Here is a 417,010-nt window from a genome sequence, read left to right as displayed (position 1 = left end):
AATTCTCGTGTATTTTGCCATTTTTTCTCCGATTTATATTATCGGGATTTGTTGCATTAGATTCTTGAACCTACCATTTAATTCAATTTCTTACTGCACATAACCTTGTTTTTTGAGAATTTCTAAAGCATCAGTTCCTAGTTCTTGTTTGGATGAATAGTTTTTTTTCTGTCCACCTTCCTTCCAAAAATAAACTTTTGCATTCGGATGAATCACCGGACGTTTCGACCCAGATTCGTATAACAAATCACAGTTGGAATGACAGGAGTCCATACTCACTCCAAAATATCCTGTGAAGATTTCTGATTTTGGAATCTGTTTTTTAGAGAACAAAACATCAAACTCAGGGAAACTTACATCGGGATATACTTCAAAACTGATTTCAAAGGGTTTCATCCGTTTTGTATGAACCGATACGAACTTTCCTTTTTCCTCCAAAATAACATCATCAGGAATGGAAGCCATCCGAATGGTTCCACTAGGCACTCGAATCTGAATCTCTGTATCTGCAGACTCAGGTTGGATCGATAAATGATAGAGTGGGAGTTTTGGTTCCATCGAACGGATTTGTTTCCAAAACCGTTGGATTTTCTTTTCCAAACTTGGGTTTAATTTCATATCTTTTAAAGAAGCTATATTCGAAATCCTTAATGGATTTTCTTGGTTGGGATCTTTCTTTACATCAGAATATAAATAAAACTCACTTCCGACAGAACCTTGCCAAAACTTTCCCAGTTCATGAAATCGATAAGACCTCTGCAAAAGAAATTCCGATCCCTCGCCATACCCTTGAGTGAAGCGAGTTTCTCCGTAATAGGTTCGCTTTATGGTCTCTGTTTTTTCAATCAATGGTCGAAGTGATTTTCCATGAATCGATTTGGGAATGGTAAGTCCGAGGTAATCTAGAATGGTTGGGAATAGATCAATCGACCTTGTCATATTAGAGACTATCCCCTTTACCAAATTCCCTGGGAGTTTGATAAGAAGTGGTACATGAATGTTTTCTAAAAACAAATCCTGACCATGTCCATAGTATGTATTAGTTCCCGTAAAAGGAGAAATGGCATGAGCTGTGTTCATCACCTCACCATGGTCAGCCGTGATCAGGATGATCGTGTTATCCCAGAGGTTTTTCGTTTTTAGTGTTTCAAAAACCTTTCCCAGTTCCTCATCTACAAAAGCAACTTCTCCAAGATAATTTTCTTTTTTTTCATCCAGTACTTCATTGGTCCGGATTCGATCTGTAAATCCAGATGGTGGAGTGTATGGTTTGTGCGGATCATTATAGTTTAAGAATAGGAAAAAAGGTTTTTCGTGCGTTGCGATTTCTTCTAATACTTCAAAAGTTTTTTTGGTAATTTTTCGCGTGTCTTCGCTATAGTTTGAAAAATCATATAACTGATCAAAGCCGACATCTACCCCAAGACCATATTTATCTGTTAAAAATGGATTGTTTCCCACCATATAGGTAACAAATGAATTTTCTTTTAGTAATTTAGGGAGAGGCTTTTTTTCTGTTCGATAGAAAGCATCCACTTCCGATTTTGTTGTGGGGTAGTCCCAGAAATTAACTGGATTTGCTGAAGCATATTTCCCAGTAAAAAAAACAAGTGTAGAGGGCCTAGTCCAAGCAGCATTTACCAAATGGTATTGAAAGGACACTGCATTTTTCTGAAACAAATCTAAGTTAGGTGTCACTCCGTAACGACCGATGATATCACCACGAAGAGAATCGATCACTATCCAAAGAACATTGTAACGTTTTGATGTCAGAGGAACAGATTCAGCATTTGACACTGAATCTGTTTTTTTACAAAGGAAAAAAAAGGAAAGGCAAGATAAAAGAAGTAATAATTTTGTTTTTATAAAAAACGATTCAGTTTTCAAGACTTAACATCAAACATCTGCAAGGCGGTAAGCCAAACACCGATCAAAATAAAAGCAATCCCTAACCATTGCGTTAAGTTTAACCTTTCTTTAAAGAAGAGAGACGAAGCAATGAGAACAATAATAAAACCACTAGAAGTGAACACAGGATAAGCTAGAGAAAGTTTCAAACCTTTACCCAAAACATATCGATATCCAAGCAGAGCCAAACCAAAACTGGCAAGCCCACCAATAAAGTAAGGATTGAATACCGTAAAGATTGTATCCCAAAGACCACCTGACAATGTTTTTGTATGATCTTGTAAGGATGAAGATTTGATTAAAATATTAGCCAAGGCATTGAAGAATACGGCTATACAGAAGAAGAGGATGACCTGGAATTGCATGGGATAGAGACAAAATCCGATCTAAATCGGGAAGGGTCAAATAGAAAAATGAAATCAAAATCCTTTCAGTTCAGAAACTGGGAATGTGCCTACTTAGATTCGGAAACTCCGGGTCCCGTTCTCGTTTTCTGTCATGCCAATGGCTATAGTGCCGGTTGTTACCAGTATTACTTTCAATTATTATCAAAACACTACCGTGTGATTGCTCCTGATTTTTTAGGACATGGTCGTTCTGAGTTCAGTTTAGAGTTTAATAATTGGAACGTGTTCCGAGACCAAATTTTGGCTTTACTCGATCACGAATCGATTACCAAAACAAATATCATTGGCCATTCACTCGGCGGAGCCTCTTCTCTTTTGGCAGCAGCAAAAGCACCGGATCGATTTGAAAAAGTCTTAGCGATGGATCCTGTTATCCTAGGTTGGAAGATGATCTTGCTTTCCAAATTTTTAGAGAACCCTCTTGCAACAGGAGCAAAAAAAAGAAGAAGCCATTTTAAATCTATTGAACTTGTTAGGCGGTCATTTAAAAAATTCCCTGCCTTTGCCAACTTTGAACCGTCCATCTTTGAAGATTATCTAAATTCTTGTTTTGAAAGCACAGGTAACGAAACGGAAGTCAAACTTTGTTGCGATCCAAGAGTGGAAGCCAGGATCTTTGGACATGCGCACTTTCATGTATTCAAAAACTTTTATGGAATCAAAACCGAAAACCATATTGCCATTCCCGAAAAGTTCGAAGTTTGTAGCCCAAAACTTGCAAACCTACTCACAAAAGTAAATCCAAAGTCAGATGTTACTATCTTTCCTGGGTTCACACATTTTTTCCCTTTTGAAAGACCAAAAGAAACATGGGAATGGATGCAACGATGTTTGGGGATAAAAGAAGGGTAAGATAGACCTCAGAGAGAGAGAAGAGACGGGCGCCTCGAATTAGTTAGGTGAAAAAAATCTATCCTAAACCGACCGTGCTATCCGCTGCAATCTTTCGCATTTGCGAAAGGATTTCCGCTTCTATCACTACTTCGGCAAGCTCAGCACAAATGGCGCGGGAGATTGGACCTTTAGGCGAAGTGATACAAAACCTGAACAATGAGTTTAATTCTTAAATATTTTGTATGTTCTTTTCTACTATTTTAGCAAATTCGATACATTTTGAAAGAACTTCATCGTAACCTTCTCCATGATAAGAAACTTCATTTCCGGAATTCCGTAATCCCAAAAAGTGATAAATACCATTTGAAGTTTCCTTATAAAAGAATTTCCAATTCGATAATTCAGAAACTCCTAAACAGGATTTATATTGCTTCATTAATCTAAGTTGCCTTTCGCATAATGAACTATATTTTCTTCCCCACCTTATATATTAATCGCTTCACCAAGCACTGCCGCGGCACTTTCCATAATTCCTTCTGCCAAAGTTGGGTGTGCGTGGATCGTATTTGCAAGTTCCTTTACCGTGATCTCCATATTGGCACCTAATGTAAGCTCTGCGATCATCTCTGTTGCCCCACTGCCAATGATATGGGCTCCTAAAATTTCACCGTGTTTTTTATCAGAAACAATTTTCACCATCCCAGTAGTGTCTCCTTGGGCCTGGGCTCTTCCACTTGCCGTGAAAGGAAATTTCCCTACTGAGATTTCATACCCTTGTGCTTTGGCTTTTTCCTCTGTAAGACCGAGACTCGCCACTTCTGGATGGCAATAGGTACAACCTGGGATATAAGAATAGTTTAGTCTTGTTATTTGTAAATGATGAGGATTTCCGAGTCGCACAGATATATCTTCTGCCGCACGGATCCCTTCTGCGCTAGCCACATGTGCAAGAGCTGGTGTAGGAATACAATCCCCAATCGCATAAATATGATCCACTGTAGAGCGATAGTTACCAACAAAGTCAATTAATCCGTTTTTTAGTTTAACCCCGATTTCATCCAAACCAATAGAATTAGTATTCGGAGTGATTCCCACTCCAACAATCACCTTATCAAAGTTTAACTTTTCTTTTTTTGCCGATTTACGATCCTGTAAAGTGAGTTCCACTCCCGATTCAGAAACCGAAGCAGTTTCCACTCCATAACTTAAGTATTGTTCAATCCCTCGTTTTTTAAAACTTCTCTCAAGGATTCCGGATATTTCTAAGTCTTCGTTAGGAAGAAGATGGTCTTGGAATTCAACGATTGTCACCTTTGATCCCATACTCGCATAAAAATCAGCAAACTCCACTCCAATGGCACCAGCTCCAATGATGGCAAGATTAGGAATTACTTTTGGTTCGTTCATTGCATCCCTTGCAGATAACACTCGTTTACCGTCGAATGGCAAAAAAGGAAGAGCTTTATTCTTAGCACCCACTGCTAAAATATAAAAATCCGCTGTATAAGAAATCTCTTCTCCAGAATTTGTTTTGACTTGGATGGTTTTGGAATTTTGAAAACGAGCTTCACCATTTACCACAGTGATTTTGTTTTTCTTCATCAGAAATTCAACACCTTTGGCCATTTGGTCCGCAACAGATCTTGATCTTTTGATCACTGCTTCAAAGTCGGCTTTGATATTATCACAAGAAAGTCCGAAACTTGCCGCATGTTTTAAATGTTCAAGCACATGGGCACTTTCTAACAAGGCTTTGGTGGGGATACAACCCCAGTTCAAACAAACCCCCCCGAGTTTTTCGCGTTCCACAATACATGTTTGTAAACCTAATTGTGCGGCTCGGATGGCCGCGACATAACCGCCAGGCCCTCCTCCAATAACGATCACTTGGAAATGGTTTGGATTGGACATAGGATCTCCCGATAGATTGGGATACCGTACAAAAAAAAGAAAGTCAAGACCTCTTTTTGGCTACGATGAGCATCCTTGCTCCCGTTTTTGTATATTTTTCTCCGTCGTAATTGCTATAAACATGCAGAACATCAAATTTATTATCGTCTAAGAAATTCCGCACTTGTGGAAAGTGAAACACACGCATCGTATGTTTGTCTTTTAAATCCTTTTGATTCAAATTATATACATAATTTACTTCTACAATAGCAACATCATCTGCTCTTGTTAATCGAAAACCACGATTTCGGCGAATCGATGTTGCCCCTTGCCTTACATTACTCACTGTCGTGATTGGCTTTCGTTTGATTCTGTGAATTGGGTCTGCATTCCAGATTTCCAAAACGAGAAGTCCCGCTTGTTTTAAATTTTTATGACAATTTCGAAGGAAGTTTTGAACCAAATCATCATTAATAAGATAATTAAAAGTCCCATACAGACAAATGACAGAATCTACAGGTTGTTTGGCGACGTAGTTTTCCATTTTACCCAATTCAAACTGGCAATGGGGAAATCTAACTTTTGCAATCTCGAGCATACGAGGAGATCCGTCCACTCCTAGTGGTTTGAATCCCATTCCTTGGAGTTCCTTAATGTGTTCTCCCGTCCCGCATCCAATGTCTAAAACCGTATGGATTTTATGTCGCTTAAATGTATCCCGCAGAAAGAGGATTTCTTCTGAAAACTTGCGACTAGCTTCTTCGATGGTAAAATAGTATTCGGCCAATTCAGAATAGAGTTTCATTTGCCCCTAGCGGAAAAGGAAAATCAGTTCAGCGAATCCCCATTTTACCCGTTATATTGAGTAACGGCTAAGTCATCATGAAACGATATACAATTCCCACAATTTTTTTTGTCATTGGACTCATCCTCCAATATACAATTTATTTTTCCTGGGTGAGTTTTACCCTCCTCACCGTTTCTTGTTTGCTACTCACTTTGTTTTTATATAGTTTGGACTTTCAAAAACCAAACCAAAACACGGAAACATCCCATCTCTTAAATCAAAAAAATCCTTCTGACCCATCAAAAGAACCTGATGTCGTTTTTGATACAGAAACATCGCTACCAGTAGAAGCATCCAACAAAGAACCAAAACCAAAAGACATTCTCTGGAAAAAAGATCCCGTTTTACTGGCAAGAGAATCGATTCATTCTGAAGAACGTTTGCTGTTTTGCGAAACGGTAAAGGAATTTCCATTCCCTTTTATCACAGAAAAACTTACCTCCATCCAATACGTATATTATGATGGGAAAGATTTTAAAGAATGTTACTGGCAAAAGGCCGGAATGATGGTAGAAACTGATGACAATCCCATCGAATGGGAGGAATACGAAGAAGGAAGAATTAAAGAACTACTTCCTGCGATTTCATTCGACAAACGACGATTATACATTCCTCTTACAATGAACGCACATTTATTTGGGTTTTTATGTTTTTCGACCAAAGAATCTTGGAATGAATCCGAAATTCAATCTTTCTGGGAAAAATCAACAATCATCTCAGAAAAAATTATGACAAAAAAAGAATATGTAAAGGTTACGAAACATCCAGTTTCAAAACTTTTCAATGTATCCCATTTTTACGGGATGGCAAAGTCAGCATTTGAATCCCAAGAGAAAGTAACTCTCATTTTGTTCAAATTCATTGATACAAACTTTCAAACAGAAATTGCCATTGGACTCAACTTACTTGGGAAACAAAATGCGGTTCTTGGATTAGGTTTGTACCAATTGGAAAATAATTTATACGCAAGTATCATTTCCAATGATAAACTAGATGATTTTTCTGAATTTTTTAAGCAGTTCATAGAAGAACTAGATAGTTTAGGCTATCCATCTGAAGTAGCACTTGGATACTCTAACCAGTCTATCCCGGGAATTAAATTCGATGTTTGGATCAAAGCAGCATATCAATCTTTAGAAGAGAGTATCCTTTATCACGCAGCCTAGATGGATCCTTTAATTGACGAAAAATTCATCCTGACGGTTTCGCAAGTATTACCGGAACATTTTCAAAAATCCCTATTAGTATTTGCGGAACGAGAGGCTTATGGTCCTTCTAAAAACGAAGGACTTTGTTTTGAGAATTGTACTCTTGTTGAATTTGTTGGTGATATTAATGGAAAAGTATATCTTGCTTTGGATGGATACACAAAACTAAAACTCCTTCCTAAAATTGCCAAAGCCTTTCAAATTGATCCCACATCTCGTGCTCACTCTGCTTCCATCATGATGGAGTTTGCCAACCAGATCGCAGGAAAATTAATCACAGAAATGAGACTGGGACGTTATGAAATTGATATTTTACCTCCAGAAAATTTAAATCATAAACTAGTTCCAATTTCTTTAGAACACTTTCGCCAATACATTCTTATCTTTAATCTTAAAGATAGAAGAGGTGAAGAATATATGGGTAGGCTCTATTTGATTTTATTGTTGGAAAAATTTCCCACTCCCAAAAACTAAATCCGAATGAAACCTTATGTTTTGGCAATCCCACTTGTCTTGAGTTATGCAGGGTTAAAACAAAAAAAATCTTTAGAACGTAAAGAACTCAAATTGCCTGGTACCGGCCGCAGAGTGTTTCACTTTTATCCTGTTGGCAAAAATCCAGAATCATTGCCAGGTGTTTATATCCAACATGGAATGAGCGTTATGGGAATTGATGATCCCAGAATTTTGGAACTCGCGGAAAACATAGCAAGTTCTGATCATAGTGTAATCCTTCCCGAACTTCCAGAAGTCAAAGGACTCAAAATCGAAGAAAAAACCATCTCCAACATCGAAGACTTGATGATGGAAATTCATTCCACAAAACATCTATTTAATGGAGATGACTTAGGATATTTATCCGCTAGTTTTTCTGGTGGGATGGGACTCATTGCCGCATCCAAATCAAACACAAGAAATAAAATCAAAACTTCTATGGCTATCGGAGCCTATTGTGATTTTTTAGATACGGTACCGTTTGTTTGTTCGAATTACAAAGTTGATCCGTACGCTGTGTACGTAATTCTTTATAACTTTCTCCATTGTTTTGAACCGGAACTTTCCGCCGAATTACAACCAGTCTACTACGCGGCAGCTTTGGACAATGGATTCAAAAGAACCGGAAATGCAGCCGAAGCCCAAGTTCTTCTGGAAAAAACTTCTAAAAAAGCCAAAGAATTCTTTTCGCAGGTGGAAACAGACGAAACCTTTCGGCGAGAACTTGCCAAACGAATTCTGACCACTGTTCCGAAAAATCTTCCTGAAAATCTTTCTCCTTTTTACCAACTAGAAACCCTGAGTGGGCCAGTATCCCTCCTGCATGGAAAAACCGACCCGGTCATTTCTCCGGAAGAATCGGAAAAACTAACACAGCTTTTTCAAAAAAAAGGGATTTCCTATGTCTACCGGAGTTCCACGGCCTTAACCCATGGGGATAGCCTCCCCCTCCACTCCCAAATTTTTGGGGTTCCGGCCCTCCTCCAGACCTTCGGAAGTTTTCTATATTGGCTGGACCGATAGAATTTGTCGTTTCTCCTAAGAAACGTGCCGATAATTGTTACAGAATGGACGTAAAAAATGCACCGGACTTCAATCCGGAACGGGGACTGAAAATCCAAATCTCCGAGGACCGACTGACCGCAACTTTGGTAACAAAACCAATTTGGTTGTTAGGTGGTTCTATGAGCAATATTTTAATTTATGAAGCTCTAGACAATGCATCAATTCATAGGGATCGGATTTTGATGAAAGAGGTTGATAAAGCCGCCATCGAAATCGATAAAATTCTGAAAGATCCCACAAAAGTAAGAGAAGATTATAATTTCGTAGTCGGACAGGGAAATCCCGCCAAACAAGGAGAAAGTGGCTGGATTAAATTTTATTTTCCAAGAGCCCAACGAGTTGTCCTAAAAGAAGATGGATCTGCAGATTATAGAAATATCAATAAATATGTACACGTAAAAGAAGGGGAAAGACTTGCGACTTTGTTTGAAGGAGTTGCCGGCGAACAAGGGATTGACGTATTAGGAAATCCTATTTATCCTAATCCAATCGACAGACCTAGACTTACCTTAGGTAAAAACGTCCTACCTAAAACCATCGAAGATCCCGAAAAACCAGGAAGACAACTAAAAGAATATTTCGCATCTTTAAGTGGAGTTGTTTTTTCCACAGATACCTCTCTTACCGTATCACCAGAGTTAAATATTGAAAGTAATATTGGACTAGGAACAGGAAACATCAATTTTGAAGGAACCATCCGAGTGAAAGGTACCATCGAAGAAGGTGCCGTTGTCAACTGCCAAGGTTCTTTGTATTTAGATGGAAACGTAGAATCTTCAGACGTAGTTGTTGGTGAAGACTTAGAAGTCAAAGGTGGAGTGAAAGCCAAAGGAAAAGGTGTCATTCGTATCAAAGGTGACCTTCGTACGAAGTTTATCGAAAACGCAAACCTAGAAATCGATGGTGATTGTATTGTTGAGAATTTTATTTTAGGAAGTAAAATCCTTTGTTTGGGAAATATCATCTTAACTGGTGAATCATCTTCCATCATCGGATCTGATATTGTATCTTACCAAGGTATCACCGTATCATCTCTCGGTTCAACAGCACAAATGGACACCATTGTCGAAGTTGGATTTCATTATCGAAATGATAGACTCTTTACAGAAGGTAGTTCCAAACTCAGTGAATTTGAACGTGACCTAGAAACCCTTGTCCCAGAAATCCAAAAGATTAAAGAAGTGGTACAAAGATCTCGTGGAAAACTGGATGATGCAAGAAAAGAAAAGTTCAAAGAGATCTTTGATGCTTATCAGAAAAAAAGTAAAACTGTTGAATTACTTAGAGCTAAAATAGAAGAACTGAAAGGTGCTCGTTACAACCAAGACAATGTAAAAGTTGTGGTTCGTAACACTGCACACCCAGGGGCTGTCATTAAGTATAGAAGACAAGTGGAAAAAATCACCAAAGCCCAAACGGCCTTCGTCATGAACTTTTTCCCTAACCAAGAAAAAGCAATGTTAACTGCTTTTAAAGGGAAATAATCACCTAAACGTAGTTACAAATTCAATCCCAACTTCTTGAGTTTGGGAAAAATCACATAATGACAATAGGGATTTTGTGGATTTAAACTGAAATAGTTTTGATGATAATCTTCCGCAGGATAAAACTCTGGTGCGGGAGAAATTTCTGTTACGATTGGATCTGGAAACATAAATGCATGTTTTCTTTTGGACTCCACAGCTAGTTCTTTTTGTTTTTCATCCAAATAGAAAATAACAGATCGGTATTGAGTCCCTACATCATTTCCTTGCCTATTGAGAGTTGTTGGGTCATGAGAGGCCCAAAAGATTTCTAAAATTTTAGAATAAGTAATCACTTCAGGATCAAATTCTATTTCGATGACTTCTGCATGACCTGTAGTTCCAGTGCAAATCTCTTTGTATGTAGGATTTTTTGTCGAACCACCCGCATATCCAGATTTTACAGACAAGATCCCCGGAATCCGAAGATACACAGCCTCCGTACACCAAAAACAACCACCACCTAAAATAACTTTTTCCGTCATACAGACTTTAGACGAAGGGAAATCTCATTTGGAGGAAAACATCCAAATTCTGTGATGAAGTTTTTTATTAAATGAGACTTAGTCACATCAAAGGATGGGTTGAGTGCCCGAGCTCCGATTGGAGAGGTTTTCCCTTCTGGAAATAAATAATTTCCATCTGCAGATTTCAAAAAATCAAACTGTGTGACTTCTGATTCTTTACGCATTTCGATGGGAATTTCGTCACCAGTTTTTAAATTCAAATCAAAACTATCTTTTGTGGCGCAAACATAAAAAGGTACACCATGTTCTTTAGCAACAATCCCCAAATTATATGTTCCAATTTTATTTGCAGTGTCTCCATTGGCAGCGACCCGATCACAACCAACCACTACGGCATCAATTTTACGATGGTTCATGAGCCATCCACTCATTCCATCCGTAATGATATAACACTCAATTCCCTCTTCTATCATTTCAAAAGCAGTAAGTCTAGATCCTTGCAAAAAAGGTCTTGTTTCATCCGCATACACAACGACTTTTTTTCCGGCATCACGTAAACTCCGAATCACTCCAAGTGCAGTGCCATGCCCAGCCGTTGCGAGAGCTCCCGTATTACAATGAGTGATGATATGAAATTCAGATTGGTTTTTAGAAAAAAGGGAAACTCCATTTTCGCCTAATGCTTTATTGGCTGCTAGATCTTCTTTCATCATTTCAAGCCCAAAGTTTTCCCAAATTTTTGCAATTTGGTTCCAGTCTGTGATTTCCTGAACTCTTTTCTTAGCTTCTCGAATGGCATAACTCAAATTCACTGCAGTGGGTCTGGATTCCAAAATAGAAGAAAGTAAGGTTTCCACCTCTTTTGAACTGACTAAGCCTGACATAGATTTGGCGCCCAAAGCCAAACCAAAAACCCCTGTGATGGCAATTGCAGGCGCCCCCCTAACAGCCATTTCTCGGATAGCAATGATGGTTTCTTCCGCTGTGGTCAGTTTTAGAAATTCCTTTTTCCCTGGGAGAATTCGCTGGTCGAGAAGTTCTAAATGAGTGGATTTCCACTGGATGGGTAAAAATTCCGGATGAGGCATCTATCCATTTTTTTGGTACAGTGCCGAAAAAAAATGAAAAAACAGGTTGACAGATTCATGTGCAGCGCACAAAAAGAAGTGGTGCGATGCACAAAATAAGAACCGAAAAAGGGGAAATGAAAATGGAACAACAAGTAAAAGACGGATTAAACTTCATCCTAGGCGCAGTGAATACTGCAAAAATCGAAGCTGAAAAAGCTTTTTCCGATATCAACGCTGGATTCCAAAACCTAGCTGCTAAAGGTGCTCAAGACCAAAGCGAAGTTTCTGTAAACCTTCGAAAATACCTTCAAGAAGGGATTTCTCAAATCGACACTTTAGTTGGAAAAGCTAACACTGTTGTGGCTGATGCAAAAGCAAAAGTAGCATCTGTTACAACTAAAGCTTAATCAAATTTAATTTCTAATCAAAACCCGGATACGTACAACTATCCGGGATTTTTTTAGTGAATCCTCATTCGCCACTCGTTCCAAAACTCACCTAACTCATTTGTGAAATAAGTTTCTACCACCTCTAAATCAGAAAAGTTTTCATAGTTGATTTCAAAGGAAGTAAGGTTTTTTTCTTTTGAAGATATAAGTCTTGTACGAAATAGATCAACCATTTCCAATCTTAAGTCTTGGAATACTTTTTCCATGTTAAGACCAGAGAACTGGAAAAATTTTTCCAAAGCACCGACAAAGATATGATCAGCAGATAAAAAAGAATACTCAACCGAATCCTTTGCCATTTCGACAAAAAGAGACTCCCATAAATCTGCCAAAGCACTTTCTTTATTTTTACAATCATAAGCCTGACAGATAGAGGCTCCGTAAAAAGAAAAATTTTGGCTTTTAGGATCTCCCGTAAAAATAGGATGAATCATACAACCTATTCTCTGTTTGCTGGTATCTACATAACCCAAAAAAGGACAGTTGTAAGTCATATCATCTTTTTTAGGGATATGGGTTTCTTTGGTTTCTCTGTTTTTACGAAAAATGGGAAAACTATGTCGAACTTCAAAATTAACGGTGGATTGAAATTCTTCAGTTCTTTCTAATAATAATGTTTTAAATTCTTTTGGTTGTAGTTTTAAATTGAATAATCCACAACAAGCCCCACAAGATACATTACCTAGATCGGGATGGCATAAACTCAACTCTGCTTGGCTCCCGATACAAATGGCATAAGGCCGTTAAACACAAGTTCTAATTCTCCAGTTTCTTTTCGTTCTTTAAAGTAAGTTGGAAAAGGAATGACTACCTTACGACTTTCATGTACGAGCACAAGGTTTCCTTTGTGTTTATAAAATTGTTCCTGTAATTTGTCTTTGGTACCTGGAGAGGACGGAAACAAATAAGTTGGTTTGGTTCCTTTAAAGTAGAAATGTGGGTTTTGATTTTCAGAAACCAAAAGAATACTCACTCGTTCGAGTTCCGAGAACTCAAGTAACATGTTTTCCAAAAAGAATTGCAAAATGATTTGGTAGGATTCGATCTCTTCTTCTTTGATCTCCTCTCGTTCCCAAGCTTTCATCCAACCAACGATTTTAAAAATAGTTTCTTTTTGTTCGTGTAAAACAGGCAATGCGAGTTCTAAAATACTAGAGATTTTTAACTTTTGGAAGTCCCAAACACAACCATATACCAATTCCCACCACTTACGAAGAGAGACAGCATCATCAGGGTTATTGGGAATGGATTTATTCATGGCATGTGCGGCATGATCACTAAAAACCATCATACCAACAACTTGGCTAATTGCTTCGAACAACTTAGCTAAATTTAGAATATTATTTTTCCCAATGGATTTTGATTTATGAGAATTGATAAACTTTGAATAGGCAACTGCGATTGGTGTGGGATAAAATTCTAAAACAGTGGTCGGGTTTAGAATTTTCGTAGAATGAAAATTCCTTCTTTCTTTTACAAACATCGAAAAATCCGGATTTCCATACAAAGCATAATTTGCCCAGGTTAAATCATTTGCATGATAGTTTCTTCTGGCAAACTCCTTAGACAAAAACAAAGACTCACCTACAGATTTATCAGAAAAGAGAAAAGTATAAAACCTTACTGTAAAATCGATGGTTCTTTCGTTGTCTAAGATTTCCCAATTCGTGCCCACAAAGGTTTTGATCCCTGCAGTTAAAAAAGCTCCTGCATATTGGTTCATGATATTTGTGTTTAATTTTTTAACCGTTGATTTTGCAGACATACAAGAATTGGAAAAAACCAAATCTGTATCGATTCCAGTTGATTTGATTTCTCTTGCTTTTAAAACCTTTCCGTCAGATAACAACCAACCATTTTCCAATGAATCATCCGAAAAATGTAAATGCCCCGAATAATGAATGATATGTTTGTCTTTGATAAGAGACAGTAACTTAAGTTTGGTGACTTGTTTCCCACCGATAAACTCTAATTCCAAAAGATGGGTTGGAACTTTTTGACTGAGTACAGAAAACAAAACCTCTCCTTCCTTTTGTGCATGTGGAAGGTCCTCTGTGGGATCGGCAATGATGAGCATTTTGATCTTTCGGTTTTCGTGTCGAGTGGGACGGTGTAGTCCCCCACGAATGGTTTTACCAATTCGAAATTTATCGGAAAGAAAACTAGCACCGTCATGTAAGAGTTCCCAAGGAATGAGAGCAAGAGCCGGATCAATATTAAAATGGATACTATGTCGGGTTGTATTTTTTAATTTTTCGATGATGGAAAGAGGAAAAAACTGTTGGTAAAAAGTTTCACCTAACACTTTCAAGTCTTGTAGGATATCTGCATTTAAAATTTGGTTGGGATTGGAAAGAACAGACTGAGAAACATGAACGAGTCTCTCCACTTCCCCTAAATATTCAAAAATAAGGTCGTCGTCTAACGTGGATTGTATGTGGGATTCTTCTACAGGGAGATTATCTTCTAAAACATTGAAGATATTAACGTTACCAACTCTATCTATGATCAGGGAGAGCATGCTCCCATGAAACTATCCAAGAAGGATAGACAAGTCAAACGATTTTGATTGGCCTGAACCCACAAACTCAATTGTGTAACTACCTGGGACTAACCCCGAAAAACTGGCGCTACCTTCTAAATTGATTTTGCTGGAAAGAATAAACCTTCCTTCTCGACGCAAGTTGACTTGTTGGAAAACAGGAGTTCCCTCTGCTTTGACAGAAAGATAGACCTCACCTTGGTTTTCTTTTACAATTTGGTAGTAAAACTTTTGGTCTTCGCTAGTGGTTTCCTCAAAGATAACAGAGTTGGCATCACCTGACCGAACCTCAGCAGAAGCTGATCGCATGGAAGGAGCAAACTCAAAACTCTCTTTGATTTGTAGAGATTCCACAAGACTATCAATCACCCGGATTCCTGACTGTGTCAGACGAACGATAAGACTGTCTTTTTTTTCCGGTAGAGTTAGATTTTTACGAGTATATTCTTTTAAAAATTCAGGTAGAGGGATTGGTGATTGTTTTAAGGTAAGTTCTGCTTTGGCCAAATCCCAAGTCTCTGCGAAAGAGTGGCTAGAAACCGTCTCCCCTCGTAGGCTTGCAAAAAAAACTTCCTCACAGTATAAATAGGCTTCTTGGAGATCAGGATGACTTTGCAACTCATCCTCACTCGGAAATTCACCTCGGACAAAAAGTCCTCTGGCTAGCTCCAGAACGTTTGCGTTAAAACCCTGATTTTCCATGTCAAATTCCACCCTGTAAAAATATGACGAAGGAAATCAGGCCTCGCCAGCCAAAGAATGCATTTTTTTTTGCATTTTTTCGAGAACTCGGAGTAAGGTTACGCTCACCCCACCTTCGGAAATCCCTAAAATTCGGGCAATTTCACGGTAAGGGGTGCGAACGAGAAAATGTCCCTTCTGCTTTTTCTCGATGAGTTTTTTTCTCTGTTCGTACTTTTTGGCAAGGGCATGGTCCAAACGTTCTTTATAATAGAGCGCTTCTACAGAATCACCTTGAGCTTTGGATTTTTTTTGTTCCTTTAAATCCAGAATATTCAAATACAAAGAAGTAATTTTATCTTCCATTTTTAAGTTTTCTTCTTCGCGGTTCGAAAGTTCCTCTCGAAGTCTTAAAACTTCGATACGAATTTCTTCTTCAGTACGATCTGTTTTTTCCGCGACGAATTTGATCTCTTCCGGATCTAAGTGGAGATAATAAACAAAGGACAATTTGAATACAACACGGTTCTCAATTTTGATTGTGGATAATACAGAATGAAACTGGTCGGAAACATCCACAGCGAGAGCCAAAGCCTCTGACCTTTTGTCTGGTTCGTCTTCGATGGTACTGTATTCTTTCCCGTCTTTATTGACTTTAGAGACAGATTGAGTTTTGACTTCTCTTTTTGTGCGCTGCCAATCAATGAGTAAATTCCGGAGAACAGAAAAAAACCAGGTTTTGAAACTAGATTTTCCCACAAAACTTTTGAAACGTTTTCCTGTTTTCAATCGTTCGAAGGCGTAAATATAATAATCGGATGCATCATCTTCACTGAGGTGAAAAACGCGGATGGGGAAGTTGTAGATATCCTGCGAATAAATATCAAAAAAAGTTTGGAGAGACTTTTCGTCACCCGCACCGCAGGCCTTTACAATTTCCAGAATTTCTTCGTTTGTATGAGAAGTGAGTTTCATTATCTACTTTCCTAAAAAGGAACCCGCCTGGATACTTCTCTAAACATGAGAAGTATTGTTGTAGTATTGAGTCTCTTGGCAAGTTTTATTTTCGCAGAGGAACCTGTATCCGAATCAAAACCCGAGTTTGTTTGGCCCATCCAGGGTTTAGATTTGCCTGCTCTCATCACAAGTACTTTTGGGGAATCGAGAAAGGATCATTTTCACAATGGACTCGATATCTCCTCTGTTCTGCAGCCTGTCAAAAGTATGAGTCAGGGTTTTATTCTATATTCCCGTTATGCGGAAGATGACCCCTTTGAAGAAGAGCGAGGTTCGGGAAATATTGTCTGGGTGGCACATAAAAGCGGTTATGTGAGCGGATATTACCACCTTGGAGGGACAAGGAATGAGACAGTAAGAACGGGCAAACAGGTGTCTGCTGGCGATACCATTGGAATCTCAGGAAATACGGGGCATTCGACAGGTGGTCACCTACACTTTGTTTTGGGAAAAGACTATGGAAAAACACTACTTGATCCTCTGGCCTACCTCCCTCCAGTGGAGGACACGATGCCTCCTCAAATTGCAAACCTCTTTATTCATGTAGGGGAAAATTTTACAAATCTAAATGATGGAGACAATATCAATGTTTCCAAAGCCTTTCCTCTTACCGTTAGCATCATTGATGGTGGGATCAAAAATAGCCAAAGGAGAGGTGTAAAAGATGTAAAATTCCTCTTTAATGGAGAGGCATACAAACAAGCCAACTTTTCCTCCTTGAGATTTGAAGAAGGGAAATGGAAAACCATAGAAGGCCATAGTTTCGATGATTTATTTTTTAAAGATCGTTATTTGGTGGGTGTTCTTAATTTAAAAGCCGGGGAAAATGTAATCAAGGTGCAAACCAAAGATTTTAGCGGAAAAGAATCAGAAAGAAGTTTTAGCATCAACATTACAAGAATTAGTGGAGGAAATTAATCCCCCACCATCCAAAAACAGATCTCACAAATTTAAACTTTAGTTATTGGAATATAGTTTTGTGATCTCTGATTTATATTTGTCAGTGATCACATGCCTCTTTAAAGAAAGTTTGGCAGTCAACTCGTCACCCACTTCAAATGGTTTTGGTAAAATCACAAGACCAACAACTCTTTCAAATGATTTAAATCCTGTTTGCGAATTCACCTTTGTTTTAATTTCTGTTTCTATTTTTTGAATGACCTCTTTTTGATTCCAGAATTCTCCAGCGAGTGGTTCTTCAAATCTAGAAACATTCGGATAAACAAGAACACTCAAATACTTTTGGTCTTGTCCGACAACCATACACTGATCAATCCATTCCGATTCTAAAATCTTGGACTCAATAGGAACTGGCTCAACATTCTCACCACCTAACAAAACAATAGTTTCTTTCGATCGCCCCACAATCCGAAGGTTATGATTTGCAGTAAAAATTCCGAGGTCTCCCGTATTCAACCAACCATCTACCAAAACCTTGTTTGTGGCATCAGGGTTTTTATAATAACCCGCCATAACTTGTTTTCCTTTTACATGGATTTCTCCTTTGCGTCCGAAAACAAACTTCCCCACTTCCGTATCTAAAAAGACTTCACCAGTATGAAGGTCCACGAGTCTTAAAAAAGTTTTTGGAAAAATCCTTCCTACAGAACCTGGAATGATTTCTTCAAAGGTCCGCATAGCAAGTACAGGTGCTGTTTCGGTCATTCCATAACCTTCCAAAACAGGAATACCAATGGTATTAAAGAATTCATCCACATGGTAAGGCAAAGCTCCTCCACCAGAACAAGAACCACGAAGTTCTCCGCCAGTTGCTTTGCGAATTTTCGATAAAACCAAAAAATCAAAAAACAAATGAGGTAAACCAACAAGGAAAAAACGATATAGATGGTAAACAAAACGAATGGCCTGTTTCCAAAACACAACAGGATGGATATCTAAAACATTGCCTGTAATGATTTGTCTCGAAACAAAAGATCTTTTTGCAAAAAACATCGCAACTTGAAACATCTTTTGTTTGATTACTGATGATTTTGCAAGTGTGCCGAGAATTCCTGAGTATATACTTTCCCAAAGCCTTGGAGCAGATGCCATAAAGTTTGGTTTCACAAATTTTAGATCTTCTTTTAACGTACGTACACTACTGTAATAAGTACAAGCTCCATAATACAAACTAAAGATTTCAAAAATTCTTTCGAAGATATGCCAAACAGGGAGGATTGATAAAATTCGATCTCCCTTTTGTAGATTGATAGGAAGATTTTTCAATTGGAAAAGGATGTTTCCTTGGGTCAACATCACACCTTTGGGAGTACCTGTGGTTCCCGAAGTATAAATCATAGTAAACAAATCAGATTCTTTGATTGTGTTGTTTAAAAACACAGAATCCGATGAGTCAGCTTTTCTAAGTTCTCTTCCTTTTGCTACCAATCCTTGTAAGGTTGAAATTTTAATTCTTCGTGAACTCATCTCCTGATTTCCGCCTTTCGGAGGATAGATGATTACAATTTCTTTTAGAAATTCCAACTCAGATTCCAAACGAATGACTTTTTTGAATACAGCTTCGTTTTCTACAAACAAAACCTTGGATTCGGAATGGTTAAGGATGTACAAAATATCATGATCCGTGACATCAGAAGCTCTCGGAACATCAACTGCACCTAACAAAGTTATGGCGATACTTATTTGTATCCATTCATAAGCATTATCAGCAAAAATAGCAACTTTTTCCCGTTCGGACAAACTAGACCTTAGACCAAATGCCAAATCCTTTGCATCAGAAAGCAGGTTATTGTAAGTTTTAAACTGATAAACACCGGCACCGGTTCGTGTTGCAAAAGCGTTTTTGTGTCCGAATTTTGCCGGAAGGTTTAAATAAAAATCAATCATCGTTCGCATTGAATTTCCTCGTTACGAACCCATTCTAACGAAGAACTTTCCCCCTGTCGTCTTGGGGAATTCTTTGAGACTTATATTTAGTTGGATTTTGATTGTTTACGGAAATCGGATGGTGTGGAACCTACGGCTTCTAAAAAAACACGGTTGAATGTTGATTTAGAATTAAACCCAACGGAATCAGCAATGGAAAGAATGGACCTTTCTTCGGATTCTAATAACAAACGTTTTGCCTCATCGATCCTATATTGATTGATGTATTGATAAAAACCAAACCCATATCGTTTGTGAAAGTATTCGGAAAGTTGGCCGGATTTGACTTCTGCCATTTCTGCTAATTTAGAAAGATTCAGATCTTCGTCGCAGTATACTTTTTCTCGCATTAATTCATACAATCTTTGATCGATTGTTTCTAATTGGAGAGATACTAGTTTTGATTTTTCATATTTATTCTTTTGGATACTTTCACGAACATCGACTACAAAGGGTGTCCAAAGTTCCCTGGTGAAATAATAAAAATACATTAGAACAGGTAATAGGTAGGCGCTTAGTTTTCTAAAAAAAGGAATTTGAAATGTAAATCCAATACTTCCTAGCAAAAGATCAGTCCAAATCAGAAGAATAAAAATAAGAGAGTAAATTGCTTTTTTAGAAAAGAAAATAGATAATCTTACATTCGGTATCCATTCTTTCAAAAGAAATAAACCAACAGAAACTAAGATAGAAATTTTAATTCCAAAGTTTAATCCTACAATTATAGAAGCATATTCAGAAATACTTGATTGATTCAAAAGCTCTAATCGTTTTGGATCAGAACTTGTATAAAATGGAATTAGAAAAAGAATGGATGTAATTGCTGGAATAAAATGATACACTTTGACTTTGATGGGTTTTTCCAAAAACAAAAACTCTAAATACAAATAAAGTAATGTAGAAGAAAGGAATACAAAGGGAATATGAATTAAAGCAATCGATGGAATGTATATATAAAACCCGGTGAACATAAAAGCTCCGGTAAGTAACCAAAGCCCAGTGGAAAAAAGGGTAAACGACCAAACAAATCCAGAAGCATTCCGGTTTTGAATTAAATTAGAAAACGACCAGATCAAACAGAATATAGAACCAGATCCCATCCAAAGAAACTCGAGTAGTAAACTTAACGATACAGAACTAGGTTCCACAATTGTTTATCCGTAAACTCTGACTTCTTCGCCAACAGTATAACGAACTGTTCCTTTTCCTAATATGTCCGTTAACATTTTCATAAGATCGGAAGTAATTTCTATCGAAAAGTGGTCATGAGCACGAATGACTTTTTTCTCATCTCCGTTTCCAATCAAATGGAAAAATACAGATGATGCTCCTCGATGTACAGAGAGAACATCTTGTAATTTCAAAATCACATCTCTATTTTTTTCTTCCAACATATTGATTGTTAGATGAAGAGTTTTCTCCATTTTCTTTTCAATGGTTACAGAATTTAGCTCTTCAAGTTTATTGACGATGATTTGGCCTTTTAACTCTGACTCATCCGCATCAAGACGTTCCAAAATTCCGCGAATAAAAACCGTATTGTCTTCTGTAAAAAGATGTTTGAATTCTGCATATGTTTTCGGGAAGGCAACACATTCAATTTCGCCCGTTTGGTCCTCGAGCATAAAGTTCACAAACTCTTCTTTTTTCTTTGTGAGTTTCACAACTTTTTTAGAAAGTACACCAGCAATTTCTACTTTTGATTTAGGACGAACTTCTTCCAAATTTTCAATAGTCGTTGGTTTTAAAGTTTTTAATTGTTCTGTAAATTTATCAAGTGGATGCCCTGAAAGATAAAGGCCTGTTGTTTCCTTTTCTCTGCGAAGTAATTCGTCTCCACTCCATTCAATTCCGTCTTTCGGTAGATTGAGATCTTCTTCTCCGCCTCCGTTCACTCCCCCAAATAAAGAAAACTGACCTTCTTTTTCTTCTGCTTGTTTTTTGTTGGCATAACTGAGAATGATATCGGTGGATTCAAAAACCGTTTTCCTTGAATAACCAAATGAATCAAAGGCCCCGCCTTGTGCGAGTGATTCTAAAACCTTTTTGTTTGCAAGTCTCGTATCTAATTTCTTTGTGAAATCACTTAACTGTTTGTATCCGCCACTTGTAGAATTTCTATTAGAGATAATATTCTCTGCTGCAAGTTCCCCAACCCCTTTGATAGAAGAAAGACCAAATCTTACCGTTTTATCATCAGTGATTTCAAAGGAAATTCCTGATTCCTTGACATCAGGACCTAAAATTCGGATTCCCATTTCTTTTGCGTTGTTGATGTATTTCACTACATCCGTAATCTTAGAATGATCTCCCGACAAAAGCGCAGTTAAGTATTCAATGGAATAGTTTGCTTTTAAATAAGCGGTTTGATAAGTTACGAACGCATATGCAACTGAGTGAGATTTATTGAATCCATATTCACCGAACTTTTCTAACTGTTCAAAAAGCTCTATAGCAAGTTTTTCATTGATTTTCTTTTCAATGGCACCTTTCACAAATTTTTCTTTCAGCGCGGGAAGTTTCGATTTGTCTTTTTTGGCCATGGCCTTACGAAGTACATCCGAATCTCCAACAGAGTATCCACCCATAATTCGAGAGATACCCATTACCTGTTCTTGGTAAACGACAACACCGTAGGTTTCACCCAAAACTTCAGCCAAACTATCATGGGGGAAAATCACTTTCTTTTTGCCGTTTTTTCGATCCAAATAATCATCCAACATTCCTGAACCCATTGGACCTGGTCGATATAATGCAAGCAAGGCGGCAATCTCTTCAAACTTTTGTACCTGTGCTTTGGCAAATAGGTCGCGAATTCCAGAAGAAGAATCTAACTGGAATATCCCAAGAACATTGGCTTTTCGTAATAAACTAAATGTTGCCGGATCATCTAAAGGAATTTTATCTAAATCAAGCAAAACACCATGACGTTTTTCAATGAGTTTGGTCGCATGATGGATCGTAGTTAAGTTTTTTAAACCTAAAATATCCATTTTGATCAGTCCCACTTGTTCCGACATATTTTTGTCGTACTGAGTGACAATGGACCTACCATCCCGACCAGGTTCACTCACCGTAGAAAGTGGAACAATTTCTTCCAAAGCAGTTGGGGCGATCACCACACCAGCGGCATGTCTTCCCACCTGACGGTAGTTACCTTCTAATTTTTGTGCAATATAAAAAACTTTTTTGTTTAAATCCGACTTTTCTGCGATGTCTCGAAGATCTTTAGATGTTTCAACGGCTTCCTGAATGGTGATTCCCAATTTTTTAGGGAAAAGTTTACTCATCTCATTCACTTCAGAAAAAGGAACATTAAAAACACGGGCCACATCTTTGATAGCAGCCTTTGCTGCTAACGACCCAAAAGTAATGATTTGACCAACGCGATTCTCACCATACCTGTGTTTGATGTAGTTGATTACTTCTTCACGTCTTTCCACACAAAAATCAGTATCAATATCGGGCATGTCCTTTCTGTCGGGATTGAGAAACCTTTCAAAAAGTAAATTATAACGGATGGGATCCACATTGGTGATTCCCAAAGCATAGGCAATGATAGATCCTGCTGCTGAACCACGCCCCGGCCCTACTGGAATTCCTGCACGCCTTGCGAAATTGATATAATCTTGTACAATTAGAAAGTATCCAGCAAAATGCATATTCCGAATGGTCTGCATTTCAAACTCGGTTCTCTCTCGAACAACAGGCGTTATATCCTGATATTTTTCTTTGATCCCTTCCCAAACCAGTTTTTCTAAATAACTATCAGTATCAAAACCAGCAGGTACTTCAAAAGGAGGTAATAAAGGATTTCCGAATTGGAAATTAAGCGAACATTTATCGCGAATGGCTAAAGTATTATAAAACGCATCTGTATGATCAGGAAAAAGTCCAATCATTTCAGCCGGAGATTTTACATAAAAGTTCTCATTGAATCCAAATCGCATCTCATCATCAATGTTCTTTCGCATTCCGATACGAAGTAAGATGTCTTGCGCTTCTTTGTCATCTTTTGTTAAAAAGTGAGAGTCGTTGGTAAGGACGAGAGGAATTCCTGTTCGTTTAGAAAAACCCATTACGGCTTCCGCAACAATTCGTTGTTCTGGAATTCCATGATCTTGGATTTCTAAATAAAAATCTTCTTTACGAAAAATTTCATGCAAACGACCAGCTAACGCATACGCTTTATCTTCTTTACCTTCTAAAATCTTTCGGTTGACTTCACCAGCAAGGCAAGCTGTTAAACAAACAAGTCCTTCGCTATGACGTTCCAGAAGATCATAATCAATCCTTGGTTTGCGATAAAAACCTTCAGTGAAGGACCTACTAGCTAGTTTTATAATGTTTTGATAACCAACTTCGTTTTTACAAAGTAAAATAATATGATAAGCACCACCGTCAGCAATTTCATCTAGTTCGGTTTCAGCACTACGTGAAGGGGTTACGTAAAATTCACATCCAATGATAGGTTTGACTTCATGTTTGACTGCTTCTTTGTAAAACTCAATGGCCCCATACATGTTTCCATGGTCAGTGATGGCGACAGAACTCATCCCAAGTTCCTTCACTCGTTTCATGAGATCACTGATCCGTATGGCTCCATCCAACATGGAATAGGTAGTATGCAAATGAAGGTGGGCGAAATCTTCCATGGCTTGGTGACATAGTAACTCCTATGGGTTCCTACGTAAAGCGACCCAAGGGAGAAAATTTGGATTTTTTTCGGCCCAAATTGCCAAATCCCAAACCTCCCTGTCCCGTCCAAGCCCAAAAACGATGGAAGCGGATTCTGCTTTCTTTAGATTGGTTTTGTTTATGTCACCATTTTCCCTACCACCCATCTCTCCCGTAACGGATGTTTTGCGAAAAGCCATCCGTAGCAAAATAGACAATAAAACCAAACCTTTGGGATCCTTGGGTGATTTGGAAACCATTGCTTTGCAATTGGCAGAAATCCAGAATACCCTCTCTCCTGAGCTAAAAAACCCAAAACTCATTCTTTTTGCGGCTGACCATGGGATTACAGAAGAACCGGTGTCCCTATACCCGAAAGATGTCACTTGGCAGATGGTTTTAAATTTTTTGTCAGGTGGCGCTTGTGCGAATGTCTTCGCCAAACATAGTCATATCGAAGTGGAAGTTGTAGATGCTGGAGTCGATCATGACTGGGAAGAAAATCATCCAAAACCGATCCAAAGAAAAATTCGAAAAGGAACTTCCAACTTTCTAAAGTCAAAAGCAATGTCATTGGAAGAAGCTAGGGAAACCATATTAAGTGGTGTAGAACTTCTGAATGGAAAAAAATATGAATCAACAAATATATTTTTATTCGGTGAAATGGGAATTGGTAATACTTCAGCAGCATCTCTTATCTTATCTCATTTAACAGACATTCCACTAAGAAAACTCGTTGGGAGAGGAACTGGTCTAAATAATAGCGGAAAAGAAAATAAATTCAAAATCCTTTCGGAAGCTTTTCAAAGAACAGGAAAATTAAAAGATCCAGTAGAGATCCTTTCTGAATTTGGTGGATTTGAAATCGGAATGATGGCGGGGGCGATGATTGGGGCTGCATCGCAAAGAAAGTCTTTTGTTGTGGATGGATTTATCACAACGGCAGCCTTTGCAATTGCCTTCGCACTCAATTCCACTGTACAAGATTATGCTATTTTTTCACATCTTTCTGAAGAAGAAGGCCATACGGTTGTATTTGAACATTGGAAAATTAGACCTCTACTGAGACTGAACCTTCGATTAGGAGAAGGAAGTGGAGCCCTTGCCGCCTATCCGCTCATTGAACTTAGTGTAAAATTTCTAAACGAAATGGCATCCTTTGCAGATGCTGGTGTTAGTAATACGGATTCAAAATAATATCCTATGAACTGGATCATAACGGAAATTCGACTATTCTTTGTTTGTTTATCATTTTTATCCAGAATTCCGTCCCCAAGTTGGGTTGGTTTTCAAGAAGAATGGTTACACAAATCAATTAAATATTCTCCTAGTGTGGGCATTCTGCTTGGAACCTTACAATGGTTTGTATTTATTATTTTCCAAACTTTCTTTGGACCTTCAGTGGCTTTTGCGATCTCCCTTGGGATCTTACTCATTCTTACGGGTGCTTTTCATGAAGATGGATTTTCTGATTTCTGTGATGGAATCGGAGGTGGTTGGAAACGAGAAGACATTCTTAGAATCATGAAGGATAGTCGGGTGGGGAGTTTTGGTGCCGTTGGTATATCCCTCCTGATTCTATTAAAAGTTTTAGGAGTGTCTGAATCCTTTGCTCAGTATCAAATAAAGGGGTTACAATTCACTATCAATTCAACTGAAAACCATCACCTACTCAGTAGTTATCTTTATTTTATTTCGGCACATTCGTTGAGCAGATTTTTATCTATATTTATGATGAAACTTCTACCTTATGCAAAAGAAGAAGGTTATGCAAAACCGATGGCAAAAGAAATCACTTGGCCTCAAATTTTGTTCGCAAGTTTACTTGGCCTACTTCCCTATTTATTTCTTATCTACTTACACCTGAACTTTCTGATTAGTACACTACTAATTATACCTTGTTTCATTTATATGTACAAATTAATGAAACGTTGGATTGGTGGATTTACGGGGGATTGTTTGGGAGCGATCCAACAAGTCATAGAAACTTGTATTTGGATTTCAGGAGTATTTATATGGACCTCTATTTGATCCGCCATCCAGAAACCACTGCCCCCAAAGGTACTTGTTATGGCAGGACTGATTTTCCACTGAAGTATCCAGTGGAAGATACTGCCGATTCTACATTCTCTTATTTGCCACCTAACTTTGACTATTTTCTTTCGAGCCCTGCACCGAGAGCTCTCAAATTATCTTCAGCATTACTTACAAAATACAATCTGAAACCAACAAATCACTCAGAAATACCAACTGACGAACGTTTATGGGAAATGAATTTTGGAGATTGGGATGGAAAACTTTGGGAAGATATTCCCAGAAAGGAAACCATTCCGTGGATGAAAGACTTTGTCAATGCAAGAGCTCCCGGTGGAGAAGCCTTTACTGATCTGATCCACAGAGTGGATTCTTTTATCGATGATTGGAAAAAAGATGGAACTTTAAGATTAGAATGGGAAAGGAAAAAAGAAAAATCTCTGACTTCCTTAATTGTTGTTTGTCACTCCGGCCCAATCCGAGCGGTTCTTTGTAAAGAAAACGGAACTCCATACGAAGAAGCGTTCAAGTCACCTGTGGATTTTGGGTCAGTTCACAAACTGGAACTCCCCTAACCTTCGCTAGCTGGCAGGCAAAGACTATACATTTTTTGTCCACCAGTGACTTACCTAAAAGACAAACGAATGTTTAAACTTTCTTTTTTTCCCCAAGTGGACCAAGTTTTGCAAGGATCAGTTCGTTTACAAGTTTTGGATCCGCTTTCCCTTTGGTTTCTTTCATCACTCCACCAACGATAGCACCTAACACACGATCTTTTCCATTTTTCCAACCCTCTACAGATTCAGGTTGTGATTCAATCACACGGTTAACAATTTCTTCCAAAGCTTTATCATCACGAACCACTTTTAAACCTTTTGTTTCCACAATGGCTTCTGGCTGGTCCTTAGAAGTTAACATATCTTCAAAAATTGATTTTGCAATTTTTCCTGTGATCTCCCCTGAATTGATGAGTTTCACAAGTTTACCAATACGTACAGGATCAATAGCAAATTCTTCTATGGAAATGTTCTCTTTGTTTACGATTCCAAGAATTTCATCTTTTACCCAGTTGGATGTTTTTTTAGCATCACCAGAAATAAGAAGAGCTTGTTCAAAGTATTCAGCAATTTCACGTTCGCTTGTTAATACTTCTGCATCGTAATCAGGAAGTCCAAGTTCTGTTTTATATCTTTCTTTTTTTTGTCTCGGAAGTTCAGGTAAACTTTTACGGATCTCCTCAATGAATGAATCAGCAATTTGAATTGTTGGTAGATCTGGTTCAGGAAAATAACGATAGTCATGGCTCATCTCTTTGGAGCGCATAGGAATGGTTTTAAGTAAAGTCGCATCCCAAAGTTTTGTCATCTGGCGGAACGTTTCCCCACGAGAATACATATCTTTTTGCCATTCTATCTCATAGTCTATTGCTTGTTTGACGGCCTTAAAAGAGTTTAGGTTTTTAATTTCTACACGAGTCCGAAACCCTTTTTCCCCTTTTGGGCGAATGGAAACGTTAGCATCACAGCGAAGAGACCCTTCTTCCATATTACAATCGGAAACTTGAATGTATCGTAAAATTGTTTTTAATTCATTTAAGTAAACATAAGCTTCATCAGAAGAACGTAAATCTGGTTCCGATACAATTTCAATGAGCGGTGTTCCTGCACGGTTATAATCAACATAAGAACGATTGATAGAAGGATCATGCGAGTGGATAAGTTTTCCCGCATCTTCTTCCATATGAATTCTTGTTAAGGGAATGAATTTCTCTTCTGTTTCCCCTTTCAATTTGATATGGATTCCACCTTGGGTTGCATAAGGTTTATCAAACTGAGAGATTTGATATCCTTTTGGTAAGTCAGGGTAAAAATAGTTTTTACGATCAAATTTTGTAAATCTTGTGATCTCACATCCAAGTGCCACACCAGCACGAACAGCTTTTTCAAGAACAACTTCGTTTAACACTGGCAATGTGCCAGGTAATGCCACACAAAGTGTGGAAATATGAGTGTTAGGGCTACCACCGAATTCATTTGTGGCTGTGGAAAAAATTTTTGATAGAGTATTGAGCTGGACGTGCACTTCCAGACCGATGATGACTTCGTATTCCATGGCTTTGATAACAGGATTTTCTTGGAAAATGAACCTGGCAATTCAATTTCCGAGGGAAATCAATCCAACGGGTCGGGAGCCGATTGCATCACTAATTTATATAGGTTTTTTTGTTCCCGAGAAATGACGATTTCGCCAGCTTGGTGCAGTTTTTTTGTGAACTCAGAAAGCTCCCGAACACGAGCTTCAAAAGCAATTCCAATTTTTTTATCCTCAAGGGCAATATGCGACAAAAGCCAATTTCGTAAATCTTGCACCAAATGCAAACCAGCCCGCGGATGTCCTAGTTTAAATTCATCGTTTCTCGTTTTGATAAAGTCAATAAAACGTTTGTGTTGGTTCATATGCTGCACCACATCCGTGTATCGAAAGTACCTCATGATTTTATCTTCCACACTAAAATGGTCTTTTGTATATTCGATGGCAGAAGCGATCACCTTTTGAAAGGTTTCGCTGGATCCATCTCCTAACTTCAAAGAATGATCCAACTCAACAATCATCTTCAAAAGCCAAACATGTTGTAAGTCAATGATGGGAATTCCAGTAGAGAGATTATATGTTTTCCAAATATTTCTGATTTCTTGGATAGTATCTATCGACTGTTCGTGAAGAGCAATATGACTTGTGTCCATCTGGACAATATTCTGATAGATAAGAAGTTGTTCTTTGGAAATTGGATATTTCCCAGACTTCAACATTTCATTACAATAAGACTTTAGATCAACCCCACTGGATTTAAAAAATTCTGCATAATCGGTATCATCATGTAAGATATGTTGGAATAACCATTTTTTAAGAATTTGCAAAATTCCCAAAGCTGCCATTTGGTTATTTTTTGCTTCGTAATATTTTTCTGTTAAACGTTCGACAAATTGTCGGTGCCCTTGTACATGTTCTTTGTATTTCGGATAATTAAAATGTTCTAAAATATCTTCTTCTAAAGTAAAATGTTCTGCAACATAATCTAAGGCCTTTCGGAAAGAAGAATGAACATCAACATCAGATCCATCCTTTTCGGATTCCACGATCGTTTCTTCCAATTCGAGAATGATATGAACCAACCATACGTGTTGAAGATCAATGATGGGAATTCCGAGGTGGAAAGGTTCACTTAACCAAGTGATTCGTAAGGAATCGAGATGCGCGGAATAATCCTTTTGCATAATTCCACAAAAATAACCACAATTCTAGTGTCACGGATTTAGAATCATTTTAGGAATTGATATTTATCATTCGTTTCCAAAGGGGAAAGTTATCAGTAATGGGGTATAAAAAGAACAAGATTCTGTAGTAGAACAAACAAAGGCACTTCTCAGAGTTTCTCCAAGAAATGCCATTTTTTTAAGCGAATTTAGACTAAACGAAAAACTTAGTTGTTAACCGCACGATGAGTCTCACAAAACTAGAGTAAGGTGGATACATCAATTTAGCAATAGATGCCTTAGGCGTTTGTAAAACAGATCTTTCATGCGAAAATGTTTTAAATCCAAAAAGCCCATGATAACTACCGTGCCCTGAATGGTTCACCCCACCAAATGGTAAATTTGAATTCACCAAATGAAGGATTACATCATTGATGACTGTACCACCGGAACTGGTTCTTTTAATCACGTATCTGGATGTACTTCTTTTCTTTGTGAAAACATACAACGCCAATGGTTTTGGTCTTTCGTTGATGATGTGAATGGCTTCATCCAAAGTTTTGTAAGTCACAATAGGAAGTAACGGCCCAAAAATTTCATCTTCCATAATACGAGCATCTAAAGATACGTTAGTCAGAATGGTTGGTGAAATGAAGTTATCAGAACTTCTGACCTCTCCACCATAGGCAATTTTTGCACCTTTTTTGACTGCATCTTCTATATAAGAAGAAACCCTTCCAAAATTCTTCGCATTGACGATACGGCAAAAGTCAGGACTTGCTGTAAAATTTTCAGGTTTGGACTTGAAGAAACTTTCAGTGGTTTCTTTTGCATTTTTTACAAACTCATCCACCTTTGCTTCCGGAATCAAAAGATAATCAGGAGCCACGCAGGTTTGTCCTGCATTTAGAAATTTTCCCCACATAATTCTTTCTGCGGCGACTTTCATATCGGCATCTTCTGCAATAATGGAAGGAGACTTACCACCTAACTCTAGCGTGACGCTTGTAAGATTTTTTGCAGCAGCAGCCATAACAATTTTTCCAACAGGAGTAGATCCTGTAAAAAAGATATGATCAAATGGTGCCTCTAATAACGCAGTGGCAACAGAAACATCACCTTCAAATACAGCTACCTCATCTTCTAAAAACACCTCACTTAACATTGCCTTAATGACATCTGCAGTATGAGGAGTGAATTCAGATGGTTTCAACATGACAGTATTGCCCGCCGCAATCGCAGCAGCCAAAGGAGCAATGGCAAGATGGAACGGATAGTTCCAAGGAGCAATGATGAGGCAAACTCCCTTAGGTTCATAAACAATGCGACTAGTCGCACCAAGTAGGGTCGGTGGAGTCATCACGTTTTTTGGGCGCATCCAATGTTTTACATGGCGAATTGCATCGTTGATTTCTGCAATGGTAGGAAGGATTTCTGTAATATCAACTTCCCCAGGAGATTTTTTGAAATCGGAATGAAGAGCCGTTTGGATTTCTTTTTGGTATTTCAGGACGGCATTTTTTAATTTCTTTAATTTAAGAATCCGCGTTTTGAAATTCGACAAACGCAGTTCCAAAGACTTTTTCTTCTGCGCTTGGAAAATGCGGTCAATATCAGATGGAGTAAAACTTTTTGTTTGGATCACAGCCTTTCCAGAATTAGAGGCTTGGGTGAGAGTGGCTTGGGTCATGGGAATCTCCGTATTACTGACTCTCGTTCATTTAGAAAGGAAGTTCAAGAACTTTTTCGCGAAACGGGGCGAATCTATGTCTTTTTTATGCCAAAAATCCTTTCCCGAATCCTGGTGGAGGGCCATTTTGTGCATACATTTCAGTCCGTTCCAGGTATAGTTTCGCCGCTTTGTCGGAAGGGTCGATTCCAACAACAGCCCGAAAACCATCCCCTGCCTTTGTGAATTCACCATCCCAAAAAAGATTCACACTTGCTTCAAATTGTTCTTTGGTTTTCAGTTTCAAATCAAAAGACTCTTCCACACCTTCCACTAACACTTGCGCTATCCCGATTAACTTTTGTTTTGCTGGAATTTGAATAAAATCCAAAATTCTATGTGGATAAGAATCTGGATGTTGTAATTCGAGTAAGGCATCTAAACTAATAATGATTTTTGCACCATATTTTTTAGTCATAGATTCCAATGAATTGGCTACACCCATGGAGTCTGATAAAACAGCCGATTCAATCCTTTGTTCCTCTCCGATAATTCCTAACATTAGTTCACCAAAATGAATCCCGACACCAATTTGGATATTCCCAACTCGGTGAGGTCTGGTTTCCTTATTCCACCTTGCAATCGTTTTGTGCATCTCTATCGCAGCAAATAAAGCATCTTCAGGTTGTTTTTCAAACAGAGCAAAAATTGCATCCCCAACATATTTTTCAATAAATCCGTTATGAGATCGAATTGTAGGCCCTACTTGTCGCAAATAATCATTTAAAAAAAGAAATGTTTCTTCAGGGCTTAACGTTTCTGAGATTGCGGTAAAATCTCGAATATCTGAGGACAAAACAGACATTTGTTTTACAATAAAATCGCCGCGTTTGACTTTTGATTTTGTAACTTTTGCAAACAATTGGATAAGGCGTAAAGGTACAAACTTCGCATAAACCTTATTAGATGCTTCTAAGCGATTATTTACTTCAATAAGTTCATTTGTTAAAGTATCCATCGAAGAATAAAACCGAGCATTTCTTCTCGCAAGTAGTATACTCTGAAATAAAAAGAAAACAAATAAAGAAAATGGCATAAGAGGTTGGGATTGAAACCAATAGTTTCCTGCCATCAAATCATGCGTAGATCCAACCAAAAGCAACAAAGATCCGTAAAAAACTAAACTACTATCTCTTTTCCTTTGGCGATAAATTTTAAGAATAACATATAAAGAACAAATACTAAAAAAGAACATTATCACTTGAGAAAAAATATTTGCCTTGGTAAATAACTTTGCTTCCGTTAAAACCACAAAGGATACAAAACAAAAACTAATCCCCCAAGAAGAATATATCATCCACTTAGGGACTTCCGAACGACCAGGAAATAAACTCTTTAAATACCCTAAGAAAAAACAAACAAGAAGTGGTGCCGATATATAATCCAATACCTGCATCCAATGCCAGGAAAAATCAGGTATAGCATAAATGATATAAAAGTTATCTAGCAGAATTAATCGAAGTCCTGTAAACATACAGAACAAAGCAAAGAAAAGAGAACTTTTTTCTTCCCTTCTAAACAAAAACACTGTTAGCTGGTATAACGCCATAGTTAACATAGCGCCAAAAATAAAAACCTCTCCAGCTGAATAAATTAGTGATTCGTTTTGAATGACTTCTTTAGTTCCGATTTCGATTGGTTTTCTATATCCACCACGAGCATGATGATAGTTACTTACAACAAAAAGTATTTCTTGTTGGTAATCTTCTGGCTGAAAGGATACATATTGAATTTGGTATTTTGGAACGGCTTCGAATTCGTTAGTTCCCACTTTACCTGAGTTTGCAATCTTTTGTCGATTGATATAGAGTTCATAAGAACTAGTGGCGGGTTGGACACGAAGATAATAACGAATTTTTGGATCTGGTATCTTTAGAGTTAAACGAAATGTAGCAAAACCATCTCCACCCTCTCCCTCTGGACGATAAGAATTCCAGGAAGAAGGAACCTTGACATAAGTTTTGTTAGGTTCTTTAATCTTTTCAAACAAACGTTCGCCATAAACCTCGCCCCAATAGAATTCCCATTCACCATTTGTTGAAAGTTTTTTATGATTAGTTATAAAGTCAGTAGGTAGCTCCAGATATCCTTTCACTGCTTCAGGAGAAGTGCTTAAATTACAGGAAAAAAATACTAAACCACAAAAAACAAAATTACCAAAAAATGGGATGAATTTAACTATTTTTCCCATGCAGATACCCCGTCCCAATCTTCACCCACACCTGCGGTTTGGTAATACTCACATCTTTCAATATAAATTTGTGCAGCCAAATCTTCTGGATTATTCACAAATACTTCGCGAAATTTTTCTAACGCAGAAACAAAATCAGCACGTTCATAATCAAAAATTGCTGCCTCGAATTGTTCTTTATTTTCAATTTTTTTATCAGAAATAGAATCGATACCGGAAATCAAAACCTCCGCAATCATTACAGTTTCCTGTTTTCCTTTTACACGAACAAAATCTAAAATTCGATAGGGAATTGTATCCAAATCTTCATGCAACATCAGTGAAGTTAAACTCACAAGAATCCTTGCGCCGTATTTTTTTGTTAACCCCTGAATCCGACTAGAGAGATTGACAGTATCGGCAATTACTGTTGACTCAATCCGTTCTTCTTCTCCTAAAATCCCTAACATCGTATCACCGGAATGAATACCAATACCTGCATGGAGTGGTATATAACCAAAACTCCTTCTGCGTTCGTTGTATTTTTCCAATTCCCACTGAATGTCTTCTGCGGCTTTAATGGAATTTTGAATTCCGCCATCAAACAGAGCCATGATGGCACTTCCAATGTATTTATCAATGAAGCCATTGTTTTTTCTAACGCATGGACCAATCCTTCCCAAATAAGAATTGGTAAATAACATTTTGTTCTCAAGAGGAATGGAATACATAATATCCCAATATTCCCAAATGTCCGCAAACAAAATGGTCATTTCTCTTTCGCTACTATCACCTAACCTCACCTCTTCGATACTTTCTTTACCTAAGTGAGTTAAAAAATCTCGAGGGATAAATTTTGCATAAAAACGATTTGTTAAAATAAACTCTTCATTGATGGACTCAAATTCATCTTTTAATGAAACTTTTTTACGAAAATTCCTTGCTGTACGAAGTGTAACAATGGTGGACTGAACACCAAAAAACAGAAAAACCGCAATTTGCGATAAAGTAGAATCTCCTTCACCATTATAAGCAAGGAACACATCGTAAACAAATCCAAAAAACAAAATCAAATACCCAAAAAAGAAAATGCCTGCATCAGGTAACCCTCTCCGCATCATTTGAAACAAACGAATTCCTAAAAATACTGCATAAACAATTCCCAATATTTGAAAAATCACTTCAAACTGTGTATACACTTCTGGTTTGATGATTAGTCCGTAAACTAACATAAACTGTACGTAAGCACTGAAGTATAAAATTAATTTTGTATCAATAAAACGAGGGAAAAGGCCATCGACAAACCATAAAAACAAAATTCCTAAAACAAAAACGGAAGCGTATTCAACATAAATTACCAGATCCCAAGGAATATTGGGAAAAACGGCATATATGGTTTTACTACCGATAAAGGGAATCCTTGCTGCAAAAACCAAACAGAAAAATCCAAAATAGAATGCTTCTCTTTGTTTACTTCTATAGAAAAATAAAATAAAATGATACAAACCAAACATGAATATAGCGCCTGTTAATGCTAAATCCAACATACTCTGCGCTAAAATATAATTTTGAACCGTTTCACCGAGGCCAAAAATCGGGGCGCTGGGAAGACCACCTTCTTTGTGATGGAAGTTACTTACCTCAATACGAATTTGCAGATTATTTTTTGCAGTGATGGTAAAACTTTGACCCCAGGCACTGGGTTGCGTAGTTTCTTTATTAATCCCAGGAACACCGGACATCAAACTTCTGTTACCTGCCGTTAGTTTAAATGCCGTTCGCACCTCAGGTACATATACCGAGTAAATCTGACTCTCTTCTGGGAGTTTGATATCAAGGACATAAGTACCAAATCCCTTTCCATCAGGAAACCCCGAACGCAAAGGAACTTGATTCCAAAGAGCTGGAACTGGTAGGTGAGTGGGTGGTGTCGCCTCTTGAGATACGTCAAATTTTGCCGGAAAAAATTTCCAATCCCCTTGGAGGGCAAGAGCAGACCCCGACTCGAAAGGAAAGGTTTGTAAATCCAACTCCCCCGAATGGATTTGGGGAGAGGGAGCAACCATACGACAAGCTGTTGTCAAAAGTGCAATGGAAAGGTAGATTAGTTTCTGGCGGGTCATCCCTAACCTTCAGAGACTCCTGAGGACATGGATTTGGAAAGGAAGTTTTCGAAATGAAAAAAATAATATTTTTTGGTTTGTACGACTGCTTGATTTAGCTATTATGTCTCTTAAATGAAAACCCCCTCTCGGTCCAACAAAGCTGCCCTTGCCTACCAAATCTTAGGCCGCTATTTGCCGGACGAAGTGTTTGCTCATTTGAGTGATTCCGAAATTGAATCTCTCCTTCTCAAAGTAGAATCCAACCCCTCCCCGACCAGAGGCCAAGAAAAAGACATACTACTTTCCTTTACTAGGTTCTTACAAAAGCAAGGGAACCAAGCCAGTTCCCGAAACCCGAATCAAAATGGTCGTGGCAGTTCCAGCTTGGTCAGCGGTAGCGGTTATCCGAATAGCGATTATAACTCAAATTCTCTGGGTATATCTGGTGGCGGTAACGGCAAAAGCGCAGCTGGCCGCGAATATACGAATAGCGCATATCCCCTCAAAAACGGTGGGAAAAGCGAGACGCCACACAGAAAACCAACACTCGGAGACGAATATGCGAATGAAGCATATTCTACAAATTCCCAAACTCCAAGTCGTGATGGATCCACAAACCACTTAAATCCAGAAACAAACGAATTGTATTCGCTTTTGGAACAGATTCTAAAAGAGGAAGATTCCAAACGAGTGGGTCCCATCTGGTCGGACCTTCCCAAGTTTTCTTTAGAGATGCTCCGAAACCTAACGATGGATGAATCGCCGGAAGTGGTGGCCAGAGTTCTTAGTTTTTCTGACCCGGAAACCGCATCGGAAGTTTTGGCAGAATACCCAGAAACCCACAGAGAAGAGATCATTCTGGCCTTATCAGAAATTGATTACCATTCGGACCAGGAAAGGGACAAATTAGAGCGTTTCCTCCGCTTCAAAATGGAACTCATCCAGAAAAAAATGCCAGTTTCGAAGATTCGTAGCCGGAAAGCGAAAACGGCAGGGGAAATTCTGACCAGGCTTCCTTTTTTGCCATCTCAAAATTTAATTGAACGAATTCAGAAAAAAAGCCCAGAATATGCCGAAACTATAGTAGAACACTACTTTCGTTTGGAAGACCTCCTTCATTTAGGAAGGACGAGCCTCACTCGGTTCTTTTCTGAGATCCATCCCCTTGTCATTGCCTGTGCTTTGAAAGGAGTGGAAACAGATTTTCGCGATCAAGTATATTCCAATTTGGAATCTTGGCTTGTGAAAGAAATAAAGATCGAATGGGATTCGTTAGGTCCTGTCTCTTTAGCAGAAATTGAAGAAGCCCAAAAGGGAATCTTAGATCGCTTGCGTGAGGCAATGGATGAAGGCAAAGTGAAACTCTGGAGATTGAAGTAAGGATATGGCAAAACTCGTTTTCAAACCCATTCAAATTGCCGACTTACAAGAAGAAGTTGAAATTCAACTTCCTGATAAGTACAAAAAGTTCCATAAGACCGACGAACAAGAAGACTTCGAGATAGACCAAGAAGGGAATATCATCGAACAATACCAAGGTCCATCGATTGAAGAGATCGAAGCGGAACTACAAAGGTATCGCCAAGAGACTGAAGAACAAGTCCGTCAACTATTAGAAGACGCAAAAAAACAAGCCAAAGCCATTGAAGAAGAAGGTAGAACCAAAGCCTTCCAAATGGTGCAAGACTCCAAAGAAAAAATCAAACTAGAAGAAGACTCCGGTCGCGCCAAAGCGGAACAAATCTTAGATCGTGCTAAGATGGAAGTCGAACGTATGATCAAAGAAGCCGAAATGAAACAGGCTGAGATCGAACACGAAGCATACCAAAAAGGTTATGATGCTGGTCGCGAAGTAGGATTCAAAAAAGGACAAGGGGAAGTAAGACGACTCATTGACCGACTAGGAACTATCATTGGTAAGGCGATCGATATTCGTGAAGAAATGATTGCTGCTTCCGAAAAACAAATGGTAGAAATGATTCTTGTCATTGCAAGAAAAGTAATCAAAGACGAAATCATTGAACGTAAAGAAATTGTACTCAATAATATTCGAGAAGCAATGAAACGAATCAAAGACCGGGATAGAATTGATATTCGTGTTAACTTTGCGGACTTGGAACTCACAACAGCTCACAAAGACGAACTCATCAAACTTATGGAATCTCTCCGAAAAGTCAATATCTACGAAGACTCAAGGGTGGATCGTGGTGGAGTTATCATCGAAACAGATGTGGGAGCCATCGACGCAAGGATTTCTACTCAGCTCAAAGAAATCGAAGAGGCCATTCGAAACGTCGAACCGATATGATTTCGAAAACCCGCATTTACCAACTCGTATTCGGGTTCGCATTCGTTTTGTCACCAGCTACCTTCAGTTTGGTGGCAGAACCTTGCGGAACCATGATCACATCCTTCGAAAACCCAATTGTTTTAAAAACAGATTGGTTGTTTCGCAAAGGTGACAATTTAGATTGGAGAGATGAAACGGTTGAGGAATCCTTTTGGGTCAAACGTTCTGTTCCTGATTATGGAATTTCAAAAACAGAAAATCTAACTGGTTATCATTGGTATAGATGTTCGTTCTATTTACCCGAAAATTACACAACCCCTGTTGAGCCCATTGCCATCCAACTTGGTCGCATTCGAGATATCGATGAATTTTATCTCAATGGAACTTTGATAGATAAAACAGGAACTGTATTGCCGAGATTGGAAGTAGATTTTCAAAAAATTAGAATTTATTCGCTACCGACCCACCTACTCAAACCAGGACTCAATGTCATGGCAATCCGCATTTATGCAGCAACGAACCTAAATGGTCTCAAAGAAGCGCCTACCATTGCAAAGGAACGAATCTTACGTGAAGCTGCATTTTCCAAAGAAGCATTTGCTATGGTTTGCGGTTATGTATTTATCTTTATGGGAATTTATTTTTTAGTAGGTTCTATTGTTCGCGGGCGGGCCGGAGAAAACTTTTTCTTTGCACTATTCTCTATCTTCATGGGGATTTATGTTTTAATTCGAACTCAACATAGAGATATTCTTTTTGAGAGTTTTACTTGGTCTTATGTTGCAGAACTATTAGTTCTTATTTGTCTTCCCATATTTTTTATCAATTTCATGCATCAATATTTAAAGATAAAACGGAATGTCGTTTTACTGGTATATGAAGTATTCCTTTTAGTTTTATTTGTAATCACCTTATTTTTTAGAACACCCAAAACTTGGATTTTAGTCATAGCACTCTTTAACTATGTTTTACCAGTTGCAATGGGACTTGTGATTTATTTATTCGTAAAAAATGGAAGAACCAATATTGCTAAGGTAAAATTCATTCTTATCGGAATTGCCTCTTTATTACCGACCATTCTCATCGATAGTCTTTCCGCTTTAGAAATCATTTCTATGCCAGGAACTCTTTACTTAGGGTTTCTTATTTTTCTTGTGATGATCTCCATCCAACTTTCAAACGATATAGTTTTAGGTTTAGAAAATTATATCGAACAAGAAAAAGAACTAATCCAAATGGAACGGGTCAAAACAGGTTTTTTGATTAATTTGTCCTCTGAGTTCAAATCCGGAATGGAAAAAATCAAAAAGGCAATCGACAATATATCAAATACAAATTCTTTTAAGACCTCCACAAAAGAAGAAACCAAAGTAAAAGCAAAAACACCTGCCAAAAAGAAAACCAAAACAAAGTCTGGCTCAAAACAAGACTTAGATCCAATCAAACAAGCGGAAGATCATATTTCTTACATGGGCTATATGGTTGAAGAAGCCGTTCTTCTTCGCAAACTTGAAGACAAAACATACATTCCTTTTTATGAATCTTTTTCTGTTGCAGAACTCATTCGAAGTTGCGTTTCTAGTGTAGAAAACCACCTAGAACAATATAGAAAAAATACATCCATCGAAGTTAAACCTGGTGATCTAGAAATATATTTCCCCAAGGAACTACTCTTCTGTATCTTAAGAAATCTTGTAGAGAATGCATACCAATACACAGACCCAAAAACAGATATTAGTATAGAATTTTTTAATCGCGATGGTTTTCACCAACTCATTGTTATGGATGAAGGAATGGGCCTTAGTCAATTAGAAATGGAAACAATTTTCCAAAAGTTTGTTCGCGGTTATCGTGACAAAAAAAATGAAATCCCTGGGGCAGGAATTGGTCTTACCTTGGTGGAAGCTACGACAAAATTTTTAGGTGGAACCGTAAGTTTAAAATCAAGCGAAGGTATGGGAGCCAAGTTTACCATCCGCATTCCGGAGAAACCTAAAAAATGAAATCTTTAAGTTTTTATAGAATTTTAATCCTAAGTTTCTTTTTACTGACAACTCACTGTTCTCGTTCCACAGATGAAAATACAATTGTACTTCGTTTGGATGGGGATGACTGGGGAATTTATTTTAATGATAACGCTGATATTCTTAGTAGCGAATTCAATGCCAACAACTTAGATATCACAACAGTTCCAAGTAACTTTCGAAACTTAAATAGAAATTATCGTGGTGCTATTTGGATTCGTAAAAGTTTTGAAATTACAACCGAACAACACCAAAAGTCTCTTGCATTACAACTTGGAAAAATCTACCAATCCGATGAAGTATTTATTAACGGAGTTCTTATCGGGAAAAACAACTCTGCCTTTGGAAGAGACCCGGATGAGTTTGCCTTTGGTAGACCAAGAATTTATCCAATTCCACATGACCTATTATTAGAAGGTGAAAATGTTTTAATTGTAAAAATTAATTCTTCACTTTCAACCTCGGCAGGCGTCATCACAGGTCCCATCCGTATTGTCACATACGAAGAAGCATTAAACGGAAATCTTTACGATTCTCTCGTTGAACTTATCTTTGTGGGATTTTATCTTTTCATCGCACTATTTTTCTTTATAAACTATTTTAATATAAGGGATAAAAAAGAATATCTTAGTTTTAGTATCTTAGCACTTATCTTTTCGGCTTACGAACTTTCAAAAAATGAAGTTCGATTTTTCCTGATTAATCAATTTGCCATTTTAAAGTTTATAGAGTATTCTTTTTTATTAATTCTACCTTATGGATTTATTAAATTCATTCAGGATTTCTTTGAGTTAAAACCTTTTAAGTACCAAAGGCTGTATTTATTAATGCAGTTTTTCTTTATCGCCATTTTCGCAATGATACAGAACCCAGTTTTTTGGTATAACTTTATCGGTTACTGGGATATTCACTTATTAGCAGTCATTGGTTATGCAATTTACGTTACGTTTAATAAATTCAAAGACCAGAGTCGTGGTTCCGCAATCCATTTACTTGCTCTTATTTATTTGTTATATTCAATACTAAAAGAAATATTAATCGAAAGAGGTTATCTAAACTCTCCATCCTCTCTTGAAACAAGTTTCTTAGTATACCTAATTTTAATGACACTTGCCTTACGTTTTCAGTTTTTGATTATGAAGAGAAAACTTCAAAATCGATACGAAAGACTAAAAGAAGCAGATTCTCTTCGCGAAAAAATATTTTATTATATGGATGCTATGATTTCAGGTCCATTGAAATCCATGAAAGAAAAACTCATTTCTTTTCGCGAATCAACACAAAAAACAAAAGATAAAAACTTAGTAAAAGAAGTAATTGAAGTTCAGTCCTCTATCGATAATGTCATGGATGATATCATCGAACTTTCACGTTTGGAAGTTCTCAAAGAAGTTCCCTTTAAAGAACAAGTCAACTTTATCTCATTTATCAATGAAGTAATCCCGGAAGATGGCATTACTTATTCAATTAAGGTAAATCCTGAAACAGAAATCCACAATAGTCTAGATTTGATTAATTCAGTTGTCGTAAGATTGGTTGACTTCCCACCATTCAAAGAATTTAACCATAATGACTTGATCATCACACAAGATTTAAGAGGAAATGTTCACTTCCGATTTTTATTATTCCATAGTAATCCTAAAGTTTCTCAGAGGTTGTTTAGTGATTTAGTTGAGAATTATAATACACTAACACCTGTAAAAGTAAAATGGGCAATCATTCTTGAAATTGTTCGTTTATTAGGGGCAAAAATTGATTTTAAAATCATCAAAAAGAAATACTTAAAAATCGATTTAGGAATTGCTGCCATTGTTCCTATTTCCGAATTACAACCAATTAAAGAATCACAAACTATTTCTCAAACTACTTCCGCCAAAAAACAAAAGGAAGATTGGAAAGTAACTTTAAAACGGTACTGGAAATTTTTAAAAGAAACAGAAATCAAAATCCCCAACTTTAAAAAGAAAAAATAATCGATGTAATTCATGATTACCAAGTATCTGACACAACCAAATCCGGAGTCGCTCATGAAAGCGTTCGAAGGATGTAAGGAACTATCTTTTTCCAAAGATGAGTTTCTTTTTCATGGTGGTGATAAAGTTGCTTATCTGGATTTACTTGTCACGGGTGATTTACAAGTCTTCAAATACGATGGGAATATGAATGAAGTTACCTTAACTTTCTTTCGTCCAGTTAGTATCATTGCAGAATGGGCAGTCATCCAAGGGATCCCCTATCCAGCCTCAGGTAGATTCACTAAAAAAAGTACAATTTTGAGAATGCCACTAACGGAGGTTCAAAGTCGAATTCATAAGAATATAGAACTGAACCATATTCTAATGCACTCGCTAATGAATAAAATCGAAACTTTGAACTTAGCAATCAACCGTGGTCTTACCATGGACGCGATGCAAAGAGTGGCACACTTTTTATTTTATGGAACACCAGACTCTTTAAGTCTAAAACAAACACAAATGGCTTCTCTTCTATATCTAAGGCCAGAAACATTTTCGAGAATCCTCAAACAACTCAAAGATCAAGGTCTTATCGACACCCAAAAAGGAGAAATAACCATTCTCGATAAAGAAGGTTTACTGAAAATTTTAGCTTAGTTCTTGATTTGCATCAATGAAATGATTCCAATTTTTATTATTATCATTTTATGAAATTTTCATTCTTTCATTTGAGTTTTTGGAATACCGCCTTCCGGCCTTTTTTTTGGTTCGGTTCCGTTTATAGTATTTTCTTGATTGGGTTTTGGTTACTTGTTCTTACGAATCTAATCTCTAACCCAATTCAAATTAACTCTATCCATTGGCATTCCTATGAAATGGTTTTTGGATTTTCCAAGGCAATTGTTCTCGGATTTCTTTTTACCGCCGTTCAAAATTGGACGAACTCCATCATCTTAAAAGGTAAAAACTTATTTTTCCTTTTGTTGTTTTGGAGTTTGGGAAGATTTTCGATGTACCCTCTAGGATTTTTAGCTTATTTGTCATTTGGTTTGGATATTAGTTCTGACCTAATGGTCATCGTTCTACTCTACCCAAAATTAATGGTTCCAACTCAAAAACACAACAAACCTATTGTTTTCCATTATGGAATCTTTACCATTTTTCACTTGTTAGCTGGATTATCTGCCCGTTCAGTTTTCGAACCAGAACAGACTTTATTCTTCATTCACTTAAGTATCTTTGTAATCCTTTTTCTTATCTTAATCATTGGTGGAAGAGTGGTTCCATTCTTTTCTGGAGTTGTCATTCCAGGTTATTCTTTTAAACGATTTCCAAAATTGGAATTGGTTATTCTCTATTTACCATTTCTTTTTTACACTGTAAAACTGTTAGATTCATTAACAACATCAAATAGTTCATTCAATATTAATATAATTGATTTTCATCTAACAGATCTATTAGTCATGATCTCTTCTCTTATTTCTTTTTCTTTATTTTTCACTAATGCCATCCGCTTTATTTCTTGGAAACCTTGGAAATCCTATAAAAAACCTATTTTATGGATTTTGTATATTGGATACTTCTGGGTTTGTTTGGGATTTTTATTCTACAGTCTCGTAGCTCTAGGTTCCTTTCCCATTTCTTCCGCAATCCATAGTTTGACAGTTGGTGGTATCGGAGTTTTTATTTATGGAATGATAACACGAGTGAGTTTAGGACATACTGGCAGAAACATTATCGCTTCCCCTCTCACAGTTAGTGCATATATCATTTTAAATTTTGCAGTCATTGCAAGAGTGTTCCTCCCGCTACTTGGAAAATACAACCTGGCTTACCATCTTTCTGGGTTCGGATGGATTTTGGCTTTTAGCATATTTATCTTTCAATATACAAAGATTTTATTTAGCCCGAGACCTGATGGAAAACCTTCGTAGACTTAAATTCTAAACTCTTATAGCTCTTCGAAAGAATTCTTGGCGAAAAATCGAAGAGTCTTTGGTCTCAGTTAAAAATGATCCCAAATAAGAAAGGAATGTGGTTTCTGTGGGATATTGCCAGGACGATTCAAAATCACAACCTCCATCCCCACCGAACTTGCAGCTTCCGCTTCTTCTACGATATCTGTAAAAAAACGAATTTCATTTGGTGCAGACCCTAGTTGGTTTGCAATTTTTTCATAACTTTCTTTTTCCCTTTTCCCACCAACGGCCGTATCAAAATAAGAAGTAAAATATTCTCTTAAATCACCTAACTCTGAATATTGATAAATCAAAATTTGAGCTTCCACGGAACCGGAAGAATACACATGATTTTGAATTCCTAAGTCTTGTGCATTTTTCAAAAAACCAGGGACATCGGAATAAACAGTACTTTTGATTTCCCCCGACTCATAACCTTCTTTCCAAATTTTTCCTTGGACTTCTTTTAAAGGGCCAAACTTTCGATCTTTTTCGATCAAATATTCGAAGTAAGAAGGAATGAGGTTAGAGTCAAAATCCAAAACTTTCGTTTTCGTTTTTAACTCTGCTTTTGTGAATCGGGATAAAAAACCTTCTTCTCGTATTGAACAATCTTTTTCAAATTCTATCTGAACTTCTTTTAACTTAACTTCAGAGAATTGGTATCCTTTTAAGAATTCTTCCATGCGTTTTTTTGCATAAGGGAAAAGCACTTGGTGGACAAAGGCAATCGGAGCCGTTGTCCCTTCAATATCGAGTAAGTTATGTTTCACCATATTACGTTTGTAATATTATCCTTCAGTTAATAAACTTTGTCTCATTTTTTCTTCATCTTTTTCATAGTTAAAAAGAATGAGAAACCAAGCCAACGCGCAAGGTATCCAAAACAAGATAGAAATAGAAAGTGCGAGAGCCCTGTCAGTTGTGAGGCCTAAAATCACGGCCGACATAGCTGGCCCAAGACCTTTTCCTAAGTTATCCGTTAAGTTATAAAGAGAAAAGATGGCACTTCTTGATTTTGGAGAGTTTACATTGATAAGCACCGCACCAACATTAGGTCCAGTAATTGAGATTAGAATACCAGTAATCACATTTAGTCCAATAAAGAGTGTCATATTTCCAACAATGTTGAATGCATATAATAAATACACTGCGGGAAATATTCCAAATATAATAGAGAAAATACAAAGTAAAGGTTGGTATTGTTTTTTTATATTATAAAGTAACTGACCAATCACCCCTCCAAAAAAGGATCCAATAAAGATACCGATGGCAGCAAAGGTAATCATTCCTGCGGCAACTTCTTTCGAAAGTAGATATGTATTTTCGTAGTAATCAGCTAAAAATACAAAAAACACACCCCAAGGAATACAACCAGGAAGCCCTTGCAAAAATACACCAATATTGGTTTTGTTTTCAAAGAGTATTTTAAAGTCCTTAAATGTAATTTTGTGAGAAAGTGTATTGGCAGCGTCGACTTCTTCGGAACCACCACGTTTCGGTTCTTCGCAGAACACTAAATAGATGAAAGCAAAAAGAAAAGAAGGTGCGGACATATAAATAAATGAAGCTCGCCAACCATTAATAGGATCAGCCCCACCTAAAATTCCTCCTAGTAACTGGCCAACACCGACACCAAGACCAATCATCAAGGAAACATAACCTGTTGCAATTGCTCTCGAATGGCTTGAGAAATAGTCACCAATCAAACTATAAATCAAAGGGAAAATTCCCCCAAGTCCAAATCCACAAAGTGTACGTAAAATTAAAAATTCGTTATAAGAATTAGCAAACCCAGACAAAAAACAGGGAATTTCACCAAGCAAAACTGCAGCAATTAACAAACGTTTACGGGAAAATGCTTGAGAAAGATATCCCATTGATAAAGAAACGAGTGCACCCAATATAAAAAACAACGTAGGAACTTCTGCACCAAATTTCCAATCGATCTCTGCTTGACTTGTAATCCCAAGAGAAGCAGCAATATTTTTCATATTCGGTGCTATTAAGTTTTGATCACCAAACAAAAAGAATGTGAGAGCCAAAATGACCCAAAATGCTAAAATTCCCCTTGCACCATGATCTGCAAGTTCACCGAGACCAACAAATCTTAGATAAGATTTATCTCGCGCTGTTTGATTTTGGTTCATAGTTTGTTTTTCCTTTCTGTATGTTTTCGATAGACAAAAATAAATGATAACGTAAATAAAAAACCAAGAAACCCTACGACTGCAAATAAAGAAAGATCCCAACTAGTCAGTATGGATCCATTCCAAATTTCTGGATTCGTATTGTTGGAAATTGTTGGGAGTGGTTTCCCTCCAGAGAAAGTAAATTCAACAGTAGTTCCAAAATCCAAAGAATTTAAAACGTAAGCACTAAGGCCTGGTGGAACATCTTTATCAAGTTTAGTAACAGGAGTTTTTTCTCCTGTTTTAATTTCCATATCTTGTGGTTTTACAAAAATTGGGAATTTTCCATTTTCCGATTCAATTAACATTCGTTCAGTGAATGTATCGTTTTGATTAGGAATGAAGTAAGATATTTGCATTTCAGAAACACCGGGAAGGATTGCTCGATCTAAAAGTCTTCCGCCATTTTTGCCTTCTGGAACCCCCAAAGGAATTGCCATCTTACTTCCCGGTTGTTGGATTTGTGCCAAAATTTCTGTCGCAACCTCTGGAACCGAATATTCCAACGGTGCCAGTTTCGAATCATAGGATTTGGGAGGTTTACTCGAATTATCAATTAGAAATAATTTAAAAACACGTAGGCCCTTTTTTTCTCGCATAACCTGCATTAAACTCTTAACAGCCACTTGTTTGCGATCGGCACCAGTTTCAAACACAGTTACCTCTTGCGGAGATGTACGAAACATAGTTGTAGGAGGAATCATTTTATTATAATTCACACCCTGGTATTGAATTTGTAAAAGAATGGGGGCGCCTTCCGGTAATTCCGTTTCTGGAAACCGAAATTTACCCGATTGTGGACCGATGTCTGCCAAAGGAACCATGGCTCCTTGCAAAGCAAGCATACGAATGGAGTCTGCTTTACCGAATCCGCCCGTTGTACCATTTTGAATGGTTCCATAAATGGAAAGTTTTTCCGCATAACTTGCGCTTGAGAGAAAAATGAGAATCAATATTGAAAGGAGATGGGTTCGAAACATTTTGATACTTTTTCTCGTTCTTTCGATTCCAATCCAAGTGAAAAAACGGAAGTTTTTAAAAATTTAGAGGCGACAATAGAGGGTACTGGACATAATGTTTTAGATAGGAAAGGAAAGCCCGGCTACATGAAGCAACTGAGCGAAATCGTTCACAATTCCTCAAAAGATGAGAGGGATATACTACTGGAATACCAAAATATCGATGTTTCCAAGCTGGAAACTTTGAAAGTATTGGGAATTCCCATAGACAACGTCACTACAGACGAAGCCATTGCCAAACTCTTCCGCGTGCTTGAGAAAAAAGAAGGCATGCACCATGTTTTATTTTTAGATCCGATCAAACTCATGCGGATGCGTCCCAAAAAATCGCTCCACAGGATTGCCGAAAAAGCAGGAACCATTCTTGTAGAAGGAGCTGGCATTGGTTGGATGAGTTCGGGAAGACTCAAAGAGAGAGTCACTCCGATTGCTGTCATGATGGACCTCATTCGTTTGGCCGAACTCAAAGAATTCACTGCCTTTATCTTTGGGGCTAAAGACGAAATTGTAGAACGAATTTACTTTAATCTCACAAGACATTTTCCAAAAGTTCGGATTGTGGGCAGGCACGCTGGCCATCTCGATAGACAACGTGAAATGCGAGTCAAAGAAGCCATTCGTAAAACTGGACCAGACATCATTTTTCTTGCCATGGACTTCCCCGACCAAGAAATTTGGATCGAAAACAACACGGGTTATTTTGGCAAAGCAGTTGTGATCGGAGTGGGTGGCGCCTTAGATATGTTATCTGGAGCTGATAAAAAAGCACCAGAGTGGTTTAAGGAAAGAGGACTCATTTGGCTTTGGAGGATCATCGCAAGACCTTACAGGATCCAAAGGATGTGGGAAACTTTCTATTTCATCTTACTTGGAATCCGCGAACGTTTTCGCAAACACTAGCTTTAAGCATTCTCCGAATAAAAGCCAATCAAAGAGGATAGAGATTCTATCTATCCTCCATTTGAATCACTCCGATTTAATTCTGCAGTTACCTATTTTTTTATTTGATCCAATCTATCGAGTGTTGGAGCAAGCCAATCTTCTAAGAGTGGTTCTCTGTCTAGTTTGGCACGAGCAAAGACCAGATCTTTATTTGAGTTAGCAATTTCACTTACAGAACCAATTTTTCGCGCTGTTTCCATTGCTTTCCAATAGTATTTCAGAGCATTGATGGTATCTTGTTTTTTCTCATACACTGCTCCAATATTATTATAAAGAGCCGTAAGAGTTTCATATACTTCTCTATGATCCGAGTTTTCTGTATCGATTCGACCTAAACTTTGTTCTTTTAGTTCAAAATCATCCTTTAACTTCAGATAGTTGCCGAGCGCTGCATTGTACTGTCTTGTATAGTAAAAAGCATTCCCTTTACCAAAAAGTAAAGTTGCGTTATTATAAATATCTTCTTCGGGAAGTTCCGCCCAAAAGTCCAAACTCTGTGCAAAATCTCCATGATTGTAATCAATCCAACCTAAGTAATAGTAACATTCACGTACGATTTTTGGATCTTTGGAAATATCACGATCAAGGGCTGCAAGGAAAGATTCACGTGCCATAAAAAGGCCGTTACGTCTTTCTTTTTCTTCATAAGAAAGAGTTCCAATACTACGTTCCGGATAGATTTTTTTACCAGGAAATTCTCGTATATTGTCTGTTATATTAATTCCAGCCGCTTCCAAAAATTGGATTTTACCTAAGTTAAACGAAATCCTTCCCGGACTTCCTTCCAGTAAAGTTTCATCTTCGTCTCTTTCTCCAAGTCGATCCCGATAGTTTTGATAACGGTCATCAGCTTCACGAAGGAGTTTTACCGCTTCATCATAATTTTCTGTTTGGATATAATACTCTGCCATGAGTAAAACGGCTAAGTAATGGCGGATATCGTAAGTCGAAGCCAACTCCAATTGTTTGAGGGCACGTGCCGCTTCTTCTTTTTTGAAATAAAACCTAGCTCTCTGGTAATACCCTTCTGCAAATTTAGAACCACCTTCTTTTCCATAAGCTATGTTCAGAAGATATTCCACGTTATCATCAATTTCCATCCCGGTCACTTGGTCTTCTGGGTTGATATTGTATTTGATTCTGACTTCTTCCGAGTCCAAATCAATATAGAAAGAAGCAAGTTTTGCTAACACAAAGAGAGAGAGTTCGTCTTCAATGTTAAGAGCATTCCGAACCTGTCTATGGTGGTTAAGAACGTACTGTGGATTTTTATCTCTTTTCCACATCTCAATATAAGTAGATAGAATCCCACCATGGCCAATCGCATTTTTAGGATACTTCTCAATAATATCGTTATAGTATTTAACTGCTGTTCCAAACTCTTGTTTGTTATAAAAAATCTTAGCAATTCCTGCAATGGCATCTACATTATCAGGATCTCCACCATCGGTAAACACTCGTTTAAAATATTCAATGGCAAGGTGATCGTTTTTATATTTTTTACGATTACTACCAGGGGGAACATCGATAAAATCCTTTCTATGGAAGGAATGGAAAGTTCCGAGAGCAATATAAGTATCAATATCATGAACATTGTATTTGAGCCGAGATGCAATATAGGCTCCGGCTTTTAATACCTTTCTTGGAACCTTATCTTGCGAAGTAAGATAAAAAGCTAGTTCCGGAAGTGGTCTTCTGCCTGCAGTTTCGACTCCCGCATCATTCCACTCTGTTTTTTTCGCAAAACTAATGTTTGGAACTTCTTTTCTATTTTCCCAAGCACGTTTGTGTTCTTTATCTTCTACTTCATATCCAAAATCAGGTTCTACTTTTCCAAAACATTTTTCAAAAGCTCGTTCATACTGTCCTGCTTTGGTATATGCAATACAGTATTTATTCAAAAACTCTAAGTTATGTGGGAAAATTTCTTCCCCTTTGATAAAATAATTCTCTGCATCAGCGAGAAGTTTTTTCTTCTCAAGGGCATCTGTTTCATAACTAAACTCTTCTATTTTTTCAAGACCAAGTGCATACTGAGCTTTCGCACGATACGGAACAATGACATACTTCCAAAGTGTCACAATTCCAAATACTAGGAATACAGCTGCAGCCGAAGACAAAATCGTTCTTCGAACTAACTCACGTTTGCGGGCAGCACCTTCTTTGGTATAGGAATCCCGGCTCGCAATGATGGGAACACCATCGGCAGCAAATTTTCCAGTAGAGTCACTGAGTTCGACTCTTTCCCCAAGAAGCCCACTTAAGTAGTTGGCAATGTCCTCTGGTTTTTGTTGGGCCTTGATAAGCTCGATGATTTCTTTTTGATTGCGAACCGGAATCCTTTGGTTGACAATCGTATCAATGATCGTTCGTCGAAGTTTTGGAGGGTAACGAAGTAGTTCCGCCTGAATGACGGCGAGTTCTTCATCAGTTAAGTTTGCTTCGAGTGACTCTTCTGGTTCTTCTTCTTTCCCAAGAGACATGAGGTCTTCCTCAAATCCGCCTGGTCCATCGGAACCAAAATCATCCATCGTAGAAACAGGCATATCATCAATCGATGGTGCCAAATCATCAAAAGAAGGAGCTCCTAAGTCATCATCAAGACTGGGAGGTTCCATTCCCACACCCAAGTCTCCAAATGGATCGTCAAATCCACCACCCATATCCGTAGGTTCGTTATCACGAGAAGGCGTGGACGGACTGCCCATATCACCAAACGGATCATCTCCAAAATTGGATTCAGTGGTTTGCGGTGTAGAACCCATATCGGCAAACGGGTCATCACCAAAAGAAGTATCACCACCTCCAGAAGATGGTGCAGAAAGATCACCAAACGGATCATCGGCGGCACCTGTAGAAGAAGGTGCATCAAACCCACCAAAAGGGTCATCACCAAAACTTTCGGTAGGTGTAGGAGTCGCACCCATATCTGCAAATGGGTCATCGCCGGTAGCCGGAGTATCGGTTCCACCGCCAAAATCAAAGTCATCCCCACCAGAAGCCGGTTCATCCGATCCAGAATCAAACCCAGCAAACAAGTCTTCGTCGGTAGTGGGAGGAGTATCATCTCCACCTAAGTTAGCAAAAGGATCATCTCCAAAATCAGGAGTCGGTTTTTCTTCTATAGGAGCTTCATCAATCGCATCTAAATTCGCGAAGGGATCATCTCCAAAACTTTCTGTTGGAGTCGGAGTGGCACCCATGTCCGCAAATGGGTCAGCTTCTTCAGAGGTTCCAGAATCTGAGGCAAATGGATCCGAACCTTCGGTATTTATGGGAGCATCAAAATCAAAATCATCAGTGGCAGCAGGGGTTTGGCTGGGTTTCGGTGAGTCTTCACCAAGAAGTTCATCTAAATCAATTCCGTCGTCTTCTTCCGCCTCACGGTCTGGAAGCTTGGGTGGACCGAAATCGTCATCCCCATCATCAAGGCCAGAGAAAGGGTCTCCCGCATCTCCGTCCCCTGCCCCTTCGTTATCAAAATCATCAAAGGCAGAACCGGAATCTTCCCCAGAATCTGCTTCTGGCTCGGAAGGTACGATGGGGCTAGTGTATCCCAGTTTCTCACGTAAAACCTTCGCCATCGGATTGAGTTCTTCCGATGAGAGCGGATTTTTATTGAGAGCCGAAAACATCGTCTCGATTTGTGTGATTTCTTCCGGACTCAATTTGTCTATCGGCTCAGCCATTTAAGGGTCTATTCCTAATGAATTATCGGCCCCTTCTGAAAATGACAGAATATTTTTTTTATTATGTCAGATGGTTCACCGAGAAAAAAACCTTTCACTCTCTTTTTTCATTTCTGCCGAAAATAATCTAGAAGGACTGAGCAAAACCTACCAGTATGATGAAATCGAAATCCATCCGAATCGCCCTATTTTTACTCTTTTTCACAGGAATCGGAATCTTTGCCGAGGACGGCATGGACTGGATTGGAAGTTTTTCCTCAGGGGAACTGGAGATGTCAGATGAAACTGAAAACCAGGATACCGTTTATTACCTCTGGCAACTAGAGAGTCTTAAAAAAAATATCGCTCCACGTTACATTCGTTATCTTGATGTAGAGTCCTATGTTTCCTCAGGCCAACTCATGCATAGAGGGATTCTTTTTACTTACAATGGACTCCGCGATGAGTCAGTGGAAATTTGTGGAAGTTTTAACAATTGGGAATGTTCCGATATGAAACGGAACCAATACGGAATTTATTATACTGTCATCGAACCCACCCAAATCACGGAAGCTTACGAAGAAGATCCTATCTATGAATACAAGTTCCGTGTGAATGGACTTCTCACCTATGATCCAGAAAACTTTGATAAATTAGAAGATGGATCAGGGTCTTACTATTCTCGTTTTGTTTTGGATCAAAAGGACACGGATCGTCAAACCAAAACTATGGTTCTCGAAGATTCCGCAAATGAAGAACGGGACCTCCGAACGGTTAAATTTCAAATTTATTTACCGAACGCGGAAGTGGTTCGTGTGGTAGGAAGTTTCAATGACTGGAACCCAGAACATGATTTTTTGAAAAAAGATCGTAAAGGAGTATTTACTCTCGAAAAGAAATTACTTCCGGGTGAATACCATTACCAATTCATTGTAGATGGAGATTATATGTTGGATACTTACAATCCATCCACGAATATCAAAGTAGATACCAACGAATCTGTTTCTTCGCTTCTGGTTCCTGAACGGAATTATGCTTTAGAACGTAAGATGTAGGTAAATTTGTAAAATCAGTAGATTCGATGATTTATCAAATGATACTACATTCACTGTTGTAGAATGGTTTAAGAGTTTTATAATATTTTTTAGTTCACTGCTCTAATGTAGCAGTCATAGAACCTTTTGATGAACCCATTCTTGGGTCGGGACCATAGTTTAAGATTCTTTCATGGACAAATTCGGCGTGTTCCAATTCCCCAGAGAATACAATGGTTTTTTTTCGAGTGTCCACTTCGATTGCATGTTGGAAGGCTTTTTCCCAAGGCATCTGACAGACATCCATTAACATTTCGATTACGTATTCGTAGGTATGAAAGTCATCATCCCAAAGTACAACCTTCCAAGGCCCGTCACTAAGTCGTGGCCTTACTTCGGTTTCTTCTAAGATGGAAGGTTGGGATGCTCCTGAACCGGTCATACCAACCAAAACCTTATTTTTTCTTTTTGGAAATAGCAAGCTCCGCGTGAGAGACAACGTCTTTTGCACGGAGACCGAAGTAATCAAGAAGACCACTCCAAGTTCCAGACTTTCCGAATGTATCTTTCATCCCCACTTTGATCACAGGAACTGGATACTCTTCTGAAAGAAGTTCCGAAACAGCAGAACCAAGACCACCAATGACATTATGCTCTTCACAAGTGACTACGGCACCACATTCTTTTGCTTTGGCGATGATGGCATCTTTGTCCAAAGGTTTGATGGTAGCCATATTGAGTAGGCTCGCATTAATTCCTTTTTCTTTTAAGAGACTCACGGCAGTGATGGCTTCATTTACCATAACACCATTGGCAATGATACAAACATCTTTACCTTCTGCCATTACTTCTGCTTTTCCAATTTGGAATTTGTAGTTTTCTCTTTCGATCACAGGAATGGCCGGACGACCAACCCTTACATAAACAGGGCCTTTATAATCGGCAATCGCATGAATGACTTGTTTGGTTTCGTTAAAATCAGAAGGGCAAATTACTGTCATTTCAGGAATGACACGCATGATCGCAAAATCTTCAATACATTGGTGAGAAGCACCGTCTTCTCCCACAGTGATTCCACCATGAGAAGCAACTAGTTTTACGTTTACTTTTGGGTAAACCACACTGTTACGAACCACTTCCCAAGCTCTACCCGATAAAAACATAGCAAAACTAGAAGCAAAAGGAACAAACCCAGAAAGGGCAAGGCCGGCCGCATGACCAACTAAGTTTTGTTCAGCGACCCCGACATTAAAAAAACGTTCCGGATATTTTTTCTTAAAATCCGCAGTTTTAGTGGAACCAGAAAGGTCCGCATCTAAAACTACGACATCTTGTCTAGAAGCACCTAACTCAACTAAGGCTTCGCCGTAAGCATCTCTTGTTGCTTTTTTATCTGCTGTGGATTGGCTAGGAGCTCCCATAATTATCCTTTTTTTAAAGCTTCAGCTTTATCAGTTTTTTCCCAAGTAAATGTATTACCAGTTCTACCAAAGTGACCGTAAGCTGCAGTTTCTTGGTATTTTCTTCCTTTTCCAAGAAGATCTAAACCATCTACAATTCCTTTTGGAGTGAGTTTGAAATTTGCTAAAACTCGTTTTGAGATTTCTTCATCAGAAATAGTTCCTGTTCCGAATGTATCCACAAGAACAGATACTGGTTCAGCAACACCAATCGCATAAGCAAGTTGTACTTCACATTTGTGAGCAAGACCAGCAGCTACAACGTTTTTCGCAATATAACGGCCGATATATGCTGCAGAACGATCTACCTTAGATGGATCTTTTCCAGAGAAAGCACCACCACCATGACGACCCATTCCACCGTAAGTATCTACAATGATCTTACGTCCAGTAAGACCTGTATCACCATGTGGCCCACCAATTTCAAATTTACCAGTAGGGTTAATAAAATAACGAGTGTTTACAAGAAGTTCTTTAGGAATCATTTTTTTAATACATTCCTCAATCACTGCTTCTTCGATTTGTTTGTGTGTGACACCTGGTTTGTGTTGAGTAGAGATCACCACAGTGTCTACTTTCTTCGGTTTTCCATCTTCATATTGAATGGTAACTTGTGATTTTGCATCAGGACGAAGCCAATCAATTTTACCAGTGTGACGAAGGTCAGATAAGTGTTCTAAAAGTTTGTGAGAGTAGTAAAGAGGAGCCGGCATAAGCTCTGGAGTTTCTGCAATTGCAAAACCAAACATAAGACCTTGGTCTCCAGCACCTTGTTCAGTATGAAGTCCTTCCCCTTCGTTTACCCCTTGGGCAATGTCAGGAGACTGAGCGTGCACATGAGAGGCAACCACTGCGAAGTCTGCATCAAAGTACATATTGATATCGTTATAACCGATTTTACGGATCACATCACGAGCGATTTCTTGTGTGTCCACTTTTCCTTTACTAGTGATCTCACCAGCAATCACAACAAGGTTTGTTGTCACAAGGGTTTCGCAAGCTACACGGGATTTTGGATCTTGGGCTAAATATGCATCGAGAATGGCATCGGAGATTTGGTCACAGACTTTGTCTGGGTGTCCTTCTGATACGGACTCGGAAGTGAAGATATAGTTTTTAAGAGATGACATTTTTTTACCTTACTTGGTTAAAATTTAGAGTTTAGGTGGTACGTCAATAGAATTGTCAGGAAAGAGTCCACGCACATAGGATTCCAGAGTTTCCGCATTTTTCCCCATGGCAATTTCCAATTTTTTGGCATATTCATCCATTTGGCTCTCCGACAGACCTTTGGGAACAAAGAAAGGCTCGCCATACTGGATGAAAAGCCTTGCTCCAAATTTGGGGAAAAAATGCCTGTCCCAACTTTTAAACGTATAAGCCCTGTCATAACAAGAATGCAAATACAGAATCGGAAAACCTGTGAGAGACGCGGTCACAATGACACCTGGTTTTACTTCCCTTCTCGGGCCTTTGGGGCCATCGACGGTAAAAATAGGAACAGCACCTTGTTTCATTTCTTTTAGAATATTACGAAAAGCCCCCGTTCCCCCTCTGGTGGAAGAACCTCTGACCGAACGAAGGTTAGAGCGAGCAAATGTTTGGTGGATGATCTCTCCATCTTTTGATTGAGAAACGAGAGCCACCATATCAGCTTTTTTCTTTCGTTTTAAATACTGAGTCGCATGTCGATAAAGGGAAAGTGTGGTTTCATGGAAAACGGCAATGATATAACCAGAACCTTTTTCAATGACTTTGGCTGATTCATCAGGAATGATGAATTTTTGGTTCCGAATGAATAGATACCAAACTCTAACAATGAAGTGAACCACCCAACTCAGGATGATGTATTTGGTTTTGGAATAGGGTTTTTGTTTGTTGTCGGGAATCAAAAAGAATGGTCCTTACCGATCTCCCAAAGGACATCGTTTTCATAAATTTTAACCGTTGCCGAGGAATTCGGTTTCGGTTTGTCGTGTAACAAAGAATAGATCATAGATTTGGCTACATACTCACCAGGTATCGGTTTGAATTTTTTGAGCCCAAGAAGTCCAAAAGGAATTAGGTTTCCTAAAAACTCCCCCACTTTTTCACCCACTCGCACCTCTTCTCTTTCACCAATGAGAAGTGAAGGTCTAAAAATTCCGAGGAAGGGAAATTCTAATTTTCGAAGTTCCGTTTCGATTTCACCCTTCACTCGGTTATAAAAAATGGATGATTTGGAATCAGACCCCATAGCAGTGATGATATAAAACCCAGGAACCTTTTTTTCTTTAGCTTGTTTTGCAGCAAACAAAGGATATTCGTAATCAATTTCTTTAAATTTTTCTTGGCTCCCTGCTTTGTTAATGGTTGTACCAAGACAACAAAACACAGCATCCAAACCATCGGGAATATTAACCTTTCCCGTCTTAAAGTCTTCCCAACTCACTTGCACAACTTCAATGGGAACATTTGGGTTTGGATTCGATTGTGAATTTCTGGCCCAAACAATTACCTTTTTGATTTGTGGATAAAAAACAAGGGATAACAAAACCTGTTTTCCAATCAGGCCAGTTCCGCCAAGAAGTAGTATTTTCATTTGATCTCCAAACTGCGAGCAAGCATAGAATCTGTAAGATTCAGTCTTTCTTGAAACTGAATTCCTGCGATATAATAGACTACGTTTTTAATTTTTGAAGTTTGAGTCCACATCACTGTTCCCTCAAAAAACATACGTTTGGTGCCTTTTGCCCAAACAATACTTCCCAAAACTTGGGATTCGATTTCATCACTGAGCAAATCATCTTCACCCAAAAAACAAAGGCCTTCTTCGGAAATATTCCCCAACTTTCCAAATAATGTGATCCCTTCTAAATCCAAGTGGATCTCAAATTCAGAAAAGTCACCTGGGGATATTCGTGGAAGCCTTCGCTCACTTTCCATAGCAACAAGGTAAAAGGATTCGCATTATTGGAAACGAAAAAAGCAGATTAGAACTGAAAGTAAATGAACGGAACAGAGTTTTCTGGTGTAGCTAAATTTAAGACAAGAAAAAGAACAGGATAGAGAGCAAATTCCAAACTGGCAGGGATCCCTTTCCATTTTCCCTTCTCAAAGATAAAATAACCGATGATATGACCCAAATAGAGGAAAAATAGGATCCAAAGGAAGTCTTTCCACATGTAGGGACGGATCTGCCCTGCTTGGAAGGTAAAAATTCCCCGAATGTGCACCCAAGCATTTTCCCAAGATAGAGATCGAAAGAATACAGCACCTAAAAAGAAAATAGAGCTATTGAGAATGTTCTGAAAAAGCCAAAGAGGAGCTTTATACCAAGGATTTGATTCTTTACCGTTCTTTTGGTTCGGAAACCACTCATTCCAAATCTCTTCCAAAACATAAAAAAATCCGTTTAAACTTCCCCAAAACACAAAGGTCCATTGGGCTCCATGCCAAACCCCGCTCACAAACATAGTAAACCAAAGGTTAAACTTACGTCTTACGGAAGTTACCCGACTTCCCCCCATAGGAATATAAATATAATCCCTTAACCAAGAATTTAATGTCATGTGCCAACGACGCCAAAACCCAGAAACAGAAGTGGCAAGGAAAGGCAAATTGAAATTAGTAGGAAGTTTATAACCAAGTAACATTGCACTTCCAATTGCCATATCCGAATAACCGCTAAAATCTAAATAAACCTGGATTCCACCGAGAGCTGCTGCAATTAACAATGCATAGGCGTGGTGCCCAGATGGATCTGCATATATTGTGTCGATTGTGGGAGCCACCATATCGGAAAGAACAGCTTTTTTAAAATAACCCAACATAAAAAAACGAATCGCTACACGAAACTCAATGTCTTCTAGTTTCTTTGGTGTATACAACTGTGGCATAAAGGTTCTTGCAGTCACAATGGGACCTGCCACAAGTTGAGGGAAAAAACTCACAAAAAGAGCAAATCGAATGAAGTCTTTTTCGGCAGGAATTTCATTTCGATAAACATCAATCGTATAGGACAAAGACTGGAAGGTAAAAAAGGAAATACCTGCAGGTAAAATGATTTTTAAAACAGGTAAGGTATCAACACCAAACAAAGGATTGGTGATTGAATTCACAGATGTGACTAAAAAATTGTAGTATTTAAAAAATCCTAAGATAAATACTAAATTCGTAATCAAACTAAAGAGTAAAAGATAATACCTTACCTTCTCTCTTGATTCAGATGCTAGTTTGAGTCCGACAAAATAATCGATCGCTGTAGAAAGTAGAATGAGAGCACCAAAACGGTAGTCCCAAGACATGTAAAAAAAATAACTACTGATGAGAAGGAAGATATGTAAGATTCGTGTTTCTCTTGATTGGTTGGAGAAAATTGCGGGGAATACGTACCAAACTGTAAAAAAAACGAAGAGAAAGAAGACAAAGTATTCAAAATCGGAAAAGATCAATGGGATATGCCTTCTATTCAGACCAGATTCTTCGAAAAAATGACCATGTCAATCATTTCGGCTTGCAGATGATTCCAGAATCTCCTAGGATTGGTCTTTAGTTTTTAAGTTCAGAACTACGAGGTAAAAATGAAAAAATTACTCACATCAACACTCATAGGAATCCTATCCTTTGGTTTATTTGCAAATTGTTTTGGAAAATTCGGAGCAGTGAAAGCAGTCTATTCGTTTAACGGAAACATCCAAATTGGTTCTGGTAAAATCGCAAGTTTCTTTCGTTCCCTTTTGATGATTTTCCCACTTTATATTGCTTACGGATTCGGAAGTTTTCTAGATATTTTTATTTTTAACTTAATCGAGTTTTGGACAGACCGTAATCCGATTGCAATGGCAGAGTATGACTTTGATGGGAAACTTGTGAAAGAATATACAATGGACGGCAAAACAGTTACTTTCACTTATACAGAGTGGGGAAAGGTTTTAAAAATGGAAGCTCCTACTCAAACCGGAATGGAAACTGTATACTTCTTAAAAGACAAACCGGAAAAGGCTTTCCGTTTGACCAATGGAAAGTATGTGGAAATCATCCAAACGAGTGGACCAATCCTTCCTCCAATGAGCGCAAAACACATCTAATCTTATTAATTGCCCCTAATTTTAGGGGCAATCCATGACCGATACTTAGTATATGAACCGCTTGTATTTTTTTGGCTTCCTGTTACTCCTTACTTTCGGATGTGAAACTCCGCAACAGGTAATTACCCCAACATTTCCCACTCGCACAGAACAAATCAATCTCAACCACATCCGGATGATTACAAAATCGGAAGCGGTCCATACAGATTCCAAAGAAGGAAAAAAACCTCTCACCCAAGAACCAGGCGTGAATGTCGAATACTCCGAAAATAAAATCCCTTTCATTCAATTGGATCTATTCTTTGAAGATGCTGGAATTAGTATCATTGAAGAAATCATTGCCGGCAATATTTTAGAACATCATATCGTTGCACTCAACCAAAAAGGGGAAATCATCGCCAAACAACCAGTTAACTTCCAAGCTTATGAAATTTTGGAAACCAAAACTGAAGTAATGCGAAACAAAGTCATTGTGGGTGAATCAAAAAAACCCGTAAAGGTGAATAGCACAAGCCCTGAAACTAAAATTTCAAGAGAAGCAATCGAAAGACAGTACACAGACAGAGATACGGTTCCCCAAGTTTTAGAAATTCACGATGGTAAAGTTCCAAACCCAGGAGAATACATTAGTATCTATCTAGAACTCACTTATGTAAATCCACATCTAGAACCTAATTGTGAATCATACTCAGGGAATTGTAACGGTCCTAACCAATATTTTTTTGAGGACGTTACAAGACGTAATCGCAGAGAACTAGACATTCTTCGTAATCGTTATGTGGATGGGGAAGTGGCAAAATTTCCTAACTTAACAAAAGAAGAACAATCCGATTTCAAAACAAATATCAAAAACAAAATTGAGACAAGTAATGGTGCCTTTGGACCAAAACATGGATTTACTAAATTCTTTTTTAGAGAATGGAACTTAGTATCTTCGCCAAGGTATTTTCGAATTTTGTCCGTGTTTAAAAATGGAAAACAATCATTACATGACGATCGTAGCGAAGAAAAAAAACTCGCAGAAGAATCGACAGAAGATTCCAAATCGGAACATAACGACAGTCATTCTATTTTTGATTCTCCCACTCATACAAAACATAAAAAGAGAACGATCCCTACCCCATAAGTAAAAAACGGGTGAGGGAAATCCAACACCCGTCCTTTGGTTTTTTACGCAGCCTTCGAATCTTTTTTACGAGCACTGTCAAAACGAACGGTAGAAGCAGTCACTTTGATTTTAGACCTGTTTTCCCCGTCCGGACTTTTCCATCGGTTTTGTTTCAGATTTCCCATAACCGTCACCTTACTTCCCTTCTTAAGGTATTCCACACAGTTCTCTCCTAATTTTTCCCAAGCCTCTACCTCAAAGTAAGAGACGTCGTCTTTCTCCTTACCTTCTTGGTTGTTTGCTGTATGGTTGACAGCAACTGTGAAAACAGCGAGAGATTTTCCTCCCGCGACATTTCTTTCCTCTGGGTCTGCGGTTAAATTTCCATCCAGAATGATGTACGATAGATTTTTCATTTGAGTATCCTTAAATCAATTTTCTTAGCCACAAAAGACCGGTTCGTTTTTATATGAATTGGTTTCAAAAAAAGGGTTTTCTTAAGAATTTTCTAGAATCTACGACCCAACCGGGCATTTAAGATAGACAATCCATTGGAGAAAATGAAGATTTCGTCTGTGGGACTTCCCGACGCAGAAATACTCCACCTTGTAACGGCAATTAGCCGTGAGTTGGTTTGTTTGCATGAACCGGACGGAACGTATATTTACGTAAGCCCCAATTCAGAAAAAATCATTGGTTACAAATCCGAAGAACTGATTGGAAAAAATCCCTACGACTATTTCCACCCAGATGAAAGAAGACTGATCCAGGAAAGGTCACACCAACCCATCCTTCGCGGTGAAGAAAACATACACAGTACTTTTCGTTTTTTACACAAAGATGGAAATTATATTTGGCTACAATCTGACAATCGTTTGACGATTCATCCCACAACAGGGGCAAAATACATTCACACATCGTCTCGAGATATCTCTGAAAAAATTGATACAGAGGCAAATTTAGCAACAGCTGAACGTAGGTTCAATACTATGTTTCATAACTCTCCCATTGGACTTGTACTTACGGGAAAAAATGGTTATATCGATGAGGCAAATTTAGCTTTTGCAGATTTTTTAGGTTATCAAATTTATGAAATCATTGGAAAACATTTTTCCGATATCAGTTCACTCGATGAACTCGAAGAAAACTTAAAATTTCGAGACGAAGTACAAAAAGGAATCATAGACAATTATTCCATCGAAAAACAATACATTCACAAATCGGGAAATAAAGTTTGGGCTTTTATCACTGTCACCGTTCTCAGAGATGACAAAGGCCATCCCATTCACTACTTAGCACAAATCATAGACATTGACCAAAGGAAAAAAAACGAAGTGGTCCTTCAAAAAAGGATTGGAGATCTACAGTCAAAATCCAATTCCCTTTTCATCCAAAACAAACAACACGAGTCCTATGACCAAATCATCTTTCATGAATTACAAAAATCATTAAACCAACTCAATCATCTTTTGGATTCAATCAAAACTTCAAACCAGTTTCCTGAGACAAAAGGATGGGAAGCAGATTTACTATATGCTGTCCAAAATCTGGAATCGCTCATTGCCGAAAACAAATCGATTCTACAAATGAAAAGTCCAGATTCTTACCAATGCGAACTCGTAGATATCTCCCAAACTTTGAAAAATGCCCTGGAACAAATGGAAGGAAGATGGAAAAACGAAGCAATAAAAGTCCAAACCGAATTCTCAAAAGCACCAACCGCGTATCTTTCGAAAGATTTTTTAGAAATGGTTTTTTTACAATTATTCGACAATTCGGACCGATTTACCCACCCAGGCAGAACCCAAAATATCTCCATAGAATCCTTTTCCGATGGTTCCCAGACTGCCATTTCCTATTCCGACAACGGAACGGGGGTCGATTTAGACCAGTACAATGACCAATTTTTTAATTTAAATGAGACTTTTCGTCGTCAGATGGATGGTAGAGGTCTGGGGTTATTTTTGATTCAAAGTAAAATCGAATCGGTGGGAGGAAAGGTTGAGATGCAATCCATATCAGGCGAAGGCATTACCTTTCGTATGTACTTTCCCAATAGGAGTCTAGGCATATGACTCCCAAAATTTGTGTTATCGACGATGATCAGATCTATCAATTCACTACCAAAAAAATCATATCCAATGCAGGAATTAAAGGAGAGGTTTTGATTTTCTCAGATGCAGAAAATGCTCTGGATTTTTTTCATACAGAAGTTCAGAATAAAGACAAACTTCCTGATATTATTTTTTTAGATATCAATATGCCACTGATGGACGGTTGGCAATTTTTAGACGCATTTGGAAAGATCCACTCTCAGTTTCCCAAATCCATTGAAATTTTTTTAGTTAGTTCTTCTGTAGACATCGCTGACACAGACCGAGCGGCAAAAATTCCGATCATCTCAGGGTATATTTTCAAACCCTTTACCAAAGAAAAACTTTTGGAATCAATTTCTCACGTCCAATCTTAGCTTGTCATTATTTTGCTTCGTATATAGAAATGGACGCACCTCTTATGGATCAGATACTCAATTGGATTGAAACCTATCCTCTGTCTTCCACACTCGTTGGACTTTTGTTGTTTCTAGTACTTGTCTTTATCCGAGACATTACACAAAAAACGCACACGATTCAGAGGAACTTCCCCATTGTCGGCCGGCTCCGTTATTTTTTAGAAATGATAGGGCCAGAACTCAGGCAGTATTGGGTGGCTCACGACAAAGAAGAACGTCCCTTTGACAGAACCGAAAGAAGTTGGATCTATGCAACGGCTAAAGGACAAAATAATAATTTTGGATTTGGAACGACAGAAATCCAATACGAACCTGGATATCCTATCATCAAACACAAAGCCTTTCCTTATCCAGAAGCTAAGGCCTATATCCACAACCAAGATCCAAGTTGTATTCCTTGTTTAAAGATCATTGGTCCCAAACGTAAATTCCCTTACAGGCCATATTCCATTATTAATATCTCTGCCATGTCATTTGGATCTCTCGGCAAAAATGCTGTGATGGCTCTCAACAGAGGAGCTAGAGATTCAGGCGCCTATCAAAACACAGGTGAAGGAGGCCTCAGTCATTACCATCTGGAAGGGGCAGACATGGTTTGGCAAATTGGAACTGGATACTTTGGGGCCAGAGACAAATCAGGAAAATTCAGTTTGGATGTCTTAAAAGAGAAAGTCGGAAAAAATCCTTGTATCAAAATGATTGAAATCAAACTTTCTCAAGGCGCCAAACCAGGGAAAGGCGGAATCCTTCCTGCAAAAAAAGTAAATGCAGAAATTGCAGCCATCCGTCATGTCGAAGAAGGAAAAGATTGTATCTCACCTAACTCCCATAGCGAGTTTACCAGTGTAAAAGAACTAGTTCAATTCATAGAAAGGATTGCTACCGGAACAGGGCTCCCTGTAGGAATCAAAAGTGCCGTTGGGGAAATTGAATTTTGGGAAGAATTATCACAAGAGATGAAACAAACTTCCCAAGGTCCCGATTTTATCACCATCGATGGAGGAGAAGGAGGCACAGGTGCTGCTCCCCTGACTTATGCGGACCACGTTTCCTTACCTTTTAAAATTGGATTCCAAAGAGTTTATACTCTATTTCAAAGAGAAGGATTGTCAGAACAGATTGTATGGATTGGATCAGGGAAACTGGGTTTTCCTGACAGAGCCGTCGTTGCCATTGCCATGGGTTGTGATCTCATCAACGTAGCCAGAGAAGCCATGTTATCCATTGGTTGTATCCAAGCCCAAAAATGCCATACAGACCATTGCCCGGCTGGGGTCGCGACCCAAAACTGGTGGTTACAAAGAGGTGTGGATCCAGAGATCAAAGGAAAACGTGCCGCCAAATACATCCAAGGATTCCGAAAGGAACTTCTGAGTTTAGCCCATTCTTGCGGATACGAACACCCGGGTCAATTCACAGGCAAAGATGTAGAAATCAGTATGGGGATGAATCGTTACCAAACCTTAGAAGGGTTACTCGGTTACAAACGAGACGAAGTGCATTTCACAAAACTTCAAGATTACACGATATTTCCGAAAAGACAAGCCTAATGAAAAAGTCCTTTCTAATTCTTACTTTATTCCTTGTTAGTTGCCTTTCAGAGGAAAGAAATACTAAAGCAGAAGCACAGAAGGGATTTTTAGATTTAAGCCAACATTCGTTCGCCAGCCAACCATTTGTTGCTCTCCATGGAGAGTGGAATTTTTTTTGGAACACTCCTCCTTCCAAAATTAAGGAAACAAGTTCCAACTTCTATTTAGTCCTTCCTGATCATTGGAATGGATTTCCAATGCCGTACGGCACCCTCGGTGGATTTGGCCATGCTAGTTTCCGACTTAAGGTAAAACTGGCAGAAAACTCGACGGAAACTATGGCTCTCACTGTCCATGAACAGGACACATCGTACGCAATTTATGTAAATGGCGAATATTTAGGTGGAGCAGGAAAACCAGGTTCCAATCCCAACGAATACAGTCCCAAAGTTGAATCTACTCTTGTAGTACTACCGAAAGGATCAGACTTAACCATTGATATCTACGTTGCAAACTACATACATAGAAAAGGCGGAATTTGGACTGATGTCGTCCTTTCTACTTATGAAAAAGGAGAAAGTCGAATCACCAAACGAAAGATCAACGAGACGATGTTATCATCGATTCTTGCATTTGTAAGTTTGTTTTTTCTAGTCATGTATTTTTACAATCGAGATGGAAAACATACAATTGGAATATTTCTCTTTTCTATGGCAGTTTTTCTCCGAACCATATCAACAGGAGAACGAATTCTATTAGAGTTTGCGGATGTTCCTTATTGGCTTTTATTAAGACTAGAATACATCTCTTGGTTTTGGTCTGCACCCCTACTCTATCATTACTTTTATACAGTTTTTCCAGAAGATTTCTCCAAACGAATGGGAAATTTCTTTTATGCTTTATCCGCCATCCTAACCCTTGGCCTCTTATTACCACCTGTTTACTTTACGGAGACAGCTTCCATTTATCCATTTGGTTTTGTTGCAAATGGAGTTCTGATATTTATCTATTTATATCGCGCTTACAAAAAGAACCGAATGGAATCCAAAATTTTACTATTAGGAATGTTTGTGGTTCTTGCGGGAGCCACAAATGATGTTTTACATGCAGAATCCTTAATTCACACCATGTACATTGCTCCTGCTACTGTAGTTATGTTTGTATTTTTGCAAGTCATCACTTTCGGACGGATTGTACGACAAAACATAGACAAAACTCTTGAATTCGCAGAAGAACAAAAACAATTCAATAATTCTTTTAGCCATTTTGTTCCAACAGAATTTTTATACCATCTTGGCAAAACAGATATCAGAGATGTGGACTTAGGAGATCAAGTACAGAAACGGATGACCATCCTCTTTGCTGACATCAGATCCTTTACCGAATTTTCAGAAACACTCACTCCCAAAGAAAACTTTGACTTTTTAAACAGTTATCTCCAACGAGTGGGTCCCATCATCAGGCACAATAATGGATTCATCGATAAGTTTATTGGTGATGCGGTAATGGCCCTGTTTCCCTATGATATCAACGATGCCATCAAAGCGGCCGTCGAAATGCAAGAAGCGATTCGCATTTATAACAGCCATAGAGCAAACTGTGGTTATATTCCTATCGAAGTAGGAATTGGGATTCACACAGGGAACCTCACCTTAGGAATATTAGGTGAACACAAACGAATGGAAGGAACTGTGATCTCCGATGCCGTGAACCTCGCCTCTCGTATCGAAGGAATCACAAAACTCTTTTCTTCCCGGATTGTGATCAGTGCAGATACTTTTATTGAAGCATCCGATGGACTAGGTTATCATTACCGGTTACTCGACCGAGTGGCGATCAAAGGAAAAACCGAATCCGTATTTGTTGTGGAAGTTTTGGATGGATATGAACCAGCAAAAGCATCTAGACTTGTTTCAACGAAAGATGATTATACACTCGCTCTGGATGCTTTCCGTAGAGAAGATTTTGAAGAGGCCATCGAAGGTTTTGCCAAACTATTAGACAAAAACCCTGACGACTCCGTCTCAAGGTTGTTTTTAGATCGTTCCCAAGAATCCAAAGAAAAATCAAAAATGGAAATGGGAAGTTAATTCAAATATTGATTTCAACCCCATTTGTATCGATTGAATCCATTTACAATTCAGTTCAGTTTCTTTTCTGCTTTATAGAATAACCAATTCCCAAAGTAACTCCAACTCCCAAAACTCCAAGTGCCAAATACGGCTCAGAAACGGAAACGGAACCACAAGCCACAATTCCAAGAACAAGCGCAATTCCAGGGAGTATGGGATAAAAAGGAGCTTTATAGGGCCTTGGCATCTCTGGTTCCTTCTTACGCAAAACAAAGTAGGAAACAAGACTCAAGAGATACATCCCACAAGCACCTAACGCAGAGATGGTGATGAGTTCCGCAGTATCCAAAAAACACATACAGAAAATACCCAAAACTCCACCAGTAAGAACTGCATTCCCTGGAACAAGAGATCCCTTACTTAGTTTAGAAAGGTAAGTTGGTAAGTATCCTTCTTTGGCCATTGCATAAATGAGTCTCGAATTTCCAAGGATGATCCCAAATAAAGAAGCGACAAGGCCAAACAAACCAATGAAGGTAAATACAAAAGGCCAAATCTGTTCGCTGCCATATAACTTCTGCAATACGTAAGATAAAGGATAATCCAACTCTGCAATTTCTTTGATATCAACCACAGAGGCTGTGAAAACAAAAATAAGACCTGCCAAACAGAGTAATGTAAAAATTCCAGCAGTGTAACCGATGGGAATGTCACGGGCCGGATTACGAACCTCTTCGGAAGCCAAAGCCACACCTTCTACTGCCAAAAAAAACCAAATGGCAAAAGGTATCGATAGAAATACCGATCCCCAAGAGATCGAATTCATCTCAGGCAAAGGAGGAATCCGATCTAAAGAAACGTGAGGCGCAAGAAATCCCAGATAAAACAAAAGCCCAAAGACGGCCACAAGTGTTACCAAAAGTTCAAAGCGAGCTGTTTGTTTAATCCCTGTTAAGTTGATTAATAACAATAAACAAAACATAACAATACCAGCGCCAAATTCTGGGATCACGGGAAAAAGAAAATGTATGTATCCTCCCAAAGCGGATGCAATGGCAGGAGGTGCGAGTAAAAATTCAACGAGAACTAAATACCCTGTGATGAGTCCAAACAAATCCCCAAGAGCCCTTTTGGCATATGCAGAAGGCCCCCCCGATTGTGGGATACTGGCCGCAAGCTCGGTAAAACAAAGAGCAAATAGCACATAAAAGGTAGCAATCCAACCAACAGCAAAACTGAATTCCCAAAAACTGGCTTTGGACCAACCAAAGTTCCAACCAAAATAATCACCAGAAATGACAAGTCCGACCGCAATGCCCCATAAATGCACAGAATGTAGAACTTTATGCATCTTCCCGTCTTCTTTCATGTTACCTCTTTGTGACAAAACACTTGTATCAAAATCAAAACAATAACCACGAATCAAATGAAAAAATAATGTAATGTACTAATCATTTGCTCATAGATATCGGCAACATCTTTCAAGTTTCGCTTGAGGATGTTTGGCGGGAAATGATACCGATCTCCGTTAAATAATCTCCATTTCTCGAAGTATTTCTGCTAAATGATAAAATTCGGTATTGCAAATGATTCTAAATCCTAATAATATAGGGCAAATACTAGGAACGGACCAAGATATGCGAAACATCTATTTAACCTTAATGATACTATTATTTGCAATTTTTCCCTTAAGTGCAGTACAAACTATCCTTCTCAAACAAGGTAAATCCATCAAAGGGATTGTGACCAACCAGAATGTGGACAGTGTAGAAATAGATACACAAAACGGAAAACATATGGTCATTTCCAAAAAAACTGTCTTAAAAATTATCTATAAAGACATTGCGGAAGCAGAAGAAGAAAACATCCGTAAGGAAGAAGAAGAAAAACGAAAGGCTGAAAAAGACAAAGCCATCGCAGCCAAACAAGAAGAAATTCGTAAACGCAGAGAAGAACTAACACGACAAGAATCAGAAAAAAAAGCGAAAGAAGGAGGCGGTGAAGTGGTCACTCATAGCCTTCGCGATTCCTTTGTTCTTGGTTCCGTTGCCGATGGGAATATGATCACTCTTGCTCCGGACTCAGCAAGGTGCCAACGATTCTCAGAGTATCCAGAGTATTTTTGGTTGTTTGGTGGTCTTAGATTTAGTGAACCCGATTGGAATGATTTACTCCCAAAAGACAACCGCCCGGTTCGCATCAAACAAACTTCCACCTGGACCGATATGGCAGTCACTCTTCTCGGTGGATTTCTCATTACCATCACCCGCAAAACAATTGTAGTCGATGTTTGTGAAGGAAATGGATATCGTATGGTTTCCGATTCCGAAATCAAACGCATCAAAGACGAAGCTGTAGAACAAATCAGAACCGAACAAGAACTCAAAGAAGCAGAAGAAAAATACGAGTTAGAACAACTCGAAAGAGATTTGGAAGCTTTAAAGAAGAAGAAGTAAGAAAACATTTGTGTTAAAAAAAATGAGATGGATTTCTTTATTTTTTGGATTGATGACTTTATCTTCCATTAACAATTGTTACTTCAATCCGATTGTTAATGGATTTTTGAATCCATTAGAAGAAGAAAAAAATTCAGGAGTTTTTTGGGGACTTTTGGGGATCCCTTCTACCGAGTTTAATATCACGGGTCAATTAAAATCAAATGCAGGCGTCGCCGTGGTAAATGCGAGCATAAAAATCAAAGGTTCAGAATCTTTAACCAGCACCACAAACGATGCTGGTCGATTTCATATTACGGGACCTTCCGGATCGATACAACTCGAAGTGAATGATAACGGAACCAAATTCACATTAGACCTTTTGGTAATGCCCCCTATGGTAAGTTTGGTAACGATTGGAAATTCCAGTTATACAATAACCAACCTAGAATCCTACCCAGCAACCTCAGAAATTCCATCTTACTTTGATTTGGTTGCATCTCTTCCTTACGAGGGTTTGGTGATTATTGACGAAGATTATATGTCGATATTCGGGACTGGTTTTTATTTTAAGTTTTCCGAGGATCTGGAAACTGTCGCAGATTATGACCAATGGGCAGCCCAGAACTTTATCGTATCCCCAACAATAAGCTTTGGTTCGGTTGCAAATTCAACAAATGCTATTATTATTGGGGTCGCGATGAACACTTTTACCATTCAAACTGACTATACTCTGACCCTTATGCCAGGAATCCGATCTGTCTCAGGTAAAAGTATAAAGTCCAATACCATTCGTTTTCGCATTGAGAGTCTACCACTATAAAGAATCTCTCTTTCTAAACAAATTAAAATTCATGAATATTCAAATGAAACAGCATATACATTTACCACAACCATCCAAGCGGAAGGAATCAACTTTTATGAATCGAAAATCCATTCTTCACACTTCGTTTGTTTTATTTTCTATCTGTTTTCTTTTAGGAAACTGTTACTTTAATCCTTTGGTAAATGGATTACTCAATCCAGAAGTAAAAGAAACCGATTCGTCCCCATTACTCGGATTGGCGGGTGGTATCGGAAGCCAATCATTTACGGTGAGCATTACGGGCCAAATCAAAGTATTCGGTGCCCCGCTTGCCAATACAGAAGTCAGTTTAGTGAACCTGTCATATTCTTCAAAGGACAATGCTACTTCTTCCACAACCAATGGAGCAGGTAGATTTTATCTAAATATCCCAACGGGACTTCAGACTTTACAATTTACGGATTCAGGTACACTAGTTACTATAAAATTGATGGTCTCAGAAATGGCAGCTACCGTTGTCACCGTTGACAATCTTAGTTATCAAGTCCAAAACTTAGATATCTATGTCCTTGGAGAAGAACCTCCTGTTTATTTAGAATTAATGTCTTCTATACCGTATGATGGATTATTAATTAATAGCAGTAACTATGAAATGATTTCTAGTAAGTTTATATTCAACTTCTCAGAGGATGTAGCCCATCCAGAAGATAATGATAATATCCTCTGGGCTTCAAATAACTTTATTATCACCCCTTCTATTGAAGTATCTTCTGTAGGTATTTCTAAAAGCAGCGTCGAAATCAACTTTAGTGGTTCCCTTTTCCCGTCCACCCCTTATACTATCACTATGAATTCCGGTATCAAAACAACATCTGGAAAAACTGTCAGGCCAACAATAATGCAATTCATGGTTGGGGAATTCTAATAACACAGTAGATCCTTCGTTTCTATTCTACACCTAGGTCTTCCTTGAAAATCTAGGTTTTTGACTCTAGAGCCCAAATCCAACTAATTTCCAACAAAAACCGAATGCCATTCGTTTTAAAGGGATCGATATACTTTAATAAAAGTCCTTGCCAATAATATTAAAACTCATTAATATTATTATTTTAAATAATCAACACAGAGCAATGATTTCCTTTTAAGAATTCATTGTTAGTTATGAATTGGACAGGGGACTCTCATGAACCGAAATTCTATTTTTTCGACTTCACTTGTTTTATTTTGTATGTGTTTTCTATTCGGGAACTGTTATTTTAATCCCTTAGTGAATGGAATTTTAAATCCAGTGGAAGAGAAGGATGACCCTATGGGCATGATGGCCCTTGGGATTGCAGGTGCGTTTTCAAATGTGCCATCCCAGTATGTAGTCACTGGACAAATCTTATCCAACGGAATGCCGGACGATGGGTTGACACTGAATGTAATCTCCAGAAGCTCCGAACCAAAAAACTTACCTCAATCTGCATTCACAGATTTAGGTGGGAGATTTTATTTACTCACTAGTTTAGGAATGACAGACATCAGCGTAGTCCAAACGGAAGGAGGAGAAGAGGTTTACCGATTTAGTTTGGAGATTGGGATCGGCTCTGTTCATTTGACGGAACTAACAACCGGCACAAATTATACTGTTACTGCTCTTGAGCTACAAATTCCAGGAAACACAATTGAATATTTTGACTTAGTTTCCTCATACCCTTCCAACAATATGACTATGCCATTCCCACCGGAATCAATGACTTTGATTTTTTCTGAATCCCTAACAAGTGAACTCCTTGGAATGAATGAAGAGGGATTACTTTCATGGTGGAACAACAATATCATAATCACTCCATCAATCTATGTAACTACGGTTATGATCAATTCCGAAGAAGGACAGCCGCCGAAAGACATCAGCGGGTATTGGAGTACCCAATCAATTCAGAACAGCATAGATTATACGATCACCTTATTTCCAGGCATTCGTTCCGCCACAGGCAAAGTATTAAAAACAAAAACCATTCGGTTCCGAGTCGAACCAGAATCTTGATCCTTAGCAACTAACAGACACGAAAACCGGCCTATTTTTGACCCTACCCTAATTTTCCATTCTGGTTTCTATGGAATCACTTAAAAACCGAGTATCGCTCTCCCCGAAGGAAGGCGAGGCTTGGTAAAGAAATTTCTTGCCAAGATTGGGAGACTGTTGTAGTCTTAGTGTCTCTGGATTGTAAACCCTTGATTTTGATTCCGTAATCAAAATTGCCACAGTTTCCATGGAGCTAAAACTTATGAGCCGTCAACTTCGTTTACCAACTTCACTCGTTTTAGTATGTTTATGGATTCTATTGGGAAATTGTTATTTCAATCCGGTTGTCAACGGAATTATCAACCCCACTGTAGAAGAAGAACCAGAAGCAGCCGGAGCAGGATTACTAGCTACCCTAGCAACACCACCGGAATCACCATCACCGTATTTTTTTCTAGTAAGCTCGATTCCAGCTGATGGAGAAGATAGTTCCCCTCCGATAAACACACTCTCATTTACCTTTTCTGAAGAGTTGGATGTAGATGCTTCAAATGGAAGTGCATGGATTACCGCAAACATTATCCAAAACCAATCGATTAACTTTGGCCCCACTGTTACTCTTAGTGATCGAAAATTTGACCTTTCTGTTAATTTCGGAATTAACACTGGGAATACCTATACGATTACATTTGGATCGGGAGTTAAAGTCAAATCGGGGAAACCAATTTCTCCCGGAACAAAAGTTACATTCACTTGTTCAGGATGTCCTGGAGCATAGCGTAATTAGTATTTCTATCGGATCAATTGCCCTCTTAAACTGAAAAACCTTCCATTAACAACCAATCACCCTTTCTCCCCTAACTCAGACTTGACAACCAAACTAGACCTTATACTCTTTAGCGGTCGTGAACCCATCCGTAAACCCAAGACAAACCTACTTCTCTAAAATTTTACTGACTTTAACAGTAACCACCGCTTTACTCTTTGGTTCTCATTGTTCCTCCGCAAGCGAAGAATCCATCGACACTCTTGTTTCCAAAGTTCCCAATCCCAAAGAGCTCCGGAACAGTTGGGTGGAAGACAGTGCTGGGGTTTTAACTGATACAACGGTCATTGACCAAATGATCAATGGCGAAGAGGTATCTTCTGGACTTGAAATCGCTGTTGTCACACTACCAACAATTGGAAGTTATGTGCCAAAAGACTTTGCCGTAGCTCTCTTTAACTATTGGAAGATTGGAAAAAAAGGCAAAGACAATGGAATCCTGATTCTACATATCATCGACCAAAGGCGGGTGGAAATAGAAATTGGATACGGTTTAGAAGGTGACCTTCCCGATGCCACGGTCAAACGAATCATCGATACTTACACCATCCCCGCATTCAAAGCGGACGATTTTCAAAAAGGACATGCAGACACAGTTGCGGCTCTTATCAATAAACTCAATCATCCAGAAATCCCTGTAGAAGACTTAGTTTCCAATACTACCGATTCAAACTTTGCTTCAGATACAAGTACCTATCCAACGGGAAGTGAGACTTCCAACGAATCGAAAAGAACCGATTACTATGATTACCAAGGAAAATCTTATTCGCAACTCACAGAAGATGAAAAAAGAATTTTAGAAGAAACTGTCGAAAGATACAATACCACTGGAAATTATTTCTTAAACGATGAAGAATCTAGACTCTTAAACGAAAAGTTTACAGAACTAGAAAGAATTGAAAAAGAAGAATCATTTCGTCTAAAACAATACTTTATCTTCGGATATCTGGCAATTTTTGTTTTTTTAAATTTACTCCAAAGATTGATCGTTTGGATCACACCTTCCCCGACTGCCAAGTATCATATCGTTCATAAATCAGATTTTATTTTATTTTATGGAATTGTGATTAGTCCGGTTGTGATAGCGATTACTTTACTTTCATTGGTTTTGGATGATGCCTTATTTCCTGTTTCAATTTTTCTCATCATTGCAAGTATCATCGTGTTTTTTATTTTTTGGGGAGACTTACGAATGCGTAAGTTAATGGAACGATTGCAGGCCATTCGCAATATCCCAAGGAAATGTGAAAAATGTGGTTCAAAGATGGTCAAACTTTCAGAAGAAGCAGATAACAAACATTTATCGGAAGGTCAAGTTTCAGAGGAAATTGTCAACTCAGTCGATTATGATGTTTGGGTCTGTCCAAGTTGTCATTCCAATTCTATCTTCAAATTTAAGAATATCAATCCCGAATACATTCACAAAGGTACGTCTTTTCTCAAAATCAAACCTTGTCCCGAATGTAAGTTTGAAACCTTTGTTTGTAAATCCAGTCGTATCCTTTCGGAAGCAACTTACAGTAGTTCAGGAAAAGTGGAGGTGCGAAGAACCTGTGCCCATTGTAAACACAATGCCACTGAATACGAAACCATTCCCCAAAAACAAAAAAGTAGTTCGGGTAGTTCCTCTGGTGGAGGAGGAGGAGGTGGCGGAAGTTTTGGTGGTGGTTCCTCTGGTGGAGGGGGAAGTGGAGGAAGTTACTAAAGTCCAACCCAATAGAAAGGACAATGATAAACCGAAATCGAAGAAAACAAATATAGTATTTATCCCTACTTAAAAATTTCTTCTTTTTCGGAACCAAACATACATTCGCCTATTCGATTTTGATACCAATCTAGAATATGGCGCTATGTACAATCTGTTTGATCCAAGAAACAAACAAAAGTTTGGTTCTACTAAACAAAAACTTTGCGTTATTGTCCTTTGCTTCCTTTTTAATTCCTCCATTTCAGCCAATGAAAACGAGGTTCCTCTAACAATTCACGATAAAAAAGGTACTTGGAATATCCAATGGGGATACAACCGAAGTAGCTATACTCAAAGCGATATCAATTTTCGTGGCCCAGGATACGAATACACTCTCAAATCGGTGAATGCAAAAGATAAACCAGAATCTTTTCGAGCAGACGTATATCTAAACCCCTCCAAGTTTGAAATCCCTCAATACAATCTAAAGATCAGTTATTTTTTTACTGACCGATTCTTCTTAGCTTTTGGGGAAGATCATATGAAGTATGTTGTCACCCCAGGCCAACCGGTAAAGTATTCAGGTTATATTGACCCAGGTGTCATTGCAAAAAATCAAACCGCATTATCTCTGGAATCTGCTCTATTCATTTACCTGTTTCCCGAACATGTACAACAAATGGCAGGTTACCATGGCGGCGACCAAATCATTACCCTAACCCCTGATATTTTAAAATACGAACATACCGATGGGTTGAATTACCTATTTTTAGATTTCGGTTGGATCACTCCTCTTTATACTTCTTCTGATGGACTGAGTGGACTTAGTTTAGTCTCAACCATAGGAGGTGGACCTGTTGTATGTCGAAGTGATGTACGCGTATTTGGAAAAGGCCAAAACAATAACTTTCATCTTTCTGGTTATGGTGTCTCTGGATATGTTGCCACTCGTTATGAATTTTCAAGGACTTACTTTCTAGAATTTGGTGGCAAAGGTGGATACATTGACCTTACCGATGTGCTTACTAGTGGTGGATCCAATCGCGCTTCGCAAAATTTTGGATTTTTAGAACTTGTTTTATCTGGTGGGATTGCGATCTAGAGATAGAACTATGAATGAATCCATCATCTACGAAATCTCTGTTCAGTCTTTCCAAAAAGGTCTTAGGAATTTAATTAAAATTTTAGAAAAGGCCGAGACTCATTCGGCTTCTAAAAATTTTCCTTTTGCCAATTTACTGAATGCACGACTCTTCCCTGACCAATTCCATTTAACGAAACAAATCCAAATCGCTTGCGACACTGCCAAACTTGCTGTTTCTCGTATTACTGGAAAAGAAGCACCGGTTCATGAAGACACTGAAACGAATTTAGAAGAACTAAAACTTAGAATTCATTCTGTGATTCAATATTTAGATACTTATCAAAAAGAAGATTTCCAACAGGTGTTTGAAACGAAAATATCATTACCTAGATGGGAAGGAAAACAGTTAACGGGATTTGAATATCTTACCCATCATGCGATTCCAAATTTTTATTTCCACATAACCACTGCCTATGCGATTCTAAGGCACAACGGAATTGAAATTGGAAAAAAAGATTATTTAGGGGATATGCCGTTTAAGACATAAAATTTACATCCCTGGATTTCCCCAAAATCCCTTTTCCCATCACAACCGTTATCCTACCGAAAACCGTTAAAAATGGTTCAACCGCAATTCTGGAACGTTTTTAACGGAAAAATTCAAATTTTTTTCTAAGCTAATGGAAATTAGCTGTCTTCGAACGATTGCCAAATCGACATTATCATTTCCGAATATTTTTATATATTTTAGGCGAAAAATTTGCATGCGAATCAAAAACAAAATCTACCTGCTTTCTTTCCTAACTCTGTTCACAAGCAATTGCGTATTATTTTCTCCCGAAAGCGCTAAAACAGACTTTAGCATCTTTGCGTTCTTATTTGGACTCGTCGGTGGATCTCCTTCCTCAACCCAAAACCTAACTCCTGGCACCGCAGTAGATTTGTCAGGTGATGGAAAACCTGATGGAACCTTAGTGGATTCTGACGGGGACGGTGTTTCCGATGGAATCAATCTTACCGGTGGAACCACGCCCAATCTGCTTTTGCTCGACACCAATGGAGATGGAATCCCGGATGCTGTGGATTCTAATGGAGATGGTTTACCGGATTATTATATCAGCCCAAACCCTCCTGGTTTTTTAACCACTGGACCAGGGGGAACGGGAAATCCTGTTGTTATCATCGTCGATGGTAGCAGCAATCCAATTGGATTCGATACCGATGGGGATGGAACACCGAATGATACAGCTATAGTTACCATTTTAAGTGATACCACACCCCCTACCATCACCAGTTCTTTGTTAACCGGAACTTTTTCTACTACACAAACCACCACTCTCACTTGTGCTGACAACAAAGCACCAGGTTCTATTGTTTATACTCTGGATACAACGGCTCCAACTTTTGTTCCCAAGAATGGTGTGATCATTGCCACTTCTTCCAAAGCAGTGTCCCTATCAACCGAAGGAACTCACACTCTCAATGCAATTTGTAGAGATCGTGCCGGAAATCTATCCACACCGATTAGCATCGTTTATACGATCGATACCAAAATTCCAGCTCTTACTCTTGTCAGCCAATCTTCTCTTGCGATTAGTGCATCAGCAAATGCGATTGCAAACTCTACTGCCACTTGGCGATCCGATCGTTCCGGTTCTTTTACTGTTCGAGAAGGAAGTTCTTGTGAAACAGGAACCATCGCGACTACGGGATCGGTCACTGCCAATGTAGACCAAGGATTTATCCGTTCTCATTCCCACTTCACTGGTGAAGGCACAAAGACCTATCGAATCTGTGTAACAGGTTCTAATGGACTTGTTGGATTTACCTCTATTACTCTTCAAAGAGATGATACAGCACCTGTGGTGAGTGCAGATCCAGGTGCCGGAAACTATGGAACAGCGACATCCGTTTCTCTTTCCTGTTCCGATACGGGTGGTGCTGGTTGTGATCAGATTGCCTATGCAGTGCAGACAGGTTCAAGTCCCACTAACCCTGCCATCCAAGGAACGACTGGAACCGTAAGCAGTGGAACTTTATACGCAAGCGCCATTGCGATGAGTGACGGAGTTGTCACCTATACAAAGTTTGTGGCTCGTGACAAAGCGGGAAATGTGTCTGCTGTAAGTTCCGCAAACTATGCAGTAGACACACAAGTTGCTACCATCACGGTAAACTCTCATACGGCAACCGTCAATGGATCATCGAACGTTTCTCTTAGCTGGCAAAGTTCCAAAGCGGGATCTTACCAAATTCGTTTGGGTGGCTCTAGTTGCTCTGATGGAACCGCTCTTACCAATACAGGTTCTAATGCCAATGTTACCGGAAACATTGCGGCAACCACTGATACATCTACTACCATCGCCAACTCACAGTTTGCCGAAGGAGACAATACCATTCGGATTTGTGTGGTAAACTTAATTGGTAATTTTGGTTCCACCACTCGCAGTTCTAAAAAGGACACTACGGCGCCAGTACTAACTATGGCCTCTCCTTCTGGGTCCGGACCATTTGTATCTGGAACCCAACTCCAACTCTCTTGCTCCGATACAAATGGCTCTGGTTGTGATAAAATCATTTATACTTTAAATGGCACAGAACCAACATTTGATGGAAGTGGTGCCGTTACCAATGGGACTTTATATGCAAGTCCTGTAGCACTTTCCAACGGTAGCAACCAAGTCAAATACTTAGCTCGTGATTTAGCAGGAAATTTAAGCACAGCTGGTGACAAAAGTTTTTATGTGGGTCCACCGGATGCTCCTGCTTTTGTAGAAGCGCAAGCTGGGGGAACAAGCGCCGTAGTACAATGGTGGCCTGTGGTTGGAGCCACATCGTACACTGTGTACTATAGCGCAAGTCCTGGTGTCACAACTGCATCCTCCAGTTTTGGACCGGTGACCAATGCCAATGCAACTATTACGGGTTTAAGTAGTGGAACATTGTATTACTTTAGAGTCGTAGCAAGTAATTCTGCAGCCACAAGTGCCGTGTCTTTATTGGAAGCGATCGCATTTACAACAGCAACAGCACCTGGAATGAGTGTAACAGGAACTCATGTAGATATTTCTGCAGGACAGGGAACAAGTTCTGGTGTTTCCCCTAGCATAGTGGTTGACACTGTGAACCAAAAGCTATTAGCGATTACGAGAAATATTGAAAACTCTTCAAAACTAAGTTTGTTCCGTTGCAACTTGGATGGATCCAATTGCAGTCATATCGATATTTCTACAGGCCAAGTGATTACTGGCATTCCCAATCCTGTGATCGATCCGATCAATGGAAAACTACTGGTGGCTGCAGAAAATAGTGCCAACACTGGTAAGTTAAGTTTGTTTCGCTGTAACTTAGATGGAACTGCTTGTTCCCATACGGATATCTCTGCCGGGCAAGGGACAAATTCTGGACTAAGACCTAGTGCAGTGATTGATGCGATTAATAGAAAGTTACTGGTTGCGACATGGAATAGTGGCAACGATGGGAAACTAAGCTTATTTCGTTGTAACTTAGATGGAAGTGCGTGTACACATACAGATATCTCTGCCGGGCAAGGGACAAATTCAGGTGCGAGGCCCAACGTAATTATAGACTCTATCAGTGGGAAGTTATTGGTAACGACATGGAATAATGCCAACTCTGGAAAGTTAAGTTTATATCGCTGTAACTTAGATGGAACCGCTTGTTCCCATACGGATATCTCTGCTGGACAAGGCACTGACTCTGGAACTCTTCCCCAACCCACCATTGATACAATCAATTCAAAATTATTAGTCGTAACTCAGAATACTGCTAACGATAACAAACCAAGTTTATATCGCTGCAACTTAGATGGAACTGGGTGTTATCATACAGATATCTCCGCAGGACAAGGTTCATATTCCGGTATTTCCCCTAAGTCAATGCTTGATAGGTCTAGTGAAAAGTTATTAGTTGTGACTCGAAATAATTTTACAGGTTACAAAGCCAGTTTATTCCGTTGTAACTTAGATGGAAGTGCGTGTACGCATACAGATATCTCTGCCGGGCAAGGGACAAATTCAGGTATGGAGCCCAGTCTTACGATCGATCCAATTACTGGAAAATTACTAGTGGTGAGTCAAAATCTTGCAAACAACAGCAAACTAAGTCTCTTTATTTGGTAACCAACCCAACGATAGGCGAAAAAAGTTTAACCAAACAATCATTCAATAAATATAAATCGAAAGGAAATCAATGAAATTAAAAACAATAATCAGTATATTCTTAATTTCTACTTCAATTCTTTATGCAGAAGAATCCAAATCCAAACCAGCGACTTATGAATATGGACTGAAAGTGCAAAACATCACTTTTTTTCCTTATGAGGGGATTAGAACAGGTGGATTCAACCAATCCGAATTAAAAAACAACAAGGAACTCGTTTATTTACCTTTTTTTAAATATAGAAATACAAATAAACAGTTTGGTTTTGATTTTGATATGATTGATATTAAAATCAGTGATCCCTACTACAAAGCATTTCATTTCAACAATAGTTTATTACCTACTGCTTATAGTTTGGGAAATGTGCAAAGGCAAGAATACAGGTTCAATTTTTTCTACCTACCTCTCGAGAATCAGTTATTTTATTTTGGACTTGGTCTTTTAAAAATAGATCGATTGTACAATGTTGAAAATTATGATTTTGCTTCTTCTATCAGCCATGACAAAATTAATTCTTATGGAATTTCAATACCTCTTCGAAGTAAAATCGAATTGATAGATGGATTGGAATTAAATTTGGGTTTTGATCCTTACGTGACTTACGGAAGGAGAAATTATGTAAACCAAAGAGTGAGTAGTGTGATGTATTATGAAGATAAACCTGGTCCCTACTTTTATCTAGCAAAAACCAATCCGAATAATATCACTGAAATTTTTGGATTTCAGGCAGAGATTTCACTTTCTTATAAGTTCTATGATAACTTAAGATTATATGTTGGCTTTATAAGGAACCAATCCACAATTCGATCCATCAACTTTGACCGAACAAATTATACCTATGTAGGTGCCCAGGACCACCTGTATGTAACTAATGAAAATAAATACAATCGGTCAATTGATACACATAATTCCATTTATTTGGGAATTTCCAATACACACTAACCTACTACAATTTTAAAATGAAATATCTAATATTTATCAGTATCATTTTTTTCAGCTTTTCGATTCACTCAGAAGGAAACATTGAATCCGAATTAAACAACAAGTCAGTGGAAGAATTATCTAATGAAGAACAAAAATTAGAAAAAAATATCGAATACGAAAAGGAGAGGAAAGATAAAATTAGGAAAATCAGAATCAAAAAGGAATTCGATTCGAGTTATATTCATTCTATTTCATTACATTTATCACCTAATGCTTTACAAGGAATTAATGGATTAGCGTATCAACATATAAAGAAAACAAATCCATATGATATATATGTACCAAACGAATACGATGAACAAGATAATTCCAATAGAAATATATCTGTTTTTGCTTCCTACTTCTATCTTCCAAAGAACCTGGGTATTGACTTTTATTCAATCTCAATTGCCTCAAACCCGAGTGGATTTGCGATGAATCCATCCAATCTTGAGTTGGATAGTATTAGAGATTCCAAAAGAAAGTCTTCGTCTACAATACTAGTTTATAAAATGTTCAACACGACAGAAAGTTTTGCTTTTGGTATTATTGGTGGACTTACTTATCAAAATGAAGAATATTTCTTCCAAAGAAATTCCATACATTCATTAGGTTTATTTGAAAACTCACAAGAGTTTTCTGGATGGGGTCCTGAAATTGGTTTTAGACTTAAATGGAAAATTATGGAATGGTTAACAGTTTCAAATAACCTCACTTTCATTCATACAGAAAATAATTACAAATATTCGCATAGGTACATTTCAAATGATTATAGCTATTATAGTAATGCATATTCTGATTTCGATAATCCGGTTTTCAGGTTAAACGCAAATAACAACGGGTTTGCAAAAGGCACATTACAGACCGATGGATTTAGAAATTTTACTAACTTCGATATTCCTATTTCCGAAAATACTGCAATCAATTTTGGACTCATGTTATTAATGCAGCGATTGACAATTTCAAATTTTGAAGCAAAAATGCTCCTTTCCTCTAAACTAGATGAAAATACTAAAAATTCTCAGATAATAAACACCTTCCTATTTTATGACAATATCAAAAATCAATATACATTTTATAATGCTATCACAGTCGGATTGACTTTAAAGTATTAGATTTGACAGAGAATAGAACCTAATACACGTTATCCAGTGATTACAAAATAGTTCGATACTCTAAAAATGAATAATCTCAAAACAGTCTATTTAATTTTATTTATAAACTAAAAGTAGAAAAACACTTTACAAGGTATTGAAGCATGTTTCATTAAATTCAATTTCTATGGAGCCAACTGTCATTGAATACAAACCTCAAACACAACTTACTCGTTACGTTGAGAGTTATCTTCTCATTCAATGCGATGAAAATTTCAGTAAGTCAATCATTCCTCACCATTCGTTTGTTTTGACCATCAAACTCAAAGGGAATCATCACTATCGGATGAATTCAGATTTTGATAGTTTACCAACCATTTCCCTCTCAGGCCTCCGTAAAACAGTAAAACACAACGCACTTTCGAAGGGAAGTGAGATTATAATTGTGAAGTTCCAACCTTGGGGTGCTTTTTCTTTTTTCAACAGGCCGATGTATGAACTAAATCAGATCGGAACTTCCGGATACGAACTATTTAATAAAATGGATCTAGATGAGTTGCAGTCAAGGTTACAGGAAGCAAGGGACAATCGTTTAAAGATCGAACAACTTGAAAACTTTTTATTGAGAGCGGTTAAAAATCAAAATATCAATCCAAGAATCGTCGAATCGATTTCACAAATGAAAGCTTCGCAGGGCAAAATCAAAATCCAAGAGATAGCCTCTATTGTGAATTTAAGTGTAGATACTTTTGAAAAAAAATTTCGAGAAATTACCGGAGTCACTCCCAAAAGAATTTCATCCATCATTCGTATGAGTTCGGTGGTTCGAGAAATTCCTAAATATACTTCATTTACCAGACTCGCTTACGATTTCGGATATTTCGACCAATCACATTTTATCAAAGAATTCAAATCCTTCACCGGCAAAACACCCACACAATTTTTGGTTTAAAAAATTCTTTTATCCTGATTTTTTACAATCCCTCCTTTGAAAAATTCGCTATAAATTAGATTACTAATTTCCCAAAGGAAGATTGTATATGTTAGAAAGTTTATTTAGTTTGAATTGGATTGCCATTGTACTGGCAATCTTGGTCTATTCTTTTCTAGGGTTTATTTGGTTTACCATTTTACTCAAAAGACTGTATCGAATTTCTCTAGGGAAAGAGAACGAAACAGAACAACCCCCAAATGCGATTTTCATTCTTGGACCCATGGTTTGTATCATTGTGATCACAATTACCACAGCCATCTTATTTTCTAGATTAGAAATCGATCAAACGATTGATGCACTGGCTTGGGGAAGTTTTATTGGAATCGGTTATTTATCTGCAAATACGATGAATATTGCCATCAATCCAAACATTCCAAAACCAATCTTGTATGGAGTAATTTCTAGCACCTACCATTTGGTGGGAATCAATCTCGTTTCTTTGCTACTAGTCCAAAAGTTTTAAAGACTTGATTAATGATTTGGCGAGTTGCAGGGGAGGTTCCTACCTTCCCTACGCCAAATTTGCCATCCATTAGGTTTATCTTGATGAGGTCTGAACTAAACAAAAGTGAAACGGAAGCACACCTCGTTAAAGCCCGATCAGTTTCAAAAACAGCTTGCAACTAACAAATTCGAAACGACGATAGACTAACGAACAATCTTTTAAATTAAATCTATGAAATTCCAAAAAATAATCAGTATATTCTTAATTTCTACTTCAATTCTTTATGCAGAAGAATCCAAACCCAAGCCAGCGACTTTTGAATATGGACTGAAAGTGCAAAATATCACTTACTTTCCTTATGAAACAAATACAGTGGATGCTTCCCAAAAATCAGATTTGAAAAACAATAAAGACTTGGTGTACTTACCGTTCTTTAAATATAGAAACACAAATAACAAATTTGGATTTGATTTTGATATGACTAATATAAAAATCAGCGATCCTTATTATCAAGTACAAAGTCTTTTTTCCAGACTTATCCCTTACGCATATACTTACGGAAATGTACAAAGACAAGAATATCGTCTCAACTTTTTTTATCTACCTTTCGATAATCAAATTTTCTACTTGGGACTTGGTTTATTAAAGATTGATCGATTGTACAATGTTGAAAACTACGATGTGGCCACATACATTTACTCAGACAAAATCAATTCCTATGGAATTTCAGTACCTCTTCGAAGTAATATTCAATTTTTTGATCGTTTCTCTCTGAATTTAGGATTCGATCCATACGTTTCCTACGGACGCAGAAGTTATGTGAACCAAAGGACGGGATATAGTTATTACATGGATGACCGTTTTGGTCCTTACTTTTTTACATCCAGAACCAATCCAAACAATGTTACAGAAATCTTAGGTTATCAGGCTGAAGTTTCATTGTCTTATCAGTTTTATGATAATCTCAAAATCTATATAGGTTTCAGCAGAAACCAATCGATCATCCGATCGAAAAATTTTGACCAAACCAATTTCTCTTATTATGGAACAAGGAACTTACTTCTTGTCTCTCATGGATCTTCAACTGAAAGATTGATTGATACATACAATTCTATTTATTTCGGAGTTTCGAATACACATTAACGATATATTTTCGCGCCAGGGATCTGAAGGGCTTGGCCTTCCATGCCTTTAGATTTACTCTTTGTTTATCTAAAGACAATGGAAGGCGGGAGCGTTTAGCGCACCCCGGAGGAGCCCGATCGGTTTTGGAAAAAACATTTTGCAACTAACAAATGCGAGGCGTCCAAATTTCTCCAAAAAAAAATAACTTCTGATTTGTATCAGTGCATCAAATTCAAAAAAAAAGCCACTCTAGGAATTTCCTCCTTAAGTGGCTTTTTACCTTTGATCCCTTCGATTTACCAACTCACAACCGCAAGTTGGTAAAGTTCATAAAGATCAATCTGTCTTTTAAAACTTAAGCTACTGGACCGTATTGGCTGTAGTCAAATTCTTTAGAACCAGTAAGGTATTTTTTGTAGTTCTCAACAAATTGTTTCGCAAGGTCAGCGGCAGTTTTGTCATAGTCTTCTTTGTTTTCCCAAGCGTTACGTGGGTTGAGGATATGTGAATCCACACCTTCGATTGTTTTTGGGAAAGACACTTGGAATACAGGGTGTTTTTCAAACTCAGATTTTTCAATGTTTCCGTTGAGGATTTCATTGATGATTTGGCGAGTTGCAGGAAGGTTCATACGTTTTCCCACTCCATACTTTCCACCAACAAGACCTGTGTTGATCAGGTATGCATTTACTTGGTGTTTTTTCATTTTTTCACCGAGTAATTTTGCATAGTATGTTGGGTGAAGAGTCATAAACGCCTGACCAAAACAAGCTGAGAAAGTTGCTTGTGGTTCTTTCACACCGCGCTCAGTTCCTGCAACCTTCGCTGTGTAACCAGAAAGGAAGTGATACATTGCTTGTTCGATAGAAAGTTTAGAAACCGCAGGAAGAACACCATAAGCATCATAAGTAAGGAAGATCACAGTGTTTGGGTGACCTGCTTTTGATCCTGGTTGGATGTTGTCGATGTGGAAGATTGGGTAAGAAACTCGAGTGTTTTCTGTTTTTGCTGCAGAAGAGTAATCTACCTTCTTAGTTGCCGCATCAAATACTACGTTTTCAAGAAGTGCATCACGACGAATCGCTGCATAGATTTCTGGTTCTGTTTTTGGATCTAAATTGATGGTTTTTGCATAACATCCACCTTCAATGTTGAAGATACCGTTGTCATCCCAACCATGTTCATCATCACCGATGAGTTTGCGGTGTGGGTCTGTGGAAAGAGTTGTTTTTCCTGTTCCAGAAAGACCAAAGAAAAGTGCACTATCTCCATCCTTACCAACGTTTGCAGAACAGTGCATAGTGAGCACGTTCTTAAGTGGCAAGTAGTAGTTCATAACGGAGAAGATACCTTTTTTCATCTCTCCACCGTATTCAGTTCCACCGATGATACAGATTTTTTTTGCTAAGTGGAAGATCACAAATACATCGGAGTTAAGGCCGTGTTCTTTGTATTTTGTGTTTTTGTAACCAGAAGCGTTGATGATTGTAAATTCTGGATCTAATTTTGCGAGTTCTTCTTTCGTAGGGCGAAGGAACATGTTTGTGCAGAAATGGTGTTGCCAAGCTCTTTCGGTTACCACACGGAGAGAGATACGTGTGTCATCGTTGGTTCCAGCGTGACCATCAAAAACATAAAGTTTTTTGTTATCGAGAAATTTGGTAACTTCTGCATAAAGTTCTGTGAAGATGGCTTCTGAAACCTTTGTGTTGACCGGTCCCCACCAAATGTTGTTTTGGGAAGAAGGTTCATCGACAAAGTATTTGTCTTTAGGGGAGCGACCCGTAAAAATCCCGGTATCTACCATCATCGTTCCGTTATCGGAAGTTACGCCTTCTTTGTTGTTCAATTCGTGCTGGTAAATTTCTTCGTAAGATAAGTTATGGAAGACTTCGGATGGTTTAAGGCCTAATTCAGCAAGGCCGCGCAGATTAGTAGATACTGACATGGATCTCTCCTCGATTTCACTTTGTGTTTTTCTAGCTTCTTATTTTGCGAGTCGGTGTCAATAACAGAAAATGAAGATTCTCCACGCATCAGCAGAATATTTTCCCTACATCAAGATGGGAGGGCTTGCCGACATGCTCGCTTCTCTCACGAAAGAACAAGCCAAGACGGAAGAAGTTTATGTCGCATTACCATATATTGGTGGTTTGGGGAAGTCACCCCAGTGGACAGGCCGAGAGTATCCAGCCCTCCTCCCAAATGATGCCAAAACAGATTCTCTGGTAGTTTCGATTTTAAAGAATTCTAAATTTTTAGAAGCAGAAGAGTCCGGTGTGAAATTGTATTTTTTCCAATCGGATCTTTTCCAATCTTTAAATTCCGTCTATGGACACGCAGAAGAACACTTTCGGTTTGCGATGTTCTCATACGCTTGTTATGCCTTAAGCCAAATTCTGAAGGTGGATGTTTTTCATGCCCACGATTGGCATACAGCCATTGCCCTTACTTTGCAAAAAGATTCTGCAAATCCAATCCCCAGTGTTTTCACAATACATAACTTAGCCTACCAAGGAGATCATCCGTTTTGGATGACTGGATTTTTAAAAGAGGAACCATTTCGACTCATCACAAGTCCCTTTGACCATGATGGAAAATGTAATTATATGAAGGCGGGGATTCTCTCGGCTGACAAAATCACTACAGTAAGTCCTGGTTATAGAGAAGAAACACTCAGTGAACCCAATGGATTTGGTCTCAGTTATTGTTTACAACAAAGATCTGGCGATTACCGAGGGATTTTAAATGGAATCGATTCAGAGGAATGGAATCCCAATAAAGACAAACGAATTTACAAAACCTACTCCGCCAAAGATTGGAAAGAAGGAAAATTAAAAAACAAAACAGAACTATTCAAAGAAATAGGACGACCCTCTTTACCTCTTGATGTCCCTTTGGTTGGTCTTATCGGAAGACTCACTCACCAAAAAGGATTTCCTACTTTTTTACAGGCATTCTCCGAAAGACGACACCTACCACATCGTTATGTGGTTCTTGGTTCAGGGGAACCGGAAATGGAAAAAACATTCTACTATCTTTCCGATTCCCTTCCGGATATATTTTATTTTTATAAAGGATATAACGAAAGTTTGGCTCATAAAATCGAAGCCGCGAGTGATTTTTTTCTAATGCCATCGCTCTTTGAACCTTGTGGCCTCAACCAAATGTACAGCCATAACTACGGAACCATTCCGATTGTATCTCGTGTGGGTGGGTTAAGGGATACAGTGGAAGAATCAAACATTCCAACATACAAAACAGGGATTGTATTTGAACCAAATGACGCAGGTTCGCTGGGATATGCTCTGGAACGGGCCAAGGATATATTTGGTTCACAAGAAAGAGACATTGTAGTGAAAAACATTATGGATCTGGATTGGAGTTGGAAAAAAAGAAAATTAGAATATGATTTAGTTTATACAAAAGCAATTGAACTAAAAATATAATTTATTTCCCTATACAATTAAGAAGTACAAACCTTTGAGCTGTTACTTATAGATATGAGAATTTATTTTTTCCCCTTCCTATTTGCTGTTCTACTCATATCTTCTTGTAAACTCAATCTAAACAACCCCAGTGATCCCGCTTCTAGTGATTTTTTCCTAACCAATCTCATCAGAGCTTATTTATTATCTGATCCTTGCCTTAATTTTCAAACCTGGAAAAAAACTTATGGAACAGGAACAAAAAAAACAACCGGTTCCGATTTACTGATCCTATCCAATGGGGACTATTTAATCTCAGGGGTTACGCAGGAATATTTGGTTCCTGGTTCTTCCGCCGGGGTTGCCCATGGCTTTGAAGGAGATGTGGGAATCACTCTGAATACATTTTTAATGAGAGTCTCCCATACAAACGGAGAAATCCTTTGGGTTGATTACCTGGGCGAAGCAGTAGACGAAGTAACATACAAACCGAAATTAAGAAAGTATCCGAATGGAGACATCTCTGTTGCTTTGATTGTAACAGGTTACGAACAAGCCGGCGGTCCCCTCAATGCCAAATCAGGTATGGGAATTCCTTCCCTTTTTGTAGGGAGGATTCGTGAAAACGGAACACGCGTTTGGTTTACCTATTTCGATTCAAATAGTATCGGCAATTTTGTTGTTTCAGCGATGGATACATCAAACAACTTACACGTGTTTATTGAAAATACAGGTGGTAGTGGTCATGCTTCTTTTGGAGATGGACCAACTATTATTAATTCAACTTCAGGTGGTGAGTCTGACTCAGACTTCATTCACTTAGCCGTTGGTGAAAATGGCCCCATGTTATTCCAACGTTACTTTAGCAGTGGTGGAGATGATTTTATTTTTGGGGCAGAAGCCAATGCAAGCGGACTTTTCATCACTGGTGGAACAAATCAAAGTGTAAGTGGAACCATACATCCTTATGCTGATTCTCAAATGCCGTTTGTGATGAAACTGAATGAAGCTGATGGAACTATTTTATGGTATTCTTATTTGGGAACTACCGACGAAGGTGGGTATGGAGATCCCAATCGTTTCCTTGTGAAAGATGATTCCATCTATACCATCACCTCTGGTAGGTATACGTATGGAAGTCCAGCAGAACCGTTGGTCGCAAGCAATGGAACCATCAAACACTATATCTTCTCTAAATTCAATGTGAGTGGTGCTCTCCTTTGGAATTCTTTTTTGGGAAGTGCTACGGAAAGCATTTTGGAAATGACGGAATCAGAACCCCTCTGGCTATCTTCTTCACAATTACTCATGCGAACACAAGCCTCTTCTTCTACTGGCCAGTATTCCTCTGCACCTGATTCTACCACTGGCAATGGATCAGGTTCCTATCAACTAGCAGATATTTTTATCAATCCACAATCGGGAACTTTCAATAGATTTCATTATTCGTCTAACTTAACTTCTCCGGCACAAGAAAGAACGGAAGTGATGCGAGAAGTATGTTCAGGAAAACTCGCTCGTTTGAATTATACAAAATTTACTACCGCACCAAATCCCATTCCCACACAGATTTCTATCGAGAATGTAAGTTTGCCTTAAATACAAAAAGTTTAAGGCGCCTCGAATGGGTTAGGTGGCCGTTACAAAAACCTATCACCGACCAGGCTCCTCCGGGGTGCGCGTTCGCTCCCGTCTCACCCTTATCGGGTGAGACCATAGCCCTTCAGATCCTTGGCGTAGGGATTGGTTACCAGATAAAGAGAGAAGGTTTTCCGTTATTGGAACTATTACGACTGGTTACTATAAATTTCCCATTGATGGGATCTAAAATCATCCTGAGGTCGCTAACTTCCCCTTGTCCTGCAGAAATATCTGTATGAGAACAACTAGTTCCATCTAGATTGCACCTGAATAAACTGAGCTTAGACTGATTCGCTGCATTACGTGAGATAACTAACAACTTTCCATTGATATGATCGATTAGGGCACTAGGATTAGAGCCGGAAAGATTCCCTTGTCCTACAGAAATATCTGTATGGGAACAACCAGTTCCATCTAGATTGCACCTGAATAGACCCGGTTTGGAACTATTCGCTCCATTGGAGGTGACAACCAACAACTTTCCATTGATGCGATCGATGAGAGCATTGGGACCTAGACCAGAATTAGTTCCTTGTCCTGCAGAAATATCTGTATGGGAACAACTAGTTCCGTCTAGATTACATCTGAATAGACTCGGCTTTTCGTTATTGGCTCCATTCGAGGTGACAGCCAACAGCTTTCCATTCACATGATCGATCACTACGCTGAATAAACTCAACGCAGGAGTATTCGCCAATTGCCCGGCGGAGATATCCGTAAAGGTGCAATTAGTTCCATCTAGATTACATCTATACAGACTTGGTTTTTCTTTATTTGCAGAATGACGTGTAACAACCAATAATTTTCGACTGACATGGTCAATGACGGCACTGGGGTAAAAACCTGAATTAGTCCCTTGCCCTGCCGAGATATCTACGTGCAACTAGTCCCATCTAGATTGCACTTGAATAGACCGAGTTTGGAGTCATTCGCATAATTTTGAGCGGGAACCAACAATTTTCCGTTGATATGATCGATGACGGGACTGGCGAAAAGAGCCGCATTAAACCCTTGCCCTGCCGAAATATCTGTATGAGAACAACTAGTTCCATCTAGGTTACACCTGAATAGACTGAGCTTAGAGTCATTCGCTTCATTTAAAGTGACGACCAATAACTTACCATTGATATAGTCAATGATTGGATTTGGTAACCTACCAGAATTAGTCCCTTTTCCCACAGAGATATCCACATGAGTTCCCGTCGTACTGGTTCCTAGTGGTGTTGTCGTTGTATATGCCATAACATCCAATAAAGAAACAACGCTGGAAACCCCACTTTTATTTGCTACGACTCGAAAGTAATACAATACCCCACCAGTTAACCCAGTGACCATGGATTTGTTACTGGTCCAAAACTTGTCGATGCCGTAGTTACACCGGGGCTTGTGCTGTAGTACACTGTGTACGATGTAGCACCGGCGACTGGCCACCACTGGACGAAGGCACTCGTGCCTCCAGCCTGGGCTGTAACGAAAGCCGGAGCATCAGGAGGATCAATCGTATAGACGATGCTAATCGGTATGGAAACATTCCCAGCTAAGTCCCGACAGATGGCTTGCAGTGTATAAGTTCCTTCCATTGAAAGAGATACTGCTTGTGAAGATTTGGTGATGACGGTTCCAGTCTTTGGAAAGAAGGCAGGAGTTGTCCCATCCAAAGTGTAAACAATGAAACCAGGTGCTTTGTTATCAGAACAAGTGAGGGTGGTAGTTTGTGTTGTGGAAAAAGTACCAGCTGACAAAGAACTAGTGATGGTGGGTGGAGTGGTATCACTTAAAATGGTAACAATAGCTGTGTCATTCGGTGTTCCATCCCCATCGGTATCAAACCCTAGCGGGTTTCCATTACTATCCACAATGATGACAACAGGATTTCCGGTTCCCCCAGGAGCCGTGGTAAGAAAACCAGGAGGGTTCGGACTAATATAATAATCCGGCAAACCGTCACCATTAGAATCTACCGCATCCGGGATCCCGTCTCCATTGGTATCAATTAGGAGAAGGTTTGGCGCGGTTCTACCGGTAAGGATAATTCCATCAGAAATGCCATCTCCATCAGAATCAACGAGAGTTCCATCAGGACTTCCATCACCTGACAAATCCACTGCGGTGCCCGGGCTTAGGTTCTGGGAAGAAGAAGGGGAACCACCAACTAAACCAAATAAAAAGGCAAAGGAGCTAAAGTCTGTTTGAGATTTACCTTCTGGAAATAACAAAACACAATGGCTAAAAAATAGAATTAGAATAGAAAAAAGGCAGTTTTTATACTGAATCTGCATATTGAGCTTCGCCAAACAATTACAAGAATATTCAAAAATAATAATAAATTCTTAAACGAATCAAATGAACAGCTAATTTTCATTAGTTTGTAAAAAATAATTTAACGCTAAAAATGATTAGAAAATACAATTTCGAAAATAAAAATACGAGATAACAGCCGTGATAGGGAATGATCTCCTTGTTATATGCTGGGAACGAATATTCCCAAGTTGTGGATATCCAAAAATCTGCAAGAATCAACATCTAGTCCCCACTCACAACTAGGATTCATCACAATCCCTAAATGATTTTTCTTTCAAAAACTCACAAATGACTTGTGAATCCTTTCGTTTCTGTTCTCTTTTAGACTCTAAATTCAATAATTAATTTCCGATTTACTTTAACGATGGATGGAACTAGAAAACTCATGGCCCTGCATTCAAAAACACGTAAGTGCATCTTTCTATTTCTAAGTCTTTTGGTATTCGGTTTCTTCTTTGGTCACTGCAAACTAGATTTAAACAATCCGAGTGATCCAAGATCCAGAAGTTATTTTGAGACAGCCCTTTGGAATGCATATTTGAATTCCCTATGCAGTCCAAACGTTCGTGGAAGTTTTCCATTGGGAAGTGGGAATACTTTAATAGTACCACTTTCGATCAAAGCATTAAGGAGCGGGAACACTGTTGTCACAGCCTTGACCCAGGAGCCACTAGTTTGGAGTGGAACTTCCAATGGAATCCACACCAACCACCAAAATGCAGTTTTGAATGGTGTTGTTTTTGTCATTGATAAAAGTTTTTCTCGCATTCTTTGGTTAGACTATATAGGAGAAATGAGTTACGGGGTAGAAGATTGGCCAACACCAGAAGTCATTTCTGTTGATGAGTTTTCCAATGGTGATTTGGGTTTCTTTGCTTTAGTCAATGGAACCGGAAGAACTGGTACACTGAATGCAAAATCAGGTACGGTTGCATTTTTTCTTTCTAGGTACAACCAGTACTCTGGCGAAATCGTTTGGCAAGGATATGTAAACAAAGACAATACAAGGATGACTACCAAAGGTTATGCTATGACGATCACTCCGTTGGATCAAATGGCAATTCTATACCAAGGAATATCCGAAGCAACCACACCAACAAGTGACTCAACTGGCCTTAGTTTTCCAGGTTTGCCTTCACCTTCCACTAGTTCTAATTCTACTATTGTCAGCCAGAAAGAAATCGGAATCGCCTTAATCAGTGGTAATGGATCAGGAATTAGCCAAAGATTTTTACCGAATATAGGAACCAATACTGAAGCTTTATTTTTTAAATCATATTCTGATAAACTCTTAATCGCAGGGAATACATCCAATGAGTTTATTTCATTTTCTGGTCATCCCAGGTTAAATGAAGAAAGAGGTTTCTACGGGATTATAAATTCTTCTCTTAGCTTAGATGCAGTTAGTTACTACGGTCCGACTACTGCCTCCACATCGTTTAATTTTCAAAAATCACTTTTTGTGAATGGTGAGATTTTTCTTGCAGGTAAAATAAACCAACCAGATTCCACACCGAATACGATCCATCCATACCAAGGTACTTCTGGTAGAAGAAACTATCAAATTTTAAAACCAGATCGAAGCTCTACCAGTTTACTTTGGAGTCAATACTTAGGGACTACCAGCTATAATGTTCCAGATGTTCTTCCCGGAAATCTTAGTTATAATAGTTCGCGTGGGGAAGTGGTAGGGAACCTGCTCACAGTGGATAATGGAACTCCGTATACAGGAATCTCATCCGATATCCTTTCCGGATCAGTTGTAAACGCACTCGGCCAAGCTAGATTAAAAATGAATCCTACAACAGGTGCCTTCCATCAAATTCAATTGTATGAAGGGAGTTCTGATGTGACAGGAAACAACGGAAGATTTATTTCGAACCAAACAGAAATTTGTTCAGGAAGAATGGTAACGGCTTTTAGTTTATTTACTTCCTTTTCCACGATTGCCACAGCACGCTCGTTGGAAATTTCAACACGCCCTGCCGCCGAAGAACCATAAACCATCCAAGATTTACCTACAAAACTTCGGGATTCAACCCAAAAAGTTTAAAAAATAAACATAAAACTACGAAATTTTAGTATATTAATGCACATTTAAAACAAAAGATATATATAATATATTAATATACTAATTTAATAACAGAAATCAAATACGTGAATCAAAAAACGAATTCCTATGTTCTAGAAATAGATATATCCTATAGGGATTTCCATCAAAAACTTGAGAAAAATCACCCTTCTTTTTCAATGACTTTATAAAGATAAAAATTTCTTTTAAAAAAGGAATTTAGTTTGGTTATGGAAAAACAATCACTTGTAAGAGGGAAGTTTCACACGCTTCTTATTTTATCAATCCTTATCATACAGTTTCAATACTGTAAACTGGATCTCAATAATCCCAAAGACCCAATGTCAAAAAGTTTTATGGAAACTTTTCTTTGGGAATCGTATCTAAATAGTCTTTGCACACCCAACTTAAGAGGAGAAGTCAAATTAGGTTCGGGATCTGGCCAAGTCTACGCATACGATCTTCTCAAATTAAAAAACGGTAATTTGGTTGTTTTAGGAGCCACAAACGAAGCTCTTGTTTGGAGTGGCGGATCCGGTGTGGGAAAAAATTATTCTTTCACCATTGGGCCTCAATTTTTTGTATTCCTTGTTAACGGAAAGACCTTTCAAATTGAATGGTTGGATTATTTGGGTGTACTGGGTTCGGGTTTCAACTCAAACGTTTCCCACATTCCACATTTAGCTGAATTTGCTAACGGTGATTTTGTGGTAAAAACTTACGTATATTCAACGCAAAACACTCCTATACCAATCTCGGAAAAATTCAACGAGGACTCTATGTTCTTCGTACGATTCGACCAAAAGGGAAATCGAATTTGGCAAACCTATTTGGATAAAGGGAACGAATCTTTAGACAACTCTTTTTCTCCCATCGTTGTTGATCAAAACGATAACATTCACTACTTCTTTGCAACCACTAGCACCTATTATGAATCCATCGGGTTTTCTGAATTTCCCCCTGCGGAACAAGCTTCTGCTGGAGGAAGTGTCATCGAAACGGGTTGGGCTCTCATTAGCGGAAACGGGTACCCAATTCGGCAAAAATACCTGACAGGAGAGTATGGTACCACCATTGCCATCCGATCCGCAGTTCTTGGCCCACACCGAAATATTGTACTTGCTGGCACCGCAACGGGCAATCTCGTCGGACTTTCGGGCCACCCATACCCTAATTATAGCCTCTTTCGACCCATCACCATCAACTTATCTGTCGATAATTTCGGGATCTCTAACGTGAGTTATTTGGGATCAAATAACTCAGCCATAAGTAATGCCTTGATGTCTTCTCTCATTGCTGGTGAAGATGGTTTTTTTGGTGGTGGCCACTATTACGAGAATTACGGAAATCCTGTTTTGCCGGCAGTGAGTAATGATTTTCGCAATTTTATTTTCTTTAAGACCGATTGGTCCGGAAATCCACTTTGGTATACATTTGTGAGTACACTCGATGACGGTGTTTCCGATGTTTACCCATCGGTTTCTTATCTTGGGGACAACCAATTCCGAGCGAAACTCTTAGGTATGGAATCAGATGTCCGTTATACGAGCCTAAACAACATAGAATCAGGCCCAGGGACTGGTGCCAACCAAAGCCTCACAGTCCGTTTGGACCAAACAGGTAAGTTTACGAAGGCGTATTATGAGACAAATGCAACGGAAACAGGGTTCTCTGCAGGGATAGAAGCCAGAGCCTGTGAAGTCTGCCAAGGTAGGTTAGTGCGGCTGGATACAGTTGTGACACTCCCTAGCAGTACCCGGTATCTCCAACTCTCCACTCGTCCTGCAAAAGAAGAACCTTAGTTTTCACATTGTTTGTTGCGAAAACCAGAGGGCTTTCGCGACAAACTGATTTATCAATCCCAACTATGATTTGTTTTGCGGCCAGAAATTCCCAATGTGCCAGTACCTGTGACTGACCCAGCACTCCCTTCTGTACCTAATTCAAATTGTGAATTAGAAAGTGTGTAGGAACTTCCGGTGACAGAATAAACTCCTATGGAATGCCCTCCATTGCCTGCATAGGAATGGCGGGCAGAGCCGCCTGCACCTGCTAGCCCCGTTTTAAAAGTATTATCATTTGCAGAAAGACTCGTTACCGATTTCAAAACGAGAGCAATCGAAGATCCCCCACCACCTGCACTTCCATCTCCACCATTGCCACCTTTTCCTCCAGGAGATCCATCACCTCCTCTACCCACTTCACCGGTACACAAAATAATACCTAATCCCTTGTCTCCGCCTAAACCACCATCGCCTCCATTTCCAGCCTTCCCCCCATTGCCCGCTGAGCCTGAAATCAATTTTGTATGATCGATGAGAACTTCATCCAACTCCAACAAAACAACAGCAAAAGAACCACCGCCACCTTGGCTTGCCGTTCCTTTCAAACCACCACTACCAGCAGCACCTCCACCGCCTGCTCCATTACCAGTTCCTTTGTTACACATGAAAGAACAATGTTGGCCTCCACCTCCGCCTCCCCCGCTACCGGGAACACCATTCGAACCATCTATCCCATCACTACCGTTAGCTGGTTGGTAATAAGGAAAAAATGTACCTATGTTAGTGCCTGAAAATGAACCTTGTGATCCAGTGGCCCCATGTTGGACGGCACAAGTTGGGCTGAGGCCAGCAGCTCCAGGATCTCCCGTACCACCGCCGACACCTCCACAGGAACCTAATCCAGTGATTCCATTTTCGCTAGCTTGTCCACCCCGACCTCCCGCAAAACCATTCAAACTAGAAAGGGTCGGATGTTCTCCACCTGAACCACCAGAAGCATTAGGATGGGAAACATCACAATTTCCGCTGAGCCCATTACCACCCTTTCCTCCTGCCACACCACTGTTCCCATTCGTTCCATCGTTACCATGACTTGCATCTCCAGAACGAATTTCGGAACTTTCAATCCTTAGTTTTGAGAGGTTAAATGCTAAAACACCTATACTAGATCCTGGAGTGGTAGATTTACCATTGAAAACTGATCCTGCATTTAAAGTTAAATTCTTTAATAGAAGTTTGGCGGTTCCGTTCGTGATTAAAATTACATAAGAACTTTCGTTCGATGCTTCTGAATTTTTCGCTGTGATATTAAACCCTGAAAGTTCAGCATCACCGTTCAAATTCGAATACATAAGACCGATACGATTTGTTTTCCATTTTGTGGGATTTTGTACTTCGTCACGAACCCAACTAGAAGTATAACCACCAAATATACTAACTCCAGATTTTACATTTAATGTTGCCGTTTCTTCTTCATAAGAGGCGTTACTAGATCGAGTTGAAACACAAATAGCGTTACCAGAAGAAACAAGATCCATAGCCTTCCGAATGGTTTTTACAGGAAATGCCTTCGAACCATCATTAGAATCTTGGCCTGAATCTCCACTTACATAAAAGGCTCCTGTCTCAGTGACACAAACATCATTGGATGGTGCAGAAGGAGTTGGAGTTCCATCAACAGGTGGTACCAAGGGATCATTAAGATTTTCTGGCTGACCAACATTATCTGTAACCGATTGAGTCCCACCAAAGGCTAAAGCAAGTGCTGACATAGCTGATGGATTAGGTGAATTAGTTAAAAGATTACATCCTAAAAAAGTCAAAGATGTAATCAAAATGCTAAAGAAGTAAATGGATTGATTCATATAAATTTTCACTTTGTCGATTAATTTAAGAAAATCCTTCAGATTCAATACGGGACTGTCATTCGATTTTATTAGTAGTCATTTCTCCTAGAACGTTCAAAACGTTTTTGGAAGCAATTTGGAACGTTCTTAACGGAATTCTTGTATTTTTTAAATGATTAGAAATGATCTTTAATTAAAAAAACATTTTATAAGTGAGCACATTCGTAAGTTCTAATGAAAACTCTTTGATTCTTCGATTCCCGTTGACTCAACATAAAAACAAGTCACGAGACAAACAAAGTTCAGAGCTCTAGAATTTGGCCCGAATCAGAATCTTTTTTTTTATTTTTTTCTTCCCATTTTGTCACAAACGTTAAAATCAATTGTCCCAAAAGGAAAATGATTCTTTAGGAGAAATCTATGAAAGTTCTTTCACTCATTCTGACAGGCTTTGTTGCTGTCGAACATGTGTTTATTTTGGTATTGGAAATGTTCCTTTGGAAAACCGAGTTCGGAATGAAAACCTTCCAACTCACACCAGAAACAGCAGAAATCACTGCAAAACTGGCCAAAAACCAAGGCCTTTACAATGGGTTTTTGGCTGCTGGACTTTTTTGGGCCCTATTCTTTATCAAAGACCAAAACCAAAAATTCCAAACCATTTTGTTTTTCTTAATCTGTATTGTGGTCGCAGGCATTTATGGTTCTGCCACAGCAAAGTTCTCCATTCTCTTTTCACAAGGTTTGCCAGCATTCCTTGCTCTTGTTATCCATTGGATCGCTAACAAAAAATAATGATCGATGATCCGCATCTTTCTATTTTAGAAAGTTCCCTCGCTGGGAAAACAAAGGCATTGGAAGAATTAATCCAAACCTTCCAACCAAAAGTATTTTCTTTGGCTTTGAAATTTTTATGGAACCCAGAAGATGCGGAAGATGCCACTCAAGAAATTTTGGTAAAAGTGATTACCAACTTGGGTGGATTTCGTAAAGAAAGTAAACTCTCCACTTGGATTTATCGAATCGCAAGTAACCATTTAATTAATGTACAAAAATCAAAAATGGAACGACGAAAAGTACATCTCAGAGCCATCCGCGAAGAATTACACCGAACACAATCCACGTATCATCCTCCTTCTGAATTTCCAACAGTAACATTGGAAGAAGAATCTTCACCTCATGTTTCAGAACTTGTTTTACATGTCCAGGTGGCATGCACCTACTCTATGTTACAAGGTCTTTCGAGGCCATATAGAATGGCTTATCTTTTGGGAGAAGTGTTTCAAACTTCTAGCGAAGAAGGAGCTTCCGTGATGGGAATTCGTCCAGAAGCATTTCGTCAAAAATTATCAAGATCTAGAAAACAAATGGAAACATTTCTTGGAAAAGAATGTGGACTCACAAAAGCAAACAATCCTTGCCATTGCCCGAATCGAATTGGTTATGCCACTAGAGCCGGAAGAATCAAATCCTATCTCAAACTTTCGGAACAAATGAAATTAGATGGGAGATGGAAAGAAATAAAACCAATGATGGCAGATACTTCTAAGATCAGAAAGGCAGCAGAAGTATTTCGTAACCACCCAGAATATTTACCCAAAAAAAATCAGTTGGAAAACATCCGAACACTTTTACACAACAGTTTTCCACTCTCGGCTCGGTGAATTTCCATAAATTCGTTTGTAAGCTTTCGAAAAAGAAAAAGCAGACGCATAACCAACATTTTGTGCCACTTCTTCTAATCCCATATTTCCTTTTTGGAACATTTGTTTTGCTTTTTCCATTCTAAGTTTTGCTAAGTATTCCATAGGAGGAATTCCGAGTACATCTCGAAACCGATTTGCAAGATTGGCACGAGAAATTCCTGTTTCTTTCGCCAAAGATTCAATTGTCCAATCCTTAGCATATCCATTATGTAATTTTTCTAAAGCATACAAAACTTGTGTATCATGAAAGGCTTTGATCCAACCTGCTTGTGAGTTTGCATGTTGACCTAGCCACATTCGTAACATATAGTATAACAAAATATCTGTTAGTCTCTGCACAATTAAATCGGTTCCAAGATTGAGCTCCAATTCACGAGAAAGGATTTGAATGATATCTCCCAGGGCATGGTGAGCTTGGATGGTTTCATAAGGAATATGAATGTATTCTGGTAATTCTAAAAACAGTGGGTGGATGGGACCGGGGGGGACTTCATAACGAACAGAAACAAAGGTGGTCACAGGATTTTCTTTTTTCATACGAATTTCCTGATCACCTAAAAATCGTTCAATGGTAACCACTTTTGCTTTTGGATCTGATAATAATTCGTGGTTGGTCCCACGGGTGATAAAGATCAAATCTCCTTTATGTAGAGGGATCATCGTTTTGCCGATTCTCGCATAACAGCCGCCTTGTGTTACCACATGAAAACCACCACTTTTTTCACATGGGAAATGAAACCCAAAACTATCAAAAATTTGGCCTTTCGAAAGTAGGTCGTTTTTCCAACCAGCAGAAGAGAGAATATCAGAAAGTAGATCCATAACCCTTTTTCACCCAATATTCACCAAAAGTCTACCATTTTATACTTTTGGACATTTTTTTAATATTTTTCGACATAGACAGTCTATAAGTTTAAGGATATTCTAGAGGAAGAATAACGGATTCAATTCCGAAATCAAGGATAACTTATGAAAGTATTTGTATATGGCGGTTCTGGACTCGTTGGTGGCCATCTCGTAACCGAATTATTAAACGGGGGACATGAAGTCTTTGCCGGATCAAGAAAACCAGAATCTCAAAAAGGTTCCTCAAATTTGCATTGGGTATTTGCAGATTCTAGCCAACTCACAAAGGGTTTGGAAGTTTTAGAAAAAGTGGACGCCGCTTATTTTTTAAGCCCTCCAGGCCAAACCAATCAATACGAAATTTTGTCTCCTTGGATTGAAAAAGCAAAACAAGTTGGTTTAAAAAAACTTGTACTGATGACAGCAATGGGGGTAGACCATGCACCGCCAGAAGCACCATTTCGCAAAACAGAGATACTGCTCGAAGGAGCAGGGATTCCTTGGAATATCATTCGTCCGAACTGGTTTAACCAAAACTTTCATACCTTTTGGATTGCTGGGATCAAACAAGATGGAAAAATTTATTTTCCAGGTGGATCAGCAAAAACAAGTTTCATTGATGCAAGAGACATTGCTTCGGTTGCTTCTGTTCTTCTGACAACAACAAACAATGAAAACCAAGCATTTACATTGACAGGACCTGAATCTATCGATCATAACCAAGTGGCAGATCATTTAACTAAAGTAAGTGGAAAACAAATTGCTTATGTAGATGTAGATCCAAAAGTCTTTGAATCCTCTCTTGTTTCTGCTGGCCTTTCGAAAGATTACGCGGCTTTCCTTGTAATGATTGCTGGTGCTTTAAAAGAAGGATTTGCAAGTCCGATTCTAAACACTGTCAAAACTCTCACAGGAAAAGAACCAATTTCCTTTGCACAATACGCAAAAGATTTTGCAAATGCTTGGAAATAAAAACTCTACTTATGCTTTAGAACCACACCTCTATTGCAGTAAGGAAAATTTTTATTCCGCAAGTAAGATGCGGTTGGCGGCTCCGCCAGCCACATCTTCTAAGGTGTTTCTAAGAAGTAACTTCGTAAAAGGTAAAAATACAGAGCCACTGACATTTACATTGTTTTTATAAAATTTTTTAGTTGGGATTACTTTTTTCTGTTTTAAGGTGATAGGATCATAAATATGTAATCCTGAGTTTCTAACCCAAACTAATTCTCCTTCTTTCCAAAATCCCAACTTATGACCATGTGTTCCCCATTTTGTCTTTTTTACCTCAGACAGATTGTCCGTATGATACATTCGAACTTCCCCAGTATCGGCAGCAGCGATATATAAATATTTTCCGTCTTTGGAAAAACTAATTCCATAAGGAGTGGAAGGAATAGAAAATTCCGAAAAAGAATCTCCATTTATTTTATATAAATAACCAGTTGGATTTCTATTTTGAAAAGATTCCGCATAACTAGCGATCAGTATCTGTTTTGATTCTGGATGAAATTCGGGTGTATAAGGATAAAATTTTGATTTATATTCTTTTAACTTTGTCAAATTTTGATTTTGAATTTTATAAATGAAGGCAGTGACATCCGTAGATTCATTATCCTTCAAATCGGCATCCACTGCAAATACAAAGTAACCTGTGGCATCTTCCGGTGAATATCCTATACTGGCACTGATCGCAAAAGACTTCTTATCAGTCTCTGCAATTTCGTAAATCTGTTTTACCACATCAACGGTACTCGTAGCAAGATTCCATCCCATATAAAAATATCTTTTTGTATTCGTAGAATTATGTTTGTTTTCGATAACAAAACCAGCTCGACGAGTCACTTCATCATAGAATAAAAATTCATAAATAGTGAAAGGCAATCGTTTGCCGGTTGATTCTATCTTTCCAATAAATTCAGTTGGATGAGTGAGGTAATAAGTTTCCAAAGGAACTGCACGATAGATTCTCGTCTTGGATTCGATATCATAAAAATAAAATCCAGGTTCATCAAAATCAGCAGTTTTTCCTAGATAAACCCACTTACCACCGTTAACAAAGACTGGATTATCCCCTTCCACAAAGGTAGGCCTGACATTAAAGTCAGTTTTATAAGAAAACTCTGCTTCTATTTTCTGTGCAGATAAAGAAAAACCAAATACGAGAACCGAAAGGTAAAAAAGAGAGAATCGAGTCATAATTGGCTCCTAGTGTTTTGGTATGGTGGGATAAGCTACATGGTTTCCTTTTTTTTACAACTATTGTTTACAATTTTTTTCCTAAAACCGATAGGAAGATAAAAAATAAAAAGAACACTGTAACAAATATTTGTGATCAAAAAATCATCATATAAAAACTACAAATGATATCATAAACAAGATTCTATTTTATTTAATTCTACGAGTAACCAGTCTTTTGATTTAACTTCTTTACCATCAAAAAATTTGATTTGGTAAGGAGTTCCCGTGAGGAATGATTTTGAAGCAATTTTTTCGATGAAAAGTTTAGCAGTCCATTCTTTAGGATCAGGAGCAAAGAAGGATTTTTTTGCTTCTTCTAATTTATACCGTAAATGTTTTTCAGCGGCTTCTGCAGAATGTGCTTCTCCATTACGAATCAAATTTCCTTTCACTTTTCCAACTCTCAACAGAAGTTTTTCAATTTTTTGTTCTTCTGTGAACTCAGGACAAGAACCTGTTTTCCCATGGAGCAGGGAAAACTCCGCACTGGAGAAGGTAAGAGCCAACAATACAGTTCCAAAAATGTAAATACCTTTCATAAAACATCCTAGTTCTTCGAAAATTGGTGAACGAACCAATGACCGAATGATAACTTTTAGATTTTATTTTGTATAGAAAGATTTAGGAAAACTCTGACAAAATCCGCTAATTTTATGACCGGAAGTCAAATATAAATGACTAGCGGTTACTTTGAATTGACCTATAGTCAATAAGCATTTTTTTCTAGCATAATTTTTTAGATTTTCCTATATTGGAGGTATGAGTCGCATAATGGTTGCAGAACGTTCTCCCAAAAAAAGGGCTGTATTAGAAAAAGACAAACTTTCTAAACGTGCATCCATCATCCAATCAGCAGCCTTTCTTCTGCAAAAAAAAGATTGGGCAGAACTCTCTATGGATGAAGTTGCCAAACGAGCTAAAATTGCCAAAGGCACTTTATATTTATACTTCCCCACAAAAGAAGACCTTTGCCTGCGAGTACATATTGGCGATTACGAAGCTTGGTTTTTCGATATGGAAGTTTTTTTAACAGAAACAAAAACGATTGATGCAGATATTTTTTCCAAATGGTTTGTCGATTCCATGGACAGGCATGTTCGTTTTTTAAAATTACTACCGATCGTTCCGACCATCTTAGAAAAAAATGCCAGCGTCGAAACCATTCGTGAATTCAAACTTAGTTTAAAGGAACAAATCTTTAGGATCCTACCTTTACTTTTAAAAGTATTTCCATTTTTAAATGAGAAATCAGGTTTCTTATTTCTTATGCAATGCCATGCATTGGCAGTCGGATCTTGGTCACATGGATTCCCTTCAGACCAATTTAAAGAAGCAGTCAAAGAAAATGGACTAGATATTTTTATTTTAGATTACAAACTCTTTCTACAAACTTCCATTTTAACGTTGCTGAATGGAAATAGAATCACCTAACGAATGTTTGAATATATTTGATTCATTACTCTCTGTTTTAGAACGGGATCTGTAATTAAGTTTTTGTTTCCTTCTTCCCAATTCATTTCAATTAACTGATCTCTGTCACTGTGATAAATATATTTTTTTTCTTTTGTAATCCATGCTTTCTGTATTTCAGAGTTCCATGTCTTCAAAACTAAATCCATTTGATAATCTGAACTGAAAAAACTTGGATTTAAGAACGGATCTCTATCATTGGCTTTAGTTTCAAGTAATCCAAGAACTGTATCCTTAAAATTTACAGAACTTCCCGATTTAGGAATGTAAACTTGTCCCGATTTAATGAAATATAATAAAAAAGGAACATCTGTTTCTTGGTTGTATAAAGAATAGTTATGAGCATGTGCGCCTTCTTCCCCAAATGATTCTCCATGATCAGAACTAAGAATCAAAACGGTTTCTCTTGAAGAATTCTCTTTCCAAAACGAAATGATCGAGTCCAAAACTTCAATCTCTTCCATAAGTGCTCCCATATAACGGTCCATTGGTGACTTCCATCTTTGGTTCGAATCGATTTGGGATACAAAATAAGGGCTATGGGTTTGGCTTAAACCCAAAAACAAAAATTTGGGATCTTGATTTGTATTTACCATACTCTTCATGGCAGGAATCAGAATTCGATCATCCATTCCCCAACTAAAGGATGAGTAGGAAGATCCGTATCTTTTTTCTAATTCAGACTTTTCTAAAATTGTTTGGAAAATTTTTGGAAAGAATTGTTCCATACCTTCAAAGTAAATGGATTGAGTATAAATCATCTCCGTTTGATAACCATGTTTGATTTCTAATTCTTTGGGAAGGTTAGATTCTAATAGAGTTTCATTCCCTTGCAAACGAGTATTCGAGAGTTGCGATTCTCCAGTCATCCAGGTAAAAAGACTTTTGGAAGTATGTGGCATAGGAATCCAAAAATGAGAGCCATTTAACAGAGAAAAATTGATATATCGAGACTTCAATTTTACCAAATGTTTTCTTGGTACCCCTTCCAATAAAACCATAACTAAATTTGGTTTTCCAGAGATAGACTCCAAACTTGATTTAGCTCGTTGTGAGGAGTGAATTGAAGTTTCAATAAAATTTTCCTTCGGTTGTATCCAATGGATCCCAAACCGAAAGAGAAAAAATAACAAAGAACAAACAAGAAATTGCATCCATTTCTTTTTTGTGTTTTCCTTCTTCTCAGTGATTATTAAATAGAAACCTATCCCTAGACTCAAGCATTGCCAAAGATTCCATTGAGACAGAAAATTAAAAATGTCTGAATAGAGAAGAAAGATGTGTTGGAAAAAATAAATCACAATCGAAATTGTGATCTCTGTTTGGTAAACTTGTTGGTAACCAAGGGCCATCATAAAGATGGCCCAAAGAACCAATCGATAAAACATATTCCATCCAGAATTTTTTTGGATTAGGTTCCCTTTTAAAAAGGAATGAATCATAACACAAAAGAATGTAAGTATAGTAACAAAGATCCCATGAAAGTAGAACCAACTGCCAAGAGAAAAAGAAATTGGCCCATAAAAAATATAAAAAAAGATATACAATAAGAAGGTAGGTTTACTTATCAATTGCAAAACTTTGAAAAATTCACCTAACTTACTTAACTTCAAAATCAACAGATGCCTTCTTCAATTCCCCATCATATAATACTAAGGATTGTTTTCCACGAACGATGGGCAAACGTAGATCTCCGTTTGAGGATGGTTTTAATTCTTCTTTATCATTCCAAATGAGTTTGGGGTCTTTTAAAGTTTTGATTTCTCGAATTCGCACGGGAATACTTTGTGTTTTTTTCTCATACGATGGATGGTATAAAAAAACTTGTCCCATAGATGGATAAACAAATCCAACACCCAAAACTGAAGTAAAAGATTCTTCTTTGTGTTTATCACATAATTCTGGTAATATTACTTTTTTTCTAACTCGCAAGACAATAGAAGGGCATTTTGGAAGTGCCAGTTTTCCTGTAAATCGACAAAAGTTTCTAACCTCTGTTAAACTAGAATTGTATTCTAATTTTGGTTTATCTTTCATTAAACTACGAAAAATATTCTGAACAATCCGTCCGGCTCCAAAAGAGCCTGAGACATCCATGGTTCGTTCCCCAGAAAAATTTCCAACCCATGCACCTACTACATAGTTTTCGTTAAATGCAACAGTCCAAGAATTTCGATAGTCTTTTGAAGTTCCAGTTTTGATAGAAACAGGAAATGGAAAATCCAAATAACTCCTGCGACCAAATGCTCTCTGTCGCAACTTAGGATCTCTTAAAACAAATTTTAATTCTTCTGCTGTTTCGGGTGAAAATAGTTGTGTTGAATCACCATAGTATAATGGTCGATTATCTATTTTACCTAACCGAATTTTGGGCAGAATTCCTTTTAATGGAAAGGACCCATAAGCACGTGTTAATTGAAGAAGTGTGGTTCCACCAGCACCAAGTGCAAGCCCTGGCCCATAATATTGTGGCGATTCTTTTAAGTGGCTAAAACCTGCTAATTGTAAAAATCGGTAAAAAGTAATCACACCCATTTGGTTAATCGCTGTCACAGCAGGGATATTTCGCGAATTACCAAGAGCTTCCGCTAAAGTTAAATCTCCCCAATAACGAAGGTCTGCATTTCTTGGCAGATAGTTTCCCCCTTGCCCTAAAGAAAAAGAATATTTTTCATCAGAAAAGATAGAGTTAACAGTATAATGGCCTTTATCAATTGCAATAGCATATAACAATGGTTTTAGAGTGCTACCAGCATCTCTATAGGCCAAACTACCATTTACCATTCCATTTCCGTCTTCAAAAAAATTCTTTGACCCAATCATTGCTTTGAGTTCGAGTTCATCTTTTTTTCCAGGAACACGTTCTAAAACAATCGCAGAGGCATTCGATACATTCCATCTTTCCAAACCCAATAATTCTGAATTCACAATCGAATGTAATTCTGAATTTAACTCAGAAGATAAGGAAGAAACAAATTCTTCAGAGGGTTTGGAAATTAAAATTCGAATCCAATTTAGGAAATGTTGATTTTCCCCCTTCCACCTTTCTCCAAAATCGGATTTGTTTGAGGAAGATATTCCAATTGTAAGTTCGTTTGGATTTTCAAGTTTTGGAATTGAATAGGGAATTTTTTCTCTAAGGTGATCATAACGAGTCGATAGTTCTTTCAGTTCAGGTTTATTTTTACGTATCAAAACAGTAAGATAAACAGTTTCTTCAATGGATAAAAATCGAATATGTTTTCCAAACAAGGTTAGTGAAGCGGAAGGAAATCCAACAAGATTCGAATGAATAGAGACCGAGTTTAAATAAGCTTCTAGTATTTCAGATTTGGTTAACCAAACTTCATACCGCAGGGCTTCCAATATTTCAAAACTTTTGCGTATAAAAAAAGGATAGGAACGAATTTCTGGATTTTGAATTCGCACCAGTTGCATGGTGATGGTAGAAGCACCTCCTCGTTTTCCTTTGGAAAAAATATAAGAACGAAGAGAATTAAAACCTGCGAAGATATCAACCCCATGATGGAATTCAAATCTTTTGTCTTCTGCAATTTGTAGAATTTCGGGGACAAAGTTTGGGTATTCACGAATACTTTCCCAATCTTGTTTCGTTTGGTTTTTGTTTTTTCCTCTACCAATCAACATCCCTTCGTTGGTTAGGATTCGAACTGTTGCCTGATTTCGAAATGATTCGAAAGAAATTGGTCTTAATATAAAAACAATTAGTGGAATTACCATTAATCCCACTAACGTTGAATATATGATATTTTTTTTTATATCAATCACTCCACTTTCACTCGAGTGGTATTCGTATTTCCATAAAACTGAGGATGATACATCAAAAAGGTTTTAGCGGCAGGCATAATGGAAGTGCCTTTCGCAACAGGTCTTAAAATATAATTAAATTCAGTTTCGCCTTTTTTTATGTTATCTTCTGAAAAAATCACACGGTCATCTCTGTATTCTTTGTATCCACCATAATAATTATCAGTAACATCCGTTTCTTCTGCATCAGATTTTTTTTCCGTCAAAAACGATGTATTTACAATTTCTGTATTACTAGGGATTGGATCTACAATCATACCAAATGCTTGGTTTAAATTACTTAGTATTTTTACCTTCACAAGATAAGTAGATCCACGTTCGAGGTTCGTCACTTCTTTTAAGATGGCATCACCATTCGAATTTCTTCCATCAATCCGATACAATGTTTTGCGAATTTCAAGACCATTAAATTTTTGTGTAGTTGTGTCTTTTACAGGAACATACATTAGTCTTGATTGAAAATACAATCTACCTTCAGAACTCGTTCGTTTGAAAAGTAATGGCCTACCCGACGAATCCTTTCCTTCAAAAAGTCGATCAAATGTAAGTTCTTCTTTGTAGATGGAGTCGGAAGAAGAAGAAAAAGATTCATCAATTAAAGTTTTTTCTCCAAAGATAGCTTGGCCTTCTGTGTCAACGGAAGTTGATTCAAAACGATTTCGATATTCAGCCAAGGCAAGGGCAATGGTTCCAACACTATGACTATCGGACCAAAAATGATTTTGGCGATCGATCATAATTGATTTTACCAAATCAACGATCCTTGGATTTTTTGCATCCACTCTAAGTAACAATCGCAAATAGTTTCCAAGAACGGTTGAAGAACTATAATATGAATAATAGTAATATTCATCAGAATTCTTTTTTAGAGGTTTTAAAGTGAATAGTTCCTTATCATAAACAATATAATTTGTATATTCTTTATATAATTTTTGAAACACCGGATCTGAATCGGTAGATTCTAGTTTATGAGTCTCTGCATAAGCTGTAAGAAAAATTCCACGAGATTTTAAATTCAATTCTTCAAAATGATCCACCAAAGTTTTTTCTAAAGAATGAATCTCTTTTTTATCTTTTGAAAGCACAGAATAAATCAAACTTAATGTTTGGTAGGAATCGATAGAAGTTTCCGTCGGATTCTTTACATAGTTTTCCAAATATCGAATTGCTGATTGATAAGCAACTGTGTTGGATCTTTTTCCCTTATCTTTGGCTATCTGCATCACCGAGGTTATGTAAGCAGTCAAATAAGGATATCCCGTCCTTCCATGACCTTTCCAAACTCTAAAACTTCCATCTGATGTTTGAAACTCAGACATCTCATCTAAAAACAATTTTTCAATTTGAGTAAAATCGTAGGAATCTTTTGAAGGTGCTTTGTATTGAAATTCTTTTAATAACTCTCCAGCACTCATAGAGAGTAAATATGCAGAAGTTCTTTGTTCCATACAAAAGTAAGGATTGGATTCATAAAAGTCAAAAGCTGATTTTAAAGCCGTCAGAGCAGTTCCTGACATTCGTATATCAAGCGAACCCTTGTTAAGCAAAATAGATTCTTTTTTAGGAAATGAAATCAAAGTTTTATGTTCTGAATCCGTGTATCCTGAAAATTGAACAGATGTTACCGGATCAAATTCTTTAATCGGGATTGAGACAACCAAAGCATCAGAAAGATCCGATTTTTTCATATCAGCAAATTCTAATCCCGTTTCGGGTTCCACAGAGATTTGGTAAGACAACTGGATCTCTTCCTTGGGTTGGTTCAATTTTAGTTTAATATATTGTGATTCAGAAATCTGGAAGGTTCGAAGAACTTCTCTGGTTTGTCCCGCTGCAAGTTCGACGGAAACCCAACCTTTATCCTCAAGAAACTTGGAATCGATTTTATATTTAAATTTACCTTTTTTCTTAGTATTATTGGTAATACTTCCCCCAAGCTCAAGGCTGTCTCCAACTCGAATGAATCTAGCTACAGTTTTTTGCAAAACTAAGTTCTTTTTAACGATAAACTCAGAATTGGAAGCACCAAACTTTCCATTTGCAGATGATGCAACCATAACCCTAAATGTTGTTAGGTTGTCTGGCAAGGTAAAATTTAAATCTGCAGTTCCGCTACTATCTGCAATCACAACCGGATTCCAATAAGCAGTGTACCGAAAGTCTTTCCTTGCTCCCGATTCCGATTCAGCAGAGAAACCTCCACCAGAATCCTCACCGTAATCTCCTCCAGGACTATCTCCTTTGTTTTCATAGATATAATGTTTAATGATCATACTACGTAGTTCAAAGGTTTTAATAATACTATACCAATACTGATAAAACATTTGAACAGGACTTTGGAAAGAATAACCAACAAGATCTAAAACTCCTCGGTCTGCAACTGATACCGTAAGTTCCGCACCAGGACTCGTTTGAATTGATAATTTAACTTGTTCTCTAGGTTGGTATTCCGATTTATCCGTTTTAATCACAACAGGAGCTGTGCGGGTTGCAAGATTTACCTTTAAGGTAACAGACCCTGTTTTTGCCTTTGGTGCACCTAAGTCTTGTTCATTGAATTCTTTAATGTCATCAGAAGAAAGACCTTCCGGCACAGGTAACCGTCCCGATAACATAACCACATTTACGTCTACATTCGGAAGATAAGACTCTTCGATTGGTATTTCAAGAGGAGCACTGTTTCCCTTCATTAAAAATGATTTTTTAAAGTATACCGAATCTCTTTCGACCGTCACAATGACACGAGCATTTTGGAGTGGTGATTTAATTAGAATTTTAGCTTTATCACCAATTTTGTATTCTTTTTTATCGGAACGTAACTCTATGGAATCATCTCCACGGAAGTCCCAAGTATAATAAGATTCTTTTTCATAAGCGTAAAAATCCACTCTTGAAAAAACTTTATCTCTATTTAAAACTAAAACAGTATAACTACCTGCATCTTTAGCTCGGTAATCAAAAGAAACTCCATCTGCTTTGGAGACCAGTTTTTTGACTTCAACAACTTTCTTTGTAAGTTGATTACTTCTAAAGAAAAACTTTCCTAGTCCCTTCGATAAAACGGATGTCCAATCATTATAAATGATATAAGCCTTTAATTCTGCTCCTGCGACAGATTTACCTTGTAAATTCACAGCGAGAGCACCGAATTGAAAAGGTTTATCTAAAGATTGGTATCTATCATTACATTTTAAACCGACATAGGTTTCGGAAGGATTGTAAGGAATACTAGAAGACTTCGTAACAGACTTCCCATCTACATCAAAAACCGATGATTCCACTACCAAACTATATGGATCAGCAATTTCAATATCTTCACCATCAGTCACAAATTTTCTGGTTAAATCTTGGATGGGGATATCCAAACTAAAAAGTCCTTTGTTATCCAAAACACCCTCAGAACCGGTCACATAATCGGAGTTACCTCCAGAATATTCATCTTCATAGTCATACCAAGTATCAGAAAAATCATAACTTGAAAAAGAATCAAAAGATATGTATCTTTTTCTTTTTAATACGGAATAACTCACCTTTGCTCCTCCCATCGGAGCACCAAACATATACTTACCTTCTACCGTTCCTTTAATATTTTGGTCTTTGTTAACAACATTTGCTAAATTAACATTTACCATAAAGTTCACAGGACGGAACTCTTCCACTTGGAAGGTATCATAAGTTACAGAATAAGATTTTCCAGGAATATAAACTGATACAGAATAGTGGCCCAGTGGTGCATCTGATGGAATTGTATAACCGGTATTGACTCCACCTTGCGAAGATGAACTTAAAGTAGAATTTGAAATATCTTTTCCGCGGGAATCACGGATCTGTAAGTTTACAGATTTAGAAGCATAAGGAACCAGAACTCCATTCTTTCTATCCGCAAGTACAGCTTTGATCTCCACTCGATCACCTGGCCTATACAACTTTCTATCAAAGTAAATCTTTCCCTTTACATGGCTTTCTGTATAATAGTCGCTATAACCTTCAATATGTGTTTCATTGAAATGAAGAAAAGCCTTGTCCCCAGTTGTATCTTCTGCTATCAAAACAGATTTATCGAGTGACTTTGAATCACTAATGGATGGTAAAGTACAATGCCCATCCTTATCTGATTTACAAGTACCACGTAGGTTTCCTTTTTCATACAAACTAATATCTGTATTGGCAACCGGTTCCGCTTTTGATAAGGAATGAATCCAAACATGTAAGTTGTTTGGATCTAATTTTGTTGTGATTCCTAAATTGGTTGATTGTAAAAAAACCGATTCTCTTTTGAATACTTCTTTATTGTCATCACCAATGACCTTAGCACCTAATTGAAAAGCAATCCAAGCCTTTGTATTGGGTTTGGAACCAAAATAGGAATCAATGTCCATACCTTGGTTTCCAAAGGAATTGACTTTGAGTCCTGACTTCCAAATATTTTTTTTCCAATTCAATTGGCTTTCAAATTCATAATATCGATTACCAAGTACTGCAATTGCATTTACTAAAATAGGAATGGATAATTCCGCAGATCGAATTTCAAATTCAGGAACGTTGGAAATAGAGATAGGTAAAACTTTATTTAAATTAGATTCAAAAATATTTTCTCGGGATAAATAGAAGGATGGTTTTTTTGCCATCACGGGAAGTTTGAAACTAATTGGTGTCTCTAAAAAACAATCGTTCTCTGCATAAAATTTTCCAATTTTGATTTCATATTCAATGTTTGGATCAAAGCTCCAATGATCCAAAGAAAACTCACGACTGACAAAATCGGAAAATTCAGTTTTTGGATTAGTTGGTTTTGGTAGGATCTGAACTGCAGATGCAAATTCTTGAAAGTTTGTATCTTCTGAAACAGTAAATTGATAATCCCAAAGATCTTCTAAATACTTCAGATCCGTTGTGTCGAGTTTGACTTCGATTCTACAACTACTTGGAAAAATGACTCGTTTGATGGATCGAAAAAGACCTGTAATCGAATTACAAGAACCAAGAAAAAACAACAAACTAAAAGCAATTACCAACTTACGCATGAGAACTCCAGAATTCGAATGTTCTCTGTTCTATGATGGACACTTCCCTTTGCCAACACTTTCCTGAATGAATTGGAAAATCTTCCATATTTTTTTAAATCTATCAGAATTTTTGCTATGCTTTTGCTATTTTGCAATTTGATTGATGACGATGTCTCTCATTGCTATCAAAAAACAATTTCTGGAATTAAATGCACCCGATTCCTTTCCCAATGGCAATTTTAAAGCAGAATGGATTGGTCCTAAATGGTTCCAAACCGGTGCTAGTTTGAGTTTGAATTTTATGTCGTTTCGACACTGGTGGGGAAAATCGTTTGATGGCAGTGAAATTGCTTACAATTTATTTTTACCCCCTAACAAAACCGAGTTCCAATTACGTTATCCGATGAATTTGTCATTCGAAAAATCAAAATTAGACGGAAAACCCAGCCTGGTCCTTCGATACACCAAAAATGCCCCCTTCCCTTGGCCGTTCTTCGTGGACGAATTCCGGGTTATAAACGAAACAGAATTCCTCGGGATGAGTTACAACAAATTTACCCCCAAGTTAGCCCTCCCATTTCTGATTAGAAAGTCGTAATTCTGATTGTTAGTTTAGGAAAAATTTCGTCGAATGTAGGGTTATGCAAGCCCCTGCCCCCTCATTGGAAATGCAAATTCTCTCCGCAATGGAGGAGGTAGTTTTTTCGGCAAGTTATCCTGAGTTAGAGATCTTTTACGTTAGCCCGTCTGTGGAATCCCTCACCGGATACCCTATTGACTTTTACAAATCAGAGTTAGGTGCTTGGAGAAAAATCATTCACTCTGAAGATATGTATATAGTCGAACAAGCATTAGCATCGCTAAACAATAATAACAAGTTCAGGATCCGTTATCGCATCCAAACCAAAAGCAATGAAATTAAATTTGTACAAAGCCAAGGCCGATTGATCCGAGATGAATCAGGAAACATCTTGCGATTTGATGGAATTATCACTGACATTTCCGAATTACTCTTTTTACAAAATGTCATAAAAAACGAATCTCTCGAAATTAAACAGATGTTACTTGAAAACAACATTCTGTTTAATGGGAGTCAAGACTCCATGTTTCTTGTTGAAGTGATGGACAATGGAGATTTTGTCATTCGTAGGATCAATACAGCTTACGAAAAATCAACAGGGGTCACTCAATCTTTAATACAAGGCAAAACTCCAATAGATCTTTTAGGAGAAATTTTGGGAGCACCCGTAATTAAAAATTTTCAAAATGCTCTAAAAGCAAAATCGACCATCTCCTACGAAGAAAGTATTCCGATGCCCGCTGGAACCAAAGTATGGACCACTGCTCTGACTCCTATAGAAGTAGATGGTAAATTTAAGTTTATCATTGGAGCAAGCAAAGACATCACCGAACAAAAACGTGCAGAAAGTGCCTTAAAAGAATCTAACGAACGATATGCTTTAATTTTAGAAGTTAGTTCTGATGGATGGTTTGACTGGGATCTAACGAACGATACTGTCATTTATTCAAGGAGATGGTGGTTAGAGTTTGGAAATGATGAAAAAGCAGAAAATGTTAAAATCAGTTATTGGAAAAGTTTAATCCATCCTGACGATCAAGAATGGGTATCTGAATTTTTGGATAATATCATGCATTCTCAAAGAGAAACATTTGAGTTTAGTTTCCAAATGAAAAAAAGAAAAGGAAATTATGCACATGTTTTATCTAGATGCCATATCCAAAGAGATGCTTCTGGAAATAAAATCAGAATGGTCGGCTCTAATTCCGATCTTACCGAAATTAAAAAAATTGAATATACTTTACGCAAAGCAAAGGAAATGGCAGAAGCAGCCAACTTAGCAAAAGGAAACTTTTTAGCTAATATGAGCCATGAAATCAGAACTCCACTGAATGGAATTATTGGATTCACTGAACTTTTGTTACATGCTTCACTTACCGATGAACAAAAAGAATATTTACGAAGTATTTATCTTTCTGGGAAAAGTTTGTTATCTTTAGTCAACCAAATCCTTGATTTTTCCAAAATTGATTCGGGGAAAATGGAATTAGAACTGATTAGCACGGATCTTATTGACTTAGTCCAGTCAACAGTAGATCTTTTTCAAATTTCTGCAGCCTCTCAAGCCATTCTATTAAAACTAAAACTAGATCCAAATCTTCCACAATTTGTTTCTTTAGATCCTTTGCGTGTCAGACAAGTCCTCTCTAATCTCATCGGGAACGCAATCAAGTTTACTCATGAAGGTGAAGTCGAAGTTTCCGTAAAACCGGTCAAAGTGTCCGATGATATCATCGATATTGAATTTTCTGTTTCTGATACAGGAATCGGAATTGATATCAGTTCGCAAACAAAACTATTCGATTCTTTTTCACAAGCAGATACTTCCATCACAAGAAAATATGGAGGTACTGGACTTGGTCTTACGATCACAAGCGAACTCATTCAAAAAATGAATTCTCATTTAAAATTTGAAAGTGAACTTGGGAAAGGAAGTACCTTTTACTTCGTTTTGTCCTTACATGTAAATGCGACTGGATCCGTATCTTCTACTTTATTCGAAGAAAAACAAACAGTTCCAGATGAATCTCTGATCATCCAAAACGATCTAATTCAAAACGACATTTTGATAGTAGAAGATAATGATTTAAATAAAAGATTATTATCCAAAATGTTATTAAAAAGATATCCTAATATGCAATTGAGATATGCTGTTGATGGATCTGATGCAGTACATCAATTCCAAGAAAAAAAACCAGACCTAATCTTTATGGATTTACAAATGCCGGTGATGGATGGTTATACGGCGACGGTAGAAATCAGAACCTTAGAAAACAATTCAAAAGAAAGAACCCCCATCATCGCACTGACAGCGGGGGCTTTTTTTTCAGTCAAAGATACAGCGATTGAATCTGGAATGGATGACTTTCTTACCAAACCAATTTCCTCCGCCGATCTTTACAATGCTGTTGAAAAATGGTTATCATCAAGCCGCATGTAGAAGGTATTCAAAAGCACTGATTGCCGCTTTCGCACCTTCCCCCATGGCGATGATGATTTGTTTGTAAGGTGTGTTGGTTACATCTCCACAAGCAAAAATTCCATCCACATTGGTTTTACATTTTTCATCTACTAAAATTTCCCCAAATCGATTGGTTGCAACCAAATCTTTCACAAAACTACTGTTTGGTACAAGTCCAATTTGAACAAACACTCCATCCAATGGAATGGTTTCCGATTTTTCTGAACTTCTATCCTTATAAGTAAGTCCTGTTACTTTTTCAGTACTTGTTTGGATTTCCATGGTTTGTGCTTTCACCAAAGTTTTGATATTAGGAGAAGATGCCACTTTATCCAGTAAAACCTTATCTGCATTTAGTTTATCACCAAACTCAATCAAAGTGACTGATTTCACAATCCCACTTAGATCCAATGCGGCCTCCACACCAGAGTTTCCACCACCTACGACAGCTACATCTTTATCTTTGAAAAATGGACCATCACAATGCGGGCAATAGGCAACACCTTTGCCAACAAATTCTTTTTCACCAGGAACATTCAACTCACGCCATTTGGCCCCAGTGGAAAGAATAACCGTTTTTGTAAGAATTTGTTCTCCGGTATTCAAATGAATGGTTTTTAAATCGCCTGATTCAATTTTTAAAACTCGAACATTTTCTTTTTTTCGAATTTGGTTTTTCTCTAATTGTTCTGACAATACATGGGTAAGTTCAGGCCCAGTTGTGTATGGAATCGAAATAATATTTTCAATTCCTAACGTATCTTTTACCTGTCCACCTAACCGGTCAGCGATGACTAGAGTATTTAATCCTTTTCTTGCAGAGTAAACGGCTGCAGTCACTCCCGAAGGACCACCACCAATGACAGTAACATCATATACTTCTGCAGGATTGGAAACGTTTGAGTTTTCGCTTTGAGTTTCAGGAATCGAATACAATTCTAGAAGTTTATCAAAGATTACCGATGCTTCAGCTTTTCCTGAAAGAAAACGTTTTCCGTTTAAATAAACTGCCGGAACACCTTGGATATTTTTTTCTTTTACAAGTTCGGGATACATAGCTCCATCAATCATATTGTGAGAGATAGAAGGATTCACAAGAGAGAAACTATTGAGTGTTTGAACGACTTCAGGACAGTTATGGCAATCCAAAGAAATGAATGTTTCAAAATGTAAAGGTTCTTTTAGTTTCGATACAGCAGAAAGAATCCCTTCTTCTAATTTAATTGGGTTTCCTCCTGATTGTAATATCGCAAGAACGAGTGAAGTAAATTCATGCCCCATCGGAATTCCAGAAAACTCAATTCCTGTTGGTTTTCCTTCGGAAAGAATGGAAAATCGAAGGCCATCATTTTTTTCATCTGAATGTTCTAAGGTAATCAAAGAACTGAGAGAAACGATATCATTTAAAAAATCGATTAACTCGTTTCTTTTTTCATGTTCTCCCGAAAACAAACGTATGTTGATCGGATTTTTAATTCTTTCGAAATACTCTTTTACTTGATTCTTTGTTGATGTATCTAACATAATTACCTCCCGATTTAGGCGGGTTTCACCCCGCCTAATTTTGTTTAGATTTTTCCTACCAAGTCAAGACCTGGCTTCAAAGTTGAATTACCTGGTTTCCATTTTGCTGGGCAAACTTCACCGTCATTGTTTGCAACATATTGAGCTGCTTGCACTTTACGAACAAGTTCCTCTGCAGATCGACCAATCCCTAAGTCATGAACTTCGGCAGTTTTGATCACACCTTCTGGATTCACTACAAATGTTCCCCGAAGTGCTTGGCCATCGTCTTCTATCATAATCCCGAATCCTCTGGTAATTTTCCCAGAAGCATCACCTAACATTGGGAATTTGATTTTTTTGATGGTATCACTTGCTTCATGCCATGCTTTGTGAACAAAATGTGTGTCAGTGGAAACTGAATAAACTTCCACTCCCATTTTTTGAAGTTCTTCGTAATAATCTGCTACGTCCCCAAGTTCAGTAGGGCAAACAAAGGTAAAATCCGCTGGATAAAAAACAAATACGGACCATTTACCAAGAACGTCTTTTTTGCTAATTTTTTTAAAAGCACCGTTATGGAAAGCTTCCGTAGTGAAGTCTGGAATTTGAGTGTTGATATTGGACATTGAATATCCTCCTTTCGTGTTAAGAAGAATATACTCCCAATTAGATCATTTGTAAAATAAATACTATAAATGCAGAGATTTAAAAAAACTATCGCATTATTCTGGCCTAATCTTGGTTGAGAGACACTCCGATGATTTTAAATTTTTCTTTGGAGTGGTATCCTTTAGGAATCACATCGAGAATCAAATTGGTTAGTTTTTTGAGAATTTTCGTTTTATAAAACCCCTTCTTATAAACCAAACTAATTTCTCTCGCGGGCTCTGGAGAATCAAAGGGAACAATTCTTTTGGAAGATGCATCCACTGATAACTTAGGTAACAACGTAACCCCGATCCCCATATCCACCATTCGTTTTAAAGTTTCGACACTTCCACTTTCAATTTTTGCGAGTGAATTGCGATTGCAGATTTTTAAGGACTGATGGCGAAAACAATGCTCTTCACCAAGCACAAGTAAGGGGTATTTTTCGATATCTTTCATAGAGACAGATGATGTTTTTTCTTTCACATCCTTTGGATAATAAACAACAAAGGGTTCGTAATAAAGTGGATGTTCTACGATACTTGGAATCTTTAAGGGAGTGGCGAGAATCCCTAAATCGATTTCCTCCGATTCCAATTTTTCCAGAATTGTAAGAGTAGGAAGTTCTGAAATTCGGAAGTTAACCTTAGAAAATTCTGTTTGTAAACTTTGGTAAACAGAAGGAATCAAATAATTACTCACTGTCGGAATGATTCCGATGGATATATTCCCTGCCGGTTCATCCTTCCATTGGCCAGCAATTTCAAATAATTTATCCGCTTCTTTCAAAGTGTTTTTAGCCTGATCGACTACTGCTTTCCCTAACTTTGTGGTAATCACTGGATTTTTTTTTCGGTCAAAAAGCTCAAAACCTAGTTCTTGTTCTACTTTCTGGATCTGTAAACTTAAGGTAGGTTGTGCAACTAAACAATGTTCGGCGGCTTTTGCAAAACTCTTAAATTGATCTAAGGCAACTATATATCGAAGTTGAGTGATGGTCATAAGACATTCTCCAAAAAAATAACTAAAGCGAATGAGAGATGGAAAATCAACTTGCTTTCTGTTTGTACACAACTATCTTTAGCCGATAGCGATGAGATTTCTCTCATTTATTTTCCCCTTTTTACTTACTGCGGTATTTTCGCTTTCCTCGGAACCACTAAAAGTAAGTTCCCAAAACCTGACAACTATGTCTGGTGATTGGACATTTACGTCCCAAGGGGAAACAAAATCCATCCAAGTTGGCAAAGGACTTTCCTTACAAGGGATTCAACCACCCGTCCATGGTGTTTACAAAACAAGTTTTTATTATGAACCAAACCACAAACCCCTTGGTATCTATTTAGACCGTGTCCAAGAGGTAGATAAACTCTTTATCAACGGTGTTTTACTAGGAGAAACGGGGAGTGTTTCTGAAGACGGAACTTATTTTCCCAATTGGTATTATAAACGTTTATACTTTATCCCCAGTTCGGTTCTAAAAGCCAATGATGTGAACGAGTTAGAACTAGAAATTCACTTTCGAAACAAAACCTTTCAAGGAGGAATCTTTCGAAAAATCCCTGTTATGGGAAATTACGAACAACTACAAGAATTCATCATCCGAGAGGATGGACGTGATTTTTGTTTTATCATGTTGTTTTTTGGGATTGGTGCATATCAAATATTTTCGATTGTTTTAAAAAGACAGGCAAAAGCTAATTTTTATCTATTATTATCAACTCTTATCTTCGTGATGTGGAGATTACCTTTATTAAATATAAGTTATTCATATACGAATTTTTCTTTTCTCTTTTGGTTAAAAGTTTTTTTTACAGCACAGACCCTACTCCCTATTTCAATTTTTTTATTCAGTTATTCCTTATTCCAAACCAAAATCCATCTTAAAGAACGATTACTCGTGTTTTTCCTGCTATGCATCGCTTTTGCACAAACTTGGAACATTGACATCCCAACAAGAATTCTATTACTGCGAATTTGGGAGTTTTCTTTAATCATAGTAGTTTTTTTTATCATTCGTTGTGTAGTTCGAGGCGTAAAAGAGAAAAAAGCCGAAGCATACTTTTTAACCGTTGGATTTATTTGTATCTGCATTGGCGCAACAATAGATATCATTATTGATGTTACCTCTGGAAAAAATATATATCTAACCCAATATGGTTTTTTAATTCTTATGATTCTATCGGGAGTTGCGATCTCTTATAGACATGCAAAAAACGAAAACGAACTTTCTGTTTTAACCAAAGACTTGGAAATTCGAGTTCGTGAACGAACCATTGAACTCAGAGAAAAAAATCAAGACCTAGAACAAGACTTGTTCTTTGCTTCCCAATTACAAAGTTACCTTCTACCCAAAGAACATCCCAATACAGTTGGTATACGCATCCATACCACATATTTACCAATGAAACAAGTTGGTGGGGATTTATACGATTGGGTTGAATTAGATAACCATCGTTTGCTTTTATTAATTGCGGATGTGGCAGGTCACGGTGTTCCTGCTGCATTTGTATCTTCTATGGTGAAAGTACAGTTTAGAGAATCCACAAAATCGATTCACTCCCCAAAAGATGTATTAGAACATATGAACCAAGCACTCACTTCACTTGTGAGTCGGTATTTTATCACTGCCTGTTGTGCACTGATTGACACAAACGAAAAAACAGTCGTCTTTTCTTCTGCAGGACATCCAAGCCCATTTATTTTCAATCGGATCAAAGGTAAATTTGAATCTATGAATCTAAAAGGTCCAATCATCGGCTGGAAGGAGTCCTTTCAATATAGCGAATGGACCCACAAAATGGAAACTGGTGACAGGTATTTCTTTTTTACTGACGGTGTTACTGAAGCGCGTGCGGAAAATAAATTATTTGGTGAAAGCAAAATACTTGATCTACTAGAAAGAGGAAAAGACAAGGATATAAAATCATTGTCTAGTGAAATTATTGTTCAGATTTCTAAATTCTCAGAAGAAGAGTTAAAGGATGATGTCACTTTTTTCTTTATTGATATAACATAAATTAAATACATGGAATCATCCAGCTACTCAGTATTAATCATAGAAGATGAATATCCAGCAAGGATGCTCATGATGGACTATATCATGAACTGTTCTGAGCTAAAACTTGCGGGAATTGCAGAAAGTGGAGACAAGGCACTAAATCTTCTTAACGAAAAGAAATTTGATTTGGTGTTTATGGATATCAACCTTCCTGCCGTCAACGGGATGGACATTTTACGAAAAGAACACAACAAATCTACGTTTTTTATCATTACTACTGCTTATAGTGAACATGCAGTAGAGGCTTTTGATTTGGATGCAACCGACTATTTACTAAAACCTTTTTCCTTCGAAAGATTTAGAAAGTCTGTCGACAAAGCCCTACGTTTTCTTCAAGAATCAAAACAAACAACAAGTCCAAAACTAGAAAAGAATACCCATCTCAAAATTCAATCAGACTCAGCAGTGTTTTTATTACCTTTTCAAGACATTCATTTCATCTCAGCAAATAACAAAAGTTGTGTGATCCATACATCACAAAAAGATTACGAAACTTCAAAATTACTGAAAGAAATCGAAGAAAAATTGCCTTCCGAACGTTTCATCCGAATTCACAAAGGATTCTTGGTAAATTTAGATTTTGTGACAAGTTTACGTTACGATAAAGGTGGATCTTATACCATTCAGTTGAAAAACGAAGACGAAACTACCCTTCCGGTGGGTCGTTCGTTTGCACAAAACCTCAAAGAAGCTCTTAAATTATAGTCCATTTCTATTTCACTCCTGAATATGTAGCGTTCATTCCAAGATAGGTAGTTAATGAGCGTTAGTATAATTATTCCATTGACCAAATCCCAAGAAATGGAATCTAGATACGAACGGAGTCCATCTCATGAAACATCTTATCAAAATAACAACGATCTTTATTTTCTCTATTGTATTAGTTAATTGTGCCTCTTCCTCCGTTGGAATCGCCACCAGTAACAAACCAATCCCAAACACTCCCTACGAAACTACAAAAACTGTAGAGAAAATATTTACATGGTATGCCGTTGACCTTCTTGTGATTGGTTTCCCAATTACCGAGCCACCTGTCACCGATCTTTACGAAAGAATTATGGAAGAAGAATCCGGAGATGCACTCGTTAACATCCGTTACTGGAATGATAAATCCTTTTTTGGCCCACTCACTCGCTATAGATTTAGCGTCAAAGGTGATTTAGTTCGTTTTCCATCTCAGTCAACCACTAAGAGCAAAAAGTAGTGTCCAAAATGAAAACTGCCATTCTTAAAATTTTTATAGGTTTTTTGTCCGCCTCTATCATGGCTATGGGATGTATTGGTTCTCACATTCCTAAGGATATTTATCTATTTGATTCCGCAACTGTGGTTCGCTCCACAGATTATAAAATTCTTGGGAAAGGGAAAGGCCAAGATTCTGCTTTTTATTTGCTAGGTATGTTTCCTGTGACAAAAGCACCTAACGTAGAGCTAGCGATGAGTCAAATTTTGGAAAAATATCCAACTGGCAAAACTCTGATTAATATCAAAATTCAAAGAGAAGACAAACCTTACTTTCCACTCGGCCTCGTCACTGTTGTGAATGTAACTGCAGATGTCGTTGGACAAGTAGAGGAAGCAGAAGCCACAGGAGCAAAAGGTAAAAAATGAAAGTTCAAAAATTTATCTTTTTACTCACGATTTGTCTCACTTTTAACTGTGGGGCAACAGTGGATCGTGTGGATACAAATGATGCACAAAGCCAAGTGTATTCAGCCGCAAAGTTTGCTTCGGAAAAATGTGGAAATCCTATTCCCAATCCACCACTCGTCATCGTTACCAAACCAATCAAAAGAAACTTAGATTTGTGTACGATTGCAATTACCCGTACGGAATGTCCGTTTCTAGGATATCCCTTACCTTGCACCCTCATTTACCTCGAACAAGAAACGGGAGATATTCCCTGGTATTTAAACTTCAATGAAATCAGCAAAACTCAAATTAAATAGTCATTTCTTATTTGGGATTTTTCTTTTTTGTTTTGGATCCCCAATTTTGGCAGTGAGCATTCGTGCCAAACTAATCAATCCAAAAAAAGAGATCGCAGAGAAGAATTTATCGGTTTTAATTTTTGAAACCAAAAAATTCGCACAAACTGATGCCGAAGGAAATATAACTTTAGACTTTCCTTCAGCCGGTGAATACACCTTACGTCTGTTACGTGATACGGGAATTCAAGAACTGAAAATTTCTGTTGGTTCCACTGATGAAGATAGAACCATCTATACAGAAAAAAAGGCAAGTGCCCCTAGAACAGGGATCGTAGTCGAAGGCGAAAGAGAAAAGACAATTGCCTCAAGAACAAAAGTTCGTTACGAAGAAATCAAAAGGATGCCGGGAACTTTCGGAGAAGCTCTCCGCGCATTGGAAACTCTTCCTGGAGTCATTCCAAGTATCGGGTTTGGCGGTGGAGCGAACGGAATTATCGTACGTGGTGCCAATCCCAATGCAAACACCTATCTTTATGACGACCTCCCAATCTTATATCCGTTTCACTTAGATGGATTGACATCGGTCATTCATAATGACTTAATTAAATCAATCGACTTATATTCTGGTGCCTATCCTGCAAACTTTAATAATGCGACAGGCGGTATCGTTGAAATTGAAACCATTGATTCTGTCCAAAAAACAAAAGGAGCCTTTCAAGTATCCTTATGGAACACCACTGCTTATGCTGCGACTCCTACTTCAGGTGGTAAAGGATATCTTGCCATCGCTGGTAAACTTGGTTACTTAGACAAAACATTGGGTGCAACGGGTTTGTTGCCGGAAGGGATTCGTCTTCCACGTTACAATGACTCACAAATCAAATACGTTCACAACTTTACCCCAGAACATCAGATTGCGTTTTATAACTTAACTGCTCAAGATAACTTTGCGATCAATCTTTCGAGCAAACCCGTTAATGATCCAACATCATCACCATTGGCGGTTGCAGGAGGAGCTAACATTAACTTTGGTCAAAGTTTTCGCACGACTGCACTTCGGTATACCTGGATTCCAGGTGACAAATTTCAGAACCGTATTACGCTCATTAACTTTGATCCAATTGGTGAATACAATGTTGGTTTTGGAACGATCCAGGGAAAACAATACCAAAGGGGAAGTTATGTAGGTGTTCGTCAAGATGCCTACTGGACTGCTACGAGATTTTTAAAAATAGATTTTGGAACGGAAGTTAGAAAGTTTTCCTTTAGAGATTACGGAACGGAAGTAGCACTCAGAGACCCAAGTAATCCTGCACCTAACCCTTACAATACGGCAAACCCTGATTTTGTTGGTCGCCCACTGAATGTTCAAGGGAACACACCTTATTACAATGCCTATACAACTTTGCATTTCAAATATGGAAACTTTGTATTTGAACCAGGTGCGCGTTATGACTATGTTCAAATCACCGGAAATGGAGCTTTAACTCCAAGAGCCACAGCATCCTATACATTCCCAGAAGTGGGACAAGGATTAACTTTTTATGGAAGTGGTGGAGATGTTTCAAGATTTCCTCTCACAACAAACTTTAATAAAGAAACTGGAAACCCTGACTTAAGATTTGAAAGAGCTAGAAAAGTCAGTGCCGGGATTGAACAAAAAATTGATCAAGTTTGGCAAGTCAAAATGGAGGTATTTAAAAATCAGTTTACTGATACCATTATTGATGATCCTTATGCGTCCACTCCAGTAGGATTAAATCCAGATAAAGGACAATGGTTAACACAACCGATTGTCGCCAATCGTCCGTTAAATTATTCAAACAGAGCAACTGGATGGTCACATGGATACGAACTTCTTATCCGAAAAAATGCACGCCCTGGTACAAGAGACTGGTTTGGTTGGGTTTCCTATACATGGTCACAATCCTTTCAAAACACAAATATATACCAGATTTACGAAGGGGATAATTCACAAGTTGGTGCGATTGAGAGAAAAATTTTAGCAGCTTATTTCCCTAACTCAAAAGAACAACTAGCACCATGGGATAGAACTCATGTCGCAAACGTTATTTATGGTTGGAGAGTGAGCGAAGGTTATCAAATTGGTGCTCGTTGGAGTTATTTAACATCTGTGCCTTCTAGGCCAGTCGTTGGTGATGATGGCGGTCAATTTTCTAACCCGTTAAATGGACTAACATTCTGGAACCCTCAGTATTCTAATAATCCGAATTCACCTCAGTATGGATATGTGAAACGTGGAACTGACTTCCACAGGTTTGACATTCGCTTTGATATATTCGAAAACTATTCTTGGGGTTACTTAAACTGGTATTTAGAAATCGTAAACCTTTACATGAGGAAAAACAAAAATGGTTATGATTTTGACAATTCAAGACCATTCTCTGCAACAAACCCAAGAGAAAACGATACCTTCGGAACATTAGAACTCCCAGGTGGAACCGTAATTCCTTTCTTTAACGTTGGTATGGAGGTACATTTCTAATGAAAAATTTGATTCTTATTTGTAGCCTCTCATTAGGTTTCTTTTGTTCAGAATCTAAAAAGTTTGAAGACGCCTATAAAGAAACTTTACTATTACAATATCTAACAACAGCAAATGCACCACAAGAAACATGTGAATCAATCATCACAAACAAAGATTTATGTTTCAAGGCATATCATGCGGCTGTTGGTGGCACATTCACAGAAACATCATCTGCTGTAAAAACGATCACTTGTCAGACAATGATTGAAAACTCTGCTTATAAAAATATGTCAGGGATTGCACAAACCTGTGCTTTCAATTGTCAAGTGATCGATTGGAAATCAAAAACCAATTCAGGAGTTTGTACGCAGTCAACAATCCCTGCGCTGGTAGAATCTAGTTTGACTGGTAGTTCTGTTATTTCTTGTTTGAGATCTTGTTTTGCAACAACAAATAACCAAATTAGCACAGAGCAAATTCCATTATTTTTATTATTTAATAACATTCAAAACGGAGAATAGTATGCAAGAGTATGTAGAAATAGGCGAAGAGTTAATCTTTATTGCGATGGGAATTGCAAGTGTGATCGCACTGGCTGTATTTTCAGAGAGATTAATTTATTATAAAAAATCTTTAGGTAAAAAAAACGAAGACTACCTAAATGAGGTTAGAACTTCACTACAAGAAGAACCAGAGATTCATTGGAAAACAGATGCAGGCGAAGAATCCATCTACACTAGATTCCTTCAATTTGCTCTGAAACAACTAAAATTGGGAAGAAGAGGACTTGATGAAAGTTTAGATGGCCAAATTCTTTCTGAAAAATTGGAACTAGAAAAACGGTTACCCATTTTAAACACATTAGGTAACAACGCTCCTTTTATTGGGTTATTAGGAACTGTTCTTGGTGTCATCAAAGCCTTCTACGGTTTGGGGACTTTAGGAAGTTCTGGAGCAGAAGTGGTGATGCGTTCCATCTCTACGGCTCTACTGGCAACAGCGGCAGGTCTTGCAGTGGCGATTCCGGTGGTAATGGCAAACAATTATTTTTCTAGAAAGTCAAAGGTGATTTTACAGAATTTAGAAATTCTGAAAAAAGAACTGCTCTCTTATCAAATGAATAAGACAAAGGTATAATTATGGCTGGTGCATCAGGTTCTCAAGACGAAGAAATTGGAAGTATAAATATCACACCCATGGTGGATGTGATTTTAGTCCTTCTTGTCATCTTCATGGTAACGGCAAACTTTCTAAAAAAAGAAAGTTTAAATATCAATTTACCAAAAGTGCAGGCGGCTGATCCGAACGTTGCAGAATCAGTTCAAGTTGCAATCACCAAAACAGGTGCCCTTCTGCTAGAAGGGAAAGATACCGACGTTTCTGGTTTAGTTCGCAACCTTGAAAGAGAAGCAAAAATTAGACCAAATATGCGTTTAACGTTATCTGCCGACGAAAGCCTCCCTTATGGAAAGATTACGGAGCTGATGGGAATCATCCGAAAAGCGGGTGTTACAAAAATTGCCCTCAGTGTAAAAAAATGAATCGTTTCGCGGAGTTATGGGAATTATTCAAAATTTCGATCAAACAAAATAGAGAACGTCTATTTCATGTTTGTCTGATCTTTAGTTTATTTGTCCATACCGCAACTTACGCTGGTTACAAGATAAGTCAAATGCGTGGTGATGAAGTTGTCGAAGAATCTAACTTTGAAGATGTAGACGTTAGTTTTGAAGAAATTCCTCCCGAACTTATCGGTGGTACATCCTCTCCAGCCCCTATCGAAAAACAAGAATGGGTGGAAGGTAGTAACAAAGATAAAGCGGATGAACCCGACAACTCTGACATCAACCCCAACCAACTTTCTGGAAATGGTACGGACAAAGATGGATATCTTTTTTCGTTTAACGGAGACAAGATGCCGACTGCGATCATTGACTTTGACTTAAGGGAATATTTTCCACCTCAAGCCAAAGCTGCCAATATTGTTGAAAAACAAGTTGTGCTTCTTGTCCAGGTAAATGAGGACGGAACCTTACAATCTGCAAAAATTGTTTCTGGTCGTGTTGGTTATGGATTTGAAGAAGCTGCGATGAAACTCATCAAACGTGTGCGCTTTAGTCCGGGTTATGTGCAAGGACAACCTAAAAAAATGGCACATAGACTACCTATTTTGTTTTCCTTAGAAGACTAAAATATTTCCAATGAAGGATGGATTTGCTAAATTTATTGATTCTCCCTTTTTATCAGTTAGCATATTCATCCTTGTTTTGATCGCTTCCCTAACCACGATCGTTTATAATTTTGTTAGCCCCAAAGATAGAACAATAGTAAACTATTCCTTTGCAGAAGATGCGGATTATTTTATCGGAGATATACCTCCGATGGATGATGGGAATTTTGATTTCCCAAAAATGAAAAAAGTATTTTGGCAATCTGGTGCTGGTTGGATTAGCACGGAAGAACTTCTTAAAATTGCAAATAGCGAATTTATTTGGGTCAGGGCCCCTGCTCTTTCCCTCGGAAATCATTCCGAAATTTTTGCACTTCTGCAACACCAAGGAGTTGTTTTCGAAGTTTTTACTGATACCGGTCATAGTTTTTTTAAGTTCGGTGATTTTAATGATCCAAAATCTATCCCAAAAGTCTTTGAATCAAAATTTAGTTGGATCCAAATCCCATTAGAGGAAAGCGAATATTATTATATTCGATTATATCATAACAAAAGTTTCCTTTTTGCTATACCGGTAATGGAAAAAATTGCAGGAAACCGCGATGCAGTTTTCCGAAAATTTGCGATTAACAATTTCACATTTATCTTCATTCATGCTTTCTTTTTTATGATTGGTTTGATATGTGCATTAGTTTATTTTATAGAATTCAAAAAAAGATACGATTTAGTTTTAGATTTTGCTATATTTTGTTTATTGTTTGGTATTTTCGGATTAAGTTCCAATAGTTTTCTGCTGTATGTTTTTGAAAACCAAACTCCTCTTATTATTCTTAATGTTATCTCAAGTAATTTCATATTCATTCCTATGTTATCTGGCTTACGTAGGTTATTTCCGAATATTAAAATACCAATTTTACCTATATTAATTTATATCAATATTGCTCTTGCAGTAAGCTCAATGATTTTCACGTTAAGTATATCATTATCAGACTCTATGTATCTACTACTCATTGAGATGCTTCCTTTTTTTATGGGCTTAATTGTTTTTATTATCCTAATGAATATTTCAGGCCCAATTTTCGCATCGTATATAGCATGGAAAGCTGGAAACACAGTCGCAAAAGGTCACTTTATAGGATTTTGTATCACCTTAGTACTTGTAATAATAGAAATGGCTTATTCCATTACTGATCAATTTGGCTTTAACCGAGTTGCTTTGGGGGGAGTATTATTCGGAGTTATCTCACAGGGTTTTGCATTAGAACGAGCCATATTTGCAAACAGACAACAAGCTCAATTCTATAAAGAAGATTTACTCAAAGCAGAAAAATCTCTGAAAGAAAGCCAACTCAAATCCTTACAAACAAAAATGAATCCGCATTATTTATTCAATTCTCTAAATACAATTCATGCTCTTCATAAAATTAAACCAGAATTGATCGCTGATGCTATTTTAAGTCTTGCTAATAATTATCGATTCATTTCAGACAGAACCGACAGAGACTGGATTCCGTTTGAAGAAGAATGGAGTTTTTTACAAGACTATCTTCATTTGCAAAAACTAAGATTTTATGACACAATCCAAATTGACTTTAAAAAAACAGGAGATTTTTCTTCGGTAATTTTACCTCCACTCCTTCTCCAACCAATTATTGAAAACTCTTTTAAACATGGATTTCGCGGATCTGCGGAAGAAGATTTTCATTTTCAATTATTCATTCATGCAAAAATGATAAAAGATTCTGTTTTTTGTTTTGTTGTTTACGATAATGGAATCGGAATTCCAGAAGAATTACTCGCAGACAAAACAAAGTTATTAGAACGATCTCTCGGAAATATAAAAGAAAGATTAAAAAACCTTTATTCAGAATTTAGTTTTGAAGTAAGGAGAAATTTTCCTGAAGGTGCACGAACAGAAATTGAAATTATTTTAACTTCTAGAGTTCCGCAAGTTCCCTAAGTTTAATAGCTAAAGCATTGGCAGAAACACCACCAGGAAAATTAGCAAGGGTATTCAAGTTTTCATCTAAAACATAAATAAAATTAGAATGATCAATTCTATATGTTTTACCATCTCCGACTTTTTCTCTTACAATTCCAAATAGATCGGTAAGTTTAGTTAAAGACTCTGCATTAGGAGAAAGAGCTGTTAAATTTTTCCCAGGAAAGTTTTCGATATAATTCTTTAATGTAGCAGGTGAATCTCTTTCCGGATCAAGAGTGATAAAAATAAACCGAAAACGATTCGACTTTTCACCGAGAATGAGCGAGGCTCTACCAAAATTTGTTAGAGCCAGTGGACACATATCAGGACAGTGAGAAAACCCAAAATACAAAACGGATTTTTTTTCTGACCAAAACTTGGGTCCAAGAGAAGTCCCATCTGGCATAACAAAAGATAAATGTTTCCATTCTTCTTTGATTGCATCGTCTTTAGATTTGCAAAATAAACTAAGAGTAATGATTAAACTAAAAAATATTATACGGCGACGATCCAACCCATACCCCCATTTTCGGCCATATGTGTTTGGTGTGGGTGGAACATATAACGACCTTTTTTCTTTAAAACAAATTCAATGACCACTCGCTCTGTTTGACCAAGACTGACAACATCAGAATGACCATCAGGAACAGTACTACCCAAACTGCGAATGATATCAAAAGTTTGTGCATGTAAATGGAAAGTAATGATTGGTTCTCTTTCCATCATATTCTGAATATAAAAACGAACCCGCTCTCCCACAGGAACCTTCATAGGGTAACGATCATAAATTCCTGCAATCCCATTCCAAGTATAATAGTCATTCCTACCTTTTCCTTTAGTATCCCAACCGGAAAAAGTCAGAACAAATTCATGAGCAGGTTTTCGTTTGACAGGTGGATCTACCAGTAGAGCACCATACAAACCTTTGGCGGTATGTAACATGAGTGGTGGCACGTGACAATGGTAAGGATGAAGTCCGACCGGGCCGGCTTCAATTTGATAAGTTCTTTCTCCAAAAGCCGGAATGGGTTCCCAACCATCTTCCATTGGATCATGAGTTCCATGAAAATGTAAGGAATGTGGATCTGGACTTGAATTTTTAACATGGATTCGGAGTGTATCTCCTAAATTGGCACGTAGAACTGGTCCAGGAACCAGACCATCAAATGTCCAAGCAGGATAATTTACATTATGCGCAATGTTCATACTTAAAGGAAAAAGATTTAAACTAAAATCTTTCACCTTCTTGGAAGAATTAGAGTAGTTAGGTGGGTAATAAAACCGCTCAGTATATTCTTCTTTGATAAAAAAAGGAGGATGAGCCATACTCCCATAAGTATTGGTGCCGCGCAGACTCCCGCCAGCACCAATCGAGTTTTGATAGTTATCACTTACAGTGGGAGTAGTCACAATTCCAAAGTTAGTTGCTGTCGATGAAACTGTAGAATCAGAAGGTCCACAAATTTCATCAGAATTGCGAGAATTGAATTTTATGGATCCAAAAAGAGACCCAACAAGTCCCGTAATTCCAAAACCTAGTGTTGTTAAAAAACTCTTCCGATCCATAAATATATTTCTCTATTACTAAATGTGAGATATCAAACTAAGCACCCAAACAAGTAGCAAAACTCCGAGGCCACCACCAACTGCAATTTGTTTGAATTTTTTCTCATATTCAGTGTCTGCTACTAAAAGATAAACAGCAGGTCCAATCACAGGAACTACCAGAATCACAAGTGACCAGATAATCTGTTTTATAGTATTTGTTTCTTTTTGTTTAGAAAGCCCAAACAAAGCAAGGGGTGCCCAAACCATAGTTAATACAAAGGGAAGGTAATACGCATAAGATCCGATAAAATATGTCCAAAAACTTGGATTTGCAAATGTTGTTTCCATAAATAAACTCCTATATTAAGTTAAAGACGGTTCCGTGACCGCCGTCATCGCATAACCAGCATAAGCTAGAATTGTTAAGAAAAGCAGAATACCACCAAACACAACGGTATTTCTGACTACTCGTGAAATCTTTGATTCCTTAGAATATAAATACACCAAAGAACCAATGAATGGAACAAGTAAAATCAACCAAAAGTAATAATCTAATTTAGCACCTTTTGCTGAAAACCTATCCAAAACGGCAAGTCCTGTCCAAGCGGCAAAGATTGCAAATGGCAACAAATAACCCATGATATGGAAATACCAAGTTTTTAGTGTTCCCGGAAAATGAACTTTCCATCCAGAAGTATATACTTTGTTAGTTGCTGCATCGAATTCTGCTTGGCTGAGTTTAGGTAACTCTGCTTTATCAATCAAACCCTTATTTGCTTCAAAAACATCATGAGCAGGAATGATACTAGCCAAACTTTCTTTCGGCATATTCATTTGTTCAGGTGGAATTGGTTGGTTTTTATAAGAACCTAATACAAATTCTCGAAGGTTTGCTTGAACGAACAATGCAAGTAATCCAATGCTTGAAGACATATCTCCTGTATGAGGATAACGAATTCCCGAACAAGACTGAAGTGACTCTAATAAAGGTGGACTTGAAACTCCATAAGAATTGCCTTCAAAACAGTTTCCCACATTCACAGGACCACTAAGAGCAATATCTCCTCGTCCAGAATGAAAAACTTTATTGTTTCGTACAACGTTGTTATTGGAGATCCAGATATTCTCGTCAATATTCATCGTTACTAGGATTCCATAGTTGTTGTGATTAAAAACTAAATTGCCTTCAACCAAATTTTCTAATGCACCAAGTAGTGCGATTCCATTCCCTATCGAAGGGTATTCTAATTTTTTGGAAGGTGCATTGGTATTGTTATTATCATAAACAATATTTTTCTTCACCACAATTTGTTTTTGCGGAGGAAGTAATTCACGATCCAATGTATTTGGACCAATTCCTAATTGGTTTTTTCTCCAAATGGAAGACAAAAGATACAAATTTCCACTGGAATTTGTTCCTGAATAACCCAACGCGTTATTTTCAGAAATTACATCATTGATAATCGCATTACATGGATTACACTGACCGACATAAAAACCAGAATCGGGAGATCCAGAAGCATAAGAATGTTCCATGAGACCATCAACGGAATCAAAAGCATAAATTCCATAGTCACCATTATTATATGCTGTTAAGTAAGATCCACGATATCCTTTTACGCCTGTCCAATATACACCATTCAGTGTTGCATTTCTAGTGGTAAGGTTTTCGACAGCTACACCATCGGCACCCACAACCATAATTCCATTACCACGTAAAAATTCACCGTCAATGATGGTTTCGTTTCTATCTTCTCCGCGAATTACAATGGACGGCGTAGTTACAGTCACTTCTTCTTTATAGATACCTTTCGCTATGAGAACTAAGTCACCAGGAGAAGCAGCATCAACCGCATTCTGGATGGTTTTGTATTGAGATGGAACCTTACGAGTAACCCCTGTCCATTTTTTCGAAATTTTCGACTTAGCAATGTTTGTTTGTGGATTGTAAGCTGCATCTCCAATCACAGCAACACCAGTCATCCCAATCTTACCATCAGGAGAAGCATGGAAGGAACAGAAGTAAGGGAACGCACCTTCTTCTGGGAAAAATACATCTGTGTGTGCACCACGGAACATCGCCAAGTTGCCAAATGTTGTTTCTGTCGACCAATCTTTGGTGATAGAAATGGCATTGTGAGGATTGTTTCCTTCGTTCACAAATCGAATTTTACCGCCTTTGAATGTTCGAATGACGGGTGGGTGGAATGCGTTGTCCATCATCGTAACATGGACAAATGCGGAATTGGCCGGATCTTCCGAATTACAGTGATTCATACCAAGTGTTATGAAAACCGTAATGAAGATTCCTAATAAAATCTTTTTGATCTTTTTCATTCTTTTTCCCAGAATATGAGGACTTCCTCACATTTTGAGAATTTTACAACTGTGTTAAAACTTTGTCAATGGTAAATCAAAGGAAGGATGAAAAATATACATATAAGAGATTGTTCAGTTCCGCCAGGACTGCCTTTTTTTCGGACGGTTTTTCCTTTCTTTGCGCAATTTTAAAGACTGAATCCACAGTTTCTACAATCATAAGAGCTTTATAGTAGGCGTATTTTTTCTCAACTTTCGGAAAGAGTTGGAGAATGACTTTTTCAGCGAGGGATTTGGCGAACCGTTCGTTGCTTTCAATATCCATTTGTAACAAAGCTTGGTTTGTATATAGGATCGAGTTAATCAAACGATATCCTTTCACTTCATTAAATGCTCTTTCAAAGGCAGATAACGTAAACGCAATGAATTCAGCGGAGAATTTTTTTTTCTTTTTTAGCTCTTCATCTAAAAGTTTAAAAAAAGAATCATGTAGAATAAAATAACAAGCCTCAGCATGAGAATAAATGATAGAATCCTTGTTAGGAAAAAATTGATAGATCGATCCAACAGAAATTCCACTTCTTTCTGCAATTAAGTCAGTTGTTAAATCATCATACCCAACTTCACCTAACAATTCAATGGTGGTATTAATAATAATTTGATACCTTTCCTTTGAACGTTTTTGTTGGGGAATTTTTCTTGGATTGAGTTTGATATTCATTCAGACCTTAATGCCACAATCGGACTTAGTTTTGCGGCATACTCAGAAGGCCACCAACCAAAAAGAATTCCAATCGATATGGAAAATAGAAAGGCAAATCCTATCGATGGAAAGGATAAAACAATAGTCCAACCAAAGTATTCTTGCAAAAAAATGACCGCAAGGATTCCAAATACAAGCCCAACAATCCCGCCTGTCAAACTTGTCAAAGTGGATTCAATTAAAAATTGCATTCGAATGTCAGACTCGCGAGCACCAAGAGCCTTTCTTAGACCAATCTCTTTGGTTCGTTCTTTTACTGATACAAGCATAATGTTCATAATTCCAATCCCACCGACCATAAGAGATACGGTAGCGAGTGCTACGAGAAGTGTTGTCATGGTTTGGTTTGTTTCGGAAACAGCAGATTGAATGTCAGCCATGTTCATCACTTGATAAATATTACCCATGGATTCATTCGTTCCATGTCGTTCATGCAAAAATCTTTTTAGAGAAGTTGTAAATTCATCAGATGATTCTGACTTTTCCAATTCCATTTCCAAACTATCCACAGCATCTTTATTCAATAACCTTCGCATAGCAGTATTTAATGGAACAAGAATGATATCATCTTGATCACGAAATCCAGCACTTCCTTTTTCAGGAAGTAATCCTATCACTCGAAACAAAATTCGATTCACTTTTAAATAAGTACCAACAGGATTTTTGCCTTCATACAGTTCTTTGACAACAGTATTTCCGACAAGACAGACGAGGGCTCGTTTTCCGTTTTCCTCTTCTGTAAAAAACCTACCTTCTACAGGTTCTAAATTACGAAGTGTTTCATAATTAGGACTTGCGCCAGTCACATAACTATTCCAATTTCGATTCCCAAATACAAGTTGGCCTCTTCCATTCACAACAGCAGAGACCTGTTTTACCTCGGGAAATTTTTTAGCAACGGCTCCGGCATCAAAAACATCCAATCGATTTACAGTTCCGGCTTCCATAGAAACTCCCCCACTACGCATCCCACCAGTACGAACAATCACCAAATTGGCACCTAACGAAGAAAACTGTTCCTCCACAGATTTTTTAGCACCTTCTCCCAATGCCATAACAGAAATAACACAAACAACTCCAAAAAGGATTCCGAGGGCAGATAAAAATGTACGCAAACGGTTAGATGACAGAGAAAATAACGACTGTAAAAATATCCCTTCGAAAAGAGACCATCCCCGTTTTCTTTTTAAATCAACTTTAGGTAGTGCAACCTGATCTTTTTTTTTCTTTTTCCCTTCATCCGATATAATTTTACCATCACTAACATGAATGACACGATCACAATATTCAGCCATTTCTGGTTCATGAGTGACCATCACAATCGTTTTCCCTTCTTTGTGCAGACGTTGTAACTCTAACATGATTTCAATTTTACTTTTTGAATCCAAGTTTCCGGTTGGTTCGTCTGCAAAAATAATTGGTGGATCAACTAACAAAGCACGTGCGATGGCAACCCTTTGTTGTTGCCCTCCAGATAATTCGTTCGGTGTGTGAAGGGCTCGATTTGTTAACCCAACTTTTTCTAGTTGTTCTAATGCTCTTTTTTCATTTTGATCAACATTCGTATATAAGGATGGCAAACTTACATTTTGAGTAGCATTGGATTTAGCCAACAAATGAAATTGTTGGAAAACAAATCCAATCATACTGCCACGCACATCAGACAAAACATCCGAAGACTCCCCATCCACTTTACGTCCAAAGAGTTTGTATGTCCCTGAATCAACATGATCAAGCAAACCCATTACTTGTAATAATGTAGATTTACCAGACCCAGAAGGACCCATAATCGCAACAAATTCACCTTGTGAAATTTCTAAATTTATACCTGCTAAAACAGGAAATTTTGAATTTCCAATTTTATAGGATTTATTTAAATTATGAATCTCAATTGCTAACAATAGTTATCTCTTTGGCATTTTCGGCGATGAAAAAGGTCCACCCGAACTAGTTTTCTTTTCTTCTTGAATTTTTTTCTTACGATAAACTATTTCGTTTTCCTCTACACCAGAAAGTATCGCCGTATTTTGTTCATCGGATCTTCCTATGGTCACTGTAGTTTCGACAAGTTCACCTTCAATTTTTTTGATAACCTTTCCCTTGCCACCACTTCCTTTTACAAATTCGTTAGGAAGAAGTAATACCTCTCTTTCTTCAGAAAGAATAAAATCAATTGTGATCGACATCCCACTTCTTAAATAATCAGGAATAGAATTTAATGTTAGATCCACATTATACATAGTCACATTATTTTCAGTCACAGCTTCATAACCAATATGGAATACCTTAGCTCTGATCGGAGAATCGGAATAGGAATCAACAGTTACGTTGGCGATCTGACCAATCTTTATCTTCGATAAATCGGTTTCATCAACCTTAGCTTGTATCATTAAATTATCAGAAAGTACATAAAGTATATCTTGTTGAGTGACGGTTTGACCTGGACTAATATTCGAAGCAATCACCAACCCTCGTAATGGCGAAATGACAGGAGTTGGTTTATAAAAATCTTCCCATTTTTTTAATTCGTCTTCTCCTTTTGCTCTAGCCGCATCTAGTAATGCAGCTCTTTCCGTCGAACTCATCCAAGCAATGATTTTACCACGACCCACTTGATTGCCTTCGTTCACCAAGATAGATTCTACTCTTCCAGCAATCGGTGGTTTGATTTCCAATCGATTCTTTGGGATTGCGGTACCAGTCGCACGAACGGTCACAACCAAATCACCACGAAAAACTTTAGAAGATTCAATTTTTATATTTGTTTTTGATTTTCCAAAACCAAAGAGATACACTGCTACCGATACAACGACTACAAGAATAGTAATAGATATATATTTAATCTTCATCAAAACATTTTCCTAAATTTCTTAAGTAAGTAGCCTCGGCCAAACCTAAGTCCCTCTTACCAATCAATAGATTTTTTTCCCGATTGATTAAATCGTTTTCTATGATGTCCCAATTTTCAAAACTAATCAGTCCATTCGAATATTGTGACCGCGCAATCATTGCACGAATCTCCGATGCTTTATAAAATTCGGTTAAAACAATCAATTGTTCTGATGCATTTTTAAAATTGAGATGAGACTGTTCTAGTGAAAACGAGAGAGTGTTTTTTTTTGAGTCTCTAGTATGAATTGATTTTTCATACTCTGATTTTGCTATTTTAACATTATAATAGTCTCTCCCGCCATTAAACAATGGATAGGTCAAATTCAATCCAAAACTATAATTTCTAGGTTTAGGCAACCAAACATCATCTTGTCTCGTCACTGTTGCACTTAAATTGAGCTCAGGATAAAAACCTGCCTCTGCAACACCGATATTTGCCTGGGCTGCTCTCACCTTTGATTGTTCTGCCATAATAGATGGATGTGATTCTAATAAATTTTCTTTTTCCTTTTCTGAAAATTTTTTCTCCAGAGTAGGTTCATATAAAAAATCTGAATTGATATTTACATCCAAACGATTGGCAATGACTCTTTCAACTTCGTTCAAATTACTTTCAAAAAGACGAAAAGCAGACGAAACTTCAAACTCGGCTTGTTTTACAAAAGATTCACTCAGTAAAAAACTTCCTTTATGTTCCCGGCCTACTTCATAACGAAGTTTCACTAAGTCACGATTTTTGACTCGTCTATCTTTAATTTTCTCAGAAAGTTGATGAAGCTCTTTCGCATACAACACTTGAGCATAACCCGACTTCAATTCAAAACAAATTTTCAAACGAGAATCATGTAATGTCTGTTTTGCTGCCTGAAGTAAGGCTTCTGTTTTTTCGATTCCACTTTTGTCTTTAAATCCAGCAAAAATGTTTTGATTTGTACTAAGACCCACAGAGTAACGATTGATTGCAGTTGGCCTAGACTCACCTGAACTTGTCTGTTGGCTGGTATTTGAACCCGCGGTAGATCCATTGATCAAAGGATCATTAACTGTCCCTGAGCCACTAAAATTAGCTGAAGACTGTCTTGCTGAAGCTAAAACGTTAACCGTTGGAAGGTAACCCGCATAACTTTTTTCGTTTTCATAAAATGCTTTGTCATAGTCTGCTTTTGCAGATAAAAACTCTGGATTGGATTGTAATGCAGTTTGCCAGAGTTCCTTGATTTGGATTGGTTTGGCAAAGAGCGATGAACCTAATCCAGATATCGTGAAAGCGGTAAATATAATTCTAATCAACTTCACTATATACTAAACCTAGGTTTGGTTGAAAAAGTTCCATAAACTTCATTTTTTTAGAAAATTTTACCAACTACCTGAACTACCGCCACCGCCAAAACTTCCACCACCACCTCTAAACCCTCCAGAACTTCCCCCACTGCTAGACCATCCTCGGCTGCTACCTGAACCTCTAGAGCCTCCAAATGTTCCCTTTTTCATTCGTTTGCGACCATGCGGGGTTAAGAGATGATATAATTTATAAAGTCCAACTCCTACAACATAGGTCAAAAACACGGAAGCACCAACATTCGCACCATGAATGGCCGTAGGAAACAAACTCCAAAAAGGAAATAAAAAGAAATATAGAAACCAGCCAACATACGGTGCGTTAGCTGCCACATATGTAAAAATACTCAAAACGAATAAAACAAAGATAGTTAGTATTATTCTCATGATGATTGGCATCTCTAAATGAGCACCAGAGAGTTCCCCTAAAAAAGACAAAGGACCCAAATGAGAAAAATCTTCGGGGGGAGGAATGGTATAAGATCCCTCGATTGCATTCAGAATGGCATTCACTCCATTTTGAATTCCCGATTCAAAATCGCCTTTTTTGAAATAGGGTTTGATTTGCTTTTCAATGATATGGTGGCATAGAACATCCGTTAAACTTCCCTCTAGCCCATACCCAACCTCAATCCTTAATTTACGGTCATTTAAAGCAATGAAGAGCAGAACACCGTTGTCTTTGTTTTTTTGTCCCAATCTCCAAGTTTCAGCGACCTTCAGAGAATATTCTTCTAATACTTCTCCCTCTAAGGAAGAAACCACCAAAACGGCAACTTGATTGCTGGTTTTACTTTCATGATCTCTTAGTTTGTTTTCGAGTGCGACAATAAATCCAGGACTTAAAGTCCAGGTTTCATCCATCACTCTGGCCTTTAAGGTAGGAACATCCTTTGCTTGGATGAAAAAAGGCAAAAAGAAAAAAAGAGAAAAAACCAATATCCTCTGCATAAAAGGATATTGGTTTTAAAACATTCAGTTACAAGAATTTTTTATGTACTACTTATGGATTCGAGTCGCCCCGTAATAGGTAGAAATCGGTTTTAAATCTTCAAAACCAATGAGATTCACCTGACCTCCCCCCAATTCATAATCTCGTTTGAAACTTTGTAAAAACTCAATGGCTGAAAATCCGATCATTTTTACATTCTGATCAAATTTAAGATCCACTCGTTCACCTGGAGCAATTTTTCTGAAAATTAATTTGAGAGAAATCATATTCGAAAACAACAAAGCATGTTTTACATACAACTCATGTACCTTGTTTTCCGATTTTACAGTGATATCAGCAACAAAGATATAACGAAGTGGAACACCAAAATAAATTTGAATCAAAATAGCAGTTACAATTCCACAGAAAACACCAACTAATAAATCTTCTACGATTGTAAGAACAACAGTTACCATAAAAATAACAATTTGATCCCAACCTTTATCATAGGTTTCTTTAAAAACATGAGGAGATGCCAATCGGATCCCTACCATAATTAAAATTCCAGCAAGAGATGCGAGGGGAATCCTATGAATGAGACCTGGCAAAAGCAAAATGAAAAATAACAAAAACAATCCATGAAAGAAATTGGAAAACCTTGTTTTAGCACCATTTTCTATATTGGCAGAAGACCTAACTACCTCAGCAATGATTGGTAAACCACCAATCCAACCTAAAAAGAAGTTCCCCGCACCTTTTGCAACCAACTCACGATCCATATTTGATTTACGACGATACGGATCTGTATTATCGACGGCCGTTGCAGTTAACAATGATTCAATACTTGCGATAAGTGCGATCGTAATGACCATCACCCAAAAAATTCCATCTTTCCATCTAGAAAAATCAGGGAAAGTAATCCCATCATAGATATGATCCGGTAGATTTACTAATTTTTCCGGACCAATTTTATAGGTTTGGTCAAGTAAAGTATACGAATGTTCATCAGCCAAATCAAACACAACACCCAAAATAATACCAACTAACACAGCAACAAGTGGCGCAGGTAATTTTTTTAATAAAGGGTTTTTGATTTTTGCCAATACAGCAATGATCACAATCGCTGAGATACCAATAATGGCAACTTCAGGATTCACTAAAGAAAAACTAAATGGGATTTCTAACAACAATCCTCCAATTGTTTTAGCCTTAGGAGTGATTCCAAGTGCAACATAGAACTGTTTGGAAATGATGATGATCCCAATAGCTGCCATCATTCCATGTACTACCGAGATTGGAAAATATACGGTTAGGTTACCAGCTTTGACAAGCCCTAACACAATTTGAATGGCACCTGCAATCACAATGGCCGCTAGTGTTAATTCGAAACCAAGTTTTGGATCCCCACCACCCAAAACCATAATGGAATTGAGAACCACTGCAATGAGTCCAGCCGCAGGGCCATTAATCGTTAAGTGAGACCCACTGAGTAAGGAAACTACAATTCCTCCCACAATCCCGGAAAAAATTCCAGCCATTGGTGGTGCCCCCGATGCGAGTGAGATGCCCAAACAAAGCGGCAACGCAATCAGAAACACAATAAAACCGGACAGAATGTCCGATCGCCAATTTTCTTTTAACCCGGGTAACCAATCTTTTACACTGTCTTTGCTATCCATAGGAAGCGTCCTCTTTATCTATCTAACTTTTGTATATTTATATGTTTTTATTTTTCCGATACTGGTTTGGATTCACACCAGATTGTTTTTTAAATTCTAAATAAAATGCTGATCTAGATCCAAATCCAGAAAGTTTTCCAACCTCAGCAACATTAAGTTCAGGTCTTTCATTTAGGATGGTCATGGCTTCTTTAATTCTATATTGATTCAGTAGAGATGGAAAATTGAAATTATATTCTGAATTGATAAGTTCGCTCAATTGGTGGTAAGAAAGTCCCATTTTAGAAGCAATCAACTCTTCATTACAATCAGGATTTAAAAATATTTTTTCAGATATTAATAATGATTCTAATTTGTTTCTAAATTCTGTTTTATCTAGTTTAAGTGTAACAGAACGAAATCTAGTTTTTGACTTATCTCTTTTTTCATAATTTCTTAAAAACAAAAAAGAACCAGCAGTTAAGAATGGAAGATAAAACACTGCAGCATAGATAAAGAAAGGTTGGTACGGATAAAAATCAAAATGAAACAATGTTTTTAAGAAGACGGAAAAAAGAAAAAAGAACCAACCAAACACATACACTCGTTCATCACTTTCGTCTTTTGCTAACAGCGAACTATGTGTTCTGAATAGATAGTAGGCAGCTGTTCCAAAGATAGACAATACTAGAAAGATTCTAAATTCATAAACTCTAGAGAAAAGAGGAACGAGTAAGTATAAAAACCCTGCAAATCCAGAAATCCAAAATCCAAAATGATTAGAAAAACGATTTCCTACAAACCGATCGAAAGATCTTAAATAAAGGAAAAATACAAAATGGTTTATGGACAAAAAGATATAATAAGAATGCCTAACTAGGTTATTTGAATTTCCAAATACAGAAGCAAACTCTTTCCCATGCACTGAATAAACCAGAAGGAAAAACATTAAAAAATGAACTAAGATCGAAATGTAAACTTTCTCTTTCGATTTAATATATTCAGAAATTGCCCATCCGAAGGAAACAATCCCCATCATCGTAAAAAACAAAAATGTCAGAAATCGAAAGAGTACAATAGAACGGTAACTCGCATGGGAAACAGTCCGAATTGGAAAATTTAAGTCTTCATTAGAAACAAGATAAATATAAAAATAGCGGCTTTCATTTGCTTTCAGGGTGACGTTAAAGTGGGGGAATGGGGAAAGTAAACCCATCCAATCCTCCCAAACATACCCACTGTAAGAGGTAACAATCTCTCCATCCTCACCTTCCGAACAAAGTTCTACAAAGGGGATATTGATCCACTGGATGAGAATACTAAAATACGTATCAACTGCTGTGTCATTTTGGATCTCGACCCGAACCCATTGCCCCCCAACTTCACGTTTTCCTCGCAAAGAATCCGCACTGCGGTTGTCCATCCAGACAAAACTCCGCAAAGATTGGATCGATTCGTGGTTACAATTTTTTGGAATTTCTGTCCTGTGGGGTACCAAAAATTGGACATTTCGACTGATGTTCCGGCCATAGAAACTTTCTGGCTTCCATAGGCATCCCCCCAATCCGACCAGGATTGCCAAGAGAAGCGTTATTTGAACCATCTGTTTCATTGAAAACACCAGTTTTCGCGAATTCTGCCCCTAAGAAAGCGATTTCGCCGTTTGCAGGAATTTGAAATGAATTATTTTTTGTCCAATTTTATGATTTTGGACAAAATAGATGTCTAAAATAGTGACGAACAGAGGGAGGAAATTATGGATTTCCACGCAGCGCTCAACAACATTCTCAACCCACCGGTACTCTTTTTCTTTTTAGGAATGGGTGTCGTATTCTTCAAATCGGACCTAAGGATTACGGAGGGAGTCTCAAAATTCCTATCTCTCTATCTTTTGTTCTCTATCGGCTTCAAAGGGGGCCACGAACTCTTCAAATCACCATTTGCAGAAGAACACTTAATGACCCTCATTGCCTGTATGTTCATGGCATGTTTTGTTCCGATTTACTCTTACTTTATCTTCAGAGCGAAACTAGACCACGCGAACTCAGCAGCTCTTGCAGGAAGTTTTGGATCCATCAGTGCTGTGACCTTTGTCACTGCGGGTGCCTTTCTACATAGTTATGGATACGAATACCAAGGTTTCATCGTTGCAGGAATGGCTCTTATGGAATCACCTGCGATTGTTCTTGCAGTGATCATCGATCGTTTAGGCAAAAAGAAAAATAACGAGAATCTAAATGAAAAAATCCAATGGAAACAATTACTCCATGAAGCTTTCTTTAGTTCTTCCGTATACATTCTGATTGGAGCATTGATTGTTGGTTATTTATCTGGTGAGTCCGGATGGAATACAACCAAACCATTCACTGAGGATATTTTTAAAGGACTACTCACCTTCTTCTTACTAGACAAAGGAATTGATGCCGCAAGACAAATGCGTGAGTTAAAAAAAGTAGGTTTTTTTCTGATCGGATCGGCACTGATTATCATGTTGATTAACGTGGTCATTGCAATCTTACTTACAAAGATCATCCAAATGCCAATTGGTGATGCTCTGATGTTTGTGGTTTTATGTGCCTCTGCATCCTATATTGCAGTGCCTGCAGCTATGAAAGAATCCATCCCGGAAGCAAACCCAAGCATTTATTTAACGGTTGCTTTATCGATTGTGTTCCCTATTAATATCATCGTCGGAATCCCTTTATACTTTTATATTCTCAAAGTGATCACGGGAACTACTTAAGTTAAAAGAACATTTATCAGAAAAGGAGATACATCATGTATATTTCAAGAGGTTATTTCTATTTTCTATTGTTAGCGGTAATGACACCGCTAACAATAACATGGGCGGCTCCAACAGAAACAGAGAACCCTCCTGTTACTACCGCTACACAAGAATCAAAGCCCTATGCCTCACCAATGAAAGAAAAGGGCCTTGATCCTGAATTCAACCGCCATATGTTTGTGGAACCAGAATTATCTAAACATTCCGCAAACTCTGGACAATTTTGGTTAAACGATGTATTACGTTTTGGTTTGTATTTACGACCCAGACAAGAATCCAGATACAATATGGATTTTAATGCATCTGACAAAGGTTATATTGACAGAACACTACAAACATCTTCTATCTATTTTATCTTTGATCCCAGTCCTTACGTCCAAGCAAAAGTAACACTCCAAGATGCTCGTGTTTGGGGGGGAGAATCACCGGCTTCTTCAGGTGATATCCGTGCCAATTTTTTTAGTAATACAGCAGATATTTACTCCAAGAACCAAACAAATGCTGTTTCCCAAAACCAAACGGGAGTGCGAGAAGCTTTTTTAACCCTAAACCAACTTCCCTTACATTCCAAATTACAAGTGGGACGACAAATCTGGGCTTATGGCGACCAACGAATGATAGGTGGTGGAAACTGGACGATCAATGGTCTTTCCTTTGATGGTGCAAGGCTTATGTTCAACTACGATAATTTCAAAATCCATTTTTTAATGGCAAGGCCGTATTGGACACAGAGTGGAACCAATGGTGTCGTTTCTTCCAATGATCCCAAACTGAACTCAAACGCCAATGGAACAGACACAACTCTCTTAGGAACTTACAACAGTTTTACAATTCCTGATTGGGTGACTTTAGATCTTTATAGTTTGGGAGTGGTTCGTAAATGGAAAAAAAATCCTGTGAACCCCGTTACCGGTCTTCCCGAAGCTTCTAGTGACGACCCAATGGCGATGAACAGAAGTAAACAAAACCAGAACTTACTCACAACTGGATTTCGTCTCACGAACAGAACCAAAGCAAACTTTTTGCCGGAAGGAAAGTCCTGGGATTTTACTTGGGAATCCGCCTTCCAAACAGGAACTACGGGAAGAAGAATTCAAGATCCTTATTTGAAAGAATATCTTCCGAACGAATGGGACAACTCTAGAACGGAAAGAGAAAAGTATACAGGTCAAATGCATGTCTTTCAAACGGGATATACTTTCTTCAAAAAACTACGTTTAGGTGGTCAGGTATTGTATGCGTCTGGAGACAAAAACAGAGCAGATGCTTCCGTCTCTACATTCCAAACACTAGCAAATCCTAGATTTGGAGTGATTCCGTATTTTAATAGTGTAGCCGGAATTTCTGAAAACATCAATGCACAAAACCTTTATTCTAAATCCGTAAGTGTCAGTTACAAAACAGATTCCTATGGTGAATTTCAAGTGACCTACTTTCAAAATGACAAAGCAGAAAAACAAGATGCTTGGTATGCCATCAGTGGGGCTGCCAATTCGACAAGTTCACTTGGGGAAAAAAATCCATACCCAGTCGCAGCGGACAAAGGTAGTACAGAGAATTATTCTAATAATTCATATTCATCACCTTATGCTCTGGGGAAACGAATTTATACCGAAGTGGATGTAACTTGGCACGGACAAATTAATGATTTTGTTTCTTTATGGATGGGGTTCGGGTATTTGAGTGCGGGGGATTCTGTTCGTAATTATCGAAATAGCAAAATCCAATACAATTCCACAACACAATCCTTTGAATGGAACCAAAACTACTTACAAGGTAAAAACCAACTGGCAAAGGATGCTTATATGGCCTATGCCCAAATCAACGCTGCTTTTTAAGAAAAACGTTCGATTTTTATATGGATTTGAATACCATGGAGGTCAAATTGATTCAAATCCATGTTGGAAGCTTCAAACAAACAAAGACGGATTCGCAATAGCCTTTCTCGTGAGGAAATTAAAAACGTATCTCTCCTCATTTTAAAGGAAGAAGGACTGGAAGGTCTTTCTATGCGAAAGATTGCCAACCGTCTGGGTTGCAGTGTTGCCAGTCCTTATTCCTATTATGAAAGCCAAATTGATTTAGTCCAAGACCTAATCAAATCAGGGGAAGACGAACTTCTTTCCATGTTAAAAAAAGCAATCACTGAAGTAGACTCAAGTTCTGCCTTCGAAAAATTGGCAGCCATTGCCCGTTCTTATTTTAATTTCGCAAGTAACAATCGAGAATTACACAAAGTGATGTTTGTGACAGATTACGGTGGAGTCCATAGAAAGGCCTTCCCACAACTTCCCAAAAGTTATCGTTTCTTTTTGGAAACAGTTCGAATCGGATTTGAGTCTGGAGAAATTCCCTATCCTAAAAATGAATACCCTGCCATCGCAAGGATGATGTGGAGTTGGATGTATGGGGTGATTGTTTTGGATATGACAGGAATGCTTCGTAAAAGAAAAGGTTCAGGAAACCCCATCGAAGAAGGGATTTCCTATTTTCAAAAACTGCTTAGCAAAAAATAACTTAACCTACGCTAGGCGAAACTTCTAAACTATCTTCTTCATCACTCAAAATCACTTCCCCTTTTTTAGGAATCAACACAGATGTTCCTTTGTCTTTCATTCGGATGAGTTCGCTTCGTATGTAACTAACAGTTTCCGCAGCATCTTTCACTTCTCTGATGGGATTTCCCACTGACAAACGAATGGGCTTATTTAAATTATAAGCATCTAAAAACATAGGGATGATGGGTAGGCCATAACGTTTACTCAGTACTGCCATACCAGGATGGAGTTTTCGAGATTTTCTAAACCCTCGAAACCAAGTACCTTCCGGAAAAATGCCGATACCCAAACTTCCTTTAGCGATCCGTTGTTTCATCTCTTTCATTGTGCGTGGGTCCGATTCGTTACGATTCACAGGGATTAGGTCGATTGATGTAACAATCCCTTTGATGAGTTGTTCTATTCTTTGTTTTTTTGCTTTCTGAAAACTATCTTTTGGTTTTTTCCCGGAATCAATACTGGCAAGAGCCGTTGTATAAATTCCATATCGTTTCAAAACACCGCGAATCACAAAGGCGTCATAAGGAAGAGTAATGAGTCGTAAAAATTTATTCCTAGGTTTGATATGGTTGGCAATTAGAATCACCGATTTACCACTATACTCTCGCAAAATGTGTTCATTTTCCAATGTCACTTTTTTTCTTCCATAAATTTGGCGCATAGGTTTTACAAATGCCCACATAAAAATAAAACCAATCAACCGACCTAAAACATAAAACATATAATCCCTCTACTTCGTTAGAACAAGTTGATCTCAGTTGGTTGCAAAATTCACTGAGTAAATTTGCCTTTCAGTTTAGAATCTTAAAAAAAAATCAATTTGTAATGATTTTCCGCAAATACAAAGCGGTTCTTTACATTTGACAAAAAAGCTGGTTACAGGGACTTTGAAGTTATCCTTCAGGGAGGAAACAGGTGAAATTCCTGTGCTGACCCGCAACTGTAATCCAAACCTAAGTTTGGTGAGCCAGATCTTCCCCGTAAAGTTGACCTCGTGGTAAAGGAACTTTACACACTGATTCCGAATGCCTTCCATTCGGATAAGGGGCCCCGAAGGCATCGGGGCACCCGAAACAATCACAAACAAAAATTGTATTTTAGGCAATCTCACAAAAGAACCTAACTGCAGTTTGTTTATTTTTGAATCGGAGTTCCCTGAATTTTACCATTGAGGAGACTTCTATGAAAAGAACACTTACAACGATTACCCTTTCTGTAATTCTAGTCGCACTGTTTGCTTGCAATACAGAGAAACAAGTTTCAGAAACTGATGCAAATTACAAACTACTTGCTGGTCTACTTGCAGGAAGTACACTCTCTACTTCCTTTTTATTGGAATACAATGGACAGTGGAACGCAGGTTATACTTACGATTCTAATGGGCAAATGACAGGAACTCCGAACGGAAGACTCATCATCGCAACTAATCCAGATGGCTCAGGAAGTATCATTTCCGGATATAATTCCAATGCAAACTATTTTGGTGGTGGTGATACCACTTATCGAATTCTTTCTTTTGACAAAGCTACCAGAAGGCTCTACTACCAAAATACTCCTGGGGGAAATAACTTCGCACATTCTACTTTTGGAAGAATTGATTACACAGCAGTAACTACTTCTGGTTGTGAACTTGGAGCCGGAAGATGTTTTTATTTTTGTGAAGCCGTTTCCGGAAAGGCTACACTCGCAGAAGTACAAGCAAGTACAGTGACAAGCAACCCAACAAATTACGCGACCAACGGTTGTGGTGGCTACACATTTAGTAGAGCACTTTCAAGAACAGAAAACTCAACTTGGACTGGACTTTAAAAAATAGGTTCTGAACTTAGGAGATGTGATGCAAAAATTTTCGAAAACAAACGAATTATGTCATTTGTTTTTGGTCTTATTTGTATCCTTCTCTTTTTGCAAAAAATCTCCTTCGAGCTCAGGGGAAGAAAACCTCTTGGCCTTGCTTCCATTACTTAGCGCAGCAGCAAATGCTAGTGTTTGTCCGAAGTCGACAATTCCAACAGATATCTACCTTGCCACAACGGTGGTGAGTGCAAGTTCCAGTATCTCTGGTTTTTCGGATCCTAAAAAAGCAGTCAATGGAGTTTGCGGAGCTGGAGAACTTGTAGGTTCGCTGGATGTTTACGCCTTAGACATTACTGGGGCTGGTGCAACGATTGTTCTCAGTTGGGGAGGACGGACAGTTAAAAATGTTTCGGACAGTATCGACTTCATTGTTTATGATAATAGTTTTCGGATCTCTGATGATTCCAACACCTATGCGATGGACCCTTCTGTAATTCAAGTTTCTATTGATGGAACTAATTTTTGCGGATTTAACCCCAGTTACTCGGGTGGTAATGTCAATTTGATGGATAGTTGGACTAAATTTGCCGGACTCCGGCCTGTCCACTACAATATGACCACAAAACCCTTCATCAACGAGGATCTTTTCATTAATACTGGCGGTTCTTTTTTGTTAGGTGGGGGAGATGGGTTTGATTTGGATGATTTAGACCCCGCAGACCCGAATGATATCGGTTGTGATCCAACACTTGCCAACAATATCAAAACAAATGGGTTCAAATTTCTAAAAATTACCTCTGCAAGTGATGTAACGAACCCCAACACTAGTGCCAAATTTCCTTGGCCCCCAGGAAGTTATAATGGAAGTGATATTGATGGAGTGGTAGCACGCGAAATCCAGTGACAATTTGTCCATTATGTCAGATCTGTACCCTCTTCGAGGTTCTACTAAAAAAAAGCTAAAAAAGCGACCTGTATTTCAGTTGACCAATCCTTAAAAAAGGTTTCTTTTTTTAAAACTACTCCTTAGCGCGTATCCACTTTGAGCGAAAACCTATACACACAAAAAATATCCATCCAGGATGAGATGCCGAGATTGTCTGCCCAAGCCAATCTTTTGAAACTCCTTCTAGATCCTTTTTTGGATTCCATATCCTTTGACAAGGAATCAGGAATGGCATTGGATGCTGGTGCTGGACCTGGTGTGCTCACTAGTTTTCTCATGAAAAAAAATCCCAATCTCCGTTGGTCCGCTTGTGACATCTCGGAAGAAATGGTGCAGTACTGCAAATTAGCTCATCCAAAAGTAGATTGGAAAATCTCCGATGTCCGATCGCTTGATTACCCAGACAACTATTTTGATTTTATCTTCAATTCTATGGTTCTCATTCATATCAAAGAACCAGAAAAGGCTTTAAAAGAATTCTATCGGGTGTTAAAACCAGGTGGAAAAATTCTCATCCATTGCCCCAACGATAAATCTTTCACTGGCCCACAAGTGCTTTTGGATATGGTGGCCAAACATGCAACCATCCACCCTGCAGACCGGTATGTGATGGAAAAAGTTCCAGGGATTATGGAGAGTTTGGGATTTCAATCAAAAGCAAGGACAGATTTTGTTGCTTCCAACGACGGAAATGATGACAAACCTGTTGTGGAATATCCAAAAATTCATTTGGGGATGATGACCGGTTGGTCTATGATGTCTTTTATGGGCCATCCGGACGGAATGCAAGAATTGTATTCAAAACTCCAGTCCGAGTATATGTCCAATCGTGTGAAATTCTCGATCAATTTAGAAACGCATTTGTATCAAAAATAAACGGAGGCAAAATTGAATCAAAAGACACCCATCATCATCGGGGAATACCACATCATTCCAGAAAATTTGCCTGCTGACGGCCAACTTCGATTGATCTTCCAACCAATCGATATGACTACTTATTGGAGGCGGTGTGGACTCACTGCAAACTTTGTTGCCGGATTTTATTCGTATTGTTACGAAGCCAGTGAAACGAAGGCCAACTCTCTCTCTACCATCATTAATGAACTTTTGGAGAATGCTTCTAAATTCTCAAAAGCCAGAGAAGGTAGAATCAATGTAGAATTGAAACAATATGGAAATCTTTTAAGGATTGATGTTTTAAATGTGGCGTCAAAAACCTTACGAGATAGTTTTGAGCTTTTTGTAAATAAACTCTTGTCGGAGAACGTGGAGGAGATGTATTTTTCTACACTCGAAACCAAAGAAGATAGCGATACCAAATCCGGTTTAGGTCTACTCATGATGCTTAAAGACTACCCGGTGCGTTTTGGTTATAGTTTCCATGAGATCGATGCCGATACTCATGAAATCACGGTAAGAGCAATTATCAACGTAGAAGAGATATAATAGGCGAAGCTTCATGGAAATCAAAGATTTAGATTATAATATTCAATACGACGAAGCCACTAAGACTGTCAAATTCACAGGTTCCATCCGATTACAGAACTTACCCGCTTATGAACCGATCAAATTATTTTTAAGAGATGTTGCGAAACTTTGTCAAGGTGCTATCTTGACTATGGACTTTAGAGAATTACAATTTGTAAACAGTTCGGGGATCACTACCCTATCTATGTTCATTATTGATTCCAGGAAAAGTGCCGCTTACCAAATCAAAATCCAGGGATCTCTGAATGTTTCTTGGCAGTCAAAATCGCTCTCTAACTTTAAAAAACTTTGGGACCAAGTGGTTTTGGAAATCTCCTAACCACAAGTTCTCACACTGAGTCTATCTTCCGCCCATCTCGTACAACCTTCTGAATTCGAGCATGCGGCGGGACATTTCATTAAATCGTTGTGCTAAAATCACAAATAAATTGGTAAGAAGTTTGACGGCAAGAGTTGGACTTTGGATCTCTAGTTTCTGAAATTCATTTGGTGTGAGAATCAACAACTTGGCATGATCCCGAACAATGATGTCCGCATTTCGGTTGGACTTAGAAACAAATCCTAGTTCACCAAAAATCTCCCCTTGGTTTAAAATGGAAATTGTGGACTTCACACCGTCCTCACGATTGACAATCACTTCCACACTCCCTTCCAAAACACAAAATAACCCTTGGCTTTCTTGGTTTTGGTGGAATACAATGTCTCCATCTTCGTAATCAATTAAATCCAACATAGATAATAACTTCTTCGATTCCTCTTCCGTAAACCCTCTGAGAAAAGAGAGAAACTGACTTGGAGGTAACATCATGTCATGGACAATATTTTGCCAAACATCATCACCATCCATTGAGAAGAGAGGGCGAATGTCCTTGTATTCGGGGAACTGTGTTTCAAACAAATGGGCGAGTTCCTTTCCTGCTGAAAAACGCTTCGCCAAACGAAGAAAAGGTGAATGAATTTGTTTTAAATATTCATTATCATCCAGTAAAAATACCATAGGGATCACAATCCCATATTCAGGATGATGGATGTTCTTTTTGTACATTCTGTAACCAACTTGGTTGTACAAACGAACTAAATGAGGATTAGTATCAATAAAATCGATGACGATCCCATTCTCTCTGGCATGTTCATAAATTTTCATACAAAGCATACTGGCTGCAGCCGTATGTCTGTATTCCCGTTTGACCATAAGTTTCGTAGACATCGAAACTTGATCTGGATAAAAAGGACGAAAAAGTTCCATCTCGTATAATTCTTCGCATTCTAAAATTCCTTCTTTTCGGAAATTGATGCGAACCGTTCCAATACATTCCCCTTCTTCAGTCTCCGCCAGGAAAAGATGTCCCGTGTCATCAAAGGGTTCTTTGATCATTTTTGTGGTATGGTCAGCGTATTCTTGGACTCTGTTCATTTCTTGAACATATATGTCATAACGAAGGTGGTAGATTTTGTCACGATCTTCCTTCGTTGTTGCCAAATGTACTCTGATCTGACTCATCCTAGTCCTCCTCCTTAAAAAATGAAAAATCATTTGCAATTTATGCAAAATGTATGACTTTATAAGCTAATTTTCCGCATTCTCTTGCACGAAATATAAAGAAAGAAACCTTTACTCTATGCCGCAATCTCCTTCCAACGAAAATCGATTCGTCCTTTCGGACTATTACAAGAAACAACTTAAAGAGATTGCCTACCAGGGGGAATTCCGAGCAGAAACCTTTGCGACACGGTTTCGGTTCTTCTTCCTGGGATTTTTGGTCATATTTGCCACCCTCGGACTTTTGTCAGGTCGGCCCCCAATTGAGTTCTACTACCAAATCTCTGCGATCTTAGTTCTTCTTTGTTATAACTTCGTTGTACTTTATTCCTTAAAGAAATCGGGTAAGTACCTGAACATCTTTAAGTTTCTATCTTCTTTTTTAGAGATTACTCTCCTTACATTCGTTACAGGGTATACTGCATATTCTCAAAAAAATCCAAGTCTTGTTTATGCAGCTCCGATGATTTATGTGTTTTTTATTCTCATCGCACTGGCATCCATACGTAATAATACTAAGACTATCATCTTTGCAGTCATTGTTCTCATCGTTGAGTATGCATCCTTAACCATTTACTTCTATCCTGAGATGACGAGTTTTAATACAAAACTCATTGAATTATCCGACTATCTAAAACCAACTTTCTTAGAAGAAAACAGTACTTTCTTTTTGGTCAGTGCTGTTCCCATGGGAATTTTTCTCATCCTTCTGTATATGATTGTTACTGGTGGTCTCATTCTTTATGCAATTCTCAATACATCTCGTACTACCCAAGAACAAGCAGACTTAATTTTTAATACAGAAAAACAAGCCATCCTCGAGGAGAACATGCGACTTGGTATGGAATTGGACGTAGCAAGACAGATCCAGGCCATGGTACTTCCCCGTAATGAGGAATTAAAAGAGATCCAAGAACTAGAAATTTCTGCACGAATGGACTCTGCCAATGAAGTGGGTGGAGACTATTATGATGTAGTCCACCACGAAGATGGAACGGTTTACATTGGAATTGGTGATGTCACCGATCATGGTCTTGCCTCTGGAGTTGTGATGTTAATGACCCAGTCGGCGTTTATCACTACTTTACGTTCCAAAGTCATTTCATTACGTGAATCACTCAGATCCATCAATTCAATATTGTTTTCGAATATTCATGTTCGAATGAATGATATTCGTAACCTTACCTTATCACTATTTTCCTATAAAAATGGAGTGTTTACGACTGCCGGCCAACACGAGACCATTATGGTTTATCGTCATACAACAAAAAAAACAGAAATCATTGATACAGTCGACAATGGTATGTTAGTTGGTCTTACAGAATCCATTGATGAATTCATTCATGAAAAACCAATCCCCTTACAACCAAAGGATATCATCCTTTTGTATACCGATGGGGCAACGGAAGCCGAAAATCCAAAACGAGAACAGTTTGGTTCTCATCGTTTGATTGAATCTCTGGAAAAACATGCAGAACTCGGAACAACAGATGCAATCTTAGATGCAATCTTTCAGGATATTTACGTCTTCATTGATGGAATGGATGTTTATGATGACATTACCATCATGCTTATGCGCAAAAGAGGTTAGAGGATATTTATGGACAATGAATCAATATTGGAGGAAGAACGCGCTAAATACGCAGAACTAGAAGTCCTTTACCAAAACATCATTGACCATTCCACAGAAATCGAAAACGAACTCCTTGAAAATAATAAAACAATCCAAATGTATTTGGATCGTATGCGTCGATACTTATCTCCTCAACTTTATGAAATGGTTACAGGTGGTACGGAAGGAGAAACGTCCATATCACACCAAAGACGTAAACTCACCATTTTCTTTTCTGATATTGTTGGATTTACAACCATCACCGATTCCATAGAACCAGAAATCCTTTCTGATTGTTTAAATAAATACTTGGATGTAATGTCTAGCATTGCCATCAAATACGGTGGAACCATCGACAAATTCATTGGGGACGCCATTATGATTTTTTTTGGTGCTCCTAGTTTTGAAAATGATAAAACCCATGCTTTAAATTGTGTCAAAATGGCCATTGAAATGCGAGATAGTTTGCCTGCACTTGATGAATATTGGAGAAAATCAGGAATCAATCACAACCTAACTTGCCGTATTGGCATTAATACCGGCTATGTGACAGTAGGAAACTTTGGAACCAACGAAAGGATGGATTATACCATCATTGGGGGGCCGGTAAATGTGGCTTCTCGGTTGGAACATGCTTCCGATGCTGGGGAAATCCTTATATCAAACGCAACCAAATCCCTGATAGACGAGTTCATTGACACCAAACCTAAGGGTGAAATCGTTGTGAAAGGTGTCCACACTCCTATTGAGACATTTCAAGTGGTTGGTTTAAAAAACGATCATGAGAAAAAAGAAAACCCCTTTCTCAAGTTTGATAATGAAGGATTCCTTCTCAAACCGCTGCATTTTGATAAACTGAGCACAAATCCCGAAGAACGCCGATTAATGCAACACGCATTAGAAAAAGCGCTTGCGGCATTGAAATAAATAGTCTAAATTCCTTAGTTGAACTACGACTATGCGAAAGTACGGCAATTTTAAATCTACCAATCATATAGGCCAAGAACCGGAATCCAAAATCCAAATCCATTTGAAACCTTTGGATTTAATGCGTTATTGGCGCCGGATTGGAATTCTCTCTGATTTTATCGGTTATTTTTACGGTTTTTCATTTTTACCGAATGTCCCTTCCGAATCGATGGATATGAAAAATTCTGAAATTGTTAATTCCATCTCTACAGTATTTAACGAACTTTTAGAAAATGCGGCCAAGTATTCATACGATAAAAAGGCAGATATTGAAATCTCTCTCATCCATAGAGGAAAAACTTTTGAAATGTTTGTTCAAAACAAAACAAATGAATCAAATGTAAACGCTTACGAAGCCAGTTTAAAAGAAATATTTTCTGCAGAAAATTTAGAACGTTTGTATATTCAAAAATTAGAAGCCAATGAAAATGATCCCCACCGTTCTGGGATTGGCCTTATTATGGTTTTAAAAGATTACCCAGTAGAAATGGAAGTTTCCTTCGAATCCCAAGGTGAGGATGCCATCATTACTAGCCACGTCATTTATTTTACAGACGGGTTCCCTCAATCATAATCTCTAAAATTGTATCTACTTCTTTACGAAAGATTCCTTCTTCCTCTTTGGATTTGATTTGTTTCCATTTCCGTTCATTGAGTACGGCAAACCCATGAACCCCACTCCAGAAACTCATCATAAGAGTATCGGTAGGAACAGAGTTTTTTAATTTCAGAGACTTTTGACCAAACTCAACTATTTTAAACATTCCGAGATAAGCCAATTTTCCATATTCTCGTAGTTCCTCAGACAAAGTATCACCCGAAACATAGATTTCACCACCAAACATAAGTTCCGTTCTTCTTGGACTTTTTAAAAGTAGGAAAATATATTCCACTCCCGCCATTTTCACTTTTTCAAATGGATCTTCAGAATGATCCCAGGCCCTTTGCATTGCCTCGGTCAATTCTCGAAATCCTTCTGCGACAAGAGCTTGGAGAAGATCCATTTTTTTGGGAAAATGGCGATAGGGTGCCGTATGACTTACACCTAAATCACCCGCAATATCTCTTAAACTAAGAGAAGAAACACCCTTTGTTTCTAATACCTTTCTAGAATGCTCCAAAACCTCTTCTCTAAGGTTTCCGTGATGGTATCCGCTCGGTTTGGAGTCCGCTTGCAGATTTGATTTTAAAGGTGGTGATTTTTTTTTAGCAGGTTTCATATCAAAAATGTTTACAATGTATACTTTCTATGTTGACAGAGTATACATTTATATTTACACTGTCTACATTATGGAATTTGCCAACTACAGAAAACAACCACTTTTTTGGAACGGGATCTTTATGGCAGGGCTTACGATTGCCATCCTCCCCCTTTTGTTTTTAGACACAAGAACCCTTTTGGGGACCCAGATTTGGATCAAACCTCTGAAATTTACCCTATCCGTGGGTTTGTACTCCTTCACCACGGCCTGGGTCATGTTTATCTTTCTAAATGACTGGAAATATAGTTATAGAACCCAAATGATTCTGACTATTACTTCCTTTATTGAAATTGTTTTTATCACCTTACAGGCAGCACGTGGCGAGGCCAGTCACTTCAATATATCAACTCTTTGGAACCAAATAGTTTTTTCCGTTATGGGTACAAGTATCTCCATCTTTTGGCTTTTCCATCTATGGGTTGGATACCAAATTTTTAGAAAAAAAGCCATTCCACATTCAGTAAAAGAAAGTCTTGTTTGGGGACTTGGGATTGCCGGTTTTGCCATGATCATCGCCTTTTTTATGACCTCACCAAGACCAGAACAATTGGAATCTATGAAACAAGGGATCTTTCAAACCAGTGGCTCACATAACTTTGGAACGGGAGATCCAGGTAAGGAAATATTTTTCTTTGGTTGGAGTACAAAACTCGGTGATATGCGAGTTCCTCATTTTTTTGGAATGCATGTGATGCAAATTTTTGTTTTTCTTTCGGCTTATCTAATGAAAAAAGTCGATTCTGTTCAAAACCAAATCACAACCCGATTCACTGGAATTTTATTCCTACTCATCACTGTGTTTATGGTGATTCAAACGTTAAACGGAGAATCTGTTTTTCATCTAAATCCATTGTATACCAGCCTATACGGACTTTTTGTAATTTTAATTTTATTTTGTTTCTTTAAACTAATCGCTCAACCAGAAAAAATTTCAAAGCAGGTAATCGTATGAATCCATCTTTAATTTTCCAAATTGCGAATGGTATTGCCGCTGTTGCATGGTTAATTTTAATTTTCTCGCCAAATCAAGTTAAGGTGATCAAATATTTAAGAGTTTTTGTTTCTGGGCTTTTGTTCGGAGGTGTTTATGTGGTTTATGTTATCTTTGGAAGTGGGGAAGCAGAAGGTAACTTTTCTAGTTTAGAATCGGTAAGATCTCTTTTTGCCAGTGATTCCTTTTTACTTGCTGGATGGATTCACTATCTTGCATTTGATTTATTCTTAGGAACTTGGGAAGTGGAAGATGGGAGCAAAGAAGGGATCAACCGTTGGTTTCTTGTTCCCTCTTTGGCTCTGACATTTTACTTCGGGCCGGGAGGTTTATTGTCTTATCTAATCCTTCGATTTTTAGTAAAAAAGTTTAATCGGAAAGTGAAAACAACTTAGCCACCGTAAACGTCTAGGAGAGAAAGAACTCGTTGGCATCTGTTCTTTTTCTCCTCATCATCTTCAAGCTCGGCAATCTCTAAATTTTCGAAGGCAAGGTCTCTACCCGTTTTTTCATCCAATGTTTTTGCATTGGATTTTGCTCCAGATTCTAATAACAAAGCAAGGACTGCAGAGTTTCCAAATTTACAAGCTTCGTGTAAAGCAGTGCTTCCACTATTGTCTGTGATATGAATGTCAATACCGGCACGAATTAATCTTTTTGCCATACTCGGTTCTCCAAACACAGAACACCAATGCAAAGGGGTCATCCCGTTGACAGACTGAAGATTGACTCTGGCACCTCTTCGAATGAGTTCATCCATAAGACTTGTTTTTTCTTGTAATCGAAGTGTACTATCTTGGCATAATTTAAAAATGGCAGTTTCCCCGTTGCCATCCAATTGGTTCGGATCTGCTCCCCGTTCTAAAAGACGCATACAAGACTTGTACCTAGAACGAACAAAAGATTCTTGTAAAAGAGAAAAACCAAGTGGATTCCGAATGGAATCTTTGATCACATAATCAAGAGAACCAACCGTACGAACAAACGAATCGAGAAGATAAACATCGTCAGAATCCAACCAGTCCAAAGTTTTGTCCTCGTTGGTAGATTCCAAACTTGAACCTAAATGATTTTCATAACCTTCTGGGAATTTATGTTTGAGAAGTGGGATGAATAAAGGTTCCCCTTCCGCATGACAAACAACATCATGGATGAGTTTCCAATGTTTTCCATTGGGAACAACTTGATTGGATAAAAGAAAAATTAAAGTTTCATTTAGTTTTTTCTGACTTAATTGAAAAACAACCTGTAAGTTTTCCTCTCTGAAGTGAACTTCTGAAATCGTAGATTGGTTTTCTGGCCAGTGATACATCACTAGCGTTAATAATTCGTCTTTATTTTCTTGGCTCAGAAGGAAAAAATTTTCCTGCAATGCTAGAATGTTTCCTGATAGTGCATAAATTTTAGCGGCTAATTCGTTCGAAACAAATTCAGGAATTTTTTTATCAGAATCACCATGTTCATCAAACTTAATTTTATAGATATGTGTTGCTGTAAAATTTCCGTGTAATAAAGTATTCCACTCATCAGCAATGGCTAAATATAATTTCCCCGAAACAGAGTGATCATTTAAAGACTCAACTGTAATTGATAACCGAATGGGGGAAACATTTACGTTTTGATTGATAATGATATTTATAGATTTGGAGGGAGATTCTGTTGTAAGATCAAAAAGTAAATTTTTTAATTTAAAAAGCTCCGGTAATCCTGAAATAGAAATTCGTATATCGTCTTCAGTTCCCTCTTCATCTTTTAAAAAAACCAATTCCTCATTCGACCATTCAGAAACAAAATCTGTTGTGTATCTTCCAAAAATTTGGCCTTGTAATTTGTGATCTGGAATTTGTTCTTCAAAATTAAGATCGAATAACACGAGTGAGTCGGAACTTTCCGAACCAAACTCTATGCGATAATCAAAATGGTTCCAGGAAGAACATTTTTTACATCGGTATTTCCCTTTTTTACCTTCCAGTTTGGAAGTGGAAACGGAATGGCCACTAAAACAATTAGAACAGGATAAGATCGTCTTCATATTTCGCTTGTTCCGATATATAAAACAGGAGAGTTTTGACGGATCAATCGAAAATTAATATCTTATTAACATTCAGGTGGGATTTCATGAGACAAAATCAATATTTGGTCGTCGGGGGATCGGGTGAGGCAGGCAGGAGTGCCATTACATGTCTAAAAGAGAAGGATCCGTCCGCCTTTATCATAACATCAACTACAACAAATGAACCTGTGTCGAATGCAGATCTGACTTTTTTTGATAAAAAGGCAGAACCAGGTCTCTCTGAAAAGATTCTAGCAGATCTAAAAACTCACAATTTATCTCCCGAATTCAAAGCTCTCATTTATACACCAGCACTCGGTGAAGTGGGTTTTCCCATTATAGAAAGTAACCCGCAACAAATTAAAGAAACACTCGCTATTTGTTTAGATCCTCTTTTGGCATTGGAAAAATCTTTGCAACCAGAACTTACAATCGCTTATTCAGCATTTTATTGGCTCAAACATACTTTAGCTTTTTATGGTTCGATGGGAGTCGCCAAGTACAAAGCAGACCTTTGGGCTTTAGAAAATCCTAAAAAAAGAAAAATCATCAGAGCGGGTACATTTTTTTCCAAAAGTGTTCGTGGGATTTCTATTGTCCTCCAACGTACAATGAAAAAAACAAATAACCCAGACCTCCTAACATTAAAAAGTCGATTTGAAGCCTCAGATCAAAAGTTTATTGATTTTTTTCTTACCTATGCCTGGGAACATGAAAAAGAGGAATTTCAAAACCAATTTAAAACACCATATCGCCCAACAGAGCGTAAAGATTTAAGTCGAGGATTGGAACTGGCCTTAAACTCTAACGAACCCATAACCACCGTACTTGGAGATTGGTCTTGGAAAGAATCTGAACTTCCAAAAGTTCCTGAATGGTTTCGACAATTCTAGTTGTTTTATTTTTTGAAATCATAATGAATAGACCAATCGGTATATTAGAGGTACGTTATGCGTCGATTGATGTTTCGTAAAAAAGGGATTCTGGAATGGGAAGAAGTGAAACCACTCACCATCTCAAATGGAAATCAAGTCATAGTGGAACCGATTTCGATCGCACGTTGTGATCTCGACCTCCCGATCTTACGAGGAGAAACCTTATTCCGTGCTCCCTTTCCCGTAGGACATGAGTTCGTTGGTCGAATCAAATCGGTTTCGGAAGATTTGGAAAACCAATACAAAGTAGGAATGACAGTCGCGGCTCCTTTTCAAATTTCTTGCGGATCATGCCCCGCCTGTCTAAATCATCACGCCAATTCTTGTGAATCAGTCCCTTATACTTCAGGGTATGGAATGCCTCCAGGAGCTCATTCCTTTGGAGGTGCCATAGCTGATGAAATCATCATCCCATTCGCAAAACAAATGCTATTCGAAGTAGATTCTAAAATAAATCCAGTCGGCATTGCTAGTTTTAGCGATAATATCTCTGAAGTTTGGAAACTTGCGGGGAGATTTTTAGACCAAAAAAAGATCCTAAAGTTCTCGTTGTGGGTGGTAATGCTGGAAGTATAGGACTTTATACTGCTTTATTTCTCCACCAAACAAAAAAAGGTGAAGTGCTGTATGTTGATACTGACAAAACCAGAATTCAATTAGCAGAATCTTTAGGAATCCCTGTCGAAATTTTTACGAACTTTCCAAAACCAACAAATAAATATGATTTAGTTTGTGACGCATCGGCAAACAAAGAAGGTTGGGACTTTGCCATTCGTTCCCTTGGGCGAAATGCGATTTTTAGTTCTGCTTCTATCTTCTGGACCAATCAATGGAATATTCCTTATTTAGAAATGTACAACCAAGGTGTGGAAATTCATATTGGTAGGGTGGAATCCAAAGATTCGATGGAAGCTCTTTATCCTTATATTTTGTCTGGAACCTTCACTCCCGAAAAGATTGTAACCAAAACAGCTTCCTTTGATGAAGCCAAAGAAGCCTGGTTAGAGGAATCAATCAAACTAGTGATTACAAAATGAAACAACAAACAAGAAGAGTTTGTCAGTTACTCGGTAGTTTCAATGCCGTTGTTGTGTGTTTTGTTTTTAGTATTTTTTCTCTGCCTGTTTTTAATTTACAGGCAGAATCGATAGTAGAACGTTTTTCACCACCCAGTGGATTCCAACGAATCACCCACGTAAAAACTAGTTTTGCTAATTACCTACAAAACTTTCCTTTAAAACCAAAAAGTAGTTCTGTTTCTCTTTATGATGGGAGGATCAAAACCAACCAAATCCACGCGGCCGTTTTAGATTTTCCCCTTTTAAGAGAGGATCTCATCCAATGTGCAGATGCCGTCATCAAACTAAGAGCTGAATATTTTTATTCCTTAAAACAATACGATAAAATCCAATTTAAAATTAGTAATGGAATGGAAGTTCCATTTTCTAAATTCATTGCAGGCGACCGAGTCCAAGTCAATGGGAACAAAACTAAATGGAAAAAAGGAAACTTCAAAAAGGGAACAGGACGGGAAGTGTTCGAAGAGTATTTACGATTTATTTATATCTATGCAGGAACTATTTCTTTAAAATCGGAATTAAGGAAAAAACAAACAGAAAATTTAGTACCAGGTGATGTATGGATTGAAGCAGGTTCTCCTGGCCATGTAGTGATGGTTGTAGACCAAGCAAAAGGAAAAGAGGGACAAACTTTATTTCTTTTAGCGCAAAGTTATATGCCTTCTCAGGAAATGCACATTCTGAAATCAGATAGTCCCTATTCGCCATGGTTTGAAATTCCCAACCACCAATGGTTTCAAACTCCAGAATGGAGATTTCCAGCAAAAGAATTTTATGGATTTTAAAATATCCGCTACGATAAAGATAAAATACAAATGAATGTAATTAAAAATGTTGCCGTATATTGTGGCTCTTCCCCTGGATTTGATCCTAGTTTTATGACAGAAGCATCTAAGTTAGGTGAATACTTAGGATCTCATCAAATAGGTTTGGTTTATGGAGGAGCGAGTGTTGGCCTTATGGGTGCTGTTGCCAACGGCTGCTTGGCAAAAAAAGGATCGGTGACTGGCGTGTTACCAAAATTTTTAAAAAAGAAAGAAATCGAACACGATGGACTTGGTGAACTCATCATTGTAGAAACAATGCACGAAAGAAAACGAATTATGTTTGATTTAGCAGATGCTTTTATTGTTTTACCAGGCGGATTTGGAACTATGGAAGAATTTTTTGAAATCATCACATGGTCTCAGTTAGGTCTTCACAACAAACCCGTCGTCATCCTCAATTGGCTTGGATTTTACGATCCCCTGATCACCCTACTCCAAACGATGGTCACTTCCGGTTTTTTGAAAAAAGAAAATGCAACTCTCTTACAAGTTCTAGAAACTTCGAAAGACCTACTTTCCACCCTCCAAAACTATTCACCGTCTAATACGGAGAAATGGTTGTCCGAAGACACAGTCTAAGATTCTATAACCAATAGGCAATTCAATATGCGAGACCAACGTTCTACCTTACACTTTCTACTAATCATGGGATTGGCTTCTATCAGTTTTGGAGATATAAATTCTGACCCAAGGTATGATGGACAAAGACAAGGGAACGAAAGGGAAACTCGTCTTACACCACTCAAACACCTTTCCCCCGAAGCCAACAGAATTCTCAATGCTCCGCCAGAAGTCGCACAACATGTAACCACTTTCCAAAGTCGTGTTACGAATCGCACTGCCTATCCATACATTCAAACCACTATCAATTTTGTGGAAGGCCATCTCTCCTATAAGGCATTTTTATCCGATGGGCAGGAAATTTCCTACTCCACCCGCGGGGAACATATATGGCATTCCCAATGTTATGGTGATCTTTGTATTCTAGTCACACAAAAAAATCTGTTAGGTGTTAGTAATTACAGCTCCGAATGGGAAAAAGGACATCATTTTGGTGAAGAACGTTACCAAGTTGCCATGGGCCATAAGGCGGCACTTGTCATCAGTGACAGAAAATTGTATTTATTTAATAGTTATACCAATCATTGGGAAACCATTAGTTTAGAACAAGAAATCATTCGTTCCTTTGCCAATCTCTACGACAAGGTAGCCATCACGACTACACGCAGGATGATCGTGATTGACTTACCATCCGAAGCTCAATTCGAACAAAACTTGCTCCTTCGTGACATCTACCAATTTGAAATGCGAGACGGTTTTATCAATTTTTATTCCGGTGACAAACTTTGGATGTTTCGTTATCAAACACAAAGTTTTGAGGAAGTTGATTTGATGGATTAATGAATTTCTATTGGAACCAAGATAGTGTAATTAATCTTTTTTTAGATTTTTTATTCTTAGGAGGATTGTATCTTTCTTTAAAACTAAAATTTAAACCCAACACTGATTCTTTTTTCGACAGTTTACCAGAGTGGTTCAAAATCATAGGAATCTATTCACTGATCATTTTTGTGATCAGTAGCTTGCCGACCTTTTCGAGTTTTTTATTTATACGATATTCTTGGATCTTATTTACAGTAGCTTTACCCAGCTACTTAATTTACCTAACGTTCAAAACAAAAAAACTCTTCATCGTTCTACCGATTTTTTTGATCCTACTCATAAAAATCGAAGCAGAAGTCATTGAACCAAAAAATATAGAAACTAGCTTTATTCATTTTCGTTCCGATAAAATAAATTCGAAAATTAAAATTGTTCACCTCTCTGATCTACATCTAGATGAAAATAGCAACTTATCGACATCCATCAAAGAAATTCAATCGTTCCAACCTGATCTGATTTTGATTACTGGCGATTTTTTAAATGACGATCGATTTACAAACTATATACTCGATTTTTTCAAAAACCACTACTCAGCCAGTGTATTCTTAGTAGATGGTGACCATGATTCACACTTAAACTGGCAGACCTTAACAAAACTAGATCATGTCAAAATGTTATCGAATCAAAATACGAAACTATTGATTCAAAACCAATTGATCAACATTGTTGGAATCAAAAACAAATCTTTCAAAGACCAAAAAAACTTAGATTCCCTTCTCCCCAATACAAAAGACAAACAATTTAATATCTTACTGAGCCATAGACCTGATATTGTTTATTTAGATCATATCGAAATTTTTGATTTAGTATTCACTGGCCATACACATGGAGGGCAGTTTAATCTACCTTGGGTAGGGGCTTTAACAACAGTTTCAAAGATCCCAAACTATATCGCAAAAGGTGGATTGTTTGCATTTAGAGGAACCAATCTTGTTTCGAATCGAGGACTCGGAATGGAAGGGCATGTCGCTCCTCGCATTCGTTTTTTATGCCAACCACAAATGATTTTCTTAACGATGGATCCGAAAGAAAAAAATTAACTGATTAAAGATTCCAAGCAATTACTTTGACCCCTGGTGAATAATGGCATAAAGCGGGATTACGAAAGTCTACAATCCGATCAAATTGGTTGTATTGGATATTTAAACTTCGAATGTCTAAATTATATAATTCCCAAGGTTTATGATGGATTTCCAATGGAATCGGATCATCATTTCCGCCTTTATATAAACAATATCGTTCTGTTAACCATAAATCTATTTTACTCGGATTGTTTTGTTGGTTTGCGATATTGAATTCAATATCTATTTTGCTTCGTTTCCCAAGTAAAGAATACGAATTAGATGATCTTTTAATTTTGGAATGTTTGTAGGGCAATCCTGAAAGGAGATTTGCGATTAAGGTGGGAATTATTTTTTCTGCTTCAATACTTAAGAAATACACACCAGGTTTGTCTTTGTGTTTTACATACGTTCGTAAATTCACTTCATGAAAATTAGAAAGGTATTGGATTGGGAAAGTATTCCTGGTATGGATTTCATTCATGGAAAAGGCAACAACAGAAATCCAAAAAGATCCATCAATGGAATCTAACTCTAAAGAATATGGAACCAATTCTCTTAATTTTTTTTCTTCCACTTGGTAATGTAGAAAAATAACACCATTCCATTCTTGGTACCAAAACCACTTTTGGTTTGGTATTTTCCAAGGTCTATGTGCAGTAGATGTTGCGATATCTTCTATTTCTTTTTTCATTTTCTGTTCTAATAAATATTGATTAATCACGAATGACAATTTTCTTATTTTGTTGGGGTAAAAAAATCAGAAAATTCGGATCCGTACATTCAGACTTATTTTTATAATGCAATGCAATTCTGTAATAATAAGAGCCAGAGCTATTGATTGATCCGTTTGTTCTTTTTTCTATTCCATTAGAATTAAATTCTATACCAATTGGAGAAAACGTTTCATTATTCGCAATTTGAACTACATAGTTTTGAAATTTTCCAGCAATATACCCATTCAACTCATTTAAATTCCCAGTAACTCCGCATTCCATTTCCTTGTCATAAATCGATGGTTCTGTAACACCGTAATAGTTTTTATACGACCATTCAAAGTTTATGTTTTGCGATTTTTGAAATGTTTCACCATCTTCAGGACTTATGGAAATTATTTTATCACTTGTGTCTGCAAGTAACATAAAATAAGAAATTCTTTCTAAATCTGTTTCCGAATTTCCTATAGAGCTAGTGTTGATAATAGCAAAACTAAGAAATAAAGGTGTTAGATATTTTAATACTTTGAATTGTTTTTGCGAATGATTCTTTTGCAGATTGTAAAAGATAAAAACCAACGGAATGTAAATAAGTAAGCAGTATAAGTCAGTTTGATCAGCAGTTCCTTTCGAAGGTATAAAAAACCATAGATTTTTAACGAGTAAATCGTTGGTTTCTTGGTTTAAGTTCAGAGAGATGAACATAATGGCAACAAAAGCCATGGTAACGAATAGAATTTTTGATTCCTTAATTTGGTATTTTTTATGTTGGAAAAAAGTAACAATCAGAGCTGTGAATAAAATTGGTGTATAGAACAAACCAATTATATCACTTATTTTTCCAGTTAAATCGTTATGAAATATATATTTGAAATATGAATCATTTAAGATCCAAAAGATTACTGCCAAAAAAGACCACTTTGTTGAAAGAATTTTTACAGAAATCAATCCACTATTTCTCATTATAACTCACTTTTAATCGGTTCGTATATTTTCCAATTTTCGATTGGGTGAAAAGTGCAAGATTGGTAACGGGTTAAGATGAGTGTTGCAATATATTCCTGGTCACCATCGTTCGTTTTTATATCATTAGTAGGACAAGGCATTAGTGTCAGTGACCGCAAACAATGATTTAATGCTTTTCTATCATAGAATACTCTCTCTGCATTTGAATCACCTCCAATCTGAACCCAGGAATAAGGTTCTTTTTCTTCGTTACCTAATTCAGAAATTGCATATGCTCGGCCTGCGTTATAACCGCAGCTGATGGTTTTTAATAAAATTGTTTTGGCGATTTCCCTTTCTGCCTCACTTTTCCGAATCGTATCTTGGCCTTTGAGAATGACTAAACAGTTTATAAAATTCAAGAAAACTAGCAGAATAATTCTATACATATATTTTGATAAAATGATTTATTCTCATCTAACTCCAAGTTACCTCATCCCTCTCCCACACTTAAAGCACAAAACTAAAACTCTGCTCGTCTAATCACAAATGTTTCCAGAAAGACCTGTTTGGATTTGGAAAGGTGATCCCGAGTTTGCCCTAGTACAACTTGTCCTTTTGGTTCTATTCTTTTACCTTTCCTTTCGGATCAGTGCCTACCTCACCCATAGGATCGAACTCATCCGAATGCATAGCAAACGATTGGATCGTTTGGCTTTCCGAGCTGGCTGTAACAAAGAAGAGAGGAACCTCCTCCAGTCCTTCTACTCTCAATTGGATGGTCGTCATCGTGTATTACTCGCACACAATCACGCAAAAGAATACCTCCGTAGGCATTTGCTGAGCTACGTAACTTCCTTGGATACAAAAGACTACCCGGCCTTTCTTTCCCTGGTTTCAAAATTTTTGGGAACCGCGAGTGACCCAAGGCCACTCTTCTCCATTCGGGAATTTACCATCTTACAATGGGGGCCAAAAACTTATTTCGCACAAGTGGTTGATCCTGGGCCTGGAGAAGTCCGGCTCAAATTGGGGTCAAATGCATCGAACCTATCCTCAGGAACGAGCGTCCGAGTGACCGTCTTTCGAAACCCGAAAGGACTCCAAACGATTCGGGGTGAGGCAAAGTGGGAGACTCCTACCTCGGTTTACTTCCTCCCCGACCCGAGTGATCCCAAAAATTGACCAAAATGGATTCGCGCTTGAAATTTTCTTTCCAATAAAATTAATGTGACATAAGTCCATGAAGTGGAATCGCATCAATCAAAATGACGAATTGTTTTCCCTACTCTTCGTATTCCTGTTTTCCTTTACTTCCCTAATTTGGAACGGCAACTTCATGGTAAGAGGGATTGCCAGCTTTCAGGGTGTAGGCGACTTTTTTTCGGGGTCCTTCGATTCTTTCGGAACCTTGGTCAAAAGTAGTTATAACAAACTCGAGTCTTTCGAACGGGTCAGAGAAGAGCGCGACTCTTGTTTGAACGTTATGGAAGAATACCGCCAACTTTCCAAAGATGTAGAAAGATTGAAGGCAGAGAATGCCATCCTTAGACAAGAGTTAAACTTCCCGCTCCATTTAGATTATCCTTCTGTAAGAGCAGAAGTTCTTAGCGTTCGTTTGAATGCGATTTATAGAACCATCATCATCAACAAAGGTTCCGAAGAAGGAATCAAACCTTATATGCCGGTTGTGGCGCGTTCGCTCGATGAAAAAGGTAAATTCACAGAAGCCCTTGTTGGTAAAATCATCGCTGTTTCCAAAGGGTCGGCAGTGATCCAACCCATCATCAATTCCAACTTTTCTATGGGAGTATCGATTCCAGGAACAAATCTCTGGGCCTCACTCAACGGAAATAGTGGCCGCGGAACCGATGTTTTGTTAGATTATATTGATGCAGGGATTGTGATTGATCCAAAAGCCATCGGTAACTTTCCTATGGGACCAAACCCGCCGCCGACTTCCGCAAATACCATGTTTACCGAAGGGTTTAGTAAAATTGGAAAGGCTGTTTTTAGTTCCGGTGGATCAGGAGTTTTCCCGCAAGGAATTCCTGTGGGAACTATCATCGAAGAAGGTCCAAGGAACGGATCTTTTAAAACTGCCATCTTACGTCCGTTTGTTGAATTTGATAAACTTCTCCATGTGATTGTCCTCAAAAAACAACCTGAAAAGTGGCGGGAAGAATGGCCCGCAGAAAAAACAATTCAAATTGATGGCCCTTATTTTGGTGAAATCGATTTTCCAAAAGAAAAAGATTATAATAAAAAAGGAAAAGAACAAGAAAAAAGGCAAGGCAACTTTCCTTCTACTTTCGGAACTCCACAATACACAAAACCATCTGTGAATACGAATACACCTGATTCCACACCAACGACCCCATCCACTCCTTCTGCACCAGAAGGACCTAAAGAGGTGGCACCATGATTTTAGATAAACTCTTTATCGTCATAGGATTGTTACTCTCTCATTTTCTGAATGGATCCAATCTATTTGAATTAGGAAATGCAGTGCGACCAGACTTTATGGTCATCTTTGTTGTTTTCTTTGCTTTAAGAAAAGGACCACTCTATGGACTATGGCTTGGATTTTTTGGTGGTCTACTCACAGATACTGCACTCGGTGGAGAAATCGGTGGAGACGATATAGTTTATTATAAAATAGGACTTCATTCCTTTTCTTATGCTATCATTGGATACATAGTAGGAAAAGTGATGAGAAGTTCTTATACTGAAAACTATATTTCCATTACCATTTATATCCTTGGTTTTACATTGGTTTCAAGAATTATTACTTACTTATTGTTTTTGATGTTCTTTCATTCTAACCAAAGTTATTCCTTTTTGTATGTGTCCCTATATAACGCTTTTATCGGACCTGCATTATTCTTTTTATTCTCTTGGGCATTTCGATTGGATTCTGATGAGGTAAGACAATGAGCCAGTCGGCATCAGAGTTTCGATTAGAAACAAGTTTCCGTAAACGATTGTATTTTTTTACGGGAATGGTTGTATTTACGCTCACAGCTTATATCCTCCAGTTATTTAACCTTCAAATTGTTCAAGGAAGCGAAAACTCCTTAAAAGCAGAACGTTTTGTCCGCAGAAGTGAATCCATACCAGCAGATCGTGGAAATATCTTTGATCGCAACTTTCTCACTCCAGAAACAAGCCAACCATTAGTCTCCAATTCAGCATCTCTCGATGTAATCCTTAATACGAGTTTACTAAAGAATGATCCAAGAAAGGTGAAGGATTTTATTTACAAGTTTTGTGAAGCTCTTTCAATTCCTATCGTTTACTATGAAAAAGAATTACAAGATTCAAGATTAATTAAAAAAATTCGTTCCCGTGAACCTTTTGTACTTTTAGAAGGAATTTCAAGAGAACAACAAGAGCGAATCCTTGTTTTAGATAATATCAACAGATATGTATATTTGGTTTCTTCACCGGCTCGTGTTTATCATATGGGACCCGCCCTTTCACATGTAACTGGTTATGTGGGAAAACCGACAACCAGTGACTTACAAGAAAAAGAAATCAAAACCTACCAACTGATCGGTAAAGGTGGGATAGAATCTCTTTATGACACAACTCTTCGTGGACAAGATGGGTTCAGAATTCAAAAGAGAAACACCGAAGGTAATATTGAAGAAGAACGTGTCATCGAACATTCGGTTCCAGGGAATAATTTAATTTTAACCATCGATCGCGATATGCAAATTGCCGCCTATCGTGCATTAAAAGGTGTAAGGGGAACAGTTCTTGCTATCAAAGCAACCACCGGCGAAGTTATGGCTATGGCATCCAATCCTGCTTATGATCCCAATATCCTATCTGGAAAAAACAAATTAGATCGTTCCAATCACTTTACCCGAGTTACCAACAATGGTGGTTTTTTAAATTTAGCAATTCAATCTAGGTTCCCACCCGCATCCACTTTTAAAACACTTGTGGGTCTTGCAGCCATGGAAAGTGAACATAAAATCAATTTTGATCCCAAACAAACTTTTTCTTGCCCTGCAAACTTTACACTGAAATCAACCTTCAAAGGTGTACCTGACCAAGTATTTTACAACTGGGACAAAAAGAATCATGGGGAACTCAACTTAGCCCAAGCTTTGGAAAAATCCAACTCTGTTTATTTTTACCAACTAGGTTACAAACTCGGAGCAGAACCAATACTCGCCTACTCAAGGTTATTTGGATTAGACAAAAAAACCGGAATTGATTTACCAGGAGAAGCTACTGGATTCATTCCTAGTTCTGACTGGAAAAAACGAACTTATGGAAACAAGTGGTTTGATGGAGATACGGTAAACCTTTCCATCGGACAAGGTTTTATTTCAGTCACTCCGATTGAGATGGCATTATTTTATATGGCCGTAATCAATAATGGAAAAATTTATAAACCTTATGTAGTTTCCGAAATCAGAAGTCCTCTGGATAACTCCCTCATTCAAAAAACGGAACCAACAATTTTAAGAGACATCCCTCTAAAAAAGTCTACGGTGGAAGCACTTAAGGAAGGATTGTATTTGGTTGGGTATTCAGGAACGGCTTCAGGTGTTCTGAACTCACCAACTCTACCAGAAATTGCTGGTAAAACAGGAACTGCACAAACAAGACGTAGAGGAGCTTCTTCCTCAAACCACGCTTGGTTTATTGGATATGCACCAGTCAATGCTCCTCCCGAAAAACAAATATTAGTTGCTGCTTTCGTAGAATATGGTGTCGGTGGTGCTGCTTCCGCTGCTCCTGCAGCAAGAGAAGTATTTAAAGCTGCATTCCCACCTGGATCTTTCCCAAGAACAGATAGATCTCGTGCAAAATCCATGGAAGAAGAAGCACCAGTTGAACAAGAGGCATTTTAATGGCTGATCGTAATACAGAAAAACTCGATTTTTTTCTCATCATCTCTGTTGTCCTCGTCGCAATGGCAGGGGTTCTCACTTTATACACACAAGAAGCCAATACTGCAGATGGCCTTGGCCGTTGGTATAAACAATTCACCTTTGTTTTTGTCGGACTCATCTCCATGTGGTTTATGTCCAGGATCAACTACCAATTGATAGGTTCTTACGCCCTATTCATTTATATCTTTTCCATTGTTTTACTTGTACTCACACTGATTCCTGGAATTGGATACCTTCCTTCTGGTCGTGGAGCTCGTTCTTGGTTAAAACTTGGACCCATCACTCTCCAAGCGTCAGAATTTTCTAAATTAGCAACGGTAATCCTTCTCGGTCAATATTTGGTTTTAAAAGAAAAGGAAATGCATAAAATTACGGTTCTCATTGTACCATTTATCATTTGTTTGGTGCCGATGCTTTTCATTATTTTGCAACCTGACTTTGGGACTGCAGTCTCTTTTTTACCAATGTTATTTACTATGTTATACTTAGGTGGAGCTGACATTTTACATATTGGGTCCTTACTCACCTTTGGTGGAATTTCACTAATGGTGCCGATGTATCTTGCTTATTCTCAATTAACACTCATTCAACCATTAGTTGATTTACTTCGTAAAGATAATAAGGTTGAACTAGTATCCATCGTAAACCAACTCCAAGGTAAAATCTGGTTGATTTTAGATGGGAAAAAAGTGTCCGGACTCACCCTACCAGGAATCGAGAATCCTAAGAACCTTCAAATGATCCGAGAAACCGCAGAAATCGTGAAAGACGAATATGCGAGTGTCGGCTATAAAATTTTATCCAACGAAGCCTTTATGTTTGGGCTCGGTGGAACACTCGCTCTCATTAGTCTAGTGATGATTTTTATCAGAATTGCGCGTGGTTCCAAAAACCTTCGAAACTATTACATCACCATTGGAATTTTAGGGCTTTCTATCCTCTCAGCCATTGCGGTTCATAAATCCATTCCTTTCCGAGAAAACCAAGTCATCCGTCTCACAGCCTTTCTAAACCCTGACCAGTTCAAACAAGGAGCCGGTTACCAACTCAGGGCATCCAAACCAGCCGTTGGATCCGGCAAGGTTTTTGGAAAAGGACTTTTTCATGGAGAGATGACAGAAGGAAGAATCCCGCATGTTCCCGAATCGGGAACAGATTTTATTTTTGCTTCCTGGGCCGAACAGACAGGATTTTTTGGAAGTGTCCTTCTATTATTTTTCTTAATGTCGATTCCACTTCGAGGTTTACAAATCAGTTTTGAAAGTAAGGACAGATTCGGATCACTTCTTGCGGCCGGAATTGTTGCCATGATATTTTTCCACATTGCCATCAATGTGGGAATTGTAATTGGACTACTTCCAGTAACAGGTGTTCCACTTACATTCATGAGTTATGGTGGATCCCACTTGGTAATGGCAATGACTGCCGTTGGAATTATCCTTTCCATTAAAAAACGTAAGTTTGCAAACTAATCACAACCATGAAACCGACCAAAAAGGTACTAGGGGCAGAAGAGTTTTTCCAAACCAAAATCAAATTAGAAAATGAATTGATTCGTTTGGAGAAACTCGATAGGGAGTCTAGACAATTAATCACTCAAATCATTAGTTTATCGGAACAGTTGGTTCGAATTTCGGAGAAAAACGAGTCTCCTTATTTTTTACAAAGAACAAAACGTCTCAGTACAGAAATACATAAGTTCCAAATCAAAAACGAATACAAACAAAAAGAATTCGATTCTTTATTTCACATCTTAGATAAAATTAAATCAGAGGATAAAATTGAATTTTTAGATTCTGCCCTAAGGAATAGAATTTCTCGTATTGCTAACCACATTGCAGATAAAAAACAATCACAAGTAACCACAAACAACCTAAAAGGAAAGTTAGTTTTTATTTGTTATGTGTTAGAAGGTGTGAACTTTTTAATTCCAAAAAAAAGTTATCGTATCGTCAGAAATATCCCTGCTTTCAAAAAACAATTACGAATCAGAGATAAAGCGATTCCTTTATTTCCAGGATCTGGTTTTGTTCTGATGGAAGAAGGTGAAAAAAAACAAAAGAGTGTTCTTCTTATGAAGGATTCTTCTAAAAAAGAAATTGGATTTTATTTTGATGAATTGAAAGAAGATTGGGCCGTCTCCAAAACAGCTTTAGAAGGATTACTAGAAAAGGATTCTACCAATGGACAGATTTTGGGGAAAATCAAACGTAAAGGAAAATTATACCATTTAATTAAAGTTTAAAATACGAACCGCACTACTTCTATCTTTAGTTAGTTGGTCCTTTAACTCTTCCAAACCACTGAATTTTTTTTCATCTCGAATTTTGAGAACAATCTCCAATTCAACTTCTTTCCCATATAAGTCCCCATCAAAATCAAAAACATTCACTTCCACATGAAGTCCTTGCCCATCGAACGTGGGATTGTTACCAATGTTAACCATTCCTTTATGATCTTTCCCTCCAAACTTCGCAAAACAAGCGTAAACGCCAATTGCAGGAAGGAGTTTGTCGTCAGGAACTTTGATATTTGCCGTAGGAAATCCAATCGTTCTGCCACGTTTGGCTCCTTCAAAGACGATCCCTGTGATATGGTAATTCCTTCCCAAAAGGGTTTTTGCCTCTTCCATTTCCCCTTTTTCCAAATAACCACGAATGAGAGAAGAAGAGATTTTACTTTCTTTTTTGAGGACAGCCTCTTTTAATTCGACCGCATAACCATATTTAGTTTTGTTCGAATCGAGAAGATTAAAGTCACCGCGACGTTCGGCTCCAAAAAAATGATTATAACCAATGACAATGTGTTTGGCGTTTAAAGTTTGGATCATAATTTTTTCTAAAAAGTCTTCCGCAGACATTTTAGAAAGTTCCAATGTAAAATCCAAAACGAGTAAATAATCGATCCCAAACCCACGAACAAGTTCTTCTTTTTCCTTTTCGGAAGATAAATATTTAAAATTGGGTTTTTTGCCAAGAACCACGGAAGGGTTCGGAAAGTATGTCACCACAACCGAAGGAAGCCCCAACTCCCTGGCCTTTTCGACCGTACGCAATAGTAAGGTCTGGTGTCCTACGTGGATTCCATCAAAGTTGCCGAGAGTCAAAGATGAGCCATTTTGAAACTCGTTTTGGATCAATTCTAATGAGCGAATAATTTTCAAAGGGGGACTTGTCTCGTAATCCGATACTTGTACTAGGTGCTTCCATTGAAACTACGAATCCTTCTCCTAACGGCAATCTTTTTATCAAACTTGGTTTCTGTGTTTGCATCCGACTCTACCATTCCCAAACAAGAATTTGGATTAGAAGAGGGACTCCTCCCAGAAGACATCGCCACCTTCCCTGAATTAAAAACCTGGGCGATTTACCAGTCCTATGAATTGGAGCCAGATGCTCCTCACCTAGGCCTGCAGGATTATATTTGCCGGATGGTTCCTGAAACCGGACTTCGTTTTCTTTTAGAAAAAACCATTGTTTCTAAATCGACAGTGTATCTCTACTTAGACATAACTCGGTATAGACCTTTAAAAGGATCCAAATTCAAACCGAGGAAACTAAACATTTTAGTGAATGGAAGGCCTAAACTCTCTATCTACGCGGATAGAAACCAAAGTTTTCCAAACCCCATTGAGATTCCATTAGAACCTTCCGAATATCCGGATGGAAAAATCAATGTGGATCTAGTCCCCAGCAATAACTCACTGGGACGTTTTTGGGGGGTTTGGGATGCCTTTGTATTGGAAAATCGTTTAGAAGCGAGAGACTAAAAAAGAGAGGATCAAACCGCGTACTTTTCGCGGTATTCGTCTTCCCCAATGGTTTGGAAGTAACTAGTGAGTCCTGCCACTTTAAAAACCTTCTCAATTGCTGGTTTCATATTGGCAATAGAGAACTTTCCTTTCAGTTCTTGGACATAATTCAACTGTTTGATGAGCATTCCAATTCCAGAGGAATCAATATAATTGAGTTTCTCTAAATTGATGATGACATGTAAATTGTCCGTGGGTTGCGTGGGAACATTGGTTTCTAGGAAGTTTTTAAAATCCAGGGAAGTATAAATGTCCAAACTTCCAGAAATGCTGATCACATAAGCGTCTGCATTTTTTTTTAGATTTATTTCCATGGGAGACCTTCCGCAAGGATCGGGTTTTTGCGTTTTTTATCAACCTTATTTTTAACAAATTAATGATTTCATTTCAAAAGTCGAAAATATATATAGAGTCTACTATCTGGGAGTTCGTATGCGTACCTCGTTTGCCCTAATTTTATCTTTTCTACTGACCGTTGGTCTTTTTGCTGCCGACGAAAAAAATGAACCTGTTAGCCAAGCAGATTCTAAAAAGCTAAACCCGGATGGAAGCATTGCTCTTATCCCTTATAATGCAAAACAACAACAGAAGATTGAAAGAATCGGTAAAGAAGTCGATGATTACCACGCAGTCATCAACGATAAGGTGAAATTCCTAAGCTTTGAAAAGAAAATCAAAGACAGTCGTTATGGCCAAGTGACAAATGCAAGGGAAATCCACCTACCATTTGAACCACGTTATGTTTTACACAGTCGTTTCGTAATGAAATTGAAAGGTGGTGGCGGAGCCGAAGGTGGCGGATTTTCATTAGATGAAATTTCCTTTTGGTCGAGAAAATCACTCACAGAAAAAGGCAAAGACCCTGTTACCACTTACCGTGAATTAAAAAATAATACTGCCGGGGGAGTGAAGGGACTGACTCTTTCCGTTCGCACTGTGACCAATGCAGATGACAATACACTGAACTTCGAGTTGGAAAAAATCCAAAGCCCATGGGAAAGACTTCGTTTGGCAACAGCCTACAGAGATAGACTCCGTGAAGTTGCAAGAACCATTGACAGGTACATCCAAGCCAAAGGAAGTTTAGAAACTAGAATGGTTTCTGATTCCATTTTGGAAGTTTCTGTCAGCGGGGACTTTCAAGAACCTTAAAACATCGAGGGTGGAATGAGTCCTACCATGCCACACCTCTACGAAGTCCTAGAGATTCCTTTTGGAGCCACGACGGAAGAGATTAAATCCTCTTTCCGTCATCTGGTAAAACAATTCCATCCAGATAACCCATTCACTGGCTCCTATTCTAAATTCCAAAGTATCTATTTCGCATACCAAACCCTAACCGGAGAAGGACGAAAGTTATATGATGAAGAATTCAAAAAGAATTATGCTCGTGAATTTTTAAAACGCAAACTAGAAGAACATCCCGTGATTCTACCCGTCGCTCGTGTTCGGTTTACCACCGGAATTTTAGAACTCGCCAAACGAGGGTTAATGAGAAAAGGATTCCGTAACAAAGACCGCAGAAAAGTCACAGGAATCAATTATGACCTAATCATTGATTTAAAAGAATCAGAAGTCATTAGATCGGTGATTGCCGTCATTCCACTCACCGTAAGAATTGTTTGCCGAGATTGTATGGGTGGTGACCCACATTGCCCCGCTTGCAGTGGACGGGGAAGTTACAAAGGTTATCGAAATCTAAAGGTAGAGTTTCCAAAATCAGCTCTCATTCACGGAAAGGTTTTTGAATTTGATCTCTCTAAATTCCGGCCTGATTCGTTTACTCATTTTAAGAAAAAATACTTAACGGTGAAACTCTTGGTTCACAAAAATATCCCTTTACGGCCTAGGAGTGCTGTCTAAAAAGGAAATCGATGGAAAAGATTCCCAAAGTTCTATTTTTGAACCCCCAGTATAAGGAAAAAATTTGGGGTGGGCGAAAATTCGAAACAAAACTTGGTCGGAACATTCCAGAGGGACAAATTGGTGAGTCTTGGGAAGTCTCCGTTTACGGAACTGAAATTTCCCGCATTCAAAATTCTGAATTTCAAAATCTTTCTTTAACAGATCTTATACGAAAGGCCCCAAACGATGTATTAGGAAAACCGTTTGCCCAGTCAGGACTCCCTTTACTTGTCAAAGTTATTGATGCTAAAGAAAAACTTTCTGTCCAAGTACATCCCGACGATGAATATGCACTCAAATACGATCCTAAGTCGAATGGCAAAAAAGAATGTTGGTACGTTTTGTCCGCTGATCCAGGGGCAGAACTCGTTGTTGGATTTGATACTAACACAAGCCGAGAAGAATACGAGTCTCTAGTAAAACAAAACTTAGGGGAAACGATCCTCAGAAAATGGAAAGTAAAACCAGGGGATGTATTTTTATTAAATCCGGGTACAATACATGCCATTGGTGGAGGAGTTCTCCTTTTAGAAGTACAACAATCTTCTGACTCTACCTACCGGGTGTATGATTATGGTCGTTTAGGGGATGATGGAAATCCAAGAGAACTCCATTTAGAAAAAGCCTTAGCAGTTTTAAACTTTCAAAAGTCCGATAGTTCTGAAAAAAAAACCAAAGAACTCATCACTTATCACCCATTCCCTCGTTACAAGTTCACTTCCAACGATAAATTCCATTTGGAATCTTGGGAATTTAACCAAGCGCAAAATTTCACTTTTTCAAAGTTATGTGAACCTGTTAGTTTTGGCATTTTTTATACCATCTCTGGGTCTATTTACTTTCCTGAATTACAAAAACTGGTTGGCCCGAACGAAACATTCATGGTTACAGCTTCAGGGTTTTCGGAAACCATTCCTGCCTTCGCAGAAACGGGCACCAAATTGGCTTTTATGTCAGCCGGTTCTGATACTGTAAAATATCAATAACCTACCCTATTGACAAACCAATAGAAAGGGTATAATGATGACAGAGAGGTTTCTATGAAAAAATTTATTTCCCTATTACTCGTGTTAGCATCTACATCCGTATTTGCTTTGTCTGAACTTGAAAACTTGATGATTAAAGAAGCAAATTCTCCAGAGAGTAAACAAGCGGCGCGGTCCTACTTAAGTGCGATGGCAAAAGAGAAGGAAGCCAACGCAAAAAGACACGAAAAAATGGCGGTCACTACAGGTGGAAAAGCAGTTTCCCAAGCAAAGTTTAAAGAACATTGCCTAACCCTTGCTAAAGAATTCCGAGCAGAAGCAGAGGAATATAAAAAAGCTGCTGATGATTTAAAATAAAATTCTAATCTTAACCTTTATTTGGGCAAAGGAATTCGATCGGTTTCCCCTGGGACTTTTGGAAATTCATCTTTTGCCCATCTTTCCTTTGCTCTTTCAATTGCCTCTTGCCTTGTAGAAACAAAATTCCAAAACAGATTTCTTTTTTCAGTGAGCGGTTCCCCACCGAGCAACATCAAACGGCTGTTTTGTTTAGCTTTGAATTTTACAGAACTTCCTTTTTCAAAAAGAACCATAGATCCTGTCCCATAGGATTCGTCCCCTGACTCAATCGAACCACGAGAAATATAAAGCCCCGCCTCTTCTTTATCTGAAAGGATCCAATCCACTTCCCCTACCGAAGGATTCACTTCTATATCTGCATAAAACAAAGGGGAATGAACCGTGGCTGGTGAGTGTAATCCTAGAAAACTACCACCTAACAAACGGAATACTAAACCATCTTTTTTAAGAACCGGCATTTCCCCTTCCGAAAAATGTTCAAAACTAGGATCTATTTCTTCTTTCTCTTTTGGCAAAGCAATCCAAGTTTGTATACCTTCTAAGATTTCATATTTGGGATCAAATTTTGACCGTTCACTGTGTACGATACCAGATCCGGCAACCATCCAATTGGTTTCATTCGGCCGAATGTCCATTTCCACTTTCAAACTATCACGATGTGTGATCACACCATCATATAAAAAAGTGATGGTAGCAAGGCCAATATGCGGATGGGCCCGAACTACAAGCTCCTCACCTGTGACTACGGGTACCGGACCAAAGTGGTCAAAAAAAACAAAGGGGCCTATGGAGCGTTTTTCCATAGCAGGAAGAACGCGACGGATGATAAAATTATCACCTAAATCTTTGGAGTGTCCATGAAGAGAACGTGTCATTTCCGTTTAGACTTACCTGTTTTAGTTTTTGGACTCGATATTTTCTTTTTCGGGCTGGCCTTCTTTTTTTGCACCTGTTTGGTGGTTTTCTTTGGAGCGGTTTTTGATTCCTCTACCTTTCCAACAAAAAGACCGATGGCTTCTTTCCCTTGAGTCCAATGTGCCTTGTTTCTGGCATTAAAATAAAGGATAAAGATTTTCTCCGCTTCCGAATACTTTACATCACAAGCATAGACATGGCTTGCTTTCCATCCTTTGCCAGTTGGTCCGAGGATCGGAGTTTGGTTGATGCGTTCAAAGTTGAGACCATCTTCACTTTGTAAAAAGAGAATGGCCGAACAGGATTCTTTCCTCACTGGATTCCAAAAAATTCCATTTTGAAATCCAAGGTATCGACCTTTCCATTCAATGACCTTTAAGGAACCTGCAGCTAAATTACAAAATGGATCCATCTCACTAGGAGAAAGTATGGGATCCGAAAAATAAGAAAAAGGGCCAAGAGGAGAACTCGACTCGGCCACGGTGATATGTTTTGGTTCACAAAATCCACAATCGGGAATGTAAACTAGAGATGAAGAAAAGTACATTCTGTACTTTTTTCCGAACTTCACCAAACACGGATTACTGACAGAATCTCCATATTTAACATCTTTATGGAAAGGGAATTTTGGTTGGATGACCGTTTGCGGGGAAGACCAAGTTTTTAAATCTTTGCTAGTTCTGACTTCAATTCGTGATTTCCACTTTCTATAGGGAAACCAGGACATAAGTACATGAAGGAATTTATATTTTTCGTAATAGAGATAATAAGTTCCTTCTTCAAAAAAAAGAAAGGGACGCATGGCATTCCAAAGAACTGTTTTTCTTTTTTTCCACTGGATCCCATCTTCGGAAAGAAACTCCTGCACACCAAACAAATTGTGTGCAAACAGATGCCAAAGGCCATCGGGACAATTTTCAGGAAATAAAAAACTCGGATCCGCAAGAATGGGAGAAAAGAACCCGGGTTTTAAAATGGGATCATCTTGGTAGAGTTGCCAATAGATATTTTGTTTGTTCAATCGAAATGAATTTCCTTATCGTTCTAAAACAACTTTAAGGTTGGATAGCCCCTCTTCAAAGTCTTTTCCGATTAATTCGTCAAAATTCATAAAAAGACAAATCAAATTGGAAGGATAAGGTATGGAACCATCAAATCCCCAAATGACTTTGGATTTTTTTTGGTCTAGTGAAGAAACTTTCATATAACTACGTTCTGTAGCTTCCATTGGTTCTATAAATCGAAGTTCCGTTTGCATCTCCAAAGCATCCGCATTCACCATTTTGATTTCTTGTTCCCCAGTTCCCACTTCTTGGTCCGAACTTTCCCAACGAGAAATAAAACCGATGTTACCATCTTGGCCTGTAAATATTCTTTTCATATTAGGGTCTTTTTTCGCCCAAACACTGTATTTATCTTGGTTCTTTAACATTCGAATAAAATCAAATACCTCCGAGGCTGGTTTATTGATATCGATGGTACGTTCTACCTGGTATTGGGTTGGTAAAAAGAGAGCCACGATGAGAGGAATGGCGACGAGGCCAATGAGTCCTATAGAAATTTTTCTGCCGAGTGTCATAAGTAAAATATCCTAAGGTCGTTTTCCGATTTAGTCAATTTATTTACCCACGTGGTCGCAAATTCCAACTGAAAACAAGAAGGAAGATTGCAATCAAAGTGGAAACAAGGATAGCACCTAAGGCAACGTCCCATGAATATTCTGTGGCAAGAATGGCAAGACCTTTGCCTTGGGCCGTACGACCCAAAGATCCAAAAAGGCCAATAAACCCAGCGGCAGTACCCACCGCTTTTTTTGAAGTAAAGTCGATACCAGCGACACCTAACAACATAACAGGTGGATAGATAAAAAGTCCAATGAGTCCAAAAAGTAGATAATCAATCCATATGGAACCTGGAGGGTTCCACAAGATTCCTAAAAAAGCAAAGAAAATAGGGATGATACAAAGTAAACTTACCATTCCCCTCCTTCCATCAAATTTATCAGAAACCCATCCCATAAGAATGGTAGAACCAATTCCTCCAAATTCCAAAATGAGTGTGGAATAACCTCCACCCAAAAGGTCAGCTCCTTTTGTTTCTTTTAAGTACGTTGGACCCCAATCAATCAAACTATAACGAATGATATAAACAAAAAAATTGATAATCGCGAATAACCAAATATATTTATTAAACAAAACTTGATCAACAATCAATTGTTTGGTGGTTAGTTCAGATTCGTGATTTTCTTTTTCTTCTGGTGGGTAATCGTTTCGGTAGACCTCAACAGGAGGAAGCCCTTCTGACTGCGGTGTGTCCACAAGCCGAATGTATAAATAAACAGATCCTATAAGTGCAATGACCCCTGGGACAAAAAAGGCATATTGCCATCCTAACTGCGCTGCCGAGTGGGAAGCAACCACTCCCACAAGTCCGCCTCCAATATTATGTGCAATATTCCAAAATGCAAACGTAGTACCACGTTCTCTTACTGAATACCAATGCCCAAGTGAACGCCCGCATGGTGGCCAACCCATTCCTTGCACAAGACCATTCGCTCCCCATAAAAAAAGATGAATCCAATAATGATTCGCAAATCCAAATGAAAAATTCAAAATGGCAGTAAGAAACAAACCTACCGCCATAAACTTTCGCGGATTGGAACGATCGGAAAGAGCTCCCATGAGAAATTTTCCAATCCCATAAGTGATGGCAGTTACTGCGAGGATGTCACCTATTTCTGTTTTAGAATAAGATAACGCTTCACCAATTTCTTTAGAAACAGGAGAGAAGTTATTTCGAGTTAAGTAATAGGTCGTATAACCGAGAAAAGTTGATTCTAACACTCGGAAACGAAATTTCGGATACAGAGATTGAATTTCTGATTCCGTTTTTAAAGGGATGGATGGAGCAGGAGCGAACCACTGGCGAATGGTTTGTAACATAGACTAGGAAGATGGAAGTCTATAGAGAAGGAGTCAAGTCGATTCTCATGAAAACAAATATAAGAAATGGTTTTATTGATACTGTAGGGAACACCCCACTGATTCGCATCAATTCACTCAGTGACGAAACAGGATGTGAAATTTTAGGCAAAGCTGAATTTTTAAATCCAGGTGGTTCTGTCAAAGATAGAGCTGCTTTGTATATCATTGAAGACGCCGAAAAAAAAGGACTCCTGAAAACGGGTGGAACCGTGGTAGAAGGTACAGCAGGGAATACGGGGATTGGTCTCACCCATATTTGTAACGCAAAGGGTTACAAATCGGTGATAGTAATTCCAGAAACCCAATCCAAAGAAAAAATAGAAATGCTACGCACGTTAGGTGCTGATGTGACGCTTGTCCCTGCAGTTCCTTATGCTGATCCTGGAAATTACGTACGTGTCTCTGAACGAATTGCGCTCGAAACTCCCAACTCTCTTTGGGCCAACCAATTCGATAACCTAGCAAATCGGAACGCGCATTTTGAAACCACAGGCCCAGAAATTTGGGAGCAAACCCAAGGGAAAATCGATGTATGGACAGCCTCCCTCGGAACGGGTGGAACCTATGCGGGAACAGGACTTTATTTTAAATCTAAAAATCCCAAGATCAAATGTATCGTGGCCGACCCTTATGGATCTGGAATTTACTCCTTTGTCAAAACAGGACAAATCACCATTGAAGGTTCTTCCATCACCGAAGGAATTGGACAGGGGCGGATCACCAAAAACATGGAAGGGATGCCTGCCGATGATGCCATTCGTATCCATGACAAAGAAGCGCTTCGAATTCTGAACTTAGTTCTTAAAAAAGATGGATTGTTTATGGGAGGAAGTGTGGGAATCAATTTGGCCTCTGCCTACCAAATTGCCAAGGATTTAGGCCCTGGACACACCATAGTCACCGTGTTATGTGACAGTGGAGCAAAATACCAATCGAAGATATTCAACCATGAATTCCTAGTTTCGAAAGGTCTCGTTTGAACCAAACAAAAGTTTGGCCAATTTGGATTCGAAATTAAAACCATCTCTCAAAAAGTAACGGAATGTACGGACTTTTCCGATAATAAAGAGAAACTCTTCCGATCTTAGAAAGAAATTATCTGGACTTTGTAGAAACAAATATTTTAATTTTCGAAAGTAGAAAGAACCACCAAAGAAAGGTTAAAATCCTTTCTTAAATTGTTAGTCCAAATGAACTTTGTCCAAAAAGTAGTTACATACCTTGCCGTATTGCCGCTGTTTGCTTGTCAATTTCCAAGCATCAGTAGATCATTTTTGGAGACATACACAACATTTCGTTTTTTACAGGCTAACACCCTTTCCTATTCTATTTCTTTCCGCGTATCAGGTCTTATGGGAACCGGACTACAGATTGAAAACAACGGTGATGTTGTCGATGTAAGTACTAGTGGAACTTATACCTTTTCTAAAAAAGTCTCATCTGGCTCTCCTTACAATGTAACGGTCAAAACAGCCCCCTCTTCCCCCATCCAGAAATGTATTGTTTCCTCTGGATCTGGAACAGTTCTAAACGGTAATATCGAAGGGATTCAAATTGTTTGTGGAGATGCATTGTATCTCATTTCTGGAACCGTAACAGGACTTTCAGGCAACGGACTACAGATACAAAATATAACTGGAGTCGGCACGGATGTCATCAATGTCAATTCCGCAAATTTCTCTTTGCCACCCATTCCAGCAGGCGAGACTTATAATTTCAGTATTGTAAGCCAACCCACAAGTCCAAGCCAAACTTGCTCCATCACAACGCCAGCCGCTACCTCTGGAACTATGGCCGCAGCCCACATACCAGTAGCGATCAATTGTATTACCAGTTCCTTTGTGGTAAACGCACAAGTAACGGGGATTTTGGGAACACTCACAGCTGGAAACGAACTAAAACTTACGTTAGATGGAACAAACACAATCAACGTTACAACGGACGGAACCTTTCCCTTTCCTGGAACCTTTTTGAGTGGTGGAACCTTTTCGATTGCCATTGATAACCCTGGAGGGACCATCACTACAGGAGTTTGTTCTTTAGCTTCCAGTACAATAACAATTGCCAATGGAACTTATACCATTCCTGTCAATTGTAGCAATGCATTTCAAATCAGTGGAACCGTCTCTAGTCCTGGGGGAACAACAACCAGTATCCTGAGTGGATCGGTAACCTTAGATTTGGTCAATACCGGAGGCACAGCCTTTGCCACCCAACAAATCACTGTGAATGCAGGGGTCACAAATTTTTCTTTCCCTACCACCATTCCTGGTGGTTCCGATTACGAAATTGTTGTTTCCACACCAGCACCTAACCAAGTATGCACGATGACAACAGGAGGAACCCATGCGGGAACCAATTCGAATCAAGGGACTGCCGTACTCAATTGTAGTTTGACTACAGCTTCCTTTTCGCCAACTACAGGTTCTGTTTTTAATGATGATGGAACGGTCACCCTCTCCACTCTCATTCCGGGATCAGAGTATCGTTATACTTTAGGTAATGGCGGACAGGCCGATCCCACTTGTTCCACAGGAACTTCAACCACATCCACAGTTTCCTTAACGAGTAACAACCAAGCAGTCATCAAAGCCATCCATTGCAAAACAGGTTGGGTAACATCAACCGTCACAACTTCCACATATAGTTTGAAAGTGGCAACACCTACTCCTAGTTTAGCGACTGGATCTTTACTCAACTCGAGCCAAACGGTGAGTTTTTCGACAACCACAACGGGAACCACTTGGGTTTGTCAGAATGGAGCTGTAGGAACACCAACAGACCCAGTTTGCGGTGCCACAGCAAATACTTGTTCTACGGGAACATCCGGGAATTATATATTTCCCACTCCAGGTTCTTCTCAAAATGTAAAAGCGAAAATGTGTAAGGTGGATTATCTTGATAGTGATATCCTTACTTTAAATTACCAACCGAATGTGTATACTGTGGGGGGAACGATTAGTACCCTCACCATTCCTTTTGGAGTGAATACTTTTGTTTTACAAAATAATTTAGGGGATGATTTGACCATTGCTGGGAATGGAACCTTTACCTTCAACACTGCCATTCCCACTGGTACCAATTATTCGGTGACTGTACTTTCGGGACCACAAAACCCTTGGCAAACTTGTAACATTACCGATGGAACGGGAACCGTAGGTTCTGCTGCCATCACAAACATTGCCATCGCCTGCACAGTGAATCAATATAGTATGAGTGGGAACATCACAAGCAATGTGGCCCTACCACCAGGTCTGACTGTTACCAATGGAACCGATACCATCAATGTTCCTGATGGTGCCACAACCACTCCAATTTCCTTTACTACACCCATAACTAGTGGATCTAATTATGATATCAGTATCACAGCAGAACCTCCCGGTTATGTCTGTGCGATCCAATCCAATTATTCAGGAACCGTACTTGGAGCCAACATTACCAATGTTGCCGTGAACTGTATCCAAGGATATCGTTATGGAAATCTCATATCGGCGAAAAAACCAGCTCCGATACACATGCATTATTATCGTGGAGTAGTCACCACTTCCGCAGGACAGGCTAGCAGTGGCAGTACAGACGCAACCGGTACTTCGGCCACATTCGGAACTCTCGGTGGAATCACTTTTGATGGAACCAAAGGATACATTGTCGATTCAGGAAATCATAAAATTCGAATTTTTAACCCTACCACAAGTGCCGTGACAACCCTTGTGGGAAATAATAGTGCTGGAAATACGGCAGGGTCAGGAGCGATCAGTGCTTTTAATTTGCCACGAGGTATTGCCACAGATGGTACTTATCTTTATGTAACCGAGTTTACTGGAAACCGAATCAAAAGAGTTTTGATTAGCACAGGTTATACGGAAACAATTGCAGGTGATAATTCAACAGTTTCACCACCAAACGCAAATGTTGATTCTCCAGATCCAACGCTTGCTAGATTTGCCTCTCCTGCAGGACTCAGCGTTGACGGAGAAAATTTGTATTTAGCTGATCGTAATAACGCCGCCATACGCGTGTTCAACTTACGTACTCGTGCAGTCACCACCCTGACTAGCGGAGGGGATTTCAATCAACCAGAAGGACTGACAATTGTCGGGGATTATATTTACACTGCCAATATCAGCGCGCATAATATCTTAAAAACTCATAAGGTGACAGGAGCAACAACCATCTTTGCCGGTAGCTCCACTCTTGGGTTTAGAGATGGAGAGGGAATCAATGCCTCACTCAATGCACCGATGTATATTGCCAATATTGGAAATGTTTTGGTCACCGGAGGGCTCTTTAAACTTAGATCCATCAATCCTTCTGGACTAATCGCTTACTATCCTCTCAATGGATCTGTTCAAAACCAAGTCGGAAACCAAACCATCACCTCCGTGGGAAGCCCTGGATTTGGCCTGGGTCGATTTGGAGAAACTTCTGGTGCTGCTACTACATCCACTGGAAATGCAGGGACGGCACCTTCGCCAACAGGTTCCATCAACAATATCACAATCTCTGCCTGGATCAACTGGGATGGAACTAGTCCCGGGGTTTCCAAAGTCATCGCTTATAATGGAGTCGCCGCTTCCAATGGACACGGACTCTTTATCAATTCCGAAGGTCAATTAGGTCTTATGAGAGGTGGGTATCCTCCTGATCCCGCTAATATAAATATTATCCCTGGATTATGGACTCATGTGGCCATGACGGTTGATACAAATAATGTATATCGAATCTATCACAATGGAAATTTATTTTTTCAAAAACAACTAACAACTAATGCAGCCACAGGGGATTTTTCTATTGGGGTATCCTCTCTTGCAAATTTCTTTCCTGGTAGTATTGCAGACGTCCGTTATTACTCGCGCCTTCTCAATGAAGCAGAAATAGGTGACCTAGCTCGCAGTGCCAATTCTGCTCTCGTAGGAAATTCTTATTCCTCTCGACCGATTGAACTTCTCTTACAGTACGAAATGAACGCTAACTTAGATTCAACGGGGCCAGTGGGAGGAACCCTTGGATTGTATGGAAGTTATTCGGCATTTGCACCAGGTCGTGACCGAAGTTTAAATACAAGTGTTCGATTTTTATCAGGTGACAATGGTTATGTGAATGGTTCAGAAATTGGGTTACCAACAGGAAACCACCCGCGTAGTGTTTGTGTTTGGGTCCATCCAGAAAGATATCCAGTCAATGGAAACGAACATTCACCCATATTTTCCTATGGAACTCCAGTTCCCGGATCTGAATTTATATTATCAATTTATAAAAGTGGGACTGGAGACAATATGATTCGTTACGGTGGGTTAGGTGCTGGAGAGGTGTACACATATTATTCCATCCCACTCAATCGGTGGTCTCACCTCTGTGGAATCTTTGATGGAAACGACGGATATATCTACTTGAATGGTGTAGATATTGCAACCACATTTGGTATTGGTTCTTACGTGAATACAACTCCAAGCACTGGTATTTACGTAGGGAGGATCATGTCGTCTCCAAGCCAATACTTTGCGGGAAAAATCACTGACCTTCGTGTTTATTCAAAAGCCTTAACCAGAAAAGAAGTGAGATTGATGTCTGCGCAAATCCCGGTAGGCCTAGTCGCTCGTTTTGACTTTAATAAAACAATAGAAGATGTGAGTGGGATCGGAAACCAATTCCTGAATACCGGTGTTGGTCTTACTTTCGATCGATTTGGAAATACATCCAGTGCCATTAGTTCCAATGGAACCAATTATCTTTCTGTTTATACTACCAATACCCAATTGCCAAAATCCAACAAACCAAGAACTGTTTGTGTTCATTACAAATCAAACCTCACCGATCCAGGAACAATGGTGAGTTATGGACAAACGAGTACCGATAGTTTGATCTCTCTAGGAACGGCAAACACCGGCAGCAGGTATCTGTTTTCCGGATTTGGAAATGACGTAGAAGGTTTTTACTACAATCATGAAAACGTATGGCACCAACTTTGTGGGGTTTACAACGGACCAGATAATGGTAATTTGGCGATGTTGTACCATAATGGAGTGTTATTAAAAACAGAGATCAAAAACACTTGGAATACTAATATTACTGGTTTTACCATCGGAACTAGAACAGATCTCAGTACTAGTTTTTCTGGTTTGATTGATGATGTTTTGGTCTACAACCGTGCTCTGAGTTCAAATGAAATCCAATCACTTTCCGGTTATGATCCAAGACAAGTGGCCTCTTGGTCTCCTACTTTAGCCTCCAGTAGTTTACGGCTTTATTTAAGTGCCGATAGTTTATCAAACCAAGGAAACGGAACAGCCATAACTACTTGGCATGATCGCAGTGGAAATGCCGCTTCCTTCTTTAACGGAATCTCAGCACCAACTTATAATATGACAGGTTTTAATGGCAAACCTTCTGTTTCCTTTAATGGGGCAAGTACACAATACCTTTACCGAGTTACGGCCTTAGACATTCCTTCCAATAATTCCACTTTCTTTATGGCTTTCAGTAGAACTTCGCTGACCGATGGTACATTATTTGAATCAGCAGCTGACGGAGTTTCTTATAATATCCAAAGCAATCGAGTCCATATGACAAAACCACTCGGAACGGATATTGGTTATAGTAATCCAGTTTTTAATGGAACGCTCATACCTTATTTGATGACGGCAGAACATGTCTCAAACTCCTTATTTGGAATTTTTCTCAATGGCATCCAGTATACGGTTACTTTAAATACAAACCAAACCTTTACACCAAATAATATTTATTTAGGTTCGAATGCTACTGGTTCTTCCAATTTCTTTTCAGGACATATCAGTGAAGTTCTCTATTACAATACAAGTATGACACTTGCGGGAAGAACCATCGTACATTGTTATTTATCTCAAAAATACAATATCAGTTTAGCTGGATCTGGAAACCTTTGCGATTGAGATAGAAGATTACAGTTACTCTTAAAAAAACAATACATGATTCTGTTACAAAACTTCCCTGAAAATCCTTTTCGAATTTTTTACATTTTCTTTTTATTCATTCTAGTTCAAATCTTGATTTCTTGTTCTCCTGAAAATGAAGTGCCCATAAAAGAACCCCCTCCTCCTCCTGCAGTGACAATTCCCTTCCCGGAAGCCATGTATGTCCAAAATGGCTGTGCTTCTTGTCATGGGAGGGAAGGAAATGGACGGGGAACTAGGTCGAGTCTATTATCCAATTCACGAGTTCCCAATTTCCAAGACAAATCGACTTATATTTACGGTTCTAGTAAAGAAGCCATTGCCAAGACCATCCAAAATGGAATTCCTGGAACTTATATGAAAGCATATTCACATATGCGAAAAAAAGAAATTGATGCGGTGGCAAATTACATTCAAAAAATGCAAAAATAAATTGAAAACATCATCTTCCTAAATTCATCAATGTAGTAAACATTTCACAAGCTGTCACAGAACCTAATTCGCAAGAATCGCTTAGTTCACCTAATGCAGTTTCAATCTCTTCCGATTTTTTAGTTTTCAATCGATCAAGTGCAGTTGTTTCCAATTCCTTCGCCTGGGTCACTTGGTCTTCTGGACTTTTCATTTGCCAAGGTGAAGATCTTTTTTCGTGAGATAAACTATTTAAAAATAAACTAATATCTTTTTCGATTTGAGGATACACCGACTCGTAACAAGTAATCAAAATCGTAAATCCAAACTCTTCTTCCGTAGCCGTGATGTAGTGTTGAAGAATTGAATCTTCCATATCTTTAAAACTTCCAAAGATTCCTAAAAACTTAAAATGATTTTCCGTATTGGGAATTTTTTGTAAGGTGAAAGATTTTCGAACATTTGTGATTAAACTTAATTTCCGAGACCCACCATGGAAAAGAACAGGATGAAGAGGAAGTTTGTTTTCTGATTCTTTAAACAGAATCACAAGGGCCGGGATGATTTCTTTTCCCGATTCTTCTTTGATTGGCGGTGTTTTGAAATGATCAAACTTCGTAGTAAATCCATTGGATCTACGTTCGGTTAGATACCACCGCGAAGGAAGATCAAAGGAAATACAATTGGTACGAAAACAAGAACTCCAATGAATCTTATTGGAATCTGCAACTAGACTTCTGGAAACAAAAAAATAAACTACCAAAAACACAAACGGAGTCCAGCAGAATTTCATTCAGACAGTTCCTTTCTGTTTTTAAAAAAATCTAATGAATTTGGATTTGCTAATGCGTTTTTATTTTTCACTTCTAAACCAGCTACCGTTTGTTTTACGGCAATTTCTACTTTTTTACCATTCACAGTATAAGGAATTTCTGGAACCGAAAGAACAAGAGAAGGAACATGTCTTGGAGAAGTTTCTGTTTTTATTTTTTCTTTAATTTTTTTAATTAAACTTTCATCAAGAGTTATACCATCCGCAGTAACAACAAACAAAACCACGCGAACATCATCCTTATATTCTTGGCCAATGATCACACTATCTTTGATTTCTGGGATGGTAGATACCACAGAGTAGATGTCAGCGGTTCCAATACGAACACCACCAGGATTTAAGGTGGCGTCAGAACGGCCATAAATCACCAAACCATCCTCAAGTGTGATGGATGCAAAATCACCATGACACCAAATATTGTCATAAGTTTCAAAATAAGCGGATTTATATTTACTCCCAGAATCATCATTCCAAAAGAAAAGAGGCATTGATGGAAACGGTGTAGGACAAACGAGTTCGCCTTTCTCGTTTTTCACAGACTTACCCATATCATTAAATACTTGTACATCCATTCCCAAACCTTTACACTGAATTTGACCTTCGAACACAGGTAAGTTGGGATTACCCAAAGCAAAACATCCATTCAAATCAGTTCCACCAGAAATGGATGACAATTGAACATCTGTTTTTATATTTTCATATACATAACGAAATCCAGAGTTGGGAAGAGGAGAACCTGTCGAAAGAATCACCTTCAAATCAGATAACGGATACTTTGATTTGACCTGAACCTTTTCTTCTTCTAAAACAGAAAGATATTTTGCACTGGTTCCAAAAACTTGAATGGATTCTTTTTCGGCCATAGACCATAATGTTTCCCAAGATGGATGAAACGGATTTCCATCGAACTGATACAATGTAACTCCCAAAGCCAAAGCAGATTGTGACCAGTTCCACATCATCCAACCACAAGTTGTGTAATAAAAAAACCTGTCTCCTTTAGACAAATTACAATGTAAGGCAAGCTCTTTGGTATGATTGAGCAAAACTCCTCCACCTTGCACAATGCATTTAGGTAGACCCGTAGTTCCCGAGGAAAACATAATATACACTGGATCAGAAAAACGTATGGAAGTATAAGAGAGATTATCAGAAGGATCTGGTAAAGGAATTTCATTATAACGAAATGGAAATTGGATATTACCAAAATCTTTAATAGGTTCTACAAAATCATAAATTAAAGTTTGTTTGAATTCTGATTTTTCTGCATTCTTCAGTTGATTCGATACTTCTTCCAATTTATCTGTAATCGAAATTTTTTTCCCTTTAAACAAGTAAGACTCAACAGAAATTAAAACTTTCGGCTGGATTTGTTCAAAACGATCAAGAATTCCTCTAACTCCAAAGTCGGGAGAAGCACTCGACCAAATAGCACCTAACGAAGTTGTTGCCAACATTCCTATCGTTGCTATGGGAGCATTCGGAACGAGACCAACAACACGATCTCCTTTTTTTACACCAAGTGAGATTAGATGTTTTTGTAATTTTAAAACTTCCGCTTTGAGTTCCGAATATTTTAACCTTTGAATTTGCCCATCTTCCGAATAAAAGACCAAAGCGAAGTTATCTGGATTTCCGACTTCGAGTAAATTTTCAGCAAAATTATACAAAGCACCAGGGAACCAATGAGTCTTTGAAAAATGGGTTCCACGATCTAAGGTTCTTTCTGGTTCACTGTGTAACTTAAATCCAGAATAAGACAACCATTCTTTCCAAAAGGATTGATACTCGACGACTGAAAATTCATGCAAAGAAACATAATCAGAAAATGATTTTGTAAACTTAGATTCTAGATGTCCTAAAAAACGGGATAAGTTTGTATCTTTTGTTTGAGGTGTCCAAAGTTTATTTTGAGTCGCCATGAGGACTGATCTTCCAGGATTTGATTTTAGAGGCAAGTATGATTATGTAAAATGGCTGGTAGAAAAAAATATCGAAGAAATTCTAGGGAAAATGCTGTTCAATTCCATTGACTATCTTTACTTTTTTATCGCTTGTTATTCTATTTATTGGATTCTACCTTCTCGGTTTCGCAAATACGTTCTAATCATTTTTTCACTTTTATTCTACGGATATTGGAGTGGATCGTTCTTAATTCATTTTGTTTTCTTTATTGTTCTCTCCCATTTTTGTGTTTTAGGAATTTTAAAAACTAGAAAAAAAATATACTTATACCTTGGTGTTGGTCTCAACCTCCTTAACCTCTGTTTTTTTAAGTATATTTTGACCTACCTTCAATACTTAACTAAGGAAGGTGAATTAACAATACCTATCTTACAATCTCTATCCGAATTTGTTTTACCACTTGCGATTAGTTTTTATACATTTCAGATGATTGCATACATTGTAGATGCATGGCGCGGGAAATTCACCGAATCTCCGTTTATGAATTTCCTTTTATTCATTTTATTTTTTCCACAACTCATTGCGGGCCCAATCATGCGCCATGATGATTTTTATGGGCAAATTGATAATGCAAAACTTAATTTGGATTTTGTACAAAGAGGCATCCTTCATATCATCTCAGGACTTGTAAAAAAAGTTCTAATTGCCGATCAACTTGCAAAAATCATCAACCCAGTTTATATGAATCCAAGCGAGTATGATGGGATTTCTATTTTACTAACAACGATTGCTTTTTCTTTCCAAGTGTATGGAGATTTTTCTGGATATACAGACCTAGCAAGAGGTTCTGCATTTCTGTTAGGTTATGAAATTCCTGAAAACTTCAGATCTCCATTTTTATCAATAAGTTTCAGCGAATTGTGGTCTAGATGGCATTACACCCTATCCACATGGATTCGCGATTATCTGTACATTCCGTTAGGTGGAAATAGGGTTTCAGAAATAAGGTATAATATCAACACGATCATTGTTATGTCTTTATCTGGTTTATGGCATGGGAATACTTATACATTTTTTTTATGGGGATTTTTTCATGGAATATTTTTATCAGTAGAACGAATTGCTTTCGGAAAACCAGACAGAAAGTCAATGGGTTTTGGAAAAAAGATTTTGGCCGTTATCTGGGTTTTTGTAATTTTTTCTATCCTTGCTACTTTTTTCCGAATTGATTCTTTGAATAAAATTTATATATTTTGGACTTCCGCACTGAATACAACAGGTAAATTTATTTATCGTCCTGATTTTTGGGGATTGTTAGTTGTCAGTTATTTATTGCAAGCTTTAGAATTCAAAAATTATTTTTCAAACAAACTGATGCCTTATGTGAATTGGATCATTCCTATCCTTGTTTTTTTAGTTTATTTTGCAGTCATCAAAATCGAATCACCTGTAGAAACTTTTATTTACTTCCAATTTTAAAGAGAACTTATGAAAAATATTCGCATTATTTTGATTCCCTTCTTACTTTTACTCCTCGTTATATTAGTGGATAAGTTAATTTGTATTCCTGATGTAAGAGAAAGTGGTCGGCGAAGTTACAAAGCCGGACAGAACTTGATTTTGGGTATGCCTGAAATTTGGGAGGAAAACAAAACAACTCAAAAAAAAGGCAACCGAGTTGCGGTTGTTACAGGAACGTCTCGTTCGGAACTTTTTCATGAATGGGCAGAAATACCAGTAACAAAATCAATTTTAAAAGAACCAATTTATTTTGAAACAAGAACAGCAGTGAAAGCATCAGAATTTCTTTTGTATTACTTGATTATAAAATCTATGACGGACTCAGGATTCAAACCAGACGTTGTATTTTTAGAATTTTCGGAAGAAATGTTTAACGAAAACAATGTGTACACATATAAAACAAAGTGGGCCGAACTTATGTTACACGAAGATGAACTCTTGGACATATATGATGCAATGAACCCACAATTTAAAAGAGATATTATCGCTCGCCTTCTTTTTTTAGGTTATAACTATCACTTTAATCCAATCCTTGCAGTCAAAAATCTTATCTCGGGTAAACGTGTTGCAAACGACAATTATTTCATTGGATTATCTTCCGTGATGAATGCAAAACGACCTTTTACACCAGATCGTATTGGGTTTCATTCCGATAATTTTCCAGAAAATGAATACCAAGCAAGAATTGTGGGTTATGCGGAATCACGAAGAGAACTCTTTTTAAATCATTATCAGCTTTCAAATCCAGAAGTTAATTTCTTTCGCAAAATCATCGACCACGCAGAAAAACATAATATTCCTATGGTCATTTGGGAACCTCAAATCCACCCTTACTTCCAAGACATAAGACGAAAAATCACAGGTGGAGAACTTTATCAAAAAAATATTCAAAAGTTTATTGATCCAAATTCCAAAAATATCCGGTACATCAGTCTAAATGAAGGAAATACAAACTGCCAGACCTACGTTGATTGTAGCCATGTTTCCCCAATTTGTGTTCCAGAAATTGCAGATAAGTTATTGCAAACGGCAAAGGAAATTCCAAACTTTAAATAATCTTATGAAGTTAAACCAGAAAAAAACCAATATATGGAGGAAATTTTTTCTATTTAGCTTTCTATTTCTATTTTCTACCAATTTTATGTACCAACGCATTGTGGACAATGAAGTCAATTGTGGACTTATTGGCTCCCCTGAAAGTGGTTGTCCCTATGCATTTTTAGACCACGCATCAGACATCAATCCAGGGCATGAGTTAGACGAAGATGGCGAACATACAGACCATGTTTGTTTTTCTTGTCCTTGTAATTTAATTGTATCTTGTTCTTGGGATTTATACCTCTCCCATATACTCATCCAACTTCACAAAGTTTATATTTATCAACCTGAACTTTTGATTCCAAAACTAGTTACGATAAACGTCTTTTTTCGACCACCTAAACATAACCTTACTTAGCTGATTCGCAATTATTTGCGAAACCACTTTGGAGGTTTTATGAATTTTACTTTTTTTCCCAAACAGTGGAATGTACTTCTATTTTGTTTGGTTTCTATCTATATCCATGTTTTACCAATTCATGGAGAGTCCAGTAATCTTTCTGCAAATGTTTGTCAGAAAGATCATTCTATACTCGAACTCAGTCGATGTATTGTAAACAAACACCCCGATTACCGAATCGAGGAAATCAAACTAAAAGAAATTTCGGGAAGGAAAAAAATAGCCTCTTACTATTTCCCTGCCAATCCAGTTTTTAATAGTTATCTTGCCACCAGAAAAGGAGAATCTTCAGGTTCGGTTTTCCAAGCAGAGCCTAATTCTGCACATAACTTCCAAGTGATGGTCAATCAAGAGATTTTTACTAATGGTAAAAGAGAAATTGCAGTTCAAATTGCTGACGAAGAATTTAAGGCACAAGTATTTCGATTAGAATCCGTTAGGCGGTCATTGGAATTCGAAGCTGTAAAAAAAATTACACGACTTCGATACCTCCAACTAGAAGAAGAAAATAATCTTAGCAGTTTAAATCTTGTCAAAGAACTCAAAATCATTTCAAAAGCAAGGGTAAACGAAGGGCTCTCACCAGGAATCGATGAATCCTTATCAGAATCTGAAGAAATACGAATCTTTAGAATCTGGAATCAAATCCATCGACTTTTGGAAAATTCAAAATCAGAATTAGAAGTGTTACTCGGCTTTACACTAGATAAAGAAACGATTCAAATACAAAACTGGATTTTACCAAAGGATCTTCCTAAAGAAAAAACGGAATTAATTCAAATGGCGATGCGATTACGTCCAGAGCTAATGTTATCGGAAAAGGAAATAGAATTAGCCCTTCTCCGTCAAAATGAAGTAAGACGACAGAAAATTCCCAACGTGACCTTAGGTGCTTTTGCACAGAATGATGGATTTAACGAGAAAGTTGTTGGAGGGATGGTAAGTTTCCCCATGACCATTTGGAGAGATTACGAAGGGGAAACAATAATTGCTTCTGCAAAAATTGATAACTCAAAAGAACTAAAAGAATCCGTTTCAAGAAACATCAAACAAGAAGTATTGTTTGCCGTGACCAACTACCTAACACTTTCGGAAGAAATAAAACTCTATGATAAGGTTAGAATGGAACGAGCTGAATTAGATTTAAAAAATCTGCAAGAAGCAATTCGTTTTGGAAAAATTAAAATCATAGATGCAATCAACCAACAGAGAATTCTTTTACAAACAAAATTAAATTACCTGAACACAAAAACAGAGTTTGAATTATCTCAAATTGAGCTGGTTCGTGTTCTCGGCTTACCTAGCGACACATTGGAAACCAAACCATGAAAAAACAAAACCTTATCCTACTTACATCCATCTTATTCATTTCCATTGCCATATACTTTTGGAAATTGAATCAATCGAAAGACAATGTTGAATCATCACCAGAATCGAAAGAGATTGTTAAACTGTCTTTAGAAAATCGAAAAAATTTAAACTTAGAAACAGAAGTGATCCAAACTGAATCGATTCAAACTAAAATAGAATTGATTGGAGAAACGGAAGCAGTTCCCGATGCAATCATCGATGTTCCTACCAGAATTTCAGGTCGCATCACTTCTGTTTTTTTTGTTGAAGGCGATTATATAAAAAAAGGGCAGAAATTGGCAACAATTGATTCTCCTGAACTTGCAAAACTTAGGTCATCCTATCTTGTTGCAAAATCAAAATTTACCGCAGCAGAACAAAACTTAGTTAGAATTCAATCTTTAGTAAAAATGAATCTAGCAGCAAAACAAGAGTTTATTGATGCTGAAGCAAATTTTAAAGTAGTTGAATCTGAAAAAAATGCCGCTGAAGAAAATTTACGAGCAAATGGACTTGGTATAGATAATTCCGCATCTGGTGTATACACCGTGATTGCTCCTAGATCAGGTCTTGCTCTTTCCAGAAATGCAGTTCCAGGTTCTATGGTTTTGGGTAATCAAATCCTTACAACTATTGCCGAACTATCTGAACTCTGGTTCCAAGCCAAAATTTTTGAAAACGATTTAAAATATCTTTCGGAAGGTGATTCTGGCAAAATTATTTTGAATGCCTATCCTGACTTGGAATTTGACGGAACACTGGAACATATTGGTGAAAAGGTAGACCCTGAATCTAGAACAGTCCATGCAAGGGTTGTTTTTAAAAATAAAAATCGTAAAGCAAAAATTGGACTCTTTGGAAAAGCGATTCTAATGGTAAACAAAAGAAATGGAATTCAAATTCCAGAAGAGTCGATTCAATCTTACCAAGATCGAAAATTTATATTTTTAGAATCCAAACCAAACGAATTTCATTGGATAGAAATCAAAACAGGAAGTACTAACGACGGCAAAGTAGAAGTTCTTTCAGGTACACAACCAGGAGATCTTGTTGTAACAAAAGCTGCCTTCGAACTAAAAGCCATTTTATTCAAATCAACATTTGGTGGTGAGTGAAATGGAATTTTTAACAAAAATCGTTCAGTTCTCACTCCAGAATCGATTATTAGTAATCATATTGACTCTTTTACTCGTGTTTGGTGGTATTTATTCATTAAACCATTTGAAGGTTGATGCAGTCCCTGATATTACAAATGTCCAAGTACAAGTAATAACAACTTCGCAAGCATTATCCACCCTCGAAATAGAACAATACATCACCTTACCTGTAGAAAGGGCCATCACAGGAATTCCTAACTTAATCGAAGTAAGGTCAGTTTCACGATATGGATTTTCCCTTGTGACTGCAGTTTTTGCCGATGACACTGATCTATGGAAAAGTAGGCAACTAGTCAGCGAAAGGTTAAACGAAGCATCCGAAAACATTCCAAGTATTTTTGGAAAACCAACCATTGGTCCAATCACAACGGGGCTCGGCGAAGTGTTTCAATTTACTTTGGAAAGCGAGTTTCACACTCAAATGGAACTCACGACCTATTTGAATTGGTACATCAATCCAACACTCAAAACAGTTCCTGGGATCGTGGAAGTGAATAGTTTTGGAGGAAAAACAAAACAATACCAAGTCATTGTTGACCCATTTAAAGCAGCTTCACTGGGTGTCTCATTAAATCAAATTGTAACTGCAGTTGAATCAAATAATCTCTCAACGGGATCTGGATACATTGAAAAATCCGGTGAACAATTGATAGTTGGTAGCGATGGCCTTTTAAAATCAACCTCCGATTTTGAAAAAATCCAAGTGGGAAAAATGGGAGATGGATTTCCCATTTATTTAAGCAGCATTGGAAAAGTAATTGAAGGACCAAGACTTCGAAAAGGAGCAGCAACTGCTAGCGGCAAAACTGAAGTAGCTGGGGCCGTCACTCTTATGTTGCTTGGAGAAAATTCTTTAGAAGTAACAACTGCTGTAAAAGAAAAAATCACTCAAATCGAAAAAACTCTTCCCCAAGGGATGAAAATTAAACCCTATTACGATCGTTCCATTATGGTTAAAAGTACATTGAGTACCATCGTTTGGAATCTTTCTGAAGGTGCGATTCTAGTCATTATCATCTTATTTCTTATGATTGGTGATTTTAGATCCGGTTTAGTCATTGCATCAATCATTCCACTGGCAATGTTATTTGCCATTTCACTTATGTTTTTACGAGACCTACCTGCAAATCTAATGTCGATGGGTGCGATTGACTTTGGTCTTATCGTAGATGGAGCGGTTATCCTCATTGAAAACTCACACAGACGTTTAGGATTAAAACGAAAGGAATTAAAAAGAGATCTTACTGATGCAGAACAAAAAGAAACAATCCTAAGTGCAACAATCGAAGTTAGAAAAGCTACAATTTATGGTGAAATCATTATAGGGATCGTTTATATTCCCATTCTTACCTTAAGTGGCACAGAAGGAAAAATGTTTATCCCCATGGCTACAACTGTTTTGTTTGCTTTACTCGGCGCATTCTTTTTGACTTTAACATTCATTCCAGTTTTAGCTTCTTATTTTTTAAAGGGCGGTCATATCGCAGAAGGAGAAACTAAATTTTTTCAAAAAATTCATCATTGGTATACTCCGAAGTTAGATTATTGCATCAAAAAACCAAAAAAAGTTGCTTATACTACATTGGGAATCTTTGCACTTTCGATTCTGTTATTCTTTAGATTAGGTGGTGAATTTTTACCAAAGTTGGACGAAGGAAATCTACTAATCGAAATTAGTCGATATCCTTCAACAACTCTAACCGAATCATTGCAGTCTTCAATGAAAATTGAAAAAACTATTCTAAAAGAAATACCAGAGATTACAGAAGTAGTTTCGAGAACTGGATCTCCCGATTTAGCCATTGAACCTATGGGTGTAGAAAAAACTGATATGTATCTGGACATGAAACCAAGATCCGAATGGAATCTAACAAAAGCAGAAATTGAATCCAAATTACAAGAGATCATTGAAAGAGTGGCTCCACAAGTTGCGTATGGTCTTTCACAACCAATTGAAATGCGAAATAATGAAATTATGGCTGGTATCCGGGCCGATGTTGGAATCAAAATATTTGGAGACGATTTACCAAAACTAAAATCTTTGGCGGAAGAAATATCTACAAAAATTAAAAACATTCCGGGTGTTGTAGATCTTCGAATTGAACAATTATATGGACTTGAATATCTCAAAATAAAACCTAACAGAGAAAAGTTGGCAAGATACGACCAATCTATTTTGGATTTAAACCGAGTGACTGGATCAATTTCTTCAGGAGTACCTGCAGGGATTGTTTACGAAGGAATGAAACGTTTTGAAATAGTTGTAAAAACAGAGGTTGGACCAAACCCCGAACAAATCAAAAACATACCAGTGAAAGTAGGAAAAAACAGTTTTGCTCCATTACATGAACTTTCTGAAATTCATATTGAAGACGGGCCTGTCCAAATTTATCACCAAAACCAAAATCGTTACGCACTGGTTCAATTTAACATTCGCGGGAAAGATATGGTGAGTACAGTAAACTTAGTTAAATCAGTTCTAGAAAAAGAAATTAGTTTTCCTGCCGGATATCATTATTCCACAGGTGGTGAATTTGAAAAATTCGAATCAGCTACAAAAACACTTTATGTTGTTGTGCCAGTCACATTACTCATTATTTTTCTAATCTTATACTTTGCATTTAACGAAATTTTGGCAGCGGCTATTATTTTTTTAAATGTTCCATTTGCGATTACTGGTGGGATCTTAGCACTTTATATACGCAATTTACCATTTAGTATTTCTGCCGGTGTGGGGTTTATAGCGCTCTTTGGAATTGCCGTACTCAATGGACTTGTACTCATCAGTTTCATCCGCAGTTTGGAACAATCAGGAAAAAGAAAAGAAGATGCAGTAAGAGAGGCAGCGATTTCAAGACTTCGTCCTGTACTCACAACAGCTCTTCTCGCATCGATTGGATTCATTCCAATGGCAATCAGCACATCACCCGGTGCGGAAGTCCAAAGACCTCTCGCAACCGTAGTGATTGGAGGATTAGTTTCAGCAAGTGCTCTTACACTCTTTGTTCTTCCTCTCGTTTATTTAAAGTTTGCTGCAAAAAAATCTTTCATACTCTCGAAAGATGCATAGTCAGCTTTTTCATTGTACGCAAGGCCTGGAAGTCCGTGATCTTCGGAACCAGGTCTTGTGAATCCATGAACGGCACCTGGATGAGAGATAAAAGTAACGGGAGCTTTTGCTTCTGTTACTGTTTTGATAAATGTATCTACCGCTGTTTTAGGAATAAAAGGATCATCCGCACCATGATGTACTAAAACTTTAGATTTAATCTTTTTTGCGCCAGCAGTTAGATTTTTGCTACCTAACATACCGTGAAAAGAAACAACTCCACCTTTTAAATCAGCACCATCTAATGCCAGTTCAATGACACCACCACCGCCAAAACAATATCCAATGGCACCAATTTTATTTCCATCAACATTTGGATTGGATTTTAAAATTTCGAGTGCTTTGTATATTTTTTTAAGAATGATCTTTGGATCCCCGTTGGCTCCCGAAAGTTTTCCTGCTTCGACATGATCTTTCGCAATAATTCCTTTTCCATAAACATCCATCACGAAAGCAACATATCCTAAGTCCGCCAATTGTTTGGCTCTTTGTTTCGGATAATCATTAAGACCCCACCATTCATGGATCACAAGAATGCCTGGTCGTTTTCCAGTAACCGAAGTATCGGTAGCAAGGAAACCTTCATAGGTTTTCCCATCCAATTTATATTCTACTGCAGTTCCCGTAACGGTTGATTTTACTGGAAGTTTTGCGGTTGGCACACTCGCACATTGCATAGCAAATGCGAAAACAAGAACGGAAATCAGTTGTTTCATACATCTCCTGTTCTGCCAAAAAATAGGAAAAAATCCCTTTGGCAGAGATAGACTTTGAATTCTAACGGGGAGCCTAAAAAAAGAAACCTTAATTTCCCATAAATCTAGTAAGATTTCCCAAAAGAAAAAACAATTCCTATGTTCGTTTTTGTCGAATAAAAAAGTGAGGGGAAAAAAAGAAACCGATCGGTTCACTAAAAATAAAGTTCCAATTTTTTTTGTTATATGATTTTTTTTAATCGCCTCACATCCATAAAATTTATCTTCTAACTCAAAAGGAATTTTTATGATCCAAAGTAACTACTTTCAAACCAACGAAGACTTAAAAGAACATTTTTACGAACTCATTGATTGGAATGAAATTGTTCCCATTTATGAAAATAACTATTCTGATTCCAAACTTTACTTAGAAAACAACAATCCAAGATTAGAATATGCACCATCTAATTTAGATGAGGCGAAATCGTTCTATGAAGAAATTCTTAAATCATGTGGAGAAATCAGCGGAATCTATGTTTCCCAAGTTGCTTCCGTAGTAGATTCCAAAGGTTTAAAATTTGACAATGGAAACGTAATCCATCCACAAGAGATGGTGGATGTCATCAAGATGTATCATGATGCAGGACTTGGTCCTGTTGCCTTCAAAAGAAGGTATGGTGGACTCGGAGCACCAAGCATGATTAAGGCGATGATTGCAGAGTTAATGTATAGATCCGATAGTTCAATTACAATTGCTGTGGGAAGTATGGGTCTTGCTGCTATCTTGGAAGTTTGCGCATCTGATGAAATGAAAGAAGAGTGGATTCCGAAATTAATCTCAGGAAATTATACTGTCACCATGGGTCTTTCCGAACCAGACTTCGGATCTGATTTACCCAATATTACTACCAAAGCAATCAAGAAAGATGAAAAATGGTATCTAACTGGAACCAAAAGATTTCAAACCGTTGCTTGCGGTGTCAATGGAATTCCAGGGATCACACTCACTCTTGCCAGAACTGGAACACAAGAAAGTGGAGCAAGAGGCCTTTCCTTTTTTATCGTTGAAAATAAAGATTACGTCGTACAAGGAATCGAAAAAAAATTAGGAATCAAAGCATCGGCTACATGTGAAACTGTTTTTGAAAATAGCGAAGGTTATCTTGTTGGAAAAGAAGGTTTTGGTCTCGTAAAGTATGTTATGGGAATGCTCAACGGAGCTCGCCTCAGTGTTTCATCACAAGGTACAGGAATTGTGACCGCTGCCTACGAAGAAGCTCTCAAATACGCCAAAGAAAGGATTCAATTCGGAAAACCAATCTATGAAATTCCAGCCGTACGTCGTATGTTAGATCGTATGGAAAGAGAACTTGCTGGAATGCGTTGCCTTATGGTAGAAGCAGCATATTCAGTAGATAAATACTATTGGTATGAAGATGGGCGAACGGTAACGCCAGAAGAATCGAAATTAGGAAAATTTTGGGAAAAAGTAGCAAATACCCTCACTCCTATTTCAAAGTATTATAATTCAGAAATGTGTAATGATTTGGTTTATGACGGATTGCAAGTATTAGGTGGCGCAGGATATACGGAAGATTATGATCTTTCTAGACTCTATCGTGATGCAAGAATCACCAATATTTATGACGGAACTACACAAATTCAGGTAAATGCAGCCATTGGTGGGATCACTTCAGGAATGAGTCCAACAGGAACTTTTCGAAGTTATTTAGATCATTTGGCAAAAGGATCAGAATCCAATTCCCAACTCACAGAAATTCGATCTCTTTTTGAATCCATTGTAGATACTTATAAATCCATTGAAAAACAGGAAACCAAAGAGGCTCATAGTTTTGAAGTCGTGGAATCAGCAGCAAGAGTTGTGGTTGGTTACTTAATGGAGAGGGCAAAAAACAAATCCATTAGTAGAAAAGAACTACGCACTACTTGGTGTAAAGGATTCCATTTGGATAGTTTGGCAATTCTCTCGGCAAATCAAATCAAACTAAAACATTTAGTGAATTAAAAAAAAGGGTCCTCGATTCTGAGGACCCGTAAGAAAGGAAAGGGAAAGATCTCCCACTATGCGAAAGTGAGAGATCTAAGATAATTCAGGTTATGTGAGCGAAGCCGATTTTTCTTCTCCTGGAAGGGAGATTTGAAAACTTGGTTGCGAAAGTACAACCTTTGGTTCCAAATATTTCTTTTTAGTTCCCATTAATTTTCCAGCGATAGAATCAGGAAAAGAATAAGCAATAATTCGTTTCCATACGGAAGCAAACTGTTTTACGAAACTTCCCGTGTTATAGTGTTGTCCATACTTTGCACAAATTTCTTTTAAACGAGGAGCCACTTCACGATAACGTTTTGCTGGCATGCCTGGAAACATATGGTGTTCTATTTGATGACTCAAGTGACCAGTCATTGTATAGAAAAAATTACTTCCATCTAAGTTAGAAGAACCTTTGAGTTGTCTCAAGTACCACTGCGCTTTTGTTTCTCCAACAATATCATCCACAGAAAAAGATTCAGCATTTTCAGTAAAATGACCGCAGAAGATCACGGCATAAGTCCAAAGATTTCGAATCAAGTTTGCAATCAAATTCCCTAAAATGATCTTTGGAAAATTCAAACCAGCAAGAAGTGGAAAGAAAAGGTAATCCTTAACTAGTTGTAGTTCAATTTTTTTAAAGAATACTGCTTTATAGTCTTTTAAGGTTTTTTTCTTTCTTTGTTTTTTAGGAATTTCCATATACTCCACACGATAACCATGAGCACCAACACCCCATTGAAAGTTCATAGCCAAAAATAGATTCGTGAAAGGTTGTGTGAGGTGAGTCGGTTTCCATTTCTGACCCTCTGTTAAACGGGTAAAATTATATCCATAATCATGATCTTTGTTAAGAACATTGGTAAATGTATGGTGCATATAATTATGATAAAATTTCCATTGGTGGGCATCACTCACAATGTCCCATTCGAAAGTACGAGAGTTAAATCTTGGATCATTCATCCAATCATATTGACCATGAAGAACATTATGACCAAGTTCCATATTATTTAAAATTTTGGATGTAGCGAGTAACAAAGAACCTGCCACAAACGAAATCGGTTCGAAACTAAAATGGATGAGTCCACGCCCAAGTATTTCTGTGTACCGGTAAGTTTTATAGATGAATCGGATATGATATGCATCTTCTTTTCCCACCTTAGCCATCATTTCTTCACGAAGTGCTTCCACTTCTTTTCCAAATGCTTCCACTTCTTCGTTATTTAATTTTTTGCTAATTGTTCTCATTTTATTTTCCTATGATTCCTTCGTTCAAATTCTCTTCTTTAAATCCAGAGTCTTAGAGTTCTAATTCCAAATTGGATTCAGCCCTAGAAACACAAATCTGGATATTTTCTTCACCTAACTCTGACACTTCGCCATTAGATAAATCGGTAACAGAACCTACTGCTTTTTTACAAACACAAGTATGGCAAATTCCCATACGACATCCACTTTGCGGATAAATTCCTTGGTCTTCGAGTTCTTCTAAAAGGGAACGTTCCCCCTTCACTTGAATGGTTTTATGACTTAAAGATAAAAATACATCCACGGTTCCCGATTTTTTTACCTTCAAAGACGTTTGGCCAGGTAGTAAAAAGAGTTCTGATTTTACTTCGTTGCCTTCCAAAAGAGAAAGAGCCTTGGTTTGCATTGGGGCAGGACCGCAAACATAAACCGAATACGATTTTAAATCATCTGTATATTTTTTTAAGATTTCCTTCGTTAAAAATCCAGAATCATAACCTTCTTTGGGAACATCTGAAAAAATATATCGAATGTTTAACCAACCAGTTGTTTTTGCGATTTCTTCCAATGAGGAACGTAAAATCACATCTTCATATGACCTAACAAAGTATAGGAGAGTCGCTTTTCCATCGTACTTCGATGATTGTAATTGTTTGAGAATGGAATGGATCGGAGTGATCCCACTCCCACCTGCCAAAAACAACAACTTAGATGGTATCATTTTCGGAAGGACAAATTCTCCGGATGCCTCACCTAATTCTAACAAATCCCCTTTTTTAATATTTTGATTGATAAAGTTGGAGACAAGTCCACCTTTCTGGCGTTTTACGGTGATACTTAAATGTTTGTCTTTTGGATGTGAAGACAGAGAATAAAATCGAGTCACCCTTCTCCCTGCAATCTCAACAGTGACAGGAACATGTTGGCCCGAACGAAACCCTTTCCACAGCCAATTGGGTTTCAAAACAATTGTCTTTGTATCTGCCGTTTCTTCTCGAACAGCAACCACCTTGGCTTTGATGGCTGTAGTAGAAAATCTTGGATTGATTTCCCCTAAAAGAAAATCGGCCCACTCTTTCGGCTGGAGGGATTTTAAGAATTCTCGGGGTTCATTGTAGATGAAAGGAAATGTTTTCATTTTCGCCTCGTATTTCGCATTTCAGTGAACACTTGTTCACAAAGATATTTAATAGTGTTAATTTACATTGTTAAATAAGTCAACCGGAAATTGGGCTTTTTCTACTTGCCTTTTAAAAAAAAGTGAACGACCGTTTACTGAATTCAGATCATGAAGATCAACAAACGATACGCCCAAAAACTCCGTACGCATGACAATCTGCTGGAAAGTACGCTAAAACTCATGGGAGAGGAGAAAGGCCTCAGTGATCTAAGCCTACGAGAAGTGGCTGGAGAGGCCGGGATTGTCCCAGCGGCCTTCTATAGGCATTTCAAAAACATGGAGGAATTGGGCCTTGCCTTGGTGGATGAATGTGGGGGACGAATCCAAACCATCGTTGGAGATGCTCGGAATAAAGGTGCTTATAAATCGGCCTTACAATTGACCATAGGTTTCTTTTTTGATTACGTTGCCAATAACCGCTCCCTATTTCGGTTTATCTCCAGAGAACGAACGGGAGGAAACAGAAAGATCCGAGAAAAAATTCGCGAATCCATGACTTCTATTGCCACAGAACTAGCAAAAGATATGCGAATGCCAAAAATGATCCCTGTGACAGACATCCATTTTGCTTCCGAACTCATTGTGAGTATTTGTTTTCTAATGGCTTCCGATTTTTTAGATCTTTCCACCAACGCTCATTTAGAAATGAGAAAGTTAAAACTACAAACCATCAAACAAGTTCGTTTGGTTTTTATCGGAACCATTCGAGGAAGAAAACGAAGATAAAGGAAAACCTGATTTGGCTCAGTTCTTTTTTTCATCCGAATGAACGGGAAAAGAAATCATAATATTGAGTCCCTCTCCTTTTTTAGAAACAGAAGAAAACACTCCCTTTAACTGAGATGTTAAACTTCGAATCAACTCATAACCGAAGTGGTTTCCTTTTTCAATATTCACAGAATCAGGTAATCCTTCTCCATCATCACCTACAGAAAGAATGATATTTTCATTCGAACGAGATAACTGGATTCTTACATCGCCACCTTTTTCACTAGGATAAGCATATTTCAAAGCATTGGTAAGTAGTTCATTCAAAATGAGTCCCAAAGGTAGAGTTCGTTTTAAATCCAAGCGGATTGCTTCTAACTTTACATCAAACTTAACTTTTGTCGGATTGAGGACAAAGATATCATGCAAACTAAATACTAAATCTTCAATGTACTTACGAAGGTCTACAGATTCTAAATCCTCTGATTGGTATAGATTTTCGTAAACTTTGGACATGGACATGATTCTAGATTGAGCATTTAAAAATGATTGTTTTGCGACTTCATTTTCAACTTTAAAGGATTCTAAGTTTAATAGTCCAGAAATGATCGCGAGGGTATTTTTTACGCGGTGTTGTAATTCTTTTAATAGGACATCTTTTTCTTCTACCGACTTTGCGAGTTTACCCTCCATATCTAAAATTTTTGTTACATCGAGATTGATCCAAAGAATAAAACGTTCCCCAGCGATTTCAAAGGCTTGGCTGAAAACAAGAACATCGAACTTACTTCCGTCCGCATGTTTTACAGTCATCTTTTCTCCAGACATCTTTCCATTGTCCTGGTAGGCCTTATTCAGTCGTAAAATTTCTTCTGGATCACTCCACGCTTTAAACTCTTCCGTTTTTTTACCGATGACTTTTGATTTCTCTAATTGGAAAAGAGTTTCCATAGAAGAGTTTACATCCAAATAGGTTCCATCTTTGACAGTGGATATCGCCATAGGAATGGGGCTAAGTTGAAATACTTTCGCATATACACTTTCACTGTCTTTGGGTGGTACAAGGACTGGAGAGTTTGGAGCTTCTCTAAAGATGATCACAATACCGTTTAGCTTTTTTTCATCATCTAAAATGGGAGATATTGTTTCTGTAACATTTGTTTCACGACCACTGCGAGAAACTATAATTAAATCATTTCTTCGTTCTGTATGAACGAGTTTTTGATCTGAGCTTAAAAAAGGATAGGATATCCTATTTCTAGAGTCTGCTTGGACTAAATACAAAAAAGAAGTGAGTTCTTTTTCTAATACTTCTGCTTTTTGATATCCCAACATATCCAATGCATTATGGTTGATTTCTCGGATGAGTCCTTCGGGTGTAACGACAATCACTCCATCACCCATAGCTTCAAAAGTAATCCGAAGTTCTTTTTCACGAAAAGCGAGCGATTGTTCTGCATGGTACAACTGCAGAGCTGACTTAATCATACACTCGACTATCTCTGGACTTGAAATCTTGGGAACATATCCATAGTGTTTTATTTTACAAACACGATCCAAGATTTTATTATCAGAGTAACCGCTTACAAAAAGAACTGGAATCTCGCGATAGGAAAGAATTTTCTCTGCAAGTTGGATTCCATCCATACCATCAGAAAGATTAATGTCCATAAGGATTAAATCAACTTTCTCACCTGAAGTAATATAATCATAAGCATCTGTTGAGTTAGATACATATTGTACTGAATACCCTTTGGCTTTCAAGAATTCTGATTGTGAGATAGCCAAGATGGCTTCATCTTCCACAAGTAGAATGTGACCTAAACTATGTCTGAGCTCTGTAAAAGGCATGGAGTTGTTCTACCGATTTTCATAATTAGCTGGTAGAAAAGCAATCGATTAAGGTGAGATTTTTTTATGAAAAAAATCAAAAACCTGTGCAATAAAAATAAAACATATATGTTTAACGATTTATATTTCGCCGTCTTTAGACTGACCGAGATAAAGAATGGATTGATTTTTTTTATCACAAACGAATGTTTGCTGACATAAATTTTACGTCAGAAACCAAACTACGAGTTGTTTTTATACACTTGTTCTTTTTTCGAAATTCAAACTGATCTTATTCCGGATTCACTTTAACGGATTGGCGGATCACGATCTCTGGGGTGAAAATTTTAAGGATTAGTACCTAACTAGTGTTACAAATGACTCGAAAGATTCAATTCTCTGGTTCAAAGAAAGCGAGATTTTCTGGTCCTTCATGAATCACGATTCTTCGGATTTTGCCTGCGGAGGATTTTACATCCGCTTTCAAACCTGAATAAAACCAACGAGCCACATTTTCTGATGTGGGATTGACTCCCTTAAAGTCAGGATGGTCATTGATGAGAATATGGTCGATGGAATGAACAAGATCCATTAGCTTCGTTCTGGCGGTTAAAAAATCGTAAGAAATTCCATCGGGACGAATGTTCGTATTCCCCTCTAAAAACACCTCCACTTTCCAGGAATGGCCATGAATGGGTTCATCCGACCCATCGGCAAAGTACTGGTAGAGGAAATGGGCGGATTCGAACCTTCCCTCGATGCGGACGTAAAATTTCCCTTTTTCCTGGGTAAACATTCCATTGACGAATAGGGCATAGTCCAATATTTGTATAGTAATTTCCTTTCTGAGGGCTTTTAAGATGACCGAAACAACAAAACCACGCTTTTTCAAAGAAATGACAGTCGGAGAAGCAATTGCCATCCACCCGGAAGCAGGTCTAGTTTTCTCTAGTTACCACCTAGGTGGATGTTCTCACTGTTCTATCAATGAAGTCGAAACAATTGAACAAGTTTGTATGGGTTACGGGGTAGAGGTAGACACTCTTATCGATTCCCTAAACAATCTTTTCGCGGAAGAATAGACAGACAAAAATCCCCTTCCTACCACCGGGCCTCATTGTTGGCCCTCGTGTTTTTTCCCACAGCCCAGTTATAATTTCATAGGTTCACGATGGCCAAACAGTTTGTACGTTTTCAGTATAAAAATAAAATTGATTGGGGGCTTGTAACAGAAGAAAAAATCCTTCCATTAGAAATTGGTGACAAAACCACCAAAGATTTGCTAGTTGATCTTCAAAAAAGAAGGGTCAAACCCAATCTTAAGTCTACAAAAACTATTGATAAAAGTCTGATTACGATTTTATCACCCGTCACCTCGCCCTGCCAAATCATTTGCCAAGGGGCCAATTACAAAAAACATACTTTGGAATCTGGTCTAAACCCCAAATCAAAAACATATAATTTATTTTTTACTAAGTCGGATGTTTCCATTACGTCTGCCATTGGAGATGTAATACGTCCCAGCCATGTAGAACTTTTGGATTATGAAATCGAATTGGGAATTGTATTTGGTAAACCCATTGATTCTCCACTGGACCTTAACTCCTACAATCCGAGTGATTATGTTGCTGCTATCTTTATCGCAAATGATATATCGGCTAGAGACATCCAATTACCACAATTGCAGTGGTATAAAGGAAAGTCTTACAGAACTTTTTTCCCAGCAGGCCCCATACTTGTCGTATTAGAACCTGGTGACTACGAACTGATCAATTCTTTAGAACTCAACCTTACAGTAAATGGAAAGTTAAGGCAATCGGCTAAAGCAAATCAAATGGTTTTTCCACCAAAAGAAACCATCGCCGAACTTTCATTATTTAGCAGTATCCAAATCGGTGACGTGTTACTGACAGGAACCCCTTCTGGTTGTGCTCTCCAAGCTCCTGGAAAAATAAAACAAATCTTTGTTAGTATTCTCGCTGAACATAAAAAATGGGATCTTTTTATCAAAGGTCAAAAGAAACGAACTGAGTATTTGCAGCCAGGAGATGAGATCAAAGCAACGATTCGAACTGCAGATAAACGTTTGGATTTGGGGGAACAAGTTCTCCAAATTAAACAAGGTTAACTTCATTGGACAACCTAACATATAGTATACCAGGCTTATTATTCCCAGCAATCTCATTACTGATGCTTGCTTATACCAATCGTTTTTTTGGACTAGCAAAACTATCCAGACAACTACTAACAGAATACGAAAATTCTAAATCAGAAATCTTAGTCAAACAAATCCATAATCTGAGATTTCGTATTTCTCTCATTTTGTATTCTCAAAGTGCCGGAATTTTAAGCCTTATCTTATGCACCTGCTCCATGGGTATGATTCCATTTTATAACATAGTTGCTTGGGTACTATTTGCCTCATCCCTGTTTTTCATGGTGGTTTCCTTAGTTTTGGCACTGATAGAAATTCATTTATCTGTCATTGCACTAGACATTGAAAGAAATTCGATATTGAATTCGATCTCTAAATAGAAATTGAAAAGGTTAGATAGAAAAAAACCGACGAATTTGTTTTCGCCGGCATTGTAATATTCGGTTTATCTATACTGAATATTACTTTAGAAATAAACTAGAGTCTTAAATTTCTAAATACGAATCACAATTTTTCCGAAATGAGAACCAGATCGCAAGTATCGGATTGCATCGGCAGATTCTTCTAAAGAAAACACCTTATCTACAACGGGTCGTAGTCCAGAAGCCTCAATGGCCCCGTTCATTTCAACAAATGCTTTTCTTCCGCCGACAACAAGGCCTTGAATTTTCAAATTGTTCATCACCGCAGGAAGTAAATTTAATTCTCCCGATTTACCAGCAAGGATTCCGATCAAGTGAATCACACCAAACGGACGACAGGCGGCAATGGATTGTTCCAAAGTACCGGCCCCACCCACTTCGATGATATGATCGGCTCCTACTTTCTCTGTGATCCGACGAACTTCTTTTCCCCAATCAGGTGTTTCTTTGTAATTGATAAGATAGTCGGCTCCCAACTCTTTTCCTCGTTCTAACTTTTCAGTACTGGAAGATGTAAGAATCACCTTAGCTCCTACTAATTTTGCGAACTGCAAAGCAAAGATAGAAACACCACCTGTTCCTTGTACAACGACAAATTCACCTGGTTTCAATTGACTGAATTGGAATAAACCAGACCAAGCAGTGAGTGCCGCACAGGGTAAGGTAGCAGCCTCTTCATAGGATAAATGTGAAGGAATTCGAACAAGCCCTGTTTCCGGGACTAGAGCTAACTCACGTAAAGTGCCAGGTAGTGGGCCCCCAATGGTATGGCGCATTTCGGCATGGGTTGCTTCTTTTGCGATCCACTTCGGTGCAAAGGTTAAAAGAACTCGGTCCCCCACTTTCCATTCTGTGACTGCAGAGCCAATACTGACAATTTCTCCTGCACCATCGCTGCAAGGGACCAAGGGGAGGGGAAATTTTGGATTGTATTTTCCTTCCACAACAAGTGAGTCTCTGTAATTTAACGAAGCGGCTCGCAATCGAACCATTACTTCTGTAGGGCCTGGACTTGTGGGTTCAGGAACGTTTATGATTTCTAAATGATCCAAACCAAAATTATGGATTTGTGCTTGTTTCATATTTTTCCTTAATTGATACCAAAACAATAAAACATAACAATAATAGAAAGAGATTACTTATTCAGTACAATTTCGCCTTTTTCATTCAAAGGGAAGAAGGGATTGTAAGCTACTTCAAAAATATGACCATCGAAGTCTTTAAAATATCCACTATATCCCCCCCAAAAAACCTTCTGAGGTTCTTTGAGAATTTTTGCACCTAACGCGCGCACTTTTTCGAATACGGCGTCAACTTCAGCTTCACTCGTTTGATTTTGAGCCAAAGTGATACCGGAAAATTCCTGGCGGTTTTGGAAAGGGATTCCAATATCCTCTGCCAAAGATTTTTCACCAAACAAACCAAATACGACTGCTCCTATCTGAAAAAAAGCAACATTATCATTACTTTCTTCCGATCGTTTCCAACCGAGTCCCTTTTCATAAAAGTCTACGGATCTCTGTAAGTCGGAAACTCCGAGTGTGATTAAATTAATTCTTGGATACATATACGAACTTCCTTTGTAAAAATACGAACTTTTGAAAAATAAAAAATATGATAAAGGAAATGAGATTCACAAAACGAAGGTTTCATGGTAGATGGAGCCATTGGGTGGCGGGTGGATAACCCCACCCAGTTCGAGTTGGGCGGGGACATGTACTCTAAATACACACCTGGAAAGAATTACTTCTTCCCAAGACCTGTAGTTTTTGCACCAACGAGGATTGACATGTTTCCTGATGGGTGTTTGTTTTCGCGCATCAATTGGTGGCACTCACCAGTTTGTTCGAAACTATAAGTTTCAGCCAAAACTGGATCCACTTTTTTATCGATCACGAGTTGGTTGAGGTCACGACAGTTGTCGTCGTTTGCGAAGTGTGAACCTTGCAGACGTTTTTGTCTCATCCACAGATAACGTAGGTCAGCTGTTGCGTTAAAACCAGTAGTTCCCGCGCAAATCACAACCATACCACCTGTTTCACAAACAAATACGGAAGTAGGGAGTGTTGTTTCACCCGGATGTTCAAATACGATTTGTGGGTTTTTACCTTTACCGGCAATGTCCCAAATCGCTTTTCCAAATTCACGAGCTTGTTTGGTCCACTCAACAAATGCTTCTGGTTTGTTGATGTCAGAAGTTAGGCCACCCCAATGTTTGAACTTGTTACGGTTGATCACACCAGCAGCACCTAAGTTTTTACAGAAATCAATTTTGTCATCAGAAGAAACAACAGCGATTGGAATTCCACCAGCTGCTTTTACGATTTGGATTGCCATGGCACCAAGTCCACCAGCTCCACCCCAAATCAAAGCAACATCACCAGGTTTTACATCGTTTGGTTTCCAGTGGTGTAACATTCTGTAGGCGGTTGCAGCTACCAACATATAAGCCGCAGAAGCTTCCCATGTTAGGTGTTGAGGACGTGGAAGGCATTGGTGGTCTTGTACTTTGCAAAACTGTGCAAAAGATCCCCAATTGGATTCATATCCCCAAATGATTTGAGAAGGTGCATACATTGGATCTTTTCCAGAAAGAACCCATGGATCTTTTGGATCCCACATCGCACAATGGACAACAACCTCGTCACCCACTTTCACATTTTTAACTTCGGCTCCAACTTTATAGACAATACCGGATGCATCAGATCCACCGATGTGGAATTTTTCTGGTTCGCCTTTTTTATTACGAGCAGCGATCACATCCACTGGATACCCAAGGGCTGCCCAAACGTTATTATAGTTAACTCCAGCAGCCATAGTGGCTACGAGAACTTCGTTCGGACCGATCTCCGGAACATCAATGACTTCTGATTGGAAAGAAGTTTTCGGTTCGCCGTAACGTTCCGGGCGAATGACCTGCGCGTGCATTTTTTTGGGCACAACTCCAATAGGAGGGAGTTCCCCTACTGGTACGATTTCTACGTTGCTCATAGATTACCTTTTACGAATCAAATTTATAGAGTTTCTTAGAACGTTTTAAAAAAGGCATCAGTTGTCAATCGCTTCCCCACTCCATAGAGAAGGCAAATGTCCACGCCGATTGATAGAGCCTATACTCACGATCCCTTTGTAAGGGGTATCTATAGGCTAAACTCATATTGTATTTTTCAGAAAAATTCCAAGAAAATCCCGCACTGGCTTCCGTAAAATAAGAAGGATTGGCTTTATCCTTTTCTTTCGAATAATCAACACCATTGTAAGGATTACGATATAAGAGTCCTGTAAAGAGAGAAATCTCAGGCATCAAATAATACGTCACATAAGCAGAAATGAGTGTGGTTTTTTTGAATTCATATTCTGGTTCTGGTGGAGATGCCGAAGGTTTACGTGCGTAATATGGAATTCCATCATTGTCTTGTAAGTTGTTTGGTTGTGGTCTCGAAAGTGGATTTAATCCTCCGATTTTAGTCACAAAAGACCACTTCTCATACAAATAACCAAGTTTGATAAATCCAGAACCCGTATAATAATTTCCACCTGTGAACCGGTCAGTATCAGGACCACTAGGAAAACCAACAGAACCCTCAATCACAAAAAAGTACGGTTTGTCCAAATCAAAAAATGGTTGGTATTTAAAACCAAGATAAGTTTTTCCAATCCTTGCGGCATCTTCTCTTCCCCTTTGTTGGTAGTAGTTCCAAGGAACCGAAGCATTGAGAGCAAATCTTCCATCAAAAAAATTCATCTCCGCAAAGGCTGTAGTTGTAAAGAGATGACTATTCTCTCGAGTGGATTGGTAATAATCTTGGGTCATTACCAAATAGTTAGTAGGTTTCTCTCGTTTTCCGGTAAAAGGATCCACAAATCTGGCAGTTGCATTCGGGCTATCCGACGAACCAGTATGATGCGAATATAAAGAAAAGTTACCAAAGAATACAAATAATAATAAAAATGAAAAAGTTACGTTTCGCGGTTTTGTTATGTTTGTCATTTGTTTCATCGTTCCACTCCAGGAAAACATCCAGGGAAACTAAAAACGATATCTTCTGCTTGGAGATTCTGAAGTAAGATATTGTATAAAGAAATATTGGAAACTTTCGATATCACAATCGTCCCTGGAAGTAATAATGACAGTTGCTGTAAAAACCGAACGGGAGTTCCTGATACGGTTCTATCTTGAAACATAGAAGATGGTGACATTAAGATCTCTATATTTCCAGAACGACCCAGCTTTATGGGAATTTTACATTTAGGGGTGATTGATTTATTTCCTTGGGGCAGAAGGATTGTGATGTCATTTCCATTCACTGTCATTCTGATATAAATCTCTTCCCAACTCACATTGGCAACAGCCACCACACCTAGAGGCATATTCGATGTCCTTGTATTTGGATAAAGAAAACTAGCACCCGTTTCCATCGTACTATTGTATTCCGCGATGTTGGATACAGTCCCTGCAGATAAAAATGGGTAGGATTTCCCATACAAATCATCCGCTGGCAAATCGAGTGGTACCGTATATGGGGTATGAGTTTTTGCTGTGGCAGTGGAATTTTTTTCCGAACTAGACGTAGATACACCTAATACTTGGTTTGGTGGATTGATTCGGTAAGTTCCCATTTCCCAATTGATATAAGAACTACTTTGGATGGTGATGTTGTAGTTCACACTATTACTAGTCAAACTAAACTGATTGAGATTGTCATCCGCCTGGTCATCATAACTACGAAGATTGGTTCCCACCGGGATTAGCTGGGTGTTATTGAAAAAAATCAAATTTTGTAGAATGGTCTCTTTTTCTTTGTTACTATCCCCCACAGAACCAAAGGTACAGTGGGTAAAAAGTAAACCTAGAATGAAAAACGAAATTTGTTTAGCGGTCAATTGTTTCATCAAAAGGGACTCGCAAACTTAGGATTGGTTAAAAATTCTTCGTCAGTCAAAGCCAAAAGGAAATTCACCATATCGTCCCTTTGAGAATTTGTAATTGTAAAAGCACGAATAAGAGTCGAATCTTTTGCTGTATGAGCTTGACCACCCGAACGGTAATGGTCTACAACTTGGGTCAATGCATCTCTTGCACAATCGACCTTTGTTTTTCCTGCGCCAGCAGGTTTGTCGGGATTGTTAGAATCCGCACACATAAAAATCCCATCATGCATGTATGGATAGGTGACTCCAATATTACGCAAAGAGGGGGCTCGAAATTTTCCGGTATCAGAGGCAACACCAGTTAAATCAAATAACCCTCGTTTATTACTAGGAACACCAGCATAGTATGCATCATCATGAATTCCATTGCTATGATAAAAGAATTCTTCCTTGGCTCCTCCATGAAATGAAGTATCAGTGAAATTAAAACCACCATGACAATGAAAACATTCTGCCACTTCACCGTTAAATAAATTAAGTCCTCGTATCTCAGAAGCCGTAAGAGCAGATTTATTATTTCTATAATTGTATTGGTCAAATTTAGAATTTCCAGAAATCATCGACCTTTGGAAACTAGCAAGTGCATACCGTACGTTCTGTTCGTTGATTCCAGAACCACCAAAGGCCCGCTCAAACATGGGAGGATAAATTGCATTTGCTGATAATTCATTTAAAAAATTATTGTTCTGCAAACCTAACTCAATGGGTGTTTCTCCAAACATGGGAGCGCGAGCCTGGATTTCCAAACTTGTCATTTTGGGATTACTCCAAGTAAGTCTGGGCATATAGGCCACATTTGAAAGATGTTGGGCATTTCTCGGATGGGCTTCGCTTGTAATTCCACTTGGAAAATCTTTACCGTCGGCAAAAGCTAAGGCTTGAAAATGACAGCCGCTACAAGCCATCGTCCCGTTTCCTGACAATTTTTTTTCATAAAACAAATGCCTTCCGAGTTCCACCTTTGCCTTGGACATAGGGTTGTCTGAAGGAACATTTGGTACTGGAAATCCAGGAGGAAGATCCCAAACCCAGTCAGAAGCATTTGCTAAAATTCCAAGCGCTACAAGTAACATGTCTTGGTTTTTTTCTTCTTTCTGGAACGGGATCAGTATACAATTCAAGTTCAATAGAAAACTAAAAGAAAGAAATATGGATGGAAGGTAAAATTTCATAATCTATATCCTTAATAGTTTTACAGGTTGATATTGAATAACACCAACCTGCAAAATATTATTTTAAACTAAAGATCCTTTGAGTGTAAGTTCCATCAGCAGCTCCGTTGGATTCATTCAATCCAAATGCACGAATCAACGGTTGGCAGGCGGCAGAAGCATCACCAGGCATACACATACCCATGGCTCCGTATGTATGTCCGTTTAATAATTTATCTACATCAAGAGATATCTTTTGGCTCCCAGCATTCAACTGACCACTTAGTTGAATGGAAGCTCGGAATTTTTTTGTACAATTCCCATAGTTCGGTGCCCCACTACAAGTAGTAGAACCCAGATGCAAACTAGTCCAATTTGTACCGTCGTAAGTGAATTCAATATTAGCGTGTTTGTATCCACCTGTCCAAGACCAATACATAAGGCCAATATTCAAAGGAGACTTTTGGTTTGTACTATCCAAATGATTTATTGATTCGGGAACTCCTACAGTGTACTGAACACCAGTATAACTTCCCATCGGAGCGGTACCTGTTACTTTACTATTCGTCTCCGTTGTTCGTGTTGTTTCCAAATCCACAAGAGCAACTCCATTCGATTGCCAAACATTATCAGTAGACAAAGTGACATCTGCCGTACTTCCATCTGCTTTAATGAGTTTTACTTCAGAAATGTACAAACGGAAATCTCGAAACTGCACCGTTCTACCATCTGCCGTAATATTCGAACCAGTAACTAAGTTTTGTCCATTAGCGAGAGCCTCAAAATCAAGAGTTACATTTTGTGGAATCGCTAAAGCTAAAAGTGCTAAAGTTTGATTGTCATCAGACTTAGAATTCGGATTACAGGAGACGAATCCAAAAATCAAAAAAGAAATATAAAAAGTTTTAAATATGTTCATAAATACCTAATATTCTAAAATACTATTTTTACTTGGAACTGGAAGATATATTAAACACCTTCCAGTATTCGGAATATAGTTTGTGAGAATCTTAAGTACGCGGTGGTCGTAAGAGAGAAGGAACCTGACCATCAAGAAGAGTCGATGTAGATTCATAGATTGTATAAGAAAAAAGAACAGGTGTTACTAAACCAAATGTTAAATTCGGTTTATCCATAGTTTGGTGGTGTGAACGTAAACTGAGGGCATCTTTTTTTTGTTTTTTACAAGAACAAAGATGGACCTCCCCCGATTTTGCATCATGGCAACTGGGTTTCAGAGTTTCTTCGGATTGATTTCGGTGATCGTGTGAAGAAGTTAAGGATACGGATGACTCCTTATCTTCTGAAAAAAGTTGGTCTTCTGCATTTCCATGTTTTTCCTTTTTGGATCCATGGTTGCACTGGCAGATTTTTGAAGCGGATTCCACACAAAACCCCAGTAGCCCACTTCCTAAAAAAAGGAATTGGGTGCAAAGGAATAAGGCCAGACTACCGGCAATCCACCGTTTGCAGAGCATCTCCCCCATGTTCGCTCACCCGACCCAAAAATCGAGCCAATTTTTGGACAAATTTGGTGTCGTCCCACTCGCCCTTTGAAAACATGGTCTTGGAACCAATGCAAACGAGCTAGAGGCCATCAGATGAAACGCACGGAACTAGAACGCAGGGAAAGAGAACTGCGAAAGGCAGAAAAGAAAAAAATCCTACCTGGTCAAAAAGAAGCCATGAGTGTAGGGGATTACATCGACGCCCTTTTTGGAATGTTTCGCTATGATTCGGATGAGATTTTTAACGCATCCGATGATGAAAACATTTTAGAACTTCTGGAAAACATGAAAATGGAACATCCAGAAAAACAATGGGATGTGATCATCCGAAAAGCAGTGAATAAAACCAAAGTAGAACAAAAAGAAAAAGCTTACGACGCACTTCGTATCCTTGCAGGAATTCCTGCTGTCACAGCTTAATCCATTTTTTTTCTAAAACAAACAGATTTACAAAGGAAGGTCTTCGTCTTATACTTGTGACCTTCCTGTATGAAACAGACTTTCACCTTCATTCTGTTATGTCTCTTTTATACAAACTTATCCGCTGACTCAAATCCTTGTCCCAATACAAGCATAGTTCCTCTCTCCTCTACCCGGGGCAACCCTTATGATCTCTCTGACCATCTAGTTTATTTTACCCAAACTCCTTCCGTTCATTCGGTAACTGAAGTTTCGAACCTTTTCCAAACATTACCCTTACAAAATTCGAAAGGTGTTATCCCCAATTTTGGAAACACCGACAAACAATACTGGTTTTGTTTTGTTGTTCATAACGATGAAAACGATTACAAACGAACCATCACCTATATAAAATACCCCTTACTGGATGATGTTATTTTTTTCGCATTACGAGAATCAGGTGAAATCTTAGAAAACAGGCAAGGAAGACGTTTCCCTTTTGAAAATAGAGATAGAGATTATAGAGGATTTAGTTTTGCTACCGATTTGTTACCAAGTGAAACAGTCACTTACTTTGTAGGAGTCAAAACCGATAGTTCCATGTCCGTTCCCCTGATGATTGCAGAGGAAAAGAATTTTTATAGTTTTACTTCTTGGGACACCTTACTCCAAGGAATTTATTTTGGAATCGTTGGGGTCATGAGTATTTACAATCTATTTGTATACTTTATGGTCAGAGACAAAGCATACATTTTTTACGTTTTATACCTTTGTATTTCTGCCATTTTATTCCAACTTTCTTTACAGGGTTTGTTGCCGGTTTTATTTTTTCCTAATTCTCCCGAACTCGTATATAATTCACATAACCTTCTTTACTTCTTATTTTTACTCACTTGTTTTCCTATGAGTATCACCTTTATGAACTTAAAGGAAAACGCACCTTATATTAGGATCTGTTTTTTAGGACTGATGGTCATTTCCATCATCTGCATTTGTCTTTTACCTTTTTTATCTTATCGTTTCATGAACCAGGCTGGGGATATTTTTTCATTTTTACTCGCCTTCTTTGCTTTGTTTGTTTCTTATTACGTAGCCTTTATCAAAAAATTCCCACCTGCCCGATTTTATTTTTATGGTTACTTTATGGTGATTATAGGTGGTCTTGCAACTGTTCTCAAATACATGGGTGTTTTGCCTGTGAATGCCTTCACAGAAAATTCTTTCCAGGTGGGTATGGCTTTTGAAGTGCTCCTAATGGCCTTTGGACTTGGTGACAGAATTTCCGTGGTCAGGAAAGAAAAAGATAGAATCCAACTCAAAGCAGAAATCAACAAACAAAAGTTAATCGCTTACCAAAAAGAACTTGTTCTTGCTCAAAAATTACAAGAATCCACCCTTCCGCAAGTCCTGCCAAAAATTCCAGGGTTAAAAATCAAAGCTGGTTATATCCCCCAATCTTTAGTGGGCGGTGATTTCTACGATGTAACTGAAGTTAGCAAAAATCAAATTGTATGTCTTATGGCTGATGTGACAGGTCATGGAGTGCCGGCAGCCATTGAAGCAGCGATGCTCAAAATTGCCCACACCCATACCTTAGCTTTTGCCAACGGTCCAGGTAAAATTCTCGAAACCATCAATCGTTCTCTCGTGGGAATTTACAAAAACCAACTCCTGACCGCAGCAGCCGCTCATATCAATTTGGATGCAATGGAACTAACAGTAGCAAACGCAGGCCACCCTGCTTTTTATAAATTCCGGGAAGATGGTTCAGAGATCCAAATCATCCGACCCAAAGGCAAACTCATTGGATTTTCGAAAGATGTAACCTACGAAGAAGAAACTCACCCCCTCATTGCGAGTGACCGCCTTTTGCTTTTTACCGATGGTCTTTGGGATATGTGGGAAAAGGACAAAAATGGAAATAAGTTTACGAATGACGGAAGTGGGGAAGATGTTTTTTTAGAGTGGTTGAGTGACCACAAACATACAAGTTTTGAAACCCTATTTGAAAAAATAGAAACCCATATCCGCAGGCGGATGCAAACCACATCTGCTGATGATGATATCACATTTTTGTTAATTGAGATCAGCTAACAAAAATGCAACGATGATTGTGGCCTTTCTATAAAAAAACCACTGCCTCTCACAGACAGTGGTTTTCAAAAGTAACAATGGTTTAAAAGTTATTTATCAAACATCCGCATAAATAGCAGCGTTGAGTAATCTGGAAATATTATCTAAGTTACGAGAAATATCACGATACAAAAGTGCAGGCAGTAAGTTATCCTTTTTCTGATATTTTTTCTTCTTCACTTTGGAATCATTCTTTTTCACGGAACGAATCATTTGAAAACGATACTCGCGACTTTGGTTACGAATTTGTGGGTTACCAAGGATATCAAAAGTTTCACTTTGGTCCAAGTTAACAAGTAAAATGTCGTAGTGGTGTTTGAGTAAATCAATCTGATCCTTTACAGTATGACCGAACGTTTTGTCCAGAGATACTTTTTGGCGATGTGATTTTCTCATCTTTCTAGCGATGGATGCAAAATTATCACCCATTTCTTCCACAGCCTTCACTCTTTCCATGATTCCCAAAACATCCTTCGCGTAGTTCCCAGTAACACCAGTCTCTTGAATTTGATTTAAGTAAGTCAAAACCTCTGTTCGGATTTGATCTAACTCCTCTTCTTTCTTTAAGACCTGGAGGACACGGGTGGCGTCATATGGCTGCAGTAAAATCTGCTCTGTCAAACGAAGGAAATCATAAGTATCTCGAATGATTTTTTTAGTGAACTCTACAAGCTCTACCATCGCAAGTTCAGTCGTTTTGACTGCGCCAGCTTGTAAAAGACGAATCGAATCTTTGTCTTTTCCTGTTTTAGAAGCAAGTCCGTCTACAATGGCACTGACTACTTTGGAGATTGTATTCACAAACCAAATAAGAATCAAAGTGTTTGTAATGTTGAACAAGGTATGAAAAAGAGAGATATGGAATCTTGTGGATTCTTTATCTGTTAATGGATCACCAGGAATCAAATCATCGATAATGCCTGTAAAAAACTTAAAGAAAAGTAAGGCCCAAACTACTCCAAATACATTGAATAAAGTATGAGCGAGAGCTGCCTTTTTAGCATTTCGATTTCCTGGAATGGCGGCAAGGTTTGCCGTAATGGTGGTTCCTATGTTTTCACCAAGGATCATTCCATAAGCTGCATCAATCGGGATAAAACCAGAAAATGCCAAAGTAATCGTAATCGTAGTAGAAGCAGAAGAAGATTGGATGACAATAGTGAGCAAAGCTCCAATCAAAACAAACAACAATATGGTGTTGAATCCCATATTAGTGTATTGTTGTAAAAACTGAAAACTCTCAGGATCCTTTGCACTGTCAGGTACAGATGATTTTAGATAATCTAGTCCTAAAAATAAAAATCCAAATCCGATGAGAAAACTTCCCCAACCAGATCTGCTTTCTTTTTTAGAAAAACATAAAACCACACCCGCGGCAACGGCTGGTAAAGCGAATGAGGCGATGTTAAACTTAAATCCTAAAAAAGAAACAATCCAAGCCGTAACCGTGGTTCCAATATTGGCACCCATGATCACACCGATAGCTTGAGCGAGTGAAAGTAGACCGGCATTTACAAATCCAACGACAAGAACGGTAGTTGCCGAACTAGATTGTATTGTAGATGTAATAAAAAGTCCGCTGAACACAGCAGAAACTCTATTTCTCGTCATAGACGAAAGAAAAGACCGAAGCCGATCTCCCGCCACACGTTGTAAGGACTCACTGAGTAATTTCATCCCGTAGATGAAAACCCCGAGTCCGCCTAAAACCTGAATGAGTAGTGACCAATTCATAGATGTAATATTTCCAAGGTTCAATTTCTTTGATTACAATTTGGTACCAACCTTTTATTCGGTTGCAGTATTTTTTTCCATTGGTACAATGTAATGAATATGTCAAAAACCATCAGCAAAGGAATGGTTGTAGGATTTTCCTATCACCTAAAGAACGCCCAGGGAGAAACTCTGGACCAATCAGACGAACCGTTATTATACCTCCATGGCTGGCAAAATATCATTCCCGGCTTGGAAAAAGAACTAGAAGGATTAGTGAACGGAGATTCAAAAAATGTAACAGTACCACCTGAAGATGGTTATGGGACATATAACGAAGCATTGATTTTTCAAGTTCCAAAATCAGAACTACCAGCGGAAGCGGAGTTAGAAGTCGGAATGGAATTCCAAACGGACACTCCTGAAGGTAGAATGGTTCTGTACTTACAAGAAGTTCGTGATGCAGATGTCATTCTGAACGGCAATCATCCGTTAGCTGGAGAAACTCTTCACTTTGCTGTGACCATCAAGTCCATTCGTGAGGCTACAGAAGAAGAAAAACAACATGGTCACGTACACGGTCCAGGCGGACACCACCACCATTAAAAATTTCTTGCTTCGTAATTTTCGCTCTGGGTCTTCTTTCAGATTGCTTTTTTTAGAAAGGGTAATTACACTGACAGAAGATTCAGAGTATTGTTGATTTTCACCGCCGAAGTAGTCCTTTCAAGCTTGCACGCTGGTAGCTTTCCCAAGTTTTTCCCTGCATTTTTCTGGAGTTCTTACCAAAAAATCCCTTTTAGGGTCCCGACGATTGTAAATCTAGAATTCCCGAGTCAACTTTAACAAACAGGACAAAAACTATGTCAGTAAACATTTACGTTGGCAACCTCTCTTACGATATGACTGAAGGTAAACTCAGTGAGCTTTTCTCAGCACACGGAGCAGTAACTTCTGCAAAAATCATCACTGACCAGTATTCTGGCCGTTCTAAAGGTTTCGGATTCATCGAAATGAAAGATGGAAAAGAAGCTGATAACGCAATCAAAGAACTTAACGGAAAGAACATTCTTAACCGTGAGATGAAAGTAAACATCGCAAAACCAAAAACTAACAACTGGAGATAATCTAGTTTGTTCTAAAACCGTCACTTAACTCTGTTTAAGTGGCGGTTTTTTTTTGCCTTTTTGGTTTTTCGAAAGATAGAAAAATAAACCATAACAATATGTTTTTAATTAGGATGATTTTTCCTTACAAAACTACTCGGTATTTTGCCTTCATCTTTTCTATTTGTTCTTCCGAAATCTGATGAATATTTTTTCCACCATGCCTATTTTCCACAGTCACAACAAAAAACAAATACTCAAATTCATTCGCTAAACGAATGTAAGGTTCCAATTCCCATTTCAAAGTAAAAGTATTGTCCACGATGACAAAGGGAACACCAAGTTCTAGAGCTTCCTTTGTTTTGGATTCACACTCTTTGTAAGCTAAATGGTTTTTTTGATAATCAAAATTATACTCGCCAGTTTCATTTTCAAAATAGGAATCGATAGAAAATATAGGGGCACCATTTGTGATGGATATAGCTTTTGCTAAACTTGTTTTTCCGGAACCAGGAATTCCTCTTAAAGCCAGTAATGTTTTTGTTGGTTCGATGGAAGTGAGAATTGGTCTCAGGCCTTGTGATTGCTTTGGTGCCATTTCCCAAACCCTAATTCTTTTTCCTCTAAAGAAAAGAGAAAAATCTCGCAAGGAAAGGTTCTATCTGAAAGAATAGAGCAGAAACAAGGAGACTTTTGTGTCGTACGAAGCTTATAAACTCATCCATATTTTCGGAATGTATCTGTTATTCTTATCGCTTGGTGGAATCGCTCTTTTCACCATCAATGGAGGAAAAAAGTCCGAAAATAAGTTCAAAACTGTAGTCGCCATCACTCACGGTGTAGGTCTCCTACTCATCATCATCGCTGGATTTGGTCTCATGAAATTTCGAGGGATCTCTCACTCAGCACTTCCAGTTTGGGTCATTTTAAAAATCGTCATCTGGCTTCTGTTTGGTGGACTGATGGCCCCTGCATACAAAAGTCCTAAACTTGCCAAAATCCTTTGGTTTGTTTTCCCTATACTTGGGCTTTGTTCCGCTTATCTTGCCTTCTACCAACCGTTTTAACTTTTAAACATTTCCCCTCTCGTGTTTTTTTCTCCGAGAGGGTTTCTATTTTTCACTCACAGTTTTTCTTCTTCGATTCAGAGAACCAACCTAGTCTACATAAAGAATCCAATTTTTATGAATTGAATCTCGAGGGAATATGAAAACAAGAATCGAAACCGACTCCATGGGAGAGATCGAAGTAGAAGCTTCTCGTTATTGGGGCGCTCAAACGGAACGATCCCTCCACCATTTTCACATTGGTACGGACAAATTTCCCCGAGAAATGATTCGGGCTCTGGGGATTCTAAAAAAATCAGCAGCACTCACAAACAAAGAATTAGGAATTTTATCCGCTGAAAAAACAGACCTCATTGTGAAGGCAGCCGAAGAAGTGATCGTTGGGTCTTTAGATGACCACTTTCCCCTTGCCGTGTGGCAAACCGGATCCGGAACCCAAACCAATATGAATGTGAATGAAGTCATCTCCAATCGTGCCATCGAAATGACCGGTGGTGTGATAGGTTCCAAAAAGCCCATCCATCCCAACGACGATGTGAACAAAGCACAGAGTTCCAATGATACTTTTCCGACAGCCATGCACATTGCCACTGCCGAACAATTGGTTCACAAACTGACTCCCGCCTTACAAATACTTCATGATACATTAAACAAAAAATCAAAAGAATTTGAAAACATCATAAAAATTGGTCGCACTCATTTGCAAGATGCAACTCCTCTCACCTTAGGACAGGAGTTTTCAGGTTATGTACAACAACTTTCCTATTCCATTGATAGGATCAAACGAGTGTTACCTTCCGTTTACCGGTTGGCCCTCGGAGGAACCGCTGTCGGAACTGGACTCAATACCCATCCAGAATTTGCAAAAAAAGCGGCAGAGATGATTGCGAAAGAAACAGGACTTCCCTTTATCACCGCAGAAAACAAATTTGAAGCTCTTGCAGCACATGATTCTCTCGTGGAAGTGAGTGGAGTTTTAAAAACCATCGCCTCTTCCCTCATGAAAATAGCAAATGATATCCGTTGGTTGGCATCGGGTCCACGCTCTGGAATTGGAGAGATTTCCATTCCAGAAAACGAACCAGGATCCTCCATTATGCCAGGCAAAGTCAATCCGACTCAATCCGAAGCCATGACTATGGTAGCCGCACAGGTCATTGGAAACGATGTGGCAGTGAATGTAGGTGGATCTTCTGGTAACTTTGAACTAAATGTTTTCAAACCACTCATCATCTTTAATGTACTCAATTCCATACGATTGTTAGCGGATGTAACTTTGTCATTTGAAGAACATTGTGCCCGAGGAATTGAACCAAACAAAGAAACCATAAACCAAAACTTAAATCGTTCTCTCATGCTTGTGACCGCACTCAATCCTTACATCGGTTATGACAAAGCAGCAAAGATTGCAAAAACAGCTCATAAAGAAAATTCTACTTTAAAAGAAGCGGGGATCAAACTAGGAATCCTCACAGCAGAAGAATTTGATCTTTGGGTAAAACCAGAAGAAATGATTTTCCCGAAAGAATAAGGTTTTAGATTAGGTAAAATTACTTTAGAATATCATAATGTTTGAATCAAGAAGTCTTTCATTTAAAAACCCGTTCAATATTCTGTTTGACATTTCGATGGCTTACTTTTTATTTGCCCTTGTCTAGCTCATATAGAGACGGGGGACCCAATTTTGGGGGCGTACTGCAATTGCAGAGGATATCTCTCAATCCTAGCCCGACAGCTAACCTCGGAGACTTTGAGGGAAGGTAAATCTAAATCACCTTCCACAAATTATTTTTTGTAAGGAAGGCTAATTATGAAGTCCTCAGTATTCTATTCTCTAGCGGTTGCGTTGTTTTTTAGCGCACTTGCTTTCGTTTTTTACCTCGGTAAGATACAATTCCCACTCAATCATGGTTTAAATCCTTTGAGTTTGGAATTAAACTTTTCACACTTTTTAACTGGATTTTTAGCCCACTTGCAGTCTCCCTTTGGACGATTGTTACTCCAAATTCTACTAATCCTTGTTACCTGTAAGTTATTCTCTTTTTTATTTTCTTTAATTCGCATTCCCAGTGTGATCGGAGAAATCACTGGAGGATTGGTATTAGGGCCGTCACTACTTGGGATGTTGGCACCAGAGTTTTCCGAGATGATATTCCCAGCTTCTTCCATGGGTTCACTCAAGTTACTCAGCCAAGTGGGTTTAATCTTTTTTATGTTCCTCATCGGTCTTGAAACCGATTGGAAAAATTTACATGGAAGTCTGCACACTGCTGTTGTCATCAGCCATGTTTCGATCATGTTTCCTTTTTTACTGGGTGTGATTACTTCCTTATTTTTATTTGAAAGATTGGCACCTGAAAAAGTTTCCTTTCTATCTTTTAGTCTTTTCCTCGGAATCTCCATGTCGATCACCGCATTTCCGGTACTTGCAAGGATCATTCAGGAAAAAAAATTAAATACAGAAAGATCGGGAGTTCTCGCCATCACCTGTGCTGCTGCAGATGATGTCACCGCATGGTTGATTTTAGCTTTGATTTTAGGGCTCACCTCCTCCGATTCCATGTCGGGAGTTTTACTTTGTTTTTTCGGAGTGGTTCTCTTTCTGTATCTGGCCTTCAAGTATGTAAGAACCAGGTTTGCGAGTAGTCTTTCGAAATTAGAAAATATAGATTTTCTTCCCAACTACATCGTGTTCTTTCTTTTCATTTGGCTGACAGTCTCATCTTTATTCACTGAATCCATGGGGATTCACTCTTTGTTTGGTGCTTTCATTGCGGGTTCTACAATTCCGGCAAATCATAAAATTAGAAAAATCATCATTAACAAATTCCAAGACGTGAGTGTGATTTTTCTTCTTCCTTTATTTTTTGCATACTCCGGATTAAAAACACAAGTTGGACTTTTATCCGATCCAAATCTTTTTCTCATTTGTTTGTTGATTCTGTTTGTTGCCATTCTTGGTAAGTTTGGTGGTAGCACAATATCAGCAAAGTTCCTCGGAGAATCCTGGAAGGATTCCCTCATCATCGGGATTCTTATGAATACACGAGGCCTCATGGAACTCATTGTATTGAATATTGGATTAGAGATGGGAATCATTGGGCCAGAATTATTTACAATTATGGTCATTATGGCATTAGTCACCACTGCTATGAGTGGCCCTGCGATCAATCTGGTTCAGAAAGTTTTTAAGAAAAAAGAAACCATTGATCTTAACTCTGGTTTGGAAAATGCAGAACAAAATTCTGATCCCAAGATTTTAATTGCTTTCGCAAAACCTAAAACAGGAATCGATTTACTAAAACTCTGTTACAAGATTTTTCCCAACGCAAAATTCAGAACCTTCCACGTAAATCAAAACTATAACTTCGATATTGAACAATCTCAGTACGAAATGTCCATCCTCTTCGAAAATATCAGGTTTATATCTGCGAACGAAGGAATCCCTGTAGACTTTCAATTTTCCTCTTCAGAAAATTTTGAAACTGCCTTATGGGAACAGTTAAATGAATACAAACCAGACCTTTTGATATTAGGATCACCGAATGTAGAATCGTGGAAAGAAATTAACAAAGGTCCACTTAAAAAGATCATTAAATCTTCGAATTGTTCGGTTGCAATATTCGTAAACAAAGGCCTCGAATCATTAAACAAAATTTTTATGGAATCAGATTCAGAAGGCGCCGTATCCATTATCAACAGTTTGGGAGGAGATTCAAGTTTATTCAAACAATGGAAAGATGAAGATCATTTTGATCCAAACCATCATTTGTTTGTTAGAAATTGGAACACAGAGAAAGACTTTGAATTTCTAAAAAAGAACTATTTGATTTTGGGTAAAAAAAGAACTTAAATTTTTTAAGAGTTGAATCCATTTCTTTGGTTTTTCTCAAACGAAATATGAAATCTAAGTTGGTTCGTTCCAAGGGAAGCATTCCTTTCCTTGGTTCGTATCTCTTAATCTAAAGTTTTGATCGCGTTGCGAATTTTATCCCAATAATTTTGACGCCAACCTTCTTCTATATCAGGAATCAGTTCTTTCGGCACACCGCGATGTGTGAGTACGAGCTCGGTCCCTCCAACGGATGTTTCTTTTAATGTAAACGTAGCCATAGAGAAAATTCCTTCGGGAAAATCGAATCTTCTCCAGGCTAACACAATTCGTTTGGAAGGCTTCAGATCGACAATGATCCCAGAAACTTTTGCAGACATAGTAGAAAAGCTACCACCGATACGATTACTAATCATCGCAGTTTCGCCAGTCAGTGCCGTGACTTTCTTTGTATCCGAGAGAAGCTGGTAAATTGTTAATGGAGAGGCTTTAAACTTTACCTTCTGTTTTATCGTTTTACACATGAAAATTCCCGCTCCCTTAAATAATCATTTTACTTATGTTAGCTGAATGCTTAAAATCATCAAAAATATAGAAAACAAATTATGATCAAATGCATAGTTTTAGGAGTTGTTTTGTGGATTGTCAATTCGTATCCAAGGGAAATAAAATCAATTCCCGATAACAAAGACTCACCTCTACCCAACAGAACATCTTTGTTTCCAGCAGATGTTTGGGTTAACTCGGACGCTTTGTCAATTCCTAGACTCAATCTACGCCAGGTTGACATGTGCAATTATTTAACCATTTAGTTAAACAAAGAATCTCGTTTTCTGTCTACTTAAAAATCCATTCAATTTCTTTCTATCCCACCCTATAAAGATTTTAATTCGCTTTTAAAAATATGGATTTTTTTTACTGTGAACTCAATTTACGAGACAAACATATGATACTCATTCCTATTCCTGAAAATGATTTTGATCCAAGTGAAGTTAGTATTCCTTGGAAAATCCTCACCACAAAAGGACATAAAGTTGTGTTTGCAACTCCTTCGGGGAAAAAAGGCAACGCTGATAAACGCATGTTATTTGGTGATGGATTGGGTATCTTAAAACCAATTTTACGTGCAGGTGGAGATGCCCGTGCTGATTTTGATCTCTTGGAAAAAGATCAAAATTTTCTAAAACCCATTTCATATGAACAAATTGAACCCAATGCATACAATGGAATTCTATTACCCGGTGGACATGCAAAAGGAATGATTCCTTATTTGGAATCAAAAATACTGCAATCAATAATTGTAAACTTTTTCGATCAAAAAAAACCAGTTGGTGCTATTTGCCATGGTGTATTACTTGTTGCAAGGAGCATCGATCCAAATACAAATAAATCGGTTTTATATAATCTAAGCACAACGTCTCTTCTCAAAAAACAGGAATTACTAGCGTATAACTTAACAAAACTCTGGCTTGGCGATTATTATCTCACATACAATATAACTGTCGAAGACGAAGTGAAATCTTTTTTGAAACATTCTTCCCAATTCCAAAGTGGTAACTTAGGTATTTTCCGAGACAAAACGAACAATACATCTGCCGGTTTTACAGTGAGAGATCAGAATTTTATCTCTGCACGATGGCCGGGAGATGCTCATAAGTTTGGATATGAATTCGCCCAGTTAGTTGAAAGTTATTCCACTTAACAACTAACGCAAGTGTTAAAACGAATCAATTCAACATTTGGAAAAAATCATTTCCTTTGTCATCCACCACGATAAAGGCAGGAAAGTTTTCTACATCAATCGACCAAACGGCTTCCATCCCTAACTCTGGAAAGTCTAAGACTTCTACCTTTTTGATATTTTCTTTGGCAAGAAGGGCAGCAGGACCACCGATGGATCCAAGATAAAACCCACCATTTTTTTTGCAACTGTCAGTCACAACTTTGGAACGATTTCCTTTTGCCAGAGAGATCATGGAATACCCTTTCTCTTGGAATAGAGGAACGTAACTATCCATTCGACCCGCCGTAGTAGGCCCAAAGGATCCAGATGGCATTCCTTCTGGGGTTTTAGCAGGACCTGCATAATACACCGGATGATTTTTGAAATAATCAGGAAGAGGTTCGCCCTTATCTAATTTTTCTTTCAGTTTAGCATGAGCAATATCACGTGCTACAACGAGGCGTCCCGACAACATAACACGTGTTTTAACAGGATACTGTGTCAGAACTTTTAAAATTTCTGGCATTGGTTGGTTGAGATTGATATGTACAGATTCTGTGTTTGTATCCACATCATCAATGGTGGGAAGGAACTTAGAAGGATCATATTCTAGTTTTTCCAAAAAGATTCCATCTTTTGTGATTTTTGCTTTGATATTACGATCCGCACTGCAACTCACACCAAGCCCCACAGGGCAAGAAGCACCGTGACGAGGGAGGCGAATGACTTTAAAATCATGAGCCAAATACTTCCCGCCAAATTGGGCACCGATTCCTGATTTTTGAGCGGCAAGGAGCATCTTCTCTTCTAGTTCTACATCACGGAAGGCTGATCCAAATTTGTCACCTTTGGTTGGCAAATGATCCAAATAACCAGCTGACGCTAGTTTGACTGTCTTTAAGTTTGCTTCTGCTGATGTCCCACCAATCACAACTGCGATATGGTATGGAGGGCAGGCTGCAGTTCCCAGGTTGGAAACTTTTTCCGTAATAAATTTTTCAAGGGATGCTGGATTGAGCAAAGCCTTTGTTTCTTGAAAAAGATAAGTTTTGTTAGCCGATCCACCCCCTTTTGCTAAAAAGAGAAAACTGTATTTGTCACCAGGAGTGGAGTAAATATCAATTTGAGCCGGTAAGTTTGAACCTGAGTTTACCTCGTCGTACATAGTGAGAGGAACCACTTGGGAATAACGAAGGTTTCGATTTACATAAGTATTATAAATTCCACGAGAAAGGGCTTCTGAATCATTGCCACCGGTAATGACATACTCCCCTTTTTTTGCCATCACAATCCCTGTTCCAGTATCTTGACAAGAGGGAAGTTGTTTATCTGCAGCAATCACAGCATTTTTAAGCAGAGCCATTGCCACAAAACGGTCATTTGGTGTTGCTTCGGGATCATCTAAAATTTTACGAACTTTGGTAAGGTGAGCGGTTCGAAGATAAAAAGATACATCTTCCATTGCCTTTTCTGCAAGGAAGGTAAGACCTTCTGGTTCTACTTTGAGAATTTCTTTATCACCAAAGGGGACAGTGCTTACATAATCTTTTGTCAATAATTTGTATTCGGTGGTGTCCCCGTTTAAAGGAAAAGGATCGGCGTAAAAAAACTCTGGCATGGAAACCTCTATTTATAACTTCTATGTTTAGGGAATTCTCTTTTCAGTAAATGAATTTTTGGGAGAACTTTCGTGAAACACTGATCAAAGAAACGTACGAGAAAATAAGAATCAAACCGGAAAAATCGTTTCTCTTTCTCAAATCCAGGATATAACGAAGGAAAATGAAACCGAACCGCATTTATATTTTCCTGGTTTTTTTCTCTTGGGGGATTTTTGCAGAAGGGCCGGGGACTGAACCACAAACTCCAGAGGAGAAAACCAAAAATTCTAAATGGACCTTACTTTTAAAAAGACAAACCTACAACTATTTACCTTACGAATACACCTCCCTCACTGAGAAAAATGAATCTTTTGTTCCCACAAGATCTAGTACGGCACTGAAGGAGAACGGAAAAGTTCTCATCCCTTTTGTGTTTGGTTATGAAAACCTGGCAAAGGGTTTCAAATTAGAACTTTCCTATTTTGAGATCGAAATTGTAAACGCGAACACGCTACTTTTCCAACAAACCCCACAAGGCCCAAATCTTTCCAGGTTCTATCTTTCCCCTATGGCTCGTTCGGAATTTGAATTCAATGCTTATAAAACTCTGGATCTAAGTCGGGATTGGAAATTTTATTTAGGAGGTGGGATTCGTAATATCAACCGCTATGTGTATGGAAATTATTTAGGACAAGGCACTTTCAAAGAATACTTTTTCACTTATGGCCCGCAAGTCTCCATCCAAACCATTTACCAACTCACTCAAGATTTTGCATTCCACCTAACAATGGATGTATTTTATACACAAGGCACGCGGTTTTTCAAACAACCAAACCTTATGGAGGATAGGTTTCAATATTCATTCTCCACGGCAGGTACCGCAGGAATATTTCGAGGTTATGAATTTGATAGTTCCTTTTCCTATTCCTTTCATCCGAATATGAAGTTCTTTATCGGTTACAATATGATTCTCTCCAAATTCTCTTATTTGCATTATAATGAAATCCAACTCAGTCGCAGCACGGAAAATTTAGGTTCTACGAATCCAACGATCACTGGCAACTGGGAAATGCACCTTCCCAAAAAATCAGAAAACTTCGATAGTTTACGAGGAATTTATTTAGGTATGATGGTGAATTTTTAGAAAATCCGTTATACATAAGTTAACTGGCAATCCTTCTCCAGATTTACTATCTTTCTTGACAAATTTACATTAACAGACGATTTGTGAGAGAAGTAATGGAACCAAATGTTTTTGACCAACTTGCCAATCATTACGATACACCGGAACGAAAAGAACTCGCCCAAATCATTGCGAGCGAAATCCAAAAGGAATGTAGAAATAGCCATTCAAAAACTTTGTTTGATTACGGATGTGGTACTGGACTTGTCGGTCTCAGTTTAACATCCTTAGTGGGTCATGTATCGTTCATTGATTCTTCGGCACCAATGCTCGGCATCGTCCGAGAAAAAATCAAAAACTTAAATCTAACAAACGCGGAAGTGATTCATTCTAACTTTCTAGGGAGTTCTAGAAATAAAAAAGCAGATATTTTACTTGTTTCGCTCGTTCTCCTTCATATCCCTGATACAAAAAAGATTTTGAATTTTTTTTATGAAATCTTAAATCCCAATGAAAAACTAATGATTGTTGATTTTGATAAAAATAAAAAGATTAACCATCCAAAAGTTCACAATGGATTCCGAAGTCGAAATAAAATCCTTACTAAATGAAGTTGGATTTAAAAAGTTTGAAATGAAAACCTTTCACCATGGTAAAAATATTTTTATGAATGAAGATGCTTCCCTGTTTCTAGCAATCGCTGAAAAGTAATAAAGTTTTCTTTAAGTAGATAACCTTTGCCAGAGGCAATGTTAAAACAATCGGATCCCCAATCGACTTAACACCAAATGATAGAGATAAAATAACACAATGGTAAATCCAATACTTCCCATGAGTGCAATCCAAAACCCATAAGTAAGATTTAATTTGGGGAACAGTAAAAACATTGGTAATGTAGGAATCACAAACCAAAACGTAAAATAGGCATGGTTGGAAATTTTTTCTGTACCAGCATTTTCAAATTTTAGCCAGAGTAATGTAAGTATTGTCACCAACGGAAGAGAAGCGATGAGGCTTCCCATACGGTCATTCCTTCTTGCAATTTCTGATATGATGACAACTAGTGCAGCAGTGACTAAGTATTTGATAATGATATAAGTCATAAAAAAATCTCCAAAAGGAAAGAGTCACTTCCTAATGTTTGAGTTTAAAATCGGACTCTTAGCTAATTCATTTACCATACGGTTGTCAAAATTTATTTTTTCAGCCTTAGCTGACTGACAAAATTCGTAATAGAAGCCTTTAACTCGGAAACACCAGGTTCTTCATAGGGAAAATGACCTGCTCCAGTGAGTATCACAAATTCTTTCTTTCCATTCATTCGATCAAAAAAAGTTTTACTTAAATTTGTGGGAGTCCATGGATCAATGCTTGGATGTGCGAGTAGAACAGGACAGACCTGAAAGGATTCTGGTTCTAACTTTGGTTTGTAATTTAGAAATGTATTTAAAAATCCCAAACTCACTTTGGAACCACCTGCATAAGGATCCTCTGCAAAAACTTTTGAAAAACTAGGATCATTGGTAATGTATTCCATTTTACTAAACCACTTAATGGGAAAGTACATTCCATTTGTCAAAAACGAAAAAACTGAATTGATAGGCATTCCCACCCTGCTCAAAAATCGATTAGAAGCAATGGCATCACGGACTTCTGGTTCTCTCGGATCCACTAGAGTAGTTGTAATCAGACCATCCACCTCACCATTGTAAGCTGCTACTTGATAAGCAAGCATTCCTCCAATGCTTAGTCCAAACAAAATTATTTTTTGATGGTTCTGTTTTTCTTTTTGGATTAAGTCATTTAATACCAAAACCCAATCTTCGTAAGGTACATACCTTTTGTTTGACGGAATTTTTGTAAGACCAAATCCAGGGAGATCGGGTGCCACCCATTCACAACCAAGTTTCTCTAATCCAATTGCCAAGGTTCCCAGAATTCGACCGTTCCCTCCTCCACCATGAATGAGTAGGATTTTACAATCGGCTTCTTTTTTAGAATACCGGTCTATATGTACATTGTATCCGTTGATTTCTTGAAATTCCTCGGTCGGTAAGTTCTGTTTGCGAAATCGTAGATCCTCTGGCAGAAAGTGTTGGTATCTTTGCCAGTGAGAAATTTTGGAATAACTGTCTGGCTTCTCTGTAGAAGAAATACAAGATATAAAAAAACTAAATGATATTAGGAAAACCGACCTGAATAGGAAATTCATGATCATAATCGTCTTTGTTCTGTCTAGATTGTCAAAACTTTAAAGAAAAGATTTCTGATTTCTATTTTATAAATCGATAATAAAGGATACAATTTTGAAACGCTAGGAATCTTTTATGAGGAGATGGAAATATTTTTCTCGTACAAAGTAATCCAATCCTTCACACTCATTTTTGTTGCTAACTCTCCAAGAAGTTTCCAAGGAATTTCTTCTAACTTTTTAAAACGAATACAGCTTTTTCCCATATCCAATTTGGTTTTACAATGTTTGGGGTATTCGGTTTGGAACCATTTGAGTAATTTTGGATCCGCATAAATCCCCATATGATAGAGAGCAAGGCCATTCTTTTGGGAAGCGATATGGATAAAGGGAAGTGCTAGTTCCGGTGTTACATGATATCCATTAGGGTATGTTTTTTTAGGTACCACAAACCCGATCATCTTGTATTGGATGCTTTCTTCAAAACCTTCGGGAAGATTCTTTTTAATTGTATTTCGTAGTTTGAGAAAAGGCTCTCTTCGTTCTTCTGGTAACGATTGGATGTATTCTTCTACGGGGTTTGGCATAGTCGTTATTAAGGCTCCACTCCAAAATTCATCATCGTCAGATATTTATCCCAGCCAAAATACCCATACAAAGGTTCGTCCACAAAATCACCCAAACTATCTCCATAAAAAGTTAAAAAAGTTTTATTGGGTTCAAAGGAGGCTGGATGAGAGTTATCGAATTGATTATTACAATCGCTCTTTTTAACTAGGCTTTCGTAATTAAAAAATGAATCACTAACAATAAAGCTAAACGCATTTTTATCTGAATATACTGGTGCTACAGTAAGAATAACAATAATACTTAATAAACTTATTTTTTGCATTGTTTCTCTCTTTTACTAGTGTGCATTTTTTGGATCTGCTGCAGTTGGAGTAGTAATGGAAACGCTTCCAACTCCCGAAATTGCTGTCAATTTTACAAAAAACCATGCTCTACGTGAAGGGAATGGTGGTGTGAGTAAATCAATGTAAACTGTTTCCAATTGCCCATTGAGGCCAGAATCTCCTTTTGCTTGTGCTTCGAACGAACTATTACCACAAGCAGGTGAAGTCAGTTTTATATTTTGGCCTGGATTCTCTTGGATGGTAAATGTAAAAAATCTGCTCTCCCCTACCGGTGCTGTTTGTGTAAACCTCGCACGGTTATCAAAAATATAAGTATCTCCCTCTGCCATATAACGGTTGTATGTTCCTGGTTCTAGGATGGGAATTTGGTCTGTCGGTGGACAATACTGGTTGAAGTCTAAATTGGGAACCACAAAGAATAACAAAATCTGAGCCATTGCATCATTCGGAATTCCATAGGTGCGAGGATCGGAGTTACGAATACAACCAAACAGAGAAAATGTGCAAATGAGAAGAAAGTAAGTGATTTTCATAAGGTGGTCAATGATCCTAGCCTATTTTATTTTAATGACAATCAGAATAAACTAGTCCCTGGCTTACCTGTTTAGATTCGATGAATATTGATTTTGTTTGAGAAATCTCCCCCAATTGAGGAATTGTGTTCTTATCACAAAGCCAATGAATTTTGTCTCCTTGAATGGCTAGGTTCCCGCATCCACCAAGAAAAATTTCGTTTTTCCAAACTAAAATTTGAAAATTTTGAAACTTCATTCGCTCTGGAACTCCATTAGAATAATGAACAATACCAATTTTATAAGTATGGTCACTGCGAAAGGTGAAAGACCATTCGTATTCTGGTGATCCATTCACCGATGATAAATTTGCATTTAGTGTATCAGGTATTGTCTCTACCTTTAACTGAAATTCAATCTTATCCAGTTGATCATAGATCGAACCGTTAACTAAGTCTAGATATCCAACATCCGAAGGAGAATTTAAAAAACCTGCTTTTACATCTCCGACGGTATCGTTAAATTGAAATGGACTTTCATAACTTTGAGGATGACAAGGCAAACTTGTAGTAGTCAGTACAAGATAATTAAAATAATTTTCTTGAATTGGTTTTTTGTCCAACGGATTGGAACACTGAAATATAAAGATCAGACTTAGTCCAATAAAAATCTTACCTTGCAAAATTATAGACTCCAAGGACATAAAGGAAATTCAACTCCTGTTTGATAGGCACAGGTAATTCCTGTCTGCAAAACTCCGGTTCGAATTTTATTCGTTAGTGTAATGAGACTTTGATTATAGTTTAGGTCTGTGAAACAGTTTGATGTTGTCGTAGGGATTAAAGCAAGTTCTGCTTCTAAACTGTCTAATTGTTTCAATTCATCCGAATTCACAATCCTTTCAAAATTAACGGAAACAAATTCCGAAACCTCTAACCCCAAAATCTTACAACTTTCTTGATTCGTAAAACGAATTTGGTTTTCTAAATTTGGACCATTGATATCCAAAAGTTTTTTGAAAAACATTCCTGTTGGAGGAACTAAATTTGAATATTGAATGGATAAAGGGGTCGCACCAGCAGTACAATTTGGAAAATTAATATTGATGAAGTTTAAATCATCTTTTCTATTCTGTAAAATTTGGTTAGTTGGGATATTATTAAAAAACGTTAGATTACAGTTCTCTATTGTAGTTTCAAAACAAGTGGTAATTTTTCCAGTTGGAATCTGCCTTGTCACCAAACAAGCCCTTAGTGAAGGAATAACCTGGATAGGATTTGTAAAAAGATTTTGTCTGGCCAATGTCAATATGACACTCGGATTCGATTCATTTTTCTGAATGCAACCAAAACAAATAAATAAAAACCAGATGAGTTTGTATTGAATCTTAATCTGACAACTTACCAACATTTTCCTGTAAAAAGACAAATTACAATAAATATATCAATAGGATCCGGATGAATCACAACTGAATCAGGTGGGTATTCATCAATTGTAGGAACGACTACAGTATCATCTCCAGGAATGGAAACGGCTCCGTTAAATTTAGGAGGTCCATTCACCAATGAATTATGCCAATTGAGTTCCACGACTTTATTTGATAGAGCGCTGGCCCAGATTGTATAACCAAGGAAATTTAAATGACCGATTTGATCCTGGTACAACAGGGGATTGGCAACCCAACACTGTCCAAAAATAAAACAATCATGTTGGCGAATGAACAAATGATACATGGGTAAAAAATGCACATTTCCATATTTCTGATTCACTTCTTGGACACTAAGTTCCAGTGGACCTTGGGAAAAAAGCATCCCGAGACTAGTTACCATGCTTGGATTATTACGAATGGTCCGAAGCCATTGCCAATACCAATCATCAAATCCTGTGGGAGAAGAACCTAAATTTAATATCTGAGAATGCAGTGCCTCTAATTCCATGATGTTTGAGACAACCACTAATTTAGCAATGGCTTCATTGTACGCTTGTTTGATTCCCAATATCGCTTGTGAAAATTCTGCATTCAGTTTGTTGATATCAACAGGCATAATAAAAGCCACAAGCCATCCTCCCATGGAACCCATAGAAGCAATGAAACCCCTTTGGACATCATCCCGAAAAGCCTTAGCTTGTTCCTCTTTGAGTTTATCCATATTCAATGAAAAATTGACATCTGGATGTACAGAAAGTGGTTTAAAATACTTATTTGTGTGCCCTAAGGTTGGACTATAAGAGAGATTGGGAAAGTTTCCCATCACCAATATATTTTTATTACGACGCGGATTCCTTAGTTGGTAAAGGATGGCTTTGGTATTGTATATCACTCGATCCACAACCGAACCAAATTTCCAAGGCATAAAGGTAAGGAGAAGGGAATTACCCCAAAAATCATTTCCCCCAATTTCTAGTGCTACGTTAGGAGATGTTTTGAAATTAATACGCTTTTCTATTGAAAGAGCACAACGACTAACCAAATTATATACACCCTCCGTCGTATATCCTGCTACTGCCAAATTCTGCACATTCCACTCGACTCCGAAATTCATCATCGTCAGGTATTTATCCCAGCCAAAATACCCATACAAAGGCTCTTCGACAAAGTCTCCAAGACTATCCCCATAAAAGGTTAGGAAAGTTTTGTTTGGTTCAAAGGAGTCTGGATGCGAATCACTGAACTGAGTATTGCAATCAGTATCGTTTATAAAATACTCAACTTCCTGACGTTCTTCTGGAAAAAAAGTTCGAAATGCATTTTTATCAGCCAAGATAGGAGAAATCCATATTGCCAGAAGACTAAAAAAAGCCGTTATATTTCTACTCATTTTCTTTTCCATTTTGATAAAAACAACTCCTATTCATTGTGGTGGATCCTGTAGACTTGGTGTTGTAAAACTAACAATACCAGATCCAGTTGTGGCAGTTAGTATAGTGAAAAAACCATATCTTAAAACGGGCAATGGCGGAATCATTAAAGGTATCCTTACAGTTTCCAATTGCCCGATAAGGTTTGAATCATTTCTGGCAGGATATCCCCCAGGGCTTGTCCCACAACGAGGACTAGTGAGTTTGATATCCTGCCCAGGATTTTCCTGTATCACAAATGTAAAGTATTCCTGCGATGTCCATGTTCGAGTAGCATTCAACCTCGCACGGTTATCAAAAATATAAGTATCTCCCTCCGCCATATAACGGTTATATGTTCCTGGTTCTAGGATGGGAATTTGGTCTGTCGGTGGACAATACTGGTTAAAGTCTAAATTCGGAACCACAAAGAATAATAAAATCTGAGCCATTGCATCATTCGGAATCCCATAGGTGCGAGGATCGGAGTTACGGATACAACCAAACAGAGAGAATGTGCAAATGAGAAGAAAGTAAGTGATTTTCATAAGGTGGTCACTCCTCGTTTGATTAATTCCTCATTGACTTTTTGGCGAATGGCCACTGCCTTTTCGCGAGCCATGATCAAAAAAGAAGTGGGAATTCCATTGTCTGTCGTGCCGTAGTCTATCATAAATCGAATCATGACAAGGCTAAGGGTAAAGTTTTCACGAACTTTGACTAATTCGGGCACGGTTAAAGTAGGAAGGTCACTCGCAATTCGTCCGTAAAAGGCATCGGCGGCCTCGCTTTCTTTTTGTAAAACCGCCTGTTCCGAACCATAGGTAGGAACGGGATAAGATTGGCCTTTTAATTCAGCTTCTACCCTTGCCTCTAACTCAGCATCAGTTAAAGGACGGTTCATGAGGAGATTACGTGAGGCCACAGACGATTCCTTTACGAACTTTTGATCCAGTTGCCCATTTTCAGCCATCATCTGGAAAGTTTCCTCGATAGCAGCCCTTTCGTTATTGGAGATTGCTGGCAAAGTTGCTAGTGGCGAGTCTGCGGGAGGGGTTGGAATTCCAAGGTCTCCAGGAGTGTATGGTGTTACATTCGCAGTAATTAGTGGAGGAACCTTACCAGAGTTAGATTCAATACAATTAATAAAAAAGACAATGAATAGTAACAAAACTACATTTTTCAAATTCAGGACAGGATTCGTTTTTTGCATTTTCATTGGATTTCCTTAAAAGTTTTGTTCTGCGACGAATTCTATTCTTTGATTTCGATTTTGAAATTGTAGCCCAGAATTTGATTCTTCTAAATTACGAATTTCTCTTGTTGGTATATTTAATGATTTGAAATTTTCATCCCTTCCAAATCGTAAATACGCTTTGGTACCGGAATAAGCAAAAAAGGCAACTGTACTTAAAGCAGCCAATTGGTATTGAGTATACGCTCTTTGGAATTTTGATTCAGCTCCCTGATTAAAACCCATAAAAGAATCTTTCAAAATAGCATTTGCCTTTTGGGCTTCAAAATAAGAATATCCAGTAAAAAGTAATAAGGAAATTTTGATCACCCGAGTGTACAAATCCTCAGAGATGGCATCTTTTTCTTGTGTATGCCATTGGAAGCGACTGGATGCATTAAAAAGAGTAGAGATTCCCACAAACTGGCATTTGAGGAAGAATTTCTAATTGTTTCGAAGTATTCCTTTGAAACTACACCGTCAATGGTTTCCTTCACAAATAATCTACCTTTTGTATTTGTTCTTAAAAAAATATCTCCATTTGCCGAACGTTTCCATTCACCAAAATATGCATCTCGCGACCTAACTAAAATATATCCGGTTTCATATTCTGAGGTTTGGTTTTCAAACGCAAACATTGGATTATTTAGAAAAATGGAATATAAGAACATAAAAATTATCCATATTTTTAGACCATTCTTCATTTCCATAGAATGGCCTCACTGTCTACAGTTGTTTTAACAACTGTTCCGTCCCTAATTTCCAAAAAAGTAACAATTGTTGTTTCATCTGCTTTTTTTATTTCATAATCGCTGAAAACAATTTGTCTTCCTTCCAAAAAGTTAGGTGGGTGGGGTTTAATAAAAATAGAAAATACCTTTGGAAGGTCAGTTTTCTTAGAGGGTATCTTTCCTGATTCGTTAGGCCTGCATTCAGGAGGGACTAAATTGGGATTCAAAGAAGTTATTGTCTCATTAGAAAGTAATTTAGTTCTTATCACCAAATAAATATTCAAAAAAACAGAACCAAACAATAGTCCGGTGATTAGATAAAAATGGAATTGCCTTTTTAATAAATACTTCATGAAAACTTAGAACTTGTTAAACTGATTTTTTAAAAAACAGCCGTTAAATCAAAAACAGTTATCATTTAATCGTAAATAAAGCAAAAAAAGTATTATTTAAAAAAATAGCAGTCGTTATTCTCATTTCACATAACAGTAAACAAGACTAAAATCATACAGGTAATCAAAAAAAATTGAAATGATTCTAACTATCCCTCCCCACTGCTTGCACTGAGTTCATCGAAGTGCGCCAGCGATTGCAGCGGAAATCCTTTCGCAACGCGAAAGATTGGAGCGGAAAGCGCGGTCGGTATAGAAAAAATTGCCATTCGCATAACAAGTTCGAGGCGCCCAAACTAAAAAACAAACCGATCGATTTGATTTGTAAAACTTACATTGGGCATAAAAAAACCCACCGAAGGGGTGGGTTTTCCTTTAGAGAAAGATCTCTAGTTTAGTTGTGGACTTTCTTATTTAGAAATCACTTGGAAAGTCACACGACGGTTGATTCCGTCTTTTTCATCAAAACCAGAAATTGGTTTCGCAGAACCAGAAGCTTTTGTCACAATTCGGTCAGCAGGGATCCCTTGTTTTACCAGAGCGTCCTTTACAGCGTCAGAACGAATTTGTGAATAGTATCCGTTTCCTTTTTTAGCACCTTCTGCTTCTTCTGGACCGGAAGCGTCTGCGTGACCAGTCACTTCAAGAGCGTAACCTTCAGGAAGTTTCGCAAGAGCATCTTTGATGTAAGAAACATTGTCTTTTGCCCAAGTTTTGAAATCTTCTGCTTGGATGTCTGCTTGTTTGTAGCTAAAACCTCTGCGACGAACGCCATCTGGATAACGATAGTCTTTCAGAGCCACATTGATTTCGTCCAAAAGAGCTGCATTGAGATCTCTGGAAGATACAGTGGATGTGTTTCCCGTAGTGGACGTTGTGTCTTTGGGAGTTTCTTTTTCTTCAGAAGACGAACAATTCGTTAATGAAAGCGAAAGACCTGCGAGGAGGATGAGGCTTAAAAAAAATCCTTTTTTCATCAGTTGACCTACCTTAATGTTTCCATAGTTTAGTTCTTTTCATTAGATAACAACCGAAAATGCAAATATTTGTAACCGTTTCCGAAGATTATGACCAAAGTCGCCTGGATGTCTTTCTAAAAGACAATGCCGGAGACGATCTCAGCCGTTCTACCGTTCAAAAGTGGATCGATTCCGGGTTTGTGACAAACAAAACCAAAGAGCAAGTCGCCACTAAAAACGGCTATAAGGTGACTCTTGGCGAAGAATATGTCGTGAATGTGATCGCAAGACCACCATCGCGACTCGAACCCATCCCCATGGACATTCCTGTCCTCTATGACGAAGGCGAATTTATGGTTATCCATAAGAAAGCGGGGATCGCTTGCCACAGTGGACCGGGAGATGACCAACCTTCTCTTGTGAATGGATTGTTACACCAATTCAAAAACCTATCCGCCACAGGCGGTGAACGTCGTCCAGGGATTGTGCATCGGTTAGACAAACCCACAGAAGGTGTTCTCATCATTGCCAAAACCGACAGAGCTCATGCTGCTCTTTCGAAAATGTTCCAAGACAGGCTTGTGGATAAAACATATTATGCTTGGGTTTTGCAAGCGCCAGTGGAATCAGAAGGTACAGTGAATTTACCCATTGGCCGTCATCCCGTAGAACGAGTGAAGATGTGTGTGCGTGAAGATGGGCGAATGGCCATCACTCATTATAAAACAGAAAAAATTGTCCAAACACAAACAGGTCGTAAGTTTAGTTTGATGAAACTTGGGTTAGAAACGGGTCGTACCCACCAAATCCGCGTTCATATGTCTAAGATCGGATGTCCTGTAGTAGGAGATACTTTGTATTCTCGTTCCGCAAAAGATTATACCCAATATGGACTCCTTCTTTTTGCTAAAAAATTAGAATTCCCTCATCCCTTCATTCCCGACAAACGAATCTTAGTGGAGTTGGAATTTCCAGAAAGATTTAAAATTTTTGAAAGGAAATGTCCCAGTTATTAATCGACAGGGAATTTTGACTCCGAATTGGATCGGTGAAAAAATTGTGAACCATTGATTTTCTAATGAAATTAAGAAATATTAAACCAGTTCTGATTCTACTTATCCTCTTTGGCACCTTTCATTTGTTTTATGATGCCATTTATGAATATCATTTGGGTGAAGTGACAAACAGTGATATTTTTTACCCTTATCTATTTGCTCGTGATTTTTGGGTGAGTGGGTGGAGGGGTTTGAGCGGGTGGAACCTGCCACCGTCTTCCTATCTTTTTCCAGAAGTGGTTCTTGCCATCCTTGTTTATCCTGTTTTAAAGTCAGTATACTCGTTTCACTTTGCCTTCGGATTTTTATCCTTTGTGATGCCGTTTTATTTGGCAAAGGCACTTGGTTTGAAAAAGAACAAATCCTATCTTGTTTCCTTGGGATTTTTGGCATGTGCGGGAGTGATGCCAAGTACTCTCGGTCAATTTTTTTTACCGGGCTTTCATGCCATGATCTTTTTCTTTGCTGCCTACACCCTTTATGAAATCCACAGATGGGATTTTAAAAATCGGGTGCAAATCTTTCGGTTTCTTTTGGTAAGTTCCCTCCTCTGGATTTCGGAATATTGGTACTTTGTCAACATTGCCCCTTTCCTATTGGTTTACACAGTTGTTCATTTACGAAAAAAAGCAATTTTTCCCATTGGTTTGATGGCTCTTGGGTTTGGTTTGGGAAAACTATGGCAACAAGGGATTAAAAGTTTAAAGATAGGAATTTTTACTTCCAAAGACCTTCCTACGATCGATAGAATTCATTCTGCCTTCCATACCATTTCCAAAGATTCCCAGTCTTGGATTTCAGGACTTGTGGATTCTATCACAAAACATCCATTATTTTCTGAATGGTTTTACTGGTACATTGTGCTTTGTATCATTTATATTTTATTTTTATTCCTTCGATTGGAATTTAAAAAACAATTTTTGGATTTGGTATTTTTACTTTCTCCTTTTTTTACAGTGATTGCTTTGTATATTTTCCAAATTGAACCTAACTATCGTTATCTATATTTTTTACCATTTTGTATTTTTTTTCTGATCTTTCGTTTGGTTGCTATGTTACCACTGGTTCGGTCTATCGCCACCTTAGTTTTGTTTTTGGGAATCGTTTTCTTTTATCATGAGAAATACCCACTTTTGGCAACTGCGATTCAGGACGGTGAGGCCAAACGAACGCACCGATTAAAATGTTTGTCCGAGTTCGACGATAAAATTCCTGGTGCCTCCACGTACTGGCCGATCAAATACATTTACGCATTTTCGGACAAAAATTGGGCTCTCGTTCCTTTTACAAAAGATGGGGTTTATTACCCTTGGATTTCGAATCGAACTTGGGACAAAGGCCTTGGGGAAAAATCTTTTGAGACTTTTACCTGGGGGATCCAAGAATCCAAAGAAGATGTTGTAAAGTGGAAGGGAGCAGAGTTAGCAAAAGAATGCGAAGGTTGGTTTTTTTACAGACGGTAGCTTTCCCTACCCAGGCCTTTAGATTTGGATTGATTCATTTTTCATTTTTAAAACCTTAGGATACGTTATGATAGAAATTATTTCTGACCCATCGGTATGGCTTGCCCTTTTGACACTCACTGCTTTGGAAATTGTCCTGGGAATCGACAACATCATCTTTATCTCTATCCTTTCTTCTCGGTTGCCAAAAACCAAACAAAAATCCGCACGCCAAATTGGACTGTTGCTCGCGATGGTCACAAGAATTCTTTTGTTATTTTCCCTATCTCTCATTATGAAGCTCACCGCTCCCGTATTTACAATCCTCAACCATTCCATCAGCGGCCGTGACATCATTTTGATTTTGGGAGGACTCTTTCTCATTGCCAAATCGACCACAGAAATTCATCATAAATTCGAGGGAGAACCAGAGTTAGGTGAAGAATCCACAAAACGAGTTTCCTTTACCAAAATCATCATCCAAATTATGATCCTGGATATTGTATTTTCTTTGGATTCCGTCATCACCGCTGTCGGTATGACAGACCAATTGGGTGTGATGATTACCGCGGTGATCCTATCTGTGGGATTTATGTTGTTATCCAGTGGAAGTATTTCCGACTTTGTTGATCGAAATCCTACGATTAAAATCCTTGCTCTTAGTTTTTTAATTTTGATTGGTGTGGCCCTTCTAGGTGAAGGATTAGAGTTACACATTCCAAAAGGATATATTTACTTTGCGATGTGTTTCTCTGTGATCGTCGAATTTTTAAATATGAAACTTCGTTCCAAACCTGAAAAAAAATACCGATAAAGGAAAGTCATCATGAAACGAAAAGAGTTCCTACAAAAAGCAGCCTTGTCTTATAGCATCCTTCATTTGCCTCTAAAGGCAGAAGGAACTGCAAACGAAGAAACTAAATCAAAAACATCTGGTGAATCACCTTGGGAAGAAGCAGACGATCTTGCTGACCTTCGCGAACTTCTGGTAAAGTTACAATCCGATCCAAAAGGAATTCAACTATCAGGAAATTGGAGTCCAGGAAAGGTATTTGCCCATTGTGCCCAAAGCATTGAATACTCTCTCAATGGATATCCAGAAATGAAGTCCGCTATCTTCCGAGGTTCCGTGGGGAAAGTGGCCTTTTCTATTTTTGCTTTCAAAAACAAAATGAGTCATGGTTTGGAAGAACCCATTCCCGGTGCTGAAGACATCACCAATGCCACTGAAGTCAAAGTGGGGATAGGAAGACTCATCCAAGCCATTGATGATTTTTCCAAAGCCAGAGAATCCAGTTTAAGACCTCATTTTGCCTATGGAGAGCTCACCAAAGAAGAATATAATGTGGCGCATAGCCTTCACATCAAAAATCACATGGAACGATTGTTAGTCTAAAATGGATTCTATTTGTTGGCAGAGATCTTCTGCCTTATACATTTTTGAAAAATAAGCAGAAACGATTGTTTCTAGACCTTCTTCTTCCAAAAATTTTTCACCACCAGAAAGAGGAGCATCGGAACTCACTAAAATAATTGGAATCTTTTGATTTTGGTGACGACGACCTTCCCATTCATGAATGAGAGAAATCCCATTCATACCTGGCATTTGTAAATCGGTAATGAGTAAAGACGGGGTGATCCGAGATAAGTGAGACAAAGCCTCTTCCCCATTTCCGGCCTCAATCACAATCCACTGATTTCTTCGCATAACTTCCGCTAAGTCAGTTCGAAAATTTCCAGAATCATCCACCAAAAGAACAGACTTTGTACTTTTCGAGAGAGAAATCTCAAAAGCCGATCCAACACCGAGTACCGATTTGATTCTTAGTTTTCCGAAATGGGCTTCTAAAATATTCATACACAATTGTAATCCAAGCCCTGTCCCTCGTTCTCCGGCAGTTCCTGGCATACTTTTGATATTTTCTTCCCCAGTCAGTTTGTGGATTTGTTCTTCGCTCATTCCCAATCCGCGGTCTCGAATTTCCACAGCAAGCCATTTCCCTTTATAAGAAACACCCACCCAAACTTCCGAATTCAGATAGGAGTATTTGATGGAATTGGTAAGAATATTTTTAAAAACTTCCCCAATCAAGGTGCGATCCGCAATGATCTCCGCTTGGATGGGAGTGTCTTTTTGGATGCGGATTCCCTTAAGGGTTGCCAGTGGTTCTACCGATTCAATGATTTCGTTTAATAGATCATTCACGGAAAACCGAGTTTGAATGAGTTTGGTTCCGAAGGCATCAAACCGACTCACATCGAGTAGTTGTTCCAACATACGCAGAGACTGAGTGACCCCAGTTTTACAAATCTCTAAAAATTTCTTTTTTTCCACTTCAGTGGATTCAGCAAAACTAAAGTCGATGACATCTAAAATTTGATTTACACTATTTAGCGGCGAACGTAAGTCATGCGAAATGAGAGAAACAAAGTTTGCCTTCCAACGATTTGCTTTCTCCAATTCCATAGTCCGTGCTTTGACTTTTTTTTCTAGAGCTTCTTTTCTTTTGTACAATTCTTTTGATAAGGATTCAGATCTTTTATAAACACGAACGAGCCCTAAAGTAACACCTAAAGTTTGAGGGAAAATAAAAAAGTATAAAGATACCAAACCCATTGGCCTGTATCCAAAGTTTGGATTGACAATTAAAAATAAATCAATGGCACCACCAATGATTGCTAATAACAAACTAAAGAAATACAATCTACTTTGTTTTCTCTGAAAGTACATGGCCAAAGAAACGGAGAATAAACCCAAAAATACAAAGATTGTAGATAAAAATTCAAAATGAAAAGAGATTTCTGCCAGATGCGAAATCGGAGTGAAAATAGCAACTCCTGCAAAAAGGAGAGCATAGATTTTTAAAACCACGATCATACGTTTAAAAAATCTCATTTGAGTCAAACTGAGAAGGATGTATGCGCCAAAATACATAATCAAAACAAAACCCAGTCGAGAGAGTCGAAACAACGAAACACAATATTCATCTGGGAAAAGATTAAACAAAATCTTTGTTTCAATTAAGGTAGAAGATAAAATCAGAATTCCTAAATACACGAAGGCCATTCGGAGTGCATTTCGCTCCGAACGATTGATAAAATAAACTAACGCGTGATATGCTGCCAGTAGCAACATAAAGATCATAATGACCCAGGTAATTGTGTTATTTACATTCCAAATACGAATGATATTCTGCAACTTACCGAAACGAATGATTCCATGAATCCCCGCATACTTGTGTGAGAAGTTGGATATATGAATGACCAAATCTAATTTTTTGGAAACCCTACTCAGAGGAATGATTTTTATATGAAAGGATGGTTTGTGATCCTTGGCCGTTTTTGCTATGGTTCCGTTTTCAGCAACCAACTCACCATTCACGTACATTTTATATGCGCTATGTAATACTGGAATTAAAACTGCCAAAGGTTCACCTTCCGTATTTGGTGAATCAGGAAGAATCACTGTTAGGCGATACGTAGCAAATCCAAAACTTGGATAGTTTTCTCCATCTTCATTTTCTTGTGAGAACCAAGGAACTCCTACTTTCAAATAGGATTTCTGTTTTGGGGATTCCAATTTCGGATCTAAAAATTCATTCCAATAGAATTCCCATTTCCCAGTGAGGTTTATGGTTTCCCCTGAAAAGTTAGCAGTGCTCGCATCGAGGACACCATCTTTTGCCAGTAAGGTTGGGTAGGCATCAAACCGACAGGAGGTGGTGCTTACCATGACAAGAACCAAAATTAAGGGATATCTACAAAAAATAACTAAGTCCCAGAAAGATTTTTGGATGGATGAGAAGAATACGCTGAGAATCATGAGGCTGTGGAATCCGTTAAAATTGCCATCTTAGAAGATCATTCCGTTGTCACAGAAGGAATCATATCTATCCTAAAATCCAATCCTTTCTTTTCTCTTGCCGGAGAATTTCGAACTGCTGCTGATTTGTTTCACTTTTTAGAATCTAGTCCTGTGGATCTTTTGGTTTTAGACATCGATTTACCAGATCGAAATGGGATCGATGTTTTACGTGAAATTAAAGAAAAACACCAACCCACAAAAGTCATCATCTTTTCCTTACATGGAAGTCGAGTTTATGTAGAGGATGCCCTCAAAGCCAAAGCCGATGGGTATATGTTAAAATCAGATCCTATCTCCCAACTTCCTGAAGTCATTGGACTTGTGATGAAAGGTGGATCTTTTGTTTCCGATGGAGTGAGTAAAGTGCAACTTCCTTTCTCTGCCTTCCAAATGGAAATCCTAAACTTACTTGTACAAGGGCTTTCTCAAAACGAAGTGGCGGACCGAATTCAAAAATCAAGAAAAACAGTGGAATACCATCTCAACCAAATGAGAACCAAATTTTCTTGTAAGAACAATAACGAGCTCATTTCTAAATACGAAAAAGAAATACAAAAATAGCCGTTTCGTGATTTCAAAGTCATTTGTTTCGACTAATGTATTTGTATGAAACATATCTATTTACTTCGTCATGCCAAATCAGAATGGGATGAACCTTATGATTCTGATTTGGAACGCGGCCTTTCCCGACGTGGAAAAGAACAATCCAAAGCGCTTAGAGAGTACTTAAAAGAAAGCCGATTTGAATTTGACCAATGCCTCGTTTCACCGGCAGAGCGGACACAAAAAACCTACGCTTCCTTGCGTAAGGAAATCCTTCGTTTTCCCAAACCAGATTTACGCGAAGCCATTTATGATGCCGAAAAAGAAGACCTCCTTTTTTTACTCCATGGCCTTTCCCCATCCGTACGTTCTGTCTGTCTTGTGGGCCACAATCCAGGGTTAGAAGATTTGGGAAGTTCCCTTCTCTTTGGGGAAACGGTCCCCACAAAATTTCAGAAATTTCCAACGGCCTCATTTCTCGGCTTGAGTTTTTCCGAAGATTCATGGAAAGATCTTAGCTGGGGCAGTTGCCAATTGGCAGTATTCTGGATCCCTGGGCAAATAGGAAAAGAATGAAACCTCTATATTCAGAAGAACGAATCCACCAACGTGTAGATGAACTCGCACGTGAAATCTCTCGCGATTTCCTAAGTAAGGACTTAGTTGTGATTGGAATTTTAAACGGTGGTTTTATCTTTACAGCAGATCTTTGCCGTAGCATTGCCATCCCCCATGAAGTGGATTTTATGGCCGCTTCTTCTTACGAAGATGGAACCACTTCAGGCCATCTAAAGATCACTAAAGAATTAAAAAGATCAGTTCAAAATAAATCTGTCCTTCTTGTGGAGGACATTGTGGATACAGGAAAAACTTTAGAATACCTACTCGAAGAAGTGGGAAAACAAAATCCCAAAGACTTAAAAGTAGCAGCGCTTTTTTGGAAACAGAACAAAGCCAATCCTCATATCACCGTAGATTATCCTGGTTTCATTATCGAAGATGAATTCCTTGTGGGTTATGGTTTGGATTACAAGGGTCGGTTTCGAAACCTACCTTATGTGGCAAAATTAGAAGTGACCGATTGAAAGACTTTTAAAAAAATTCGTAAGGATCTGAACTACATGGCATCTATCAGAAATTAGGTGCTATTAAAAAAGCAGAGATTGTCTTTTCGGTTTTTCCCTGAGTCTAGAGCAATTAATTTTCAAAATCGTAAGCCGTCCAAAAACAGATTGGCAAAAAAGTCATTTCTCAAGTTTTAATCAGATAGATGTTTTCTCGTTTGATTCTTTTACTTTTAACTTTTATTTTTTTCGGAAACTGCCAAATGGCATCCCTTTCCAATCCTTGCGATAGTGAATCCAAAGATTTTATTCCCCAACTGATAGCATCGGCAAGTATCGAAGGTGGATTTTGCCAAATGCAAGTGGTCAACACGGGTGACTTGTACCGATACACCGATTTTACTTTTTACAAATCCATTCCCATTTCCGTATTACCAAGATTAGGCTCTAAAAGGGAGGTCAGCGTTCGTCCAGAACTTCCCGAAGGTTTGTATATTGATCCAAATACCGGTGCTCTTTCAGGGATGCCAAATAATGTTTTAGAAAGACAAAGTTATACGGTTTATCGCAAGGGTGTGGTGCAAGGACAAATTACCATTCAAATCCGTGATTTGGTGGCGACTCAAGTGTATGGACAGTTTGGTAGTTTTACTTGTGGTGCTCTCTACAATTCTTCAGGATGTACAACGAGCGCAGCTGCTAATGCCAATAACTTATCAGGGCCAAATGCTGTGATCACGGACAATTCAGGTGGGGTTTATATTGCCAGTGGCAATCGAGTCTTGTATTACCCTGTAGGCCAAACAACAGCCACTCGAGTCTATGGACAACACGGACTTTTTAATTGCGATATGGCGAATGCTCACACAAATCAAACATGTAATCCGTTAGGTGGTGTAGCGGCAACAACTCTTAGTGCACCCAGGGGGTTATTAATTGATGTGACAAATAATCTTTTTGTAACCGATACAGGAGTCAATAGACGAATCTTAATTTACCCCAATGAAAGTACTTTACCTATCCGGGCATTGGGAGTATCTAACTTTAATACACCTGGGGGTGGGGCCACTTCGTCATCGGTCTTTTATACTCCCAGCCATTTAAGTCCAGATAGTAATGGTGGCTTCTACCTCTCGGATTCTGGTGATAGCCGTGTCCTCTATTTTCCTAAGGATGCAAGCCTTCCCTCGGAAGTCTACGGCCAACCAAATTTTGCCAGTAATGGAGCCACAGCCTCAGATAGTGGACTCAGTACCAATCAAGGTGTTGTTGCCGATTCTACGGGCGGAATCTATATAGCAGACACAGGAAACAACCGAGTGGTGTACTATCCCAAAGGATCCAATATTGCAACAAGAGTCTATGGACAAATTAATTTTACAGATAGCGGACCTCCTAGTGGCGCATCGAGTAATTCTCTAAATTATCCTTTAGCCGTTGCTTTGGATCAGAGTGAAAATTTATTTGTGGCAGATTATACTCATCATAGGGTTCTAGTCTACCCACCAACGAATCTTAGTTTTGGTATGACAGCCTCTGCCGTTGTCGGCCAATTTGGAGATCTTAATTGTGAAGCAGATAACAACTCTGGTTCTTGTTCGATAGGAACACCCACAGCTCAAAATTTATACAGGCCTTCTGCCATTCATTTTGACAAACAAGGCAAGATGTACATTACAGATTATGGAAATAACCGAGTTTTGGTTTATTAGTTTGTAAAGAGGAATCGTAATCTATGTTTGATTACGGTTCTTTCCTCATCGCAAGAAAGGAAGAAATACATTCACAAATTCGCATAATTTCAGTTTGGTTTTACAAACAAAGAGATAGTCCTATTGTATTTTTTTTAGATAAACAATTGAAACCTCAATATTAGAGCATTAGTGTCATACTTTTTGGCGCCTCGAATTGGTTAGGCGAAATTCATAAGATCCTTTAACCTACCGGGCTCCTACGGGGTGCGCATTCGCTCCCGTCTCACCCTTGTCGGGTGAGACCATGGCCCTTCGAATCCCTGGCGCGGGATGGTTACCAGATGAAGAGAGAGGGTTTGTTGGAGTTGGCAGAGTTTGAAGTGAGTATCATTAGTTTACCTGTGATTGAATTGATAATTATATTCGGCCTTCCTCCAGAATTTTGACCTTGCCCCGAAGATATATCAGTATGAGTACATCCAGTTCCATCTAAATTGCATCGGTATAAACTAGGTTTTCCATTATTGGCAGAATTTAATGTGGCAACTAATAATTTACCTTCGATATAATCGATCGTGGCACTTGGATTTATAGATGAATTAGTAGGTTGGCCAGCAGAAATGTCAACGTAAGTGCAATTTGTTCCATCTAGATTACAGCGAAAGAGTGAAAGTTTATTATTAAATGTTACACTTTGCGAGATCGCTAGAATTTTTGAATTTTGATTATCGATTAAGATAATTGGATTTGTCCCTGATCCAGATCCTTGCCCCGCTGATATATCAATATAGTTGCAATTGGTTCCGTCGATATTACAACGGAATAAGCTGATTCTAGATGAAACGATACTATTATCAGAGGTAACCGTTAGAAGCTTTTGATTCCTATAATCAATGACGGAATTTGGGTTCGAACATGAATTTGTACCCGCTCCCGCTGATATATCATGGAATGTACAATTTGTGCCATCTAAATTGCATTTAAACAATGCAGGTTTTCTGCTAAAGCAAGTAATTTCCAATAACAATTGATTCGAATAATCGGTCAGAGGTGTATGCGAATCATTCCATGCAGTTATTTTTCCAGCATTTATGTTTTGGTAAGTACAATCAGCACCTAAGGCATTACATCTCCGAAAATCAATAGCTCCCGAACTGTGATTTGCATAAATAGCCAGAAGTTTGGAGTTTAGAAAATCAAAGGCAAAATTAGGATAACCATCGAGAGGTAAGTTTGCTGGATAATTCGTATACGAACAATTGTTTCCATTTAGGTCACAATGGAAGGCGGTGAGATTCATACCTCCTGTTGATCCATTTTTGATCCCGGCAATTAGTTTAGAATTAATGTTGTCTATGAGTAATTTGTTTGCGGATAGAGATTGGAATGTACCTAACCCTGCCGAAATATCGACATGAGTCCCCGTCACACTTGTCCCCAGTGGAGTCGCCGTTGTAAATGCTCTTGGCTCCATTGTTGAAACTACACTATACCCGCCAAAGTTGTTCGCCACCACTCTAAAGTAATACAACGTATTTCCTGTTAACCCCGTAATCATCGTATACGGATTGGTCACTGGCCCAAAACTTGTCGATGCCGTAGTCACACCAGGACTTGTGCTATAATACACTGTGTACGATGTTGCCCCTGTGACTGGCCACCACTGAACAAACGCACTGGTTCCGCCAGCTTGGACTTCTACAAATGCAGGAGCATCAATCGGAACCAAATTGGCTTGTACAGTGAACAAAGAAACAGAAGTTCGATTTCCTCCCGCACAACTACCTGCATTGTCTTTAAAGGAAAATTCAAAGACATACTCGCCATTCTTATCAGGTAAAACTTTTGCAAGCTTTGTAGTTCTGTTTTGAATATCTCCAGTTGTTAAATTGGATAGAGGTGGTTTGGAAACCACTCTCCAGCTATACTCATATTGATTTGTTTGAGCCCCACAAAACGCTGCGTCAGGATCAGATGATTGTGATGCATCTAGTGTAGCTTCTGTGCCTAAATCAATAATAAGATTGGAAGCTAGCTGAATCACAGGGGATTGGTTGGCAAATGGTGTGGTTGCTTGGAGAACCCCACTCCAAAGGCTTCGATTCCCTCCCTGGTCAAAAGCGCGGATACAAAAATAATGTACGGTTCCCGAGGAAAGACCACTGACAGTGAATTCTAAAGGATTACCAGCGGATGTTGCGACAACACTATTCGGGACAAAAATTCCCGCAGAACAGTCGTCATCTGTAACGATCGGAATCGAACGCCTTCTGATCTCATAAGAAGAGGCGGATCCAGTGTTTCCATTATCACCAACAGCAGTCCAAATGAGTTTGATTTGATGGTAGGACTCAACAGTGGCGGAGGCTGTGGTAACGTCTGCCGGTGGAACTAGATCTATAGGTGCATAAGTTGTGGCTGATACAGTCCCACTCCAGGAATTGCGAAGGCCAGAAGAATCAATGGCACGAACACAAAAATAATACGTTGTTTGTGGGAGATGGCCTTCGATCTCCTTGATTTCGAGTAACCCCGAAGTTTTGGGAATCATCGTATGAGCAATCCCAGTCGCTGCATCACATTGCAAGTTATTGGTGATGGGAGAACTAGATCTTCGGATTTCGTATGCGGAAGCTTGGCCTAAAGCACCAACACTTCCCGGTGCAGTCCATCGCAATTGGATTCTGGATGAGGACATAGGCGTTGCCACCAAATCTGTGATATTCGAGGGGGCAGTCGTATCTGCCACATGGACCGAAGCGGATGCTTCTAAACTTTGATAGGTGGCAAACACTCCTGCGACACCAGGAGTCGTCGCTGTAAAGGTAGATGAGTTTAAATTACCGATGGGAGAACCACTAAGTCCGATTCCAGTCGTGTGAAAATTGACTTGGACAAATTTTTGAACACCTGCGAGAAACCCCCTGGCGGCAAAGTTAATGGGTTCATTCACTTGAACCCAAACTTGGGTTGGTAAAATTTCCAGACTGTCAACTACTGCAGGTAAACCTGGTGGGTATGGAGTTCCCCCAGTTGGACTACTTGCATTATTCGGATTGAATCCGTTGTCAAGTTCCCAAACATCATTGTATCCGTCCCCATCCCGATCTGGGTTGTATTGACTTATGTAAGTAGGATTACCAGAATCAGTGGGAAATAAAAAAGTCCCCGTTGATGGCCTTGCAGTTTTTTGACCATGGATGTCCACTGCAATGACTTGGATTAGAACTCCGCCAGGACTCATTGCCTCGTAAGGGATTTTGGATTCGTACCAATTGGTTGTTCCTTCTCTTGCCATAGAGAAATAATTCGTCGGACCACCGGCAGATCCCACAACCAAATACACATTCATTGGATCCCCATCTGGTTCCAATACGTCTGCTCTTAACTGATAAGGTATATGTAATGTTCCCGGTTTTAAATAATAATAGGCACCATTGATAACAGGTGGTAGATTCCCAGGGGGAGGCGTTCCTCCACCAAACATAGAAAAACTTTTTGTATGAAAGACGATACTTTCCGATTCAAGAGTTGTACTGACTCCTGCCCAGCCAGGCATTCTGAGTCCATCTGGTTCTGTATTCGTGTTGGAAACATGAAATCCACGACTTTTTCCAAAGTTTAGATTCATCGATTGAGCCTTGGCTCGGTCCAGAGTGATGGTCACAACGACCTCTTTTTTGAATTTATACGAGGGTGTAACTTGATAAATGGAACTTGTGGGTACAAAACCTGAAGGTAACGGTGCTTGCGTAGAATTGTATTTTGTGATTTTAAAATCTACAGTTTCATCCATCGCACCTTCTGGAATTAAGATAGTAAAAAGTTCATCACTGGATTGGATGCGAGTTCCCGATGGATCTGCGGTTCCTCCACCTGCAGGAACACCCACATCATTGGAACCTAAAAGAAGTATTAATAAATCCTTAGAAAATTCATTTTTATTTCGATTGAAATCTAAGAATGCAATACAGTTCCAAAAGTAAATTGTTGTAAATAAAATCCAGAGGCTCTTTTTCATATAAAATTTTCCTATTTTAACTTAATTGAATGTTCTAAATTGAGATTTTTTACAGAAATGAGATTTCCTCGAATCATTTACAATGGTTGGTTTGTAAAGTTCTTTGAATCCAAATTAAGTTTTGAAAACGAAACTGCTTTTTTCTCAATGGTGAGCAACTAAAATTGCTTAGATCGTAAGAAATCTCAAAAATTACCGTTCAGAACGTTCTAAAATGGACGAAAAACCGTTTTTAGCGGTTTGGAAAAATTTCCGAGAGATGATAGTCGAAATTTTCAGATATGCTAGAGGCAGAATCGATAGATGCAGGAACCTTTACCGCACTTATTTAAGATATGATCAATTCTGACAGAAAGGAGAACGAACTGTTTTACCCAAAACCTACCCATTTTTAGTTGATAAATTATTTTTAAATTTCTAAATAGCCAGACACTCGTGATCCACTACTTCATGACTTGCGATTCTATTGTATGAAACTGTCCTTTATGAAAACCCTATCCAAAATCCAGATTTTAACGGCATTATCTCTAATTTTTTTAGTAACCGCTTGCAAACCGGAATCTTTAAACAACCAATGTGATTCCAAGTCCGATTCCTTTTTCCCCAATCTCATCGTCCAAGCGGTAACAACAGCAGTATCCTATCATTGTGGGTTTAATCTCGTCAACATTCCCCCCTTCGGTTATCGATATTCAAATTACAGATTGTATCTTAACTTTCCCGTATCCATCATTCCTCGTCATCCAATGAACTCGAGTTATTCGATCCAAGGGGTGTTACCAACTGGTTTAACGTTCGATCACACAACCGGGGAAATCAAAGGAACAGCTACTGCGATCACCACCGCAACGAATCTTACCATCACCAAAAATAGCCCCGGATTTGGAATTGTGACCATCACCTTACAGGTAGTGGATACAAGTGCGACAATGGTGTATGGGCAATATGGATTTTATAACTGTGCAAATAATTACAATAATGGTTCTTGTGCACCTGGGGGACCAGTAACCAATCAAAACTTAGGTTTTCCTTTTGGAGTCACTGGAGATTCTTCAGGTGGAGTTTATATATCTGGGGTCAATCGCATCCAATACTTTCCACCGAACACAACTGCTTCGACAAAGGTTTATGGCCAGTTCGGAAGTTTTTCTTGCGACATAGCCAATAATATTTCCGCAGGATCTTGCACGAATTCCAGTCCATCTGAACATACCTTAAATGGAGTCAGAGAAATTGCTTTGGATGGCCAAGATGGATTGTATGCGGTAGACACAGCAAACCAACGCGCCTTGTATTACCCAAAAAATACAACGACTGCATCCATGGTTTATGGACAACCTGGGTTTACTACTAGCGCACCAGGATCGACAAGTGAAGTGTCTTTAAATAATCCGCAAAGTATTGCCACTTCCCCAGAAGGAGGACTTTACATTTCAGAATCAGCTACCCACCGAGTTCTCTATTTCCCTCCAGGTTCTACCACAGCAACCCGTGTTTATGGACAAACGAGTTTCTCAACAACAGTTACAAATACAACAAACGTCAATCTTTATGGGCCAATGGGAATCACTCTAGATTCTGATGGTGGCCTCTATGTTGTGGATACAAATCACAATCGAGTTCTTTACTTTCCCGTTGGTTCCACAACTGCCACAAGAGTTTATGGCCAACCATCGTTTACTACAGGTATAGCCGGTGCCACTAGCGCCTCTACACTTTCAGGACCTACTAAGGTGGCTCTGGACCAAAGTGATAACCTATATGTTTCTGATACAGGAAACAATCGAGTCGTGATGTACCCCAGAACTACCCAATCGACTGGTATTGTTGCAGTGGGTGTATTTGGACAGTTCGGTGATTTCAGCTGCGGAGTTGCCAACAACAATGGGAGTTGCGGTGGACCGGCCGTCGGACCAAAGAACCTCTCCGGCCCAGCAGGTATTTATTTCAATCAACTAGGCCAACTTCATGTTGCTGACCAAGGAAATAACAGGATATTGGTTTTTTAGAAATAAGTTGCAAACCACCACCAGCAATCAAGGGACGAACACATAACCAATATTTGTCGATTAAACCAAGTTTTGTCAAAGAAACAATCAAACTTGGACCACAAACAAATATGTCCCTTCCTGGTTGCAGTTTCATTACTAAGACTGTCCACCCCTTTGCAACTAAAATTTGTAGTCCAGTTGGTCTACACGATTTAAAAAAATAATAAACATTTCTTTTTGTGACGAGCGAACAGATAGCGATTTCTCGCCTTCATTCATTTAAGGATAACCCGAAACAAAACCGTTAAAAGAAATTTTACTTTCCATTTAAAGTCACGATTTGCATTACAATTAATTTCTTTTTTAGCAAAATGACTGTTAATGTATCATCCAATAAAATCTAATTGATAAATAATTTATAAATTCACCGATTGTTAATCATTATATTATAAAATATACTAATGATCCATATCACTTTTTATGAAACGAAACCCATCGAAATCCCTAAAAAAATTCAAACTTCTTCTTTTGCTTTTCAACATTTCCATTTCAATGTTTTGCCAACAAAATTCACTCAATCACCATTGTGATCCTAAATCTGATTCATTCTTATCTTCTCTAGTGTTTCAATCGGCAACTTCGGACAAATCAAATTACTGCGGTTTTCATTTAGTCAATGTCCCTCCTCTAGAATTTAACTCATCAAACTATAGATTATTTATCAATTTTCCTGTTTCCATCGGCCCGAAGTATCAAATCAATTCGAATTATTCAATACAAGGTGTTTTACCAGCGGGACTAACTTTTGATTCGATGACCGGAGAAATCAAAGGAACGAGTACAACGGTAACGAGTCCAACTCCAATCACAGTCATTCGAAATAGCCCAGGTTATGCGGTAAAGACAATCTCTCTCCAAGTGGTTGACACAAGTCCCATTTTTGTATATGGACAATATGGATCTTATTCTTGTAGCTCTGCATATAACACAGGTTCCTGTGCGTCAAGCTCTCCTAATAACCAAAATCTAAGTTCTCCCTACGGAGTTGCTGCTGATACTACTGGCGGAGTTTATATTTCAGGAATCAACCGTCTCCAATATTATCCACCTAACTCAATGATATCAACTCGAGTGTATGGTCAATCGGGCTTCTATAATTGTGATTTAGCAAATGTGGACTCTGGTGGGACATGTTTTGGTACTACGGTGAGTGCAAATTCTTTAAATAATGTTCGTGGGATCGGAATCAGTCAATCTGGTGAATTGTACGCAGTTGATATGGGTAATAATCGAGTTTTGCATTTTCCTAATCAATCGAATGTTCCTTCTGTAGTCTATGGCCAATCCGGATTTTCCACTTCAGCAGCTGGAGCCGCGAGTGCGACTTCTTTAAGTACACCACTTGCCGTTGGGATCGATTCTGCCGGGGGTGTTTATGTTTCAGAATCTGCTTACCACCGTATCCTTTACTTTCCACCAGGTTCCACTACAGCGAGTCGTGTGTATGGCCAAACTGGTTTTTCTGGAAATACATCCGGTCTTTCTAATGAAAAAATGAGTAGTCCGAACGGAATGATCTTGGATAAAGATGGCGGCTTGTATGTTTCCGATAACGGAAACAGTCGAGTCCTTTATTTTCCTCAAAATTCTACAACTGCAACTCGCGTATATGGACAACCTGACTTTAATACAAGTGGAGGTGGGGGTGGCCCTCTTGGGCTTTCTGGCCCAACGGGGATTGCACTTGATCAAAATGAAAATCTTTTTGTAGCTGATACAGGTAACAACCGTGTGGTGATGTATCCCAAAACCACTCAAAATGCAGGAATTGCGGCGGTTGCAGTATTAGGTCAGTTTGATGATCTTAATTGTACTTTGAACAATAATAATGGAAGCTGCTCTGGATCAGCACTTGGTCCTAAAAGTCTATATTCCCCTACTGGAATTTTTTTCAATCAATTCGGTCAACTTTACATCGCTGACCGAACCAATAATAGAGTGTTAGTTTACTAAAATTTAAATATAGTTTTTTACTTCACAGGTTCCGCAGATACTTCGACTTCCGGAAGAGAAGCTCTTAAGTATCCCGATTGTAAGACGGCAACTTGTCCTTGTTCGCTAGTGAGGTAGGTAACAAACGCATCAATTTTATCACCTTGGTCGGTTTTATAAATGATAAATAACTCACGTGCTAGTCTATATTTACGGTCATAAACATTTCTTACAGAAGGTGCCACATAAGGATCTTTATCCGTTCTTGCATAATCCAAAGCTTTGATTTTATCTTTGTTATCGACAAGAGCAGATCCCATACCCATATAACCAATGCTATTTGGATTTTCTTGAATGTATTTTGCCATTTCCGCATTGTCTTTTACAATTTTAGTATCTTTGGAAAAAACATTCGATTTATATTTGTTGAACTCATCTAAACCCAAATCTTTTCTTTTGAGAATATGATTTTGAAAGTAGTCTTGGGTTCCTGATTTATCATTACGAATCACGATAGAGATTGGTGCATCGATCCCACCCACTTCTTTCCAGTTTTTGATTTTTCCAGAAAAGATATCAGACGTTTGGATTAAGTTCAGTTTAGAAATTGTATTTTTCTGATTCACAACAAGAGCAACCCCATCGTAAGCCAATCTTACTTTTTCCAAGTTACCCGTTTTACGAAGGTCATCAAACTCTGCTTGGTTTAAGTCGCGAGAAGAAACTGCCATATCAATCTCACCCTTTCGTAATCTGTCAATTCCGGATTCCGATCCACCACCTTCTACTGTTACACGGGCATTGGAATTTACCTTTTCGTATTCGGCTCCTAAATAACGCATCATACTGTTCATGGTTTCGGAACCTGCCACTTTCAGGGTTTGTTTGTCCTTACAAGCGACAAAATTAATTGTAATCAAAATGTAAAAAAGCAGAGAAAGGTTTTTCATGGTAATTCAGGTAAAGCCAAAAATCCATCCTTCGTCAATCGTAAAAACCGCTAGTTTTTTCCAAATCCCCTATCAGTTTTTCAAAAAAATCCCCGATCTTTGTTTTGTGAAGACCCTCAGGCTTTTGATCTTATTCTGTTTTGTAACAATTCTACCTTTGTTTGGTTCAGCGCCCATCCCAACGGAGAAAACTACCTTCCAGTGGAAATGGAAAGAAAACCAGGTTTTAGAACTAAATGAATACCATGACGTATTCTTTCGGGTGGGAACAAAAACGGTAGAAAGAGAAGATAAAAACAGAGTGGTGATGAAACCAAAAAAATGTTCATCTGATTCTTGTTTGGTGAATGCTTTTTTTGATACTTATATTCGATACGGAAAAACATCTGGTCCATTTTGGAAGGACAAAGAATTTTTATCGGACTTTACCCTATTTCGCAATGGTCGCTATGAAGTTCCAAACGAATTCATAATGCCTAACCTTCGCAGTTTTCCCAGTTTTCCCGATACACCGGTTTCTGTTTCGGATGTTTGGAAATTACCCGCAGAAGAGTCTTTTGATTTTAGTGCAGAACGTATCCGAGTCAAAGTCCTTCCCGAATACACGTTTCAAGGGATCGCCCCATGGTCAGAAGGAAACTATAAAGGGAATTGTGAAAAAATAACATACACTTATCCTATCTTTTATAACAAACCAGAAGGGGAAAAGATGGTACCAAATGTACCATACAAAATTTTTGGTTTTGCTTCCGGAACCGTTTTCTTCAATGCGAATCGAGGTGTTCCTGAATTCAAAGAAGTTAAGTTATCATACACATTCATTTACCCGAATGGAACCGTCCAAGAAGCAAACTTTCATATCAAGGGAGTTTATTTTCTTCGCAACCAAGTGAATGCCAAAGACAAAGAGGCCATCAAAGAAGATATCTTGGAAGACTTAATTGTTGGATACACGGGGAATCCAAACCAAACCGGTGAATGGGCAAACGGAAAACCAACCGACCCAAAAACGACAAAACCAATCACTCTGCCAAACAAAAATCTAAATGGAGAAAACTTAGGACGGATCACCGATACAGGAGAAATTCCTAGCCCTGAAAAAACCACAGATCCAGATAAACTCCCCGTAACCGTACGAACTTCCGATGACGGAATTGTGTTTTCTTTGGATTCCATTCTTTTCGATTTTAATGACAGCAAACTCAAACCGGATGCAGAAACGGCAGTGGCAAAAATTGCAGATATTTTAAAAAAATATCCGGATAGGGAAATCCGTGTTTCCGGTCATACAGACAATATTGGAAAAAAAGAATACAACCAAAAACTTTCGGAAGAAAGAGCCAAGTCCGTATTACATTCGCTAGTTGATAATCACAAAATGGACGAAAAACATATTTCCTTTAAAGGTTATGCCGACGATATTCCAATTGTAGCAAACGATACGGAAGAAAATCGCCACAAAAACCGCCGGGTCGAAATTACTTTAGTTTTGGATTAACGACTAACCAATTTGTAAATCTAGTCCCACGGAATACGGAGGGACTATCGGTTCACTTTCTTTTTTTCCACGTTCCAAAAGAGTTTCCATTTCTAAACGCATGTCTGCGAGTAAGTTTTGAATGGCTTCTTTCTTTTTTGATTTATAGATCTGATAGTATGGTGCAATTGAAAATGCGGGTGCGGCAACCACATGGGCAACCATAGCTCTTGATTCTGTTTTTCCAAAGATATGTTTTTCAAAACTACAAATCCATTCCATCAAATGTTCCGCAGACGGCCATTGGATTAAATTTTTTGGTTGTGTGATGATAAAGGCATAAGCCGTATCCACTAACTGTTTGGCTCTACGTATATTTTGATCCGTTAAGGTTTTTGGTGTTGAAGAAAGGGGAGCACCGGCAGCCAAACTGTCCAAAGACATAAAAAGAAGTCGAATTTTTTGAATGGCATTGTCAGAATCATGGAACTTCACATTCAAAATGGAGGCTGCTAAATTCAGAGCAGTATGTCTTGCTCTGCCCAATCTGTAATCAAAATCTTTTCCTGCGGTTTCTGATTTAGGTATCCCTAATTCAAATTCGGTTTCTTCCAACATCACACGACCCACAGTTAAAAATCTACGTAGCAGTGTTCTTCCGCCAGGATAAAGTTTGAGTTTACGTTCGATCCTGGAAAGAGAAGATTCGATTTCGGCAAGGATTGAATCCCGAGATCCAGAAATTTTATATTTCACAAAACTTGGTTGGATCCATAATTCCGCATTTGGATCTTTTTCTAAAGCTGCTTCTAGTCCCCAAAAGGAAACTTGAGCCACACCAGGCATAAACGAAACCAAGTTATCATTTTCACCAGATACCATTCCTTCTGGATACATTACAAGTTTTCCGTCACTTGCAGCTAATATCTGTTTAGCGGTTTTGATGGCATTCCGATTGAGAGTTCCTGAAATTACGGAAAAAGCACCAACCCTTTTGATGAATTCTCCCACCAAACCAAAACCCCAATTAAAAATACTACGTGAGGCCATAAAATGAAATCTAGTTCCAATTTTACTGGCAACATAATAAGCAATGATGGGTTCAAGTTCGCTCGGTTGGTTGGATAAATACATTACCCTTTTGTTTTTGATTTCTCTTAAACGAAGTTCATCTTCTTTTGAAATTTCAACTCCATCAATATTAAAGAGGAGTTTAGAAAGAATGGGAAAACCTAAATCCAATCCCAAGGCAAAAGGAAATTCAAAACGAGGAGGAATAAACGAATCTTTCATACAATTGTCTAGTTAGATTAAGCGACACCCCTTTGCCAATACGAGCAATTATTCGTGAATGTATCCCCAAGTTTCTAATATTTTTTTTACTTCCTTACCCATCTCACGTTGCACTTCCGATTCTCTGGTTCCACTAAAGGCACCGTCATTATACACCCAAGGGAAAGGAGAAGTTGAAAATCCTTGCGGTTGCCTTTCGGAAACAATTAAATCTTCTAGATGGTTCATCGATCTTTGGTACTCTAACCCATACCTTCCAAAACGAACAGGAATCGTTTTTCCATTCCGAGAGAAACTAAAGTTTGCCCCCAGTTCTGGATTTACCGTTTTGAATACCAATTCCTCACCCTGGTTTGCCACTGAAACCGTTGATTCCTTTTGCAAAGAGATGGTTTTGGCAGAACCAGAATTCATCTGGACCGAATTGGAAACTTCCCAATCGTAAATCGATCCTTGGACATTTAAGGATAGGAAATCACGACAAAGGGACTCGGAACAAGGAGGAATCAAAATCCGCAAATGATTTCGTTTTAAAAAATTTTCCCGACGAAAGTCGGCCCTTGCGATCTGTAAAAGGTTTTCACCTTCTGCGAGAGGACTTAGATTATTTTTTTCTTCCGGGTCTTTTTTTAAGTCATACAATTCTTCAGCCATGGTATGAGGTTCTCCTGCGGAAGTTCGCCTAACTGTCGTAAACCCAGGATACCGGCGAATGTATTTGTAATTTTCTGTCCGAACCGATTCCGACATCCTTCCTTCGGTATAAATAAAATTTTCCTTGGGACAATCGCTTGTTATGCGAATACAAGAAGAATAATCGACACCTTTATAGGTAGATTCTTTAGGTAATAAATCTAAAAAACCAAGAATTGTGGGAGCCAAAGATAATAAAGAAGATTGGCCGGGAATTCGGATTTGCCCTCCGCTCGCTTTTTCAGCTTTTTCGGATTCCAAACCACCTAGAACTGACTTCGGAAGTTTGATAAAGTAAGGGACATTAATCTCCTCATCATAATGCGTTTCCCCATGACCAAACCTGGTTTGCATAATGAAATGATAACTATAATCGTGATGAGGACTAAAAAGTTCCCCATGGTCACCGGTCACAATGATCATGGTTTCGTCATAGGTTCCTTGTTTTTTGAGTGCCTCAACAAGTCTGCCTATCTCCCGATCGGTATAATGCATCTCTCCTAAATAACGCTGCACAGGAGATTCATACCGATAAAAAACATCCGTTGGAACCACGGAACGCACCACTGCCATATCCTCTGGTGGCGGTGAATAAGAAGCATGTGGGGTATTCAAATTGAAATGTAAAAAATATGGTTTCTCTTTATACTCCGCAACAAATTGGATGGCTTGGTTTGTGAGAACTTCCGTATCCACAATATCCATTCCCACTTGGAAAGAATTATGGAATCCTAAATCCAAACCCACAGTGGTATAATCCAAAAAGAAAACATTATTCATGATCGTTTGGGTAAAGTAACCGGCTTCGCGAAAGGTTTTGGCTAAATTGTCTCTATTTTTTCCATAATAAACTTTTCGTTGGTAAGGTTTTGTCGAAAACCAAGAATTCCCCAAACCGAGGTTAGATGAATATTCTGAATGAAAAAAAGACATCATCGAAGGTTTGGTCCAGTTTCCGTTGGCAAAAGGATTTTCGAAAAAAACCGATTCCATGGCTATTTTGTCCATTACTGGAGTTACGGAATAAGGATACCCATAAGATCCAAAAAAATCTTTCCTTGCCGAATCAATCACAATGAGAATCACCGATTTCGGTTTTCCAGATTCAGAATTCCCAGAAAAACCTTCGTTTTTTGGATATAACAAAGGTTCGCCGACAAAAAGATAACTGTCCACACTCTCCCAAACCAATCGAAGGGATCCCGATTCCCCAATCTCCAAAATATCTTTTTTAGGATTCCATCTTTCCTTTATAGATCCACTAAGATCCCATTCCTTTAAAACGGTTTCCCCTGAATAAATTTTAAACCGTCCAGAAACTTGGGATTGAAACTCCGTCCCACCTAACAATCCAATGAGGGAAGAAAATTCATACTGTCCTTTTAAAATTTTAAATTCATACTCCTGACCCGGTGGAAAAAAAAGAGAATCCAGTGAATGGTTTAAAAAGATCTCTTTATCTGTATTGAATGTAATTTGTGTATTTTCCCACTTGCGAGAAAGAGGGAGACGACTCTGGCGGCCGGGATTTTTTTTCCAATGATAGGGCAAGAGGTCTTCTGTGATTGCCATTTTTGCTTTGGCATTTCGTAGTTCCAAAACCAAATCCACGGGGAAACGTCTTTCCGATTTGTTCAAACAGCTAAAGAGACAAAAACAGATCGAAAGGGCGAAAGGAAGAATCGCTCGCATATGGAACCAGTTTGGGAAACTGGTTTCCGACGAATAGGAAAAGTTCTTTCTTTTTAGGTTTCCATCGTGCACCTTTGACATCTATGAGTCATTGGGAACAAGCTTACTCCCGCGAGGAGTCTACCTTTCAAAATAAAGATGGCGGATCGATTTATTACCAAGTCTATCGTCCAAAGTCCGGAGTCAAACGTGTCCTCGTTGTCCATCATGGGATCGGAGAACACGGTGGCCGTTACAATTTTTTATTGGAAGCCATGGCAGAACGCAATTACGCCATTTACCTCATCGATGCGAGAGGTCATGGTAAATCCGATGGTAGGCGTGGTGTCATCAATCATTTCTCTGATTTTTTTGCTGATCTCAAAGAACTCATCGACATCGCCAAACGTAACGAAGGTGTTAGTAAGGTAACCTTACTTGGTCACTCCATGGGGGCTGCTGTCACTTTCCTTTATACGGCAACTGACAATTACCAAAATGATTTAGATGCCTACATTTGTAGTGCCCTTCCCATCAAAGTCAAAACAGACATCGTGATGGACATTAAAAAAAGTGCCGGTGGGTTTTTAGCAAAACTGGTTCCCACTCTGACAGTTCCCACAGGTCTCGATGTCAATATGATTTCCCGAGACAAGTCAGTCGTGGAGGCTTACATAAAAGATCCATTAGTACATGGAAACGTAGGTGCTTACTTGGGAGATTATTTACTCAACTGTTATACTTTCGCATTAGAATCGGCTACAAAAATTACTGTGCCTATTTATATGTTCCACGGTAAGGAAGACCAAATTGCCCTTGTCGACGGAACATTGGAAGCCTTTGAAAAACTAGGCTCTAAAGACAAAACCTTGAAAATTTTTGACGGATTGTACCACGAGACCATGAACGAACTTCCTAAAGACAGAGCCATCGTCTTAGGAGAGTTAGTTTCTTGGATCGATAAACACTAAGGAGATAAATGCCAATGGCAGTAACCAAAGATATAGTTGGAAAAAAACTAGATCGTTTTGATTTCACAGTGGAACGAGGAAAGATCAAAGAATTCTGCCTCGCCATCAATGAAAAAAACCCAATCTATTTTGACGTAGAAGAAGCAAAAAAAGCTGGATACTCTGATGTTCCTGCTCCCCCTACTTTCCCTACAGTCATTATGTTCTGGGGATACCCTAAGATTTGGAATGATATGGCCGAACTCGGTATCGACCTTTCCAAAATCCTTCACTTAAAAGAAGAGTATACGTATCACAAAATTCTGTATCCGGGCAAAGTGTACGCACAGTCCGAAATTTCCGATGTAAAAGTGGGAAGAGCAGAGATCGTAACTTTCAAAACAACCATCTATGATGAAAAAAATGATCCTATCCTCTCTGCTGAGATGGCGATCTTCATTCGTAAGGATTAATACAGGAGGCTAACAATGGCAAAAATCGAATTTGATAAAGTAGAAGTTGGTCAGACACTTCCTCCACTAGACGTCCCAGTCATCGAACATGCGAATTTAGTTCGTTATGCGGGTGCCTCTGGAGATTTTAACCCGATCCACAACGATCCTGATTTCGCAAGAAAAGCAGGTCTTGATGGAACCATCTCTCACGGTATGTATGTGATGGCACAAGTGGGAAGACTTTGTACTTCTTGGGCGGAACAAAAAGACATCGCGTACTTTGGTGTGACTTTCAAAGCCATGACCAAACTCGGCGAAAAACTCACTGTTGTGGGAACCATCAAAAAGAAATTTGAAAAAGATGGTAAAAAAACAGTTACTGTGCTTGTAGAAGCGAAAAACGAAGCTGGCGAAGTGAAAGCTGGTGGAGATTTAGTTGTCAACGCAGTATAAGTGAAAAGCTTTTATATCTTTATGATTTTCTAATACAAGATCATAAAAGAATCAAACTTTTAGAGAGCATCGGAGGAAACTTCGGTGCTTTTTTATTGTAACCGCCTATTTGTTTTTTTGTTTGGGCGCACGAGCGGGCTCTTCGGGGTGTGCGTTCGCTCCCGTCCTCGTGGCATTCTCCCACTCAGACCAAGCCCTTCGATCCCTTGCGCGAGGGAGATTGATAGATAGAAAATTGACCTAGGAATCAAAATACTCTTTCGGACAAAAGGATAAGTTTCCTCTGTACTGGATTGGTTGCATTTGATTACAATTCAAAAAACCATAACAATAATTTATTTACAAACCTATAATAAACGATTTCATTCTGGGCCAAGAGAACAAACCCAATGCAAACCATCGAACAAATCAAAACTCAAATTCAATCTTTACTGGTCAATCATCCACATATCAATATTGACATACTGATAGCCTACCATCCAGGTTTTCTTTGTTTGCCTGAAATTTTAGAAGATGGGGAAAAGATCCAAGGCTATTGTATGGGACTTTTGGAAGGCAAAAACAAAAAACTGGGTGCAGGTAAATGGCTTGTGATTCAAACGGGCAATGGATTTCATTTTGTTCGAAAACTTTTATTCAAATCTGGTTTTGATTCCATTTCCTTAGAGCGGACAAAGGTAAAAAAGATAACCACAAAGATGGGTTGGTTTTTTGGAAAGATCCAATGGGAAACAGAAGAGGATACAATTGAGATGTTACAGATTGGAAAGAAGGATTATGAGTTTTTTGTGAAAGGGTTGTGAAGGGGGATCATGTTTTCATAAACCGACAGATGTGATCTGGGTGGATGTATAATCTTCCTAATCCTCTCCTACTCCAATTCCTCAAAAGGAATGTCTAAAACTTCAAATCCGGAACAACCCACAAAGTCATAATGCCACCACTCTGTTTTGTTCACGCGAAACCCATGTTCACTGAGCACACGAATGAGAGTGGTTCGGTTTTTTAAAATTTCGGGATCTGCAACGGGGGCCTCTGCCCACGCCTCTTTTCGAAAGGAATCATATTCTGTGGGCATAGAAAGTTCTTTTTTGGTTTTTGAATCCACAAGAGTCAAATCAATCGCACAACCTTTGTTATGCCTAGAACCCGTTTTTGGGGATGCTACATATCTTGTATCTCCAACGATTTCAAAAAATTTGACAGTTGCTGCATAGGGCCTATAAGCATCATAAATTTTGATAGAATATCCAAGTTGCAAAAAATCTTTTTGTGCAAATCCTAAAGCCTCGGCCACAGGTTTTCTCGCAAATGCTTTTGCCTCTTTGTAAATCACCTGTTTGGTAAAGTTATTCGCAGTAGCATATTTGATATCCAAAACTAAACTCGGAATTTTCTTTTCTAAGTTAATGAGTTCCTTGTTTTGATTTTTTTGAACCGATAGTTGGTAAGTCGGACGATCCAAGACACTTGGTTTGTTTTCCGTGGATTCGGAAACTAGAGATAAAAAAGGAATTCCCAAACAAACTGCGATTATAATTAGTTTCATATCGTTTTTACCAATCCTATAACCATTTTTTCAAGTTCGCATAACATTTGTATGTGATCTATGTTAAATTAGAATCACGAGAACCAGAACCTTGTCTTCCCTCTTCCAAAAGTGGCTCGTACATCATCCAAGCGACGTTTTCTGTTACTAGTTCATCATCCAAAATTTCTTTTGTACTTTTCGAAATCTTTTTCTTTCGGATGGCATTCCTTCTGGTATATCCCCCCCAAGGTTCCGCATGAAATCCATGATAGGATTCATAAACTTGATAGGAAAAAGGAATTTCCACATCGGAATACCATTCTCCTTTTAAGAAATCATCCTCAATCCAGAGATGCAATACAAATGTCTGTTTGGTTGTATTTTTGATCTGTAAATCAATATAATTATAAGACAAAGTGGCACCAGACCCAAAAGGTAATGTCCTTTCGGAATCAGGAAAGATATCAAAGCTATGGCGCCATCGTTCTTTGATTGTTAACGGAGTATGTAAACTCATCCAATAGATAAGATTTGCCATTTGACAAAGGCCACCACCGGTGCGTTCGATAAAACTCCCGTTTCGTAATTGCATCCCGGGCAAATACCCTTTTCGTTTTGTTGGTTTTCCAACAAGATACCAAAAGGAAAACACTTCTCCAGGATTTAAAACTAAACCATCTAACTTTAGAATGGCGATACTTAAATTAACCCTTTTGTTTTCTTGAAGATACATGGGTACATCTTTCAGTTTGCGATAAATGGGTGAGGAATGTTTGAAAACAGAAATAGGAAAGAGATGAGATAACTCATTGAAAGATATTTTTGTGCTCGCAAAGGATTTTCTTTCGAGAAACCAAACCAAATACCGTTTCCATTGAAAATAGATTTTACCGAGAAACAAACGAAGGTTTCCACGATTGACCCTTTGATGCATACCGGGAATGGATTTTTTTTTGAAACTAAATCCCATACGATTGTTTTCTCTTTAAAAAACTAGGTCGTTTTCGATATGGATTCTTCCAAGACTTTGCCACCGAAAGAAGTTTCGAGTTACGTTTCTCTAACCACAAACGGTAACGTTTCCAATCCTCTTCCAATACCATTTGGTATTCTCCCAAAGGCTCAATCAAAGTAAAAATCGGAGTGTTCGGATCTTCTTTACTGGCACGAAGGTTTTCAAAACGAATTCCATACACAAGTCGGTAGATCTTTGTACCAGAAGGAAGTTCCGAGATTGCCTTTTCATCTGGCTCCCAGGATAAACAATCTTTTCGAAATTGAAAATGATAAAATTCACAAAACCCGTGATGAGCCACAAGCAAACCATTATTAGAAAAAGTGGCAGCCTTTTCTCCTGGATCCCACATTTGTTCATAGGGATAACGAAATAAATTCGGGGAATTGAAAACGGTATAGGCCCATAAAATAAAACTGACGCCCGTAATGAGGTATTGTTTCCAATTTATGATCGTAAAAATTTGAGAGAGAAGGATGAGGGAAAGAAGGATGCGGTATTGGATGTCGGCAAAATGAAACAAAGGTAAAACGAGTAAAAATCCCATAAACGCAATTGTCCTTCTAAAGAGGAGAACCGTATGAGAAACATTCTTTTCAAACACCATAAAGAACCAATCCCATAAAAATCCGACACCAGCGATTCCAAAGGCAAGTAAGATAGGAAATCCATGTGTTTCAAATGTAATTCGCTCTCCGAGTTCTTTGGGAAGTATCAAAGGAAGGAAAGCCACAAAAAGGAAAAGTATGAGATCAAATTTTCTTGGTATCTTGTATAAAACAAAAAGTCCAAGTCCTAAAATTCCGACCATTGAGTGAAACCATAAGGCAAAAACAAAACTGATTCCTAGATAGATCCATTTCCACCGAAGATTTGTGGAAAAATAAAATCCAATCGACAAAATCAGAAATCCCAATGCCCAACTTTGTTTTGGATATAAAAAACTCAAAACAAAGAAGATCACACTAGGAAGTCCAAAGGAATTCAAAACCAATTTTCTTGCGATTATGATAGATAGAAACAACCAAACGGAAGTTAAAATTTGGAAAGCAAATAGGGACTCGTCACTCGTTCCGAAGAATCGAAACAAAAATGCTACAATATGAAAAACGGGAGAATGGTCTGGTGAATGCAATTTCCCCGTTTCAATCAGGGAAACTGCCTGGACACCATACCAATAGATATCCTTACCGAACAAAATATTTATTTAGCGATTTGGACTTTTTTACCAATCATCTGCAATGTATTGCCTGACTTTTTAACGGTAAGTGTATCACCAAAAATAAGAGTGGATACTGCACTGGTAGTTTCGGCATAAGGGCTATTCGAATCTAAACTTTGTGTTACAACTTTGTGGTCTCGGCCAAAAATTTTAATTTTGGCTTCTGTAGGAGATGCTTCTAACAAAACCCAATTTCCATCTAACACTCGTTTTTCAGATTCATCATCTTTCCAAATGACAAAGGAACCATTGGAGCGAAATACATAATCCAATCGGAAACTACCATCCGAAACATCTCTGAATACAGCTTTGTTGACTACTCCAGAAAGAATGGTATTTTTTGTTTTAGAAAGAACGGAACTTTTGAATTCATCCGCATCTTTATCTAGGACTGTGTATCTTTTACCTTTTTCCCCAAGTAAAATGATTTCAGCAATGACTGTATCTGTCCAAGTTTTTCCTGGCCGAACTTTTTGAATGGTGAATGTGAATTTTTTTCCTGAAAGTGTTTTTGGAAAAAATATCCTTTGTCCTCCTTGTCTGTCTTCAATTTTGATCGGAAAAGATTCAGAACCATCGGACACAAGTAACTCGGTGACAGAACCATTTTTATAAAATAAAGCATCTAATCTTTGATATCCGTTAAAAATTTCAAACCCAGATAAATCGATATTATCTTCTAATTCGATTTGAAAAGACTCACCTTCCCCATTGGCTTTGGCACCTTCCACCCAAGCAAAATCAATACTTCCATCAAACAAACTATAAGCGGGATAATTAGGGAGTGTACTACTCGCAGTGACTTGGCCAACAATTGGTTCAGGATAGGCGACATCCAATTTTTTGCCATTTTGATAAAATGAAACCGTTTGAATTCCATTCCCTGATTCTGGTAATAAATAAATTACATGAACTCCATTGGATCTTATTTTTTGCGGTGTTTCCTTAGCGCAGTTAAAATTAGTCGCATAACTTCCATCTTTATAAAATGCTACATATCCTTTTTTCTCTTGGCACTCAATAGAAATTTCATTAAAAAAGGCTCGTCCGTCTGTTTTCCCCGGTTGGTTCCACTTAACACCATTAGAGAAAAAAATGGTAATCCCATCCAAATTAGTCTCCGGTTTCCAATATTTGCCCGGTTTGAATACATTGATGGGGCTTGTGCCATCAGCAGAAGATGCTGCTTGGATTCGTTCAATGACGATAGAGTTTTCGATCGGACTATTTTTACAAAATAGAACGACAAAAGCCAAAAGAGTTAGGATCATTTTTTTCAAGAGATTTTACCTCGACAGTTACAAAGAATCCGAACCTCTTTTGACTTAGACAAGTAAAAAATTGACCTGTCCTAAATCATAGGTCCAAATACTTTTATTAAATCTTTTCTTCACATAGCATCAAAAATACGATGATGAACACTTTATTGTGTTTTCGAACTAACTTTTAAAACAAATCAATGGTTTCGAATCCTTGCAGTAACTGGACTTGGATCTTTTCTTCCGAAGTCCGTTTCAAAATAAATTTCAGGTTACCGTCAAAATCATCTCCTAGTTTGAGATTTGGTTCTAAAGGTACGGAGAGTGGTTTGAAAAAATTATCCCAGTGGATGGGGATAAGAAGTTTTGGTTTTAATGTTTGTATGGTTTCTTTATAGAATTGTTCCTGAAACAAAATTGGTTGTAAGGAAAGTTGAGCAATCCCTAAAAATAAAACATCTGCGTGTATCTTATCAAACGCTCCTTCGACAAAATTTGTACTACTTTTGATTAAGATTTTATTTTTTCCATGTTGGATGAGAAAATCAAAAGTCCCACCTTCAATATAATCTGTTGCTTTGACCGGTCCAGCCAGTGGGGAATCTATATTGGGATGATTGGGATCGGTAGCATTTGTTTTTCCCAAAATTCGAAAAGGAGGTGTGTGTTTGGATTCCAAAACAGTAATCGTAAATTTTCCGATGACAATAGGCGTTCCCGGTTGGAATAAAACCATTTGTTCGTTAGATAAACCTGCTCCAAGCCCCACGTTTAGAGTCGATGAAGATCCATAGAGTTTCGCCTTTGTTTGTTTAGCGACAAAGGGAGAATCCATTACATGATCGTAATGAGAATGACAGACAAAAATTGCTTTCAGGTGATCAATTTTTGCTTTTTCGATCACAGATTGAATGGTGACAGGATCGGATTCTATTTTGGAAAATGCTGTTTTCCATAAGGATGGTCTGGTAAAAAAACCATCCGTTAGAATTTGAGTTTCTCCATCATCTAACAAAATTGATGCGGTTCCTAAAAAAGTGGCTCTTACCTTTCCTTTGGGAATTGGAATCAGCCCAGTTTCATGGGGAAAATAAGAATCATAAAGATGTAAATCTCCCGAAGATCGAAAGGCACAACTAGAAGAAAAAAGAAAAATCAATAGATACATAATGAACTGATAAAATTTCTGTTTCGTTTGGATGGTGTTCAGAGTTGGCATAACAAACAAAAATGATAGGAAGATTTTTTTATGGCAAACCCTTTCCGTTCCTGGTTTTAATTTCAATCCTCTTTGCGAGAGGGATTTGGAGGGCTTGGTCTCCGAAAGACGCTGGAAGCGGCATCGGAGACGGGAGCGAACGCGGACCCCGGAAAAGCCCGGGCCCTTGGGCCTCGCCCAAAAAAAGAACAACATAGAATTTTTGTATTAGTAGAAATGATTGGAGATTTGTTTTATGTTTTGCCAGAATCGAAGGGATTTGTATGCTCCAGAGGATGGAATTTAGTCTAAGGATCAATATGAAATCTATCAATTCAGAATTACCCGTTGTTGTAACAGGGGGATCAGGATACATTGCGTCCTGGATCGTTAAATACTTGTTAGAAGAAGGAAAGTCGGTAAGAGCCACCGTTCGCAGTTTAAAGGACAACAAAAAGATTGCACATCTGTTGGAATTAAAGGATCAGTTTAAAGATAAACTTACGTTATTAGAAGCTGATCTTTTGCAAGATGGGAGTTTTGATCAAACAATCGAAGGAACTGAACTTGTAATCCATACAGCATCTCCGTTTTTTGTAGCAGGGATTAAAAATGCACAGAAACAACTCGTTGACCCCGCATTACAAGGAACGAGGAACGTTCTGGAGTCTTGTAACCGTGTTTCTTCTGTAAAACGAGTTGTTTTAACATCAAGTGTGGCAGCCATTCACAGTGATAATATTGATTCATTACAAGTTCCCAACAATACCTTCACCGAAGAACACTGGAATACAACAAGCAATCTCACTCACCAACCTTATGCTTACTCCAAAACATTGGCAGAAAAAGAAGCTTGGGAAATTCAAAAAAAGCAAACACGTTGGGATTTAGTTGTGATCAATCCTTCTTTTGTGATGGGTCCTTCACTTTCGAAACGACTCGACGGAACTAGTGTTGAGTTTATGAAAAATATGCTTACGGGGGTTTTTCGTACAGGTGTTCCCGATACAAAAATGGGATTTGTTGATGTAAGGGATGTGGCAAGAGCTCACATTCTTGCAGGGTTCACACCGAATGCCAAAGGAAGACATATTACTTCTGCCGAAGTAATACCAATGTTAGGCGTCGCAAAGATCGTAAAAGAAAATTTTGGAAAAAAATATTCTGTTCCTACTGGAAATCTACCAAAAGCACTTGTGTATGTGATTGGGCCGTTCTTTGGATTGTCTTGGAGTTATACAAAAAATAACATTGGGCAACCATTGAACTTGAACAATGAGTATAGCAAATCTGATTTAGGATTAACCTATCGATCGTTAAACGAAACTTTCGTAGATCATGTGAACCAAATGCAAACTTCAGGACTCATATAATCCGATTGCAAAAACCTGCCCTTTGCCCAGGGGAACTGTGAAGTTTTCTTTAAAATTTTTATCGAGATTCGGTTCCCAGGAGACAAGTGTGAAATTTTATGGTAGGAGTTGGGCCGGGAATGAACTCCCACAAGCCCGCCTCCACCACCCATTCAGGGTGGGGGCCGAGACCGAGTGCAAGAGACATAATATGCAATCCGCGCTAACCAATCCGTTCCTTCAAGTTGATTACTTACAAACGGGAACTGCAAAACAAAAGGAATTAGCGGACGATTTAGAAAATTGGAAAATTCTAAAGAGTTTAAATGGATTTAAACCTGTGATTGCAGGAACAATTCCATTGGATATCGATACAGAAACTAGCGATGTTGATATTTTAGTAAAATTTAATATCCCCGCTCATTTACAAAAAATTTGTTATGCAAAGTTTCGGAACCTACCTGAATATTCTTTTGTTGAGAAAACGGTAGATCTTCGTGTAACTTTAATTTGCCGATTTAAAACTAAAAAATTTCAATATGAGATTTTTGGACAATCCTTAGAACCAACAGAACAATATGGTTGGATCCACATGATGGTAGAAAACCGATTGTTAACATTAGCAAATCCAACATTTCGCGAAAGGATTCGAAACCTCAAACAGGAGGGTATCAAAACAGAACCTGCATTTTGTAAATTATTGGACTTAAAAGGAGATCCGTACAAAATTTTAGTTCAATGGAATCAAAAATCCGATGAACAACTAAAGGATTTACTTTCCAAAAACGGTTTTTAAACCAATCCAAATTGACGAAAGGTTAAATTAATCCTTGGTCGTTTGACTTTCATAGCCTTGGGAAGGGAATGCAACCAATGCCTTTGGATCACATCTTTCATTAGTAACAAACTTCCGTGTTCTAATTGTAACTCAACCTGCTCTCCTGTTTTTTTATGTTTATAACGAAAGAATCGTTCTGCACCAAAACTCAGAGAAGCAATGGTTGAATTGGGACGTAAGGAGGTTTCGTCATCACTATGCCAAGCCATCCCTTCACTTCCATCATGGTATAAATTTAAGAGACAGGAATTGAATTTTTCTTTCGATGTCTGCTCCACTTTTGTTTTTAATTCCAAAAGTAACGAGGACCAAGGTAGGGCTGTTTTTGTGGTTCCCGAATACCGGTAGGAAAATCCTTTTTCCGCATACCAGGCGACACTTCTTTTGGTTGTGATGTGTTTTCCATAGAGGATGGCTTCATCGGACTTCCATTCTATCTCATCCATCAAAACAGTAAAAAACCTATCTGCTTCCTTGGCGGGGAGAAATTGGGGAATATACAACAAAACCCCGTCATAAGGTAAAAGGTTTTCTGATTCAGACCTTGGGAATAAGTGCATGGATTTCGAGATAAGTCGCCTGAAAAAAGTAAGTCACTGTAATTTTCCACCCACTCACCAAAGAAATCCAATGAAATTCCACACAGACTGACGTAACAGTCTAAAATTTTAGTTGGTTTCCCTTCCAGACCAGAGAATCTATACGATAGTATGACCCCAACTCGCACGATTCAATCTTTCATCGACGCTAAAAAGGAAAACCGTTCTCCTTCGGAAGAAGTTTGGAACTCTTTGAAAGGCTACCGGAAGTGGAACGAACCAGAACTCATCGGTCTGAGAAATGCATCCGGTTATTATCCAGATATTTATTTCGAAATCGGAATGGATGAAACCATTGCCAAACTACTTGCAAAATTTAAAGAGAAAGTGGTTCCCCATAAATTTTAATGAATCCCATTACCCCTAAAGTTTTATACCAAGAAGCAAATCCTTACGGTTCTTTTACTGCATTTTTAGAAGATGATGGAAGAACCATTTACCTTTACTTACAATCACATAACAACCCTGAGTGGCCCATGAAAACACTTTGGGTAAGAAACTTGATCGATGCTCCCGATGCACGAGTGGATGAAGATTTTGATGCAGGATTTGCACCGGTTCTTACCAAATCAGAAATTACAGATACAAAAGCACAAAGTTCACTCACAGAAGACCAAATTCATTTTATTTGGTCTGAAGAAGGTGATGGAGTGGCATTGTTTGTTGATGAAGAGTTGCAAGCCTATCTTCCTTCTTGGTCTGGGATCAAAGGGATCCACGGATATGCAAAGTTTGCAAAAGAAGAAGCTCCCACAGCTTCTCCCCTTGGTGATCCAGAAAATGGAGTGATTGCCGAACGAGTGAAAGCCAATCGTAAATTTTGGGAATCTGTTGCCGAAAAAGATCATTGGAAGAAAGCACAGAAACTTCGATTGGATTTTTTAGAATCAAAACTTGGGAAACATGAGAAGTATTGGTCTGCTGATGGAGGGAAGTATCCTTCCCTTGGAATTGCCTCTTTTTTACCCAAAGAATTTCCTGGGATTAAAATCTTTTCCACCATTGGGATGAGTGTTCAAAACCAACCTTCGATTGAACTCTATCACAAAGAATACGAAAACTTTTCTCGCATTGAACTTGTTTTTGCCATCCAACTTTTAAAAGATGCAGAAGATAAATCAGAAACTTGGATCCAACATGTTCTCGGTGAGATGGTAAAATTTCCTTGGAATACAGGAATTTGGTTTGGTCATTCTCATACGATTCAAAATCCAAGAAAAGATCCTGACCAACTCTATCTAGACTTCAACTGGTTCGTTCTACGCAACGTTACAGAGGAATTAGAACAAGGTTCTAGTGAATCTTTACCACAACTCTCTGGCCTCATCACAGAGAATGGAAAACGAGCCAATTTTCTATTATTAACTCCTATCGCAACTGAAGAAAGAATTTGTTTTATGCGAGAAGGTTCTGCAAAATTTTGGGAAACTTGGAAGAAAGAAGGATATAGTTTTTCTCACGACAGCGAACGAAGGATGTTAGAATTCTAATTTTCTAAGTTTTAATTTTAAAAAAATCCGATTCAAACTCTAAAATCTGTCCGTTACTCTAAGTGATATGGCAGAGACGTATACAAAGTACTTCAATTTAGAGTTTGAACCCTTTTCTTTAGAACGAATCCTTGAAGAAAGACAAGATTCTTCCGGTTTTTTCCTCTCTACCGTATTTCAGAAGCGGTTTTCAGAAGAAGTGAACCTCAAACGCCACGAAGATCAAAAACTTTGGATCCAAACAAAGAATTTACGCTACGTTGTTTTAGATGGGATTCAGAAAATTTCTGATGAGAACGGGCGATTGGAACCAACCAATATCCTCTACCTACTTGTATTTTTTGATTTTAATTCCATCACAGAGTATGGTTTCGAAGAAGTCTGCAATGTGCTGATGAAACGTTATGATCTCCCTTCTCTTATCCTCAAGATGCCCGATACAGACCATTTAGAAATTTGGGGTAAGGATCATACTCGTAAAAGTTATAAAAATGTGATCCATCCGAACATCGAATCGCTCATGAAAGCACTCTTTGATTCGATCAATAAGAAGGATCATTTCCAATTTATTGGTATGGAAAGAGCCAATTCAGATAAAAAATCAGGATTTTTGATGAGTAGAAGGGGTTTTACAAGGGCAATTGCCTAATTTTGATCGAACAAAACCCTCTATAAATGAAAAAACCCGCAGGTTTTGCGGGTTCACACAATCTTACTTCGAGAGTTTCGAAGGAAGAATCGAATCTAAGTTATTTCTTAGATTTTTTCTTTGCAGCTTTTTTCTTCGCTGCTTTCTTTTTTGCGGCTTTCTTTTTAGCAACCATTGTGATCGTCCTTATCTTTTGATTTCAAAACACGGCTGTCCTTGGCAAACAGAGAGTGAATTGATACGACATAATTAAATCATATCAATTTTAATGTAAAGAAATTTTATTTTTTGCATGAATTTTTATTCAAATTAAAAAACAGACTAATACACATTCTACGGAACTGTGATGACGATCTTACCAATTGTTTGTCCCGATTGAAATGTACGGAGTGCATCATGCATCGAATCAAACGTAAACTCATGCCCAATCGTTTGTTTTGGTAGTGATAAGATCATTAAATCGGAAAAATGTTTTCTTAATTCATCAATTTCATTCCACAACCATATTAAATTGAATCCCATCACCGATTTATTGTCTGAAATCATCGATAATGGATCAATTTTTGGTCTTCTGAGGTAAGAATACGCGATAGAAAACCAATTTCGGAATGAATGTGATGGTGTGAAGTTCGCACTACCATAGGTAACAAGCCTTCCCATAGGTGCTAAGAGATCATAACTGTCGTAAAAATAACGACCACCTAAACATTCTAAAACTATTTTTAAGGGATGTCCTGATAAAATTTTCCTCATCTCTTGTTTAAACTTAGGAGATCTAATGAGAAAATAATCATAACCAACCTCTTTTAAGATAGAAAACTTAACGGAATCACCTACAAGACCGATGATGATTGCTTTTTTTTTCTTTGCGATATGACCTGCCATGATTCCCACTCCACCGGCAGCACTATGAATCAGAACATGATCTCCTTCTTTCACTTGTCCAAGTGGAACAAGAGCATAGTATGCAGTGAGTGCTTGCACAACAAAAGCAGCACCATCTTGCATGGACCAACCCTTCGGAAGTGGAAACACAGTTTTTTCCGAGATGTTAAGATGAGTTGCGTATGCCCCGAACCGAGTCACACCAAACACTGAGTCGCCGACTTGAAAATCCTTAACTTTTTGGCCTATTTTTACGATTTTTCCCGCAAATTCCAGACCAGGAATGAAACTTTCCTTAGGAGTTGCGGAATACAAACCATAAATCGAAAATATATCAGCAAAGTTAAGACCAATGGCTTTCACTTCAATGGTCACTTCATCACCCTCTGGTTCAGATAATGGTTCTGATTTTCTTTGCAGTTGATCGATAGATCCCGTTTTTTCGATGCGATAGACTTCTCTTAACATAATATCTTAAAAAAAATTCTATTCCATAACGATGAAACCATTTTTCCATGGTTCCAGAGTCTGAACGAGAGAGTGCCGTGGAACTAAAACAAACACCTTTACATACAATCCATAAAGAAATGGGAGCCAAGATGGTTCCTTTCGGCGGATGGGACATGCCCGTACAATATACGGGAATCATCCAAGAACATTTAGCTACAAGAGCCACAGCTGGACTCTTTGATGTTTCTCATATGGGTGAAATCTTTGTCACAGGAAAAGAAGAAGATGTTCTTTCGTTTTTAGAATCAGTGACATGTAATACCATTACTGGTATGAAACCGGGCCAAGTGCAGTACAATGCAGTGGTGAACGAGGCCGGTGGACTAGTCGATGACATCACTGTTTATAAATTTAATGATTCGAAGTATATGATTTGTTCCAATGCATCCAATTACCCTGCTGTTGCGAAACATTTAGAAACATATAAAAAAGGGAACGTAACTGTCGTTGATGATAGTAAAAACTGGCACCAAATTGCATTACAAGGCCCCAAAGCAGACGAAATCTTTGCAAAATACCTTGGGAAAGATCTAAGTTCTATCCTTTATTATCATTTTGAAGAAATGAATTGGAAAGGAGAAACCATCATCGTGTCTCGTACTGGTTATACGGGAGAGGATGGATTTGAAATTTATACTTCCAATACACTCGGACTCACTCTTTGGAAAGATTTATTAGAAATCGGAAAGGATTTTGGTCTGGTTCCCGTAGGCCTTGGAGCCCGTGACACACTCCGGCTCGAGGCAAAATACCCTCTTTACGGCCATGAACTGAATGCAGAATGGACACCTGTAGAATCGGGAATCAATTTTATCGTCAAAGAAAAACCTTCACCTTATTTGGGTTACTCGCGAATCATTGCGGACAAAAAGAATGGTTCGAAACGTAAAATTGTAGGAATCCGCCTTATGGAACCGGGTGTTTTGCGAGAAAATTTCCCAATTTTTTCTAGCGATGGGAAAGAAATTGGCAAATCCACCTCAGGAACCCACTCCCCCAGTCGCAAAGAATCCCTGGGACTTGCCATTCTCGACACCGATTTCACCAAAAACCAAACGGAAGTATTTGTGGAGATTCGTGGGCAGAAGAAATTGGCAAAAGTAGAGACTGGAGCCTTCGTAAAGGGCAGTGTCCGAAACAATCGTTAAACCGAGAGTAGAATCGAAGAGGAAAAATCATGGCAGATACACAAGCAAAAGAAGGATATTATTATACCGAAAAACATGAATGGGTCAAAGTAGAAGGTGATGTGGCTCTCATTGGAATCACTGACTTTGCACAAAATGCACTTGGTGATATCGTTTTCATCGACTTACCAAAACCAGGAAAACAAATCAAAGCCAAAGACAGTCTGGGAACCATTGAATCAGTAAAAGCGGCAGAAGATTTATATTCTCCCATTTCTGGCGAAGTAGTAGAAACAAATGCAAACCTTGGTTCTAATCCCGGAGCAGTGAATGCAGAACCGTTTGATACTTGGATGGTAAAATTAAAAAACATCCAAACTTCCGAACTCGGAAGCCTACTGTCAGCAGCACAATATAAAGAATACGTATCTAAATTAGATTAATAGGAGTTTTTCTAAAGTGAGTTCTGTAAAACCTACATCACCTCTCCATTCCCCTTACGAAGAAACATTAGAACCAAGTGATACCTTCCTCCGTCGCCATGTCGGTGTGACAGATGAAACAGTTTCTTCGATGCTTAGCACAATTGGCTATAAGGAATTGGATGATCTGATTAATGATGCAGTTCCGGAAAACATTCGTTTAAGAAAGGAACTCAATTTACCAAGTCCCGTTGGTGAATTTGTTTTACAGAAAGAACTAAAGAAAATAGTTTCTAAAAATAAAATCTACAGGTCGTACTTAGGTTTAGGTTATTACTCTTGTATCACTCCCGCTGTGATCCAAAGAAATATTTTAGAAAATCCAGGTTGGTACACTGCTTACACTCCATACCAAGCAGAAATTGCACAAGGCCGAATGGAAGCTCTCATCAACTTCCAAACCATGATCACTGATCTCACTGGGATGGAGATTGCCAACGCTTCTCTACTTGATGAAGGAACAGCAGCCGCGGAAGCGATGAATATGCTTTTCTCTTTAAAAGAGGATACACAAGGAAAATCATTTTTCGTATCTCAATCGGTGCATCCACAAACTTTAGATGTGATCCGCACTCGTGCGATTCCACTTGGGATCAACATTGTTGTTGGATCTTTTAAAAAGATGGTTCCTTCTAATGATTTTTTTGGAGCCATTGTCCAATACCCGTCTACTGATGGAACCATTTACGACTTCAGTGAATTTATTGAAAGTTTGCACAAGGTGGGCGCGAAAACTGTTGTCGCTGCTGATCTTTTAGCACTTACCATTTTGAAAGCTCCTGGTGAAATGAATGCAGATGTTGTTGTAGGAAGTACACAACGATTTGGATTGCCACTCGGATTTGGTGGGCCCCATGCAGGATACTTTGCCACCAAAGAAGAATACAAACGAAATATGCCTGGTCGTCTCATTGGAGTTTCAAAAGACTCTCAAGGAAAACCTGGTTACCGCCTAAGCCTCCAAACACGAGAACAACACATCCGTCGAGACAAAGCGACTTCTAACATTTGTACAGCACAAGTTTTACTTGCTGTATTATCTTCTATGTATGCCGTTTACCACGGGCCTAAAGGTTTAAAACAAATTGCATCACGAGTCCATCGTATGACAACGATCCTTGCCACTGGTCTTGAAAAACTTGGATACAAAATCATTTCCAATCCCTACTTTGATACCATTCGTGTGGAACTTTCTAAAATTTCTTCTGCAGAGATCATCCACTATGCGGAAGAAAGAGAAATCAATATCAGACAGGTTTCTGGTCACGTGATCAGCATCTCTTTAGATGAAACAACAAATCTAAAAGATATCAAAGACCTTTTGGAAATATTTAACGAAAACAAATCCCTCCATTTTGAATTAGAAGATCTAACCAAAAAAGAGGAATGGAAAATCCCTGAATTGTTGGAAAGAAAATCCCAATATCTAACTCATCCTGTCTTTAATAGTTTCCATACAGAAACAGAGATGTTACGATACATTCGTAGACTCGAATCCAAAGATTTATCACTTACCACTTCTATGATTGCTCTTGGGTCTTGTACCATGAAACTCAATGCGTCTACGGAAATGTATCCTGTGACTTGGCCGGAATTATCGAATATCCATCCATTTGTTCCAGAAAATCAAACGGAAGGATACAGAACTCTTTTTAGCCAATTAGAAAAATGGCTTTGTGAAATCACTGGATTTGCGGAAGTATCTCTCCAACCTAACGCTGGTTCGCAAGGCGAGTATGCAGGTTTACTTGCAATTCGTAACTACCACCAAAGTCGTAACGATATGCATAGAGACATTTGTCTCATTCCTATTTCTGCACACGGAACCAATCCTGCATCCGCAGTGATGGCTGGATTCAAAGTGGTTCCTGTGAATTGTGATTCCAATGGTAACATTGATGTAGATGATCTTAAGAAAAAAGCAATCGAATACAAAAGTAGTTTAGGTGCCCTTATGGTAACCTATCCTTCCACTCACGGTGTGTTCGAAGCATCCATCAAAGAAATTTGCCAAACCATTCATGATAATGGTGGGCAAGTGTATATGGATGGAGCCAATATGAACGCACAGGTCGGACTCACTAGACCTGGTGATATTGGTGCAGATGTTTGCCATTTAAACCTTCATAAAACTTTTTGTATCCCTCACGGTGGTGGTGGGCCTGGTGTTGGGCCAATTGGAGTTGCCGAACACTTAGCACCTTTCCTTCCAGGACATAGCCTTGTGGAAAATGGATCGAATAACAGCCAATGGGCGGTATCTGCTGCTCCTTGGGGATCCGCATCTATCATTGTGATCTCTTGGGCTTACATTGCAATGCTTGGATTTGAAGGATTACAATTTGCAACTAAGATTGCAATCCTCAATGCCAACTATATCGCTAAAAAATTAGAATCTTCATTTCCGGTTTTATATCGCGGTAACAAAGGCCTTGTGGCTCACGAATGTATTTTGGATATGCGTGGATTCAAAAAAGGTAGCGCTGTGGAAGTGGAAGATATCGCCAAACGTCTGATTGACTACGGTTTCCATTCACCCACCATGTCTTTTCCTGTTCCAGGAACTCTAATGGTCGAACCAACAGAATCTGAATCGAAAGAAGAACTCGACAGATTCATTGATTCCATGTTAGCCATTGCCGGTGAAATCAAAGATATCGAGTCGGGAGTTCTTTCCAAAGAAGACAATCCTCTTAAAAATTCTCCGCACACGGCAGACATGGTCATCAGCGACTCTTGGAACCATTCTTATCCAAGAGAACGAGCAGCTTACCCTCTTCCTTGGTTACGCACACGTAAGTTCTGGCCAAGTGTAGGTCGCGTGGACAATGTGTACGGAGATCGTAACCTAGTTTGTTCTTGTATTCCCATGGAAGACTACGCCGTTTAGAAAATTTAAGGAAAAGAAAAACAAATGTTTTACGAAAAACATGTTTTTGTCTGCGAAAACCAAAGGGCACCCGGCGAACGGGTGTCTTGCGGGAATCAAGGTTCTATCGAACTTCTAAAACTTCTCAAACAAAAAGCAGCAAAGGCCGGAATCCAATATAAATTCAGAGTCCAAAAATCTGGTTGTTTGGATCGTTGTGAACTTGGTCCCATCCAAGTATCTTACCCCGAGGGGAAATGGTTTGCCATGAAAACCGAAGCCGATGTGGAAACCATTTTAGAATTTTATTTAAAATCGAACCAACCAGAAAAATACAGTCACTTAGTTGTTGCAGATGATGCAGTAGCAGAAGAAGAAGAAGAATAACTACCCGCCAAGAATCATCGGACTAACAGCTGTTATACAAATCTTCTTTACAGAGAAAATCAATCAAATAGAATTGGAAATCTATACCTTGCTTTTACGGCAACACCATTATTGTATGCAGGTAGAAATCTGATTCTCTTTATAATTTCTAAGGCAGGATTGTTATAAATTGGATCAGATCCAGAGACAACTTTCGCCGACTTTAGAATTCCTTTTTCATTAATTTCCACATAAAGAACAACAACCTTATTAGTTCTTGGCCATTTTCCCACTTCAGGATGAAATTTTTTAACGTTAATTTCAATAACGGGGATTGGTGGTGTATCTGCTATGACATAATCTTCGTAATTATCATTTGTAGAATCTGAATCAGTTTCGTATAGATACGTATATAAGCTTAGAGCATTTCGTTCGTTCACTTTTAAGTTATCAATCGCATTATTTTCAATAAGGAGATTCAAAATGTCTTTGTGTCCATAAAGTGCAGCATATAAAAGCGAATTTAAATTATTATTGGAAACTAAATTCAAATTAGCTTTTCTTTGAATGAGCTCCTTTGCTATTTCAAGATTTCCTGTTTGTGCAGCAACCATCAGAGCAGTGAATCCAAATTCATTTTTCATATCTATGATATCGGGATCAAGGCGTAGTTCATTTTTTAAGATTTCAATATTTCCGAGATCGGCTGCATTAGTTAGTAATTCAACTTGAATAGTTTTACTTTTTTTCTGTAATGTGCATCCAGAAGATAGAAACAGAAGGATTAATAAAAACTTGACCATATTTTTTAGCATAATCTGTCGTTCTAGGATGATTTACCGGTAACATCAAATGTTTTAAATTCCATATTTCCTTGTAGAACAAATTTCTGACCGGTGGCGCAACTAACGAATTAGGCTCACCATGACAGGGTTAAGAATCAAATAATTACTTAGTCTTTAAACTTCATTCCTTTGTGAAACTACGAACTTTCGGTGTGAATTTTTTAGGGAAAGGCGGATGTGCTGGTGAAACTTGAGAAAGTGTGATAGAAGGAACACATTGGGAGGCGGGTCTAGTTCCCCTCCCTCATTCGGGCGGGGATACTGTACCCGCCAAATCCCACCAATTTCCCTTGACAGAATTTCCTTCTTTCCTTTAATTAACCAAAAGGTTAATTAGCTAAATGGTTAAACTAAAAGATCCAGAAGAAACCCTGAATGCGACATTCCAGGCGCTGGCGGATCCAACACGCCGAAAGATCCTAATGCAATTAGTATCTGGGGAAGCAACAGTTCTAGAATTAGCCGAACCCTTCCAGATGAGTTTACCAGGAATCTCCAAACACTTGAAGGTGCTGGAAAAAGCCGGATTAATCGAAAAAGGGAAGTCAGCTCAATTTCGACCTTGTCGATTGAAAGTAGAAGCTCTTCAAGAAGCCAATGAATGGTTGGAACAATACAAAAAAATTTGGGAAGAACGATTAGATCGTTTAGATGCTTATTTAATAGAATTACAAAAATCAAAAGGGAAAAACTAAAATGTTTAAATCAGAATCAGTTCTTACATTAGAAGAAAAAATAGTTCGTATTGAACGGATGTTTGATGCTCCCATTCAACTCGTTTGGGAAGTATGGACAAACCCTTTGCATATTTCAAAATGGTGGGGACCCAACGGATTCACAAATCCTACTGTTGAATTTGATTTTAAAGTAGGAGGATCGTACAGAATTGTTATGCGATCTCCTGAAGGAGTAAACTATCCAGTCATTGGAAAATTTTTAGAAATCACCCCTTTGCAAAGTTTTGTAATCAGTGATTTAGTTGATGAACATCCTGACGAATGGGTAAATGAAATTCAAAAACTAACAGGGCCTATCAGTAGTCGAGAACTCTTAAATTCAAAATTGAGAGTATTATTTGAAGAAATTGATGGGAAAACAAAAGTAATTCTCATAACTGAATTTGCAAACAATCAAATTCGTGATGGTTTCGCAAAATCAGGAATGAAAGAAAGTTGGTCAGAAAGTTTTGAAAAATTAGATGAGAATGCTCTTCCCAAACCTAACGAAATTTATATAGAAAAAATCTTAAACCACCCACAAGAATTAGTTTTCAACGCATTTGCAGATTCAGACTCCATTGGAGAGTGGTGGGGACCCAACGGATTCAAAACAACTACACAATCAAAAGACTTTCGAGTTGGTGGAAAATGGATTTTTAATATGCTCGGGCCAGATGGTACAAATTATCCAAACCTCATAGAATACAAAGAAATCAGAAAATTCGATTATATGGAATACTCACATGGATCGGGTGACAAAAATAAAAAAGATGATTTTTTAGTGAAGGTGTTTCTAATAGCCCTCGAAACGAACCGGACAATCATTAAGATGCAAATGACTTTTTCTGATACAAACGTTCGAAATGCAAAGTTGGGTATTGGAGCCATAGAAGGTGGCAAAGAAACACTTTCAAGACTCAATCTATATCTAGATAAGAAGAATAAATCTTAGTAAATCACTCAATTTACAAAAGATTTAGATAAATATTTTTTTATCATCTTGTATGTGACTTAATAAATCAATTTTGTTGGGCTAAGAAACCGACTTTAAAGGAAAATTATCAATATGCTAAAAAGTTCTATTGCAGTCATTGCAGGATTATTATCCAATGTGATCCTATCTATTCTCTTCGATACAATATTAAAAATTTTAGGAATCATTCCTTATGACCATCTACACATATCCGCTTCATTGGTTTTATTTGTATTAAGTTATCGAATTGTTTTTAGTATTTTTGGATGTTACTTAACCGCAAAATTAGCACCCAAAAACCCAATGAAACATTCTTTTATCTTAGGTGGAATCGGATTGATACTTAGTATTACGGGCGTTATCTTTGCTGGCCATTTAGGACCTTGGTGGTATTCTTGGTCTCTCGTGTTTCTCACACTACCGATTGCTTATCTAGGTGGTAAAATTTATCTATGGCAGGAAAACTCAAAATGACAGGTGCTAGTTTGTGGAATGATTTAAAAAAAGCTCTCGCTGGTTCAGAGGAAGATTACACAGAAGTCAGTATTCGTAAGGCATTATTCCTACTCTCTGTTCCGATGGTATTGGAACTTGTTTTAGAGTCTGTTTTTGCCGTTGTGGATATTTATTTTGTAAGTGCTTTAGGTGCTTCTGCCGTTGCCACCGTGGGTCTTACAGAAACTTATTTATTTCTTCTTTATTCGGTCGCGATGGGTTTATCTTTTTCGGTAACTGCCATAGTTGCCAGAAGGATCGGAGAAAAAGAAAAAGATAAAGCAGGAATTGCAGCGGTTCAATCCATTTGGATCGCTATCTTTGCTTCCATTCCTTTTGCCATTGCTGGAATATTTTTCTCCAAGGAACTTTTGATCCTTATGGGTGGAGACGAATGGGTGATCACCGAAGGATACCATTATATGCAATGGATGTTAGGTGGTAACATAGTAATTGTTCTTCTTTTCCTAATCAATGCAGTGTTCAGAGGTGCGGGAGATGCTGCGATTTCCATGAGAGTATTGTGGATTTCAAATGGATTAAACATCATTTTAGATCCTATTTTCATTTTTGGATGGGGACCAATTCCTGCTTATGGAATCACAGGTGCAGCGATTGCAACAAACCTAGGACGTGGAATCGGTGTATTGTTTCAATTATGGTTACTTTTCCAGGGCGGAAAACACATAAAAATCCTTAAATCACATTTGAAAATTGAATGGGAAACGATTCAAGGTTTATTAAAAACTTCTCTTGGTGGAATCGGCCAAATGATTGTGGGAATGACATCTTGGATTTTTATCATGAGAATCCTTTCTGAATTCGGTAGTCAAACTGTGGCCGGTGCCACCATAGCAATGAGAACCATGATGTTTACCTTGATGCCTTCTTGGGGAATGTCGAATGCCGTTGCCACTTTAGTCGGTCAAAACCTGGGAGCGGGAAAACCAGAACGTGCAGAACAATCTGTATGGTTTACTGGCTTCTGTAACATGGGTTATTTGATCTTCGTTGCCATTGTTTACTATTTCTATGGCGAAAACTTAATTGCAATCTTTAGCGAAGATAAAGAAGTCATTCGGATCGGTGGAGAATGGTTACAAATTGTATCTTATTCTTATTTTATCTATGCTTGGTGGATGGCGGCAGGTCAGGCCTTTAATGGAGCTGGCGATACAATCACCCCTACAAAAATCAATGTGGTTTTCTTTTGGATCATTCAAATTCCACTAGCTTATGTATTAGGAAAATACTTAGCATTTGGACCCAGTGGAGTTTTTTGGGCAATCATGATTTCTGAGTCCTCTGTAGGTGTTTTTACACTTTGGTTATTTACAAAAGGAAGTTGGAAACAAGCAAAGGTTTAAGACTGACCAACTATGAAATCGACAAAAACTCCGAATTCAATGGATGAGTATATAGAAAACTTTCCAAAGGATGTTCAAACCATCCTTCAGAAAATTCGAAATACGATTCAAAAAGAAGCACCAGACGCAACAGAAACAATAAGTTATGGAATTCCTACATTTGTGCAAAATGGAAGTTTAGTACATTTTGCAGCATACGCAAAACATATCGGTTTTTATGCTCTTCCTTCTGGAAACATTGCCTTCCAAAAAGAAATTTCAAAATATAAATTTGGAAAAGGTTCCATTCAATTTCCTTTAAACGAACCGATTCCCTATGTTTTAATCAAAAAAATTGTTAAATTTCGAATTGCGGAAAATTTAGAAAAAACAAAGAAAAAAGTTCAAAAAAAAAAGACTACACATACCCCAAAAAAAATCTCGAAAAAATCATGAAAGATGAGTTATTAATTTTACGTTATTACTACTTTCTTTTCTAAATACTAGGATCTTAAATGGAGTTTGAAAACAAAAGCATACTTTATTTATGGAACAGTCGTGTGATGTTTGCAACGAACCAAATGCAAACTGATTTTCATGCACATTATGCTGCTACACTCGCCATTTCATTAGAAAAAGATATCACAATAGAAACTGAATTAGGGAGAGAAAACTACCGAGTTGCTTTAGTCGGATCCAATACTCATCATAGAACCATTTCTCCAGGAGTGGAGATGATAGCTCTACTCATTGATCCAGAAACTTATGAATTTGGATCTATCTCTAAATACATTGCTTCGGGTGAAGTCAAACGACTCGACATCCAAAATTTTTTACCTTTAATCAATTCCCTTTGGTCTCTTTATTACGGTGATCTAAATAACGATGAAGCCACCAAACTTCAATTAGATTTACTTCGTACGGTTTACCCATTTGAAAGGTTGGAAACCAATATAGATCCAAGAATTCAAAAAATTGCACAAAAAATTAGAATGGAAGTTCCCGATAGCATCCGGATGAATGAAATTGGAAAAGATTTTTCCATTTCAGAAGACAGATTGATTCGTTTGTTTAAGGAAAAGCTAGGGATCCCATTACGAAGATATTTGTTATGGGTGAGAATTTTACGTGCAGTCAAAGAATTAAAAGCAGGTAACAATCTTACGGAAGCTGCACATGCTGCTGGATTTTCCGACTCGGCCCATTTTTCCAGAACCTTTAAAGAAAATTTTGGATTCATTCCTTCTTTATTCTTTGGGCATCTCAAAACAGCAGAAGTTCGATTTTGCGAACCAGATGAAAGTCCTCAATAAATCCTAAAAATACCGGAATCATTCAAGCATAGATTTTAAGAATTTGTTACCATTTTCCTCTACCACGAGAAGGAGAGTCTATGCCCTTAACAAACGAAAGAGGATTGTTATCAAAACTATCTGCCAAATTTTCGAAACTTAGTTCTGAATCCATTCGAATTCCCACTGCAGAACAAAAATCAGGATTTTTAAAAGCTCAAAGACTTGCATACGATTGTGTTACTACAATAGAAAAAGAAATGCGACCTGGTTGGACAGAAAAACAAACGGCAAAACGTATGGATGAATATTTACGAGACCATGGTGTAAAGATTTTTTTACATAGGCCTTTCGCCTGGTTTGGTGAACATGCAAGGTTTGATGGATACAAACGTTTTACTCAATTCCATCCAGGTAAAAAAATACTAAAAGAAGAAGAATCATTTATTCTAGATGTATCGCCAGTGTTAGATGGTTATATTGGAGATATAGGTTACTCCTCTTCACTAATCAAAAACTCCGAACTTGACCAAGGGATGGAATATTTATTACAACTTCGAAAAGAAATCCCTAAATACTTTAATTCATCGATGACAGCTTCTGAGATTTGGTGGAAAATTGATGCCGATTCTAAAAAAGCAGGATATGATAATGTACACTCTTTGTATCCATTTGCAGTGCTCGGTCATCGAGTATATAAAGTAAACCTTCCCAAACTACCTCTTCCCATTCTACCAATTAGTTTTGCAAGTTGGTTTAGTTTACAAGGCTCTTATGAATTTTTGACACATAAAATTTTACCAGAGTTACTCACACCTGACCATGAAGGAGATAAGGTTGGTTTATGGGCCGTGGAACCACATCTAGGTAGAGGGAAAACTGGATTTAAGTTTGAAGAAATCCTTGTTGTCGAAAAAGACAAAGCTTACTGGCTCGACGACGAAGTTCCTCATGTAAAAAAATACCAAAACTAGAATATAAAAATCACAGGAAACAAAATGAAAATCAAAACTACTATTAATTTATTATCAGTCTTATTAGTAACTATTGGATGTAATAGTGGAAATATTAAAATTGGAGAAGCCTATAAACTAGATAGTGTTCCAAGTTCAATAACAGAAGTAACCCAACCAGATCCATTTTTAAATCATTTAAATATCAGCTTTCCAGACTTACCTGGTCACGATGATCTTATTTTTGATAATAAAAATAAGATCGCTTATGCTTCAGGAATGGATGGATGGATTTGGAAATTGGATTTTAAAACAAATTCAGCAGAGGCTTGGGTAAAACCACCAGTAAACCCAGCAGGATTACAATTTTCAAACAAATCCAATGAATCGATACTTACCTGTGCCTCAAGACTTGGTGGTGTAAGTTATGATGAAAGCAATCGAGTTGGTTTATATGAAATCAATATAAAAACAAAATCGGTAGTTCCCTTGTTACTGAACTTACCCAAATTAGAAAAATCAGATTTTGAAACAGTATATCCTGAGTCCAAAAGACCAACCTTTTCACTCAAAAATTTGAATGAATCAAACTCAAGGCCTTTTGCTTTATGTAATGATCTTGCTGTTTCTAATGACGGCAATCGTATTTATATATCAGAACCATTTGAACGCCCTGATGCAGCGATGGGAAGTGGAGCAGTACCCGAGGCCATCGGACTCTATCCTCATGGCAAACTATGGATGTATGATCGTAAACAAAATACAATCTCTCTCATCATGACTGGTTTTACTTTTGTAGACGGTATCATTATCGCAGATCATTCCACAACAAAAGAAGAATCTGTCATCATCACGGAAACAACGAAGTTTAGAATCATCAAAGCAAACATCAGTGGCAAACAAGAAGGAAAGTTTGAAGTTCTATTTGAAAATCTTCCAGGCCTTGCTGATGGTTTAGAAAGAGATGCAAAAGGTAGGATTTGGGTTGGTATCATTAAACCACGTTCTGGGCTTATGAATTTGGTACATAATAATCCCTGGATCAAACCTTTTTTACTATCTCTTCCACAAAGAATTTTACCAATCGCAAAAAAAACAGGAATTTTAGTGATCAATCCTTCTGGATCAAAAGCACTTTATTATTCTATGCATGATGGTTCTAAAATTAAGGATATATCGGTAGCAGTACCCAATTTAGATTCTATTTACTTCCCTTCTTTTGATACATCATCAAAAGGTTTATATTCAGTTCATATCGATAATTTAAAGTTAGGTGAATAGAAAAATGAGAAAAACAAACTACCTATCTATAAAATGCAATTGGATTAACATTCCTTTGTATGCACTCACTGCAGTTTTGGTTTTATTTTCGTGTAAAACTCCAGAAGAGTATTTTAAGAACCAAATCAAAGAACCAGTCGAGTTACCTTACAATCAGGCAATCGAATCCATCAAATCTAAAGAAGATGTAATTAAACAAAACATAAGTATCGACGGATCACTTTTGCCAGCCCAAGATGAAATCCTTCTTCAAGAAGATTTAGGAAGAGCCTTTGTAGCGTCTATTGATGGATGGATTTGGAAAGTAGACCTGACAAACAACCAAGCAGAACCGTTTGTAAAAACACCACTATTACCCGGTGGCATGGTCTTTCATCCTAAAAATCAAGACATCATTTATATGTGTTTATCTCGTGGAAAACAACATAATACAAGTTTGTCTGATGGTCCAGGGATATATGAATTAACCATTTCAACCAAACTGATTCGTAAAATTGGAACTCGTGTCCCCATTGCAGACAAAACAAAAGAACCATCAAATGATCAAATTGGAGTTTTTTATCCTCTTGGCAAAGAAACCAAAATACCAATCTCTCAGCTAAATGAAACTAATAGCCGTAATGTGGAAAAAGCAGATGATTTAGCAATTAGCAAAGACGGAGAAAGAATCTATTTCACCGAACCTTATGACCATCCAAACTCAATTTTGGGTGTTAGTTCTCAATCAAAGGATGAAGTATTAACTTTAGGACGTAATGGACATCTTTGGAAATATGATCTCAAAGATAACACAGCAAGTTTAGTCGCTCATCAATACACTTACTTAGATGGAATTTTGTTAGAATACACTCAAGGTGAACAAGAATCATCTATTCTACTTAACGAACTTTCTAAATCGAGGCTCATTCGACTACACCTAACCGGTGATAAATCAGGAAAAGACGAATTGGTAATCGAAGGCCTTCCTGGATTTCCTGATGGTATGGATAGAGACGCAAAAGGCCGTATATGGATCGCCATTCCTGTAGAAAGATCTAAACTCATTACTTGGTTACACAAACATCCATTTTGGAAACGCCTAGTTCTCTACATTCCGGAAAGCCTACAACCCGTATCCAAAAAAACGGCAATCATAGCACTGTCACCTAACGGAGATATACCTTTATATTACGCAGTCCATGATGGAAGTTTATTTTCTTATATCATTGTCGTTGTTCCTGGAAAAGAAAAGTTATACCTGGCTGTATACCAAGATGGATTCAAAGGTTTTGTAACCATGCCTTACCCTAACAATATTTAAATGAAGATTTGGGCGCCTCGCAATTGGTTCGAAAACAAAACGATCATCGGCAAGGCGATCCCGCTCTCCGTTCCAATCTTTCCCGATGGGAAAGGATTTCCACTGCGATCGGTGGCAGGAAAAAAAAATCAAAACCCAAATTAACGTAAACCTGAACGAACGAGATAAAAATACGAACATTCAAAAATTATTTTTTTTGGATTCCCAATAGAAATTTTCTTTTTGGGAAAGTTATGGTATTTGGAACTCATTGGGAGGCGGGTCTAGTTCCCCTCCCTCAAATCGGGCGGGGATACTAATATCCAATCCTGTACCAAACGCCACGCCTAACGTCCCGAAATCCCACTTGACCAAATTCTCAATTCAATTCCAATTCCCCCACTTATGAAAAAAATTTCCCGCATTCTATTGATCACCTTTCTTTCCTTAGTGGGCTTTCTCGTTCTCATGGCCACAGCCATCTATACGATCAGCTCCATACGAATGAACAAAACATATGCAATAAAAACTGTTCCAATTCCCAAATTCTCGAAACCCGCTGACATATCAGAAGGAAAACGCCTTTACCAATCCCGAGGTTGTGGTGATTGCCATGACGTAGATGGAAGTGGAAAAACATTTATTGATGATCCTGCAATCGGCACTTTATCCGGATCTAACCTAACATTGGGTAAAGGAGGAGTTTTATCAGAAAGATCCGATGAAGAACTTGCCGTAGCCATCCGACACGGTGTAGGTAAAAATGGTAAGGCCTTAATCTTTATGCCTTCCACAGATTTTCAAGGAATGACAAATGAAGACATTGGAAAACTAATTTCCTATTTACGTTCCACACCGGCCATAGAAAAACCACAAGGAGATATCAAACCAGGCCCCTTAGGAAGATTTTTATATTTGATTGGAGAAATTCCGGTGTTTGTTTCTGCTGAAATCATAAATCATGATATAGTTCACTTAACAAATATTAAACCTTCTGTTTCTTTGGAGTATGGAAAATATATTGCATCCACTTGTACAGGTTGTCATGGATTTAATTTAAAAGGAGGGCCGATTCAAGGTGCACCACCAGAATGGCCACAGGCACAGGACATCAGCAAAAATGGTTTAACAAATTATACAGAATCTAATTTCATCCAAACCATCAGATCAGGGAAACGACCCGATGGTTCAAAAATGAAATATCCAATGCCTTGGCAAAGTTTGGGTCAACTAACAGACACAGAACTCAAAGCATTATGGATGTATTTACAAACAATTTGATTTTTCAACCTAACAAAACGAAAATCTAAATCATTTATCTTTGGTGAAACTCAGTTCAGATCCATTCTCAAGATCTTTAACGGATTGGAACTGAGCCAAAGAAGTCCCTTCTAATGATGTAGATAACTCGAACAAAAATCCATTAGCCTTCAAAGTATGACTTCCTGGCGACCATGTTCCCTTAAATTGTTGAACATCCCTACCATCTAACTTTAACTTTGCGACAAAATCTTGACCATTCCCTTGAATTTCAACCAGAACAGTTTGTGGGCCCGATTTTGGATTCCAATACATGGAAGACCAGGTACCCACAAATGAAGTAGGCAACTCTTCTAAAGACATAGTTCTCTTTTTCACTTGTAATTTTGGTTCATTCCAAAACACAGATACAAAGTTTGAATCCTTTGACTCAGAACCAAATTCTGATTTGGATCGAACTGAATATAAAAATAAATCTCCTGAGTTACCTGGAAAGGTTTCACTAAACGCAGTTTTTTTACCTTCAACGGCAGAAACAAATTCCAGTTTTCCTGGTTTCCCTACTCCTTTCACCTGCTTACGATATATATAATATTCAAAACTATCCTTCACAGAATCCCATTTTAAAGTAATGAGTTTATCTTTACCCACAGGATTTGTCGTTAATTGTTTTGGTGGAGAAAGAGTCACACCTCCTGCTCTTTTGGTAAGTCCCGGATCTGTTTTTCCAAAAACCACATCACTTGGCTCCGCATAACCAAGATCATTTGCCGCAATGACTGTATATAAAAATTGTCTTCCGTTTTGAATGGATTGATCTGTGTCCGTATAACTAGTTCCCGAAATTTCGAACTGACCAGACGGTTCTGCATTTTCGTCAAATCGATACAAATAATAAATGCTTGCACCTGGAGCAGCAGCCCAACTCAAAATAATTTTATTTGCAAAATCTCCACTAGTGGCTGTTAAGTGGCCAACCTGATTAGGTAAAAATGATTGGTCTGCCACATTTACAGAAACCGTTTCACTCCAATCGCCTGACGGTTTCGACTGCACAAGAGCACTCACTCGGTAATAATTCGATTCCCCAACTTTTGGAGAAGAATCGATAAAACTTGGAGTTTTACTTATTCCAATATTTTTCCATTTGAAAGACGAATCAGAACGCGCAATCGTATAACTAGTTACCCCATCTAATTCCGACCAACTCAAATCTACATTTGGAGAATTACCTGTCACATATACAAGCCCAGTTAAACCAACAACTTGACCGATATTTCCATTTGTCTGTGGTTCCGCTGCGGTAAAACCTTCTACTTCTACCGATGCCACGGAAACTTCTTCCGCACCTATAGAAAGAATACGATACACATAAGTAGAATTAGGTGAAACATATAGATCAGTAAAACTCGGTTTATCTGCATATCCTAAATCATAAAAATCTGCTTCTTCCTTTCTTTGGATCAAATAAGCAACTGCCAAATCCTGGTGGTTCCATGTTAAAACAACTTTTGTATCAAATTCTCCTTTGGAAACTTTGATATCTGTTGGTGGAATGATCTGTTTTTGGGGAGGGACAACCACTGTTGGCGTTGGTGTATTTTGCGGAGCTGGTTCATCAATGATCGCATAGGTTTCTTGTCCTACTTTTGCAAGCATAGAATAAGATACCCAACCAAACCCTTTATCCCCCCAACTGGTTCCCCAGGAGTTTTGTAATTTGAAAGCTCCCTTTTTTCCTGATTTTGATTTTTTGTTATCATCATAACCAACAATGGTCATAGCATGTCCGCCATAACTTTGGCCACCGTTCTCATCATAAATGGCAGAACCTTTTAATTTATAAAAGGCATCATCAATGATCATTCCCGCTAGTACAACATTCTTTCCAGCTAATACTCGTTTGATCTCATCTGGTTTTTTAAAATTTAGCCTAGAGAATGATTTAATTTTATACTTAAGAGCTTCTTTTTTTGAATTTGCTGATGGTTGGCTGCGGAAATCTTTATCCGAGTATGGCATTGCACTCCAAGGAGCTACACCGTTGGATTTCAAAAATTCCATTGTTTTATAATAGTATAAACCTTGATCTACTCCTCCGTTCTGTTGGTTATAAATAAAGGCTGGAGAAAAAACATTATTTCCCTTTCCTCCGGCAAAGGGCGGATCATAATCGGTAGCTTGCCCTTTGTTTTTTAGTAAATAAGATTTAATTGCATAACCGGATGCCCAAGCTACACAACTATTTTGTTGGCCTTGGTTACCAACCGGTGGCATTTGCGAAGATAAATCTATCGATTTTGGTAACTCATCAAAAGAATTAAAATCCCTTTTGAGAGGAATACTATCCTGAATTTCTTTGGAACTAGGAATGTAACCACAAGAGAATGTTCCCGGTTTACACCCAGGGGAACGAACGCTACTCGGATCAAATTCTTCTGCGAAAACTGCACTCGTAAATAAAAGGAACAGTCCTATGGTTTTCCAAAAATGTTTTAATTTCATGGTTTCATCCTCTCTATGATTTGTATGATACTATTCTTTTGTTTCCAGGTTGGTTCTTTACGTTCTTCTAAACGATAATAAAACCTGGATTTGGTGGTTCCCATTTGAAAAGAGACAAAATTATAACTGACACCAGTCATTGTTTCTGTTGGTGGAGATTCAAAAGTTAAAGTTTTGATTCCAATATTAAAAAGTTTTTGCATCCAAGACTCATATAAACTGGGAGATATTTCTTTTGTTTCGTTGAGTATTTGTTTTCCTGCACGAGAAACTTTTCGAGTGAGTAGGATTTTTTTTTGCCCAGCAACCAATTGGTATTGTTTTCCATACCGAAACTCAGGAGCAACAGCACCAGAGCTTTCTTCCCAAACGAGTTTCACTGGTTTCCAATTCCTCTCTGTATCTTTCAGATTCGAGACTTTACTTTGGACTTTGTTTTGATTGGACTGAGAGACTAGTATAAGTCCTGGGAGCACAAACAAAGAAACAAAAATTAGAAACTTGGAAAATGAAATCAAAGTGGATTGATCACATCTTGTTTCCAAAAGAAAACAAGACTTTTTTCGATAGAAAAATAACATTCAAATTTATAAGGAATTTTTGAATCAAAGGTTTTAGCTATTTCCAATTTCAGCTTTCAGCCATTTTTTCTCACCGATAGACTTCTTCGTATTCTCAATGAGAGCAACCGTAATATTTGTATTGAGTTTTACCATATCAGGATCTTGAGCAAAAACAATCATTTCATCTATAAGATAATCGATTAAGTTCTCAATGGATTTTATCCCGGAAGGGTCTGTCGCCATGGCCACTGTTGCTTGTGAAATCGCGTTATAAATAGTTAAACTAATTTGTTTTGTAAGATTGGCTTGCATCTCTTTCGGAAGAAGTGATATAGGTTTCATATTCGCAGAAACACGTTCCGATACTTCTGTAACTAAATTTTGAATCAACGCCTGTAAGTTTGGATTTTGTGCTGATTTCGCGATATTTTTAATTGCTACTTTTTTTAATTCATCCCGATTTTGATCGATGGCATTCACCAACTGGTCAAGAGAATTTCCTGACTTCACTTCGTTTTGTGTTTCTGTTAAAATTTGAATCGTAACAATATCAGAAATCTCTTCTTTGATGATATTAGAATAATATCTTAATGTTTTACTGATCAAATCATTCCCTAAAATACGTGTGAATTGATTCGTTTGTAACATAAGGTAAATTTTATAAACACGGACCAAACGGAAAAAACGGAACGTTGCAATTGGAATGAGTCCTAGAACATCATACCAATGATAAATGGGATACAAAAACCAAGCAATGTATGATTTTTTTCTAATGGCAATGAGCCAACTAATGATAAATTCAGCCAAAAAGAAAAATAAAAATGGTGCATCTAACAATAAATAGTTGTTAACTGGATTTCCATCAGAGGATATCGCTCTGTAATAATTGAGAGCAAAATACTCTCTAAAATTGGAATTAAAAAAATCTATTTTTTCTTCTAGGGATCTGTTCTGATCTCTCCAAAACCAAGCAAAAGCAACAACGGTAGAAGGAATCCGATCACGATTTAACACTGGATCCAATTCTTGTCTGAGTTTGATATCCCTTGCTTTTGTTTTATGAGTTTGGTATTCGTTTTTGATATTGGTTTGGATTTCTGATAAAAATTTGGTTTGCCCAGACATCGCAAATGGATTGGTTTCTACAATCTCTAACATCCGTTTATCCATTTTTTGAAAAATGGATAAAATTTCTTTGGATTCGTTTGTTTCTATACTCAAACGATTGATAAAAGCATATTTTTCAGAAAGTTCACTAAGAGTTGTGATTTCATCGGTCTCTTCCAAAACACTAAAAAAATCATTCAGTTGGACCAAAGTCTCTTCTACTTTTTTTCTACGGAGTTGGACATCTTCAATTTGAATCGCTGACTCAAAGTTAGCATATAAAGAATCAAATTTTTCATTTGATACTTGCGATTTTAAAGAAGTAAGAATTTTATAAATTTCTTCTCTGGTGATTTTTCTTTGGTTCTCTCTAAAATCATCATCTCGTAGTTGGGTTAAATATTTTAGATCATCCACCAAATCAGTGTAAGCAGTTGTGGTGCGGTGGGATTCAATTCCCAAAATCGGTTTATCATATAATTTCAATATCTCAGGGAATTTATGAAAATAAAACGGCCGTAAACTCAAGTAACTCAAATCAAAAATGATTAGGGCTAAGTTGCCGAGGACAACAAAGACCATGGTTATGTCCCAGAGTAATGGAATTCCGAGTTTGTGTTTTTTAATCAAATCCCAAGAAATCATAAAATCACCAAGGGCAGACTCACTGCCCTTTCCTTTGTTTACATATTGCGGCGGTACTGACCTCCCACTTCGTACAAGGCATGAGAGATCTGCCCTAAGGAAGCCACTTTCACTGTTTCGAGTAACTCTTGAAAGATATTTTCTTTCGCACGAGCGACTTGTTTTAATTTTGTAATTGCTTCAACGGTTTTGTTTCCATTTCGTTTTTGAAATGCCTTCAAATTTCCAATTTGTTGCCTTTTCTCCTCATCGGTCGAACGAATGACTTCCCCAGGAATGACGGTAGGAGATCCATTTCGATTGAGAAAAGTATTCACACCAATAATCGGATATTCACCCGTATGTTTTAAAGTTTCATAATGGAGGGACTCTTCTTGGATTTTATTCCTTTGGTACATCCGCTCCATAGCACCGAGCACTCCACCTCGCTCCGTCAAGCGATTGAATTCAGTCAAAATTGCCTCTTCCACTAGATCTGTGAGTTCTTCAATGATAAAGGCACCTTGTAATGGATTTTCGTTTTTAGCAAGACCAAGCTCCCGATTGATGATGAGTTGAATAGCCACAGCGCGGCGAACTGATTCTTCTGTCGGTGTGGTAATCGCCTCGTCATACGCATTGGTATGAAGTGAGTTACAATTATCATAAATTGCATATAACGCCTGCAATGTGGTTCTAATATCATTAAAATCGATTTCTTGTGAATGGAGAGATCTACCTGATGTTTGGATATGGTACTTTAACATTTGTGATCTTTCGTTCGCACGGTATTTGAACTTCATCGCTTTGGCCCAAATCCTACGTGCCACTCGCCCAATCACAGAATACTCAGGATCAATTCCATTGGAAAAAAAGAAGGAAAGGTTAGGAGCAAAATCATTGATATCCATTCCCCGACTTAAGTAGTATTCTACATAAGTAAATCCATTGGCCAATGTAAACGCCACTTGTGTGATGGGATTAGCACCAGCCTCAGCAATATGATAACCACTAATGGAAACAGAATAAAAATTTCGTACCCCATTTTGAATGAAATGGTGTTGAATATCTCCCATCATCTTTAAAGCAAATTCTGTGGAGAAGATACATGTATTTTGTGCTTGGTCTTCCTTTAAGATGTCCGCTTGCACAGTACCTCGCACTTGAGATAGGGCATCTTTTTTTAATTTTGTATAAACATCATTCGGAAGAACTTCATCACCAGTAACACCTAACAAAAGTAAACCCAAACCATCGTTCGTTTCAGGTAAGGTTCCATCGAAATTTGGAACCACTTGTCCTTTCACTTCATAGATTTTTTTAATTTGGGCCTGAACCTCTTCGGTTTTTCCTTCCGCGCGAATGTATTTTTCACAAGCCTGGTCAATGGCCGCATTCAGAAAAAATGCAAGTACCATGGGAGCAGGTCCATTGATGGTCATTGATACGGATGTAGAAGGATCACATAAATCAAATCCAGAATAAAGTTTTTTAGCATCATCCAGAGTGGCAACATTCACTCCTGAATTTCCAATTTTACCGTAAATATCAGGGCGAACATCAGGATCTTCCCCGTATAAAGTCACCGAATCAAAGGCAGTTGACAGACGTTTGGCGGGCATTCCCGAACTCAAATAATGGAAACGGCGGTTTGTTCGTTCAGGTCCACCTTCTCCCGCAAACATACGCGTTGGGTCTTCCCCACTTCGTTTGTATGGATACACACCTGCAGTGTAGGGAAAAAATCCGGGAAAATTTTCTTGGTAAGACCATTGTAAAATATCACCCCAATCTACAAAACGAGGTGTGGCGATTTTTGGAATTTTGAGATGGCTTAAAGATACCGTATAATTATCTACTTTGATTTCTTTTCCACGCACAAAGTAAGAGTACTGTTCCTTCCGAAAGGATTCGATTTTTTCAGACCAAGTATCTAATATGTTTTTTGAATCTACTGATAATGAATCCCATAATAACTGGTATTCGGATTCTAAATCGGCCGTTGGTTTTCCCTTTTTGGAAAGAACCCCGATGGCACCTTTCAGTTGATAGGCGGATCTCGCAAGTTCTGCTTCTTTTTGAATCCATTCCGCATTCCGATCGATTTCTTCTTTGATTTCTGTCAAATACCGAACCCGATCAGGGGGAAGCACTACAGAAGCCTCTCTTCCTGATTGGTTTTTTAAGGAATTGGTTTTCCAATCCAACTGACATTTACCAATCACAACACCAATCAAATGAGCATACAGTTCATCGGTTCCTGCATCTTGAAACTGGGAAGCAATCGTTCCATATACAGGCATAGAATCCACAGTATCGTTAAATAAATTGCGAGACCTTTGGTATTGTTTTTTAACATCCCGAAGGGCATCAAGAGCTCCTCGTTTATCAAATTTGTTGATCGAAATCACATCTGCATAATCGATCATATCGATTTTTTCTAACTGAGTAGCAGCACCGTATTCAGGTGTCATCACGTATAAGGATACATCCGCGACTTCTGTAATTTCGGAATCACTTTGTCCAATCCCCGCAGTTTCCACAATGATAAGGTCGTAACCCGCAGATTTTAAAATTTGGATGGCACCTTTGACACTTCTATTGAGTGCAATATTTGCTTCTCTCGTTGCAAAGGATCGCATATACACTCTTTCATTAAAAATCGAATTCATCCGAATCCGATCCCCAAGAAGTGCTCCACCAGTTTTTCGTTTCGAAGGATCTACAGAAAGAATGGCAATGGTTTGGTTAGGAAAATCATGTAAATAACGACGTACAAGTTCATCAGTTAACGAAGATTTTCCGGCCCCACCAGTCCCCGTAATCCCAAGAACAGGAATGGTTTTCTTGGGAGGTGGAAATTCTAAATTGATCGAATAATTGGTTTTTTCTTGCAAAAGAGAAAATTCCATCTGAGTGATGGCTTGTCCAAGTGCTAAATAATTTTTCTTTTGGATCTGAGACGCCAAATCACCGTTAAATGAAAGTGGAGTAGCAAAATCGGACTTTTGAACTACATCGTTGATCATCCCTTGCAAACCAAGAGTCCTCCCTTCATCGGGAGAATAAATATGAGCCACACCGTATTTATGAAGAATTTCAATTTCGGAAGGTAAGATGGTCCCACCACCACCACCAAACACACGAATATGACCTGCCCCTTCTTTTTTTAAGAGATCAATCATGTATTGGAAGTATTCCACATGACCACCTTGGTAACTTGTGATCGCAATCCCTTGTACATCTTCTTGGATGGCACATTGGACGATCTCTTGGACACTCCTATTGTGTCCCAAGTGGATCACTTCCACCCCACTTTGTTGCAAAATCCTCCGCATGATATTGATCGAGGCGTCGTGGCCATCAAAAAGAGAAGCCGCCGTCACGAAGCGAATTTTGTTTTGGGGGGTGTAGGTCAGAATTTCGGAGGTCATAGAGAACAACGTTCTAAAAAGATTGCTACGGATTCAATTGCAAAATGTGACGGGAATGACATAGCTTTGGAAACTATGTCATAAATTTCCCGAAAGGTCGAGACTAAAGTATAGACTCCGCCTGTTTCATGAGCTCCCTAACGCGATTTTCCAAGATTTCTGTCAGTTCTTTGGAGGCTTTTTTCTCAGGGCCCGCAGGAAACTCAGAAGGAAGGATGGGTTTGCCAATCAGGTAACGAATTTTGGTTTTGAAAGCATCTCCCGTTAGGAAGGCCTTGGGTTTGGACATATTGGTCGCCCCCACAATCCCAGAAGGAATGATCGGAACCCCCGCACGAATGGCAAGTTTTGCCGCCATCGCTCGGAAAGACTGTAATTCCCCTGTCTCGGAGCGAGAGCCTTCTGGGTAAATCGAAAGAAGTTCCCCCTCTTTCATCAGATCCACCATATAGGTTTCTAATTTTTCGTAATAGTCCATGGCCGCACGTTTGTCCATTTCCGACTCCTTGGCGGCATTCCGAATGATGGGCATACTTCCCCAATTGATCAGGTTTTTTTTCACGACACTCCCGAGAGAGTTCACCAAAACCTCAACGACTGGTTTGGTTAGGCTCAAAGGAGGATAATTAAAAGGAGAGTTCTTGTGATTGATGATGGCCATAATCTCTTCTTGCGGGTGGAAGAGCTCATATTTCCCCAAATAGACGATTTTTCGATCCGCAAAGGCACCTTGGACAGGAATGTCCAAATAATCCGTATGGTTGGAAATGATGAGGGCTCCCCCAGATTCGGGAATGTTTTCCGATCCAGCCACTTTGACATCATAAATGAGCTCGAGAAGGTTACGGAGGATGGTTTTGGGAACTTCCCTGGGGATGACAAAGAGACTTTCTAAAATATCAGCTGGGTTTTGGTTAGAATCCATAGAAACATCACATATTTCAAAATAAAACTTTATGAAATCAAGTTGGATTTTCATCTTAGATGGAAATTCCTATGAAAGAACTCCTCCTGGCACAGAGCTCCCTTTGGTTTTCCCCCATCCCCCTAGATTCCCTTCATGTTTGGGATCCCAGCCTCGGAGGAATTTTCCTCACCCTTTCTACCATCTGCCATTTATTGGGGGGAAGCAGTTTTTTCCTTGGTCTCATTTCCTTTGTTTACATTTACCACAGACCAAAACTTGCTTTTGAACTTTCGCTGGGACTCCTCACTTCCGCAGTCGTGATTTCTATTTTAAAGTTTTATTTAGAAAGCCCAAGACCCTTTCCCTATCCAGAGGAATTCGATGAAAAGGCATTTGGTTTGCCATCAGGCCACGCCTATTCTGCCGTTGTCGTCTGGGGATTGTTAGCTTATAGGATTCCCAAACTTTGGTTTCGAATTTTATCCATTCTCATCATCATTCTTATGCCATTTTCCAGAATGTATCTGAAGGTTCATTATCTTGGTGATGTCAGTTTAGGATTTGGATTGGGGGTGATTCATTTACTCATCATTTTGTTTTTGCTCGATCGATTTTACAAAAAAGATTCTGTCCCGGCTTTCCTTTCTACCAAGAACTATCGAACCTTAAGTCTTTTGGGAATCGTTCTGACTTTATCCCCAATTGCTCTAGACTCGCCCTTTCTTTCTGTAGAACATCACCATAGTTTGTCGGGAGTCTTAACAGCAAGTGGGGCTCTCGCTGGTTTTTGGCTTGGTCTTCTTTTTTATCCAAGATTTAGCAAGCCAGAATTTTTAGATTGGTCACTTCCTAATTTGACTTTCTCCTTTGGCACCAAAGAATTCCGTATTTTTTGGAATACCGTTCTAGTTCGATTGTTAGTATTAGCCATAGTAATCTTTTTACTTTATGTGATTCCTGAAATGGTGATCAAAAAAACAATTTGGAAAGATGATTTGTTTCTCCGATACATCCGTTATTTGGTTGTTGGATTTGCTCTTGTTTTCCTTGTCCCTTTGGTTCTACAAAAAATCCAAAAAGGAAAGTTTTTGCAAAACTAGTACATGCAAAAATTAAAAAAGATCTTTCAGATTCTAAAATTAGAACTATTAAAGGAAGGAGTTCTCAAAAACTCTTTCTTTGTTAGTAGTTCTAAGGCTCTCTCTGCCATCACCAACTTGGTGTTTATGATTTATTCCGTGAATTTGTTAAGCAAAGCGGAAAATGGAAAACTCCAATACTTCTTAGGTTTTTTGCCTGTGGTCCTGGCAGTAGCAGAGTTTGGACTCCCGAACGCTCTCATCAAATACATCTCACCCATTGCAGAAAAAAAAGAAAACCCGGGTGCAATACTAAATGCATCTCTACGTATTAAATTTTATTCCTTTATATTTTTATCTTTAGTCTGTTTTGTTGCCTATATTTCCAGCGATGAAAACTATTTCGTTTTATTACTTTTGTTATTCGGTGGGATCATCATTTCGTTTATTTCTTATTTCGAAAGTCTTTTTGTTTCTTACCGTAAATACAAAGCTTTATCACTTTGGAATCCATTACCAAACGTTATTCGACTTTTACTTTTAATTTATTTTTCTGAATCAAGTGCACATCCACTTACTTATATGGATATACTTTCCATTTTTTGTATTGCACCTATCTTTGTTTTGTTTTTGTTCTTTTTCTTTTTTGGAAAGGAAGAAATCACTTTTACGGCTGAACCTACAGAAATCCGAACAAACGAAAAAAAACTATTACTCTTTAATCTTTGGGCGTTTGCAGCCTCTATCTTTGCAATCTTATCGGATCGTTTGGAAATATTCTTTTTAAACCAATTCCATCCGCCAGAAATTGTTGCAGACTACGGAACCGCCTTGCAGTTGTTTAGTGGATTTGTGATCATTCTTGCTACTTTTAATTCGATTATCTTTCCTAAACTAGCAAGGCTTGCGGAAACAGAAGAGTTCCCTACCGTTCTCAAAAAATCTGTTTTTTTAGGTGGAATGATCGCAATCATCCTTTCACCAGGAATTTTACTCGCAGAACCCATCTTAACCTTGTTATTTGGAACAAAATATACAAATTCTATTTCAGTATTTAAAATTCTATATCCTAACTTTTTACTCCAATTGGTTTTTGCTCCATTAGGGACCGCGTTATTTGCACTAGGACTTCCAAGACTCCTAGCAGGACTTGCCTTACTTCGCCTTCTATTCGGAGCAATTTTTGATTATTGGATCATTCCTGATTGGGGTGCCAATGGAGCTGCGATCTCACTATTTCTCGGTCAGATCGTTTCTTGGTTACTTTTGACTGGTTATTTTATGGCTTACTTCCGGAAGTAACAAACTCATATATTTTTTTATAGTTTGTTTCCAAAGTATCCCACTCTTTAGCAGAAATGTTGTTACCATATAATTTCGAATAGGCTTCTTTTACAGATTTTCCTTCTGCCAAAAATTCTTTTAGTTTTAAAATGACCATCTTCAATTGGATGGAATCATTTTGAATGTCGTAATCTCGATTGATTTTAGTTCCAGATGATAATTCAAATTCACGAACAAATAGTTCCGATAAACCTAAAATTCCGTATCCACCCGCGTTTGTATTCCGAAACTCCGATTTAGTTTTTGCCCAGGCGAGTAAAAATAAAGATGAATTGGGTGGATATCCACCTAACAAAGTGCCATCGGGAAATTGTAATTTTTGAGAAAATCGAACAATAGCTCTTGATAATTCTTTCCTTCGACGAACCGAAAATTCTGTTGTTTCTTCTTCTGTCAAATAAGTAAAGATCACGGCCTCTTCTTTGCTATGGTCGGCCTTTTCAAAAAACCGATTCAAATCATGAGAAAAACGAGTGTCAGCTTCCCTATAAGAAAAAATAACCAACAGAAGAGGGAAAATGAGAAGAAATCCATGTCTGTATTTCAAAAGTATTTTCTTCATCCCTAAAAGTATCGGGATAGTTTCCCTTCTCTTACTTTCTTTTTTTTCCAAACTTTCCGCAGAATCTTACTCAGACTCTGTTATGGATGATGACAGGGCCAACCGCAACTTCGGACGAGTGGTTGTGAAAGAACGGAACCAAAAGATTCCCGATGGATCCGAAAAACCGGGTTTTGGGTTCCAAACAGAACTCATCTCTGGGGGTAAATTCCAATCCCAAAGAGGGGGATTAGATTCCGAAAAGGCAAATCGTTATTACGCGCAAGGGGTCTTCACAACACCCACATTGGTTTATTATGCAGGACAAGGATGGAATTTAGGAATCCTTCTGGCACCGCGAGTGGGTCTTTCGGAAGGGCGGGTGGTTGAAAAGGAAGTGCGAACGATTTATGATTCCGAAATCACAGCCCTTGCCACAAAGGAAATTTCTGGAATTCAATTATCTTTAGAAGTAGGGCGAGGATTCAACCGGTTAGACAGGTTTGGATTCTTTTTTGTGGGAATGGCCAATTACGGCTCTGTATCCATTTTTCATTCTTCCGGTTTTCGCATAACAGGGATTCAATTGAATGCCAAACCAGAATGGGAAAATTGGTTTGCGCCTCCCTGGACAGGTTATCGCCGAGAGATCTATGGCGGTTTTTTAAGTTCTGAAAAAACTTTGTTCTGGGAAGAATTTCGATTTTTCCATTACGTTTACTCTGATCCGAACCATAATACCAACGGGCAAGTTCTATCCGGCCAAAGAGTCTCCGGACGTTACTCTTATAGTGGAATGGAGTTTCAGTCTAAAAAATTTTGGGAAACCTGGGCGATCGATCTTGTTGGAATTCGGCTGCTGGGAGAATCCAAATCTTCCCACTCTCCCTGGTCTGAAAAACAAATCGCAACCAACTCGTATTTAGGATATTTTGCTCTCCATTCCAAAGGAGAAAAACTTAGTTTTGCTTTCGCGGGTCTTGTGACCAAAAAAGATGAGAAGGATCGGTTAGATTCAAATAGCAATGGTTATGCGTCGAATTTCGCGGAACCGCGTGTCCTCGGGGGTTACTCTTCCTTTTTACTCTACCAATCTTTGGATTTCATCCAACCTTCTCAGTTTCGAGATGTACCCACAAAAGAAAATCCAAACTTTGAAAACAAAGGGAATCGTATTTACGGAGTACAATTGGGTTTCGATTGGTATTCCTGGGTTCGTACGGATATTTTTCTAAATCGATCAGATTCCCTTTTAGGAAAAGGAACAGAGGTCATTGGAAAACTCAGTTTTCTATCGAATGACTATGGTAAATTATTTGCCCAAGTGAGTGCTTCTTATACAGTGATGGATCCTCAAAAAACGCGTGTTTTGATTACAGAACCATTTACGGAAGAAGAACCCAAAAAAGAATACGTAAGATTCTATGTGTCTTTAGGAACTCAGTTTTAATTTAGGGAAAGTGAATGGTGAAAAAACTAATGAGAAGGGAAAAACAAAGTAATTTATGATTACATCAACTTGTGCCAAGTTTTGAAAAACCGAACCTCATTCCCTTTTTCATTATAAACGATAGAATCAATATTCATCTTCGCGAGGAAAATTCCTCTCCCACTCACTAAGTTGGCAGCGGGATTGACCACTGGGTTCGGAATTTTGCTAACAGCAAATCCATTCCCCTCATCTCGAATGACAATTGTGACTCCCACATCATCCATTGAGATCTCTACAAAAACAGAACATTTAGTTTCTGCACAACGGGAATCAACTAGTTTAAAATAGTCCTCATTTGCTTCTAAACATTGTTGTTTTTCTGCATAACTTACACCGGCAACACCATGTTCAATTGCATTTGCCAGTAGTTCATACAATACAATTTTAATGGAAATCAAATCCTCGTGAGTAGCCAGTGGTGAATTTAAAATCTGTTTTACGATGAATGCAATATATGAATTCAGTTTTTTGATTTGAGGACGAAGTTTGATTTTACAATCATCACTGAACTGAATGATTTCGCCGCTATTGAATAAAAGTGTTAAATCAACATCAGCGTTTTCAAACTTTTTAATCCGAGACCGAAGGGCTTCCATTCGGAATGGTTTTAGAAAAAAATCAACAGCACCCATTCTAAAAACATCAATGGCGATTTGAATGTCACTATCACCTGTGATGACTAAAAACGGAGTTTGGTTACCATCCGCTCTCAGTTTTTGAATGAATTGAATTCCATTTAATTTCGGTAAGCTGATATCAGAAATAATCAAATCAAAAATAGTTTGATTCGAAATCGTAAGTGCCTCTAACCCGTCAGAGGCAAGGGTTACATCAAATTCATCCTTAAAGTATTCCCAGAACAACTCACGGATTGTATCTTCGTCATCAACAAAAAGGATTTTCATAGGATAAAGTCTTTGAGTAAAGAGAACTTCAATCTATAACAAATGTAAATCTATTTTTGGAATTTAATCTTCTAAGTTGTAGGCTCGACCTAATTTATAAGTCAGCTGCAACTCTTGTTGTAAGTCCAAAATTTCCTTACGGGTAAAAAACGCTATTTTTCCACCAGAAAGCTCAAACGCATAATAGGTGGTGTCATCCGCCTGAAGTAGGGTTTTTAATTGACTAAGCGATGTAATTCTGATTCCGTTTACCTTCTCCAAAACTAAATCTTGGAAATCCTGGTACCCCAGGTTCCCTTCTAGGGGAAAAACACGGCTCAGGATTACTATTTTTTCACGAACAGGGTGGACCTTTTTTTGATAATAATCAGAAAGGTAGACTAGTTTTTTTTCCGATTTCACTCGGTATTCAGAACCAAATTCTTTTAAATACGCATTGGTAAGTTCCGTAAAGAAAAATCCACCAGCAATCAAATACAAAGGTTTTCTTTTTTTTGCTTCTTCAGGAATTAAAAAATCATTCGAATCATAAGCCCGCAAATCATAACTCACATTTTGATTTTGAAAGTTTCGATGGAGTTTTAATTGAATCGTTTCACCTAATGAACGCAAAACGCCACTTGGTTTTCTTAAAATCAAATCATAAACTTTATCTGCCCTATCCCAATCATCAATCTTCGAAAGAGAAACAGAACCAATTTCTGTAACCAAATCTCCTGGAAACAAATTGTAAGCGGGGCCAACACCTGGAATTACTTCTGTGATTAAAAGAGGGTTGGCGATTGTCTTAGAATAGTATTCGCGTTCCGAAGGTGTTAAGTTTACATCAAAAACAAATCCTGGATGTGGGAAAGGTTTCCCTTCGGTTCGATAGAAAGTTTCTACATATTCTGTTGGTATCAAATATTCCGAAATTGTAATCCCACACAAGGTTTGATTTTTGAAGAAAAAATTAGGTTCTTCTGATGTTTTGTTTTCAAGTAACAAAACTTTGATTGGGGTTTTCGAAAAAGGAAGGAATACATAACGAGACTTGCCACTAGGACAAAGTTTGTTTGTAGTTTTAAAATCTAAAGCAACAGGTTTTGGAAGTTTAGGAATGTCTTTTGTTTCCAAAAGTAAAAATCCTGTTTCTTCATCATAGGATTTGATTCCAAGTTTTGGGATAGAATAATCAAAAGATTCGAATTCAGCAAAAACTGGATTTTGTTTAGGAAGTGTGACTCCAAAAAAAAGACCTTTTCCTAAATAAATTAAATTCAATTTTCTGGAAAAGGGTTCTCCCACAAGCCAAGGATTCTGATGGCTTGTTTTTTGAAATGTGATCCGAGATTCGACGACACGTTTGTCTTCGAATTCCTCTGCACCAATGGGAAGTAAGGTGGTAAAAATTGTTAAAAATACAAAAATTAACTTAAAACTCTTCATAATTGGCACCGTATCTTTTTTTCACACGTTGGTTCATTTGGTAAACAGACTCTGGTCTCAGCACAATCGGTAAGTCCATTCCTCGGAATTTAAGAACGATAAATCCTTTTTTTCCATCCTTCCAAATAGTTTTAAATTCATTCAAATCCTTCGGAATTCGTCCATTAATTGATTCTACAACTTTGTACTTATATTTTTTATATTTGGAAGTTTCAGGATCATTAAAAGTATAACTAAGCACTATATCCCGAACTGTATATCGATACAACAAATCTTGAATGAAATAACTATAATGATATTTTAAAGAACTATCCAAGTCCCCATCTTCCGAATGGAAAAAAGACCTTGTGATCGGTTGGAAAACAAACCCAGCCTGCAAAAAATAATCCTCAGTTGAATCTCGATATAAATCCAAAGCATAGTTTTTTTGAAGATTTACTTCTGCATCATAACTTTTTCCGGCTCGGTAATAACTCACAGTCACTTTCGTATTCAGTTGTTTGTTTTCGATCCAATCGATAATAAATTCTTTTTTGTTGGCTTGAGTGAGTTCTCCATCATTGGAAAGCGGTAAACCATCCACGGCAGTCACAAAATCTTTTTCTTTTAAAACTTTGGAAAATGTAGAAGAAGGATAAATCCGATTCACAAAGATTCCAGATTGATTGGAAGGAACCTTCATCGCTTGTTTTAAACTTTTTGGATTCCCATTTTGGAAGGTAAAACCTAAATTTGGAAACCCATCATACTTTCCGTCAGAGATATCTTCCAAAAAGTGACGAATGATATCATTCGAAATCAAATAGGCAATCCCCTGTTCCAAAGTACTTATTTGGAACACTAGACCCACAACCATACCGTTTTGGACTGCAGGACCACCAGAATTTCCCGGTTGGATATTGGCATTGATTTTTAATACATTACGATAATCTAACCCGGAATAGGTGTAACGATTTTTTTCAAACCGAAGGACAGATCCTTTTTCAACAGACAAACTATCATTTCCATTTGGAAAACCGAGAAGTAAAACATCCGATCCTAAATTTGGGACTCCTTCCAAAAAGGAAAGGCTGTTTGTTTGTTCCGAAAAATCTGGATCGTTCACCTGTAAAAGAGCCAAATCACAATCATATCCGATGAACTTAACATCTGCTAAATATTCTTTTTTTGTAAAACTACTTTTAACCAGAATTCTTTTAGCATCACGTACGACATGAGCATTGGTTAAAATGGTTTGGCCTGGTAAAACGAAACCAGATCCAAATCCCGTATATAAATTCTTTTTCATCCATGGTTGTGTTTTGTTTTCTGTATTAAACCCTTCATTCCGAATGAGAACAACAGAACGGAAAATTGAATCTACAGCTGGTCCAGGTTCACCTTGTGCCAGTAGAGAAAAACTCATTAGAAAAAAGAAAAAACTAAAGTTTAATAATTTATTCATAATATAAAACGATTTTCTCCCAAAAGGTTTGTGTTTCGGTGATTTTTTTTAAAACCGCATTTCCTAAAACTCGATCACCAGGTTTTGGATCTTTCCAGATTGTATTGGATGATACCAAATCACCGGAAGAAGTGGAAGGGACTCGGATCAAACTAAATGCAGAATCACGAATGCAGGTGATTCGAAAAACATAAGACACTGTTTGGTCCCAATAAAAACTTTCATCTTTTTGAATGTATTCTAAGGGACACGATGAATCAAAAAACACTTCTATATTGGAAGGGACTTCTTTTCTTCTTTTTGGATTTTCAGCGATGGATCTAAAATAGAATAAATTTGGATTTTGAATGGGTTTATAAGAATTGACTGGCCTTTTTTCCTCTAAAGTGACAGGGGTTTGTTTTTTAGAAGGATAATCCAATTCCGTATCATCTGTATTCAACCTTGGCTCTGCCTTGGTTTCTCCTACACTAAGACCAGTTTCAATTTCTAAATATTGCTTTTTCCCGATGCGATGAACAGCCCTTAACTGGAAAGTTCCAGGCACTAATTTTCTTTTTTGATTGGATTGGAACCGAATCAGCATAGGTTCCGGTTCATTTTGACAACTGAATCGAAAATAGGTAACAGAAGAAATTCGAGAGGCAGGTTCCAATCGACAATTCCCATCATCAATAGGAAAACTTTGGTGAGTTCGAATCTGTTTTTTGACTACAGAAGATGGTTTTCTTTCTTTCCATGCACTGACCTCTTCTTTTAGCAATTGTAAGGAAGATTTTGTCATTGTGTGCTCTGCAAAAACAAATTCAGTCCCTAAAAGAAATAAAATCAATCCGAAGTATATAAATAACTGCCTAATCATGGAATACCGATTATAGTGATTATCGGCTTAACTACCCAGTAGAATCAACTGGCATCCCATTGATTTCTTTTCTCATTATGTCTCGAACCAGAGATGAACTTTTTTTTTGGTTTTCAGACTTTCAAAAATTCGAGGGGTGGAAAAGTAATGTAAGAAATAGGAGAATACTTTTTTGAACTGGAACTTTCTTAAAACCGAAATAGAACCTGGTGACTTCCTCATCGATTGTCGTTCCCAATCAGCATATGAAGAAGAAACATTAGAAGGTGCATATTATTATCCATTTATCAAAAAAGCATTCGGATCTGATCCAGAATCCCAAAAGAAATTATACGGACCGATGACGGCCGTTGTTCAAGATTTTCAAAAATCAAAAAAGACTCGAATCATCGTTTTCGATGAGGGGATGGGAATGTTTTCCACTCGTATGGTTTACTTACTTCGAGGAATGGGAATCAAAGATGCCTATGTTCTAGGTCAAAAATGGCCAGTCGATGGGAAAAAATCCAAAGGTGAGTTCAAAATGGAACCACCGATCGCTGATAAAGTGAAACCCATTGAAGGTGTCGTGGACAAAGCCTTTATGGAACGAAATCTTACAAAACTCCAAATCTTCGATGCAAGAACCATGGAAGAATACGAAGGCCGATTGCCACGCCTCACTGCTCCCGAAGAGGGAACCCTTTGTGGACGTTTGCCAGGAGCTTTCCTCTGGGATTGGAGAAATTTATATGATGGGGAAGCAAACCTCATCGAACGTTCTCTTTTCAAAAAACGTCTGAACGGATTTCCTTTTATGCCAGAAAGACCCACTGTCATCTATGATTACAATGGGGCTCGTTCTTGTTTGCTCGCACTAATGCTTCGCGAAGCAGGATATATCGACATCACAACTTACCAAGGTTCTTGGTTTGAATGGAGAAAGTCGAACCTACCCAAACAAGCAGTTTCTGTTTTTGGTGTCAAACAAGGTGCTGCCGCTGCTCCGAGAGTTGGTGGCGTGGATCGCAAGAAAGTTTAAAAAAGGATTTACGAAACCTAGACCCATCGATCTACTTACTCCTGCTCCTGGAGGGGTCGATGGTATTTCGTTTATTTTTTTTATCTCTCTCTTTATTCTTTTTGGAATGCGCTTCTCGCGTTGTTTCCAACCTACCTGCAACAGAAGAATCATTTCTCGTAAGTAAACAAATCCAATGGATTCAATCGGCAAATGAATTTACCTTAAGAAATGAGTCTCTTGGAAAGGACTTTATCAAACTTTCTTTAAACGAACCCTTTCTCCAAGCCTTTACAAAAGAAACCATCTCCAAATACCGAATGGCTTCTTTTAAGTTCAAAGAAACTCTGAAAAATTCCTGCACGGAACAATCCATAGACGAGATCAAAAAAGAAAACGGTAGGATCACCATCAAAGGAAAGTTAAGTGGAAAAGATTGTTCCTCAGACTACCAACTCCTAATCCAAACCAAATCGGAAACAGAGATCGAATTTAAAATTACCCTCTCAAATCCAGAACTCAACAGAATCCAGTTCCAATACGGTTCTCATCCAGAAGAAAAAATCTTCGGTCTCGGAGAACAGTTCACCTATGATGAACTCAAAGGAAAAACTCCATTTGTTTTCGCTGAAGAACAAGGAATTGGCCGGGGAGACCAACCCATCACTGCAGGAGCCAACTTAGTTGCAGATGCGGGTGGAAATGTTTACACAACTTACGCACCCATCCCCCACTACATCACATCCGACAATCGTTCCGTTTTTTTTGAAAACAGTGGTTATGCGAATTTTGATTTTAGCGATTCAAAAAAAACAAAGGTTGAGTTTTGGGATTTCCAATCAGAAAAATCTCTCACGGGAACCATTTGGCTTGGAACTTCTGCCAAATCACTCATCGAAGCTTACACTAAAAAAACCGGTAGATTTCCAAAACTTCCAGATTGGGCTTACGGAACCTTACTTGGTGTCCAAGGCGGAACAGAAAAAGTTTCCACTATCATCAAACAAGCAAAAGATGCAGGGAATCCGGTTACTGGCCTTTGGATCCAAGACTGGTGTGGTCGTCGTGTGACTAATTTTGGAGACCAACTCAAATGGCGTTGGTATGCAGACGAAACCCTCTACCCTGACTTTAAAAAATTTGTAAAGTCGATGAATGATCAAAACGTACAGGTATTAGGTTATGTGAACCCCTTTTTAGGAGCTACCGATCCCAAAAAAGTTGATGATGATTTTACAAATCCACTCTTAACAGAAGCAAAAACAAAAGGGTATCTCGTCAAAAATCAAAACGGGGAAGACTATCTCATCCAAAACGTAGGTTTTCCGGCTTACCTCATTGACCTGACAAATCCTACCGCAGTCCGTTGGATCAAAGATCTGATCAAAAAAAATATGATCGGAGTCGGACTCTCTGGATGGATGGCTGACTTTGGAGAGGGTTTGCCGTATGATGCTAAACTTGCTTCTGGAGTGGATGCCAAAATCTATCACAACCGTTATCCGGTCGATTGGGCAAGGATCAATCGAGAAGCGATCAAAGAAGCAGGTATGGAAGGAAAAGTTGTTTTTTTCACAAGAGCCGGATACAGCTATTCCAATACTTACTCCACTCTTTTTTGGGCAGGTGACCAGATGGTAAGTTATGGGATCAATGATGGACTTCCTTCTTCAATCATTGGCCTTACTAGTTCAGGAATCAGCGGTTATGCGTTAAATCATAGTGATATCGGTGGATACACCACTATCAGCAATCCACTCCGCAACTACCATAGGTCCAAAGAACTTCTATTGCGTTGGGCAGAGGTTTCGGCTTTTACACCAGTCTTTCGAACTCACGAAGGAAATAGGCCCCTCAAAAACTGGCAAGCATACACATATACCAAACCAGATGGAACCAAATCTCTTGGTGACGAAGACACAGTGGCACTCTTTGCAAAAATTGCAAGAATCCATTTTGCCCTAAAACCATATATTCAAGGTTTGGTGGAAGAAGCTTCCCTAACAGGAATTCCTGTGGTACGACACAATGCCATCGTTGAACCCGAGGACAAAAACTTATTAAAATACAAATACCAGTTTTTCTTAGGAGATGATCTTCTCGTGGCTCCGATAGTGGAAAGTGGGGAAATTGTTCAAAACGTGTATCTTCCTCGTGGAAGATGGCAACATCTTTGGACAGGAACCACTTATGATGGTTACAGAAAGGTTCAAGTTCCGGCACCAATTGGAAAACCGCCCGCTTTCATTCGCATTGGAGGAAAATCGGAAGCTCTCATTCGTTCTTCCATCAGTAGCATTCGTAACAAAGATTAACTCTTAAGGAAGTAGAGAAATGAAATTTGCATTGATAGGTGACATTCACGGTTATTGGAACCAAACTGATATCGAGTATTTCAATGCATCGGATTACGACTGTTTGTTTTTTACAGGAGACCTTCGTGGCAATCCGAAACTAGGCAAACTTTCGTTCCAAGGTCTCACCAAACGGGCGTATATGATTCCAGGAAATTGGGATGGAATGAGTTTTGCCTCCATCATTGGGGAAGTGATCCAATCCAAAATCCTAATTCATTCGGGACAAATTGGCCAAAATCGAAGGATGCGTAAACTTTCGGAACTTGTAAAACCCATCTCACTACTGGGTTATAGTTCTTTAGTTTTATCACAAGAAATGGATTTAAGTCTCATCGTAGGTCGTCCTCATGCTATGGGTGGAGGACTTAGTTTTGCCCCGACCATGAAAAAAAATTATCTGGTTTCAAGTATGGAGGCTTCCATTGAAAAATACAAACGTCTGATTGATGGAACCAAAGAAAAAAATTTATTTTTTCTTTCGCATAACGGACCTTTTGGTCTGGGTGCAGCCAAAAATTCCATATATGGAGCAGAATTCAAAAAAGAAGGTGGGGATTGGGGAGACTTCGATCTCACAGAAGCCATTAGTTATGCTAAGTCGATTGGAAAAAAAGTTCCTTTGGTTCTTTCAGGTCATATGCACCATTCGATTAGTAAAAAGAGAGAACGCGAAACACATGAATATACGGGCGGAACGTTCTATGTGAACGGAGCCAAAGTCCCAAGGATTCGAGAAGGAAAACATTTCCATACAAAAATCGAATGGGACGGAGGGTCTGCTACCGTCATTCCTCTTTGGGTTTAAAGTTTCTAAATCAACCGAGTTTGGTTTCGATTTCAATTTTTCCCGAAAGAAGTTTATGCACCGGACATGCATTTGCTACAGTCAGCAACCTTTCTCTTTGTTCCTCTGTTAAGTTTCCAGAAAGATTGACAATTCGGGTAAATTGGTTATCGTCTGGAGACCGTTTATCGATCGTTACATGAACTTCAACAGAATCCAATGGATATCCTTTTTTATCGGCATACATCCTTACAGTAATGGATGTACAAGCACCCAAAGACGAAGCCAGTAACTCGTGAGGTGATGGCCCAAGATCCGTTCCTTCTTTCGAAGCTGGTTCATCAGCCAACCAACTGTGTTTTCCTGATGAAATTTTTGTTTCGTATTTTGTTTTGGCAGTGGAGACCACTACCTTATCTTCAAAAACTGCTGTCATTTAGATTCTCCTTTATGAATTCGTTCGGCTTCCAGAATGGCGCGATTACGATTATTGATCATGGCTTCTTCTACTTGCAAACGTATTCTTTCAAATTCTTCTTCGTTTAGTTCCCGAGGAACAGAAATGGGTTCTCCATAAGAAACAACAAAGGTTGTAAAAGGTTTGGGAACTCTATGTTTGTCCCAAGCTCTTTCCAAAATCCATTGCCTACTGCATTCATAATGGAAAGGAATGATGGGAACCTGTGTGACTTGGGCAGCGGCGATGATCCCCGGTTGGACGATGAAAGCCGGGCCTCTTGGACCATCGGGTGTGAAGGCAGCAGGTAATCCTTTTTTTAAATGTTGGATCATTGCCTTTAAGGCTTTCGAACCACCTTTGGAACTACTTCCACGGATACTTGTGTTTCCAAAACGGTGAACCACTTGGTTGATAAAGTCTCCGTCTTTGGATTCCGAAATCAATACAGCTACATTTTTTCCCCGGTGCAAATACGGAGAGTACAAAACGTTCGTATGCCAAATCGAATAGATAAATGGTTTTTTGTTTTTGAATAATTCTTCGTATCGTTCGTTTGTGAGAAAACGAAACCGAGAGCTAAGGCCAATCAAACGTTGGAACCAAACGGCAATGAGTGGCAACAACCAAACTAAAAATTTACGTTTCAAATATAAATGCACTCCCAAGAGATAACTCAAGGGAAACGCCGGTCAAAAGAAAGATCAAGTTAAGTTTTCTTTTTGAACAAATCTCCGAGTTTACCCAAATCTTCTGGTTTGATATTGGTACCGGCTGCTTTTTTGTTTTCTTCCTGAATTTCTTTGTACACTTCCGCCCGGTGGACAGAAACATTTTTAGGAGCTTTGACACCAATCTTTACTTGGTCTCCTTTAATATCTACAATGACAATTTCAATATCGTCACCGATCATAATGGATTGGTTACTCCTCCTTGCTAAAACTAACACGGATTAAACCTTTTCGGAAGACATCTCTTCCATAGATTCGATGATATTTTTACGAATGGGATGATTTTCATCACGCGAAATACATTGTTTTCCCTTACCATCTTTCGCATTTAATATGATAGGACCTTGTAAGTTTGCAGTCATCCCCTTAGGATTGTCATGAGGAATGGTAACAATCAGAAAGATTAACCCTTCCTTCCAACCGTTAAGCCCGATATCGTGTAGTTCTTCATCAGAAACCGCTGGTTTATAATCGTTCATAAACAGTTCCGGTTGGATGACAATAAATGCCAGTCCCGATTCTTTTGTGGATTGTAACCATTTGAAAGGACTTTCTGCACTTTCTTCAATCAGTGCATACTCATCAAATTCTTCAAATCCAAGTAACCCTTGCGGGAATTTTAGGATTTGTTTGGAGTCCACTTGGATGGTTCCGAAAGGTTTTGTGTGAATCGTTACCGACATTCTAGTTCCTATACTTTCTTTTCTTTCTAATATGACCGTCATTTAGTTTCCCTTACCGAAGGAAATCCATAAGAGTTGGTTTAATAATTTTAGAACCGACGTTCAGCGCATAACTATGAATTGTTTCCAACCACTTCATGTTCATGATGGTTTCTGGAAAATCGATTCCTTCATTTTTAGCAAGAAGTTCGGTCATATACATTTTATCATAAGAAACACGATCTTCATGTTGTTCCAAACGATTCATACGAGCACCAATGGTTGATCTGTGGCGAAGGATATTTTCCAAAGCCAAATCTAAATCACCTAAATCCCTTCCACCAATGCGTTCTTGGTCTTTTTGGATGAGGTCATTTCTGAGTTGGATGAGAACATCAAATACAGAAAGTCCAGTCACTGTTGCTGATTTCGAATAGTTATTTGGTGGTTCACTGGCACTTGGTTCGATGAGTCCGATGTCACGGAGCACTGTTCCCCCATCCACATCCTCCAACCAAATTTGGTGAGGTGCTGTAGAAGAAATCGAAATGTTATCTTGGGCAAGTTTACTTGCTTTGACTTCGAGAGGTGCATTGTTGATTTTATCAATCACATCATCAATGGTATCACCGACAGAGATATGGATCTCCACTCCATCAATTTTAAACTTTTGGTCGGAAGTGGCTTGGTAAGCTGAGTTATCTACTTTAGAAGTGACACTGACGTTTGTTCCCCAAAACACTTTATTCCCAGGAATGGTGATTGGGATGTATTCTCCCTTTTCAATTTCACGAAGTTGTTCTCCAATATCACCCCGATACTCAACACCTACATATTGGTTTTTGAGTTCAAGGCCTTGGAGACCCTTAATTTTTGATTCAATTGGTTCGAAAGGAGGACGTTCAATCACATGGCCACCAAACAAAGGTTGTCCGGTCGCATCCCGAGCATTGGCAAGATCCACAATCGCGCGTAAATGTTGGTCTATCTCTTTACCGATAGCCACTTCCAATTCAAAACCCTTGTCCCCTTGGTAAATTCCGTTTCCGGCTTGAACGGTGAGAACACGAGCCCTTTGGAAAATTTCTCCCATTTTGTCTAGGACACCATCAATCTGTTGTAACCTTTGGTATCCATCGCCAATGTTTTCTTCGTATTGAGAAAGTTCATTCAGACGAGAACGAAAGTACATTTGGTTTGTGGCCGCACCTGGATCATCAGAAGGTTTACGGATTTTTAATCCTGTTCCTAGTTGTGTTTGGGTTTCGTCCATAGCCACTTGGTGGCGGTTTAAATTCCGCACCAAGGAATTGTTTTGCATCATGTTAGTGATTCTGATCATGATTATGCACCTAACCTATTGATGATGGTATCTAACATTTCGTTGAGAGTTGAGATCATTCGTGCGGATGCGTTATAGGACTGTTGGAACTGAACCATATTGGCCATCTCCTCATCCAAGTTCACACCCATTACAGACTGACGCATGTTCTCAAGTTCCACCATGAGTTCATTTTGAGTTGTATACTCTTGTTTTGCTTCTCTTGCTTCCGTTCCGAGTCTGGAAATCAGTGAGTTGTAAAAATCATCCGTTGTTTTGGAATAATCAAACATCACCGGCTTTTCTCGGAGGGCCGCGGCAATCAGAAGCGCATTGGATCCGTCTTTTTGACCGTTAGGTGAATTGTAATCCCCTGATCCATTCACATCCTTTCCACGAGCCGCTGCAATATTTGCCGGATTGTTTCTGACATCTTCTGACATTTTAAAGAAAGAAGAAGGATGATACATAGGAGTGAGAGTGATGTCCTGGGCATTGGCTTGGAATTTATTGATCTCACCTATTTTTCGATAATCAAAAGATCCCGCCACTCCTGTTGCCGTTAGAATCCCCGTAAGACCCACAAGAAGTTCCCCAGAATCTTCTAAGTGACGAATCATAAAGTTTTCTTTTTTATCTAACGGGTTTGTCGTTGCTTTCAGCGCCAACTGATTGTCATGCGACATGTAAGCCACAACACCGGTTTCTGAACGATTGATTCGTTTGATGACTGCATTCAAAGTATCATCTTTGGAATAAGGAACCAGGATTTCTGTTTCCCCACCAGGACTTGCTTTTAGAAAACGCATCGTTCCTGAAATTCCAATCGGACGATCGGCATCAATGGAGGTGCGACCTGTCACACGGAAGACAGCCGTTTTATCGTTTAGTCCATCTCCATCCGTATCAATTTCACCGAAGGTATTTGTGGCCAGGACTCTACTTTCAAAAAAATTAAGATTGGTTTTTCCATTGAGACCAAATCCATCTTTGTGGATTTCGTTGATGACATCCATCGCATTGATCGCAAGGGCATCAACAGCATTGATTTTCTCTACGAGGATCTTATCTCGAATTTCATAGAGAGCCTGAATGCTTCCTTTACGAAGTAAAACTGTATCTCCCGTCTGTGACCATTTGAGATCAAGAAGTCCATCATTATTCGGATTTCCTACAAGGTCGATCTTATGAACTTTTTGTCCTTGGACAAGAATTTGTTGGCCAATAAAAACCATCAGTTCATCTTCATCGCTGCGCCCAATGGTAATGTCTGCCATTCCCGCAAGTTCTTGCAAAAGTTCGTCTCTTCTGTCGAGAAGGTCGTTTGGATTATCACCTAATGCTTGTGATTTTGTAATCTTTTCATTTAGAGATTTGATATTCTCTGCAACCGTATTTAAATGGTTTACTTTCGATTCAATTTCACGATTGGACTGGTCCCGAAGAAGGGAAAGTTTACGATAAACATCTTCCATTCTCGATCCAAGAGCTTCTGCTTTTTCTTGGACCACGGCTCTATGGGCTGTTTCTTCTGGATAGTTCGAAAGATCTTCCCAAGAAGACCAAAACTGATCCATCATCGATCGAAGTGTGGTTCCAGTAGGTTCGTTAAAAACAGTTTCTACTTGGTATAAGTAGTCGTTCTTTTTCCCCCAATATTCCTTAAGAGAAGAAGAATCAATGATTCGATCATCAATAAAATTATCTCGAACTCTTTCGATTTCGGAAATTTTCACCCCTTGTCCAATTTGGCCGGGAACTTCTGCCCGATTGAATGCAGGCTCATAAAGGGGATCCATACTGTTCATTACTACTCGTTGGCGAGCATAATGTTTGTTATCCGCATTGGATATGTTATGACCTGTGGTTTGGATCGCTTGTTGGTGGACCGAAAGTCCTCGTTTTCCGATTTCAATTCCTTGGAATGTTGATCCCATACGATTCTCCTAGGCAGTCGCGTTCAAAATGATCGCGCCTTTTTGGCCCTGCCCACGCCTTGTCGGTTGTTTGTGTGAGGTATAAACTTTTTCTTTGGATAACTCTTGCAAAGAGTCAACAGTTGCTTGCAAAAACTCTTTTCTTGTTTTTAAGAGTTTGTCGTTTGTGATGATGGCATCTTTTAAATCCGCCACTACCTTCTTTAATTCTAAAGCAAAAGTTTTTAATTTAAAATTAGACTCACGGTCCATTTGGTTTAAAAAACTAGTGAGCGTAATGGAAGATTCGTCTTTCGTGAATTTTTCTTTTTCGTAGACATCTTCAATCGCCTTCATACGAATTCGTTCCAATTCGGAGGCTTCCACCATAATATGATAACTTTCTTTCACGAAAGACTCTAGGGATTTTCCGTCCGCAGAATGGATCGCAGCTCTTTTTTTGCCTTCCAATTCCAGAAGGCGCTTGTAACAGTCTATTTCATTAGTAAATAAACTTCTAAGTGATTCTACCCAATCCAACATGCGAATTCCTTTTCCCTTATGGGAAGGATCGACGGATTCCCAAACTAGCTTAGGAAAATTTATAAAAATTTACTATTTTCAGGCCTATGTCACTAAAATCGCCTTGTACCAAAGTCTGTATGATGGACCCAGATTCAGGACTCTGTGCGGGCTGTTTTCGCACGATTGAAGAGATTGGGAGATGGTCGGTAATGACCGAGGAAGAGAGGGAAAAAGTTTGGAGTGAGCTCCCGCAAAGAAAGGCGGGAAACTCTCTCGGATAAATTGGTTATTTAGAACCTTTATCGATCTTATTGCGGTGTTCTTCGCACAATCTATAGAGTTGGTCTGTAGATGGATTTTTCTTTGTGACTTTTTTTCCGCATACGATACACATTCCTTGGGCTCTTCTTCGTTTGTATAACAACTGAACTCGTTCTGCACCGGAAAGATTGTATTTACTGATTTGGAGTCGAACCCCTTTTACCAAATAGCTTCCGATGGCAGACTCTTCACCTTTTTTTAGTTCGGTAAAAATCTTACTCAGCTCATCCGGTTTGATCGATTTAGGTTTCATACATTCTCCTGCTTTCTTGCTAAATTTAACTCTCTGTTAGATTCTAAATGTTAATGCACATTAGTCAGTACCCACTAACGCGCAACACAATTTTGAAATCATATCCGATTTATCGAATATAGACAAAAAAACTAGGGATAAACTCTAATATTTAGAATCATTTTTGTGTTGGCAGGAGTTAAAATATCTATTAAGATCAAACACAAGGAGCCATGTATGGAAAAGAAATACAAAACACTCAAAGATTTTTTCCCTTTTTATTTAGAGGAACATAGCCATCCCTTCAACCGCGCTCTTCATTTTATTGGATCAAGTCTTGCCTTGGGATGTATCCTTGGATTTTTATCTACTGGTAAGTTCTATATCTTAGCTTTTGCCCTTGTTAGTGGGTATTTCTTTGCTTGGATTGGACATTTTTTCGTAGAAAAGAACCGACCCGCAACCTTTACCTATCCATTTTATTCTTTTATCTCCGACTGGATCATGTATTTTAAAATGTTAACCGGTCGCATTGATGTAGAATTTGCCAAAATTAAGTCAAATAAAGGTTAAGATGAAACTTGTTCTCAACTTCCTTGTAACTACTGTTTTACTCTTTGGTTGCCAGCCGAAAGAAATCACCAAAGAGGACATCACTTCCCTTCGGGATGGGAATCATGAAAGTCTCGCTAGTTATGCAAACATAGTTTTGCCAAAAATTCTAGGACAAGAGTTCAAACGCTTTGAATCTGGTGTCGACAAAGACCAAAAGAGCGAAATAAACATCACCTATGGTAGTAACTCAGCTCTCACCTTCAATGATGCATCTGATTACCGAAAAACGGGAACAGAATATCATAGTTTGGTTCTACTTAGAGTTGGTTATTCCCTTGCCCTCCATCATTTCCATAGACTTTCTCTCAGTCTCACAAAACCTTTTTTCATTCAGGGAGAAAACAATCCTGATACGGAAATTCAGGAAGCAGAGATTTATAGAACCACCATTTCTAAACCAGAACTAGATCAGTTTTGGGAAAGCCATCCTAACTTCGACCCATACAAAGCCCCAAAAATCGGTGAAAAAGAATGGGAAACTGTGACAACAGAGATTCAGAAATTATGGAAAGTGGAACTAGATGAATTCAGCCGAGTGAAGTTGGAATGACCCAGGGCCTTCCATCGCCTAATGCACGTTCTAAACGATCCAAATAAGATAGTTTAGGAATTTCGTAAGCACCCAACTGCCAAGTTACATGATTGAGTTGTTGGGTGTCAAAAAGTGTAAAGCCCGACTGTTTTAATTTATCGAATAAATGATAGAGTCCTATTTTTCCTGCATCTGACTCAAAAGAAAACATACTTTCCCCAGCAAAGAATTTGCCGATGGCAACTCCATACACCCCACCCACCAAAACATTCTCCAGATTCCAAACCTCAACAGAATGAGCCCAACCTAATCTATGTAATTCAGCATAACCTTGGATAAATCCGGGAGTGATCCAAGTATTATCTTTTTCACGGTACGAACAACCTTGCATAACAATGGGAAATGCTTCATTGAAAGAAATACGAAATTTATTTTGTTTTACTTTGCGAAGTACGGTTTTTGAAAAATGAACTCGTTTTAAATCAAAAATGGCCCGAGGATCCAAACAATACCATCGAACAGGATCTTCCGACCAAGGAAAAATTCCGTGTTTGTAGGCATATAACAAACGATCGACGGAGAAATCTCCACCCACAGCAACTAGATCTTCTTTCCAAGTTCTTGGATTTTTAAAAAATTGTTCAAAACTCCTTTGTGTCAAGGTGTTAGTACTTCCTTTGGATAATCATAAACAATTTTCACTTTTAAACTTTTTCCATTTTCATCATTGATATTGGAAAGGCCCTCAAACTGTAAAATCCTTCTCGTTTGCACATCATATACCAAAAGAAAAGGTTTCACCACTTGTTTCAAAAGAAAATTATCCACTTCCAATCGTAAATACAAAGCAGGTCTTCCTTTCCATTCTCCGTCTCGAATTTTTTCACAAGCAAACTTATAATCATCCAACTGAATGGGTGCAAGAAAATGAAAAGACATTCGTTCTCCCCGAGCAAGTGGTTCCCAATTGTTTCTTACAAAATAATCAAATCCCCCATCCATCACGGCAGGGGTCCTGGGTGTATAAGTTCTTTCTGCCAATGGATCTTCTTTTTTACGTTTGGAAAATAAACGAACAGATTTACCCTTAACATCCGCTCCTTCCATATAACCATCCCGAAAGTCTTCTGTTTTGAAAGTGGGAACCTCTGAATTTTTATCGAATTCGATATGTTTGGTGCCAAAAACTTTTCCTTCAGAGTCTTTGTATTGGATATCTGAATGAACGTGTTTTCCATTATTATAATATTCTTTATGATTGTCCGAGTATATATACTTTCCTGTGTTTAGATCATACGCCTTACCAAAATACTGGTATCTTGGTTTTTCAGCCAAAAGTGGTAAAAAAGATGGAAAAACTATGGCAAAAAATAGGATTTTACGTATCATACAGCTTAGACATGAAAAAATACAGACTGACTGACCAAAGGACACTTTTAGGGATTGTTTCCAAATTGACAGCAACTGTCCTGCAAGAGCGAGATTCTAAACAAAAATTTACTCTCCAGAATCCTGTGGCAGTCAACGATATCATGAAGTCCGTTCATTTTACAATCGTTGCATCAGAACCCCTACTCACCAAACCCAAATCACTCGTTTGTGTTCTCAAAGAAAATCGAGTGGAACTCCGTGTCAAACCAGTCAATCCCTACCAAGATGACCTTCTCCAAGTATATGAAATTCTCATTGAACCATTAGAACGTTCTGCTAAACGAGCTACGATAGAAGATATCTCAGCTTATGAAATCAAAATGGCACAAACAGCAGATTTAGGAACCGTTATTTCTATTTATGGTAAAACATCTATCATCAACCAAACCTTAAACCAGTGGCAAGTCCACTTGGAACAAACACTAACAAATTATGGTTACTTTATCAAAAAAGTACAAATTGGATTTTATTATGCTGTAGATACACAACTGATGGAGGCCCTTGCTATTTCGAAAGCACCGTATTATGTGCGTGATGCGAATCGTAGAATTTTTTATACAGATAGAAGTTTTTACAGCCCCAAAAAATTGACCGAAATTTATATCCGATCTTACTTAGATTCCCTACTTTTAAACAATACAAAATCTACTTTAATTTTTCCATTTTTCTCTAATGGAAAAGTATTACTCGGATATTTTGAAATTATTAGTAATTTACCAGACTTAGGAAATCCAATCTTACAATCGGATATTGAAGGACCAGAAGGGATTGGACCCTTACTTACTTTTTTAGAACAAAAAGCGGAGGAATTTGTATTCCAATTAGAGTTTGTTTACGCAAAAGATTGGGAAACTATTATTCGCACAACACCCGTTAGAGACATTAGCCAAGACGGACGTGGAATTAGTATGGCCTTACCCGCTGGCACTAGTATTGAAAACAGAACATTAGGATCTCCTGTGTCCTTTCAAATGGTGATTAACTCTTCCCCTTATACTTTTTATGGAAGTCTCAGGAGTCTAAAAAAAGGGGAATCCGACACAACAAATATAGGAATACAGATTTTCCAATGTGACAAATCAGAAGGGATGTCTCTACTGAGTACGTATGCATCAAATTTAATTGGAGAGGCTGTGTATGACTCCAGAACAATATGAAACAATTATAAAATTATTATCAGAAATTCAAAAAACCGGGGGTTCTGATCCTTATCGTTTGGTTTTGTATTTAGTTCCCAATATAGGGATCATCTTTGGAACCACACTTTTGTTTTTTTTGTTTCAGTGGTGGCATAAACAAAAAATGGCCCTCATCCAATCAGGCCAGTACAAACCTTGGAGTTTTGACATCAGATTGTATTCATTTTTCCTGGGTCTTTTGTTGACATTCACTGGTTTTGCCTTATCGTTTGTATTTATACTCGTCTTAGGTCGTTCTATGGCGATGTTAGGAGGGTTAATCCCATTCGCAATTGGACTCGGTCTCTTGACCTTCTACAAAATGAGTCGGTAGAATCGACAAAACGCATCTGTAATGAAGAAGATTGGAACTCTATCCAATCTGTCTTACGGGGAGATGTGTCCCAATTCGAAGTCCTAATGAAACGATACCAAGGGATGGTATTTTCCCAGGCAAAAAAAGCCTTCCTCACAGACGAAGAAGCAGAAGATTTCACCCAAGAAGTTTTTTTAAAAGCATACGAATCTCTCAGTCAGTTCCGAGGAGAATCTCAGTTTTCTACTTGGTTGTTTCAAATCGCAAGGTTTCGCCTAACAAAAGTTTTTAAAAAGAAAAAATTACCCATTACCGATTGGAAAGAAGATATCTCTTCTGTGGCCGACCAGTCAAAACCTTCCGTTGCGGAAATTTTGGATAAAGAAGAAACAAGTAATACTTTACGATCTTTGATTTCCAAATTACCGAAATCATACCAAATGCCCATTCTCTTGCATTACTTTGAAAACAAACCTTTGAAAGAAATTGCTTCCGATCTAAATATCAAACTAGGTACGATTAAAAGTCATATCTCCAGAGGGAAAGATCTTTTGAGGAAATGGTGGTCACATGAAATCGAAGGTTAATTCTAAATCTAAAAATGTTGTGAACACATTTGACCACCCAGATCCTTTTTTAAAACATTCGGGAGCGCCTGCTGTCATCCGCTTGCGAGTGTTAGGGCAAATTTTGCCTTTGAAGTTTTTGTTTTCCTCTTTAGGTCTTTCGATCCTATTATTTCTCATTCCGATCGGGACAATGTTTGTCTCTGTAATTTATCAGGAAAATACGGGATTACTTTTGCCTCTTTTGATAAGTTCCAGTTTGTTTTTCTGTTTTTACTCTCTCGCGCTTGGCTTTTTACTTCTCAACACAAGAATTCCTTTTCTGAATGAATGGAAAGAGAAACTTGGATTTGAAGAGGTTTAAAGTAATTCGTGAAAGGTCTATTTGTTCTCCTAGTTCTTAGTTTTACCGTTTCCCTTTCTGCCGAGGCTTTGCCGTCAGGAGAAGAGTTTTTAAAAATGGATTTAGACAAGGCACTCCCTTTGATCGAATCCCTTTCCAAAGAGGATTCTAAAATTCTCGTCTCGGAACTCCGAACTGAGGTCAAAAAATCCTACGCAAAAGCTGACCATTTCTATTTCCTCATCTCCCACTTGGAAGAAATCCAAGCTATTGAAAAAGAACAGGCACGTCTACGTTCCTTACTTTGGGTGTATGGACTTGCCTTCTTTTTATTTTTTGGATTTCTTGGGTTTTTATTACTCCGCCAAAGACAAGCCATCCGAGACATCAACCAAATGCTTGGCAAATAGATAGATATCGTTCCATTGTAATCATTTTGTATTCTCTTTGTAATGAATCCCTGTTACTTTTGGAATAATTCATGAAAATACTAATTGTAGATGACGAAGAAGACATTGCAGGACTCATCCAGTTCCATTTAGAGGAAGAAGGATTTCAGACTGAAGTTTGTCACAATGGGATGGAAGTTCTCCCCCGTTTAGAAAAACACCTCCCGGATGGAATCATATTAGATTTGATGTTACCGGGAATTGGTGGGATGGATCTTTGCAAACGCATTAAAGAAAAATACCCTCATATTCCCATTTTGATGGTAACCGCAAAAACCGGGGAAACCGATGTTGTACTTGGGCTGGAACTCGGTGCTGATGATTACATTCGTAAACCATTTAACATCAGGGAATTAGTTGCCCGAGTAAGAACCGTTACGCGAAGAACTACAGATCCAACCGGGGAAGTCCAAGGAACCATTTCTACTGGGAAAATCCAAATCAATCCAACAGCTCACAAAGTTTTTGTAGAAGGAACTGAAATTGATTTAACTCTAATCGAATTTAAACTCTTACAACTATTTGCTGGAAACCCCGGCGTTGCTTTCTCCAGAGACAAACTACTCGATCGGATTTGGGGAAAGGATGTATTTGTCACCGACAGAACCGTTGACGTAAACATCAAACGTCTCCGAGATAAATTACTTTCTGAAAAAGAAAGATTAGAAACAATACGCGGGGTCGGTTACCGATTCCGAGATGCGTAGTTTTTTTTCTACATTACTTTTACTCAACTGGGGTCTTTTACTTCTTTTACTGACCCTAGCTTTGGGTGTGTTTTTCATTTATGATCTAGTTGTACCCGCAGTACGCCCTCTCATCCTATTTGCTTTTGTTTTGATTTCTATATTTGGTACTTTTTATACCTCAACTAACATTGCAATGCGGATTACAGATCCACTGGCAGCCGTAGAGAAAAAAACCAAAGAAATCAACGCTGGTGACTTCGGAGTCGAGTTATCTTCTCCTGATATCCGTGAATTGGCAACTCTTGCATTGTCTATCAATGAAATGGCCAAACGACTTAAAGTCCAATTTTTGGATCTTACCGTCGAAAAAGAAAAATTCAACTACCTACTACAGAATTTAAAAGAAGGTGTCTTTGCGATTGATGGAAATGAAAAATTTCTATTTCTGAATCGAAATATTTCTGATACCTTAATTGTAAAAAATTCTCAGTTCAAAGACTATATTCCTTCGATCAAAAACAAAGAACTCCTCAGTTTTATTAAAGAAAAAATCCATCATGGTGTGGAAGGAAAAACGGAGTTTCAAGACGGAATTCACTTTTATACCGCTCGTATTTATCCAATTAAATCTGACTCGGTAATTCAATTGTATATTGGTGTATTATCAGACATTACAGAAGATAGACAAAACCAACTCATTCGAGAACAATTTTTCCAAAATGCTTCTCACGAATTAAAAACTCCCATAACATCAATTAAAGGTTATGCAGAAACTTTGGAATACAAACTCAAACTTCCAGAAGATTCAAATGAAAGAAAATTTTTAGATGCCATCCTTAGAAATACAGAAAGGTTAATTCGAATTGTTGAAGACATGCTGACGGTATCGCGTTTGGAAAGTCATAAAACAATACTAAACCTAACTGATTTTTCTCTGTCGGAACTAGTAAAAAATGTATCTGAGTCTTTGGGTGTGATCTATTCCCAAAAAAAACAAAATCTGGTTTTGGATATCCCACTAGACTTTCGGGTGAAAGCGGATCGCCTCCTCCTCGAAGATCTACTGGTGAATTTGATTTCTAACGCTTCCGCCTATAGTCCAGAAGGTTCCAGTGTGATTGTAAGGGCTACGTCGACAGAAAACAAAAACCAAATCCAGGTAGTTGATCACGGAATTGGAATTTCTGCAGAAGATGCAGACCGTATTTTTGAACGTTTTTTCCGTGTCGATACCAACCGTTCTCGAAAAGAAGGTGGAACAGGACTTGGTCTTTCCATAGTCAAACACATCGCAAGACTACACTCTGGAGAAGTTTTTGTTTCCCCGAACCCCCGAGGGGGTTCCATTTTTACCTTTGAATTTCCCAAAAAATAGATTCTCGTAAGGGAAGTCACCGGATAGAATATTGGTATCCGGTAGGTATTTATGAAGTTTCCATTGGGATTTTATTCCTTCGGCAAAAACATAGGGATCAAAGACTCGAGCTTAGATTTTGCGGTCATTTATTCAGAAAATCGATGTAAGGCGGCAGCTGTATTCACCCGTAATAATTTCCCAGGTGCTCCCATTTATGTGGGCCGCGACCATATCAAAGACGGATATCTCCAAGCAATCGTAATCAATTCCAAAAATTCCAATGTGGCAACGGGAGAACAAGGAATTCAAAATTCCTATGCCATTTGTACAGAACTCGGAAAATCCTTGGGAATCCCAGCCAAAGACATCCTTCCTTCCTCCACAGGAGTGATTGGCGTTCCCCTTCCCATAGAAAAAATCCTTAATGCTTGTTCTACGGCAAAAGCAGATTTAAAACCGGGGAATTTAGAAGAAGTAGCAGAAGCTATTATGACTACCGACACCCGCAAAAAAATTTCTTATCGAACCATGACAAACCAAACCAGTGAAGGTGTAATGTTTGGGATTGCAAAAGGGGCCGGAATGATTGAACCAAATATGGCCACCATGTTGTCCTATATCCTTTCCGATTACATTCCTGAATCAGGAGACTTACAAGGAATTTTAAAACGAGTTGTGGATGTAACATATAACTGTGTAACTATCGACTCCGATACATCCACAAGCGATACTGTAGTTCTAATGTGTTCTGGAGTTCTCGGAACCATTCCCGATGACGTCTTTGAATCTCATTTGAGAGAAATTGCCACTGACCTTTCCAAGATGATTGCCCGCGATGGAGAAGGTGCATCCAAACTGATAGAACTTACCGTTTCTCATGGAAGAGATGATGTACAAGTCACTAAAATCGGAAAATCCATTCTCAATTCACCACTGGTCAAAACTGCCATTTATGGTGGAGATCCCAACTGGGGAAGATTTGTGATGGCAATTGGAAAAGTCTTTGATGAACCAATTCCTTATGACTCTTTAGAAATTCAATTAGGTGGAATCGCAGTTAAGGGTGCCGATAATGACACCAAAACAAAGTTAGCCGAATATTTAAAATCGAATGAAGAAATTCAAATCTCTGTTGTATTAAATACAGGATCCTTCCAAAAAACATTTTGGAGTTGCGATTTCACAGAAGGATATATCCAGGAAAACGCCTACTACACAACATGAATTCTGGTAAGTTCAAAAATTCGTTAAAATATTTTTTACCTTCTAGTTATCAATTAAAACTTTCGGTAACCAATATTTTCACACGTACTTTATTTATCCTACTTGTATATCTTTCTTATTTTTTGATACTTTCACAAATTCCAGAACAAATGTCTTATCATTTGGAACTGGCTTTATTATTAACCAGTGCCTTCGCTTTGATTTTATATTTACCCATTATCGAAAGACTCACCCGTTACATAAGGACAAGGTTTCTTTCGGAATACCTAACAGAAGACGCAGAGTCTTACAGACAAGCCATCAAACGATTTAACTTTGACGCTTTAATTAAAAATGTTTTTCCTGATATGGTAAAAATTACAGGAAGCCATTCGGGAACGATGGCCGTACTCACGCAAAATGGAACCTTTGCCTTTCACTCCTACTTTCGTGGTCGTCAAAAAAAATTAAGTCCCACAAAGGACATTATTGTAAAAACAAGTTTTCAATCCTTTTTACTCACCAAAAGAAATGGAGCATCCGTTGCTGAAACCTATTCACATGAAAACATAAACAATGACTTCATGGAACTTCATGCGAACTACATTTATCCATTTATCTTTAGGGAAAAACTTTTTGGGTTTATTGCCGTATCTAATATACCCAATGCGGAAGCTGCGAACAGTTTGTCATTACTCGCAGGTCAATCCGCCCTAACCATCCATAATCATATTCTTTCTTATCATATTTCAGAAAATAAAAAATACCAAAAAGAAGCTGAGTATGCAGTACGTGTTCAAAACCTTTTGGAAACAGGAACCATTCCTGAACTCCTAGGTTGGAAAATCACAGCTTTCAAAAGAACCAATAGAAATCTGATCGAATTCTTTCAAGTAGAAGATGGCAGTTGGTTTTTTGTTATCCTCAACGCAGGAAAATCTTACCAACATATTGGTATTATCCTTTCTTATATCCTAGGAGTTGTGTATTCCCAATCCAGACTCAGAATTTTAAAAGGTTTTTCCGATATCAAATCCTTAATCCAATCCACCTTTCAAAAGTTAGACTGGAAAGAAAACTATGAGCTGATTATAGGAAAAATTGGACACTCTGAACTTTATATTGTTCAAGAGGGAAAACAATTCCGAATTACGAGAAATGCTGAGGAAGTTGTAGCAAGTATGGGATGGAAAAATATGATCAATATGGATAAAGGTCCTATCATCATCCAACAACGCGGAGAACCCTTACTCAAATTTAATTTCGAAGAGCCAGAAATCAAATGAGAGAACTTACGATTACCATACTCTCTTCTCTTTTATTTTTTTTGATCCTTCTTTTTGCTTTTATTGGATTTCAAAACAATACCAAAAGACTGCCTTTTTACCATTACCCTTCAGGTCTCATTGTAAATATTGGCGAAGGAAATCGGGCCCACTGGGGAAATACTATTGTTCAAGAAGATTTAGAAAATTTTGAATCCATCTCTGATTTCTCAAACATCGATTCTTATCCTTTACATATCAAAGACAATAAAGGAAATATTTATGAAGAAAACTTTAAACTAAAAACAATTCGCAAAACAGATGTTTTAGGAGTATTTTTTTCTGATTTATTTTTAGCATTTTTTAGTTTAGCAATCGCAGTATATTTTTATTATTCTACAAGAGATGCTTTGATATTTGGTTTTTTCTTTAACTTTGGTCTTGTCATCCTTTCCAATGTTTTTGTCCTTACTTTCCAAAATTCCATATTTTTATTTATCCTAACCCTTTATTTAGGAAGTTTTTTACAATACCACCTAATCAATAGGCTCCGCGGCAAAGAAATCAATTCCAAATGGCTATTACCGCAAATATTAATTTCTTTTATCATGGCAATGATCGCATCTCAAGAAAAGTACGACATGTTACTGATCGAAAGAATTGTTTTAGTTGCTCATGCAATCACTGTATTATTTGGTTCTGTTAACATCGTTGCAAACATTTATGAAATTGTTAAATCTAAACCACAAGAAGAGGCTCTTCTCAAAAGAATTGTTTTAGTATTTTCTATTTTTTTGTATGTGGCACTTCCAATTAGTATTCTATTCTTTGATGGATATCCTTGGTTTTTTGTACACAGATCTCTTTTTGTTGTAACCTATCTTTTGTTTATCCTTTCTTTCTTTTACGGAACATACCGATATACTTTTGTTCCTTCTCTCGTGATTTTTACACCAAGTATTGTCACTTTAATTTTGGTATCGATCATTCTTGGAACCTATATTGGATCTATTTTTATTTTAGATTTTATTCTTCCCATTCGTTACCTAAAAGACCGTTGGGTGTTTAATCTTATTTACTTATTCCTTGTCACCGCTTATCTCATTCCATTGAAATTACGAGTCAAAGAATTCTTTGATTATTGGTTCTTTGAACAAAACCCAAAGTTAAGTGAAGGAATCAATAAAATCACAGCTCTTTTATCTTCTCCGCTTTCGATGCGAAAGACAATCCTGACCATCACTCGCACCGTGAGAGAAACCTTAAGTGTTTCCAATATCATCATCTTAATTCCGGGAGACCGGTTCGCAAGTACTGATCTCAAAAACATTGATTTTGTTCGGATCTCCTCCCAATCGGAAATTTGGAATTATTTCACAAGCACTGACCGTGTCACCGTCACCTCACATCTCGAATATGGAATTGGTTTACGCGAAACATTATATAATTTCCTAAAAGGATTAAACGTTCAGTTAGCATTTCCTTCTTATGATTCTTCTTCGAACAGAAAAAACATTCAGGCAATGATTCTCATTGGAGAGAAGTTAGATAAAAAATATTTCTCCATTGGAGAATTAAAATTCATCAATGAAGTTGTTAAAATTTCAGGGCTGTTACTCGAAAATTATAGTTTGTTAGAAGACGAAATTCAAAAACGTAAAATAGTTCGTGATATCCAAACTGCATCTATCGTAGACAATACACTTCGACTCATTTTACCTAGTGAGGTTAAAGGGATTGATTATGGTTACATTTCTAAACCCGCTGTGGGAATTTCAGGTGATTACTTAGATATCATTCCCGTTTCTCAAACAAAAATGATTGTACTGTTAGGTGATGTGGCAGGTCACGGACTTGGAACTGGATTTTTAGTCAGTGCTATTAAAGGAATTGTTAGAGAACAACTTCGTAATGGTACATCTCTCGAAGGATTATTCCGTGAAATCAATTCGTTTTTCCGAGCTCGTTACAAAGGAAACGAGTTTATGACCTTACTCGGTGGAATTTTTGATTCGAAAGAAAATATTTTTAAATATGTGAATGCTGGACATCTTTCTCTCATTGAAATGAGAGCCGATGGACAAATCAAATTACATTCTAAAACACAACGGGTTCTTGGAATTTTAGAAACCGATTACCATGCCCAAGAATTAAAACTACTTCCGGGAACCAAACTCTTTCTTTATTCCGATGGAATCACGGAAGCCTTTAGTGAACGAGATGAAATTTTCGGGGAAGAAACATTAATTGAATTTTTGCATTTCAACGCCCAAAAAACCGTAAAAGAAATCCCTCCCTTATTAGAAACGAAAATGGCAAATTTTCGCGGGAACCGAGAACAATCGGATGATATTACATTTATTGGTCTTTCTTTTACACCAAACTAGCCGATACTGAAACTGATGATGGCAGAAAAACCGGTTAAGTTTGTCATTTTTCTATCTTTGATTCTGAGTTTGGTGGCGTTTTGGGACCACCAATTCACATCTTACCTCAAAGAATTTGTTGTACTCATTCACGAAATTTGTCATGCCACAGCCGCCCTCTTTAGTGGCGGAGTTGTGAAAGGAATAGCGCTTCATGGAAACGAAGGTGGGGAAACTATTGCGGTTCCTGCTTCTTTTCGCGGTTCCTTTATTTTGGTAGTTTCTGCAGGATACATTGGTTCCTCCCTTGTCGGGGCATTTTTACTCCGATTAGGATTTCAAGGTCGCCATGCTCGCCAAACAATGATTTTGTTTGGATTGTTTCTTATCTCCGTCAGTGTATTGTATTCCAAATTAGGAGACCTCGCTTACTTTACGGGTATCTTTTGGGGTGTGGGAATTCTCGTTACAGGAATGTTAGGTGAGACGATATCCATCCTCTCCTTGGTTTTTTTAGGTACAAGTATTTCCCTCTATTCTTTGTATGATCTCTCTGACTTTGCGGAAAGACTCACAGAAACCGATGCAGGAATCCTAGCTTTTTGGATGGCGGGTCTTGGACCCGAGGATTTGCAAAATCAGGAAGTCCCGACTGTTGTGGTCATTCTTGGTTATATGATCGCGACCCTTTGGTCACTCCTTAGCATCGGAATTATTTTTATGTCTCTACGAAGTTCGCTCAGCCATGAAGAATCTCATGAAATTCCGGAAATGGAAGAGTCTTTTGAGAGGTTCCCTGGTGACCTTTCCCCTGAGGCAAAACTCTGGCTGGAAAAACGAGGTGTGGATCCTGAAAGTGGGATCGTTTTGCCCCCAAATTTGTTCCAAGACTTCCCTCCCAAAGACAATAGTCCTTAAGGCCTCACGCAAATTTTCATTTGCCGAGGACACCGACTTCATAAATATAGAATCTCAATGGCAAAAAGAATCCTTATCACAGGTGGAGCCGGATTCATCGGTTCTCATTTGGCAGAAACTCTTCTCAACGCAGGGAACCAAATCATCGTTTTGGATAATTTCCATACCGGACGAAAAGAAAACCTAACTCACCTTCTCTCAAATCCAAATTTTGAGCTGATCCGACACGATATCACGGACCCAATCAAATTGGAAGTAGACGAGATCTACAATATGGCATGCCCTGCCTCCCCCGTTCACTACCAAAGTAATCCCATCAAAACCATCAAAACCAATGTTTTGGGTATGACCAATATGCTTGGGCTTGCCAAACGGGTGAAGGCGAGAATCCTCCAAGCCAGTACTTCGGAAGTATACGGAAACCCACTCGAACACCCACAAACAGAATCCTATTGGGGAAATGTAAATACCATTGGGATCCGTAGCTGTTATGACGAAGGGAAACGAGTCGCTGAAACATTATGTTTCGACTACCACCGCCAACACGGGGTGGACATCCGAGTCATCCGTATTTTTAATACCTATGGCCCAAGAATGATCCCTGATGATGGTCGTGTGGTGAGTAACTTCATCGTACAAGCATTACGCGGTGAAGACATTACGATATATGGGGACGGAAGCCAAACACGTTCTTTCTGTTATGTTGATGATTTAGTTCGTGGGATCATTTCCATGATGAACAAAGACGGTTTCATTGGACCTGTGAACTTAGGAAACGATGGCGAATTCACTGTAAAAGAATTAGCGGAACTCGTAATCAAAGAAACAGGAAGTAAATCAAAAATCATTTACCTACCACTTCCACAAGATGACCCAACAAGAAGAAAACCAAACCTCGGTTTAGCGAAAGAAAAATTGAATTATTCAACGACCGTCCCTCTCGTAGAAGGCGTAAAAAAAACCATCGAATATTTTAGTAAAAGAGTATAAAATGAAAATAGGCGTAATTAAAGAACCATCTTATGAAAACAGAGTGGCAATCACTCCTGATGTTGTTGATCCACTAAAAAAGTTAGGTTTCACTGTTTCGGTTGAAACAACTGCAGGGGACAATGCGTTTTTCTCCGACCAAGATTACAAAGATGTTGGTGCAACGGTGGAGTCCAAAGATGCGATTCTTTCTGGATCAGACATTGTAGTTTCTATTCATACATTGGATGAAGCAAGTGCCAAAAAAATTGGCAAAGATAAAATTTACATCGCAACTCTTTCCCCTCTCGCTTTCCCAAAAAAAGTAAAAGAAGTTGCAAGTGCCTCTTTTAAAATTTTCTCTATGGATACCATTCCACGAATCACTCGTGCACAATCTATGGATGTTCTCAGTAGCCAAGCAACTGTATCAGGATACAAAGCCGTTTTACTTGCTGCGTCTAACTACAGTCGCTTTTTCCCAATGTTAACCACTGCAGCCGGAACGATCACTCCAGCCAGAGTTCTCATCCTAGGTGCCGGTGTTGCTGGACTCCAAGCCATTGCAACTTCTCGTCGATTAGGTGCTGTTGTTGATGTATTTGATACAAGACCGGAAGTAAAAGAACAGTGTATGTCTCTTGGTGCTAAATTTGTGGAAGTAGAAGGTGCTGCTGATGCATCAAATACTGGTGGTTATGCGGTTGAACAAACAGAAGACTACCAACGCAGACAAAAAGAAGCCATTGCAAAGTATGCTGAAAAAGCTGATATCATCATCACAACAGCTCTCATTCCAGGAAAAAAAGCTCCTGTTCTCATCACTAAAGCCATGGTTGATACTATGCGACAAGGTTCAGTGATTGTAGACTTAGCGGCTGTAAACGGTGGTAACTGTGAAGTCACAGAAAACGATAAAACCATTGTTTATAAAGGAATCACTGTGATCGGAAATTCAAACCTTCAAAGTACACAGCCAATGGATGCAAGTAAAATGTATGCAAAGAATATCGTGAACTTTCTAAAACTTTTTGTGAATAAAGAAAAACAATTCAACATTAACTTAGAAGATGAAATCATCAATGCATGTATGATTGCTGAAAATGGAGTAGTCCGTCACAAACCAACACTAGCACTTCTCGGAGAGTAACTCCGAGATTTGTAAAAATTGGAAAGGATTGGATTTCTAAATTCCCAATCCTTTCACAACGATTAATTGTTTCCGGTTTCTTGCAGTTGAGGTTGGGTTCTCCAACGACGGTGGACCCAAAAATACTGCTCCGGAAACAATTTCACTTCTTCTTCCAAAGTTTTTGTCCAAAGTTCAGTATAATGTCTGATCACATCATCTTTTGAAGGATAAAGTTTTTTATCCACAAAACCTAAATCTTTAACTCGAACGATTACCTTCCCACCCTCGCCAGCTAACACTGAATAGTATAACATCTTTGCCCCGGTTAAATAGGCCATCAGTGCCGGCCCTACAAAGGTAGATGCTTGTCTGTTCATAAAGGGAACAAAAATTCCAGCTTTCCCAGCGTTCTGATCAGCACCAAAACCAATCCAATACCCTTGTTTGAGAAGTTTAATGACCTGTGTGGATTCTTGTACGGGGACAAGGACAACACCGTTTTTGGATCGCATCCGACGGAGTAACTGATCTACAAAAGGATTTCTAACTTTTTTGTAGATTCCCCCACCCTTCATTCTGATTCCTAAAAATTGAACTAAAATTTCCCAAGTACCAAAGTGACCTGAAATCAAAATCACTCCCACTCCTTGTTTTTTAGTTTCTTCTTCGATATTTAAACTTTCAGCATCAACAACTAGGTTTTCATCCAACCATTTTCGAGTCATTCTTGGTGCCCAAAGTGTATGAGCAAGAAGGATACCCAAATGACGATAATGAGCCTTTACCAAGTTTAGAATCTGATCTTCCGAATATGCAGGGAAAGCAAAACGAATATTATCCGCTGCAACCTTTCTATGTTTTTTATCTAAAGGATAAATGAGTTTGGTTAAAAAAATTCCATACGCCAAACACCATTTATATGGAAGAACCTTAAACGGAAAATAGAACAAATAAACGATTAAAAATGAAATAAAATATCCAATATGTTTCATAATATTAAAAAATAAGGCCAAAGATAATAATGAATGAAAACTGCAATGAGTCCAATTCCAAAACCAATGATCCATCCTCCCACAATATCACTTACAAAATGATGTAAAGTAAGAAGCCTACCCACACCAGCAAACAAACTGAAAAAAAAGAAATATGGACTTTCATGAAACGCAAAAACCAAAATTGTCGATACAACAATCGAATTGGCACTATGTGCAGAAGGAAAGGAATGTTTCATATCAGGATTGGAATCCACTTTTCCCATAACACTGACTAGGGGACGTTTTCTAGCGAAGTATTTTTTCAAAACCAAAACCAATCGGTCTGTTAAATATGTAAATACTAGAACAAACGGTAAACTAAAGTAAACAGGTTTGTAAAGATCACTTAAAAACATAAGTGGCAACAAAACAAGAGCGAACATTTCTCCACGATTCACTCTTGACAATACCCAACTTAGTTTTGGGTGGTGTAAGTTTTTTTGAATCCAAATCGAAAACTTTAAGTCGATAGCAGAAATCAAATTCATTTAGAAAGCTCTTCTTTTATCTTTTGAAGTGCTTCAGAAAAAGAAGAAGTCCATTGGTTACGTGTAACCATATCTTTTAATGTTACAGTTCCTGCTTTGATTTCATCTTCGCCACGAAGTAAAATCCAACGGTATCCTTTTTTTTCAGCATACGAAAGTTGTTTTCCCATCTTTTGAGAAACCAAAGAGACTTCTGTAGCAATCTTTTCTTTTCGTAATTCCCGAGCGAAGTTATGATTTTCTGCAAAAGAAGCTTCGTCAAGAAGTGGAATATAAACCGTTGCATCATTTGCAAAACTAGGTAATAAATTATGTGCAGTCAAAAAGTTCTGAAGTGTCACATCACCAAGCCCAAATCCAATGCCAGAAAGTTCTTCGTTAGAAAATAGACCAATTAAATTATCATACCTCCCTCCGCCATATAATGAACGTTTGTTTTGAGGAGAAGTATCAAAAATTTCAAAAATAAAACCTGTGTAATAATCAAACCCACGAACCACGGATGGATCAAAATATATAATATCTTGTAATCCAATGGTTTTTAAATCTTCAAACAATGTTTGGATTGTGTTACGTGTTTCTTCCTTGATTCCAGGAATTTGTCCGAGTGTTTCTGTAGTTGCAGCTAAAAATAAATTTATCTTTGAAACCGCCGTTGGATCATTCGGAATTGTTTTCGAAACAAGAGCGATATACTCATCTTCCGTAATTTTGTTTTTTTTGTCCAAAATCTTAGAAACTTCGTGAGCTTGATTTGCACTTACCTTCAAACCATCTAACAAAAATTCATCGAGAAGTGATCTGTGAGAAATTGTGACTTTAAAACTATTTCTGGGTGCACCAAAAGCAAAAAGAATATCACATGCTAAAGCCAAAATCTCTAATTCGGCTCTCTGGCTAGTCACACCAAACATATCTACATTCAATTGCCAATGTTCGCGAAGACGACCAAGACCTGGTTGTTCATATCTCCATAAGTTTGGAATTGAAAACCAACGAATGGGGCGAGGAAGGTCTCTCAGTTTTTTAGCTACCATCCGCGCAACGGTGGGAGTCATTTCTGGACGGATCGCTACTTCACGATCCCCTTTATCGATAAAATTATAAATCTGTTTGCCTACGATTTCTTCACCGGTTTTGGCACGGTATAAATCCAAAGATTCCACCATTGGTCCATCGTATTCTTCATAACCGTAAGATCTTACTACATCCTTCATCACTGAAAAAAGATAGTTGCGAAGGCGCATATCTTCTGGATAAAAATCACGAGTACCTTTATAGTTTTCTGTCGTTAGCTTTTGTTCTTTCAATGTATGGCCCCTATTGAGCTTTGCGGACTAACCAAAAAAATCGATAAGACTATGGTAAATCTCTTTGGCTTTTTTATCTCCGCTGACACCTGTGATCCTTCCACCCACTCTAAAATAATCATTCACTTCTTCTAAGTGACGTAATTCAATCGCCATCCGAATCGGTGCCTGCAATTTGAAGTTGATATCCAAAGTAAATGAGGGTTTCACTTTCAGTGCTTTGATAATTTCCATATCGTTGATTTCCAAGGCAACACCGCCTCTGGAAACGTTCAGTACGTTTTGTTTGACATCAAGAATATGGGTGTTTGAGTCCATAATTCTTTCTTGAAACGTACGTTCAACCTCTTTAAACAGATCCAATACTTCACTGGGAATCCCAGGCCTTTCTGTTTCGAGGGAAAGATATGCAAAAAAATGCATATCTTTCATTTGTATAAATAGCGGGTAATAAATATAAGAACCGATTTTTTTCTTTTTATATTCTTGGACTTTATCATCCAACAAAAACTCATCTTCGAAGGTTTTTTTGGGATCAAAAACATCTTCCGAAGGAAAAGATTCAAAGGTTTCAGTATCTAAAATAAACATTGGTTTTTTATGTTCCTTCATCAAATCAATTTCATCACTATGAATTGATCCAGAAAGAAACACCACTTTTGACTGAGGAAAATTTTTTAAAACAGTACGTTGGATATCAGAAAGAATTACCTGGGAACTAACTCCTGTTAACTTGGAAAAATCGATATTTGTTTTTGCAACCAAAAAGTTTGATGCGACCGCATTCCCGCGCACTTTTTCATTTCTGGGATCTCGTCTTGTAGCATAAGTTTGTCTTCGGTCGATTATTTTTCCAAGTAGAAGGTTGTCCTTCTGATTAACTAATTCATAATCTACTTCTACATGAAATTCAGGGGTAGCTTGTACGGTAAAAATTGTTTCGATAAGTTCAGGAATGGTTTCCAATTCCCAAATATGAGCTCCATCAGGTCTCTCCCCTTTAAACTTCACTCGAATGAGAGTGTCATATCCTTTTAGATACAATCCACTAGCGCCCATCATCTGTTTATAGAATTCAGGCAAAACACGAATGGCCTCTAAGGGGAGGTATTCTCTTTCTTGGTCGAAATGAATTTTTACGCGATTGATCATACTAGTCTATCTTTTTGAAATTCACACGTCTGTTACGAGATCGTCCTTCTTCTGTCTCATTTTCCGCTATTGGCTGCGAATAATGGTAAGCTTGTACCTTCATTCGATCCTTAGGAACACCTTTCAGTCGCAAATACTGATACACCGAAAGAGCCCTATCTTCGCTCAAACTGATATTGTATTCTTTATTCCCTACATTATCAGTATGTCCACCAATTTCAACTTTTTCATTTTTATGTTGGATGAGGAAGTCTGAGAAAAGATCTAATTTTTTCTTATCTTCATCACTCAATACCCGTTCGTTGAATGGGAAATAAATAATTGTATTGTACAAATTGTCAAAATCATTTAAATTTCGGAGATAAAGAACCGTTTCTTTCCCTTCCATTGTTGGAATTTTGTCTTTGGAAAAAAGGAAGGTTTCTTCTTTGAATCCCTTGGCCCTTACCAAAATTTCAAAATCCATAGTAGGAGATTTATCCAAGTCAAAACGGCTATCTTTCGATTCTAACGATTTACCCTTCCGAGTTAGATCATCAAAATAATAACAAATAGCATTTGGAATTACCAAATCTGTTTTCTTATCTTTAACAATGAATCGAATTCCCTGGATGGTTTTATCAGGTCGTTCGTCTTTGATTGGGCGGATGGGCTGTAAAATGATTTGAGAGTATTGTTCTTTATCTTTCCCAACATTCCCTCTTAAATCCAAAAGTACTTCTGTGGGATGAAATCCGGGAGAAGAAACTTCCACTCGGTAAAGTTTTCCCGTTTTGATGGTAGTTCTAAAATTCTCCGCATCTGCCAGAGAAAGGTCTCCACCAATACGTTTCGAAGTAATGACTTGGATTGGTCTTGTATCATCATAGATTTTTAAAGTAGAATCAAGCCCAATCATAATGGCTTCAGAACCATCTAACACAAGACCTCGGAAAATAAATTCATAACTACGACGTAAGTCCTCAGGAACCATCGTTCTATAGATATCAAATTGCCCTTCACCACCAGGACGATTGGAAGAAAAGTAAAACCACAGGTCATCAAACGTGACAGAGATCCCTTCGTTATCACTTTCTTCCCAAAGGCTATAAGTCGAATAATCAGCGGGAGTATCAAAAGGAAAACCGGTAGATTCGCCTGACAGTTGTTGCTTGGTATTAAATGGAGAGCCTAATAAAACAGGAGTTTCAAAACGATTTTGGACTTCACTGTATTCGCTATAGTAAAAACTAAATTTGCGATTTTTGTCCTCACGATTGGAGCTAAAATACAATCGTAATCCGTCCCAGTGATAATTGGGACTAATTTCATCATCTTTGGTATTAATAGTTGTTCCCAGAGAAATTGGTTTTTGCCAAACCCCATCCCTACATTTAATTTTTGGTTTATCAGGAACGATTTCTTTTGTTACGGTCGTAGGTTCTCTTTTTGAAATCCAAAGATCAAAACCTCCCATTCCCCCAGGGCGGTTTGAAGAAAATACCATAGAACATCCATCAGGCGAAACAGCAGGCATTTTATCTTCAAAATGAGAACTTACTTCATTCAGATGAATGGGAACAGCCCAAAGACCAGTCCTTGGGTTTATTTTTGTATAATATAAATTGAGTCCATCATAACCTTCTCGGTTCTTTTTTGGATCGGCTTGGGTTTTGTCACGAACCGAAGTAAAGTACAATTCGTACGGTTTTTCCTCTTCATCAAAAAGAATCGAAAACATTCCTTCGAAATTAGTTGTATTGAGTTCACGAAAATTCTTAGGAGGAGACCAAACTGGCAATTTCATTCGATCAGGAAAACTTTGGTTTTCTGAAATCCAAATATCCATCCCTCCTTCACCACCGGGCCGATTGGATTGGAAAACCAAATATCTTCCGGTTGGGGAAATAATAGGATTGTATTCCACATTTTGAGTATTAAGAGGCTGGTAAAACCTTACGTCCTTCACTTTCGGTAAAGGTTGGGCCAGAAGTGGGAATGCCAAAATGATTAAGGAAATAAGGAATTTTTTCATCTGCCGTCTCTCCTATGTATCGGCCGATCGGATTTTTCTGCCAAGGGAAAAATAAGGCTTTTAGGGGAAGGTTTACCCATAATCCTTCTCATTCATGGCCGAAATCTTCGGAATCTTAAACATTACCACAGACTCTTTTAGTGACGGGGGAAAATTCCTGAACCCAGATATCGCAATCGACCATGGAACCCAACTTTTGCAGGAAGGGGCCGATTGGTTAGATGTATCTGGTCAATCATCTAACATCGAAGCTACTTTAGTCTCCGAGGAAGAAGAATGGAAACGAGTGGAGCCAGTGATTCGGCATTTTGTCCCCAAGGGAGTACGGATCAGCTTGGACAGTTTTCGCCCAGAAGTACAAAGAAAGGGTATTGAAGCGGGTGTAAGTTGTATCAATGATATCTCCGGATTTACCTACGAAGGTGACCGTAGTTTTCTCTCTTCCTACACAAAAAAACACCAAGACCTAAAACTCATCATCATGCATTCGCATAACAAAAATATTGCGAAAAAAACATCCGACCTTACACCAGAAAAAGTAGTAAGAAAAATCCAAACCTTTTTTCGGGATCGACGTTCGGATTTACTCGCCATGGACATTCCCGAATCAGCTCTATACTACGATCCAGGAATGGGATTTTTTTTAAGTCAGGACCCAATGGTTTCTTTCCGAGTCCTAAAAGATTTAGAAATCCTCAAACTAGAATTTCCGCAATTAATGGTAGGAGTTTCCAGAAAATCCTTTCTTGGTAAAGTTTTGGGTGAACTTCCAGTAGCAGAGAGAGAATTTGCGACTTTGGCTTGTGAACTCCATCTCTTACGATTCAAAATCCCATTCATTCGGACGCATAACGTCCTCAAGCTGAGACAAGCAGAGAAAATTTGGAACTTATGTCAGGAAATGGAATGAACTACAATTTTTCCGAGTTCAATCTGAAATACTCGGTTTAAGTTCTTCCCGATCGGGAAGCCTTTCTAACATCTTTTCCTTCTTTCGAAAGAGTCGGGAAAAAAGTCGATTCAGGAACCGCATATCCTTTTTCAACCGCCTTACGGTAGTAAGGCAAAAGTCCTTCCCATCTCGGAGAATCTTTTAAAACAAGGAGGGTATCTCGCCAAACTTCTAAAAAACCAATTTGGGTTTTTTCTTCCGCTGTAGCCGACTCTGCCCATTTGAGTGCTAATTCATAACGACCTAGTTCGTAGTTTGCTTTTACAAAGTAAAAATGAAATTCCTTATTTTTCTTCGCTGCAACTTCTAAAGACTTCGCATAATCAAGGAGGCCATACCAATTACTTTTTTGAACTTGAATGTCTGCCATTCCATACAACGCATTTTCATGAAAAGGAACTACTTCTAAAATTTGGTTGAAGTAACCTTCCGCATAAGCAAAGTTACCTGTTTGTAAATAATAATTGGCAAGTTCTTCGTAAGAATATAATTCCCAACCCTTCACTCGAGAGAGCGCATCCAACAAAATGACTCTTTCTTCATTTCGCAGTCGGATTTCCAATTCTTTTAAAATATTCGTATACGTGACGGACGAACGGGAGGGAGCTTCTTTACTTACCTTTTGTTTGAATGATTCGTATTCATCTAATAAAAAATAAAACCGAAGTCGATTCAAATGAACCCCAACTTCATTTGGATTGGTTTGGATGCATTTATCCCAAACCACTTCCGCCTGATCCAGCTGGATGGATTTAGACAGTCGAATCCCTTCGGCATTACAGTCTGTCGCATTGGAACTAACCGCTTCCAGAAACAAAGTATCTGATTCCAACTCGTCTTGTTTCGCGATGGAATACCGACATCCAAATGAAAACAAAATTTGAGAAATAAAGAGAATGTAGAAAATTAGAAATTTCAATCTAGGATTGCCTATCTGGGTCAGTCTTTTCCTTCATCTTTTGTGCAAATACCAAATATTGCATCGCTTTTTCAGGATTACCATTGAAAAGATACAACAAACTCAAATCCAAAGCTTCTTGTGCATCGGGCGGTGAAAACTCTTCTGGATTTTCTTTTGAAAGTTCTAACTTAGTTTGGAATTCTTTTAGTTTCTTCTTTGCTTTGGATTGGATCCGAACCAAACTATCATGGGCAACCCCATCTTCCTCTTGCCAGGCAGCTTGCAAACTTTCATTAAAATTAGTGAACCCAACATCTTCTTTTGCCATCGTTGAAAGTAAAGTGGCTGAGGCTTTATAATTTCCTTGTTTGGCAAGGATCTCTGATTGGATGATTTTTAACTGAGCATTTCCGGGATAAAGAATTAAGTAACGTTCGATCATTTTTAAACTTTCTGGAAAACGATTCCTTTCGTAATAAAACATCGCAAGCCCTCCTAAAGCTGATTTATGGTCTGGTTCAATTTTAATAACATTTGTTAGATAAACTTCGGTTTTTTCATCGTTGCCTAACTTCTGATAGGCTTGGGCCAGTAAAAGGTGTGCAGAAATAAACTTCTTTTCGAAGGTCAAAGTTTGTTTTAAAAAACTAATCGCCTTTTCCGTTTCCTCATGTTTATAAAGAGAAACTGCCAAATTATAACAATTTTTCACATTGGCATGAAGTTTATAGGCCTTGGAAAACAATGGAATTGCATCTGCATGTTTTCCTTGTTTGGCATAAATCACTCCCAAATTCTGCAAGGCTAGATGGTAATTGGGGTCTTTTGCGAGTAAAAGTTTGTATTGTGTCTCGGCGCGATCCCATTCTCCATTTCGCTCCAAACGGACAGCCTCGTTGAATAGAGATTGGATTTCTTGTGCCATACAGAGCGATTATCGTTTCAGAAATGAATCTCCCCCGAGAAATTTTATCAGGAGAATGGAAAAACCTTCCGAAAGGTACACACAAGAGTCCAGAGGAAGGGGAAAGTTATGCAAAGACTCATACTTATATCCATGATATTGTGGCTGGTGTCCTGCAGTTCCGCAGATGCTACCCGAAGAGATTATAGTGCTTCAGGAGATCCTGAAGATATATTTTTCGAACGTTCACAGAAATCAAAACCTGTGAGCAACACCAAATCCGATGATCCGGTAGCACGTTCCATCATAGATGATTTAGATTCTAATTCCAAAACAGCGGCTCCTGCTGCAGTGGCGGCCATCCCTAGCAAAAAACCTGCAGAGAACTTTGATGAAGTGGGTTTGTCTTCTTGGTATGGACAAAAATTTCAAGGTCGCCCCACTGCCAGCGGAGAACCATTTGATCGAATGAAAATGACGGGAGCTCATAGAACACTCCCTATTGGAAGTATGATCAAAATCCAAAACTTGGAAAATAATAAAGAAGCTGTCGTTCGTATCAATGATCGTGGGCCTTTTGTCGACGAACGAATCGTTGATGTATCCGAAAAAACGGCAGAACTTTTAGAGTTTAAAGATAAAGGGATTACAAAGGTCGGAATCAAAGTTCTCAAAAAAGGGGAAGAAGATTTGGCCGATGATTTGGATGATGCAGACCTTTTGGATGATGCTCCCGCAAAACCAGAAAAACTGACTCCAGTCAAACCAGGTGTCGTTAAACCAACAACTGCTGGAAAAAATTTCACAGTACAAGTAGGGGTCTTCCAAGAAAAAGAAAGAGCCTTAAAATACCAAGAAAGTATTAAATCTGAATACAACCAATCTGTGTTCGTAACTCCAAGAGATGGAAAGTTCGTAGTTCAAGTTGGGGATTTTGCAGACCGCACAAAAGCAGAATCTCTCAAATCAAAATTGAAATACGATGGGATTGATTGTTTTATCGCAAATCGTTAGTTTCTCCTATCTGACCGGGCAATTGGTGAGTCCCTCCGATTTGCTCGGGAAGGTTGGAAAATGAATTGATTTCGTTATTTCGCCTGTTACGATTTCGTATTAAATTAGCAACTAGAAGACCCTATGAGTGAAAGCATATTATCCGTTGACCACATACTAACAAATTATTATACATTCGGTAGTTTAATTGTCACTGTCCTCCTTGCGGTCTTGACTACTTTCTTTTTCTCTCTAAAAGACAAAACTGTCGCCACAAAACATATGGCTCTTGCCTGCCTGTTTTTGTGTTTGTTCCAAGCTGGATACCTTTTAGGGGCCTTTTACTACCATCCCATCGCTTCCTACCACCGTTGGATCACTGGTGGTTTTATCATCTTTGGAATCACCCATTTTGGTCAGTTTTTCTTTCGTTTCCCTGATAATGAAAATCCAAAAGCAGCTACCATCATCCTCGCGATTTTACATGCCGTAGCGATCGTTGTTGTATTGTGGTTTCTTGTTACCGTTTCTCAAGGAGAAAGAAAATACCACTTCACTGCCCACCACTGGGATTTTAATTCGGAAGGACCTAGTAGAATTCTAAGTTTCTTTATTGCGGCTTACTCTTTTATCAACTTCCTTATTCTTCCTGGATATCGAATTTTCCATGTTGGAAAAGATAAACGTGGAACTCTTTTTATTATGTTGATAGCGGCATTAATCGCCGCCGTTGTACCAAACATAACCAATGTAATGAGCCGTGATGGTGCGATGGAACGTTCTACCTACCTCACTGCTTTAGTATTACTTTTCACTTTAACTTTCTTTATCATTACCATTTCGTTTATCAATAATAGTAGTGAACGAACTACTTTTATGGTGAAGATTGTAGGAATTTCTTTTGTTTCCATTCTTCTCATCATGCAAGCCTTCAGTTATTTGGTGGACCAAGAGAAAGAAACATCTTTTGACAATACTGCGATCCAAAAGGCACTCCGAGTTGCAGAAGGAGGAGAACGTTCCAAAGACATTTTATTTGTCATTGAATCCGATTCCTCAGGCCAAAATCTCAAAAAAGCATATTTACCTTCTTCTGTAAATTTAGATCTTCCCCTCGTGCAAGCGGATCTTTATAATACAGCATTGTATGATGAGGTGGTGAGCCTTGGTGAGGCCGATTACAGAAACTCATTAAAAGCAAGTATTACAAAAACACCATATTACTTTGAAGGTTATAAAAATGCCATCCTTCAGTTTCTGGAAGAAAATCCAGATTCGGAAGGAGCGGAACTCAAAGCAGAAGTTTCCAAACTGATCGAAAGACTCAATCGTAGAACTTTCATTAACACCAACAAACTTGCAGACATTCTACCTGATGAGTTTTGCGAAGAAGGTGTCAAATACGTTGAAAAAGTCAAAAATGTAGACACATTCCGTGATGCCATTCTCAAACATGTAAGTGAATGTAAATGGGATGGAAACGAAATTTCCGGAAGAGACCTCCGTGTCGAAATGCTCAAATTTTTCCGTTATTTCAAACCAGACTTAACAAGACATTATAGAAAAGATTTAGACGGTGTTTCGCATTACATTGCCTACATGACGTATGATTCGAAAAAGAAAGTCAACAGAGAGGTTGGGTTCAATTATCGAGATTACCGTGCCTATATGCACAAGTCCGCTAAACTCGAGTTAGTCATTCTTGCGATAGTAATGTTCGTGTTACTTGTTATTTTTCCATTGTTTTTCCGATCTGCGTTAGTAAACCCACTCTATGCTCTACTTGCTGGGGTTGAGAAAGTAAACCAAGGAAACTTAGAAGTAGAAGTTCCCATCAAAGTTAATGATGAAATTGGATATCTAGCAGAGTCGTTTAACGGGATGGTTTCCTCTATCCGCGACGCAAGACGAGAACTACAAGACTATGCAGAAAACTTGGAAGAGAAAGTTAAGGAAAGAACCAAAGAACTTCAAGAGAAAATGGATGAAATCCATCGTTTGAAAGTACAACAAGATGGTGACTACTTCCTCACCTCTCTCCTTGCTAAACCTTTATTTTTTAATGCAAATAAATCAGATAATATCCGTTGTGATTTCTTTGTTCATCAAAAGAAAACCTTTGAATTCCGTAATAAAACAGGAGATCTTGGGGGTGATATTTGTATCACAGGAAACCTAAAACTAGGAAAACCTGATGATTTTCATAGATATACTATGGTGATGAACGGGGATGCGATGGGAAAATCCATGCAAGGTGCTGGTGGATCCCTTGTTATGGGTGTGGTAATGAATTCCATTATGGCCCGTTCTGCAGGGAATAAAAGAATTCTCAATCGTACGCCGGATGAATGGCTCACAGATGTTTATGAAGAAGTAAATGCTGTATTCAAATCCTTTAGTGGAACGATGGTAATCTCTGCAACGGTTATGTTAATCGATGATGAAACTGGAAAAATCTGGTATTTCAATGCAGAACACCCTTACAGCATTCTTTACCGTGATGGAAAAGCTAGTTTCATCGAAGAAGAATTAAAACTTAGAAAACTGGGGTTGGATTCAGAATACCCTTTCGAAGTACAAACTTTCCAACTCCTTCCTGGAGATCAGTTGATTCTTGGTTCGGATGGTCGTGATGATATTGACCTCACTCCGGATGAAGATGTAAGAACCATCAATGAAGATGAAACCATGGTACTCCGTTTCGTGGAAGAAGCCGATGGTGATATCTACGAAATCGAAAGATTGGTCAAAAAATCTGGAGATGTTACAGACGATATCTCCATGCTCAGTGTTGTTTTCAAAAGTGAAAAATCTCCTATCTTACACAGTCCAGAAAAAGATGATCTTTCACACCAACCTGTGGATGACTTTTTTGATACCGCAGGTGATGATTGGGATGAAGCACTCACAACTTCTAGTGCCTTTGAAGAAGGAAAAGCGCTTTACCAAAATGGAGAAATTGAAAGGGCCATTACCGTAATGAGAAAAGCCTTCCTGGGTGATCCAACCAATCAGAAATTAAACAAGTTTCTTGGCCTTGTGAGTTACAAAGGTAAGGAATATGACATTGCTGCAAAAGTTCTGAACGAGTTCTTAAAAGAAAACGAAGGATCGGGAGAATACTGGTATTACCTAGCAATGTCAGAAAAAAAACTCGGAAACTATGAAAGAGCTTTAAAAGCAGCTCAAGAAGCTCTTAAATATGATCCAGAAAACTTCCAAAACCTGATCAACCTTGCGGACGTTAGCCGACTTCTTGGAAATGTAGATCGTGCCGTGACTTATGTAACGAGAGCACAATCCATTGATCCAACAAATAAAAACGTTCTCAAACTTTCCAAGTTATTGGAAAAAGCGACTAGCCTCAATTAATTGAGGTTAGTCTATCTACCCTTCCACATTGTTGTCTGTTTCCCTGTTAGAAATACTCTAATGGGGACTTCCCATTCAATCAGAAACCCGATACTTTTAGTTCTATTACCGATTTGTTTCAATTTGGTATTTTCCTAATTTGTTGTCCTGAATTTCAAAAAACCAGCTTGCCAGAGAAAAAATTTCTGTCAGAATGATTGAACCCAATTTTATAGAATAAGGATCTATATGAATCAAAAACTTGTTTTAAGTGTATGGACGGCCATCCTCTTCACAGGAAGTTCTCTGCTTGCCCAAGAGGCTGACGTTGCAGTGGGAAGATACCTTCCACCTGAAAAAGACTCAGTCATCGAGATTTTCAAATGTGGTGATAAATACTGCGGAAAAACAGTTTGTATCAAAGACAATGCATACCAAGAAAAAGAAAAAGACAAAGGTGTTCCAGGAACTCCTTACTTAGACCATAACAACGAAGATCCAAAGTTACGTAACCGACCAAACCTTGGAATGGTTTTCATCACTGGTTTTGATTACGCAGGGGAAGGTGTTTATAAAAACGGAAAAATCTACAACCCTCGTGATGGTAAAACTTACTGCGGTAAATTCACCTCCCTTGAAGGCGGAAACCGTTTGGATTTAAAAGGAACTCTTTGTTCCATTACCTTTATTGGAAAAACAAACAACTGGGTGAAACTTGGTGGTTTGAATCTTGATGACCCAAAATGGGACTGTACTTTCAAAGCTAAAAAATAACGATTCTTATACAAACCTGCCGTCCAGTTTTTGGAGGCAGGTTTTTGCTCTTCTCTTCCTAAATTCCTCCGAAGAAAAACTAGAAGTTACTTCTTTTCAAAGTCCTTATACAACAAAGAAGGTTGGATGCCTTGGTTGGCTTGGTACTTTCCTGATTTATATTCGCTGATTTCCCCTTCGACTGTATGATAGAAAATCTGACAAATTTGAACACCTGCATAAACTCGTAACGGATGTGTTACTTGGATTTCTAAGGTCCAAAATCCTTTAAACCCTACGTCCCCAAAACCAGCAGTGATATGAACAAACATTCCAAGCCGCCCAATGGAAGAGCGACCTTCTAACATTGGTACTAAATTGTGAGTTTCAGTAAATTCAATCGTTCTTCCTAAATACAATTTGCCAGGTTCTAACAATAAACCCTCATCTGGAATTTTCAGATTCTGTACAGGGTTTGGTTTTTTCATATCCAAAGGAAACTCTGAATATACTAAAAGGTCTTCATGTAATCGTAAGTTGTAAGAATTGGGATTCAAAAGATTCGCATCGTATGGTTCGATTTTGATATCGTTTCCCAGTCTTTTTAAAATTTCTTTTCCGGTTAAAATCACGGATCATTCTCCCTTAAAATTAGGTTTTCTTTTTTCAGCAAACGCCTGCAAGGCTTCCATTCGATCTTTCGTACCTATGGTTTCAAAATAACACAGCCTCTCCCATTCCAGGGCAGACTCCAATGGTAATTCCAATCCACGGCGCACGGCCTTTTTGGCAGCAGAAACCGCGATAGGTGCAGATTCCGATATCTCCCGTGCTAAGGCAAGAGAAGATTCCCGTAAATGGTCTGATTCAAAAACTTGAGAAACTAGACCACGAGACATTGCTTCTTGCCCAGTTAGTTTTTTTCCAGAAAATATCCATTCCAAAGCAGTAGATTCTCCCACAATTCGAGAAAGCCTTTGGGTTCCCCCTGCTCCCGGAATGATCCCAAGTTTTGTTTCCGTGAGGCCCATTTGTGCTGATTCGCTCGCATAACGAATATCACACGATAAAGCCATTTCCAATCCGCCACCAAAGGCAAACCCATTGATCGCAGCAATTGTGGGAATGGCGAGATTCGCTAATTCCGAAAAACATAAATTGATATCTTTTAGGAACTGTTTGACCTGTAAGTCCGTCATGGACTTTCTTTCCTTCAAATCAGCACCAGAGGAAAATGAATCACCTTTTCCAATGATGACCAGGGCTCGTGCTGTGCTTTTTTGCACTTCCTGGATTTTTTCTCTTAGTTCCGAAAGAAATTGGATGGAAATCGCATTCTTTGCTTCCGGCCGATTGAGTTCAATTAATGCTACATAAGTATGATGGGTTTGCAGGGTGACAGTGTTCATAGAATTTCCTCTGGGCAAAAAAATAGAAATGAAAACAGTTTTGGATTTCCGATAATGGAAGTAGCCGTCATGAGAAGGATTTTATACACAATCGGATTCTCACTAGTACTTGGAAGCAGTTTTTCCTGTATCTCTTCTTCAGACGAAGATCCTTTAGCTGCTCTCCTCACTTCTCCACCTGTAGTCTCCTCTGTCACCCCTCAGATTGGAACTCCTGCACAAAACAATCTCAACGCTACTTATGCTGCAACGGAAGTGCTCATCAAGGGAGAAAACTTTGGAGTTGATCCGGTAATCCGGTTTAATGATATCATAGCTACCATCAGCCTCAACACAGGAACGGAGCTCTATACGAAAGTTCCCGATGGTGCATTTTCTGGATTCATTACTGTCTCAAAATCGGGTGGATCCTGTTTGCCTAATTCCAAAACGGGTGTCAATTGCGCCGGGATGGAATACTTTATCGACTGTTATACGGTATATAATAAACAGTATGGCCCAGAAATTGAACTCAAACAAGGAAGTAGTTTGTCCGTTGAGTTTGATGGTCAAGAAACCAAAGCCTTTCATACAGATACATTATTATCATCTCGAAACCTAACCATAGGATGTGAAAGTACAGTGACCGTCCGAGTGTTTGACCGATCTTGCAAAGCAACCGACTATGTTTTACAAAACGATCCAATCATTCCTTTCCCGGCAGGGGTCGCCACACAGTTTTACGTCACAGCCGATTCAAAAACTTGTAGTTTAGTCCTTTAATAAGATTTATTTTTCACAAATCTTTTAAAGATAATGATGTTTGCAGCTCCCATCCACTCATTCATATGTTCTCGAAAAATTAAATCTCTAGGTTTTGAGTTTTTGATTTCTTCATCTAACTCATCATATTTTTGAATCGTAAGTTTCGAAATCTCTTTGTATTTCTCTTCGATCATTTCCGTTAGTTTTTTTAATAACGCTAGGTTATTTTTCTCCTCACCTACATTCAGCAATATGATTTCGTTCCAATAGTCGATCACATGTTTTTTGACATATTCACCAGGAATTACTCGGATTACTTTTTTACCATCTGAACCACGAGAATGGATATAACCTGTGCCGACTTCCATTAAAAACTTTTTTGCAATCATATAAAAATGAGAAGGCCCCAAATGAAATAAAAATACATACTTCACTTGGTTGGGGATCATCATATTCATAAGAATTATATTTTCACAAAACTGGAAAAACTGTTTTAGAAAGTTTTGGTATTCCACTTCAAAATCTTCAGGAGATTTGTTTTTCTTTTCCGTACTTGTCATAGACCGAATGAGTTCTGCACGAAGAACCTGTTCGTCTGCACCAAGATGCAAATCCAGACTAATTGCCGACTTAAATAAGGCTTTTTCTGCTAAGTATTTATCCAATTCATATCTGAAAAAATAATGTTGGTCTGAGTTCCAAGTATACTTTCCATAGGCTTGGATGTAGTTGGTGACACCTTCTTCTTTTAATTTTGCTTTTTGATTGACCAGATCTTTTTTTTGTTTAGGATCCTTATCACTCTTCTGAATTACCTCATCAGCCTTATATTCAATTCCAGAATCTTCAGATTCAAGAGTTGTTGGTTTGTCATACAAGGATTCATCAAAAACAGAAGACAATCGGTAGATGATACGATCACGATACTTTGGTTTGGTGGGTTTGTATTCAGTTAGATAATTTGGATTATCAATTTGTAAAATGAAACTCATTCGTTTGAGAAAAATCTCAAGTTGGTTTAATCTATCCAGGGCAGGTAAAATTCGATAACGCAACAAAACGTTATTTTGAAAATCAGGATCACTAAATTTTGCGTTTAAAACAGCTTCTCGCAAAAAAATCCAACCTTCTTTGCTTTCGATATAAAAGTAACGTAACATTTCAAAGATCAAATGAAACTGAACAAAATCATCCCGACTGACTTCATCTAAGTTACGAGAAAAATAACGTGAGTATTCCTTTCTTACTAACGCATATAAATGTTTCTCATCTAAATTAAAGATGATCTCTTTGATTTTCTTTTGTGATTTATCTAATTCTTGGTCGAGGTTTTTTCGAAAGGGAAGAATTTCACGTTTGTTGGCTTCGGTAAGACCCGAACTAAGGAACTGGAGGAAACTTCCCACCAAGTTTTGAAAACCAGTCAGGAAGTATACGTAACCTTTTTTAAAATCGGTAAGTAGGTCTAATTCGTTCCCACCCCCCTGGTTCTCTGCCGACATACCAAGAGGATAGTAAGTAAGGTTTTTAAAAAATCAACAGGATTTAATTGGAATAGAAGATCTCAATTAAGTTTTGGCTCGGATCTGCGAAGGTGAGACTCTCTCCAGAATCGGTTCCTTCTGGTCCTTTGATGATCTTTACGTTCTTTTCCTCAAGTTCGCTGATGGCTTCAGTGAAATCATCCACATCCATCACAAAACTAAGGAGAGGAAGAGAGCGGTCTGAAACTTCTGCTTTTACCAATCGGATACGGAAGGAATCCAGAGATAGGATTGCCTCAGTAGCCTTCTTTGTCTCCACTTCGAAGTCAAAAATGTCCCGGTAAAAATCGATAGAGGTGTCGAGTTGGGAGACGGGGATACTGACGTGGCCAATGCCTTCTACAATAATCATAATGGAATTACACCTTCGTGAACTTTTCTGTCATCATGCTTGAAAAACCGGCTTTGTCGAGAAAAAAGCAATGTCCCATCACAAACTCGAAACTAAAAATTGAATTTCAATTCCCAGTTAGGAAAAAAGAATCAAAATATGAATGTATTTCGGATTTCACTCATCGTTTTCGCCATTTTTACCCTTTCCTGTAAAGAAGAGGTGATTCCTTTCGAAACTGCCCACGAGAATCTCGCAGCAAAACTCCTAGCGGAGAACCAAATCCTTCTCGAAGAATATCTAAAAGAGGATCCAAAACCCAACTGGAAAACTTTTTCAGAGGTACTCGATACACTCGCGACCAGTGGACATCCAAAATTAAAGACCTGGACGGAATCTCTCCGCCCACTCCTTCCTACTACGGGAAGTGATTTAGAATCGAGTTATGAAAAAATTTCCAAAATTCAAGAAATATTGATTCAAATCAAAACCGAAGTACCAAACCAATCTCAGTACAATCGATTTTACTGTCCCATGGTTGATAAATCTTGGTTAATGACAGGAAGAGAAGTAAAAAACCCCTATGCTCCAGAAATGAGAGATTGTGGAGAATTATTACAATAAACCATGCCAAAATGTTTCCTCGGTACATCTCTTTATGAAGCCTGCCCCCCCAGCTGCAGGCTATCATTCGCAAAACAAGATATAAACGAAGATTGTATTGCAAAGGAAAAACTCGAGGCATTTTTACAAGATAGAGTTACATTCAAAATTGGGTTTTCCGCATTTTCTCAGATTCCGGCCAAAACTCTAGAAAAGTTCATTTGGAATTCCAAAGATAATTTAGAATTAATCTCATATTTTTTATATATCGGTGAACCCACTCTCGTTCGCGAAATCATAGAATCATTTTCAAATCATACTCTCAGTTATCTTTTTAAATGTGATTTCGAAAACTATATGAACATCCGAGATTCCATCAAAAGAGAAAAATCCATCAAACATATGTTTGACATTCGAAGTTTCAAATATTGGACCTTCGTAAGTTATCTACGTATTTGTGATTTGATCCAATACTTTGTTCGGTATTTAAAAGAACCAGAATATGCATGTCAATTTATTGTGATTTTACCTTCCGAAATCGTTTCTAATCTTAATAAATACACTGGTCTCGATTTTGAAGAAGAAAAGTCTTTATACACAGCGCTAGGTGATTCCATCTACGAACTACCGCTCCAATCACCAAAAATCTACGATCATATGATGCAACTTTTTGCAGAAGATCCAGAGGTTTCGATTATCCTTTCCACCATGGAAGGCCTCATCCATAGACAACAACTGATCTTAGAAACAAGCGAAAAACTTATTTCCTATATCGGTGAACACAGAATCGATAAAAACTTTCAGTTTATATTCACTGAACTGAACGGAATGGAAATCGGAACTGCCGCAGAAATTCTAAATCAACTTCTGGAAAAAAAGATGATCACAATCTCTCAAAAACTCATGATCATCGATTTTCTTGACACTGGTAAATTAGAATTGTAGAATAAACTAACGTTTATTAGCCTGTAATTCCCTCTTGACTTTTTACAAAAACACGGATAGTTATAATAGATATGGATGACAAAGAACAAAAAGAACGAATGGATCGTATCAATCATCAAATGCATGTGAATAATGAAAGAATTAAAAGAGATGGCAATTTAATTGTTTTGTGTCTCATTGTACCTATTTTTGGATTTTATTTCGCAAAAAAGGTCGTCGATAATTCTGATCGAAAAATTGCTTACTTTTGTTGTTTTGTGAACTTTATGATTACCATTTTTCCATTGTTATACGAAACATGGAATCCTTCATATTAGAAGCTGTTCTGACATTCAAAGATCGCCAGGTCACTCCTACCCAAGCCCAAAATCGTCACTGAAGAAATGATGACAAACCTCTCTCAGTAACGATTTTAGCACTCATTCTAAATCCTGGTAATGCTCGCAAACATTAGCCTGCAATTTTTATTTTTTTAGCCAAATAAACACTAAACAATAAACTAAAAACAGAAATCATTCCTACTAGTTCGTAATTGATGAGTTGGTTGTTAGAAGATTGCACAAGTATCAGTCCAGCCACATAGGAAGCAGCTCCTGAAGAAATCTGTTGGATGGCAGAGTTCACAGACATAAAACTTCCGCGAATTCTTGGTTCCACTGCCGAGGTAATCATCGCAAAAGCCGGTACCATCCTTCCAGAAACCAAAATCATAAAAATGGTAGTCAAAGTCAGGACAATAGGTAAGGAAGTTTTTGTCAAAGTGACAACCGCCACAATCGGAATGACTGCGATGATAGAAATGATTTGGTAAACAGTTAGTTTTCCATATCGGTCTGATAATTTTCCAATGAATCTACTGGTAAAAAAGGTAAAAAGTCCGCCAAAAAAATAGATGTAAGGAAGTTCATCAATCGCTAAACCAACGTTAGATACAAGGAAGGGACTAAGAAAAGGAATGACCGTAAATCCACCAAACATCAAAAACACCATAAAAACAAAAGGAGCAAAATGATCTTTTTTCGTGATGACTTGTTTTAAAGATTTGAGTTGGGATTGTTTTGGATGGACATCCGAATCCAAATGATAACGAATCGAAGGCAACACTTTGTAACAAATTGGTAGAATCAAAAAACCAGCAATCGCCAAAGAAAGGAATGGGAAATGCCATCCGAACTTATTTGCTAAGGAAAGTCCAATGGGAATTCCAATCACAGATGCTACCGAAAAAGAACTCATGACAACACCAGTGGCAGTCCCTCTTCTAAATACAGGGATGATGTCTCCAATGATAGAAAGAACAGTAGCCCCTATCATCCCACCAAACCCACCAGCAACAACCCTTGCAAAAAGTAAAAAGGAATAATTGGGAGCAATGGCACAAAGTAGGGTTCCAAAAGAGAAACCAAAAAACAATACAAGGAGACTCATTTTACGATCATAGGAATCCAAAAACAAAGCCCCTATCAGTCCAAAAACTCCTGCACTGATAGAATAAGAAGATACAAGTAACCCAAAGGCAGAAGAGTCAATTTTGAAACTCTCCATAAACACTGGTCCCAAGGGCATCATGATGACAAAGTCTAAGATGTGTAAAAATTGGAGGGCTGCTAAGATAAAGATGATAGCTCTTTCTTTTTGGATGGTATGAAGCGGATGGGTAAGAGGTTGGCTCATAAAACTAATATTGACCACCCGTTCAAAATTTCCAAAACTATTTAGTTTGGTATTGCCAAGTTTTGCATTCCGTAATAAATTTCCCTCTATGAAATACGCGTTAATTACAGGTGCTTCCACTGGACTTGGAAAAGATTTTGCTCTGACTTTGGCTAAAAGAGGTTACACTCCTGTTTTAGTTGCTAGGAGCGCGGATCGACTCAAGGCATTGGCCGCAGAAATCAAAACTAAATTTGGACTACAAAGTGTTGTCATCGCTCAAGACCTTGCCAAACCTAAATCGGCAGAGGTTCTATACAAAGCGGTCAAAAAACTAAAGTTAGATATACATTGTTTGGTGAACAATGCTGGTTTTGGTCTCAATGGTGAATTCCATAAAAATTCCTTTGAAAATGAATCCCAACTAGTCCAACTGAACGTAACAACATTAGCAGAGCTTTGCCATTTGTTTTTGCAAGATATGGTAAAAGCAAAAGATGGTTATATTCTTAACGTTGCTTCTACTGCTGCTTACCAACCAGGCCCACTCATGTCCAACTACTATGCTTCCAAAGCTTATGTTCTTTCACTCAGTGAGGGGCTTGCAGAAGAAGTGAGAGATTATGGTGTTACCGTAACCTGTCTTTGTCCGGGACCAACACAAACTGAATTTTTCGAAAGAGCAAATATGACTAAAATCAATTTAGTAAAATCATCGTTTCTCATCATGAAATCACAAGATGTAGTAGATAGTGGCCTTGATGCTTTGTTTAGTAAAAAAGTAATCAAAATTCCTGGTTTCATGAACTTTCTCGTCGCTCAATCCGTTCGAGTTTCTCCAAGATTTCTCGTTCGTAAAATTGCAAAATTTCTACACCAAGCAGGTTGATTTGACAAATCCAGAATTTTCATTTTCCAATCGTTTTCAGTTATTAGGTGATTTGAATTCAGAAAACAAAATCTACCAAACCAAACAAAATCTGGAAAAATCTGGAAATGAGATTTTTGATCTTACCAATTCCAATCCTACAAAATTAGGGTTGGAATTTCCACCTTCCGCTTTGTCTCATATCTTTTCCAATTTGGACTGCAGCCAATATGAACCGCAAGCAGAAGGATTGGAATCCACAAGAAAAGTCATAACCTCTGAGTATGAAAGTCGTGGAATCCAAACAAACCCGTCTGATCTGATTTTGACAGCAAGTACCTCAGAAGCTTATTCTTATATTTTCAAATTATTCACAAATCCTGGTGATGAAGTTCTGACACCAAATCCTGGTTATCCGCTCTTTAGTTTTCTCATCGGCCTAGAAAATCTAAAAGAAGTCCACTACCCGCTGAAAGAAAATCCAGAAACGGGAAACTGGGAGTATTCTGCGGAAACGATTGCCAATTGTATCAGTACAAAAACAAAACTCATCATACTTGTGAGTCCGGCAAACCCAACCGGTTCTAGAACCACTGCTAATTTTTGGAAGGAATGGGAGGCACTCGGAATCAAAATTCCCATTTTACTCGATGAAGTTTTTGTGGGTTATGAGTTTGCCGGAGAACTACACCAGATTCCAGATTCACCCAGTTTTCCCCTCCTGGTTTGTAATGGATTCTCAAAAATGTTGGCACTCCCAGGACTCAAACTTGGTTGGATTCTTGTCAAAAGTCCCAAAAACTACCAATCAGAAATACTCAAAAACTTAAGTTTTATCGCTGACACTTACCTCTCGGTCAATTCTCCCGTGCAACTGGCAACTCCAGAGCTAATTCCCTGGAAATCCATGATCCAAAATCGAATACGAACAAGAATTATGCGAAACTTAGCACAATGTATTTTATTCGCAGAAGAAACTCCTAAAATCAAAAAAAAATCCAACACAGAAGCTGGATGGTATTTTTCATTTGAGTTAGATTTAGAAAAAAAAGATGAGGATTTAGTTTTAGAAATTTTATCAAAACCGGGTGTGTTTTTACACCCTGGGTCATGGTACGGACATTCGCATAACCGTTGCATATTGATTATTAGTTTAATTTCAGACGAAGAAACTTTGCGTTTAGGTCTAAGTTCCCTTCAATCTTTTCTCAAATAATCAATGATGGCAGTTTTATGCGCCAAAGCATCTGCCTTTCCTAACTCAAAAGTTTCTCTGACTCCTTTGGGATTTGTGTAATCAAAAGAAGTGATCGGTAAAGGTTTCGAAGGGGTAATTAAATAGGATTTAGCCAAAAGACCAGGGTCTTTACCCACAATGGTGTTGGGTTCATAATGAATTCCAATGATTTTCGCGTTATGCGAAAAAGTTTCAATGACCATATTATTCGTAAGTCCACCATCTAAGTAGTATTCATTACCAACTGATTGAAAGTCAACGATGGGGGGAATGGAAGAAGAATTCATAATGAATTGTTCGATGGTTTCTGAATTCACAAAATCTTTCTCTGTAAAATCAACATCTTCCATATTCCATTTTTTAATCATTTCTGCCGTTCTGTTGGCTGGAATTCCTTCTGACCGGTCCCGATCATCCAAAATAAAAGCCCTACCCGTTTCTGAAATTAATCTCGCCAAACGGAACTTATTCTTTAGGGAATCTTCCTTGGGATGGGCCTTCACAGAATGGATCCAAATTTTAGCACCTGATTCTAATACTTTATCGAACTTCATTCCAAAACGAATGGTTCGGCGGTACATATCTTCATGTGGGAAAGTAGACTCACCACGGAGAAAATTCGAAAAATGGAAGTTACGCGAATTCCGTTTTGTGATTTCTTCAAAGTATTCTACAGATTCTTCTTCTGTTTGGGAAAGAATACAAAGAGCCATAGCAGCACCAGCAGAAACGCCGGAGAGCTCCGTAAAACGCACACCCCATTCTCGAAGAGTTTTCCCCACACCTAATGCATAAAAGGCCTTACAGCCACCACCAGCGATGGCAAGAGAAACATCATAGGATGGAAAAATTTTGACTAATGTTTGTAAAACTTGTTCTCGAACGCCCATAAAATCGACAAATTCTATTCCCCTTCCCACCGAAAGCATAGAGTGTTATTTTCTCCCAGAAATCTGTCAAAGTATAAACTAGCACGGCAATCATCTTCTGTCGCAAGAAAGAAATCATAACCACCGGCAGGATATTTAATTTTACAACATCCTTTTTTATCCTTACGGTCCGGAGGTTGGCGGACCGATTTATCTTGGCCCTTTAGATCTCCCAGAGTGGGGGGCAATTCTTGCCTTGAGTCAGCCATCCTTTCCGATACAAAAACCAAAGAAAATAAAAATAGGAAGAACATAGTTCGCATTCTATACTGATAGACGGGCCTAATCATACACAAGTTCAGTGATTCCTCTAAAAATCTTGAGTTAAGTTCAATGGTACAAACTGTATTTCTAATGGATAGGAAATATTTTTCTTTACCCATTTGTTACATCTTTTATAATCTCCCCACCAATCATCCTTTGAGGACATCAATGAGCAATACGAGACTACAATACCACGCAACGGGAGGACAACTCTTCATCCTACTACTGAAGAATATGTTCCTAACCGTAGTAACTTTAGGCATTTATAGCTTTTGGGCTAGAACCAATGTTCAAAAATTTATGGCAGAAAATTTGGAATGGGCTGGGGAACGTTTTTCCTTTCACGGAACAGGAAAAGAACGATTCATTGGTTTTCTCAAAGCAGCAGGGATATTCATAGTTCTTTATATTGGAATTTACATCATTCAATATATCCTAACTTTCATTCCCATCCCTTACTTTTCACTAATCGTTGGGTCTCTTCTGACCTTATCATTATTTTTGGGATTAGTTCCTATCATCGTGGTTGGTGGAAGGAGATACCTCACTTCCCGTACTGGATACAGAAACCTCCGTTTTGGATTTGATGGAAAAATTTTGGAAGTTGCGAAACTGTACGGAAAAGGAATTCTTCTAACAGCCATTACGTTAGGAATTTATTACCCTTGGTTTTTCGCAGAAAAAGAAGCTTATTTACAAAGCAAAACTAGATACGGAAATACAAATTTTGGATTTTCTGCAGAAGGAAAGGAAATATTTTTCCTCTATTTAAAAGGATTCCTTTTGAGCATCGTAACTTTTGGGATCTATTACTCTTGGTTTTTAGCAGATATTCAAAACTACATTTGGAACAGAACTAGTTTCCAAGGGAAAAATTTCCGCTCCGATATCACCGGGGGTAAAATTTTTGTGAATTTTATCATCGCTTATTTGATCATCCTATTTACTTTAGGAATTGGATTTGCTTGGGCTGTTGTCCGATTGACCAAACTATTTATTGAGTCAGTCAGTTTAGAGGCAGAGGTTGATTTCTCTACCATTTCAGCACAACCAGATACGACTGCAAATGCTACCGCGGAAGGTTTGGAAGCACTAGCAGAAACTTTGGAAGCCTTCCTATCATAAACATTGTTTCAAAATCAAACATTTACATCCCGATATTTTGACGGAGTATCAGCGGTTCCTGAAGAAGGAACCGTTCTGATCCACGGGAACTCAATCGAGTTTTCTTCTGGGAACACTGCCCACAAACTGATCATCTCCCAATTTTCAGAATTCAATTTGACGCATAACGGCTGCAAGTTCACACTTCTGCCCGACGAAGTAAGGGAAAGCCCAGTTTTAGAAATTTTTTGTTTGAAAGAAGAAGCAAAAAAACTAGAATCCATTTGGATCCAAACAAAAAAATCCCAAAGTCATTCTCATGCATTTTTCTACTCGATTCGAGAAATGAATCCCTTTGTTCTCGGGGTTTTATCCATTCTCATTGTTGGTATCATTGGTTTTTTCTATTTTAAAGGGTTGGAACTAGTCATAAACTTCATTCCTATTTCTATGGACAAATCACTTGGTGAATCTGTGCAAATGAAAATGGACGCACAGTTTGAGGCATGTAACACCAAAGCTACTGACAAATTCTTTGCAGAGGCCTTAAAGAAAGTTGTACCAAAAGGTAGCCCCCACAAATTCTCTGTTTCTGTGATTGGTTCCACAATGCCGAATGCATTTGCTCTCTCCAATGGAAAAATTTATTTTTTTTCAGGTTTGTTGAATGATGCCAAATCACAAGAAGAAGTCATCGGTGTTTTGGCTCATGAAATAGCACATGTGGAAAAAAGACACCATATGAGAAACTTAGTGAAAGCAGGAGGAACTTCGCTTGCGATTAGTTTGGTGGTAGGTCCCGGACTTGGAAATATGGAATTTTTAGAAACATTTACTGAACTTGGATCCACAATTTTAGTTTTAAAGTTTTCTAGGGATTTTGAAACCGAAGCAGACATTACTTCCATTGAATATTTAAAAAATCAAAATATTTCGACTTCTGGTCTCTTAACATTTTTCCAAAGGATGCAAGAACTAGAAAAAGAAATGACTAAGTCAGAAGAGAACCCAAAAGATGCAAATGCGAAAGACGATCAAATCGTAACAAGATCAATTACTGATTTCCTAAGTACCCATCCTGCCACAGAAGAAAGGATGAAAACTCTGAAATCTTTAATTCAATCTGGTAAAAAGGGTTCCATCAAAAAAATAGTCTCTGATAAAACTTGGAAAGAAGTTCAGTCGGTTTGTTTAGATCTTAAAAAATCTGATTCTAACTGATCATAAATCTGTTTCAGAGTTTCGCTTAAACTATGTTTGTTTTTCCAACCAAGGGCTTTTAGTTTGGAATTGTCACCGTAAACCTTAGATGTTTCAGATGCACGTACCCGATTCGGGTCAACTTCAAACCGAATCTTTGCACCAGAAAACTTAACTAATTCTTCCAACATATAACGGATACTTCGCTCTTCCCCAGAACAAATATTATAAATTTCTCCCGACTCTCCCTTTTCAATTAGGGTCAAATACCCGCTGACAATATCTTCTACATGAGAAAAGTCTCGAGTAGGTTCTAAATCACCAACCGCGATGACCGAGTTTCCTCTGTGTTTGGCTTCGATGATCTGGGTACAAAAGTTCGGAATCACAAATTCCTTACGTTGTCCAATTCCTATATGATTGAAAGGTCTCGCAATCACCACGGAAACGTAAGGACTATACTGTGCATACTGACGGCAATAAGATTCAGCAGCTAGCTTACTGCCCGCATAAGGATTCACTGGGTTTGGCAAAAAAGATTCTTTTAAAGGAAGGAGAGAAAGGTTTTGTTTTCCGTAAACATCTGCAGAAGAAACATACAACATTTTGCAAGGTCTCTGCAATCGGTGTAAGGACTCGAGTAGATTCAATGTCCCCCGAACATTGATTTCTTCTGTTTCCCAAGGGTTTTCAATGGCGATGGGAACAAAAGCTTGGGCAGCTAAATGGATGAGCGTATCGGGTTGAACTTCTTCTAGATTTCTTGTGACGGTTTCTCGGTCACGAATGTCACCTTGGAAAGAGTGGATTTGTGATTCACCCTGGGATTCAAGAGCAGGAAGTAGGTAACTTCCTACAAATCCGCTGGCTCCGGTGACTAAAATATGTTTTTTTTTCATAGAAAAGGGAAATTTCCGATTCGGCCCTAAGATTTAGTTGCCATTCTTCCAATTTTTCAAATCCTCTCAACAAAAGAAAGAAAACTGTGGAAGACAAAAAGAAATTCAATCCCTCCCCCTTTGTCGAAGTCCGAGACCCACAGCTAAATGTATCGGAATTGGTTCAAAAAATCGAATCCAAGATCCCACTCGACCCAAACCAAGCACCCAACTGGTTAGAACTCACTAAAATCAGTTACAAACCAGAATCACCACAAGGATTTCGAAAATTTGACCCGGCAGGTACTGCTCATCTTTTTGAAAAAGGGATTTCTAGTCCCAAGTTCTCAAACCCAAAGTTCTGGTTTATCAAAGGCCCAATTAAATATCTGATCAATCGCCTAATTTCCGTTTATGGATTAATCGACAAAAAACTATCAGAGAACCGAATTAGAGCATTTTTTTCCGTTCTCCATGAACTAGTTCGTTTGGGAAAAAGAATAGAACAAATTGAAAACCGCTTTGATGGATTTTATAGAGACCATTTATTAAATGCTTCATCCGATGAGTTGCCTAACTTTGGTTGGGCGATCAATTCTTATTTTACAGACGCGGGTTCCAACCCCACTTGGAAAGTTGCTTTAGAAGATTTTTCAAAAGACAATGAAATCACAGTTTTGTTTCCTGAATGGGGTGATATTCTAAAACAACTTTCGATTCAAAAAATTCCCTTTCAGTGCATCACTTCTCATGAAAACGAATTCCAATTTATCCAAAGTAAAATTACCGCCACTGTAAAATTGGAAAAAAAACTATTCCCACTAAATTCAATCTTAAGTCCATCTACAGACGTTTTGGTTTATTTACCTCTCAACAGGTTTCCTTCATTTTGGATCGAAAGAATATTTGCTGAGGTTTCGAATTCACTGAGTCATGGCAGACATTTGTACTTCTCCGTCTCCACTAAACCAACTGACGCCAATCGACCGTTCCGCGATCTACAAGTTTCTGAAATTGATTTGGAATTACTCCCTAATTATTTAGAAACCCTTGGTTTTAAACAAGTTCGAGATCTTTCAACAACGGAAGAGACGAAAATTTATAGATACACAAAACTTAATACATGAATGTTTTTCAACATTTAGATGAACTAAAGGATTCTGATGGTGTTGGAAATGATGCAATCGGTCTTTCAGAAATTTTTATTTCTTTAGGATACAAATCACATTTTATTACAAGATTGGAAAGAAAAGGAAAACCATTACAAAGTGAGTTCCACTTAGTAAATTCTTTTCAATATCCAACATCACAAGAAGACATTCATATTTTACATTATGGTGGAGCTGGTTACCCTTACCAACTATTCCAGAATTTACCCGGCCGAAAAATCTTAAGATTTCACAACATAACACCTGCTTCTTTTTATCGAGATACTACAACTCCCGATATCTTTTCAGCGATGGAAAAATTTGAATCTTTGTCGTATTTAGAAATCGCAAGTTTATCAATTATTTGTGATTCCATTTGGTGTGATTCAGAATTCAATTTCCAAACAATTTCAGGATACCAATTTAAAAATCCCTATGTCATTCCTATTTGTAAATCTTATGATCTAAAACATGAAACAGAATGGAAATCGAGAAATCATTCTTTGGTATTTGTAGGAAGATATTCTCCTCAAAAAAAATGGGAGGATTTGATTGAACTTTTTTCTTATTGGATAGAAGAATTTCCTAATGCAAATTGTCTTTGCGTTGGTTCTGTGATAGGGGCTTTTGATGGTTATTTTGACAAATTAACAGAAACGGTTCGAAAATTTGAATTAGAAGGTAAGGTAAAGTTTTTAACAGGAAAAACGGATTCAGAAGTGATTTCGATCTTAAGAGAATCGGGAGCTTTTGTATCAATGAGCGAACACGAAGGTTTTTGTTTGCCAATCTTAGAAGCATTTGGTTCTGGAATTCCTGTATTTGCTTTTGCAAAAGGAGCCATTCCTGGCACCATGAAAGGAGCAGGAGTTCTCTTTGATGCCAAGAATTTTCCAAAGATCGTAAAACAAATGAAAGAGAATTTATTCGATAGAGAAAAACGAACTTCCTTGATTTCCCACCAATACGAAGTATTGGAAACATATAATCAGTTTCCTTTTCGAGAAGTGATTACAGAAATTCTGAATACTGGTATCCAATGAACATACATCAATTTTCTGCAGGATTCCAATTGGGTGACGCTATCTCTCAAGAAATGTTAGAGATAAAACGTCTACTGGCAAAAGAAGGATATAGCGGAAAGATTTTTGCCGAGAATGTTTTTTCTTATGATAGAAAACACGCAGAAAAAATTACCAAAGCAAAAATCAAACCCCATGATGTATTGGTTTACCACCATTCCATTCATAGCGATGTTTTAGATTTTGTTTTAAAATTTCCAAACAAAAAAATTCTAATTTATCATAATGTAACGCCTGAGGATTTTTTCTCAGGTTATGATCTTAAATTTTCTTATTTATTACGCAAAGGTCGCGAGGATTTAGAGATCATTCGAAATCATTTTCATCATTCCTTTGCCGTTTCTCATTTTAACCTGGGTGAACTACAAGAACTTGGATTTAAACACGCAAGGTTACTTCAGTTGCATCTTAACTTTCAAAAGTGGAAGGATGTTCCAAGAGATTTCAAATTAAAATCATTTGATCATCCATCTTTTTTATTTGTTGGTCGCATTGCACCGAATAAACGACAAGACGATTTAATCCGTTTTGCAAGAACTTGGAAATCAAAAATGGGAAACCAGTTTTCTATGAGAATGTTAGGTTTTTGTAATCCAAACCAACAATCATATTTAGATGAACTCAATTTTATGATCCACCACTTGGATCTCGCAGAAGAAGTAAAAATAATTCCATATGTAGATGAACTGATGTTAAAAAAAATCTACTCTGAAAGTAATATGTTTTTATCGATGAGTGAACATGAAGGTTTTTGTGTCCCTCTAATGGAGGCGATCTATTTTCATCTACCAGTGGTTGCCTTTTCTGCGGGAGCCGTTCCCGAAACTTTGGGTAATTGTGGAATTTTGTTTGAATCCAAAAATTTTGATTCTATTGTTTCTCAAGTAGACTCTGTATTTAGAAAATCAGATTTCCGAAATTCAATCATTGGAGCACAAAACATAAGATTAGATGAATATTTGCAATCAACAAGTATCCTTCCCCTTTTGGAAGTAGCAAGAACTTAGTATGGCAAAAATTCTAATCATCACTGCCCGGTTTTTAGAACATGCTTCCGGTGGGGCAGAAAAATTGGCTTACGACTATGCATCCCTGCTTTCAGAATCAAATGAGGTGACTGTTTGTACATCCGCTGCTCGAGACTATGTAACTTGGAAAAATGAATTACCTACAGGAGAAACCAAAGAAAATTCGATTCGAATCCTTCGTTTTCCCGTAACCCAAACAAGAAACATGAATAAGATGAACCGTATTCTGAATCAATGTTTGGAAAAGGGGGATTCCGTCTCAGACAAAGAACAATTTGAATTTTTAAAAGAACAAGGACCTTATTGCCCGAGCCTAGTTGATTACATTTCTAAAGAACAAAACTCGTATGACTTAGCAATTTTGATTGGATACCTTTATTATCCCGTTGTTGCATGTATCCCTAATCTAAAGTTACCGTTTGTCATCGTTCCTACATTCCATGACGAACCACCATTTCGTCTTCCCATCTACCATAAAACATATTCCAATCAGTATCTATATAGTTTTAATGCACCCGAGGAAATGTCGGTTTATGAAGTTTACACAAAACAAAAAGTCAGTTCCTACTTTTTAATCGGAACCTATATCAATGATAATTTAGTAAATGTAAATGATAAAAACTCAAATCCAAATACAACTCAGTTGATAACTATAGGCCGGATTGAACCTGCAAAAGGATATCCAGAACTATTTGAACATTTTCAAGATTGGAAAAGTTTTTCTCATAGAACGGATGTTACCATTAAATCACTGGGTTCAGTTGCTTCCATGGAAGTACCAATAGATCCATTCATTACTTTTACAGGTTTTGTCAGCGAAGAAAAAAAGATATCAGAAATCCAAAATTCTTTTCTTCTCCTCAATCCATCTGCCTATGAAAGTTTTTCCATTTCCATTATGGAAGCTTGGATTCAAGAAAAAACAGTACTCGTGAACGCAAAATCATCTGTTATGCGAGGACATTGTTTACGAAGCCAAGGTGGACTTTATTATTCTGATTCTCTTTCTTTCCAAAGAACTTTGGATTTTTTATTAGATAACCGCGAAATCTCCAAACGAATGGGAAAAAATGGAAGAGAATATGTTTTGGCAAATTTTAGTAAAGAAGTGATTCGTCAAAAACTAAACCAAATGGTTAGTAAACTACTCGATTGATTTGCCCTTCAAACTCAGCCAACAAATAATCGTGTACAAGGCCATTGGTTGCAAGTAAACTCGGGATCAAAATAGAAAAATCATTACCATCCATGGAAGTGATTTTTCCCTTCGCCTCCAGAACAATAAGCCCTGCAGCTGCCATATCCCAAGGTTTTAATCCAAGTTCATAATATCCTTCAAACTTACCTTCAGCTAACCAACATAAGTCGAGTGTTGCAGCTCCAGTTCTGCGAATCCCGCGAGATTTTTGCAGAATGGATTTATAATATTGCATGAGTGTATCTAAAGACAAATTCCGATCATAAGGAAATCCAGTAACAAAAAGCGAATCCTTTAAAGAAGCTGTTTTAGAAACTTGGATGGGAGTTTTTTCGCGGAAAGCACCTTGGCCTTTGATTGCATGGTAATAGGTATTAAGTTCCGGAAAAAAAACCATTCCAATCAGTGGAGTCATAGTATCCGTTTCTACAACTCCAACAGAAACACCATATAATGGTAGGCCATGTGTGTAATTGGTAGTACCATCGAGGGGATCGACAACCCAAGTGTATCCAGAATTGCCGTCGATTTTCCCTCGTTCTTCTGAGAGGATCCCGTCAGCAGGATAGTTTTTTTGAATCTCATCCAAAATCATAGACTCAGCTTTTAAATCAGCTTCTGTCACAAGATTATATAAACTTTTTTCATCTACCTTTAGTTCCGACTCTTTATGTTTCTGAACAAGGAAGTCAGCCACGGTTGGAAGAAAATTTAAAAAATGATAAGATCTATCCAGTAACTCAGATTGCATCAATACCCACCAAATTCGATGTTTTTCTTCATCGCGGTGATCTCAACATCTAAATTTAGGGTTTCATCTGCTTTGAGTTTATTTCTGACTTGTTCCGTGGTTTTGATCACTTCACTCAGTAAAGAGTTAAGTTCCGTTTTTCTTTTTTCTGACTCAGAAGAACCAACATCGCTACTTACTTTATTGTATTGATTTATAATTTTAGAAACAGTTTCTGGGAAATAATTTAAAAACTGTTTTGCCTTTCTGTAAGACAATGGGTCTTCTGCGAGTTTCACTCGAAGGTCAGACAAGGAATGCAAATATTCATTACATAAACCTTGGAGAGTTACATCCGTAAGTGATTTGGATTCTTTCTCCGTCAAAAGTCTAAATCCATCTAACTTTTCCATTTGTGATTTGTATTCAGTAAATTCGACTTTATCTTCAAATTTTTTCTTTAATTCACTCCAATTTTCCTTTGTTGTATTAGAAGAAAACAAAAGAGGAAAAAAACTAAATGGATAATGATGTGCTTTTCCTATCGTTGTTCGATAAATAGCAATCCCTAAAAAAACAGCATGAAGGAATGCCATTAACACATAAGAAAACACAAGCAAAACTCGATCATCGCCAAACTTAGCCCCAAATCCAAAAAAACCTAAAGATAACAAGGCTTGCAAATACATTGCCTCTAATGATTGTTTGGCGGAGTAAGATGACTTATTTCTCGAAAGCCACATTACAAATGGATAAACCATCGCTCCAAGAGATGAGATAAAAAAAGGAAAAGGCAATAATGCCATAGGATAAGTTAAAATAGTGGAAAGATGGGCACGTCTGGCCCATTTTTTCTCCTCTTGATTTTGTTCCAATTGCACTTCAGTCATTCTATTTTGATTCCAAAAGTTTTTGTTTGATTTCTGATTCGATTTTGATCATTTCTTGTTCCGCAGTTTTTCGTTTTTGACGACCTTCTTCTTGGATTTTTAAAGTTTCGGTAATCGTAGTGATCAACTGTTGGTTTACTGTTTTTAATGTTTCAATTTCAATGATTCCTTTTTCGGACTCTCTGGCAATTTCAACAGTTCCCGTTTTTAACATTTCTGCATTTTTTTGAATTAGATCATTGGTTGTTTTGGAAACTTGTTTTTGTGCTTCCAAAGCTTTTCTTTGGCGTAACAATCCTAATGCGATGACAATTTGATTTTTCCAAAGAGGAATTGTGTTCAATATTGAACTTTGAATTTTTTCCACAAGGACCTGGTTCCCGTTTTGGATGAGTCGAATCTGTGGCCCCGTTTGTAAAGAAAGGATACGAGTGAGTTTCAAATCATGGATCTTTTTCTCAAACCGATCCACCATTTGCACCATATCTTGGTATTGTTGTGATGCGAGAGTGTCCCCTTGGGCTTTTGCTTTTGCCAACATTTCTGGAAGGATTTTGTCTCTTAATTCTTGAACCTTTTTATCTCCGGCAGCAATGTACACTTGGATTTCTTTAAAATACTCCAAGTTTTTTTCATATAGAGCCTGCAATAGAGTGATGTCTTTTGTAAGGTTGGTCCTTGCAGTATGAAGTTCTTCTACGATTTTCTCAATTTGGGTTTGTAAATCTTCAAACTTAGCGAGAAACTTCCGAGAAGCATCGAAAAGTCCTCCGATCAAAGGAATTTTGGACAAAGTGTTCCCTTCGCCGGCAAAACTATCCAAATTCAAATCGGTGATTTTGAATAACAGGTTATTTAGAAGTTCACCCGCATACCCAGAATCTTTGGTTTTGATCTCTGATAAAACTTTATCGGCAAATTCCGAAACCTTGGCTTGGGCCGAAGCTCCATAAGAAACTATATCGTTCGGATTGCTAAGTTGTATCTGTCCGGTAAGTTCCTCAACTTTCTGTAAATCTTCCTTTGTCAGTTGTAGTTCCGGGTCATTCGTTTTCAGTTCCAAAGAGTCCATATCTATCTTTCCTTTACCTTTTCTTCCAAAGATAGGATCGTTTTTAGAATATGAATCAAGCAGAAAATGCTAAGGTGCGAAAACATGAACAAGTTAATTTATTTCTTAGAATTTTTGATCCAAAACTACGGTTTGGTGACAATTTGATTGCATAGATTGTTATAACTGATACATTCCTGCGAGAAAAATTTATGCTAAATAATGATTTGAATCTACCAATCCTACTCCCACAAGTTCTAACGGTTGATGCCATGACACTTGACAATCGTTTGATTGACCAATCAGAAGTGCGGACTCTTTTATTTAGACTCCGAGCAAAGAACTACCTTCATTACTTAATTATCAAATTTTTAGTTTGTACCGGACTATCACTCCCGGAACTCATTCATCTCAAAATCTCCGACTTCAACCAAGAAAGGAATCTTTTCAAATTAAAGAACGGTGGTCGTTTGCGAAGACGAAAGATTTTCATTGAACCTAATCTAGCATTAGAACTCTACAGGTATTCTTCCGAATTCTCACCCTCCGATTATCTATTTCCTGGTCGTTATGGAAAACTGAGAACCAGGACGATTCAAAAAATTCTAAAGAATGCAAGCCGCCTGATCTCAAGAGAAATCCATATCCCATTTCTTCGTGATGTCATTGCATTAGACCTATTCAAAAAAGGTTTTCCTGTTTGGGAAATCCAAGAGTTTTTGGGACATAGAACCACTCGTTCTACCAAGCTAAGAATATTATTGCACATTCCGGTCGAAGAACGAACAGATCCGCGACTTTTTAATCGAAACAAAAACCAGGCAGCGTAAAAATTTCTTGAACCTTTGGTGTTTTCAGAGATTCTAGTCACCAAGTAGGCTCGCCTTGGAAATAAAGACCAAAAAAATCGGAAAGCACACACTCGTTCACCTTAACGGTCGTTTGGACATTACCCATTCGGATGAAGTGGAGGCCAAATTGGCCGACGACGTGCAGAACGGTGAGGGCGATATCATTATCAACCTGGAACTTATCTCCTACATCTCTTCTTCTGGAATTCGTATTTTTGTGGGGATGGTTCGAGAGTTGGACAAACAAGGTAGAAAGTTGAAACTTTGCTGCATCACTCCACCTGTGAAAAAGGTGTTTGATGTCGTAGAACTTTTGGATCTGTTTGAAGTCTTCGAAACGGAACAAGAAGCCGTTAGCTCTCTTTCCAAATAAATCTCACGTGGCTTACGCCTCGTTTCTCATTATCTCTGCTTTATTTTTTTTCCAGGTTTGGATCAACTTGGATGTTTTCCCTGTCGTTTGGCCGGATGAGGTTTTATTTTTCTCACCATCTCTATCTTTTGCCAAAAGTGGGCATTTACAAACCGAAGTTTTGAGTGGTCTCATTCCCGGAATGGAATCCAAAACCCTCTGGATGCCACCTGTATACTTTCTTTTTTCTGGATTCTCTTTATCCGTTTTTCCAGACACCCTAACAACAGTTCGTATTTTAAATGTTTTGATCGTTTATCTAACGGGACTCGGTTTTTATGTATTGTTACGGAGAGAGTCCGTTTCTCCGATCGCAAGCCAAATTGCCTTTGTTAGTGTTTTATGGGAACCTCTCCTTTTTCGTTTTGGGACTGCCGCCAGGATGGAAGGACTCACCGCTTTTCTTTTTATTATTAGCCTTCTCTTCGCAACTAACAGAGATAAATCGAAATTTTATTTTGTTTTTTTAGCAGGAGTTTCACTTTCTCTTTCTTCGCTCTCCCATCCAATAGGAGCATCTTTTGGACTAGTGACCGCTTATTTGGTTTGGAAAAACTTTGGATGGAAATCTTTTCCTTGGTTCATCATGGGTGGAATTTTACCCATTCTATGTTGGTTGTATTACATTCATCCAGATTGGAATTGGTTTGAAATCCAATTTGGTGCCCAACTTACTAGAAAACGAAATTTACTGGGAAACTTTACACTCATTGATAAGATAAAAGTATTTTCTTTTGGGTTCGGATTTTCAAAATTACGTTTGTTTCTCATCTTAACAGAACTTGCAGCACTTGTTTGGATTACTTATCAATCATTCAAAGAAAATCGAAAACTAAATCAAAAATGGATTCTTTTTTGGATTTGGATCCTTTCCGTTTTTATTTCTTTATATACATCTTCCGAAGGATGGTATGTCTTCCACATCCTTTTCCCTCTAGCGTTTGGAATGGCATTATTATATGATTCCAAACAAAATATTTCACAACTAGCTCTAGCGGGAATTTTGTTATCACTCACAAGTTTAGTTTATACAAATCATATTCATTGGTTTCAAACCGATTCTAAAAAAATACTCGAATCACATTTCCAACATTTAGAAATGAGTTTGGCAAATTCAAAATCTGTTTATCTACAAGCACTTCCAGATCCTTACTTTCATTTACGACAAAGAAGACCAGATTTAAATCTTTTAGAATTTATCCCTGGAGAACTGGACATTCCATCAGAATCTTACATAAGGACAATTCAATCACGAGATAGCTTTGTATTCTATGACGATCAATTGATGAATTCTGTGATCAAAGATTTTCTAAAGAAGTCATCTTGGAAAAGAGAGGAATGGGAGATTCCGGTTCCAGGCAAGCACTGGTTACACTATAAAACCATTGTTTATACAAAAAAATGAAAGGTTTCCTTATTTTCAAAATTTACTTTATTCCTTTCATTACCATAAATTTGTTCTTTGGATGTTATCATTCAGATAAACCAAACAATCAATACCTATCGTTACTCGGAGGAATTTCATTGGAACGCCGCATTACAATTGTAGGGGATTCTTTAGGCCAATGGTCAGATGGTTTTGGATTAAAATCAAAACTCCCTTCCGAATTCAAAGTAACAGATATTTCAGTAGCTGGTTACACAACGGAAGATTGGTTACAAAATAAAAATCGTATGAACGAAATCCCTACCGATCTCTGGATCATTGAACTGGGTACAAATGATGCCATGGTATATGGAACAAACGGATTTGAATCTAGAACGAAGGAACTTATTTCTTTTTTAGAATCCGCACAAACATCAAGGATACTCGTTACGGCAATTCCTTTGACCAATATGGTCTCAATTCAAGAAACAATCCGCACGAACAACCAAATCCTTCGCAATCTAAAGGATACAAAACCAAATGTCGATTATGTTGAAATCGAATCTATTTTTGAAACTTATTCCGGTAGTCTTCCTTTATATCCCGTTTCCGACCCCATCCATCCCAACCAAATCGGATATGAACTTATGGGTGAGGCCTACCGAAAAAAGATCTTAGGCATTTAAGTCTGCAAGGATTTTGAGTCCTTTTAAAGTCATCATAGGATCTATTTCGTCAAACACTTGGTTATGCGAAGCATGGATGGTTGTAACAAGCCCACCAGTACCGACAACTACGTAATCCCCTGGATGTTCTTCTTTGATCGCCCTAACAATTTCCTTCAAAAGGCCAATCCAACCAAAGAAAAATCCTGCTTGGATGGATTCAACAGTAGATTCGCCTAACACTCGCTTTGGAGAACCAAAAACTATAGGGGGAAGTTGTGCCGTATTACGAGTTAAAGCATCCATAGAAATTTTAAGACCGGGGGCAATCACACCACCGACATATTCAGGTTTTTCGCTGATCACACAAAAGGTGGTTGCAGTACCTAAATCGACAAGGATGGCTTTTTTTCCAGGATAGGTTTTTGCACAATAAGCAGCATTGACCAATCTGTCCGCACCGATCTCAAAAGGACGAGGATAACTAATTCCAAAATTAAGATTCATTTGGTAGTGAACACGTAAAGGATTCACATCAAACCAATCCTCCAACATACGTTCCACAATTGGATTTAAAGAAGGAACAACGCTTGAATAAATTGCCTTTTTCACTCGATCGGCTTTTACATTTTCCTGAGTCAAAAATCCCTTTAGGAAAAGGCCAAGTTCATCGGAGGTTCGGTCTCTTCTTGTGACCGTTCTTTTGTGGAAGTCGGGAGTGTCTTCTCCCTCACGAAACACACCGAATACTGTGTTTGTATTTCCTACATCGATAACTAATAATAATGGTGATTCTGACATTTAAATAATCCGAAATTTAGGTGAAGTGTCCATCAGTTCAATCTTTTCGCCGGTTTCGGTCATAATGAGAAGGAATCCTAATTCATCAATTCCCAAAACACGACCTCTGACCATTCTTGATTGCCACTCGGTTTCGATTACCTTATGTTTTAATAATGAATGATCCTCAATCCACACTAAGTCTTTGAGAATTTGTCCTTGGTCGAGTAACGAAATCACCGATTGGTTGAGATCAAAGATTAACTGATTGACAAACCGTTCTAAAACACCTTCAGCAAGAGGTGCATCACATAAAAATGTAGCTTTATCTTTCAGAGTTTCAGGGATTGTAGTTCCAAAAAAATTTAGACCAATTCCAATAACGACATCAAAAACCCCGTTAGTAAATTCAGACTGAACCAAAATACCACCTACTTTTTTATCGTTACGATAAATATCATTAGGCCACTTCACTGTAGTGTCAGTTTCTCGTTCTGGAAAAAAAAGAAAGATTGATTTTAAGACTGCTGAAGATACAAAAATAGATAATAGAGGAAGGGAAATCTCTGCAGCAGATATTCTGATTTTGCCTGAAAAAATCAAAGGATCTTCGCCTAACGATTGCCAAACATTTTGGCCACGACCCTTACCTGCAGTTTGTTCATCTGCAATCACCCAAGAACCAAAGGGAATTTCATGATTACGAATCCATTCGTTGGTTGACGTGACCGAAGAAAGTCTGTGGCCCAATTCTGATTTTAACAATCTATATTCCATGCGTCTATTTCTCTTTCGATTCGGATTGACGAAAGTAAAAAATCACTTAGTTTTAAGATATGAAACTATCAGGAAATACAATATTTATCACTGGATGCGGAATGGGAATCGGTGCTTTGACGGCAGAACGATTGGCAAAAGAAGGAAATGATATCATCGGTGTTGATATCAAATTACCTCTATTAAAAGAAATTCAAAATAAAGTAGAATCATTAGGTAGGAAATTTTATGGTTTTGCCTGTGATCTTTCCAAAGAGTCTGAAATAGAATCTCTCATCAAACAAATCCAAAAAAAACGTTTAGAGTATCAAATTTTGATTAACAATGCTGGAATCGCTCCCAGTGGTGCCTATGAAGGAAAGGACTTTTCTGTTTGGAGTAAGGCCATTCAAATCAATGTAAATGCCCCAATGAAATTGGTTTATCTTTCTCTTCCCATCTTACAAAAGCAAAAAGAGGCTGCCATCATCAACCTAGCAAGTATCGCCGGAAAGTTTGGAACAGAAGGAACGGTAACTTACTCAGCAACAAAACATGCTATGGTTGGTTTTTCCCAAGCCCTTAAAATGGAACTTTTTGAAACACAAATAGGTGTTAGTTGGATCTGCCCCACAATGGTAAATACTAGAATGATTGACGGTGTCAAACCATCCCTTTTTACCCCAGTCATAGAACCCCCTCAGGTCGCCGACGCCATTGTATACGCGATCAAAAAGAACCCAGGGGAAGTTATGGTACCTTCTTACTTAAGAATGTCCATTGTCATCCTTCCGGCTCTATTTCCTAAGTTTTCCCTCTGGCTCGCTGTGAAAACAAAAGCATCAAAAGGTTGGCTTGTGGCAAACAAGGGACTTGAGAAAAATATTCCTGTTTAGAGGATAGGTTTTATGCATATTTCTCAGATCCTAGGTAAAAAACAAACGACCATCAGCTTCGAATTTTTCCCTCCAAAAAATCAGGAAGCTTCTGAGGATTTGTTTCGAAACATCCAAGAACTGTCCCAAATGAACCCAGCTTACGTAAGTGTTACTTATGGGGCTGGTGGCTCCACAAGAGACCTAACCCATGACTTGGTTGTAAAACTCCAAGAAAAAACAGGTCTAACAATTATTAGTCACCTTACTTGTGTTGGATCCACTAAAGACGAAATCAAAGAAATCCTCAAACGATACCAAAAAAGTGGGATTCATAATATTATGGCTTTGCGTGGTGATCCACCCAAAGGACAAACAGAATTCCAACAGACTGAAAACGGATTTGCTTTTGCTGGTGAACTAGTCGGTTTTATCAAAAAAGAATTTCCTGAAATGGGGATTGGTGTTGCAGGATTTCCAGAAGGACACCCTTCCACTCCCAACCGCTTAAAAGAAATTGATCACCTTAAATGGAAAATTGACCAAGGTGCGGATTACATTTGTACACAAATGTTTTTTAACAATCACTACTTCTATGATTTTGTAGAACGATGTGAAATTGCAGGAATCAAAGTTCCCATCATTGCTGGAATTATGCCAGTCACTTCCAGAAAAGGAATGGCGAGAATGGCTGAGTTGTCTTTAGGAACGAGTTTTCCAGCAAAACTTTTAAAATCTCTTTCCCGAGCGGAAGATGATACTTATGCAGAAAATGTCGGAATCCATTGGGCAACAGAACAAGTTAGAGATTTGTTAGATCATAAAATTGCCGGAATTCATATGTATACGCTTAACAAGTCGAAGGCGACTAGAAAAATCTATGAATCACTCGGGGTTCGAAACTTCGATAGTATTGGTTGATGCCGGAGTCGGTGTGATTCCCATCCACCGGCTGTTTTTCCAGATTCCTTCTAAAACCAAACTACCCTTTGCATTTACAATCCTTGCCGAACCCTGCAATTGATTGTTTTCCCAATTACCTTCCAATACCAAACCATCTGAATAAATGTATTTTCCTAGACCTTGACGTTTTCCTTTAGAATACATTCCAATGAATTTATCCCCGTTCTGATACCGATAGGTTCCGGAGCCTTCTTTATACCCAAATCGGTATTCACCTTCAAAAACATCGCCGTTGGCGTATTGGTAAATCCCGGATCCATGTTTCACGTCTTCTAAAAAAACTCCGTCAAAGTGATCACCATTTTCATAGGTAACCTGGAATCGCCCATTCCTGCAATTTTCCCCTTCACAAATTTTTTGGTTCGACTTGCAGAAGCAAAATATGTATAAAAATAAAAAGATAAAGATTTTAGATTGCATGTATAGTCGAGAATCGTTTTTCTTTCGTCAATTAGTAGGTGCAATCTCATATATAAAGTAGATCGGAATTAAGGCAATCCATATGTCACAAAAAAAAGCGTTAATCGTAGACGATAGCACAGTCACTCGTTTGATGATTCGAAAAATAATTTTAGATAAATTCCCCAATTGGGAAATTTTAGAGGCAAATTCTGCCGATAATGCAAAGTCCGTTTTGGTCGATCACCCAAACATTGATTTTTTCAGTTTGGATCAAAATATGCCAGGGGATATTTCTGGATTGGATTTGGCAGAAGAACTTAGAAATAAATATAAAAAAACCAAAATTGTCTTAGTCACAGCTAACATTCAAGATGCGATTAAAAACAGAGCATTGTCGATTGGAATTGATTTTGTAGAAAAACCTGTTTCGCCAGAAAAAATCCTCCCGCACTTGGACTAAAAATGAATTCCTTATCTGAAATAGAAAAAGATTCGTTATGCGAACTATTCAATATTAGTTTGGGTGGTGCTGCAAAATTAATGGGAGAAATGATTTCTGATGAAATTTTACTCACAGTCCCAAGCTTACAACTCATTACCACCGAAGAAGCAAAAAATATAGAACATCTTGCCAATCAAGATGTATGCACCATCGAACAAAAATTTGTTGGTGGAATTGGAGAAGGTTCCGCATTTCTATTATTTCACAAAAGCTCTAGTTTGGAAATAGTCAGAATGATGATGAAAGACTATATTGCTCTAAACGAGGTCTCTCAGTTCGAAAAAGATGCGTTAAGTGAAATTGGAAATATTATTCTCAATGCAATTTTGTCGAATTTGGCTAAACTTTCTAATTATAAAATAGAAACCAACGTCCCTGAATTTTTTGCGGGAAGATATGAAGACCTGATCATCCAAAGGAATCCCCAAAAAGACAACTCTATCTTACTCGTATTTATTGATTACAAACTTAAAGGTAAGGATATCAAAGGATATATTTTCTTTATTTTGAATTTTGATAGTATCAAAAATCTTTCTAGAGTACTCATTGAAAAGTTAAAACAGTGAATCCTCTTAGTGAAAAACATTTATTGGCGGTTATCAAGAAGTCTGGGATCGGAATCCTAGTTCTAGACCAAAATCTCAATATTGTTTTAGCGAATACTTGGTTTTTAAAAAGTTCAGGCTTTAAAGAAGCAGAACTAGAAAACTCTGCTTTTTTAGAAAAATTTCCTGAACTAAAAGACACTCGCACATTCAAATCTATTGAGCTTTGTTTGCAATATTCTCAATATTCTATCTTAACTCATACCTTAAATCCATTTCCATTCCCTTTATATGATAATGATAAAAAACGAGAACTAAACGAAAGAATCTACCAATACTTACATATTATTCCTATTTCCATTGAAGATGAAACAGATCATTTCTGTATGATTCAAATTTCAGATGTTTCGCAACAAGTGGTTCGCGAACAACTTTTACGCGAACAAATGACTTTGGCCAATCAAAGAGAAATTGATGCGCAAAAAGCATCGCAAGCCAAAACCGATTTTTTAGCTTCCATGAGTCATGAAATTCGAACTCCTTTAAATGCCATTCTTGGAATGACAGATACTTTAAACGAAACAGAATTAACTCATGAACAACAAGAATATTTAACAGTCCTTCGTAATTCAGGCAAAGCTTTGTTTAATATTATCAACGATATATTAGATTTATCTCGAATTGAATCGGGAAAGTTCGAAATGGAACATATTCATTTCTCTATTCGAAATCTAATGAGCGAAACAATTTCTTTGTTTTACATGAAAGCAAAAGCAAAAGGAATCGACATTGAATTTCATGTGGAAGATGGTATTGCCGAAAGTATTGCGGGAGACTCTACAAGATTACAACAGGTACTTATAAACTTACTGGGAAACGCTATGAAGTTTACAGAAAAAGGAAAAATTACCGTTACCACTTCGTTATGCGAAAATAAAAAGAATTTAAAAATTTCAGTTTCAGATACAGGGATTGGGATTCCAAAGGAAAAACTTACCTCTATATTCGAAAGTTTTACGCAAGTGGATAGTTCAACCACTCGAAAGTATGGCGGGACTGGTCTTGGACTGACAATTACTAAAAAGTTAATTCAACTTATGGGTGGGGACATTTATGTAATGAGTCAAGTAGGAGTGGGTTCCAACTTTATCTTCGAAATTCCATACGATGGTTTTACCAAACGTATTTCTGGACTCAACCAGCATTGGCTCAATTTAGAACTCCCGGAACCGGAGAACTTCCCAACTTGCAAAGTTCTACTCGCAGAAGATTCAGAAGAAAATATATTTATTATCAAAACTTTTTTCCGCAAATATCCAATTGAAATTGTCACTGCTTATAATGGTAGGCAAGCCCTAGAAAATTTCAAATCACAAAAATTCGATATCATTTTAATGGATATGCAAATGCCCGAAATGGATGGATTAGAAGCAACAAGAGAGATTAGAAAAATCGAGATTGCCAACCAAACAACTGCAACAAATGCAATTCCTATCATTGCAATATCAGCGAATGTTCAAAAAGAAGATATTAGCAAAAGTTTCTTAGCAGGAATTACATCCTACCTTTCCAAACCAGTTAGAAAACATGAAATTTTGAAGTTAATGTATTTTTATCTAGCGATGTAATCGATAGTATTTGTTATGCGAATTCTATTTTAAACTTTTTTCTACAGCTGTATCTGGATAAGCTTCTAATACATTTGATTCCGAAAGCAATTCATTTGCTTTTTCCACAGATAAAAAACCTGGTTCTGTTTGGAAACTTGCAAGCCTAGGTGAAAATTGATTCTGAAGTTGGACCCCGTATTTTTTTGAAATTCGCTCCAAAGATTCCCGAGATTGATCACTCGAAAAAGTAACAATTAAAATTCCTGGCAAAACAATACTCGGGCCGGAACCAACAGAAGTAGAATATACTTCCGTTACTTTTGTGTTAGTTGACTTATTGGATTTTGAAAAAAGTTGTTTTCCCGATGGCCGAATGTTCCATCCCGATTTCACACCCTGTTTGCCTTGATTTTTCTCTTGGCTCTCCTTTGCTTGGCCTGGTTCCACAAACTCTGCCTCCACATTTGGATTCCGATAGAATGTTTTTTTCACTCCTCCTTCCACAAAACTGATAGAACTTGGAGGATCTTTCGGGTCAGCACTAAGAGAAAAGGAAAAGCAATAAACAACCATTAGAAGGTAAATCAATTGAAAACAATTCTTAATTATAGATTTATTCATATTTTACCTACCGTAAATTTGTAACCGAACTGAGTTAATTGATCCTGTGTCTGTGGCACTTGCATCATATACTTGGATCGTCCAATTTCCATTTGGATTTTCTCCTAAATTACGAGCTAATCCAAATCGGTAAGTAGAAGATCCTGTCATTGAAGCAATTGATGTATTTCCCGTTGAACAAAGAGAATTGTTATAGGGATTGGCACAAGCATGTGGCACAGACAAGAAACTTGTCGTTCCACTAGGTGACGTAATAAGAATATACAATTCCGGAAAGTAAGTATGATTGGAGGTAAATTCAACATCTACATATTCAATATATGTGTAAGAGGTACTTACCGGGTAATTCACAGTGGCACCAGTCACTAGGTCATTGTCAGGGATCGGTGTGTTTGGTGAAAGCACCGGTAGAATGTAAGAACTGTGAGTTGCTGTGATTGGAGTCCAAGTTCCTGCTCTCGTCAGTAAACTCGTCGCGTCCACGGCACCAAAACCATATTTGTGATTGATATTTAAACCTGCCCCATTCGTGGTCCAATCACCGTCTGCTGGATCATTTTTTCTTGCTGAGTAAGCAACTAACTCCCGTACGTCGCGCCATGATAAATTAGGATATTTACTTAGCAAAAGCGAAATCACTCCAGCTGCCAATGGTGTTGCGGAAGAAGTTCCATTGAATTTTTTTGTATAACTTGATTGTGAATAATCTCCAGAACTACTTCCTGTATTGAGTCCAAAAGAACCTGAAGCATCCGTAGTAGAAATAGCAGTCGTATAAGCGGTTGCATTGTTTCCTTGTGTATGCGCCACAACCCAAAGATTGGCTCCCGATTCTGAATAGTTTGCTTTTTTACCATCTTGGCCAATCCCACCAATGGCCATCACACCGTAAAAATTTGCCTGACCATCATAATTCGCATCATCAACGAGAACAGGTGAAGAAATTGTCCCTCCATTAGCACCGTTGCCGGCAGCCCAGACATATACGGTACCCTTACCCGTTTTCCCATTTAACAGACCTTCTCTGACACCTTGTTGCCAAAGAGAACTGGAAGGCCATAACCAACCATAGCCATCAGGAGAGCCCCAACTATTATTAGAGATAGAAACGCGGGATGATTCGTTAATCATCGCTCTATATTCATCGGAGGAATAAATTGTAGATTTCTCTAAAATGTTTACACCAACTAACTTAGAACAGGGGGCAGCTCCACGAACCCCAACAAAATTATTACCTCTAGCGGCAATCACTCCACCAACCGCAGTTCCATGAAAACTAGTCGAATAAGAATGTGTTGGGTATATTGTATTGTTTAGAAGATTTAATCCACGGGCTGTGACAGAAATATTCGATGAGAGATCTTCATGTCTAATGTCAAGTCCATCGTCTACAACACTGACAATCACTTGGTTCCCAGATGCACCTTGATTCCAAACAGGATTAACGTTGGCATCTTCACCGACAGTCCCTCCCAGTTGGCCCAAGTTTTGTAAATGCCATTGGTCATTATACAAGGCATCCCCGTTAACACCAGCAGAGGAAAAATAACAGTCTTCTTCTCTCCCATTTGCGATTGCATTTAGTAGAAGTACATAAAATAAATTGTCACTAAATGGATCATTATTACTGGCAGGTTTACAATTTCCAAATAATAAACTTACAAAACTAAGAATGGATATTGTAACTTTCAATTGATTCATTTAAAGGAAATTCCTGACCTATCTTTTATAACATTCAAACGGCCTGAATCAATCGAATTCCAAAGGAATTTGGAAAGTTTTTTTAGGCTTTTGCCTCTGCCAATCGTTTGGAACGATCCTCTTGCACCAAGGCATCAATCAATTCGTCCAAATCACCTTCCATTATGGAAGGTAAATTATGACTCGTAAAACCAATCCGGTGATCCGTACAACGACCTTGCGGGAAGTTATAAGTACGAATTCGTTCCGACCTATCTCCCGATCCCACTTGCGCCTTTTTCAAAGCATCTGCACTTTGTTTGGCGGCATCAGCCATCTGGTCAACAATTCTTGCACGTAAAACTCGCATCGCTTTGTCGCGGTTTTTGATTTGAGAACGTTCTTCCTGCGAAGCAACGACAATGCCTGTTGGGATATGGGTAATCCGAACAGCTGAGTCAGTTGTGTTGACGTGCTGACCACCAGCACCTGACGATCGATATACGTCGATTCTAAGATCGCTTTCTCTAATCTCTACTTCTTTTTCTTCTGCTTCCGGAAGTATGGCAACAGTTACCGCGGATGTATGGATTCTTCCACCAGATTCTGTTTCAGGAATCCTTTGAACCCGATGTGTGCCAGATTCAAATTTAAACAAATCATATGCTTTGTCATCATCTAGCGAAAATACGATTTCTTTGAAACCACCAATTCCCGTGGGACTTGCATCGATGATTTCAGCTCTGATACCTTGTTTATCAGCATACTTGTTGTACATACGAAACAAATCTGCACAAAATAATCCTGACTCTTCTCCACCTGTTCCGGCTCGAATTTCTACAAGAATACTTTTTCCAGAATTTGGATCTGGCGGTAATAACATGATTTCGAGTTCTTTGGCGAGTTCTTCTAATTTTTTTTCACCTTCTTCTATTTCCGATTTCAACATGCTATGCATATCTGGATCGTTTTCAGACTCTAAGAGTAATTTAGCGTCTTGGCAATCTTTCGTAATTTTTAAATATTCATCGGCCTTTGTATATACGGGAGTTAGGCGAGATCTTTCTTTCGATAGATTCTTCAAAGTATCGGATGCCGTGGCCTTCGCGAGCTCATCCTCGATACGCAGGTATTTTTCTTGAATTTTTTTCAATCTATCTATCATGTCTATGGAAAGGATATAGAATGCCTGTTTTTGATAAACCAAAATCTAACGAGGATTCCAGAAACCAGTGAACGAAACTCCATCTCAGGTCAAATCCGAAGGTTTTTTGGACGGTCTTATCGAACTATTTGCCGGACTAGAGGACTATCGAAGTCCATATGCACCCACAATCCAACCCCCGGACAATCTCATTCAGGAGTTGGTCCAGAACGCTTCCTTTAAATCGGGGCTCATCAGTGCCACCTGCTCACTACCGCCTGGGCCTTTGGGCATCCTGAGTATTCTTCCGGAATTACTTTTGGTCTATCGAATCCAAGGACATTTGATTTTGGACATTGCTGCTCTTTACGGAAAAGAAGTCCAGGTCACAAAGGAGTTGTTGCTCTATTGCCTATTCAAACATGGTGGGTCTCAAGTGTTCCGTAAAATTATAGAAGAATCCTCTCTAAAAATCTTGATTCGCCCAACAACTGTTAGAGTATTTCAAACCATGTTGGAAAAATTAGGTATCATAGTATCTAAATCGATCATCCGAAAGCAGTTTTCTCGTTGGATCCCGATTGGTGGTGCAGTAGTCACTGGAACTTTTGCCTATTATGATACAAAACGTGTTGGCAAAACAGCAATGGAGTTATTTTCTAAAGAAATCCATTTCGAAGAAATTCGAGAATTTTTGGAGCCTCAGTGAAATTATCTTCTTTTTTAATCCCTGTTTTTATTTTATTTTTTTTCTCCTGCCAATCTAAACATGAGTCCTTAGTTTCTGAAATAGAAGATTTAATCACTAAAGAAAAATACGAAAAGGCACTTGCTCTATTACAAGATAGACTGTCAGCAAACCGTCCTACTTCGGAAGTACTTTCTAAAAATAAACCAAACCAACCTCGTTTGTTTGCTCTTTCCGAAGACAGAACTAAAATTGTTTGGACAGAGAATAAAACCCTCTATTTTAAAGACCTAGTCAATGACAGTCGCAATTCTATCGAATTAAAACTGCGACCAGACTCAATACAAATATCAGCTAACGGAAACTTTGTGGCAGTTCAATACCCTCTAAAACAATATGGGGGTTGTGCTTTATTTGGTTATTCAACCGTTGATTCTTCTTTAGAACATGAATCGATTGTTCATATTCCTTGTAAAACGGGAATGGCAATCACTAATTCCGGTGATTTATTATTGTATTTCTTTGAAAACCAACTCTTCGTTGAAAAAACAGGTAAAAGTTCCAAACCTGAAAAATACATAGCAGGTGAACTCTTTCCCACCCCCTATCCAAAATTAAAAACCCACTACCACATAACATCTATCGGAAATGAGTTTTTAATTTGGTCGGGGATTGGCGGATCTTATAATCTATTCTTTTTAAACTTAGAATCCAAACGAGTGACTCTTCTTTCTAAAGACATTGTTTTACCTAGATTTTATTATAATAATGGAATTTCAGGATATGTTGTTGGTGGCAAAATCGGAGATCTTTATTTAAAAGAAGTTGTATACCACCAAGGTAAAAACCCATCCATCAATCGAGGAATTCCCATTGTAACTCGCGAAGCCTTCTCCTGGAGAATGACAGGAAAAGATGAATTTATAGCCACCAACCAGAATGACCCCAACCAACCAATGAAATGGAAAGTCTCCGGTAAAAAGGAACATTTCCCATTTTTTATGGAACGCTTGTGGGGAGTTGCTGGAGACAGAATCGTTTACGAAAGTAAACGAGGGGAACTTGTGTTAGATGATCTTAATTTTTCAGCCGAAGACTGGATGATTTATGACTACTTTAAAAAAGTACGAAAATTGAATGATGGTTAAGCAGCTTGTTCCTTTTCTTTTTTTGCAGAAAAGATATTACAAGTTTTGTAAGTATCAGTAATACAATGCGAAGTTAGCCTTTCGATGTCCTCGGTCTGTAAACGATCTTTGGAACTAGGACAGATAGAGAGTCCTTTAGAATACAAAGGGCATTTTACATAGAACTCGTTTTTAGGAAGGGACTTCTGTGGCATAACTCTGAAAATTTCTGAGGAAAGGAGCGGTATGTCAAATCGATTTTAACCCTGATCTTAAAATTAAAAATCTAAAATCAGGAGCAAACCGTTGAAAATTAAAAGTACAAATTTAAGATTGTTGGACTTTCTACCGATTCAACCTGATCTTCATTAGAAAAGTCCCGCAGGTTGAACGTTTTTCCCTTCCAAGTTTTTCCATATAAATGCCCAGACATAAACACTTGTACTAAGTCTTGTGCTTTTGTTGATTTGATATACTTTGCCATCCCTTCTTGTTTCCAAATTTGGTTCTCTTCTAAATCAAAGTTTTGCCATTTCATATTTGGATAGGAGGCCGAAGGAGAGATCAAACCATCAATCGGTTTCCCAACAAGACGATTATATAAGTTTACATCAAAAACTTCCTGCCCAATGAATATTGCCACCTTCCAACCTGGCACAATCCAAACTCGGTCCTGAGTAGGTTCTCCTGGTGTGAGAATGGTTGATTCGTCTTCGGTAAGAATCGATTTTTTAACCAAAGGATCCATCAGTTTCCCATCTGCAGAAAATGGGATAGCGACATTGTACAATGGTCCCTTAGGATCAATCACCAAACTACCTTTAATGATTTTTGGATTTGGTAATACTATTGTTCCACCTAAAATAGGGACATTGTATTGTTTTGCTAATTCAGAAAATGTTCGAACATAAACCTCTACCATTTTTTCTGCTTTTAAATAAATTAAATCAGAAACTGTAAAATTCTCACCTTTGGTTTTTAAAGCTAAATCCAAAGAATCAGCATTTAAGAATCTAGATTTTTCATCCAGATAAAGTAAACCTGTCCCTGTATGTTCCGGAAATATAACAATTGTCTTGCGATCAAAAATTCCAGATGATTTTCCCTTACTTAGGGTTTCTTCAATCCGTTCACGCCACCATTCTTCTTTTACAAAATCTTCTGGTTTTAGAACTAGTTGAATTCCCACCAGGTTCCCATATTTTCGGTCAGTTCCATTGGTTTGAATGGTGACTTCTTTCCAGGATACAGTTGGTTTTGTTATTTCCTCATCTACTTCTGGTTTACTAAAATTAAAATCGAAATCAAACTTCAAATCAATACTAAGATCAGGTTTTGGTATATCAAACTTAGGTAAGGTGGTTTGATTGTCTTTTAAAATTGAGGCTGAAAAAAAGCCGAAACCAAACAGAACGATAAAAAGTAGAATTTTGTACGGTGGAACGTATAAATTATGCATGTTTTTTTAAATAAAGTTGGACCGCTTCCAACATGTACTCCGAAAAAAGTTTAGATGGATCAAAGTCCTTTATATTGACCCAATCCATAAAATCATGTTCATCTGATAATTGAATGTTTCCATTCACTAGACTAGCAGTATAAGCAATGATAACGCAAGGAAAGTTACCTTCATTCACACGATGTTTATGAATAAAAATTGGCTCTGGGTTTACATCAATTTTAATTTGTTCACCCAACTCTTCAGAAACTTCACGAAAAATACTCTCCGACCAATCCGAAAAAAATTCGTCTTCATTCATTCTTCCGCCAGGTAGATCACCGTGACCAGACTTTCTGTCTCGTAAAACTAACAATTTTTCTCCATCGCGAAGAAACAACTTTTGAGTGATCTGAAAAAATCCATGGTTACTCACAAAAATTTTCCCCAAACATCAATTTGATGATCAACAGCATATAAATCTGGATTTGGTAAATTTTCTGATTTATAATAATTAATCATACCTAAAGATACACTCGCAAGTTGTGAGATGATAGGATCCATCGACTCCGTAGGAACACCAAAAAATAGAAAGTTTACAGGGCTTCCATCACTAATCAAAAAAACTTCTTTTTCGATCTCTCTTTTTGGAATTTTAAATAAAATACGAGATCCTAAATCCATCTGAGTTTGTGGATCTAGAATTCGATGAAAAGAAATTTGTAAATCCTCAGTACCTAGTTTTGGATTTTCAGAAAGATTCAGTTCATTAACCCATTTGATAAAATCAGCAAACTCAACCGTTTTTGTAGAACCAGAAGCAATAAACAATTGTTTGTGTTTACTATTTAGAATCCAAGATTCCCAAGTTTTGGGTAAAATAATCGATTCGCCTGTGACACCAATGATAAAATCAATTTCTGCAAACTCAGAATCTGAAACAGATGAAAAATCTGATTTTTCTAATTTCAAATTCGATTCAAATTTACGATCTACCTCGAGTATATCCAAATTGTTTTCATGAAGGTATCCACCCACTAGGTATTTTTTTAAAAACCCACCAATATTTCCTTTAGATCCCAAAAGAAGAACTTTACGTTTTGATAAAACCTTTCCAACACCCTGTAAAGTATTCGTTACCGCATTTAAAATCGAACGCGCTACTTCCTTTGATTCTTCCTGCGTTTTTTCATTCGAAACGGCAATAGAAAAAGCAGGCAAAAATAATCCTTTTTTATCAACTTTGACTTTAACCAAACGGTCGTATCCATTTCTCGTATGTTCAACGGTTCCGATCACATAGGATTTTAGAATTTCAGAAAATGGTTTTTCCCGTAAATGGTTCGCTTTTGATTCAACCCAGAATTCATCTAGAACGGCTCCAAACGAAATTCCATCCAATGCACGTTCATTTAAAATTGGCGCTACATAACCACCATCTTCAATTAGAAGAATTTTTTCATTTTTGGAAATAACAGAAATGAGTTTAGTTAAAAATAAAAATATCCCTAACCTTCTCATTGCATCAAAAAAACCTAATTTAGCATCTTCTAATTTGTGACGGAAAGACACATGGTTTTCGAAGTCACTATACAAAGGAGATACACCATAATAAGGAGTATGGTTCGCAGTGAGTTTAAATTCGAGACCGGCCATAAAGAACACTTCTGTTGGGATGTCTAACAAAATGTCCAAATAGACCGGTGGAATATTTCCGCCATACTTAACAAAGGCGACATCTAAAGAACTTACCTTCAATCTTCTAAAAGTTTCAATCAGTGAAATAATTTCTGACGTTATGTGGTGAATCAAAAAAATATGAACGCCATCAAAGTTAAAATTATGCCCTTTCCCATTAGCAATCTCTTCCAAAAGAGGCATACGTTTTAGATAAAAAGAAGAATCAAGTAAGGTTCTCTTTTTATTGATGCTAAAATTGAGGACACGATCCAAACGAGAAAGATCTACGTAAACAGAAACCTTTCCAATCAAAGCGCGGATGGTATTTCCCTCTTTGATTTTTTTGGAAGCGGAAGAATCTTCCAAAAGAAGAAAGAGTTTTTTGAGTATCGAAAGAGGAACACTAGGATCCGAATTTAAAATCAAATTTCGATATTGTTCTTCCCAATAAAAATTGATATTCGTGAGTTTTCCCAAAGGAGTTTTTTCAATTTGAGAAAATACCTTACTGAAATGACTATTTTCTTCTTCGTAAAAAGTTTCCCCTTTTTGGGCCGCATTGATGATTCCCGTGCTAAGTGATTCACTAATTTTAGAAGCACCGGCTATGTAAGTTCTAACATGGGCATCACTAATCGTTTCATGTTTGATGTTTGCTAAATTCAAACATCCATCTTCCCTTGTATCAATTGTTATGCGAAGAAAAAAATCACCAATTCTATATTGGCTAGCGACTCTTTCCATAAGGATATAATAACCAGAATCATGAATGAATTCTGCTTCAAACGGGAAAAGTAGTGCCACTGAAGAATTTCGATTGGGATCTTCTCCGTAAAACTCTGGATGAATCTTTTTGGCAACAGATTGTTGTTGGAAAGAACCAAATACAAAACGTAAGTTTTCTTCAAATTGTTCCCGAAACAAAACCCAATCTTTCAAAATCCCAGCTCTTGCAAATACTTGCACATGTTGGATGTGCATATCCACTAACTCGTGGTTGATATTTGGATTGATTTTGTAAGTAAAAGATAAATCACCAGGAAGAGAATGTAATTGGTTTCCTATCTCTTCACCAATGGTACGAGATAAAATGGAAAGCCCAAAAAAGATTCTTAAGTGAGTTAGGTCAATCTCCCAAAGCCCATCTTCCACAGGAACAAGAACGGGACCAAGCGATGTATGAATTTGTTTCTCTTGGGTCATAAATTTATTTAAAATCGACCACTACCTTAACACTGGAAGGATCTTTTGCCGTCGCATAAGCCTCTTCCAATTGGTCAGAAGAAAAACGATGGGAAATCAAATTAGTTTCCAATGCATGTGTAATGTCTGGATTATCACGAAGTAAAGATATGGCCATATGAAAATCTCCACAGCGTGAACTATGAATTTCTTTACCATTGGCAAAAAATTGAGCCACAAGATTTGTTTGCACAGGCCACTTTGATCCATTTGTGGAATCCACAAGTATGGCTCCCCTTGGTCGCGCCAAAGAATTTTCATGTTTTGGATTGGGTCGAATTGCCAAACTCAACTCTTCGGGATTAGAAACGACTACGAAGTCAAACCTAGGCAATCGGTTAGAAAACTGATCTGAATTTAAAATGTTTTCTGCATCCGACGAACTTCCCTCAAAAACAGTAAAATGTTTTTTTAAGTTTTCCTTAATAGACGCGGAAACACCACCAAACACAAATACATTCTGATTCTTGCGGTTTTCCTTTTTCCAATGGAAAAGAACATTCGTATCCGAATATGGAAGGATAGAAAGTTCATCCACAACCAGTTCTGTCAAATGAGCGATACCTGCCATCACTTGTCCATTGGTAGTTTTCAAATGAACTTCACGTTTAGCAATTTGCAATGCGGATTCAAAACCGGAAGCAGTAGAAGTAGTATCGTAAACAATATCAAACCGATTTTTAAGTTCATTAATATCCGTTTTGCGAAGATCCACAATTTCATCGGCACCCATCGATTTTGCCAAGGTCACTAAATGGTCGTGACGAGTAATTGCAGTTATGCGAAAATCAGACCCATTGGTTTTTCGATAAGAAGCAAGAGCGGCTAAAATCAAACTCCCCAATCGGCGTGGTCCGAGAACTGCCACATGATCCCCTGGTTTCGGCGGCGAAGCAAGGATTGCTTGTAAAGCTGCGGCAAAGGGTTCCATCAAAACAGCAGCTTTGGGAGAGACACCTTCTAAGGAAATCGCAGCATGAATCGGTGCTAAGATATAGGGTCCAAACCCACCAGGCAACCTATCAATCCCAAGCACCTTTCTTTCTGGAGAATGGGTGGGAATCCCTTCCTTACAAAAGAGATCAGGATTTTGATCTCCCCTTGCCTCAAAAGTATCATTAATTTCGACAACATATTGTTTTCCTTGGTTGTCACCAAGACCCTCTGCCAGAACTTCATGGCCGATAATTTGGGGTAAGGGGAAGGGTAAAAAACGACGATCTATATCGGTGGAACAAACGCCACAAGAGATGGTCTTGAGAGGGATATAACCTGGGCCTAGATGAAGGTAGGATTCACCATTTCGTTTGATCTCCCATCCTTCGGTTTCGTTACCAAAATACTCGTATTCTGCTGATTCAAACGAGTCATCGGATTTGTAATCCTTCGCTCGAAATTTTAAGTTCATTACCTATTGTTGATAAAAAAAAGAAGAATGATAGTCAATGTAAAAAAGGTAAAGTTCAAAAGAAAGCCTTGCCTGATTTCTCGCCTCTCTTTGTCGCCAAGTAGATAACTTGTGACAAAGACCGAGAAAAAACCACCGAGATGTGCCCAATGAGCCACTTGGTCTCTTGCAAATAAGTTGGTTACATCAGAATAAACCATCATCCAACCAAAAAGAAATACCGGAAAGGGAATGGATTTTGTTTTTGTTAAAGGGAAACGAAAGGGAGAAAGTAGAGTTGCAGCCGATGCCAATCCCGATATAGCTCCACTAGCACCCACAATCGGAGTTCTATCACCTAAGATTAGACCTCTTACAATTGCGTCGCCTAACACAGAAAGTATCCCTGCCATAAAATAAAAAAGTAACCATCTACTCTTCCCTACCCGATTCTCTACCACTCTGCCAAGTAACAAAAGAAAAAACAAATTGGAAAGGAGATGGGCTCCAGACCCGTGAAAGAAAGTAGAAAGAACCCAATTGATCGGCTCAAATTCACCAGGTGTTGCTATAAAATAAACACTAACTAAATCGGGAAAAAAAATAGAAACAACAGGGTACAACAAAAAAAGAAAAGAAGCAAAACCAGCAGTAAGTGGGAATTCCCAAATGAATGATCGCATAACTTATTTAAAACTAGGAGGAATGGCTTCTTCTGGATTTCTCACATAAGCCGGATCAAAACCTGGAATCCCTGTAGCCAATTCATATAAATCCGGTTGTTTCCAAATGAGTTCATAATAATCCAAAGCCCCAAAGGAATCAAAATGACTATCATACAATAAACGTAAATATTTTTCACGATCAGAAAAGATAATTCGATTCACTTCATGAACCATTTCTGCAAAAGTCCGAGTTTCTTTGTCAAATTCATCAATCGAATCGTGTAAAAGTCCGAGTAGGACAATATACTTTTCTGCCTGTTTAAGAGACTTTAACGAATACGCCAACTCTTGGAGTTTCATCAAATACAAATAAGGCCTTATATTTTTCCCTACGAGTAATTTCTGTTTGGCAACGGCAATTTCACGATAACCCAAACGAAGGTATAGTTTGGTTTCCGTTTTTTCTTTTCCATTGGCGAGCCTTGCGAGCCGTCCCAATTCTATTTCCAATTCTTCAATTTCGTCTTCCAGAACAAGAATATAAAGTTGAATGAGTAAACTTTGAGTTCTTCTAAGTTCTGAATATGAACGTCCTAAATCCATCTGCAAATGGAGGATTTCTGATTCAATATGGTGTTGGACACAACGTTTGAAGTATTTTTTTTGATCTTCGGTTCCCCGATTGCTAATTGTGGAATTCAAAATGCGTAGAAACTCGTAGTTGTCCTTAAGTCCATAGCTAACACGAATTAACTGGGTAGCTTTGGAACTGGACTGGTCCGGTGTCATCTCTCCAATGGCAGTCAGGAAGAGTAATAGTATTACCGAAAAACGTTTCATCTATGGAAATAGTTTCGGCCGTACGCAGAAAACATTAGCATGATAAAAAAGAAAAGACATATACGTCTCATATTCTAGAATTATGTCGAGAGGAACCTGTGCAAAAGTTAGGATCACTACCAACATCCCCCTTGGAAGCCATTGACCTCCTGAAGTCCGAAATGGACCAACCGGTCTGGGAATCACGTCTTTTGGATTTGATGAAATTAGCAGCTGATGGTGACAAAAATACTTGGACGATGATCTACCAAATCATTCGAGAAGCCGACTCCGGTCGACTGAGTTGGGGGTATCATAAGTCATTGCTATCTGGAGTGGTTTATCTCCTTGCTTATGTTGGTGATTCCAAAAGTTACCGAGTACTATTAAATTATGTCAAATCACTCGATCGAGCCATTCCCATTGGAGCTATGGAACTTATCTCTGATTTGTTACCTACATTTGCAGAACTTGATATTCGCGAACTCTTTACAATTGCTTCCAACTCGGATGAATTAAAATCTGCGTTCGGTGTACTCGCGTTATGCAAACTCAATATGGAAAATCGACTTTCCGATGATGAAAAAGAAAAACTAAAAGATTTTTTATCTACATATAAAAATTACAAATACTACCTTACTGATACAATTGAAATCACGTTAGAACAATTAAATGAAACTGATGCGAGTGACATGTTGATGGAGTTAGATGGAATCTTTCAATGAAAGCAGCTGTTCTCCCACAAGGTTCAAGATCTCTTGAAATCCAAGAATTAGATCTTCCTTCTCTTCTTCCAAACCAAGTCAAAATTAAAGTCAAAGCCTGTGGCATTTGTGGATCAGACATCCATTTAGTTCTCCACGGTAAAATGAAAGCAAGTTACAGTCCTTGTGTTCCAGGCCACGAAACTTCTGGAGTTGTTGAAGAAATTGGAGAACAAGTAACAAAGTTTAAAAAGGGTGACCGGGTTGTTGTTAGCGCAGGGACTTCTTGCGGAAAATGTAAACATTGTTTGGCGGGCCGAGAAAATCTTTGTGAAGAAATTGGAGTCCTTGGTTTCAACCAACGCGGCGGGTTTGCCGAATATTTACAAATCGAAGAACGCTACCTCCACCACTTGCCTGAGGAAATCCCTTTTACCGAAGGAGCCATCCTTGCAGATGCTGTATCCACTCCATACCATGCAGTCAAATACCAAGGTGAAATCAAACCTGGTGACACTGTTGCCATCATTGGATGTGGTGGTCTCGGAATCCATGGAGTTGCCATCGCTAAAGCTTTAGGTGCCGGCCGAATTTTTGCTGTCGATATTGATAGTGGTTCTTTGGAAAATGCAAAGGCTTATGGTGCCGATGAACTGATATTAGTCGAAAAAAATATGCAAGTCGGTAAAGTTTTAAAAGAAAAATCAGGTGGGATTGATCTGTTATGCGACTTTTCTGGATTTATGCCTAATATTGAAAACTCTGTTAGAGCCATGAACCGAGGTGGAAGAATTGTACTCGTCGGAATCGGTCGAAATAAATTAGAAATTCCTATGCCTTTTTTTCTGATCGAAAGGCAAATTCGTATTACGGGATCTTATGGATCAGATAGAAGAGCAATTCCGGAACTCATCCAACTCTATCAAAATAAAAAGTTAAACCTAACCAAGTCCATTAGCGGTGTTCATAAGTTAGAAGAAACAAATGAGTTTTTACATGCTTTGGAAGAGAAAAAAGGAAATCCGATTCGTTTCATCATCAATCCGGAGTTATAAATTTAAGATTGATTGGTTCAGCGTAAAATTTTGTGGTCCCTTGTAGATAGTTCCAGGTTTTGAATTTGGATTTCATTCATTTAATTTCTACCAAAAGAAAACTCAAATCATCCATTTGGTATTTCCAACCGACTGAAAATTTAAAAAGAGAGTCTTGGATTACCTTTGCGAAGTCTTGGAATTTTTGATATCGATTGTCCCATAACAATGATTTGAGTCGTTCTTCACCAAAACTTTGACCAACCTCATTTAACAGATCAAAAATTCCATCGGTATAGAGCAAAATCTTATCACCCGATTGGAGTTTCACAGTTTCTTCATCATACGGTAAATGGGAAAACAAACCCAAAGGTTTCCCTTTTACATTTAAATGAATGACATCAGATTCAGAATTTCGAATGAGAAAAAAACCAGGATGTCCTGCATTACTAAATGTGGCAGTGTATGATTCCGTATCGATAAATACATAAGAAGCAGTGATAAAAAGATTTTTTGTTTTTCCCACCAAATGTCTATTCATTGAATGAAACACTCTTGAGGGGAATTGTAAGTAAGCACCTGCACCTACAAAAGCCATCTTTGACATAGCCGCTACCATCGCAGAAGAAATTCCGTGCCCAGAAACGTCTGCCATCAGTATGGCCCAGTTCCCCATACTATCTTTTGTATGATCAAAGTAATCCCCACCCACCGACTCTAGGTTTTGTGAAAACCCTATGATTTTAATTTTTTCATCTTCGTTATACTTAGAAGATAATAATGATTTTTGTAAGGCATTCGCTAAAGCTAAATCTTTATCAATTTGGATTAATCTTTGTAATTCTTTATTTTTGTTTCGTAATTCAGTGTTCATCCTGCTGATGGAGTGTAAAAGTTCCCAATAGTGTTTAAAAACATAAAAACCAAAGAGTAACAACATCAGAAAAAAACTATAATGAATGAGACGAACTCCATAATTTAAAAGTTCAAGGTCTACCAGAATATCGTGTAAACCACCAATAACAATGACAAGTAATCCTAAGGTAATGGTTCGAAGGTTTTTGTTTCCTTTGATTAAAACATAAACAGAAGAAAATATAGCAACGATGCCTTCAAAAACAATGATCCAATCGTAATCATTCTCACTATTGAGAAATGAAATTCCATTTTCATAATTATTCACTAGAGAAATAAAGAAAACAATCAGATGGAGAGCCGCGAGTATCTTAAATAAATTTCGAAAGAATGGAGGAAAGATACCAATCAAAAAAAGTAAAAGAGCAAAAGGAAAAAACGCAAAATTAAAATATGTAAGTGGAACCACAAAATCTGAAAATTGACTCAAAGAAAAACCAACAAAACCATTCAAAACTTCAATGAGAGAGGCGGAGAATAACAAAATCGAAAAATTAAAAAAAATGATTTCTTTTTTCCTTAAAAAATAAAATCCAAGAAAAAGTATAGAAAGGATAAGTAAAATCGGAGCAAAAAAAGTTTCCGAAAAATTATTTAAAAACAAATCAATCAAAGCTTGTGAATGATCTTTGAAATAAACTTCGCGATCCATTCCAATAAAACTTTTGTATCTAGATTGGAACTGAAGGATTAGCGTACCTGAGGGATTTTGATTTAATGGAATGATATAAGGGAAAATATGGTCTTGGAGTTTCGATTCAAAAACAAGTTCTGATCCTTGAAAAAGTTTAAATTGCTCTAAAGCAATTCCAATGGAAAGAACTGGACTTTTTAATTGTCTGACAAACTGATCACTAAATTTAATATAAAGAAACTGATTCTCTTGTGGGTATAGTCCCAATTGGTTGGGTTCCAATTTTCGCCAAACATTGTCAGGAATAGAATTTGGATCTTTTATTTCCTCAGAAGACCAAAAATAATACCGATCCAAAAGATAAACAGATTGTTGGAACTGTCGATCCGGTTTGGTTTCCGAATGTAAGTCCAAACACCCACAGTATAAAACTACAAACCCCAAATAAAGAACCAATTGTGAGAGAGTTTGAATCGATTTATATGATTTGACTTCTTTCAAAATTTGATTCCTATAGAATTAAGCAGGATACCTTCAATGAATCGCAATCGATTCCCATTATTTTTTTACCTAATTCCCTTCTTATTATTGTCTCTTACCACTCTGATGGCCCAAGAAGACAAGACAGCTCAAGAACAATTCGTCGAAGACAAAATGGAATGCCATTCCATTGCCATGGAAATTGACGGGTTAGAATATCAGAAAACTATAAAATGTATCTCCAAAGATTCTATCTGCTACATTATCCAAGGTTTTGCGATGAGTTGTATTCCCCGTTCAGGAAAGTATTCTTCCGAGTTACCAAATCTAGCCCCAAAGCCATCTCAACCATAATCGTATAACAGGAGATTTATGAAAATCAAAACAAAAATCAGTGAAATGCTGAACATTGATCTACCGATCATTGCAGCACCAATGTTCCTCGTCTCCTATCCGGAGTTAGTGGTCGCAGTCTCAGAAGCTGGGGGAATTGGATGTTTTCCCTCGTTAAATTATAGAACACCTGAACAACTAAGAGAAGGAATCTTAGAAATTCGTTCTAAAACAAAAAAACCCATTGGTGCCAATTTAATCCTACACAAGGAACATAACCCCAATTGGGCGAAACAATTTGAAGTGGTTATGGATTTAAAAGTAGAACTGATCATCACGAGCCTTGGGACACCAAGAACCATTGCTAAAGAAATCAAATCTAATGGATCCACTTTGTTTTGCGATGTAACAACTCTCAAACATGCTCAGATTGTTGCAAAATCGGGAGCAGATGCCCTCATTGCAGTATCACAGGGTGCAGGTGGACATGCTGGTGCCATTACACCATTTGCACTCATCCCTTACTTAAAAAAAGAAGTAGGTTTACCCGTAATTGCCGCAGGAGCCATTTCTACCGGATCTCAAATGGCGGCCGCTTTGTCTCTCGGAGCAGATGCCGTTTATATCGGAACTCGATTTATTGCTACCCCAGAATCAAAAGCACAAAACGAATACAAACAAATGTTAATTGAATCTAGCCCTGATGAAATTATTTATACAGAAAAAATTTCAGGAATCCCGGCCAATTGGTTATCAAAATCAGTAGAACGTTCGCCTGAAATTTTAGAAGACGGTCCTAAAAAAATTGCTGCCGGTCATGCCGGTGGGGAAAAAGCAATCGAACAAGAATACAAACGCTGGAGAGATATTTGGTCAGCCGGCCAAGGAGTGGCTCAAATCCACGAAGTAAAACCAGCCGGTGAAATTGTAAAAGAAATTGCTGGTGAGTACTTGGCGACAGTCAACAACCTTCCTCGCTAAACAAACGTTGTGCGAATCGGTTTTTAAGGGTCGATTCGCACATTGAATTCTAAAAACGACCTCTTTACTATTTTACGAAATTCAACTGTTTTCAAAATAATGGATCACCTAGAAATTGCGAACGGCATCGATCATCCCTTTGGTATCAAGATAATCATTCGATTTATAAATCCTTTTTCCGTTTGCATCTAAAATTAGAAAAAAGGGTAACCCAATTTTTAATTCGGGATACTCTGGATTATTTGCAAACTCTTCAAAAATTGGATCAGTATCATATACCTTCCAAAGAATGGCTTTATTTTTGAAAGTTTCATTCCATTCCTTATCTGAAAGAGTGAGTTTTTGAAACTCTTTACAGTTTGTACACCAATCAGCGTAAAAATCGATAAATATCGGTTTTCCGGTTTCTTTGGCCATCCGATAGGCCTCTACTTCTGACCTTTGCCATTCTAAATTTCCATGAATTTCTGTTGGCACTGGGTTTAGTCCTGCACTGGGTGACACGGGGAAAATTTTTAGAACTGATGGTTGTAAAAGTAAAATGAGAATCACGAGAGAGGTATAGACTCCCATTTGCAAAAGTGCTAGTTTCATTTTCTCACAAGGAAGGCCTTCTTTCTTCTGTAAGTAAAGAAAGCTCAGTGCCAAAGTCCAAAGGAGAAACACTTTTGCAGAAAGTCCAGAATCAAATCCCCAGAGGGCAAAAGCTTTTTCCAAATAGGAATAAGAAAAATAAAGAATGAACAATGCCAAGACCCACTGAATCCACTTCATCCACTTTCCCGATTTTGGTAAGGCAAAACCAAAAACACCAATGAGTAAAAATGGAATCCCAAGACCCAAACCAAAAACAAACATCTTTAATGAAGTAAATAGGATTGGAAGGATGCTGAAGCCCTCTGTTTGGTAAGTAATGAGTTGGACAAGGATGGAAACTACCACCGGGCCAACACAAGGAGAGGAAAGGAGTCCAGCACCCACTCCAAGCAAAAATGTATTCGCATAACTAATATTTGTCGAATTTCTTAAGTCTCCAGAGAAAAAAGGAAAGTATAAAAATTCGGCAACACTGAGACCTAAAATGAACAACAAAATGGAAAGTAGCACTTGCGTTTCAGGGTAACGTAAAAAAGAATTAAATGCTCCTCCACTAAAACCTGCAACCAACCCAAAAACCGCATACATACTAGCAAGGCCAACGTAGTAAACAAGAGGGTGGGACCATTTGTGTTTGGAAACTCGGGACTTTAAAATCCCTGCGGTGATGGGATATAAAGGATAAACACAAGGTAGAAGCCCTGCGAGTAACCCTCCTAGTGCCAAAAAGAAAAAACTAAAAATGGAAAAAGAACCAGAAGACAATTGGGATTCTATAAAGGTTTGGATTTCAGATACCATACTCTCTGTCTTAGAACGTAGCTGTGGCTTTCAAAACTAGACTTCGATCCAATCTTCCATATTCGGAAATGGGATACGCCACTGGTTTTGAAAACTGTTCTATATATTCGACACGATTTGATGCCTCCCCGGTACTGTCTACATACCATTTATTTGGCTCACCTTTAGAATCATACGAACGAACCTCTGTATATCCCAAAGCAAGTCTTACCGATGAGGTCATAAGCCATTCTCCAAAGATTTGGCGAGTGACGTAATAAGATTGGTTAGAATACAAAGGATCAGTGGTTCCCGGTTTGAATCGGAGCCATGGTTCTCGTTCTACCGTTTCTGTGGCTTGCAGACCAGGAAGAGGGCCACCTGTGGCGATTTCTCCCCGTGCAACCAGGCGAAGAGTTCCATTCCCAATCCCAGCCCAAAGATAGGCTCCCCGCCCTGTCGCTTCTGGAACCTTAGTGGCAGGCAAGTAAGGGGACATCCGATCCACGATTTCTCCACCAAGGCGTTTTTTGACCATTCCACCAAGTCCTAAATTTAGGATCTCTCTCCAAACAAGATGAGATTCGACAGCGATTACCTGTTCTTGGTTGAGAGAAACTGTTCCTTGTTTTCTTGTCGTTGGATTTCCATCACTAGTAAGACAACTGGTTTTTCCTTCTCGACATTCATCACTCGCATAACCAAATGCATTCGATGCTCTTCCTAAAATATGGAGTCCCGTTTTTAAATTTTCAGTCCAAGTTGGATCCCAACCTAATTTTCCAATGACATCGTATCCAGTATTCGTTGTATTTTGTGTATTACGATAACCTTCACCGTTGACAACGGCAGTTTGGACAGAGAAAGATTTCCATCGAAGGATATAATTAATACCGAGGTCAACTGGGTCTTTTGCAAAACCCATAGATTCTAGCGGAGATTTGTCGAAATATCGCCAATCATAATTCCCCGACCAAACAGAAAACATATGGGGTAATTCAAACATCCCAAACTGAATTTGGTGTTTTGTATTTCCTACCTCAAACGTTTTTGCTAAATTTGCTCGCCTAACTAGAAATACATAAGGATTAGATTTGTTGCCGGTACCTGCTAATGTATCATTCGTAAGTGCATCATTTCGGAGGATTTCTCCCCAAAACTCGGCTTTTAAACCCAATTCTTCCCATTCCTTTGACATAGTTACCATGGTCCAAGGGAGGGAAAAACCCGCTTTGTCTGAAGGAGAAAGGTCTGTTGTACCAGAAGCCTTGTCTCGAATTCTATAGGAAACTGTGGGAGTTAAGATGGCTCCTAGTTTTAAACCATAGTAGCCATCAGGTTCGTCTTTTTTGGTTGTAACCACTTCTTCACCAAACAAAGAAAAGGTGAAGAAGTATAGAAGAAAAATAAATCGAAAACTAAATTTCACTTTTTACCGTAAGTTTCGTCCGGAATAAAACTTTTATCTTCCCAACCTACTGGTTTGTGGCAAGGGAGGCAACGAGATAACATAGGGAATTCTTTTCTTTTTTCTTTAAACAGGAGAGTGGCTCCTTCTTTTGTGATCAGCTCTTTATAATCATTTTTTTCTAAATCTGCGGACCCTAGTTTTACAGCACCACCAGTTCCTTTAGAAAAATCTGACCCATTGATATTCACTTGGCCTTCACAAACGCAAGTATATCCCGTTTTTTCTTTTTCTTCATAGAACACACCAAAGGCTGTTCCTCGAACACCGGCAGTTGTTGTTGGAGTAGAAACTTCAAAGTTACCTTTTTTGAAATTACTCACCCGAAACCAAGCGGCTCCTTTTTCTACATAAGCCTTTGCAACTTTGTTTTCTGAATTCCACTCTTTCAACGTAAAGTCAGTGTTTGGTTGGATGCGGATTTCTGTTTCTTTATAGAAAAAATCCACTTTAGATCCGTTGCCAGTTTTGATTCTGTCACCTGGTTTTAGGATGTCATTGACTTTGAGCGTTTTCCAAAGTTTAGAAGTATCAGAAGCAGAGATGAAACTTACCTTTCCACGGGTAAAGGTCGCCACGGCAAACTCTTCAGCGAAAAGCGAAACAGAAGTTAGGAGGATAGAAAAAACTGTTAGAAGGATTCTGAGGCTCATAATCCCTCTAACAACCACAACGAAATAAATTATCAATCAAATTTATCAAATTTGATATTGTTTTAATCAGTCTTACCTACCAAGGAATGGAAAAACCCATCTCTTTCAATTTGTACTCCAATTCCTCACGTTCTCGGCTTTTTTTAGCAGTGGAACCTTGTTCATCTAACAAACCAAGTTCGATTGCCTTCTTTTTTGCACCTTCTATCCCTGAAGTGTTGAGGGCGCTGATAATTTCTGTGTCATACTTGGTTAGATTGAGTGCTGACAAACGGTAGTCGACAAATGCCTCCCAAGCATTTGGAACCCATTTTTTCACAATCTGTTCTCCAATGGTTTTGGCAAATAAACGAACTTCTAATTGGGCATGGTCATCCATTCGAAGAGCCAAAAAGTGAAGTAAGTTATGAAGGTCGATTTTCCAATACGCTTCGGTATAAGTAGCAAGTGGTAAATCTTTTCTCGCCTGTTCTCTTGCTACACCCATTTCTAATCTTTCATTATAAATATCTGTAGCAAACTTTTGAAATTCTGTTTCACGCTTAGTTAGGTGGTCACCTTTAGATGATTCTAAATATCCATCACTACCTTGTTTATTTCCAATTGATTGAACTCGCCATTCGCCAGGCAAAGTGGTTTGTGCCGAGTCAATGGCTACGGAGTAACGCGTAGAGTATTCGTTGACATTTGCCATACGGTGGCGAATCCACTGTCGCCAAGTGTCCATGGGAACACGAACATGTAGCTTTAGTTCGCACATTTCAAAGGGAGTGCTATGGCGGTGGCGCATTAAATAACGAATGAGGCCGCGATCTTCATTTACTTTTTTTGTTCCTTTTCCGTACGAAACGCGTGCGGCTTGAACGATTGATTCATCAGATCCCATATAATCAACTAGTCTGACAAACCCGTCATCCAAAACCGGAAATGGTTTTCCTAAAATGGAGTCTAAATCGGGAACGGAAACTCTTGAAATGGATTCGAAATCAGATTGTTGCATATTAGCTTTATTTTTTAGTTCACAGGCTAATGAAAAGTCGAAAATAGAGTTATAGCGTACCGTATCGCCTCATAAATAGAAAGGATGCTAAATGGCACTTGAAGAAAATTCGCTAGAAGATCGATTGATCAAAATTTCCTCCCGAGACAGCAACAAAAGTCTCATGGTGAACCCGGACAAAATCTATATTTTTCCGGTACCCAAAACCACGTTCCAATTTTTGGAAAATATTTGGCAATCCATCGCAAATAAAATGGTTTCTCTTGTGGACTTCCACGATGAGCCCATTTTTAATTTTTCGATTTTTGAAGTCATTGACCAAGATGAAATGAAAATCGTGGCCACAGCCACTCACTTCAAACTGAAAGAAATCGCGGAACGCCGCCGAATTCCAGGTATCGAAGAATACATAAAAAAATCTCGCCCCATTCATTTGGCCGATCCCCGAAATGAATCAGCAGCTTTCATTCGAAAATCCATCATTGATTTTAATAAAGGCCTAAGACCGGAAGTTATCTTTGTTAATTTGAAAGAGGAAGAAATCCATCCTGAAAAGAAAGTACTCCTTTCGGAAACGATGAACCATGCCATCGGGATTCCTCTCTTCGTGAACGAAAATCCCATTGGGATTTTATGGGGGATCACAAAAGATCCGATTCCGGAGGATCAAATCCGTCCCCTGACCCTCCAACTCTATTCTTTGTTTGATGTGATTGAGTTTGTTGTGGCAAAGGAAATGGAATCAGGAAATGACCACTACATTGCCCAAAAGAACATTGAAAAGGCCGATACAGTTTCTAACTCTAGAAATCTATTTTATACCACAACCAAAGACCAAAAAGAACCAGTTACTTCCATTATTTTCAAGTCGCACCAGTATAATATTGAATACAGAATGGATGCCTCTTTCATCATCCCCACTACTGATGGTTATGCGGTTTCTTTAAAAAGTTTTACTCCTGAAAAACTAAATAATACAGGTAAAAACCTTTTACTCATCCCTGGATTTTTTTGTCGCCGTTCCGTGATGGACAAACTCGCCAAAGAACTCGCACTCAAATACGGATACCGAGTTTTCCTAATGGATATGCGTGGTAGATCCAGACAAACCATGCCGAAACACGGGAAAAAAGAAGGATGGACTGTTGATAATTACATCCAAGACGACTTTCCTGAGATTCTACGTTGGATTCGTTGGCACTATCCAAGTGAAAGAACCGTCGTACTTGGTCATAGTATGGGGGGAATGATTCCTCGTTTTTATGTTTCTTCTTATGAAAAAATCAAAGAACTAAAAGAAGAATTCAATTTACCAAAACCAGAGGATTACATTGCAGGAATTGTTTCCATTACCTCACCGAACTATATCAGTTTGAAATCAAACTTTATTGGACTCGATACTTTAAAACGTGGGTTCAGTATGCTTCCGCATAAAATGATATCCGACATGATTTTGAGTATGGCTAGTTTTTCGATGCAAGCCACAATCCAAACCATTGATTTAAAAAAATTCTTTAAACTCATTTTGAATCTACATTCGAGTTTACGAAGTTTCAGTTATAATATTGGAACCAAAGTTCTAACCATCAAAGACTTTGTGGGTTATAAAGAAATCACACCACCAGAATGGTATTTTCTCATGGAAGATGTGTTTTGCGAAGAGTCTGTCTCTGTGATTATGCAATTTTTCCAAAGTCAAATCTCCAACGAGAGAAGTTTTTGGTCAAATGATGGTCGTATCAATTATACCGAAAATTTTTTGAACAACTTCAATATGCCTATTTACAGTGTGGTGGGTACAGTTGATAAAATTGTTCCTGAAGAAAGTCTCACTGAATTGAAAGATCTCAAATCAGAAAACAAGGTGATTACTTATTATGAACAAGGTCACCTTGGTATCATCTTTCACGGAGAAACCGTTAGAAAAATTTGTAAAGGGATCGACGAGTGGATCCAGGAATTGAAGTAATTCGAATATTCGCTTAACGCCCGCTAAACCGGTTGTGAATAAGTTCCATCTCCTTCTGAAGAGTGGCATCACGACCGGCCAGGAAGTAAGCCCCTCTGACAGGAATACTTGTAATTTCCGAATCTTCGGTGATGGTAACAACCGTACCTGGAATTTTTCGTTCCAAAGTATAAGTCCAAGTCCCGCGCATTTTAAAACTGGCATCTGTGAGTTCAATTTTCCAAAGTTTGTTTTGAATGGACTCTCGAAGCTCAAAAATCATATACCCACCCATATCCGGTGTTTCTTCCCATTTGGTCACGGTTCCGTCCGGCTTAGTTTCTAAAATTTTAATCGCAACTACTTCCTTCCGGCGATTGGGGAGGTCTTTGATATCTGTCACATAAGCCCAGATATCTTCTGGTTCAGCTTTCAACCATTCACTGGTTTCCGCGTGAAATTTCGGATCTTGAAAAAAACCTACGGCTAAAAAAAGAACAACAAGGCCAATGAGTAAAAAACTCGTTCCAAAAGCAAAGAGAACAATTCGTTTCATAACTTTTTTTCTTGCTAAGAGCGGGATTGATCAATCATAATCTTTCCCACAATGCATGCAAATGAAGAGTTAATTCAAAAGTTTTATACGGCCTTTCAAAATAAAGATGGGCAAACTATGGTCAGTTGTTACCATCCCGAAATCGAATTCCAAGATCCAGCCTTTGGCCATTTAAAAGGAAAGGAAGCTGGAGCAATGTGGCTTATGTTACTCGAACGTAGCCAAGGTCTTACCATTCGATTTTCTAATATCAAAGCGGATGATTCTAAAGGATCTGCAGATTGGGAAGCAGATTATAGTTTTAGTAAAACTGGTCGGTTAGTTCAAAACAAAATCCACGCAAATTTTACCTTTAAAGAAGGAAAGATCCTGATTCATAAAGATCATTTTTCCATGTGGAAATGGTTAGGAATGGCTATGGGTCCAGTTGGTTATTTACTCGGTTGGTGGCCAGCACTCGGAAACAAGGTCCGTAAAGAGGCAGTGACTGGATTACAATTGTATATGAAACGAAAACGAATGTAGATTGTTCGTTTCTTCTCTATAGAAAAGATTCATTTATAAATAGTAAGTTTTTTATAGGGAAGTTCTCTTCCCTATAAAAAGTTTTCTACTTAAAGATTTGGCATATTGGAAAGTCCACCTGCATTGGTGACGTCACGATAACCAACAGACTCTAAAAAAGATTTAGCACTCCCACTGCGACCACCTGAAGCACAATAAACAATGATGGATTTATTTTTATCACCAAATTCATCTAATCTTTTGGAAACTTGATCTACAGGAATATTGACCGCTCCAGGAAAATGACCAGACTGGAATTCAGCAACGGTTCTTACATCGACAACCAAAGCACCAGCATCTATTTTCTCTTTTAATTGAGTTTGGTTTGCGCCAAAGGAAGATTTAAGTTTATAAACAATAAAAATAATACAAACAACAACTAAAACAATGATAACAATACGATTCAAAAACTACTCTCCTACCTTCTTCGGATAGACGAAGGAAATAGAATCATTCACACCGAGTTCACGAAAAAAACAAGAATAATATCCTGTATGACAAGCCGCTCCGATTTGGCCCGTAATGTATTGTATAAAAAATGGATTAGAATGAACATAAATTGCAGTTAAATTCTGAAGATGACCCGACTCTTCTCCTTTCACCCATTTTCCATTCCTTGACCGACTGAAATAGGTTCCAAGCCCAGTTTCTACTGCTGATAACAAACTTTCTTTTTTACCCCAGGCCAACATCAAATCCTTTCCTGAATTGTCCTGAGCAAGAAATGGAGAAAGCGGAGGAATGGATTCCTGAAAGGTTTTCCATTCCTCTGATGAAAACTTTAAATTTCCGTTTTCCCATAACAATTGTTTGTTTTCTAATGGAAGATTTGGATCAATTTCTAATAAAGCATCTTCATCACAGTCGACAAACAATTGTTTTTTATTAAATTCAAAATGATTCAGAAATTCTTCTGCTCCTTTGGAAGTAACCACTCGTAAATTTACTTCTTTGGAATCCAAGGATGGTTTCGAAATGATGGTGATGTCTTTGCCCGAAGGAAGTTTGATCATAAAGTTATCTCTACAGATAAAATTTCAGTTGTTTTGGTTTTTCCACGAAGGGATAAAGTGCCCATAGATTTGACCTTTAGATTCTGTTTGGACTCAAGTGAAATTTGATCATACAATTCTTTAGAGATTAGAAAGTTTCGTTTCAATTCCTTACCTAAGGATTCAAGTCGACTTGCCGCGTTGACTGTATCCCCTATGACAGTGTATTCTAATCTTTTTTCTACTCCCACATTGCCCACTACGACTGGTCCATAATGAATTCCAATTCGGATAGCAATCGGTTTTTCTCCGTTGGTTTCCCGTTTTTGGTTCCAAAGAGATAAAGCTCGAAACATGGCAATCCCTGCTTGTACCGCGTTCGTGGCATCTGTTTTGTCAGATATTGGAGTTCCAAAAGTCACCATCATCCCATCACCGATGAATTTATCCAAAGTTCCCCTATGTTCGAAAACCACATCTAACATAAAACCATGGTATTCTGAAAGTAAGGCCATTGTTTTTTCAGGGCCAAGAGTTTCTGAAATTTGTGTGAACCCAACGATATCACAAAACAAAACAGCAATGGTTGTTTCTTTGCCACCAGGTTTAAAAAAATCATCTTCTGCATGGTTCATTTCCGCTACTATATTTGGTGAAAAGTAACGAGAAAGTTGAGACATCTTCACTTCATTGTTGACTGCATAAAAAATAGTTCGCCTAACACGATAGGTAAGAAAGGCTAAAAAGAATCCAAGAACACCGATGATTCCCATAGAAAAAATATAATTATTTACATGGGCAGCAGGTCCAAGAAAGGCTTCTTTAAAATTTTCAGTACTTACAAATCTTGGGTCTTGTTGTGCATAAACCAAAATCCCTGCTTGGCTAACCACAACCCCTAATGCATAAATCATCGGGTAAATGGGTTGGATGCTAAACGCATTCATCACCAAAGTGGCCGCGATGATAAAATGCAAATAGGTTTTGATTAAATAGGTTCGAGGAACTTGCGACTCCCCACCGACAGCATTGTACCAAATAAATGGTAAAATGGTGATGATGAATAAATCGATCACCACACAAAAAATCCCAACAAAAGAAACAAGTTTCCCTCGTTTCAAAAACTTGGACAAAATATATAAAACGACATTAAAAACTAACGAAATGCAGGTGATAGTTAAAATTTCAAATAAAGTTTGTGCAACAAAGAAGGTGACAATCGTGAGAAGAGAAAAGATTAAAATTTTGCCATAAAGACTAAACTTAATCCCTTCAATCTCCTTCTCTCGTAAAATTTGTTCCGACTTTGTTGCCATTGGTTTATTTTAAAAGGTCACCAGGATTTGCATCGCGATCAGGAACAAATAAAGATAAAGTTTTTTCTTTACCTGATGCGAGTAACATCGCTTCCGAAAGGCCGAATTTCATTTGGCGCGGTTTTAAATTGGCAACCACCACCACCTTTTTTCCAACCAATTCTTCTGCAGTGTAACTGGCTTTGATTCCAGCAAAAACATTTTTGATTCCCTTTTCTCCCAAGTTTACTTTCACAAACAAAAGTTTGTCGGCTCCCTCCACAGGATTTGCCTCGACAATGAGTCCCACCCTTAGTTCCACTTTAGAAAGTTCATCGATGGTAATAAATCCGTCTTCAGATACAGTAGCAGTCGCCGAACCTGAATCAGGATTTTGTGTTTTTCCTTGGTCCAGTTTAGACTTTTCAGGATTTGCTTTTTCAAATACTTCTTTTGTTTCCTGAATCATAAGTGAAATATTTTTTTCCTCTACACGTTTTGATAACATTTGGTATGGCCCCAGAACTTTGTTTTCCAAAGTTTCATTGAGATTTAAAAAACTTAAGTTTGGCACTTGGAATAGAGATGCCAAAGAACCAACTATATTTGGTGTCACCGGTGCCAAATAAGTGAATAGAATCTTAGCACAGTTAAGCGATGTTGTGACCACCTCTCTTGCTTTTTCCACATCCGTTTTGATTAGATTCCAAGGAGCATAATCATTTACATATTTATTGACTTTATCCCCAAGTCCGGTAATTTCTCGCATCACCTTAGAATAATTACGCGACTCATAAGCTTCACGAATTTCTGACTCTTTCGAAAGAAGTTCTGCTACAAGAGATTTTCCTTCCAAAGAAAGAACTCCTAACTTCCGATCCATTTTATCTAAAATAGACGTAGAAACCCGCGAAACTAAATTCACTAAATTTCCAATTAAGTCTGAGTTTACCCTCGATACATAATCATCAAAGGAAATGTCTACGTCTTCCATTCCTGGACCCAAACGACAGGCCATATAAAATCGAAAATGTTCCACATCTAAAAATTTAACAAATGTAGAAGCATTGATAAATGTTCCTCGCGATTTTGACATTTTCTCTCCATTGACTGTCAAAAATCCATGAACGTTAAGTTGAGCCGGCGTTTGGTAACCAGATCCCATAAGCATGGCGGGCCAAAAAAGACCATGAAAGTACAAAATGTCTTTTCCAATGAAGTGAATGATTTCCCCTTTGCCATCCTTCCAGAACTCATTGAATTTTTTTTCATCCTTAAAAAAGTTTAAAGATGAAGCCATATACCCAACTGGTGCATCCAACCAAACATAAAAATATTTGTTTTCTTCTTCTGGAATCGCAAATCCAAAGTAAGGGCCATCACGACTGATATCCCATTCTTGTAATCCAGAGGTGAACCATTCCTTTAATTTTTTTTGCGCACCCTCATTCAAACGACTTCCTTCTTCCATCCAAGTTTGTAATTGAGATTGAAAGTCCTGGAGTTTAAAAAATAAATGTTTTGATTCTTTGAGAACGGGTTTGGTTCCGCACATAGAACAGTAAGAATCTTTTAAATCTTTCGGAGAATAACTGGTTCCGCATACTTCGCAAGAGTCACCATATTGATCTTTGGACCCACATTTAGGACAAGTCCCCTTAATAAAACGATCAGGTAAAAACATTTTATCATGTTCGCAATATGACTGTTCAATGTTCCTTGCAACAATATGTCCGTTTTTCTTTAGAGTGAGATAAATGGATTCCGAGAATTTTTTATTTTCTTCCGAATTTGTCGTATAATAGTTATCATACGAAACACCAAAAGCGGTTAGATCTTTGTAGTGTTCTTTTTGCACTTCTTCGATCATGGACTCGGGAGTTTTGCCTGCTTTTTTCGCAGCAATCATAATCGGTGTTCCGTGTGTATCATCGGCACAGAAAAAATAACAATTGTTCCCAACTAACTTTTGAAAACGTACCCATACATCTGTTTGGACTGCTTCTAAAACATGACCCAAATGGATGGAACCGTTCGCATAGGGAAGAGCGCTTGTAACTAGTATATTTTTCGACATAAGATTAATTCCAGTTTCCTGATTCGAAGTTCCAATTCAGCCCATTTTTAAGAAAAATCAAGAAAAGAGTAAAAAAATGGAGTTACGGAAGAATCCAAAGTAATAAAATTCATGTTTGTTATGGCAAAAAAAATCGTTCAAAATTTGAAACAAGTCAAAGGGAATAAAAACAAACATCCAGAATCGATCCAATCGACTCTAGATATTGAAAGTGACCTGCACATTGAATATGCCAAAGTCCTACTTAGTTTGTGGTCGTATGCTTGTAATGCCGATGGTCAGTTCAAAAAAAAGGAAGGAGATATCGTCGGAGAACTTGTGAACGTACTCTTTGAACCAGGTTGCCTCCTCAGTGGGTTCCAAGCTCAGAAAAAACCAGTTTTAGAAATTCTTTCCAAAACTTTTGAAAATCCGCTTCCGATGAAAACCATTACCAAAGTAGTTTCGGATAACGACGAATATGCTTTGAATTTTTTTGAGGATGCAGTCTGCATTGTGGCTTCTGATGGAGCCTTAAATCAGGAAGAAATACGATTTTTAGAAGATTTGGCAGAGGAACTAAAAATCAGCCATATGGACAAAGTTAGGGTCGAAAAAAAATACCTTACCTAAATGGTTTTTATTTCTTCTCCTTGAGGTTCTTTTTAATTTCTCTAAACAATAATTTCTTCGCTTCCATAACTCAAAATTATTTATTTTGGTTTCGAATGACAAATCCAATGTCTATCCGTAACAGGTTCTACGATTAGCTTCGAATCTAACCGAACTATTTCTAACATTTCTTTTACTTCCTCTATACGATAAGCAGCAAGTAAACTGTTATAAAAATCTCTTTTGAGAATTTCTGGCTCATTGTTCGCATAACGTTCTATTAGTTGGTTTGCGTTGGTTAATGAATCTGGACGCATCAAATCAGAAATAAAAATAAAACTATCTTCGTGGATTGATCTCTGAACACCCGCCCAAAAATCAAATGGATCATGAAGATGGTGTAACAACGAATTTGAAAATATTAAATCAAATGGGGATTCGGGAACAAAATCCTGAATGAGTTCTTTTTTAAATTGAATTTTATTCTTTCTTTTTTCTGAGACTAGTGTACCCATACGCTTCTTACAAAGATCCAACATGAATTCGGAACCATCTAAAAAAGTAAAATTCGCATTTGGAAACTGGGAATACAACCGAGAAGACATATCTCCCGGTCCACAACCCAAGTCCAAAATGGATTCGGGTATGAATCGTAAAGGGAGCCGATCTTGAAACTTTCGCACAAGAAACGAATGTGCCGTTTCAAAATCAGCCTTAGCATAAGATTCTGCTTGGATGGGGTCATCCATAAGCTCAGGCTCTGGAATTCGAATCATGTGGTGAAAGGAAAAGTTAAGGGACCGCTTCATTCTCTATTAAGGATAAAAATCTCATGAAACAAATTTTTATATCCATTCTTTTCTTTATTTTTCTGACAAATTGTATGCTGACTGAAGGTATAGGAATTCCTACTTACGGTGCCATCAAAGGTTCGGAAGCAAAAAAAAGAATTTCAGATGCGATTTTTGAAGCTGAATCGACCGCTTCTGCTTTTTGGTTGGCACAATCAGGAATGAAAGGAGGGCAAGGCCCGATTTCCCCTCTCCTCCTCATCAATGGTTTTCTAACCAAAGCCTTATATTCGTATGTTTCCAAGATTGAAGATAGTGAATCCTTTATGGAGTCATCTGTTTTACAATGTGAATCCGACATTCGTACCAAAGGAGCTTTGGTTTTAGGTAGTATTTATGATGGTTTAACAACTGTTGGGGGAGTGGCGCGAGATGCATTATTACTCCCAGAATTTGCTTCTTGTGATTTAGAAAAAACGGGAAAAATCATAACGATCGAACCGGTTCGGTTTTAAGTGAGGAACCTTATGAAATTTCATTCCTATTTAACCTTAGTGTTTCTCTTACCATTTTGTTTTTTTGGAAATTGTTTAAAGTCTGTTGAGACTGACAAAGAAGCAAGATCTATCCTTTTTGCAGGAATTGCCGGATCTTGTTTTACCATCGATTCTTGTTTTGATCAGTATGCAAAAACAACAGATGAAGGTGCTAGTTTTCAAGTTTATGACCAGTCGGGTAACAGAATCTATGCGAGACAATCCATTTTAGATTATAATACTTACCTACCGATTGCTTCTGGATCCAAATGGGTGACTGCCATCACAGCCATGCGAGCCATTGATTGTAATACCAACAGTGGAACTTATGCTGGTTGTGGAACGGTTACGACTGGTACTTGTGCGACAGGAGGAACTTTGTCTTTAAGCAGAACCACAAGCGAAATTCTTGGATGGACAGGAACAAAAGGAACCATCACTCTCCGCCAATTATTATCTTTTACCTCAGGTCTCAACGCTGGAGGTGGAAACGGATCAGGACAAGCGACTTGTATTTCTACGTTACCTATCGGAGCAACAGCTACTCAAAAAGATACTTGTGTGAATGAAATTCGTGACCAATCTACAGGAACTCCAGGTGCTTTATTCCAATACAATTCCAACCATATGGCAGTCGCACAACGTATGTTAGAAGTATCTTGTGGTAAAACTTGGACTACAATGTTTACACAACTCATTGTGACTCCATTAGGTTGGGATGCAAGCCAAGCGGTTTGGAAAGGGAACTACCGAACAAACGAAGATACAGATGGTAGTTTATCTGGAGCTTTTGGACTTTCTATTTCCCCAGAACACTATGCTCGTATGTTAAATGTTCTTCTCACAAACGGAACAGCCAAAAATGCATCTGGTGCCAATATCGCCAATTTTCTATCTACAACTTCGGTAACAGAGATCTTACAAGACCAATACAACGGAGCAAAGATTGGGTATTCTCAATTCTCAGCTTTCGGATATCGCTGGCAATATGGTCTTGGCAATTGGAGATTTTGTACCACAACGGATATCCCTGCAGAATGTGATAAAGACCTAATTTCTCATAGCATTGGCATCAATGGCTTCTATCCATGGGTGGACAAAAATCGAAACTATATGGCAATCCTTGCAGTAAATAATACAGGCAGAAAAAATGGATTGAGTTTGTTATCAGCTTCATCAACCTCATTATTCTTTGCAGAAACTGTGAGACCACTCATTCATTTACAAATAGGAAAGTAACCATGACAAAAAAAAATATCCTCACACTCGCTTTGGTAGGAATTTCTCTCCTATCTAGTGTATCCACCCTTCTTGCTCAGTCACCAGAATGGTCTGAGTCTAAAAGGAAAAAAGGAATCCAAGTTTTGACTCGTCCTTTTGCCGGTTCCAACTTAGATGAATTTTTAGGTAGAACAGAAGTGGATGCTTCTATTTCTCAAATCATTGCCCTACTGACTGATCCCGCTTCCTGTAAAAATCTTTACCACCAATGTAAAGAACTAACGGTGCTTTCTGGTACAGAAAAAAAATCGGTTGTGTATCTTAGAAATGGTGCCCCCTGGCCAGTGAATGATCGCGATTTAATTATGGATCGTGGTTTTGAACAAAATGAAAAAACTTTAGCCACTGTCATGAAGATCAAACGACTCGATTCAAACTTGCGACCACCTCCATCTGGTGTAACACGTATGGAAAACTTTGAAGGTGTTTGGCGGATCATTCCTCAAACCAAT

Annotated in this window: 381 protein-coding genes, 4 pseudogenes and 2 riboswitches (1 of these 387 only partly in view); of the genes and pseudogenes, 208 read left to right on the top strand and 177 right to left on the bottom strand. The window is 38.1% G+C overall.

What is annotated here, in order from left to right:
• Positions 1–90: 90 nt before the first annotated feature.
• Together CH361_RS03375 and CH361_RS03370 are read right to left on the bottom strand one after the other, a co-directional pair.
• Positions 91–1,887 (bottom strand): sulfatase, encoded by a 1,797-nt coding sequence (locus CH361_RS03375; protein WP_100789384.1) that lies wholly within the window; start codon positions 1,885–1,887, stop codon positions 91–93.
• Positions 1,884–2,273: a DMT family transporter gene (locus CH361_RS03370; protein ID WP_100789383.1), complete on the bottom strand. Its 390-nt coding sequence runs from the start codon at positions 2,271–2,273 to the stop codon at positions 1,884–1,886. Before CH361_RS03370 ends, CH361_RS03375 begins: the two co-directional genes overlap by 4 nt.
• On the opposite strand from CH361_RS03370, the gene CH361_RS03365 reads away from it, so the two are divergent.
• Complete coding sequence (locus CH361_RS03365; RefSeq protein WP_100789382.1) at positions 2,268–3,167, top strand: alpha/beta fold hydrolase; 900 nt, start codon at positions 2,268–2,270, stop codon at positions 3,165–3,167. The genes CH361_RS03370 and CH361_RS03365 overlap by 6 nt on opposite strands.
• 211 nt (positions 3,168–3,378) lie before the next feature.
• On the opposite strand, the gene CH361_RS03360 is transcribed toward CH361_RS03365, so the two are convergent.
• From CH361_RS03360 to CH361_RS03350, 3 genes are read right to left on the bottom strand one after another with little or no spacing between them, the layout of a single operon-like run.
• Positions 3,379–3,585: a hypothetical protein gene (locus CH361_RS03360; protein ID WP_100789381.1), complete on the bottom strand. Its 207-nt coding sequence runs from the start codon at positions 3,583–3,585 to the stop codon at positions 3,379–3,381.
• 47 nt (positions 3,586–3,632) lie between these two features.
• A complete protein-coding gene (gene lpdA / locus CH361_RS03355; RefSeq protein ID WP_100789380.1) occupies positions 3,633–5,060 on the bottom strand; it encodes a dihydrolipoyl dehydrogenase in 1,428 nt (475 codons plus the stop codon).
• 43 nt (positions 5,061–5,103) lie between these two features.
• Positions 5,104–5,844, bottom strand: coding sequence for a class I SAM-dependent DNA methyltransferase (locus CH361_RS03350; protein WP_100789379.1), 741 nt, complete (start codon positions 5,842–5,844; stop codon positions 5,104–5,106).
• Positions 5,845–5,921: 77 nt separating this feature from the next.
• On the opposite strand from CH361_RS03350, the gene CH361_RS03345 reads away from it, so the two are divergent.
• The 4 genes from CH361_RS03345 to CH361_RS03330 are packed head-to-tail and all read left to right on the top strand — an operon-like array spanning position 5,922 to position 10,138.
• Positions 5,922–7,052, top strand: a complete 1,131-nt coding sequence (locus tag CH361_RS03345) for a hypothetical protein (protein ID WP_100789378.1) — start codon at positions 5,922–5,924, stop codon at positions 7,050–7,052.
• Entirely contained in the window at positions 7,053–7,568 is a 516-nt protein-coding gene (locus CH361_RS03340; protein WP_100789377.1) for a chemotaxis protein CheX, read from the top strand.
• Between the two features lie 6 nt (positions 7,569–7,574).
• Complete coding sequence (locus CH361_RS03335) at positions 7,575–8,612, top strand: alpha/beta hydrolase (protein WP_100789376.1); 1,038 nt, start codon at positions 7,575–7,577, stop codon at positions 8,610–8,612.
• Between the two features lie 44 nt (positions 8,613–8,656).
• Complete coding sequence (locus tag CH361_RS03330) at positions 8,657–10,138, top strand: DUF342 domain-containing protein (RefSeq protein ID WP_100789375.1); 1,482 nt, start codon at positions 8,657–8,659, stop codon at positions 10,136–10,138.
• A gap of 14 nt (positions 10,139–10,152) precedes the next feature.
• On the opposite strand, the gene msrA is transcribed toward CH361_RS03330, so the two are convergent.
• On the bottom strand, positions 10,153–10,662 hold the full coding sequence (msrA, locus tag CH361_RS03325; RefSeq protein ID WP_100789374.1) for a peptide-methionine (S)-S-oxide reductase MsrA: 510 nt from the start codon (positions 10,660–10,662) through the stop codon (positions 10,153–10,155).
• Positions 10,659–11,732, bottom strand: coding sequence for an S-methyl-5-thioribose-1-phosphate isomerase (mtnA, locus tag CH361_RS03320; RefSeq protein WP_100789373.1), 1,074 nt, complete (start codon positions 11,730–11,732; stop codon positions 10,659–10,661). Before mtnA ends, msrA begins: the two co-directional genes overlap by 4 nt.
• Positions 11,733–11,854: 122 nt before the next feature.
• Here mtnA and CH361_RS03315 point away from each other — a divergent pair, with 122 nt between their 5' ends.
• Complete coding sequence (locus CH361_RS03315; RefSeq protein ID WP_100789449.1) at positions 11,855–12,121, top strand: sigma-54 down-regulated protein; 267 nt, start codon at positions 11,855–11,857, stop codon at positions 12,119–12,121.
• Between the two features lie 53 nt (positions 12,122–12,174).
• On the opposite strand, the gene CH361_RS03310 is transcribed toward CH361_RS03315, so the two are convergent.
• The 4 genes from CH361_RS03310 to CH361_RS03295 are packed head-to-tail and all read right to left on the bottom strand — an operon-like array spanning position 12,175 to position 16,361.
• Entirely contained in the window at positions 12,175–12,870 is a 696-nt protein-coding gene (locus CH361_RS03310; protein WP_100789372.1) for a hypothetical protein, read from the bottom strand.
• The gene (locus CH361_RS03305; RefSeq protein WP_100789371.1) at positions 12,867–14,684 is read right to left on the bottom strand and encodes a CHAT domain-containing protein; all 1,818 of its coding nucleotides are present in this window, start codon (positions 14,682–14,684) and stop codon (positions 12,867–12,869) included. Before CH361_RS03305 ends, CH361_RS03310 begins: the two co-directional genes overlap by 4 nt.
• Positions 14,685–14,696: 12 nt before the next feature.
• Entirely contained in the window at positions 14,697–15,407 is a 711-nt protein-coding gene (locus tag CH361_RS03300; protein WP_100789370.1) for a hypothetical protein, read from the bottom strand.
• 36 nt (positions 15,408–15,443) lie between these two features.
• Positions 15,444–16,361, bottom strand: coding sequence for a sigma-70 family RNA polymerase sigma factor (locus tag CH361_RS03295; protein ID WP_100789369.1), 918 nt, complete (start codon positions 16,359–16,361; stop codon positions 15,444–15,446).
• Positions 16,362–16,406: 45 nt separating this feature from the next.
• On the opposite strand from CH361_RS03295, the gene CH361_RS03290 reads away from it, so the two are divergent.
• Entirely contained in the window at positions 16,407–17,321 is a 915-nt protein-coding gene (locus tag CH361_RS03290) for a M23 family metallopeptidase (protein WP_100789368.1), read from the top strand.
• A 39-nt stretch (positions 17,322–17,360) separates the two neighbouring features.
• On the opposite strand, the gene CH361_RS03285 is transcribed toward CH361_RS03290, so the two are convergent.
• The 3 genes from CH361_RS03285 to dnaE form a co-directional block, all read right to left on the bottom strand.
• Positions 17,361–19,259 (bottom strand): AMP-dependent synthetase/ligase, encoded by a 1,899-nt coding sequence (locus tag CH361_RS03285; protein WP_100789367.1) that lies wholly within the window; start codon positions 19,257–19,259, stop codon positions 17,361–17,363.
• Between the two features lie 77 nt (positions 19,260–19,336).
• Complete coding sequence (locus CH361_RS03280) at positions 19,337–20,437, bottom strand: AraC family transcriptional regulator (RefSeq protein ID WP_100789366.1); 1,101 nt, start codon at positions 20,435–20,437, stop codon at positions 19,337–19,339.
• Between the two features lie 6 nt (positions 20,438–20,443).
• The gene (gene dnaE, locus CH361_RS03275) at positions 20,444–23,944 is read right to left on the bottom strand and encodes a DNA polymerase III subunit alpha (RefSeq protein ID WP_100789365.1); all 3,501 of its coding nucleotides are present in this window, start codon (positions 23,942–23,944) and stop codon (positions 20,444–20,446) included.
• Positions 23,945–24,107: 163 nt separating this feature from the next.
• Here dnaE and cobT point away from each other — a divergent pair, with 163 nt between their 5' ends.
• From cobT to CH361_RS03260, 3 genes are read left to right on the top strand one after another with little or no spacing between them, the layout of a single operon-like run.
• Positions 24,108–25,163, top strand: coding sequence for a nicotinate-nucleotide--dimethylbenzimidazole phosphoribosyltransferase (cobT, locus tag CH361_RS03270; protein ID WP_100789448.1), 1,056 nt, complete (start codon positions 24,108–24,110; stop codon positions 25,161–25,163).
• Positions 25,164–25,169: 6 nt separating this feature from the next.
• Positions 25,170–25,997 (top strand): adenosylcobinamide-GDP ribazoletransferase, encoded by an 828-nt coding sequence (locus CH361_RS03265; RefSeq protein WP_100789364.1) that lies wholly within the window; start codon positions 25,170–25,172, stop codon positions 25,995–25,997.
• On the top strand, positions 25,982–26,575 hold the full coding sequence (locus tag CH361_RS03260) for a histidine phosphatase family protein (protein WP_100789363.1): 594 nt from the start codon (positions 25,982–25,984) through the stop codon (positions 26,573–26,575). The genes CH361_RS03265 and CH361_RS03260 overlap by 16 nt, the downstream gene beginning before the upstream one ends.
• 73 nt (positions 26,576–26,648) lie before the next feature.
• Here the strand turns inward: CH361_RS03260 and gatB are convergent, their stop codons facing one another.
• The 5 genes from gatB to CH361_RS03235 form a co-directional block, all read right to left on the bottom strand.
• A complete protein-coding gene (gene gatB, locus CH361_RS03255) occupies positions 26,649–28,112 on the bottom strand; it encodes an Asp-tRNA(Asn)/Glu-tRNA(Gln) amidotransferase subunit GatB (protein WP_100789362.1) in 1,464 nt (487 codons plus the stop codon).
• A gap of 59 nt (positions 28,113–28,171) precedes the next feature.
• Complete coding sequence (locus CH361_RS03250) at positions 28,172–29,275, bottom strand: bacteriohemerythrin (RefSeq protein ID WP_100789361.1); 1,104 nt, start codon at positions 29,273–29,275, stop codon at positions 28,172–28,174.
• 193 nt (positions 29,276–29,468) lie between these two features.
• A complete protein-coding gene (locus CH361_RS03245; RefSeq protein WP_100789360.1) occupies positions 29,469–30,944 on the bottom strand; it encodes an aldehyde dehydrogenase family protein in 1,476 nt (491 codons plus the stop codon).
• Between the two features lie 85 nt (positions 30,945–31,029).
• Positions 31,030–33,174, bottom strand: a complete 2,145-nt coding sequence (locus tag CH361_RS03240; protein WP_100789359.1) for an adenylate/guanylate cyclase domain-containing protein — start codon at positions 33,172–33,174, stop codon at positions 31,030–31,032.
• Positions 33,162–35,276 carry an adenylate/guanylate cyclase domain-containing protein gene (locus tag CH361_RS03235; RefSeq protein WP_100789358.1) on the bottom strand — a complete coding sequence of 705 codons (2,115 nt, stop codon included), beginning with the start codon at positions 35,274–35,276 and terminating at the stop codon, positions 33,162–33,164. The genes CH361_RS03240 and CH361_RS03235 overlap by 13 nt, the downstream gene beginning before the upstream one ends.
• A gap of 114 nt (positions 35,277–35,390) precedes the next feature.
• On the opposite strand from CH361_RS03235, the gene CH361_RS03230 reads away from it, so the two are divergent.
• Genes CH361_RS03230 through CH361_RS03205 form a run of 6 tightly spaced genes read left to right on the top strand, consistent with a single transcriptional unit; the run spans position 35,391 to position 43,461 of the window.
• Positions 35,391–36,638 (top strand): FliG C-terminal domain-containing protein, encoded by a 1,248-nt coding sequence (locus CH361_RS03230; RefSeq protein ID WP_100789357.1) that lies wholly within the window; start codon positions 35,391–35,393, stop codon positions 36,636–36,638.
• A 4-nt stretch (positions 36,639–36,642) separates the two neighbouring features.
• Positions 36,643–37,566: a flagellar assembly protein FliH gene (fliH, locus tag CH361_RS03225; RefSeq protein ID WP_002973208.1), complete on the top strand. Its 924-nt coding sequence runs from the start codon at positions 36,643–36,645 to the stop codon at positions 37,564–37,566.
• Positions 37,563–39,551, top strand: coding sequence for a sensor histidine kinase (locus tag CH361_RS03220; RefSeq protein ID WP_100789356.1), 1,989 nt, complete (start codon positions 37,563–37,565; stop codon positions 39,549–39,551). Before fliH ends, CH361_RS03220 begins: the two co-directional genes overlap by 4 nt.
• Positions 39,548–41,545, top strand: a complete 1,998-nt coding sequence (locus CH361_RS03215) for a 7TM-DISM domain-containing protein (RefSeq protein ID WP_100789355.1) — start codon at positions 39,548–39,550, stop codon at positions 41,543–41,545. Before CH361_RS03220 ends, CH361_RS03215 begins: the two co-directional genes overlap by 4 nt.
• A 54-nt stretch (positions 41,546–41,599) precedes the next feature.
• The gene (locus tag CH361_RS03210) at positions 41,600–42,184 is read left to right on the top strand and encodes a Crp/Fnr family transcriptional regulator (RefSeq protein ID WP_244279506.1); all 585 of its coding nucleotides are present in this window, start codon (positions 41,600–41,602) and stop codon (positions 42,182–42,184) included.
• A gap of 50 nt (positions 42,185–42,234) precedes the next feature.
• On the top strand, positions 42,235–43,461 hold the full coding sequence (locus tag CH361_RS03205) for an NnrS family protein (RefSeq protein ID WP_100789353.1): 1,227 nt from the start codon (positions 42,235–42,237) through the stop codon (positions 43,459–43,461).
• A 71-nt stretch (positions 43,462–43,532) separates the two neighbouring features.
• Here CH361_RS03205 and mtnC read toward each other — a convergent pair whose 3' ends face one another.
• Genes mtnC through CH361_RS03190 form a run of 3 tightly spaced genes read right to left on the bottom strand, consistent with a single transcriptional unit; the run spans position 43,533 to position 46,657 of the window.
• Positions 43,533–44,261 (bottom strand): acireductone synthase, encoded by a 729-nt coding sequence (mtnC, locus tag CH361_RS03200; protein ID WP_100789352.1) that lies wholly within the window; start codon positions 44,259–44,261, stop codon positions 43,533–43,535.
• A 15-nt stretch (positions 44,262–44,276) separates the two neighbouring features.
• Positions 44,277–45,635, bottom strand: a complete 1,359-nt coding sequence (locus CH361_RS03195) for an MFS transporter (RefSeq protein WP_100789351.1) — start codon at positions 45,633–45,635, stop codon at positions 44,277–44,279.
• The gene (locus CH361_RS03190) at positions 45,632–46,657 is read right to left on the bottom strand and encodes a hypothetical protein (RefSeq protein WP_100789350.1); all 1,026 of its coding nucleotides are present in this window, start codon (positions 46,655–46,657) and stop codon (positions 45,632–45,634) included. The genes CH361_RS03195 and CH361_RS03190 overlap by 4 nt, the downstream gene beginning before the upstream one ends.
• A 126-nt stretch (positions 46,658–46,783) precedes the next feature.
• On the opposite strand from CH361_RS03190, the gene CH361_RS03185 reads away from it, so the two are divergent.
• On the top strand, positions 46,784–47,596 hold the full coding sequence (locus CH361_RS03185; protein ID WP_100789349.1) for a WecB/TagA/CpsF family glycosyltransferase: 813 nt from the start codon (positions 46,784–46,786) through the stop codon (positions 47,594–47,596).
• A gap of 92 nt (positions 47,597–47,688) precedes the next feature.
• Here CH361_RS03185 and CH361_RS03180 read toward each other — a convergent pair whose 3' ends face one another.
• Entirely contained in the window at positions 47,689–51,327 is a 3,639-nt protein-coding gene (locus tag CH361_RS03180) for a tetratricopeptide repeat protein (protein WP_100789348.1), read from the bottom strand.
• Between the two features lie 155 nt (positions 51,328–51,482).
• Here CH361_RS03180 and CH361_RS03175 point away from each other — a divergent pair, with 155 nt between their 5' ends.
• Positions 51,483–52,361 (top strand): glycogen-binding domain-containing protein, encoded by an 879-nt coding sequence (locus CH361_RS03175; RefSeq protein ID WP_244279504.1) that lies wholly within the window; start codon positions 51,483–51,485, stop codon positions 52,359–52,361.
• Positions 52,362–52,455: 94 nt separating this feature from the next.
• Here CH361_RS03175 and CH361_RS03170 read toward each other — a convergent pair whose 3' ends face one another.
• From CH361_RS03170 to CH361_RS03140, 7 genes are read right to left on the bottom strand one after another with little or no spacing between them, the layout of a single operon-like run.
• The gene (locus tag CH361_RS03170; protein WP_100789447.1) at positions 52,456–52,782 is read right to left on the bottom strand and encodes an ATP-dependent Clp protease adaptor ClpS; all 327 of its coding nucleotides are present in this window, start codon (positions 52,780–52,782) and stop codon (positions 52,456–52,458) included.
• Positions 52,783–52,795: 13 nt separating this feature from the next.
• Positions 52,796–53,761, bottom strand: a complete 966-nt coding sequence (locus CH361_RS03165) for a transketolase family protein (RefSeq protein WP_100789346.1) — start codon at positions 53,759–53,761, stop codon at positions 52,796–52,798.
• A 2-nt stretch (positions 53,762–53,763) separates the two neighbouring features.
• Positions 53,764–54,930: a methionine adenosyltransferase gene (gene metK / locus CH361_RS03160; protein WP_100789345.1), complete on the bottom strand. Its 1,167-nt coding sequence runs from the start codon at positions 54,928–54,930 to the stop codon at positions 53,764–53,766.
• Between the two features lie 24 nt (positions 54,931–54,954).
• The gene (locus CH361_RS03155) at positions 54,955–55,692 is read right to left on the bottom strand and encodes a lysophospholipid acyltransferase family protein (protein ID WP_100789344.1); all 738 of its coding nucleotides are present in this window, start codon (positions 55,690–55,692) and stop codon (positions 54,955–54,957) included.
• Positions 55,689–56,381 carry a Rossmann-fold NAD(P)-binding domain-containing protein gene (locus CH361_RS03150; protein WP_100789343.1) on the bottom strand — a complete coding sequence of 231 codons (693 nt, stop codon included), beginning with the start codon at positions 56,379–56,381 and terminating at the stop codon, positions 55,689–55,691. The genes CH361_RS03155 and CH361_RS03150 overlap by 4 nt, the downstream gene beginning before the upstream one ends.
• A complete protein-coding gene (locus CH361_RS03145; RefSeq protein WP_100789342.1) occupies positions 56,378–56,725 on the bottom strand; it encodes a PilZ domain-containing protein in 348 nt (115 codons plus the stop codon). Before CH361_RS03145 ends, CH361_RS03150 begins: the two co-directional genes overlap by 4 nt.
• A gap of 47 nt (positions 56,726–56,772) precedes the next feature.
• Positions 56,773–58,233 carry an MBOAT family O-acyltransferase gene (locus tag CH361_RS03140; RefSeq protein ID WP_100789341.1) on the bottom strand — a complete coding sequence of 487 codons (1,461 nt, stop codon included), beginning with the start codon at positions 58,231–58,233 and terminating at the stop codon, positions 56,773–56,775.
• A gap of 129 nt (positions 58,234–58,362) precedes the next feature.
• Between CH361_RS03140 and CH361_RS03135 the strand changes: the two genes are divergently transcribed.
• The gene (locus CH361_RS03135) at positions 58,363–58,869 is read left to right on the top strand and encodes a DUF3332 family protein (protein ID WP_100789340.1); all 507 of its coding nucleotides are present in this window, start codon (positions 58,363–58,365) and stop codon (positions 58,867–58,869) included.
• A 52-nt stretch (positions 58,870–58,921) separates the two neighbouring features.
• The gene (locus tag CH361_RS03130; protein ID WP_100789339.1) at positions 58,922–59,995 is read left to right on the top strand and encodes a hypothetical protein; all 1,074 of its coding nucleotides are present in this window, start codon (positions 58,922–58,924) and stop codon (positions 59,993–59,995) included.
• Between the two features lie 44 nt (positions 59,996–60,039).
• On the opposite strand, the gene CH361_RS03125 is transcribed toward CH361_RS03130, so the two are convergent.
• Positions 60,040–60,393 carry a single-stranded DNA-binding protein gene (locus CH361_RS03125; RefSeq protein ID WP_100789338.1) on the bottom strand — a complete coding sequence of 118 codons (354 nt, stop codon included), beginning with the start codon at positions 60,391–60,393 and terminating at the stop codon, positions 60,040–60,042.
• 144 nt (positions 60,394–60,537) lie between these two features.
• Here CH361_RS03125 and CH361_RS03120 point away from each other — a divergent pair, with 144 nt between their 5' ends.
• From CH361_RS03120 to CH361_RS03105, 4 genes are read left to right on the top strand one after another with little or no spacing between them, the layout of a single operon-like run.
• The gene (locus tag CH361_RS03120; RefSeq protein WP_100789337.1) at positions 60,538–62,052 is read left to right on the top strand and encodes a PAS domain-containing protein; all 1,515 of its coding nucleotides are present in this window, start codon (positions 60,538–60,540) and stop codon (positions 62,050–62,052) included.
• Positions 62,049–62,447, top strand: coding sequence for a response regulator (locus CH361_RS03115; protein ID WP_100789336.1), 399 nt, complete (start codon positions 62,049–62,051; stop codon positions 62,445–62,447). The genes CH361_RS03120 and CH361_RS03115 overlap by 4 nt, the downstream gene beginning before the upstream one ends.
• Positions 62,448–62,476: 29 nt before the next feature.
• Positions 62,477–64,039, top strand: a complete 1,563-nt coding sequence (locus CH361_RS03110; protein WP_100789335.1) for an FMN-binding glutamate synthase family protein — start codon at positions 62,477–62,479, stop codon at positions 64,037–64,039.
• Positions 64,039–66,111, top strand: a complete 2,073-nt coding sequence (locus CH361_RS03105) for an adenylate/guanylate cyclase domain-containing protein (RefSeq protein WP_100789334.1) — start codon at positions 64,039–64,041, stop codon at positions 66,109–66,111. The genes CH361_RS03110 and CH361_RS03105 overlap by 1 nt, the downstream gene beginning before the upstream one ends.
• A gap of 55 nt (positions 66,112–66,166) precedes the next feature.
• Here the strand turns inward: CH361_RS03105 and eat are convergent, their stop codons facing one another.
• Positions 66,167–67,462, bottom strand: coding sequence for an ethanolamine permease (gene eat, locus CH361_RS03100; protein ID WP_100789446.1), 1,296 nt, complete (start codon positions 67,460–67,462; stop codon positions 66,167–66,169).
• A gap of 268 nt (positions 67,463–67,730) precedes the next feature.
• On the opposite strand from eat, the gene CH361_RS03095 reads away from it, so the two are divergent.
• The 14 genes from CH361_RS03095 (at position 67,731) to CH361_RS03025 (ending at position 83,759) form a co-directional block, all read left to right on the top strand.
• A complete protein-coding gene (locus CH361_RS03095; RefSeq protein ID WP_100789333.1) occupies positions 67,731–68,549 on the top strand; it encodes an LA_0442/LA_0875 N-terminal domain-containing protein in 819 nt (272 codons plus the stop codon).
• A 22-nt stretch (positions 68,550–68,571) separates the two neighbouring features.
• Positions 68,572–69,351 (top strand): carboxypeptidase-like regulatory domain-containing protein, encoded by a 780-nt coding sequence (locus tag CH361_RS03090; protein ID WP_165782219.1) that lies wholly within the window; start codon positions 68,572–68,574, stop codon positions 69,349–69,351.
• A gap of 97 nt (positions 69,352–69,448) precedes the next feature.
• Positions 69,449–70,258, top strand: coding sequence for an Ig-like domain-containing domain (locus CH361_RS03085; protein ID WP_100789331.1), 810 nt, complete (start codon positions 69,449–69,451; stop codon positions 70,256–70,258).
• A 258-nt stretch (positions 70,259–70,516) separates the two neighbouring features.
• Entirely contained in the window at positions 70,517–71,362 is an 846-nt protein-coding gene (locus CH361_RS03080; RefSeq protein WP_100789330.1) for a hypothetical protein, read from the top strand.
• Between the two features lie 241 nt (positions 71,363–71,603).
• Entirely contained in the window at positions 71,604–72,119 is a 516-nt protein-coding gene (locus CH361_RS03070; RefSeq protein WP_125232050.1) for an Ig-like domain-containing domain, read from the top strand.
• Between the two features lie 127 nt (positions 72,120–72,246).
• On the top strand, positions 72,247–73,872 hold the full coding sequence (locus tag CH361_RS03065; protein WP_208861369.1) for a TPM domain-containing protein: 1,626 nt from the start codon (positions 72,247–72,249) through the stop codon (positions 73,870–73,872).
• Positions 73,873–74,017: 145 nt separating this feature from the next.
• Positions 74,018–74,956 carry a hypothetical protein gene (locus tag CH361_RS03060; RefSeq protein WP_100789327.1) on the top strand — a complete coding sequence of 313 codons (939 nt, stop codon included), beginning with the start codon at positions 74,018–74,020 and terminating at the stop codon, positions 74,954–74,956.
• Between the two features lie 10 nt (positions 74,957–74,966).
• Positions 74,967–75,485 (top strand): DUF1993 domain-containing protein, encoded by a 519-nt coding sequence (locus CH361_RS03055; RefSeq protein WP_100789326.1) that lies wholly within the window; start codon positions 74,967–74,969, stop codon positions 75,483–75,485.
• Positions 75,486–75,702: 217 nt separating this feature from the next.
• Positions 75,703–79,080 (top strand): chitobiase/beta-hexosaminidase C-terminal domain-containing protein, encoded by a 3,378-nt coding sequence (locus CH361_RS03050; RefSeq protein ID WP_100789325.1) that lies wholly within the window; start codon positions 75,703–75,705, stop codon positions 79,078–79,080.
• A 70-nt stretch (positions 79,081–79,150) separates the two neighbouring features.
• Positions 79,151–80,062, top strand: coding sequence for a hypothetical protein (locus CH361_RS03045; RefSeq protein ID WP_100789324.1), 912 nt, complete (start codon positions 79,151–79,153; stop codon positions 80,060–80,062).
• Positions 80,063–80,169: 107 nt separating this feature from the next.
• The gene (locus CH361_RS03040) at positions 80,170–81,198 is read left to right on the top strand and encodes a hypothetical protein (RefSeq protein WP_208861368.1); all 1,029 of its coding nucleotides are present in this window, start codon (positions 80,170–80,172) and stop codon (positions 81,196–81,198) included.
• A gap of 136 nt (positions 81,199–81,334) precedes the next feature.
• Positions 81,335–82,129, top strand: coding sequence for a helix-turn-helix domain-containing protein (locus CH361_RS03035; protein WP_244279501.1), 795 nt, complete (start codon positions 81,335–81,337; stop codon positions 82,127–82,129).
• An 88-nt stretch (positions 82,130–82,217) separates the two neighbouring features.
• Positions 82,218–82,634, top strand: coding sequence for a DUF1761 domain-containing protein (locus CH361_RS03030; RefSeq protein WP_100789321.1), 417 nt, complete (start codon positions 82,218–82,220; stop codon positions 82,632–82,634).
• 213 nt (positions 82,635–82,847) lie between these two features.
• Positions 82,848–83,759: a hypothetical protein gene (locus CH361_RS03025; protein ID WP_100789320.1), complete on the top strand. Its 912-nt coding sequence runs from the start codon at positions 82,848–82,850 to the stop codon at positions 83,757–83,759.
• A 337-nt stretch (positions 83,760–84,096) separates the two neighbouring features.
• On the opposite strand, the gene pckA is transcribed toward CH361_RS03025, so the two are convergent.
• On the bottom strand, positions 84,097–85,689 hold the full coding sequence (pckA, locus tag CH361_RS03020; protein ID WP_100789319.1) for a phosphoenolpyruvate carboxykinase (ATP): 1,593 nt from the start codon (positions 85,687–85,689) through the stop codon (positions 84,097–84,099).
• Between the two features lie 70 nt (positions 85,690–85,759).
• Here pckA and CH361_RS03015 point away from each other — a divergent pair, with 70 nt between their 5' ends.
• Together CH361_RS03015 and CH361_RS03010 are read left to right on the top strand one after the other, a co-directional pair.
• Positions 85,760–87,190, top strand: coding sequence for a glycogen/starch synthase (locus CH361_RS03015; protein ID WP_100789318.1), 1,431 nt, complete (start codon positions 85,760–85,762; stop codon positions 87,188–87,190).
• A gap of 54 nt (positions 87,191–87,244) precedes the next feature.
• Positions 87,245–88,768 (top strand): hypothetical protein, encoded by a 1,524-nt coding sequence (locus tag CH361_RS03010; protein ID WP_100789317.1) that lies wholly within the window; start codon positions 87,245–87,247, stop codon positions 88,766–88,768.
• A gap of 148 nt (positions 88,769–88,916) precedes the next feature.
• Here the strand turns inward: CH361_RS03010 and CH361_RS19875 are convergent, their stop codons facing one another.
• From CH361_RS19875 to CH361_RS19865, 3 genes and pseudogenes are all read right to left on the bottom strand, one after another.
• On the bottom strand, positions 88,917–89,693 hold the full coding sequence (locus CH361_RS19875; RefSeq protein ID WP_100789316.1) for a hypothetical protein: 777 nt from the start codon (positions 89,691–89,693) through the stop codon (positions 88,917–88,919).
• The gene (locus CH361_RS19870; RefSeq protein ID WP_100789315.1) at positions 89,684–90,145 is read right to left on the bottom strand and encodes a hypothetical protein; all 462 of its coding nucleotides are present in this window, start codon (positions 90,143–90,145) and stop codon (positions 89,684–89,686) included. Before CH361_RS19870 ends, CH361_RS19875 begins: the two co-directional genes overlap by 10 nt.
• 158 nt (positions 90,146–90,303) lie before the next feature.
• Positions 90,304–91,089 (bottom strand): annotated as a pseudogene (locus CH361_RS19865) (chitobiase/beta-hexosaminidase C-terminal domain-containing protein); the annotation flags it as partial.
• A gap of 386 nt (positions 91,090–91,475) precedes the next feature.
• Between CH361_RS19865 and CH361_RS02990 the strand changes: the two are divergent.
• Together CH361_RS02990 and CH361_RS02985 are read left to right on the top strand one after the other, a co-directional pair.
• Positions 91,476–93,113, top strand: coding sequence for a hypothetical protein (locus tag CH361_RS02990; RefSeq protein ID WP_100789313.1), 1,638 nt, complete (start codon positions 91,476–91,478; stop codon positions 93,111–93,113).
• A 299-nt stretch (positions 93,114–93,412) separates the two neighbouring features.
• Complete coding sequence (locus CH361_RS02985) at positions 93,413–94,984, top strand: hypothetical protein (RefSeq protein ID WP_100789312.1); 1,572 nt, start codon at positions 93,413–93,415, stop codon at positions 94,982–94,984.
• Positions 94,985–95,037: 53 nt separating this feature from the next.
• Here the strand turns inward: CH361_RS02985 and CH361_RS02980 are convergent, their stop codons facing one another.
• Entirely contained in the window at positions 95,038–96,831 is a 1,794-nt protein-coding gene (locus tag CH361_RS02980; RefSeq protein ID WP_100789311.1) for a hypothetical protein, read from the bottom strand.
• 402 nt (positions 96,832–97,233) lie between these two features.
• On the opposite strand from CH361_RS02980, the gene CH361_RS02975 reads away from it, so the two are divergent.
• On the top strand, positions 97,234–97,608 hold the full coding sequence (locus CH361_RS02975; RefSeq protein ID WP_100789310.1) for a DUF1304 domain-containing protein: 375 nt from the start codon (positions 97,234–97,236) through the stop codon (positions 97,606–97,608).
• The gene (locus CH361_RS02970; protein WP_100789309.1) at positions 97,608–98,477 is read left to right on the top strand and encodes an RNA polymerase sigma factor; all 870 of its coding nucleotides are present in this window, start codon (positions 97,608–97,610) and stop codon (positions 98,475–98,477) included. The genes CH361_RS02975 and CH361_RS02970 overlap by 1 nt, the downstream gene beginning before the upstream one ends.
• Here CH361_RS02970 and CH361_RS02965 read toward each other — a convergent pair.
• The gene (locus CH361_RS02965) at positions 98,445–99,341 is read right to left on the bottom strand and encodes an AraC family transcriptional regulator (protein ID WP_100789308.1); all 897 of its coding nucleotides are present in this window, start codon (positions 99,339–99,341) and stop codon (positions 98,445–98,447) included. The two genes, CH361_RS02970 and CH361_RS02965, sit on opposite strands and share 33 nt — an antisense overlap.
• A 147-nt stretch (positions 99,342–99,488) precedes the next feature.
• Here CH361_RS02965 and CH361_RS02960 point away from each other — a divergent pair, with 147 nt between their 5' ends.
• A complete protein-coding gene (locus CH361_RS02960; protein ID WP_100789307.1) occupies positions 99,489–100,337 on the top strand; it encodes an NAD(P)H-binding protein in 849 nt (282 codons plus the stop codon).
• Between the two features lie 51 nt (positions 100,338–100,388).
• Here CH361_RS02960 and CH361_RS02955 read toward each other — a convergent pair whose 3' ends face one another.
• Together CH361_RS02955 and CH361_RS02950 are read right to left on the bottom strand one after the other, a co-directional pair.
• Positions 100,389–101,564 (bottom strand): YncE family protein, encoded by a 1,176-nt coding sequence (locus tag CH361_RS02955; protein ID WP_100789306.1) that lies wholly within the window; start codon positions 101,562–101,564, stop codon positions 100,389–100,391.
• A 170-nt stretch (positions 101,565–101,734) separates the two neighbouring features.
• Positions 101,735–102,145 carry a DUF5329 family protein gene (locus tag CH361_RS02950; RefSeq protein ID WP_165782218.1) on the bottom strand — a complete coding sequence of 137 codons (411 nt, stop codon included), beginning with the start codon at positions 102,143–102,145 and terminating at the stop codon, positions 101,735–101,737.
• Positions 102,146–102,365: 220 nt separating this feature from the next.
• Between CH361_RS02950 and CH361_RS02945 the strand changes: the two genes are divergently transcribed.
• Entirely contained in the window at positions 102,366–103,037 is a 672-nt protein-coding gene (locus tag CH361_RS02945) for a TetR/AcrR family transcriptional regulator (RefSeq protein ID WP_100789305.1), read from the top strand.
• Here the strand turns inward: CH361_RS02945 and CH361_RS02940 are convergent.
• From CH361_RS02940 to CH361_RS02930, 3 genes are read right to left on the bottom strand one after another with little or no spacing between them, the layout of a single operon-like run.
• Positions 103,034–104,695: a sulfatase-like hydrolase/transferase gene (locus tag CH361_RS02940; protein ID WP_244279499.1), complete on the bottom strand. Its 1,662-nt coding sequence runs from the start codon at positions 104,693–104,695 to the stop codon at positions 103,034–103,036. The genes CH361_RS02945 and CH361_RS02940 overlap by 4 nt on opposite strands.
• A complete protein-coding gene (locus tag CH361_RS02935; RefSeq protein WP_244279497.1) occupies positions 104,676–106,817 on the bottom strand; it encodes a transglycosylase domain-containing protein in 2,142 nt (713 codons plus the stop codon). The genes CH361_RS02940 and CH361_RS02935 overlap by 20 nt, the downstream gene beginning before the upstream one ends.
• Positions 106,818–106,861: 44 nt before the next feature.
• Positions 106,862–111,928, bottom strand: coding sequence for an alpha-2-macroglobulin family protein (locus CH361_RS02930; RefSeq protein ID WP_100789304.1), 5,067 nt, complete (start codon positions 111,926–111,928; stop codon positions 106,862–106,864).
• Positions 111,929–112,079: 151 nt separating this feature from the next.
• Here CH361_RS02930 and CH361_RS02925 point away from each other — a divergent pair, with 151 nt between their 5' ends.
• Both CH361_RS02925 and CH361_RS02920 read left to right on the top strand, forming a co-directional pair.
• Positions 112,080–112,508 (top strand): hypothetical protein, encoded by a 429-nt coding sequence (locus CH361_RS02925; protein WP_244279495.1) that lies wholly within the window; start codon positions 112,080–112,082, stop codon positions 112,506–112,508.
• 43 nt (positions 112,509–112,551) lie between these two features.
• Positions 112,552–114,930, top strand: coding sequence for a PAS domain-containing protein (locus CH361_RS02920; protein ID WP_100789302.1), 2,379 nt, complete (start codon positions 112,552–112,554; stop codon positions 114,928–114,930).
• Here CH361_RS02920 and ahpF read toward each other — a convergent pair.
• The 3 genes from ahpF to CH361_RS02905 all read right to left on the bottom strand — a co-directional run bounded on the left by ahpF (position 114,916) and on the right by CH361_RS02905 (position 118,107).
• Positions 114,916–116,475: an alkyl hydroperoxide reductase subunit F gene (gene ahpF / locus CH361_RS02915; protein WP_100789301.1), complete on the bottom strand. Its 1,560-nt coding sequence runs from the start codon at positions 116,473–116,475 to the stop codon at positions 114,916–114,918. The genes CH361_RS02920 and ahpF overlap by 15 nt on opposite strands.
• Positions 116,476–116,519: 44 nt before the next feature.
• Positions 116,520–117,083: an alkyl hydroperoxide reductase subunit C gene (ahpC, locus tag CH361_RS02910; RefSeq protein ID WP_100789300.1), complete on the bottom strand. Its 564-nt coding sequence runs from the start codon at positions 117,081–117,083 to the stop codon at positions 116,520–116,522.
• 106 nt (positions 117,084–117,189) lie between these two features.
• On the bottom strand, positions 117,190–118,107 hold the full coding sequence (locus CH361_RS02905) for a hydrogen peroxide-inducible genes activator (RefSeq protein ID WP_100789299.1): 918 nt from the start codon (positions 118,105–118,107) through the stop codon (positions 117,190–117,192).
• Between the two features lie 91 nt (positions 118,108–118,198).
• Here CH361_RS02905 and CH361_RS02900 point away from each other — a divergent pair, with 91 nt between their 5' ends.
• From CH361_RS02900 to CH361_RS02850, 11 genes and pseudogenes are all read left to right on the top strand, one after another.
• The gene (locus CH361_RS02900) at positions 118,199–120,124 is read left to right on the top strand and encodes a SpoIIE family protein phosphatase (RefSeq protein WP_100789298.1); all 1,926 of its coding nucleotides are present in this window, start codon (positions 118,199–118,201) and stop codon (positions 120,122–120,124) included.
• A 9-nt stretch (positions 120,125–120,133) separates the two neighbouring features.
• Positions 120,134–120,871 carry a LytR/AlgR family response regulator transcription factor gene (locus tag CH361_RS02895; RefSeq protein WP_100789297.1) on the top strand — a complete coding sequence of 246 codons (738 nt, stop codon included), beginning with the start codon at positions 120,134–120,136 and terminating at the stop codon, positions 120,869–120,871.
• A 127-nt stretch (positions 120,872–120,998) separates the two neighbouring features.
• Positions 120,999–121,370: an LIC20211 family lipoprotein gene (locus tag CH361_RS02890; protein WP_100789296.1), complete on the top strand. Its 372-nt coding sequence runs from the start codon at positions 120,999–121,001 to the stop codon at positions 121,368–121,370.
• A gap of 8 nt (positions 121,371–121,378) precedes the next feature.
• Entirely contained in the window at positions 121,379–121,777 is a 399-nt protein-coding gene (locus tag CH361_RS02885; RefSeq protein WP_244279493.1) for a hypothetical protein, read from the top strand.
• The gene (locus CH361_RS02880; protein ID WP_100789295.1) at positions 121,774–122,115 is read left to right on the top strand and encodes a hypothetical protein; all 342 of its coding nucleotides are present in this window, start codon (positions 121,774–121,776) and stop codon (positions 122,113–122,115) included. Before CH361_RS02885 ends, CH361_RS02880 begins: the two co-directional genes overlap by 4 nt.
• A complete protein-coding gene (locus CH361_RS02875) occupies positions 122,087–124,603 on the top strand; it encodes a TonB-dependent receptor plug domain-containing protein (RefSeq protein ID WP_100789294.1) in 2,517 nt (838 codons plus the stop codon). The genes CH361_RS02880 and CH361_RS02875 overlap by 29 nt, the downstream gene beginning before the upstream one ends.
• Positions 124,603–125,106 (top strand): hypothetical protein, encoded by a 504-nt coding sequence (locus CH361_RS02870; protein ID WP_100789293.1) that lies wholly within the window; start codon positions 124,603–124,605, stop codon positions 125,104–125,106. Before CH361_RS02875 ends, CH361_RS02870 begins: the two co-directional genes overlap by 1 nt.
• 1 nt (position 125,107) lies before the next feature.
• On the top strand, positions 125,108–125,722 hold the full coding sequence (locus CH361_RS02865; RefSeq protein WP_100789292.1) for a MotA/TolQ/ExbB proton channel family protein: 615 nt from the start codon (positions 125,108–125,110) through the stop codon (positions 125,720–125,722).
• A gap of 2 nt (positions 125,723–125,724) precedes the next feature.
• Positions 125,725–126,126: an ExbD/TolR family protein gene (locus CH361_RS02860; RefSeq protein ID WP_100789291.1), complete on the top strand. Its 402-nt coding sequence runs from the start codon at positions 125,725–125,727 to the stop codon at positions 126,124–126,126.
• A 179-nt stretch (positions 126,127–126,305) separates the two neighbouring features.
• Positions 126,306–126,776 (top strand): annotated as a pseudogene (locus tag CH361_RS02855) (energy transducer TonB); the annotation flags it as partial.
• Between the two features lie 10 nt (positions 126,777–126,786).
• Complete coding sequence (locus CH361_RS02850) at positions 126,787–128,715, top strand: sensor histidine kinase (RefSeq protein WP_100789289.1); 1,929 nt, start codon at positions 126,787–126,789, stop codon at positions 128,713–128,715.
• Here the strand turns inward: CH361_RS02850 and CH361_RS02845 are convergent.
• The 11 genes from CH361_RS02845 to CH361_RS02795 form a co-directional block, all read right to left on the bottom strand.
• Positions 128,693–129,253 carry an SCO family protein gene (locus CH361_RS02845; RefSeq protein ID WP_100789288.1) on the bottom strand — a complete coding sequence of 187 codons (561 nt, stop codon included), beginning with the start codon at positions 129,251–129,253 and terminating at the stop codon, positions 128,693–128,695. The two genes, CH361_RS02850 and CH361_RS02845, sit on opposite strands and share 23 nt — an antisense overlap.
• Complete coding sequence (locus CH361_RS02840; protein WP_100789287.1) at positions 129,235–130,305, bottom strand: multicopper oxidase domain-containing protein; 1,071 nt, start codon at positions 130,303–130,305, stop codon at positions 129,235–129,237. The genes CH361_RS02845 and CH361_RS02840 overlap by 19 nt, the downstream gene beginning before the upstream one ends.
• 18 nt (positions 130,306–130,323) lie before the next feature.
• Complete coding sequence (locus tag CH361_RS02835) at positions 130,324–130,635, bottom strand: PLDc N-terminal domain-containing protein (RefSeq protein WP_100789286.1); 312 nt, start codon at positions 130,633–130,635, stop codon at positions 130,324–130,326.
• Positions 130,636–130,650: 15 nt separating this feature from the next.
• Positions 130,651–132,624, bottom strand: a complete 1,974-nt coding sequence (locus tag CH361_RS02830; protein ID WP_100789285.1) for a right-handed parallel beta-helix repeat-containing protein — start codon at positions 132,622–132,624, stop codon at positions 130,651–130,653.
• Between the two features lie 76 nt (positions 132,625–132,700).
• Positions 132,701–133,327, bottom strand: coding sequence for a TetR/AcrR family transcriptional regulator (locus tag CH361_RS02825; protein ID WP_100789284.1), 627 nt, complete (start codon positions 133,325–133,327; stop codon positions 132,701–132,703).
• Positions 133,324–135,270, bottom strand: coding sequence for an ABC transporter permease (locus CH361_RS02820; RefSeq protein ID WP_100789283.1), 1,947 nt, complete (start codon positions 135,268–135,270; stop codon positions 133,324–133,326). The genes CH361_RS02825 and CH361_RS02820 overlap by 4 nt, the downstream gene beginning before the upstream one ends.
• Before the next feature lie 3 nt (positions 135,271–135,273).
• On the bottom strand, positions 135,274–136,218 hold the full coding sequence (locus CH361_RS02815; RefSeq protein ID WP_100789282.1) for an efflux RND transporter periplasmic adaptor subunit: 945 nt from the start codon (positions 136,216–136,218) through the stop codon (positions 135,274–135,276).
• On the bottom strand, positions 136,208–137,551 hold the full coding sequence (locus tag CH361_RS02810) for a TolC family protein (protein WP_100789281.1): 1,344 nt from the start codon (positions 137,549–137,551) through the stop codon (positions 136,208–136,210). Before CH361_RS02810 ends, CH361_RS02815 begins: the two co-directional genes overlap by 11 nt.
• A 66-nt stretch (positions 137,552–137,617) precedes the next feature.
• Positions 137,618–138,550: a TPM domain-containing protein gene (locus CH361_RS02805; RefSeq protein ID WP_100789280.1), complete on the bottom strand. Its 933-nt coding sequence runs from the start codon at positions 138,548–138,550 to the stop codon at positions 137,618–137,620.
• Between the two features lie 48 nt (positions 138,551–138,598).
• On the bottom strand, positions 138,599–140,209 hold the full coding sequence (locus CH361_RS02800) for a SulP family inorganic anion transporter (RefSeq protein WP_100789279.1): 1,611 nt from the start codon (positions 140,207–140,209) through the stop codon (positions 138,599–138,601).
• Between the two features lie 37 nt (positions 140,210–140,246).
• Positions 140,247–141,800 (bottom strand): AraC family transcriptional regulator, encoded by a 1,554-nt coding sequence (locus tag CH361_RS02795; RefSeq protein WP_100789278.1) that lies wholly within the window; start codon positions 141,798–141,800, stop codon positions 140,247–140,249.
• Positions 141,801–141,944: 144 nt separating this feature from the next.
• Between CH361_RS02795 and CH361_RS02790 the strand changes: the two genes are divergently transcribed.
• The 3 genes from CH361_RS02790 to CH361_RS02780 are packed head-to-tail and all read left to right on the top strand — an operon-like array spanning position 141,945 to position 145,489.
• On the top strand, positions 141,945–142,931 hold the full coding sequence (locus CH361_RS02790; RefSeq protein ID WP_100789277.1) for a sodium-dependent bicarbonate transport family permease: 987 nt from the start codon (positions 141,945–141,947) through the stop codon (positions 142,929–142,931).
• A gap of 35 nt (positions 142,932–142,966) precedes the next feature.
• Positions 142,967–144,811, top strand: coding sequence for an alginate export family protein (locus CH361_RS02785; RefSeq protein ID WP_100789276.1), 1,845 nt, complete (start codon positions 142,967–142,969; stop codon positions 144,809–144,811).
• Between the two features lie 60 nt (positions 144,812–144,871).
• Positions 144,872–145,489, top strand: coding sequence for a TetR/AcrR family transcriptional regulator (locus CH361_RS02780; protein ID WP_100789275.1), 618 nt, complete (start codon positions 144,872–144,874; stop codon positions 145,487–145,489).
• Between the two features lies 1 nt (position 145,490).
• Here CH361_RS02780 and CH361_RS02775 read toward each other — a convergent pair whose 3' ends face one another.
• The gene (locus CH361_RS02775) at positions 145,491–146,252 is read right to left on the bottom strand and encodes a lysophospholipid acyltransferase family protein (protein ID WP_100789274.1); all 762 of its coding nucleotides are present in this window, start codon (positions 146,250–146,252) and stop codon (positions 145,491–145,493) included.
• A 142-nt stretch (positions 146,253–146,394) separates the two neighbouring features.
• Positions 146,395–146,527, top strand: a riboswitch (cobalamin riboswitch).
• A gap of 186 nt (positions 146,528–146,713) precedes the next feature.
• On the opposite strand from CH361_RS02775, the gene CH361_RS02770 reads away from it, so the two are divergent.
• From CH361_RS02770 to CH361_RS02750, 5 genes are all read left to right on the top strand, one after another.
• A complete protein-coding gene (locus CH361_RS02770) occupies positions 146,714–147,340 on the top strand; it encodes a hypothetical protein (protein ID WP_100789273.1) in 627 nt (208 codons plus the stop codon).
• 28 nt (positions 147,341–147,368) lie between these two features.
• A complete protein-coding gene (locus tag CH361_RS02765) occupies positions 147,369–148,232 on the top strand; it encodes an LIC_13355 family lipoprotein (protein ID WP_100789272.1) in 864 nt (287 codons plus the stop codon).
• 138 nt (positions 148,233–148,370) lie between these two features.
• Positions 148,371–149,150 (top strand): class I SAM-dependent methyltransferase, encoded by a 780-nt coding sequence (locus CH361_RS02760; RefSeq protein WP_244279487.1) that lies wholly within the window; start codon positions 148,371–148,373, stop codon positions 149,148–149,150.
• 12 nt (positions 149,151–149,162) lie between these two features.
• Complete coding sequence (locus tag CH361_RS02755) at positions 149,163–149,720, top strand: slr1658 superfamily regulator (protein WP_015681533.1); 558 nt, start codon at positions 149,163–149,165, stop codon at positions 149,718–149,720.
• Positions 149,721–149,733: 13 nt separating this feature from the next.
• A complete protein-coding gene (locus CH361_RS02750) occupies positions 149,734–150,081 on the top strand; it encodes a slr1659 superfamily regulator (protein WP_100789270.1) in 348 nt (115 codons plus the stop codon).
• Between the two features lie 21 nt (positions 150,082–150,102).
• Here the strand turns inward: CH361_RS02750 and CH361_RS02745 are convergent, their stop codons facing one another.
• The gene (locus tag CH361_RS02745) at positions 150,103–151,263 is read right to left on the bottom strand and encodes a GNAT family N-acetyltransferase (RefSeq protein ID WP_100789269.1); all 1,161 of its coding nucleotides are present in this window, start codon (positions 151,261–151,263) and stop codon (positions 150,103–150,105) included.
• Between the two features lie 118 nt (positions 151,264–151,381).
• Between CH361_RS02745 and CH361_RS02740 the strand changes: the two genes are divergently transcribed.
• From CH361_RS02740 to CH361_RS02730, 3 genes are read left to right on the top strand one after another with little or no spacing between them, the layout of a single operon-like run.
• Positions 151,382–152,893 carry a PP2C family protein-serine/threonine phosphatase gene (locus CH361_RS02740; RefSeq protein WP_100789268.1) on the top strand — a complete coding sequence of 504 codons (1,512 nt, stop codon included), beginning with the start codon at positions 151,382–151,384 and terminating at the stop codon, positions 152,891–152,893.
• Between the two features lie 9 nt (positions 152,894–152,902).
• Complete coding sequence (locus tag CH361_RS02735) at positions 152,903–153,841, top strand: adenylate/guanylate cyclase domain-containing protein (protein WP_100789267.1); 939 nt, start codon at positions 152,903–152,905, stop codon at positions 153,839–153,841.
• A 31-nt stretch (positions 153,842–153,872) separates the two neighbouring features.
• The gene (locus CH361_RS02730; RefSeq protein WP_100789266.1) at positions 153,873–154,457 is read left to right on the top strand and encodes a DUF6272 family protein; all 585 of its coding nucleotides are present in this window, start codon (positions 153,873–153,875) and stop codon (positions 154,455–154,457) included.
• Here the strand turns inward: CH361_RS02730 and CH361_RS02725 are convergent.
• Complete coding sequence (locus tag CH361_RS02725) at positions 154,432–155,103, bottom strand: TetR/AcrR family transcriptional regulator (RefSeq protein WP_100789265.1); 672 nt, start codon at positions 155,101–155,103, stop codon at positions 154,432–154,434. The two genes, CH361_RS02730 and CH361_RS02725, sit on opposite strands and share 26 nt — an antisense overlap.
• A 70-nt stretch (positions 155,104–155,173) precedes the next feature.
• On the opposite strand from CH361_RS02725, the gene CH361_RS02720 reads away from it, so the two are divergent.
• Positions 155,174–156,097 (top strand): hypothetical protein, encoded by a 924-nt coding sequence (locus CH361_RS02720; protein ID WP_100789264.1) that lies wholly within the window; start codon positions 155,174–155,176, stop codon positions 156,095–156,097.
• On the top strand, positions 156,094–156,531 hold the full coding sequence (locus CH361_RS02715; protein WP_100789263.1) for an ABA4-like family protein: 438 nt from the start codon (positions 156,094–156,096) through the stop codon (positions 156,529–156,531). Before CH361_RS02720 ends, CH361_RS02715 begins: the two co-directional genes overlap by 4 nt.
• Here CH361_RS02715 and CH361_RS02710 read toward each other — a convergent pair.
• Positions 156,528–158,168, bottom strand: coding sequence for an ankyrin repeat domain-containing protein (locus tag CH361_RS02710; protein WP_100789262.1), 1,641 nt, complete (start codon positions 158,166–158,168; stop codon positions 156,528–156,530). The genes CH361_RS02715 and CH361_RS02710 overlap by 4 nt on opposite strands.
• Positions 158,169–158,254: 86 nt before the next feature.
• On the opposite strand from CH361_RS02710, the gene CH361_RS02705 reads away from it, so the two are divergent.
• The 6 genes and pseudogenes from CH361_RS02705 (at position 158,255) to CH361_RS02680 (ending at position 163,513) form a co-directional block, all read left to right on the top strand.
• Complete coding sequence (locus CH361_RS02705; protein ID WP_100789261.1) at positions 158,255–159,082, top strand: hypothetical protein; 828 nt, start codon at positions 158,255–158,257, stop codon at positions 159,080–159,082.
• 57 nt (positions 159,083–159,139) lie between these two features.
• Positions 159,140–160,161: pseudogene (locus CH361_RS02700) on the top strand (zinc-dependent alcohol dehydrogenase).
• On the top strand, positions 160,158–160,988 hold the full coding sequence (locus CH361_RS02695; protein WP_100789260.1) for a DUF4846 domain-containing protein: 831 nt from the start codon (positions 160,158–160,160) through the stop codon (positions 160,986–160,988). The pseudogene CH361_RS02700 and the gene CH361_RS02695 overlap by 4 nt, the downstream one beginning before the upstream one ends.
• 30 nt (positions 160,989–161,018) lie before the next feature.
• Complete coding sequence (locus CH361_RS02690) at positions 161,019–161,609, top strand: LOG family protein (protein ID WP_100789259.1); 591 nt, start codon at positions 161,019–161,021, stop codon at positions 161,607–161,609.
• A gap of 27 nt (positions 161,610–161,636) precedes the next feature.
• The gene (locus CH361_RS02685) at positions 161,637–162,431 is read left to right on the top strand and encodes a hypothetical protein (protein WP_100789258.1); all 795 of its coding nucleotides are present in this window, start codon (positions 161,637–161,639) and stop codon (positions 162,429–162,431) included.
• On the top strand, positions 162,431–163,513 hold the full coding sequence (locus CH361_RS02680) for a metallophosphoesterase (RefSeq protein ID WP_100789257.1): 1,083 nt from the start codon (positions 162,431–162,433) through the stop codon (positions 163,511–163,513). Before CH361_RS02685 ends, CH361_RS02680 begins: the two co-directional genes overlap by 1 nt.
• 4 nt (positions 163,514–163,517) lie before the next feature.
• Here the strand turns inward: CH361_RS02680 and CH361_RS02675 are convergent, their stop codons facing one another.
• Genes CH361_RS02675 through CH361_RS02665 form a run of 3 tightly spaced genes read right to left on the bottom strand, consistent with a single transcriptional unit; the run spans position 163,518 to position 165,617 of the window.
• A complete protein-coding gene (locus tag CH361_RS02675) occupies positions 163,518–164,228 on the bottom strand; it encodes a YqjF family protein (protein WP_100789440.1) in 711 nt (236 codons plus the stop codon).
• Between the two features lie 22 nt (positions 164,229–164,250).
• Positions 164,251–165,213, bottom strand: a complete 963-nt coding sequence (locus CH361_RS02670; protein WP_100789256.1) for a hypothetical protein — start codon at positions 165,211–165,213, stop codon at positions 164,251–164,253.
• Positions 165,213–165,617 carry a hypothetical protein gene (locus CH361_RS02665; protein WP_135676631.1) on the bottom strand — a complete coding sequence of 135 codons (405 nt, stop codon included), beginning with the start codon at positions 165,615–165,617 and terminating at the stop codon, positions 165,213–165,215. The genes CH361_RS02670 and CH361_RS02665 overlap by 1 nt, the downstream gene beginning before the upstream one ends.
• Before the next feature lie 127 nt (positions 165,618–165,744).
• On the opposite strand from CH361_RS02665, the gene CH361_RS02660 reads away from it, so the two are divergent.
• From CH361_RS02660 to CH361_RS02635, 6 genes are read left to right on the top strand one after another with little or no spacing between them, the layout of a single operon-like run.
• Complete coding sequence (locus CH361_RS02660; protein WP_100789254.1) at positions 165,745–166,380, top strand: hypothetical protein; 636 nt, start codon at positions 165,745–165,747, stop codon at positions 166,378–166,380.
• 58 nt (positions 166,381–166,438) lie between these two features.
• Positions 166,439–167,620: a rod shape-determining protein MreC gene (gene mreC / locus CH361_RS02655; protein ID WP_100789253.1), complete on the top strand. Its 1,182-nt coding sequence runs from the start codon at positions 166,439–166,441 to the stop codon at positions 167,618–167,620.
• Positions 167,617–168,132 carry a rod shape-determining protein MreD gene (gene mreD, locus CH361_RS02650; protein WP_100789252.1) on the top strand — a complete coding sequence of 172 codons (516 nt, stop codon included), beginning with the start codon at positions 167,617–167,619 and terminating at the stop codon, positions 168,130–168,132. Before mreC ends, mreD begins: the two co-directional genes overlap by 4 nt.
• Complete coding sequence (gene mrdA / locus CH361_RS02645; RefSeq protein ID WP_100789251.1) at positions 168,129–170,066, top strand: penicillin-binding protein 2; 1,938 nt, start codon at positions 168,129–168,131, stop codon at positions 170,064–170,066. Before mreD ends, mrdA begins: the two co-directional genes overlap by 4 nt.
• A complete protein-coding gene (gene rodA / locus CH361_RS02640) occupies positions 170,066–171,580 on the top strand; it encodes a rod shape-determining protein RodA (protein WP_100789250.1) in 1,515 nt (504 codons plus the stop codon). The genes mrdA and rodA overlap by 1 nt, the downstream gene beginning before the upstream one ends.
• Positions 171,581–171,588: 8 nt before the next feature.
• The gene (locus tag CH361_RS02635; RefSeq protein ID WP_100789249.1) at positions 171,589–172,353 is read left to right on the top strand and encodes a hypothetical protein; all 765 of its coding nucleotides are present in this window, start codon (positions 171,589–171,591) and stop codon (positions 172,351–172,353) included.
• On the opposite strand, the gene CH361_RS02630 is transcribed toward CH361_RS02635, so the two are convergent.
• Positions 172,339–173,271, bottom strand: a complete 933-nt coding sequence (locus tag CH361_RS02630) for a bifunctional riboflavin kinase/FAD synthetase (RefSeq protein ID WP_100789248.1) — start codon at positions 173,269–173,271, stop codon at positions 172,339–172,341. The genes CH361_RS02635 and CH361_RS02630 overlap by 15 nt on opposite strands.
• A 36-nt stretch (positions 173,272–173,307) precedes the next feature.
• On the opposite strand from CH361_RS02630, the gene CH361_RS02625 reads away from it, so the two are divergent.
• Complete coding sequence (locus tag CH361_RS02625) at positions 173,308–173,877, top strand: LIC10729 family protein (RefSeq protein ID WP_244279486.1); 570 nt, start codon at positions 173,308–173,310, stop codon at positions 173,875–173,877.
• A gap of 11 nt (positions 173,878–173,888) precedes the next feature.
• Here the strand turns inward: CH361_RS02625 and CH361_RS02620 are convergent, their stop codons facing one another.
• Positions 173,889–174,233, bottom strand: coding sequence for an STAS domain-containing protein (locus CH361_RS02620; protein ID WP_015682560.1), 345 nt, complete (start codon positions 174,231–174,233; stop codon positions 173,889–173,891).
• Between the two features lie 118 nt (positions 174,234–174,351).
• Here CH361_RS02620 and CH361_RS02615 point away from each other — a divergent pair, with 118 nt between their 5' ends.
• Genes CH361_RS02615 through CH361_RS02600 form a run of 4 tightly spaced genes read left to right on the top strand, consistent with a single transcriptional unit; the run spans position 174,352 to position 177,167 of the window.
• Positions 174,352–175,071 (top strand): LIC_12936 family protein, encoded by a 720-nt coding sequence (locus CH361_RS02615; RefSeq protein WP_100789247.1) that lies wholly within the window; start codon positions 174,352–174,354, stop codon positions 175,069–175,071.
• Positions 175,072–175,086: 15 nt separating this feature from the next.
• Complete coding sequence (locus CH361_RS02610) at positions 175,087–175,782, top strand: DnaJ domain-containing protein (protein WP_100789246.1); 696 nt, start codon at positions 175,087–175,089, stop codon at positions 175,780–175,782.
• Between the two features lie 11 nt (positions 175,783–175,793).
• Entirely contained in the window at positions 175,794–176,810 is a 1,017-nt protein-coding gene (locus CH361_RS02605; RefSeq protein WP_100789245.1) for a type I phosphomannose isomerase catalytic subunit, read from the top strand.
• A 54-nt stretch (positions 176,811–176,864) separates the two neighbouring features.
• Entirely contained in the window at positions 176,865–177,167 is a 303-nt protein-coding gene (locus CH361_RS02600; RefSeq protein ID WP_244279485.1) for an LIC_10421 family protein, read from the top strand.
• Between the two features lie 17 nt (positions 177,168–177,184).
• Here the strand turns inward: CH361_RS02600 and CH361_RS02595 are convergent, their stop codons facing one another.
• The 4 genes from CH361_RS02595 to CH361_RS02580 are packed head-to-tail and all read right to left on the bottom strand — an operon-like array spanning position 177,185 to position 181,027.
• The gene (locus CH361_RS02595) at positions 177,185–178,045 is read right to left on the bottom strand and encodes a pirin family protein (protein ID WP_100789244.1); all 861 of its coding nucleotides are present in this window, start codon (positions 178,043–178,045) and stop codon (positions 177,185–177,187) included.
• Positions 178,042–179,106 carry a glycoside hydrolase family protein gene (locus tag CH361_RS02590; RefSeq protein ID WP_100789243.1) on the bottom strand — a complete coding sequence of 355 codons (1,065 nt, stop codon included), beginning with the start codon at positions 179,104–179,106 and terminating at the stop codon, positions 178,042–178,044. Before CH361_RS02590 ends, CH361_RS02595 begins: the two co-directional genes overlap by 4 nt.
• A gap of 15 nt (positions 179,107–179,121) precedes the next feature.
• Positions 179,122–179,664, bottom strand: a complete 543-nt coding sequence (locus tag CH361_RS02585) for an SRPBCC family protein (protein WP_100789242.1) — start codon at positions 179,662–179,664, stop codon at positions 179,122–179,124.
• A 43-nt stretch (positions 179,665–179,707) separates the two neighbouring features.
• A complete protein-coding gene (locus CH361_RS02580) occupies positions 179,708–181,027 on the bottom strand; it encodes an MFS transporter (RefSeq protein WP_100789241.1) in 1,320 nt (439 codons plus the stop codon).
• A 47-nt stretch (positions 181,028–181,074) separates the two neighbouring features.
• Between CH361_RS02580 and CH361_RS02575 the strand changes: the two genes are divergently transcribed.
• The 3 genes from CH361_RS02575 (at position 181,075) to CH361_RS02565 (ending at position 188,430) form a co-directional block, all read left to right on the top strand.
• Positions 181,075–182,049, top strand: a complete 975-nt coding sequence (locus tag CH361_RS02575) for a cysteine synthase A (RefSeq protein ID WP_100789437.1) — start codon at positions 181,075–181,077, stop codon at positions 182,047–182,049.
• A 210-nt stretch (positions 182,050–182,259) separates the two neighbouring features.
• Positions 182,260–187,977, top strand: coding sequence for a LamG-like jellyroll fold domain-containing protein (locus tag CH361_RS02570; RefSeq protein WP_100789240.1), 5,718 nt, complete (start codon positions 182,260–182,262; stop codon positions 187,975–187,977).
• 36 nt (positions 187,978–188,013) lie between these two features.
• Positions 188,014–188,430, top strand: coding sequence for a c-type cytochrome (locus tag CH361_RS02565; RefSeq protein WP_100789239.1), 417 nt, complete (start codon positions 188,014–188,016; stop codon positions 188,428–188,430).
• Positions 188,431–188,440: 10 nt separating this feature from the next.
• Here CH361_RS02565 and CH361_RS02560 read toward each other — a convergent pair whose 3' ends face one another.
• Both CH361_RS02560 and CH361_RS02555 read right to left on the bottom strand, forming a co-directional pair.
• Positions 188,441–189,202 (bottom strand): hypothetical protein, encoded by a 762-nt coding sequence (locus tag CH361_RS02560; RefSeq protein WP_100789238.1) that lies wholly within the window; start codon positions 189,200–189,202, stop codon positions 188,441–188,443.
• Positions 189,199–191,163: an acetoacetate--CoA ligase gene (locus tag CH361_RS02555; protein ID WP_100789237.1), complete on the bottom strand. Its 1,965-nt coding sequence runs from the start codon at positions 191,161–191,163 to the stop codon at positions 189,199–189,201. The genes CH361_RS02560 and CH361_RS02555 overlap by 4 nt, the downstream gene beginning before the upstream one ends.
• Here CH361_RS02555 and CH361_RS02550 point away from each other — a divergent pair.
• From CH361_RS02550 to CH361_RS02525, 6 genes are all read left to right on the top strand, one after another.
• Positions 191,162–192,625: an MBOAT family O-acyltransferase gene (locus CH361_RS02550; protein ID WP_244279483.1), complete on the top strand. Its 1,464-nt coding sequence runs from the start codon at positions 191,162–191,164 to the stop codon at positions 192,623–192,625. The genes CH361_RS02555 and CH361_RS02550 overlap by 2 nt on opposite strands.
• A 9-nt stretch (positions 192,626–192,634) precedes the next feature.
• A complete protein-coding gene (locus CH361_RS02545) occupies positions 192,635–193,723 on the top strand; it encodes a DUF1574 family protein (RefSeq protein ID WP_100789236.1) in 1,089 nt (362 codons plus the stop codon).
• An 85-nt stretch (positions 193,724–193,808) separates the two neighbouring features.
• On the top strand, positions 193,809–194,123 hold the full coding sequence (locus tag CH361_RS02540) for a hypothetical protein (RefSeq protein WP_100789435.1): 315 nt from the start codon (positions 193,809–193,811) through the stop codon (positions 194,121–194,123).
• 39 nt (positions 194,124–194,162) lie between these two features.
• Positions 194,163–195,494: a TolC family protein gene (locus CH361_RS02535; RefSeq protein ID WP_100789235.1), complete on the top strand. Its 1,332-nt coding sequence runs from the start codon at positions 194,163–194,165 to the stop codon at positions 195,492–195,494.
• Positions 195,491–196,630, top strand: coding sequence for an efflux RND transporter periplasmic adaptor subunit (locus CH361_RS02530; protein WP_100789234.1), 1,140 nt, complete (start codon positions 195,491–195,493; stop codon positions 196,628–196,630). The genes CH361_RS02535 and CH361_RS02530 overlap by 4 nt, the downstream gene beginning before the upstream one ends.
• A 1-nt stretch (position 196,631) precedes the next feature.
• A complete protein-coding gene (locus CH361_RS02525; protein ID WP_100789233.1) occupies positions 196,632–199,742 on the top strand; it encodes an efflux RND transporter permease subunit in 3,111 nt (1,036 codons plus the stop codon).
• Here CH361_RS02525 and CH361_RS02520 read toward each other — a convergent pair.
• On the bottom strand, positions 199,691–200,497 hold the full coding sequence (locus tag CH361_RS02520) for a dienelactone hydrolase family protein (protein WP_100789434.1): 807 nt from the start codon (positions 200,495–200,497) through the stop codon (positions 199,691–199,693). The genes CH361_RS02525 and CH361_RS02520 overlap by 52 nt on opposite strands.
• A gap of 286 nt (positions 200,498–200,783) precedes the next feature.
• Here CH361_RS02520 and CH361_RS02515 point away from each other — a divergent pair, with 286 nt between their 5' ends.
• Positions 200,784–202,502 (top strand): acyl-CoA dehydrogenase family protein, encoded by a 1,719-nt coding sequence (locus CH361_RS02515; RefSeq protein ID WP_100789232.1) that lies wholly within the window; start codon positions 200,784–200,786, stop codon positions 202,500–202,502.
• A 90-nt stretch (positions 202,503–202,592) separates the two neighbouring features.
• Here the strand turns inward: CH361_RS02515 and CH361_RS02510 are convergent, their stop codons facing one another.
• Complete coding sequence (locus tag CH361_RS02510) at positions 202,593–203,774, bottom strand: fatty acid desaturase family protein (protein ID WP_100789231.1); 1,182 nt, start codon at positions 203,772–203,774, stop codon at positions 202,593–202,595.
• A 52-nt stretch (positions 203,775–203,826) separates the two neighbouring features.
• Positions 203,827–204,912: a ferredoxin reductase gene (locus tag CH361_RS02505; RefSeq protein WP_100789230.1), complete on the bottom strand. Its 1,086-nt coding sequence runs from the start codon at positions 204,910–204,912 to the stop codon at positions 203,827–203,829.
• Between the two features lie 150 nt (positions 204,913–205,062).
• On the opposite strand from CH361_RS02505, the gene CH361_RS02500 reads away from it, so the two are divergent.
• Positions 205,063–205,680, top strand: coding sequence for a TetR family transcriptional regulator (locus tag CH361_RS02500; RefSeq protein WP_100789229.1), 618 nt, complete (start codon positions 205,063–205,065; stop codon positions 205,678–205,680).
• Between the two features lie 18 nt (positions 205,681–205,698).
• Here CH361_RS02500 and CH361_RS02495 read toward each other — a convergent pair whose 3' ends face one another.
• Together CH361_RS02495 and CH361_RS02490 are read right to left on the bottom strand one after the other, a co-directional pair.
• Positions 205,699–207,513 (bottom strand): PAS domain S-box protein, encoded by a 1,815-nt coding sequence (locus tag CH361_RS02495; RefSeq protein WP_100789228.1) that lies wholly within the window; start codon positions 207,511–207,513, stop codon positions 205,699–205,701.
• A 370-nt stretch (positions 207,514–207,883) separates the two neighbouring features.
• The gene (locus CH361_RS02490; protein WP_100789433.1) at positions 207,884–208,288 is read right to left on the bottom strand and encodes a 6-carboxytetrahydropterin synthase; all 405 of its coding nucleotides are present in this window, start codon (positions 208,286–208,288) and stop codon (positions 207,884–207,886) included.
• A gap of 64 nt (positions 208,289–208,352) precedes the next feature.
• Between CH361_RS02490 and CH361_RS02485 the strand changes: the two genes are divergently transcribed.
• The 3 genes from CH361_RS02485 to CH361_RS02475 all read left to right on the top strand — a co-directional run bounded on the left by CH361_RS02485 (position 208,353) and on the right by CH361_RS02475 (position 210,027).
• Positions 208,353–208,574: a DUF1858 domain-containing protein gene (locus tag CH361_RS02485; protein WP_100789227.1), complete on the top strand. Its 222-nt coding sequence runs from the start codon at positions 208,353–208,355 to the stop codon at positions 208,572–208,574.
• 89 nt (positions 208,575–208,663) lie between these two features.
• The gene (locus CH361_RS02480) at positions 208,664–209,620 is read left to right on the top strand and encodes a fumarylacetoacetate hydrolase family protein (RefSeq protein WP_100789226.1); all 957 of its coding nucleotides are present in this window, start codon (positions 208,664–208,666) and stop codon (positions 209,618–209,620) included.
• A 5-nt stretch (positions 209,621–209,625) separates the two neighbouring features.
• Positions 209,626–210,027, top strand: a complete 402-nt coding sequence (locus CH361_RS02475; RefSeq protein ID WP_100789225.1) for a DUF2721 domain-containing protein — start codon at positions 209,626–209,628, stop codon at positions 210,025–210,027.
• A 113-nt stretch (positions 210,028–210,140) separates the two neighbouring features.
• On the opposite strand, the gene CH361_RS02470 is transcribed toward CH361_RS02475, so the two are convergent.
• From CH361_RS02470 to CH361_RS02435, 8 genes are all read right to left on the bottom strand, one after another.
• Positions 210,141–211,151, bottom strand: a complete 1,011-nt coding sequence (locus CH361_RS02470; RefSeq protein WP_100789224.1) for a zinc-dependent alcohol dehydrogenase family protein — start codon at positions 211,149–211,151, stop codon at positions 210,141–210,143.
• 53 nt (positions 211,152–211,204) lie between these two features.
• Positions 211,205–211,636, bottom strand: coding sequence for a VOC family protein (locus tag CH361_RS02465; protein WP_100789223.1), 432 nt, complete (start codon positions 211,634–211,636; stop codon positions 211,205–211,207).
• Between the two features lie 176 nt (positions 211,637–211,812).
• A complete protein-coding gene (gene ccrA, locus CH361_RS02460) occupies positions 211,813–213,060 on the bottom strand; it encodes a crotonyl-CoA carboxylase/reductase (RefSeq protein WP_100789222.1) in 1,248 nt (415 codons plus the stop codon).
• 64 nt (positions 213,061–213,124) lie between these two features.
• Positions 213,125–214,069, bottom strand: a complete 945-nt coding sequence (locus tag CH361_RS02455) for an LIC11086 family outer membrane transporter (RefSeq protein WP_208861366.1) — start codon at positions 214,067–214,069, stop codon at positions 213,125–213,127.
• Positions 214,066–214,962, bottom strand: a complete 897-nt coding sequence (locus CH361_RS02450; protein ID WP_100789221.1) for a hypothetical protein — start codon at positions 214,960–214,962, stop codon at positions 214,066–214,068. The genes CH361_RS02455 and CH361_RS02450 overlap by 4 nt, the downstream gene beginning before the upstream one ends.
• On the bottom strand, positions 214,962–216,173 hold the full coding sequence (locus CH361_RS02445) for an MbnH family di-heme enzyme (RefSeq protein WP_100789220.1): 1,212 nt from the start codon (positions 216,171–216,173) through the stop codon (positions 214,962–214,964). The genes CH361_RS02450 and CH361_RS02445 overlap by 1 nt, the downstream gene beginning before the upstream one ends.
• A 58-nt stretch (positions 216,174–216,231) precedes the next feature.
• A complete protein-coding gene (locus tag CH361_RS02440) occupies positions 216,232–217,071 on the bottom strand; it encodes an MbnP family copper-binding protein (RefSeq protein WP_100789219.1) in 840 nt (279 codons plus the stop codon).
• A 91-nt stretch (positions 217,072–217,162) separates the two neighbouring features.
• Entirely contained in the window at positions 217,163–217,540 is a 378-nt protein-coding gene (locus CH361_RS02435; RefSeq protein ID WP_425268659.1) for an LIC_11090 family protein, read from the bottom strand.
• A gap of 213 nt (positions 217,541–217,753) precedes the next feature.
• On the opposite strand from CH361_RS02435, the gene CH361_RS02425 reads away from it, so the two are divergent.
• A complete protein-coding gene (locus tag CH361_RS02425; RefSeq protein WP_100789218.1) occupies positions 217,754–218,080 on the top strand; it encodes an LB_289 family protein in 327 nt (108 codons plus the stop codon).
• Between the two features lie 69 nt (positions 218,081–218,149).
• Positions 218,150–220,153, top strand: coding sequence for a 7TM diverse intracellular signaling domain-containing protein (locus tag CH361_RS02420; protein ID WP_100789217.1), 2,004 nt, complete (start codon positions 218,150–218,152; stop codon positions 220,151–220,153).
• Positions 220,154–220,249: 96 nt separating this feature from the next.
• Here the strand turns inward: CH361_RS02420 and CH361_RS02415 are convergent, their stop codons facing one another.
• Positions 220,250–221,926, bottom strand: a complete 1,677-nt coding sequence (locus CH361_RS02415) for a Na/Pi cotransporter family protein (RefSeq protein ID WP_100789216.1) — start codon at positions 221,924–221,926, stop codon at positions 220,250–220,252.
• 93 nt (positions 221,927–222,019) lie between these two features.
• On the opposite strand from CH361_RS02415, the gene CH361_RS02410 reads away from it, so the two are divergent.
• Positions 222,020–222,511, top strand: coding sequence for an FKBP-type peptidyl-prolyl cis-trans isomerase (locus CH361_RS02410; RefSeq protein ID WP_100789215.1), 492 nt, complete (start codon positions 222,020–222,022; stop codon positions 222,509–222,511).
• A gap of 257 nt (positions 222,512–222,768) precedes the next feature.
• Positions 222,769–223,032, top strand: coding sequence for an RNA recognition motif domain-containing protein (locus CH361_RS02405; protein WP_100789214.1), 264 nt, complete (start codon positions 222,769–222,771; stop codon positions 223,030–223,032).
• A 124-nt stretch (positions 223,033–223,156) separates the two neighbouring features.
• On the opposite strand, the gene CH361_RS02400 is transcribed toward CH361_RS02405, so the two are convergent.
• Positions 223,157–223,564 (bottom strand): P-loop nucleotide/nucleoside kinase family protein, encoded by a 408-nt coding sequence (locus CH361_RS02400; protein ID WP_208861382.1) that lies wholly within the window; start codon positions 223,562–223,564, stop codon positions 223,157–223,159.
• A gap of 181 nt (positions 223,565–223,745) precedes the next feature.
• Here CH361_RS02400 and CH361_RS02395 point away from each other — a divergent pair, with 181 nt between their 5' ends.
• The 3 genes from CH361_RS02395 (at position 223,746) to CH361_RS02385 (ending at position 227,931) form a co-directional block, all read left to right on the top strand.
• A complete protein-coding gene (locus tag CH361_RS02395; RefSeq protein ID WP_208861381.1) occupies positions 223,746–224,078 on the top strand; it encodes a hypothetical protein in 333 nt (110 codons plus the stop codon).
• A 139-nt stretch (positions 224,079–224,217) separates the two neighbouring features.
• Positions 224,218–225,609, top strand: coding sequence for a class II fumarate hydratase (gene fumC / locus CH361_RS02390; RefSeq protein WP_100789211.1), 1,392 nt, complete (start codon positions 224,218–224,220; stop codon positions 225,607–225,609).
• 110 nt (positions 225,610–225,719) lie between these two features.
• A riboswitch (cyclic di-AMP (ydaO/yuaA leader) is annotated at positions 225,720–225,843 on the top strand.
• Between the two features lie 45 nt (positions 225,844–225,888).
• Positions 225,889–227,931 (top strand): cation:proton antiporter, encoded by a 2,043-nt coding sequence (locus CH361_RS02385; RefSeq protein ID WP_100789210.1) that lies wholly within the window; start codon positions 225,889–225,891, stop codon positions 227,929–227,931.
• Between the two features lie 104 nt (positions 227,932–228,035).
• Here the strand turns inward: CH361_RS02385 and CH361_RS02380 are convergent, their stop codons facing one another.
• Positions 228,036–228,434 (bottom strand): SRPBCC domain-containing protein, encoded by a 399-nt coding sequence (locus CH361_RS02380; protein WP_100789209.1) that lies wholly within the window; start codon positions 228,432–228,434, stop codon positions 228,036–228,038.
• Between the two features lie 380 nt (positions 228,435–228,814).
• Between CH361_RS02380 and CH361_RS02370 the strand changes: the two genes are divergently transcribed.
• Complete coding sequence (locus tag CH361_RS02370) at positions 228,815–229,612, top strand: type 1 glutamine amidotransferase domain-containing protein (RefSeq protein WP_425268658.1); 798 nt, start codon at positions 228,815–228,817, stop codon at positions 229,610–229,612.
• A 25-nt stretch (positions 229,613–229,637) separates the two neighbouring features.
• On the opposite strand, the gene CH361_RS02365 is transcribed toward CH361_RS02370, so the two are convergent.
• Positions 229,638–231,251, bottom strand: a complete 1,614-nt coding sequence (locus CH361_RS02365; RefSeq protein WP_100789208.1) for a fumarate hydratase — start codon at positions 231,249–231,251, stop codon at positions 229,638–229,640.
• A gap of 164 nt (positions 231,252–231,415) precedes the next feature.
• On the opposite strand from CH361_RS02365, the gene CH361_RS02360 reads away from it, so the two are divergent.
• Together CH361_RS02360 and CH361_RS02355 are read left to right on the top strand one after the other, a co-directional pair.
• Positions 231,416–232,378, top strand: coding sequence for an LA_2444/LA_4059 family outer membrane protein (locus CH361_RS02360; RefSeq protein ID WP_100789207.1), 963 nt, complete (start codon positions 231,416–231,418; stop codon positions 232,376–232,378).
• A gap of 95 nt (positions 232,379–232,473) precedes the next feature.
• Positions 232,474–232,968: a class I SAM-dependent DNA methyltransferase gene (locus CH361_RS02355; RefSeq protein ID WP_100789206.1), complete on the top strand. Its 495-nt coding sequence runs from the start codon at positions 232,474–232,476 to the stop codon at positions 232,966–232,968.
• Between the two features lie 141 nt (positions 232,969–233,109).
• Here the strand turns inward: CH361_RS02355 and CH361_RS02350 are convergent, their stop codons facing one another.
• The 13 genes and pseudogenes from CH361_RS02350 to loa22 form a co-directional block, all read right to left on the bottom strand.
• Positions 233,110–233,460, bottom strand: coding sequence for a DUF3147 family protein (locus CH361_RS02350; protein ID WP_100789205.1), 351 nt, complete (start codon positions 233,458–233,460; stop codon positions 233,110–233,112).
• A 92-nt stretch (positions 233,461–233,552) separates the two neighbouring features.
• Positions 233,553–234,569 carry an alpha/beta hydrolase gene (locus CH361_RS02345; RefSeq protein ID WP_100789428.1) on the bottom strand — a complete coding sequence of 339 codons (1,017 nt, stop codon included), beginning with the start codon at positions 234,567–234,569 and terminating at the stop codon, positions 233,553–233,555.
• A gap of 113 nt (positions 234,570–234,682) precedes the next feature.
• Positions 234,683–235,135, bottom strand: a complete 453-nt coding sequence (locus CH361_RS02340) for a DUF1801 domain-containing protein (protein WP_100789204.1) — start codon at positions 235,133–235,135, stop codon at positions 234,683–234,685.
• A gap of 14 nt (positions 235,136–235,149) precedes the next feature.
• Positions 235,150–235,440, bottom strand: a pseudogene (locus CH361_RS02335) (hypothetical protein); the annotation flags it as partial.
• A 15-nt stretch (positions 235,441–235,455) separates the two neighbouring features.
• Complete coding sequence (locus CH361_RS02330) at positions 235,456–235,995, bottom strand: LIC_10705 family lipoprotein (RefSeq protein WP_100789202.1); 540 nt, start codon at positions 235,993–235,995, stop codon at positions 235,456–235,458.
• A gap of 31 nt (positions 235,996–236,026) precedes the next feature.
• Positions 236,027–236,677, bottom strand: coding sequence for a hypothetical protein (locus CH361_RS02325; RefSeq protein ID WP_100789201.1), 651 nt, complete (start codon positions 236,675–236,677; stop codon positions 236,027–236,029).
• Positions 236,659–237,384, bottom strand: coding sequence for an LA_1694 family PerA/PerB upregulated protein (locus CH361_RS02320; RefSeq protein WP_100789200.1), 726 nt, complete (start codon positions 237,382–237,384; stop codon positions 236,659–236,661). The genes CH361_RS02325 and CH361_RS02320 overlap by 19 nt, the downstream gene beginning before the upstream one ends.
• Positions 237,375–238,793, bottom strand: a complete 1,419-nt coding sequence (locus CH361_RS02315) for an LIC10707 family hydrolase (protein WP_100789199.1) — start codon at positions 238,791–238,793, stop codon at positions 237,375–237,377. Before CH361_RS02315 ends, CH361_RS02320 begins: the two co-directional genes overlap by 10 nt.
• Before the next feature lie 33 nt (positions 238,794–238,826).
• Positions 238,827–239,360, bottom strand: coding sequence for an LIC_10705 family lipoprotein (locus tag CH361_RS02310; RefSeq protein WP_100789198.1), 534 nt, complete (start codon positions 239,358–239,360; stop codon positions 238,827–238,829).
• On the bottom strand, positions 239,357–240,031 hold the full coding sequence (locus tag CH361_RS02305; protein ID WP_425268657.1) for an LA_3478 family PerA/PerB upregulated protein: 675 nt from the start codon (positions 240,029–240,031) through the stop codon (positions 239,357–239,359). The genes CH361_RS02310 and CH361_RS02305 overlap by 4 nt, the downstream gene beginning before the upstream one ends.
• A gap of 9 nt (positions 240,032–240,040) precedes the next feature.
• Positions 240,041–240,466, bottom strand: coding sequence for a hypothetical protein (locus CH361_RS02300; protein WP_125232046.1), 426 nt, complete (start codon positions 240,464–240,466; stop codon positions 240,041–240,043).
• Between the two features lie 280 nt (positions 240,467–240,746).
• Positions 240,747–241,130: a hypothetical protein gene (locus CH361_RS02290; protein WP_100789194.1), complete on the bottom strand. Its 384-nt coding sequence runs from the start codon at positions 241,128–241,130 to the stop codon at positions 240,747–240,749.
• Positions 241,131–241,579: 449 nt separating this feature from the next.
• Positions 241,580–242,149 (bottom strand): OmpA family outer membrane lipoprotein Loa22, encoded by a 570-nt coding sequence (gene loa22 / locus CH361_RS02285; RefSeq protein WP_208861380.1) that lies wholly within the window; start codon positions 242,147–242,149, stop codon positions 241,580–241,582.
• Between the two features lie 56 nt (positions 242,150–242,205).
• Between loa22 and CH361_RS02280 the strand changes: the two genes are divergently transcribed.
• The 4 genes from CH361_RS02280 to CH361_RS02265 all read left to right on the top strand — a co-directional run bounded on the left by CH361_RS02280 (position 242,206) and on the right by CH361_RS02265 (position 246,021).
• Positions 242,206–243,144, top strand: a complete 939-nt coding sequence (locus CH361_RS02280) for an RluA family pseudouridine synthase (protein ID WP_100789192.1) — start codon at positions 242,206–242,208, stop codon at positions 243,142–243,144.
• Between the two features lie 62 nt (positions 243,145–243,206).
• Positions 243,207–244,646, top strand: coding sequence for a hypothetical protein (locus CH361_RS02275; protein WP_100789191.1), 1,440 nt, complete (start codon positions 243,207–243,209; stop codon positions 244,644–244,646).
• A gap of 70 nt (positions 244,647–244,716) precedes the next feature.
• Positions 244,717–245,439 carry a TerC family protein gene (locus tag CH361_RS02270; RefSeq protein WP_208861379.1) on the top strand — a complete coding sequence of 241 codons (723 nt, stop codon included), beginning with the start codon at positions 244,717–244,719 and terminating at the stop codon, positions 245,437–245,439.
• A 12-nt stretch (positions 245,440–245,451) separates the two neighbouring features.
• Positions 245,452–246,021 carry a DUF1569 domain-containing protein gene (locus CH361_RS02265; RefSeq protein ID WP_100789189.1) on the top strand — a complete coding sequence of 190 codons (570 nt, stop codon included), beginning with the start codon at positions 245,452–245,454 and terminating at the stop codon, positions 246,019–246,021.
• On the opposite strand, the gene CH361_RS02260 is transcribed toward CH361_RS02265, so the two are convergent.
• Complete coding sequence (locus CH361_RS02260; protein WP_476737590.1) at positions 246,013–248,358, bottom strand: hybrid sensor histidine kinase/response regulator; 2,346 nt, start codon at positions 248,356–248,358, stop codon at positions 246,013–246,015. The genes CH361_RS02265 and CH361_RS02260 overlap by 9 nt on opposite strands.
• A 96-nt stretch (positions 248,359–248,454) precedes the next feature.
• Here CH361_RS02260 and CH361_RS02255 point away from each other — a divergent pair, with 96 nt between their 5' ends.
• The 4 genes from CH361_RS02255 (at position 248,455) to CH361_RS02240 (ending at position 251,809) form a co-directional block, all read left to right on the top strand.
• Positions 248,455–249,051 carry a response regulator transcription factor gene (locus CH361_RS02255; RefSeq protein WP_100789187.1) on the top strand — a complete coding sequence of 199 codons (597 nt, stop codon included), beginning with the start codon at positions 248,455–248,457 and terminating at the stop codon, positions 249,049–249,051.
• A 45-nt stretch (positions 249,052–249,096) separates the two neighbouring features.
• Positions 249,097–249,609, top strand: a complete 513-nt coding sequence (locus CH361_RS02250) for a SixA phosphatase family protein (protein ID WP_100789186.1) — start codon at positions 249,097–249,099, stop codon at positions 249,607–249,609.
• On the top strand, positions 249,606–250,118 hold the full coding sequence (gene hpt / locus CH361_RS02245) for a hypoxanthine phosphoribosyltransferase (RefSeq protein WP_100789185.1): 513 nt from the start codon (positions 249,606–249,608) through the stop codon (positions 250,116–250,118). The genes CH361_RS02250 and hpt overlap by 4 nt, the downstream gene beginning before the upstream one ends.
• Before the next feature lie 242 nt (positions 250,119–250,360).
• On the top strand, positions 250,361–251,809 hold the full coding sequence (locus tag CH361_RS02240; protein WP_100789427.1) for an NHL repeat-containing protein: 1,449 nt from the start codon (positions 250,361–250,363) through the stop codon (positions 251,807–251,809).
• Between the two features lie 316 nt (positions 251,810–252,125).
• On the opposite strand, the gene CH361_RS02235 is transcribed toward CH361_RS02240, so the two are convergent.
• The gene (locus tag CH361_RS02235) at positions 252,126–255,812 is read right to left on the bottom strand and encodes a fibronectin type III domain-containing protein (RefSeq protein ID WP_100789184.1); all 3,687 of its coding nucleotides are present in this window, start codon (positions 255,810–255,812) and stop codon (positions 252,126–252,128) included.
• Positions 255,813–256,297: 485 nt separating this feature from the next.
• Here CH361_RS02235 and CH361_RS02230 point away from each other — a divergent pair, with 485 nt between their 5' ends.
• Both CH361_RS02230 and CH361_RS02225 read left to right on the top strand, forming a co-directional pair.
• Positions 256,298–257,821, top strand: a complete 1,524-nt coding sequence (locus CH361_RS02230) for an NHL repeat-containing protein (RefSeq protein WP_244279479.1) — start codon at positions 256,298–256,300, stop codon at positions 257,819–257,821.
• A 462-nt stretch (positions 257,822–258,283) separates the two neighbouring features.
• Positions 258,284–259,816, top strand: a complete 1,533-nt coding sequence (locus CH361_RS02225) for an NHL repeat-containing protein (RefSeq protein WP_244279477.1) — start codon at positions 258,284–258,286, stop codon at positions 259,814–259,816.
• 17 nt (positions 259,817–259,833) lie between these two features.
• On the opposite strand, the gene CH361_RS02220 is transcribed toward CH361_RS02225, so the two are convergent.
• A complete protein-coding gene (locus tag CH361_RS02220) occupies positions 259,834–260,715 on the bottom strand; it encodes a phosphate ABC transporter substrate-binding protein (protein WP_244279475.1) in 882 nt (293 codons plus the stop codon).
• Positions 260,716–260,743: 28 nt separating this feature from the next.
• On the opposite strand from CH361_RS02220, the gene CH361_RS02215 reads away from it, so the two are divergent.
• Positions 260,744–262,243: an OmpA family protein gene (locus tag CH361_RS02215; RefSeq protein WP_100789181.1), complete on the top strand. Its 1,500-nt coding sequence runs from the start codon at positions 260,744–260,746 to the stop codon at positions 262,241–262,243.
• 3 nt (positions 262,244–262,246) lie between these two features.
• Here CH361_RS02215 and CH361_RS02210 read toward each other — a convergent pair whose 3' ends face one another.
• Positions 262,247–263,515: a lysophospholipid acyltransferase family protein gene (locus CH361_RS02210; RefSeq protein ID WP_100789180.1), complete on the bottom strand. Its 1,269-nt coding sequence runs from the start codon at positions 263,513–263,515 to the stop codon at positions 262,247–262,249.
• 48 nt (positions 263,516–263,563) lie between these two features.
• Positions 263,564–265,972 (bottom strand): sulfatase family protein, encoded by a 2,409-nt coding sequence (locus CH361_RS02205; RefSeq protein WP_100789179.1) that lies wholly within the window; start codon positions 265,970–265,972, stop codon positions 263,564–263,566.
• 11 nt (positions 265,973–265,983) lie between these two features.
• Between CH361_RS02205 and CH361_RS02200 the strand changes: the two genes are divergently transcribed.
• From CH361_RS02200 to CH361_RS02185, 4 genes are all read left to right on the top strand, one after another.
• A complete protein-coding gene (locus tag CH361_RS02200) occupies positions 265,984–266,850 on the top strand; it encodes an alpha/beta hydrolase (protein ID WP_100789425.1) in 867 nt (288 codons plus the stop codon).
• Between the two features lie 14 nt (positions 266,851–266,864).
• Positions 266,865–267,302 carry an FAS1-like dehydratase domain-containing protein gene (locus CH361_RS02195; RefSeq protein WP_100789424.1) on the top strand — a complete coding sequence of 146 codons (438 nt, stop codon included), beginning with the start codon at positions 266,865–266,867 and terminating at the stop codon, positions 267,300–267,302.
• Between the two features lie 15 nt (positions 267,303–267,317).
• Complete coding sequence (locus CH361_RS02190; protein ID WP_100789178.1) at positions 267,318–267,737, top strand: MaoC/PaaZ C-terminal domain-containing protein; 420 nt, start codon at positions 267,318–267,320, stop codon at positions 267,735–267,737.
• Positions 267,738–268,126: 389 nt separating this feature from the next.
• Positions 268,127–268,540, top strand: a complete 414-nt coding sequence (locus CH361_RS02185; RefSeq protein ID WP_100789177.1) for a PH domain-containing protein — start codon at positions 268,127–268,129, stop codon at positions 268,538–268,540.
• A gap of 68 nt (positions 268,541–268,608) precedes the next feature.
• On the opposite strand, the gene CH361_RS02180 is transcribed toward CH361_RS02185, so the two are convergent.
• The 5 genes from CH361_RS02180 to CH361_RS02160 form a co-directional block, all read right to left on the bottom strand.
• Positions 268,609–269,286, bottom strand: a complete 678-nt coding sequence (locus tag CH361_RS02180) for a M15 family metallopeptidase (protein WP_100789176.1) — start codon at positions 269,284–269,286, stop codon at positions 268,609–268,611.
• A gap of 58 nt (positions 269,287–269,344) precedes the next feature.
• Positions 269,345–270,238 carry a VanW family protein gene (locus tag CH361_RS02175; RefSeq protein WP_100789175.1) on the bottom strand — a complete coding sequence of 298 codons (894 nt, stop codon included), beginning with the start codon at positions 270,236–270,238 and terminating at the stop codon, positions 269,345–269,347.
• Positions 270,228–271,481: a hypothetical protein gene (locus tag CH361_RS02170; RefSeq protein ID WP_100789174.1), complete on the bottom strand. Its 1,254-nt coding sequence runs from the start codon at positions 271,479–271,481 to the stop codon at positions 270,228–270,230. Before CH361_RS02170 ends, CH361_RS02175 begins: the two co-directional genes overlap by 11 nt.
• A gap of 5 nt (positions 271,482–271,486) precedes the next feature.
• Positions 271,487–272,785 (bottom strand): discoidin domain-containing protein, encoded by a 1,299-nt coding sequence (locus tag CH361_RS02165; RefSeq protein ID WP_100789173.1) that lies wholly within the window; start codon positions 272,783–272,785, stop codon positions 271,487–271,489.
• 166 nt (positions 272,786–272,951) lie between these two features.
• Positions 272,952–273,932, bottom strand: a complete 981-nt coding sequence (locus CH361_RS02160; RefSeq protein ID WP_425268661.1) for an MBL fold metallo-hydrolase — start codon at positions 273,930–273,932, stop codon at positions 272,952–272,954.
• Positions 273,933–274,282: 350 nt separating this feature from the next.
• Between CH361_RS02160 and CH361_RS02150 the strand changes: the two genes are divergently transcribed.
• Positions 274,283–275,335, top strand: a complete 1,053-nt coding sequence (locus tag CH361_RS02150) for an SDR family oxidoreductase (RefSeq protein WP_100789422.1) — start codon at positions 274,283–274,285, stop codon at positions 275,333–275,335.
• Between the two features lie 190 nt (positions 275,336–275,525).
• Positions 275,526–276,110 carry a DUF4269 domain-containing protein gene (locus CH361_RS02145; RefSeq protein WP_100789171.1) on the top strand — a complete coding sequence of 195 codons (585 nt, stop codon included), beginning with the start codon at positions 275,526–275,528 and terminating at the stop codon, positions 276,108–276,110.
• Here the strand turns inward: CH361_RS02145 and CH361_RS02140 are convergent.
• Positions 276,107–276,712, bottom strand: coding sequence for an alpha-ketoglutarate-dependent dioxygenase AlkB family protein (locus tag CH361_RS02140; protein ID WP_100789170.1), 606 nt, complete (start codon positions 276,710–276,712; stop codon positions 276,107–276,109). The genes CH361_RS02145 and CH361_RS02140 overlap by 4 nt on opposite strands.
• A 150-nt stretch (positions 276,713–276,862) precedes the next feature.
• Between CH361_RS02140 and CH361_RS02135 the strand changes: the two genes are divergently transcribed.
• From CH361_RS02135 to CH361_RS19650, 4 genes are all read left to right on the top strand, one after another.
• Positions 276,863–277,099, top strand: coding sequence for a hypothetical protein (locus CH361_RS02135; protein ID WP_100789169.1), 237 nt, complete (start codon positions 276,863–276,865; stop codon positions 277,097–277,099).
• Entirely contained in the window at positions 277,099–278,241 is a 1,143-nt protein-coding gene (locus CH361_RS02130) for a suppressor of fused domain protein (protein ID WP_100789168.1), read from the top strand. Before CH361_RS02135 ends, CH361_RS02130 begins: the two co-directional genes overlap by 1 nt.
• 67 nt (positions 278,242–278,308) lie before the next feature.
• On the top strand, positions 278,309–278,890 hold the full coding sequence (locus CH361_RS02125; RefSeq protein ID WP_100789167.1) for a hypothetical protein: 582 nt from the start codon (positions 278,309–278,311) through the stop codon (positions 278,888–278,890).
• A gap of 26 nt (positions 278,891–278,916) precedes the next feature.
• Positions 278,917–279,087 (top strand): hypothetical protein, encoded by a 171-nt coding sequence (locus CH361_RS19650; RefSeq protein WP_165782216.1) that lies wholly within the window; start codon positions 278,917–278,919, stop codon positions 279,085–279,087.
• 136 nt (positions 279,088–279,223) lie between these two features.
• Here the strand turns inward: CH361_RS19650 and CH361_RS02120 are convergent, their stop codons facing one another.
• Positions 279,224–280,243 (bottom strand): synaptic vesicle VAT-1 family membrane protein, encoded by a 1,020-nt coding sequence (locus tag CH361_RS02120; protein ID WP_100789166.1) that lies wholly within the window; start codon positions 280,241–280,243, stop codon positions 279,224–279,226.
• Positions 280,244–280,290: 47 nt separating this feature from the next.
• Here CH361_RS02120 and gcvT point away from each other — a divergent pair, with 47 nt between their 5' ends.
• From gcvT to CH361_RS02100, 4 genes are read left to right on the top strand one after another with little or no spacing between them, the layout of a single operon-like run.
• Positions 280,291–281,433, top strand: a complete 1,143-nt coding sequence (gene gcvT, locus CH361_RS02115) for a glycine cleavage system aminomethyltransferase GcvT (protein WP_100789165.1) — start codon at positions 280,291–280,293, stop codon at positions 281,431–281,433.
• A gap of 29 nt (positions 281,434–281,462) precedes the next feature.
• Positions 281,463–281,855: a glycine cleavage system protein GcvH gene (gcvH, locus tag CH361_RS02110; protein WP_100789164.1), complete on the top strand. Its 393-nt coding sequence runs from the start codon at positions 281,463–281,465 to the stop codon at positions 281,853–281,855.
• 16 nt (positions 281,856–281,871) lie between these two features.
• Positions 281,872–284,784: an aminomethyl-transferring glycine dehydrogenase gene (gene gcvP, locus CH361_RS02105; RefSeq protein ID WP_100789163.1), complete on the top strand. Its 2,913-nt coding sequence runs from the start codon at positions 281,872–281,874 to the stop codon at positions 284,782–284,784.
• Between the two features lie 24 nt (positions 284,785–284,808).
• Positions 284,809–285,150, top strand: coding sequence for a (2Fe-2S) ferredoxin domain-containing protein (locus CH361_RS02100; protein WP_100789162.1), 342 nt, complete (start codon positions 284,809–284,811; stop codon positions 285,148–285,150).
• A gap of 59 nt (positions 285,151–285,209) precedes the next feature.
• Here the strand turns inward: CH361_RS02100 and CH361_RS02095 are convergent, their stop codons facing one another.
• A complete protein-coding gene (locus CH361_RS02095) occupies positions 285,210–285,932 on the bottom strand; it encodes a TonB family protein (RefSeq protein WP_165782215.1) in 723 nt (240 codons plus the stop codon).
• 383 nt (positions 285,933–286,315) lie between these two features.
• On the opposite strand from CH361_RS02095, the gene CH361_RS02090 reads away from it, so the two are divergent.
• From CH361_RS02090 to CH361_RS02045, 10 genes are all read left to right on the top strand, one after another.
• Positions 286,316–286,669, top strand: a complete 354-nt coding sequence (locus tag CH361_RS02090; RefSeq protein WP_100789160.1) for an ArsR/SmtB family transcription factor — start codon at positions 286,316–286,318, stop codon at positions 286,667–286,669.
• 1 nt (position 286,670) lies between these two features.
• Positions 286,671–287,645: an SRPBCC family protein gene (locus CH361_RS02085; RefSeq protein WP_100789159.1), complete on the top strand. Its 975-nt coding sequence runs from the start codon at positions 286,671–286,673 to the stop codon at positions 287,643–287,645.
• Positions 287,646–287,759: 114 nt separating this feature from the next.
• A complete protein-coding gene (locus CH361_RS02080) occupies positions 287,760–288,140 on the top strand; it encodes a hypothetical protein (protein WP_100789158.1) in 381 nt (126 codons plus the stop codon).
• The gene (locus CH361_RS02075; RefSeq protein ID WP_100789157.1) at positions 288,137–289,528 is read left to right on the top strand and encodes an MATE family efflux transporter; all 1,392 of its coding nucleotides are present in this window, start codon (positions 288,137–288,139) and stop codon (positions 289,526–289,528) included. Before CH361_RS02080 ends, CH361_RS02075 begins: the two co-directional genes overlap by 4 nt.
• A 12-nt stretch (positions 289,529–289,540) precedes the next feature.
• Positions 289,541–289,963 (top strand): iron chaperone, encoded by a 423-nt coding sequence (locus CH361_RS02070; RefSeq protein ID WP_100789156.1) that lies wholly within the window; start codon positions 289,541–289,543, stop codon positions 289,961–289,963.
• A 59-nt stretch (positions 289,964–290,022) separates the two neighbouring features.
• Positions 290,023–290,820 carry a helix-turn-helix transcriptional regulator gene (locus CH361_RS02065; protein WP_208861364.1) on the top strand — a complete coding sequence of 266 codons (798 nt, stop codon included), beginning with the start codon at positions 290,023–290,025 and terminating at the stop codon, positions 290,818–290,820.
• 80 nt (positions 290,821–290,900) lie between these two features.
• Positions 290,901–291,773: a M24 family metallopeptidase gene (locus CH361_RS02060; RefSeq protein ID WP_100789155.1), complete on the top strand. Its 873-nt coding sequence runs from the start codon at positions 290,901–290,903 to the stop codon at positions 291,771–291,773.
• A gap of 24 nt (positions 291,774–291,797) precedes the next feature.
• Positions 291,798–293,033 (top strand): SMP-30/gluconolactonase/LRE family protein, encoded by a 1,236-nt coding sequence (locus tag CH361_RS02055; RefSeq protein WP_100789154.1) that lies wholly within the window; start codon positions 291,798–291,800, stop codon positions 293,031–293,033.
• A 4-nt stretch (positions 293,034–293,037) separates the two neighbouring features.
• The gene (locus CH361_RS02050; RefSeq protein WP_100789153.1) at positions 293,038–294,333 is read left to right on the top strand and encodes an SMP-30/gluconolactonase/LRE family protein; all 1,296 of its coding nucleotides are present in this window, start codon (positions 293,038–293,040) and stop codon (positions 294,331–294,333) included.
• Positions 294,334–294,816: 483 nt separating this feature from the next.
• The gene (locus CH361_RS02045) at positions 294,817–295,593 is read left to right on the top strand and encodes a c-type cytochrome (RefSeq protein ID WP_100789420.1); all 777 of its coding nucleotides are present in this window, start codon (positions 294,817–294,819) and stop codon (positions 295,591–295,593) included.
• Positions 295,594–295,623: 30 nt separating this feature from the next.
• On the opposite strand, the gene CH361_RS02040 is transcribed toward CH361_RS02045, so the two are convergent.
• The 5 genes from CH361_RS02040 to CH361_RS02020 form a co-directional block, all read right to left on the bottom strand.
• A complete protein-coding gene (locus tag CH361_RS02040; protein ID WP_100789152.1) occupies positions 295,624–298,077 on the bottom strand; it encodes a C1 family peptidase in 2,454 nt (817 codons plus the stop codon).
• The gene (locus CH361_RS02035) at positions 298,074–298,658 is read right to left on the bottom strand and encodes a permease (RefSeq protein ID WP_244279471.1); all 585 of its coding nucleotides are present in this window, start codon (positions 298,656–298,658) and stop codon (positions 298,074–298,076) included. The genes CH361_RS02040 and CH361_RS02035 overlap by 4 nt, the downstream gene beginning before the upstream one ends.
• A 33-nt stretch (positions 298,659–298,691) precedes the next feature.
• A complete protein-coding gene (locus CH361_RS02030) occupies positions 298,692–300,392 on the bottom strand; it encodes a hypothetical protein (RefSeq protein ID WP_100789151.1) in 1,701 nt (566 codons plus the stop codon).
• Positions 300,393–300,430: 38 nt separating this feature from the next.
• Complete coding sequence (locus CH361_RS02025) at positions 300,431–303,805, bottom strand: methylmalonyl-CoA mutase family protein (protein ID WP_100789150.1); 3,375 nt, start codon at positions 303,803–303,805, stop codon at positions 300,431–300,433.
• Between the two features lie 103 nt (positions 303,806–303,908).
• Complete coding sequence (locus CH361_RS02020; protein ID WP_208861378.1) at positions 303,909–304,730, bottom strand: lysophospholipid acyltransferase family protein; 822 nt, start codon at positions 304,728–304,730, stop codon at positions 303,909–303,911.
• Between the two features lie 71 nt (positions 304,731–304,801).
• On the opposite strand from CH361_RS02020, the gene CH361_RS02015 reads away from it, so the two are divergent.
• Entirely contained in the window at positions 304,802–305,812 is a 1,011-nt protein-coding gene (locus tag CH361_RS02015) for a phosphatase PAP2 family protein (RefSeq protein WP_244279469.1), read from the top strand.
• A 3-nt stretch (positions 305,813–305,815) separates the two neighbouring features.
• Entirely contained in the window at positions 305,816–307,093 is a 1,278-nt protein-coding gene (locus CH361_RS02010) for an oligosaccharide flippase family protein (RefSeq protein WP_100789147.1), read from the top strand.
• On the opposite strand, the gene CH361_RS02005 is transcribed toward CH361_RS02010, so the two are convergent.
• Entirely contained in the window at positions 307,071–307,697 is a 627-nt protein-coding gene (locus CH361_RS02005) for a hypothetical protein (RefSeq protein WP_100789146.1), read from the bottom strand. The two genes, CH361_RS02010 and CH361_RS02005, sit on opposite strands and share 23 nt — an antisense overlap.
• Before the next feature lie 82 nt (positions 307,698–307,779).
• On the opposite strand from CH361_RS02005, the gene CH361_RS02000 reads away from it, so the two are divergent.
• Entirely contained in the window at positions 307,780–309,126 is a 1,347-nt protein-coding gene (locus CH361_RS02000) for a hypothetical protein (protein ID WP_100789418.1), read from the top strand.
• Between the two features lie 59 nt (positions 309,127–309,185).
• Here the strand turns inward: CH361_RS02000 and CH361_RS01995 are convergent, their stop codons facing one another.
• From CH361_RS01995 to CH361_RS01980, 4 genes are all read right to left on the bottom strand, one after another.
• Positions 309,186–310,073: an ATP-binding response regulator gene (locus CH361_RS01995; protein WP_100789145.1), complete on the bottom strand. Its 888-nt coding sequence runs from the start codon at positions 310,071–310,073 to the stop codon at positions 309,186–309,188.
• 63 nt (positions 310,074–310,136) lie between these two features.
• Positions 310,137–311,501, bottom strand: coding sequence for a PDZ domain-containing protein (locus CH361_RS01990; protein WP_100789144.1), 1,365 nt, complete (start codon positions 311,499–311,501; stop codon positions 310,137–310,139).
• On the bottom strand, positions 311,488–312,945 hold the full coding sequence (locus CH361_RS01985) for a S1C family serine protease (RefSeq protein ID WP_100789143.1): 1,458 nt from the start codon (positions 312,943–312,945) through the stop codon (positions 311,488–311,490). The genes CH361_RS01990 and CH361_RS01985 overlap by 14 nt, the downstream gene beginning before the upstream one ends.
• Positions 312,938–313,729 carry an LIC11113 family protein gene (locus CH361_RS01980; protein ID WP_100789142.1) on the bottom strand — a complete coding sequence of 264 codons (792 nt, stop codon included), beginning with the start codon at positions 313,727–313,729 and terminating at the stop codon, positions 312,938–312,940. Before CH361_RS01980 ends, CH361_RS01985 begins: the two co-directional genes overlap by 8 nt.
• Before the next feature lie 250 nt (positions 313,730–313,979).
• Here CH361_RS01980 and CH361_RS01975 point away from each other — a divergent pair, with 250 nt between their 5' ends.
• Genes CH361_RS01975 through CH361_RS01965 form a run of 3 tightly spaced genes read left to right on the top strand, consistent with a single transcriptional unit; the run spans position 313,980 to position 317,969 of the window.
• Positions 313,980–314,828, top strand: coding sequence for a sulfurtransferase (locus CH361_RS01975; protein WP_100789141.1), 849 nt, complete (start codon positions 313,980–313,982; stop codon positions 314,826–314,828).
• Between the two features lie 59 nt (positions 314,829–314,887).
• The gene (locus CH361_RS01970) at positions 314,888–317,122 is read left to right on the top strand and encodes an alpha-glucosidase (RefSeq protein ID WP_100789140.1); all 2,235 of its coding nucleotides are present in this window, start codon (positions 314,888–314,890) and stop codon (positions 317,120–317,122) included.
• Between the two features lie 19 nt (positions 317,123–317,141).
• Positions 317,142–317,969, top strand: a complete 828-nt coding sequence (locus tag CH361_RS01965; RefSeq protein ID WP_100789139.1) for a metallophosphoesterase — start codon at positions 317,142–317,144, stop codon at positions 317,967–317,969.
• A gap of 10 nt (positions 317,970–317,979) precedes the next feature.
• Here CH361_RS01965 and CH361_RS01960 read toward each other — a convergent pair whose 3' ends face one another.
• Genes CH361_RS01960 through flgN form a run of 7 tightly spaced genes read right to left on the bottom strand, consistent with a single transcriptional unit; the run spans position 317,980 to position 323,578 of the window.
• Complete coding sequence (locus CH361_RS01960) at positions 317,980–318,384, bottom strand: OsmC family protein (protein WP_100789138.1); 405 nt, start codon at positions 318,382–318,384, stop codon at positions 317,980–317,982.
• Positions 318,381–319,055, bottom strand: coding sequence for a lysophospholipid acyltransferase family protein (locus CH361_RS01955; protein ID WP_100789137.1), 675 nt, complete (start codon positions 319,053–319,055; stop codon positions 318,381–318,383). Before CH361_RS01955 ends, CH361_RS01960 begins: the two co-directional genes overlap by 4 nt.
• Before the next feature lie 59 nt (positions 319,056–319,114).
• Positions 319,115–319,354, bottom strand: a complete 240-nt coding sequence (gene csrA / locus CH361_RS01950; RefSeq protein ID WP_012390131.1) for a carbon storage regulator CsrA — start codon at positions 319,352–319,354, stop codon at positions 319,115–319,117.
• 3 nt (positions 319,355–319,357) lie between these two features.
• Positions 319,358–319,819 (bottom strand): flagellar assembly protein FliW, encoded by a 462-nt coding sequence (gene fliW / locus CH361_RS01945; RefSeq protein WP_208861377.1) that lies wholly within the window; start codon positions 319,817–319,819, stop codon positions 319,358–319,360.
• Positions 319,820–319,871: 52 nt separating this feature from the next.
• Positions 319,872–321,137 (bottom strand): flagellar hook-associated protein 3, encoded by a 1,266-nt coding sequence (locus tag CH361_RS01940; RefSeq protein WP_244279524.1) that lies wholly within the window; start codon positions 321,135–321,137, stop codon positions 319,872–319,874.
• Between the two features lie 5 nt (positions 321,138–321,142).
• Positions 321,143–323,056, bottom strand: a complete 1,914-nt coding sequence (gene flgK / locus CH361_RS01935; RefSeq protein WP_100789134.1) for a flagellar hook-associated protein FlgK — start codon at positions 323,054–323,056, stop codon at positions 321,143–321,145.
• A gap of 9 nt (positions 323,057–323,065) precedes the next feature.
• Entirely contained in the window at positions 323,066–323,578 is a 513-nt protein-coding gene (flgN, locus tag CH361_RS01930; protein ID WP_100789133.1) for a flagellar export chaperone FlgN, read from the bottom strand.
• Positions 323,579–323,664: 86 nt separating this feature from the next.
• Between flgN and CH361_RS01925 the strand changes: the two genes are divergently transcribed.
• Entirely contained in the window at positions 323,665–323,841 is a 177-nt protein-coding gene (locus CH361_RS01925; protein ID WP_100789132.1) for a DUF1289 domain-containing protein, read from the top strand.
• A gap of 5 nt (positions 323,842–323,846) precedes the next feature.
• Here the strand turns inward: CH361_RS01925 and CH361_RS01920 are convergent, their stop codons facing one another.
• The gene (locus CH361_RS01920) at positions 323,847–324,134 is read right to left on the bottom strand and encodes an LIC10235 family protein (protein WP_100789131.1); all 288 of its coding nucleotides are present in this window, start codon (positions 324,132–324,134) and stop codon (positions 323,847–323,849) included.
• A gap of 216 nt (positions 324,135–324,350) precedes the next feature.
• Here CH361_RS01920 and CH361_RS01915 point away from each other — a divergent pair, with 216 nt between their 5' ends.
• A complete protein-coding gene (locus CH361_RS01915) occupies positions 324,351–324,686 on the top strand; it encodes an Mpo1-like protein (RefSeq protein WP_100789130.1) in 336 nt (111 codons plus the stop codon).
• Position 324,687: 1 nt separating this feature from the next.
• Positions 324,688–325,278 (top strand): hypothetical protein, encoded by a 591-nt coding sequence (locus CH361_RS01910; protein WP_100789129.1) that lies wholly within the window; start codon positions 324,688–324,690, stop codon positions 325,276–325,278.
• Here the strand turns inward: CH361_RS01910 and aat are convergent.
• A complete protein-coding gene (gene aat, locus CH361_RS01905; protein ID WP_100789128.1) occupies positions 325,256–325,921 on the bottom strand; it encodes a leucyl/phenylalanyl-tRNA--protein transferase in 666 nt (221 codons plus the stop codon). The genes CH361_RS01910 and aat overlap by 23 nt on opposite strands.
• Positions 325,918–326,649 carry a hypothetical protein gene (locus CH361_RS01900; RefSeq protein WP_100789127.1) on the bottom strand — a complete coding sequence of 244 codons (732 nt, stop codon included), beginning with the start codon at positions 326,647–326,649 and terminating at the stop codon, positions 325,918–325,920. Before CH361_RS01900 ends, aat begins: the two co-directional genes overlap by 4 nt.
• Before the next feature lie 11 nt (positions 326,650–326,660).
• Between CH361_RS01900 and CH361_RS01895 the strand changes: the two genes are divergently transcribed.
• The 13 genes from CH361_RS01895 to CH361_RS01835 all read left to right on the top strand — a co-directional run bounded on the left by CH361_RS01895 (position 326,661) and on the right by CH361_RS01835 (position 339,460).
• Positions 326,661–327,848, top strand: coding sequence for a hypothetical protein (locus tag CH361_RS01895; protein ID WP_100789126.1), 1,188 nt, complete (start codon positions 326,661–326,663; stop codon positions 327,846–327,848).
• A complete protein-coding gene (locus CH361_RS01890; protein ID WP_100789125.1) occupies positions 327,829–328,203 on the top strand; it encodes a hypothetical protein in 375 nt (124 codons plus the stop codon). Before CH361_RS01895 ends, CH361_RS01890 begins: the two co-directional genes overlap by 20 nt.
• 65 nt (positions 328,204–328,268) lie before the next feature.
• Positions 328,269–328,772, top strand: coding sequence for an RNA polymerase sigma factor (locus CH361_RS01885; protein WP_279627931.1), 504 nt, complete (start codon positions 328,269–328,271; stop codon positions 328,770–328,772).
• Positions 328,756–329,115, top strand: a complete 360-nt coding sequence (locus CH361_RS01880; RefSeq protein WP_100789123.1) for a hypothetical protein — start codon at positions 328,756–328,758, stop codon at positions 329,113–329,115. Before CH361_RS01885 ends, CH361_RS01880 begins: the two co-directional genes overlap by 17 nt.
• 8 nt (positions 329,116–329,123) lie before the next feature.
• Positions 329,124–329,504 (top strand): hypothetical protein, encoded by a 381-nt coding sequence (locus tag CH361_RS01875; RefSeq protein ID WP_100789122.1) that lies wholly within the window; start codon positions 329,124–329,126, stop codon positions 329,502–329,504.
• Between the two features lie 71 nt (positions 329,505–329,575).
• Positions 329,576–330,250 carry a response regulator gene (locus tag CH361_RS01870; protein ID WP_100789121.1) on the top strand — a complete coding sequence of 225 codons (675 nt, stop codon included), beginning with the start codon at positions 329,576–329,578 and terminating at the stop codon, positions 330,248–330,250.
• Positions 330,243–331,607: a HAMP domain-containing sensor histidine kinase gene (locus CH361_RS01865; RefSeq protein ID WP_100789120.1), complete on the top strand. Its 1,365-nt coding sequence runs from the start codon at positions 330,243–330,245 to the stop codon at positions 331,605–331,607. Before CH361_RS01870 ends, CH361_RS01865 begins: the two co-directional genes overlap by 8 nt.
• 51 nt (positions 331,608–331,658) lie before the next feature.
• The gene (gene argJ, locus CH361_RS01860; protein ID WP_100789119.1) at positions 331,659–332,813 is read left to right on the top strand and encodes a bifunctional glutamate N-acetyltransferase/amino-acid acetyltransferase ArgJ; all 1,155 of its coding nucleotides are present in this window, start codon (positions 331,659–331,661) and stop codon (positions 332,811–332,813) included.
• Positions 332,810–334,078 carry a hypothetical protein gene (locus CH361_RS01855; protein ID WP_100789118.1) on the top strand — a complete coding sequence of 423 codons (1,269 nt, stop codon included), beginning with the start codon at positions 332,810–332,812 and terminating at the stop codon, positions 334,076–334,078. Before argJ ends, CH361_RS01855 begins: the two co-directional genes overlap by 4 nt.
• A complete protein-coding gene (locus CH361_RS01850; RefSeq protein ID WP_100789117.1) occupies positions 334,075–336,444 on the top strand; it encodes a PP2C family protein-serine/threonine phosphatase in 2,370 nt (789 codons plus the stop codon). Before CH361_RS01855 ends, CH361_RS01850 begins: the two co-directional genes overlap by 4 nt.
• A gap of 18 nt (positions 336,445–336,462) precedes the next feature.
• On the top strand, positions 336,463–337,341 hold the full coding sequence (locus tag CH361_RS01845) for a M50 family metallopeptidase (protein WP_425268660.1): 879 nt from the start codon (positions 336,463–336,465) through the stop codon (positions 337,339–337,341).
• Positions 337,342–337,398: 57 nt separating this feature from the next.
• Positions 337,399–338,331, top strand: coding sequence for a UDP-glucuronic acid decarboxylase family protein (locus CH361_RS01840; protein WP_100789115.1), 933 nt, complete (start codon positions 337,399–337,401; stop codon positions 338,329–338,331).
• A 1-nt stretch (position 338,332) separates the two neighbouring features.
• On the top strand, positions 338,333–339,460 hold the full coding sequence (locus CH361_RS01835; protein ID WP_100789114.1) for a Re/Si-specific NAD(P)(+) transhydrogenase subunit alpha: 1,128 nt from the start codon (positions 338,333–338,335) through the stop codon (positions 339,458–339,460).
• A gap of 62 nt (positions 339,461–339,522) precedes the next feature.
• Here CH361_RS01835 and CH361_RS01830 read toward each other — a convergent pair whose 3' ends face one another.
• The 5 genes from CH361_RS01830 to CH361_RS01810 are packed head-to-tail and all read right to left on the bottom strand — an operon-like array spanning position 339,523 to position 345,440.
• Positions 339,523–340,434 (bottom strand): lysophospholipid acyltransferase family protein, encoded by a 912-nt coding sequence (locus tag CH361_RS01830; RefSeq protein ID WP_100789113.1) that lies wholly within the window; start codon positions 340,432–340,434, stop codon positions 339,523–339,525.
• Positions 340,431–340,964 carry a phosphatase PAP2 family protein gene (locus CH361_RS01825; protein WP_100789112.1) on the bottom strand — a complete coding sequence of 178 codons (534 nt, stop codon included), beginning with the start codon at positions 340,962–340,964 and terminating at the stop codon, positions 340,431–340,433. The genes CH361_RS01830 and CH361_RS01825 overlap by 4 nt, the downstream gene beginning before the upstream one ends.
• The gene (gene hisS, locus CH361_RS01820; protein ID WP_100789111.1) at positions 340,961–342,274 is read right to left on the bottom strand and encodes a histidine--tRNA ligase; all 1,314 of its coding nucleotides are present in this window, start codon (positions 342,272–342,274) and stop codon (positions 340,961–340,963) included. Before hisS ends, CH361_RS01825 begins: the two co-directional genes overlap by 4 nt.
• A 27-nt stretch (positions 342,275–342,301) precedes the next feature.
• Entirely contained in the window at positions 342,302–343,426 is a 1,125-nt protein-coding gene (locus CH361_RS01815) for a DUF1577 domain-containing protein (protein WP_100789110.1), read from the bottom strand.
• Position 343,427: 1 nt separating this feature from the next.
• Entirely contained in the window at positions 343,428–345,440 is a 2,013-nt protein-coding gene (locus CH361_RS01810; RefSeq protein WP_100789109.1) for an OmpA family protein, read from the bottom strand.
• 94 nt (positions 345,441–345,534) lie between these two features.
• Between CH361_RS01810 and folP the strand changes: the two genes are divergently transcribed.
• A complete protein-coding gene (folP, locus tag CH361_RS01805; protein WP_100789108.1) occupies positions 345,535–346,350 on the top strand; it encodes a dihydropteroate synthase in 816 nt (271 codons plus the stop codon).
• A gap of 37 nt (positions 346,351–346,387) precedes the next feature.
• Here the strand turns inward: folP and CH361_RS01800 are convergent, their stop codons facing one another.
• Both CH361_RS01800 and CH361_RS01795 read right to left on the bottom strand, forming a co-directional pair.
• Complete coding sequence (locus CH361_RS01800; RefSeq protein WP_100789107.1) at positions 346,388–347,311, bottom strand: tetratricopeptide repeat protein; 924 nt, start codon at positions 347,309–347,311, stop codon at positions 346,388–346,390.
• Between the two features lies 1 nt (position 347,312).
• Positions 347,313–348,218, bottom strand: a complete 906-nt coding sequence (locus CH361_RS01795; RefSeq protein WP_100789106.1) for a tetratricopeptide repeat protein — start codon at positions 348,216–348,218, stop codon at positions 347,313–347,315.
• Positions 348,219–348,326: 108 nt separating this feature from the next.
• Here CH361_RS01795 and mpl36 point away from each other — a divergent pair, with 108 nt between their 5' ends.
• The 3 genes from mpl36 (at position 348,327) to CH361_RS01780 (ending at position 353,315) form a co-directional block, all read left to right on the top strand.
• Positions 348,327–349,211: an RlpA family plasminogen-binding lipoprotein MPL36 gene (gene mpl36, locus CH361_RS01790; RefSeq protein WP_100789105.1), complete on the top strand. Its 885-nt coding sequence runs from the start codon at positions 348,327–348,329 to the stop codon at positions 349,209–349,211.
• Positions 349,212–349,334: 123 nt separating this feature from the next.
• Positions 349,335–352,562 (top strand): SpoIIE family protein phosphatase, encoded by a 3,228-nt coding sequence (locus CH361_RS01785; protein WP_100789104.1) that lies wholly within the window; start codon positions 349,335–349,337, stop codon positions 352,560–352,562.
• Positions 352,563–352,790: 228 nt separating this feature from the next.
• Entirely contained in the window at positions 352,791–353,315 is a 525-nt protein-coding gene (locus CH361_RS01780; protein WP_100789103.1) for a DUF2147 domain-containing protein, read from the top strand.
• Positions 353,316–353,401: 86 nt separating this feature from the next.
• On the opposite strand, the gene dcd is transcribed toward CH361_RS01780, so the two are convergent.
• The gene (gene dcd, locus CH361_RS01775; RefSeq protein WP_100789102.1) at positions 353,402–353,926 is read right to left on the bottom strand and encodes a dCTP deaminase; all 525 of its coding nucleotides are present in this window, start codon (positions 353,924–353,926) and stop codon (positions 353,402–353,404) included.
• A gap of 3 nt (positions 353,927–353,929) precedes the next feature.
• Positions 353,930–354,703 carry an enoyl-CoA hydratase-related protein gene (locus CH361_RS01770; protein WP_100789101.1) on the bottom strand — a complete coding sequence of 258 codons (774 nt, stop codon included), beginning with the start codon at positions 354,701–354,703 and terminating at the stop codon, positions 353,930–353,932.
• Positions 354,704–354,772: 69 nt separating this feature from the next.
• Between CH361_RS01770 and CH361_RS01765 the strand changes: the two genes are divergently transcribed.
• Positions 354,773–355,465, top strand: coding sequence for an LIC10067 family putative lipoprotein (locus CH361_RS01765; protein WP_100789100.1), 693 nt, complete (start codon positions 354,773–354,775; stop codon positions 355,463–355,465).
• Here CH361_RS01765 and CH361_RS01760 read toward each other — a convergent pair.
• Positions 355,462–356,949: a hypothetical protein gene (locus CH361_RS01760; RefSeq protein WP_100789099.1), complete on the bottom strand. Its 1,488-nt coding sequence runs from the start codon at positions 356,947–356,949 to the stop codon at positions 355,462–355,464. The genes CH361_RS01765 and CH361_RS01760 overlap by 4 nt on opposite strands.
• A 43-nt stretch (positions 356,950–356,992) precedes the next feature.
• A complete protein-coding gene (locus CH361_RS01755) occupies positions 356,993–357,343 on the bottom strand; it encodes a VOC family protein (RefSeq protein ID WP_004784589.1) in 351 nt (116 codons plus the stop codon).
• 99 nt (positions 357,344–357,442) lie between these two features.
• Between CH361_RS01755 and CH361_RS01750 the strand changes: the two genes are divergently transcribed.
• From CH361_RS01750 to CH361_RS01740, 3 genes are all read left to right on the top strand, one after another.
• Positions 357,443–357,946, top strand: coding sequence for a DUF3347 domain-containing protein (locus CH361_RS01750; RefSeq protein WP_100789098.1), 504 nt, complete (start codon positions 357,443–357,445; stop codon positions 357,944–357,946).
• A 3-nt stretch (positions 357,947–357,949) separates the two neighbouring features.
• Positions 357,950–358,870, top strand: coding sequence for a hypothetical protein (locus CH361_RS01745; RefSeq protein WP_100789097.1), 921 nt, complete (start codon positions 357,950–357,952; stop codon positions 358,868–358,870).
• A gap of 71 nt (positions 358,871–358,941) precedes the next feature.
• Positions 358,942–359,187 (top strand): hypothetical protein, encoded by a 246-nt coding sequence (locus CH361_RS01740; protein WP_100789096.1) that lies wholly within the window; start codon positions 358,942–358,944, stop codon positions 359,185–359,187.
• 133 nt (positions 359,188–359,320) lie between these two features.
• On the opposite strand, the gene CH361_RS01735 is transcribed toward CH361_RS01740, so the two are convergent.
• On the bottom strand, positions 359,321–360,544 hold the full coding sequence (locus CH361_RS01735) for an MFS transporter (protein WP_100789095.1): 1,224 nt from the start codon (positions 360,542–360,544) through the stop codon (positions 359,321–359,323).
• Positions 360,545–360,632: 88 nt separating this feature from the next.
• On the opposite strand from CH361_RS01735, the gene CH361_RS01730 reads away from it, so the two are divergent.
• Complete coding sequence (locus tag CH361_RS01730) at positions 360,633–361,412, top strand: SDR family NAD(P)-dependent oxidoreductase (protein WP_100789417.1); 780 nt, start codon at positions 360,633–360,635, stop codon at positions 361,410–361,412.
• A gap of 1 nt (position 361,413) precedes the next feature.
• Positions 361,414–362,607 carry a pyridoxal phosphate-dependent aminotransferase gene (locus CH361_RS01725; RefSeq protein ID WP_100789094.1) on the top strand — a complete coding sequence of 398 codons (1,194 nt, stop codon included), beginning with the start codon at positions 361,414–361,416 and terminating at the stop codon, positions 362,605–362,607.
• Here the strand turns inward: CH361_RS01725 and CH361_RS01720 are convergent.
• Both CH361_RS01720 and CH361_RS01715 read right to left on the bottom strand, forming a co-directional pair.
• Complete coding sequence (locus CH361_RS01720) at positions 362,589–363,557, bottom strand: patatin-like phospholipase family protein (RefSeq protein WP_100789093.1); 969 nt, start codon at positions 363,555–363,557, stop codon at positions 362,589–362,591. The genes CH361_RS01725 and CH361_RS01720 overlap by 19 nt on opposite strands.
• Complete coding sequence (locus CH361_RS01715; protein WP_244279467.1) at positions 363,533–363,940, bottom strand: LIC_11321 family protein; 408 nt, start codon at positions 363,938–363,940, stop codon at positions 363,533–363,535. The genes CH361_RS01720 and CH361_RS01715 overlap by 25 nt, the downstream gene beginning before the upstream one ends.
• Before the next feature lie 49 nt (positions 363,941–363,989).
• Between CH361_RS01715 and CH361_RS01710 the strand changes: the two genes are divergently transcribed.
• Entirely contained in the window at positions 363,990–364,946 is a 957-nt protein-coding gene (locus CH361_RS01710) for a YjgN family protein (protein ID WP_100789092.1), read from the top strand.
• Between the two features lie 3 nt (positions 364,947–364,949).
• Positions 364,950–366,146: a M48 family metallopeptidase gene (locus tag CH361_RS01705; protein ID WP_100789091.1), complete on the top strand. Its 1,197-nt coding sequence runs from the start codon at positions 364,950–364,952 to the stop codon at positions 366,144–366,146.
• On the opposite strand, the gene CH361_RS01700 is transcribed toward CH361_RS01705, so the two are convergent.
• Positions 366,104–367,024, bottom strand: coding sequence for a GDP-mannose 4,6-dehydratase (locus CH361_RS01700; RefSeq protein ID WP_100789090.1), 921 nt, complete (start codon positions 367,022–367,024; stop codon positions 366,104–366,106). The two genes, CH361_RS01705 and CH361_RS01700, sit on opposite strands and share 43 nt — an antisense overlap.
• A gap of 86 nt (positions 367,025–367,110) precedes the next feature.
• Here CH361_RS01700 and CH361_RS01695 point away from each other — a divergent pair, with 86 nt between their 5' ends.
• Genes CH361_RS01695 through CH361_RS01680 form a run of 4 tightly spaced genes read left to right on the top strand, consistent with a single transcriptional unit; the run spans position 367,111 to position 371,417 of the window.
• Positions 367,111–368,130 carry an LIC_10202 family protein gene (locus CH361_RS01695; RefSeq protein WP_100789089.1) on the top strand — a complete coding sequence of 340 codons (1,020 nt, stop codon included), beginning with the start codon at positions 367,111–367,113 and terminating at the stop codon, positions 368,128–368,130.
• Positions 368,127–369,194 carry a glycosyltransferase family 4 protein gene (locus CH361_RS01690; RefSeq protein WP_100789088.1) on the top strand — a complete coding sequence of 356 codons (1,068 nt, stop codon included), beginning with the start codon at positions 368,127–368,129 and terminating at the stop codon, positions 369,192–369,194. Before CH361_RS01695 ends, CH361_RS01690 begins: the two co-directional genes overlap by 4 nt.
• The gene (locus tag CH361_RS01685; RefSeq protein WP_100789087.1) at positions 369,191–370,240 is read left to right on the top strand and encodes a glycosyltransferase family 4 protein; all 1,050 of its coding nucleotides are present in this window, start codon (positions 369,191–369,193) and stop codon (positions 370,238–370,240) included. Before CH361_RS01690 ends, CH361_RS01685 begins: the two co-directional genes overlap by 4 nt.
• A 1-nt stretch (position 370,241) precedes the next feature.
• Positions 370,242–371,417: a glycosyltransferase family 4 protein gene (locus CH361_RS01680; RefSeq protein WP_100789086.1), complete on the top strand. Its 1,176-nt coding sequence runs from the start codon at positions 370,242–370,244 to the stop codon at positions 371,415–371,417.
• Here the strand turns inward: CH361_RS01680 and CH361_RS01675 are convergent.
• Genes CH361_RS01675 through CH361_RS01665 form a run of 3 tightly spaced genes read right to left on the bottom strand, consistent with a single transcriptional unit; the run spans position 371,398 to position 374,151 of the window.
• Entirely contained in the window at positions 371,398–372,210 is an 813-nt protein-coding gene (locus CH361_RS01675) for an inositol monophosphatase family protein (RefSeq protein ID WP_100789085.1), read from the bottom strand. The two genes, CH361_RS01680 and CH361_RS01675, sit on opposite strands and share 20 nt — an antisense overlap.
• Positions 372,210–373,079: a magnetosome magnetite crystal formation protein family gene (locus CH361_RS01670; RefSeq protein WP_100789084.1), complete on the bottom strand. Its 870-nt coding sequence runs from the start codon at positions 373,077–373,079 to the stop codon at positions 372,210–372,212. Before CH361_RS01670 ends, CH361_RS01675 begins: the two co-directional genes overlap by 1 nt.
• A gap of 1 nt (position 373,080) precedes the next feature.
• Complete coding sequence (locus CH361_RS01665) at positions 373,081–374,151, bottom strand: toxic anion resistance protein (protein WP_100789083.1); 1,071 nt, start codon at positions 374,149–374,151, stop codon at positions 373,081–373,083.
• Positions 374,152–374,342: 191 nt separating this feature from the next.
• Here CH361_RS01665 and CH361_RS01660 point away from each other — a divergent pair, with 191 nt between their 5' ends.
• Genes CH361_RS01660 through CH361_RS01645 form a run of 4 tightly spaced genes read left to right on the top strand, consistent with a single transcriptional unit; the run spans position 374,343 to position 377,445 of the window.
• Complete coding sequence (locus CH361_RS01660; protein ID WP_100789082.1) at positions 374,343–374,960, top strand: site-specific integrase; 618 nt, start codon at positions 374,343–374,345, stop codon at positions 374,958–374,960.
• Between the two features lie 55 nt (positions 374,961–375,015).
• On the top strand, positions 375,016–375,354 hold the full coding sequence (locus CH361_RS01655) for an STAS domain-containing protein (RefSeq protein WP_100789081.1): 339 nt from the start codon (positions 375,016–375,018) through the stop codon (positions 375,352–375,354).
• A gap of 7 nt (positions 375,355–375,361) precedes the next feature.
• Positions 375,362–376,798, top strand: a complete 1,437-nt coding sequence (locus CH361_RS01650) for an ArnT family glycosyltransferase (RefSeq protein WP_100789080.1) — start codon at positions 375,362–375,364, stop codon at positions 376,796–376,798.
• Positions 376,795–377,445: an SGNH/GDSL hydrolase family protein gene (locus CH361_RS01645; RefSeq protein ID WP_244279465.1), complete on the top strand. Its 651-nt coding sequence runs from the start codon at positions 376,795–376,797 to the stop codon at positions 377,443–377,445. Before CH361_RS01650 ends, CH361_RS01645 begins: the two co-directional genes overlap by 4 nt.
• Here CH361_RS01645 and CH361_RS01640 read toward each other — a convergent pair.
• Together CH361_RS01640 and CH361_RS01635 are read right to left on the bottom strand one after the other, a co-directional pair.
• On the bottom strand, positions 377,434–378,225 hold the full coding sequence (locus tag CH361_RS01640; protein WP_100789079.1) for a type III pantothenate kinase: 792 nt from the start codon (positions 378,223–378,225) through the stop codon (positions 377,434–377,436). The genes CH361_RS01645 and CH361_RS01640 overlap by 12 nt on opposite strands.
• Positions 378,226–378,981 carry a biotin--[acetyl-CoA-carboxylase] ligase gene (locus CH361_RS01635; protein WP_100789078.1) on the bottom strand — a complete coding sequence of 252 codons (756 nt, stop codon included), beginning with the start codon at positions 378,979–378,981 and terminating at the stop codon, positions 378,226–378,228.
• Positions 378,982–379,040: 59 nt separating this feature from the next.
• Between CH361_RS01635 and CH361_RS01630 the strand changes: the two genes are divergently transcribed.
• Both CH361_RS01630 and metF read left to right on the top strand, forming a co-directional pair.
• The gene (locus tag CH361_RS01630; RefSeq protein ID WP_100789077.1) at positions 379,041–379,856 is read left to right on the top strand and encodes an SDR family NAD(P)-dependent oxidoreductase; all 816 of its coding nucleotides are present in this window, start codon (positions 379,041–379,043) and stop codon (positions 379,854–379,856) included.
• 12 nt (positions 379,857–379,868) lie between these two features.
• Positions 379,869–380,756 (top strand): methylenetetrahydrofolate reductase [NAD(P)H], encoded by an 888-nt coding sequence (metF, locus tag CH361_RS01625; protein WP_100789076.1) that lies wholly within the window; start codon positions 379,869–379,871, stop codon positions 380,754–380,756.
• Here the strand turns inward: metF and CH361_RS01620 are convergent.
• A complete protein-coding gene (locus tag CH361_RS01620; protein ID WP_279627932.1) occupies positions 380,721–381,152 on the bottom strand; it encodes an MORN repeat-containing protein in 432 nt (143 codons plus the stop codon). The two genes, metF and CH361_RS01620, sit on opposite strands and share 36 nt — an antisense overlap.
• A 148-nt stretch (positions 381,153–381,300) precedes the next feature.
• Between CH361_RS01620 and CH361_RS01615 the strand changes: the two genes are divergently transcribed.
• From CH361_RS01615 to CH361_RS01605, 3 genes are read left to right on the top strand one after another with little or no spacing between them, the layout of a single operon-like run.
• Positions 381,301–381,660 carry a response regulator gene (locus CH361_RS01615; protein ID WP_100789074.1) on the top strand — a complete coding sequence of 120 codons (360 nt, stop codon included), beginning with the start codon at positions 381,301–381,303 and terminating at the stop codon, positions 381,658–381,660.
• A 2-nt stretch (positions 381,661–381,662) separates the two neighbouring features.
• A complete protein-coding gene (locus CH361_RS01610) occupies positions 381,663–382,268 on the top strand; it encodes a chemotaxis protein CheX (protein WP_100789073.1) in 606 nt (201 codons plus the stop codon).
• A complete protein-coding gene (locus CH361_RS01605; RefSeq protein ID WP_100789072.1) occupies positions 382,265–383,875 on the top strand; it encodes an ATP-binding protein in 1,611 nt (536 codons plus the stop codon). The genes CH361_RS01610 and CH361_RS01605 overlap by 4 nt, the downstream gene beginning before the upstream one ends.
• 24 nt (positions 383,876–383,899) lie before the next feature.
• Here the strand turns inward: CH361_RS01605 and CH361_RS01600 are convergent, their stop codons facing one another.
• The 3 genes from CH361_RS01600 to prfA form a co-directional block, all read right to left on the bottom strand.
• Complete coding sequence (locus CH361_RS01600) at positions 383,900–384,478, bottom strand: hypothetical protein (protein ID WP_100789071.1); 579 nt, start codon at positions 384,476–384,478, stop codon at positions 383,900–383,902.
• Between the two features lie 3 nt (positions 384,479–384,481).
• A complete protein-coding gene (locus CH361_RS01595; RefSeq protein WP_100789070.1) occupies positions 384,482–386,179 on the bottom strand; it encodes a S8 family serine peptidase in 1,698 nt (565 codons plus the stop codon).
• Between the two features lie 82 nt (positions 386,180–386,261).
• On the bottom strand, positions 386,262–387,323 hold the full coding sequence (gene prfA, locus CH361_RS01590; RefSeq protein WP_100789414.1) for a peptide chain release factor 1: 1,062 nt from the start codon (positions 387,321–387,323) through the stop codon (positions 386,262–386,264).
• A gap of 67 nt (positions 387,324–387,390) precedes the next feature.
• Between prfA and CH361_RS01585 the strand changes: the two genes are divergently transcribed.
• Entirely contained in the window at positions 387,391–388,011 is a 621-nt protein-coding gene (locus CH361_RS01585; protein WP_100789069.1) for a hypothetical protein, read from the top strand.
• A complete protein-coding gene (locus tag CH361_RS01580) occupies positions 388,008–389,138 on the top strand; it encodes a hypothetical protein (RefSeq protein ID WP_100789068.1) in 1,131 nt (376 codons plus the stop codon). The genes CH361_RS01585 and CH361_RS01580 overlap by 4 nt, the downstream gene beginning before the upstream one ends.
• Here CH361_RS01580 and CH361_RS01575 read toward each other — a convergent pair.
• The 7 genes from CH361_RS01575 to CH361_RS01545 all read right to left on the bottom strand — a co-directional run bounded on the left by CH361_RS01575 (position 389,135) and on the right by CH361_RS01545 (position 396,318).
• On the bottom strand, positions 389,135–389,332 hold the full coding sequence (locus tag CH361_RS01575; protein ID WP_100789067.1) for a hypothetical protein: 198 nt from the start codon (positions 389,330–389,332) through the stop codon (positions 389,135–389,137). The genes CH361_RS01580 and CH361_RS01575 overlap by 4 nt on opposite strands.
• 98 nt (positions 389,333–389,430) lie before the next feature.
• Positions 389,431–390,576: a carbon-nitrogen hydrolase family protein gene (locus tag CH361_RS01570; RefSeq protein WP_100789066.1), complete on the bottom strand. Its 1,146-nt coding sequence runs from the start codon at positions 390,574–390,576 to the stop codon at positions 389,431–389,433.
• Positions 390,569–390,991 (bottom strand): NUDIX domain-containing protein, encoded by a 423-nt coding sequence (locus tag CH361_RS01565; protein WP_100789065.1) that lies wholly within the window; start codon positions 390,989–390,991, stop codon positions 390,569–390,571. The genes CH361_RS01570 and CH361_RS01565 overlap by 8 nt, the downstream gene beginning before the upstream one ends.
• The gene (locus CH361_RS01560) at positions 390,988–393,438 is read right to left on the bottom strand and encodes a hypothetical protein (protein WP_100789064.1); all 2,451 of its coding nucleotides are present in this window, start codon (positions 393,436–393,438) and stop codon (positions 390,988–390,990) included. Before CH361_RS01560 ends, CH361_RS01565 begins: the two co-directional genes overlap by 4 nt.
• A gap of 4 nt (positions 393,439–393,442) precedes the next feature.
• A complete protein-coding gene (locus CH361_RS01555; RefSeq protein ID WP_100789063.1) occupies positions 393,443–394,885 on the bottom strand; it encodes an MDR/zinc-dependent alcohol dehydrogenase-like family protein in 1,443 nt (480 codons plus the stop codon).
• Positions 394,885–395,547, bottom strand: a complete 663-nt coding sequence (locus CH361_RS01550) for a rhomboid family intramembrane serine protease (protein WP_100789062.1) — start codon at positions 395,545–395,547, stop codon at positions 394,885–394,887. Before CH361_RS01550 ends, CH361_RS01555 begins: the two co-directional genes overlap by 1 nt.
• Positions 395,548–395,550: 3 nt before the next feature.
• On the bottom strand, positions 395,551–396,318 hold the full coding sequence (locus CH361_RS01545) for an adhesin OmpL37 family surface protein (RefSeq protein WP_125232043.1): 768 nt from the start codon (positions 396,316–396,318) through the stop codon (positions 395,551–395,553).
• On the opposite strand from CH361_RS01545, the gene CH361_RS19885 reads away from it, so the two are divergent.
• The 3 genes from CH361_RS19885 to CH361_RS01535 all read left to right on the top strand — a co-directional run bounded on the left by CH361_RS19885 (position 396,312) and on the right by CH361_RS01535 (position 398,107).
• Positions 396,312–396,407 (top strand): hypothetical protein, encoded by a 96-nt coding sequence (locus CH361_RS19885; protein WP_125232042.1) that lies wholly within the window; start codon positions 396,312–396,314, stop codon positions 396,405–396,407. The two genes, CH361_RS01545 and CH361_RS19885, sit on opposite strands and share 7 nt — an antisense overlap.
• Before the next feature lie 123 nt (positions 396,408–396,530).
• A complete protein-coding gene (locus CH361_RS01540; RefSeq protein WP_244279520.1) occupies positions 396,531–397,073 on the top strand; it encodes a hypothetical protein in 543 nt (180 codons plus the stop codon).
• A complete protein-coding gene (locus tag CH361_RS01535; RefSeq protein WP_100789059.1) occupies positions 397,070–398,107 on the top strand; it encodes a zinc-binding dehydrogenase in 1,038 nt (345 codons plus the stop codon). The genes CH361_RS01540 and CH361_RS01535 overlap by 4 nt, the downstream gene beginning before the upstream one ends.
• Before the next feature lie 76 nt (positions 398,108–398,183).
• Here CH361_RS01535 and CH361_RS01530 read toward each other — a convergent pair whose 3' ends face one another.
• Positions 398,184–400,136, bottom strand: coding sequence for a PP2C family protein-serine/threonine phosphatase (locus tag CH361_RS01530; RefSeq protein WP_100789058.1), 1,953 nt, complete (start codon positions 400,134–400,136; stop codon positions 398,184–398,186).
• A gap of 36 nt (positions 400,137–400,172) precedes the next feature.
• Between CH361_RS01530 and CH361_RS01525 the strand changes: the two genes are divergently transcribed.
• Together CH361_RS01525 and CH361_RS01520 are read left to right on the top strand one after the other, a co-directional pair.
• Complete coding sequence (locus tag CH361_RS01525; RefSeq protein ID WP_100789057.1) at positions 400,173–400,469, top strand: hypothetical protein; 297 nt, start codon at positions 400,173–400,175, stop codon at positions 400,467–400,469.
• Between the two features lie 18 nt (positions 400,470–400,487).
• Complete coding sequence (locus tag CH361_RS01520) at positions 400,488–401,429, top strand: NAD(P)H-dependent flavin oxidoreductase (RefSeq protein ID WP_100789056.1); 942 nt, start codon at positions 400,488–400,490, stop codon at positions 401,427–401,429.
• Between the two features lie 108 nt (positions 401,430–401,537).
• Here the strand turns inward: CH361_RS01520 and CH361_RS01515 are convergent, their stop codons facing one another.
• The 4 genes from CH361_RS01515 to thyX all read right to left on the bottom strand — a co-directional run bounded on the left by CH361_RS01515 (position 401,538) and on the right by thyX (position 405,927).
• On the bottom strand, positions 401,538–402,827 hold the full coding sequence (locus CH361_RS01515) for a protein-disulfide reductase DsbD family protein (RefSeq protein WP_100789055.1): 1,290 nt from the start codon (positions 402,825–402,827) through the stop codon (positions 401,538–401,540).
• A 10-nt stretch (positions 402,828–402,837) separates the two neighbouring features.
• Complete coding sequence (locus tag CH361_RS01510; protein WP_100789054.1) at positions 402,838–404,235, bottom strand: hypothetical protein; 1,398 nt, start codon at positions 404,233–404,235, stop codon at positions 402,838–402,840.
• Positions 404,232–404,927, bottom strand: coding sequence for a FecR family protein (locus tag CH361_RS01505; protein WP_208861363.1), 696 nt, complete (start codon positions 404,925–404,927; stop codon positions 404,232–404,234). The genes CH361_RS01510 and CH361_RS01505 overlap by 4 nt, the downstream gene beginning before the upstream one ends.
• Before the next feature lie 76 nt (positions 404,928–405,003).
• Positions 405,004–405,927 (bottom strand): FAD-dependent thymidylate synthase, encoded by a 924-nt coding sequence (thyX, locus tag CH361_RS01500; RefSeq protein WP_100789052.1) that lies wholly within the window; start codon positions 405,925–405,927, stop codon positions 405,004–405,006.
• A gap of 91 nt (positions 405,928–406,018) precedes the next feature.
• Between thyX and CH361_RS01495 the strand changes: the two genes are divergently transcribed.
• Positions 406,019–407,896 (top strand): alpha/beta fold hydrolase, encoded by a 1,878-nt coding sequence (locus CH361_RS01495; RefSeq protein ID WP_100789051.1) that lies wholly within the window; start codon positions 406,019–406,021, stop codon positions 407,894–407,896.
• Positions 407,897–407,909: 13 nt separating this feature from the next.
• Here the strand turns inward: CH361_RS01495 and CH361_RS01490 are convergent, their stop codons facing one another.
• The gene (locus tag CH361_RS01490) at positions 407,910–408,431 is read right to left on the bottom strand and encodes an SRPBCC family protein (RefSeq protein ID WP_100789050.1); all 522 of its coding nucleotides are present in this window, start codon (positions 408,429–408,431) and stop codon (positions 407,910–407,912) included.
• Between the two features lie 51 nt (positions 408,432–408,482).
• On the opposite strand from CH361_RS01490, the gene CH361_RS01485 reads away from it, so the two are divergent.
• Positions 408,483–408,956: a nuclear transport factor 2 family protein gene (locus tag CH361_RS01485; RefSeq protein WP_100789049.1), complete on the top strand. Its 474-nt coding sequence runs from the start codon at positions 408,483–408,485 to the stop codon at positions 408,954–408,956.
• 89 nt (positions 408,957–409,045) lie between these two features.
• On the opposite strand, the gene CH361_RS01480 is transcribed toward CH361_RS01485, so the two are convergent.
• Genes CH361_RS01480 through metG form a run of 4 tightly spaced genes read right to left on the bottom strand, consistent with a single transcriptional unit; the run spans position 409,046 to position 413,359 of the window.
• Positions 409,046–409,402, bottom strand: a complete 357-nt coding sequence (locus CH361_RS01480) for a rhodanese-like domain-containing protein (protein WP_100789048.1) — start codon at positions 409,400–409,402, stop codon at positions 409,046–409,048.
• Positions 409,403–409,405: 3 nt separating this feature from the next.
• Complete coding sequence (locus CH361_RS01475; RefSeq protein ID WP_100789047.1) at positions 409,406–410,008, bottom strand: phosphoribosyl-AMP cyclohydrolase; 603 nt, start codon at positions 410,006–410,008, stop codon at positions 409,406–409,408.
• Positions 410,005–411,303 carry an adenylate/guanylate cyclase domain-containing protein gene (locus CH361_RS01470; protein ID WP_100789046.1) on the bottom strand — a complete coding sequence of 433 codons (1,299 nt, stop codon included), beginning with the start codon at positions 411,301–411,303 and terminating at the stop codon, positions 410,005–410,007. The genes CH361_RS01475 and CH361_RS01470 overlap by 4 nt, the downstream gene beginning before the upstream one ends.
• Before the next feature lie 4 nt (positions 411,304–411,307).
• On the bottom strand, positions 411,308–413,359 hold the full coding sequence (gene metG, locus CH361_RS01465; RefSeq protein WP_100789045.1) for a methionine--tRNA ligase: 2,052 nt from the start codon (positions 413,357–413,359) through the stop codon (positions 411,308–411,310).
• A gap of 120 nt (positions 413,360–413,479) precedes the next feature.
• On the opposite strand from metG, the gene CH361_RS01460 reads away from it, so the two are divergent.
• Complete coding sequence (locus CH361_RS01460) at positions 413,480–413,971, top strand: TerB family tellurite resistance protein (protein ID WP_208861362.1); 492 nt, start codon at positions 413,480–413,482, stop codon at positions 413,969–413,971.
• A gap of 80 nt (positions 413,972–414,051) precedes the next feature.
• Here the strand turns inward: CH361_RS01460 and CH361_RS01455 are convergent, their stop codons facing one another.
• A complete protein-coding gene (locus CH361_RS01455) occupies positions 414,052–414,759 on the bottom strand; it encodes a class I SAM-dependent methyltransferase (RefSeq protein WP_208861361.1) in 708 nt (235 codons plus the stop codon).
• 23 nt (positions 414,760–414,782) lie between these two features.
• Here CH361_RS01455 and CH361_RS01450 point away from each other — a divergent pair, with 23 nt between their 5' ends.
• The 3 genes in view from CH361_RS01450 to CH361_RS01440 are tightly spaced (at most 12 nt apart) and all read left to right on the top strand, a layout consistent with a single transcriptional unit that may run on beyond the window.
• Positions 414,783–415,256 carry a TIGR04452 family lipoprotein gene (locus tag CH361_RS01450; RefSeq protein WP_100789042.1) on the top strand — a complete coding sequence of 158 codons (474 nt, stop codon included), beginning with the start codon at positions 414,783–414,785 and terminating at the stop codon, positions 415,254–415,256.
• A gap of 12 nt (positions 415,257–415,268) precedes the next feature.
• Positions 415,269–416,516, top strand: coding sequence for a serine hydrolase domain-containing protein (locus CH361_RS01445; RefSeq protein ID WP_100789041.1), 1,248 nt, complete (start codon positions 415,269–415,271; stop codon positions 416,514–416,516).
• Between the two features lie 2 nt (positions 416,517–416,518).
• Positions 416,519–417,010: the 5' portion of an START domain-containing protein gene (locus CH361_RS01440; protein WP_100789040.1), read on the top strand. The gene runs 192 nt beyond the window's last position; only the first 492 of its 684 coding nucleotides appear in the window; it begins with the start codon at positions 416,519–416,521; its stop codon lies beyond the right edge, outside the window.

The sequence above is a fragment of the Leptospira brenneri genome (assembly GCF_002812125.1).
Lineage (GTDB): Bacteria > Spirochaetota > Leptospiria > Leptospirales > Leptospiraceae > Leptospira_A > Leptospira_A brenneri.
The sequence above is the reverse complement of the archived record's forward strand: the minus strand, read 5'-3'. Positions and strand labels throughout refer to the sequence as shown.

Coding starts and splice junctions, on each gene's coding strand:
- CH361_RS03370 (WP_100789383.1), bottom strand. CDS start 2,273: ATGCAATTCCAGGTCATCCTCTTCTTCTGTATAGCCGTATTCTTCAAT.
- CH361_RS03360 (WP_100789381.1), bottom strand. CDS start 3,585: ATGAAGCAATATAAATCCTGTTTAGGAGTTTCTGAATTATCGAATTGG.
- lpdA (WP_100789380.1), bottom strand. CDS start 5,060: ATGTCCAATCCAAACCATTTCCAAGTGATCGTTATTGGAGGAGGGCCT.
- CH361_RS03350 (WP_100789379.1), bottom strand. CDS start 5,844: ATGAAACTCTATTCTGAATTGGCCGAATACTATTTTACCATCGAAGAA.
- CH361_RS03345 (WP_100789378.1), top strand. CDS start 5,922: ATGAAACGATATACAATTCCCACAATTTTTTTTGTCATTGGACTCATC.
- CH361_RS03340 (WP_100789377.1), top strand. CDS start 7,053: ATGGATCCTTTAATTGACGAAAAATTCATCCTGACGGTTTCGCAAGTA.
- CH361_RS03335 (WP_100789376.1), top strand. CDS start 7,575: ATGAAACCTTATGTTTTGGCAATCCCACTTGTCTTGAGTTATGCAGGG.
- CH361_RS03330 (WP_100789375.1), top strand. CDS start 8,657: ATGGACGTAAAAAATGCACCGGACTTCAATCCGGAACGGGGACTGAAA.
- msrA (WP_100789374.1), bottom strand. CDS start 10,662: ATGACGGAAAAAGTTATTTTAGGTGGTGGTTGTTTTTGGTGTACGGAG.
- mtnA (WP_100789373.1), bottom strand. CDS start 11,732: ATGCCTCATCCGGAATTTTTACCCATCCAGTGGAAATCCACTCATTTA.
- CH361_RS03315 (WP_100789449.1), top strand. CDS start 11,855: ATGGAACAACAAGTAAAAGACGGATTAAACTTCATCCTAGGCGCAGTG.
- CH361_RS03305 (WP_100789371.1), bottom strand. CDS start 14,684: ATGCTCTCCCTGATCATAGATAGAGTTGGTAACGTTAATATCTTCAAT.
- CH361_RS03300 (WP_100789370.1), bottom strand. CDS start 15,407: ATGGAAAATCAGGGTTTTAACGCAAACGTTCTGGAGCTAGCCAGAGGA.
- CH361_RS03295 (WP_100789369.1), bottom strand. CDS start 16,361: ATGAAACTCACTTCTCATACAAACGAAGAAATTCTGGAAATTGTAAAG.
- CH361_RS03290 (WP_100789368.1), top strand. CDS start 16,407: ATGAGAAGTATTGTTGTAGTATTGAGTCTCTTGGCAAGTTTTATTTTC.
- CH361_RS03285 (WP_100789367.1), bottom strand. CDS start 19,259: ATGCGAACGATGATTGATTTTTATTTAAACCTTCCGGCAAAATTCGGA.
- dnaE (WP_100789365.1), bottom strand. CDS start 23,944: ATGGAAGATTTCGCCCACCTTCATTTGCATACTACCTATTCCATGTTG.
- cobT (WP_100789448.1), top strand. CDS start 24,108: ATGTCACCATTTTCCCTACCACCCATCTCTCCCGTAACGGATGTTTTG.
- CH361_RS03265 (WP_100789364.1), top strand. CDS start 25,170: ATGAACTGGATCATAACGGAAATTCGACTATTCTTTGTTTGTTTATCA.
- CH361_RS03260 (WP_100789363.1), top strand. CDS start 25,982: ATGGACCTCTATTTGATCCGCCATCCAGAAACCACTGCCCCCAAAGGT.
- gatB (WP_100789362.1), bottom strand. CDS start 28,112: ATGGAATACGAAGTCATCATCGGTCTGGAAGTGCACGTCCAGCTCAAT.
- CH361_RS03250 (WP_100789361.1), bottom strand. CDS start 29,275: ATGCAAAAGGATTATTCCGCGCATCTCGATTCCTTACGAATCACTTGG.
- CH361_RS03245 (WP_100789360.1), bottom strand. CDS start 30,944: ATGACCCAAGCCACTCTCACCCAAGCCTCTAATTCTGGAAAGGCTGTG.
- CH361_RS03240 (WP_100789359.1), bottom strand. CDS start 33,174: ATGGGAAAAATAGTTAAATTCATCCCATTTTTTGGTAATTTTGTTTTT.
- CH361_RS03235 (WP_100789358.1), bottom strand. CDS start 35,276: ATGACCCGCCAGAAACTAATCTACCTTTCCATTGCACTTTTGACAACA.
- CH361_RS03230 (WP_100789357.1), top strand. CDS start 35,391: ATGAAAACCCCCTCTCGGTCCAACAAAGCTGCCCTTGCCTACCAAATC.
- fliH (WP_002973208.1), top strand. CDS start 36,643: ATGGCAAAACTCGTTTTCAAACCCATTCAAATTGCCGACTTACAAGAA.
- CH361_RS03220 (WP_100789356.1), top strand. CDS start 37,563: ATGATTTCGAAAACCCGCATTTACCAACTCGTATTCGGGTTCGCATTC.
- CH361_RS03215 (WP_100789355.1), top strand. CDS start 39,548: ATGAAATCTTTAAGTTTTTATAGAATTTTAATCCTAAGTTTCTTTTTA.
- CH361_RS03210 (WP_244279506.1), top strand. CDS start 41,600: ATGAAAGCGTTCGAAGGATGTAAGGAACTATCTTTTTCCAAAGATGAG.
- CH361_RS03205 (WP_100789353.1), top strand. CDS start 42,235: ATGAAATTTTCATTCTTTCATTTGAGTTTTTGGAATACCGCCTTCCGG.
- mtnC (WP_100789352.1), bottom strand. CDS start 44,261: ATGGTGAAACATAACTTACTCGATATTGAAGGGACAACGGCTCCGATT.
- CH361_RS03195 (WP_100789351.1), bottom strand. CDS start 45,635: ATGAACCAAAATCAAACAGCGCGAGATAAATCTTATCTAAGATTTGTT.
- CH361_RS03190 (WP_100789350.1), bottom strand. CDS start 46,657: ATGTTTCGAACCCATCTCCTTTCAATATTGATTCTCATTTTTCTCTCA.
- CH361_RS03185 (WP_100789349.1), top strand. CDS start 46,784: ATGAAGCAACTGAGCGAAATCGTTCACAATTCCTCAAAAGATGAGAGG.
- CH361_RS03180 (WP_100789348.1), bottom strand. CDS start 51,327: ATGGCTGAGCCGATAGACAAATTGAGTCCGGAAGAAATCACACAAATC.
- CH361_RS03175 (WP_244279504.1), top strand. CDS start 51,483: ATGATGAAATCGAAATCCATCCGAATCGCCCTATTTTTACTCTTTTTC.
- CH361_RS03170 (WP_100789447.1), bottom strand. CDS start 52,782: ATGACCGGTTCAGGAGCATCCCAACCTTCCATCTTAGAAGAAACCGAA.
- CH361_RS03165 (WP_100789346.1), bottom strand. CDS start 53,761: ATGGGAGCTCCTAGCCAATCCACAGCAGATAAAAAAGCAACAAGAGAT.
- metK (WP_100789345.1), bottom strand. CDS start 54,930: ATGTCATCTCTTAAAAACTATATCTTCACTTCCGAGTCCGTATCAGAA.
- CH361_RS03150 (WP_100789343.1), bottom strand. CDS start 56,381: ATGAAAATACTACTTCTTGGCGGAACTGGCCTGATTGGAAAACAGGTT.
- CH361_RS03145 (WP_100789342.1), bottom strand. CDS start 56,725: ATGGAAAGTGAGCGAAGGCTTCCACGAATATCCCCAGGTGACTTTTCT.
- CH361_RS03135 (WP_100789340.1), top strand. CDS start 58,363: ATGAAAAAATTACTCACATCAACACTCATAGGAATCCTATCCTTTGGT.
- CH361_RS03130 (WP_100789339.1), top strand. CDS start 58,922: ATGAACCGCTTGTATTTTTTTGGCTTCCTGTTACTCCTTACTTTCGGA.
- CH361_RS03125 (WP_100789338.1), bottom strand. CDS start 60,393: ATGAAAAATCTATCGTACATCATTCTGGATGGAAATTTAACCGCAGAC.
- CH361_RS03120 (WP_100789337.1), top strand. CDS start 60,538: ATGAAGATTTCGTCTGTGGGACTTCCCGACGCAGAAATACTCCACCTT.
- CH361_RS03115 (WP_100789336.1), top strand. CDS start 62,049: ATGACTCCCAAAATTTGTGTTATCGACGATGATCAGATCTATCAATTC.
- CH361_RS03110 (WP_100789335.1), top strand. CDS start 62,477: ATGGACGCACCTCTTATGGATCAGATACTCAATTGGATTGAAACCTAT.
- CH361_RS03105 (WP_100789334.1), top strand. CDS start 64,039: ATGAAAAAGTCCTTTCTAATTCTTACTTTATTCCTTGTTAGTTGCCTT.
- eat (WP_100789446.1), bottom strand. CDS start 67,462: ATGAAAGAAGACGGGAAGATGCATAAAGTTCTACATTCTGTGCATTTA.
- CH361_RS03095 (WP_100789333.1), top strand. CDS start 67,731: ATGCGAAACATCTATTTAACCTTAATGATACTATTATTTGCAATTTTT.
- CH361_RS03090 (WP_165782219.1), top strand. CDS start 68,572: ATGAGATGGATTTCTTTATTTTTTGGATTGATGACTTTATCTTCCATT.
- CH361_RS03085 (WP_100789331.1), top strand. CDS start 69,449: ATGAATCGAAAATCCATTCTTCACACTTCGTTTGTTTTATTTTCTATC.
- CH361_RS03080 (WP_100789330.1), top strand. CDS start 70,517: ATGAACCGAAATTCTATTTTTTCGACTTCACTTGTTTTATTTTGTATG.
- CH361_RS03070 (WP_125232050.1), top strand. CDS start 71,604: ATGAGCCGTCAACTTCGTTTACCAACTTCACTCGTTTTAGTATGTTTA.
- CH361_RS03060 (WP_100789327.1), top strand. CDS start 74,018: ATGTACAATCTGTTTGATCCAAGAAACAAACAAAAGTTTGGTTCTACT.
- CH361_RS03055 (WP_100789326.1), top strand. CDS start 74,967: ATGAATGAATCCATCATCTACGAAATCTCTGTTCAGTCTTTCCAAAAA.
- CH361_RS03050 (WP_100789325.1), top strand. CDS start 75,703: ATGCGAATCAAAAACAAAATCTACCTGCTTTCTTTCCTAACTCTGTTC.
- CH361_RS03045 (WP_100789324.1), top strand. CDS start 79,151: ATGAAATTAAAAACAATAATCAGTATATTCTTAATTTCTACTTCAATT.
- CH361_RS03030 (WP_100789321.1), top strand. CDS start 82,218: ATGTTAGAAAGTTTATTTAGTTTGAATTGGATTGCCATTGTACTGGCA.
- CH361_RS03025 (WP_100789320.1), top strand. CDS start 82,848: ATGAAATTCCAAAAAATAATCAGTATATTCTTAATTTCTACTTCAATT.
- pckA (WP_100789319.1), bottom strand. CDS start 85,689: ATGTCAGTATCTACTAATCTGCGCGGCCTTGCTGAATTAGGCCTTAAA.
- CH361_RS03015 (WP_100789318.1), top strand. CDS start 85,760: ATGAAGATTCTCCACGCATCAGCAGAATATTTTCCCTACATCAAGATG.
- CH361_RS03010 (WP_100789317.1), top strand. CDS start 87,245: ATGAGAATTTATTTTTTCCCCTTCCTATTTGCTGTTCTACTCATATCT.
- CH361_RS19870 (WP_100789315.1), bottom strand. CDS start 90,145: ATGGTCACTGGGTTAACTGGTGGGGTATTGTATTACTTTCGAGTCGTA.
- CH361_RS02990 (WP_100789313.1), top strand. CDS start 91,476: ATGGATGGAACTAGAAAACTCATGGCCCTGCATTCAAAAACACGTAAG.
- CH361_RS02985 (WP_100789312.1), top strand. CDS start 93,413: ATGGAAAAACAATCACTTGTAAGAGGGAAGTTTCACACGCTTCTTATT.
- CH361_RS02980 (WP_100789311.1), bottom strand. CDS start 96,831: ATGAATCAATCCATTTACTTCTTTAGCATTTTGATTACATCTTTGACT.
- CH361_RS02975 (WP_100789310.1), top strand. CDS start 97,234: ATGAAAGTTCTTTCACTCATTCTGACAGGCTTTGTTGCTGTCGAACAT.
- CH361_RS02970 (WP_100789309.1), top strand. CDS start 97,608: ATGATCGATGATCCGCATCTTTCTATTTTAGAAAGTTCCCTCGCTGGG.
- CH361_RS02965 (WP_100789308.1), bottom strand. CDS start 99,341: ATGGATCTACTTTCTGATATTCTCTCTTCTGCTGGTTGGAAAAACGAC.
- CH361_RS02960 (WP_100789307.1), top strand. CDS start 99,489: ATGAAAGTATTTGTATATGGCGGTTCTGGACTCGTTGGTGGCCATCTC.
- CH361_RS02955 (WP_100789306.1), bottom strand. CDS start 101,564: ATGACTCGATTCTCTCTTTTTTACCTTTCGGTTCTCGTATTTGGTTTT.
- CH361_RS02950 (WP_165782218.1), bottom strand. CDS start 102,145: ATGAAAGGTATTTACATTTTTGGAACTGTATTGTTGGCTCTTACCTTC.
- CH361_RS02945 (WP_100789305.1), top strand. CDS start 102,366: ATGAGTCGCATAATGGTTGCAGAACGTTCTCCCAAAAAAAGGGCTGTA.
- CH361_RS02935 (WP_244279497.1), bottom strand. CDS start 106,817: ATGGTAATTCCACTAATTGTTTTTATATTAAGACCAATTTCTTTCGAA.
- CH361_RS02930 (WP_100789304.1), bottom strand. CDS start 111,928: ATGCGTAAGTTGGTAATTGCTTTTAGTTTGTTGTTTTTTCTTGGTTCT.
- CH361_RS02925 (WP_244279495.1), top strand. CDS start 112,080: ATGTCTCTCATTGCTATCAAAAAACAATTTCTGGAATTAAATGCACCC.
- CH361_RS02920 (WP_100789302.1), top strand. CDS start 112,552: ATGCAAGCCCCTGCCCCCTCATTGGAAATGCAAATTCTCTCCGCAATG.
- ahpF (WP_100789301.1), bottom strand. CDS start 116,475: ATGTTAGATACATCAACAAAGAATCAAGTAAAAGAGTATTTCGAAAGA.
- ahpC (WP_100789300.1), bottom strand. CDS start 117,083: ATGTCCAATATCAACACTCAAATTCCAGACTTCACTACGGAAGCTTTC.
- CH361_RS02905 (WP_100789299.1), bottom strand. CDS start 118,107: ATGACCATCACTCAACTTCGATATATAGTTGCCTTAGATCAATTTAAG.
- CH361_RS02900 (WP_100789298.1), top strand. CDS start 118,199: ATGAGATTTCTCTCATTTATTTTCCCCTTTTTACTTACTGCGGTATTT.
- CH361_RS02895 (WP_100789297.1), top strand. CDS start 120,134: ATGGAATCATCCAGCTACTCAGTATTAATCATAGAAGATGAATATCCA.
- CH361_RS02890 (WP_100789296.1), top strand. CDS start 120,999: ATGAAACATCTTATCAAAATAACAACGATCTTTATTTTCTCTATTGTA.
- CH361_RS02885 (WP_244279493.1), top strand. CDS start 121,379: ATGAAAACTGCCATTCTTAAAATTTTTATAGGTTTTTTGTCCGCCTCT.
- CH361_RS02880 (WP_100789295.1), top strand. CDS start 121,774: ATGAAAGTTCAAAAATTTATCTTTTTACTCACGATTTGTCTCACTTTT.
- CH361_RS02875 (WP_100789294.1), top strand. CDS start 122,087: ATGAAATCAGCAAAACTCAAATTAAATAGTCATTTCTTATTTGGGATT.
- CH361_RS02870 (WP_100789293.1), top strand. CDS start 124,603: ATGAAAAATTTGATTCTTATTTGTAGCCTCTCATTAGGTTTCTTTTGT.
- CH361_RS02865 (WP_100789292.1), top strand. CDS start 125,108: ATGCAAGAGTATGTAGAAATAGGCGAAGAGTTAATCTTTATTGCGATG.
- CH361_RS02860 (WP_100789291.1), top strand. CDS start 125,725: ATGGCTGGTGCATCAGGTTCTCAAGACGAAGAAATTGGAAGTATAAAT.
- CH361_RS02850 (WP_100789289.1), top strand. CDS start 126,787: ATGAAGGATGGATTTGCTAAATTTATTGATTCTCCCTTTTTATCAGTT.
- CH361_RS02840 (WP_100789287.1), bottom strand. CDS start 130,305: ATGGATCGGAAGAGTTTTTTAACAACACTAGGTTTTGGAATTACGGGA.
- CH361_RS02835 (WP_100789286.1), bottom strand. CDS start 130,635: ATGGAAACAACATTTGCAAATCCAAGTTTTTGGACATATTTTATCGGA.
- CH361_RS02830 (WP_100789285.1), bottom strand. CDS start 132,624: ATGAAAAAGATCAAAAAGATTTTATTAGGAATCTTCATTACGGTTTTC.
- CH361_RS02825 (WP_100789284.1), bottom strand. CDS start 133,327: ATGAATATCAAACTCAATCCAAGAAAAATTCCCCAACAAAAACGTTCA.
- CH361_RS02815 (WP_100789282.1), bottom strand. CDS start 136,218: ATGAAGATTAAATATATATCTATTACTATTCTTGTAGTCGTTGTATCG.
- CH361_RS02805 (WP_100789280.1), bottom strand. CDS start 138,550: ATGCAGAGGATATTGGTTTTTTCTCTTTTTTTCTTTTTGCCTTTTTTC.
- CH361_RS02800 (WP_100789279.1), bottom strand. CDS start 140,209: ATGGATAGCAAAGACAGTGTAAAAGATTGGTTACCCGGGTTAAAAGAA.
- CH361_RS02795 (WP_100789278.1), bottom strand. CDS start 141,800: ATGAAACAGATGGTTCAAATAACGCTTCTCTTGGCAATCCTGGTCGGA.
- CH361_RS02790 (WP_100789277.1), top strand. CDS start 141,945: ATGGATTTCCACGCAGCGCTCAACAACATTCTCAACCCACCGGTACTC.
- CH361_RS02785 (WP_100789276.1), top strand. CDS start 142,967: ATGTATATTTCAAGAGGTTATTTCTATTTTCTATTGTTAGCGGTAATG.
- CH361_RS02780 (WP_100789275.1), top strand. CDS start 144,872: ATGTTGGAAGCTTCAAACAAACAAAGACGGATTCGCAATAGCCTTTCT.
- CH361_RS02775 (WP_100789274.1), bottom strand. CDS start 146,252: ATGTTTTATGTTTTAGGTCGGTTGATTGGTTTTATTTTTATGTGGGCA.
- CH361_RS02770 (WP_100789273.1), top strand. CDS start 146,714: ATGAAAAGAACACTTACAACGATTACCCTTTCTGTAATTCTAGTCGCA.
- CH361_RS02765 (WP_100789272.1), top strand. CDS start 147,369: ATGCAAAAATTTTCGAAAACAAACGAATTATGTCATTTGTTTTTGGTC.
- CH361_RS02750 (WP_100789270.1), top strand. CDS start 149,734: ATGGAAATCAAAGATTTAGATTATAATATTCAATACGACGAAGCCACT.
- CH361_RS02745 (WP_100789269.1), bottom strand. CDS start 151,263: ATGAGTCAGATCAGAGTACATTTGGCAACAACGAAGGAAGATCGTGAC.
- CH361_RS02740 (WP_100789268.1), top strand. CDS start 151,382: ATGCCGCAATCTCCTTCCAACGAAAATCGATTCGTCCTTTCGGACTAT.
- CH361_RS02735 (WP_100789267.1), top strand. CDS start 152,903: ATGGACAATGAATCAATATTGGAGGAAGAACGCGCTAAATACGCAGAA.
- CH361_RS02730 (WP_100789266.1), top strand. CDS start 153,873: ATGCGAAAGTACGGCAATTTTAAATCTACCAATCATATAGGCCAAGAA.
- CH361_RS02725 (WP_100789265.1), bottom strand. CDS start 155,103: ATGAAACCTGCTAAAAAAAAATCACCACCTTTAAAATCAAATCTGCAA.
- CH361_RS02720 (WP_100789264.1), top strand. CDS start 155,174: ATGGAATTTGCCAACTACAGAAAACAACCACTTTTTTGGAACGGGATC.
- CH361_RS02715 (WP_100789263.1), top strand. CDS start 156,094: ATGAATCCATCTTTAATTTTCCAAATTGCGAATGGTATTGCCGCTGTT.
- CH361_RS02710 (WP_100789262.1), bottom strand. CDS start 158,168: ATGAAGACGATCTTATCCTGTTCTAATTGTTTTAGTGGCCATTCCGTT.
- CH361_RS02705 (WP_100789261.1), top strand. CDS start 158,255: ATGAGACAAAATCAATATTTGGTCGTCGGGGGATCGGGTGAGGCAGGC.
- CH361_RS02695 (WP_100789260.1), top strand. CDS start 160,158: ATGAAACAACAAACAAGAAGAGTTTGTCAGTTACTCGGTAGTTTCAAT.
- CH361_RS02690 (WP_100789259.1), top strand. CDS start 161,019: ATGAATGTAATTAAAAATGTTGCCGTATATTGTGGCTCTTCCCCTGGA.
- CH361_RS02685 (WP_100789258.1), top strand. CDS start 161,637: ATGCGAGACCAACGTTCTACCTTACACTTTCTACTAATCATGGGATTG.
- CH361_RS02680 (WP_100789257.1), top strand. CDS start 162,431: ATGAATTTCTATTGGAACCAAGATAGTGTAATTAATCTTTTTTTAGAT.
- CH361_RS02675 (WP_100789440.1), bottom strand. CDS start 164,228: ATGAAAAAAGAAATAGAAGATATCGCAACATCTACTGCACATAGACCT.
- CH361_RS02670 (WP_100789256.1), bottom strand. CDS start 165,213: ATGAGAAATAGTGGATTGATTTCTGTAAAAATTCTTTCAACAAAGTGG.
- CH361_RS02660 (WP_100789254.1), top strand. CDS start 165,745: ATGTTTCCAGAAAGACCTGTTTGGATTTGGAAAGGTGATCCCGAGTTT.
- mreC (WP_100789253.1), top strand. CDS start 166,439: ATGAAGTGGAATCGCATCAATCAAAATGACGAATTGTTTTCCCTACTC.
- mreD (WP_100789252.1), top strand. CDS start 167,617: ATGATTTTAGATAAACTCTTTATCGTCATAGGATTGTTACTCTCTCAT.
- mrdA (WP_100789251.1), top strand. CDS start 168,129: ATGAGCCAGTCGGCATCAGAGTTTCGATTAGAAACAAGTTTCCGTAAA.
- rodA (WP_100789250.1), top strand. CDS start 170,066: ATGGCTGATCGTAATACAGAAAAACTCGATTTTTTTCTCATCATCTCT.
- CH361_RS02635 (WP_100789249.1), top strand. CDS start 171,589: ATGAAACCGACCAAAAAGGTACTAGGGGCAGAAGAGTTTTTCCAAACC.
- CH361_RS02620 (WP_015682560.1), bottom strand. CDS start 174,233: ATGGAAATAAATCTAAAAAAAAATGCAGACGCTTATGTGATCAGCATT.
- CH361_RS02615 (WP_100789247.1), top strand. CDS start 174,352: ATGCGTACCTCGTTTGCCCTAATTTTATCTTTTCTACTGACCGTTGGT.
- CH361_RS02610 (WP_100789246.1), top strand. CDS start 175,087: ATGAGTCCTACCATGCCACACCTCTACGAAGTCCTAGAGATTCCTTTT.
- CH361_RS02605 (WP_100789245.1), top strand. CDS start 175,794: ATGGAAAAGATTCCCAAAGTTCTATTTTTGAACCCCCAGTATAAGGAA.
- CH361_RS02600 (WP_244279485.1), top strand. CDS start 176,865: ATGAAAAAATTTATTTCCCTATTACTCGTGTTAGCATCTACATCCGTA.
- CH361_RS02595 (WP_100789244.1), bottom strand. CDS start 178,045: ATGACACGTTCTCTTCATGGACACTCCAAAGATTTAGGTGATAATTTT.
- CH361_RS02585 (WP_100789242.1), bottom strand. CDS start 179,664: ATGACACTCGGCAGAAAAATTTCTATAGGACTCATTGGCCTCGTCGCC.
- CH361_RS02580 (WP_100789241.1), bottom strand. CDS start 181,027: ATGTTACAAACCATTCGCCAGTGGTTCGCTCCTGCTCCATCCATCCCT.
- CH361_RS02575 (WP_100789437.1), top strand. CDS start 181,075: ATGAAAACAAATATAAGAAATGGTTTTATTGATACTGTAGGGAACACC.
- CH361_RS02570 (WP_100789240.1), top strand. CDS start 182,260: ATGAACTTTGTCCAAAAAGTAGTTACATACCTTGCCGTATTGCCGCTG.
- CH361_RS02565 (WP_100789239.1), top strand. CDS start 188,014: ATGATTCTGTTACAAAACTTCCCTGAAAATCCTTTTCGAATTTTTTAC.
- CH361_RS02560 (WP_100789238.1), bottom strand. CDS start 189,202: ATGAAATTCTGCTGGACTCCGTTTGTGTTTTTGGTAGTTTATTTTTTT.
- CH361_RS02550 (WP_244279483.1), top strand. CDS start 191,162: ATGAGGACTGATCTTCCAGGATTTGATTTTAGAGGCAAGTATGATTAT.
- CH361_RS02555 (WP_100789237.1), bottom strand. CDS start 191,163: ATGGCGACTCAAAATAAACTTTGGACACCTCAAACAAAAGATACAAAC.
- CH361_RS02545 (WP_100789236.1), top strand. CDS start 192,635: ATGAAAAATATTCGCATTATTTTGATTCCCTTCTTACTTTTACTCCTC.
- CH361_RS02540 (WP_100789435.1), top strand. CDS start 193,809: ATGTACCAACGCATTGTGGACAATGAAGTCAATTGTGGACTTATTGGC.
- CH361_RS02535 (WP_100789235.1), top strand. CDS start 194,163: ATGAATTTTACTTTTTTTCCCAAACAGTGGAATGTACTTCTATTTTGT.
- CH361_RS02530 (WP_100789234.1), top strand. CDS start 195,491: ATGAAAAAACAAAACCTTATCCTACTTACATCCATCTTATTCATTTCC.
- CH361_RS02525 (WP_100789233.1), top strand. CDS start 196,632: ATGGAATTTTTAACAAAAATCGTTCAGTTCTCACTCCAGAATCGATTA.
- CH361_RS02520 (WP_100789434.1), bottom strand. CDS start 200,497: ATGAAACAACTGATTTCCGTTCTTGTTTTCGCATTTGCTATGCAATGT.
- CH361_RS02515 (WP_100789232.1), top strand. CDS start 200,784: ATGATCCAAAGTAACTACTTTCAAACCAACGAAGACTTAAAAGAACAT.
- CH361_RS02510 (WP_100789231.1), bottom strand. CDS start 203,774: ATGAGAACAATTAGCAAAAAATTAAATAACGAAGAAGTGGAAGCATTT.
- CH361_RS02505 (WP_100789230.1), bottom strand. CDS start 204,912: ATGAAAACATTTCCTTTCATCTACAATGAACCCCGAGAATTCTTAAAA.
- CH361_RS02500 (WP_100789229.1), top strand. CDS start 205,063: ATGAAGATCAACAAACGATACGCCCAAAAACTCCGTACGCATGACAAT.
- CH361_RS02495 (WP_100789228.1), bottom strand. CDS start 207,513: ATGCCTTTTACAGAGCTCAGACATAGTTTAGGTCACATTCTACTTGTG.
- CH361_RS02490 (WP_100789433.1), bottom strand. CDS start 208,288: ATGTTTACCCAGGAAAAAGGGAAATTTTACGTCCGCATCGAGGGAAGG.
- CH361_RS02485 (WP_100789227.1), top strand. CDS start 208,353: ATGACCGAAACAACAAAACCACGCTTTTTCAAAGAAATGACAGTCGGA.
- CH361_RS02480 (WP_100789226.1), top strand. CDS start 208,664: ATGGCCAAACAGTTTGTACGTTTTCAGTATAAAAATAAAATTGATTGG.
- CH361_RS02470 (WP_100789224.1), bottom strand. CDS start 211,151: ATGAAACAAGCACAAATCCATAATTTTGGTTTGGATCATTTAGAAATC.
- CH361_RS02465 (WP_100789223.1), bottom strand. CDS start 211,636: ATGTATCCAAGAATTAATTTAATCACACTCGGAGTTTCCGACTTACAG.
- ccrA (WP_100789222.1), bottom strand. CDS start 213,060: ATGAGCAACGTAGAAATCGTACCAGTAGGGGAACTCCCTCCTATTGGA.
- CH361_RS02455 (WP_208861366.1), bottom strand. CDS start 214,069: ATGAAACAAATGACAAACATAACAAAACCGCGAAACGTAACTTTTTCA.
- CH361_RS02450 (WP_100789221.1), bottom strand. CDS start 214,962: ATGAAACAATTGACCGCTAAACAAATTTCGTTTTTCATTCTAGGTTTA.
- CH361_RS02445 (WP_100789220.1), bottom strand. CDS start 216,173: ATGAAATTTTACCTTCCATCCATATTTCTTTCTTTTAGTTTTCTATTG.
- CH361_RS02440 (WP_100789219.1), bottom strand. CDS start 217,071: ATGAACATATTTAAAACTTTTTATATTTCTTTTTTGATTTTTGGATTC.
- CH361_RS02425 (WP_100789218.1), top strand. CDS start 217,754: ATGAAACGCACGGAACTAGAACGCAGGGAAAGAGAACTGCGAAAGGCA.
- CH361_RS02420 (WP_100789217.1), top strand. CDS start 218,150: ATGAAACAGACTTTCACCTTCATTCTGTTATGTCTCTTTTATACAAAC.
- CH361_RS02415 (WP_100789216.1), bottom strand. CDS start 221,926: ATGAATTGGTCACTACTCATTCAGGTTTTAGGCGGACTCGGGGTTTTC.
- CH361_RS02410 (WP_100789215.1), top strand. CDS start 222,020: ATGAATATGTCAAAAACCATCAGCAAAGGAATGGTTGTAGGATTTTCC.
- CH361_RS02405 (WP_100789214.1), top strand. CDS start 222,769: ATGTCAGTAAACATTTACGTTGGCAACCTCTCTTACGATATGACTGAA.
- CH361_RS02395 (WP_208861381.1), top strand. CDS start 223,746: ATGTATCTGTTATTCTTATCGCTTGGTGGAATCGCTCTTTTCACCATC.
- fumC (WP_100789211.1), top strand. CDS start 224,218: ATGAAAACAAGAATCGAAACCGACTCCATGGGAGAGATCGAAGTAGAA.
- CH361_RS02385 (WP_100789210.1), top strand. CDS start 225,889: ATGAAGTCCTCAGTATTCTATTCTCTAGCGGTTGCGTTGTTTTTTAGC.
- CH361_RS02380 (WP_100789209.1), bottom strand. CDS start 228,434: ATGTGTAAAACGATAAAACAGAAGGTAAAGTTTAAAGCCTCTCCATTA.
- CH361_RS02370 (WP_425268658.1), top strand. CDS start 228,815: ATGGATTTTTTTTACTGTGAACTCAATTTACGAGACAAACATATGATA.
- CH361_RS02365 (WP_100789208.1), bottom strand. CDS start 231,251: ATGCCAGAGTTTTTTTACGCCGATCCTTTTCCTTTAAACGGGGACACC.
- CH361_RS02360 (WP_100789207.1), top strand. CDS start 231,416: ATGAAACCGAACCGCATTTATATTTTCCTGGTTTTTTTCTCTTGGGGG.
- CH361_RS02355 (WP_100789206.1), top strand. CDS start 232,474: ATGGAACCAAATGTTTTTGACCAACTTGCCAATCATTACGATACACCG.
- CH361_RS02350 (WP_100789205.1), bottom strand. CDS start 233,460: ATGACTTATATCATTATCAAATACTTAGTCACTGCTGCACTAGTTGTC.
- CH361_RS02345 (WP_100789428.1), bottom strand. CDS start 234,569: ATGAATTTCCTATTCAGGTCGGTTTTCCTAATATCATTTAGTTTTTTT.
- CH361_RS02340 (WP_100789204.1), bottom strand. CDS start 235,135: ATGCCAAACCCCGTAGAAGAATACATCCAATCGTTACCAGAAGAACGA.
- CH361_RS02330 (WP_100789202.1), bottom strand. CDS start 235,995: ATGAAAATCACTTACTTTCTTCTCATTTGCACATTTTCTCTGTTTGGT.
- CH361_RS02325 (WP_100789201.1), bottom strand. CDS start 236,677: ATGTCCTTGGAGTCTATAATTTTGCAAGGTAAGATTTTTATTGGACTA.
- CH361_RS02320 (WP_100789200.1), bottom strand. CDS start 237,384: ATGTTGGTAAGTTGTCAGATTAAGATTCAATACAAACTCATCTGGTTT.
- CH361_RS02315 (WP_100789199.1), bottom strand. CDS start 238,793: ATGAGTAGAAATATAACGGCTTTTTTTAGTCTTCTGGCAATATGGATT.
- CH361_RS02310 (WP_100789198.1), bottom strand. CDS start 239,360: ATGAAAATCACTTACTTTCTTCTCATTTGCACATTCTCTCTGTTTGGT.
- CH361_RS02305 (WP_425268657.1), bottom strand. CDS start 240,031: ATGAAAATGCAAAAAACGAATCCTGTCCTGAATTTGAAAAATGTAGTT.
- CH361_RS02290 (WP_100789194.1), bottom strand. CDS start 241,130: ATGAAGTATTTATTAAAAAGGCAATTCCATTTTTATCTAATCACCGGA.
- CH361_RS02280 (WP_100789192.1), top strand. CDS start 242,206: ATGCAAATATTTGTAACCGTTTCCGAAGATTATGACCAAAGTCGCCTG.
- CH361_RS02275 (WP_100789191.1), top strand. CDS start 243,207: ATGAAATTAAGAAATATTAAACCAGTTCTGATTCTACTTATCCTCTTT.
- CH361_RS02265 (WP_100789189.1), top strand. CDS start 245,452: ATGAAACGAAAAGAGTTCCTACAAAAAGCAGCCTTGTCTTATAGCATC.
- CH361_RS02260 (WP_476737590.1), bottom strand. CDS start 248,358: ATGGTAAGCACCACCTCCTGTCGGTTTGATGCCTACCCAACCTTACTG.
- CH361_RS02250 (WP_100789186.1), top strand. CDS start 249,097: ATGAAACATATCTATTTACTTCGTCATGCCAAATCAGAATGGGATGAA.
- hpt (WP_100789185.1), top strand. CDS start 249,606: ATGAAACCTCTATATTCAGAAGAACGAATCCACCAACGTGTAGATGAA.
- CH361_RS02240 (WP_100789427.1), top strand. CDS start 250,361: ATGGCATCCCTTTCCAATCCTTGCGATAGTGAATCCAAAGATTTTATT.
- CH361_RS02235 (WP_100789184.1), bottom strand. CDS start 255,812: ATGAAAAAGAGCCTCTGGATTTTATTTACAACAATTTACTTTTGGAAC.
- CH361_RS02230 (WP_244279479.1), top strand. CDS start 256,298: ATGAAAACCCTATCCAAAATCCAGATTTTAACGGCATTATCTCTAATT.
- CH361_RS02225 (WP_244279477.1), top strand. CDS start 258,284: ATGAAACGAAACCCATCGAAATCCCTAAAAAAATTCAAACTTCTTCTT.
- CH361_RS02215 (WP_100789181.1), top strand. CDS start 260,744: ATGGTAATTCAGGTAAAGCCAAAAATCCATCCTTCGTCAATCGTAAAA.
- CH361_RS02210 (WP_100789180.1), bottom strand. CDS start 263,515: ATGAAAGATTCGTTTATTCCTCCTCGTTTTGAATTTCCTTTTGCCTTG.
- CH361_RS02200 (WP_100789425.1), top strand. CDS start 265,984: ATGAGTCATTGGGAACAAGCTTACTCCCGCGAGGAGTCTACCTTTCAA.
- CH361_RS02195 (WP_100789424.1), top strand. CDS start 266,865: ATGGCAGTAACCAAAGATATAGTTGGAAAAAAACTAGATCGTTTTGAT.
- CH361_RS02190 (WP_100789178.1), top strand. CDS start 267,318: ATGGCAAAAATCGAATTTGATAAAGTAGAAGTTGGTCAGACACTTCCT.
- CH361_RS02185 (WP_100789177.1), top strand. CDS start 268,127: ATGCAAACCATCGAACAAATCAAAACTCAAATTCAATCTTTACTGGTC.
- CH361_RS02180 (WP_100789176.1), bottom strand. CDS start 269,286: ATGAAACTAATTATAATCGCAGTTTGTTTGGGAATTCCTTTTTTATCT.
- CH361_RS02175 (WP_100789175.1), bottom strand. CDS start 270,238: ATGGGATTTAGTTTCAAAAAAAAATCCATTCCCGGTATGCATCAAAGG.
- CH361_RS02160 (WP_425268661.1), bottom strand. CDS start 273,932: ATGTATCTATTGATTTTTCTTTTTTCTTCTAGTTGTGCCTTTCGATCT.
- CH361_RS02150 (WP_100789422.1), top strand. CDS start 274,283: ATGAAATCTATCAATTCAGAATTACCCGTTGTTGTAACAGGGGGATCA.
- CH361_RS02145 (WP_100789171.1), top strand. CDS start 275,526: ATGCAATCCGCGCTAACCAATCCGTTCCTTCAAGTTGATTACTTACAA.
- CH361_RS02140 (WP_100789170.1), bottom strand. CDS start 276,712: ATGCACTTATTCCCAAGGTCTGAATCAGAAAACCTTTTACCTTATGAC.
- CH361_RS02135 (WP_100789169.1), top strand. CDS start 276,863: ATGACCCCAACTCGCACGATTCAATCTTTCATCGACGCTAAAAAGGAA.
- CH361_RS02130 (WP_100789168.1), top strand. CDS start 277,099: ATGAATCCCATTACCCCTAAAGTTTTATACCAAGAAGCAAATCCTTAC.
- CH361_RS02125 (WP_100789167.1), top strand. CDS start 278,309: ATGGCAGAGACGTATACAAAGTACTTCAATTTAGAGTTTGAACCCTTT.
- CH361_RS19650 (WP_165782216.1), top strand. CDS start 278,917: ATGAAAAAACCCGCAGGTTTTGCGGGTTCACACAATCTTACTTCGAGA.
- CH361_RS02120 (WP_100789166.1), bottom strand. CDS start 280,243: ATGTTAAGAGAAGTCTATCGCATCGAAAAAACGGGATCTATCGATCAA.
- gcvT (WP_100789165.1), top strand. CDS start 280,291: ATGGTTCCAGAGTCTGAACGAGAGAGTGCCGTGGAACTAAAACAAACA.
- gcvH (WP_100789164.1), top strand. CDS start 281,463: ATGGCAGATACACAAGCAAAAGAAGGATATTATTATACCGAAAAACAT.
- CH361_RS02100 (WP_100789162.1), top strand. CDS start 284,809: ATGTTTTACGAAAAACATGTTTTTGTCTGCGAAAACCAAAGGGCACCC.
- CH361_RS02095 (WP_165782215.1), bottom strand. CDS start 285,932: ATGGTCAAGTTTTTATTAATCCTTCTGTTTCTATCTTCTGGATGCACA.
- CH361_RS02090 (WP_100789160.1), top strand. CDS start 286,316: ATGGTTAAACTAAAAGATCCAGAAGAAACCCTGAATGCGACATTCCAG.
- CH361_RS02085 (WP_100789159.1), top strand. CDS start 286,671: ATGTTTAAATCAGAATCAGTTCTTACATTAGAAGAAAAAATAGTTCGT.
- CH361_RS02080 (WP_100789158.1), top strand. CDS start 287,760: ATGCTAAAAAGTTCTATTGCAGTCATTGCAGGATTATTATCCAATGTG.
- CH361_RS02075 (WP_100789157.1), top strand. CDS start 288,137: ATGACAGGTGCTAGTTTGTGGAATGATTTAAAAAAAGCTCTCGCTGGT.
- CH361_RS02070 (WP_100789156.1), top strand. CDS start 289,541: ATGAAATCGACAAAAACTCCGAATTCAATGGATGAGTATATAGAAAAC.
- CH361_RS02065 (WP_208861364.1), top strand. CDS start 290,023: ATGGAGTTTGAAAACAAAAGCATACTTTATTTATGGAACAGTCGTGTG.
- CH361_RS02060 (WP_100789155.1), top strand. CDS start 290,901: ATGCCCTTAACAAACGAAAGAGGATTGTTATCAAAACTATCTGCCAAA.
- CH361_RS02055 (WP_100789154.1), top strand. CDS start 291,798: ATGAAAATCAAAACTACTATTAATTTATTATCAGTCTTATTAGTAACT.
- CH361_RS02050 (WP_100789153.1), top strand. CDS start 293,038: ATGAGAAAAACAAACTACCTATCTATAAAATGCAATTGGATTAACATT.
- CH361_RS02045 (WP_100789420.1), top strand. CDS start 294,817: ATGAACAAAACATATGCAATAAAAACTGTTCCAATTCCCAAATTCTCG.
- CH361_RS02040 (WP_100789152.1), bottom strand. CDS start 298,077: ATGAAATTAAAACATTTTTGGAAAACCATAGGACTGTTCCTTTTATTT.
- CH361_RS02035 (WP_244279471.1), bottom strand. CDS start 298,658: ATGTTATTTTTCTATCGAAAAAAGTCTTGTTTTCTTTTGGAAACAAGA.
- CH361_RS02030 (WP_100789151.1), bottom strand. CDS start 300,392: ATGATTTCTTGGGATTTGATTAAAAAACACAAACTCGGAATTCCATTA.
- CH361_RS02025 (WP_100789150.1), bottom strand. CDS start 303,805: ATGACCTCCGAAATTCTGACCTACACCCCCCAAAACAAAATTCGCTTC.
- CH361_RS02020 (WP_208861378.1), bottom strand. CDS start 304,730: ATGGATTCTAACCAAAACCCAGCTGATATTTTAGAAAGTCTCTTTGTC.
- CH361_RS02015 (WP_244279469.1), top strand. CDS start 304,802: ATGAAAGAACTCCTCCTGGCACAGAGCTCCCTTTGGTTTTCCCCCATC.
- CH361_RS02010 (WP_100789147.1), top strand. CDS start 305,816: ATGCAAAAATTAAAAAAGATCTTTCAGATTCTAAAATTAGAACTATTA.
- CH361_RS02005 (WP_100789146.1), bottom strand. CDS start 307,697: ATGAAGAAAATACTTTTGAAATACAGACATGGATTTCTTCTCATTTTC.
- CH361_RS02000 (WP_100789418.1), top strand. CDS start 307,780: ATGGATGATGACAGGGCCAACCGCAACTTCGGACGAGTGGTTGTGAAA.
- CH361_RS01995 (WP_100789145.1), bottom strand. CDS start 310,073: ATGAAAATCCTTTTTGTTGATGACGAAGATACAATCCGTGAGTTGTTC.
- CH361_RS01990 (WP_100789144.1), bottom strand. CDS start 311,501: ATGAAGAGTTTTAAGTTAATTTTTGTATTTTTAACAATTTTTACCACC.
- CH361_RS01985 (WP_100789143.1), bottom strand. CDS start 312,945: ATGAATAAATTATTAAACTTTAGTTTTTTCTTTTTTCTAATGAGTTTT.
- CH361_RS01980 (WP_100789142.1), bottom strand. CDS start 313,729: ATGACAAAATCTTCCTTACAATTGCTAAAAGAAGAGGTCAGTGCATGG.
- CH361_RS01970 (WP_100789140.1), top strand. CDS start 314,888: ATGGTATTTCGTTTATTTTTTTTATCTCTCTCTTTATTCTTTTTGGAA.
- CH361_RS01965 (WP_100789139.1), top strand. CDS start 317,142: ATGAAATTTGCATTGATAGGTGACATTCACGGTTATTGGAACCAAACT.
- CH361_RS01960 (WP_100789138.1), bottom strand. CDS start 318,384: ATGACAGCAGTTTTTGAAGATAAGGTAGTGGTCTCCACTGCCAAAACA.
- fliW (WP_208861377.1), bottom strand. CDS start 319,819: ATGTCGGTAACGATTCACACAAAACCTTTCGGAACCATCCAAGTGGAC.
- flgK (WP_100789134.1), bottom strand. CDS start 323,056: ATGGGATCAACATTCCAAGGAATTGAAATCGGAAAACGAGGACTTTCG.
- flgN (WP_100789133.1), bottom strand. CDS start 323,578: ATGTTGGATTGGGTAGAATCACTTAGAAGTTTATTTACTAATGAAATA.
- CH361_RS01925 (WP_100789132.1), top strand. CDS start 323,665: ATGTCACTAAAATCGCCTTGTACCAAAGTCTGTATGATGGACCCAGAT.
- CH361_RS01920 (WP_100789131.1), bottom strand. CDS start 324,134: ATGAAACCTAAATCGATCAAACCGGATGAGCTGAGTAAGATTTTTACC.
- CH361_RS01915 (WP_100789130.1), top strand. CDS start 324,351: ATGGAAAAGAAATACAAAACACTCAAAGATTTTTTCCCTTTTTATTTA.
- CH361_RS01910 (WP_100789129.1), top strand. CDS start 324,688: ATGAAACTTGTTCTCAACTTCCTTGTAACTACTGTTTTACTCTTTGGT.
- CH361_RS01900 (WP_100789127.1), bottom strand. CDS start 326,649: ATGATACGTAAAATCCTATTTTTTGCCATAGTTTTTCCATCTTTTTTA.
- CH361_RS01895 (WP_100789126.1), top strand. CDS start 326,661: ATGAAAAAATACAGACTGACTGACCAAAGGACACTTTTAGGGATTGTT.
- CH361_RS01890 (WP_100789125.1), top strand. CDS start 327,829: ATGACTCCAGAACAATATGAAACAATTATAAAATTATTATCAGAAATT.
- CH361_RS01880 (WP_100789123.1), top strand. CDS start 328,756: ATGAAATCGAAGGTTAATTCTAAATCTAAAAATGTTGTGAACACATTT.
- CH361_RS01870 (WP_100789121.1), top strand. CDS start 329,576: ATGAAAATACTAATTGTAGATGACGAAGAAGACATTGCAGGACTCATC.
- CH361_RS01865 (WP_100789120.1), top strand. CDS start 330,243: ATGCGTAGTTTTTTTTCTACATTACTTTTACTCAACTGGGGTCTTTTA.
- argJ (WP_100789119.1), top strand. CDS start 331,659: ATGAAGTTTCCATTGGGATTTTATTCCTTCGGCAAAAACATAGGGATC.
- CH361_RS01855 (WP_100789118.1), top strand. CDS start 332,810: ATGAATTCTGGTAAGTTCAAAAATTCGTTAAAATATTTTTTACCTTCT.
- CH361_RS01850 (WP_100789117.1), top strand. CDS start 334,075: ATGAGAGAACTTACGATTACCATACTCTCTTCTCTTTTATTTTTTTTG.
- CH361_RS01845 (WP_425268660.1), top strand. CDS start 336,463: ATGGCAGAAAAACCGGTTAAGTTTGTCATTTTTCTATCTTTGATTCTG.
- CH361_RS01840 (WP_100789115.1), top strand. CDS start 337,399: ATGGCAAAAAGAATCCTTATCACAGGTGGAGCCGGATTCATCGGTTCT.
- CH361_RS01835 (WP_100789114.1), top strand. CDS start 338,333: ATGAAAATAGGCGTAATTAAAGAACCATCTTATGAAAACAGAGTGGCA.
- CH361_RS01830 (WP_100789113.1), bottom strand. CDS start 340,434: ATGAAACATATTGGATATTTTATTTCATTTTTAATCGTTTATTTGTTC.
- CH361_RS01825 (WP_100789112.1), bottom strand. CDS start 340,964: ATGAATTTGATTTCTGCTATCGACTTAAAGTTTTCGATTTGGATTCAA.
- CH361_RS01815 (WP_100789110.1), bottom strand. CDS start 343,426: ATGATCAATCGCGTAAAAATTCATTTCGACCAAGAAAGAGAATACCTC.
- CH361_RS01810 (WP_100789109.1), bottom strand. CDS start 345,440: ATGAAAAAATTCCTTATTTCCTTAATCATTTTGGCATTCCCACTTCTG.
- folP (WP_100789108.1), top strand. CDS start 345,535: ATGGCCGAAATCTTCGGAATCTTAAACATTACCACAGACTCTTTTAGT.
- CH361_RS01795 (WP_100789106.1), bottom strand. CDS start 348,218: ATGGCACAAGAAATCCAATCTCTATTCAACGAGGCTGTCCGTTTGGAG.
- mpl36 (WP_100789105.1), top strand. CDS start 348,327: ATGCAAAGACTCATACTTATATCCATGATATTGTGGCTGGTGTCCTGC.
- CH361_RS01785 (WP_100789104.1), top strand. CDS start 349,335: ATGAGTGAAAGCATATTATCCGTTGACCACATACTAACAAATTATTAT.
- CH361_RS01780 (WP_100789103.1), top strand. CDS start 352,791: ATGAATCAAAAACTTGTTTTAAGTGTATGGACGGCCATCCTCTTCACA.
- CH361_RS01770 (WP_100789101.1), bottom strand. CDS start 354,703: ATGAACACTGTCACCCTGCAAACCCATCATACTTATGTAGCATTAATT.
- CH361_RS01765 (WP_100789100.1), top strand. CDS start 354,773: ATGAGAAGGATTTTATACACAATCGGATTCTCACTAGTACTTGGAAGC.
- CH361_RS01760 (WP_100789099.1), bottom strand. CDS start 356,949: ATGTCGGCAGAGAACCAGGGGGGTGGGAACGAATTAGACCTACTTACC.
- CH361_RS01755 (WP_004784589.1), bottom strand. CDS start 357,343: ATGATTATTGTAGAAGGCATTGGCCACGTCAGTATCCCCGTCTCCCAA.
- CH361_RS01745 (WP_100789097.1), top strand. CDS start 357,950: ATGCCAAAATGTTTCCTCGGTACATCTCTTTATGAAGCCTGCCCCCCC.
- CH361_RS01740 (WP_100789096.1), top strand. CDS start 358,942: ATGGATGACAAAGAACAAAAAGAACGAATGGATCGTATCAATCATCAA.
- CH361_RS01735 (WP_100789095.1), bottom strand. CDS start 360,544: ATGAGCCAACCTCTTACCCATCCGCTTCATACCATCCAAAAAGAAAGA.
- CH361_RS01730 (WP_100789417.1), top strand. CDS start 360,633: ATGAAATACGCGTTAATTACAGGTGCTTCCACTGGACTTGGAAAAGAT.
- CH361_RS01720 (WP_100789093.1), bottom strand. CDS start 363,557: ATGCTTTCGGTGGGAAGGGGAATAGAATTTGTCGATTTTATGGGCGTT.
- CH361_RS01715 (WP_244279467.1), bottom strand. CDS start 363,940: ATGGGTAAAGAAAAATATTTCCTATCCATTAGAAATACAGTTTGTACC.
- CH361_RS01710 (WP_100789092.1), top strand. CDS start 363,990: ATGAGCAATACGAGACTACAATACCACGCAACGGGAGGACAACTCTTC.
- CH361_RS01700 (WP_100789090.1), bottom strand. CDS start 367,024: ATGAAAAAAAAACATATTTTAGTCACCGGAGCCAGCGGATTTGTAGGA.
- CH361_RS01690 (WP_100789088.1), top strand. CDS start 368,127: ATGAATGTTTTTCAACATTTAGATGAACTAAAGGATTCTGATGGTGTT.
- CH361_RS01685 (WP_100789087.1), top strand. CDS start 369,191: ATGAACATACATCAATTTTCTGCAGGATTCCAATTGGGTGACGCTATC.
- CH361_RS01680 (WP_100789086.1), top strand. CDS start 370,242: ATGGCAAAAATTCTAATCATCACTGCCCGGTTTTTAGAACATGCTTCC.
- CH361_RS01675 (WP_100789085.1), bottom strand. CDS start 372,210: ATGCAATCTGAGTTACTGGATAGATCTTATCATTTTTTAAATTTTCTT.
- CH361_RS01670 (WP_100789084.1), bottom strand. CDS start 373,079: ATGACTGAAGTGCAATTGGAACAAAATCAAGAGGAGAAAAAATGGGCC.
- CH361_RS01665 (WP_100789083.1), bottom strand. CDS start 374,151: ATGGACTCTTTGGAACTGAAAACGAATGACCCGGAACTACAACTGACA.
- CH361_RS01660 (WP_100789082.1), top strand. CDS start 374,343: ATGCTAAATAATGATTTGAATCTACCAATCCTACTCCCACAAGTTCTA.
- CH361_RS01645 (WP_244279465.1), top strand. CDS start 376,795: ATGAAAGGTTTCCTTATTTTCAAAATTTACTTTATTCCTTTCATTACC.
- CH361_RS01640 (WP_100789079.1), bottom strand. CDS start 378,225: ATGTCAGAATCACCATTATTATTAGTTATCGATGTAGGAAATACAAAC.
- CH361_RS01635 (WP_100789078.1), bottom strand. CDS start 378,981: ATGGAATATAGATTGTTAAAATCAGAATTGGGCCACAGACTTTCTTCG.
- CH361_RS01630 (WP_100789077.1), top strand. CDS start 379,041: ATGAAACTATCAGGAAATACAATATTTATCACTGGATGCGGAATGGGA.
- metF (WP_100789076.1), top strand. CDS start 379,869: ATGCATATTTCTCAGATCCTAGGTAAAAAACAAACGACCATCAGCTTC.
- CH361_RS01615 (WP_100789074.1), top strand. CDS start 381,301: ATGTCACAAAAAAAAGCGTTAATCGTAGACGATAGCACAGTCACTCGT.
- CH361_RS01610 (WP_100789073.1), top strand. CDS start 381,663: ATGAATTCCTTATCTGAAATAGAAAAAGATTCGTTATGCGAACTATTC.
- CH361_RS01600 (WP_100789071.1), bottom strand. CDS start 384,478: ATGAATAAATCTATAATTAAGAATTGTTTTCAATTGATTTACCTTCTA.
- CH361_RS01595 (WP_100789070.1), bottom strand. CDS start 386,179: ATGAATCAATTGAAAGTTACAATATCCATTCTTAGTTTTGTAAGTTTA.
- prfA (WP_100789414.1), bottom strand. CDS start 387,323: ATGATAGATAGATTGAAAAAAATTCAAGAAAAATACCTGCGTATCGAG.
- CH361_RS01575 (WP_100789067.1), bottom strand. CDS start 389,332: ATGCCACAGAAGTCCCTTCCTAAAAACGAGTTCTATGTAAAATGCCCT.
- CH361_RS01570 (WP_100789066.1), bottom strand. CDS start 390,576: ATGCATAATTTATACGTTCCACCGTACAAAATTCTACTTTTTATCGTT.
- CH361_RS01560 (WP_100789064.1), bottom strand. CDS start 393,438: ATGACCCAAGAGAAACAAATTCATACATCGCTTGGTCCCGTTCTTGTT.
- CH361_RS01555 (WP_100789063.1), bottom strand. CDS start 394,885: ATGAACTTAAAATTTCGAGCGAAGGATTACAAATCCGATGACTCGTTT.
- CH361_RS01550 (WP_100789062.1), bottom strand. CDS start 395,547: ATGCGATCATTCATTTGGGAATTCCCACTTACTGCTGGTTTTGCTTCT.
- CH361_RS01545 (WP_125232043.1), bottom strand. CDS start 396,318: ATGACACCGGACCAGTCCAGTTCCAAAGCTACCCAGTTAATTCGTGTT.
- CH361_RS01540 (WP_244279520.1), top strand. CDS start 396,531: ATGGACCAACCGGTCTGGGAATCACGTCTTTTGGATTTGATGAAATTA.
- CH361_RS01535 (WP_100789059.1), top strand. CDS start 397,070: ATGAAAGCAGCTGTTCTCCCACAAGGTTCAAGATCTCTTGAAATCCAA.
- CH361_RS01525 (WP_100789057.1), top strand. CDS start 400,173: ATGAATCGCAATCGATTCCCATTATTTTTTTACCTAATTCCCTTCTTA.
- CH361_RS01520 (WP_100789056.1), top strand. CDS start 400,488: ATGAAAATCAAAACAAAAATCAGTGAAATGCTGAACATTGATCTACCG.
- CH361_RS01515 (WP_100789055.1), bottom strand. CDS start 402,827: ATGGTATCTGAAATCCAAACCTTTATAGAATCCCAATTGTCTTCTGGT.
- CH361_RS01505 (WP_208861363.1), bottom strand. CDS start 404,927: ATGAGCCTCAGAATCCTTCTAACAGTTTTTTCTATCCTCCTAACTTCT.
- thyX (WP_100789052.1), bottom strand. CDS start 405,927: ATGCAACAATCTGATTTCGAATCCATTTCAAGAGTTTCCGTTCCCGAT.
- CH361_RS01495 (WP_100789051.1), top strand. CDS start 406,019: ATGGCACTTGAAGAAAATTCGCTAGAAGATCGATTGATCAAAATTTCC.
- CH361_RS01490 (WP_100789050.1), bottom strand. CDS start 408,431: ATGAAACGAATTGTTCTCTTTGCTTTTGGAACGAGTTTTTTACTCATT.
- CH361_RS01485 (WP_100789049.1), top strand. CDS start 408,483: ATGCATGCAAATGAAGAGTTAATTCAAAAGTTTTATACGGCCTTTCAA.
- CH361_RS01475 (WP_100789047.1), bottom strand. CDS start 410,008: ATGATCAAACTTCCTTCGGGCAAAGACATCACCATCATTTCGAAACCA.
- CH361_RS01470 (WP_100789046.1), bottom strand. CDS start 411,303: ATGGCAACAAAGTCGGAACAAATTTTACGAGAGAAGGAGATTGAAGGG.
- metG (WP_100789045.1), bottom strand. CDS start 413,359: ATGTCGAAAAATATACTAGTTACAAGCGCTCTTCCCTATGCGAACGGT.
- CH361_RS01460 (WP_208861362.1), top strand. CDS start 413,480: ATGGCAAAAAAAATCGTTCAAAATTTGAAACAAGTCAAAGGGAATAAA.
- CH361_RS01455 (WP_208861361.1), bottom strand. CDS start 414,759: ATGAAGCGGTCCCTTAACTTTTCCTTTCACCACATGATTCGAATTCCA.
- CH361_RS01450 (WP_100789042.1), top strand. CDS start 414,783: ATGAAACAAATTTTTATATCCATTCTTTTCTTTATTTTTCTGACAAAT.
- CH361_RS01445 (WP_100789041.1), top strand. CDS start 415,269: ATGAAATTTCATTCCTATTTAACCTTAGTGTTTCTCTTACCATTTTGT.